We start from the raw sequence: 461,373 nt of genomic DNA on the forward strand, positions 1-461,373 counted from the left end.
GTAATCTGTTTGTTTGCAAAAGATATGTTTATACGTCCATATCCTGTTGAAACAATATATGAGATTTCTTTTTCTGCTATACCCGCACTATCCATAGCTTGCAAAAAGGCTTTATTAGCACTGTTCAGTATCGATGCACCTGTTGGTACAATACTATATGATAGAATTTCAACATTTTCATCAAGTATAACAACATCAGTGGACAATGAACCACTATCAATTCCTGCTGTTATTATTTTATTCATATAGAAAACCCTCCTTTAATAATATTTGTCTGATCTGAATTGAAGGAACTCTTCTTCCTCTTTATAAAAACAAGAGTTTAATTTATATATGCAATACTATAGGACAATGGTCTGAACCATAAACATCTGTAAGTATATCTGCAGACTTTATATCATTTATAAGATTATCAGAAACAAAAATATAATCAACCCTCCATCCGATATTTTTCTCCCTTGCATTAAATCTATAGCTTCACCATGAATACTTAATTTCATTAGGATGAAAATATCGAAATGTATCAATATATCCGTGTGAAATAAACTTATCTATCCATTCCCTTTCTATCGGAAGAAATCCTGAATACCTTTCATTTGACTTTGGATTTTTTAAATCTATTTCCTTGTGGGCGGTATTAAAATCACCACAAATAATTAATTTCTTCCCTGCCGCCTTGAGCCTGTCAGAATAATCAAGTGTTGCATCATAAAAATCCATTTTGTATTTTAATCTCTCATCACTCATTTTTCCATTTGGAAAATATATATTTAAAAGTGTGAAATCCATGTATTCTGCAATAATAATCCTTCCTTCCCTGTCAAAACAGTCAATGCCAAATCCGTATTTTACCGATCTAAGCTTTTCTTTAGAATATAATCCAACACCGCTATATCCCTTTTTAGCGGCATGACTCCAATATGAATGGTATTCATCTATTTTCCTAATAGCGTCATTTAGTTGCGCCTCCTGCAATTTTGTTTCTTGAACACATAAAATATCTGGTTTACACTCCTCCATCCATTCTTTCATTCCTTTTTTTAAAGCAGCCCTTAACCCATTAACATTCCATGAATATATTCTCATTTTTCTCCCCCTTATCAATAATGCTTTCAAATCCATGTTAGTCCCCCTTACTTTAACTGTGAAAACATCTCCCTTGATTCACATAAAATTACTTTACATGATATTATAAATTCTACATAATTTATTGTAAACCTCCTTTGTTGTAAGAATTTTAACAAAAATTTATTGTTCTTTTAAGCTTATTCACCACCCTTGCCTCTATGAAATACATAAACAGCATACAAAAATATCTCTATATTTTTTTGCTGTATAACAGTATAATAATTGTGTAAAGAGGGAGGTATTTGAATTGCAGGATATAAAAGCAGGAAAAAAATACGAGGTATGCATTGATAATATGGCTCACGAAGGACAGGGAGTCGGCAGGATTGAAGGAGTTGCTGTCTTTGTAGAAGGAGCTTTAACAGGTGAAAAAATAATTGCTGAAATAGATAAGGTTTCTAAAAATTACGTAATAGGTCATGTAAATCAAATATTAGATAAATCCCCTGATAGAATACAACCTTTGTGTCCTTATGCAGAAAAATGCGGGGGTTGTTCTTTGCAGCATCTAAGTTATAAAGGGCAGTTAAAATACAAAAAACAAAAGATTAAAGATGATTTGGAAAGGATAGGAAAAATACAGGCTAAAGTCCATGAAACCATAGGAATGGAAAAGCCTCAAAGGTATCGAAATAAGGCGCAGTTTCCGGTTGGAATGGTTGAGGGAAAAACTGTAACCGGTTTTTATACTCCCCGCTCTCATGATATAATTCCTATAGAAAGCTGCATGATACAGCATGAGATTAGCGATAACATTGCAACAATTATAAGAAATTGGATTAAAGAATATGGTATATATGTATATGATGAAAAAACAGGAAAAGGATTGATAAGGCATGTAGTTACAAGAGTTGCATTTAAAACAGGTGAAGTCATGGCTGTTATCGTAATTAACGGAAAAAATATTCCTTGCAAAAAACAATTAATTCATGCTTTAAAGGAAGATATAAAAGGGCTTAAAAGTGTAGTGCTAAATATAAATACCAAAAGAACAAATGTCATTATGGGAGAAAAAAATATAACCATTTACGGAAGCGACAATATCATTGATTATATAAATGATATAAAATTTGAAATATCACCTTTATCTTTTTTTCAAGTAAATCCTGTTCAAACAGAAGTTTTATACGGAAAAGCGCTTGAATATGCCGATTTAAACAGAAATGAAACGGTAATAGATGTTTATTGCGGGATAGGTACCATATCGCTCTTTGCAGCACAAAAGGCATCATTTGTTTACGGCATAGAGGTTATCCAACAAGCAGTAGAAGATGCTAAAAGAAATGCCAGAATAAACGGCATCAAAAATGTAGAATTCATCTCAGGAGAGGCAGAAAAAATAATGCCTGAATTAGCAGGTAAAGGAATCAAAGCAGATGTGATTATAATGGATCCCCCGAGGAAAGGCTGCAACATCTCTGTACTTGAAGCAGTTGTAAAAATGAATCCCGAAAAAATTGTATATGTTTCTTGCAATCCTTCAACACTTGCAAGGGATTTAAAATATCTTGAAGACAATAGCTACAAAACGATAGAAGTACAACCTGTTGACATGTTCCCGTTTACATATCATGTTGAGTGCGTAGTAAATCTACAAAGGAAATAGGACAAGGGGACAGGTTATTTGTCCCAATTAGGACAGGGGGACAGGGACTTGTCCGATAAAAAAACATGGCAAGCGAAATGTCCCCTTGCCACCCTTGCCATTGCCCTATCTCGCTTTTAATGTAAAATAAAATGTTGTGCCAGTACCTTCCTCACTTTCAAATTTAAATTTGCTGCCGTGTAAATTTAATATTTCTTTTACAATTGCAAGTCCTAGCCCTGTACCTGATTTATTACCTTTATAATATCTCTCAAATATATATGGAAGATCTTTTTCAGGTATTCCACATCCTGTATCAGATACTTTTATCAGTACGTATTTATCCTCAATAGAGCTTCCAATGCTGATATTACCGTCTTTGATGATACTGTTAATTGCATTGCTTATAATGTTTATAAACACACGTTTAATCATTTCCCTATCTGCTATAACATTTATTTTAAGGTTATCAAGATTAATATCAATATTTTTTTCAGAAATCTGTATTTCAAAAATATTGAGAATTTCAAAAACCAGATTTTCTAAATTAAATATTTCCTCTTTTATTTTTACCATACCTGATTGTAATTTTGAGAGTTGAAGTACATCGTCAACAAGATTTGACATCCTTTCTGTTTCATTTATCATCGTATTTAAATATTTTTCTCTTTTTTCCTTGTCATCACCATAATAATCAAGGAGCATCTCTGAATATCCTCTTATAAGCCCCAACGGTGTTTTTAAATCATGGGTTATGTTCGCGATTAAATCCTTTCGGAATTTATCAGTTATTGATAATTGTTTTGCCATCGAATTCATTGACTTTGCAAGCTCCCTTAGTTCGTCATCATTATTGTAATCTATTTTAATATCTAAATTACCTGAAGCTATTTCTAAAGCAGCATTTTTTAATATTTCTATCGGCTTTGTAATTTTTTTTGATATAAATACCGACATCAGCAATGTTGCTGTAATAGTAATCAAAGAAATAAACCAAAACTCCTTTTTAAAGATATTGACAGTATCGCTGATTGTTGATATTGGAATGCTCATTATTAATATTGCAGGTTTATCATTGTATGAAAACGACCTTAAAATTGACAAATATTCAATATGTAAACCTGGATGTACATATCTTATTACTTTAACGCCACCATCTGTATTTAAAAGGGTTTCCGGTATTCCAATGCCTTTTCCATTTCCCTTGTTTCCAGAAATTATTATATTATTATCTGATATTGCAACAACACGGGCATTTGATTTGTCTATTAATTCACTTATTAGCCCCTCATCCTTGTTGCCAATAGCATCGACAATTTTTTGGCTGTAATTTTTAAGCTGGTTGATTTTATAATATGAGTAAATGTCGTTTATAAATGCTACTTGTGTCAACCAAAACAAAGTCAATATCATGCCTGTAATCAATATATATGATACAAAAAGTCTTTTACGTATTCCTTTCAATTTATTCACCATCCAGCTTATAACCTATTCCCCACACGGTTTTTATCAGTTTTCTCTTTTCACCAAGTTTTTCTCTCAATTGCTTTATATGGGTATCAACAGTTCTCAAATCACCGTAGAAGTCATATCCCCATATATCATTAAGGCATTTTTCCCGTGATGCCACTTTCCCTTTGTAGTCCATTAATAGTTTTAAAAGGTCAAATTCTTTGGGAGTAAGTTCTATTTTTTTACCGTCTATTGTAACTTCCCTTGAGCTTGAATCTATGATAATTCCCTTGTATTCCATTTTTTCAATATCGCTGCTGCCTTCAAACCTTGTCAGTATTGCTTTTATTCTTGCAATAACTTCTTTGGGACTGAAGGGCTTTACAACATAGTCATCAGCGCCCAGCTCAAATCCCAGAAGTTTATCGTATTCTTCGCTGCGGGCTGTTATCATCATTACAGGCACTTTTGATTTTTCCCTTATAGTTTTTAAAATACTCCAACCGCTTATATCTGGCAGCATTATGTCGAGAAGAACGATACTGATGTTGCTGTTATTATTAAAATATTCAAGACCTGCTGTACCGTTTTCTGCTATTAAAGCTTCATAGCCGTTATTTGTTATATATGTTTTTAAAATATCGCGGAGTCCTTCTTCATCTTCAATGACAAGAACTTTTTGCATAATTACAGCACCTCCTGTATTTAAGTTTAAATATTTTTGATGAGATTTACAATATGTTAAATAAAGTTTCACAAATTCCTCACAATTTCATAAATGTTACGTCAAATTCATTGGTTATTATATAACTGTAACATAAATAAAAAATAAAATTTGAAAGGAGTTGTTCTTTATGAACATCAAAAAAACAATTGCGATAGTGGTAACAGGAGGTGTCCTTCTGTCAGGAGTAGCTGCATATGCAGCAACGACAACTAATGCAGCAAATCCTGCTAATCAGAAACAGATATCTTCAACAGCACCGAGATATGGAAGGATGCAAAACGTAGATTTTCTTGCAAAACTTACAGGAAAGTCGACAGATGAAATATTAAAACTTATGCAGTCAGGTAAGACAATGGCCCAAATAGCTGAGGAAAACGGAGTAACGCTTGACGAATTCAAAAAGGCCATGTTGAACCAGAGAGAGTCATATATAGACCAGATGGTTAAAGATGGTAAGATAACTCAAGAAAATGCTGATTCAATTAAAAAGGCAATTGAGGAAAGAATAAATTCATGTGATGGTATAGGTTACAAAGGTGCAGGAATGGGAATGAGTTTTGGCCGTAATAATGCTGGACACAGAGGTGCAGGTTTCGGCGCAACAGTTCAACAATAAAAATAGACTTAAACGACGGTTCTTTTGTCTAAGACAAAAGAACCGTCCCCTGTGATTTTATTATATATCATCCTTCATCAATTTATTTAGATTATTAACAATCAATTTTGTCATACATTCAACATTATCTTCAGGACTTATAAGATTTCCTATTTTTACGATAATATTACCTCTATGTGGAATTTTCCTGCCAATAGGTAAAATCTGCCCTGTACCGTATATTGCAACAGGTAATACCGGTATTTTGCTTTTAACTGAAAAAAATGATGCTCCTGATTTTATATTTGCTATTTCACTACAACCTTTAATTCCACCTTCAGGAAATATCATAAGAACTCCGTCATTTCTTAATATTTTCAAGGCACATTTAACTGTTTTTGTAGAACTAATTGTTTTTCTTTTTGTACTTGCTGGTATTGCTCTTAGTTTTTTTAAAATAAACCCTGATACCGGCATGTCAAATAAATAAGCCGCAGAAAAAAATGTTAATTTAAATTTAAATGATGCAATCATAACAAAACCGTCTAATAAACTCAAATGATTTGCTACTATTATTAGCGGTCCTTTTTCTGGAATGTTTTCCCTTCCCTCTATTTTAAGTTTCCATATTGTTATTAACACAATTTTTATAAGAACCTTAAATACATTATAAAAATCAATAAACATATTTCACCTATACCCTTCAAAAATTATCTAAACAGCATCTAATGCATCTTATATATCTTTTTGTTCAGGACTTAATATTGCCTGTATAGTTGTATTACATCAAATAACTTTTTTAATAAATTATTAAATGGAGATAACCATATTGATAATAAATATTATAACACTTCTTACATATATTATTTAGTCTTTGTTGAATTTTCTAATTTATTTATTTCTTTTCTAAAATATATATACATCATACAACCTTCAAAAGCCCATTGTATAGCTGTTACAAGCCATACAGCTACAACTCCTAATTTTAAAACATATATAACAAGGTACATTAAAGGAAGCCTTATAAACCAACTGGAAATTGTAGAAATAATAAATGGAGTTATTGTATTACCACTTCCTTTAAGACCTCCTCCATAAACTATTCCTATAGCCATAAAAGGCTGTTCAATAGAGGCTATCATAAGACAGAGGATCCCAACTGCGATAACATCAGCATCCTTTATAAAAGCTCTCATTAACAAGTGAGGTATTGTCAGAAACAATATAGACATTGTACTCATAATAGCTACGGCGAATATTGCAGCGATATTAGTATATCTTTTTGCACTTTTATAGCTTTTAGCCCCTACCATTCGTCCTGCCATTATCGTTGCTGCAATTGCAAAACCCCACCCCGGCATAACAGATGTAGATTCAATGGTAGTTGTAATTTGATTTGCTGCAAAAGAAACTGTTCCAAGACGCATTATCATAAATATCGAAATAAGCCTGCTTATATCAAAGGCAGCCTCTTGAAGAGAAGCCGGTATTGCAAGCTTAATTATATCTGCAATTATTTTCATTTTTATCTTAAAAATATCTGTTATTTTAATAGAAAGCACTTTAAATCTTTTATAGTAAAATAATATGAAGACAAAACCGGTTATTTGAGCTATCATTGTTGCTATTGCAGAACCTTTTACTCCAAGAGGAGGAAAACCTAATTTACCAAATATTAAAATCCAATCCAATAAAATATTAACAAATATAACTATGGCAGCAACTGTCATAGGTGTTTTTGTATTTTCATGGGCTCTTAAAATAGCATTTAAAATATTCATTATAATGCTGAAAACTATACCAATTGATACGATTCTTATAAAAACTGTACCCATTGATAAAACATTGCCTTGTGCTCCGGCAATTAAAAGAAGCCTATGTGGAAAAATAAAAAGCAAAATTGCAACAGGTATTGCAATAAATATACCTATGAAAATACCATTTATGGAATATGCCTTAGCAGCATCGCAATCTTCTGCTCCACGTTTTCGAGCAATAAAGGAAGTTATACTAACAGCAAGCCCCATCGAGATAAAAATATTTGAAAATGTATACACTATTTCTGATGAAAGTCCCACGGCACTAACACAATCTTTCCCGCCATACTGTCCTACCATCATTGTGTCAATAATCCATACAATCATATATAAAAACATTTCTCCAACAGCAGGTAATGCTAATGTTAGTATTTCTTTTATTTCTTTCTTAATAGACATATATTACCTCCAAATAAAAGTAAAAGTAAAATCACTAAAAATTTCCACTATACGCAAAAAACCAAATATCTCATCATTTATATATCTATTTACAAATACCCCAGAAAAACCATCCTTTATTCCTACCTTTTTTGCTAAAATACTTTCTTGTGGTACACTCTTTTTTAAAAGATATTCTTTGCCCGCTAAGGAATAATTTAAAAAGAAATCCCCTTAATGGGGTTTAAATTAAAATTTATTTAAAAAGCTTGGAGATTTTTGATCGAATTTCAGATATCTCTCCATTAAAAGTAAAACTCTTAATATCATAAGGATTTGTAAATACTTGTGTTACAATCGAACCAGGTTCCGGATTTTTATAAATTACATCGACTTCTAATATTGTTTTGCCTCCACTTCTTACTATCTGTACATCTGAAATATTTACCATGTATCCTCCTGTTCGCATAAGACCTCTTGTAGCTATTATATAGTATGTGTTATCATCTTTTATCAGTTCAATCCTTTGAGAGTTTTTTATACTGTTTAAAACTGGGATTATCCTTTCAGGAGGATTTGTAACACTTTTAAGATTTATTTGAATCACTTCCTCCGAACTAAGATTAAATACCTCTATAAATATTATATTATATTTTTTATCTGAAATTAATCTTACGTGAAGCCTCCCCACCTACGACATTTTGTGTTATAGATGGAGCTTCCTACTGCATTAACAGAAGGACTGCCTGTCATAAATACAGTCTATGTCACACAATAACCACATCGTAGTTTAAAAGCTTAACAAGACTAATTAATGAAGACAGGGTCTGCTGGCTTCTCGCTGCAATCTCAGGAACTTTTGCCTGATACTGCAACCTCTCCTTTTCAGAAAGAGGATTTAAGATTTCACGTATATAGTATCTTGCACCTATGTTATAAGATGCATTTAAATCTGAATGATATTTCTTACCTGTGGAAAATTCGCATAAATCCTTCTTGCCGTTTCTTGTTACTTCTCCTGTTCCATCATATGCTAATGCTGATGAGTTCTTGGGATTAACCCATGATAAACGTATTCCATAGCTGTGTGCCATATCAGCGACCTTGTTCTGTATCTTTCTCTTTGCCCAATATTGAAGTTTTATCCTCATTTTTCGTGCATAATTGCCTTTTGATTTTAATTTTCCAAGATACTCAAATACTATAACATCAGCATTATAATCTACAGCAAATTTGATTATTTGATGTACTGTATCATTGATGATTTGTCTGCTTAGATTGTTTATCTTTCTCCACAGGTTAGGTTTTCTTCCAATGCCCGATATTCTTTGTGCTTTTGCTAATTTATTGATTTCATGAAGCAAACGGTCTTTTTCTATAGGCTGGTTTATAAATAATCTTCCTATGACAGTTCCATCATACTTCATTGCACTGCATACAGCAGAATTGGTCAATCCTGAATCTACAGATATTATTGTTCTGTCTTTAAGCGGTGTTTTGTTTAATTTGGCTGTCTTTTTATATGTGAAATGAAGATAATATTTTCTTCCGCTTTTTACTAACATCGGATTCATTTCTTTGAAATTCGTCATATCCCTATGCTCAAGATTTTTTGTCTTAAATTCTATGTCATGCCATACCCAGTCATTGTTTTTATATACCTTGATTTCCGCTGTATTATCTCCTGTACGCTCAAACATATTGTCTTTGTAGAATACAGGATAAGAATGTCTTTCTTCACCTAATACAGGTGGTTTATCTTTTAATGCCTTGCCTTCTGATTCATATTGTGCTTTTTTTGCAAGATAGTTTTCTAAATTAGATCTATAACTTTTTACAGCACCAAGGGCTTCAGCAGTTGCCGCTCTTCTCAGGTATGAGGGGAATTTATAAAATCTATTGTCAAAGTCATATTTTGCCTTGTTTTTCTTTGTACCGTGTATTAATTTTTCTATGAAGTTTAGCTGTTTTTTTACCGTTGACAGTATTGATATGGTATTCCACTCATTGTTAACTGCATTAATTATATATGATAATGCTTTATTGTATATTGTATATTGTATATTGTATATTGATATAGTATTACCGAAAGATTTATCTGCTGTTTTGATTTTAAATTTTACTGTTTTAATGCATTCCATATCAACACCACCTTTACAAATTTTTTCTTTCTTTATCATAATTATATCATAAAAATTTATTGAAAATTACAGCAGCAATGATGCCTTACTCCACCTACGGTTTCCATTATAGGTGGAGACTGCGGCTACTGTCTTTTTATTCAACTCCTGTTTTTAAATACTCTATCCCAACATAATCAGCATGCTTTTGCATCTTCTTCAATATTCAATATTTCTCTCAATTGAGAACCTGATATAGTCTCTTCTTTGACTAATATATCTGATATTTTGTTTAACTCTTGTATCTTGCCTTCTAATATTTTTCTGACCTTTTTTTCCTGTTTTTCAATTATCCTATTGACTTCTTTATTTATCTTTTCTTTTGAAATATCATCTTTACTTATTACCCCAAGGCTTGAAAGTCCTGTAAAAACAATTTTTTTTGCAATATCTACAGCCTGCTCAAAATCATTAGCTGAACCGGTACTTCTGTTATTTAGGATTAAAAGTTCCGCAACAGTACCTCCTAATGCCACCATTATCTCATGTTCTAACTGCTGTTTTGTATAAATAAGCATATCCTCTTTCTCGGTTTGTCTTACAAAACCCAATGCTTTTCCACGAGGTATGATAGTTACCGTTGCAACAGATTTTGGGTTTACTATCTCACCAACTACCGCATGTCCTGCTTCATGTACAGATACCCTATAAATCTCTTCTTCCGAGGGTTTCCTGTCGGTTTTTTCTCCAAGAATTACCTTGTCAACAGCCTCTAATAGGTGCTTTTGCATTATTTTATCATAACCATCTCTCATTGCAAGAATAGCCGCTTCATTGCAAAGGCTCTCAAGATGTGCCCCGGAAAAGCCAAAAGTATCTTCAGCAATAGCTTCAAGATTTGTACCTTCATCAAGAGGTTTATTCTTTGTATGAATCTTTAATATTTGAAGTCTTCCGCTTTTATCCGGAAGGTCTACGCTAACTTGTCTATCAAATCTTCCCGGGCGCAATAGTGCAAAATCCAGCATGTCAGGTCTATTTGTCGCCGCAATAACAAGAATGCTTATATCATTGTTACTTTTAATACCGTCCATTTCGACAAGTAATTGATTCAATGTTTGGTCATACTCATGATGACTATCGTTTGTTCCTCTCTTTGCACCAAGAATATCTATTTCGTCAATAAAAATTATTGCACTTTTTTTATTTTCTTTCTTAGCAAGGTTTTTGGCGGTATCAAAAAGCTTTCTTACCCTTTGTGCTCCAACCCCTGCGTACATCTCAATAAATTCACTTCCGGATGTTGCAATATAACTTGAATCTGTGTATTTTGCCGCCGCTTTTGCCAAGAGTGTTTTCCCTGTTCCGGGAGGTCCACTCAAAAGTATCCCTTTTAATGGTCTTATCCCCATTTTACATATGCTATCTTTATTTATAATAAAATCCAGTGCTTCTTTTAATTCAGAAATAGCCATATTTTGACCGCCTATATCTTCAAAACTGATTTGAAATTCCGGTTTTACAATATTGGAAGACCCGCTGACTAATCCTTTGTTCTCTAAAAGATATCCCAATAGAAAAATCATACCTCCGATAAAGAGTATTGGAGTCATATTAATGCCCAGAAGCGAAACAAATATAATAAGTGCAATGCTTATGCCGATTATAACTTCTTTAACCATTTTGATTATCCCCCTTTGCTATCTCACGTGGAATAATTCTGTATAAATAATTTGAACCATCTCTTAAATCCACATATATATTTTCCCTGTCAATATATATATGTGATAAAGCGCCAACTTTCTCTGCATCATTTTTTATTACCTCGTTCATTTTTATATAGTCACCCTTTTGTAAAGCTTCATAAATTGCAAATTGGCTGTTATAATAAATATTATTCAACTTTCCATCTGTATTGTCAATGATTCGTATATCTATTTTAACAGAATATTTTTCCGTTTTTTTCTCGATTTCCTTGTAAGTTTTCATCAAATCATCTACTCTGTTGAGTTTTATATTTGCGGCATATCCCTGTGCAGCATTTTTAACTATCACTGACTTAACATATTTTACTCCGGAAATATCCTTGGAAATTTTATCCGGAAGCAACTTGCTTTGGTATAACTGAAATGTTCCAAGTAAGATCCCAAATACTATTGCAAATGTTATTAACACAACTTGCCACTTAATTCCCTTAAGCAAAATTCTCCCCTCCAGTAATATGATATACTGAATTATATCATATTATATATATTTTCACAACTTAATTTGATATTGATCCCAACCTATTGATTTCCTTATTTATCTCATCTATTATATCTTTATTATATATCTCTTTCTTTTTGCCATTTTTTATAGAAAATATGATAAATACTCTTCCACCGTATTTCTCTTGAAATTTTTTATGCGTTTTCTCTTGCACATCTTTCCACTTGTAGTCTTCAAATGCATGTTCAAATGATACTGGTTTAATCTGGAGACCTATATGTAAAGAATTATTAATCTTTATGTAAAAATCAACATTGTATAATCTATCCCACTCATCGGGTGCAGGTTCAATAGAACAGCCCAGAATATTTTGGAGTTGTCCGTATATAGTTTGAATTTCAGTCTGATATCCTTCAAACGTCCTTTTTATTACAACGTCTTTAATATATTTTATACAATCATCTTCAGTAACTTCGGTTATTTCAAATTGTATTACTTCCGTTATTTTAGTGTATAATTTTCTGCCAAGGTCCTCTAAATATGATTCTTGATGCACATTATTATAGTAATAATTTTCCCATTCATCTACTGATTTAGGAGAACAATTTCTTATCAATTCGGAAACAGCACCGACAGATTTCTTTTTATTTAGCCCCCACCTGTTCATCGCTTGATTTAATATCCATTCTTTCGCCATTATGAGCCCTCCGATATTTTATAAATTTATCCCTGTATTTGTACTCAAGAGATGTATCTACATCAACTAAATTGCTTTTTATAAGATGCCCATTTATAAAAGTTTTGTCTTTTAAGTATAAATAACATAACAAATTATTATCTTTGTCATATTTTACTGTATCAAATTTTAAAAATACTTTTTTACCCTTTATCATATTTTTTAAAAACTCGATTGCCTCCGGTTTACTTTTAACATTTTCCTTTATGCCCAATAATTTAACTTTTAAATCATTTTCTAATATTAATATTTCGGGACTTGTAATTTTCTTAACAGATAACAGTTTTATATTTTTCCCCGAACTATCATCTATTTTCGAGCCAAAATTTAATTTTTTCGGATCAATTTTTTTATCAAATTTTATAGGATCTTTAAAAATATATGGAAGTTTTTCTATTTCTTCCTTAAAATTCATCCTTAGTTTTTCGTCTTGAATAAATTCAAACTTTGCATCAGAATCAGTATTACAATATTGAATATTTAATTTTTCTTTTATTACAGGCAAAAAATTATGATTAATTTCATATCCAATAGAATTTCTATGTAATAATTTAGCCGCTAAAGATGTCGTTCCGCTGCCAAGAAACGGGTCTAATACCGTATCGCCTACAAAGCTAAACATTTTTATTAATCTGTATGGCAATTCAAGAGGAAACATAGCCAAGTGTTTATCCTGCTTCTCGCCAGGAAAATTCCAATGTCCTGTAAAATATTGGTTCCATTCTTCTTTTGTTAATTTGGATTTTTCTTTTATGTCTTTTGTAACTTTTGGTGCATTCCCATACTTTTTAAAAATTAAAATAAATTCATAATCAAGTTTTAAAATTCCATTTCTCGGATAAGGATACGATCCCATAACAGTGGCACCGCCAGTTGTATTGCATGTAGTAACTTTTTGCCAAATAATTGCCCCCATATAATCAAATCCAATTGTCTCGCAAAATTTTATTATTTCAGTTCTTATCGGAATGATTTTATACCTTCCATAGTAAACGGACCGTGCAAATTGATCTCCAATGTTAATACATAATCTGCAACCATTGTGCAGAACTCTGTAAGTTTCTTTCCAAACTAAATTTAAATTATTTATATATTCCTCATATGTATCATCATAACCTATTTGTCCATTGCTGCCATAATCTTTTAACTGCCAGTATGGCGGCGATGTAATAACTAAATGTACAGATTCATCCGGTATTTTGCTCATTTTACGTGCATCACCAATTATAATCTTATGTAAAGTATTCACAAGTTCTTCCTCCTGATTAAAAATTTACTATGCATGAAAAAGCTTTTATATAAATTAATTATAACATAATATGATAAAAACAAATTCAAAAAACTGATTGTAAATGAAAAGACCTCCATTTTGGAGGCCTCTAATTTATTCCTATTTAATCGGCTTTACCCTTTCAACCACCTTTTTGGCAAGGTCGGTATAATATTTCGACTGTTTGCTGTCTTCAAATGCCACAGGCATTCCTGTATCACTTTTTTCCCTTACCTGTATATCAATCGGAATTTTTACAAGTATATCTGTCGATAATTCCTTTGATAATTTCTCTGTTTCACCTTCACCGAATATATTATATCTTTTATGGCAATCAGGACATTCAAAATATGACATATTCTCAACAATTCCTATTATATCAATATTCACTTTTTTTGCCATGTGTGCAATTCTCCCGGCAACGTGGGAAGCAGAAGATTGCGGTGTTGTTACAAGGAGGAAATTTTGTTCCGGTATCTTTTGCATTATAGTAAGCGGAACATCGCCTGTCCCGGGCGGAAGGTCAAGAACCATATAATCAAGGTCGCCCCAATACACATCATTCATAAACTGTTCTAATACATTGCCAAGCAGTGGTCCTCTCCATATAAGAGGGGTATCTTCATCAGCAAAGTTACCCATTGAAATTACTTTTATTCCATATTTTTCAATTGGAATTATCATATGTTCATTCAATGCATAGGATTTTTGTCCTACAATACCCATTAATCTTGGAATACTAAATCCCAATACATCTGCATCAATAAGACCTACTTTATATCCAAGCTTTCCAAGAGCAACAGCTAAATTCGCTGAAACGGTAGATTTACCAACACCACCTTTGCCGCTTCCAACAACAATTACATGAGTATTTTCAAATAACGGCTTTTTCTCTTTCTCCATATTTTGCGCAAGTCTTTGCCTTTCTTCTTCTGTCATTGCTCCCATATTAACAACTACCTCAGATACACCTTCTAAAGCAGAAAGTTTCTTTGTAACATCTTCTTTTATCTTGCTTTTTAACGGACATCCTTTAATTGTTAGCTTAATATCAACTATAACCTTTTCACCTTGTATGTCAATTTTATCAACCATATTTAAATCGACAATATTTTTCCCAATTTCCGGGTCATTTACTTCTTTTAGTGCATTTAAAACCTGTTCTTTTGTAATCACAATATAAGCCTCCTTATTTTTATCATTTGCTTTTTATTATAATACATTATGATATTAAATAAAAGCCTCTTTAAAGATTAAATTTGTCAAAACTAATCTTTCTTCTTGTTTATTAAAGCCCTATGATATAAAAGCGTGTGCTACTACGCTTTTATATCATAGGTGGGGGTGTAGGTCCATTCGGTACTGCAATTTGCCCCGTTTTAGCATCAATATGCAATAACCAATATCCTTCATCATGGCTGCCTCTCATATTTTCTTTTATAGGTTTCCAGTAGACAAATCCTGTCATGCCGCTGAAAGGTTGATCTGACAGGGTAAAAAAACCAGGCATCCCATATATAATATATTTCAACTTTCCCCTATCGTCATTTGCAAATCCTACAAGATAATGGTCATAATTACCATCTCTGTAACTCGTATTTACTCTCCACCATCTATATCCTTTAAAATCTTTTTCAAATGGATGAACTTCATCAAGATAGTTTATGATATTGTTAACATACTCTCTCAAGTATTTTATATATCCGTTATTACCTCCCTCATCTCCAATTTCAAAACCTTTGCTTTTCTTGACGGTATTTTCAACTTTTGTAGACCCATCTGGAATTTTATCAGTTACAATAAATTGAGTTTCTGTTTCTTCGTTAAAATTATTTTCTTCAACTTCATCTTTCGAATCCTTAACTTCTTCAACCTCTTCAAATGACAACTCCTTTGGTTCATTAATATTATTATCATTTTTTATCTGTAATTTCTTATATAATGTTTTCCAATTAAATCTCCTTTTATCCAATATACTTGAGAGTGGAATTAATTTTTCCCTTCCAATATCAGCTTCAACAAACATCACCGACAACTCCTCTAACTTTGTGCCTGTATTTTGAATATTATCCGCATCAAATGTCCATTCTGCACCTCCCCTTCCTTTACTGTCTATCCTTATCGCCCCAAAATCCACTACTACAGGTATATCATAATCCTTGAAAGCTTTGATATTATACGTAAATTCAGGATTGAGATTTTGAAAAGAAGCCGTTATTCTTCCCTTATTGCCCCTTGTTTCTACTTTAAGATAACCTGATAATTCTTTATCTTCATCAAATGCGCACCCTTTCTCTTCCTCCTGAAACATTACATAGGTTCTTTTGTATATATTCCTTTTTAACGGCATTTTATAATATCCCCCTTATTTCAAATATACTTTTAGCAATATATATTATGAAAATTTGGGGATTAATATTACATATTCATTATATCAAAAATTATATTTGTAAGATCGGCAAATTTCTCTATTGAAACTGTTTCTCCTCTTTGTTTTTCATTAATTCCACATCTTCTAAGAGCTTCTAAAATTATATTTTTCCCAAGTCCAATTGAATTTAAAGAATTGCTTATAATTTTCCTTCTCTGCCCAAATGCTGCTTTTACAATCCTGAAAAATAGTTTCTCATCTTTTACAGAAACAGAAGGGTTTTTAAGCAGGTTAAGCTTTATAAGTGTTGAACTGACTTTAGGTCTTGGAATAAAAACCTCCGGCGGTAAACTAAATAATATTTCAGGCTTTGCATAATACTTAACTGCAATAGTTAATACACCATATTCTTTACTGCCTGGAAGTGCACATATCCTATCAGCCACCTCTTTTTGTATCAGTATTGTTATTTCCTCAATTAATTGAGATTGTAATAAATACATAATTATATAAGAAGTAATATAATAAGGTAAATTCGCTACTACTTTGCATTTATTCCCTTCAAAATATGTATTAATTATATCTTTTAAATTTACTTCTCTTATATCTTTATTAATGATTATTATATTATTAAAGCCTTTTACATTCTCATTTAACTTTAGAACAGCCTCTTTATCAATTTCAAATGTTACAACCTTTTTCACCCTTTTAGCCAATTCAACTGTAAGTGTACCAAGTCCGGCTCCGATTTCTATTACATTATCATCCAAATTTACACCTGAGTAATCAACAATCTTAGCCAATATATTTTTATCCATTATAAAATTTTGCCCCAGACTTTTTTTAGTATCAAATCCTCTTACTCTCACTTTCATCACCTCAAAAAACAAGACAGGCTTTAAACCTGTCTATTTTAATATATATACATTTACAGTACGTCTTCCCCAGTTACATGACTCCTCGCTTGAGGGAAAGAACACATCAATTATATTCCCCTTAATCGCACCTCCTGTATCTGCAGCAACGGCAGGTCCATACCCCTCTATATATAATCTGGTCCCTATGGGTATAACGTTTGGATCTACTGCAACTATCCCTCTACGCACCCATGCTCCTGTAGCTGTGATACTTCCTGTACTATAGTCATAAGCGGTTGCAACCATGGTTTTCATTTCACGATATCTAAAACTTTCTCCCCTTGATGTCGTAATCAAACCAAGTGTACCAACCTGAACTATTTTTGTTACAGGATTTTGTAATATGGTTTCATTTACCACATTTCTGGCAACTTCTTTACCATCTTCATAAATTAATTTTAATGTTATTTGTTTTTTACCTGTCTGTCCCTCCTGAATAACATTTGTTTGTCCTCTTAGCATATCATCATTTGTCTTGGTTTCTGTTGAAAATGGTATATCTTCCTCCTGTGTTAGTAATTTTTCCTTTACCCTCGTTATTACTACATCCATTCCTTTGTATGTGCTACTATCAATAGGCATACTGATTTTATCATATGAACCCAATACAATTTTATTCTCTTTTAAAACGTCTTTAAGTTTTGGTGCAGCTGTATATAATATTCGATTTTTCCCATCCACATGAATTGTAATTGGAAATGCCCTTTTAATGGTAATCTTCATGCCCTGCCTTAATTTAGAATCCAATGAGGGTAATACTAAATCCTCCCTCCTTAGAGCTATATGTTTGTCATTTAACAAGTCTTTTACTGTATTTTGAAATGTTGTAACAACCGTTGATTTGCCATCATCTACTACTGTAACCTGTTTCTTCAAGTTAACGTATACAGCAATACTTATTACTAAAATCACCAATGCAGCCAATGTTAGAACAGCAGCCGGTTTTTTTATTACATTTTTTGATTCGACCAGCCACTTTCTAAGGTTGCCTTTATTCATTGCAAAACCTCCTAATATTTTTATTGGGGAGTCTTTTATAATTTTAAAGTACTTTATTGTATTTGTCAAATATTTTGATAATATTTAACTTTTTTGATATATTATCCTATTTATTTCATTGTTTACTTTATATTTTATTATATGCATTATAAAATATTTTACTCACCATAATATTAGTATATGTTTCACATTGTTTTTTGCTTATATTTTGATAGTGAATAATCTTCGAGCATTTTCTGCGGTTTTTTCAGATATTTCTTCAAAGTTTTTATTTCTGATTTCAGCTATTTTTTTAGCCACATATTTTACATTTGTAGGGTCGTTTCTTTTTCCACGTAAAGGCTCCGATGTAAGGTATGGACTATCTGTTTCTATTAATAATTTATCTATTGGAATTTTTTCAGCAACTTCAACTGTCTTTCTTGCATTTTTAAATGTAACAGGTCCGGCAAGTGAAATGTAAAAATTCATCTCAATACATTGAAAAGCCATTTCAACACTTCCCGAATAGCTGTGAAAAACACCTTTTAGTTCTTTATCCCACTCTTTTTTTATAATCTCCAGTACATCTTTATGTGCTTCCCTATCATGTATAATAACAGGCAGCTTTAATTTCTTAGCAAGCCTTATGTGTTCTGTAAATACCTGTTTTTGAAATTCTTTTGCTGGTTCTTCATAATGATAATCAAGACCTATTTCCCCTATGGCAACAACCTTCTTATTTTTTGCAAATTCTTCTATCATGTTTATTTTGTTTATTTCATGTTGAGAATACTGTGGATGTATACCGACAGATGCATATATGAAATCATATTTTTTTGAAAGTTCAATGGATTTTTTTGATGTATCAATATTAGAACCTACATTTATCAAAAATGTAAGCTCCTTTTGACACCTCTTTATAATTTCTTCCCTGTCATCATTAAATTTTTCATCTTCAAGATGCGCATGTGAATCAACAAGCATTTTATCTTCCTCCTACTTTATTTTTGCACCACTTTCTATATCTTTATCAACTGTTAAAAGTGTAAGCTTGTTTTCATTTGAGGCTGCAAGTATCATCCCATGAGAATCAATTCCTCTTAATTTCTTGGGTTCTAAGTTATACACAAGTACAAGTTTTTTGCCGATAAGCTCCTCTGGTGAATAATAAGAGGCTATACCTGATACAACCTGCCTTGCTTCTTCACCGACTTTTAACTGTATTTTTATGAGCTTATCTGTTCCTTTAACCTTTTCAGCCTTCATAACTTCGGCTACTCTTAATTCTACCTTCGCAAAATCATCTATTTTTATATAATTTTCTTTAATTTCCTTCACTGAAACCTCTTTTTTAACTTCTATTCTTGGAAATATATTTTTACCTCTCTTAACCTTAATGCCCGGTTTTAATAAACCGAATTTCAAGCTCCCCCACGTCTTCATGGTTTCATCAAAGCCCATCTGCTCAAATATTTCATTGGGGGTATTAGGCATAAATGGCATTATCAATATACTTATAAATCTCAGTACCTCTGCTAAATTATAAAGCACTGTCCCAAGCCTGTCCTTCTTATTTTCATCTTTTGCAAGAATCCACGGCATTGTTTCATCAATATACTTATTCGCCCTGTTTACAAGCTTCCATATTTCAATTAAGGCATTTGAAAATTGAAGTTTATCCATATAGATTTCAACATCAGCAGGCAATTGCTGAGCCATTGATTTAAGCTCCTCATCTATTGCATCATAAACTTTATTCTCTGGTATTATCCCGCAATTATATTTTTCAATCATAGTTACCGTTCTGCTTAAAAGATTTCCAAGGTCGTTTGCAAGGTCAGAATTTATCCTGTTTATTAGTGCTTCATTTGAGAAAACCCCGTCTGCTCCAAAGGGAACTTCTCTTAAAAGGAAATATCTGATAGCATCAACACCGTATTTTGTTACAAGTTCTTTGGGGTCTACTACATTCCCTTTTGATTTTGACATCTTGCCGCCTTCAAGTATAAGCCATCCATGTCCGAAAACTTTTTTGGGAAGCGGTAGATCCAATGCCATAAGCATTGCCGGCCATATTATTGTATGAAATCTTACAATTTCTTTTCCAACAAGATGCACATCGGCAGGCCAATATTTTTTAAAATCCTCGTCATGGTCTGTTGAATAACCCAATGCGGTTATATAATTTGATAATGCATCTATCCATACATATATTACATGTTTTTGATCAAAAGGAACCTTTATGCCCCAATCAAAGGAGGTTCTTGTTACACATAAATCCTCAAGACCTGATTTGATAAAGCTTACCATCTCATTAAGCCTTGATTCCGGCTGGATAAAATCCGGATGCTCCTCATAATATTTTAAAAGCCTGTCAGCATAATTTGAAAGCTTGAAGAAGTAGCTTTCTTCCTTCACAAGTTCAACAGGTCTCCCACAATCAGGACAATTGCCATTTACAAGCTGTCTTTCCGTCCAGAACGCTTCGCATGGTGTACAGTACCAGCCTTCATATTCACTTTTATAAATATCACCCTTTTCATATAGCTTAGTAAAGATTTTTTGTACAATCTCCTCATGCTGCTTATCCGTTGTGCGAATAAAAAGGTCATTGCTTATATCCATTGTATTCCACAAATCTTTGATGCCTGCTACGATATCATCTACATACTGCTTTGGTGTCACACCCTTTTCCTTGGCTTTCCTTTGTATCTTTTGACCATGTTCATCGGTGCCTGTTAAAAACTTTACATCATAACCTGTAAGCCTTTTGAAGCGTGCCATCGCATCTGCAGCTACGGTTGTATATGAATGTCCTACATGAAGTTTGTCACTTGGATAATAAATTGGTGTTGTTATATAAAATGTTTTTTCCATAAATATATCCTCCCTTTGTCCTAAAATTAAAAACAAGCTTTTAAGTTTCCTTCTATAAAAAAAACCGCCTCCCATAATAGGGGCGAATCTGACTACCTTACACCGTGAACTACATCTCCAATAAATTGGCGGGCTTCGTACTCCCCATGAAATCTTGATGAAAGTTCCAACGGTACACAAGCGGGGTGTCCAAGCCCACTGCTGCCGTGAAGGGTTTACCCATCCTTTTAAGATGCCTCTTCATACATGAAGTATATATTAATGTATTAATAAAGTCAATAATTAATAGTATTTTTTAATATTATTTGTATTGTTTAATTTAATATACATCAAACTGTATATGTCATTAAGCAACATATCATATTTTCTCTATTTTCATTCTTTCTTCAACAAACCTTATAGCATCATTTTTATCCTCTATTTCACCATAAAACCTATTTTTTCTTATTTCATATAAAATCTGCCCTAATATTTTTTTATTCTTTAAATCAAAATTACCTATAATATCAAGAGCGGAAAGCAAAGGCTCTTCTGTTTCTTTAAAAATCATATATTTTCTAAACATCTGCAATATAAAATTTCTATAACGTTCCGCATCTTTTGTTCTGTTTATTGAGTTCTTGCATGCGGCAATATCTGCCTGTGACAGCAAAAGACATCCAATAGAATTATCCTCAAGGTCTGAAAATAATTTAAAAATTTGCTTATTAGAAAACCCTTTTGTATAGATTATAAATGGCTGTACATGGTATAATACCATCTTCTTTATGAGAAGTGCCTCTTTCTTCCCCATCTTCATCCTTTTTGTTAGACTGGATAAAATTTCTCCGCCTCTTTTATCATGATGATAGAAATGAATACGATTATTGGTATCTATATAAATGGATTTTGTTTTTCCAATCTCATGAAATAAAGCTGCCAGCTTTAAAACATCTTTAATTTTATTCCCTGCTGATAATTCTCTATTTAAATACTCACTTATCATTTCTAAAATCCCCTTAGGGAATTTAAGATATTCTGTAATTATTTCATATTCTTCAACTGTTTTTATTGAATTGTGCCATGCATCAAGAAGATGATAATAACATTTGCCCATCTCTTTCATCTCTTTAACTTCGGGGAAGATATAATCCATAAGAGTTAAATCATCTATCATTCTTAAATATTGATAAGAATTTTTTACCTTTAAGATTGTATATAATTCATACATTATTCTTTCTGAAGATATATCACTTATTAATTTTGCATTTTCTTTAATTCTAAGCTTTGTTTTTTCATCTATATTGAATCTTAAAACAGCTGAAAATCTGATAGCCCTGAGCATTCTTAAAGGATCCTCTGGAAAGGTTCTTATCCCGACACATCTTATTTTTTTATCACATAAATCCCTCATTCCACCAAAGGGGTCTATTATACATTTTACTTCAAAATAATCATTTAATCTCAAAGCCATGGCATTTATCGTAAAATCCCTATGTAAAAGGTCCTCGTAAATGTCATTACCCTTTAAACTGGAAAAATCCATTACAATATCTTTAACAACTACCCTATATGTACCCTTGTCTTGCCCATATGGAACATATGTGCCTCCGAGTTTTTCCGCTGCAATCTTTGCAATCTGAGAAACATCTCCTTCAACAGCAAAATCATAATCATTTATTTCTTTTTTTAATATCTTATCCCTTAATGTACCACCAACGATATATACCTTATTGGTATATATGTCAAGTTTATCAATGAGCTTGCAAATTATTGACATACAAACACCTACTTATTCATTAAAAATCTTTAAAAAATACAAATCAATTTGATTATGATTATATTATAACAAATATTAGTTTAAAAAAATAGTCTACTGTAAAAAACAGATGCAAGTACCGCAACTATATCCGCAAAAATTCCCGCTATAACAGAGTGTCTCATTTTTTTTATCCCGACAGAACTAAAATAAACGGCAAGAACATAAAATGTTGTTTCAGTTGAACCGTACATAACAGATGCAAGCCTTGATATAAAAGAATCTGCTCCATGAGATTTTATTAGTTCTGTTGTAATTCCCAGCGCTCCGCTTCCTGATAATGGACGTATGATTGCTAATGGTAATACTTCTGCAGGTATACCAAGTTTTACGGTTATAGGCATTAAAACCTTTGCAAGTAAATCAAATGCCCCTGATGCTCTTAATACGCCTATTGCCACCAACATAGCAAGAAGGGCAGGAAAAATCTTTATTACTATATTTATACCATCTTTAGCCCCGTCAACAAAAACTTCATATATCTCTACCTTCTTGATGATGCCGAATAAAGGAATTAAAAATATAATCAGAGGTATAAGCCAATCGGATATTATTTTTACCATAACAATAAGCCCTCCATAATCTTAAAGCTACATATTTACTATTGCCTAAAAATATCCTGCTTTTCTAAGAATTTTACTGCTATGATACCACAAATCAAGGTAGTTGTACTAGACAAAAGCACAACAGGTACAAAATCAGCAGGATTTTTTGCTCCCAGTGAAGCGCGTATTCCCACCATCATGGCTGGTATTAATTGTACAGATGCTGTATTTACTACAAGAAAGGTACACATTGAATTAGAAGCACTGTCTTTTTGATTCAACTGTTGTAAATACTCCATTGCTTTTATACCGAAAGGTGTTGCAGCATTGCCAAGTCCCAGCATATTTGCAGAAATATTCATGATTATTGCCCCAATAGCCGGATGGTCTTCAGGAACCTCAGGAAATAATTTTAATATAAAAGGTTTTAAGACGCGAGATAATAATGCCATTAAACCTGCTTTATTTGCAATCTCCATTATACCAAGCCATAATGTCATGATGCCGATAAGCCCTATTGATATTGTCACTGCAGATTGTGCAGAATCAATTATAGCTTTTGAAACCTCTTCCATCCTGCCATTTATTATTGCAATTACAATACCCACGCCTATCATAAAAAACCAAATATAATTTATCAAATTGTATCCCTCCCTATTCTGTAAAACTTTATGTTAAATTTTAAAAAAAATGATAAAAAAGTATTGACTTTTTTTTCAAATGTTGGTATTATATTATATGAAAAAAATTTGTCGGATTTTGTAAAATTTAGGAGGGGAGAAAATGTTAAAATCCACAGGAATTGTACGTAAGGTTGACGAATTGGGAAGAGTTGTCATCCCAATAGAACTGAGAAGGACCTTAGGCATCGCTGAAAGGGATTCTCTTGAAATTTATGTTGACGGCGAGCAAATCGTACTGAAAAAGTATGCGCCGGCATGTATTTTTTGCGGTAATGCAGAAGATGTAGTAAATTATAAGGGAAAAAATATTTGCAAAAAATGCCTTGAAGATTTAAAAAGTGAAAAATAATAGAAGGTATATCCTTCTATTATTTTTATTTGTCCATATGAAACTCATTGTTTTCATATGGTTCTATGTGTATTAAAACCTTTCCGACCCCGGGAATTTCTTTTTTCAGTTTTTTTTCTAATTCACTGGATATATCGTGAGCTGTTTTTATATCATTATCAGGTGCTACCATTATATGAAGGTCAATATTAATGTCATCTTCCCTTCCTCTGCTTCTTATCTGATGACAAGCTAAAACCCCTTTAATGCCTACCGCTATATCATGTATTTTTTTTGAATCAACAACAATCCTGTCACATAAAATATCTGAACTGTGTTTTATTATTTTAATACCCGCTCTTATAATAAAAATCGATATAAAAATTGACATAACCGGATCAATGTATGGTGTAATCCCAAATCTCAAAGCAAGCAATGTTATTAATACAGATACAGAGACAAAAATATCGCTTTTTGTGTGCAATGAATCTGAAATAAGTATATCGCTTTTTAATTTTATCCCTTGCTTGTACTCATATGTAAAGACAAATACATTTATTGTTAGTGTCAAAATCATTATTAGTAGGCTTTCAATCGTAACTCTTGGTTCTATTGGATTTAAAAACCTTGCATAAGCATTTTTAAGTATATCAAAACTTACAACAAATAACATCACAGATATAAAAATAGAAGCAAAGGTTTCAAATTTTTTATGCCCGTATGGATGGTCCTCATCCTCCGGCTTTGATGCAAAACAAATTCCAATAAGCCCAATAACATTCCCAGAACTATCTGAAAATGAATGATAACCATCTGCAATCAAACTTGTGCTATTTATATAAAAACCATAAAACATTTTTAAAAATGCAACAAGCAAATTTAAAAACAAAATCAGAATAAGTACCTGCTTAATTTTTTTAAAAGACTCCATTATAAAACCACCCTGAAACTATATTGATATAATGTTTATTAAACATTATATGCCTTATAAAGTCAATATGCAATTAATTTAAATAGTAAGCTTATAAACTTCCCTCTTTGGAATATTAAGCTTTTGAGCTGTTAATTTTATTGCTGTTTTCTTATCAATTCCCTCTTCTATATATTTACTCAATAATTCTTCCGGACTCATCTTTATAACTTCTTTATATCCTTCTATTAATATTATAATTTCACCTTTTACACCATTTTCCACCTTTTTTATAACATCATCGATATGCCCTCTGATAAATTCTTCATGAATTTTAGTAAGTTCCCTTGCAATAACAATATTTCTATCTTTTACATAATTTTTCAAATCAAACAACGTATCAATTAATCTATGAGGTGCCTCATAAATAATAACGGTTCTTTTTTCCTCCGAAATCCTTCTGAGTTTTTCATATCTATCCTTCTTTTTTAACGGCAAAAATCCCTCAAAAACAAATTCCCGCGTATCAAGCCCTGATGCAATAAGGGCTGTGATTAATGCAGAAGCACCGGGAAGCGGAATAACCTTTATGTCATTTTTTATACACAGTTTTACTATATCTTCACCGGGGTCAGATATACCCGGTGTACCCGCATCAGATACCAAGGCTATATTTTTTCCTGTTTTCAATTCATCAATTAATTTTGCGCCGCATGATGCCTTATTATGCTCATGATAACTTATTAATGGTTTTCTTATATCAAAATGATTCAAAAGTTTAAGGGTCTGCCTCGTATCCTCAGCAGCAATTAAGTCAACCTCTTTCAATATCCTAAGTACTCTTAATGTTATATCTTCAAGATTTCCTATTGGTGTCGGGCACAAATATAAAACACCTGAGCTATACATATGTCAAACCTCCATAATTGTATTCTTTCCGTATATATCTAATAATTCCTGAGTATATTCACCATTTTCCTTGTATACAAATAAAGGCTTCATAATATCCGTCCCCTTTTTCGCACCCTTTTTAGACTCTATTAGGACAATATTAGGTTTATCATTAACATAAGGATGAACAAATCTTATTTTTTTAGGTTCAAGATTATATGTTCTTAAATTGTACATGATATCTGCAATCCTGTCTGCACGATGAACCATAAAAAATTTGCCACCGAATTTCAAAAGCCGAAATGCCGACTTTATAAAGTCTTCAAGATCGCCGTTTATCTCATATCTCGAAATGTTCTCATGCTCATTTTTTTTATCAAATCCTGTTTTAATTGGCAAATATGGAGGATTTGACGTTACAATATCAAATTTTTCATATCCCAAAATCTCCGGTATCTTTCGTATATCTTCATTTATTATCTGTATCCTATCTGAAAATTTGTTTAGTTTTACGCTTCTTGATGCCATATCAGAAATATCCTTCTGTATTTCTACACCATAAATATATGTATCTGAGGTTTTTCCAGCTATCAAAATCGGTATTATTCCTGTTCCACAGCCAAGGTCAATTATTTTATCCCCCTTTTTAGCATGCACAAAGTTAGCTAACAATACAGCATCCATTCCAAATTTGAATTTTGCCTCATGCTGGATAATTAAAAGCCCTTTCAGGTTTAAATCATCAATTCTTTCTCCATTTTCTATCACGATAAACACCTCTTTAATATTTTATCATATAAGCGTTTCTTTATAAATTGTATTGAAAAATAAATTAAAGCAAAGTATACTATATAATAGCTTTATATATACAATAATACTTTATGTTATAATAAAAAGTGTACTTTAGCAAAAGGATGTGTTTAGCTTTGAAAAAATTAATTATTTCATTTTTGATGCTTGTAATATTTTTTTCTCTTTCATCAAATTCAGCATATTCGGCATCAATACCACAAAACAATAAAAAAGCTGTCTTAGTTATAATAGACAGAGTAAATTTAAATGATTATTTAAAAAATAATGCAAAAAATATACAGAAATTAATAAATGAGGGCGCAATCGGACTTATGAATACTCAAACAGCAAACGATTATATTCAGTCTTCAGCATATCTCACCATTGGAACCGGGACAAGGGCTTCAACAGCAGGTGATTTTAGTTCGATATCATTAAATAGTTTTGAAAATTATTTATATGGAAATGCCGAATCCTTATACAGGCTTAATACAGGTTTAACACCTGGAAATAACGATATCTTAAATATAGGAATATCTAAATTAATCGAAGCTTCTAAAAAGGAAAATTATCAAATAACACCCGGACTTTTAGGGCAAATTCTCAAAGAAAATAATATACCTGTATATGTCTTTGGAAATGCCGACTCCAAGGATGAAAATGGTACTATTTACAAAAGATATGCCGCCTTAATTGCCATGGATAAAAACGGTGTTTCTCATGGAGATGTAAGCGGCGATATCTTGAAAAAAGATAATAACAGCCCATTTTTCATTAAAACCGATTATGATAAATTGTATGAAAATTATAAAAAAATTGAAAAATCCGGCGGGCTTTTCATATTTGATACAGGAGATACATCAAGGGTCAATGACTTTTCAAGCTATACATCTTCCGATGTTACATCACGCTTGAAAAAAAATGCCATAATTGATGCAGATAACTTCATCGGAAATATTGTCAAAAGTTTAGACCTATCAAAGGATATCCTTATTATAGCTACACCGTTTCCATCAAGAAATGATATAAAGACAAATAACCTTATTACCCCATTAATTATTGATGGTCCAAATTATCATGGGCTCACGACATCACAAACGACAAAAAGGGGGGGTATAATAGTAAATACAGACATTGCGCCAACAATATTGTCTTATTTCAATTTGAAACTGCCCGTAGAAATGTTAGGTCATCCAATTAGCAGTATAAATTCTGCTAACAAATTGAACTACTTAAATAATTTGGATACTGCGATAGTCTCAACACATAATGCAAGACCTATAGTTTTAAAAAGTTATGTAATCTTTTTAATCATAGTTTTAATACTATACCTTACAATGTTTTTCCTGAAAATAGAGATTTTAAGGTATATTAAACCTATCATCCTCGGAATTATGTCAGTACCACTTATACTGCTTATACTGCCTTTATTTGGGACACAGTCAATATACGTCGATTTTATTTTAATAATTTCAATTACAATTGCCTTTGTATCTCTGCTGAAAATATCCGTTAAAAATGAATTGGACATTTTTATGATAATAAGCTTACTAACTTCTTTTGCTATTGCACTTGATATTTTTACGGGTTCACATTTAATGAAAGACTCTATTTTAGGTTATGATGCAATTGCAGGGGCAAGATTTTATGGAATTGGAAATGAATATATGGGTGTTTTAATCGGCTCAACAATAATGGGTATAATGACATTGATTCAAAAATATGATTCTAAATATGTAAAGCTACTAAGTATTGCCGTATTTATTGCGGTTTTCATGCTAATGATACTGCCGGGATATGGCGCAAAAATTGGCGGTTTTATAACAGGATTTATGGCATTTGGAGTAACGATTCTTATGATGTTAGGTGTCAAGATAAACCATAGAAATTTGACTTTGCTTTTTATTTCAATGACATTCCTCCTATTTTTGATGTTTATTGCCTCTATGTTTATTGGGACAGAAACACATATGGCACAAACAGCAATAATAGTAAAATACGGTGGCATACAATCTTTATTTGATATATTTAATAGAAAATTAAATATGGAACTAACCTTAATTAGATATACCATATGGTCATGGGTACTGATTATTTCAATTATCAGTCTGTTTATATTTTCATATAAACCAACAGGTATATTAAAAAATATATTCAAAAAATATGAATATATTTATTACGGATTTTTTGGAAGTATAATAGGAATGCTTTTTGCATTAGCTTTCAATGACGCAGGTATTGTTGCCGCGGCAACATTAAGCATATATGCTATACCACCGATATTAATACTTTTACAAAATGAAATGCACAAATAAAAATATGTAAAGAATCCGTTTTAAAAAAAACCGAATAAAAAGAAGGAATTACTCTTTGTTATTCGGTTTTTAAATCATTCCCTAATATTTCCTCATATATATTGGCATAGTCATCTTTTTTATCTTCAATAAGAACCACTTCTTCCGGAGAACACTCTTTTAATATTTCTATGCCTTCGGCGTTTTTCATCTTTACCTTAAGTTTTGTTCTTACAACATCGACTTCTGCAACTCTCATTTCCTTATCATTAACTTTTATTATACTGCCTACAGCTGGAAGCTGGGCTCTTATTTCTTCATATACTTCTTGTTCATATTTCAAACAGCACATAAGTCTTCCACAAATACCTGAAATTTTTGTTGGGTTTAAAGACAGGTTCTGGTCCTTTGCCATCTTAATCGAAACAGGCTCAAAATCACCGAGAAACGTTGAACAGCAAAGAGGTCTGCCACATGGTCCAAGCCCTCCAATAATCTTGGCTTCATCACGTACTCCTATTTGTCTTAATTCAATCCTTGTTTTAAATATTGAAGCTAAATCCTTAACAAGGTCTCTAAAATCTATGCGTCCATCTGCTATAAAGTAAAATATAATCTTATTATTATCAAAAGTGTATTCAACATCTATTAATTTCATATTAAGGTCATGCTCATGGATTTTTTTCAAGCATATATTATACGCCTCTATCTCACAAGCCTTATTATTATTATAATGTTCAGTATCCTCATCTGATGCGATTCTCAAAACCTTCTTTAAAGGTAATACAATTTCTTCTTCTTTTACTTCCCTTTCGCCTACTACAACTTCTCCAAATTCAATGCCTCTTGCCGTTTCCACAATAACATTATCGCCAACCTTTATTGAAAGGTCATTTGGCTCAAAATAATAGATTTTACCGGCTTTTTTAAAACGAATACCTACAACAGTATACAAAATAATTCCTCCTAAAGATTTAAAAGAAAATCTTCTATAGTCAGCTGAAAATTAATATTTGATTTTAAATTGTTATTAATATTTTCTATCCCATTAATTATATTATTAAGTCTATATCCCGTCAATTTTTGCGACATAACTTCTATATCACTTATTATATCCTTATTTTTAATTAATTCCTGTTCTTTTGTAAATTTATAAACCATAATATCTCTAAAATACGACATCATTATAGCCAGTATATCATTTATACGGTTTTTATTTTCTTCAAAAAATTGATAACTGTCCAATGCCTCTAATTTGTTTTGTGTTATTATTTGACACAAAAGCTTAAACAAATCTTCCCTCATTTTTATATATTCCAAATCGGAAAATTTATCTGCCATACCAAAATTCCCCTGAATAACCGGTATAAATTCTTTTGCTTTTTCCTTCAAAAATTTCTTTTCTTCCTCAAGATATTTCTTTATTATAACATCATCAACCCTATTAAACCTGATTACCGAACATCTGGAAATAACAGTCGGTAATAATCCTTCCATTTTTGATGCAGTCAATATGAAAAGCCCATATGAAGATGGTTCTTCTAAGGTTTTTAAAATACAATTTTGTGCCTGCTGTGTCATCTTCTCTGCTTCTATAATAATAAAAATCTTTTTATTTGATTCATAAGGTTTTATATAGATTTTATCGATAACTTTACTCCTGATTTCCTCAACTTTTATAGAATTTCCAACAGGATTAATAATAAATATATCAGGCTGATTCCCTGACAGCATCTGAATACAGGAGGAACATTCATAACATGGTTTTTTATTATTCCCACGACAATTTACCATCATAGCAAAATATTTTGCCATGAACTCTTTTCCTAAACCCTCCTCGCCTAAATACAGATATGCATTTGCTATCTTCCCTGCAGCAATAATTTTTTCAAATAAAGAAACCATCTTTTCATGCCCGTATATCCTATACATTATAGCAACACCTTACATCCTTATCTGCTTTATAAATACATATCTATAAGCATACCTCTTATATCATCTATCATTTTTAAAAGGTCAATGCTTTTACTATTATCCTGTATAAATTCCTTTGTCATTTCCTCCAGTCGTGCATTTATCTTTTCTATAAGAGTATATATCCTTTTTCTACCTGTCAAATCCGTATATTCCCTTTTCTCTCGCCTGAACATCCTGCTTGTTGTATCTTGCAGAAATTGTCTTACCTTCTTTTTATATAAAAGCAAATTCTCAAGTGTCAAATTTTGTTTTAATTTTTGAGAAATATTATCCAGATCCAAAAGCATCTCATTTAACCTGTCATCTCGAATCTGTTTAGATTCTTTTTCAACTAACTCATCAAACCTTTGATTCCTAATACTGTATTTATTTTTTTCTTCAATTGAAGTTGTCATCGGCTTTCCTGTATTGACTTCCTGTATTCTCATTGAATTCACCTATACCCTGATAAATTTTTCAACATCAATAACAAATATCGTAGCACCGCCTATCGGCACTTCGACAGGCTGTGGCATAAAAATATCTGCTGTACCTCCCATCAGTGTAGGTGAGGTTATTATTTTATTTCTGGTTTTACATTTTTCATCAATTATTCCTATCACATCGTCAAGTTTTTCATCATTTACACCGATTAACAATGTAGTATTTCCCGCCCTTAAGAAACCTCCTGTTGATGCCACGCGTGTAAAGCTAAAATCTTTCTCAGTAAGTCCATCCATAAGTCTTCTTACGTCTTCGTCCTGAACAATTGCCAGCACCAATTTCATTATCATACCCTCCAACCTTTAAATTATTTTATTTATTATATTTATGATACTTTTTTGTACCGTAGTAATGTCCTCCATTGCGTTAATAACAACAAATCTTTCAGGCTCTAAATTTATTAACTTATGATAACCTTCATAAACCTTTTCATAGAATTCCATATTTTCTTCTTCAAATCTATCGTTTTGTTTTCTTGTTTTCCTTCTTGTTAATGCGTTTTCAGGAGTAATATCAAAAAATATTGTCAAATCAGGTTTAATTCCATATGTAGCAATCCTATTAATTTCCATTATTTTTTTTATACCAAGTCCTCTTGCATAACCCTGATATACTAAAGAACTGTCGACAAATCTATCCATGATAATAATTTTACCTTCATCCAAAGCAGGTATTATTATTTCTGCTAAAAGCTGAGCTCTTGATGCAGCATATAATAATGCTTCAGTAACCGGATAAATATAATTTTTATTGTAAAGCAGTATCTTACGTATTTCTTCCCCAATTGATGTACCACCAGGTTCTCTTAATATCATGGCATTATAACCTTTTATTAAAAGATACTCTTTTAATAAATTTATCTGCGTCGTTTTGCCGCAGCCGTCTATACCTTCAAATGTTATAAGTTTCCCTTTATACATTTTCGCACACCTTAATTTTAAAATCTTTAACACCTATTATTCTTATACCCTTATTATACAGTAAAGATATGTATTTCACCATACCTTTTTTTATTCTTTCGCCGGGACATATTATTGGAATCCCAGGTGGATATGGTATTATAAAATCACCTGAAATTTTACCCTCCGCATTATCCAAAGAAACCATATTTTTCCCAAATTGAAAGACCTCTGCCGGCATAATAACAATTTCAGGGCAATCACAAAAATCATCAATTTTTATTATATCAGTTTCCCCTTTATAATTTTTTAAACTCCTTATTGCTTTCAGTAATATATTTATTTCTTCTTCCCCGTCCGCTACTGTTATTATTGCAAGTATATTATATAAATCAGCCATTTCCATCTGTATTTTAAACTTATCTCTTAAAATTTTTTCTGCTTCCAAGCCGGTAAGCCTTAGACCACTTACATTTATTGCAAGCTTCGTTACATCTAAGTCTTTAATACCATACCTGCCTATTATATCTTTACCATGACATTTGATTCCTTCGATATTATTTATTCCATCTCTTATATAATTGCATAAATCTATAACCGAATCAAGCCTTTTATTACCTTTCTCCTCCATATATGCCCTTGCCATGTCTATTGAGGACATTAGAATATATGAAGGTGATGTTGTCTGAAATAATCTCAATGAAAATTTTAATCTATCAATATCAATCCTATCTGAACCAACATGGAGAATCGAACTTTGAGTAAAAGCAGGTAATGTCTTATGTATACTTTGTACAGCAATATCCGCACCTGCTTCAAGAGATGTTATTGGCAGTTTATCTGAAAAAGCAAAATGTGCCCCATGCGCCTCATCAACCACTAATATCCTATTATATCTATGAACTATTTCTGATATTTTTGATATATCGGGACAAAATCCATAATAATTCGGATATGTAATTATTACCACTTTAATATCTTTATCTTTTTTTAAAGCTTTTTCTACATCCTCAGGTAATACCCCCATAGCAATTTCATAATCAAAATCAATCATAGGGCTTAAATACACGGGATATGCACCTGTTAAGATAAGACCGCTATATACTGATTTATGTGAATTCCTTTGAATTAAAACCTTATCTCCTTTTTTTAATGTTGCAGCCATTGCAGCATATATACCTGATGTTGTTCCATTAACAAGAAAAAATGATTCCTTAGCTCCAAATGCTTTTGCTGCAAGTTTTTCCGCTTCAAGTATTGGTCCTTCCGGATTATGGAGATTATCTGTACCAGGTAATTCCGTAAGGTCTATCATGGCTATATTCTTAAGATATTCCCGGGAAATAATTCTTCCTCCCTTATGTCCAGGCATATGAAATGGTAATATACCATCATCAATATATTTTTTTAAGGCATCGTACAATGGTACAATCATTTTTTCCCTCCACTATTTTCTAAAATAAATGAGAAAAGAAGATTAACCTTTTCTCATTATTTTGCACCTATATTATCACATTTAAGTCTATATATTTTTAATGGTATATTTCTATCCCTATAGACAGCCTCAACAGATTTAATAACATTATCCAGCATATCATTTGAAGAAACAGCCATCATGGTTGGTCCTGCACCACTTAAAAATGCACCGTATGCACCCCCCATAAGTGCAGCTTCAATAACAAAATAAAGCTCTGGTATAAGTTCTTTTCTATATACTTGATGGAGCATGTCTTCTGTCGCATACCTTAATTTAGCATAATCCCCCGTCATAAAAGCCGCAGTCAGCAATGATGCCCTCCCAACATTAAAAACTGCATTTTTATAATCTATTCTTTCAGGCAATACTCCTCTTGCCCTTGTCGTCTTAACTTCCCTGTTTGGATAAAAAGCAATAAAATTTATGTCATCATCTATTCTTTTTTTTATATATAGGGTTTTTACTCCATCGTATGTTGCCACATTAAAACCGCCGTTCAAGGAAGGTCCCACATTATCTGCATGACCTTCCATCTCAGATGCAAGGTCAAGTATATCATCACTGCTTAAGGGATTGCCGCAAATCCTGTTTGCTAAAACCATACCTCCGATTATTGCAGCTGCGCTGCTGCCAAGACCGCTTCCTAAGGGTATCTCATTAACAGTTTTTATTTTTAAACCGCTTAATTTAATATTCAACCTGTCAAATATTTTTTTTGCTGCCTTATAAACTAAATTTTCCTCATTGCGTTCAATAAATAGCTGCCCTTCACCAGCAACTTCTATCGTCAATTCTTTTCCGGATAATTCCATATAAATATCATTATAAAGGTTCAATGCAATTCCAAGGCAGTCAAAACCAGGTCCTAAATTTGCAGTAGATGCCGGTACCCTGACATGCATCATACTTTTATCCATAAATGATTTCCTCCAGTATTTTTAAATCGGCATCAACCATTTTTATATCACTTCCACTCATCTTTATAGCTGTATCCGGGTCTTTAAGCCCATTCCCCGTCAATATGCATACAACGGTATCTCCTTCTTTAAATAAACCTTCGCGATATTTCTTTGTTATACCTGCAATAGATGCGGCAGATGCAGGCTCTGCAAATATTCCTTCCTTTTTTGCAAGTAAAGAATATGCTTCAAGTATCTCTTCATCAGTTACCTTATCTATAAGTCCACCTGATTCATCCCTTGCACGTACAGCCTTCTGCCAGCTGGCAGGATTACCTATTCTTATAGCTGTTGCAATTGTTTCAGGATGTTCAAATATCCTATTCTCAACTATTGGTGCTGCTCCCGCTGCCTGAAATCCTATCATTTTAGGAAGTTTATTGATTTTCCCTTCTTTATGGTATTCTTTAAAGCCCATCCAATATGCAGTAATATTTCCCGCATTACCTACCGGAAGTGCAAGATAATCAGGAGATTCTCCAAGGGTATCACATATCTCAAAAGATGAAGATTTTTGTCCTTCCAATCTATATGGATTTATTGAATTCACAAGTGTTATAGGATGTTTATCAGAAAGTTCCCTTACAAGTTTCAATGCATCATCAAAATTACCATTTATAGAAATCACCTCTGCACCATAGGCAATAGCTTGTGCCAATTTTCCAAGGGCAATTTTACCACCGGGTATAAGAACAACACATTTCAATCCAGCCCTTGCCCCATAAGCAGCAGCAGATGCAGAAGTATTCCCTGTTGATGCACAAACTATTGCCTTCGACCCTTGCTGTTTTGCCATACTAACCGCCATTGTCATACCTCTGTCTTTAAATGAGCCTGTCGGGTTTAATCCCTCATATTTAAGATATATTTTTAGCCCCGGAAATTCCTTTTCAAGATTAATTGCTTCAATTAAAGGTGTATTACCCTCCTTCAATGTTACAATATTTTTATCATCAATTTTTGGCATAAAACCCCTATATGCTTTAATAATACCTTCCCATTCCATCATTAGTCCTCCTCTACCCTAATTATGCTTGCCACTTTGTGTATTTCATGGAGATTATTTATCTCATCAAGTGCCTTAAATATCCTGCCGGTATTTGCATGATGTGTAATAAGGACAATCTCAGCGGCATCTTCATGTACCTCCTTCTGTACAACAGAAACAAGACTTATCCCTTCATTACCCAGTATACCTGTTATCTTACTCATAACACCCGGTTTATCAAGGGCAATAAGCCTTATATAATACTTAGACACCGTATCTTGAATCGGTATTATATCAGCATCTTCATATCCATTTTTCCCCGGAATATGATTAACAACATCAATTATATCAGCAACTACGGCACTGGCGGTAGGCATCATACCAGCACCCTGCCCGTAAAACATTAACCTCCCTACTGCGTTACCCTCAATAAGTATTGCATTATAAACGCCGTTTACACCATTTAAAGGACTCTCTTTTGATATCATGACAGGATGAACCCATGCCTCAAGCTTTTCATTCTCGTATATTTTGCCATATGCAATAAGTTTTATGGTATACCCAAGTTCCTGTGCATATTTTATATCCTCTTTGGATATAGAACTTATACCCTTAGTATATATATCATCTGGAACAACATACTTATTAAAAGAAAGTGTGCATAATATTGCTAATTTCCTTGCTGCATCAAATCCTTCTATATCATCTGTCGGGTCAAGCTCTGCATAACCTTTTTGCTGTGCTTCCTTTAAAACCCCTTCAAAGCTCATTCCCCTGTCTTTCATTTCTGAAAGGATATAATTTGTTGTACCGTTCAAAATCCCCTTTACCTCGTAAATCTTGTTTGCTGCAAGGCACTGCTTTAAAGGTCTGATAATTGGTATGCCTCCACCGACAGATGCCTCATAAAGAAGGCTTACCTTTTTTTCATTTGCAAGCTTTATAAGCTCCTTGCCATGTCTTGCAATAACTTCTTTATTAGCAGTTACAACGCTTTTGCCATTTTCTAAGGCCTTTTTTATATATTCAAGAGCTGGATGCTCTTTCCCCATAACTTCAACAACAACATCTATCTCATCATCATTTAAAATTTCCATGGGATCAAGAACAAGTTTTCCTTCTACTAATGGACTTCTTTTTTTCTCTGCATCTTTAACAAGAATTTTTTTAATCTCTATTTTTTCTCCTATTCTTTTCTCGATGCTGTCTCCGTTTTGGTCTATAACATGAACAACACCTTTTCCAACAGTTCCAAGTCCCATCAATCCTATTTTCATAGTAACCCTCCTTAATTATTCTCCTAAGATTTCGACTTTTCTAACACCTTTTTGGCTTTCAATATTGTTTAATAATGTTTCAATACTTATTTCCATATATTGTGTATCTATTGACAATGATACCCCTGCAATTCCCATTGAAGGCATACTCTGATTAATAGTTATTACATTACCTCTTAGAGCTGCAATAATATCAAGTATTGCCGATAATACTCCCGGGCTATGTTCTAACAGGAGAGAAAGTGTTATTATTTTTCCTTTACTGAATTTTGAAAATGGAAAAACATAATCCCTATATTTATAAAATGCGCTTCGGGACATACCCACTTTCTTAACCGCATCGTTGACGGTTTTGACTTCCCCTGATTCAATAAGTTCCTTTACCTTAAGGGTTTTCTTAAGAACCTCTGACAAAATTTCTTCCCTTATGATATAGAGCTTGCTATCTTCCCCCAAAATAACACCCCCTTACAATTTGTACACGAAAAATATACATTAATCCATGTATTGCGTACATTTTATCATAGCACACGGAAAAAATCAAGTTATGGAAATAAAATTTTCTCATATCTTTATTAATTCGCTTTCAATATTCCTTAAAGCCATATGTATACGACATTTAATGCCGGATTTTTTTATCATATCTGTAACGGTTTTATGTGCAATCTCAGGTTTATTATTTTCCTGACTTAAATGCCCTAAAAATACCATGCCTACCGAATTTAATTCAAATAACTTTTTTAGGGCTTCCCCCGCAGATTCGTTTGAAAGATGTCCATAATCTGAAAGAATCCTCTTTTTTAAAGCCCACGGATATTTGCCTTTTATAAGCATGTCCACATCATGATTTGACTCAAGAAGCACAACATCAGAGCCCATTATATTAGAAGCAACACCTTTACTCATATATCCAAGGTCCGTTGCAATGGTAATCTTTTTACCATTGCAAAAAAAAGAAAAACCCACCGGCTCCGCCGCATCATGAGATTTCTTAAATGATTTTATTTTTATCTCACCTAAACTGAATTCCTCCCCTGTTTTAAAATTACATTTATTTTTCACATCTATATTGCCAAGCAACCTCTCCATTACATTCCATGTGGATTGATTTGCATAGATTGGTATATCATACCTTCTGGAAAGAACACCGGCACCTTTTATGTGGTCATTATGCTCATGTGTAATTAAAATTGCCGAAAGCTTATGTGGATCGACATTAATATTAACAAGGCTTTTTTCGATTATTTTACCAGATAAACCCGCATCAATCAACAGATTTATATCCTTATAACCTATATAAACAGCATTGCCACCGCTGCCAGACCTCAAAGAACAAAATTTCATATGTAAAATACCCACAAATAGGGTATCCCCCTTTCTTAAACCTTAATTTTTATTATACCAGTTTTAAAATAATATCTGACGTACTCCCCGCCACAAGTGGCGAGAGTTCTGTTTACTTAAAGGTTTCTCCTGCACTCTCAAGATACGTTGTACAATTAGACTGCATATTGCACCTTCTACAACATACAAGCACTGACCTTGTTCAACAGACTTTACTGTCTATACACTTGTTTGGTATTAGCGACAGCATAAGGCACGGAGTCTGCGTCCCTTTTATTCTTCTTATATTCCCATACTGCTTATTAATTTTTTGTTTCCTTTTGATTCTTTTAATCTTTCTATTTCTTTATTATGAAGTTTTAAGAAATTGTCGAATTTAAAGATGCATTTATTCTTGTCTATTTTGTTATCTTCTGTGTTTTGTAGAAGAAAAGCCGAATATAAATCACGTTGTACTTTTATTTCTTTGTCATTATATTTAAAGCAATTCCATCTTTCTGAAAGTTCTTTTTTATTATAAGTGTCAGTTATATGATTATACTGGCTTGCTTTAACTTCTGCTTTGTTTACTTTAATCAGTTTTTCACCAAAATAATGAAGTTTCCTGTCTATTATATTAAGATGCAATCCCGGAGATTTCGTTCCAATGGATTTTCCGAACCGTTTTTTCCTTTTAAATCTTTTTGTCTTTTTATTTTTAGTTGTTTCTTTTGCTTTTTGGGAAAGTGCAGCATAGTTCATATCTTCAACTTTGATTTTGTTTCCTAAGGATATAATATAGTTTGCTAATTTTTCAAGGCTTTGTTTTTTTATGGTTGCTCTTTTCCGATATCTTTCCTTGATTTCATTTTGTGTTTTAATGCAGTTCTTGCTTTTCTTCCACTTTCCTTTTGTATTCTTTTTTACTGTACCATTAGAATTATAATTTTCGGGATTATTGGAACGTCTTTGTCTGTCCAATTTTCTTTGCAGACGGATTATTTCTTTATCAACAGAATCTGTTTCAGGCGCTAATTCGACAAGTTTAACCTCATTATCAGATACAACAGCTTCTATCTGTGTTCCTGCATCTAATCCCACATCGCCTTTACCAATCGTCCTTTCCTTCATGGGTGGTATTCCTTCTAATATAAGCTGTACATAATATTTGTATCTATTTTTCACATATTGGCGGAATATCCTGCAATATTTGACTCTGCTTTGAATTGCCGATTGCGCGTACTCATCCTTTGGTTTTGCAATTACAGGTATTTCTAAACCGTTCCACACTATGTATCCGTCTTTATATCTTATTCCAGATGTGTTTGTTTTTCCTTCCAATGATATTTCTTCGCCATATTTTTTAAAATATACTTTTTTTGCTTTTCTACAGATTAATTTGTTAACCGCATCTAACGCTCTTTCAGCTATTTTTTGTGCTGTCAGACTGTCAATATTCTTTTTGAATTTGTTTTGCATTGGTACAACATAGGAATCTATATATGATATTGTCAATTTATATTTTTTTCTTAATGCAGTGAATTTCTCATTTCGTTCTTTGCCTTTTGGCATTTTGCATGTTTTTCTGTATTCTTTGCTTTCTTTCATAAGTTTGTAGTTTTTATATGCTTTAGCTAAACACGCATTATACATCAATCTGCTTAGTTTAAATCTCTTATTAAGAATATCTTCTTGATATTTTTGTGTATCTAATCTTAATGTCAAAATAAATGAGGGTGTGGTTGATTTTGCCATATTATCACCTCTGTATTTTGGTATCTGGATAAGACGATAATCGATTGAAAATTTTGTGTATTTCTGATATTATTATACTATTGCAGCAATAATAATTCAAGTGGCGGAAGATATATTTGATACAAATTTTAATTATTTTTTTGAAATAATAAGCATTCATCCCCGCCACAAGTGACGAGGCTTTCCGCTAAGCTTCAGGTAAATTATGACTCCATTTTATGATTAGCACCAAAAGCATTTTGACACGCTGCAAATTTTTATTCACAATTGTATTGAATTACGACAATTTTATTAAGAAAAGTATGTTGATTTACCTCTTAATTTATCAAAATATTTATCCTTACGCTGATAACAAGTAAGTTATCCACATATACACAATCCCTTGTGGATAACTTTGCCCCATGCCTGGCACACTTAAAAAGGCTACTTAGAATACTCTAAAATAGCCTTTCTTTATAAAATCTTTTATAAAATCGTAGTTATTTTTCTTTTCTTGATTTATATTTAGTGTGTAATAAATGATGTGACTGTTTGCCAAGGGGTTCTCCTAAAAATTCATCATATAATTTTTTTATATCAGGATTTTCATGAGATTTCCTCAGTTTGAGTTCTGAATCATGTTTATATATTGCATCTTTTCTATTCTTATATGCTATTCCTCTATATTCTTCCAAAAGAACCTTTGGTTGACCACCGCCACTTATACATCCCTCAGGGCAAGCCATCACTTCAATAAAATGATAGTCAGATTTGCCCTTCTTCAAATCTTCAAGTATTGGTAATACATTTTTTAACCCTGCAACAACAGCTATTTTTAATTCCAATTCACCAATCTGAACGGTTGCAGTCCTTACACCCTCTCCTCCGCGAACAAATTCTATATCTATTTTAGGTATCGGGTTTTTAGTAATTATTTCATATGCCGTCCTAAGAGCTGCCTCCATTACACCGCCTGTGCTACCAAAAATTGTACCGGCACCTGTATAATCCCCTAATGGCAAATCAAATCCTTCATCAGGCAGATTTGTAAAATCTATTCCCTTGTCTTTTATCAAATAAGCTAATTCCCTTGTAGTTATTACTACATCTACATCCTTGTATCCGCTTGCCATCATTTCCGGTCTATCGCTTTCAAATGGTTTACAAGTACATGGCATAACAGATACACTAAATATCTTTGCAGGGTCCATATTATTTATTTTTGCTCCATAAGTCTTTATTATTGCTCCCTGCATTTGGTGTGGAGATTTACAAGTCGACAAATTTTTTAAAAGTTCCGGATACGCCTGCTCCATAAATTTAACCCAAGCAGGGCAACAGGAAGTAAACAAAGGTAAATCCTTACCTTCTGTTACTCTTTTTATTAATTCATTTCCTTCTTCCATAATAGTTAAATCAGCGCCAAAATTTGTATCATATACTTTGTTAAAACCTAAACGTCTAAGAGCAGCAGCCATTTTGCCTGGTGTTAAAGCTCCTAAATTCAACCCAAATTCTTCAGCGATAGCAACTCTCACAGCCGGAGCACATTGTACAACCTTGAAAAGTTGGGGATTTGCCAGTGCTTCTTTAACCTTTTTTGCCTGACCAATATTATATGCAGCAAATAATGGTTCTTTAACACTTTCCAGCATTCCCCTTTCCTGCAATTTCATATTAATTGGTGTTATACCATCATCAAAATAAGGTGCATAAACGCTGCATTTTTGTACACATTGTCCGCACATTATACAAATTTCTGTGTTTATTTTTTGTGGTTTGCCTTCTTCTCCTTTAATTGCATCAACAGGACAAACCTCTGCACACCGTCTACATCCAGTGCATAATTCTTGATCTATATTAATATAACTCATATTCACCGTCATATTTATGTTCCTTTCTTTTTATTATTTTTACATGTTCTTATTAACCATTAATTGTTTTTATAAGACTTAAGGCAGCTTCTTTATTTCTAGCTTTTCTCTCTTCTATCGGTGTAACTAAAGTCAATGCATTTACCGGACAAGCCTTTATACAAGCCGGTTCTCCTATATCCTCACACAAATCACATTTGTAGGCAATCACCCTTGCCTTTTGTGTTAATCCACCTTCCTCTTCTTCTTTAAGATTTATTTGGAGCACTTCTTTCCCATCGTCATATTGGGGCAATAAGTCTATTGCTCCAAATGGACATGCCAATAAACAAGTCTTACATCCTATACATGTTTTTTCATTTATAATTATAGCATTACCCTCTTGCTTAATTGCTCCTACAGGACATACATTAGCACATGGTGCATCTTCGCAATGCCTGCATTGGATTGGAATTGTTCCATGTTCAGATCTGATTAAATATAATCTCGGTATAATTGGAACTGTTACAGTACCAACTGTAGCTGCTACATGATTATTTCTATTGTGAACTGTAAAACATGCAACTTCACAAGATTTACATCCAATACATTTAGCAGCATTTGCAACAACAAAGGAATTAAGTTTTGTTTTCAAATTTCCCACGCCTTTCTTAATAATATTGATTAGACATTATTTTTACCTATATTTTTAACCTTATAATAAATAATTTTTCTTTTCCTGCATTTTAGTATCACAAATATGTTGAAAAAATCGAGTTTAATATCCTTTATGTGTTTATAATATCTTTCATTATGAATTTTATTATGAGTCAATGATGAATTTAATCCTTTTTATTAATTATATTTAAATACATCACCCTCTTTTTTTAAAAATTATAACAACAGAAACGAATTTAATAATTATTAGTAAAAATTGACAAGAATTTCAGCAGTAATCCTTATTGTATAAAAAATTATACACTTATAAATTGTCAGTGTCAATATTTAAAAATGTGTTTTTATACAAAACCTCCATCCACCGTTAAAACATGACCCGTTATAAATAATGCATTATTAGATAGTAAAAAAGAAACTGCTTTTGCAATATCCTCGGGTTTTCCCAATCTCATTAAAGGTGTATCATTTATAAGCTGTTTCTTATCTTCGTTGTTTAAAAATTTATTCATATTTGTATCAATAATACCAGGAGCAATACAATTAACCCTTATATTTGATGGTCCAAGCTCTTTTGCCAAGGCTTTTGTAAATGCAATAACACCACCTTTTGAAGCTGAATAATGTACTTCACATGATGCTCCCATAATACCCCACATAGATGAAATATTTACAATAGCACCGGATTTTTTTGATAGCATATATTTTAATACGCTCTGCGTAAAATTAAATACACTTTTTAGATTAACATCTATCATATTATCCCATTCACTCTCTGTTATATCCATAAAAGGTTTGATATGTGCAATACCTGCGTTATTTACAAGAAAATCTATACGTCCATATTGTTTATATATTTTTTCAACTATATCATTAACTTCATTTCGTATCTTTACATCGGCTTTAAAAATCTCTGCATATCCAATATCATTTTTTATATAATATTTAAGTCTTGAAGCAGTTTCAACATTTTTATTATAAATTATTGCAACCGCAGCACCCTGTTTTGCAAGTTCTATACATATTGCTTGACCAATTCCTCCTGAGCCACCAGTTACAATAGCAACTTTTCCATTTAACATTTTTATTTCACCTACTATCAAAAAAAGATTCCGCTATAAAACGAAATCCCTAATTTTCTTTGGAGCGGATGACGGGATTCGAACCCGCGATCCTCGGCTTGGGAAGCCGATGCTCTACCACTAAGCCACATCCGCACATTAATTTATATAACAAAATGGCTCCTCAGGTAGGGCTCGAACCTACAACCTACCGGTTAACAGCCGGTTGCTCCACCATTGAGCTACTGAGGATCATTATTTTTTTATTTTTAAATCCGGCAGCGTCCTACTCTCCCGCTTACGCAGTACCATCGGCGCTGGAGGGCTTCACTTCCGTGTTCGGTATGGGAACGGGTTTTTAACCTCCGCTATTGCCACCGGAAATCTTTCGTTCATTCGCTTTGCATATTATTCTGAAAAAATCTTATCAACGCTCACAAATTTCGCTTTCTATATATCATCGTTTCATTCCGCTTGTTTGGCTAACGCCGTCTATGCGCTGTGACGGCTTTCGCTTTCGCTCATACGCCAAACTACGCTACATTCATCGTGATATATCACGAAAGCTTCATTAATCGTTCGCTTTTGATAGATTTTTTCTCCATATATGCTTTCATATATGAACTTTGATAACTGCACAATGCTTTTTGTGGTCAAGTCCTCGACTTATTAGTACCGGTCAGCTGAAAGTATTTCTACTCTTACACCTCCGGCCTATCTACCTCGTCTTCTTCAAGGTGTCTTATCCTTTTCAGGTGGGAAATCTTATCTTGAGGTGGGTTTCACGCTTAGATGCTTTCAGCGTTTATCCCTTCCAAACTTGGCTACCCAGCTGTGCATCTGGCGATGCAACTGGTACACCATCGGTTCGTCAATCCCGGTCCTCTCGTACTAAGGACTGATCCTCTCAAATTTCCTGCGCCCGCGACGGATAGGGACCGAACTGTCTCACGACGTTCTGAACCCAGCTCGCGTACCGCTTTAATGGGCGAACAGCCCAACCCTTGGGACCTACTTCAGCCCCAGGATGCGATGAGCCGACATCGAGGTGCCAAACCTCCCCGTCGATGTGGACTCTTGGGGGAGATCAGCCTGTTATCCCCAGGGTAGCTTTTATCCGTTGAGCGACGGCAATCCCATTCTCTACCGCCGGATCACTAAGCCCGACTTTCGTCCCTGCTCGTCTTGTTGGACTCACAGTTAGGCTACCTTCTGCCTTTGCACTCTCTCGCGCGATTTCCAACCGCGCTGAGGTAACCTTTGGGCGCCTCCGTTACTCTTTTGGAGGCGACCGCCCCAGTCAAACTGCCCGCCTGTCAGTGTCCATATGCCGGCTTACGGCTTATATGTTAGAATTTCGGTAATCTCGGGGTGGTATCCCAACGTCGGCTCCGGTAAGGCTTGCGCCCTACTTTCTCCGCCTCCCACCTATCCTGTACGGAAATTACTAAAATCCAGTGACAAGCTGCAGTAAAGCTCCATGGGGTCTTTCTGTCCTGTCGCGGGTAACTCGCATCTTCACGAGTACTACAATTTCACCGGGTCCCCCATCAAGACAGCGCCCAAGTCGTTACGCCTTTCGTGCGGGTCGGAACTTACCCGACAAGGAATTTCGCTACCTTAGGACCGTTATAGTTACGGCCGCCGTTTACTGGGGCTTAAGTTCTGTGCTTCTCTTCTCAGATAACACTTCCCCTTAACCTTCCAGCACCGGGCAGGCGTCAGCTCCTATACTTCGTCTTTCGACTTAGCAGAAACCTGTGTTTTTGGTAAACAGTCGCTTGGGCCTCTTCTCTGCGGCCTTTCGGCACTCCTTCTCCCTAAGTTACGGAGTCATTTTGCCGAGTTCCTTAATGAGGGTTCTCCCGCTCGTCTTTGGATTCTCTCCTCGCCTACCTGTGTCGGTTTGCGGTACGGGCACCTCTAACCTCGATAGCGGCTTTTCTTGGCAGCCCCTTTGAGTCTTCGCCTTTCGGCTCCCCATCACAGCTCTTATGAGTTTGGGGTCTTCCCTCCATACTCTTTTCGTCGCTGCTTGGACGTGCTCTACCAACCGCACGCTCCTCTTATCTCGCTGCGTCCCCGCTTCTCTTTTACGGTCTTTGGTGGTACCGGATTCATTACCGGTTGTCCATCGCCTACGCTTTCGCCTCGGCTTAGGTCCCGACTTACCCTGGGCGGATTACCCTTCCCCAGGAATCCTTAGGCTTTCGACGGTAAGGTTTCTCTCCTTACTCTCGTTACTTATACCGGCATTCTCTCTACTGTACTGTCCAGCTTCGCTTCCGCTTGGCCTTCTTCCTGTACAGTACGCTCCCCTACCATCTCTTGATCCGAAGCTTCGGTGGCATGTTTTAGCCCCGTTTATTTTCGGCGCAGGACTTCTCGACCAGTGAGCTATTACGCACTCTTTGAATGTATGGCTGCTTCTAAGCCAACATCCTGGTTGTCTTGGATATCCTACTTCCTTTCCCACTTAACTTGCTCTTTGGGACCTTAGCTGTCGGTCTGGGCTGTTTCCCTTTTGACTACGGATCTTATCATTCGCAGTCTGACTCCCAGGTCTTGATATGGCATTCGGAGTTTGATAGGGTTCGGTAGCCTTTCTGGCCCCTTTCCCATTCAGTGCTCTACCTCCATATCTTCTACCCTGAGGCTAGCCCTAAAGCTATTTCGGGGAGAACCAGCTATCTCCGTGCTCGATTGGAATTTCTCCGCTACCCACAATTCATCCCATGACTTTTCAACGTCAACGTGGTTCGGGCCTCCACCAGATCTTACTCCGGCTTCACCCTGATCATGGGTAGGTCGCACGGTTTCGGGTCTATGGCATGCAACTTCCGCCCTCTTTAGACTCGCTTTCGCTTCGGCTCCGCTCTCGCTTAACCTTGCTGCATACCTATAACTCGCCGGTCCGTTCTACAAAAAGTACGCGGTCGTCTGCTTTCGCTTGACTTCCACTGCTTGTGGACATATGGTTTCAGGTTCTGTTTCACTCCCCTCCCGGGGTTCTTTTCACCTTTCCCTCACGGTACTATGCGCTATCGGTCACTTAGTAGTATTTAGCCTTGGGAGATGGTCCTCCCGTCTTCCCACCGGGTTGCCTATCCTGTGGTACTCTGGATCCCACTCGGGTATCTTCCTTTCGCCTACGGGGCTTTCACCTTCTTTGGCAGGCCTTCCCAGGTCCTTTCGGCTTCGTTTGATACTCCTTTTTGTGGTCCTAAACCCCGGTATCTATGATACCGGTTTGGGCTCCTCCCTTTTCGCTCGCCACTACTCAGGGAATCGATTGTTTTCTTTCTTTTCCTCGCGTTACTTAGATGTTTCAGTTCACGCGGTTTCCCTTCTGCTGACTATTTATTCATCGGCAGATGCTTAAGTATTGCCTTAAGCGGGTTTCCCCATTCGGATATCTCCGGATCTCGGTCTGCTTGCGACTCCCCGGAGCGTTTCGCCGCTGGCTGCGTCCTTCTTCGGCTCTAAGTGCCTATGGCATCCTCCATACGCCCTTTGTAACTTGACCTATTCTCCTAACTTGTATTTTTTGCAATGTTTTACGTAAATATTATTATCGCTCACAAATTCCGCTTTCTATATTTCATCGATTCACTTCTCTCGTTTGGCTAAAGACGTCTATGCGTTGTGACGTCTTTTATACGCCAAACTTCGCTTCGTTCATCGTGATATATTACGAAAGCTTCATTAATCGTTCGCTTATAATAATATTTAATAGACAGTGTTTTGTAAATACTGTTAGTTTTTGGTTCTCATTGGCTGGGAACATTCCACGCAGTGGTGTGTCCCCATTCTTCTATACTCGTTTGTTTTGTTGTTACCCATTTTTTTCGCATTGTGCAGTTTTCAAGGTTCACATTTGAGGAATTTTACCCTCAAAATTGAACAGTAAGTTTGCCTTTGTTTTATAGTATTTCTCCTTAGAAAGGAGGTGATCCAGCCGCACCTTCCGATACGGCTACCTTGTTACGACTTCACCCCAATCACTTACCCCACCTTCGGCAGCTGCCTCAGTACAAGTACTGTTAGCTGGCTGACTTCGGGTGTTGTAAACTTTCGTGGTGTGACGGGCGGTGTGTACAAGGCCCGGGAACGTATTCACCGCGGCATGCTGATCCGCGATTACTAGCAACTCCGACTTCATGCAGGCGGGTTGCAGCCTGCAATCTGAACTGGGACCTGTTTTTTGGGATTCGCTCCGGATCGCTCCTTCGCTTCCCTCTGTTCAGGCCATTGTAGCACGTGTGTAGCCCAGGGCATATAGGGCATGATGATTTGACGTCATCCCCACCTTCCTCCGTGTTCTCCACGGCAGTCTCGATAGAGTGCCCGTCTCTACGCTGGCAACTATCAACAAGGGTTGCGCTCGTTGCGGGACTTAACCCAACATCTCACGACACGAGCTGACGACAACCATGCACCACCTGTCTCACAGCTCCCCTAAGGGCACTGAGTTATTTCTATCTCATTCTGTGGATGTCAAGCCCTGGTAAGGTTCTTCGCGTTGCTTCGAATTAAACCACATGCTCCGCTGCTTGTGCGGGCCCCCGTCAATTCCTTTGAGTTTTAACCTTGCGGTCGTACTCCCCAGGCGGGATACTTATTGCGTTAACTCCGGCACGGATGTTGTCACACCCACACCTAGTATCCATCGTTTACGGCGTGGACTACCAGGGTATCTAATCCTGTTTGCTCCCCACGCTTTCGCGCCTCAGCGTCAGTCCAAGTCCAGAGAGCCGCCTTCGCCACTGGTATTCCTCCTGATATCTACGCATTTCACCGCTACACCAGGAATTCCGCTCTCCTCTCCTTGACTCAAGTCTCTTAGTTTCAGATGCACTCCCTCGGTTAAGCCCAGGTTTTTCACATCTGACTTGTTAGACCGCCTACGCGCCCTTTACGCCCAGTAATTCCGGACAACGCTCGCCCCCTACGTATTACCGCGGCTGCTGGCACGTAGTTAGCCGGGGCTTTCGTATGGTACCGTCATTATCTTCCCATACTATTGAGCTTTACAACCCGAAGGCCTTCTTCGCTCACGCGGCGTTGCTGCGTCAGGGTTCCCCCCATTGCGCAATATTCCCCACTGCTGCCTCCCGTAGGAGTCTGGACCGTGTCTCAGTTCCAGTGTGGCCGTTCACCCTCTCAGGCCGGCTACCCATCGTCGCCTTGGTGGGCTTTTACCCCGCCAACTAACTAATGGGACGCGGGCTCCTCCTTTGGCGGATTTCTCCTTTCTTCATCTTATGATGCCATATGATGACTTTATCCGGTATTAGCACCCCTTTCGGTGTGTTATCCCGGTCCGTAGGGCAGATTACCCACGTGTTACTCACCCGTCCGCCGCTGCCTTTTGTTCAATAAATTGAACATCAGACCGCTCGACTTGCATGTGTTAGGCACGCCGCCAGCGTTCGTCCTGAGCCAGGATCAAACTCTCATGTTTAAATCCTTTTTCTCATTCTTTTTCTTTACTGGCTTTCTTACTGTTCAATTTTCAAGGTTCATTCCCTCGCCTCTTTGGCGACATTGTTTATATTATCATATCTTTTCTATCTTGTCAACTCTTTTTCTGTCTTTCTTCTGTTTATCATTATTGCACAGAATTTTATTCCAAAATTTATTGTGATATTTACATTTACTATTTTAGCATATATTTATATCTTTTACAACTATTTTAGCATTAAATAATCTTTAATATTTCCTTCTATGTTGCTTTAGCTTGTTTATGCTCTTTCTTTTTCCTTTTTATATTGATTTATAAATTAAGAGGCATATATATGCCTCTTTTTGACTTATTTTTTATTTGAAAATATATTTTGCTGTACCTGTGCCGCCTGGGATTGCTGATTTAATTTGTTATTTGAATTTACATAATTCAATCTATTGTTAAGCATATTTACATGTCTTTGCATGTCCTGCTGCATTTGCTGAAACATCTGCTTTGCAGAGGGGTCATCAGTGGAACTTGCAAATTGAGCATAAGTTCCCAATGCAGACTGTGCAGCAGCTGCTGCTTTTTCAAGGTCACTTTTTACTGTCATATAATAACCTCCTTATATTTATTTTCATTTCTATTATTTCTAATAATAGAACTTTTTAATCCTGTTGTATTTTTGTATTTATGGTATTTTAGACTATGTATTGAAGTATTATTAAAAGTATAATACCTGGTATTCCTAAAAATCCAGCAATTAAAGCTGTTACCGGGTTTATTCCAACATATAATCCAAAAGATTTTCCGGCAATATCTAAAAAATTTAATATTACGACACCAAAAATTCCATTTAAAATCAAACGCAGTAAAAACTTCCTTGGTACCACAAGAAGCCATCCAAGAATATAAAGCAAAAAAAGTCCAACTACATATGCTATTATGATATTGTATTCAATGCTTAAGTTCATAATAATTCCCCCTCAATACTTCTATAAATATTATATTAAATGGAGGACAAATTATGATATGAGTGAATCAAAATTATTAAAATTTATACCATTTTCTTTAGCCTTTTTTATTAAATATATATATTTTTTCTTTAATGATTCAAGATTATAAATAGCCTGATCTATAAGATCTGGATCAGTAACATTTTGAAAATACATTTCCGCATCTTTAATCTGCCTCATTGTTTGTTTGACTTCATTAACCAATAAATAATTTTCATCTTTTACTTCTTTTGTAAAAGAAAGTTCTTTTAGAGCGTTATATAATAACCCCATAAGTTACCACCTCACCCATATTATTATCAAAAATATGAGTGAATATACATCATAATAAATTTGTGAAGCCTCACTAATTAAATTTAAAAACATGGTTAAAGAGAAAACTTTTTCTACTTTAACCATGTTTTGTAATAATCTTTTATTTATGATATATGTTTTTACATATCCCTTCTGCCTTCTAATGCCCTTGAAAGTGTAACAGCATCAGTATATTCGAGGTCGCCACCTACAGGTACTCCATATGCTATCCTTGTTACCTTTACTCCAAGAGGCTTAATTAATTTTGCAATATACATAGCTGTTGCTTCACCTTCAATATCTAAATTTGTAGCAAGTATAACCTCTTTTATTTCATTTTTCTTAAGCCTTTCAAGGAGTTCTTTTATTTTTATGTCCTCAGGTCCTATCCCATCCATTGGTGATATTACGCCATGCAGTACATGATATAAACCATGATATTCGCGAGTCTTTTCCATGGCAGCAACATCCTTAGGATCTGATACCACACATATTAATGAAGGATCTCTTGTTTTATCCCTGCATATATTGCATATATCACTGTCTGTGAAATTATAACATATCCTGCAGTACTTGAGATTCTCCTTTGCTTCTATAATAGACTTGGCTAAACTTATTACATCACTCTGCGGCATATTAATGATAAAAAAAGCAAGTCTTTGTGCTGTTTTGCTTCCTATGCCAGGAAGCCTTGACAATTCTTCAATGAGTTTAGTAATTGACCTCGAATAATAGTTCATTTATATATCACCTCAAAATAGTCCCGGTAAATTCAAGCCTCCCGTTATTTTACTCATTTCCTGCGCTATCATCTGTTCAGCACTTCTTAATGCTTGATTTACTGCAGCTAAAACAAGGTCCTCAAGCATTTCTACATCATCTTTATCAACAACAGTCGGATCAATCTTTATGCTTATAAGTTCCTTTTTGCCATTTGCAACAACCTTTACAGCACCTCCACCTGCAGTTTCTTCAACAGTCCTGCTTTCTAACTCTTCCTGCGTTTTCTTCATCTGTTCCTGCATCTGTTGGGCCTGTTTAAGCATATTGTTCATGTTAAAACCGCCCGGAAATCCTCCTTTTGCCATTAATAATACCTCCTATGATTTTTTATAACTACTCTTATTTATATGCTTATTCTGGATAAATAGTGAATATTATTATTCTTTAATTTCTATGTCACCAAAATAATTTTTAACCTGTTCTATCAATTCTTCTTCTTCACTTTTTTTCACAGCAAATTTTAATTTTAGTTCCATCCCTGTAATTTTACATAATACATCTTTAATATAATCTTTATTTTCAATTTTACTAAGTTCATCAATATACACCTTATCTTTATGAGAATATTTTACCACAATTTCATCATCTTTTAAATATGGAATTCCATAATTCATAAAAGAAAATAACAGCGGTCTATCTCTCTTTACAATATTTATTGCATCATTCCATATTTTCTTTATGTCTTTTGATACTAAATTATTTTCTGCCACTTTCTCCTTAATATTTTCGGCAGAAATAATTTTTGCTTTTTCCTCCATTTTTTTATTATGCTTAATTAAATCTGTTTCTTTTTTTTCTGATTTTGTACATGACATTTCACTGTAATCATTAATATTTTTAATCTTTTCGATCTCTTTTTCGACATTTTTAAGCCTATTTAAGATACCGGATAAATCAGTCGATATCTCAGGATTAATAAGCTTCAAGATAGTAACTTCAAAAAGAATCCTCGGTGATACGGCATAACGTATTTCTCCCTGAAGAGACATAAATTTATCAAGAACATTTGTGAGATATTCCAATTCAAAAGAAGCCGCTTTCTGTTTGACTCCTTTTAATTCTTCATCAAGGATAGTTTCAGCATTATCACCACAGGTTTTGTAAAGAAGTACATCCCTTAAAAAGCTTGTAATTGATTTTAACATATTACTTATATCTATTCCATAAAGCATTAAATTGTCAATGTATTTCATTGCTTTTGATGCATTTTTTTCATATATACTACTTATAAAGGCGTATATTGTATCATCATTTACTGCTCCAAGAATATCACATACATCTTCATATTTCAAGATATCATCGCTATATGACGCACACTGTTCAAGAATACTTATGGCATCTCTCATGGAACCATTACCGTATTGAGCGATTGCAGTTATAGCCCTATCCTCTATTTTTATATTACTGCTTTCACATATTCTTTTAAGATTTTTAGCTATTATTTTTTCCGGTATCCTCTTGAAGTCAAACCTCTGACACCTTGAAAGTATTGTAACAGGAATCTTATTTGGCTCGGTAGTCGCTAAAATAAATATGGCATGTGACGGCGGTTCCTCCAATGTCTTTAAAAGGGCGTTAAATGCACTTGTTGATAGCATATGTACCTCATCTATGATATATACCTTATATTTAGCAATAGATGGTGCATATATTATCGTATTCCTTAATTCTCTTACATCATCAACACTGTTATTCGATGCTGCATCTATCTCAATAATATCCATTATTCCATTACTATCAATAAGTTTGCATATCTCACAATTATTACAGGGCTCTCCTTTTGTATTATTGGGGCAGTTCACTGCTTTTGCAAAAATTTTGGCAATGCTTGTCTTGCCGGTACCCCTCGTTCCGCAAAAAAGGTATGCATGTCCCACTCTTTCCATTTTAATCTGATTTTTTAAGGTTCTAACAATATGATCCTGTCCCATAACTTCATCAAAACTTTGCGGTCTATATCTTCTATATAATGATTGGTACATAAAAACACCCCATTTATTTTATTCTAACAAAAAAAAGGATGTTTTTCTATATCCTTTTAATTGATTATCAAAAGCTGTTCTCTAATTTTACCTTTTCTATTTCTTCTTTTTTATTCATATATAATGATACAATACTATCAACAACAACCGGATTAAACTGTGTTCCTTTATATTTTAAAAGCTCATTTATTGCATCATCTAAGGAAATTCCCTTCCTGTAAGACCTGTCTGATGTCATTGCATCAAGGGAATCTGCCACACATAAAATTGCTGCTACTAATGGAATATCGCCATCATCAAGACCATATGGATATCCCTTCCCATCAAATCTTTCATGATGTTTTGCTATGCCCTCCATTATTTCTTCAGATAAACCTATAGGTTCCAGTATTTTTCTTGATATCTTCGGATGCACTTTTATTAGATTATATTCTTTATCCGTAAGTTTGCCGGGCTTTGTTAATATACTGTCAGATATTCCTATCTTCCCTATATCATGAAGTATTCCTGCAATACGTATTTTCTCAATTATATCATCTGAAAGTCCCATTTGCTTTCCTATTAATGCGCCATACTTTGATACCCTCAAAGAATGACCTTTTGTGTATTTATCCTTCGCTTCTACAGCATATGCTAATGCCTGAATTGTATTCATATACCAATTTTTTAAATTGTCATATAATCGCGCATTTTCTATAGCTATAGATAAACTGATAGAAAGCGACTTCAATAAATTCATGTTTTTCCCCGTACTTGATGATGTAAGAATATTCATTACACCTATTATATCATTTTTTGATATTAATGGGACAACAATAATTAAATAAGCCTTTCTTTCTATAAGATCCGACTTTATTCTATCATGAAATGGAAAATTATCAATTCCTTTTATTACTATTTCCTTTGATATAAATAATCTCGTATTATCATCCTCTGTTAAACTAATCTCTTTAAGCATAGGTCTGTCCTTTAATTCACCATTTTTTACATATAACTCAAGTTTGCCGCTCTCTTTATTATATGTTCTTATTGTACATAAAGGTGATTTGAACAAACGCACAATTTTTTCTGCAATATTATCAAGTATATCAAATAAACTTAGATTTGTTGATAAAAGTTGTGTTATATCTCCTATTGTAAGAATTTCTCTATTTTGCTCTAATATTTGATTTTTGGCATTATAATAGTCCGTTATATCTCTTGAAATCCCTTGAAGCCCTATGATATAATCTTTTTCATCTCTTATTACCCTTGCTCTTGTTTCCGTTATAATATTTTTTCCTTCTTTGCCTATAAAGTTAATTTCTGCCATATTTATTCTGTCCATCATCATATCCCATAATAAATCAGCATCTTTTTGATCTACAAATTTCAGTAAATTTTCCCCTATCATTTCTTCCGGCAAAAAATTCATGTATTTTAAAACCCTTAAATTAACAAACTCTATATTGAACTCTTTATCAACATACCATAGGATATCTGCCATATTATCCACAAGTGTCCTGTATTTAGCCTCTGATTTTTCAAGTTCCCCTGTTAACGCCTCTAATTGCTCATATGAAGCCTCTAATTCCGAATTGAAATCCTGTAATTCATTATTTTTATCTATTAATTCTTCTGTACGTTTTTTTAAAATATCATGTGCTTTTTTCAATTCTTGGACCATCAAATTGAAATCTTTTGATATTTCAATAAATTCTTCAGAATCATTTATATCAATTTTATAATTATATTCTCCTTCAGCTATCTTATTTGCAATATTATTTAAACCTTCAATAGGCTTAGATAGATTCTTGGACTCTTTAATAGAAATAAATAAAGATATGAGAATAATTAAAAAGGATACCAGTACATTGTTTCCAAATGTCTTAAAATTATGCAAAAATGATAATAAATATACCATAATAGATGTACCAAATATTACTATAAACAATCGTTTTCTATAATTCTTATGCATAATTACCTCCAAAATGATGACATTACAATTATAGTATCGGAAAATATCGATAAAACTTTAGAGGTATAGAGGTCCTAAATTTTTCAATTTTAGGCCTTTGTTTTATAAATAAAATAAAGGCCGTACACCCGACTTCGATATACTACCATAAGCGTTACATAAACAGTTGGCTCAACTTAAGCACCCCTACGGCACACGAAAGTGTTTGCTTACCGTTGCTTCCTTCCAGACCTGGCGGGATTCACAAATTTTCGTTGCGTAGGACTCAAGCATCATAACTACTTATTTATGCCAGCCTTACAATAAACAGACCTCAGCTCGGGACTTCAACCCTGCTATAGCGGATTGCAGGTTACAGGGCACCGCTACCTCCCCGTCTAGTACGGCCGTTTAACTCGATAAAATCTTCCTTATTAATTTGTCCCATTTTACAAGAATTATACATAATCAATTAAAGTAAAAACAAAATCTTTATAAATGGCGGAGAGAGAGGGATTCGAACCCTCGTACGGCTATTAACCGTAACACGATTTCCAGTCGTGCGCCTTAGACCAGCTCAGCCATCTCTCCATATTATTATGTGGCGGAGAGAGTGAGATTCGAACTCACGAGGCAAAAAATTGCCCACTCGCTTTCGAGGCGAGCGCTTTCGACCCCTCAGCCATCTCTCCATTTACCTTAATTTTTCAAAAAAATTTTTTAATAGATTTTTACATTCCTCTTCCATTATACCAAAATAAATATCTGATGTAGAATTTAAACTTCTTTTGCCAAGTATATCATATACAGTACCTGCTGCACCTGAATTTGCATTTTCAGCACCAATATACACCCTTCTTATGCGTGTTTCAATTATTGCACCTGCACACATAGGACATGGCTCAAGTGTTACAAACAAGTCGCAATCACTTAATCGCCAGTTGTTGAGATTTCTGCAGGCATTTTTTATCGCAATAATCTCGGCATGCATTGTACCATCATTTGAGGTTTCTTTAAGATTATGCCCTCTACCTATTATTATTCCATCTTTAACAACGACAGCACCAACAGGTACTTCGCCAAGATGCAAACTTTTTTCAGCTTCATTTAAAGCTTCCTGCATAAATTTATTAAACATAGTTATCACAACATTATCTAAAAAATGGTGCGCCCGAGAGGACTTGAACCTCCGACACACGGTTTAGGAAACCGTTGCTCTATCCTGCTGAGCTACGGGCACATGTAAATCTATAGTATAATATTTTTTATTATTCTTATTACGTCGCGACGAGGAATTCAAACCTCCTCACCCTTTTGATTCGTGATTTCGACAAATGTATTTTATCAGACATTTATTGAAATGTCAAGAGCGCCTTAAAGACATGAAAGACATTCTACTGCTATCTCAAGAACATTATAATAAACATCATAGCTTTATAATTTTTGGAATTACCTATATTTATGATATAATATTATTGTAGTTTAATGATAATATGAAAGGATGGGATTTTATGCCAGAGTTTGGAACCCCTTTTTCAGGACTCACTGAAAAGAAAAAAATAACCCATGAAGAGTTGGTAAGAGCTATACGTTTTATGGTAGCTGCAGAGTATGAAGCAATCCAGCTTTACACACAATTGGCAGAAGCTACTGATAATGAATTAGCAAAGGAAGTTTTAAATGATATAGCGGATGAAGAAAAAGTACATGCAGGAGAGTTTTTAAGGCTTTTAAAAGAATTAGCTCCAGATGAGGAAAAATTTTATGTTGATGGAGCAAAAGAAGTAGAAGAAATGATTGAAAAAATAAAATAAGCCATAAAAATTAAAGGTATCCGCCTTCGTTCAGCATCCGCTTTTGCGTCTGCTTTACTTCGGCGTCTAGGTAATTTTCAGTGTTTTTATAGTATTTTCGGTATAATTTTTTCCAGTTTAAACTGATGTTTATTTTTTGTATTTTTAAGCATGTTCCTTATAAACATGATTTTTTATCATGCTCCAAAGGTAGGCTTGATATTTTTCTATATTTTTTAATCAAGACGATTTGCTTATTTTTCAATACTTTAAAGGCAATTTTTACATTAAGGACTAATAAATTATATGTACAGCAATTGTAGTTTTAAAATATTAAGAAGTAAGGTTTTATTATTTAATTTCAAGTGAACTACATCTGGTGACTTTATCTTTGCATAACTTGCTGCATACCTAATAGCCTGGAAGTGAAGCCTCCCCATCTAAACATTTTGTGTTATAGATGGGGCTTCCTACCGCATTAACAGTAGAACTGCCTGTCATAAATACAGTCTATGTCACGCAATAACCACATCGTAGTTATACAGCTTTAACAAGACTAATTAATGAAGACAGGGTCTGCTGGCTTCTCGCTACAATCTCAGGAACTTTTGCCTGATACTGCAACCTCTTCTTTTCAGAAAGAGGGTTTAGGATTTCACGTATATAGTATCTTGCACCTATGTTATAGGATGCATTTAAATCTGCATGATATTTCTTGCCTGTGGAAAATTCGCATAAATCCTTCTTGCCGTTTCTTATTACCTTTCCTGTTCCATCATATGCTAATGCTGATGAGTTCTTTGGGTTAACCCATGATAAACGTATCCCATAACTGTGTGCCATATCAGCAACCTTGTTCTGTATTTTTTGCTTTGCCCAATATTGAAGCTTTATCCTCATTTTTCGTGCATAATTGCCTTTTGATTTTAATTTTTTAAGGTGCTCAAATACTATAACATCAGCATTATAATCTACAGCAAATTTAATTATTTGATGGACAGTATCATTGATGATTTGTCTGCTTAGATTGTTTATCTTTTTCCACAGATTAGGTTTTCTGCCGATACCTGATATTCTTTGTGCTTTTGCTAATTTGTTGATCTCATGAAGCAAACGGTCTTTTTCTATAGGCTGGTTTATAAATAATCTTCCTATGACAGTTCCATCATGCTTCATTGCACTGCAAACAGCAGATTTGTTTAAACCTAAATCAACAGATATTATTGTTCTGCCTTTAAGCGGTGTCTTGGTGAATTTAGCGGTCTTTTTATACGTGAAATGAAGATAATATTTTCTTCCGCTTTTTACTAACATCGGATTCATTTCTTTGAAATTCGTCATATCCCTATGCTCAAGATTTTTTGTTTTGAATTCTATGTTGTGCCACACCCAGTCATTGTTTTTATACACCTTGATTTTCGCTTTATTATTTCCTGTACGCTCAAACATATTATCTTTATAAAATACCGGATATGAATATCTTTTTGTTCCTAATACAGGTGGTTTATCTTTTAATATCTTGCCTTTTGCTTCATATTCCGCTTTTTTGTTAAGATAAGTTTTTAAATTTGAATGATAGCTTTTTACTGCACCAAGGGCTTCAGCAGTTGCCGCTCTTCTTAAGTATGAAGGGAATTTATAAAATCTATCGTCAAAGTCATATTTTGCTTTATTTTTCTTTGTACCGTGTATTAATTTTTCCATATAGTTTAACTGATCTTCCACAGATGACAGTATTGATATGGTATCCCATTCGGCATTTATTATGATGATTATATATGATAATGCTTTATTGTATATAGATATAGTATCATTGAAAGATTTATCTGCTGTTTTAATTTTAAACTTAACTGTTTTAATGCATTCCATATCAACACCACCTTTACAAATTTTTTCTTCCTTTATTATAATTATATCATAAAAATTTATTAAAAACTACAGCAGTAATGATGCCTTACTCCACCTAAATTTCCATTATAGGTGGAGACTGCGGCTACTGTCTTTTGGTTCAAATCTTTAAAAGTAGAAGTACTAATCTCAGTTTCACTAATAGTCATTTTATTTTCAATGCTTATCGGGATTAACATCCTTTTTCACTCCTTACACAATACAGGCAGATAATTCTTTGTAAACTTTCCATTAATATAACATGGTACAAACTCAAACTACTCTACCCCAAGTGCCTTAAACACTGCATCCTCTGGACTCTGGTAGAATGAAATCTGAAACTTTGCAAACAATTCAGGCGGAACGGTTGGAATATCTACCGCAGATGCCATGGGAAGAAGCACCCTCTTGGCACCCGAATCAAAACATACCTGCAGCACATTTGCCAATTCCTCAACCTTAATAATTGTGCCACCTATGCTGAGTGAACCCAGAACAACCAACTGGCTCTGTGGCGGCTTACCCAATGCCCCTGAACATAGGGCAACAAAGGCTGCCAATGCAAGTTCAGATGTCATTCCCACTCCATGTATATCCTGTACATGCATCAAATAATCCTTTGTGGTAACACTTATACTTCCACTTACATTTTTGCTGTTTGCCCTGAAGTACCTGAAGGCTGTCTCTATACTTTCTTTCGCCTCTCTATCAGAACCAAGGCCTGTCTTTTCAAATTTACCAGTGCCTGATATAACCTGGGTTTCAATCTTATAAGCCCCTATCATACCTGATTTTCCTCTGGCAATGGTATAAAGGTGCCCAGGCTTTCCCATGCCTTCAGGTATTATTTTGCCACCGCCCTGCTCGGAAACTGAAACAAATTCTTCGCTCATTGTTTCATTATCTATGTAGGAGAAATGGACATCATAAAATTCCATACCGCCGATTTTTTTCAACTGCTCTTTAACACGCCTTCTTCCCACCAGTGCATAACGCAGTATTTCTTCGATATCATCCCTTGTAAACTCACCGTTAGGGTATATAAGTTTAACAAGCCCTGAAACTGTTTTTCTTACTGCAATAACATCTCTTTGATTTAAGTTGTTACCCAGTTTAAAGAATTTATCCAATGCATCAGAGTAGGACCATTTTCTCATTTCCCTCATAAACTCTGATACATAATCTGTAATAAAACCATATTCATCTGTAAAAAACTCTGGACGCATTTTAGGTATCTCCCACCCAGGTACGTAATAATGCATCCTGTCAAAAAATGCAGTGTCATTTGCCATTGCCTCAGGGAACGGCTCAAATAGATGGGATGTTTTTAGCAGTACATCCACACTTTGATTGATATTACCCACAAATACCATAGAAGCAGAAGCATTCTTCTCTTCCTTCCCTCTGGCAAAAGAACCCGAAGCCATGTAGTCCTTCATTATCTGAATTCCATCTTTATCTTTAAATGTAATCCCGGCAACCTCGTCGAAGGCCACACAGTCCCAAAGCCCCACAAGGCCTATCTGCCTTGAAGCCATGTTATAAAATAAATTGGCTACCGTTGTCTGCCCGCCTGATACCAGGATGCTGTTTGGAGAAATCTCCTTATATACGTGGGATTTGCCCGTACCCCTTGGCCCCAGTTCGCAGAGATTGTAGTTGTTCTCCACCAGAGGTATCATCCTAGCCAGAAGGTGCCACTTCACATTATTTTCGAATCTTGTAGGCTCCATCCCTATAGACCTTAAAAGAATATCTACCCATTCATCTTTTGTGAAATATTTTCTGCCGTTTATTATCTCTTCCATATCGAGATTAGGCATTTGTATGGGGGTCAAATTGCTTATATTAAAAGGGCTTGTCCCTCTGGCCTCTTCATCATAATAGTAGTCCATCTTTATGATGCACCATATGCCGCCACACAGGAGTTTTTCATATTGTTTTACATAAGTCGGAGATATAGCGACTCCCTTTATGCCCAAATTTGAAAATTCGGCCTCATAGACATCCTTCTTTTCATTAAGTTTTACACTAACCTTATCAATAACGGTGTATTTTCCTATTTCCCTAATCTTGGATTTTACCTTTTCTGCTTCATCAGGACGCACAAAATTTTCAGCCAGAATTCTTTTTACTGTTTCAACTCCTTCGGCTATACCTTCTTCATCATCTGTGGCGCAATACATGCCCAAAAGATATTCAAGAACATATACGAGTACATTTGCTCCTTCTTTTATCTTTTTTGTTAAGTCCTTTCTTACAACTCTGCCAGCAAAATATTGATTTAATTTTTTGCTTAATTCACCCATAGGTATCCCTCACCTTAAAATCCAAAATCATCACTTATGGCTATATCAATAATAAACGGTATCTTCTCATACATCTTTTCTACCGTTTCCTCTTCATCTTCCATAATAAGATAATACTTCTTGGTTTTATCATACTTTCTGTTCTTTAATACAAACTTTTCCCTAAAACTTCTGTCCTCATAAATTTCAGACTTGCTATCGGCAATAATTATATTTTCATTGGATATGCGGCTGCCTTCTTCATCTATAAAATATACTTTGAGCCTCAATGGTACACGCTTATCCTCTATCTTCTCCGTCTGGAAGAATTCCAAATACGATATAGTGTTGGTTATTTTCCGTGTAATGCTTGTGAGTTTTACATCAACTTTCTTCACTTCATTTTTACTGCTCTTGCTTCTGTCATTTTTAAATCTCACTATAGGGACAATAATTTCCTGCAGGGATGTACCGCCATGTACATAGTTGGCTCCAGCGCCTTGCACTTTAAACCTGTTTACCCCCCTCGGAGTTATAAAGTTAAGATTGGTATCAGGCCCAAGTAAGTACTCCATGCTAAACGTTAAGGTCCCTTCCAACTGCTCAGGCTTTGTACTCAATACAAACCTTCTGTTTTCATAAGCATCTTCGATAGAACCTTTTGCCACCTTGTCGCTTTCTATAAGGTTTCCACGTTTATATATAAATCCGTGGTCGGCTGTAATAATGATATTGGTTGCCGTAACATTATTTACAAGATTATTTATCAGCACCTTTAATTCTTCAAAGGCTTCTTCTACCGCATCAAAAACTTCCCTTTCGGTCTGAGCATGGTCTCCTCTGGCATCGATAGTATTGTGGTAAATATAGATTAAATCTTTTCCTCCGAAGGTTTTGCGTAAGTCATCCCGCTTCATCTCAATTACATCCTCAAATTGTATTGCTATGGATTCCTGACTGTAATCCTTTAAAATTTTGTTTCTATTATCCGTTCCCTCTGAAGATATACCGTCCACATATACCTTATAATCCTCATCTATTGTAATGGCCTTATGGGGTAAAAGGGCTGCAAGACATAAGCGTGTGCTGGATGGTATACTGCCTTGCATGAATACAATATCCGTAGACCCTTTCCTTTCTTTGTTGAGGATGTTGCAAAACTCTTTAGCAGCCTCATAACGGAATGCATCTGAAATAATGACAAATACTCTTTCACCACGGTTCCTGAACGGTTTTACATAGGTATTATAAAAATCTTTCTGCATAACCGTACCAGGAATTGTCCACTTTCCATTTAGAGTTTCCAGACTGTCAGACCACTTGATGGAGAGGGTATTGAGATACCCGTTGACATAAATATTTTCAACCTTCTCCTTTAGTTCCATCAGCAGTTCCTTGTTTTGCAGTCTATCGAAAGAAGTATAGAATTTTCTATAGGCAGTATCCAGTTTATAATACTGCTCTGTATATCTTTCAATAAATTCTAAAGGAGTATACTGTCGTATGTTCTGGCTTATATTCTTCCAGCAGTCAAACAATTCGATAGCCCAGTAGATACACTCATATTCAAATTTAAACAAATTGTACCAGTGCTTTGTCCTCCTGGCTTGAATAAAATCCCTGTATTTTTCAAATTCACCAATACTGATAAGCAGTTGTTCTTTGAGTTTCTTTATGATTGCTTCGTCAAAGGCTTTGAAAGTATCACAGTTGATATAGTCCTCCACTTCCCAGTTATCGATATGTTCACGTAACTTCAGTTTCCCCTCCATGCTGTTTGCCAACCTGTCATAAGCAGCAGAGCAGAGAGAGTGATTCATGAAGTTGCTCAAGAATACCACACAGTCAGCCTTTCTTGAAGAAACATATTTTCTCCATGTTTCAGGTATTTCACCATTAAGGGAATATGCTACATTTGTAACCAGCATGAATACAGCCAGTTTTTCGAGGGTTGGTTCCTTATCATTATACCCGTAGTACTTATCAGCAAGTTTCCACAGTACACTGATATCCCCAAACTTCTCGATAGCCTCGAGGTACTTGTTGTTTTTTAAATCTTCTTCCATCAAAAGTACTCTTAAGCATTCATCAAAATCTGGATAAGGCTGTCTGCACAATGCCGACAGAACAGCCATATCCACTGTTTCTTCTGTGTACCTTTCTATTTCATATCCTATAAAAATTTTGTACCTGTCCTTGTTGTTAAAGAATTTTATATACTTCCTAAACACGCTCTTTAAACTGTCATCCGAAATATTCAAGTCTCTCATGATGACAGCAGCCTTGTCAGTAGAGAATTCCATACTATATTTTAATACATCCAATAAGTAATTCTCTTTTGGGGACGGTTTCTCAAAAGGAGCATAGAGAAGATAGTTAGAATCCATATCTACCTTCTCCAATTGATACTTCACGTAAAAATAATTGTTTTTACTTAATTTAATTATCTTTGCATTTTCAAGATTTAGTTCATCTATATCTTCCTTGAATTCCCCATCATCGTCATACCAGAAAACGATATGGCGTTTCTTGCCTTCGCTTAATTCCTTACTAAACGTATCTTCAAGAAGCGTTTTTATCTGAGTTAAATCCATAATATCCCACTCTTTTCTCTATATTTTCGCCAGCAAGTCCGCTTTCAATGGCCTCCTGCCTTCGCCCTGAGGTATCTCAATCCCTTGGAACTTAGCATAGTTTACACTTACCCCGTCATCTAGGAGTCCACTCGAAAATAACTTATCTGCCGGTTAAGAATTTTTATCATCGCATAAATTATCAGAATAATCTCTATTCAAAGAAATATATATGATTTTGTTATTGATTTTAATATGTATATTATGGCTTTATTGACCTGTTATTGCTATTTTTAATATCCTTAACCATTCTTTAAGCCGTTTTTGGGCAGACTTCCCCCTTCTTAATTTGTCTATTACAAATTTTAGAAATATGTTTCGTTATTATTTTGATATTATTGTTTATTGCTACCATTATCATTTGCCATCTTATTTTTAATTTTCCTCTATACCTTCCTTTACGTCCGCCATGCCTGGTAAGTTCTGATATGTTTCTTTCTACATTCGGTCTTTTTGCATAGTCTTCTTTAAATTCATCTGTTTTTTGATATTCCCTTTGTTCTTGTATTTCTTTTTCATACGGATGTATATTTATTGTTCTCCCTTTTTTTGATTTTGTACATTGGTCTTTTAGCGGACAATCATTACACTCTTCTGCTCTAAATTTCACTGTAACTTGCTCATGTTTTTGTGTTTTTTCAGTATCAAATTGTTTTATATGTCCATTGGGACATTCTACTGTTCCTTTTTCTAAATCAATTTTGAATTCTTCTTTTGAAAATCCTCCACTTGGATTTGTTGCTTCCGGCACTCTAATGCAAAAATCTGTTCCTTCTTCTTTCCTTTTTTCTATTTCTTCAAAGTCACTATATGCACAATCTCCATACAGTTTATCTATATCAACGCCGTTTCTTCGGCTTTGTTCTATAAGATCACTCATATGTTCTCCATCTGCTATATTTGCTCCATCAACTTCTATTCCTACTACTACTGAGCCTTTTTCTCCTCCTGTTATAATTTCAGCTTTGTATCCATCTGATAATTTCGATGAGGTCTTTCTTCCATGGCGCATTTCATCATCTACTACTGATATTATTCTGTCTTTTGCTGTTCCTTTTATCATTTTTACATGCCCGTCGTTTGTTATTTCAACATCTTGTAATGCTACTCTTTCTAATAATTCAATTGCTTTTTTTAAATCATCTTTTATATCTTTTTTTGTTTTTATATTTTCTACGAGTGATAGTGCATCTTTAACAAGTTCTTCGAGTAATTTTGCTTTTTCTTTTTCGTTTTCCCATGCTATTTTGGGTTTTTTGATATTTTCTTTATAATCTGTTCTTTTCAGTATTTTTTTCGATTCATCTTCCATTTCGTAAAACTTCATGAAACGGAGAACCATCTTTATCCCTTGGTATATCATAGTGTAAGTATCTTGTCTGGCACAGGAACCCCAAATCATGAATGAATCTATTATGTGTAAGTTGTCTTTATCAAACAGTCCTACTTCTTTTGCCTGACTAATTGTTTTAATGAATATTTCTTTTCCTATTTCGCTGTTAAACAGTCTTTTTCTATGATCACATAATGTTACTGCATCTATTCCATCAAAATCCCGTGGTGCGGTTAATGCATATTTAATTCTGTCATCGAATCGTGATTCTTCTTCCATTTCACGATCAGAATATCCTTTTTCAAATTGTATCAGCATCGCTGTAAATGTATATACCGGAGATATGGATTCTCTGCCATAGTATGAGAAAAGTGGCTGAAACATTTCTTCATTAAGATTATTAAATACCCATGTTCTTAATCTATGATAATAACTATCTTCAGAAATTTTTCCAAGTAACCAATAATCTGAAAATGACATTTGTCTGTCTGCTTTTCCTAACATTTTTATCACCACATTTTTCTTATTATATTATTTATATTATATCATAAAAATAGCTCTTAAGTGCTTATTTCATATGTGTTCAGGAGTATTTTTTATTGTAAATTATATGGTTTTCAATAACATATTTGTTAATTTGTGATTGATGATTTCGAGTGGACTCCTAGTTTCGTATAAATCCCTTCGATAAGCACCTTAAAACCGTCATTTATCCTGTCAACAGGATGCTTTTCCTTAACCTCAAGCCTCTGGGAGTTGGCATACATATCTGCATTCCTGATGGCTTCGGTCAGAAGGAATTTTACCCTCTCCTTGCGTTCTACCAGTTCCCTTCTTTTTCTATCCTTGATTTCTTCAATCTTTTGAGTAAAGGCAGTGCCTCCCTTTCTACGCAGGAAGGTTTCAATTTTCAATACTTCCTCCATTTCGTCGAGAAAAGTAGCATCATTGGGAAGTTTAACAATTAAGTTGTTTTCCCTTGCAGACATAAGTTTAAGTTCATTATCTGTAAGTTCTACTCCTGTGTCATAATAGGGTGTAATAATTTTAAGGCCTATATCATTCCCTTGATTACCCCTGAAGAACCTGTCATCCACAACCTGGTTAAAACTAAAGTTGTATCTTGAGGAGTATTTATATTTTTTATCGATGTAGATTTCTTCAAAGATGATTTCAGAAACTTTCTGGATAACCTCTCCCAAATCTACACTTATATTTTTTATCTCCCTATTGATATCCTGTTCCTCATGGGTAAGAAAGATATATTGGTCCCCGTTTTTTTGAACCAAAGTTTCCTTTATCAGTCTCTTTAAAGAATCCTCTATTTTCTTTTTAAGGTCTATCTTATCCTCGTCAATATGGCTTACCATAAGGGTAGCCAGATTTTCTATATTTGCAGGTATTTCTTTAACATATTTAATCATAAAAAGAATTTTCAAAAGTTCCACATCAAAGTCATTCAGATTTCCGTTCTCCTGAGCATGGATAATAACCGTCCTTATATTAGAATCAAGGAAGGCTTCAATGGTGTCATAAAAGGCTGAAAAGGGTATGAGAGTCCCTTCCTCTCGGTTCATATATTTGATGGCAGATTCCTGGAAAGAACTAATCATGGACCTTTCACCTTCTGCCAGATGCTTGCCTGACGCTCCGTGTATCCTTATAGAAGTCAACACCTGCTGCAATAGATAAAATTGGTATGGGATAAAGGGGTAACTTTCTGCAAAATCCTCACTGTCTTTATATACCTTCTTCTCTGGAGTGTCTGCTGAAAAGGTAATAAGGTTTTTAAGTATAGCATTTTTATTCTCATAAAGGAGTTTTAATGTATCCTTCGCCACATCGTTTTTAAGAAGTATCCTTTTCCTTATTACCTCATCAACATTGGCGCTGGAAAGGCTTAAACGAGTATTGAATCTTCCCTGTATTTTTGAAAAGTCATTGCCTTTTACTTTTGTAACAGAGTCAATATCCTGCTGGCTTGTCACAATGACCCAGGCCTTGCCGCCGCATTCCGTTCCCAGGTCCTCAACAACGGTTTGGAGATTGAGCATCAACTGGGAGTTATCTCCGATATATTGCCCGATTTCGTCTACCAGGAAAATAACATGATGGTTTTTACCTTTCCTTTCAATATATTCCCTTACCCTTCTGGCAAACTTCTCAACGCTTAAAGAATAATTTTCCTCGGCTTTCGCATACCAGTTCCGTGCTGCCTCGATACTCATTTTGGTACTCTTTGAAAGGGCTTCTACAATAGCGTCTTCCTCATAGTAAAAATCTTCCCTTGCATCTTGCCACTCTTTTCCTGACACTTCTTTAAATGTCTTTTTAAAATCCTCATAAACGCCATCCATTACCATTTGTCGCTCTAAGTCTGCTATCCACGGAATGGAACCACAAAAACCCTGTATTTCGTTAAATACCTTATTGAACACTTTGACAATGGCATCCTTGTTGGCTTTAGAGTCAGAATCACTCTTGGAATCAATATTAAAGAGAATAACATCCGCAGAAGTGTCACCTGCAAGTTTCATATCAGCCAGAACCATGCTGTCCTGGATTTTGTCTTTGAAGTATTCAATTGCCTTCTTTCCATTGACTTCTTTGTTTTCAAGGAGATAAGAGAGTATTTTGAGAAAGTGGGATTTACCGCTTCCAAAAAATCCAGAAATCCATACCCCCATTTTGTCGGTAGTACCCACAATACTCTTTTTATATGCTTCAAAAAAATCGTTAAAGTGCTTTGTCAGTTCCCTTGTGACAACATATTCTTCAAGTTCCTGGTATACATTGCTGTCATCGCCCTGGCCAATCTTAATAACTCCCTTGATATCCCTGTCTATGGGTTTATAAAACATTTCTTTTATACGCATATGTACATCCCCCTTAAAAAATCAATATCTTTCTACAAGTTTGAAGGCTCTATAGTAATTGTCGTCTTTTATTTCTTCAAACAGCACCAGTTCAAGTCCGTCGTATACTCCTGGAAAGAACATAACTACTGGAACTTCGTCCAAAACCTGATGAAGATTATTTAGCACCATATGCGAGCGGATAATCGGCCATACCTTTCCTACGCCAGTGATAAATACTACGTCGCCTTTTTTGACCCTATCCTTGATATACTGGATAATAAGGTCGTTCTTCTCTGTAAGCCTTAGTGCCTTTTTCGTAGCGTTAAATACAAACTCGCTTCCCTTATCCTGTTCCATCTTAAAGTTCTTCTCAAGATAACCTTTTGTCTCAAGAAGTTCCAGCATTATCTCATACAGGTCAAATTCCTTTATAGTAAAGCCGTAGTTTCCCTCATTGATTTTTTGTTTGAGAAACTGCACGTAATCTCTAACAAGCATTTCATATTTGGGTTCATAATCGAATATGTAATACCCGACTTCATTTCCGAGACCTGTATTTTCCCTGAAAGACTCTTTCGTTATACACTGCATTATTTCATCTAACCTGTCATAAATGGTTTTCATTTACATCTCCCCTATCAGTGCATTAAGGTATTTTGTATCTCCAATTTCTTTAAAATGATATGCTACATCCTCTTCAATAATTGGCCGAGCAATTTCCCTATCGTTTTTTTGGTTTTTTAGAAAACCAGCCTCAAACAGGATGCGAATATATACCTGCTTTAATTTATAGAAGGTATAGTCATCCCATGAGGCCACCCTTTCACTTTGTTCCTTCTTTCTATCAAAAAAAATATTAAAATCCTTGTCCTGCAAGGTAAAATCCCGAAGCAGTATCTTCTCTCTAAACACCTCATACATGAATTCAAAAAACAATCTATCTGTTTTCATAATGGCATATACAACTATCTGTTTACTGGTATCAACGTTTCCCTTTGCTATTTTTTCAATCAAAAAATCATCGAGGACCTTTAACCTCCGCAGCACGATTGACGCAATTTCACTTCTTCTTGTTTCTGTATTCACCTGAAATATATTATCGTTTTTGGCTTTATTTTTTATCTCAAATTCCTTAAGCCCTTTATTTATAAGTTCCGCGACCTTTTTTGTTTCCTTAAAAAAAAACGGTCTTGATTTAATTGTGGATTTATATTCCAACTCATTAACCATACTTTTCCTTCTTTCTGGTCCACTTTTTTTTACAATCATTATATCATTAAAATAAATTTTGTACAAATTAAATAATAAAATTATAATATGTCTATAACCTGCAAAGTGTACTATAATTATGCTTTACTGTAATATTTTTTTGTAATATTTTTTACTTTGATTCCTGATGTTTTACACACAGGACATGTATTGTCATTTTCTATTTTATATGTTGATTGAGATTTGCTGCCACAGCAGCATTTATTCATTATCCCATTATCCATTTTATTTTTTCTCCCCAAATTAAAATATGGTAATACTTTTCCACATAAAGTTCTATCATTCCTTAATCGTATTCTATTACCATTATACATTAAATTTTATTTTCATAAGTACCTTTTCCATTATAATTGGTTTCATTTACATAAATGTGCTAAGCACAGATATTCTACCTATTTCATTCATTTTCAAGAATTAATGTCTCAATTAAAAAAGGCATTAACAGAAAACCGTTTAGAGATTCGATTAAAATATTTTTCAAAGTATAAAGTGTTAATAATAGACGAAGTAGGATGTTATATCAATAAAAAGACCTTCATATAGATTATCTCCCCCACCAAAAGCAAACCCCGCAGCAAATCAGGTGTTATTCTGCATTTACTACGGGGTTTTGGAATGAACTTTATTATCATAGAGTCAACTTTATTATTGTTGAGCGGAGTTTATTTTCTGTATACAATTATATACAGACACGGGGACGGTTCTCTTGTCTATCTATCAGAATTTGATTTGCTCTATCTTTCTTCAAAATATCATCCCTTCTTTCAACAAATAGTCAATTGCTTTTTGAAGCTCTGCCTGAACCTTTTTATCCCACCACTGTCAAGCTCATATCTTACTCTATGCTTATTCCTTCTCATAATAATACTTCCTTTTATCTTTATTTGTTACGGTCAGAATTGCAATTAACAGCAGTTCTGACACGCTTCTTTAAACCCAGTATTAGTACTGTTTATTAAAAAGCTGTTTTATCACCAATGCAGGTATAAAGGCAAAAACTCCAAACAAGACACCAAGTTTTGTATCCTTTAAAGAATGATTCTTGCTATTTCTTTAATAGCATCGTCTTTATTAAATATGGAAAGCACATCTACTTTCTTGATTATTTTATCTACGAGACCTGACTGTTTATCCCTTTTTAATCCAATCGTTTCTTTTATTTTATTCACTATTTCTTCATAAGAATAGACTCTAAACCTCTCAAGCTGGCAAATTTCGGCTGTTTTATCTATTAAAGCCAAAATTATATCTTCATAATCGGCATCATTACTTAGATCTAAGATGCCTGATAATTTGGGAATAACGAATTCAAACAAAGCCCTCCTGTAAGGAATACTTTTATTTATACCAAAAATCTTATTTATTTTTAATACTTTACGTTCATCCAAATTTATTAAATAATCAAAAAAATACTCTTTATTCTTTTCAACTTCAATATAGTATTTTTTCCCTTTTAAACCTTTAAAAGCTTTTAAACCGTCAAAATATCCCAATTTAAGATTGTATCTTGCAACATCCTTGTCAAAATCTAATATTCCGCTTAACTCTTCTTTTGAGGATATGGTAATAATGTTAAACCCTTTTAAATTCATCTTTCTGACAACACCAAAACCATGTGTTCTTATTAGTATCAAATTTTTATATCCCTTGTTTATTAGCAAATTAGCAGGAAGATTATTATATATTCCTCCATCAACATATCTTTTCCCATCAATTTTTTCCCTCTTGAATATAGGTAAATAAGCACTTGCCATTAAATAATCTACTAATTTTCCCTTGGGAATATTTTCAATATATAATTCCAAAGGTTTTAAATCGGTCAGAGATACCGTAACAATTCCAAAATCTTTTCCTGAATTTCTTATTTTCCCTTCATCAATAATTTCTTTTAATAAATTCTTTAAAGGGGTTATATCTAATCCCTTATCTTCAATAATCCCTTTTAACTTTTCTTTTAATAAAAATATATCCTCCTTATTTAAATTCCCTTTTTTGAATTTTTCTATTTTCTCATCATCGGCATTTATAACCCTTGAATAAGACATATCATACCATAAGTCATAAGCCTTCTCAAAATCCTCCTGTACTATCATGGCACCGTTTAACGCCCCTACAGAAGTACCGGCAACACCCTTGACCTCTATACCCATTTCCACTAAAGCTTTAAAAGCTCCTATCTGATACGCTCCTCTTCCTCCCCCACCTTCCAAAACCAAACCATACATTTTACTTCATCCCACCTCCTTTAGTTTATGATATATGTCAATAATTGTTTTAATTTTATACTTGTGTTCTTTTACAACAAGTACAATAAGATTATGGGCAAGGAAGGCAAGTTATGGCAATCCAGATTTTATGACAAAGATAAGAGATGGTGAGGAATTACAAAATAAAATTGAATATATTCACAATAATCCTGTAAGAGCAGGGATAGTTGAAACACCAGAAGAATACGAATTCTCAAGCTACAATTACTATTACGATAAGGTGAATAATTATTTTATAGGAATGCTTTTTAATAAGCAGCACTAAGGATGGGCTACTCAACTACTATCCTTTTTAAAAAAGATCTTAAAAGATTTTATCTCCATATTTTCTTTTTCTTTTTTCTGTTAATTTATAGCACTGACTTTCACCCCGTTTCGAGATAACAACAATATTCATTATTTGCCTATCCCGGACCAATGTATAAACAACTCTAATTCCTATATTTTTATACTTTATTTTAAAAAAACCTGTTAAATTGTTTCCCCTTTTATTCCCTAATGGTTTTCCGTACCCACCTTCACTTTGTGGCAAAGGATTTAGTCTGACTTTTTCAATACCTGCATACACAATAGTTCTAATGCTTTTATCCAGTATAAATAAATCTTTCTTTGCATCAGGCATAAAAGAAACTTTCCACATCTTTATTCAATCTCCACTGTTTCAACATATTTATTTAATTCTTCTTTCGTTAAGCCTTCTTTTTCAAGAATTTCTTCAAAAGATATCAGATCTTCTTCCTTTAAATCTTTTGTTCTTTCTTGTGCAATTTGTAAAAGTTCAAAATTCTCCTTTGCTTCCATAAGATCAATATATTCATTTATTGACATGATTACTGCTTCAGGTTTATTATTTTTAACAACTATATACTGCTCTTTGTTCTTTCCAATCCGTTGTATAATCTTTGAAGCCATGCCTCTGCTTAAATCAGAAACAGAAATAAGCTTATTAATTATATTTCTCAAATCATGTTTAGAAATTTGTGACACGGTATTTCCCTCCTTACTATTTTGCAATCTATACTTTATATTATATACAAATTCATAATAATTTTCAATATTATATTCATGAAATTTCAACATAAACTTGAAAGAAGTCTCCCATCGCAATCAACTCGCAATCAAAAAGGGTATATGCCTTATCACATATACCCTCAAATATGCTATTTTACTGGTGCGCCCGACAGGATTCGAACCCGTGGCCTTTTGATTCGTAGTCAAACGCTCTATCCAGCTGAGCTACGGGCGCATAATCTTTTTTTATAATAACATATTTCTATACTTTTTGCAAATACTTTGGGGATAATTTTTTCCCTGATTTTTTATAAATAAAGGGTTGTAAGTTTGCCTTACAACCCTTATTTTAGAATTACTATAACCTTTCCTTTTGAGAAATCTGTTGCTAAAAACCTGTTATACCTTGCTGTGCCTGTTGCTGTTGCATACCGGCAGGTTGAGGCTGTTGAGGCTGTTGCATGCCGGCAGGTTGCTGTCCCGGCATTTGAGGAGTCAACTGCTGCAATTGCTGATTTGAGGAATCTAAAATCTTGCTCATTTGAGCAAATACCTGATTTGCCTGTATGCTTTGCTGTGCCTGCTGCAGTGCTGCCATAGCCTGCTGTAACGCCTGCTGTACCTGCATATCTGTTTGATTTTGTTGCTGTTGTGCCTGAGTTTTTACCTGATTTAATAATTGCTGGAACTGCTGTGGAGTAACATTTATACCCATGTTTTGAAGCTGCTGCTGTACCTGCTGTGCCTGTTGCTGTGCTTGTTGTTGGTCTTGTTGATTGGGTTTTCCAAACCTTGAACTCAGCTCTTCTGAAACTTCACTGTTGACCTTCTCACCAAGATAATCCTCAAATTCTTTCCTATTCATGTTAACCCTCCTTTTAATTATTTTCCCCCAAATTAATATTCCCTCATATTTGCATATTAATAAAGAAATTTTTTCTTCTATTGAATTTGTTGGAGATTATTGATTATATCGTCAAATACTTTTATCTTTTCTATACCTTCTTTTGCCATACATACATTCTGAAAAGCAGAATTTAAATTATTAATAAGCTGAGGTGGTATATCATACACATATTTAATTTTTTCAACAGGTGGTTTTTTATTCAACTCAATATTAAGCATTATGTCCTTTTCTATCATAGATTTTAAAGTATTTATATTATTCTTTAAATCCTTTATTTTCTCTATTGAAATTCCATTATTATAGATATCTGCTTTCATATTTTTTATTAACTCTGAAATTTGATTAAGTATTTCTATCTGTCGGTTTTTAAATTCAATTTCTAAATCATTTTTCTCTTTATAATTATTATTTAAATAATTTAACAAACTTCTTTTGTTTTCATTTCCTATGGATTGAATTTTTGTAAAATATTCATTTATAAGTAAATCTAATTTTGATATATGCTCTTCAATCTTTATAATATTTTTTAATAAAATATTATTTGATTTATTAAGTTTTTCAAATATATATTCTGTTTCTTTTATGAGATTTTCTATTTTTAATGCCGATTGAATTATTTCCATCTATATCATCACCACCATTTTTATTATTTCCTTTTTTAGTTTAACTAATATAACAAAATTTTCTATATATATTGCATTTGCTTTATACTTTTCAATAGATTTCCATATTTATTTTATTGCTTAAATCCAATAACTGATGTATATTATTAATAAAATAATAAACATAGGATGAGATATGAGATGAAAAAAACTTTTAAAATTATTATTTTAATTTTTCTATGTATATCAATTGCAATAGCCGCAGGAACCTTTATGTTTTATATAAATTTAAACATTCCTGTAAAAAGTAATGAAATTCAGAGTAATATTTCTGAAAAAAATAAAAATATTCTTTTTGTAGGAGATGCGGATGGCTTATCAGATACAATATTTGTAGCAAGTTATAATATTCAAAAGAAAGAAATCAATTTGTTATCGATTCCAAGAGATGTATACTATCCACGACCCGGTTATTATTCACCTGAAGAAATGAAAATTAATGCGGCATATTCAGAAGGTAAAATCGATACACTTAAAAGTGCTGTTGAGGATATACTTAAAATAAATATTGATAATTATGTTATTTTAAATTATGACGGATTTAAACGTATTGTAGACGCCATCGGCGGCGTTGAAGTCAATGTTCCTTTTGACATGGTATATGATGACGATGTTGCAAAACCTCCACTCCATATAAATCTTAAAAAGGGGCTACAGATTTTAGATGGAGAAAAAGCATTAGAATTTGTAAGGTATCGTCATGGATATCGTAATGGCGATATTGGAAGGATAAATGCACAACATGATTTTTTTAAATCCTTTATAAATAAAGTAACATCACCATCAATACTACCAAAAATACCCTCACTTGCAATTACTTTAAGCAGAAATATAAAAACCGATTTATCAATATCTGATTTGACAGAATATGCCGTAAACTTTGTCAAAAACAAGCCTGATAAAATTAATATGGCAACTATACCTGGTGAAGGACGCTATCAAAATGATGTTAGTTACTATTTTATTGACACAGGTCAAACAATAGACCTTGCGAACCTATTTTTTAATAATAGTGCAGCTAAACCGAGTACGTATAAAAATATTGATAATTTAAATATAAATGTTGAAGTGTTAAATGGGACAGGCATTCCCGGTCTTGCTACAAAATATGCGGATAAACTAAAAAAGCAAGGTTTTACTGTAGTAAAAATAGGGAATGTTGATGGTATAAACTATTCAGCATCTATTGTATATATAATCAGCAGTGAAGAAAAGGCAAAAAAAGTTGCAAAAGCTTTATCTATAAATTTTATTGAAAGAAACGTTAAAAAAAATCCAAATATTGATGCAACTGTCATAATAGGTGAGGATAAAAAATAAAAAGCAACCTTTTAAATGGCGGAGAAGGAGGGACTTGAACCCTCGCGCCGGGTTTCCCCCGACCTACAGTCTTAGCAGGACCGCCCCTTCACCAACTTGGGTACTTCTCCATAGGTTCTTAAGTTGCTTAATTTTGTTATTTAATTGTATGGCGGAGAGGGTGGGATTCGAACCCACGGCTCCGTTAAGAGACACTGGTTTTCAAGACCAGCTCCTTAAACCCCTCGGACACCTCTCCTTGCCGCTATAACGATATAAAGTATATCATATACCGGCATTCTTGTCAATAACCCTGTTTGTGTAATTTATTAATTTTCTTATTTTTTAAGTATTTCTAATTTCATATATGGTTTCAAAGCCTCAGGTATGATTACAGACCCATCCTCCTTCTGATAATTTTCAAGTATTGCGGCAAAAGTCCTTCCAACTGCAATCCCTGAACCATTCAATGTATGGACAAATTGGGCTTTTCCTCCTTCTTTAGGTCTGAATTTTATATTTGCCCTTCGAGCTTGAAAGTCTTCACAGTTGCTACAAGAGGATATTTCAACATATCTTCCGTAACTGGGCATCCAAACTTCAATATCATATTTCTTTGCTGCTGTAAAACCAAGGTCTCCTGTACAAATTGCAACAACTCTATATGGCAGTCCAAGTTCTTTGAGGACATCCTCAGCATCATTTGTCATTTTCTCAAGCTCTTCATAGGATTTATCAGGTTCTGTGAATTTTACAAGTTCAACTTTATTAAATTGATGCTGCCTTATTAGCCCTCTTGTATCTCTTCCGGCAGAACCCGCTTCCTGTCTGAAACATGTACTGAATGCACAGTGATAAATCGGAAGCTTGTCACCATCAATTATCGTATCACGGTACATGTTTGTTACAGGTACTTCCGCTGTTGGTATCAGAAAATAATCTGTCCCCGCCACCTTAAATGCATCTTCCTCAAATTTAGGAAGCTGTCCTGTGCCATACATGCTCCTCCTATGTACCATAAAGGGCGGAAATATTTCTGTATAACCGTGTTTTTCTGTATGAAGATCCAACATAAAATTAATAAGCGACCTTTCAAGCCTTGAACCTAAACCTTTATAAAAAGTAAATCGTGAACCTGTAACTTTTGAAGCAGTTTCAAAATCCAATATATCAAGGTCAACACCTAAATCCCAATGGGGCTTTATCTTAAAATCGAATTTTCGCGGCAAACCCCATTTCCTAATCTCAATATTATCTGCATCACTATCGCCTACAGGAACACTTTTATCAGGTATATTTGGTATTGTCCATATAAGTTCATCTATCTTTTCCTCAACGTCCTTTAATTCTGATTCCATTTCTTTTATTCTTTCAGATATACCTTTCATATCTGAAATTAAGTCGGAAACATCTTTACCTTCACTTTTTAGTTTCGCGATATTTTCTGACTCTATGTTCCTTTTATTTTTTAATGATTCAAGCCCTGAAAGCATCTGTCTTCTTTTCTCGTCAATTTTTAAAAATTCATCGATATTAGTATTTTCTTTTTTTAGTTCAATGGCTCTTTTTACCGCTTCCGGATTATTTCTTATCCTCTTAATATCCAACATAAAAAATACCTCCAAATTCTATCTTAATACTAATTCCCGCCCTTAATACTAAGGACGGGAATTCCCGTAATTCTATCTGTTAATATTATACTACTTATCATTCACAAATTCAATATTTACTTACCTTCTATCGAACCTATGCTATCTAATGGCCATATTCTAAAAACAATTTTACCCAAAATAGCATCTCTTGATACATATTTATGTGTCCAATATCTGCTATCATACGACTGATTCCTGTTGTCCCCCATCATAAAATAATGATTAGGCGGTACCTTATAAGGACCGAATGTCCCTATCATCGGTTCTTTTAAGTATGGTTCTTTCACTTCTTTGCCATTTCTGTATAAAATGCCATTTTTTATTTCAATGATATCTCCACCTATTCCAATAACCCTTTTTACAAAGTTTGTAGAAGGTTTATCCGGAAATTCAAAGACAACAATATCCCCTCTTTTAATTGGTTCAATTCTGTAAATAAATTTATTTTCAATAAATTTATCACCCAACTGAATTGTATTCAACATAGAACCTGTTGGCACATCAACAAGTTCAAACACGTATGTTCTAATAAACATAGCGATTATAAAAGCCAATGCAATTGTTAAAATCCAGCTTATAATTTCTTTTCGCGTATTAGTTTTCATTTTTCAATCTCCTTTTACTAAGTATATTTAGATTATAACACAACATAAAATACATATAGAAATTTTTTTAATAAAAATAACTTTTTATGAATATTTTAATTAATAATGTTAATAATTACTATATAAGATAATAAAAGGGGGTATACAATGGATGAAAGGAATAATATCCCACAGCAAAATTGTAAAAAAATCAAAAAAATAATAAAAACCGCCCAATAAAATCCGTTAAAACCGGATTTTATTCATTTAACCATAGACAAAAATATATAGACCATATTATAATACTAATAAGGGAGGTTTTTTTGTGAAGGAATTTTTTATAATTTATAAGGAAATAATTAAAAAAAGTCTGACAATATTACTTATATTTGTTTTGCTTTACCTCTTGACATTTAAAATAACACCTTTCCTGCTTCCGTTTGCAATCGGCTTATTCTTTGCAATTTTAATTGACCCTGCTGTAGATTTTTTTGAAAAAAAAATTAAAATCCCAAGAGGTATTTCATCATTAATTCTTATTATTCTTTTAATCGCTATAATAGGATTTTTTATAACTTTAATTATTTCACAGCTTATTTATGAGCTAAATACACTTGCTGAATATGTTCCAAAATACACTGAATCAGTTGATATGATAATATCAAATTTAATAGATAGAATAAGAATGTACTACAAAACTCTTCCTCCAAATGTAACAACATTTTTTGAAAATAATCTTCAACTGCTTCTTAATAATATTTCTATATTAGCTAAGAATATTGCAACAGGACTTTTAGGATTTGTCGCATCACTACCTAATTTTTTCTTTATATTCTTATTATCGATTGTGTCAACATTCTTTATGAGTAAAGATAAATGGCTTATACTGAATTTTTTAGAAAAACAATTACCTCCAAATTGGATAAAACATGCCGTAAATATAAAAGGGGACCTTTTCCAAACCCTTATAGGTTTCTTAAGAGCAGAAACCATTATAATGTTTATAACATTTCTTGAGGTTTCTATAGGGCTTACAATCATTGGATTTAATTATGCTTTTTTATTAGGTTTAATTGTAAGCTTTATTGATATTCTTCCTGTATTAGGTTCTGGTTCTGTTCTTGTACCATGGGCAATTTATAACATAGCAGTAAAAAATTATATGGTAGGTGTGTATATTTTAATACTTTACGGTATTGTAACAATTGTAAGACAGCTGATTGAGCCAAAAATAGTAGGACAAAGTATCGGCTTGCACCCACTTGTTACCCTTCTTTCAATGTTTATTGGAGCAAAACTTTTTGGTGGTTTTGGACTTATAATGGGACCTGTCTTTGTTGTTATTTTTAAAGCCTTCCAAAAAGCCGGAATCATTCCGGCTTGGAAGTAAAAAATAAGGGCACGAATAGCCCTTATTTTAGTTCATCTATTAAATTTACCATCTCTATTGCTGTTACTGCCGCATCAAAGCCTTTATTCCCTGCTTTTGTTCCTGCCCTTACAATAGCCTGTTCTATTGTATCTGTTGTCAATACCCCATATATAACAGGCATATTTGTACTGAGTCCTACATTTGCAATACCTTTTGAAACTTCGTTTGCCACATAATCAAAATGAGGCGTTTCTCCCCTTATAACTGCTCCTAATGCAATTACTGCATTGTACTTTTTAGATTCAGCCATCTTTTTTGCTATGAGCGGTATCTCAAATGCACCGGGTGTCCATGCAATTTCAATATCCTCCTCTTTGACACCGTGCCTTTTTAAGGCGTCAAGTGCACCCTCTAAAAGTTTATTTGTAATAAATTCATTAAACCTGCTTACAACTATACCAAATTTTTTCTCTTCCCCTATGAGTTTTCCTTCGTATATTTTCATAACTGCGTTTCCTCCTTTTTATTTGTTAAGACAAAAGAAACGTCCCCTTGTCTTTATTTGTCCGAAAGCATGTGCCCCATCTTTTCTTTTTTTGTTTCAAGGTATCTCCTATTATAGTCATTATAACATATTTCAATAGGTACCCTTTCAACTATTTCAAGCCCATATCCTGAAAGCCCTGCCATCTTTTTAGGGTTATTTGTCATTATCCTTAATTTTTTTAGCCCAAGGTCTTTTAAAATTTGCGCACCTATTCCGTATTCCCTCATATCTGCTGGAAAACCAAGTTTAAGATTTGCCTCAACAGTGTCATATCCTTCATCTTGAAGGTGATATGCCTTAATCTTGTTTAAAAGTCCTATACCTCTTCCTTCCTGACTTAAATAAATAAGCACACCACCTTCACGTCCAATCCTATCCATTGCTGCATGAAGCTGGTCTCCGCAGTCACATCTTAAAGAACCTAGTACATCTCCGGTAAAACATTCGGAGTGTACCCTAACAAGGGTAGGTTCTTCACTTAATACCCCTTTCACCAGTGCAATATGCTGCTTACTTGTCAATATTTCTTCATAACCATAGATATCAAAATCACCAAATTTTGTAGGAAGTTTCGCCTGTGCTACCCTTTTTATAAGGGTTTCATTTTTTCTTCTATATTTTATTAAATCTTCAATAGAGATAATCTTTAAATCAAACTTTTTTGCAAATTCCATAAGTTCCGGAAGCCTTGCCATTGTTCCGTCATCATTAATTATTTCACATATTACAGCAGCCGGCTTTAATCCTGCAAGCCGTGTAATGTCTACAGATGCTTCCGTATGTCCGGCCCTTTGAAGAACACCTCCGTTTTTAGCCATAAGTGGAAATACATGTCCGGGTCTTGTAAAATCCTCTGCTTTCGAATTATCATCTACTAATTTTTTAATTGTCAGTGCCCTTTCAAATGCTGAAATTCCTGTTGTACATTCTTTAAAATCAGTTGAAACCGTAAATGCGGTTTCTTTATGGTCCGTATTATTTTGAACCATAGGATTTAAATTTAAGGTATTTAACTTATCCTCTGTCATTGGTACACAAACTAAACCACGTGCATATTTAATCATGAAATTAATATCTTCACCTTTTACCTTTTCAGCCGCCATAACAAGGTCGCCTTCGTTTTCCCTATCTTCATCATCTACAATAATAATCATTTTGCCGCATCTTATATCCTCTATCGCTTCTTCTATCCTGCTAAGCATTCTTTTACCTCCTTAAATAAGTTTTTAAACAAATCCGTTTTCGCTTAAAAAATCCTTCATGTCTTTTTTATTTATTAATTTCTCCACATACTTAGAAAGTATATCAACTTCAATGTTGACACTATCTCCAACATTCTTATAATTAAAGGTGGTTTCCCCCATTGTATGTGGGATTATTGAAACAGTAAAATAATTTTGCTGTGCATCAACAACTGTTAAACTTATCCCATCAACTGCGATACTGCCTTTTTGTACAATGTATTTTGAATATTTTTCCTTTGTTGATATTTTAAATATATATGCATTTTTCTCCTGTCTTTTACTTAAGATATCTCCTGTAAAATCTATATGTCCTGAAACAATATGACCGCCAAACCTTCCGCCGGCTTGCAATGCTCTTTCAAGATTTACCCTGTTCCCATTTTTTAAGTCCTTTAAATTACTGGCTCTCAACGTCTCCGGCATTACATCAGCGGTAAATGAATCTTTTGAAATATCGTTAACAGTCAAGCATACCCCATTTACCGCAATACTATCCCCAATTTTTGTTCCTTCAAGAACCCTGTTACATTCTACTATAATTTTTGAAAAATTACCATATACAATGTTTTTCACTATACCCATTTCTTCTATTATCCCGGTAAACATCCTGATTCCTCCACTATAATTACTTTATATGCCCTGAAATTAATATATCATCTTCTATCTTTTCTATCTCAATGTCCCTTAAATTTATCGAATCCATCACCTTAGAAAAACCCTTACCCTCTACTGACGTTATAGCATCTTTCCCACCTATAATCTTAGGTGCAATAAAAAACATTATTTTATCTGCTACAGCTTCTTCAAGGACAGACCAATTTAATGTTCCACCTCCTTCAATAAGCACGCTGTCAATACTTAGCTCTCCAAGTTTTACCATTAACTCTTTTAAAGGTACCCTCCCATTACTATTCTTTAATTCAATTATATCTATATCCCTTTCTTTAAGCTTTCTCCTGATGTTATCAGACATAAGCTCTGTTGTTGCAATTATTGTCCTTGCGGATTTATCATTTATAACATTTGAGTCAAGTGGAATCCTTCCTTTGCTGTCAACTACAATTCTTGTAGGACTTTTATAACCTTCTATCCTTGCTGTAAGATGGGGATTGTCTTTTATCACCGTATTTACACCAACCATAATTGCAGAAACCCTGCCTCTTATATTGTGAACATATTTTCTTGATTTTTCACCGGTTATCCATTTTGAATCCCCCGTATAACAGGCAATCTTTCCATCAATACTCATAGCAGATTTTAATATAACAAAAGGAAGTTTTGTTGTAATATATTTTATGAATATTTCATTAAGCTTCTCTGCCTCCTTTTCCATCATACCAAGATATACATTTATTCCGGCTTCTTGCAGCATTTTTATCCCCCTCCCTCTAACCATGGGATTGGGGTCCTCCATTGCTATATATACCTCCTTTATGCCCGATTTGATTATAGCATTACTGCATGGAGGAGTTTTACCAAAATGGCTGCAGGGTTCTAAGGTTACAAACATTGTTGCGCCATCTACATCATCAACCGCACTTTTTAACGCATTTATTTCTGCATGAGGACCTCCAAAATATTCATGATATCCTTCTCCTATTATTTTTCCATTTTTTACAATTACAGCGCCGACCAGAGGGTTTGGATTAGTATGTCCCCACCCTTTTTTTGCAAGCTCCAAAGCCCTTTTCATGTACTTTTCCAATAGAATCACCTCCAATTAATACTTGAAGTTTAAAAACCCCTGAGTTTAAAACTTCAGGGGTTTAATTACATTTTTAAATTATTTAGTTTCACTTTTAAGGTAGGATTTTTAATACCTTTGAATGATACCAATAATTTTTCCTTCTTCCATCCAGACTTTTATACTGTCGGCTCCGGAATTACACCAGATCTGCCATAAGGCTTGCGGGCTTTACCGCCGGTACGGAATTTCACCGATCCCTGAAGGTCTATTATTTTATTTGATTAATATCATTATACAACTATTCTATGGTATTTTCAACTGTTCCGCCTGCTGGAATAAATGGCAGAACCATTTCATCTTTGTCTATCATACACTCTATAACATAAGGCTTATTTAATGATATAGCCTTTTTAAAGGCGTTTTCAAATTGTTCTTTTGTATTAATCCTTTCAGCCTCAACACCGAAGGCTTCAGCAATTTTTGTGAAATTTAAATTTGCATTTAAGTCTGTATGAGAAAATCTTTTATCATATAAAAGATTTTGCCACTGTCTTACCATTCCAAGTGCCTGGTTGTTTAATATTATTGTAATAACAGGAATGTTGTAAATGGCTGCTGTTTCAAATGCATGTATATTCATTCTAATACTTCCATCACCTGCTATATTAATAACCCTTTTATCAGGTCGCCCTACCTGTGCCCCAAGCGCCGCAGGTAATCCAAAACCCATTGTACCAAGACCTCCTGATGTTACAAATGTTCTTGGCTCCTTAAATTTAAAATACTGTGCTGTCCACATTTGATTTTGTCCAACTTCTGTTGTCATAATAAGATTGTCTTTTCCTATTTCTTGTATCTTTTCAACAATCCACTGTGGCCTCAATATATCATCATTCTTATATTTAAATATGTTTGTTTCTTTCATTTCATGAAGTTCATTTATCCATTCTTCATGTCTAATTACAGGAATTTTATCATTAAGAAGTGTCAATATTTCTTTTATATCTCCAACAAGAGGCACATCTATCTTAATATTTTTTCCTATTTCAGCAGGGTCTATGTCCATATGAATGATTTTTGCCATGGGTGCAAATTTTTCGCATTTCCCTACAACACGATCACTAAACCTTGTACCGATTGCTATTAAAAGGTCAGATTTATATACCGCAAGGTTGGCAAATTTACTGCCGTGCATTCCTATAAGTCCTAATGAAAGTTCATAGTCCTCAGGAAAACTTCCAAGCCCCATTAAAGAGGTCGCTACAGGTATTTGCATTTTATTTGCAAAATCTAATAAAATCTTGGAGGCATTTGACAATATGACACCACCACCTGCAAATATAACAGGTCTTTTACTTTTTAATATCAGCTGAATGGCGTTATTCAAATTATCTTCTTCAACCCTTAAATTTTCTTTTTCTACATAATGGTCTTTTCTTTTAACATAATCTATATCGGCTGTTTGAATATCTTTTGGTACATCCACAAGTACCGGACCCGGTCTTCCCCTCTTGGCTATATAAAATGCTTCTCTTAAAATATCCGGCAATTTTTCAGGTGTTTTAACAATAAAATTATGTTTTGTTATTGGCATTGTTATACCTGCAATATCAACCTCCTGAAAAGAATCCTTGCCTATCATATTTGTCGGCACCTGACCCGTTATTGCAACAATAGGTATTGAATCCATATATGCATTTGCAATACCTGTTACAAGATTTGTAGCTCCCGGACCTGATGTTGCTATACATACACCAACTCTTCCTGTTACCCTTGCATATCCATCAGCCATATGTGCTGCCATTTGTTCATGTGTTGCCAATACGTGTTTTATATCGGAATCATACAATGCATCATAAAGCGGAATTACTGAACCCCCCGGTATTCCAAAAATAGTATCAACACCCATTTCTTTCAATACTTCTATAATTACTTGGGCGCCTTTTAATATCATAATACCACCTCCTTTATAACCTTCAAACAAGAATGTAAATATCCTTATTTATTAACTTGAACCTCCCATTACTGAAGTAACAGGATTCCTGATTCATTGACTTCGTAACCTCCATCTCCACAGGCTTAAAATCCGGTAGTCCCTACCGTACTGATTGTAGCCGTTGTCTTACTCATGACTAAAGTCACGAGTGTGCGACAACGAGTTCATCAAGATATCATTTAAAAACTGCCCCTGTACTAGCTGATGTAACCTGATTCGAATACCTTCCCATATATCCTTTTTTAATCTTGGGTTCAGGTTTAATCCAATTCTGAAACCTTGATTTTATCTCATCATCACTTAACTTCACATTGAGTTTCCTTGCAGGAATATCAATTTCTATAATATCTCCATCATTTATTATAGCTATTTCTCCACCTTCCATCGCTTCAGGTGATACATGACCGATACATGCACCCCTTGTAGCCCCGGAAAATCTTCCATCAGTTATTAATGCCACATCTTTATCAAGTCCCATACCTGCAAGTGCCGATGTTGGAGAAAGCATTTCCCTCATCCCGGGACCTCCTTTAGGTCCTTCATACCTTATAACAACAACATCACCTTTTTTTATCTCACCATTGTATATTGCTGATATAGCCTCATCTTCAGAATTAAATACCCTTGCAGGACCTTTATGTTTAAGCATTTCTTCTGATACGGCAGATGCTTTAACAACAGCCCCATCTTTTGCAATGTTACCAAACAATACTGCAAGCCCGCCTGTTTTGCTATAAGGATTTTCAACAGATTTTATTACATCATGATTTTTTATATAAGCATCCTTTATATTCTCACCAACTGTTTTACCTGTTACAGTAATTAATTCCGTATTTATTGCATTTATCTTGGTAAGTTCATTTAATATTGCCGGAATACCACCTGCAAAATGTAAGTCTTCTATGTGGTATTTCCCTGCAGGACTTAGTTTACAGAGATTTGGTACTTTTGCACTTATTTTATTTATTTCATCAAGTGATATTTCAACTCCCGCTTCATGTGCAATTGCTTTTAGATGCAAAAGGGTATTTGTTGAACCCCCAAGTGCCATATCTGCACAAAAAGCATTTATAAATGCATCTTTCGTAAGAATATCACAAGGTTTTATATCTTTTTTAATAAGCTCCATTATCTTCATTCCGGCATGTTTTGCAAGCCTAATCCTGTCTGAATATACAGCTGGAATTGTACCATTACCCGGAAGCCCCATACCAAGAACCTCTGTTAAACAATTCATTGTATTTGCGGTATACATTCCTGAACATGACCCACAAGTGGGACATGCAGATATTTCCATGTCATGTAAATCTTTATCGGAAATTTTCCCGGATTTAAATGAACCAACGGCTTCAAATAATAAACTAAGGTCATTTGGAGCGTCTTTATATCTCCCTGCAAGCATTGGACCACCGCTTACTGCGATTGATGGTATATTAAGTCTTGCAGCAGCCATCAACATTCCCGGAACAATCTTATCGCAATTTGGTATAAGGACAAGACCATCAAAACCATGTGCCATTGCCATTATTTCTACGCTGTCTGCAATAAGTTCCCTGCTGCCAAGTGAATATTTCATTCCCTTATGGTTCATAGCAATACCATCACATACACCTATTGTAGAAAATTCAATAGGTGTACCTCCTGCCATTCTGATACCTGCTTTTACAGCTTCAGCAATTTTATCAAGGTTTATATGCCCCGGAATTATATCGTTTTTTGAATTTGCAACACCTATAATAGGTCGCTCTAACTCCTCATCTGTAAGTCCTAAAGCATATAATAATGACCTATGGGGCGCCTTCTCCGCACCTTTTTTTACCTGATCACTTAACATTTTACCACCCCAATATATTCTGCTACCTTATCTCCCATTTCTTCAGTATTGACCATCTTTCCTTTGCCAAGGTCAGCTGTCCTATATCCGTCTTCCAACACCTTATTAACAGCTTCTTTAATCGCATTTGAAGCATCCTTCATATCAAAGGAATATTCCAGCATCATAGCAACAGATAATATCGTAGCAAGAGGGTTTGCTTTCTTTGTTCCCGCTATATCCGGTGCAGACCCATGTATAGGTTCATATAATCCTACTTTATCACCTCTTAAGCTGGCAGATGGAAGCATTCCAATAGAACCTGTCAGTTGTGATGCCTCATCACTTAAAATATCTCCAAAGATATTTGATGTAAGTATTATATCAAATTGAGAAGGATCTTTTATAAGCTGCATAGCACAATTATCAACATACATGTGGTTTAACTCCACATCAGGATAATCATTGCTTATCTCATTAACAATACTTCTCCAAAGCCTTGAAGTATCAAGTATATTTGCTTTATCAACAGATGTAATCTTCCTGTTTCTTTTTCTTGCCGTTTCAAAGGCAGTTATGGCTATCCTTTTTATTTCTGCTGTTTCGTAAACCTCCGTATCATATGCCTTAAAACCGCCATCTATTTTTTCTGTCCCTCTTGGTCCAAAATACATACCACCTGTTAATTCTCTTACAACAAGAATATCAAGCCCATCCTTTAACAGTTCATCTTTTAAAGGTGATGCACTTTTTAAGGGTTTAAAAAGTGTTGCAGGTCTTAAATTTGCATATACACCAAGACTTTTTCTTAAAGCAAGAAGCCCTGCTTCCGGTCTCTTATCTCCATCAAGTGTATCCCATTTATATCCGCCAACAGCTCCCAATAATACCGCATCACTATTAAGACATGCATTTTCTGTTTCCTTTGGGTATGGACATCCAAATTTATCAATAGCTATACCTCCAAAGGCATATTCTTTTACATTAAATTTTACATTAAATTTTTTTGAAATAACATCTAATACCTTTAATGCTTCATTTATTACTTCCGGTCCTATTCCATCACCAGGAAGCACTGCAATTTTATACATTATTTCACCTTCCCCTTAACATAATTTATCAGTCCGCCATTATTAATAATTTCTTTAATAAAATCTGGAAACGGTTGTGATTTATATATCTCACCTTTTGTGATATTTTTTATGATTCCACTTTCAGTATCAATGGATATTAAATCACCTTCTTCAATGGCATCAACTGCATCACTGCATTCTAAAATTGGAAGACCTATATTAATAGAATTCCTATAAAATATTCTTGCAAAGGATTTTGCTATAACACATGAAATACCGGATTCTTTTATAGCAAGCGGTGCATGCTCCCTGGAGGACCCACATCCAAAATTATAGCCTGCAACCATGATATCTCCCTTATTAACCTTATTCTTGAAATTTTTATCAATATCCTCCATACAATGTAATGCAAGTTCTTTTGGATCTGATGTGTTTAAAAATCTTGCCGGTATAATAACATCTGTATCTACATTGTCTCCATATTTTATTGCTTTACCCTCCATTAAACCACCTCCTCAGGACTTGCTATATATCCCTTTATAGCTGATGCTGCCGCAACTGCCGGGCTTGCAAGGTATACTTCACTTTCTGTATGACCCATTCTTCCTACAAAGTTTCTGTTTGTGGTAGATATTGCTCTTTCACCCTTTGCAAGAATTCCCATATGACCACCAAGACAAGGTCCGCATGTAGGTGTTGATACAGCTGCACCTGCCTTTATAAATTCTTCAATATATCCTTTTTTTATACTTTCAAGATAAATATCCTGTGTTGCCGGGAATATTATAAGCCGGACATCTGGATGTACTTTTTTTCCTTTCAATATCTCGTAAGTTATTTTCATATCTTCCATACGACCGTTTGTACATGAACCTATTACAACCTGATCTATTTTTATATCTTTCACTTCATCTATCGACTTTGTATTTTCAGGAAGATGTGGAAATGCTACTTGAGGTTTTATTTCAGATAAATCTATCTCATAAACTTCACTGTATATAGCATCTTCATCTGCTTTAAATACCTTATATTTCCTATTTGCTCTTTCTTTAATATACTCCTCGGTAATTTCATCAAATTCAAAAATACCGTTTTTAGCCCCTGCTTCTATTGCCATGTTTGCAATTGTAAATCTATCATCAATTGAAAGTGAACTTAAATCACCTGTAAATTCCATTGATTTATAAAGAGCACCATCAACACCGATTTTTCCAATTATATACAAGATAACATCCTTACCACTGACCCATTTTGATAATTTTCCTTTCAGATTAAACTTAATAGCTTCAGGCACTTTAAACCAAGCCTTGCCTGTCGCCATTGCACAAGCCATATCTGTACTGCCTACCCCTGTTGAAAAGCAACTGATTGCACCATAGGTACATGTATGTGAATCTGCACCTATGGCAATCTCTCCAGGCAATACAAGACCTTTTTCAGGCAAAAGGGCATGCTCTATACCCATCTGACCTACTTCAAAAAAATTAACTATTCCATATTCTCTTGCAAATTTTCTTACTATATTTACCTGCTCTGCGGATTTAATATCTTTATTCGGTACAAAATGATCCGGTACAAGGGCAATCTTGTTTTTATCAAATACATCTACACCAATTTTTTTAAATTCTCTTATAGCAACCGGTGCTGTTACGTCATTTCCAAGAACCATATCCACATTAGCTTCAATCAATTCTCCTGCATGTACCGGATGACCTACCTTATGTGAAAGTATTTTTTGCGTCAAAGTTAGACCCAAACTTCTCCCTCCTTTAATTTCTTATCTTTTTCAAGCTGTTCTTTTATGATATTTACTATATCTTCATCTTCTACTATTTTTTTCTCATCTGCAAGCTCTTTAAATTTTTTAAATGCTTTATCAATTTCATCATGTGAAAGTTTATATCCAAGTTTTTCAACCTTTAATTCAAAAGCATTTCTGCCTGATAGCTTACCTAAGACGAAATGTTCTGTTTCAATACCTATATCCTCCGGATTTAAAATCTCATATGTCATCCTGTTTTTCATTACACCATGTTGATGAACACCTGCCTGATGCCTAAAGGCATTTACACCAACAATCGGCTTATTGGGCTGTAATTTTATACCTGCAATTTCACTTACAAGGCTGCATGTTGAATATATTTCTTTTTTATTGATGTTATGGAATACATTAAAATAATCCTTTCTTGTATCAAGTGCCATAACAACCTCTTCAAGTGCTGCATTTCCTGCTCTTTCACCAATACCGCATACTGTAACCTCTATCTGGTCTGCACCATTTTCAATTGCTGAAAGAGAATTGGCTACTGCCATACCAAGGTCATTATGACAATGTGTACTTAAAATAACATTATCAATATTGGGAATGCTTTTTTTCAAATATGCAATCATCTTGCCAAATTCCCCTGGTACAGAATAACCTACAGTATCTGGCACATTAATTATACTTGCACCTGCATCTATGACTTCACTGAAAACTTTCGTCAGAAAATCATAATCGCTTCTCGATGCATCTTCTGCAGAAAATTGTATTTCATCAAATTTACCTTTTGCATATTTTATACTTTCAACAGCTCTTTTAAGTACTTCGTCCTTTGTCATTTTTAATTTGTATTTTATGTGTAAATCTGATGTTGCTATAAATAAATGCATTCTTGATTTTTCAGCATGCTTTAAGGCTTCATAAGCTCTGTCTATATCTTCTTTTACCGATCTTCCCAGAGCAGCTATTGTAATTTCCTTTAAATTTTCTGCAATGTTTTTAACAGCTTCAAAATCTCCGTTAGATGCAGCCGGAAAACCCGCTTCCATAACATCTACACCAAGTTTTTTAAGCTTTTCAGCAATTTTATATTTATCTTCTTTATTAAAACTAACACCGGGTGTTTGTTCACCATCTCTTAAAGTGGTATCAAAAACAATGACTTTTCTATCCCCCATATAATAACCTCCATATCAATCCTTCTTCAACCACGCCATCATACTACGCAAGTGATTTCCTACCTGTTCCACTTTTGAATTTGCTTCCCTTTCTCTTATTGCATTAAATGAAGGTCTTCCAACTTGATTTTCCAAGAGCCATTTCTTTGCAAATTCACCATTCTGTATCTCTGATAAAACATTTTTCATTTCTTTTCTTGTTTCTTCTGTAATTATTCTTTTACCTGTTACATAATCACCAAATTCTGCTGTATCAGATATTGAATATCTCATTTTGCTGAATCCGCCTTCATATATAAGGTCAATAATTAATTTCATTTCATTGATGCATTCAAAATATGCTATTTCTGGTTGATAACCTGCCTCAACAAGTGTTTCAAAGCCTGCTTTCATCAATTCCGTTACACCACCGCAAAGTACCGCTTGCTCACCAAAAAGGTCTGTTTCAGTTTCCTCTTTAAATGTGGTTTCAATAACACCTGCTCTTGTTCCACCAATCCCCTTCGCATATGCTAATGCTGTATCAAATGCTTTACCTGTAAAATTCTGATATACCGCAACAAGGTCGGGTACCCCTTTGCCTTCTTCATATACTCTTCTTACAAGATGACCCGGTCCTTTTGGTGCCACCATAAATACATCAACATATTTTGGCGGAACTATCTGATGAAAATGTATGTTAAATCCATGTGCAAATGCCAGTGCATCCCCTTCTTTTAAATGTTTTTCAATGCTTTCCTTGTATACCTTAGATTGTTTTTCATCAGGAATAAGCATCATTATAACATTAGCAGCTTCCGCAGCATCTTCAACACTCATTACTTTAAGACCTGCAGCTTCAGCTCTTTCTCTCGATTTACTTTTTTCATAAAGCCCTACAACAACATCAAGACCTGAATCCTTGAGATTTAAAGCATGAGCATGACCTTGACTTCCATATCCAATTATCGCTATTTTTTTACCCTTCAAAAGATTTAAATCCGCATCTTCATTATAAAACATTTTAGCCATATTAAATTTCCTCCTTATATTCTTTTAAAGTTCTACTTCCTCTTTCAAGAGAAATTAAACCTGTTCTCACGAGTTCTTTTACCTCAAATTGCTTGATTAGGTTAATAAAAGCATTAATTTTTTCACTATCACCAGTAATTTCAATAATAAGCGAATTAAGTGAGATATCGATTATTTTTCCTCTAAAAGTTTCTGTTATTTGAGTAATATTATCCCGTGTATTTGAATCAATCCCTACTTTTACCATGAGAAGCTCTCTTGATACATTATCATATGCACTTAGGTCCTGTACTTTTATTACTTCATACAATTTTTTAAGCTGTCTCATGATCTGTGTTATAACATAATCATCACCATTGACTGTCAACGTTATTCTGGATATATCTTTTTGTTCGGAGGGACCAACAGCAAGACTTTCAATATTGTAACCTCTCCTGGAAAAAAGACTTACAACCCTTGATAATACTCCAGAATGATTTTCTACCAAAACCGAAATTACATGTAATATATTCACCACCTCCTTAAAAAATAACCTCGCCCTAAAAAAGTCAGGGCGAGGAACTGTCCACGCGATACCACCTGAATTCGCTATTATCTCACGATAATAACCTCAGCAAGTAATTATACTTATCTTTAACGCAGACCTACGGTATAGCCTACTTATGTTTCAACTATACTGCTCCGGAGCGATCAAATATACATGCAAGCACCGATTTGCAGCAAACATCGGCTCTCTTCAGCTTACATAATATACCCCTCTCTTTCATCGCTGAAAATTAAAATATTAAATTAAGTGGATTTACATGCTATTTTATCAGTTTTATATATTTAAGTCAAATTAATTTTTTGTAAATTTTAAATAATCCATCGTTTACATTTATTAAAATTTTTAAATAATTAATCAATAAAAATTCACTTCTTTTTATTATAGCTTATATATTATGAACCATTTTATAGTAAAATGAAGGATAAAACCACAATAAATTGTGGTTTTATCCTTCATTGTTTATAAGTGCGGTTGATACAACTCTATCCCATTTATCAAGTTTCATCAAAGTTACACCTTTAGTTCCCCTGTGCATTTTTGATATATCAGAAACATTTATCCGTATTAAAATTCCATTTGCAGAAATTATCATAATCTCGTCATCTTGGTGCACCGACCTTATAGCAACAAGTTTACCGGTTTTTTTGCTTAATTTGATTGCTATTAATCCCTTTCCCGCCCTTCTCTGAAGGCTATATTCTTTAAGTTCCGTTCGTTTGCCAAATCCGTTTTCTGTAACAATTAAAATATCCTTATCAGGACTTACAAGGTCCATACCTACGACCATATCTCCCTCTCTTAGAGAAATAGCTTTGACTCCTCTTGCCGTCCTTCCCATATGCCTTACATTTTTTTCATTAAATCTGATAGAATATCCATTTGATGTTCCTATTATTATCTCCCTTTTTCCATCAGTAAGTTTTACATTAATAAGCTCATCATTTTCATCAAGATTTATTGCAATAAGACCGTTTTTCTTAATCGATGAAAATTCATCAATAGAGGTCTTTTTTATTATACCTGACTTAGTACACATTAAGACATATTTTACATTTGAAACCTTTTTAACCGGTATTACGGCATTTACCTTCTCTTCTTGTGATATCTGCAGTAAATTTATAATTGCCGTTCCTTTGGCTTGTCTGCCAAATTCAGGTATATCTATCGTTCTTAAACTATAAACCTTGCCTTTGTTTGTAAAAAACAAAAGTTTTTCATGGGTTGTTGTGATAAAAACATCTTCCACAAAATCATTTTCCCTTGTAGATATTCCCGATATACCCTTTCCTCCTCGCTTTTGAGATTTATATACATCAAGAGGCATCCTTTTAACATATCCAAAATGTGTCATTGCTACAACCACATCTTCAAGTTCCACAAGGTCCTCAAGATTAAGTTCATCTTCTTTTGCTACTATATGTGTACGTCTTTCAGTAGCAAATTTATTTTTTATTTCTGTAAGTTCCCTTTTTATAACATCAAGTACCTTCTTTTCATCTGCAAGTATATTTTTTAATTGTTTTATTCTGTCATATAATCCATTCAATTCTTCTTCTATTTTATGCCTTTCAAGACCGGTAAGTCTGCCAAGCCTCATATCAACAATTGCCTGTGCCTGCTTCTCACTTAAAGTGAATCTTTCTATTAAATTTTGTTTAGCAATTGTTTCATTTTTTGAACCTCGAATTATATTTATAACTTCATCAATATAATCAAGAGCAATCTTAAGACCTTCTAAAATATGTGCTCTTTCTTCAGCTTTTCTTAATTCAAATTTAGTTCTTCTTGTAATAACATCCACCTGATGGTCTACATATTTTTCAATTATCTGTTTTAAATTTAATATCTTTGGTTCACCATCAACAAGCGCCAGCATAATTGCACCAAATGTCTGCTGCATCTGTGTATGCATATATAATTTATTTAATACGACTTTCGGGTTTGCATCTCTTTTTAGTTCTATGACAATCTTCATACCGTTTCTATCCGACTCATCCCTTAAATCAAAAATTCCTTCAATATGCTTATCCTTTGCAAGTTCGGCAATTTTTTCCACAAGCCTTGCTTTGATAACCATATATGGAATTTCTGTTACAACAATTCGATTTCTACCATGATATTCTTCAATTTCAGCCTTAGCCCTAACAATAATTTTACCCCTGCCTTTAGTATATGTTTCCCTTATTCCATCTTTACCAATTATTAAGCCTGCTGTCGGAAAATCTGGTCCTTTAATATACTTCATAAGGTCTTCTATTTCTATATACGGGTTATCTATATAACTTATAATACCATCTATTACCTCAGTAAGATTATGTGGCGGTATATTTGTCGCCATGCCAACAGCTATGCCCTGTGAACCATTCACCAGTAGATTTGGAAATCTTGAAGGAAGCACAACAGGCTCTTTTAATGTTTCATCAAAATTTGGGATAAAATCCACTGTTTCTTTATTAATATCTGTAAGCATTTCAAGTGATATCTTAGAAAGCCTTGCTTCAGTGTACCTCATGGCAGCAGCAGGATCCCCGTCTATACTTCCAAAATTTCCATGTCCGTCAATTAATGGTTCTCTCATGGAAAAATCCTGCGCTAATCTTACCATAGTATCATAAACGGCGGCATCACCATGTGGATGATATTTTCCAAGAACTTCACCGACAACAGCAACACTCTTTTTGTATGGCTTATCAGGGGTCAATCCTAATTCATTCATTGCATAGAGAATTCTTCTGTGTACAGGCTTTAACCCATCTCGTATATCAGGCAATGCCCTCCCTACGATTACACTCATTGCATAATCTATATATGATTTTTTCATCTCATCTTCAAGGTCTACCGATAGAACCCTTTCCATCTCATTACTCATTTATCTCACCACCTTATATATCAAGATTTCTAACAGTTTTAGCGTATTTTCCAATGAAATCCCTCCTGGGTTCAACCTTATCACCCATTAAAATTGTAAATATTTCATCAGCTGCCATTACATCCTCAAGGTTTACCCTTAACATCGTTCTCTTTTCAGGGTCCATTGTCGTATCCCACAACTGATCTGCATTCATTTCACCAAGACCTTTATACCTTTGAATATTATAGCTTTCACGTCCAATCTTTTGAAGCAGTAAATCAAGTTCCTTATCAGAATATGAATAATAAACCTTTTTACTTTTTTCAACTTTATATAAAGGCGGCTGTGCAATATAAACATTGCCATTTTCCACTAATGGTCTCATAAATCTATAAAAAAATGTCAAAAGCAGTGTTCTTATATGACTTCCATCAACATCGGCATCTGTCATTATAACTACCTTGTGATATCTTAATTTTGATATGTCAAAATCATCTCCAATACCTGTACCCAGTGCCGTAATCATAGCCCTTATTTCTTCATTTGATAAAATTTTATCAATTCTTGCCTTCTCAACATTTATTATTTTACCTCTTAATGGGAGTATCGCTTGAAACTTACTATTTCTTCCCATTTTTGCAGACCCTCCGGCAGAGTCACCTTCAACTAAAAAAAGTTCGCATTTTGAAGCATCTTTTTCGGAACAATCCGAAAGCTTACCGGGTAATGCTGTTGATTCAAGTGCGGTTTTCCTTCTCGTTAATTCCCTTGCTTTTTTTGCAGCTTCCCTTGCTCTGGCAGCTGATGTTGCTTTTTCAAGTATTATTTTTGCAACTTTTGGATTTTCCTCCATAAATGCTGTTAACTTTTCTGTAACAATTGAATCAACAATTGACCTCATCTCAGTATTGCCGAGCTTTGTCTTTGTCTGTCCTTCAAACTGAGGATTCTTTAATTTTACGCTGACTATTGCTGTAAGTCCTTCTCTTACATCTTCACCCTGTAAATTCTTTTCATTTTCTTTTATTACATTAAACTTTCTTGCATAATCGTTAATAACCTTTGTGAGAGCAGTTTTAAATCCTATTAAATGTGTTCCACCTTCTCTCGTATCTATGTTATTGGCAAAGCTGAATATATTTTCTGTATATGTGTCATTATACTGCATACAAACTTCAACATCATAATCTTCCGACTTTGCCTCCATGTAGATAGGTTCTTCATGAAGAACTTCTTTATTTCTATTTAGATATTTTACAAATGATACTATACCACCTTCATAGTGTAGTATTTCTTCCTTTCCATCCCTTTCATCAATAAGCTCTATTTTTACACCTTTATTAAGAAATGCTAATTCTCTAAGTCTCTGTAGTAAAATATCGTAATTGTATTCTAATTCTTCAAATATTTCCTTATCAGGTTTAAATGTTATTGTTGTACCGGTTTCATTTGTTTCACCTATTATGTTAAGCTCTGTTTTCGGCACACCTCTTTCATATTCTTGCTTAAATATCTTCCCATTCTGCTTTACGATTACTTCTAATTTTTCCGAAAGTGCATTTACAACAGATACACCTACGCCATGAAGACCACCTGACACTTTATATGCATCATTGTTAAATTTTCCTCCTGCATGGAGTATTGTAAGAGAAACTTCCACCGCAGATTTGCCAACTTTAGGATGAATACCCGTTGGAATCCCTCTACCATCATCCTTGACAGTAATTGAATTATCTTTATGAATTATTACAAGTATATTTTTACAAAAACCTGCAAGTGCTTCATCTATGCTGTTATCTACAATCTCATATACAAGATGATGAAGACCTTTTGGACCCGTACTTCCAATATACATTCCCGGACGTTTACGTACAGCTTCTAAGCCCTCAAGTATTTGTATTTGACCTGCATCATAACTATCATCTATTGCCATTAATATACCCCCGTACATTATTTATTATTTTTATTTTATCATATCTTTAAGTTTTTTACAAGAATAGATATTTTAGGATTTTTAAGGAAAACTTCATAATAAACCATATTAAAACAATTGCAAAAAATTTTTCATTTTCATTTTACATTGTAATATAATATACTTAAAATAAAACAATTGCAATACCTGTGGCATTTGTTCTAATTTATTATAAAATTTGATATAATTATTTTTTAATTTTTCTATTTAAGGTGGTGTTTTTTTTGAAATTTTTTAGTACGGAAATAGGAAAGTTTACTGTTTTTGCATGTAAAATAACAGGAAAAGGCGGAACTTCTTTACCTGGAAAACTTGCATTAAAAGTAAACCCTAAAATTATAAATGAATTAATAAAAGGAATAAAAGGTGACAAAATCGTTATCACAGGTACAAATGGTAAAACAACAACATCAGGACTTATTGCAAGTATATTGAAAACCACAGGTAAAAACGTGATTCATAACAGAGAAGGAGCAAATATGTCAAGTGGTATTGCAACCGTTTTGATAAAAAACAGCAATATCTACGGTAAATTGAAGGCGGATATAGGAGTATTTGAAATAGATGAAGCTAATATGCCCCTCCTTCTTGATGATATAAAACCAAATATTGTCGTTATAACAAATTTTTTCAGGGATCAATTGGATAGATACGGAGAACTTGATACAACCATAAAAAAAGTTAAAGAATCTTTAAATAAACTATCAAAAGATTCAATAGTGCTTTTAAATGCAGATGAACCTTTCACAGCCGCAATTGGTAATGATTTAAAATTAAAAGTAATGTATTATGGAATAAATGACCATATTAATAGAGGATATGGATTATCACCTTCTTTTGAACAGAAATACTGTCCTTCGTGTGGAGATAAATATGTTTATAAGGAAGTTTTTTATGGACAACTTGGTGATTATTATTGTCCTTCATGTGGTAAAAAAAGACCAAAGCTTGATTTTAGTGCATTAAATATAGACATAAACGAAGATGGTATCTCTTTCGATTTAAAATATAAAGATAGGCTCTTTAAAATTAAAAGCCATCTTTTTGGCATATATAATATATATAATGTAATGGCTGCTGTTACAGCAAATTTACTTCTTAATACAAATATAAGTGATATCATTAATGGACTGGATAATTATAAACCTATAGCAGGAAGACTTCAAAAAACAACTTTAAATGGAAAAAAAGCAATTATAAATCTTATAAAAAATCCTATTGGGTTTGATAGTACATTAAGCATGCTGAAAGAAATAAAAAGGCCGTTAAATCTTGTCATTGCAATAAATGATAACTATGCCGACGGACGTGATGTTTCATGGTTATGGGATGTGAATATAGAAGATTTTGTTGTAAATTCAAAGATAAATTCTGTCGTAGCGTCAGGTTTAAGAGCAGAAGACATGGCTCTTCGATTAAAATATGCAGGTATTGATACAAAAAAAATAGAAGTAATTAATTCTATTGAGAAAGCTCTTAATTATATATCATCAGTTACTAAAGATGAACTTATAATTGTATTACCAAATTATACTTCTTTACATGAAGTTAATACATTCTTAAAGTTAAGAGGTGATGACAAATGAAATTAACAATAGGACATATGTACCCAGACCTTTTAAATTTGTATGGTGATAGAGGAAATATTCTAACATTAATTAGAAGATGTGAGTGGAGGGGAATTGATGTTGAAGTTAAATCCATTACAATTGACATAAATACAAATTTCACTGATATTAATATACTTTTTTTAGGTGGCGGTTCGGATAGGGAACAAAAAATCGTAAGTGATGACCTTACATTAAAAAGAATGAAAAATTTTAAATCAGCTGTCGAAGATGGCATGACGGTTTTAAGCATATGTGGCGGGTATCAATTGCTGGGTAAATATTATCAAATTGGAACAAATAATAAGCTTCCAGGTATTGGCATATTCGATGCTTGGACAATTGCAGGAAATAAAAGAATGATAACTAATGTAATTATTGAGGCACAAATAAACAATCTAAAATTTAAAATGGTGGGTTTTGAAAACCATTCTGGGAAAACCTATCTAAAAAACACAAAACCTCTGGGGAATATTATAATCGGCAATGGTAATAATGGAGAAGACCATACAGAAGGAGCATATTACAAAAATGCTTTTGGAACATATCTTCATGGTCCTGTACTTCCAAAAAATCCTGAATTTGCTGATTATTTAGTATTAACTGCTCTTAAGAGAAAATATGGCAACGTTGTTTTACAACCACTTGATGACACATTTGAGCATAATACACAAAATGCGATTATAAAAAGATTTTCAAAAATTTAACTTTTTTAAATAGAGGATTATCCTCTATTTAATTAATTTGTTTCCTCATTCTTTTTAAAATTGTTAGTGATGAAACAGGTGATAAATAAATAACACTTTTTTTATTTTTCTCGGTAATAATAAAGGATTTTGGTTTTTCCTCTGATATATTTACTATAAATCCCTCTTCATCTGAAATTTTTAAAAATTGTAAGGTGGCATCAGAAATCTTTTTAACATTTATATCAATAATAGCTATTATATCACTACCCGGTATAACCACATTACCACCTAAGTGTACATACATTATTTTGTCCTCCTACTTTTTGTTAATAAAACCATCTTGAATGTAAAAATATTTATTTTACCATATAACATCTTTCTTAATTTATATGTGTACATACATTATTTCATCCTCCTACTCTTCGTTAATAGAACCATTTTGAATATGAAGGTATTTATTACCATCAATATCTTTTTTATCTACATGTGTAATAATAACCTGTGAACCTTGTATCATATTATAAATATATTTCTGCCTATCCATATCAAGTTCTGACATAACATCATCAAGAAGTAAAATAGGTTTACTTCCAGTTTCTTTCAGTATTATTTCCTGTTCTCCAAGTTTAAGGCATAATACTGCGGTTCTCTGCTGTCCCTGTGACGAATAAATTTTTGAATTATATCCATTAATATTAAATTTAAAATCGTCCCTATGTGGACCAAATTGTGTTTGGCAGTATTTTATATCATTTTTTTGACTATTCTTTAAGTTATCAAGATACTTTGATTTTATGTCAATTATATTTTCTGTGTCAATATTTATATTGTTTTCATACTTTAAATTAGCATTTTCACCAGATATATCATGTAAAAGTTTTTTAATTACTATATCAAGATTTTTTATGTATTGCTGCCTATATAAAATAATCTTTGAACCATAATTTACAATTTGTTCATCTAAAATATTTAGTAATTCTTTATTAGAAGAATTAAATCTTAGCTCCTTTAATAACTTATTTCTATTATACAAAATTTTGTTATATTGTAATAAATTGTATAAATAATTTCTTCTTATCATTGAAATCGTTGTATCAATATACCTTCTTCTTATAGATGGGCTGCCTTTAATAATATTTAAGTCTTCCGGTGAAAAAATTGTTGTTAATATATTTCCCACCAGCTGTATTGTATATTTTATTTTATTATTGTTTATTCTTATTACTCTATTCTGGTCTTTTTTATAGCTGATTTCTATTATTTTTTTATCTATGTCGTCATCGAATACTCCTTTTATATAAAAATAACTGCTATTGTAATTAACCATTTCATTGTTTTTACTATTTCTGAATGATTTTCCAATACTTAAAAGCCTGATAATCTCTAATATATTGCTTTTACCCTGTGCATTTTTTCCATACAATATATTGATTTTATTTGAAAATTCGATTTTTTGTTTTTTTAAATTTCTAAAATTATCAATAAATAGCTCTTTTAAATACAAAGCAATTCCTCACTTTATGATATAACTTTGGTTATTAACTTCTACTATATCATTTTTATATAGCTTTTTTTTCCTTTTGTTCTCGATTACCTTATTTACCTTTACATTGCCTTTAAGGATGATTTCTTTTGCCTTTCCTCCAGTTTCAGAAATACCTGCAAATTTTAAAAACTGGTCCAAAGCAATATAATCTGTACTTATTGCTATTTCTTTCATTTAAAGTTACATTCCTTTCTACTCATGTTTAATATTAATTATTTAACTTCACTGGCAATATCATATATAAATAGTTGTCATTTCCAACTGGTGTAATAATCATTGGATTTATGTTATTTATAAAACACAAATTTATCTCTTCCTCATCTATTACCTTTAAAGCCTCTAATAAATATCTTGAGTTGAAAGCTATCTCTAATAACATTCCTTCTAACTCAATTTGTAGTTTTTCAAACATTTTACCTATATCGGAATTTGATGATATTATTAATTCGTTATCATTTATTGTAAACTTTATTAAATTATTTTTACCCGATGCCAATAATGATGCTCTTTCAATACCTCCTATTAACATTTGTTTATTTACTTTTACTATCGTTTTAAAATCTTTTGGAAGTACCGCATTATAATTCATATAATTTCCTTCTAAAAGTCTTGATATAAGTTTTGTATTATCCATTTCAAATAATACTTGATTATTTGTGAAAAAAATATTTATGTATTCTTCATCATCATCGATAATTTTAGTAAGTTCATCTACTGTTGTACCTGGTATTACTATATTAAAATCATTTTTTTCTGTGTTATTTAATACAATATCCTCTGAAAAATATTTTGTCAGAGCCATACGATATCCATCAAGTGCTACCATATTTATTTGATTTTTATTTATTTCAAAAAGTATACCTGTAAGAATAGGTCTTGTCTGTTCCTGTGCGGTGCAAAAGGAAGTTTCCCTTAGCATATCTTTTAATATATTTGCCTTGATGACAAGACTCTTTTCTTTAATTATTTCTGTTATTTCAGGGAACTCTTCTGAATTGCTACCTGAAATAGTAAAATTTGATGCTCCGCATTTTATATTTATTATATTGTTATCATCACTTTCAAAATAAACTATATCTTCAGGAAACTTTCTTATAAGTTCTGAAAAAACTTTTGCTGAAACTACAATATTTCCCCATGATTCTATATTCGCCTCTAAGGTACATTCAATTCCTATTTCTAAATCTGTTGAATACATTTTTATGTTATTTTCATAAGCCTTAATAAGTATACCTTGTAGTATAGGAAGGGTGGTTCGGGGGGTTACCCCCTTTATAACTTTATTTACAGCAGTTAATAATGAATTTTTGTCACATGAAAATTTCATTTTAATTTCCTCCTGTTTTATGCATAAATTTAATATATAAAAAATATAATAATAAAATAGTAGTAGTAATAGTAATACCTGTTAATTTGTTAATAATGGTGTTAATGGTATGAATTATGTCGATTTATGTATGTTAGTAATATGTTGATGGAGATGGATAATTATCAACAATATCAACAGGTACATATTTTATTTACTTATTAACAACTTATAGATGTTTATATGTTAACAACCTTTTATACGCTTTTTAAGTTCATCTATTTGTTTTTTTAAGGTATCGTCATTTTTAATATCATTTGATATTTTTTCATATGCATGTATTACCGTAGTATGATCTTTATTAAATTCTTCACCTATTTTAGGAAGCGACAAGTCAGTCATTTCCCTTGATAAATACATAGCCATTTGTCTTGGATATGCAATAGTCTTTGTACGTTTCTTTGATTTAAAATCTTCATATCTTATATTGAAGAATTTACATACTTCCTCTTGAATAAGTTTTATTGTTATCTGTCTTGTCTTATTTGATATTAAATCTTTTAATGCATCCTTAGCCAGCTCAGTATCAATATTTGCTTTTGTAAGGGAAGAGAATGCAACTATTCTTATTAATGCACCTTCTAATTCCCTTATATTTGAAGGAATTTTTTCAGCTATATATGCTAATACATCATCAGGTATTTCCAAATTATCGTTTTGGGCTTTTTTCTTAAGTATAGCAATTCTTGTTTCATAATCCGGTGGTTGTATATCTGCTATTAAACCCCATTCAAATCTTGACCTTAGTCTATCCTCAAGTGTCGGTATTTCCTTAGGCGGTCTGTCACTTGATACTATAATCTGTTTATTGGCTTCATGTAATGTATTAAATGTATGGAAGAACTCTTCTTGTGTTCGTTCTTTTTTTGCAATAAATTGTATATCATCTATCAGAAGTATATCCATATTTCTATATTTATTTCTAAATTCTTCATTTTTGTCGTCTTTTATAGAATTAACCAGTTCATTTGTAAAGGTTTCTGATGTAACATACATTATCTTCATATTACTTTTATGACCTATTGCAAAATGTCCAATTGCATGCATGAGGTGTGTTTTACCAAGACCTACACCACCGTATATAAATAAAGGATTATAGGCTTTTGCTGGGGATTGTGCAACTGCAAGGCAGGCAGCGTGTGCTAACTTGTTACTATTACCGACAACAAATGTATCAAAGGTATATTTTGGATTTAAGGTTGTCGATGTTAAGGATGTATCGTTAGATTTCTCTTGTATTGATTTTTTTATTTGATTGTATTCTTCTTCATCTTCTGAAATAATTTTTATTTCTATATTTGTATTTATGGCTCTTCTTGCAGCATTATATATTACTTCAATATATCTGCCATTTATTATATTTTTAGTAAAAATATTTGGTGTACTTAATATTAATGTATTATCAATAAAAATTATTGGTTTAAGATGTACGAGCCAAGTATTATAACTTGTTAAAGTTAACTCATTTTTAAGTATGTCGAAAATTTTATTCCAGAGTTGGAAACAATCATCATACATTTTTTGACCTCCTAACCCTTAAAAAACAAACTGTTTATAATTTTACAGTTAAATTTGTTAATAAGAATTTTATGTTGACATTTAATTGTTGATTTTGTTTATTAAACTAATACATGCATTGTATTTTTATAATTATTTAAAATAATGTGTATAAATAATTATGCATAAAATTATATTTTAAAAGGCTTTATTTGCCTTGTATATAAATAAAATTTATTTTTATATGGTTAAATAATAACAACTTATTCACAGGTTTATGCACAACCTGTGAATAAGTCTATATTTTTAGTTTATAAAATAATAAAGTTATTCACAGTTCGATTAATATAATATCAGATTATTAACATCTTATCAATATAAAATTATTATATTATGAATAAAAGTTTTTGTATTGTTAATAACTTTATTAAAGGAATAATTTATTGACATAATTTTAAATAAACGATATAATCTTTATAGCATTTTTAGGTTTTATAGGAGGTGTTGTAATGCTACGTACTTATCAACCAAAAAAAAGACATAGAAAAAAAGAGCATGGTTTTAGAAAAAGAATGTCTACTAAAAATGGTCGAAATGTTCTTAAAAGAAGAAGGAAAAAAGGTAGACATGAATTGACAGCATAAGGCCTTTTTGGCCTTTTTTGCAATTGGGGGTTTCATGTGATTAAATTAAAAAAAACATATGAATTTAAAAATGTATATAATAACGGATGTTCTTTAGCAAATAAATATTTAATATTATATTACTATAAAAATAATTTAAACTACAATAGAGTTGGTTATTCTATAAGCAAGAAAATTGGGAAAAGCGTTATAAGAAATCATGTACGCAGATTAATGAATGAAAGTCTAAGGTTAATGGATTCAAAATTAAACACAGGATATGATATGGTATTCATTGCAAGAACAAAGATAATAGAAGCGGATTTTCATATGATTAATAATGCAATAAAAATGTTGTTAAAAAGAACTCCTATTATGCCGGTGAAAAAAAGATGAAAATAATTATAATATATTTAATAAAATTTTATCAAAAAGTTTTATCACCTTTAAAACCAAGGTGTTGCAGATTTTATCCCACGTGTTCACAGTATGCAATTGATGCAATTACAAAATATGGTATTTTTAAGGGTGGTTTAATGGCTATTTGGAGGATATTAAGGTGTAATCCTTTTAATCCAGGAGGATATGATCCAGTAAAATAATTTTGGAGGTTTATTATGGCATCAATTGGAATGTATTTAGGTCAAATATTAGAGTTTATAAATAAATATGTAGGTAATTACGGTGTTTCTATAATTATTTTTACAATTTTAATTAAAATTATTTTAGTCCCTTTTTATATACAGCAGATGGCTACAATGAAAAAAATGAAGGAGATTACTCCACATGTAGAAAATTTAAAGAAAAAACATGCAAATGACCCGCAAAAAATGAATGCGGAATTAATGAAATTATATAAAGAAAAAAATGTAAATCCTTTTGGCGGATGTTTGCCTATGTTGTTGCCTTTGATTATATTATGGCCGTTATTTGCTATGTTGAGGACTTATCATCCGTTTGCAACAGCATCGTTTTTATGGTTAAATAACCTCTCAGCAAGAGATCCATATTTTATTTTACCTATTCTATCTGGTATAACAACATATATTTCATCATCAATGATTGCAACTGATAAGAGTCAAAAAACCATGAATACTATTATGTCGGCTGTTATGGTTTATATGACAGCATCTTTGCCATCAGGAGTTGGTATTTATTGGGTAACAAGTAATATCTTTCAGATTATCCAGCAGTATTTCTTTTTAAGACCTACCACTGAAAGGGAGGGGGAGTCTTTAAATGAGAGAAATAATAAAAATGGGAAAGACGGTAAATGAAGCTGTTGAAGCTGTTTTAAATGAATTAAATGTTTCAAGGGATATGATTGATATTGAGGTGCTTGAAAAGGGCAGCGCGGGTTTTTTTGGATTACTTGGAAAGAATGCAATTGTAAAAGTTATAGTAAGAGATGCAGCAAAAGAAAATGCCTCAAAATTTTTAAAAGGTATCATTAATTTAATAGGGATAGATGTAAAATTTGAAATAACTGAAAATGATAACAATATTCTAATAAATTTATCTGGGAAAGATGTTGGTATTTTAATTGGTTATAGAGGTGAAACCTTAGATTCATTGCAATATCTTATTGGTCTTGTAGTTAACAGGTCAAATCCTGACGAGATTCATAAAAGAGTTTTTGTTGATGCTGAAAATTACAGAAAGAAAAGGGAAGAAATTTTAATTAAGTTAGCAAGAAGGCTTGCAAAAAAAGTTAAGGAACAAAAAAAGAGTATTACACTTGAACCTATGAATCCAAATGAGCGAAGAATAATACATCTTGCATTACAAGATGATATTGAAATTGAAACATATAGCGATGGTGAAGAACCGAATAGAAGGGTTATAATAGCATTAAAATAATACCTGCCTTAAACAGGTATTTTAATTTTTTGATTGAAAATAAGTTTTTCTTGATATATTATCATATATAGATTAATTATGAGTTGGTGATTTTTTATGTTTTTTGATACGATAGCTGCTATATCTACTGCTCCCGGAGAAGCAGGAATAGGTATAATACGTATAAGCGGAAATGACGCAATTAAAGTTGTTTCACATATATTTAAGTCAAAAAAGAATGTTGATTTTAAAAATTATAAATCACATACAATACATTATGGAAATATAATTGATCCTGAAAATGGAGAAATTTATGATGAAGTTTTAGTTAGTGTTATGAAAAAACCAAATACTTATACAAAAGAAGATATTGTTGAAATAAATTGCCATGGTGGTTTTATAACTACTTCTAAAATACTCGAGCTTACAATAAAATATGGTGCAAGACTGGCAGAACCAGGTGAATTTACAAAAAGAGCTTTTATGAATGGGCGTATAGATTTATCACAAGCAGAAGCTGTTATAGATATAATAAAATCAAAAACGGTTCTTTCAAATAAGTATGCACAAAAACAACTTGAAGGTGATTTGAAAAATAAAATTTATTTAATAAAAGAAAAACTTGTTGGACTTATTGCACATATTTATGCTTTAATGGATTTTTCTGAAGAAGATATTGACTTATTTAATGATAATGAATTATTAAATGGAATTAAAGATGCTATAGATAATATTGATATATTGTTAAGTACATCTGATTCAGGTAGAATTTTAAGGGAGGGATTAAAAACTGCAATAATTGGAAAACCTAATGTTGGAAAATCTTCTTTATTAAATGCACTTTTAAAAGAAAATAGGGCAATTGTTACTGAGATTCCTGGAACAACAAGAGATATCATTATTGAATATCTTAATATAAAGGGAATACCTGTAAAATTAATTGATACTGCAGGTATAAGAAAAACTGAGGAAATAATAGAAGGAATCGGTGTTGAGAGAAGTAAAGAGGTTATAAAAGATGCAGACCTTATAATTCTTATATTCGACTCCTCACGTCCGTTAAATAGTGAGGATTATGAGATTTTAAATTTAATAAATAATGAAAATGTAATATATGTACTTAATAAAATTGACTTGCCTATGAAAATTGATATTAATACAATTAAAAAAATTTCTTCGGGTAATTTTATGCAAATATCAACAAAGGAAAATATAGGATTAGAAGAATTAGAAGATGCTGTTTATAATAAAGTATTTAAGATTAAGAAATATGAAGGTAATGATGTTGTAATAACAAATATGAGACATAAAGATGCTTTATATAAGGCAAAGGATCATCTTTTGGCATGTTTAAAAACAATTGAAGATGGTTTGACTGAGGATTTTGTTTCTATTGATTTAAATTTAGCTATAGAGTGTCTTGGACTTGTTACTGGTGAAACTGCAAGTGAAGATTTGATTAATGAAATTTTTAAACGATATTGTGTTGGAAAGTAGGTAAAAGGATGGGTTTTTATGTTGGAGATTATGATGTTGCTGTAATAGGTTTAGGTCATGCTGGTTGTGAGGCAGCTCTTGCTTGCAGCAGGCTTGGTTTTAAAACTGTAGCATTTACTATAAATCTTGATGCTATTGCAATGATGCCTTGTAATCCATCAATAGGTGGTCCGGCAAAAGCAACCCTTGTAAGAGAAGTAGATGCTCTTGGCGGTCAAATTGCAATTAACACAGATGAAACATTAATACAGGTGAGAACGTTAAATACAAGTAAAGGTCCTGCAGTAAGGGGTTTAAGAGCACAATCAGATAAAAAAAGATATCAATCAAATATGAAATACACATTGGAAAAACAAGAAAACCTTGATATAAAACAAGCGGAAATTGTTGATATAATTGTAGATGAAAATTCTGTTAAGGGTGTAATAACAAAAACTGGTGCTATATATAATTGTAAAATTTGTATTGTTACAACAGGTACTTATCTAAGAGGTAAAATCATAATTGGTGATGTAAGTTACAGTGGCGGACCTAATGGACTTTTTCCTGCAAATGAGTTATCAAAATGTTTTGAAAGATTAGGTATAAAATTGATGAGGTTAAAGACCGGAACACCTTCTAGGGTTGATATGAAATCCTTGGATTTTTCAAAAATGATTATACAACCTGGTGATAGTATAATAACACCCTTTTCTTTTATGACAGATAAAATCGAAATAGAACAGGTACCTTGCTGGCTTACATATACAAACAAGAATACACATGAAATTATACTTAAAAATATTGATCGTTCTCCCTTATACAGTGGTAAGATAGAGGGAATTGGTCCTAGGTATTGTCCTTCCATCGAAGATAAGGTTGTTAAATTTCCGGATAAAGAAAGGCATCAAATTTTTATTGAACCTGAGGGATTAAATACAAACGAGATGTATGTTCAGGGGATGTCTTCTAGTATGCCGGAGGATGTGCAGATTGCGTTTTTGAAAACAATTGAAGGATTAGAAAATGTTAAAATTATGCGAAATGCATATGCCATTGAATATGATTCAATTGATCCTACACAATTAAAATTAAATTTGGAATTAAAAAATATTTCAGGTTTATTTTTTGCCGGTCAGGTGAATGGAACTTCAGGTTATGAAGAAGCAGCTGCACAGGGAATAATTGCTGGAATAAATGCAGCTATGAAACTAATGAAAAGAGAACCTCTAATCCTTTTAAGGTCACAGGCTTATATTGGACTTTTAATAGATGACCTTATAACAAAAGGGGTTGATGAACCATACAGAATGTTAACCTCCCGTGCTGAATACAGGCTTATTTTGCGTCAGGATAATGCTGATCTTAGGTTAACTGAAATTGGTAGAAGGATTGGTCTTGTTGACGATAAAAGATATAATAGATTTTTAAAACGCAAGCAACAGCTAAATGATGAACTAAAAAGACTAAAAAGTGTTATGATTACGCCAACTGACGAGGTTAATAATTTTTTATTAGCACGAAACAGCAATCCAATAGTTACAGGAGTTTTATTATATGATTTATTAAAAAGACCTGAGATTGATTATAAATCCTCGTTTTTAATTGATAAAGATAGACCTGAAGTAATGGATTCTGTTGCAGAGGAGATTGATATTAATATTAAGTATGAAGGATATATTTCAAAACAAATGCAGCGGGTAGAACATTTTAAAACTTTAGAAAATAAAAAAATACCAGAGTGGATTGATTATGAGAATATTAACGGAATAAGTACTGAAGCAAAACAGAAATTAAAAAAAATCAAGCCTATTTCAGTTGGACAGGCATCAAGAATTTCTGGTGTTTCTCCTGCAGATATTTCTGTTTTATTAATTTATATACAGCAAGGGAAGCGTATAAGAAATGGATAGAAAAAATATAGATAAATTAATTAATGGTGCGGCTAATTTTAATATAAATTTAAGCATGTTCCATGTGGAACAATTTGAAAAATATTCTAAACTTCTTATTGAATGGAATGAAAAAATAAATTTAACCTCAATTACTGATGAAGGAGATGTGATAACAAAACATTTTTTAGATAGTTTATCTGTATTTAAATCGGGTAAAATTACTGGAAATGAAAATATAATTGATATAGGTACAGGAGCAGGCTTTCCTTCTATACCTTTAAAGATTGTTTTTCCTAATATTAAATTAACCTTATTAGATTCAATAAATAAAAGGATAGTATTCTTAGAAGAAGTTATTGATAAGTTAACTTTAGAAAATGTATATACTGTGCATGGACGTGCCGAGGATTACGGTAACAAGGTGAATTTTAGAGAAAAATATGACTTATCGGTTTCAAGGGCGGTTGCGTCTTTAAATATTCTTGCTGAGTATTGTATACCTTTTGTAGCAGTAAATGGTTATTTTATTGCTATGAAAGGTCCATCTATTGATGAAGAATTGAAATTATCAAAAAATGCTATTAAAACCTTAGGTGGAGTTGTAGAAAATGTTGTTGATGTTGTAATTCCTTATACTGAAATTATGCATAAACTTGTTATAATAAAAAAGGAAATAAAAACGCTAAGTATTTATCCGAGAAAACCGAAACTTATTAATAAAAAGCCACTATAGGAAAATATTTTATTTCATATTATTAATTTCTTGTTTTTTTTGCCCTGCAATAAGAGTATTTTTATTCTGATTGTAGGGCTCTTATTTAAAAAGATATTGTATTAGTTATATAATTTGAAAAATTTCACTTTTTATTGAAAATTAAAAAGGATATTAATAATATTCGTCGAATATAATAGTAAGATATTTTATTTTGTGAGGTGTCGTTAATGGTTTCAATTAAATCAAAAGAAATTCGATATTTACCTATAGACGATATTAAGCCAAATCCTTATCAACCTCGTAAAATATTTAATTCGGCAAATTTACAGGAATTATGTGAATCAATTAAAGTATATGGGGTTATTCAACCAATAAGCGTTAGGATTGTAAATGGCAGTTCATATGAATTGGTTGCCGGTGAAAGACGATTACGTGCTTCAAAGTTGGCTGGATTAAAAACCATACCTGCAATTATAATTGATGCATATGATGAGGATTCCGCAGTTATTTCCCTTATTGAAAATCTCCAGAGAAAAGACCTCAATTTTATTGAAGAGGCAGAAGCTTATCATAATCTTATTACTGACCATAATTTAACACAAGAAAAGCTTGCTAATATGATTGGAAAAAGTCAGTCTACTATTGCTAATAAAATGCGGATATTAAAACTTAGTGATAATATAAAAAATAGACTTATTGAAAATAATCTTACAGAGAGACATGCAAGGGCGTTATTAAAACTGCCGGATAGTGAATTACAGGAAATTGCTATTGAAAATATTATAAACAAAAAATATAATGTTAAGGAAACTGAAAAATTTGTTAAAAGTTTAATTAATAAAATAACAACAGATAAAGATAAAAAAGAAGAAAAAAAGAGAATTATGAGGTTTTATAAAGACATAAGGATATATATAAATACCATAAAACAGGCAATTGAACTGATGAATAAGGCAGGTGTTAATGCCGAGTATACAGAGAATAATTTTGACGATTATATTGAGTTTAATATTAAAATACAAAAAAAATAGTGCTTATATAAAATATAACTTTTGTTCCATGTGGAACAATGATATAATTACACTTAAAGAGTTCAAAATAAATATATATTTATGTAATTTAACTATATAACCCATAAATAAGGAGTGGTAAGGTGGAAAAAATTATTGCGATAGCCAATCAAAAAGGCGGTGTAGGTAAAACAACTACTACAATTAATTTAGGATATTCATTATCATTAAACGGGAAAAAAATCCTATGTATAGATATAGATCCACAAAGTAATATGACCAGCGGATTTGGAATAAATAATGAAACGCTTAAATATACAATTTATAATGTACTAATTGAAGGTGTTGAAATGGAAAAGGCGATAAAAAAGCCAAAGGATATGGAAAATATTTATATAGTTCCATCAAGTATTCAATTAGCAGGTGCAGAAATCGAATTAGTTCCGATGCTTTCAAGGGAATTCAGATTAAAAAAAGCACTGGATAAAATCAAAGGGGATTATGATTATATTTTAATTGATTGTCCGCCTTCACTTGGGCTTTTAACATTGAATGCCTTAACTGCATCGAATTCAGTGCTTGTACCTATTCAATGTGAATATTATGCTTTGGAAGGTCTTACACAACTGGTGAATACAATAAATCTTGTAAAGAAAAATATAAATCATAATCTTGATTTAGAAGGGGTTGTACTTACCATGTTTAATGCAAGAACAAATCTATCTATACAGGTAGTTGATGAAGTTAAGAAATATTTTAAAGGCAAGGTATATAGGACTATTATTCCAAGAAATATAAGACTTGGAGAGGCGCCAAGTTTTGGCAAACCAATAACTATTTATGATCCACGCTCAAAAGGTGCTGAAGCATATGATGATTTAGCAAAAGAAGTAATAGAAAAAGGCGGTGAAATAATTGAGTAATAAAAGAGGACTTGGAAGAGGTTTACAGGCTCTTATACCGGAATATGAAGAGAGTAATAGTCAGGGAGTAGAAAAAATAAAGATAACTGATATTAAACCAAATCAATATCAGCCAAGGAGACATTTTAATGATGACTCCTTAGAAGAATTGTCAGAATCCATTAAAGAACATGGGGTGATTCAACCTATTATAGTTAGGAAAATTGACAATTATTATCAAATAGTTGCAGGTGAAAGGAGATGGAGGGCTGCAAAATTAGCAAAACTTTCTGAGGTTCCTGTCATTGTTAAAGATTTCAATGAAATGGAAGTCATGGAAATTGCCTTAATAGAAAATCTTCAAAGGGAGGATTTGAATCCAATTGATGAGGCAAAGGCATATAAATCTCTTATAGAGCGATTCAATTTAACACAAGAAGATATTTCTAAAAAAGTCGGAAAAAGCAGATCATCAATAGCAAACAGCATACGACTATTAAATCTTGATGATAAGGTACAGGGTATGGTTATGGAAGGGAAATTGACTATAGGGCACGCAAAAGTCATATTATCATTACAAGACATGGAAAATCAACGATATATTGCTGAAAAAGTCATTGAAAAAAATCTTAATGTTAGAGAAACAGAAAATTTGATAAAACAAATTTCAAGTAATAAGAGACAGAAAAAGAAGAAAGAAAATAGTTTGTATATTAAAGAAATGGAAGAAAATCTCTGTAATTTTTTTGGAACAAAAGTAAAAATAATATCAAATAAGAACAAAGGTAAAATTTTAATTGAATATTATGGGGAAGAAGATTTAGCAAGACTTGCTGAGATTATATTTGATAAAGAAGATTAGCAATAAAAAAATGTATTTGATTTAATCAAATACATTTTTTTATTGCTAATAAGCTGAAATAAATATAAAATATAAATATACGAAAACACGCCAGATATAGCATTTAAAAATACCCTGCATATAATATTGATAAACAAATATATAAAGAAAGCAGTAATAAAATTGAGCAAGAATAGGGGGTTATAAATTGATTTATTTTGATAATGCTGCAACTTCATGGCCTAAACCAGATGAAGTGTACAATGAAGTTAATAGGGTTATGAGAATTTGCGGTAATCCCGGCAGAGGAAGCCATAGAATGGCTATTGAATCAGGAAGATTTATTTTAGATGCGAGAGGGGAATTGTGTAGTCTTTTTAATATAAAAAATCCAATGAGATTAATTTTTACATTGAATACCACCGATTCATTGAATATTGCTTTAAAGGGGTTATTAAAGACAGGTGACCATGTGATAACATCAGGTATGGAGCATAATTCCATGATCAGACCATTAATGGCGTTAAAAAATAAAGGAATAGAATTAACAATTGTGAAATGTAATGAGAAGGGTAATATTGATATTGATGATATTAAAAAAGCTGTTAAATCAAATACAAAGCTTATTGCATTACTCCATGCTTCAAATGTTATCGGTACAATAATGCCAATAAGGGAAATAGGAAGTATTGCCCGGGAAATGGAAATAACATTTTTAGTTGATGCAGCCCAGACAGCAGGAAATTATCCTATTGATGTTGAAGAGGACAATATTGATATTTTAGCATTTCCCGGGCATAAATCCTTATTTGGTCCGCAGGGGACAGGTGGTTTATATGTAAGGGATAAAATAAACTTACATACAATTAAAGAAGGAGGAACGGGCAGTATATCAGAATCCATATTTCAGCCTGATATTATGCCGGACAAATTAGAAAGTGGAACACCAAATACGCCGGGTATAGCAGGACTAAAAGAAGGTGTAAAATTTATTAGGAAAATAGGGATAAAAAATATAAGAAATCATGAAAAAAAATTAGTTAAAAGGTTTTTAGAGGGTGTCAAAGATATTCCCAATGTGATATTGTACGGTGAGGATAATGCAGAAAAAAGGGTAGGTATTGTATCCCTTAATATTAAAGATATAGATGCTGGGGAGGTTAGCTATATACTTGATAAAGCTTTTGACATTGCAACAAGGGCAGGATTGCATTGTTCTTCATTGGCGCATCAGACAATAGGAACTTTAAGAAGTGGAACTGTAAGGTTTGGTTTTGGCTATTTTAACACAGAAAATGAAATTGATAAAGCTATAACCGCATTATGGAAAATAGCTAAAGAAACAGTATAATATTTTAAATTAAACAACTAAAAATTAATTTTAATAAACGGAGGTAAACATTATGCAGCAATTATTGACATTGATTAATAAATATATCGTATTAATTGTATTGTTTATATTTTTATTAAATATATTTGAACTTTTAATTATTTTGGCTATTAATTCAAAATACTCAAAATTAAAAAGGCAGTATAAAAATGTTATGAGGGAAATTGGAACAAACGATATAATTGAGATTTTATCAGAAAATATCAAAAAAACCGAGGAGTTTAATTCGAAACTTGATAAATTTCGCATGGAACTAAGCATGATAAATAATGAGATGAAGGCAGCAATAAAAAAAGTAGGTATTATTAGATACAATGCATTCAATGATGTTGGTTCAGACCTCAGTTTTTCTATAGCATTACTTGATAGTGAAGATAATGGCATAGTGCTTTCTGGAATATATGGGAGAAATGAAACCGCAACATTTGCAAAGCCGGTAGAAAAAGGACAATCAAAATATCCTCTTTCAGCAGAGGAGATTCAGGCAATTGATAAAGCAAGAAAAGCCATAATTTAATAATAAATTGTATATTGTAATATACCTTCAGGCATAATAAATATGTATACCTGAAGGTATATTTATTTTCAGAATTGGAGGAAATAAAATGGAGAATATTGCAGGAGGTAATCTTGTAATAATAGGTGGTGCTGAAGATAAGAAAGGAAAATGTGAAATATTAAAAGAAGTAGTTAAACTTTCAGGGGGAAGGGATGGCAGAATAATTATTATGACAACTGCAACTGAGCATTCTGAAGAAGTAGGAAAATTGTATATAGATATTTTTAAAGAAATAGGAGCGGCAGAGGTTGAATCGGTTAACATAAATTCTCGTGAAGATGCCAATGAAAAAAAAACAGCAGAAAGAATAAGGGATTGTACTTGTGTGTTTTTTACAGGAGGCGATCAATTAAGGATAACGAGTATACTTGGAGGCAGCGGAATTGATAAATTATTAAAAGAAATTAATAGAAACGGTGTATTAATAGTTGGTACAAGTGCCGGTGCTTCCGTTATGTCAAGGACGATGATAATAGGTGGAGACGATGAAGAAGCTCCGAGAAAATGCACGATAAATATGGCTCCGGGATTAGGGCTTTTGAATGATGTGGTTATAGATCAGCATTTTGCACAAAGAGGTAGGATAGGCAGGTTATTAACAGCAATAGCAGAAAATCCTAATAATCTTGGGGTTGGAATAGATGAAGATACAGCAATTATAGTTGAAGGAAACAGTTTCAGGGTAATTGGTTCGAATGCTGTTACTATTGTAGATGGCAGGACATTAAAAAATACAAATGTGTCTGAATCAAGTCCTAATGAAATACTTGCATTGACAAATGTAAAACTCCACATACTTCCTTCGGGATTCGGATTTGATATGAAAATGAGGGAACCTTTAAAGAAAATCAAGGAGGAAAAATAATGATTATAAAAGACATAAGGGTATACCGCGGCAGAAATATATATTGCCATAGACCTGTAATAAAGTTAACTGTTGATATACAGGGGGAAAATTTACCTACGAAAGATATACCGGGATTTAATGATAGGCTAATAGAGCTTTTGCCTGGCTTAACAAAGCATAATTGTTCTTATGGATATGAAGGAGGATTTTTAAAAAGGCTTAAAGAGGGTACTTACATTCCACATGTAACTGAACATATAATACTTGAGTTGGAATATTTGCTTGGATATAATTCAAAGTTCGGCAAAGCCAGGATGGTAGAAGGTGATATCTATAATATAATATTTGAGTATGGTCTTGAAGAATGTGCTTTAAGACTTTCTAAGCTGGCGGTTGAAATTGTAAATAAATTAATAAATAAGGAGAATATTAATTTAGAAAAAAAATTAGAAGAGATTAGAAAAGTAGTTGTTGAAATAGAGCTTGGACCTAGCACAATGGCAATAAAAAAAGCAGCTGAATATGCAGGAATACCTGTAAACAGAGTAGGAAATGGAAGTATCTTAAGACTTGGATATGGAAGATATCAAAAAATGGTAGAAGGAACTATATCTCAGAATACAAACTGTATCGCAGTTGATATTGCCTGCGATAAATTACTGACAAAACAAATATTAAAAGAATATGGTTTTGCTGTTCCCGAAGGCAGTATTGCCTATAATGAAGATGATGCTATTTCAATTGCAGAAGAGATAGGATATCCTGTAGCTATAAAACCGTATAATGGTAATCAAGGCAGGGGCGTATTTTTAAATTTAACAAATAAAGAAAATGTTCTTGTTGCATACAGAAATGCAAAAAATATTAGTGACCTCGTAATTGTAGAAAAATATATAAAAGGCAGGAATTACAGGGTATTAGTAGTTGGTGATAGGGTTGTTGCTGCTGCTGAAAGGATTCCTGCAAGAATTATATCAGATGGAATACACACTGTTAAAGAATTAATAGAAATTGAAAATAGAAATCCTTTAAGGGGTTTAGGACATGAAAAACCTTTGACAGAAATAAAAATTGATACAATATCTAAACTGCTTTTAAAGAAACAAGGATTTGAACTTTATGATATACCTCCAAAAAATTCTTATATCTATCTTAAAGAAAGTGCGAATTTGAGTACCGGTGGTACTGCTATAGATAAAACAGAAGAAATTCATCCTGAAAATATAAAATTAGCTGTAAGGGCTGCAAAGGTTATAGGACTTGATATAGCAGGAATTGATATAACAATGGATAATATATCAAAACCCTTGACAGATAAAAATGGAGCTATTATTGAAATAAACGCTGCTCCAGGTATAAGGATGCATCATTATCCAACAAAAGGGAAATCAAGAAATGTAGCAGCAGCGGTTATTGATATGCTTTTTCCTAAGGGAAGTAAATCGACTATTCCTATAGTTTCAGTTACAGGAACAAATGGTAAGACAACCACGGTAAGGATGATAGCACAAATTTTAAAAACTTTTGGATATACAGTTGGAATAACATGTACAGATGGAATTTATGTAGATGATGTTTGTATTTATAAAGGCGATAGTTCGGGACCTAAAAGTGCTAAAACATGTCTTTCAGATAAAAATATTGATGCAGCAGTGTTAGAAACTGCCAGAGGAGGAATTATAAGAGAAGGACTTGGCTATGACCTTGCAGATGTAGGTGTTATTACAAATATATCTGAAGATCATATGGGTATTGATGGTATAGAAACTGTAGAAGACTTAGCCTTTGTAAAAGCACTTGTCATTGAAGCGGTAAAAAAAGATGGTTATTGCGTATTAAACGCAGATGACCCTATGACATCGTATTTTAATGAAAGGGCAAGGGGAAGGATAATATATTTTTCAAGACATGAAAACAATCTTACAATAAAAAAACATGTAGAAAATGGAGGTATATCTGTATATGTTAAAAATGATACGATAGTAATAGCAAATGGTCAGATAATACCAGTTGTTAAAATAGATGAAATACCTGCAACATTAAATGGAAAGGTCGAATATAATATTGAAAACGCTCTTGCAGCTATTGCATCATCTTTTGGTATAAATGTACCAGTAAACATTATTTCTAAGGGTATAAAAATATTTTATTGTGATGAGAACTATAACCCTGGAAGATTTAACATATTTAATGTTGGAAATTTTAGAGTGCTTGTGGATTATGGGCATAACATAGCTGGAATAAAGAAGGTAATAGAATCAGCACAAAAGCTTAATCCAAATAGATTAATTGGTGTTATTGGAGTGCCGGGAGACAGAAGTGATTCAAGTATACTAAAAATCGGTGAAATTTGTGGAAATGGTTTTGACAAAGTATTTATAAAAGAGGATATTAATTTAAGAGGTAGAAAATCAGGTGAAATAGCTAAACTTCTTGAAATCGGGGTGTTAAAAAGTGGCTTATTAAAAGAGGATATAAAGATTATTTTAAAGGAAACAGAGGCATTTAAGACAGCAATGTATAAAGCACAGCCCGGTGATTTAATAATAGTATTTTACGAGAAATATAAACCGATTATTGATACAATAAATGATTTTGTAAGAAATAAAGTTTTTCCAAACAAAGTACAGGAAATAAAGTTAGAAAGAGCTTAATCAAAAGCTCTTTCTTTAAAACTGAATTTTATATTATCCAAGGTTTTATACATACCATTTGTAATAATATCTGCCATTTTCATTACAGTATTAAGTCTTGTATTTTGAAGAAGCATGAATTCCATAAAGCCAGATATATTAACTATGCCTGTCACAAACATATTTCCAACAACCGGAAGGTCCTTTGATACGCCGGCACCGGGTTTTATTCCTCCCTTGCCAATAGATATATGACCGACATGTTTAAGTGAGCCAAGGCATGCATCAATTGCTATTATAAAAGGATGTTTATATTCTTTATAAATTATATTTAAAATTTTATTTATGTTTTTTGCATGTACAGGTTCACTTAGTGTCCCATATAAATTAATTTTACATGATAAAAGTGGTTTTAATTTATAGCCGATTATGGGTCCTAAACTGTCGCCGGTTGACCTATCTGTACCTATACAAATGATTATGACATCAGAAGAATAATCATATAATTCATTAAAATGTTTTGAAAAAGATTTATAAAAATTATAGTAGCATGTTTTATCTTCAATATTTATAAAATCCATAAATTTTGCTCCTTTTTATTTATGTGGCATTTTAATAATATATATTTTTAACAATTATTATTATTTTAATACATAAAATAAATTTATAAGATTTTCACTATAACATATCATTAAGAACGGTTGAAAAAAAATTTATTAATGTGTATTATAATAATAAAAAGAATTATTGGTGATATAATGAATATTGTTGATTATATAATTATCGGTATAATTATATATTTTGTGTTTATGGGATATTCCAAAGGGTTTATCCTTACATTGTATGGAATGGTAAGCATCCTTTTGTCATGGTATATAACGGTAAACTATTACCCTTATGTATCAAACTATATAATGGGGAATAAAATATTTTTAAATATGATAACCAAGATATCAGGGTCATTTAGTTTGATGCTTTTTAAAGTATCAACAATTGCACCATTAATAAACCTGATAAGTATAGTTTTTACTTTTATATTTTCATTGATTTTATTAAGAAGTTTTGCAATTTTAATAAATCATTCCCTGAGTTATCCATTAATTAAAACAGTTAATAAAATCAGTGGAGGAATTTTAGGATTTGTTGAAGGTTTTGTACTACTTTTTATGGCTTTTAGCCTTTTTAAATTTTTTAATGGAATTTTGCCAACAGATTACTGGGTATATATTAATAATTCACAATTTGCAAAAATTTTTCTTGATAGCGGGAATATAATAAAATTTATTATATGAGGAGGAAATAAAATGAAAAATACAGTTGATGCAAGAGGAAAAACCTGTCCAATACCTGTTATAATGACAAAAAAGGCACTTGAACAAATATTAGAAGGTACATTAAATGTTATAGTTGATAATGAAGTTTCAAAAGAGAATGTGGTAAAATTTGCAAAAAGTTCAGGTTGTGATGTTTCAGTCAAAGAAGAAGGAAAGGAATATCATATAAATATTTATAAAAATAAGCAAAATCTTCAGCAAAAGAAAGACAGTTATAATATTGCCATAATGTCAGATAGATTTGGAGAAGGGGATGAAAAACTGGGTAAACTCTTAATGAAAAGTTTTATAATATCATTGAAGGAACAATCAAGCCTTCCTGAGTCAATAATTTTCGTAAACAGCGGAATATTCCTTACAACATGCGGCTCGGAAGTGATTGATGACCTTAAGGAGCTTAATCATATGGGAGTAGAAATAATATCCTGTGGAACATGCCTTGATTACTACGGATTAAAGGAGAAACTTGAAATAGGATCCATATCAAATATGTATACAATAGCTGAAAAGATAACACAGATAAGAACGATAAAAATTTAAGGAGCATATAAACTATATGAATCAGATTTTAGATTTTTACGGCAAAATAATAAGCCTATATGATATTAAGATATTTAAGGTCTGCTTTGATATTTTAAAGATAATTATTATTGCTTTTATTTCAAAAAAAATAGGATATTTTTTAATTGATAGATTTTATATTATGCAGGAGAGGTCAAAGATACAATTTCCAGAAAAAAAAATGAAGACCCTTTCATCACTAACAAAAAATGTTTTAAGATATGTTATATATTTTATTGCAGGTGCTTCCATATTGAAAATTTTTGGTACCGATATGAGTTCGATAATTGCTGTTGCAGGTATTGGAAGTCTTGCTATCGGATTTGGAGCACAAAGTCTTGTCAGAGATATTTTAACAGGATTTTTTATAATATTTGAGGACCAGTTTAGTGTTGGTGATTATATAACAATAAACAATTTTTCAGGTACAGTAGAGGAAATAGGGCTTCGTATAACTAAAACAAGGGATTTTTCTGGCGAGCTTCATATTATACCTAACGGAGAGATTAAAATTGTTACAAATCATACAAGAGGGGGAATGAGAGCACTTGTAAATATAGGTATTTCCTATGAAGCAGATGTTGATAGTGTAATAAAAATATTAAATGAGATATGTGATGATGTTAAAAAATCAAGAGACGATATATTAGAAGGACCTACTGTGCTGGGTATCACAGATTTTAAAGATTCTTCAATAGGAGTAACTATTGTTGCAAATACAAAGCCTATGCAACAATGGGCAGTAGAAAGGGAATTAAGATACAGGATAAAGCAGGTATTTGATGAAAAAAATGTAGAATTTCCGTATCCACATCTGGATGTAACGATAAAAGATGGTATTAAATGAGGTGGTAGCAGTGCATAAAGAGTTTAATGTAGGTGATATAGTAAAAATGAAAAAGATTCATCCTTGTGGCGGTGATGAATGGGAAATATTAAGAGTAGGAATGGATATAAGGATAAAATGCTTAAAATGCGGCAGGATGGTGTTAATATCCCGTCAGCGATTTGAAAAAGGAATTAAAAAAATAATAAAAAGTATTGAAAAATAGTATAAACAATGATAAAATACGTTTATGGATTGCCGCCTTGCCCATGATGGGCCGTAAGTCCAGAAGGAGGTGAAAAGATGAGATCGTATGAAACCATATTTATTCTCTCACCAGAAATAAATGATGAATTAAAACAATCATTAATTCAAAAATTTAAAGGTATAATTACTGAAAATGGTGGAGAAGTAACAAATGTTGACGAATGGGGCAAAAGAAAGCTTGCATATGAAATAAAGAAAAAAAACGAAGGATATTACGTTTTAATGAATTTTAATGCAGATATAAATGTTCCACATGAGTTAGAAAGAAATTATAAGATTACAGACGGTATTTTAAGATACCTGATAGTTAATCTTGATAAATAAACAAAGATAGGTGGGTTAATATGTTAAATAAAGTTATTTTAATAGGCCGTTTAACAAAGGATCCTGTCCTTAAATACAGTTCAAACAACATGATTCCTGTTTCAACATTTACAATTGCAGTTAACAGGAATTATACCACACAAAGTGGTGAAAGACCGGCTGATTTTATACCCATCGTTACATGGAGAAAACTTGCGGAAGTTTGTGCAAATAATTTAAAAAAAGGGAGATTAGTAGCTGTTGTAGGGAGTATACAGACTCGTACATGGGATGATACAAACGGTACTCGTCACTGGGTAACAGAAGTGGTGGCAGATGAAGTTAAATTTCTTGATTCAAATCGAAATGGCGGTGTAGTGTCACCGAATATAGAGACTCAAAAGGCGAGTCATGATATAAATGAAGATATAGTAAATGATGATTTTGAAGGATTTACTCCCGTAGGCTCAGAGGATGATCTTCCATTTTAAGGAGGGTAGAAAATGTCTAATAATGGTAAAGAAAGAGATAATTCAGCTGCAAGAAGAAAAAACAGAAAAGCAAAAAAACGTGTTTGCAGTTTTTGCGTTGACAAAGTAAAGCATATAGATTATAAAGATATAGGGAAACTTCGCAAATATATAACAGAGAGAGGTAAAATTCTTCCAAGAAGGATTACCGGTAATTGTGCAGTACACCAAAGGCAGCTTACAATTGCGATAAAAAGAGCAAGACAGATTGCACTACTACCATATACAGCAGAATAATGATATAATATAGAGGGCAATGCCCTCTTTTGTTTTTGTTATGATAAGAGCTGCTTGTATTTATTTAAATAGTAATATATCATTAAATCAGGACAAGTTTAATTTCTTAGACCAAGTGGGGGGATTAAATTGGAGAGTAATTTTGATATAGCAAAAAATATTAAAAATATCGAAAATTTAAAGATTCAGCTTCTTAATTATACAGCTTCTCTTTTCAAAGCTTTTAATGATGATGATAAATCATTGGAATTAATTGATGATATTTGCAATATTTTAATAACGGCATACCTCTTAGGAAATAAATTGGGATATGATTTTACTGAAATTGATGAGGAAATAAGGAAAAAAATTAAATTAATACCTTCTGATATAAAACAGAATGATGAATATAATTATAAAGAATTTGCTGTATATTTGCAGAACAAACAAAGGTGATATTTATGAATACTAAAAATTTAGTTTTTGCTTCCATGATGACAGCATTAGCAGTTATATTATCTGTAATAGGATTATTTGCGCCGGTATTATTTTTCACCGCATTTTTGATACCTGTGCCAATAATAATTGCAACAGTGAAGAGCGGTAGAATGTATGGATTTCTTTCTACAATTGTGATTTTTTTAATTAATCTTATTATTAGCGATATTATTACTGCTTTGATTTTAGCCGGATTTTGTTTAATTGGTTTGATTGTTGGATATTTTATAAATAAAAATCACTGTGGGGAGGATACAGTAAAGGAAACAAGTATAATTTCTTTGTTTATATTGATATTTGCTCTATATGTGTTAAAAGCTTTTAAAATAAATGTCATAGAAAATATACTTAATTTATTTTCAAAAACTAATAGCGAAGTTATATCTTTTTACAGTAAAACGGCAAATTTAGCTTCAGTAAAGGATTTACTTTCTACGATCGAAGAAATGGTGAGAATAAGTATTCCATCAGCAATAATAATTTTTATTGCAATATTAGTTCTTGTTAATTATATTTTTGCTTCAAAAATATTGAAAATGCAAGGGATTAACGTATCAGAACTTCCACATTTCCAGGAATGGAGAATGCCCTATATAACTGGCTGGGTTTTTATTGGTGCACTACTTTATAATTATATTTGGACTTATGATATAATATCATCAAATATAATTATACTTTTAGCTACAGGATTTACTATAAGCGGTCTTGCATTTGTTAAATATTATTTAACAAACAAGCTCAATATTAAATCTGCTGTAAGTACTGTAATATTAATTTTGCTGTTATTAATACCGATAGGCTCATATTTATTAATACTTATAGGAATTGTTGATACAGGAATGAATTTAAGGAGATTCTCTTGAGAGGATGTGTAAATCTATGAATAAAAAAAATTTTAAATTAATATCCTCTGCCAATATAATAAATTTAATATTATCGTTTATATTAACTGTGTTGATGTTTCATTACAATATATATATAGCCTTTATATCTTTAATTTTATTTATATATGTTCTTATGAATGAATATTTTGGATGGAGAAAAAAACGTTCAGAATTAGATAGATATATTGAAAGACTTTTTTTCAATGTTGACAGGGTATCGAAAAATGCCATAGCATTTATGCCTATTGCTGCGGCTGTAATAAATAAAGAAAGTAAAATTATTTGGTATAATAACAAATTTAATGAAACATTTAAAGATAAAAAGGAAATAAATGATGCAATTGAAAAATATGTAAAAAATTACAAATTTGAGGGAAAATTGCACATTAAAATTGCTGATAGATATTATTATATAATTGGAACAGAGGCACAAAAAAAGCATAAATCAAGAGAAAATGATAAATTCTATAATATTTTTTTAATCGATGAAACTGATTATGTTGAAATTTCCAGCAAATTAAATGAAAGCAGACCTGTTCTTGCATATATACTTGTCGATAATTATGAAGAGGCACTTCAAGCAACAGAGGACTTAAAGAGACCGGTAGTTGCTGCTGAAATTGAGAGAAGACTTTCAATATGGGCATCTTCCATGAATGCATTTATTAAGAAATATGCGGCAGATAGATATGTGATGTTTATGAAAAACAGAGAACTCCTTAACCTTGAAGAAAACAGGTTTGAAATACTCGATTTTATAAGGGATATAAATGCAGGAAATAAAATTCCCGTGACATTAAGCATAGGGGTTGGTGCTGATGCTGATGAATATATATTGCTGCATGACTATGCATCATCAGCAATAGATTTGTCTCTTGGCAGAGGAGGGGATCAGGCGGTTGTAAAGAGAGGCGAAAAAATTTCAATATATGGAGGTAAGACACAGGCTGTTGAAAAAAGAACAAGGGTTAAAGCGAGGGTTGTTTCACATGCCATAAGGAAACTTATTGAAGAATCATCAAATGTATTTATTATGGGACATAATTTCATGGATTTTGATTCCTTAGGAGCAGCGATAGGTATGTATAGGGGAGCTGTTGCACTTGATAAGAGTGCCAAAATAATCCTTGACAAATCAAATCCTGCAGTAGAATCAATGCTACAAAAAATAGAAAATGAAGAAGATTATGATAATCCATTTATAAACATAAGCGATGCAAAAAACAGTATAGATAAAAATTCACTTCTTATAGTGGTAGATACTCATAGACCAGAGTATTTAACAAATCCTGAGATATTAGATTTAATTGAAAGGATAATTGTCATAGACCACCATAGAAGGGGAAGAGAATTTATTGATAAGGCTTTGCTTGTATATCTTGAGCCATATGCTTCATCAGCCAGTGAGCTTGTAACAGAGATTTTGCAATATATAAAAGATAGAATAGATATAAAACCAATTGAAGCGGAAGCGCTTCTTGCAGGTATTGCGGTTGATACAAAAAATTTTACATTTAGGACTGGTGTCAGGACATTTGAAGCTGCCTCATATTTAAGAAGAAAAGGTGCAGATACGACATCTATAAAGATACTGTTTCAAGATGATTTTAAATCATATATAATGAAATCGACAATAGTTAAAAATGCAGAGATTACCAATGATGGAATTGCGATAGCGATAAGTCCGGAGGATGCTAACAACGTAGTAATTTCACAAGCTGCGGACGAACTTTTGAATATAAAAGGTGTCCAGGCATCTTTTGTATTGTTAAAGCGAGAAAATGATGTGATAATAAGTGGGCGTTCACTTGGTGATATAAATGTTCAGGTTATTCTTGAAAAACTTGATGGTGGTGGACATCTTACAGTTGCAGGCGCACAGGTAAAAAAACCTCTTGATGAAGTTTTAATGGATTTAAAGAAAGCGATTAATGAATATTTAAAGGAAGGTGAAGAATAATGAAGGTAATATTAAATAAAGATGTTAAAGGTATTGGAAAGGCTGGAGAAATTGTTAATGTAAGCGATGGTTACGGGAGAAATTATCTTTTGCCAAAGGGGCTTGCAGCAGATGCAACAAAAGCAAATCTTCATGCATTAAATGAAAAGAAAAAAGCTGAAGAGAAAAAAAGACAGCAGGAAATAGAAAAAGCACAGGAAATGGCGAAAAAAATCGCCTTGGAGACCATCGTTTTAAAAGTGAAAGCCGGTGAGAATGGAAAACTATTTGGTTCTATTACATCAAAGGATATACAGGATGTATTAAATAGAAAGGGATTTGATATTGATAAAAAGAAAATAAATCTTCCAGAAGCTATAAGGTCAACGGGAAGCTTCAATGTGGATATAAAATTATATCCGGGTGTTTCAGCTAAGGTAAAAATTCAAATAGAAGCAGAATAGCAATATTTTAAGGGGGTTGTGAAATGAAGTGGAATAAAATTCCTCCTCAAAATATTGAAGCCGAACAGTCTATATTGGGTTCTATGCTTTTATCCAGAGATGCAATTATTGATGCATCGGAGGTATTAAAGGGAGAAGATTTTTATAAAGAATCGAATAAAAAACTTTTTGAGATAATAATGGATATGTTTGAAAAAAACATACCCGTTGACCTTATTACGATTGTTGATGAACTTAGAAGGCAGAACTTATTAGAAGCTGTTGGCGGTATCGAATATATAACCAATTTATCCTCCAGTGTAATATCAACAGCAAATGTTTCCCATTATGCTTCTCTTGTGCGGGAAAAGGCTATATTAAGAAGGCTTATCAAGGCATCATCAGAAATAATGGAAATGGGATATCAAGAGGATGATGTTCGCAATGTTCTTGATATAGCAGAACAGAAGATATTTGATATTGCACAGGGTAGGAATACAAGCAATTTTGTGCCGATTAAAGATGTCTTAATGAATACATTTTACAATATAGAGAAGTTATATAAAAACAAAGGGCATTTAACGGGTATCCCATCGGGTTTTCCAGACCTGGACTTAAAAACATCAGGTTTTCAGCCTTCTGATTTTATTTTAGTTGCTGCAAGACCTTCCATGGGGAAAACATCTTTTGCTTTAAATATAGCACAGAATGCCGCATTATTTACGAATTTGCCTGTTGCCATATTTAGTCTTGAGATGTCAAAGGAGCAGCTTGTTAACAGGATGATATGCTCAACAGCAAACATCGACAGTCAGAAACTTCGTACAGGAAACCTTGATGATGATGACTGGCCTAAATTGGCGGCGGCAATGGCTCCCCTTTCAACCGCACCTATTTACATAGATGATACCCCGGGTATCTCCGTAATGGATATTAGAGCAAAATGTAGACGGCTGAAACTTGAAAAGAATCTTGGAATGGTGCTTATTGATTATCTACAACTAATGCAGGGCAAAGGAAATCCGGAAAGCCGACAGCAAGAGGTATCGGAGATTTCAAGGTCCCTTAAAGGACTTGCAAGGGAACTTCAGGTACCCATAGTTACCTTATCACAGCTTTCACGAGCACCAGAGGCAAGGTCGGATCACAGACCGGTTTTAAGTGATATAAGAGAATCTGGAGCAATAGAACAGGATGCAGATATTGTTATGTTTTTATATAGAGATGATTATTATAATAAAGATTCAGAAAAGAAAAATATTGCAGAATTAATCATAGCAAAACATAGGAATGGACCTACAGGTACAGTAGAACTCTTATGGATGGGGCAGTTTACTAAATTTGTCAGTATTGATAAATTCAGAGATGAATAGAAAGTAAGAACTATGAGATATAACGGTCATAAAACAATATTAATAAAATAGATTTATTATATGAAAAATTGTGAAATTTTATTGTAAAAGGAAAAAAGCTATGTTATAATTTTAATGCAAAAAAGAATATAAAATCGTTAAGTGAGGCTCCTATACGGATATATGCTGATGCCCGGAAACATCGAGAGATGCCAATGGGTTAACAGATTTTGCCGTTCTAAGGTTTAATCTAATGCAGCTGGTATGTCCTATGCCGTATAGTGCTAAATCCCAACGAAAGTGTTGAGTTTTGAGCCTTTTACTTTATGTAGAAGGCTTAAAAATTTAAATAAAGGCAGGTGGTAATGATGGATTCTGGTCCTTATTATGAGCGAATAAATTCTCATTTAAAACAAAAAAATATGGGGGAGGAGTCTGTCATTTTACCGGTCTCTCCCTTAAAAGGAGGAAAAATTAATGAGTATTAAAGTTAGAACAAATTTTTATTTAAGCAGAATACTAAATAACAAGGTATTTTGTGATAACAAATCAATTGGTAGATTGCTGGATGTAGGAATAGATATCAACTCTAATATACCAAATATTGTTATCGCAAAAATAAAAACGAACAAAGGAATCAAATATCTTAGCTGGAAGAGTTTTAATGTTAGAAAGATAAGTGGTCAATATCAGTTAAATGTTAAAAAAATAGAATATGTTGAACCAGATAAAAACATATATTTTCTTGTTAAAAATATACTTGATAAGCAAATAATTGATATAAATGGCAGAAAGGTAGTTAGGGTTAATGACATAAGGCTTACACAAACTGATAATGAGTTGCTTGTAATAGCTGTTGATATCGGAATTGAAGGTATATTAAGAAGGCTTGCTATTGCGAAACCGCTAAAAAAATTCCTTAAAATATTTAATATAAATATAAGCAGCAAACTAATATTGTGGAGAGATATCGCCGCATTAATACAGTCTAATGAGAATATTATGCTTTCTACAACATATGAAAAATTATCTACCCTTCGACCCTCAGACCTTGCCGATATAATTGAAAATATTGATTCAAAGACTGGAATAGCAATCTTCTCCAGCCTCGATGATGCAAGAGCCGCAGATGTCCTTGAAGAACTTGAAAAAGAATCTCAAATTAATATATTGAAGACACTTTCGAAACAAAAAGTAGCTGACATATTAGAGGAAATGCCGGCTGATGAAGTGGCAGATGTTCTTGATGACCTTAATAAAGACATGGTAGAAGAATTGCTTAATAAAATGGAAAGAAATGTATCATCAGAGGTCAGGGAGCTTATGGAATATCCGGATAATACGGTTGGTAGTCTTATGACGACAGACTTTATTGACTTTAAAGAAAGTGATACAGTTGAACAGACTATTAATAGACTTAGGGAGTTAAAGCCCGAATCTGATGTAATATATTATTTGTATGTTGTTGATTCAAAAGATAAACTTACAGGTGTGGTTTCTCTTAGAGACCTTGTTATTTCCGAGCCTGACACAAAACTATCAGAAATAATGGATAATAAACCCATATATGTAAAAGACATGGATTCAATTGAATCCCTAATTAAAATTGAAACAAAATATAATTTAATGGCAGTTCCGGTAGTGGATAATAATATGGTTTTAAGAGGGACAGTAATAATCACTGATATTATATACGAGCTTTTGAAAAACAGAAGATTAAAAGCTTAACTGGGAGGTGTAATTTAATGAGTGGAAATAAAAAAACATTTTTTAAAAATATGCTATTATTTTTAGCATTAATGGGACCCGGTATAATTACAGGAAGTGTTGATAATGATGCCGGAGGTATAACGACATATTCAGTTGCAGGAGCAACCTATGGATATAAAATTTTGTGGACATTAATACCATCTTTCATAGTTCTTCTTGTTATTCAGGAGATGAACGCCAGAATGGGTATTGTTACAGGTAAAGGTCTTGCTGACCTTATTAGAAAAAATTTTGGTGTGAAAATAACATTTTTTATTTTCTTAGGACTCTTTACTGCCGATATCGGAAATACAGCGACAGAATTTGCCGGTGTTGCAGGGAGTATGCAGGTTTTTGGTATAAGTAAGTATTTGGCTGTTCCACTTGTTGCTATTGCAGTATGGCTTCTTATTGTTAAAGGGACATATAAGTTTGCAGAAAAAGTATTTTTGATATTTAGTTTGTTCCTTCTATCATATGTAGTATCTGCAATTCTTTCAAAACCTGATTGGTCTCAGGTTGGAACGGCGATAATAAAACCGACGCTTGAATTTAATACGGATTATTTAAGTGTGACAATAGGTATAATAGGTACCACCATAGCACCATGGATGCAGTTTTATATGCAATCCTCAGTTATAGAAAAGGGAATAAAATTAGAAGATTATAAATATACAATATGGGATGTTATCATAGGATGTATTGCAACAATTGTGGTTGCGTTTTTTATAATAGTTGCAAGTGCTGCAACTCTTCATGTAAATCATATTAAAATTAATGATGCAAAAGATGCTGCAATGGCATTGAAGCCATTGGCTGGCGCTCTTGCTTCAAAGGTTTTTGCATTTGGACTTTTTATAGCTTCTGTTTTTTCGGCTGCAATTTTACCTATAGCTACTGCATTTTATATTTGTGAAGCCTTTGGATTTGAAGCAGGGGTTGATAAAAAATTGGAAGAAGCTCCACAATTTTATTTCCTTTTTACTACAATAATGGCTATAGCCGTTGCTATTATTTTGATACCAAATGCGCCACTTATTGCTATAACCATATGGACACAGGTGATAAATGGAATATTGCTGCCGGTGGTGCTTATATCAATGATAATGCTTGTAAACAATAAAGATATAATGGGGGATTATATAAATAAACCTGTTAATAATGGAATTGCATGGAGTACAATAGTTATCTTGATCGTACTTACGGTAGTATTAGTTCTTTCATCTATTATTCCTAATATCTTATAAAAGGGGCATAATATCAATGATTAAATTAAAGCGATTAATAAATAAACCTGTTTTGACACCATTGAAAGAAATTAATTGGCAAAGTGCGGCTGTATTTAACTGTGCAGCCATATATGACAATAATTTATTTCATTTAATTTATAGAGCAACAGACATAGGACCCAATAAAAGATATGGAAATTACATTTCAAGGCTTGGATATGCGGTATCTAAGGATGGGATAAATTTTACAAGGCGTTTACAACCTATATTAAGCAATGATGTAGAACAAGAGTTAAGAGGATGTGAAGACCCGAGAATTGTTAAAATTGATGATATTTATTATATGATGTATGTAGGCTTTGGCGGTAGATATGATGAGGATTACAGAATATGTTTAGCCACATCAAAAAATCTGATTGATTGGAAAAGACATGGCATTGTACTAAATGAACCTAATAAGGATGCAGCATTATTCCCGCAGAAAATAAATGGGAAATATGTTATGTTTCACAGGAGGCATCCGGATATATGGATTGCTTTTTCTGATGATTTGAAGAACTGGTATGGGCATAAAAGAATTATTAAACCAATTGAAGGGTCATGGGAAAGTATAAGAGTAGGTATTGCAGGTCCTCCAATTGCAACAAAAGAAGGATGGTTTTTGATATATCATGGTGCAGACGATAATCATGTATATAGGTTAGGAGCTGCTTTATTAGATTTTAATGACCCAAGCAAGGTAATTGCGAGGCAGAAAGAACCTATTTTGGAACCGGAACTGGAGTGGGAAATCAATGGATATACTCCAAATGTAGTATTTAGCTGTGGTAATGCGATTAAAGACGGGATAATATACGTTTATTATGGGGGTGCTGATACGGTAATCGGTGTTGCTGCACTTGATATGAAGGATATTAAATTTGAGTAAAAAGACCTTTAAGTAAAGGTCTTTTTACTTATTAAGATAAATTTTGGTAATATTATACTTGACATAAGTAATATTATTAAGTATAATGAAAATAATAGCAGCCAAACATTTAAAGTGCTAATCATATAATAACATTTTAAATCACATATAAACATACAAAATAAAAATTTATAATTACATTTTTAAATTCATTTTACATTAAAATTAAGTTATTTAACAAAACAATAAAACTTAATATATTTTTTATAAAAAACAATTGTAGAGGAGGAATGCTTATGAAAGCCTTATTATTAGCTGGAGGCAAAGGCACAAGATTAAGACCTATTACAAATAATTTACCTAAACCAATGGTTCTTATTATGGGGAAACCCCTTTTGGAAAGAACCATATTAAATCTTAAAAATTGTGGGGTTGATGAGGTTGTTTTAAGTACCTGCTATAAATCAAAGCATATAAAAGATTTTTTAAAAGATGGAGCAGAACTTGGTGTAAAAATAAATTATATCACAGAGGATATTCCTCTTGGTACAGGTGGAGCAATTAAAAATGCTGAAGAATTTTTTGATGATACGTTTATTATTTTAAATTCCGATATTGTCAGTGACATAGATTATGCCGAACTTATAAGATACCACAAAGAAAAGAAAGCTCATGTTACTATTGCAATGACCGAAGTTCAAGACCCTTCCCAATATGGAGTTATTGAATTTAATGACAGTGGATTTGTAACAGCCTTTAAGGAAAAACCAAAAATCGGTGAAACTTCTTCTAAGTTTATCAATGCGGGTGTATATATATTTGAACCTGAGGTATTGAAGGAAATACCGGCAAATAGTGTAGTATCAATAGAAAAAGAAACATATCCGTCCTTACTTAAAAAAGGATATAATTTGGCGGCATATAAATTTCATGGATATTGGATAGATATAGGCACGCTAAATAAATATAAGAAGGTTCATGAAGATATACTGACGGGAAAGTGCAGAATCTTATGTAAAAACAAAGGGGAAATTTTATTAGATAAAAAAGGCATTATTATTGAAAAGGGCGTAAAAATACATCCAACCGCAAGAATTTTTGAACCTGCATACATAGGCAATAATGTTTTTATAGATGCTTATGCAAAAATTGGACCATATGCAGTAATAGGTAATGAATCATATATTGGTTACAAAAGTATGATTAAGTCCAGTGTAATATGGGATAATGTTAGAATAAATGAATCTGTTAAACTTTGCAATGCCGTTATTACATCAAAATGTATTGTAAAAAGGGATACCGAAGTTCTTGATACCGTTTTAATTAGTTAGATAAAGGGGGTTTTAATAGTGGGCGAGAAATCAATAGGTAAAAAAATAGCATTTTTAAGCACATATCCGCCGAGAGAATGCGGAATTGCTACATTTACACAAGACCTTGTAAATGAGATTAAAAAGATTAAGCTTATTAATCCTCCTATAATAATTGCAATAGACAATGGTGATTATGAATATGATGAGGATGTTAAATATGGATTAAAGCAATATAATAGAGATTGTTATATTAAACTTGCAGAAAAATTAAATAAATCAGATATTGACCTCTTGGTAATAGAGCATGAATATGGAATATATGGCGGGGAGGATGGAGAATATATCATAGACCTTATAGATAAGCTGAATATTCCATTCATAACGGTATTTCATACCGTTCTTTCAAATCCCAGTGAAAAGCAGCTTTTTATTTTAAAAGAACTCGGTAAGAAAAGTGATAAAATCGTGGTAATGGCTAAAAATGTTATACCATTGCTTAAAAATGTGTATGAAATAAACAAGGATAAAATTGAAGTTATTCCACATGGGGTACCAAGTATACCTGTATTGCCTAAGGAAATTCTTAAAGAGAAATATGGACTTAAAGGAAGAACAATTATAAGCACATTTGGACTGATTAATCCGGGTAAGGGCATAGAATACGGCATTGAAGCTGTTTCAAAGGTCGCAAGGAAGTATAACAATATATTGTATCTTATTTTAGGTGAAACACATCCTAATTTAAAGAAAAAATTCGGTGAAGAATACAGGGATAAACTTAAAAAACTTGTTAAAAATTTGGGTATAGATGATAATGTAAAATTTATTAACAAATTTCTTACTAAGAAGGAAGTAATAGAGTATCTTAACATATCAGAAATATATATGACACCATATCCTGGGAAGGAACAGGCAGTTAGCGGTACAATGGCATATGCTGCCGGTTTAGGAAAACTTATTATATCAACCCCGTATAAATATGCTGAAGAAATTTTAAGTGAAGGCAGAGGATTATTTGCAGATTTTAAAGATTCTGATTCCTTAGCCAAATGTATTGAATATGTACTTGAAAATCCAGAGAAAAAAAGACTTATGGAATTAGAAATAAAAAAATTCGGCAAGTCTATGATGTGGGATAATGTTGCACATATGTATGTAAAGCTATTTTTGGCGGTATTGGATTCTTGCGAAACAAAGGGTAAAGCTGTATGAGGAAGAAGGATTTATCTGTTGACCATATCTTAAGACTTACCGATGATACAGGTATTTTTCAGCATTCACTGTACGCCACACCTGACCTTAGCAAAGGATATACGACAGATGACAATTCAAGAGCACTTATTGCCATATCAATGCTATATGAAACATATAAAGATAATAGACTTTTGGGGCTTTTATATAAATACATGTCTTTCCTGCTTTATGCTCAAAATGATAAAGGCATGTTTAAAAATTTCATGGATTACAACAGAAAATTTATAGAGGAAACCGGTTCAGAGGATTGCTTTGGCAGGTGTTTATGGTCTTTGGGATATATTCTGAATATCTCGTTACCAAAAGGGCTTAAAAATTCCGCTATTCATTTATTAAAAAAAGCGCTGCCCAATGTTTATAAGTTGAGTTACGTTAGAAGTAAAGCATATACACTTATAGGTTTATGCTATTTGTATAATTCTAAAATTAGCAGTTTTAATGTAAATGATATAAAGGATATGATTAATTTACTTTCAAATGACCTATTGGAGCAATATAATAAAAATGCAGATGAAAAATGGAAATGGTTTGAAGATACGATAACATACAGCAATGCGTTAATTCCATGGGCATTAATAAAGTCATATAGTGTAATAAAGAGAAAAGAGATTTTGGATGCAGCAGTTGAAAGTATGAATTTTTTGGAAAGGATATACTTTAAGAATGATTATTTTAAACCAGTGGGTTGCAAAGGCTGGTTTAAGAAGAATAAAGAACCGGCTGAATTTGATGAACAGCCTATAGAGGCATGTGAAACAGCATTAATGTATGTTGAAGCATATCATGTTTTAAAAGAGAGAAAATACATGGAAAAAGCTATAAAATGTGATAAATGGTATTTAGGAGAAAATTCAAAAAAGATAAGTCTTATTGATAGTGAAACAGGTGGATGTTATGACGGTATAACAAATGAAGGTGTTAATCTAAATGAGGGTTCAGAAAGTATTATCTCGAGGATAATTGCAAATATGGCGGTTAATAATGATTATTTGATATTTTAAAAAGTATTAGATAAAAATAGAGGGTAAAGCCCTCTATTTTTTGTAAAAAGAAAAATATAATAATATATATAAAAACATTATAATTTTTGTGATACAATTATCTCAAAGTATAATAGAGGGAGGGGAAACCATGGCTAAAATTGAAGCATTTGAAAATTATTTTATGGAATATGAAGAATGGTTTGAGAAAAACGGCTTTGCATATGAATCTGAATTAGATGCAATAAGACTTCTTATGCCGGAATTTAAAAAGGGGCTTGAAGTAGGGATTGGAACAGGGAGGTTTGCGGTACCCTTAAATATTAAAAATGGCATTGAACCATCTTCCAAAATGAGAGAAATAGCCTTAAAACTCGGATTAAATGTTATTGACGGCATTGCTGAAAAGCTCCCATATAAGGATAGTTCCTTTGATATGATATTGATGGTAACAACCATATGTTTTGTCGATGATATAAACAAGGTTTTTAAAGAGTGCTATAGAGTATTGCAGGACAATGGAACTTTACTTTTAGGATTTGTTGACAGAGAAAGCTTTCTTGGTAAAATTTATGAAGCCCATAAAGATAAAAGCTTGTTTTATAAAAATGCGACATTTTATTCCACGGGACAGGTTGTAGAATTGCTTGCTGACTCAGGTTTTAAAAATTTTAATTTTTCTCAGACAATTTTTAAAGGACTCAAGGATATAACAGAAAAAGAACCAGTAAGATATGGATTTGGCGAAGGGTCATTTATAGTTATAAAAGCTGAAAAGGAATAAATTAATAAATTTGGAGTGTGGTTGTATGGCAGAATTAATCTATTTTTTAATTCGTGCAAAGGATAGTACAAAAATTAATCCTGCTGCAATGGCAAGAGCTATACCGATGGTCTGTAAGCATAATTCAAAGGCTTGTGTATAGTTCCCTTGAATTATTGCAAGGATTGTTTTATAAGAATACACACCTGGGACTAAAGGTATTATTCCGGGTATTATAAAGATTGTCGAAGGATTTTTCTTTTTACGTGCAAATATCTCGCCGGTTATCCCGATAAAAACTGCAGCTATGAATGTTGCAGCAATTGAAGATGGGTATATATACATCATTATTATATATCCTGCCCAGCATATTGCGCCGGATAAACCTGATATAATTATTGAGTCTTTCGGTAAATTGAATAAAATAGCAAATCCAACCGTTGATAAAAAACCAAAAATCAACTGATATATCATAATATACCTCCAAGAATAAACCATATTTTAAGCAGTGCACCAACACCTACGGCTATACTTATGGCAGCGACAACAGCTTCAATACCTCTGGAAACACCTGATAAAAAGTCACCTGAAATAGCATCTCTTACAGCATTTGTTAAAGTAACACCAGGCACAAGTGTCATAATAGAACCGATTATAATACCATCAAGAGAACCTATTCCCATCTGAGAAAATAAAATGGCAAATACAGAAACGAAAGAACCGCCAAGAATATTTATAATAAAGGTTGAAAATTTAAGTTTTTCAAAATATGCTACAAGAGCCTGCAAAAGTATTGCCGTAATAAATGTTGGGATAAAATCATGTAATTTGTTTCCTATCATCATGCCGGATGCAGCTGCAGCAATACCTGCTGATGTTATCCTGAAATAATAATTATATTTTTTCTTTTTGTCAATATCATTTAGTTCCTTCATGTATTTATTACAATCGATATTATTGCCTTTTTCCTTGGCAAATCTTCGAGAAAAGTCATTAACAAGCGCTACTTTATTTAAATCTATTATCCTTTTTTTAACCCTGCGAACAATTGTTAATATTTTACCATCTACTTCTACTGATGCAAAGATACCTGTTGGAGTTACGAAGGTTTCGACAATATCCACTTTATTTTCTAACATTCTTGTTATCGTATCTTCGGTTCGGTACGTTTCCCCACCATTTTCAAGTATTATTTTTCCTGCAAAAACAGCTAATTTTAAGATATTATCTGTATACATAAAACCATCACCAAAATATATTATAACATTTATTTTGATTTTAAATAATCAGTGAAATAAAATAATATTGACATATTGTTTTAGTAATATGTTCAAATAGCATCTTCGCAAAAATCTCCTTAAATAAATTAAGATAAATAAAGATATTTTTTTGTTATTACTTGCTTTTTTCCAAAAGTAATGTTATTATTTTAATATAAGTAACACAATATTTTGTTTTAAAGGGAGGAGAAAGGATGATAATAATACGCAAAGGTTTTATAGAGAAAACCATTGAAAATATTGATACTGCATTTAAACAGATGTTTTTTTCATCTGCTACCGCAGATAAAAATGGATTATTACAAAAGATTTCTCCCAAGTATAAGGTTTTATCAGCAATAATTTTCGTAGTAATATCTCAGCTAATAAGGAATGTTCATATTCTTCTTTTTATATATCTTTATTTGCTTTTACTTGCGTATTTATCCAAACTATCGCCATTTTCTTTAATTAAAAGAGTCCTTATGATTGCAGGGTTTATTTCTGGGATTGTTTTAATTCCCTGCATATTTAATATTGTTGTTCCAGGCACTCCAATATTTTTTATAACAAAGAATTTTTATATTACTTCTGAAGGAGTTACAGATGCCTTCAGGATTCTAATGCATACCATTTTATCTATAACAATTATTTTTCTTTTTACGTCAACAAGCAGGTGGAATGAGCTTTTAAGCTCATTAAAATCTTTGTATGTCCCAAAGATTTTTGTCATGGTAATTGAAATGGCTTATCGGTATGTATACCTTCTTTTAAAGATAACTTTGGACATGTTTTTATCCAGAAAGTCAAGGACCATAGGAAAATTGGATTTAGAAACTAAAAAAAAGGTTCTTAATAATACGTTAAGCAATATGCTTTTAAAAACCCTTTATATAACTGATGAAGCATATAAGGCGATGCTTTCCAGAGGTTATATCGGTAAACCAAAATTTTTAAACAGATATAAAAAGGTAGAAAAAATGGATATTATATGGGGGATTATAAATTCTGTATTTATAATAATAATATTTTGGGGGGATAAATTCTTTGGAAAATGATTATATTTTTCGTTTAGAAGATGTATATTATTCCTTTAATAAGGGAAATCCTATTCTCAAAGGCATAAATCTAACAGTAAGAAAGGGTGACAAGATAGCCTTATTAGGTTCTAACGGAACAGGCAAATCTACACTTTTGAAGATTCTTGACGGTTTAATTTTCCCGGAGCAGGGTAATTTTATAGCATTTGGAGAACATATAACAGAAAAAAAGATGATGGATGAAAAATTTGCTTGTTTCTTTAGACAAAAAGTAGGATTTGTATTTCAAGATTCGGATATTCAGCTTTTTTGTTCAACCGTATGGGAAGAAGTAGCATTTGGACCTGTACAGTTACACAGCGATGAGGAGTGGATAAAGAGGCGAGTTGATAATACATTAAAGGTTCTTGGACTATATGACCTAAGGGACAGACCCCCATATACATTAAGCGGAGGCGAGAAAAAGAAGGTTGCCATTGCATCTGTTTTAGTTATGGATCCTGATGTTTTACTTTTTGATGAACCCACCAATGAGTTGGACCCCAAAACCAAATATTGGTTTATAGATGTAATAAATAAGTTAAATAAAGAGGGAAAAACCATCATTATATCGACACATCATCTTGAAATGGTTCCGCTTATAGCTGAAAGTATTGTTATTCTTACAGAGGACCACGAACTTATTACTGTTGGAGATTTACATAAAATGATAGGCAATATGGATACACTTTTAGAAGAGAGGTCAATGGCGGATCCGTTAACAGGGGTGTACAATAGGAGATATTTAGAAATCTGCATTGATTTTATAAAGGGATATTTTAAATATGTCTTTATGGTAGATATAGATCACTTTAAAAATATCAATGATACTTATGGTCATGATATTGGAGACTTGGTTTTGAAGGAAACGGCGAAGATTTGTGCAAAAACCATCAGGTCTTCTGATAGAATTATAAGATTTGGGGGAGAGGAGTTTTTAATTTTTTTAGCGACCGAGGATGATGATGTAGCTTATACAGTTGCCGAGAGGATAAGGAAAAACATTGAAGAGATGGAGATAAGGCTTTCTGATGACAAAACAATAAAACTTACCATTTCAGTTGGTTGCACAAAAATTTTACCCAATGAAAAAAATCTTGATTTTGCAATTAAAAGAGCTGATGAAAAACTTTACAAAGCAAAAAATACAGGAAGAAACAAGGTTATTTTTGAATATGTCAATTAAAAATTGCATTAAAAACCCGGGAAAAATTCCCGGGTTTTTATCTTAATATTCAATTCTTCTTGATGCATAATGTGTATGAAGTTCATGATGAGCTTTTTCACTATAAGGTTTTTCATAGTATTCTTCATACATCTTTTTGATTTCTTCATTTTCATGGGATTTTCTCTTAAGGGAATTCCTATCATTTTTGTATATCCCTTCAATCCTCTTTTGTCTGAATTCAGGGTCATCGGTGTATGGTTGACCGCCACCACATGTACAACCGCCGGGGCATGCCATAACTTCTACAAATTCATATTTTGCTTCACCACTTTTAATCTTCTCTATAAGTTTCTTAGCATTGCCAATACCGTTTGCAACAGCTATTTTTACAGTTTTTCCGTTGATTTCAATTGCTGATTCTTTTATTCCCTCAAGACCTCTAACAGCAGTGAATTCTACTGCATCACCCTTTAATTCTTCACCTGTAAGAAGAGAATATGCCGTTCTAAGTGCTGCTTCCATAACACCACCTGTTGCTGCAAATATTGTAGCAGCACCTGTAGATTCTCCAAGAGGTGAATCATATTTTTCTTCTTCAAGTTTAGTAAAATCTATGCCTGCTTCTTTTATCATTCTTGAAAGCTCTCTTGTTGTTAAAACTGCATCTACATCGTCGTCAAACTCGGGTCTTGTTCTTTCGAATTTTTTCGAGATGCAGGGCATTATTGATACTACAAATAAATCTTCAGGCGCAATGCCGGCTTTTTTTGTATAATAATGTTTTGCTACAGAGCCAAACATCTGCTGTGGGGACCTTGCTGTAGATATATTTGGAATAAGCTCCGGATAAAATTTTTCTACGGCAAGTATCCATGATGGGCAGCAAGAAGTAAATAGTGGAAGGTTTTCACCTTTTTCAAGCCTTTTTACTAATTCTGTACCCTCTTCCATTATAGTAAGGTCTGCACTAAACTGTGTATCAAAAACTTTTTCAAAACCAAGCTGTTTTAAAGCTGCAACCATTTTTCCTGTTACAATCTCGCCGGGTTCCAAGCCGAATTCTTCTCCGAGGGCAACACGGGTAGCAGGAGCTGTCTGTACTACCACATGTTTTTTTGGATTATTAAGGGCTTCATAAACCTTATCAATTTCTGAGTTTTCTACAAGAGCACCGGTTGGGCAAACCCTTACGCATTGACCGCAGAATATACAATCCGAATCAAGGAGGGATTTTTCATAAGGTGCACTTATATAGGCACCAAAGCCTCTATCTGCAAAATCAATTGCGCCGATTGTTTGTACTTCATGGCACATACGAACGCATTTTCCGCAGAGTATGCATTTGTTTGGATCTTGAATAATCGGACCAACAGCATTTACATGAAAATCTCTTTTTTCTCCATCAAAACGTATATTATTGATATTTAATTCATAAGCATATTTTTGAAGCTTGCAGTGTAAGCTTTTATCGCATTCAAAGCAGTCAGCATTGTGACTTGATAAGAGAAGCTCTAATATAAGCCTCCTTGCATTTATAACCTTTCGGCTATGGGTTTTTATATTCATGCCTTCCTTTACTGGTGTATGACATGATGCTACAAGATTACCCCTGTTATCTTCAACAACACATAAGCGGCAAGCTCCAAAGGGTTTTAAATCATTGTCATCGCAAAGTCCCGGTATTTCAATTCCTATACTTTCTGCTGCCTTTTTTATAGTGGTTCCCTTTTCAACCTGAACCTGCTTACCATTTATTGTTAATGTTACCATATCCATCTATCATCGTACTCCTTTCTTTCTTAGATTATTAACCTCTATATATTGCATCTTTTGGACAAACTTCCATACATGTGCCGCATCTTATGCATTTTTCCTGGTCAATAACGTGCGGTTTCTTTTTCTCCCCTGAGATTGCTCCAACTGGACAATTCTTTGCGCACTTGCCGCAACCAATGCATTTTTCAGGGTCGATTTTGTATGAAGCGAGGGCTGTACAAGCATTAGCAGGACATTTCTTGTCAAGAATATGTGCTTCATATTCATTTCTAAAATGTTTTATCGTGCTTAATACTGGATTCGGAGCTGTTTTTCCAAGACCGCAAAGGGAACAATCTATGATCATTTTCCCTAAGTTTTCAAGAAGTTCAATATCTTTTTCTTCTCCCTTGCCTTCTGTAATTCTCTGGAGGATTTCCAGCATTCTCTTGTTACCCTCACGGCAGGGTATGCATTTTCCGCAGGATTCTTCAACAATAAAATTCAAAAAGAACTTTGCGAAGTCAACCATGCAGGTATCTTCATCAACTACAACTGCACCACCAGAACCCATTATTGCTCCGGCTTTTTTAAGGGAGTCGAAATCAATAGCCAAGTCTAACTGGCTTTCAGGTATGCAACCGCCAGAAGGACCTCCCATCTGTACAGCTTTAAATTTTTTATTGTTAAGGATACCGCCGCCTATATCAAATATTAACTCACGCAATGTCAAACCCATTGGTACTTCAACGAGTCCTGTTCTGTTTACCTTACCTGTAAGAGCAAAGGTTTTTGTTCCTGTGCTGTTTGCTGTACCAATAGAAGCGAACCAATCGCCGCCTTTTAAAAGTATTGCTGGTATAGATGCAAAGGTTTCAACATTGTTTAAAACAGTTGGCATATCCCAAAGACCTTTTTCATTTGTTCTTGGCGGACGTACCCTTGGCATACCGCGTTTTCCTTCTATGGAATAAGTAAGAGCTGTGGATTCACCGCAAACAAAAGCACCTGCGCCTTCTCTTACATGAAGCTTAAAGGAGAAATTTGTTCCAAGGATATTATCACCAAGCAAGCCAAGTTCTTCGCAGTCTTTAATTGCCTTTTTTAACATTTGAACAGCCAGAGGATATTCTGCACGGACGTAAATATATCCTTCATCACATCCGATGGCATATGCACCTATCATCATGCCTTCGATTACTTTGTGCGGATCTCCTTCCATGACACTTCTGTCCATGAAAGCACCAGGATCGCCTTCATCACCGTTACATATAATGTATTTTTTAGGACTCGGGTTTTTATAACCACCCAGCCATTTTTCTCCTGTTGGGAAACCGGCGCCACCGCGACCTCTAAGCCCGGATTTTATAACTTCATCTATTACCTCTTTACGATCCAAAGATGTTAAAACCTTAACAAGAGCAGAATAACCATCTTCAGCGAGATAATCATATATTGATGCCGGATCAACAGTACCGCAATCTTTTAAAACAACACGGGTTTGTTTTGCATAGAAAGGATTTTCATCCCTCTTAACATAAGTTTTGCCTGAAGCTGGGTCATGATATAAAAGTCTTTCAATTATTTCGCCTTTTTTAATGGTTTTTTCAACAACTTCTTCCATGTCTTCAGGTTTTACTCCAACATAGAATATATCCATAGGAGCAATTGACATAAGCGGACCTTGTGCGCAGAATCCTTGACATCCAGTCATTTTAATATCTACTTTGTTTGTACTTTCAAGGCATTCATGGGAAAGGCTTACATCAACATCCATAAGACCTTCTCTTTTTAGTATCTTTACAAGTTCATCATGGACATCTGGAGAGCCTGATGCCCTACAACCTGTTCCACCACATAAACGAACTGTTATTTTTTCTTTGCTTGATACTAAAGCATCTTTTAATTTTTTTCTCAGGTTTTCCAGATCCTGTACAGATTTGAACTTTTCCATAAACTACACCTCCAATAATTATTTAATTTTTTACTGTGCAGCAGCAACTGTTTCCATTTCGTTATATTTTTGTAATACTTCATTTACTTTTTCAGGGGTCATTTTACCATAGGTTTTTTCATTTACCATTATAGTTGGTGCTAAACCGCATGCACCGAGGCATCCAACGGTTTCTAAGGTGAATTTCAAATCCTCTGTTGTTTCACCAGGTTTTATTCCAAGTTGTTTTTCAAACTCGGCTAAAATCTTATTTGCTCCACTAACATGGCAGGCAGTTCCAAGACAAACCCTGATAACATATTTTCCTCTCGGTTTTAAATGGAACTGTGCATAAAAAGTTGCAACACCATAAATGGTACTAGCTGGAATTTGTATTTTTCTTGCAATGTAATAGATTACGTCTTCTGGTAGATAACCAAATTCTTTTTGAGTTTGCTGAAGAATCGAAATGAGGGAACCTTTTTCTCCTTCAAACTGCGATAAAAATTTGTCAACCTTTACAAACTTGGGGTCTTTACTTCCTTTGCAGCATTCACACATGAATTTTAAACCTCCTTCAAAGATTTTTTAAATTTTATAATTTGATGATGAAAATAAAGTAAATTAAAAAGTATAAAGAAACTATCGCTTTCCTGTATTTTAGTATGTTTTTTAAGTAATAAAAGGGATAAAAATTTTCTCCTTTTTATTAAGCCTGAAATTATATTTTTCTAATACAGATAAAAGCGAAATTCTTGTATATTTAAATTATACACAAATTAAAATTATAATGTCAAGCTATTACAAGGAAGAGATTAAAAGAAATATTACAAAAAATTTTTTAAATATTTTTGTTGACATAAAGAAAAAATGTGATAAAATAAAATCAAGAAATTAAATATGGAATTTAAATAAACTTAGGTAACAGGTGTTTAATTCATCAATTAAACTTAATAGAGAAGTCGGGTGAGATTCCCGCGCGGTCCCGCCGTTGTAATGAGGAGCTGCCTTATATTATGTCACTGGCGAAAGCTGGGAAGGCGTAAGGTGGCGATGAGTCTAAGCCAAAAGAACTGCCTGTTATTTATGTCTACAGTTGCTCTACGATGGATAGAGGCTGTTGCAGTTTCAAGCATATATTTATGTTAAATTATCATATTTTCACATAATATATACATAACTTGTCCCTGTAAAGCCTCTTAACAAAAGTTAAGGGGCTTTAAATATTATAAAAAAGGAGTGTTTAGCTTTGTTTAAAAAACAAAAAGTAGTATCAATTTTACCATTTTTATTAATACTTACACCATCAGTGGTTTATGCCATGCATATTATGGAAGGGTTTTTGCCGCTTAAATGGTGCATATTTTGGGATGTTTTGTCACTGCCTTTTGTCTTGTATGGATTGTTTTCTATTAATAAGCTTGTTAAGGCAAATCCAAAGATGAAGATGCTTTTAGCTTTTGCCGGTGCTTTTATCTTCGTTGTATCCGCACTAAAGATTCCTTCTGTAACAGGCAGCTGTTCTCATCCAACAGGGTGTGGTCTTGGAGCAATTTTATTCGGACCTACGGCTGTTGCTGTATTAGGATTGATTTGCCTTATTTTTCAGGCGCTTTTGCTTGCGCACGGGGGAATAACAACACTTGGTGCAAATACGTTTTCGATGGCAATTGTAGGACCATTCGTTTCATATTTAATATACAAGGGAACAAGAAAGGCAGGAGGGCCTCAGTGGTTGGCAGTTTTTTTGGCAGCTACCTTAGGAGATTTGATGACATATGTTACAACAGCTTTTCAGTTATCTTTTGCTTTCCCATCGCCAACAGGAGGATTTATGGCATCCTGGGCTAAATTCATGAGTATATATGCAGTTACACAGATACCTTTAGCTATAAGTGAAGGTATATTAACCGTCATAATTATAAATATGCTGACAGCTTACAACAGAGATGAACTTAAAGAACTATCCGTCATTTCAAAGGAGGATTAACATGGAAAACAAAAAGAAATTTTTCACAACAAATATTGCACTTGTTTTATTGGTGATATTTATTGCCGCTGTTCCTCTTTTTTTAGTTCAAAAGGGTGAATTTGCAGGTTCAGATGATAAAGGTACAGAGGAAATCCAAAAGATTGATAAAAATTATAAGCCTTGGTTTAAGCCTATATGGGAACCGCCGAGCGGAGAAGTTGAAAGTCTTCTTTTTGCAGTACAAGCGGGGATGGGAGCTGGATTTTTAGGGTATTTTCTTGGTCTTGCAAAAGGCAAGAAAAGTGTGAATGAAAAGGAAAAAGGGAAATGTTAATTGATAGTTTCGCTTATAAGAATAACTTAATAAATGTTCATCCAGGTGAAAAAATGGCTTTTGCCATTGCAACAATGATTTTGTGTTTCAAAGCCAATATTTATATAGATTTATTAATTATATTTTTAATGGCTTTTTTGGTAATAGCAGTAGCGGGGATACCAGCTAAGGTTTATCTAAAATTAATGTCTATCCCCCTTTCTTTTCTTTTTATAGCAATATTTACTATAATTATTAATATTGTTCAAAAAGGGACTCCTTGTGTAATGTGTATTAATATTTTTAATGTAAATCTTGGGATAACAGTGGAGGGCATAAAACTTGCATCAGTCCTGTTTTTCAGGTCTCTTTCAATAGTTTCCTGCCTTTATTTTATGTCATTAACGACTCCGATGATTGAAGTTATCTCAGTCTTAAAGAAGATAAAGGTACCAGCTCTTTTTATAGAGTTTATGTATCTTATTTATAGAATAATTTTTATTCTCATGGAAACAGCTGATGAAATATATACTTCACAAAATTCCAGAATGGGTTATTCTTCAGTTAAGACAGGCTATAAATCACTTGGAGCATTAATTACCTCCCTGTTTATAAAGTCTTTGAGAGATTCAGAGGATATGTTTGTAGCACTTGAAGCCCGCGGCTATGATGGAGATTTGAATATAATAGAAAAAGATTATATGATTTCAAAGAAAAATTTAGCTTTGATTATTTTTGAAATATGTTTAATACTTTTTATTACTATAACAGGGATAGGGAGAGTATAATAATGGATAATATTCTTGAAATGAGAAACATAGATTTTAGCTATTCTGATGGAACCCATGCATTAAAGGGTGTCTCGATTGGTATTGAAAGAGGAAAAAGAACAGTTGTTGTTGGAGCTAACGGTGCAGGAAAGTCAACCATGTTTTTACATTTGAATGGTATATTAAGACCTAAAAAAGGCAAGATTTTGTTTAATGGTGAAGAACTTATTTACAAGCATGCTTTTTTATTAAAATTACGAAAAAGTGTTGGTATTGTTTTTCAAAATCCAGATGTTCAGCTTTTTTCTGCAAGCGTATATCAAGAGATTTCCTTTGGACCAATGAATCTTAATTTACCCAGACAAGTTGTAATAGACAGGGTAGAAAGTGCTATGGAAGCTACCGGAACATCGGATTTAAAAGATAAGCCCACACATTTTTTAAGTTACGGTCAAAAAAAGCGGGTATCAATTGCTGACATTCTTGCAATGGAATCTGAGGTTATTATTTTTGATGAGCCAACAGCATATCTTGACCCTAAACATATTGACCATGTTATTAATATTATGGAAGAATTAAATAAAAAAGGAAAGACTATTCTTTTATCTACTCACGATGTGGACCTTGCATATTCAATTGCTGATTATGTTTATGTTATGAAGAAAGGAACGGTCTTAGCTGATGGTTTACCGAATGAAATTTTTAGCAATGAGGACTTGTTAAAAGAAGCAGACCTAAAAAAACCATTATTACTTAAAGTTTATGATATATTGAAAGAAAAGGGGATAATAAAAGGGGATAAATTGCCAAAAGATTTAAATGATTTGAGTCAGTGTTTGAATGTCATTAACAATGAAAATGTCAAAGATATACCGGTTAGTTGCAATTCATAACGAGTTGATTCTACAAGTATAAAGACCGTCGAATTATCATTAACGGTCTTTATAAAAATATATTTTTCCATTTTCTATAAAGTAATTAATAAGGTTTTTGTCTCTCATATATGTTAGAAATGCGGAAACTGATGATAAATAAAAATAATATTGGGGGAAGTTTATAGGAAGATTATTTAACAATATCATATTTTGCAATAGGTCTTCTCTTGTTTGAGGCTGTTCTAAAATTTCAAGCAGGGTTTCTATATTGTTATTGATATTCGCAATATTTTTATCTGTAAGGTCATCAATTTCTTTTTTATTAAGTATTTTTTTTATATGGCTTATTAGGAAATAGTCTGCATCGATTTCTTTTAAGTTTTTTAGTGTTGCAATACTTTTTTCTATGTCAAATAAAAATGGCAGCGAATATTTCTTAAGGATATTTTCGCTAAATATGCTGTCGCTTAGAAAGCAAACCCTATCAGGTGTGATTACACCTATTTGTTCAATGGTATGCCCCGGCAAAGGAATTATTTGGAATTTTATATCACCAATTTTGTTCATGTTGTAATCAAGAACATGATTTACAATAGATGCCTTGTTTACATTACAGAAATCCTTTATTGGATTTGCAGAAAAGAAAATTATATTTCTAAGTTCAGGATTTTCCATGAAAACACCTTCTTTCTCAGAAGTATATACTTCGCATCCTTTATAATTATTTTGAAAATATATATTTCCCCCACAGTGGTCAAGGTGATTATGAGTATTGATAATATATTTAGGATGTAAATTATTTTCGATTAAAATATTATCAGCTTTTCTTGCCTGTCCGTTATTTATCCCTGTATCAATCAACAGGCAATTTTTATTTTTAAATATATATACTCCGATATTAGTAGAATTATCAATGTAACAAGTATTTCTATTTATTTTATTTAGTTTCATTGTTTTGCCCCCTAAAACTAAGATATGTTTATTTTTATTTTATAACAAATCGACAGGAATTTAAAATTAGATTTAATTGATGGCTAAAATAACAACAATTATATTGTTTTTATATCTTATATGTGACATAATATAACAGGAGGATTAAAATAAAAAAGAAAGGATGTGTACATAATGACACCAACATTCAGTTATTATTTTATGACCTTTTTGAATTTTTTTGCAGCCCTTGCTACGCCTATAGCAGCAATAGTATTTGTTACTTATTATATAATAATAAATAACAAAAAAATGAAAATGCTTGCTTCAATCGAAAAAAGCATTTATAAGATATCAGGCATATCACCAGTAAAAGATGAAACAGCACAAACTGATTTTGGAAAAGACTTAAATAAAGACGAAGAAGATAAATAATAATGAAACCAAATAGCAATATTTATCAGGATGTGGATTAAATATGATTTGTGATTATCTTGAAACACCTATAGGTATATTGAAAATATACTTATCAAGTAAGGGGATATGTCATATAGATATTGCGAAAGTAAATAATGACCATATATTTAATAAAAAGGGTGAAAATAGTCGGATTGATGAATGTAAAAGCCAATTATTACAGTATTTTGATGGACAACTTAAGGAGTTTGATTTAAAACTTGATATACAAGCCGCTGAGTTTCAGATGATGATATGGAATGAAGTAAAAAAAATACCTTATGGTGAGATTGCAACATATAGTGATATCGCAAAAAATATAGGTAAGCCGGGTGCTTCAAGAGCAGTCGGCGGTGTATTGAATAAAAATCCGATCCCGATTATAATCCCTTGTCATAGGGTAATAGCAAAAAATGGCAGCCTTACAGGCTTTAAATGGGGATTGAAGCTTAAAGAATATTTACTAAGGCATGAAGGTTGAAACAGTCAGTTTGATAAAAAGGTAGACTTGCTAAAAGAAGTCTTCTTTGTTTGTACAAGGGAGATTTCTTATTTTTTCATTGTTATTTTGTAAAATTTATTGGTTACAAAAAATCTTGTTAATGGTATAATATTAATTGAATAATTATTAATCAAATTAAATTTAACACAATTATAATATAATTTTAATTAAATTTTAATAATTCAATGAGATAATTTATATAGTGAGAATGAGAGGGACTGGAAATGAATAAAAAAAAGATACTGATTTTATATGAGGATATAGGGACTGGTCATAAAAGGACAGCACTTGCTTTGAAAAAGGCATTTGAGAAATATGACAATATTGAGGCTCTTGTGGCGAATCCATTTGGTGAAAAATTTCCTGGTCTTTCGAATTTAACAGCACAGATATATTTAAAAACAATTAAGCTGACACCTGATTTATATGGTTATTTGTATGAGATGGAAAGGGATAAGATTGAAAGGAAAATAAATAAATTAGTTGGAATTTCAGTATATAAATTTATAAAAGATTATGTACTGGATTATGCACCAGATGCTATAATATGTACACATCCCTTTTCTTGTTCAATATTGTCACATATGAAAAAAAATCTTGATATACCAGTATATGCAATATTAACAGATTATGATGTTCATGCATACTGGATACATTGGTATATAGATGGCTATTTTGTAGGCAGTGAAGAAATGAAAAATCAAATGATGGAAATGGGTATTAAAGAGGATAAAATTTATGTAACAGGAATTCCAATTGATGAGGCTTTTTATAAAAAAAATGACAAAACAGAAATGAAAAAAAAGCTGAACTTTGATTTGAATAAAACCCTTATACTTATAATGGGAGGGGGATTAGGACTTGGAAATATAAAAAAAGCAGTTAAGGTGTTGCAGAAGAATGAAGATTTACAATTAGCGGTTATTTGCGGATATAATAATAATCTTAAAAATACGCTATTAGAAAATACAGGAAAAAATGTATCAGTATATGGTCATGTAGATAATGTACATGAATTTATGGATGCATCGGATATTTTGATAACTAAAAGCGGTGGGTTAACAATAACCGAAGCAATAACAAAAAGGCTTCCCATAGTTGTGTTTGATCCAATTCCCGGTCAGGAGGAAAGAAATCTTAAATTCCTTCTCAAAAAAAGAATAGCATTAAGGATTAAAGATATAGATACATTGGACAAGAAAATATTTACTCTTATTAATGATAAAACTAAACTTGAGAAAATAAGTGAACGTATGGCAGAATTGACGATTATGTATTCAGCTGATAAGGTATGTGAAATTATCATAAAAAAAAGTCAAAAAAATATAATTAATGTTTAAGGAGGTATCCCCCGTGACAGCAGTTAAAAGATTGTTAATAACGGAGGACAGGAATATTTTCTATATATTAAATAAAAAAATTAAATGTAATACCTTAGATAAGATTATGCCTAAAATAACTCATATAGGAGGTCCTTACTTTTCTGTTCTTTCATGTTTATTATTTATTTTGTTAGGTAAGGACAGCTTAAAGATATCGGCTATTGAAGCACTAACAACCTTAACCAGCAGTCATTTATTTGTACAGATATTAAAAAGACTCTGTACAAGACCGCGGCCATATATGATTTTACCAGAGGCAAATACATTTAAATATTTATTAAGGGATTATTCTTTTCCATCGGGTCATGCAACGGCAAGTTTTTCATTAGCTGTATCATTTTCATTTTTCTTCCCATGGTTTGCCGCTCTATTTATTATTTTAGCAGTTGTTATAAGCATATCAAGGATTTATATGGGTTTACACTATCCCTCAGATGTTTTAATAGGTTCAAGTATAGGGATTATATTTTCATATATAACACATATTTATGTTGCAACCATCCTCTTTTGATACATTTAGACAGGGGATGGTTTTTTGCATTTATTTTGCAAAAGTTATATTGACTATAATATAATTTGGGTTTATAATAAAATAAACAAATCAAAAAAATTTGATTGAAGAGATAAGAGGGCAAAGGGACGTTTTGTTTGCCACATACTTAACTTAGAAATGGAGGATAAAAATGGAAGAATTATCGATAATTAAGGATTATAAGATGAAACTTGATTATACAGCTTGTCATGCCGGAAGCGAGAATCTTGTTGCAACATTAACTGTAGACCGCGACCTTACAGACTTACTTCCGTATATCAATGCTACAGCCGAGAAAGCAAAATATATTTCTAAGCTGAATTGGATAAAATTTAACTTTAGAGGATTCCCAGAAAAATATAAAGGCAAACCATGGACTGTTGCAATTCAAGGGGAAACAGTGTCTATAAGGTCTTTTGTAGAGAAAGATACGGCTAATAAGATTAGCGAGGAGTGTATTAAATACATCAATGATATCATTCTCCAGAGAGAACAAATTGAACCGAGTTACAAGGAATGGAAACAGCCAAAGGCAATTGATATCTTTAAATATTTGCCTAAGAGTAATTGTAAAAAATGTGGTTTTTCGACCTGTATGGCTTTTGCTGCTAAACTGGCATTAGATGAGGTATCGCTTGCGGATTGTCCGGAACTGGTGCCGGACTCGGAAAATTATATAAAGATATCAGAGATGCTCTGAGAATTTATTCATAAGCATATAAGGAGGCTTTTATTATGAAGTATGGATATACCGTTTGTATATGCTGGTGGGATGGTTATTAATTTTCCTTTTTTAATTCGCTCTACTTAAATATTAAATAAGGAGGAGATTTAACATGAGTTTAACGACAGAGATTATAATTTTACTCATAACCGGTGCGGCGGTAGGCTTTGCTTCAGGTATGCTTGGCGTGGGCGGATGCTTTATTATGGTTCCGGTTCAGTTCTGGCTTTTAAAAAGCTTAGGTGTGGATCCTACTATTGCTATAAGAGTGGCTTTTGGTACTAACTTGATGGTTGTGCTTCCTACATCCATCAGCGGTGCGATTACACATCATTATAAGGGAGCCGTCAGATGGAAACAGGGAATGCTTCTTGGAATATCAGCTTTTGCAGGTTCTTTTTTAGGTGCGTATATTGCTTCTAAGACACCAGGTGCAGTTCTTACAGAGGCATTTGGTATTGCTGTAGTTTTAGGTGCTATAAGGATGGCAACTGCAAAACCTATAAAACAAGATGAAGAGCCTGTAGATAGTGTATGGATATATGTAATATGCGGTATATTATTGGGTATTGTATCGGGAATTATTGGAATCGGTGGTGGAGTATTGATGGTACCTGTTATGGTTCTTGCTTTAAGATTTAAAATGCATGAAGCCATTGGGACATCTATGCTTATGATGGCATTTTCTGCTTTAGGTGGTGCAATATCCTACTTGATAAATGGCTTAGGAGTTGCTGGATTGCCTTCATATTCCACAGGTTATGTCAATTGGGTACAGTTCTTGGCTTTAGCAGGTACAAGTATTCCATTGGCAGTGGTTGGGTCACTAATTGCCCACAAAGTTCCTGCAAAGCAGCTAAAAACCATTTTCGTTATTGTATTCTTGTATATGGGATTAAAAATGATGGGTGTATTTGCATGGCTGCATTTGCCTATATAAATAAAAAGACACTGGGACGATTCTGTTGTCTAAAAATTGCCCTGAACATTATATAATGTTTAGGGCAATTTTTTTTGTACTTTACACTAAAGTGATGATAATTTTAAGCAAGTGGCGTAAATTTGAGATATTGGGATATATCAATAATAAAATGAAGATAATAACCTTATAACAGCATATATTAATAAAGATTTCAATATTGACTATTAATATTTTAGTAGTATAATATTAATACAATAATATAATTATTTAATTAAATATTATATATTTTTTGAGATAGGAGTTGATATTGATGTATTTATGTTAATAAACTAAAAATATTGTTTAGAAATGTGATACAATGTAAAATGAAGGAGATGTACCGTAGATTAAATTCAATAAAATGGCTGATAGGAGGAATAAATTATGGGGCATCACCATGACCATGAGGAAATAAGTGGTAAGAATCTGATTATAACAGTGTTTTTAAATTTTGCAATAACAATTGCGGAAATTGTAGGAGGTATCTTGGCTGGAAGTCTTTCGCTTATATCTGATGCTCTCCATAATTTCAGTGATGGCATATCAGTCATAATAAGCTATTTTGCTTTTAAGATATCAAAAAAGAAAAACAATGAAAGAATGACCTTTGGATATAAAAGAGCAGAAATTCTGGCAGCTTTGTTTAATGCTTTAGTGCTTGTAATTGTTTCAATTTATCTTTTTAAAGAAGCATATTTTAAATTTTTAAGACTGGAACCGGTAAAGGGTGTATTAATGATTACAACTGCAGTTATATGTCTTGCAGCCAATATATTTTCGGCTCTTATTTTAAGAAAAAATGCAGTAGATAATTTAAATGTAAAATCTGCATATATTCATATGTTGGCAGATGCTATGTCCTCATTTGGAGTTATTGTTGCAGGAATATTGATATATGAATATAAAATTTATTGGATTGATCCATTATTAACAATATTGATAGGTATCTATATTATTAAAGAAAGCTTTGAAATTATAAATGAAACATTAAAAATACTGATGCAAGGGGTACCGGATTGTATAAATCTTGATAAAATAAAGACAGAAATTGAGGAACTTCCGGAAATTAAGGATATACATCATGTACATGTATGGCAGACTAATGATAAAGATGTATATTTTGAATGTCATATTAATGTAAAAGAAGATATTAAATTGAGTCAGGTAAGAGAGATAATAAAACAGGTTGAAAGTATTCTCAAAGAAGCTTTTAATATACATCATGTTACGCTGCAAATTGAGTATGAATGTTGTACTGGTGTAGGTCTCATAAAGCAATAAAGATATGGGGACGGTTCTCTTGTCTATCTCTTTTAGGACAGGGATTAAGCATGGCAGTAGGAGGAACAATAGCATACTTTTTAAATTGGAGGTGTGTATTTGCAGCATATTCGCTTCTTTCTTTAATACCTACTATATTCTTGTTAATAAATTATAAAAAACTGCCTTCTGAAAAGAATCCTAATAGTGAAATATTAAAATCTTATTTCAGACTTATATCTGATTCAAAAAGTTTATTTACTTATTTAATAGTTTTGCTTGAAGGAATGTTTATAGTTGGGAGCTTTTCATATACAGGTTCCTATATTGAAAAAACGTACCATTATAATTACTTGAGTATAGGTTTGATACTAACTGCTTTTGGTATAATGTCCGTTATCGGAGGAAGATTAAGCGGAAAACTTGCTAATAAAATAGGGCAGAGAAAAGTTTTAAGCACAGGATTAGTATCTGCTGCCATTGCAGATTTAATCATATTTTATTTTGGTAGCAATATATATTCATTAATTATAGGAGTAGGATTTATGGGATTAGGATTTATCTTAGCTCACTCAACCTTGCTTACAAGAGCAACAGAATTTGCAGAAAAAGCGAGAGGGGCTGCAATGTCATTGGTTGCATTTTGCTTTATGGGGGGCGGCGGAGTTGGAACTGCCATTGGTGGAAAAATTATAGAAGTCTATAACTTAAATAGTTTATTTATGATATATGGGTTTGCATTATTTATAACACTTATATTAAGTTTTGTATTAATAAAGGATATATATGTTGATGATTGCTATATGCTGAAATGGAAAAGGTTGCCCATTAAAAGGCAACCTTTTTTAACTGCAAGATCCAGTCTTTTTTACTGTAAATTCATTTCCGTTTTTTATTACTTCAGGATTTTTAATTAAAAATGCAATTTTATTATCAGCTACAAATTTTACTCCTTCAATTTCTGCAACAACATCATTTTCTTTTTGTTCATCCAGAACAATATCAAGAATTGGGCCGCTTCAGCCAAAACTAACAAGAACAAACCGTGCGGCAGTTTTTTCTTCTTTAGCTAATCTTTCCTTTAAATCTTTTAAAATATCAGATTTGATTTTAATATCCATAATTCTTCCTCCCAAATTAAATCATTTTAATAATTACAATAGTTCTTTTGGTATACTAAAAAACATTGTTTGTAAAAGATGATGGCAAGCGAAACGTCCCCTTGCCACCTTGCTGCCTCTTTATATTTTATCAAATTTTTTGCATATTTCTTCTGCAACTTTATCTACCATTTTGTAGTGTTCTTCTGTTAAATCTTTTATAGAAACAGTTTTATTTAAAGCAACATCTTCTCCTAATATATCTGATACAACCACAGTATCACTTACTTTTCCGCTGTATTTTTCTGTTGCTCTTTTAGCACAGCATTTACTGCATCCATCTACTGTAATAACAGGATAGGCCTTTGCAAAAAATCTTTCTTCTTCTCCGCCTGCAAGATACAATGGAAGGCAGAGAGTAACGGTTTTACCCGGACGGAGTTCTTCAAGCATTTTTCTTGTAGCCAGTCTTGAAATAGTACCACCAAGACATTCTTCACCACTACAGGATAACACTCCAATTTTTGAATTAGTCATACTATTCAGCCTCCTTTAATATCTCATCAACTTTTGCACAAACTTTTTCTGCGAGTTCATTTACTATTTTCCACCCATCCTCTGTAAGCATTGTTGCAGTACCAGCATCTACGCCTTTATGGGTTTTCATTTCATCGACTGTTCTTAATTCTTGTTTTACTATTCCACCAGCAAGAGAAACATTTTTGGAAGCACATAATTTAGGACAGCCATCTAAGGTTATACAGGAATATCCCTTGATTTTTTCTGTAGCATCTGCATCTCCTGTTACTATATGGCCAAGGCAAACAGTTTCAGTATCATTAGGTCTCAAGTCATTTACAACCTTAAAAACTGTTTCCCTTGCCATAAGACCAAATACTTTACCAATACCACTACATGGTATAACTTTTACTTTAGACATGAAATTCATCCGCCTTTCTTTTTATTATTTCAAAGTATTTATCAAAGTCATAAAGAAACTCTTTATCACTTTCAAAGTCAGATAACTCTATTTCTGCAATCCAGCCTTTTTCATATGGATTTTCATTTATAAGTTCAGGTGATTCTACCAGTTTTTCATTTACTGCGGTAATTGTACCACTTACAGGACATACTATTTCAAAAACAGCTTTACCTGATTCTATAGAACCTGCTTCTCCAAACTGTTCTATGTTGCTTCCTACCACTGGCGGCTCAAAGAATATTATATCTGATAAACTCTGTTGAACGTAATCTGTCACACCTATTCTTGCTTTATTACCTAAAACATAAACCCAGCAGTCATTTTCATTAAAGTAAAAGCCTTTCTTTGGTATCCTGAATATAAACTTGTCTTTTGCATAAATCTCATATTCAAAACTTTCAGGAAATACACAAGAGTTGACGGTTTCTGATTTTTCCTCTTTTTTAGTAAGTTTATCAGTTATAATATCAGCAAGTTTTAATTCATTGGCTCCAATCCTTAAACTGCTTCCTATAGTTAAGTTATTTGCTTTTGCTTCATCACTTATGTTAATTTTTTGAGTAATTTTGAGCCCTTTTTCAGAGGCAAGTTTGCTGGCACATCTTGTGGCACAGCCATCAATTACAAGAAGAGGTTTTTCGGAAACTACTTTATTGTATCTTGCATCAGCTATCCTATATAAAACCGGACAAACAATTTCACTATCTGTAATTTCGGTGAGTTTTATAGCAACTTCTCTTGTAATACAACCGGCACATTTATCAAGTCCATTGCATGGAAGGATAGCATAAGATTTACTCATTACCTTCCATCTCCTTCCTTATTTCTTTAATCATTTTTGTTGTTTCGTTTTTATTTGGGAAGGATATTGCATCAACGCCACAGGTTTTACCACAGGCACGGCAGAACACAACGCAGTTGTTAGGATTCTTTACAATAAGTTTCTTTTCTTCATTTTCTCTGACTTCATAAACATCATGAGGACAGAATTTTACGCATTCCATGCAGTAGTTGCATTTATCGTAATCTATTCTTGGACTCCAATCTATTTTTTCCCTTGGAACGCCCATAAAAGTTGATTCACTCATATCTACTCCTCCTCAAGTCCTAAATCTTTTAAAGCATTTTTAACTACTTCAATGGCTTTTTCATTAGTCATATCTCTTATGTCCAGCATAACAGTGTCCTTTTCTATATCAAGACCCGCATCTTTAAAAGCCTGTTTAAACATTTTTCTTTGCATATTTGGAGCACAGGCACCAATTATCACTTTTCTACGAGCCTTTAAGAAATCAGCAAGGAATCTGTCACCATCTTCTTCACATAGTTGTGGGTGAATAAAAGCATATTCTACAGGTAGTTCTACTCTAACCTGATTGATAAAATCCCAGATATCCATTGCCTGAAATCCTGGACACTTTCCTGTACATACACACATAATAAAACCGGGTAATTGTTTTTCTTCCATAATGAAACCCTCCTAAGTTATTATTTAATAGATTTGTGCTTTATACTTTAGTATGTTCATAAGCATCTTCATAAATACATAATTAAATGCTTATATATAATTATACACGTTTATTTTTTAAAGTCAATCTTAATTTTTATAAACAAGATATGTAGTATAAAATATAAGTATTTAATTAAAAAAACATTTTTTGTAGTATAATATATAATATAGATGAAAAACCTCGGGAGGGATAAAATTGAATCAAGATGATTTAATAGTAAAAATATTTAAAGCACTTGGGCATCCGGTGAGATTTAAAATAATGAAATTTTTATGTGATGGACCTAAATGTGTATGCAAGTTAAATGAAAGGTTTGAATACAGTCAAGCAAATTTATCACAGCATTTGAGAATTTTAAAAGATGCAGGATTAGTTAAAAGTGAAAAGGTAGGTCTTGAAATGCACTACAGGCTGTATAATGACAATGTTAAAAATATTATAAAATGTGTTAGAGGATATGTGCTGGATTATGTAAATAGTTTAAAAGATAATCCACCGGATTAAAAATTGAAGAAAACATAGATATAAATTTCACTAATCGGTATTCCTTTACATTTGATGTATATGCTGATAAAATCAAATTATAAATTTACCAAGAAACAAGAAAGAAAGGTGTGGATAATAAATGAAAATTGATGCACATGTACATATTCTGTCTCCTGATTTTATAAAGGATATCAAAAAGAATATAGAAAGGGATCAACATTTTAAACTGCTTCATTCAAATCCAAAAGCCAAATTTGCTGTTGCAGAAGATGTTCTTAAAGATATGGACAAAACAGGTATAGATAAGTCCGTAGTTTTTGGTTTCTCCGCTTTAGAAATGGGAATGTGCAGAGAAGCAAATGATTATATCATTGATGTTGTAAAACGTTATCCTGACAGATTTATTGGCTTTGCTATTGTTCCTCCAAAGGATCCTGGGATGGAGAAAGAGCTTGTTCGCTGTTATGAGGCTGGGTTAAAAGGTGTAGGTGAGATAATACCAGATGCTGTTCATGTTGATATAAGTAAACAAGAGGAGATTGGAAAATTTGCCGCTTTATGCCGAGAACTTAAATTTCCGATTCTTATGCATAGCAATGAAACCGTTGGACATTATTATCCGGGGAAAGGTAAGACAGGTCCTGATGAGGCATATCTTTTCGCCATAAATAATCCTGATAATATAATTATATATGCTCATTGGGGCGGAGGGCTTTTCTTTTATGAATTAATGCCTGAATTACAAAAGGATTTAAAAAATGTATATTATGATACTGCGGCATCTCCATATTTATATAAGCCACAGGTATATGAAGCAGCAAGAACTGCAGGAGTATTAAATAAGGTTTTACTCGGGAGCGATTTCCCTTTGCTGTCCCCCTCCAGATATTACAAGGAATGGAGTCAAACAAATCTTACAGAGGAAGAAAAGTTAAAAATCAATGGGTTAAATGCATCAAGTATACTTTTATCAGAATAAAAAGAAAAATTTTATTATAAGATATATTAAAAGAAATATTTTTTTCTTTAAGAATCTTAATTTAAGAAGGATATATATTATTTTTGTCGAATAATAATATACGGCTATATGTATTCTTATTAAAATCAAAAAGCAGTAGAATATAGAAATGCAGGACGTACAGATTATATTTATAAAGAATCCTTGATATAGAAGCTTCAAGGACTTTTAAAGGTCATGAAGAAAATAATGAAAGGGTGATGAGAAGATGAAGTTTGAAGAAATTTTAAAAGGTAAAACAGCAGAAGGGAAAGAAAAACATGTTCCAATCATTGAAATAGGTAAAGGACATGGGAAAGAAGATGTGGATATTGTAAGGGTTATAGTTGGAAAAGAAGTTCCACATCCAAACACGGCAGAGCATCATATATCATGGATAGAACTTTTTGGTGTAAAAAAAGACGGTCAAGTAATTCAACTTGGAAGAGCGGCTTTTGCTCCTGTTTATACAAATCCTAATATTAGATTTCAAGTTAATGTAAAAGAATTTAAAGCATTTTGTGCTTTAGCATATTGTAATATACATGGAATATGGGAAAATTGTATTGAAGTTGAATGAACTATATAAAATGATAATGTAAATGGGGATACATATAGCCTTTGTATTCTTTTTTTGTTGTTAAGGCTTATTTAATTTTTTAATGCTACAATGTATAATTTCGTTATTTTTTTATTATACCTATTGACAACTTTACAATATAATGTTATCATAATACTGCAAGTAGCACTGCAAAATAATCGCTGAGGGGGTATGCCTTAGGGTAAAGTTAAACGATAAGCATACAGATATCTGGCAGGATTAGCAAATGTATTATTTGCAACAATGATGTATACTCTGATGGGCATAACTATTCTGTAGTAATTATTATAAAAAATTAAAAGATATATCCTGTGATGGAGGTAAAATTATAAAAATAAAAGTGGTAATAGATGTAATGCTTATAATGACTACAACAGAATAGAATCCAAAAAATTAAAGGAGGAATATTAATGCACATTCCAGACGGTTATTTAAGTCCCCAAACTTGTGCAGTTATGGGAGCTGTTATGGTTCCTGTACTGGCGGTTGCTACAAAAAAAGTGAATGAAACATTTGAGAAGAAAGATATACCGGCTATGGCAATAGGTTCTGCATTTGCATTTACTGTAATGATGTTTAATATCCCAATACCGGGAGGCACTACAGCTCATGCGGTAGGAGCAACACTTCTTGCAATAGCATTAGGCCCGTGGGCTGCAACTATTTCGGTTACAATAGCTTTATTGATACAGGCATTATTTTTTGGTGATGGAGGAATTTTAGCATTAGGAGCAAATACCTTTAATATGGCTTTTGCTGCGCCATTTATCGGATATGGGATATACAAGCTCTTGCTTTCATTAAAAACAAACAAGGTTATTTCATCAGCCGTTGGAGCTTATGTTGGTATAAATGCTGCGGCTTTTTGTACAGCGATTGAACTGGGTATTCAGCCTATTTTCTTCCATACAGCAAATGGCAGAGCTCTTTATTTCCCATATGGTTTAAAGGAATCAATACCGGCAATGATGCTTGCACACATTACAGTGGCAGGTCTTGTAGAGGCGCTTATCACAGGACTTGTTGTATATTACCTTCAAAAGACAGGTGAAGATAACATATTGTATCAATTTTCGCACAAGTTAAGGGGTGAAGCAAAATGAAAAGCAAAATGAAAAATTTATACATTATATTTGCTATTATTATACTGCTGACACCATTAGGTCTTTTAGCCCCTGGTGGAGCTTGGGCTGAATGGGGAACTGATGAAGTACAAAAGATGGTAGGTTATGTTCCTGCAGGTATGAACCGCTTTTCAGAAGTCATGAAGGCAGTACTGCCTGATTACAGCATACCAGGTTTTGATCAAAGCTTTTTGCAGCAGGCACTGGGTTATATATTTTCAGCAGTTGTGGGTATTGCAGTCATCCTGATTGTATTTGCTATTTTGAAGATGGTTATGGGTAAACCCTCTGAGAAAAATGAATAATTTTATTGAAAAAACAATTAACGGAATACAAAAAATTTTTGAGGATATGTTTTACTCTGATGAGATTGCAGATAAAAAGGGTATAATGCAGATGATTGACCCAAGGGTAAAACTAATATCAACTTTGATATTTATTATTTTAGCTAATAGCGGAAGGACTATACAATTTATGGTGGTGCTGCTTGTATATGTACTTTTCTTAGCTATATTTTCGAGAATACCAATGAAAGAATATTTTTTGAGGGTATCAGTTATTTCAATAGTGTTTACGGGTATTATTTTGATACCCTCTCTGTTTAATATAATAAGACAGGGGGAACCTCTTTTCTATATTACTAAAAGTATATATATAACAAAGCAAGGGCTTTACAGTGCTGTTATGATGATGATGAGGTCTTTTATGTCTATATCATTAGTATATATTCTGGGTTTGTCAACGAAATGGGCGAATGTAATGAGGTCCCTTAGAATATTTAGATTACCTCAGATTTTTACGGCAACCCTTGAGATGGCACAAAGGTATATATTCCTACTTTTGGAGGCAGCCACAGATATGTTTCTTGCCCGTAAAAGCAGGAATGTTGGAAAGATCACCAGTAGTGAAGGAAGAAAATTTGTAGCAGGAACCATAGGACATCTTATGATAAAGTCAAACACCCTTGGTGATGAGGTATACAGTGCAATGGTATCTCGGGGTTACACCGGCAATTTTATAACAATAGATACATTTAAAATTAGGTTATATGACTGGATATGGATAATATTTAACATTGCTTTTATCTTATTTTTAACTGTATTTATAGGGGGCTTATTTTGAATACAATACTTGAATTAAAAAATATATTTTATTCTTATACGAAGTACAGTCATGCATTGAAAGATATCAGCTTAACAATAGAAAATGGTGAAAGATTGGTCATGCTGGGATCAAATGGGTGCGGTAAGTCAACACTGCTTAAGATAATGGATAATTTACTTATACCTGATAGTGGTGAAGTAAGAGTATTTGGTAAAATTTTAAAGAATTTAAAGCCTTCTGAAGAATATGAATTCAGGAAAAAAGTAGGATTTGTGTTTCAGGACTCTGATGTTCAGCTTTTTAATACAAATGTTTTTAATGAAGTAGCATTTGCACCTCTTCAGATGGGGATGAAAAGCAATGATGTAATAAAATTAGTTGAAGAGACCTTAAAATCTTTTGGGTTATGGGAATTAAAACATAGGTCTCCGCACAGGTTAAGCGGTGGTGAAAAAAAGAAGGTTGCCCTTGCATCTGTCATGGTGATAAATCCTGAAATTTTGCTTTTAGATGAACCTACAAATGGGCTTGATCCGCGATCAAGAAAATGGCTTGTAAAGAAATTGATAGAATTAAATGCTAATGGCACAACAATAGTCGCCGCGACACATGACCTTGAAGCTGCAAGAATTCTTTCAAATAAAATTATAGTTATGAATGAGGACCATCAGATTGAGGCTGAAGGTGAGACAGAAGAGATTCTCAATAATGAAGAACTTTTATTGAGGGTCAATCTTATATAGGGTATAAAAGCTTATTATTATTTTTTTGTTTTTATATATTTATACAATCTTGAAACATATAAAAATCCCCTTAATTTTTGCAAGGGGATTTTCAGGTTTATGACCTTTGGTATATTATTTTTTTTCATCTTCTTTTTTATTTTCAGGTTTATTAATTTTATTGATATTAAAAAGCTTATCTGTCCATTTAACAAAAAGTACCTGAATCAAAAGTAAGATTGTAGTTGTTGCAATTGCAAAAAGAGAAATAATTAAAAAATATTTTTCCATTAAAATTCTTCTCCTAAAAATTATAATTTAATAAAAAATTTATATTACAATATTAGCATATTTAAGATTAAATATCAAGCGTATTAATTTACCCTTAAAAAATGGATGAATATTGAGGCTTTAATTTTATCAGTAAAATACTGCTTTCTGAGTTTTTATCCGTCCCTTTTCTTCCTGCTATGACATAACCGCCATCATTAGCTTGGAAAATCCCATAACCGCAGTTAAAGCCTCTGCCCTCTATTGCCTTTTCCCAAATCCGGTTGCCATTTTTATCTGTTTTAACAATATTAATGTCATAACCGTTTTTATTTGTTTCTTTCTTTCCAGTAAAGATATAGCCACCGTTTTTTGCACGGCATACGGCATATGCCGAATTTGATGTACTATCGCCGTAAGTCTTTTCCCAAAGCTTATTTCCGTTGTGATCGGTTTTTATTAAGTATGAGGCAAAACCTCCTCCTTGATTTGTAGTTATTTCTTTCTCTCCTGCGATTAAATATCCATTGTCATAGTTTTTTATCAAAGACCAACCATAATCACAACCTTTTCCCCCATAGGTTTTTTGCCAGATTAATTTTCCATTGGAGTCAGTTTTTATAAGATATACCTTGGGATTTTTTGTTCCTGTTCCAAAAGAGGCTGAATTTCCAACAATGATAAATCCACCATCATTGTCCTGCTGTAAAGCGTATCCGCAGTCGGATTCTTTACCGCCGTAGGTTTTTTGCCAAATCTCTTTTCCTGAGGAATCAATTTTGATCAGGTAGACATCATATATTCCGGCACCGAATGATTCCGTACCACCGGCAACGGCGAAACCGTCTTTAGTTTGTATTACGGACCAGCCATAGTCACAGTGGCTTCCTCCGTAAGTCTTTTCCCATATCCTATTTCCGTTTTTATCTGTCTTTACCACATATACATCATGGTCATAACCGTATTTTGATTTTGTTTCACCTACAATAAGGAAGTTGCCATTATTTACTTCTATTACACAGTGTCCACTACTGTATCCATTGCCGGTATATGTTTTAAACCATAGTTGATTTCCATATTTATCAAATTTTGATAGAAAAACATCAGAGCCGTCTTTATATGATGCACTCCAGCCGGTTAATACATATCCTCCGTCTTTTGTCTGTATTACAGAATTGCCTTCACCTTTTCCGAAGGCTTTTTCCCATTCTATTGTCGGAGCCTCAGTAGAAGCAGTATTTTGATTTTTAATAAAAATTATGCCTGTTATTGTTATAATTAGAATAAGCGTCAACAATAAGAAAATCAATGATTTTTTCATTGAGTTGTTGCCTCCTTATAAAGATTTTAAATACTGTATATTCATTTTTTTATGAAAATAACTTAGAATTTTTACGGTTTGTGAACCTAAGGCTAAACAAAATAGAAGATTTCCAATTGCCCTCATTGAATCAAAGCTGAATCCTGCAGCCCATGTTAGGATATAGGTTTTTAATGTCAATGGGTTCATAAAGACACTCCACTGCCATAAATCCATGATAGCGCCATAAAGATATCCCCATATAAAACAAAGTACTGTTAAGGTTTTATTGCCGGCGTGTGGGAAAATAACCTTAATCACTGCTCCGGAAATTCCAACCATTCCCCAGCAAATCATCTGCCATGGGGTCCAGGAACCTTGCCCCATAAAAAAGTTTGAAATTAATGGTGTCATAGCACCTACAAAGAAGCCAACCCTTGCCCCATATACAAAGCCTGAAATTTCAACTAAAAACATTGTGGGTTGCAAGAAAAGCAAGCCAACACCTGTTACTGCTCTGCCGGCTGCACAAATAGCAGCCAGTACTGAAATAATAGATACCTGACGTGCATTTAATTCGCCTTTTTTCTCCATACCGTACATGAGTATAGCAACAGATAAAATACCAATTAAGGTTGTATATAGACCCCAGTTTATTTTCATCGTATGTTTACCTCCATTTTTTGTTCTGCTGACGAAAGTCTCTGTTCTAAGAGGGGAAAGATTTTATCCTTTGCTTCCTTAAAAGAAAGCACACCATCATATATACCGCGGCATATTTTTCCTATTTGTGAAGAATAGAATATAGAGGTATCCATAACCTCATGCTTTTTTCCATGGCTTACAATCCTTCCGGCAAACATCATTACGATACTTTCGGCAAATTCAGCGGCAAATTCTACATCATGTGTTACTACTATAACTGTGGTGCCCTTATTTGTTTCATTATGCAAAAAGTTGCCAAGTTCTTTTTTTAGGCTTAAATCAATGCCCCTCGTTGGCTCATCAAGAATGATAAGCCTTGGCTTTGTAACCAAAACTGATGCTAAAGCGACCCTTTGTCGTTCACCACTGCTTAAGTCCCATGGATTTTTACTTCGGTATTTTACCAAATGAAAGGTTTCTAATATTTCCTCAATGATAGATAAATCCTTCAAGTCAAAATTTTTCATTGTAAAAAGAAGTTCTTCTTCTATTGTGTCATGAAAAAGATAATCATTAGGATTTTGAGACAAATATGCTGTAAATTTCCGAATTTCTTTAAAGCTATTTTTGTCAATGTTCTTTCCAAACATCTGTACAGATCCGCGATCAGGTTTTAAGAGTCCTGTTAAGACTTTCAGCAAAGTTGATTTACCAGCACCATTTTCACCCATGATGGCTAAAAATTCGCCCTCTTTTATATTCAGGCTTACGTTTTTTAATACCTCCTGTCCATCTGGATAGGTAAACCATAGATTTTTTAAAGAAACTATGCTTTCCCGTTCTTTTAAGTTTTCTGAACAAGTTTTTTTACAGGTTAAAATTTCTTGCTTAATATCAGGAGAGGTATCTTTATTAAAAAATGAATGTAAAAGCTTTCTTCCTTCTTTTACTGTTATAGGGACAGAAGGGAAATCTAAGCTTGCAAAAAATCTTGCCACAGGAGGTATAAAAGGCAGGTTCTTTTTTATAATTTTATGAGATACTTCCTGAGGTTTTCCATCGCAAGCAATTTTTCCATTTTCCAGCAGAATAACCCGATCTGCCAAATGGAAACAACGCTCCAACCGTTGCTCAATCATAATTATAGTAAAACCCATTTCTTCATTGAGCCGTTTTACCAGATTCAAAATTTCCTCAGCTGAAACCGGATCCAGTTGCGATGTAGGTTCGTCAAGCATAAGAACATGTGGCTGCATTGCCAAGACAGAAGCCACTGCCAGTTTTTGCTTTTGACCGCCTGAAAGATTCGCTGTAAAAGAGTCCATAATTGGAGATAGATTCATAAAACTGACGACTTCGGCAATCCGCCGAAGCATTTCTTCAGGACATAGCCCAAGATTTTCAAGACCAAAGGCGATTTCTGCCTCTGCATATGTCTGTACAATCTGTTTTTCCGGGTCTTGGAAAACCATTCCAATTTCTCTGCATAATTTTCTCCGATCCATTTTTCCGATGTCATTACCTTTAAAAAAGACTTTGCCACCGATTCTGCCTCCATAAAAATCAGGAATCAGCCCATTTAATACCCTGACAAGAGAAGATTTTCCTGAACCCGACCCGCCTATAACAAGGATAAAATCCCCTTCTTCAATTTCAAGATTAATATTATCAAGTGCAGGTGTATTTGATTCAGGATAAAAATATGTTAAATTTTCGACTTTAAAAAGCGACAATTTTTCCACCCCTCTTTTAAAATAAGCGGTATAGACAGATAAAAGATTACTATTAATAAAACAATCAGTGTTGTGCTGTTTTTAATAAGGTAATCTGCTTCAGGATAAAAGGTATACTGTCCATACCCATATTGAAATCCCCAAAGTGCAAAAAATAACCCCAAGAAACTGCCGATAATAATTATAATATCCCGGGGTCTTATTATGCTTCGTTTGTATACGGAACGTTTACCACTTCCATAAGCCCTTGCTTGCATAGATTCAGCAATCTCCATAGCACCATGCAGGGAGGATAAAAGCATAATATTATAGAGATAAGAATATTTTTTAGTTCTATTCCATAAACTTCCTTCATCAAAATCAACCCCACGTAATTCCTGTACCTCTTTAATTCTTTTCAAATCCCTGACCATCGTAGGAAACATTCTTGTTGATAGAGAAATCATTAAAATAGATTTTGCTGCAACGAAGGAAAAAAGATTTAAAACCTTGTCCGGATTTATCATCAGGTTATACAGACAAAATATGCTTATTACAACCAAAAGCCTTATGCTTGAAGCAACTCCAAAATACAAAGCCTCCATCGATATATCGAGTTTGCCAAGAAAGGGAAGGTTGGGACCATGCCAAATGATTGTATTGCCTGCTTTTATTACAATGGGGTTAATAATCATGATAATAAGCATTAAAAAAACACCGGCTTTTAAAAATCCCTTCCATGCCTCAAATCCATCCACATTGATAATTAATATGGCAAGTAAAATCAGCATTGATAACAGATAAAGGGGATTTTCATATATAAGGCTTAATATAAGAAGTACCGAAAGATATATTAAAACAGCAGCAGGATGAAAAGTTTGCAAAAAAAGTCCTTTTTCCTGATAAAATAACTTCTCAAACATTTTTGTATCCCCTTTACTATTTATGAAGCAGACTATCCCAGGAAGGAGGCGGCTGGTCCATACTTTTGCTGTACCACCATATAATTTTATCACCTGTTTTCACCGGATGTTTATCAGCCATATGATTTGGAACCTCACCATTTACTGAGTACATCCATCCACTCATACCGCTGTTGGCTTGACCTGCAATGGAATCAATGAAATCAGGCCATGTTGGCTTTCCGACATAAGGAAGACCTGTGGCATCAAGTGCACCAAGGGCAGTTGTACCCCATTTATTATTATCTTTTACAATAACCTGCTGTGGTTTAAAGAGAAACTCGCCATTTTTTCCGACAACAGCAATCCATACCCTGCAGCCATTTTCAGGGGTTACAGATGTTGCATTATTGCTGGAATTTGTACCATTGGTTGATGCATCAGCCTGTTGATTTGTGGTTGTGCCAGATTGATTTGCATTTGCAGCAGTCTGTGTTTTGTTATCGGCATTTGTTTCTGAAGGACTGGATGCAGGCTGAGAATTATTTTCTGAAGAAGACGCTTTCTGGTTATCATTCGTTTGATTTGCATTTGCTGAAGACTGACCCTGATTATTTTTAAGATTGTTATTTGTCTTGCTTTCTTCTGATTGCTTATATTGCTGTTGAGGATGAAAAACCTTGTTCATATAAAGTGCAGGTACAGCAACCGTTGCAATGATAATCAAAAATATTGCAAGATAAGTAAGTTTTTGTTTCATCAAATCACCCCAAGTTAAAATATTAATAAAGGCTTTATTCAAGCTCCTTCCCATGTTATTTTACAGGATGGATTTGAATAAAGCCGGCTATTGGTGGTAGTTAAAAACTTCCATACCACAAACAAAGACAATTTCCCCATCCTGCGTAAGGAACATTGTGATATCACAGGTTTCAGGTTTCCTGACTAAGGTTCATTGTTTCTCCACGCCTTCCCGGGTTTTACCAGTGGCATTATGTGGAGTCACTCCCCTTCACAGTGGCGCGACCGTGCCGGATTTACACCGGCTTCCCTTTTGCCTGCTGTAGTATTTACTTTAGTGATATATAAACATGTGCTTTGAATAGATTATATATAAAATTTCAGGGCATGTCAAGAATCTGTCACAGGAAAGATATTATCTTTAAATATACTAATGTTTTTCATGATTTCATTGACATAACATAATCATATATTATATAATAATAAAAATAGATAAAAGCAGCACAGTTCTTAGTTATCGAATATACAAAGTAAAGTTCACTAAATTACGTTATAAAAAATAAAGTATAAGCTATAACAAATATGCAAAAAATGTATGTAAAATTTAAGTAAACCTTTAATTAATTAAAAATTCCTTTATATCAAGAAAAGAAATGGCAGTTTTGTTTCTGTTGTAAACAGTCAAATTTAAAGAAGGAGGGTTTATTATGCAGCAGAAGGAAACAAATAAAGTGCTTACTGTATGTCCTTATTGTGGTTGTAGGTTTTATATTTTAACATTAATGTAAAAAGTTGAAATAGAAGAATTATATATACATTGTAAATAAAGAAGGGAAGATGATAAAATGGCTAACCGTTTTGTAATTGCTAATCCAAACTATTGTCTGGGTTGTTATACATGTATGGTTGCATGTGCTTTTGTGCATAAAGAAAATGGGTTGCAACCTTACCCGCGTCTTTACATTACGTATACGAGTGAAGGTACAATGCCTATACAGTGCCGTCACTGTGAAGATGCTCCATGTGCCAATGTATGTCCTGTAGGAGCGATTAAAAAGGAGGGGGATGCTATAATAATAGATGAGAAAGCCTGTATAGGATGTAAGACTTGCTTATTAGCCTGTCCATTTGGAGCTATTGACTTTTTACCTCAATATGACTCTGAACAGGAAACATTTCAGTGTGTAAAAGAAGGGAATAATAAAGAGGTAGAAACTATGGAACAGAAAATTGTTGCTGTAAAATGTGACCTGTGTTATTTCAGGGAAGAAGGTCCGGCTTGCGTACAGTTTTGTCCGACTAAGGCTTTGAAATTAGTTAAAGAAGAAGAAACAAGGAATGTAATTAAAAATAAAAGGGTTACTAATGTTGAAAGATTAGTTTCTGTTTATGAAGGAAAAGAATAGAAGCCTTTTTTCCATAGTAAGTATAATTTAAAGAAGGAGGGTTTATTATGCAGCAGAAGGAAACAAATAAAGTGCTTACTGTATGTCCTTATTGTGGCACCGGCTGTGGACTTTATATTAATGTAGAAAATGGAAGGATAGCAGGTATTGAAGGAGACGAACTTCATCCTATAAATAAAGGGGAATTGTGCATAAAGGGATATTATGGATACAAGTATGTCAATGATGCACGCCGTTTAACATCTCCTTTGATTAAAAAAGATGGCACCCTTGTCCCGGTTTCATGGGATGAGGCACTGGATTATGTTGCCGGTCGTCTTAAACAAATCAAACAGGAATCCGGACCTGATGCCTTTGCACTTTTTTCTTCAGCAAGGTCCATCAATGAGGACAATTATATGGCTCAAAAGTTTACAAGGGCGGTGATGGGTACCAATAATGTAGACCATTGTGCCCGCTTGTGACACTCTGCTACAGTCGCCGGGCTGGCGATGACACTGGGCAGCGGGGCAATGACGAATTCAATTCCTGAAATAAGTGCTTATTCAGATGTTATCTTTATAATCGGTTCAAACACGGCTGAATGCCATCCAATGATAGCCAGTCATGTATTAAAGGCTAAGGAACGGGGCGCTAAGCTTATTGTGGCAGACCCCCGTATGACGGAGATGGCTAACAAAGCAGATATTTGGTTAAGGGTACCCAGTGGGTATAATATACCCCTTATAAATGGAATGATTAATGTAATCATCAAGGAAGGTCTTGTTAAGACAGATTTTATAAAGGAGCATACCGTAGGTTTTGAAGAACTGGTTAAAGCGGTGGAGGGATACACGCCGGAGTATGTTGAAAAGCTTACAGAGATTCCTCAGAAAGATTTGGTAAAGGCAGCACGTATATATGGAAAGGCAGGAGCTGCGGTTATCCTGTATACAATGGGTATCACACAGTTCAGCCATGGAACAGGGAATGTAGTTGATTGTGCAAACTTAGCGTTAATCACCGGTAATATAGGTCGTCCCGGAACCGGTGTAGACCCTTTAAGAGGTCAGAACAATGTTCAAGGAGCTTGTGACATGGGTGCGTTACCTACTGACTTGCCGGGGTATTTAAAGGTCAACGTAGAGGAGAACCGTGCACGTTTTGAGAAGATATGGGGTGTCAAGTTACCGTCGGCTCCCGGGCTTAAAGTGACAGAGGTTCCATATGGGATATTTGAAAATCGTGTCCGTGCGCTATATGTCTTTGGAGAAAATCCTGTTATGAGCGACCCGGATTCAGACCATCTGCGCCATGCTTTTGAACATCTTGACCTCTTGGTAGTACAGGATATCTTTCTGACGGAAACCGCCCGATTGGCAGATGTGGTACTTCCTGCCGCCTGCTGGGGAGAAAAAGATGGTACCTTTGCCAATACCGAGCGTCGTGTACAGCGTGTCAGAAAAGCTGTTGATCCGCCTGGTAATGCAAAGCTTGACTGGTGGATATTCAGTAAATTAGCTGAAAAAATGGGTTATACAGGGATGAGTTATAATAATGTTGAAGAGATATGGGATGAAATACGCAGATTGGTTCCGGAAAAATTCGGAGGCATGAGTTATGAGCGGTTGGATAATAATAGAGGGCTTCAATGGCCTTGTCCGACAGAGGATCATCCGGGTACACCTTTCCTTTATAAAGGAGGAAAATTTTCAACCCCTTCAGGCAAGGCACAGATATACTCAATATTGTTTAATACGGGGAATCCTGATACAAGACTGGATTTTGAAGTTAAAGAGAATGGGAAGGTTATTATAGGAAGTATAGCTGAATTGCCTGATGAGGAATATCCGCTTGTTTTAACTACCGGAAGGAGGGTATACCATTATCATACAGGTACTATGACACGCAAATCTCCGATTTTGAATCAAATGGGTCCTCAGGAACAGGTGGAGGTTAATCCTCAAGATGCTGCAAGACTTGGAATTAATGATGGAGATTTTATAAAGATATCCACAAGGCGTGGTTATGTAGCGTCACGTGCTTGGAAAACAGAAAGGGTACCAAAAGGTACAATCTTTATGACCTTCCATTACTGGGAGGCTTGCAGTAATGAGCTTACAAATACGGTTTGTGATCCTATTTGTGGCATACCTGAATACAAGGTAGGAGCTGCAAAAATTGAAAAAATAACTCCGTCTGAGGCACAAGCTATTTTGGAAGAGAAAAAAGAAAAATATCAGGTTGAAAAAGAAAAATTATATATTCATTGCAGATAAATAAAGATTATCCTGCCTTAAAGGCAGGATAATCTTTATAAAAGCTCAATTTCTACTTCTTCTCCGCTTAACAGTCCTTCTTTGTTTGCAGGGATTTTTACAAATCCATCAGCCTTAGACATTAAAGATATAAGTCCGGATTTTCCGAGCAATGGATTGGCTATAAGGATTTCTTTAGAAGGAGTCAGACTGACCATAACATATTCTTCTTTTCCATGATTTGACGGATAATTTTGTCCCCATACAGCCTTTATCTTATAAACCATCTGTTTTTCTTTTTTTAAGATTATATCTAAGAAAGGCAATACAAGGCGTTTTAATATAACAAGGGCTGAAACAGGATGACCCGGCATACCCCAAATAGCCTTATCTCCAACCTTTGCAATAATTGTTGGCTTGCCGGGTTTAACAGATAGACCATGCGTTATGATTCCGGGTTTACCGAGAGAATTGATGACATCGACGGTTACATCCTTTGTGCCTACAGAACTGCCGCCGGATATAATTACAAAATCAACATCCGGCAAAATTTTTGTTATTTTATGTTTTAAATCTTCAAACCTATCTTTTGCATAGCTATGCCCTATAATATTTGCACCTGCTTTTTTTAGTTCCGACAACATTGTATATGTATTTATATCATTGACCTGTCCTATACGGAGGTTTTCTGTAGGAGATACTATTTCATCGCCTGTTGATATTATGTAACCCCTTGGTTTTCTGAAAACTTCAACTGAACTTTTCCCGATAGCTGCTAAAGCGCCAATATCCTGAGGCTTCAAAAGATGACCTATTTTAAAAAGGATATCATTCTTTTTTATATCATCACCCTTTAAAATAACGTTTTGATTTGGTGAAACGGGTTTTAATACATTAAGTGTTATGTCATCTAATTTTTCTGTGTATTCCAACATAACAACGGCATCAGAACCTGAAGGCAACATTCCGCCTGTAGGGACATATGCACATTGCCCGTTTTCAATAAAAAGTTTTGTTTCTTCCCCCATATTTACTTCACCGATTATTTCAAGAAAAGCAGGAAGAGATTCGGAACAGCCGAAGGTATCAATTGCTTTTAAGGCATATCCGTCAACCGTTGAGCGATTGAATTGGGGGACATCGATTTTTGATATTATATCAGAAGCCAAAATCCTTCCTTCTGCTGTATCAAGAAGAAGGTTTTCTGTGCTTAGTTTAAATCCATCAAAATGTTCTTTTAAAAGTTCTAAAACCTTATCAACCGGTTTAACCTTAAACATTTCCATTTAACCACATCCTTTAACTGTAATAGACGTTTTTTCAAATTAACTATTGTATTTAATTATAACATATTTTTTTTGCCTGTTAAACGCTAACGGATATTTTACAGCAATTGTCATGACAAACAAAAAACTCTACATAAAAAATTATTGAGTTTTCTTCTTTCTATATATATAATATAAATAAAGTAAAAAAATATGAAAAAAATCGAAGAAATGGGTGATGAACTTGAAAGCGTTTGCGGTATCAGGCAAAAAGAATTCAGGGAAGACGACAACGGTTGAGAACATAATTAAAGAACTTAGGAATCAAAATTATACAGTAGGCTCTGTAAAAGATATTCATGATAACGTGGATTTTGATAAAGAAGGGAGCGATACAGATCGACATAAAAAAGCCGGAGCCCAGTTGGTAACTGCCAGAGGTGTTGTGGAAACAGACGTAATGTTTCAAAGAAGGCTTGAACTCGATGAAATTTTGAATTTTTACAGTTATGATTATGTGGTTCTTGAAGGTTTTAAAAGTTTTTCACTGCCAAAAATATTATGTGCGAAAAGCCTTGAAGAGATTGATGAATTGATGGATGAAGACGTTTTTGCTGTTTCCGGGCGTATTGCAGAAAAGATAGAAGAATATAAGGGTTGTCCTGTAATAAATTCTATAGATGATGTTGAAAAACTTGTACAACTGATTAAAGATAAGGTTGGAGATTGGAGCAAAGATATGTCGGATTATCAATTAACCTTATCTATTGGAGGAAAGGATATAGCTATGCTTCCATTTGTACAAAATATTTTGCTTCACGGCATAACAGGTATGTTATCTCAGCTAAAAGGATATACACAAAAGGGGGATATTGTGATAAAAATAAGGCGATAAAAAGGGGGATGTTTAACGAAAATTGTTATATTATTAGCAAAATTAAAAATAAAAAAATCATTTGCATTTTGCATTTTTCAATGTTATAATATATACTGCCGGACTAATAGAGAAAGGGGTGATATATGTGGAAATGAGCCAGCCGGTATTGTTTACGATACCATTGTTTTCTGGTATACCTGTATCAAGGACGGTTGTTGTGACATGGATTATCATGGCTGTAATCATACTGTTTTCCTTGATTTCAACGAGGAATTGGAAAACAGTACCAACAGGCATACAGAATTTTATGGAAATGGTTATTGACGGGATTAATTCTTTTGCGAAGGGATTGTTAGGAAGTCATTGGAAAACATTTACCCCATATCTTGGTACAATAGCACTTTATCTTTTTGTGGCTAATACCATCGGTATTTTTGGGATTACGCCGCCGACAAGCGATTTGAGTACGACAGCAGCAATGGCGGTTATGTCTGTAGCAATTGTTATTTTTGCATCAATAAAAGCAAAAGGCATCATTGGTTATACTAAGTCCTTCTTTGAACCATTGCCTATTATATTTCCCATGAAAATAATTGAAGTATTTGCAAGAGTCCTGTCACTGGCAGCTCGGTTATTCGGTAATATATTTGCGGCATTCATAATAATGGAGATTGTTAAACAAATTGTTTGTATCATATTACCGGCGGTATGTAGCTTGTATTTTGATTTATTTGACGGTATCTTGCAAATGGTGGTATTTGTATTTTTAACCACCCTGTATTTACATGAAGCAGTAGAATGAAATTTAAAATATCATAAATGTAGAAAAGGAGAGGTATACTTATGAATTTATTAGCTATAGGAATTGGAATGGCAACAATGGCATGTTTAGGTGCAGGTCTTGGATTAGGATTTGCAACAGGAAAGGCAGTTGAAGCTGTATCAAGACAGCCGGAGGCGCATGGAAGCATTATGCAGTTATTGTTATTAGGTGGTGCATTATGTGAGGCAACTGCAATTTATGGTTTACTTGCAGCATTAATGATGATCTTTAAAATTAAGTAATAAATTAAGAAAGAAGGGTAAGGTTTGGGCATAATAGACGGTAGTACCTTTATATGGACAATTGTAAACCTGGTAGTACTGTACCTGATATTAAGACTAATTTTATTTAAGCCTGCGACAAATTTCTTGGAGGCAAGGTCAGAAAAGATAAAAAATTCTCTTGAAGAAGCAGATATGAAATTACATGAAGCATATGATTTAAAATCAAAATATGAAAACATTTTGAAAAATGCTGATATGGAAGGCAAGGAGATAATAGCAAAATTAGAAAAGTATGCAAATGAAAAAGCAGATAAAATCATTGAAAATGCAAATATTGAAGCAAACACAATAATTGAAAAGGCAAAAGAAGAAGCAGAGCTTGAGAAGATTAAGGCAATGCATGACCTAAGAGTAGAATTGTCTCACCTTATCGTGGCAGCTGCATCACGTGCACTTGAAAGCAATGTAAATATAGATGATGATAAGATAATAAATGAAGTTATTAAGGAGGCAGGTGCATCATGGCACAGGTAGTTGCAAAAAGGTATGCACGAGCTCTTTTTAATATCGCAAAAGAAAATGATGCTTTTGAAAAATATGTCGAAGAATTGAAAAATCTTGATAAGATACTTCATTGCAAGGAAGTGTACAGGATAGTAGCGAATAGAAGCATTCCAATCAAAGATAAAATAGATTTAATAGATGCATTAATAGGTAACAAGTTTGACGTCAATGTTGTAAATTTTATTAAATTAGTAATTTCAAAACACAGGGAGTCTATTTTAGACGAAATAATTTATGAATTTATAGCCATGTGTAAGGAATACTATGGAATAGTAGATGTGGAACTGGTATCGGTACATGAACTAAATGATGCTGTAATTGAAAAAATTAAAAATAATCTTGAATTAAATCTTGGCAAAAAAGTAAATATATATTGTAAATTAGATCCTTCCATAATCGGGGGCTTAAAAATTATTATCGGCAACAGGGTTATTGACGGTTCAGTTAAAGGAAGGTTAAATAATCTTATGAAGTATTTAGAAGAAGCAATGTAATTTTGATTCATAGAGGGTGAATATATGATATTAAAACCGGAAGAAATAAGTTCTGTATTAGAAAAAAAGATAAAAAACTTCGAGTATAAGCTTGAGACTCAAGACATTGGGCATGTAATAATATCCGGTGACGGTATTGCAAAGGTATATGGACTTGATAGTGCTATATACGGAGAAATGGTAGAATTTGAAAATGGGGTTTACGGAATGGTGTTGAACCTTGAGGAAGATAGTGTTGGTGTTGTTATACTTGGTGACCCCTCAGATGTTAAAGAAGGAAGTACAGTAAAAAGGACTGGAAGAGTTGTTGAAGTACCTGTTGGTGATGGCATGCTTGGGAGGGTTGTAAATTCCTTAGGTCAACCAATAGATGGCAAAGGACCAATAAACGGTGAAGTTACAAGACCTATAGAATATCCTGCTCCACCAATTATAAAGAGGCAGCCTGTTGATACGCCTTTACAGACTGGAATACTTGCAATTGATGCAATGATTCCGATAGGCAGGGGGCAGAGGGAACTTATAATTGGTGACAGGCAGACAGGTAAAACAGCTATAGCAATTGATACAATACTCAATCAAAAGAAAGAAAATGTATATTGTATATATGTTGCAATTGGACAGAAGGCATCAACAATTGCAGGTATTGTAAATATACTTGAGAAACATGGGGCTATGGAATATACGACTGTTGTTGCATCAACTGCAAGTGATTCTGCTGCATTGCAATATATTGCACCATATGCGGGATGCGCTATGGCAGAGCATTTTATGTATGACCATAAAGATGTGCTTATTGTTTATGATGACCTTTCAAAACACGCTATAGCATACAGAACTCTTTCGCTCTTGTTGAGAAGACCGCCGGGCAGGGAAGCATTTCCGGGTGATGTTTTTTACCTTCATTCAAGGCTTCTTGAGCGTGCTGCAAGGTTATCAGATGATTTTGGCGGAGGCTCTATAACTGCGCTTCCCATAATAGAAACCCTTGCTGGAGATATTTCGGCATATATACCAACAAATGTAATATCAATAACAGATGGACAGATATACTTAGAATCTGAGTTATTCTATTCGGGTATTAGGCCGGCTATTAATGTTGGGTTATCGGTATCTCGTGTTGGTGGTGCTGCACAAAGGAAAGTGATGAAAAAAGTATCAGGGAAATTAAGGCTGGAACTTTCCCAGTACAGAGAACTTGAGGTATTTGCACAGTTTGGTTCAGACCTTGACAAGGCAACACTGGATTTATTGGAGCAAGGCAAGAGAATAATTGAGATGACAAAACAGGCGCAATATATGCCTATGACTGTTGAAGATCAAATAATAACGATTTTTACTGTCATGAATAAATATATGACAGATGTGCCTGTTGAAAAAATAAAAGGATATTTAAAGGAGCTTTTAGAATTTATCGATTTAAATCATCCAGAAATAAAGAAAATGATAAGAGAAAATGATAAAATGGATGATGAATTGACCGGCAAATTAAAGGCTGCTATTGAAGAATATTTCCAAAAATTCGCATCAAAGGGTGTTGAATAATGGGTAAAAGAGATATACAGCTTAGGATAAAAAGCGTTAAAGAAACAAGAAAAATAACAAGGGCAATGAAACTTATTTCTGCAGCAAAATTTAGAAAAGCCAAAGTTATGCTGGACAATGTAAGGCCATTTTATGAAAGAATACAGTTAACAATGAAGGATATTTTAAAGCATAGCGGCGAGGTATCATCACATTATTTTAAAAATCAACATGAAACAAAAGAAGAAAGAAAAAAAACATTGATTTTAATAACGGGTGATAAGGAGTTATGCGGTAGTTATAATCACAATGTCATAAAAACGGCTGAAGGCTTTATTGATAATAATACCGGCAAACTTATGGTAATAGGTGAAGTTGGAAGAAGTTATTTCAAATCCAAAAAATATGATGTTGATTTGGATTTTAACTATAATGTACAAGACCCGACAACGGAAGATGCAGAAGAAATTTCTAATTTGCTTATTAATATGTACAATAAGGGCTTAACAGATGATATATTTGTTATTTTCACAGAAATGAAGGGACTAAGCCAAGTTGTACGAACGGTTAAGATACTTCCTTTGGAGCAAAAAAATTTTGGTGATGCTGCCAAAGAAGATAATAAGGTATTAAGTGATATGATATATGAACCGTCACCTATAGAAGTTTTTGATTTGCTTGTACCACAATATATAAAAGGGTTGATTTTTAGTATGATGATTGAATCTTTTGCATCAGAGCAATTTTCAAGGATGGTTGCTATGGATGGTGCGACATCAAATGCAGATAAAATGATTGGAAAATTAGTACTGAAATATAACCGTATTAGACAGGCATCAATTACACAGGAGATTTCTGAAATTATTGCAGGTTCGTCTGTTTAAAGGAGATGTTAAATTGAACAAGGGATATATTACACAAATAATCGGACCGGTAGTTGATATAAGGTTTGAAAAAAATCTTCCTCCGGTCAATAATGCAATAAAAATACCATTTGAAAATAAAGAAGTCATTGTGGAGGTTGCTCAACACGCAGGAGATAATACAGTAAGATGTGTTGCAATGTCATCAACTGATGGATTGAAACGAGGGATGGAGTGCATTGATACAGAAGGACCAATAACAGTTCCAGTTGGCAGAGCTACCCTCGGAAGGATGTTTAATGTGCTTGGACAGACAATGGATGAGCTGGGGGATGTAAAAGCCGAAAAATACATGTCTATTCACAGAAATGCACCAAGCTTTGAAGAGCAAAGCCCTGTTACGGGAATACTTGAAACAGGTATAAAGGTTATAGACTTGCTCACACCCTATGCAAAAGGTGGAAAAATAGGGCTGTTTGGCGGTGCAGGTGTTGGAAAAACAGTTCTTATCATGGAATTAATCCGTAATGTTGCGACTGAGCATGGTGGTTATTCAATTTTTACAGGTGTTGGTGAAAGAAGCCGTGAAGGTAATGATTTATGGCGTGAGATGCACGAATCAGGGGTTATAGATAAAACCGCATTTGTTTTTGGACAGATGAATGAACCGCCAGGTGCAAGGATGAGAGTAGGACTTGCAGGGTTGACTATGGCTGAGCATTTTAGGGATGAAGAGCATCAGGATGTGTTGCTATTTATAGATAACATATTCAGATTTATTCAGGCGGGCTCAGAAGTATCTGCACTTCTCGGCAGGATGCCATCTGCCGTTGGTTACCAGCCTACGCTTGCAACTGAATTGGGGGCACTGCAAGAGAGGATAACCTCTACGAAAAGTGGATCAATAACATCAGTACAGGCTGTTTATGTTCCGGCTGATGACCTTACAGACCCGGCTCCTGCAACAACATTTACCCATCTCGATGCTACAACAGTACTTTCAAGAAGTATTGCAGAAATGGGTATTTATCCGGCTGTTGACCCTCTTGATTCTACATCAAGGATATTGCAACCCGGTATAATAGGTGAAGATCATTACAAAACAGCCAGAAAAGTACAGGAAGTGCTGCAAAAATACAAAGAATTGCAGGATATTATTGCAATACTTGGTATGGATGAATTATCAGAGGAAGATAAGCTGATAGTATACAGAGCAAGAAAAATACAGAGATTCTTATCGCAGCCTTTCTTTGTAGCTGAAACATTTACAGGTACGCCTGGTAAGTATGTTCCTTTGAAAGAAACAATAGAAGGTTTTAAAAAGATTGTAAATGGTGAAATGGATGAAATACCTGAATCGGCATTCTTTATGGTAGGGAATATTGACGAAGTTTATAAAAAAGCTGAACAGATGAAATGAGGTGGCAGTTATGAAGAAATTTCACCTCGAAGTATTAACATTGTATAGGAAGTTCTATGACGGGGAAGTTGATGAAATAGTTATATCAACAAGTGTCGGTAAAATCGGTATTCTTGCGGGTCATGTACCAATGGTAGCGGATGTTGCCATCGGTACAATAAAGATAAAAGTAGATGACAAATGGAAAGAAGCGTTTGTTTCAAGCGGATTTATGGAAGTACAGCGTGATAAGGTTACAGTGTTTGTAGAATCAGCCGAATGGCCAGAAGAGATAGACATATTACGTGCTAAAAGAGCAAAGGAAAGGGCACAGAAAAAAATAAAAGAGAAACTGAGCCGTCGTGAATATATATTAGCAAGAGCAGCATTACGGCGTGCCCTTGTAAGGATGAATATAGCAGAGAAAAATAAAGATATTTAAAAAAAGTACGCAATAAATTGAGTACTTTTTTTATAAAATTTAATATTATGTTTAATAATTACTTTCTTAATGATATAATTAAAATATGAAAAAATATGGTTTCATATTCTTTATTAGTATAAATAAATTTAAAAAGGAGATGGTATAAATGGATAATAAGCATGCAAATCATGAATCCGAGGTTCATCATCATAATAATGGTCACAGTCATACACACGGGGTTGTTGATCCTTGGGTTTTTACATCCCAAAGGGGTATATGGGCTGTAAAATGGGCTTTTGTGATATTGATTATCACAGCTTTATTTCAGATTGTTGTTGCTTACATATCGGGCAGTGTTGCATTGCTGGCAGATACAGTTCATAATATAGGTGATGCGGCAACAGCTCTTCCATTATGGATAGCTTTTACGGTTGCCCAATGGAAACCTAACAGAAGGTTTACCTATGGTTATGGGAAGGTTGAAGATTTGGCTGGAGTTGCTGTAGTGCTGATGATTTTAGCCAGTGCTGTTGTAGCAATTTATGAATCTGTTGACAGTTTTTTTCATCCTCGTCCTATAGAACATCTTTGGGCTGTTATAGCGGCGGCACTTATAGGTTTTCTTGGCAATGAGATAGTAGCAATATTTCGTATGAAGGTTGGCAGAGAGATTGGAAGCGCTGCTCTTATTGCAGACGGTTACCATGCTCGTATAGATGGACTTACAAGTTTGTCAGTGCTTCTGGGTGTAGTAGGTGTATGGATGGGTTATCCTATATTGGATTCCTTAGTTGGTTTTATTATTTCTCTTGTTATTTTAAGGATTGTATGGGAATCAGGCAAATCCGTCTTTGTTCGCATGATAGATGGAGTGGATGTAAAAATAACTGATGAGATTCTTCATGGGGTTAAGCATGTTGAAGGGGTTAAAGATGTTACTGAGGTACGTGTCCGCTGGCTTGGTCATAGGCTCCATGCTGAGGTAAACATAACAGTCGAGCCTGATATTTCTGTAAAAGAAGGTCATGAGATTGCGAAAGAAGTTAGACACCAACTTTTACATCACCTGAAATATCTTTCAAATGCGATGATACACATTGATCCTGTAGGTGAATCAGGGGAGGAAAGCCATGCTTTTATTAATCATACCCATGATGGGTTGTCAGAACATTCACATTTTTGATAGAATTTAAAGGGTGATAAAATTGGAAGAAACGATGAGGGATGATATAAAAAGAGTAGCAATAAAGGTGAAGGGTATAGTTCAAGGGGTGGGTTTTCGCCCTTTTGTTTTTAGCCAAGCCGTTAAATACAATTTAAATGGTCTTGTGTTAAATAGTTCATCTGGTGTCTATATTGAACTGGAGGGTAAGGAAAAGGATATTGCAGCTTTTATTAAGGTTTTAAAGAATGAACCTCCTATTCTTGCAAAGATTGATAAAATAGAAATTCAGAAATTGGATTATAAAGGCTATGATAAATTCAGCATAGTAATGAGCAAAGAAGATGATGGAGTTATCTCGGTATCGCCTGATATGGGTACCTGTGAGGACTGCTTGAGGGAAATGAGGGATAAAAAGGATAGAAGATACGGTTATCCCTTTATTAATTGCACCAATTGTGGTCCAAGATTTACTATCATTAAGGATATTCCTTACGACAGGGATAAGACCTCTATGTCGATTTTCCCTATGTGCAGTGAATGTAAAAAAGAGTATGAAGATCCCCTAAATAGGAGATTTCATGCTCAGCCTGTAGCATGTTTTCAATGTGGTCCATCCCTTGCTTTTATTGGGGAGGAGATGGGAAAGGATGAGATAGAAAAGGCTGCCAAACTCTTGAAAAAGGGAAAAATCCTTGCAATAAAAGGATTGGGAGGCTTTCATTTATCAGTTAATGCCTTAAATGAGGAAGCTGTAAGGCTTTTAAGAAAACGAAAGAATAGATATGGTAAACCTCTTGCTGTTATGATGAAAGATATAGAACAGATAAATGAATATTGCTTTATAATGGAAGAAGAAAAAAAACTTCTTGAGAGCCCTAAGAAGCCTATTCTGCTTTTGAGGAAAAAAAACCTCAATCTTGCAAAGAGCATATCCGATAATTTGAATCGGGTAGGTGTTCTGCTTCCTTATACTCCACTGCATTATCTTCTTATGGATATGATTGATTTTCCTGTTGTGATGACAAGCGGTAATTTTAGTGAAGAGCCTTTGTGCAAGGACAATGAGGATGCGTTGAATAAGCTTTCTTCAATTGCAGATGGGTTTTTGCTGCATGATAGAGATATTATGAACAGAATTGATGATACTGTTACATCCTTTGTTGGAGGAAGAGAAAGAATAATTAGAAGAGCAAGGGGGTATGCACCACAGCCTTTGATTTGCCATAAAACTATGGAAAGTATTTTGGCTTGCGGTTCTTTTTATAAAAATACATTTTGCTTAACAAGAGATAATTACGCTTTTTTAAGTCATCATATTGGAGACCTTGATAATGATAAAACTTACAATTATTACAAAGAGGAGATAGAGAAGTATAAAAAACTTTTTAAAATTGAACCTAAGATTGTTGCATATGACATGCATCCCGGGTATGTTTCAACCTTGTATGGGAAAAATCTTAATCTTCCCCATATAGCTGTTCAGCACCATCATGCACATATTGCAAGTTGTATGGCAGAGTATGGTATAGATGAAAAAGTTATAGGTGTGGCTTATGATGGAACAGGTTATGGAGAAGATGGCAAACTTTGGGGAGCAGAGTTTATGATTGCAGATTTTAAAAGGTATAAACGAGTCGGTCATTTGAATTATGTATCTTTGCCCGGTGGTGAATTGGCGATTAAAAAGATTTACAGGGTTGCTCTTGGATATATATATAAGGATATCAAGAATTATAAGGAGTTTTTAAGTAGATTTGACAAATATGAAATTGATTTGATTTTAAAACAGATTGAAAGGGGTATAAATACTCCAAAAGCTTCAAGTATGGGAAGGCTTTTTGATGCTGCAGCATCTCTAATAGATATAGAAGATGAAGTGCTTTATGAAGGACAGGCAGCTATGGAGATGGAAAGCATAATAGAAGAAGATAAGAGTTATTATGATTTTGAAATTATTTCTGAAGAGGGCAGTTATATAATTAATACAGAGGGTATTTTTCATGGGCTTTTTGAAGATTATAGAAGGAAGGTAAGGAAAGGGATTATTGCTGCGAGATTTCATAATTCTGTAATAAAGTTTACAATCGAAATGGTAAAAAAGCTGCATTATAAATATAAGATAAACAAGGTCGTATTAAGCGGTGGAAGTTTTCAAAATGTTTATTTATTAGAGAACATTATAAATATACTGTCAGGTTTAGGCTTTGAAGTATTTTCAAATAGTTTAGTTCCTTGCAATGATGGAGGAATTTCCTTAGGACAGGCTTTTATTGCAAATGAAATAAGGCAGATTAAGAAATGATTTTGAAAAATACTCCTTGTGAAAAAATAATCTTTCATTGACATTGATATATAAAAATACTATAATACGAATGTACTTAATATTGAAAAAAATGATGAATACTAACTGGAAGGAGGTATTTATGGGCGGTAATATTTTTTTAAATTTTAAAGTAAAGGATTGCAAGTCTTTCTAAAATTTAAATCGTAAGGGGGTAATTAGATGGCAACATTCTCTCCGGCAATATTGATATTGTGTATGCTATGGGCTTTTTTATTCGACTTAGTAGCATTATTCCAAAAAAACATAAGGAAAATGCTGGTTTTTTCAGCTATTGCGGGTTTTGGCTTTATTGCAGCAGGTTATTTTCTTAAAGATGCCGGTAGATTTCTGGGAACACAGGAATTGGTCAATTATATTATTATGCGTAGCTTGATGTTTTTGACAATTGGAAGTATGGCAGGCTCATCAAAGTATATTGATGATTTAAAGGGGAGAGGTACGGTATTAAAAGGTCAGGGAATTTTATATACCCTTGCTGTTTTAGCTGTACTTGGAGTTTCACCTATTAAAAGTTTGACAGTAAGACCTGACATATTTTACAGCATGATAAAAGATGGTGGTTTGGTAGCGGCAGTAATAGGATTTTTAGCGGTGATTATGGAGTTCTGTTATTTATTAAGAAGTGTGCAAAAAATCATGTTTGCTCCATATGAAGATAAAAATATTAAGCTTAAAAATAATTTTTTAAGCTATTTGGTGGGACTTATGGCTGTGGCTGCCTGCGTTTTTAATGCAGATGTGCAAAGCTATATTGCAAATATTATTGGGACAAAGGCAGAATCCATATCAGGTACATGGCCTATGGTTATTGTTATCTTGGCAGTTTCTGCTTTTGTAGTATATGCAGCGACGAAACTCAATAAGATATTTGGCGGAATTTTAGCTGTTGCAGCAACAGCATATGCTGCATTTTATGCCACAACGGCGTATCTATCGAATACTTCCTCAATAATACATCTTATAGGAACTTTAATGCTTTGGCTAATAGTTCTTGTTGTTGTTTACATGATTGATTCAATAGAAAAAGATAAGATTGCAGGGTTGTTCTTTTTTACTATTTATTTAAGTGCATCAATAGTTGGGCTTATTACTGCGGCAAGTTCAATGGAATTTTACGAATTCTGGGAATTGCTGACAATATCATCATATTTTATGGCGGTGATAGTTTCAACAAAAGAGGCAAGGAAAGCGGCATTAACATATTTGTTAGCGGCGGTTTCTGCCGGTTATGCAATGTTTATTGGGTTTGCAATTTTAAGCAGTAACGCAGGAAGTTTTGAATTCGATAAAATAAGGGAATTTACAGGAACAATCCCCATTTCTATAGGAATAGCTGCGGTTCTTGCTATAATTGTGGGACTTGGCTTAAAAGCAGAACTTTTTCCACTTTATGGATGGGTTCCGGGATTGTATAAAAGTGCTGATTCTTCAGTCTCTGCACTTTTTGCAGGTGTAATGAGTAAAGCCGGCGTTATAGGCTTAATAATAGTCCTGTATGTTCTTTTAAAAGGCTTTGCAGGAGCTAATGATATTTACATGATTGTAGCTTGGCTTGGTGCTCTAACGATGCTTTTTGGAACAATGAGAGCCTTGATGGAGGATGATGCAAAAAGACTTCTGGCATACTGTTCGATCAGTCAGATGGGATATGTGATTACAGGCTTGGCTATCGGAAGCTCACTTGGATTTGCAGCCGGGATGTACCATGCAGTAAACCATATGATGTTTAAAACATTGTTATTCCTTTGTATTGGGGCTGTAGTTATAAGAACAGGAACATCTGACATGAATAAACTTGGAGGTTTAGCGAAAAAAATGCCTGTAACGACAGGAGCTGTAGTGATAGGTGCTTTTTCAGCAGCAGGTATACCTCTTTTCTCTGGTTTTGCCTCTAAGTGGATGATTTACCAAGCACTTATTTCAGAGCATAATATCAACTATGTGGTTATAGGTGTAATATCAATGATTGCCAGTACAGGTACAATACTTTATATGTTAAAATTTATTCATTCAATATTCTTTGGAAGATTACCTGAAAATTTGCAGGATGTAAAAGAAATTGGATGGTTGATGCAGTGTACAATGCTTATATTATCACTTGTTAATATTGTACTTGGCGTGGTACCCGGGGTTATTTTAAAACCAATATCTGACGGAATGGCTGAGGTTGGTCTAAAGGGTATTTCTGAAAGCATATTCAGTATAACAGGGGTACTTGAAACCTATAAAACAAACTGGCTTATCTTTGTACTTGTGGTGTTGGGGGCAGTTGCGCTTTTCTTTATCGCTATAACACCCAAAAGAGGTATTCCAAGAAAAACTGTTCCGGTTTTTGCTGGGGGAGATGAAGCAAAATACAATAATATAACAAATAGTGAAATGCAGATTTCAGGTGTGAATATATTTGACAGTATAGTTTATATAATGAAAGAATTCTTTAATGCATGGTCATTTATTAAAAGGATTTTTTCACCTATAGGCAAATTATTAAATAGTGGTGAAAATTGAAGGAGGGATTCGGATGTTAATGGAAATCTTAACTAAATTATTAAATGTGCTGATTTTTCCCGGATTCCTGTATACAGCATTGGTTGGTTTATTGTTTTACGGGATTCATATGAAAATTATGGCAAAAATACAAAGAAGGATAGGTCCTCCGGTATCGCAGCCGTATAAAGATTTTGCCAAATTAATGCTAAAGAATACCTTGGAAATAGAGGGAGCAACAAACTGGCTTTTCAAGTTAGCACCTTTTATTATGATTGCTGCAATTGTTGCATCAATGATGTTCATTCCTGTCGGTATGCCTGCGGCTTTAGCAGGAGCCGGTGGAATTATTGTACTGCTCTATTTAATTGCTGCATCAGCGATAGGAGTTATACTTGGGGGTTCTGCTTCATCGTCACCTTATTCAGTTGTTGGGGCTTCCAGAGAGCTTGCTTTGATGCTTTCTTATGATATATCTCTGATTATTGTTTTTATTACGGTTGCTCTAAAAACAGGAATAGGTTTAAATACAACCGTTGCATTTTCCTTTGATGATATAGTTAAATATCAATTGGCACATGGTGCTTTTATTACCAATTGGGTTATGATACCTGCTTTTCTTGCAATAATGATGATAATACCTGCGAATCTTGGATTGCCGCCGTTTGATGTGGTAGAGGCTGAAACGGAGATTGCAGGGGGACCAATGGTTGAATATTCAGGGAAAAATCTTGGATATTTTTATCTGGCAAATACAATGAAAATAGTGGTATTAACATCAGTAATTGTTGCATTGTTTATACCTTCACCAATTACTGGAAATGTTTATTTAAATGTAATTTGTTTTACAATTAAAGCATGGCTTGTGTATTTCATCGGTGGGACACTCGTTGCTGCTGTAACGGGAAGAAGAAGGATTGATCAAGCTGTAAGATTTTATTTGACAGTTCCTCTTAGTCTTTCTCTTTTAAGCTTTATACTTGTTTTAGCAGGTTTTTAAAGGAGGTGTGTATATTGAGTATTATTAAGGAGAAGTTAGCAAATCTTGCAGCAGGTTCTCCCTGGGTTTATCGAATAAACACAGGCTCATGTAATGCTTGCGATGTTGAAGTGGCTACGACGGTTTTGTGTCCTAGATATGACCTGTCAAGGTTTGGAGTAAGAATAGCCGGAAGCCCCAAACATGCTGATATCGTCGTAATCACAGGACCTGTTACTGAAAGATGCAAAGGAGCCGTTTTAAGAATACTTGAGCAGGTTCCTGAACCAAGGGTTATCTTAACGATAGGAAACTGTCCTGCCTCAGGCAATGTTTATCAAGGCAGTTATTCCTTAGCAGGACCGGTTAGTGAGATAATTCCTGTTGATGTAAGTGTTCTTGGCTGTCCGCCAAGTCCTTGGGCTATAATAGACGGTGTGGTTAAGGCAAAAGAAATATGGAAGAAAAAGCTTGGGGAGATTGTAAACAAATAAGTTATAGAAAAGAGGGGTGAAAATGTTAAAGACACTTGGAGCAGTTTTGGCAGCTTTAAAAAAAGGAAGAGCCACGGTAAATTATCCCTTTGAATCTGTTGAGGCACCGAAAGATTACAGGGGTAGAGTGGAATATGATTTTACAAAGTGTATTGGATGTGGCACCTGTAAATTTGTCTGCGGAGGTAAAGCTATAAAGATAGATGAATACAAAGACCATTTTGACTATATATTATGGGATGCAGCTTGTACCAGATGCGGAATGTGTGTAGAGTTTTGCCCGACAGGGGCTTTAACTATGACAGAAAATCTTCATAATGCTATTTCAGGTGAAGATATTATAAAAAGAATTTTTTACAGTAATATACCTTATGAACGCTGCGAAATATGTAAGAAATACATTAAACCTCTTCCTGGAGTTGTATATCAGGAGATATTAAAAGGTAATAATGATGCCTTTAAAGAAAATTCTCATATCTGCCCTGACTGCAGGAGAAAACTTCAGGCAGGAAAATTATTTAAAGATATGAACAATTTAGCGTATAAATAATCAAAGGGGGTAAATTAAATGTCAAAAAAAGTATTATTTGAACCTAATATTTGTGTAGGCTGTGAAGAATGTGTAAGGGCATGTGCAAGATGGCATGAAGGAGAAACAAATGCTTATGTTGAGCAGATGGGAATCTACAATATTCCTATGAGGTGTATGCACTGCGCTGATGCGCCGTGTGTAGCGATTTGCCCGGTCAAAGCAATTTCAATCAATAAAGATGGTGTTGTACTTGTTGATAAGAGTAAATGTATTGGCTGCGGAAGCTGTTTGCTGGTTTGTCCTTTTGGTATACCTAGGATTGACACTTCTGCAAAGATAATGAGAAAATGCGACCTATGTATCGACAGGGTAAAAGATGGTATGGAACCAGCCTGTGTGCAGTTTTGTAGCGTAGGTGCATTAAAATTTGTTGACCCAGAAGAAGTTGAAAAGAAAAGAAGAGAAAGAGCTGCTCTAAAGCTTAACGACCTTCAAAATCAAGCTAACATTGTTAGGGAGGTGAAATAACAATGATAAAATCAAGACTTTTACCTATGGATAAAATACTTTCTCAGCTGGATAAAAGTGACAGGATAGCAATTATTGCCTGTAACGATTGTGCCAGAGTCAGCGGCGTTGGAGGAAGAGAAAAAGCTGAGGAGATGGAAGAAAAATTAAGAAGTGAAGGGTACAATGTTGTAAGTATATGCGACTTAGTAGTTGCCTGCAATGATGCGTATTATGCAGATGCAAATATTAATCCTGCCGCAAATACCATTATCATGTTAAGTTGTGCTTCCGGTGAAAGACTTGCAAGGAGATTGTTTAAGGATAAAAAAGTTGTAACAGCAACAGAATTAATAAGCGGCATAATTGTATCACCGTCAACGGGAAGATATAAATTAGTAGGTGCTTTTACTGGAAAAGAAGATTTTGAGGGTAAAGAATATAAATATTATACAGATACTGCATTTAAAGATACAAAGTTATAAAGGAGGAAGAGATATGGAGATTGTTGTTAGAACGAAAACCTATGAAGAGCTAAAGGAATGGTTAAAACCCGATGACAAAATAGTTCTTATGAGCTGTAATGTATGTGTTAAAGGCTGTGGACTCGGTGGTAAAAGAATACTTGAAAGGCTGCAGAAAAAATTAGAGAAAGACGGCTATAAGGTAATTTTCAGTGAATTAGCAGGATTTACATGCAACAGAGATATTCTGGAAGACATGAAAACGAGTCCTGTTACGAAAAAATATTTTGATGAAGCAACAGCAATAATTCCTATAGCGTGTCACGATGGAATCGAAAATGTTGAACATGTTTTTAATGATAAAAGAATATTCCATGGATTCAAGTCTTTGGGTGTTGGATCTATTTCTCTAAAAGAAGGAGTAAAATTAGAGGTGCCCTTTGATGCAAGTCTTATAGAAAAGCTTGGCATCGGTGATGATGGGATACTAATAAAGGATGCAGCTCAAAAGCTTGGCTATTATACAGGAGGGTTTTAAAGGAAGATAAAAAAAGTCTTCAATAAAAGAGGTGATTAAATGTATCCGAATATTAAAGAAGGACTATCAAGGATTCTGGGAAAAGAAGTCGATGTAATTGAAAATAAAGGCAGCAATTGGGCGATTTTAGAAGATGTTTCAAAAATACGTGATGTTGCAAAATGGATTAAATCGGTACCGGGTCGGTGTATGACTATTGCTCCTTTGATGAGGGGCGAAGAAAAAGAACTTGTATACAGTTTTGATTTTTATGAAGGACCGATATTTAATCTGAAGGTAAAATTAAAAGAAGATGGAATCGATTCGATTAATGACATATTAAAAAGTGCATTTTTTACAGAAATGGAATTATCAGAAACATGGGAGGTTCCTTTTAAGAACCTGCCTGAGATGCGCTGGGGAAGATGGATTGTTGACGACGGCATTGAGAAGGGTATATTATATGCCGGATTATCCGAGACTATGAGTCCAGAAACTGAAACAAAAATGTGGGAAAAAATAAGAAAGAATATTAAAGAAAGTTGAAAAAGATAAAGAAAGAAGGTGAAATTAATGGCAAGATATGCATTACCTATAGGACCGATTCACCCAGCCTTAGATGAGCCCCTGTATTTTCGATTTGAGATGGAAGGGGAGACGGTCAAAAATACTGAACTTATGTTTGGACATGTTCATAGAGGTATGGAGAAAATCGCCTTAACAAATACACTTTCACAGAATGTTATACTCTGTGAAAGAACCTGTGGTCTCTGTTCAAGCAATCATGCTTTATCATATTGCAGAGTTATGGAAGCCATAGGAAATATAAAGGTGCCGGAAAGGGCACAATATTTGAGGGTTATAAATGATGAATTAAAAAGAATAACTTCCCATGCATTTGCTGTTGCCCTTATTGCACATGTAATAGGATTTGATACGGTATTTTTATATGCCTTCCAAGAAAGAGAGAAAATGATGGATTTACTTGAAGCCTTTGTTGGCAACCGCTTTCACACAAGTATAAATCTCATTGGTGGTGTAAAAAGAGATTTATCAGATGACCTTGCTAAAAAAATGTACGATGAGTTGGAAGCCTTTAAACCGGTTTGGGAAAAAATAGGTGAAATATATGCGACAGATCAAAGTATTTTAGAAAGAACAAAAGGTGTTGGCATACTCACAAAAGAAAAGGCTATTGAATACGGTGTAGCCGGACCTGTAGTAAGGGGTTCGGGTGTGGCTGTTGATATAAGGAAACAGGAGCCATATGCAGCCTATGGAGAATTGGATTTTAATTTGATAACAGAAACCGGCGGAGATGTTTATTCAAGGGTATTTGTTAGAATTAGGGAACTTATGGAAAGTATCAAAATAATTCAGCAGTGTATTAAAAAAATGCCGCCAGGGGATATTAATTCTGGATTTTATTCCAGGATACCGGCGGGAGAAGCCATTGTAAGGTCTGAAGCCCCAAGGGGTGAAATAGTATATTATGGGAGGACAAATGGTACTGAAAAACCGGTACTTGTAAAATGGAGGACACCTTCCCTTGTAAACTTACCTTCGCTGGTAGAAATGTTTAAAGGAGCAAAGGTGGCAGATATACCTGTTATAGTTGCAGGAATTGACCCGTGTCTTTCATGTACTGAACGATAGAAGGTGAAGAAAATGTGTCTTGCTGTTCCAATGAAGGTTTTAAAGATAGAAAATAACAAGGCTGTTGTAGAATTAGAAGGTATAACAAGAAAAGCAAGGGTTGATTTAATACCTGACCTGAAGGTAGGAGATTATGTAATTGTTCATGCAGGTTTTGCAATTGAAAAGATTGATGAAAAGATGGCAAAAGAGGTACAGGAAGTTTTTAGGGAGATAGAGGAATATGAATAATGCTATTGATAATCAAGAACTTTCAGAGAGGTTAATAAAGAACATTAAAAATATGAAATTTGATAGAAAGATCAATATAATGGAAGTCTGTGGAAGTCATACAATGGCTATCGCAAAGTATGGATTAAAGGGAATACTTCCGGAAGAAATAAAACTGCTGTCAGGACCGGGCTGCCCAGTTTGTGTGACTGCTTCAAGCAGGATAGATGCTATATATCGTCTTGCGATGGGGAAAAAAGTTGTTATTGCTACCTATGGAGATATGATAAGGGTTCCCGGCAGCAGTCCGGATATTTCTTTAAGAAATGCAAAAAGTTTCGGAGCAAGGATTAAAATCGTATATTCTGCTGAAGATGCTTTGGATTACGCCAAGAAATATCCTGATGAAGAAGTAGTCTTTATTGGAATAGGTTTTGAGACAACATCACCTACTGCAGCATTGATAATCAAGGATGCAAAGAGAGAAAATATAAAAAATATTTCCATTCTTTCTCTCCATAAGGTTGTGGAACCGGTAATGCGTTTTCTTCTTGAACAGCCAGATATAAAGCTTGACGGCTTTTTATGTCCCGGTCATGTAGCAACAATAATCGGGGCTAAGGGCTTTGGCTTTATATCAAGGGATTATGGTAAAGTTGGAATTATAACAGGCTTTGAACCTCTTGACATAATTGAAGCACTGTATATGATATTGACAAAATTGAAAAAAGGTGAAAGCAGTATAGAAAATCAGTATGCAAGATGTGTGAATTATTCAGGCAATAAGGCTGCTGTTAATGTAATAAAAGAAGTCTTCGAACCCTGTGATGATGTATGGCGTGGAATAGGCAACATAACAAATAGCGGACTTAAAATAAGAGAAGAATATAGAAATTGGGATGCGGAAGCTAAGTTTGATTTAACTTATGAAAAGGAAAAACCGACAGCATGTAAGTGTGGAGAGGTGTTAAAGGGTAAGATATCTCCATATCAGTGTCCATTGTTTAAAAAGATTTGCAATCCTGATAATCCGGTTGGACCCTGTATGGTTTCATCAGAAGGCAGTTGTGCAGCAGCATACAAATATAACTGAAGATAATTTTGGATATATGGTATAAAATTTATTTTAAGGAAGAAAATACTTAGGGGATAATTTTAATGCATGAATTAAGTATAAGTGAAAATATATTATATATTGTTGAAAATGAAGCACATAAGCATAATTTAAAAAGAATAAAAGAAATCAAAATAAAAACGGGGGAAATTTCTGATATAATACCGGAAAATCTTGAATACTGTTTTGAGATAATTAGCAAAGGTACTGTTGCAGAAGGGGCTAAAATTATTGTGGAAAAACTACCTATAAAAATTTTGTGCCTTGATTGTGGGAAGGAATTTACAATTAAGAAAAATAACTTACAATGTCCTGAATGCAACAGTAAAAACCTTAAAATTATCGGGGGAAACGAATTTTTTATTGAAAGTATGGAGGCGGAATAGGATGGAAATCAAAGTACTTAGAAATATTTTTGAAAGCAATATCAAACAAAGTGATGAATTGAAGAAGATTTTTAAAAATAAAGGAACATATGTTGTAAATATAATGGGTTCGCCGGGTGCAGGGAAAACCAGCGTAATAGTAGAACTCATAAAAAAGCTGAAAGACGAATTAAAAATAGGAGTTATAGAGGCAGATTGTGAGGGGAAAATAGATGCTGAAAAAATAAATAGCCTCGGTATACCTGTTGTTCAACTTAATTCAGGTGGTGCATGTCATATAGAAGCTGCTTCTGTTGATAAAGCAATGAATAATTTTGAAAACTGGGCATTTGATTTAATCTTAATAGAAAACATTGGCAATCTTGTCTGCCCTTCCGATTTTGAAATTGGTGAAGACCTTCGCATGGTGGTTTTAAGTATACCTGAGGGGGACGATAAGGTTGCAAAATATCCCAAAATGTTTTACACATGTGATGTTATGGTTATTAGCAAGTTTGATGTTAAAGACTATTTTAATTATAACATGCAAAGGGTTTTAACAGATGTCCAGCGGGTCAATCCCAAAATGGAGGTTTTTCCGGTATCGTGTACGACAGGTTACGGTATTGATAAGCTTTCAAAATTGATAAAAGATAAGGTATTTGAAAAAAAATTAAGTTGAATTTTTTTAAAACATATGTTAAAATAAGTATAAGGTTAAGTGACTACATGTTTTAAGCATTAAAAACATTTTCAATAATATGATAAGCATAAGTGTGTATGAAGAATCATTTTAAAGGAGGGATATGCAGTGAAAAAGATTAACTTTAAAAAAGAGCTTTGTATGGCATGCCACAACTGTGAGCTGGGATGTGCTACTGTACACTCAAAAGGCAAATCATTGATTTCAGTCATGGAAGAAAATGTTATGCCAAGGATCCATATTATTTACAATGAAAAAAAGAGTTCTATTGTAGCTGAACAGTGCAAGCAGTGTAAAAAGCCCAAGTGTGTTGAAGCGTGCCCTGTTGGAGCCCTTTCACAAAATGAAGAAGGAATGATAGTAGTTGATTTTGAAAAATGTACTGGGTGTGGAGAGTGTGAGAAGGCTTGTCCCTTTAATGCAATCAGAATTAGGGAGAAGTGTATAAAATGTGACCTTTGTGAAGGTGTTTCTGACATACCTGCATGTGTTATGTATTGTCCTGCTGGTGCTTTGACATATAAAGAATCTTGAAAATTATTAAAAGGAGGAGTCAATTATGGAAGATAGCAGAACTATGGAAACTGCAACAATGAAAATGATTGAAAAAGCCAAGAAAGATAATGTAGAAACTGCATGGGACAGGGCAGAGAAAATGAAACCCCAGTGTGGATTCGGGGAAACAGGTGTATGCTGCCGTATTTGTACAATGGGACCCTGCAGGATTGACCTTGTAGGAGATGGACCGAAAAGGGGTGTATGCGGTGCTGATGCTGATACTATAGTCGCAAGGAATCTCATAAGAATGATTGCTGCAGGAGCTGCTACGCACTCAGACCATGGAAGGGATATTGCCCATACACTTTTAATGGCTGCAGAAGGTTCAGACTATGAGGTTAAGGAACCTGAAAAGTTGATTGCTGTGGCAAAGGTTTTTGGTATTGAAACAGAGGGTAAGGACATTAAAGAGATTGCAAAAGAAACAGCCATAAAGGCATTAGAAGATTTTGGAAGATATGAGGGATTGACAGTATATCCTTGTACAGCGAATGAAAAAAGAAAAAAGATCTGGGAGAAAAACGATGTATGGCCACGTTCAATTGATAGAGAGATTGTACAGATAATGCACCAGACACATATGGGTGTTGATGCAGATTATGTAAACCTTATACAGCAAGGTGTAAGAGCCTCCCTTGGTGATGGCTGGGGCGGTTCAATGATAGCAACTGAAATAAGCGATGTGCTTTTTGGTCTGCCTAAACCGATTGAAACAGAGGCTAACCTTGGTGTTCTTGAAAAAAATATGGTAAATATTGTTGCACATGGACATGAGCCGACACTTTCAGATATGATTGTACAGGCTTCTCAGGACAATGAGCTTTTGGAAAGAGCAAAAGCGGTTGGAGCAGAAGGCATTAATGTAGTTGGAATGTGCTGCACAGGTAATGAGATTGTCATGAGGCATGGCACAAGAATGGCAGGAAATTTCCTACAGCAGGAAGCTGCTATTGTAACGGGAGCAGTTGATGCTATGATTGTTGATGTACAGTGTATAATGCCCTCAGTTACACAGGTTGCATCATGCTATCATACAAAGGTTATTACTACATCACCGAAGGCAAAGATACCTGGGGCAATTCATATTCAGTTTGATGAAAAGCATGCATATGAGATTGCAAAAAAGATAATCCTTGAAGGTGTTGAAAACTTTAAGAATAGAATACCTGAAAAGGTGCATATTCCTGAAGAAAAAAGCCAAGCAATTGTAGGTTTCAGTGTAGAGAGCATAGTAAAGGGACTTGACAAGGTTGTTATTGCATCGGCACAGCCTACAGGAACAGTAAAGCCTCTTGTAGATTGTATTGTTTCAGGTGTTTTAAGAGGAGCAGCCGGTGTTGTTGGTTGCAATAACCATAAAGTGAAGCATAATTATGGACACGTTGAACTGATAAAAGACCTTATAAAGCATGATGTAATAGTTGTTGTAACAGGTTGTACAGCTTATGCCTGTGCTGAAGCAGGTCTTATGAAACCTGAGGCAAAGGAATTATGCGGACCTGGACTCAAGACAGTTTGTGAACTTGTAGGTATTCCTCCGGTACTTCATATGGGTTCATGTGTTGATTGCAGCAGAATATTGATTTTATTGAATGAAGTTGCTAAGTATCTCAATCTTGATATAAGCGATCTTCCTGCTGCAGGTGCTGCGCCGGAATGGATGTCAGAAAAAGCGGTTTCAATAGGAACCTACTTTGTAACATCAGGGGTTTATACGGTTCTTGGTGTATGCCCACCTGTACTTGGTTCTAAGAATGTAACAAAACTGCTTACAGAAGATGTTGAAGGTATTTATGGAGGTAAGTTTGCTGTTGAACCTGATCCTCATAAAGCTGCACAGCTTATGATAGATCATATCGAGGCTAAGAGGAAGGCTCTGGGGATCTAATGAATGTTAAAAAGGGCACTATGTGCCCTTTTTAAACATTATATAGCAAAGAATACGGGTATTCATCGAAAATAGATAAACAAAAGGAAGTGAAAGGTATGAAAATAGCTATAACTGGAAAAGGCGGTGTTGGTAAAACTACTCTTGCCGGTGTTCTTGCAAGGCTTTATGCATCAGAGGGAAAAAAGGTTTTAGCTGTTGATGCTGATCCTGACGCAAATTTGGCATTGTCTGTAGGTTTTTCATCGGAAGAGGCTGCAAAGATTACTCCTATATCTGAGTTAAAAAAGTTAGTAGCTGAAAGGACCAGCGCAAAACCCGGTGTTTTTGGTCAGATGTTTAAATTAAATCCAAGGGTTGATGATATTCCTGATAAGTATTCGAGAGAACATAAAGGTGTAAAACTTCTTATAATGGGGACAGTAGAAAAAGGAGGCAATGGGTGTGTTTGCCCTGAGAGTGCATTAATTAGAAGCCTTATGAAACACCTTATTATATTTAGGGATGAAGTAGTTATTATGGATATGGAAGCAGGCATAGAACATCTGGGTAGGGGAACTGCTGATGCAATGGATGCTCTTATAGTAGTTGTTGAACCGGGTGCAAGAAGTCTTCAAACCTATCATAAAATAAAACAGCTTGCGTCAGATATTAAGATTAAAAATATATTTGTTGTTTTTAATAAGGTAAGGAATAAAGAAGATATTGAATTTCTTAAATCCAATATAAAAGATGAATTTCTTGGCTTTATTTCTTATGACCAAAATATAATAAAAGCAGATTTAGAAGGCGTTTCTCCTTTTGATACAAGTCCTAAAACCGTTGAAGAAATCAAAGAAATAAGAGATTCTCTAGAAAAGAAACTGTTATCTAAAATAAATTAAATATATAAGTTGTTGTAAATAAGATAAAACTGGATTAGAATATTAATTGATAAAAGTATAAAAGGAGAAGGGAAGATATGAAAAGACTGCCTGAATGGTTAACGAAAAGGCCCCCCAAAGCCATTTTGTTAAAAGAACTAAAGGAATTCTCAAAGGAGCATAAATTGCATACTGTTTGTGAAAGTGCACGATGCCCTAATATTGGTGAATGTTTTGCAAAAAGAACGGCTACCTTCATGATTTTAGGGGATACATGTACAAGAAATTGCCGGTTTTGTTCAGTAATGAATGGAAAACCTTTGCCTGTAGACCCAGATGAACCTGAAAGGGTTGCTGAGGCAGTTAAGGAGCTGAGGATTAAGCATGCGGTAATAACGTCTGTTACAAGAGATGACTTGAAGGATGGAGGAGCATTAATTTTTGCAGAAACAGTAAAAGCCATACGAAAAGAGTGCCCTAATTCTACTATTGAATTACTTATACCGGATTTTAAGGCTTCATATGAAGCAATAGAGATGGTTGTAAAAACACATCCGGAAGTAATTGGGCATAATGTTGAAACCGTACCGCGGCTTTACTCTATTGCAAGACCGCAGGCGGTTTATAGGCGTTCACTTGAAGTATTAAAAACTGTTAAAGAGATGGAACCCTCTATATATACAAAATCTGGCATGATGCTGGGATTAGGAGAAACGAAAGATGAAGTACTGCAGGTTATGGAGGATCTTCTTGAAAATAATTGTGATATGATTACATTAGGGCAATATCTTAAACCCTCTAAGGAACAATTGGAAGTAAAAGAATTTGTTACTCCTGAAATGTTTGAGGAATATAAAGATGAAGCACTGAAAATGGGATTTAAATATGTATCATCATCTCCTTTTGTAAGAAGTTCCTATAATGCAGAAGAATTTTTTAAAGAAATAGAAAAACGATAGCAATCCTTTCTTAATTATAGGACAAAAATAAAAACTTAAACTCCGGAAGGCTTGCTATTGTATGGGATAGATAGTATAATATAATCATCAGGTTAAATATCCTATATAAAGATTAAGCTATGTATATACATAAATGGTATAAGTTTTATAGAATCGAAAAATAATAAATACAATTTTGTAATAAACATGAACAGGTATTATTAAAAAACATGTTCATGTTTATAAATAAAATATTTAAGGAGGAATATAAAATGAATTTTCCGTCAGATATCAAGTATCACAAAGAACACACCTGGGCTAAAGCTGAAGGTGACACTGCAGTTATAGGGATTACAGACCATGCACAGGATCAGCTTGGGGATATATTATATGTCGAACTTCCAGGTGTTGGAGATGAAATCAAACAGGATGAAACCTTTGGAACAGTTGAATCAGCTAAAGTTGCTTCAGACCTTTATGCACCAGTAAGTGGTAAAGTTATAGAGGTTAATCCAGAATTGGAGGATTCTCCCGAAAAGGTTAATGAGTCCCCATATGGTGATGGGTGGATGATTAAAGTAAAGATGACTGATTCTTCCGAATTAGATAATCTTATGTCAAATACAGAATATGAAAACAGTATAAAATAAGGAATCTAAAAACAAGCCACTTTTTAAAGTGGCTTGTTTAAAATATTTTTATAAAAAGTATGAGGGTGAAATAATGAAAGAATGGCGTCTTATTCATATAGAAAAACATAATGCCTTTCAAAATATGGCAATAGACGAAGCTATTATGACTGCGTGTAGAGAAGGAAAAGTTCCTCCGACTCTTAGATTTTACACATGGGATCCTCCCGGTTTGAGCTTAGGATATTTTCAAAAATATGACAAAGAAGTAAATGAAGATATGTGTAAAAAATTCGGCATAGATATTGTCAGAAGACCAACCGGTGGAAGAGCGGTTCTTCATGATGCAGAGCTGACATACAGTTTTGTAATTCCAGAAGTGAATGATTATTTGGACAAAACCATAATGGGTTCATATAAAAAGATTAGTGAAGCCTTAATAAGAGGATTGAAGCATACAGGAATTGATGCAAACAATGTCCATAAGGCAGAGCAAAGCAAGTCTTTGTCAGCAGCTTGTTTTGATGCCCCTTCATGGTACGAGATAGTAGTAGAGGGGAAAAAGCTTGTAGGAAGTGCTCAAACACGGAATGAGGGGATGTTGCTTCAACATGGTTCTATAGTTATTGATTGGAATCTCGATATGTTTATTGAATTGTTAAGATTAAAATCTGAAAAGACAAAAAACTTTTTAAAAGAAAATCTTATGAAAAAATCCACAACAATCAAAAATATCTTAAATAAAGATATAGATATAAATTTATTAGCAGATAATATAAAAAGAGGCTTTGAAGAAGAATTTGAAATATCTTTGAAAGTTGAAAATATTACTGATTATGAACGTAAGATTGCTGAGCAGCTTACAGAAAAATATGAATCTGATACATGGAATAAAAAAAGATAAAAAAACTATATGGAAGGGATACAAATGAATTTATTTAAAAATATTGATATTGAAAAATATAAAAATGGGTTTACTGATAAGGTGTCTGATAATATCATTATAGAATACATATTAAAACTTTTTATAAACAATGTCGAAACAACATCTTTTTTCTGTACTCCGTCAGCTTTAAAGTATTTAGTGGCAGGATACCTTCAATCTCAATCTATTATTGAAAGAAAAGAAGATATAAAAAAAATTTCCATTAATGAAAACGAGGGAAAAGCGGAGGCAGAAATTTCAAAAAAATTAAATATTTCTGCTTTTCAAAATATAGCTATAATGAGTAGTGGTGAAAAAAACATTTGTATGCATGAGCCCTTTAAAATAAGACAATTAAAAAATGATATTAAGTACAACTTAAAAGATGTAATTAAATTGGTAGAAAAATTCAATAATGGGTCGAATTTATTTAACATAACAGGTGGAGTACATAGTTGTGCTGCTGCTGATGGCAAGAATTTTATAATCTTTCAAGAAGATATCGGCAGGCACAATGCTGTTGATAAGGTTTTAGGACAGGCTCTTTTGGAAGGTATAGACCTTAAGGATAAAATTATTTTTACAAGCGGAAGGATATCCTCTGAGATGTTGTTAAAAGCCGCTAAAAGAGAAGTGCCTATGGTTGTATCAGTTTCAGCCCCAACAGCCTTATCTGTTGAGCTTGCAAGAAAATTAAATATAACCCTTGCAGGTTTTGCAAGAGGTGATAGAATGAATTTATATTCCTGTTCTGAAAGATTAATATGGTAAATAAGAATTTATAAGATATTGGAGGAATAAAATTGGACTGTATCAAATTAGCCCATGGCGGCGGTGGAAGCAAGATGCAAAATTTAATAAATGATATTTTTGTACGAAATTTTGGAAATGAAATTTTAAATGCCATGGAGGATGCGGCAAAGCTTTCTGGTAATCTTGCATTTACAACAGATAGTTTTACTGTAAAGCCTATATTTTTTCCGGGGGGAGATATAGGCAGATTAGCTGTCTGCGGTACAGTGAATGACCTTTCTATGAGAGGGGCGAAGCCTTTATATATGAGTTCTGCCTTTATCATCGAGGAAGGATTTCCCATGGAGGAACTTGACAGGATTGCAGCCTCGATGGCTGAAGCATTAAAAGAAACCAATATTATAATTGTAACAGGTGACACAAAAGTTGTGGAAAAAGGAAGCGTCGATAAAATATTCATAAATACAGCAGGAATCGGTGTTATTGCTGACGGAATAGATATTTCAATAAAGAATGCAAAGCCGGGAGATGTGGTAATAGTTTCAGGAAATATTGGCGATCATGGTATGGCTGTAATGATGGCAAGGGAAGAATTTGATTTTAAAGGGAAGATTTTGTCGGATATAGCTCCATTAAATAATCTTGTAAAAGATATTTTAGCACTGGGGGGAGATATAAGAGTTTTGCGAGACCCCACAAGAGGAGGAGTTTCGGAAACCCTCTATGAGATTGCAAATATGAGTGGTGTGGGAGTGGAGATTTATGAAGAGAAGCTACCTGTAGCTTCAGGCGTGAAAGGTATGTGCGATATACTCGGGCTTGATTATCTCCATTTAGCTAACGAAGGGAAGTTGATTGCTGTGGTAAAGAGGGAATCGGCAGATAAAGCCGTTGAATTGATGAAAAAAAATAAATATGGGGAAAACGCAGCGGTTATTGGGGAAATCAATGATTCAGGGCTAGTTACTATAAAGACAGCATATGGAACATCAAGAATCCTTGATAGACCATCAGGGGAACTTTTGCCGCGTATATGCTAAAGAGGTGAAATAAATGGAAAGAAAAATATATCTTGAAAATACTCCTTTGGAAAAAGCCATAAACATGTTTTTCGAAAAAGCTGAAGGGTATATAAAATATAGAAAAACGGAAAAAATAAATTCACAAGATTCGTTGGGAAGGATGACAGCTTCTCCGGTTTTTGCGCATCTATCTTCACCACATTTTCATGCTGCTGCTATGGATGGAATAGCTGTAAAAGCCGAAAGAACCTTTAAAGCAACGGAATTAAATCCAGTAAGGCTTAAAAAATGTGTAGACTATGTGGAGGTAGACACAGGCAATCCGCTTCCGGAAGGATTTAATGCAGTTATTATGATAGAAGATGTGGTTAGTGTGGATAATGAGACTGTGGAGATTATACAGCCAGCTGTTCCCTATCAGCATGTGAGACCTATAGGGGAAGATATCGTTGCTACGGAACTTATACTTCCTACAAATCATAAAATAAGACCATGGGATTTGGCGGCTCTTTTGGCAGCCGGTATAGATTTTTTGGAGGTCTATAAAAAGGTTGAAGTTGGCATTATACCTACAGGGGTTGAATTGGTGCCTGCCGGTACCGTACCGGAGATAGGACAGATAATCGAGTTTAATTCTCATTTTTTTGCAGCACTGGTAAAAGAATGGGGTGGTATACCACATTCTTATGATATTGTTCCAGATGAATATGAAGTTTTGAAGAAAACAGTAGAAAAGGCTCTTTCGGAAAATGATTTTGTAATTATAAATGCAGGTTCTTCAGCAGGTAGAAAGGATTATACCTCAAAACTTATTTCCGAAATGGGAGAGCTTTTAATACATGGTATTGCCACCAAACCGGGAAAACCTGCAATACTTGGATTTATACAAAATAAGCCTGTGATTGGGGTGCCGGGTTATCCGGTTTCTGCATATTTTGTCATGGATTTTTTTGTAAAGCCCCTTATTGCAAAATTAAACTTTCAACAATTAGCTTATGCAAAGAAAATAGAAGCTGTTATATCCAGAAGGGTGGTTTCTTCACTGAAAAGCGAAGATTTTATACCTGTTAAATTGGGTAAAGTGAAGGAAAAGATTGTTGCAACACCTATAAATAAAGGTGCCGGCGTTATTATGTCATTAGTTCAGGCTGACGGGGTTATGTGTATTCCACAGCATATTGAAGGGATAGAGGCAGGAGAAAAGATAAAAGTAGAATTGTGGAAGTCCCTTGAGTCTATTGAAAATACGGTTGTGTGCATAGGAAGCCATGATCCACTTATTGATATAATTGGGGATTTGCTTTCTTCTCATTATTCCTTGTTTAGTCTTTCCTCTGCACATGTAGGAAGTATGGGTGGAATTATGGCATTGAAAAGAGGCGAATGTCATGCGGCAGGTATTCATCTTCTTGATGCAGAAACAGGTCAATATAATATACCATATATTAAACGTTATTTGAAAGATAATGAGGTTCTTTTGTTTCATCTTGTAGAGAGGATACAGGGATTTTTGGTGCAAAAAGGGAATCCCCTGAATATAAAAAATTTTTCTGACCTTATACGTCCGGAAGTTACCTTTATTAATAGACAAAAAGGTTCAGGCACAAGATTGCTTTTAGATTATAAGCTTAAAGAGTCAGGCATAGATTCTCAAAAGATTATTGGGTATAATAGGGAAGAATTTACACATTTGGCGGTGGCAGCAGAGGTTAAAGCAGGTTCTGCTGCAACCGGACTGGGTATTATGTCGGCGGCAAAAGCTATGGGACTTGATTTTGTTCCGGTATGCAGTGAGCATTATGATATTGCTATATTGAAGGAATATATGAATTTAGAATCTGTTAAAGCTTTTATTGAGATTATTAGGAGCAGGGAATTTAAAGAAAAGGCTGAAGGACTTGGAGGATACAATACTGAGAAAGCAGGTATATTATATTATGAAGGATAAAATTGGAAGGGAAATTGATTATATAAGGATTTCTGTTACAGATTTTTGTAATCTTCGCTGTATATATTGCATGCCCAAAGAAGGTATTGCAAAAAGAGAACATAAAGATATTTTGAGATATGAAGAAATAATTACCATTCTAAAAGAATGTGTTAAACTTGGTATAAATAAGGTAAGGATAACAGGCGGTGAGCCTCTGGTAAGAAAAGGGATAGTTGATTTTATAAGCATGGTTAAAGAAATTAAAGGGATAGAAGATATAAGTATTACAACAAATGGGATTTTACTTGCGGATATGGCTTTGGCTTTAAAAGCAGCGGGTTTGAATAGGGTTAACATAAGTTTGGATACATTGAATCCTAAAAGATACAAAATGATAACAAGGGGCGGTGATGTAGATAAGGTTTTTGCAGCTTTGGATGCATCTCTAATGGCAGGATTGAACCCTGTCAAGATAAATATGGTTGTCATAAGGGGAATAAATGATGATGAAATTGAAGAATTTGCAAAACTTACTATAGAAAGACCTTTTCATGTAAGATTCATTGAGCTTATGCCTATAGGTGAAGGAGCAAAACTTGGCAGTGAATCTGTGGTGGAAAGTGATGAGATAAGAGCAAAGGTTGAAAGAATAGGAGAGTTATATCCTGCAAAAGATGTCAAAAATAATGGACCTGCTGTAACCTATAGATTTAAAAATGCAAAGGGAACAATCGGTTTTATTAATCCTATAAGCCATGCATTCTGTTCTCAATGTAATCGTATCAGACTAACTGCTGATGGCAAATTAAAACCATGTCTTTATTCTCAAAAAGAATTTGATATAAAAATTGTTGTAAAAAACCATCCTGAGCTTTTGGGGAAGATAATAGAAGAAGCCATATTATCTAAACCTGAAAGACATGGATTTTACAGCAAAGACATGAATAAAAGCCAGAGGAATATGTATCAGATAGGAGGATAGAAAATGGAATTGACCCATTTCGATGATGAAGGAAGAGCCAAGATGGTAAACGTGGGAGACAAGGGGATTACAGAAAGAGTGGCGGTTGCACGTGGGAGTATTTCGATGAAGCCGGAAACACTGGAATTTATTTTAACAAACAGAATAAAAAAAGGTGATGTATTGGCTGTTGCGCAGATTGGCGGAATTATGGGCGTTAAAAAGACAGGTGACTTGATACCAATGTGCCACAACATTATAATAGAAGGAGCAGATATTAGATTCAGTATTGATAAAAATAATTCCAGAATAGATATAGAGGCAGAAGTACATACAACAGGAAAGACTGGGGTTGAGATGGAGGCATTGACGGCTGTCAGTGTAGCTGCCCTAACAATATATGACATGTGTAAAGCCGTTGATAAAACCATGACAATTGATAATATCCGTCTTATAAAGAAATCAGGCGGCAGATCCGGAACTTTTATTAGAGAGGTGCTATAAAATGAATGGAGTAGTTTTATCAGTAAACATAAGTGAAAAAAAGGGTGTACCTAAGACACCTATATCAGAAGGTTTTTTCAAAAAAGACTTTGGGCTTGAAGGTGATGGTCATGCAGGAGGGAATCCTGTCCGTCAGGTAACATTGCTAAGTGTAGAAACCATTGAGGAGATGTCAGCTTTAGGAATTCAAGGGTTAAAACCCGGTATGATTGCCGAAAATATTACGACTAAGGGGATAGAGATTTATAAGTTGCCCATAGGTACAAGACTTAAAATTGGTGAAACAATAATGGAGATTTCAATGATAGGAAAAGAGTGTGAAAAGCCCGAAAACTGTTCTTTGCATATAGATGTAGAAAAGTGTATAGCAAAGGAACGGATAGTTTTTGTAAAGGTTATTGAAAGTGGTAATATCAAGCCGGGAGATAAAATTAAAGTAATTGAGGAGGAATAATATGATAAAGGTTGGAATATTAACCGTTAGTGATAAGGGCTTCAGAGGTGAAAGAAAAGATACATCCGGGGCATTGATAGAAGAAATGGTTGAAGGAATAGACGGAAAGGTTGAAAGATATACTATTGTGCCTGATGAAGAGGACATGATTTCAAAGGAACTTATAGAAATGAGTGATGTATATCAGCTTGACCTTATTTTTACAACAGGTGGGACAGGTTTTTCTGTTAGAGATGTAACACCGGAGGCGACCTTGAAGGTGATTGAAAAGGAGGCTTTAGGTATAGCTGAAGCGATGCGGTTTAAATCACTCCAGATAACCCCGAAAGCCATGCTGTCAAGAGCTGTGGCTGGAATAAGAAAAAAATCCCTTATAATAAATCTTCCCGGAAGTGAAAAAGCTGTTAAAGAATGTTTAGAATTTATTTTACCTGCACTTCCTCATGGCATAGGTATTTTAAAGGGAGAAATAAGGGAGTGCGGGAAAAACTAAAGCAAAATCTTTTCGCTGTTGGGGGTTAACCAATTGGAATGGTTTAAAACTGCTGCAATACTGGCTGGGGGGAAAAGCACAAGAATGGGTTTTGACAAATCCATGCTGAAGATTGAAGGGATTTTTTTAAGTGAGGTACTGATTTGTAATCTTAAGAAGATTTTTGATGATATATTGGTTGTTACTAACAACAAAAAATTTTATCAAAAATTTGATGTTAGAATTGTAAGTGACCAACTTACAGGAGGAGGACCTTTAAATGGCTTTCATGCAGGATTAAAGGCTTCCTTAAGCTATTATACTTTTTTTATTGCCTGTGATATGCCTTTTCTATCAATACCATACATAAAGTATATGATGAAGCTTTTAAGCTATTTCAAAGCAGATGCGGCGGTGTCAGAAAAAGAAGGTTATATTGAGCCTTTTCAAGCGTTTTATTCTAAAGATATTATTGAAAATATTGAGGAATCTTATAAAAAAGGGAATTTAATGATTAAAGAGGTATTGAAGGATTTAAAGGTAATAAAAATAGGAGAAGAAAAATTAAAGGAATTTTCCCCCAAATTTGAAATATTCACAAATTTAAACAGACCGGAAGATATTATGAAATTAAATTCAATAGCAAAAGATGAAGGGGAGTATAATGGCTTGATATTGCCATATGACAGTCGGTTAAATTTGAGAAAAAATTAATAAAGAGTATTGACTATTTTAAAATAAGTTTATATAATATAGACATAGAGAATTATTTTTTAAGATTACCTTCCTTGAAAAAGATATCAAAAGAAATATTGAAAGAGAAGGATATGTTTTTTAATGAAAGATTTTTTTATGCTACATAAGGTAAACGATATTTTTATTTGTAATACCATCAAACCAAATGCAGGATTATGTTATGCTTACCCATCTCCTTATAAATTATTAAGGGGATAAAAATAAAAAACAATTATTAGAAAGGGGTCAATAAAATGGGTTTCAAAAGTGACATTGAAATTGCTCAAGAAGCTAAAGTTGCAGACATAAGGGAGATTGCCCAAAAAATCGGTCTTACAGAGGATGAGATTGAATTATATGGTAAGTACAAAGCAAAGGTTGATTACAACCTGTTAAAGGAATCAGCAGACAAACCCAATGGCAAGCTCATACTTACCACAGCCATATCACCTACACCTGCCGGTGAAGGTAAAACAACAACGACTGTAGGACTGGGTGATGCACTATCAAAGATTGGCAAAAAAACAATGATAGCATTAAGAGAACCATCATTAGGACCTGTTTTTGGAGTAAAAGGAGGTGCTGCAGGAGGCGGATATGCACAGGTAGTTCCCATGGAGGATATAAACCTGCATTTTACCGGAGATTTTCATGCAATTGGAGCAGCAAACAATCTTTTGGCAGCAATGCTTGACAACCATATATATCAGGGAAACAAACTGTGTATTGACCCAAGGAAAATAACATGGAGAAGATGTGTTGACATGAATGACAGACAGCTCAGGTTTATAGTAGACGGACTTGGAGGCAAAGCCAACGGCACACCAAGGGAAGACGGCTATGATATAACCGTTGCATCAGAAGTTATGGCTGCTTTCTGCCTTGCAAACGACCTAAAAGATTTAAAAGAAAGACTTTCCAGAATAATAGTAGGATATACCTATGACGATAAACCAGTAACAGCAGGAGATTTAAATGCACAAGGAGCCATGACGGCACTTTTGAAAGATGCATTAAAGCCGAATCTTGTACAGACACTTGAACATACACCGGCATTTGTACATGGAGGACCATTTGCCAATATAGCACATGGATGCAACAGCGTACTTGCAACGAAGATGGCATTAAAACTTGCCGATTATGTAGTTACAGAGGCAGGATTTGGAGCAGACCTTGGAGCAGAAAAATTCATAGACATAAAGTGCAGGATGGCTGGATTGAAACCGGATGCGGTAGTTATAGTAGCAACCGTAAGAGCTCTCAAATATCATGGAGGAGTACCGAAAGACAAGACAGGAGAAGAGAATTTAGAAGCCCTGAAGAAAGGCTTGCCAAACCTGTTAAAACATATCGAAAACATAACAAAGGTATTTGGAATACCTGCGGTAGTAGCAATAAACAGATTCCCGCTGGATACAGAAGCAGAGCTTAAGCTTGTAGAAGATGAATGCAAGAAACTGGGAGCAAATGTAGCACTTTCAGAGGTTTGGGCAAAAGGCGGAGAAGGCGGTATAGAGCTGGCGAAAGAAGTATTGAGATTAATCGATGAAGGCAAAAATGATTTCAAATTCTCCTATGATGTTGAGATGTCCATAAAAGACAAGATAAATGCAATAGCAACAAAGGTATACGGAGCAGATGGAGTATTATACACAGCAGTAGCAGACAAACAGGTTAAGCAGCTGGAAGACCTTGGATTTGGGAAATTACCTATATGCATGGCAAAGACACAGTATTCGTTTAGCGATGATCCAAAGCTGTTAGGTCGTCCGGAAGGATTCAAGATTACAATAAGAAATATCAAGGTATCAGCAGGTGCAGGATTCTTGGTAGCGTTGACAGGAGAAATAATGACAATGCCGGGCTTACCGAAGGTACCTGCCGCTGAGAAGATAGATGTTGATGAAACAGGCAGAATCAGCGGGTTGTTCTAAGAACGATATGAAAAAAATGTATCTGGCTGGAGATTGATAATTTCCAGCCAGAATACAAATTTTCAATATTTAATAAGGAGGGGCTGCTATGTCGTTAGCAGAAAAAACATGCACAGGATTTGTTGAGGTATTGGCATCAAAGGCAGCGGTTCCCGGTGGAGGAGGAGCGGCGGCATTAGTAGGAGCAATTGGGACAGCACTTGGCAGTATGGTATGCAATCTTACGATAGGCAAAAAAAAATATGCTGAGTATGAACCTCACGTAAAAGATATACTTAAGAAAGCCGGGGTTCTTGAAAAAGAACTTCTAAAAATGATTGATGATGATGCAGAGAATTTCTTACCGCTTTCAAAGGCATATGGTATGAGCACAGCTACTGAGGAAGACAAAAAGATTAAAGAAGAAACCCTCGAAAAAGCCCTTAAACAGGCATGTTCAGTACCTGTTGCCATTGTAAAGTCATGTTATGAAGCAATTAAACTACATGAGGATTTGGTGGACAAATGTTCCAAACTTGCAATTAGTGATGTAGGTGTTGGCGTTCAGTGCCTCAGAGCTGCAATAATAGGAGCACATCTAAATGTTATTATCAATATTAATTCTATAAAAGATACAGCTTATATTGAAAAGGTTAAATCGGAAGTCGAACCTCTAGTGGAGAATGGAACAAAAATTGCAGATGAAGTATATGATAAAGTTGTAAAAATATTGACAAAATGATGACAAATATGTAAAATGAATTGGATACACAGTCCATTTCAAAAACTTAAATTTATTTTTTCCATATAATAATTATATAAAGGGGATATTGTTATGGGTGAGATTATAAAAGGTAAGCCAGTTGCAGATGCAATTTCCGAAGTTTTGACAGCAGAAGTTAATGACCTTAAAGGCAAGGGCATAACCCCGAAGCTTGCAATAGTCAGAGTAGGGGCAAAAGGAAGCGATATTGCTTATGAAAAAGGTGCACTTAAAAGATGTTCTTCTATCGGAATAGAAACAGAAGTAAAAGAATATCCTGAGGATATTACTCAAGATGCTTTTATCGAAGAGCTTAAAAAAATCAATCAGGACAAAACGGTAAATGGTATTTTGATATTCAGACCATTTCCAAAACAATTAGATGAAGAAGTAATAAAATATGTTATTGCTGCAGAAAAGGATGTAGATTGTTTTAGTCCTATAAATGTTGCCAAGCTCATGGAAGGAGATAAAACAGGTTTTGCTCCATGTACACCAACAGCTGTAATTGAAATATTAAAACACTACAATGTGAACATGAAAGGCGCTAATGCAGCAGTAATTGGAAGGTCAATGGTTGTTGGCAAGCCGGTATCAATGTTATTGTTAAATGAAAATGCCACAGTAACAATTTGTCATTCAAGGACTAAGAATATGCCTGAAGTTACATCAAAGGCTGATATATTAGTTGTTGGCGTTGGTAAAGCTAAAATGGTAACAGCCGATTATGTAAAAGAAGGAGCGGTTGTTATCGATGTTGGAATTAATGTTGATGAACAGGGCAATTTATGTGGCGATGTAGATACAGAAGCATGTGTCGGCAAAGCTTCAATGATAACGCCGGTCCCGGGAGGAGTCGGGTCTGTCACAACTTCGATTTTAGCTAAACATGTTGTTGCAGCATGCAAGATGCAAAACAATTTATGATTTTAATTTAATTATGGAGGTGGAATGAGTTATGGTTATTTCAGAGAAAAAGCCTTTTGAAGAAATACTTGAATATCTTAAAGATGCTAAAAAAGTGGTTATTTTAGGATGCTCACTTTGCGCTACTGTATGTAGGGTTGGTGGGGAAATAGAAGTCCTTGAGATGAAAAAGAAACTTGAAGAAAATGGAAAACAGGTTCTAAGTTATAAAATACTTGATCCCGCTTGCAACTATATGCAGGTTAGAAAAGATTTAAAGGGTTTAAAGCAAGAGTTGTCAGAAGCAGATGCAGTAATTTCCCTTGCATGTGGCGATGGCACACAGACAATAGCAAAGCTCACTGATATACCTGCATATCCCGGTAATAACACCATGTTTATCGGCGAGGTTGAAAGGGTAGGACAGTATGAGGAAGTTTGTTTAGCATGTGGTAATTGTCAGCTTGGATGGACCGGTGGTATATGCCCTGTTACAAAATGCTCCAAGGGATTGTTAAATGGACCATGCGGCGGTGCTACAAAGGATGGTAAATGTGAGGTTAAACCAGAGCATGATTGTGCATGGATACAAATTTATGAAAAATTAAAGAAGCTAAATAAGCTTGATAATTTTGATGTTATTAGAGAGCCAAGAAATTACGCAATAAATGCACACCCAAATAGAATAGATTTAAAAGAAGTATGCAATAAATGCACACTCTAAATAAGCAATAAGACAAAGGGGGATAATAATAATGAGCCTTTTAAAAGAAGCTTTTGAAAAAGGAGAATTTGCAGTTACTGCAGAAATGGCGCCGCCAAAAGGTATTGATTTTACACATCTTATTGAATGTGCAAAAGCCATAAAAGGTAGGGTTCATGGTGTAAATGTAACTGATTTTCAATCAGCAACCCTTAAGGCAACATCTCTTGCTACATGTAGGATTCTTCAGGAGCAGGGATTAGAGCCTGTACTTCAAATTACCGGCAGGGATAGAAACAGGATTGCAATTCAAGGTGAGCTGCTATCTGCCGGAGTATTTGGAATTGAAAATGTGTTGGCATTAACAGGTGACCATACAACAGTAGGAGACCATCCGGGTGCAATGCCTGTTTATGACCTTGATAGTGTCGGAATACTACAGGCAGCATCTACATTAATGGAAGGTAAAGACATGTCAGGCAATGAACTGGCAGGAACACCAAAATATTTTTTAGGAGCTTGTGTTACACCAAGATATAACCCTGTTGAGCTTCAGGTATTAAAAATGAAGAAAAAGATAAAGGCTGGAGCAAGATTTTTCCAGACACAGGCGGTATATGATATGGAAACTTTAAGGAATTTCAGGGAATTGACAAAGAACCTTGATGCAAAACTTATGGTGGGAATAGTACCGTTAAAATCAGCAGGTATGGCAAAATATATGAATAATAATGTACCCGGGATATTTGTTCCCGATGAATTGATTGAAAGATTAAAAGCAGCAGAGGATAAGGTTAAGGAAGGAATAAAGATAGCCGGAGAATTTATAAAAGCTGTAAGGAAAGAGGGGCTATGTGATGGAGCCCACATTATGGCAATTGGTGCGGAAGAAAATGTGCCTGCTATTTTAGATGAAGCCGGCTTATAAATGATTAAGGAGGGCTTTATGAAATTAATTGTAATTGGCGGGGGCTATGCTGGTTATGTAGCTGCAATAAAAGCAGCGATGCTGGGTGCCGAGGTTACTTTAATTGAAAAAGGGAATATTGGGGGGAATTGTATTAATGTAGGCAGTATATCCTCAAAAGCCTTGCTTGCACCATTAGAAATAATGGAAAATGTATTTACAGCTGATAAATTTGGTGTTAAAATTGAAGGAGAAATAAAGCTTGATTTCAACTACATGGTTAGTAGAAAAGATAGTATATTAAAACAATTGGTTAGTAGAATTGAATACATTTTAAAAATAAGAGGGGTTAAAATAATAAGAGGCACTGCTAAGCTTTTAAGCAATAAGACAGTAGAAGTAATAATGAAGGATGGAAGCAAAAAAATATTAGAAGCCGACAAAATAATAATTGCAACAGGTTCAGTTCCTGTTGTACCCCCAATGTTTCCATATGACGGCAAACATGTTATAACAAGTGATGAAGTGCTCAGTCTGAAGAAGGTGCCAGAATCCTTGGTTATTGTCGGAGGCGGACCAATAGGTTGTGAAATAGGGCAGTTTTTTAGCAAACTTGGAACAGATGTAAAAATCATAGAAAAGCATGATTGTCTTATTTCTTCATTTGAGGATGAGGAACTGGCTAATGAGCTTCAATCTGTTTTAAAAAGGGATAAGGTTCAGCTTATTTTGGGAGATTCAATAAAATCAGTTGAAGTTAAAGATGGTAAGGTATATACAAATCTTGAAAGCGGCAAAAAGCTGGAGTCAGAATTAATGCTGCTTTCAGTTGGCAGGAAAGTCTATATAGATGGTCTAAGGCTTGAAGAACTGGGAGTTGCAATTGAAAGAGGAAAAATAGTTGTCAATGACAAGTTAGAAACAAACATTGAAGGGATATTAGCCGTTGGAGATGTTATAAATACCCTTGCCCTTGCCAATGTAGCATTAATGGAAGGTATAGTTGCAGCAGAAAATGCGTTCAATAAAGACAAGAGAATGAATTATAAAGCAGTTCCAAGGTGCATCTTTACTTCACCTGAGATTGCAGCAGTTGGCGTTACAGAAAAGCAGCTAAAAGAGAAAAATATAAAATATAAAGTTGGCAGATTTAATTTTGCAGAACAAGCGAAGGCAGAAATACAAGGTAAGACTCAAGGTTTTGTAAAAGTAATTGCTGATATGGATGATAAGATTATTGGTGCTTCGATATTTGGAGCACATGCCACAGATTTGCTGGCAGAACTGACCCTTGCAGTACATCTATGCTTGACATGTCAGGAGCTTGGGAATGTGATTTATTCCCATCCGACACTTTCAGAGGCAATAATGGAAGCACTGCATGATGTAAACAACGAATCTGTTCATTCTATAAAATAATATATTATTAATGTTGAGTTTTATGAATATAAGGAGAAGATACTATGGGATATAAAATCGCTGTTGCAGGAAAAGGCGGCACCGGCAAAACAACCTTTACTGGATTATTAGTTGACTATTTAGTTAAAAAGGGAGAAGGCCCGATCCTTGCAGTTGATGCAGATGCAAACGCCAATTTAAATGAAGTATTAGGAATAGAAGTTGAAGGGACAATAGGTGAAATCAGAGAAGATGTGCTTCATAAAGCGCTTAAAGGTAATGAATATCCGGGTGGAATGAGCAAAGCAGATTATTTTAAATATAGGCTTAATTCTGCAGTTTCTGAGGGTGATAATTATGACCTATTAGTTATGGGTCGTTCTCAAGGACCTGGTTGTTACTGTTATGTAAATGACATTTTAAAAGCATTAATAGATTCTCTTTCTGCCAACTATAAATACCTTGTGATTGATAATGAGGCAGGTATGGAGCATTTAAGCAGAAAGGTAGTTGATAATATTGATGTATTATTTCTGATAAGTGATTGCTCCAGAAGGGGAATTCAAACGGTAGGTCGCATAAGAGATTTAGTAGATGAGCTGAAGATCAGGGTTAATAAAATATATTTGATAGTGAACAAAGCACCAGAAGGGAAAATCAATGAGGGTATAAAAGGAGAAATAGAAAAGCAAAACCTGAATTTATTAGGGGTATTACCGATGGATCCGATGATATATGATTACGATTCAAATGCGATACCATTGGTTAAATTACCGGAGGATAGTATATATAAAAAAGCATTTAAAGATATACTGTCAAAAATAGAATTTAAAAAGTAATTGAGGAGGTATTAAGACATGTTTAAAAAATCAGTACAAAAATTTCCAGGAAAGATTTGCGAAGTAGAATTAGGAACAGGTGAAAAGGCGATAAAATTAGGTGGGGCGCAGGTATTACCATTTTGTAGTTTTGACGGTGATACAGGTAACACACCAAAGGTAGGTATGGAGATACAGGATATTTATCCTGAAGATTGGATTGACACCTTAAAAGAATTATATAAAGATGTGGCATCTGACCCTGCGGCATGGGCAAAATTTGTTGAGGATAAATATGCACCTGATTTTATTTGTTTAAGGCTTGTAGGAGCAGACCCAAACGGCTTAGATAAACCTGTTGATGAATGTGCAAAGATTACAAAGGCGGTTGCAGATGCAATAACATTACCGCTTGTTGTAGCAGGAACAGGCAACCACGAAAAGGATGGGAAATTATTTGAGGCGGTTGCAAAGGAATTGGAAGGGAAGAATGTTCTGTTAATGTCAGCTGTTGAGGACAATTATAAAGCGGTTGCAGCAGCAGGTGTATTGGCATATAAGCATAAGATTGGAGCTGAATCCTCAGTTGATATTAACCTTGCAAAACAGCTTAATATTTTGCTATCACAATTGGGCATTCAGAACGAAAGCATTGTTATGAATGTAGGCTGCGCGGCGGCTGGATACGGATATGAGTATGTAATATCAACAATGGATAGAATCAGGCTTGCAGCCCTCGGACAAAATGATAAAACACTTCAAATGCCGATTATTACACCGGTTTCATTTGAAACATATAAGATAAAGGAAACAGTATCAACAGAAAGTGATGTGCCTGAATGGGGCAATCAAGAAGACAGGGCGATTTCAATGGAGGTATCGACAGCATCTGGTGTTCTTGTTGCAGGTTCTGATGCGGTCGTACTGCGTCATCCGACATCAGTAAAAATTATAAAAAATCTTATAAATGAGTTAACTGCTTAAACCAAAAAAGATATATAAAATAGATAAAGATAGATAAAAATCTACTGCTTAAACCAAAAAAGATATTAAAAATGTAATTAAATAAGGAGGATTTAAAATGGCTTTATCAGGATTAGAGATATTTAAGCTATTACCGAAAAAAAATTGTAAGGAGTGCGGGTTTCCAACCTGTTTAGCATTTGCTATGAAGGTAGCGGCAGGTGGTGCTGAAATAGGCAAATGTCCGTATATTTCTCAGGAGGCATTAGATAAGCTTGCTGAAGCAACAGCTCCGATAATGAAGACAATAACAATAGGCAAGGGTGATGCTGAGTACAAGCTTGGAGGAGAAACGGTTTTATTCAGGCACGAAAAAACATTTGTAAATAGGAATAGATTTGCTCTCCTGCTTTCAGATTCTATGACAGATGCAGAAATTGATGAAAAAATCGCTCATATAAAGAATGTTAATTATGTAAGAATAGGCGAAGAAATGAAAATAGAGATTGTTGCAATAAAATTTGATAGCGACAAGGATAAATTCATCTCTATTATTAATAAAGTTAAAGACAGTGATTTAAAAAATGCTTACATGCTTATATGTGAAAAACCGGATGTAATGAAAGAGGCATTGGAACTGGTTAAAGACGAGGTTCCTGTTGTATATGGAGTAAACAAGGACAACTTTAAAGAGATGGTGGAACTTGTTAAAGGAACAAAGATTCCTTTAGGGCTTAAAGCAGCAAATCTAGAAGAATTATATACTTTAATTGAAGAAGTGCAAAAGCTTGGTCATAAGGATTTAATTTTAGATCCTGGTGCCACATCAATAAAAGAGGTATTTGAAAATGCTATTCAAATAAGAAGGATTAATATTACTGGGAATGACAGAACATTTGGCTATCCTTCGGTAATCTTTGCAAATGAACTTGCAAAAGGCGAAAAATATATGGAAGTTGCACTAGGCACAATATTTACAATGAAATATGGTTCAATCATAGTCTTAAATGATATAGACTATGCAAGAGCATTGGCGCTTTATCCTTTAAGACAGAATATATTCACAGATCCTCAAAAACCAATGAGGGTTGAACCAAATATATATCCAATAAATAATGCAGATGAAAATTCACCAGTACTTTGTACAGTTGATTTTGCTTTAACATACTTTATCGTTTCCGGTGAAGTTGAAAGGTCAAGAGTTCCGGTTTGGATGGCAATACCTGATGCAGGTGGATATTCCGTTCTGACTGCATGGGCTGCTGGTAAATTTACCGCATCCAGTATAGCTAAATTCATAAAGGAAAGCGGAATCGAAAATAAGACAAAATCAAGAAAGCTGATAATACCTGGAAAGGTTGCTGTTTTAAAAGGAGACTTGCAGGAGAACCTTCCGGATTGGGAGATAATCGTTGGAACATTAGAAGCAATGGAAATTCCAAAATTCCTGAGGGAATTAGCAGGTTAATCATATAATTATTATTTGATGTGTTATTTATCATTCTGCAGGTGGCGAAGAAGCTCAAAATGAGCTCCTTCCAATATACCTCAGAATGCAAAATAAAAAAAATTAAACTAAATTTTATAAGGAGGTAATATAATGGAAAAATTCTTAATAATAGGTGAAAGAATACACTGTATATCACCGGCAATAAGAAAGGCATTTGAAGAAAGAAACCCTGAGCAAATTTTAAAGAGGGCAAAAGAACAGTTGGATGCAGGTGCACATTATCTTGATTTAAATATCGGACCAGCGGAAAAAAATGGTGTTGAGCTTATGACATGGGGAGTTCAGCTATTACAGAGCGAATTTGATAATGTTCCATTAGCTCTTGATACAACAAATAGAAAGGCTATAGAAGCTGGAATCAAGGTTTATAACAGGTCAAAAGGTAAACCGATTGTAAACTCTGCAGATGCCGGTGAAAGAATTGAAAACATAGACCTTGCGGCTGCAAATGATGCTATGGTTATTGCATTATGTGCAAAAGAAGGAATACCTAAGGATACCGATGAGAGTATGGCATACTGCACTGAAATGCTTGAAAGAGGCTTGTCATTAGGATTGGAACCAACAGATATGTTATTTGACCCATTATTTCTTGTAATAAAGGGAATGCAGGACAAACAAAAAGGTGTTTTAAAAACCGTCAGGATGATAAGTGAGATGGGATTAAAAACCACATGTGGATTAAGCAACGTATCAAATGGTGCTCCAAAAGAAATAAGACCTATTATGGATTCAGTATTTGCAGCAATGGCAATAGAAGAAGGTTTGACTTCGGCAATTATGAACCCATGCGATTTAAGGCTTATGCAGACAATTAAGACATGTGACGTTATAAATGGAGCTGTATTATATGCAGATTCATATTTAGATTTATAATAAAAAGGAGGATTTAAAATGAGTTTATTTCAAATAATATTTACAGGTTCAAAACAAGCCCTTTCTGCAGCAGAAGGGCTTGTCAAAAAGGCTGTAGAGGAAAAGGGCAGAGACCATAAGGTTGCATTTCCGGATACAGCTTATTCCCTTCCTGTTATTTATGCTGCGACAGGAAAAAAGATAACAAACCTTGGAGAATTAGAAGAAGTTTTACCTATTGTAAAAAGTTTGATTGTAGAAGAGGAAATACTTGACAAGGCATTAAATGCAGGACTTGCAACAGCTATTTCTGCTGAAATAATTGAGGCGGTTAAATATGCTACTATGGAAACACCGTACAGCGCTCCATGTGCAGGCTTTGTATCTGATGCGATAATTCGTTCACTTGGTGTACCACTTGTAACAGGTGATATACCCGGTGTAGCTGTTGTATTGGGGGAGTGTCCTGATGCCGAAACGGCAACTAAGGTAATAAAGGATTATCAGTCAAAGGGTTTGATGACCTTTTTGGTAGGGAAGGTTATAGACCAAGCGATTGAAGGAAAGATTAAAATGGGGGTTGAGCTTAGGGTTGTTCCACTTGGATATGATGTTACATCTGTTATCCATGCAGTAACAGTTGCTATAAGAACAGCTTTAATATTTGGAGCTATTAAACCGGGGGCTCTTGGTGACCTTCTGAAGTACACAAAGGAAAGGGTGCCGGCATTTGTAAATGCCTTCGGACCTCTCAGCGAATTGGTAGTATCTACTGGAGCCGGAGCAATTGCACTTGGATTCCCAGTAATAACAGATCAAACGGTACCGGAAGTTCCTACACTATTAATAACTCAAAAAGATTATGATAAGTTTGTAAGAACCTCTTTAGAAGCAAGAAATATAAAGATAAAGATTACAGAAATTCCTATACCTGTTGCATTTGCACCTGCCTTTGAAGGTGAAAGAATAAGAAAAGGTGATATGTTTGCTGAATTTGGCGGCGGCAAAACGAATGCATGGGAATTGGTTATGGCAACAGACCTTGCTAATGTAGAGGACCACAAAATTACGGTAGTAGGTCCTGATATTGATACAATTACTGAAGTGCCGGGAAGATTACCTCTTGGACTTTTAATTGAAGTTGCAGGAAAGAATATGCATGCGGATTTCGAACCTGTACTTGAAAGAAGGCTTCACTACTTCTTGAATTATATAGAAGGTGTAATGCATGTTGGACAGAGGAATCTCGCATGGGTCAGAATAAGTAAGGATGCATATGAAAAAGGCTTTAGATTGAACCATATAGGTGAAGCAGTATATGCAAAAATGATGGATGAGTTCTCAAAGGTTGTTGACAGATGTCAGGTTACAATCTTTACAGATGAGGAAAAGTGTAAGGAATATATGGAAAAATATGCATTGCCAAGATATCAAGAGAGGGATGACAGAATAAGCTCAATGACCGATGAAAGTGTTGATACCTTCTATTCTTGTATTCTTTGCCAGTCCTTTGCACCTGCCCATGTTTGCGTTGTTACACCTGAAAGACTTGGGCTTTGCGGAGCAGTAAGCTGGTTAGATGCTAAGGCAACATATGAGTTGGATCCTACGGGACCTTGTCAGCCGGTGCCTAAGGAAGGGTTAATCGATGAAAATCTTGGTATCTATGAGAAGGTTAATGAAACAGTAAGTAAACTTTCACAGGGAGCACTTCAGAGTGTTACATTATACAGTATGCTTCAAGACCCAATGACATCCTGCGGCTGTTTCGAGTGTATCTGCGGCATTATGCCTGAAGCAAACGGTGTTGTCATTGTTAACAGGGAATACAGCGGCGTCTGCCCACTTGGTATGACATTTGGAGACCTTGCATCGATGACCGGTGGTGGTGTACAGACACCAGGCTTTATGGGACACGGACGTCTTTTCATATCTTCAAAGAAATTCATGAGAGCTGAAGGTGGTGCTGTACGTATAGTATGGATGCCTAAGGATTTAAAAGACTTCGTAGCTGAAAGGCTAAATGCAACCATTAAAGAAGTAAATGGTATAGATAATTTCACAGACATGATTTGCGATGAAACAATAGCTACAGATTCAGAAGGAGTTCTTGCATTCTTGGAAGAAAAGGGACATCCTGCACTTACAATGGATCCGTTAATGTAAAGTTATTAATATAAAGGCTTTCTGATTACAATATGCCAGTGAAGCACTTACTTTGATCGACAGTGTTTCACTGGCATAAAAAAAATAAGGACAAATAATAAATCTAATAAAAGGTTAAAATAATATCAGCTTAAAAGGTGCTTTTAAGGAGGTAAGTAACAGCTACCTTATTTTCGACAAACCTTGATAAAATATAATAAATATAATACAATAAATATATGGAATTATTAACTATAAGCAAAGCAGCAAAGAAACTAAGCGTCCATCCTAACAGCTTGCGCAACTGGGAAAAGCAGGGTTTAATCAAGCCCATCCGTTTGCCTAGTGGTCAGCGCCGGTACTCCATAGACGAACTCAACAGGCTCTTGCAGTCCGGACAGCTAAACACCGGGCAGGAAGACGTCGTTCTATATGCTCGGGTGTCCACTAAAAAGCAGGCGGATGCCGGCAATTTAAACAGGCAGCTGGAAAGGCTGAGGCAATATGCGATGGAATTAAATTACCGTGTCGTTGCCGAGTTCACCGACGCAGCCAGCGGCTTAAATCAGAAGCGCCGCGGATTGACGAACGTGCTCAAACTGGCTGAGCGTGGTGAATACAAGAAGCTTATCATCGAATATCCCGACCGTCTGGCCAGATTTGGGTATTCGTACATTGAACGGCACTTACACTGCTGTGGTGTGGAGGTAATCGCCACGGCCGAGAAAGAGCCGGAAGACGCACAATCCGAGTTGGTCAGGGACTTATTGGCGATAGTTACTTCTTTTTCAGCTAAGCTGTATGGTGCCAGAGGCGGTAAGAAGATAAGGCAGGGTTTCCGGGAACTGATAATGGAGGTGAAGTCAGATGAAGAAAAGGAAAAAGAACAAAAATAAATCGTACAGCCCTGACGGTGAAATAAGCTGCACCGTCTGCGGCGAATTTTTCCCGGAGGTCTACCCTGTCTTCCGCTTAAAAAAGTGGAGCCGTGGGATGGAAGACCCGCTGAACACCGAGATGAGATTGTTCTGCTCCTGCATGCGCTGGGCATTCAACCGGCTGCAGGAAGATAAATCACGTGAAGAACTAAAAAAAGAAGGTCAGCAGGTATTTGGTTTAAATTCACGATGCTGTGATGACGCCATAATGAAAGCTAAAGCCATAATCGAATCACAAAAAGAACTTTTAAAGCTGGAAATAGAAGAAACAAAAACAAAATTAGCCCGTGCAAAGAAAAAACTCAGACAGGCAGAAAAAACCTTAGACGAAGCCATTAAGAAAAACGATCCGGTAAAAATCGGGAAATTCAAGCATACCGTACACGGTCGCAAAGCCAGAGTGAAAAAATTATCTGACAAGCTGGATGAGCTAAAGGTTCATCAGGACAACAGCACCATACCGGCAGTAGTCTTTGGCGGTCGTTCCTTGTGGAAGAAAGTTTGCAAAGGCAGCGTTTCGATAGAAGAATGGAGGCAAGCACGTCAAGATAGGTTATATGCCCGTGGTGATAAGACTAAAGGCGGTAACCCGAACATCAAGATAAGCGAGCATGATGGAGAATTCTTTTTATCAGTAACCATTTCTCACCTGTCCGAGCAAAAAGGTACAGACATCAAAGGCAGACCAATAATGACCAGGGCACCCCGTGTAGAAGGCAGGCTCTGGCTGCCGGATAAATACCGTTCAAAGGTGTATGAACTGCTTTTATCCGGCACACCTTATACAGTGGAACTGATCAAAGGCAAGGATGATAGGTACAGGGTACATATCAGTTTCGTCTTAACACCACCCAATTTGCTAACTAATCCCGACTATGGTTATTTAGGTATGGACACCAACCCTGACGGAATAGCACTTGCTAATGTCGGTTACACCGGTCAACCAGAATCATGGACAGAGAATTTTAACGTACCATACCCAAAAGCCTTACACAAATTTGACGGAGAATTTCTCTTAACGGTACATCCAAACGGTTTTCTTTACATCAAGATACCCGAACTGGCAGAAAGCCGTGGTTTCCGGCGTACTTACTTAGTCGGTGTACTGGCTAAAGTAATAGTAGACATCGCTAAAGCCTTGGGAAAACCCATAGCCTTAGAAAATCTGGAATTCGGGAAAGACCATCTGGATACCAACAAAAAATTCAACCGCATGGCAGCCAATTTCCCTTTTAGAAAGATGGTTGAAGCTGTCATACGCAGGGCTTTCAAGGAAGGCGTAGGTGTAAAGCAGGTCTGGTCAGCACACACGTCAACCATAGGTTACTGGAAGTACATGCAGAAGTATGGCATAATAATACACCATGCCGCAGCATTGGTCATAGCCCGTCGTGCACTAGGTTTCAAAGAGCGTATTACCAATGAATTAAAACAGAAAGTCCAAGTCCTTAAAGAGAAGCTGAATCAAAAGGCAAATTCCTTGCCTGGGGAAGGAAGAGGGATGACCCGAAAGGTGAAACAGCTCTTCAAGAAACTGGACGGAAAGATTCTTACTTACAACGGTCTGACTCGTTTTAAACAGGAATCATTCTATTCCGTCTGGCGTGACTTGAAGCATCTTGCTTTATCAAGTAGGTGACCCCGTTTAGCCGGAGTCCGGAAACAACCGGCAGGTCGCATTTAGCAGATCGCGGGAGGCAGAGCAGTAGACTTTCGCTTAACGGTCAACGCAAGTTGCGCCCGTAAAGCGCCGTTCTCCCGTCCGGGTGGGACGCCCGGGACTAAGGTCTCCCTGTCGCCCCAGGAAAAATATTTCAAGGAGGTGTAAAGCCTGGTCATGGGGAGGTCGGGTTTACAAAAATTAATTATTGTTATGTATTGTAAACTTTTTTGAACCAGGTAGGAAAGTGTATAAAGTAAGATTTCTGCCAATGGAAAAAGAAATAGATGTATTAGAAGGTGAAACCCTACTGGAAGTAATAAGAAAAGCGGGAATTTTTATTGATAGTCCATGCAACGGAAACGGCACTTGCGGCAAGTGTAAAGTAAAGGTATTAGAAGGTAAGGTATATAATTCAAAAGCAAGCAAGGCTATTACAGATGAGGAAATAGAGGAGGGTTACGTTTTAGCATGCTGCTCAAAGGTGATTCAGGATATAACCATAAGAATCCCTCAAGAATCTTCTTCTGCAATGTACGGTATGAAAATTGAAAGTCTTGTTGGTTCTAAAAAAAGAGAGATACTTAAAAGAGCAAAGGATCAGGTACTGAATTACGGAATGGAATTTGTGACATATGTCAGGAAAGATTATATAGAATTAAGTATACCTGATAAACATGATAACATATCTGATGTTGAGAGGTTAAAAAGACATGTAAGGAAAATACTTGGATATACACAAATATATTTCAGACTACCTTTATTAAGAAGGATTCCTCAATTAATAAGAGAAGCAGATTATAAAGTTACAATAACACATATACCTCGCGGAAAGGGTAAAACTACTATTATTAATATGGAAATTGGGGATAAAACCAGCAGGCTCTATGGAGTTGCAATAGATATTGGAACGACATCGGTTTCTACTTGCCTTGTTGATTTATACAGCGGGGAACTGATTGCAGAAGCTTCATCAGGTAATGCACAGATGAAATATGGGGCAGATGTAATTAACAGGATTATTTATTCAACTAAGATAAATGGTATGGAAAAATTAAATCATGCCATTATTAATGAAACAATAAACCCGCTTTTATATAAAATGTATCAAGATGCAAAAGTAAGCAGGGACGAGGTTGTATCACTTGTTGCAGCAGGAAATACGACAATGTCTCATCTTTTTCTGGGTGTTTACGCTAACTTTTTAAGGATGGAGCCATTTATACCTGCCTTTGTAAAAGCACCTTTTATTAAAGCTTCTGAACTAGGAATTGAAGTAAATCCTGAAACCTTTATATATCTTGCACCATCGGTTGCCAGCTATGTTGGAGGTGATATTACAGCCGGTGTATTGGCATCGGGGCTGTGGACATCAGATGAAAATGTGCTGTTTATTGATCTGGGAACAAACGGAGAGATTGTATTTGGAAACAAGGATTATATGATGTCCTGTGCCTGTTCGGCAGGACCGGCTTTTGAAGGCGGAGAGATTAGCTGTGGTATGAGAGCAACAAATGGTGCAATAGAAAAGGTAACAATAGATAAAACGACATACAAGCCCACATTAAAGATTATAGGTGAAGGAAACCCTATCGGAATCTGTGGGTCGGGTATTATTGATTTGATATGTGAGATGATGCTGACAGGTGTAATTAATAGAAAAGGCAGACTCAACAAAGATTTAAATACTGACAGGGTTCGTTTTGATGAAAATGGGATTGGGGAATATGTATTGGCATTTAAAGAAGAATATAATTTAGAAAAGGATATTTACATTACAGAAGTAGATATAGATAATTTTATTAGAGCAAAAGCAGCTATATATTCTGGTGTAACAACATTGCTTACCAGTTTAGGAATGGATTTTACTAATATAGATAAACTCTTGATTGCCGGAGGTATTGGCAACAGCTTAAATATAGAAAATTCAATTATGATAGGTATGCTTCCGGATATTGATAGAAGCAAGATTGCCTATATAGGAAACAGTTCATTGATGGGATGTTATCTGACTATGATGAGTGAAGATGCAAGACGTAAACTGGAGGAAATCGCAAATCAAATGACATATGTAGAACTTAGTTTAGAGCCCGGTTATATGGATGAGTTTGTATCATCTTGTTTTTTACCTCATACTGATATCAATAAGTTTCCCAGTGTTAGGGAACGGTTTGAAAAGTTGTAAAAGAAAGGAGGCAAGGTATCATGTGTGAAGCAAATGCTTATTTAATTACACCGGATGGTGAAGAAAAAATAATGGATTATGTTATTGAGGTAAAACCAAAAGGAGATGAAGAAATACTTTTGACTGATTTATTCGGAGAAGAAAAGCTTATAAAAGGAACGATCAAAGAGATAAAATTACTTGATAATAAAATATTAATAAACAGGAGTGAAAATAAATGAATAATGATTTTAATCATGACCACGACCACGGACATACCCATGACCATGAATGCGGGCATACTCATAATCATACTCATGAACACACACACGAACATACACATGGAGTACCTTTAGAAGAAATTGCTTGCAGTAAAGACGAAAAAACGCTGGATATTCTCTTGGCACATTGGGTGGACCATAATAAGTCTCATGAAGAAAGCTTTATAGAATGGGTTGAAAAATCAAAAGCCATGAATAAAATGGAAACTTCTAAATATATAGAAAAAGCAGTTGAATACATGAAAAAAGCTGATGAGATGTTAATTGAAGCTAAGAAGCATATGTAATATATAGAAACTCTGAAAGGATTGGGAATATGGACAGAGCAGCAATTGATGAGAAAAGAAAAGATAAAATACCATATGAGTATAACAGAGAATTGTTTAAAAAGTGTAATCCAGAAGAGATATATAAAAGAACAGGATGTAAATATAATAGCGATAATAATGAATTTATTGTTAAACTTATGGGAACTAAATACATTGTTAAATTTCCATCCGGGGAAATTCTCAATCAGGATTATAGTGAAGTAAATAATTATCCTTTAAAGACACTTATTTTGAGATATTTAATAAATAGCAAAAAAGTTCCTCCAACAAATAAATATATAACATATAGGGATGTCTCCGGTGGTAATGTTTATTACAATAATTTTTATGGCAGGTGCATTTTTAGGCTTTCAAGGACATTTGGCAATAAGTTGGATAAGTTTAATGAAGCTTTAGAAAGTCTTGGAGCAGAAAAAATTGAGATGGGGGATGCTGCTTATAAATTTGAATTTATAGATAATGTATATTTAGTCTTTGCAATATGGAGTGGTGATGAAGAATTTTCCCCATCTGCACAAATTCTTTTTGATGGCAATATTTCATTTTACTTTACCGCAGAGGATTTGGCATTTGTTGGAGAAATAGCCATTGCAAAATTAAAAGAACTTTCCAATAAATAAGGTAAAAGATTAAATATCCATAGTAGTCTTGTGGTATTCTTAGAAGAATACTTTTTTCTTTTTTAAAATTTATTTAAAACACGAACATTAAATTAATTTTACAGAATATAATTCGAATTTTTCTTGAAAATATGTTAGTTTTTTGTTATCATACAATAGGGGTATTTGCTTTTATTAAAACAAAGGAGTGTTATTAATGAAATTATATGATGTAATAATAATCGGGGGAGGTCCTGCAGGATTATTTACATCTCTTGAGCTTGTTAAAGAAATTGACGGTTTAAAGATATTGCTTCTTGAAAAAGGGAAAAATATACGTGAAAGGCTATGCCCCATAGGCAAATACGGTTCCAAATGTTTAAATTGCAAACCCTGTTCTATTACATGCGGTATTGGAGGAGCAGGTGCTTTCAGTGACGGAAAACTAACATTGACATCTGATTTTGGAGGTGTCCTCGATGAATACCTTGAAAAGTCAGAATTAAATGAGTTTGTAGGGTATGTAGATGATATATATGTTAAATTTGGAGCTACAACAGAGGTTCATGGAACAGATAAAGAGAAGATTAGAGAAATAGAAAGAAGAGCTGCAGCCGCAGACCTTAAATTGATTCCTGCGGTAATCAAGCATCTTGGTACAGAGAAGTGTTATGATATTATTAAAAATATAGAGGATTATTTAAAGGATAAGATTGAAATAAAGACAAAAACGACTGTTTCTAAAATACTTGTTAAGGATAAAAAGGCATATGGTGTTGAAACAGAAGATGGTAAAATCTATACAGGAAAATATATAGTTGTTGTACCGGGCAGGGAAGGTGCTGAATGGTTTAAAGAGGAAGCTAATAGAATAGGACTTGAAACTAAAAACAATGCAGTAGACATAGGCGTAAGGGTTGAGATACCGGCTGTTGTAATGGAAGATATTACAAAGGAGATATATGAATCAAAATTTATTTATCATTCCAAATTATTTGACGACAGGGTGAGGACTTTTTGTATGAATCCATATGGCAAGGTTGTTGTTGAAAACAATAATGGCTTAAAAATAGTTAATGGACATAGTTATAAAGATATTAAAACAGATAATACAAATTTTGCGCTACTTGTAAGTAAGGAATTTACAGAGCCATTTAACCAACCGATTGCATATGGAAGATATATTGCTGCCCTTGCAAATATGCTGGGGGATGGAGTATTAGTGCAAAGGCTTGGGGACTTTTTATCAGGCAGGAGGTCGACACCTGAAAGGTTAAAAAGAGGTCTTGTAGAACCCACTTTAAAAGATGCGACACCGGGGGATTTAAGTCTTGTACTGCCATATAGATTTTTGCAGTCAATAATTGAAATGTTGCAGGCGCTTGATAAAGTATCACCGGGCGTTTTTTCAAAACATACACTTTTATATGGAGTAGAGGTTAAGTTTTATTCATCAAGGGTTAAACTTACAAATAATTTTGAAACACAGGTAAAAAATCTTTTTGCAGCAGGGGATGGTGCTGGAATAACGAGAGGGCTTGTTCAGGCATCAATTTCCGGTGTTGTTGTTGCAAGAGAAATTTTAAACAGGATAAAATAAGAAAGGGGCATAATAATGTCAACATTGGTAATTGTAGGTTCACAGTGGGGTGATGAAGGTAAAGGAAAGGTTACGGATTATTTAGCTGAAAAGGCTGAAGTAGTCGTAAGATATCAGGGAGGGAATAATGCCGGTCATACGGTTAAGCAGGGAGGTATACAGTATAAGCTCCACTTAGTTCCATCTGGAATATTATACCCTGAAAAAATATGCATAATAGGCAACGGGGTTGTTATAGACCCTGCTTCACTCATAGAAGAATTAAACACTTTGAAATCACAGGGAATATGTACAGATAATTTAAAGATAAGTGATAGGGCACATGTAGTTTTTCCTTATCATATAAGGCTTGATGAACTTGAAGAAACAGCAAAAGGGAAAAATGATATTGGTACTACCAAAAGGGGTATAGGTCCCTGCTATATGGATAAATCAGAAAGAATAGGCATAAGAATATGTGACTTACTAAAAAAAGATGTATTGAAAGAAAAATTGAAATTGAATATTGAAAAGAAAAATAAAATATTTAAAGAGGTTTATGGCACTGATGCAATGGATTTCAATGAAATATATGAACGCTACAGAAGATATGCTGATATCTTGAGACCATATGTTACAGATACAACATTACTTTTATATAATTTGATAAAAAGCGGCAGAAAAATTTTATTTGAAGGGGCACAAGGTACTTTGTTGGATATTGACCTTGGCACATATCCATTTGTTACGGCATCACATCCAATAGCAGGTGGGGTTACAGTAGGTGCAGGTGTTGGACCAACAATGATTAATGATGTTATTGGGGTTATAAAGGCATATACAACAAGGGTTGGCAAAGGACCATTTCCAACCGAATTACATGATGAAAATGGAGATTTCTTAAGAGAGCGTGGTAATGAATATGGTACTACCACAGGCAGACCTAGAAGATGTGGCTGGCTTGATACGGTAATACTGAATTTTTCAGTCAGGGTTTCAGGTATGAAGGGATTTGTATTGACAAAACTTGATACACTGACAGGGTTAAAAAAGATTAAGATATGTAAAGGATACAAATATGAAGGGAAAGTCATTGAAAACTTTCCTGCAAGTCTGGAAGACCTTGCATTATGTGAGCCTGTATATGAAGAGATGGATGGCTGGGATGAAGAAATAAGTACCGCAAGAAGTTTCGATGAATTGCCTAATAATGCTAAGAAATATATTAAAAGGATTGAAGAATTAATAGGGATAAATGCATCAATAATATCGGTAGGACCTGACAGGGAGCAAACAATAGTATTGAAGGAATCCTAAAAAATCTTTTTGATATAATTTTTTAATATAAAATGACCTTTAAAGCTTGACATGATAGTTATAATATAATATAATATAAAAGTCGTTCATAAGTGTGAGGGGAGGGATACCCAAGGGGCTAAAGGGGGCAGACTGTAAATCTGTTGGCACAGCCTTCGATGGTTCGAATCCATCTCCCTCCACCATATTACGACCCATTAGCTCAGCCGGCAGAGCACCTGCCTTTTAAGCAGGGTGTCCCGCGTTCGAATCGCGGATGGGTCACCATTTTGATGAATCAGAATAGTTATCTCATATATGGGATAACTATTTTTTTATTCTTATTTATAAACTTTATTTTTATTATGTTATAATATATTGTAAATAAGGATAAAGTATTAGAAAGGGGTTATTAAATATGCTGATGACAAAGCTTACAAAAGAGCAGGAAAACTTGTTAAAACGATTTGTTACTAACATATATGGACCGGTTTATTTCATACATTCATTGCCGGAATTTATAATTCCGCCAATAAATTCCAAGGTCAGCAGAAAAGATACCAGTTGGAGACTTAATATAATAGAATCATTAACAGACGGTGACCTTGATATAAATGAATTTATTTCATCTGGTGAACCTTCTATGGAAGCTGCTATAGATAAAGCAAAATTATTTCATGAAAAATGGGTAGAAAAATTTGGGCATTCCTCAATAGCAGAACAGCATCTTATGCACCTTTGTGTTGAAGATATTTCGAGATATTTGTCTGCATATATAGAATTAATCAATAAAAGACCTTCCTTTATTGAATGGAGTCAAAGATATCAGAAGCCCACAAGAGATAAAGTTATTATTCCTAATGAACTGAAAAACTATTCGGATTTAAAAGATAAATATTTAAAAACATGGAACATATCTTATGACATGTACGAACAATTAGTAGAAAAACTTGTTACATATTTATCAAATACAGTAGAAAAAGAAAAGAATGAAAGTGAAAGAAAATATCAGGACAGAATAAGCAAAATAGCTTTTGAGGATGCCAGATATGCTCTACTATTATCAACCCGTACGAGTTTTGCAGTAGCACTTAATGCACTTGATTTGCTGGATATTTTAAGGAAATTATTGGCACATAAGACGGAGGAGGCAAACACTATAGCACAAAAAATTATTGAAGAGGCAGAGAAAATATCTCCAAGTATGATGAGGCATGTAAGACCTTCAGAGTATCAAAAAAAGGTTGAAAGCAGGCTTGTGGAAATTGCAGGTAGATTAATTACGGAGACGGATAATGTAAAAGATGATGTTGTACTGGTTGATTATACAGGAAGAGATAACGGCATTAAAATGGAAGATGTTTTGATTATGCACATATTATTTTCATATTCCGGCAAATCAATTGAAGCGATAAAAAAAACAGTAAGCAGGTTAACAATTGAAGAAAAATCCAACATAATCAATAAGGCATTTGAAGATATAAATCAATTTGACCATTTGATTGAACCCTTCAGGTCAATAAGATTCAAATTCCAGCTATGTATAAGTGAGGCAAATTGGCACCAGCTTTTAAGGCATAGAACGATAAACTTTAATGTTTATGAACCGACAATTAAAAATGGATATACAGTACCGCCTAGCATAGAAAAGGCAGGGTGCGTTGATTTACTTGAAAATGCAATAAGAGCGTCAGAATTACTCTATGAAGAGTTAAATGAGAAAATTCCTGAAGCAGCTCCATATGCAGTGACAAATGCACATAAAAGGCTTGTGCTTATGGATACAGATTTATGGGCATTTGACCACTTTGCCAATTTACGCTGTACACCTGAAGCACAATGGGATATAAGAAATACAGCATATAAAATGCTTGATTTAATAAAAGAAATTTGTCCTGAATTTTCAAGATTTTTAGCAAGAAGAAAACAGGCTTAGGGGGATAAAAATGGATATGAAATATAAAGAAATAAGTCTTCCCCGCCTTAACAATCTTACACCTTCACTTGAATCCACTACGCTGAAATTGATGGAAGAAGCCGGTGAACTGGCACAGGTCATAGGAAAATTCAGGGGATTAAATGGTGAAAATGTAAATATGAGTGATAAAGAAATTACGGAGAAAATTGCCGAAGAGCTCTTGGATGTTGCTCAGGTGGCGGTATCAATGATGTTTGTACTTGAAGAATCCTATGATATAGATATTAAAGAACAGTTAGAACAGCATATAAATAAATTAAGAAATAAAGGGTATATTAAATAAATTTTACATTAAATATATGGTTAATTGCCGTATATTTTTTTTATGTATGTAAATACTAACAATGAAGTTAATGAAAGGAGGAATTAAAATGCCGCAAATAACAGGTAAAGAATTGTTATATACCGATGATGCTCTTTCCTTAGAAGACCACATGTGCAAATGCCTGAAGGATTGCGCTACAAGGTTACAGGATCAGCAATTAAAGGTGCTTTGTCAAAATCTTTCTGAGAGATGCTGCAACAATTTTAATTCATTATTAAAAAATATAGAATAAGGAGGCATATATATGCAGCGTAATGCAGGTGTAACCGATAAAGATTTAATAATGGGTGTTCTTGGAAATTACAAGCTTGCTATAGAAGTATTATCACATGCAGCAGTTGAATCTGCTAATGACAGGATAAAAGGTAATTTTGTGAATGTACTGAATCAGACTTTTGATGACCAAAAAGCAGTTTGGAATGCAATAAATCAAAGGGGATGGTATCCAGCAAAGCCGGCAATGCCACAGGATATACAAGAAACCAAAAATAAATTTATTCAACCTGTAGGCATAATGTAAACAAATAAAAAATTGTGATATAATAATGGAAGTAGTGTTCACTACTTCCATTATTATATAAGGAGTTGGTTTAAATGTATGACTTGATAATATTAGGCGGAGGACCAGCAGGGCTCACAGCTGGACTTTATGCATGCCGTTCGAAACTTAATACCTTGATGATAGAGAAAATGTATCTTGGTGGGAGGATAATTAATGCACATAAGATTGAGAATTATCCGGGTTATGATAATATAAGCGGTCCTGAGCTTATATCAAAAATGGAGGCACAGACTAAAAAATACGGGCTTCAAATTGTTAATAAAGATGTTGTTGGGCTTGATATAACAGGGGATGTCAAAAAAGTTCAGACAGAGGATGATATATATGAAGCTAAGGCAATTATACTTGCGATGGGGACAACAAATAAAAAATTAGGTCTTGAAAAAGAAAAAAAATTTATTGGTTCAGGTGTATCATTTTGTGCAACTTGCGATGCTGCCTTTTACAAAGAAGCAGATGTTGCTGTAATAGGTGGTGATAATACTGCTGTAATAGAAGCGCAGTATCTTACTAAATTTGCTAAAAAGGTATATATAATTTATAAAGGGAATAGTCTCACTGCTGCAAAAGCTGAACAAGACAAGGCTTTTTCCAATGAAAAAATTGAAATTATTCTTGATAGCGTTGTTAAAGATATTGAAGGCGACAATCAGGTTGAAGGCTTGAAACTTAAAAATCTTAAAACAGGTGAAGAAACTACTATTAAAATTGACGGTATGTTTATATCAATAGGAACGGCTCCTAATATTGAAATTTTAAATGGCGTAATTGATATGGATGAACATAGTTACATTATTACAGACGATGATATGCGGACAAACATACCGGGAGTTTTTGCAGCAGGTGATATAAGACATAAATCCTTAAGGCAGCTTGTGACGGCAATGAGTGATGGTGCAATAGCGGCTTATATTGCTGGAAAATATATAGAAGCGTTAAAAAAATAATCAGGGATTTAACCCTGATTATTTTTTTCCTCATTATTATCTTCTATTGAAATATCATCTTTTTTATCAGTTATATCAATAGTTTCATTGCATTTTGTGTCATCAGTATTTATATCTATAGTGATGGGTGGAGTATTAAACAATAATGCATTCCATGTATTACTATCAACGATACCGGTTGCTGTTAAGCCTCTGCTTTTTTGATACTCTTTAACTGCTTCTTCTGTCTTTGTTCCAAAAATACCGTCAACCGTCCCTTTATAAAATCCCAAGGATTTAAGTCTTGACTGTAGGTTTACTACAAAGGGTCCTGTGTCACCCAACTTAAGCGTGGGATATTCTACTGGTGGTGCTGAGGGACATGGGATAATAATTGTCTGTCCCGGATAAATCAAATTTGGATTAACGATGTAATTTGCCTTTATCAAAGCGTCTAAGGATACTCCATATCTGTTTGCTATGTCCCATAGAGTATCACCAGGTCTGACAACATAGTAAAAAGGACAGGTTGTTGACGGTGGAACCGGCGGAATTGGCGGTACAGGTGGAGCCGGAGGCACAGGGCAAATCGGCGGTACAGGTGGAGCTACTTCTACCGCACCTGGAATAAACAGCATTTGACCTGGATATATTGTGTAAGGAAATACAAGGTTATTAACATATATGATTGATTCATATGGGACACCGAATTTTTCTGCTATTAAATATATGGTATCACTATGTTTTACTGTATAGTATATTCCCTTAACAGGTATTATTAACGTTTGTTCAGGGTGTATTAGGGATGGATTTATGATATTGTTTCTTGTCATTATAATTTCTACAGAGGTATTGAACTTTTTAGCAATTAAGAATAATGTATCACATGATTGTACAACATATGTGAATTCAAATGTAAGCATATTTTTTCCTCCTTTCTTTATTCATAATATGATTTAAACAAAGGAAAGTGACATAGTTATTTTTAATTTGAATAAATTTTATATTAAGAGTGAAAAAGGAAGGGATTCTATATTATGAAGGTCAATAAGTATATATTGATTGCATTTTTATTGTTTTGTATATCGCTGGTTTATAGCTGCCTTAATAAATCAATTGAAATCTTTAATAAGATTCCTGTTTCTAATAAAATAATAATAATTGATGCCGGACATGGCGGCGGTGATCCGGGTAAACCCGGTAAATATGGTAAAAATGAAGATGAATTAAATCTTGAAATAGCAACAAAGTTAAAGGAACTTATTGAGGAAAGCGGTGGTGTAGCTGTAATGACGCGGCAAGGAGATCCATTATCTGATAATTTAATGCAAGACCTTAAAAACAGGGTAAAGAAGGGTAATAATGCCAATGGGGAAGTTTTTATAAGTATACATCAGAATAGTTTCCCGCAGCAGCAGTATAAGGGAGCACAGGTGTTTTATCATAAAAATTCTGAAAAAGGAAAATTCCTTGCAGAAATTCTGCAAAAAGAATTAAAAAATACACTTGATGAAAGTAATGATAGAATGCCTAAGGAAACAAGCACATTTTACATATTAAGAAATGCTAAAATGCCGGCAGTAATAGTTGAATGTGGTTTTATGTCAAATCCTGAAGAGGAAAAATTATTAAATGATAAAAAATATCAGTACAAGATAGCATGGGCAATATATAAGGGACTTATGAGATATTTTAATGAAATTTCATAATTTGTATTTCTGATTATTTATTAAATACAGTAAGACAAATTGACATATATAAGAAAAAATATATAATTAAGATATACAGGGAAGAAATTTTTCCTGAGAGGGGATTTGATATGGTTTTAAGTTACGAGCCCGGAGCAAAAAGCAGAATTATGGTTTGCATAACTCCGCAGATAAGTTGCCGTAGGCTTGTTGAAAGAGGCGCCGAAAGGGCAAAAGAGACAAATGGTGAATTTTGTGTTGTATATGTGAATAAAAATAACGATATTTATAATGATTTGAAAGAACATAAGATTTTAATTGAGCTGTTTGATATGGCACAGAAGATGGGAGGAAGGGTATCGATTTTGGTAGGCAAAAAAATTTCAGACACCCTCGCTGAATTTGCAAGAGATAACGATATCACTGAAATTATAGTTGGCAAATCGTTAAAATCGGCTTTTGAAGTTTTCGTGTATAGTGATGTCATAAATCCACTTATTAAACAGGTAGAAGAGAGCAATATAATGGTAGAGGTCATAGAATAGTTTTTCTATGACTTTTTATTTATATAAATATTTCAAACATAAGATTTAGCAAAATATTTTTTGTTATAGTAATTATATTGTTGTATAATTACTATAAATAAACATTAATTTATTTAAAAATTATTATGCCTCAGGGAGTGAATATTATTGTTTAATGACCTTATTGATATTATAAAAACCATAAGAATCAATGATATTGTAGATATTGCAATTATAGCATATGTTATGTACAAATTTATTATAGTAATAAGAAAAACAAGAGCAGAGCAGCTTCTTAAGGGACTTGTGGTGCTTATCGTTGTAACAAAACTTAGTGAATGGCTTCAATTAAGAACTGTTAATTACTTACTAAAGAATGCTATGACCGTTGGAGTAATCGCACTTTTAATTGTTTTTCAACCGGAATTAAGGCGAGCCCTTGAATCTTTAGGAAGGAGTGAGTTTTTTAGAAAAAATTTTTTTATTATCAATGATGATATGAAGGATATAAAAGAGGTACTGGGGGAAATATGTGATGCTGTTCAATTTCTTTCAAGGTCGAAAATTGGAGCGCTTGTTGTAATTGAAAGGAAAACCGGTCTTAATGAATTTATTGAAACAGGAATATTTATGGATTCAAAGATATCAAGTGAACTTTTGATAAACACATTTATACCTAATACTCCACTGCATGATGGTGCAGTTATTATAAGAGACGATAGAATAATGGCGGCAGGATGTTTTTTACCTTTAACCGACAGCCAGAACTTAAGTACCGAACTTGGAACAAGGCATAGAGCTGCTATTGGTGTTACTGAGGTATCTGACGCCTTAGCAATAATAGTATCAGAAGAAACCGGTACTATATCACTTGCACAGAATGGCAGAATATCAAGACATCTTGATATAAAAACTCTTAGAGAGGTACTTATTAGTATGTTTAAAGCAAAAGAAAACAAAGCGGCGAGTTGGTTGAAATGGGGGAATAAACATGCTGACTAAGGATATAACTATTAAAATCTTCTCGGTTATTCTTGCCTTTCTATTATGGTTATATGTAATGGGGGATGAGAATCCCGAAATTCCATATGAAATGGCAAATATTCCTGTAAAAATTGTAAATATAAATACACTGGAGAAAAAAGGTCTTACAATTGTTGATGAAAAAAATTATTATGTAACATTAAGACTTAGAGGAAGACGTAATGACATATTAAAGTTGAAATCGACTGATATTACAGCACAGGCAGATTTAAGCAGGATTACCTCTAAGGGCATAAATGTTATACCAATAGATATTAATGGGCTTCCGAATAATATAGCACTTGTTTCTATAAGTCCGTCTGAAATCAAAGTTAATGTGGACTATATTGCACAAATAGAAATGCCTGTAAATATTGAAATAAGCGGAAATATTGCCGAAGGATATGCAATGATGCCGGCGGTATCAAAACCTGAAAAAGTATTGATAAGTGGACCAAAAAGTAAAATCAATTTGGTAAAAAATATTGTTGCACAGGTAAATGTATCTAATAAAAATAAAGATATGAATATATCAGTTCCTGTAATTGCACTTGATAAGGATAATAAAGAAGTAAAAGGAATTAATATAGACCCCAAGTTTGTGAATATAAATATTGAAGTTAATAAAACAGTAAAAGTACCGGTTAATGCTAAAATTATTGGTAAAGTACAGGATGGATATGACATAGCTTCAGTAAATGTGATGCCGGAGTATGTATATATTACTGGTTCTGATAGTATTTTAGATAAGATTAAGAGTATTAATACAAAACAAATTGATATAACAGGTTTAAATCATAAGATAACCCAAGATATACCGTATGACCTTCCTGAGGGAGCAAAACTAGTAAAAAATGATTCAACGGCTAAAGTTTTTATTGATATACAAAAAGTTATTACTAAGGATATCGTAATAAATAATATACAGGTTAAGGATAGTCAAAATAGAAATCCTCAGCTTAGCAATCAAACTGTGACTGTTACAGTGTCTGGTGTTGAAAGTGTTGTTAATTCGGCAGTACCGGATAATTTTAATGCATACGTAGATGTTTCTAATTTTGGTTCAGGCAAACAAAATGTAAATATTAATGTTACCACAAATTTAAATCTTAAAATAATAAAAATAAATCCTGATACAGCAAATGTAACTATACCTTAATTAATAAGGTGAGGGGAAGATCATAGGAGGCAAATAATGGATTTTAATAGGCTTACTGTTATACTTGGGCATTATGGCACAGGTAAAACTGAAATTGCAATAAATTATGCTAAATATATCAAGAAATGCGGCAAAAATGTGGAGATTGTTGACCTTGACATAGTAAATCCGTATTTTCGTTCAAGGGAAGTCAGAAAAGAGCTTATGGAAACATGGGGGATAAAGGTAACTGGGACAGAGGAGAAATATATGAATGCGGATGTACCAGCTCTTTCAAGGAATATTTATGGAGCACTGCAGAATAAAGAAAAATATGCGGTAATTGATGTAGGAGGTGATGATGCGGGTGCTGTGGCATTTGGACAGTACCATAATATAGTAAAAGATCAGAATGCAGATATATTATTTGTTGTAAATGTAAATAGACCTTTTACAAAGGACGCAGATTCTGTTATAGAATATATAAATCTTGTTGAGACAGCGGCAAGGGTGAAGATAACGCACCTTGTCAATAATACACATCTTTTAAATGAAACTACAGTTCAGGATGTGTTAAAAGGGCATAAAGTTGTCAAAGAAGTAAGCCAAAGAACTGGTATAGCTATAAAGATGGCTGCAGTAAAAAAGGAATTAGCATCAGAGGTTCCTGATCTAAGTTATTTGGTATTACCTATAGAATTGCATATGAAAACACCATGGAATATCTGAAAGGAGGGTTTTTTGTGAAAGAGGTAATTTTCAATGAAGATTTGTGCAAAGGATGTGAGCTATGCAGGGCAGCATGTCCAGTACATATAATTGAAATGGATTTGAATAAGCTAAATTCAAAAGGATACCATCCTGCTACAATAAGACCTGAAAACATGGTTTTATGTATCAGCTGTGGATCTTGTGCAATGATGTGTCCGGATATTGTGATAACAGTCAAAAAGTGAGGAGGGATTGAAGATGGCAAAGGTATTAATGAAAGGCAATGAAGCATTGGCAGAAGCTGCTATACAAGCGGGATGCAGGTATTATTTCGGATATCCTATTACACCCCAAAATGAAATAACAGCATATATGGCAAAAAGAATGCCACAGGTTGGCGGGGTATTCTTGCAAGCTGAGAGCGAAGTATCTGCAATAAATATGGTATATGGTGCTGGGGGAGCAGGTGGGAGAGTCCTTATAACTTCCAGCAGTCCCGGAATAAGCCTTATGCAGGAAGGCATTTCATATATAGCAGGTGCAGAACTTCCCTGTGTAATAGCAAACATTATGAGAGGAGGTCCCGGCTTAGGAGGTATACAGCCATCACAGTCGGATTATTTTCAAGCTACAAAGGGGGGCGGGCATGGCGATTATAAATTGATTGTCTTGGCACCGTCAACAATACAGGAGATGGCAGAACTTACGATGGAGGCTTTTAATATAGCTGATAAGTATAGGAATCCTGTTATGATCCTTGGAGATGGAATGATAGGTCAAATGATGGAACCTGTTGATTTTGAAAGTATTAAAAAAACAGATGAGGTTTTACCTGAGAAAACATGGGCAACAACAGGAAAAGGCAAAAGAGGCAAAAAGAATATTATTACTTCATTGGAACTTGACCCGCAGTTACTTGAAAAGCATAATTTTGATATATTCAAAAAATATAAAGAAGCACAGGAAAATGAGATAAGATATGAAATGAAAGATTGTGAAAATGCAGATGTAATACTTGTAGCATATGGTACAATAGCACGTATTGCAAAAGATGTTATTGAAAAAGCTAAAAAACATAAAATGAAGATAGGGCTTATAAGACCAATTTCATTGTGGCCTTTTCCGCAGGAGCCATTTAAAAAAACAGCAAATAAAACATCGGCATATTTAGCCCTTGAGATGAGTATGGGACAAATGGTAGAGGATGTGAGACTGTCGGTTAATGGCAGGAAACCGGTGTATTTTTATGGGAGGACAGGCGGAATGGTGCCTGAAGTAGAAGCCATATTAAATGAGATTAAAAAGATTTTAGGGGGTGTACTTTAATGACAATTGTATTTAAGAGAACAAAGGGGCTGACAGATATACCTTTTCACTATTGCCCCGGCTGTACACATGGTATTATTCACCGGCTTGTGGCAGAAGCTATGGAAGAACTAAACGTGCTTGATATGGCAATAGGTGTTGCACCTGTTGGCTGTGGAGTATTTGCATATGAATATTTCAACTGTGATATGCAGGAGGCATCGCACGGAAGGGCACCGGCAGTTGCAACAGGTATAAAAAGGGTACATCCTGAGAGTATTGTTTTTACATATCAAGGGGATGGAGACCTTGCGGCAATAGGTACGACTGAAATAGTTCATGCCGCGGTAAGGGGTGAAAATATTACGGTGATATTTGTAAATAATGCAATATATGGAATGACAGGTGGGCAGATGGCTCCAACCTCATTAATAGGTCAAGAGACATTGACAACACCCTATGGTAGAACACCGGATAAAAACGGCTATCCAATAAGGATATGCGAGATGCTTTCCACATTGGATGGAGGCGCATATATTGAAAGGGTTGCTGTATATGATGTAATGCATGTGAAAAAGGCTAAAGAAGCTATAAAAAATGCTTTTACAGCACAGATAAAGAAAAAAGGCTTTTCACTTATCGAGGTACTTTCAAGCTGTCCGACAAACTGGGGGTTGTCTCCCATTGAGGCTTTAAAATGGGTAAAAGAGCATATGGAGCCTTTCTATCCTCTTGGAATATATAAAAATACCCTTGAGGATGTAAAATGCACTGTGCCTGCTTTTTCCTATCCTCCTATAACTTATATATAAAAATATTTTTGAGGGAGTAAAATAGATTTATGTGGATAATTATGGAGATGATAAAATGGAAGAAAAGATGATATTTGCGGGATTTGGAGGACAGGGTGTTATGTCAATGGGGCAGCTTTTGGCATATGCCGGTATGATGGAGGGCAAGAATGTATTATGGCTTCCTTCTTATGGTCCTGAAATGCGTGGAGGAACAGCCAACTGCCATATTACAATTTCTGATGAACCTATCAGTTCACCAATCATAACAGAAGCAACAATTGTTGTTGCTATGAATAGGCCTTCTTTAGAAAAGTTTGAAAATAATTTAATACCGGGAGGCAAATTATTCATAAATAGTTCAATAGCCGGTGAAAAACCTCAGAGAACAGACATTGAAGTATATGAGATACCGGCAAATGACATAGCAAATGAACTGGGAAATTTAAAAGTAGCAAACATGGTAATACTTGGTGCACTCATTGATAGAACGAATCTTATTAAAAGAGAATCCCTGCTTGAAGCATTAAAGAAGGTTTTAGGGTCTACTAAGGAACACCTTATTTCAATAAATGAACAGGCACTTACAAGAGGTGCTGATATTGTAAAGAAACAGCCTTTATAATGACATATTATGTATATTTGTAGTTTTATAGTGCAAAATATCAAATAAATAAATCATGTGAAGACAAGGAATGGTTTTATACCCTTGAAAAAGTTGATGAAATGAAGAATATAGTTATGGATAGAGTAAAAACAATGGAGGGATAAAAAATATGAAGAAAGTTGGGCTTGTTCTTGGCGGCGGAGGTGCGAGAGGATATGCACATATAGGGGTATTGAAGGTAATCGAAAAATATAATATACCGGTGGATTTTATTGTAGGCTCCAGTATGGGAAGTATCATCGGTGCATGCTATGCGGCAGGAATGCCCATTGAAGAGATAGAAAAGACAGCTTCGAACATGAGTCATTTGAAATTTTTACAGCTACTTGATTTCAATTTTCCGAGAAAGGGGCTTATATCAGGAAAAATACTTGAAAGATATTTCGATGAATTGATAGATGGAAAAACTTTTAAAGACCTTAAAATTCCCTTTGTTGTTACTGCAACAGATATCATCACAGGACGGGAGATAGTAATTAAAGAAGGCTCTGTTGCAAAGGCTGTTAGGGCAAGTATATCTATACCGGGTATTTTTGTACCTGTAAAACATGATAAATACATCCTTGCAGATGGTTCTATAATTAATTTTTTGCCTGTAAATGTAGCAAAGGCAATAGGGTCAGATATAGTGATAGCGGTTGATGTAAGTTCAGAAATTGATAGTACAAATTCATTTATAAATATGAAAAAATCCGTTGATGGCATGAAAAATTTCTTTGAAAAAAATAGGTATATTGGAAAAGAAAGGCATGGCAATATCTACAGAAAAATAAGAAATACTATTCCTGATGTTTTTAAATACACTTACAGGTCGCTGCAACTTGTTGAATCAGATACTACCGAAGAATATTTTTACAGCAATTGCGATAACAATGATATAATAATTATTAAACCTGATGTCAAAGATATAAAGTGGTATAAATTTGACCTTGCTGGTGAGTGTATTAAAAGAGGTTTTGTATCAGCGGTTGATAAAGCAGAAGTGATAGTAGAGAGAATATCTTCTTAAATATTCTCTCTACGGGGGGTGTTAAATCTTAAAGTAGCTGTGTACTCTTGGGTCAAAATTTTTCATACTTGAAAGGGGTGAAGTTTCTTTTATAATTTCACCGGTCAAGGTCAAACCGCGGGATATAATATCAAAACCGTATTTCTCCCGGATTTTATCAACAACGGTGTTTAATTTTTTAAGTTTTTCATATCTTAAGTTTTGGGAAAAACAGATTTGGACTTCTTTATCTATTTTAACAAGATTTGATATACTGACACCCAGCATACGAATTTTAAAACCAGAAGGATAATTTTCCATAAAAAGTCTTAGAGAGGTTTCAAATATATCTTCTGTAAGGACAGTATAATTGATTGAACATGAGCGTGTTATGGTTTTAAAATTTGAATCTTTAACTATGAGGTTTATTGTTTTACCCATAAAATTATGTTTTCTCATTCGATTGCCTATCATTTCTGAAAGGCAAAGAAGAGCCCGTTTTATATCTTCAATATCCGTATAATCCTTAGGAAGGGTGATTGTATTGCCAAAGGATTTTGCATCTGTTGCATATGGTCTGACAGGGCTTAAATCAATTCCATTGGCAAAATAATATATATCTCTTCCACATTTTCCAAAAAGCTCTATAAGAAAACTCAAAGGAGTATTGGCAAGATTTCCGATTGTATATATACCAAGGCTTTTTAATTTTCTTTCCCTTGCGCTGCCTATCCATATAAGTTCATGTACATCAAGAGGCCATAGGACATCCTTTATATCTGACAGAGGGAGATATGTGATGCCCATAGGCTTCTTCAATTCAGATGCCATCTTTGCTACAAGCTTATTTTCAGATATACCTATAGAACATGGCAAATCAAGATTATTCTTTATTTTTTTCTGTATTTTATCAGCAATTTCCAGAGGATTTCCAAAAAGCTTTTCACATCCTGTGATATCTACCCATGCTTCATCAATAGAGAATTGTTCAACTAAGGGAGAAAACCCCTTTAAAATATTTATCATATTTATGGAAAATTGAGTATAGCAGTCAAAATCAGGTTTTAGAAAAACGGCATCTGGGCATAAAGCCTTAGCCTGCCAATTTGGCATTCCTGTTTTTATGCCAAATTTCCTTGCTTCATATGAAGCAGTAAGGACGATGCCATGGCGTTTACAGGGGTCACCTGCTACAAGTACAGGCTTCCCTTTTAAATTCTTATTTTTTGCCTGTTCACAAGAGGCGTAAAAAGCATTCATATCGACATGCAGTATATTTCGCATATTTTCACCCCATAGAAACATGTATTCTTAAAACTTATGTTCGTATAATAGTATATATTATTTTTTATAAAAAGAAAAGAGGTTTTTTTATACAGCTTAAAATTTATCGTAAATTGCATAATTTTTGTTGATGTGATATTATAATATCGAATGTTTTACGAGAGGAGTTAGAGAATGGCAAGATTATTTGGTACTGATGGTGTCAGAGGAATCGCAAACAGTGAGCTTACACCTCAATTGGCATTTGAACTTGGCAGAGCTGGTGCATTTGTATTGACAGAAGGAACACACAGACCTAAGATTATAATCGGGAGAGATAGCCGTATATCTGGTGATATGCTTGAATGTGCATTAACAGCAGGACTTACATCAGTGGGGGCGGAAGTCATAAGTGTTGGTATTATCCCAACACCTGCTGTTGCGTATCTTACGAGGCTGTATAGCGCAAATGCGGGGGTTGTTATATCAGCATCTCACAATCCTGTTGAATATAATGGAATTAAGTTTTTTGATAAAAATGGATATAAACTTCCTGATGAAGTTGAGAATAAAATAGAAAAGATAATGAAAGAAAAAATAGAGCTGCCGGTACCAACAGGTACAGGTATAGGAGTACGCAGAGAATGTGCAGAAGCTCAAAGGGACTATATTGAATTTTTGAAGTCTACAATTGAGGGTGATTTAAAGGGATTAAAAATAGTCCTTGATTGTGCATATGGTGCCAGCAGTACAACAGCTCCTATCCTCTTTAAGGAGCTTGGAGCGAATGTTATACTATATGCAGCAGAACCCCTTGGAGAGAAAATCAATGTAGATTGTGGTTCTACACATCCTGAAAAATTACAAGAACTGGTTTTGAAAAATGGTGCTGATTTAGGTCTTGCATTTGACGGAGATGCAGACAGGCTGATTGCAGTTGATGAGAAAGGAAATATCGTAGATGGGGACCACATCATGGTGATATGTGGAATATATCTTAAAACCCATGGAAAGTTGAAAAATAATACTGTTGTTGTAACGGTTATGAGCAATATAGGACTTGATATAGCACTTAAGCAACATGAAATAAATATTGTTAAAACAAAGGTTGGCGACAGGTATGTGATAGAAGAAATGATTAAAGGTGATTATTCTATTGGTGGAGAACAATCAGGGCATATAATATTTTCTGAACATAATACAACAGGAGATGGAGAAATAACAGCGCTTAAAGTAGCAAAACTTTTAAAAGAAAGCGGAAAGCCTCTTTCTGAGATATCCTCCTGTATGGTTTCATATCCACAGGTTTTAGTAAATGCTAAGGTTAAAAATGAATTAAAATATGAATATATGAGAGACGAAGATATAAACAGGGAAATAGAAAAACTAAAAAACTGCATGAAGGGAGAAGGACGTGTTTTAATAAGACCTTCCGGTACGGAACCACTCGTTCGGGTTATGGTAGAAGGCAAAGACCATAGTAAAATAGAAGCAATGGCAAAAGAACTTGCTACTCTTATTGAAAAGAAGCTAAATTAGTATGTAATAAAGAAAGGAGATATGTTTCTATCGAAAGGGGGAATGTGTAATGACAATGACAAATGAATAAAAGCGCCTGGACTTAAGGTGTTCCTTAAGTTGACGAGGACAGGGTTTATCGAGATTTCGGCGGATACCCTGCGGTTTGCTGCGACCGAAAAGAACCGGTAAAACCATGGGCGACCATGACATAGAGCGGTTCGGGCAGAAAAACACTAATTTCGAGAGGAGACTTAATATGTGCGGAATTGTTGGATATATTGGCGATGAACAGGCGACGCCAATATTGTTGGAAGGTTTAAAAAAACTTGAGTACAGGGGCTATGATTCAGCAGGTATAGCAGTTCTGAGGGACGGTAATATAGAAATAAAGAAATCTAAAGGAAGAATAAGTGTATTAGAGGAAGCAATAAAAAAAGATGACCTTATTGGTTCGGTAGGTATTGGTCATACAAGGTGGGCAACACATGGGGAGCCATCAGATAACAATTCGCATCCTCATTTATCACAGTCCGGTATTATAGCTGTTGTCCATAACGGTATAATAGAAAACTATCAGCCATTAAAAAAATTGCTTGTCCAGGAAGGTTATAAATTCAAATCAGAAACGGATACTGAGGTTATTGCGAATTTGATGGAATATTATTACAAAGGGGATATAGTAGAAACGGTAAAAAAGGTATTAGATAGGATAGAAGGCTCATATGCACTGGGTGTTCTTTCAAAAGATTGTCCTGATATGATTATCGCAGCAAAAAAAGACGCACCTCTTATAGTGGGACTTGGTAAAGGCGAAAATTTTATAGCTTCCGATGTCCCGGCAATATTGAAGCATACAAGAGATGTTTATTTTCTTGATGATAAGGAAATAGCCATAATTAAAAAAGATAGCGTTAAGATTATTGATATATTTGGGAGAGAAATAAAAAAATCAGTGTATAAAGTAAAATGGGATGTTGAAGCTGCTGAAAAAGGTGGATATGAGCATTTCATGCTAAAGGAAATACATGAACAGCCAAAGGCTATAAAAGATACCTTAAGAGGTAGGATTGTCGATGGATGTGATATAGTCTTAGACGATTTAAAAATAACAAAAGAACAGCTTGCAAATATTGATAAAATATTTATAGTAGCATGTGGTACAGCATATCACGCAGGTATTGTCGGCAAATATACTATAGAGAAATTTGCAAGAATACCGGTTGAGGTTGATATTGCATCAGAATTCAGGTATAGAAATCCTATAATAAATGAAAGGACACTAACTATTGTTATCAGCCAGTCAGGAGAAACGGCAGATACAATTGCAGCGCTAAAAGAAGCGAAAAGCCATGCCTCAAGGGTTATTGCTATAACAAATGTAGTTGGGAGCACTGTTTCAAGGGAGGCAGATGATGTTATATATACATGGGCTGGTCCCGAGATAGCTGTTGCATCAACAAAAGCATATACAACACAGCTTGTTGCCATATATCTCATAGCACTGGATCTTGCATTAAAGAAGGGTACTATTACAAGAGAATATGCAGCTGAAATCTGTGAAGGATTAAAAGCCCTGCCTGAGAAAATACAGAATTTCCTTGATAATAAAGATGAAATACAAAAATTTGCATCAGAACATTATAATACAAGGGATGTTTTTTATCTCGGCAGGGGGCTTGATTATGCTGTTGCAATGGAAGGTTCTCTTAAGCTGAAGGAGATTTCATATATACATTCAGAGGCATATGCGGCAGGAGAATTAAAACATGGCACCTTAGCATTGATAGAAGATGGAACACTGACAATAGCAATAGCTACACAGGAGAACCTGTTTGAAAAAATGCTCAGCAATATAAGAGAAGTAACGACAAGAGGTGGTTATGTATTGGCATTTGTAATGGAGGGTAATACACAGCTTGAAGGTGTTGTTGGAAAAGTAATCTATTTACCGGAAACATTAGAAGAAATAGCGCCTATTATGGCAGTAGTGCCGCTTCAGCTTCTTGCATATTATATGGCAGTCGATAAGGGCTGTGATGTAGATAAACCACGTAATCTTGCTAAAAGCGTTACTGTAGAATAAAGAACGAGATATATATGTTGTATTTGTTTCCCCCTAATATATTCACTCCAAACAGGAGGCAATAGAAATAAAAAAGTCGGGGGAAAAGGAGATAAGAGTAAAGGGATAAGGTTTAAGTCTGGAATGACTTTATTATGCCAAATATAAAAAAGTCATTCCAAAATAGATATAGAAAATAGAGAGACTTAATTAGATGTGGAAAATTACAAAGGCAGTAGTGTCAAGGGTTTTGAGGAAGGGGAGTGGAGAGAGTTTATTAATTTTTTAAAAAATAACGCCAACATTCCATGTTTGATTTAACAAAAGCCTTTTTACAAATTTTACTTTAAGCATCTTTCATCACCTTTTTCCCTGCATATTAAGAAATCTATATCAATAAGAACAAGGGCAAAATCTTTCCCATCCCATTAACTTAGCAGTCCCGGCAGCCGTTGTCCCAAAAAAGATCAAGGGTTTTCGGACCTTTAAAATATTCTCAATCGTTCCATTAACAACAATACTCCCTGTTACCAATGCAGGTATGTCAAACTTGCTCTTTAAATACTCTGCTCCGCTTCCTCTGAATCTCTGCACAGTGCAAAGGTAGCCAATGAGTTAGACATATCTTCGATTTCCTCTAATTTTGTACCTCCTTTAGGATAATAAGGAATTGATTGAGGCGGACGCAAAGGTGCATCAAGAGTATCTGAAATATCAAACAGTATTATGCCTTCTATACCCATTTCTTTAAGAAGATGCTTGATTTCCCGTATATCACCCGGTGTTATTATCCCTGGGATTATATTTACTTTAGACCTTAACCCTTAATCCACCGAACAACTTTATTCCATTTCATTTGAAATTCTTAAACCTAATCCACAGTAAGACTTTATTCCATGGAAAAAGATGGGCACTACGGAAATCAAGGATTGAGAGAGGGGGGAGGGAAAGGGTTTATTTCAAATATACAAGAGGAATTTTAAGGTTCTTTCCATAGTTAGTTGATTTTGCGCATATGTTCAGACAAAAGCACTTTAGCTTTTAGCATATCAAAGCTACACCTTCCATACATAATTCTTTTAATTACTTTAAACTTATTGACACTGCCTTCTGCAAGACACCATTATTAAAATCATAATTATTGCATTTAAAACAGCATCTATATCGTGACTAATAGGTAAGGCTTTGATGTTATCTCCGCCTTTCCCCCCACTCTAATCTGTACGTGAAACTTTCGCTTCATACGGCTTTCCAACGATTAGTCGCCATTATAGAGACAAGCTTTAGTGTCGCCACTATCGCCTGCTTGTAACAATTCTCTAAACTTATTCGCTTGCAATCTTATTGTTTATATACATGAAAGGCCACTTCTTTTCATGGTTCATTACCTATATTTCAAGGACTTTCAAGATTGCGTTGAGAATTAATCGTAGATTTTTCGAAGTATGTTAATGATTGTATATAACGTAGGCAACTAAAAACAGCTCTCAATAAAAATAACTAAATCACTCACAGGTTTAAATTATTCCACCTTTTATATAAAATTGCCTTAGAAAATTTATCCTATAACAATATTGAAAATTCTAATAATTATGAACTATCTAAATACAACTCGTTAGGAATATTTTACATCAGCGTGATACCCAATGTAGATAAATTACATATATACCTAACAATTTTGTGTATCTTTTAAAACACATCTATTTTATTCACAAATATTCTATTATTACCAAATAAAAGCTGATAAAGCGTATTGCCACTTAGTATTTTCAGCTGCATATAATAAAACCATATCCCCAGATTTAAAAGAATTTTTACTAATCGCATTGGATAATGCAATTGGAATTGCGGCATTTAATAACGCTCCACCTTTGGCACTAATACTGACTATTTTATTTAAATCCATATCAGGAAAGACAGTTAGAATTTCTTGTTGCATTTTTTCCGATACAACAGGCATCAAGTAATAATCAAAATCACTTATACCAATACTTGTCTTATCTTTGAATTTCTGTAATGCATAAATTAAAACTTTGGGTAAGTATTCATCACTTAATCCATTAGCCTGAAATATTGGCCAACGTTCACGAGGAATTTCGTTTATAGGATAAGGATATCTTGACCCTCCTATCTCAATTATAGACCCATAAGGAACATTCGCCATGTTAGATTCCATATCATAATAGAAAAATCCTGATGAATTAGACTCATCAGTATTTTCCAAAACAACGGCTCCAGCACCATCTCCAAAGAACATAAGATTAAATAATGTCTTTAACGTAATAGAAGACTTGTCTTTTAAAAATTCAGAAAATCTACTGGATAACAGATCTGAGCCTACAACCAATACCCTTTGTACCATTAAACTTTTAATAAGATTTAATGCAAGATTTACTGCAGTACCAAAGCCTGCGCATCCGGAGCGAATATCAAATCCCATACATTTAGATATTCCCAATTTTTCCTGTAACAAGGCAAAGCATGGTGGCACAACATAATCAGGAGTAGCTGTTGAGTAAATAATCATATCAATATCTTTGGGAGAAAGATTAGCATTTTTTATGGCCATTAAAGAAGCTTCATATGCCATTTCAATATTAGTAGTATAAATATCTCCTGTATTCAGATCTATAGCGCAATATCGATTATGATGGGGTAATATTTTGGAAATAGCTCTTGCTTTTTTTCCAAACAATTCGATATAAAAATCATCAGAAATCGACTGAGGATTAAACGCACCGGTACCTGCAATTCTTCCTTTCATGATTCATATCCTCCTCTGCAGTCAAAGCATTTAAAAAAGGCTGGTCTGTCTCGCAATACATTACACTGTTTTGCTATGTCTAAAGAAAAATCGGTAGGAATGGGAGTTATAGTTGTGTCTACTTTTTCGCGGGATAAAACTCTCCCTAAAATTTTTCCATAACAGATCCTTCCAGGTATAGGAAAGAATTCTCCCATACGTTCAAATATATCTTTAAGATTATCTTTATAAATATTCCCAAATGATAAAGGAACTGCAACGCAAGGAGTAACACAACCATTGTTGTTAATTGCCATATAATTGACTCCTGCTTCACACCCTAAATAACTAGAACTTTCAATTTCACAAAAATTTACTATAATGGGCATGACTGCCGATGAAGAATGCTCTTTTTTGAATTGTTTAACAAATTTGATGGTATCAGAGTATAAATGACTGAAATTTTGTCCCTTCAAATTTCCTTGTGGAATAGGCATGATAATCCTTAATTCATTTATATTTAAAAATTGAATAAATTCAAAATATTTTTGTAAGGCACCTGGTTTTAAAAGTTCATTAGTTATACATACTGTAACCGCTGTATAAATATTCTGCTCAGTTAACACTCTGATTGCTTTTAGAGCTTCTTTATATGCGTTTGGATTATGACGAAGCCCACATACAATTTCTTCATCATAGTGATCCAAACTTACAATGCATCTAGTTAAATTAGAGTCTTTGATTTTTGAAGCAAATTGCACATCAATATTATGACCAGTAGTAAAGAGCTGAGCTTCAATACCATCTGGAATAGAGTAAATGATATCTAAAATATCTTTATGTAACATGGGTTCTCCACCTGTAATTCCAATAGTGGTTGTACCCATGTCGTATAATGAGCTAAAACATTGGCGAATGGTTTCTATGCATAGATCTTCATTATTATCTTTCGATCTAAAACAGTGTCAGCAATTACAATGACACTTTCCTGTTATAACAATGTCAGTCTGAATCGGGATTCGCTCATTATGTACAGCAATGTCGTAAAAGTCTTGAACTGTTCTGCTCCATGCAAAACTTGGAAAAGAGGGAAAGAAACTATTGATGAAGTAACGCCCACTTTCGCAATTATAGTTGTATTTCTCATTCTGCTTCTTGAAAAACTCTATGATATGAGAACAAGATTCTTGCATAACATTGTTTAACATAGCCTCAGAAATTTCTTCCGTCAATTCAGTAAATCTTTTGAACTCTTCCATAAAATATTACCCCCCTAAAATTTTAATTCCTATTCCACTGATTTTAGCGATTCAATCATATCTAATTTTTTTACTTTTCGGCTTATTAACATACACACAAACATAGATGTTCCTATAGTAATACAACTTGCAACGATAAAACTAAGCAGAGTGATCATAGGTTTATATTCAAAATTATCCGTTGTAACAGAACCTACGTAAATCTTTAAAAATTGAATACCAATTGGCACACCTAATAACCAACCAATAACCGTGTTAAAAACACTATCTCTAAAAATTATTGTGCGAATCTCCTTTTGATGAAATCCCATAACTTTCATTGTTGCGTACTCTCGTTTTCGCTCTGTGAAATTTAAGGCTCCCAAATCATATAAAACAATTACATTTAATAAAACAGCCACAGCAAGTAAAAGGAAAACAACCATTTGTACGCTATCTAAAACATTGTTAACATCATCAAGTTGTTTCTGAAGTGTTGTTGTTTCTTTGACATAAGGCAAATTAGAAATATCATCAATTTTCATATTAGTGCCTGATAGAAGTGCAGTGGGTTTAAATGAATTACCATACTTTTCCCAACAGTCTTTTGATAAATAAACACCTTGTGGATATGGAATAGTTGTAATATCTGAGACATCAGCAGTTATATAATCAGTATTTCCTACAATGTGAAATTGAATGGTTGATCCCTTCTGAATGCCCATTTCTTCGGCAAGTTTATGAGTTATTAACACACCAGAAGTTGGAAGTGGAATAACAGCACCACTTTCATCCTTCAGGTGTATAAAACAACCCCTTTCAAGAATTTCTACTGCGATATTTTTTTGATTTTTAGCTGTACGTATTTCTCCATTTTTTTCTTCTAACCATTGACCATTTTTATTTACCAAATTAAACAAACTCATACAATTATCTTCTGTTGCACCTGGCTGTAAAATAATTTTAACAGAATAGTCATATTGTTTACCATATAAAAATTGATTAGTTCCTACAAGAGAATCCCGTAAACCAAAACTTGCGATAAGTAGCATCATGCAACCAATAACGCTGATTATCCCCATAAAGGTACGTCCTTTATTTCTGGAAATATCACGTAGCGACCATTTCCACTCAAAGGAAAGTGTACTCCAAAAGCCTGAAAAATGTTCCAATAATATTTGTTTTCCACCTCTGGGAGCTTCATTACGAAGTGCTTCGGCTGGCATTCCGATAACACCTTTTTTACTAGCTAAAATTGATGCTATAGTACAGCAAAGTATAACAAGTCCTGCTACTCCATATGCTACAAATGAATTTTGCCCTTTCCAGACTGGCATGGAGTAGAACTTTTTCTGTAAATTTAATAAGATCGGAGTAATGGTGTGTGGTGCTGTAATTAATCCTACAGTTACTCCAAGTAGACTTATTATAAAACCGTAGAGACCAAAATGTAACAGGAGTTGTTTATTATGATAACCCAAAGCTCTTAATGTACCAATTTGCGTCCGCTCTGTTTCAATTAATCTTTTCATTGTTGTTTGCATCGTTAAAAGAGCAAGAAGAAAAAATACAAGTGAAAATAATATTGAAAGTTTCCTTATTTGAGCAATCTTATCGATATAATTTGAAATACCTCTAAAATTGGTGCGGTCTGAAATATTGTAATATTTTGCACCTAGTATATTTTCTATTTTTTGCTCCAAATCACTGAAGTTAGTATCAGATGAATAAATAAGCTTCAGCTGATTATATCCAGAAACTTTTAATATTTGTTTCATAGTTTGTTCTGAAACATAACCGTATCCATATTGTTTATAATCAGGCTGAAGCGCTGTTGTTGAACCAGTATAGCTAATGTATTCTGGACTTAGAATTAATCCCCTAACAATAAGTGTTATCTGCTTTTTATTAACTGAGACTTTAATATTGTCATTAATATTAATATGATTTTCTTTGGCGAAATCTTCATTTATCCATACTGCATTTTGTGATTCAGAAAAACTGTCACCTGCTATTATATAAGGTTTAGATATACTATTTCTGTTTGGATTTATGCTCATCAATTGTAAATCATGAGTATTATTTAAAATATCTGCTTTTGTATTAATTACCATAGTAGGCTGCACTTCTTTTATCCCATTTAAATTCTTTATTTTTGAAATATCATCACCAGAAATCATATTTCCGCTCACCCATGCATCAGCCAGATTACTGGTTTTTATCCATGCATTGACTTGTTTATCCATACCAAGCCAAACACCTTCTATTCCTGTATAAATTAACACTCCAAGAAAAGACATTAAAAATACAGAAAAAAATTGTATCCTCATATCCCACAAATCGCGAAGAAGTTTACGCAGCAAATATTTCAATTTACCACACCACCTTTTCCATAGGTACAGGCTGTTCATGATCTTCTATTTGAACTACACGCCCGTCCTTTAGATGAATTACTCTGTCGGCAGCAGGAACAATAGCAGCATTATGTGTTACTACAATAACGGTTTTCCCTTTCTTATGAGCCATATCCTGCAAAAGTTGCAAAATATTTTTCCCAGTTTCACTGTCCAGTGCTCCCGTAGGTTCGTCGCACAATAGTATTTTAGGATTTTTGCATAAAGCACGTGCAATAGCGGTTCTTTGTAACTCACCACCAGACATTTCGGCAGGAAAATTTTTTGCTCTATTACTTAAACCAACGGCTTCTAGCATTTCCTTTGGATCAAGAGGGTTGTCGCTCAAATCGGCAGAAATAGCTACATTTTCATAGGCATTCAAGTTAGGAATTAAATTATAGAATTGAAATACGAATCCCACATCGGTGCGGCGATAATTTGTTAACTGTTCATCTGAAAGATTAGTAATTTCTTTTCCATCCACAAAGATATTACCTGACGTAGCCCGATCCATTCCTCCCAATAAATTTAGTATTGTAGTTTTGCCAGACCCACTTGGACCTAAAATACAAGTAAATGTTCCTTGTTCAATAAAAAAATCTATATTTGATAATGAGTTAGTTGATTGTTTATGTTACATTAAAAATTAAATTAACAAATACATTACAAATATTTGTTAGACAATTAAAAATGACTGTAGTATAATGAAATAAATTGAATGTTTTTTAATAAGGTGGTGCAATGCACATGGCGATTGAAACAGTAGGCATACATCTTGATTTGCCTAAAGATACTGTCAAACTTATAGAAAGCCTTGGAATATCCAAATCAGTAGATAAAAACATAAAACAGTCTATTGCAATAGCTCTTTTCATAAGCAGGAGTGTTTCATTGGCAAGAGCTGCTGAAATCGCAGAATTACCGCTGGGTGATTTTGCCTTTTTCTTGAAGAGCAAGAAAATACCTTGGGGTGAGTACACAGAGGATGAAATGTTACTTGACGAACTGGCAATCAATGATATAAAGAAGGAATTAGGTAAAAATATAAATGAAAATAGTATGTAATTCAAGTCCCATTATTGGTTTATCTCTAATAGGAAGGCTTGATTTGCTGTGGGAAATATTTGAAGAAGTTATCATTCCCAACGAGGTGTTCAATGAGATAACCAACGAAAAAGCAGTAAACAAAGTAGGGGCTGAAGAACTAAAGGCTGCTGTGAAAAAGCAAAAAATAAAAGTGTACATTGTTAAGAATACACAAATGATTGAGCAGCTAATTGGCAGGTTGCACAAAGGAGAGTTGGAAGTAATATTTGCAGCGAAGGAACTGGGTATAAATCGAGTTATCATTGATGACAAGCCAGCAAGGTATTTTGCAGAAACAATGCTATTGAAAACTATTGGATTGATAGGTATTTTAGTGCTTGCAAAGGACTTGGGTAAAATTGAAAATATTAGGTCATATATGGATGTTCTGCTACAGAATGAATATAGAATTTCGTTAAGGCTTTATAATGAAATTCTAACAAAGGAAAATGAGCTATAATATTACTAAACTTTTGCATTTATAATTTGAGATGTATACAATAACCGACACGGACAGTAAATCATGATTCTTGATTTCATATGCTTGATCCTTTATCCTTTTTTTCAAAGACCAAGGGGATATTTTCTTTAAAATCCCTTTGGTCTTTTTGTTATGTTTAGAAATGTATGATGACAGCAAAATCATTCTTAACGTTTTTAGCTTTATGCTTTCAGTTTCCATTTTCAGGAATTTCACAGCCTCTTTCGCAAATTTTACATTTCACTGTTATTACCTCCTTTCATAATCAACCATAATCCTGATTCATCCATAATAACCTTATAATTCTTAATTCCTGCAAGACTTAATTGATTATCGAGCATTTCTACCGGGTTATTGCCAAAAGTCTGAATCATGCCTCCATTCCACTCTTTATTCCTTCTTTTCATATTTATTGCTACCTGTTCTTTTAATTTTGCCGTGCCGAATCCACCGCCGATATATGCCATTCCATCTGGTGTAAGTATCCTGTAAATTTCTTTAAAGGCTTTTGGAAGGTCATGCCAAAAAAATATTGACCCTCTGCTTATTACAAGATTAATAGTCCGGTCTTCAAAAGGTATACTTCGATGCCTACTTAAAGTTGAATAATTAACTTTTGTTTTCTGAATTATATTGTTGAATATATTATTATAAATTTAACATGTCAATACCTTTTTAAATAATTTTTCTATCTTTTTTCTATGTCGCAGGTTCAATTCCTGTCAGGCGCACCAATATTTACGCAGATTAAAGAGTATGGAATATTTCTTCCATACCCTTTTTGTGCAAATTGTTTGCTTTTTCTTTACAGAAAATAACGCCAACATTCCATGTTTGATTTAACAAAACCTTGACAACTGTAAAACTTGAGAGCTTTTACATTGTCTTTATCAACCAGAAGAGTAATTCTTGAATATCCTTTCTCTCTTACAAAATCTAAAATGGTATTCATGAAAAATTTACCTCTTCCCTTTCCTCTTTCTTCTCTTTTTATAATAAAATCTTCCAGTATAATAACCTTTGTCCCCATAGCAGTACTGACAGTAATCAATAAATTAGCTATTCCAAGAATCTTATTTTTTTCTTTCAAAAGTAATATATACCCGTATTGTGGATTATCAAGGATTATTTCCAGTCCCTTCCTTTGCTTATCATAATCTGGTGAAAAATCTTTTTCAAGTTCAAAAAGCTCTTGTAATAAAAGGCATATTTCATTTATATCTTCTTTCCCTGCTTCTTTTACTTCCATTCTTGAACCTCCTCAATATAAACAAAAAGGATATATTTCAACCGCATTGCCCATCAAGCACTTTGATTGAACTTCATTATTATTTCTCCTTTGTCTTCACCTTTTTCAGCCTTAAAAACCTTATCGCCAAGCTCTGCTTCACATCGGCAGTGTGTAACCAAAACAAAGGGTATATTCCACTGTCCATGAAGTTCTTTTATTTCCTTGCGCAGCCTTTCCCTTAGCTTCCTGTCCATAGCTGAAAGGGGTTCATCCAGCAATAACAAATGAGGCTTTGTTATAAGGGTTCTTGCCATAGCTACCCGCTGTCTTTCTCCGCCTGAAAGCTGAACTGGATATCTTTCAGCCAGATGAGGTATATCAAATTGTTTAAGTATTTCATTAAGTTGTTTTTCTTTTTCCTCCTTTGGCAAATTCTTTACTCCGTAAGAAATATTATCTTTTACTGTTAGATGATCAAAAAGGGCATATTCCTGAAATATATATCCGATACCTCGTTTGTTTGGAGAAAGATTGATTCGTTTTGATGAAGAAAAAAGGATTTTCTCCCCTAATATTATCTCTCCGCAATCTGGCTTTTGAAAACCTGCAATACATTCTAAAACAGTTGTTTTGCCAGATCCTGAAGGTCCAACAAGAACCAAAATTTCTTTATCAAGCAATAAGTCAACTTTAAGAACAAAATCAGGAAGCCTTTTTACAAATTTTACTTTAAGCATCTTTCATCACCTTTTTCCCTGCATATTAAGCAATCTATATCAATAAGAACAAGGGCAAAATCTTTCCCATCCCATTAACTTAGCAGCCCCGGCAGCCGTTGTCCCAAAAAAGATCAAAGGTTTTCGGACCTTTAAAATATTCTCAATCGTTCCATTAACAACAACACTCCCTGTTACCAATGCTATATCGCACCATTCTATTGCATCCTTATAATCTTTCTCTCCATCCAGTATCAAAACACCCCTTTTTTCTTTACCTATGTTATCTTTATCCAGGTCGAGCACTTTAACAGGAAATTTGGAGGCACAGGCTTCTACTAACGCAGGTTGCAGCCCCACAAAGCATATACGCGGTTGTCCGTATTTTTCAATAATGAAAGGAACTATTTTCTGAGCACAGTTTTCTAAATCGTTGTTTTTACAGTGTACTGTGTGATCAGATAAACCCAGATACCGCATAATTGCATTTAAGGATGAAATAAAAATAGCTCTTTCAAAGTTGTTTTTAAGTGGAAGTTCCAGTATCTTTTCAATAGAACCATGAAAATCATTTAATGAATCAGTAAATGCCTGTCCATAAGAACCTTTAAATTCTGCCTGCATAAGTTTTTCTTTACCCTTTAAAATAACATAATCCTTACGTTTTGTAATGCCAATAGCATCTTTCGGAGAAAGCAGGCAGGCTTTAATCTCAACATTTTCGTTCAATAACCTATTTTCATCAACAATTTCCCTTAACTTGGACTTTAAGTTATTGTAAAAATCCATAAATCTATCTCCTCACATAATTAATTTCAGATTATTTTCTTCCTTTTTCTGTATAATGCAAAATTTTCTTTTTTGAGAGCCAGTTTATGTAATATATTAAACCAAAAGATAATAAAAGAATTACAATGACAAAATATCCGGCGGTTTTGTAATCTCCCCCCTCTGCTGCAAAATAAATTGCTATTGGCATTGTCTGAGTCTTGCCTGGGATATTACCTGCAATCATCAATGTTGCTCCAAACTCACCAATAGCTCTCGCAAATGAAAGAACTATACCCGATAGAATACCAGGCCAGGCAAGAGGCATGGTAACAGTACAAAGAACCCTAAACTCATTTGCACCTAAAATACGAGCAGCCCGCTCCTGTTTTATATCTACGCTTTCAAAAGCTGCTTTAGCACTTTGATACATCAATGGAAAGGCGACTATAGAGGATGCAATTACAGCAGCCCACCATGTAAACAGCAATTGACCGTTAAATATTTTCTTAATGAGAAAACCTACAGGTCCATATTTGCCAAAAAGAATCAGGAGAATAAAACCCGTAACCGTCGGGGGTAAAACCATTGGGAGGAAAAAGAAGGCTTCGATGATTCCTTTTCCGGGAAAGCTTTTTATTAAAAACAGGCGGGCAAAAAAGATACCCGCTATAAAGGATATAAGAGTAGCTATGATGGCTACTTTTATTGACAGAAATATAGGATATATCATTTTCCCCACCCCTTTTTCCACTTTGGATTTATTGTTTTTGTTCTAAAGGTACAAATCCATATTTTTTGAAAATTTCTGATGCTTCTTGACCTTTGAGATAGTTTAGAAAATCAAGAGCTGTTTCTTTTTCCTTACTGTTATTTATAACTGCTCCTCTGAAGAAAACAGGAGGACAGGAATTTTCAGGTGCTTCTGCAGCAATCCTAATCTTATTATCATTTGTAGTATTTGATTTCCATATGAATCCGGCATCCACATTTCCTGTTTCTACATAAGCTCTGACTTGCTGTACATCCTTTGCAAGAATAAGTTTAGAATTTACTTTCTCTAAAAGCCCTAAGCTTGTCAAAGCTTTTTTAGCCCATTCACCACCAGGTACAACAGCAGGATCTCCAATGGCAATTTTATTAACTTCAGGTGAAGTAAGGTCTTCAAAGCTTTTTACTTTCTGGCTGTCTTTTGGCGTAATAAGAACCAGTTTATCAGATAAAATCTTTTTTTCTGTTGTTTTATCAATCAAATTTTCACTTTGTAATGTATTCCATTGTTTTTCTCCGGGACCTATAAGTATATCACAATATGCTCCCTGTTCAATTTGCTGTTGTAAGGTGCCAAGACCAGCGAAATTGAAGGAAAATTTTACATCAGGATGAATTTGGCTGTATTTTTTTGACACCTCCGGCAGGGCATCTTTAAGTCCAGCTCCTGCAAATATCATGATGCTTTTTGTATTTGCATTTTTCGTTTTATCGGCAGGTGTATTTGTCTTTTCCTGTCCACACCCTCCAAAAAGCAATAAAGTCAATAATCCGCATGCCAATAAAAATATCCATTTAATTTTAATTTTTCTCATCTTATTTCTCCTCCTTTAATGAAATTTGAGATTTTTTATCTTCATAAATATTCAAAAGCTCTTCCTCAGTAAGACTGCGTTTGTTTTTTACAACCCATGTGTGTATATATTTTAAAAGAAAGGCGGCATCTCTTTCTGTTAATTTTATTCCTAAACTTTGATATTTACCGACAATTGCATGTATGTCAGAATGTTTACCGATGACCAATTTTGCCGATAAACCAATCTCTTCAGGTACAAAAATTTCATCATAAACAGGATTATTCTCTAACCCTTTTTCGTAATTAAAAATTTCTCCTCCTACAATTGCTTTGTTGGAGGGAATTTCTCTTTTTGATGCTAAAGCGACATAACGGGAAAGTTTATATAATAAATCTGTTTTGATTTTTAAATCATATCCGTATAAATATTTCATTGCCATAATAACCTCTTCAAAAGCAACATTACCTGCCCGCTCTCCAAGACCATTTATAGTTGTACTAACAAATTTTGCTCCAGCTTTAAAAGCAGCAAGAGCATTGGCAGTAGCCATACCAAGATCGTTATGAACATGTATTTCAATATCTATATCAACAGCTTCTCTAAGTCTTTTAACCTCTTCATAAGTTCTAAAAGGGTCTAATATTCCAACTGTGTCAGCATAACGAAATCGTGATGCCCCTTCCTCTTTTGCAATTTTGGCAAAAGTATACAAAAAATCCCTATCGGCTCGTGAAGCATCTTCGGCACCAACAGAAATTTCACAATCAAATTTTTGTGCATATTGAAGAACCCTTTTTAAATTGTCCATAACCCATCTTCTGTCTTTTTTTAGTTTTGAATTTATGTGAATGTCAGAGACAGGAGAGGAAATATGCAAACATTTTACACCACAATCAATAGATGCTTTTACATCACTTATTACGGCTCTATTCCAGGTAAGAATTTTTGCCTTCAATCCGAGATTTAATATCTCACAAATAGATTCTTTTTCTTCTCCTCCCATTGCAGGAATGCCGGCTTCAATATATCGAACTCCAATTCTATCAAGCATTTTAGCAATACAAACTTTTTCTGGCATCGAAAAAACAACTCCAGCGGTTTGTTCTCCATCTCTTAAAGTAGTATCAATTATAAAGACATTATTCATATGGCATTCCCCTCATTGATGTTATCATTTCACTTTTTTTGCCAAATCATGCAACACCCTTTCAACGGAATCCTGCGATTCAACAATCTTAATTCCTCTTTCTTTTAATTTTTCTTGTGCACAATGACCTGCCTTACCACAGTAAACTATAGAACAGTCAGATAAAAGATCTGCTATTAGATCTAAATGCTCCTTAGCACTTCCATCACAACATTCCCCGGAAATACCGCTGTTAGTTTTTCTCAGTTCCATTAAACTTATTTTATCGCGTAGAAGCTTATAAATTAAAAACTGATTTGCTTTTCCAAAATGTTCATTTACCATAATTCCATCCTTTGAAGCAACAGCAATTTTCATAATCTTATTTTCCCTCCTTTTCTCGGAAACAAATTTCCAAACAGGAGCATAAATTGCTTGATAAACATCCTCAGCAAAATTGCAAAACCCTTCAAATCCGGCATAAGGACTTGTATTTTGCGGAAACAGCAAAAAGGGGACTCCCAGTTTATGTGATAGGTATTTTTCCTTTGTACCACCAACAAATAAATCTGGTTTATAAATTGTCAGCATCTCTTCGATTTCCATATCATTTGCATCATCAATAATCAAAGTACCATCGCTGACATTCTTAGCAGCTTCTTCATAATCCTCCTGCCTTCCAAATTGGGAACCTGTAACAATTACTTCCATACCTAAATCTTCAAAGGCTTTTACCATGGTACCCATTCTAGAACCGCCAAAATACATGGCGACTGATTTTCCTTCTATTTTTTTACGAAATTTCTCTGTTTTTTTCCAAGTCATTTCAATTTCTTTTTTAATTATGTTTTCTGCTTTTTCACCTATATCAAAGAAGTATGCAATCTTGCGCAGAGCCTCTGAAGTCTGTTTCACTCCAAAGAAAGAAACCTTCATTGATGGTATTCCATATTTTTTTTCCATTTTATCTGCAAAGTAAGCCCCGGTTTTGCGGCAATGAAGAACATTTAATTTCGCATAATGGGAATAGGAAATTTTATCAATTGAGGCATCACCTGTAAAAGTACATAAAACTCTTACTCCAATTTTTTCAAGTAAGGATTTGATTTTTTGCAAATCCCCTTTTACATCGTACTCTCCGATAATATTAATATCATAAAGGGTAGGGCTTTCCAGTACCTTCGTCCCTACAAAACGTTCCATTAATATGTCATAGGCAATTCTGTGCCCTTCCGATTGGCTAACACCGCAAAAACCGGGACAGTTAATCCAGATTACAGGGCGTTTAACAACTAACTCAGCAATTTTACAAGTATAACCGATATCATCGCCAATCAGGCTCACAGAGCAGGTTGTATATACAAATACAGCCTTTGCTTCAGGGAAAAGTTTCACTGCATTTAAGATAGCCTCTGAAAGCTTTTTTTCTCCTCCAAAGATAATATCTTTTTCCTGAAGGTCAGAAGAAAAAATACGATAGCTTTTTCCTCTTATCACTTGCCCATAATAGGCACAGCCCACAGGACCGTGGACAAGATGAATTGCATCCTTGATTTGCCCAAGCACCCACCGAGCTCCATAATAAGCACAGCTTCTCTGACTCATTATACCCGGAATTGTCTGCTTTTCACATTCCGGCAAGGATTCAGGGGACCATCCCTTTATACAGACATGCTTTTTTCTTTCATCAACAACATAATCTGACATACTCAATTTCACCTCCAATCAATTAATAAGACATAATAGAAAGGATTGTGGAACTAAATTCATTCCACAACCACCCTTCTGCTAAATTTTACTATAGTTGATGTGTTCTATCATCAGGATATTCATAATCGAGAATAGAATTAACGATATTTTCCAACAAAAGTTCTCCTCCTCTGTAGCCGACAATAGGCCTCTTTTGAAAACCAAACCTATCATATACGGGAAAACCAAAACGAACCAAAGGAACCTGCATCTCTTTTGATACATCCACTCCTCTTGAATTTCCAAGGATAATATCAATATTCTTTGTTCGTATATATTCCTCAAACTCAAAAAGGTCGCTTCCGTTCATTATCTTAGGGGAACATTCATATTCTTTTGCAATTTCCTCAATTTCCTGCGTAAAAGTCGGACTCTTGGTACCACTCAACACAGCAATCGGTTCCATACCTAATTCGCATACGAACCTCGTAACACCAACAGTTACATCGGGATCGCCAAAGATTGCAACTTTTTTCATCATTGTATGATGTAAGGTATCTGCCATCGAATCTAACAGCCATCCCCTTTCATCAAGAATACTTTCAGGTATGGTTTTTCCCGTAAGTTCACTTAACCTGTTCAGAAAGATATCCGTATTGTGAACACCAATCGGTATGGGCCCTAAAAATGATGTTATGTCAAACTTGCTCTTTAAATACTCTGCTCCGCTTCCTCCTGAATCTCTGCACAGTGCAAAGGTAGCCAAGGAGTTGGGCATATCTTCGATTTCCTCTAATTTTGTACCTCCTTTAGGATAATAAGGAATCGACTGAGGTGGGCGCAAAGGTAGATCAAGGGTATCCGAAATATCAAACAGTATTATGCCTTCTATACCCATTTCTTTGAGAAGATGCTTGATTTCCCTTATATCACCCGGTGTTATTATACCTGGGATTATATTCACCTTATTATTGGGATTAGTTTTCTTAGTTGCTAAATACTGCAAATATGCCTTGGAAGCATTGTCATATCCTTTAACATGGGAACCTGCGAAACTGGGGGTATGAATCGGTACAATCTTTACACCGTACGCCTTTTCTTCTCCAAGTTCTTCAACCATCATTTTTTGTGCAGCCTTAATAAAACTTTCAATATCATCTCCCATTATCTCACTGGAACACGTAGTTACAACACCGATTATTTCAGGTTTGTACCTGATAACAAGATTTCTTATAGCTGTAGTAAGATTTTTTCTTCCACCAAAAACCGCTGCATCTTCATGGAAAGAAGATGTTGCGATAACCGCCGGTTCCTTGTATACCCTTGAAAATGTGTAACGTACGTAAGTCGTACAACCCTGTGCACCCTGTACTAAGGGAATTGTTTTGTGAATCCCCAGGGTTGCTAACATAGCGCCCAGAGGCATGCAGGTTCTGTTTGGGTTTATAACAACCGTCCTGTTCTCTGATGCTACCAGCTCGGGGTCCCTTTCCTTATATGCGCAAGTTGCAGGTGTTTTTTCTATTTTTATCTGGTCATAGGTTATACCTTCAATTGGAATTTTCTTAATCTCCATAACTTCACTCTCCTTTTGATTTATCTTTCAATAAACTTCCATACAGGGGCATAAATTCCCTCGTATATATCTCTTGCGAAATTCACCATTCCGGCGAAGCCTGCGTAAGGTCCCTTCTCATAGGAGTGGGAATTGACTGTAGGTATGCCCATTTTCCTTGCAATATACTTTTCTTTAAGACCTGTCAGGAAGAGGTCTGGTTTATACTCTTCTAACATTTCTTCAATCTCATATTCATTAGGTGCATCTATAACCAACATTCCTCCCGGATGCCTTGCATTGATCTTTTCATAGTCATCCTCATGTGCAAAGGTACAGGCACCTGCCACGACATCCATCCCCAGTTCCTCCATCAGTTTTATCCAATGCCATACCCTCGGACCTCCTACATATACAGCCACCCTCTTGCCTGTAAGCTTTGAACGGTAAAAATCGATAGCATCCTTTATTTTTTCCATTTCTTCCGAAATAATCTTTTCTGCCTTATCTTCAAGCCCGAAAAATGCTGCCGTATCTCTTAACGCCTGAGATGTCTGCTCAATTCCAAAAAGGGAACATCTTATGAAAGGAGTATTAAAACCGTCTTTTATCATTTGAGCTATATACTCCGCAGAACGCTGACAGTGTACTACATTTAATTTTACATCCATCATTTTAATGAGATTTTCTATGCGCTCATTCCCTGTAAAAGTCGCCACAATTCGAACGCCCATCTTTTCAAACAGGGGTTTTATTGTTTTAAGGTCCCAATCCATGTTATATTCCCCGATTAAGCAGATATCATAAGGTGTTTTTTCCTCTTCCTTCATCTTAAGTTCAGGGCGGCGTTCTCTCAAAGCTTTAACCTGTCGGTAAAACTGCGTGTTAAAATCATGATGCCCCTTGGACTGGCTTACACCAGAGCAACCGGGTGATTCAGCAGCAAAAACGGGTAATCCTGTTTCGCTTTCTAATTCACGTGCTACAGCCTTTACGTCATCTCCTATTAGCCCTGTAGTACATGTTGTAAATATTATTATCCCTTTGGCTTCCGGAAAAAGTTTAACAGATTCCAAGCAAGCCTTTTTGAGCTTTTTAACCCCGCCAAAAACAACATCCTTTTCTTCCATATTGGTACATACGCAATACCTTCTATTTAATGCGGTATTGCTCAGCTTGTTAGGAGCAACCCATGCATACAAATCCGAAAGATTACGCCTTGAACCCCATGTATAATAACAACAGCCTATTGGTGCATGAACCATTTGAATTATATCTGCCATAGGTCCTCCTATAACCCCTTTGGCACCGGCAAAGGCACATCCTCTTTCTGTCATATCACCGGGTATTGTATTTATATTACATGCCGGAATAACAGGATTTTCCGGGTCATGTATATAAGTGTGTTTTTCCCTTTCAGGTATACATTCATCACATTTCAGTCTTACAAACGGCATAATATATCTCCTCCTTTAAATTTATAATAAACATACTCTTTTTTGTTCTTCCCCTGGTACACCTACGGCATCAGCACGGCACTGCCGGCAATTGTGAAACTGCTGTACAAATTTTTCACAGTTTTTTTGAGCTTCTTTCAGTTCTTCTGCTGTAGGTGCTGATAGGTCAGAAAATTTCCCCATAGGTATCAAAGGCATGATATTCATAATATATGCTCCAAGCTTTTGAACTTCTTTGGCTATCTCAATCACATGATTCTTGTTTATAGAAGGTATCAAAACAGTATTGACTTTCACAGTGATTCCAGCCTCTGAAGCCTTTTTAAGCCCCAGCAATTGATTATTTATTAATATTTCTGCTGCTTCTTTACCTTTATATAACTTACCTTTATAAACAACGTATGAATAAATTTCTTTTCCTATAGAAGGATCAACAGCATTAATGGTAATTGTTAAAGTAGAAACACCGCAGGATATTATATCTTCCAATCTATCTGTTAAAACCAAACCATTTGTTGATAAGCATTTTCTAAGATTTGGAAACTCTTTATGAACAAGCCTTAAGGTTACAAAAGTAGCTTCATTTGCTAATGGATCTCCTGGTCCAGCAACTGCTGCAACCCTTATGCGGGGTTCTTGTTCAATAGCTTCTTTAACCTTGACTAAAGCCTCCATAGGAGATATAATCTTAGTGGTAACACCCGGGCGGTTTTCATTGGCGCAGTCATGGCGTCTAACACAATAATTGCACTTTATATTGCAGCGAGGTGCAACAGGAAGGTGTATCCTGCCATATTTAAAATGCGCTTCATCATCAAAGCATGGGTGTCCATATACCTTGTTTTTACAGCTAACTCTTTCCATCTTTTTCACTCCTTCCTGTTAAGGTCTGGTGTGTAGGCAGCTTATGATTCATAAGCTGCTTACTATTTATTTACATGATAGCCTTCTTGCCATTTTCTCCTGTTCTTACCCTTACAGCATTATCTATAGGGCATACAAAAATTCTTCCATCACCTATATGTTCGGTTTTATTGACTCTTATTATAGTATCTACAACCTTATCCACATCCTCGCAATTTACGATTAAGGATATCATTCTTTTGGGTACATATTTCATACTGGTATTATTTGATTTTTCCACAATTTCCGGATTTATACTAAAGCTAACCTCTCCAGCTATACCTTTTTGTTTTCCTCTTCCAAGCACAGCGGTTGCCGTCATTCCGGGGAAGCCTATACTATCTAAAGCTTCTTTAGTTGCCGAGATTTTATTGGGTCTTATGATTGCAATTATCTCTTTCATTGAAACACCTCCTAAGTTTAAGGAAAAGTTAAAGACCTTTTGCAGCTGTTCTTATTGTATAGGCTTCTTCTACCGGGCTAACAAAAATTTTTCCATCACCATAATTACCTGTATAGGCTTTATAGTTTATAATCTTTATAGCTTCATCAACGCTTTCATCATCGACAACCATCATAATCATTGTCTTGGGAAGTTCATCATAATGAATTGTACCTATATCAATACCCTTTTGTTTTCCTCTTCCGAAAACATTTATCTTTGTCAGGGAAAAGTATCCTGCTTCTGCCAGTCCGTCTATGACGTCTTCTACCTTTTCAGGTCTTATTATTGCACGGATCATCTTCATGATTATCTCTCCTTTTCTTTAATCTAATAAGCCGTATTTGAGAACCATTTTTTCCAAATCATCCATAGGTAAAGGCTTAGGTATTACAAACATGTCGTTTTCGATGATTTTTCGTGCAAGTTCTCCATATTCCTTTGCCTGATTACATTCAGGGTCATATTCTATTACTGTTTTTTTGTTAAACTCTGCCTTTTGAACTATGTTATCTCTCGGAACAAAATGAATCATCTGGGTTCCTATGGCTGAACAAAATTCTTCCATAAGTTCCTTTTCACCATCAACTCTGCGGCTATTGCATATGATACCTCCCAGTCTAACCCCGCTTTGTTCAGCATATTTGATTAAACCACGGCATATGTTGTTTGCCGCATATATTGCCATCATCTCACCCGATGCAACAATATAAACTTCCTGAGCTTTTCCTTCACGTATGGGCATCGCAAATCCTCCGCAGACAACGTCACCTAAAACATCAAAATGTATAAAGTCAAGTTCCTCTGTATAAGCTCCCCGTTCTTCCATCATACCAATAGCAGTTATAACCCCTCGACCCGCACAACCTACACCAGGTTCAGGTCCGCCGGATTCAACACATTTAATGTCTTTAAAACCTTTTTTAACAACCTTATCTATTGTTACAGCATTTTCACCCTCTTCTCTTAGTGTATCCATTATTGTCTCTTGAGGTTTACCGCCAAGAATTAAGCGGGTACAATCTGCTTTTGGATCACATCCATGAATAAAAACCTTTTTTCCGTAAAAATAGGCCAATGCTGCTGCGGTGTTCTGCTGTGTGGTGGATTTACCAATCCCACCTTTTCCATAAAATGCTACTTTTCTTGTCATCTTTAAAAACCCCTTTCATATTTGTTATAATTTGTTATTTATCAATTTTTTGGATAAATCTTTATATCTCCTTCCTTATCACCTCCTTATAAATAAGCAAAGGCGCTTATCTGGACATTAGATAAGCGCCTTTGCTTATTTATAAAAAAAGATGCTTTCCGAAACGAAAAGCACCTTTGCTATCTTAATTAAATTACTTACTATTTTATTGTTAAAATAAACTGTGAGAAAAGTATACTATATATTTTCATAAAAGTCAACAAAAAAATTTAAAAAATTTTATTTTTTATTATTGTTTTTGTTTATGTCATATATTATAATATTTAAAGAGATAACACAAAAAGAATAAATGTTATCTAAAAACATATTTTAGGAGGGATTATATGAAAAACATATCATTAAAATTAAGAGCCTTCTTTGCTGCACTGCTCACAATCGTTATCATTACCACGGCATGCAGTTCTAAGGCACCTGTTCAACAAAAACAGGAAACAAAGGCACAAAAGATTACGGTTACAGACCTTGCGGGGAGGCAGGTTGAAGTCACTGTTCCTGCTAACAAGGTTGTAGGGATATGGCCTGGTGCTTTAAGGCTTATTACTTATGTTGATGGCGTTAAAAAATTAGCAGGTGTTGAAAATATTGACATAAAACCTGCGGACGGAAGGACATACAATATGGCGTATAGAGATGAATTATCGAAGCTGCCGGTAATCGGACAAGGCGGTCCTGATTCCGCACCTGACCCGGAAAAACTTGTAGAGGTAAAACCGGATGTTATTTTTGCAGCGTATGTAGACAAAGCAAAAGCAGATGACCTTCAGACAAAGACAGGTATTCCTGTTGTTGTTATAAGTTATGGCAAACTTGCAACATTTGATGAGGATGTATATAAATCAATTAATCTTATTGGAAAGATAACAGGAGAAGAAACAAGAGCACATGAGGTAGTGGATTATATAAAAAACTGCCAGAAGGATTTAAATGATAGGACAAAGGGAATCCCTAACGACAAAAAACAGACGGTTTATGTAGGAGCACTTGGCATGAAAGGAGTGCATGGGATAGAAAGTACACAGGGAGATTATCCTCCATTTAAAAATATAAACGCTAAAAACGTGGTGGACGAAACCGGACAAAAGGGAAGTGTCATGATTGACAAGGAAAAATTGCTGGCATGGGATCCTGATGTTATTTTCATTGATGAAGGCGGCTACAGCTTAGTTAAGCAGGATTATCAAAAAGAACCAAAGTTTTATCAATCCTTAAAGGCGGTAAAAGCCGGACATGTTTACGGATTGCTTCCATATAATAATTATACAACAAATATAGATACGGCAATCGCTGATTCATATTACGCAGGTAAGGTTTTATATCCGGAGCAGTTTAAGGATATTGACCCTGCTAAAAAGGCGGATGAAATATACAAATTTTTCTATGGGAAACCTTTATATGACAAGATGGTTGAATTATACGGCGGGTTTAAACAGATAACCTTAGGTCAATAAAATATCTAATATAAATTCAGGTAAGGGGATAAAAAGGTGAAACAGCAAGCGATGGAAAACATTCCAAGCAGTTATCAGAAATATACCGGAAGAAAGATTTTTATAATTTTATTGTGTGCATTTTTTGTTTTAGTTTTGTCAGTATATGCAATAAATGCCGGTTCTGCCGGTACCACCTTAAAGGAGGTATTGACGACCTTATTAAATAGAAGTGATAACAGGCTGAGTATTATTGTATGGAATATAAGATTGCCGAGGATTTTATCTGCGATTGTAGCGGGAGCTGGTCTTTCAATAGCCGGCTGTGTAATGCAGAGTATTCTTAGAAATCCTCTTGCCTCCCCTTTTACAATAGGTATTTCACAAGGTGCGGCATTTGGAGCGGCGCTGGCTATCATTGCATTTGGAGCAGGTAGCACACAAAACAGTGCATCTGAGTCAATAATCATCAATAATCCGTATATGGTTGTTATATTTGCATTTTTAGGAGCCATGTCATCAACGATAGTTATCCTTATGCTATCTTCAATTTTCAGGGTAACTCCTGAAGCCATGATACTGACAGGTGTCGCTCTAAGCTCCTTGTTTTCGGCTGCTACTATGCTGCTGCAGTATTTTGCAGATGATGTGAAGGTTGCTTCTGTGGTATTCTGGACATTTGGGGATATCGGAAGGGCATCCTGGCGGGACTTACTTATCATGACTATAATCATTTTAGCCGGATTTGTTTATTTCATGTTTAACAGATGGAATTATAATGCCTTAAACAGCGGCGAAGAAACCGCAAAAGGACTTGGCGTAGATGTAGAAAGAATAAGATTAATAGGTATGTTTATAGCATCCTTAATAAGTGCGGTAACCGTTTCTTTCTTAGGCATAATTGGTTTTATCGGATTAGCAGGTCCTCATATAATGAGAAGGCTGATTGGAGGAGACCATCGCTTTTTAATCCCGGCTTCAGGGGTTATTGGAGGACTGCTGCTTTTAGGTTCTGACACCTTAGGAAGAACGGTTATTGCTCCGATAGTGCTTCCGGTAGGAGCCATTACTTCCCTTTTGGGAGCGCCGCTCTTTTTATACCTGATTTCAAGGAGGCTTAACAGATGATATTAGAAGTAGATGGAATAGAATTCAGATACATAAGTCTACCCACATTAAAAGATGTAAGTTTCAGTCTCAAAAGGGGAGAACTGCTGTCTGTTTTAGGGAATAATGGTGCGGGAAAGTCTACACTTTTAAAATGCATTAACAGGATTTTAAAGCCGCAAAAAGGCACAGCATACATTGAAAAAAGGGATATTGCAAAATTAAGCCGCAGGGAAGTAGCACAAAAGATGGGGTATGTTGCACAAAGATATGAAAATGCCCGTTTTACGGTATTTGATGCCGTTCTTCTTGGAAGGAAACCCCATATCAAATGGGATGTTACAAAGAAGGATATGGATATAGTAAACAGGGTTTTAGAAAAATTAAACCTGCAGCAATTTGCACTGCGATATTTAGACGAATTAAGTGGTGGGGAGTTGCAAAAGGTTGTTATAGCAAGAGCATTGGCGCAGGAACCGCAGGTACTTTTGTTGGACGAACCGACAAGCAATCTGGATTTAAAAAATCAAATGGAGGTGCTGAGGATACTGAAACAGACAGTAGAAGAGGAAGATATTGCTGCAATTGTTATAATGCATGACCTTAATCTGTCATTAAGGTTTTCTAACAAATTTATGCTTTTAAAAGATAAGACAATTTTTGCCTGTGGAGGGATGGAAATCATGACATCAAAAAATATAGCATCTGTTTATGGGATTCCCATTGTTGTAGAAAAATTTCATGATATACCCGTGGTTGTTCCGTTATAAGCGAATGAAAAACAGTAGATAATAACGAGATGTACTGTATAATCGGTATTAAATAAATAGAAAAATTTTTATTGACATTTCTACAAAATATGATAAAATATGATTGTCAACTGGCCCCGTGGTCAAGTGGTTAAGACATCGCCCTTTCACGGCGGTAACATGGGTTCGAATCCCGTCGGGGTCACCATTTAATATATTGAATTTGCAAAAAAGCTGCAGTGGATTGTAGCTTTTTTTTATATTTAAGAAAAATGTGTCATAAAAAATTTTTTGCTATCACCAATTTTTAACAAATAATACTAAATTTGCATGGTACAATAAAATAAAAAACGGTGGTGGAAATAAATGTATAATTCAGATGTTCTTCCATATAAGAGGATTGCAAAGAAGGAAGAAAATATTAATACACAGAAAGATAATCTAAGGTTTATTCTAAACGTATTTGTTTTTACCATACTTGGTTTTATAATCGGCAGAGCGGAGATATTTGAAAATCTTCTGCCATTTGGTGTTGCATATTTTGCTGTGCTTATCATGTTTAGAAGGAGGTATTTTATAGCAGGACTTGGTATATATTTGGGTATTTTATCTTTAAACAATGTAAACAGCTTTAAATATTTGGGAGTATTTATATTGATACTCTTTCTTGAAGCAATTTTTAAAGTAAAACAAAAGGATGTATTTAAAGTTGCTTTAATAACATTTGCTGCATTATTTTTAGCAGGGCTTTTATACAGCAGTATATATGGCTTTTTATTTTTTGATATAATGATGACCTTTTATGAATCCATAACTGCAATGTTGCTGGTGTTTATATTTAACCAAGCTATATCGCTTTTAAACAGTACAAACAGAAAGGTAATTTCAAACGAAGAATTGATATCCCTGTGCATTATGATTGGGATTACAATATTGGGATTAAACAATATAAAAATATGGAAATTCACTTTAAACAGTACAATGGGTATTTTTGTAATTCTTTTAAGTTCGTACCTTGGGGGTATTGGTGTAGGTACAAGTGTTGGTACCACGATAGGTTTGATTGGAAGTTTGTCACTTTTTCAAGCTCCATCGGCTGTAGGACTTTATGGATTTGCAGGTTTATTGTCTGGAAGTATGAAAAAGCTTAATAGGCTGGGAATTACAATAGGGTTTATAATAGCTTTTGTGATAATGACATTTTATGTAAATGCTTCAACACAAATGCTTATAAATCCATATGACATCATATTTGCATCAGCTGTATTTCTTGTTGTACCGGCAGATTACATGAATAAATTGTCATATCTCATAAAAGGCAATAAAAATTTAAGTGAAAGAAATTATAATGAAAAGCTGAAGGAAGTTGTTACAGATAAATTAATAGAGTACTCACAGGTTTTTGATGAATTGGGTAAAAGTTTTAAAAAGTCAAATGAGAAGATAATTGCACATAAAGATATATCTTATTTATTTGAGGAAATTGCCAATAAAATATGTACAAATTGTGAAAGGTATAGAATATGTTGGGACAAGGAATTTTATTTTACATATAAAAGCATGTTTGAAATGGTAGAATGTCTTGAAGGTTCTGGGAATATTGAAAATAATAAGCTGTATAAAAGATGTGTTAGATTCCCGGAATTATTAAATTGTACCAAACATAATCTTCAGATATATAAAATTGATATGCAGTGGAGGGAAAGATTAAAAGATGCAAGGGGTATAGTATCAAACCAGCTAAAGGGCATATCCGAAGCCATATCGAATATGGCTGAAGACATAAGCATGAATATTACATTTAAAGATGACCTCGAACAGCATATAATGGTGGAGCTCGACAAATTGAATATAGCTGTTGAAGATGTAATAGTATATGACATTGGTGATGGAAATATAAATATAAAAATATATAAAAAAGCCTGCTATGCTGCTAAGGAATGTGAAAGGAAGATAATACCGGCGATATCCGAAATAATGGGGGAAAGATATGAAAGGAAGGATGCCATTTGTTCTATAGATTCAAAAGGAAGATGCACATTAAATCTTACAAAAGCGGAATCTTATCAGGTATCAACAGGAATAAGCAAGGTCAATAAGGATGCAAATAAGGTATCAGGTGATGCGTATTCGTTTATTGAGCTTGAGGGTGGAAAATACATGGCTGCGTTAAGTGATGGAATGGGATTCGGCTACAGGGCTGCCTCTGAAAGTGGTACGACAATATCTTTATTAGAACGGTTTATAGAGGCGGGATTTAACAAGAATCTTATAATTCAGACATTAAATTCAATACTTGCCTTAAGGTCTGCCGAAGAGATGTTTTCAACGGTTGATATAACATTTATTGATTTGTTTACGGGAAATGCAGAATTTATTAAGATAGGGGCTTCTGCAACATTTATAAAGAGTAGCGATAATGTAGATATCATAGAATCAAGTTCGCTTCCAATAGGTATACTTGAAGATGTAGAGGCGGATATACATGAAAGAAAATTAAAAGAGGGTGATTTTGTAATACTTGCGACAGATGGTGTACTTGATTGTTTTGAAGGCGATAAGGAAACTGCCATCTCAAAATTTATAAAAGGGATAGAATCAAGAAATCCACAGGATATTGCTGAGATTATCATAAAAAAATGCTTAGAGTTATGTAATAATACACCAAAAGATGATATGACGGTACTGGCTATAAAAGTATGGAAAAAACTTAAATAATATGTATAATCCTTCCACAAGTATGTAAAATAATAAAGCTGTGGAGGGATTTTTATAATTCAAAAAAATAGATTATTATAAATTTGTAGTGAAAATATTTGATTTGGAAGATGCTATAATGTATAATAATTTATAATATAGCACGGGGAAACAAAGAAAGATAGCATCAAAAACAACATTGTTTTAGGAGATTGAAATGGTTAAAAAGGTTTTAAACACGATAAAAAAATATGATATGATTCAAAAAAATGATACCATTGTTGTAGGGGTATCTGGAGGACCTGATTCAATTTGTCTTTTAAATATTTTATACGAATTAAAAGATATATACAAAATAAAACTTTATGTTGTTCATATAAACCATATGTTAAGAGGAAAAGAAGCGGAAAAGGATGCTGAGTTTGTAGAAGATATATGCCGCGGGATGGATATCCCATTTTTTTTGTTTAAAATAGATATTAAAAAATACGCCGTTGAAATGAGATATTCTGAAGAACAGGCGGGACGTGAAAAAAGATATAATGCATTTAATGAGATATTGAAAAAGGTTAATGCAGATAAAATAGCGGTAGCCCATAACAAAAATGATGCCGCTGAAACCGTGTTATTAAATATCCTTCGGGGTACAGGGACAACAGGGCTTGCCGGCATAAAACCTGTAAATGGAAATATAATAAGACCGTTAATTGAAATAAGCAGGAAACAAATTGAAGATTATTTGCAGGAAAAAGGGTTAAAATTTGTTGTTGACAGAACAAACTATGAAGATAAATATAATAGAAATAAAGTCAGACTAAGATTGATACCCTTTATCGAAGATACTTTCGGTGTTGATATTGTTGAAAATTTATATAGGACATCAAGAATAATCATGGAGGATAATGAATATTTAAACCTTCAGTCTGAAAAAGTATTTAATGAAATAGCAATACATTGCGATGGGGAAATAAGGCTGAAGATTGACGGCTTAATTAAACAGCATGATGCTGTAAAGAAAAGACTCCTTAGAATAGCTTATAAAAAATTAAAGGGAGATTTTGATGGACTTGAATATATCCATATAGAGGATATAATATTACTTCTAAGGAAACAAACATCCGCAAGAATTGATTTGCCTTTTGAAATTGAAGTAATAAAAAGCTATAATAACCTTATATTTAGAAAACATAAAGAAGATAAAAAGAATGAATACTGTGTTAAGCTGAAAATACCCGGTAATACAGAGGTTTCAAATATTGGGGTCTTTAAAACATATATAATTGATACAAAAGATATAAAAAAGATTGATATGGGCAAGTTTTGCAAGATGTTTGATTTTGATAAAATCAATGGCAGCATAAATATAAGGCAGAGGAAGACAGGTGATATAATACACCCTCTAAATATGAAAGGTACAAAAAAATTAAAGGAATTTTTTATTGATGAAAAAGTGCCGAAAGAAATGAGGGACAATGTACCCATACTTGCTATTGGTAATGTGGTTTTATGGGTTGTAGGCTATAGGATGAGTGATACTTACAAAATAGATGACGATACAAAAAAAATTTTGGTTATAAAGTACATCAAAAAGGAACCGAACTTAGGGAGGTAAAAGTGTTATGTCGAATCTTTCAAAAGATATTGAAGAAATTTTAATTACAGAGGAACAGCTAAAAGAAAAGGTAGCTGAAATGGGTAGAATTATAACAAAAGATTATGAAGGTAAAAATTTGATGCTTATATGCATATTAAAAGGTGCGGCAACCTTTATGTCGGACCTCTCACGAGCCATTGACCTTCCTTTGTCAATTGATTTTATGGCGGTATCAAGTTATGGATGTTCTACATGTTCTTCCGGCATTGTAAAAATCATAAAGGACCTTGATATGAGTATTGAGAAAAAGGATGTACTTATTGTTGAAGACATAATAGACAGTGGTTTAACATTATCATATCTTAGAAGGACCCTTTTAGGGAGGAAACCTAACAGCCTCAAGATATGTACAATACTGGACAAACCGGAAAGGAGGGAGACTCACGTCAAAGTGGACTACAGCGGTTTTAAAATACCTGACAGATTTGTTGTAGGTTATGGTCTTGATTTTGATGAGAAATACAGGAATTTACCTTATATAGGAGTATTAAAACCGGAATTATATAATTAAAATTTGGTTTTTTATAATTCATATGATATTATTAATTTATGAAAAAAGACCTTTGAAGGGAGGACCATACTTGAATAAAACGATACGCAGCATAGTAATTTTGATGCTGATATTTGTTGCAATATATGCAACAGTGAAACTTTATAATAATGATATAAAACAACCCAAAGTACTTACAGTTACTGAATTGTATAAAGAGGTAAACAATGGAAATATTTCTCGGATAACCCTTGCAGGGAATGACTATACAGGTGCTTTTAAGGATGGAACCGAGTTTAGCGGCAGGATTCCTGATGTTTCAGCATTTATGCAGTATATTCAGCCATATGTTGTTTCGGGAAAGGTTGACTTAAAAAGTGACCCTCCGGCTACACCGCCGTGGTGGCTGCAGATACTTCCAACTTTAATTATGATAGGTTTCTTTGTAATTTTATGGTATGTATTTATGCAGCAGGCGCAGGGCGGAGGTGGAAACAGGGTTATGTCCTTTGGCAAAAGCAGAGCTAAATTGGTAACAGATGAAAAAAGAAAAGTCACTTTTAATGATGTGGCAGGTGCTGATGAGGAAAAAGAAGAATTACAGGAAATTGTTGAATTTTTGAAGTATCCTAAGAAATTTTTAGATTTGGGTGCTCGAATTCCCAAGGGGGTATTGCTTATCGGACCACCCGGTACAGGTAAGACTCTATTAGCAAAGGCGGTAGCTGGTGAAGCGGGTGTTCCCTTCTTTAGCATAAGCGGTTCAGATTTTGTTGAAATGTTTGTTGGTGTGGGTGCTTCAAGAGTGAGAGATTTATTTGAGCAGGCGAAGAAAAATGCACCATCCATCATATTTATTGATGAAATTGATGCTGTCGGTCGCCATAGAGGTGCAGGTTTAGGCGGAGGACATGATGAAAGAGAACAGACCCTAAATCAGCTTCTTGTTGAGATGGATGGTTTTGGTGCCAATGAAGGTATAATTGTAATTGCAGCAACAAACAGACCTGATATTCTTGACCCAGCCCTTCTAAGACCGGGAAGGTTTGACAGGCATGTTACTGTTGGAGTTCCTGATATAAAAGGAAGAGAGGAAATATTGAAGGTTCATTCAAAGAATAAACCCCTTGCAAAAGAGGTTTCACTGAAGGTTCTGGCAAGGCGAACACCTGGATTTACAGGTGCTGATATAGAAAATCTTATGAATGAGGCTGCCCTCCTCTCCGCAAGAAAAGGATTGAGGCAGATTACAATGATTGAACTGGAAGAAGCAATTACAAGGGTAATTGCAGGACCTGAAAAAAGAAGCAGGGTAATGTCTGAAAGAGATAAGAAACTTGTGGCATATCATGAAGCAGGTCATGCAGTTGTTGCAAAACTTCTTCCAAATACTCCCCCTGTTCATGAAGTAACAATCATTCCAAGGGGAAGAGCCGGTGGATATACTATGCTTCTGCCCGAAGAGGATAAATACTATATGTCTAAATCAGAAATGATGGATGAAATAGTTCATCTTCTGGGGGGGCGTGTAGCGGAAAGCCTCGTATTAAACGATATAAGCACAGGGGCACAAAATGATATTGAAAGAGCAACAAGTATAGCGAGAAAGATGGTTACTGAATATGGTATGAGTGAGAAACTTGGACCAATGACATTTGGCACTGATAATGATGAGATTTTTATAGGACGTGACTTAGGGAGGACAAGAAATTACAGTGAGGAAGTTGCATATGATATTGACAAAGAGATGAAAAATATTATAGAAGAATGTTATAAAAAAGCAGAAACACTTCTTAAGGAAAATATGGAGAATCTTCACAGGGTTGCACAGGCATTAATGGAAAAAGAAAAGCTTAATGCAGAAGAATTTGAAAAATATTTTTCCGGTGAAAATTTAGAAGGTGGAGAACTATCTTAGTAATAAATAGTGTATAAAATGGTTTAAGATTTTATACACTATTTTTTTAAAAAATTTCCATGTAAAAAGAAGGATATTAAAGAAATATGTCTAAGTTATATTAATATTGATATAATTTTTTATTTAGAAAGGGAAAGGGGAATTTTCATGTGTGATATAAAATTCGAAACAGACGGAGACCAGAAGTTAAATTGGTTATATGAAATACTGGATTCCCTACATGAATTTTTTATACTTAAAAATCCTAATGGAGTAACTATATTTCTTAATAAAAAGCTAATAAATTTTTTAGGGTATGCAGAAAGCGATACAAATGGAAATTTCAACAAGTTTTTAAGAGATGTACTACATTATAGTGAGATTAAAGAAGGTGGTAATTTATATAAAATCGGATTAAAATCAAAATATGGTATAAAGTTTTACTTTAATATGACATGTAATTATATAAATAATAGTCAGAATGAGAAGATAGGCATGATTGGCTTTTTAAAATTAACAGAAGATTATAGTAAATCCTGCTTTAATTTTTTTAAAAACCGCTTTCAGATGATAGAACTGCTGGATATTGGGATAGTAATTATAGACCGGGATTTTAATATAGAATATTTAAATGAGTCGGCTTGTAGCTTGTTGAAAGTAAATTACATTGAAGCTGTTGGCAAAAAAATAAATGATATATTAAAGAGGCTGAATCATGATATTTCTGTTGAAGACATAATGATTAAAGATAGAAAGGTATTTTATGCAATAAATAGTAATGATGAGAAATTTTTATCCATTGAAAAAGGCAATATGTTTGACGGTTCTTCTTGTAGTATTATAATAAAGGATGTGACTCAGAATGTTAAGATGGACAGGATAATGGAACAGACGGAAAAATATAATATCATGGGTGAGTTAACAGCATCCATGATACATGAGATAAAAAATTCCCTTACACCTATAAAAGGTTTTATTAAAATATTGCAGACGAAATATAAGGATGATCAGATTTATTTTGAATCAATAAATTCTGAGGTTGACAGGATAATCGAATTGACAAAAGAATATCTAAGCATAGCAAAGAAAGAGGATAGCAGCAATAAAATAATTTTAAAAGATGTAATAGAAGAATACATGACAGTAATAGAGGCTGAGGCGGCACATAGGAATATAGAAATAATAAAAAGATACAATGCCACACCGGCTGTTAATATTGACCCAAATCACATTAAGCAATTGCTTTTAAATATTTTTCAAAATGCCTTTCAGGCAATCAATAAAAATGGTACAATTATATTAGTAACAAAATTCAATCCGGTTACCAATAAGGTAATTATAAAGATAGCAGATGATGGTTACGGTATAGAAAGAGAAAATTTAAAAAGAATAATGATGCCTTTTTATACAACAAAAAAGGAAGGTACTGGTCTTGGACTACCTATTTGCAAACGTATATTAGAAACCTATAATGGAAGTTTAAAGATATTAAGCAAAAAAGGAAAAGGTACGATTATAAATATTTATCTTAATGTTGCAATACCAAATAATTAAATGTGAAATTGCATAATGACACCGTGAATATAGACAAAGGAGAGATAGGAAATATGAGTATAAAGGAAAAGATAGAAGAACTTCAAAATAAAAGAAATATGATATTAACAGGCGGTGGAGAAAAAAGAATTGCAGTACAGCATGAAAAAGGCAAGTTGACAGCAAGGGAAAGGATAGATCGGCTTTTAGACCAAGATAGTTTTGTAGAAATTGATACATATGTCGAACACAGGTGTTTTGATTTTGGTATGGAAAATCAGAAAACCCCCGGTGAAGGTGTTGTTACGGGATATGGTACGATTGAAGGAAGACCTGTCTGTGTATACTCACAAGATTTTACAGTACTTGGGGGCTCACTTGGGGAGTATCATGCTAAAAAAATAACAAACATAATGGATATGGCATTAAAAATGGGTGTGCCGATTATAGGGATTAATGACTCCGGTGGAGCTAGAATACAGGAGGGTGTTGATTCCCTGTCAGGTTACGGAAATATATTTTACAGGAATACATTGGCATCTGGAGTAATACCGCAGATATCAGTTATAATGGGTCCATGTGCAGGTGGCGCGGTATACTCACCTGCCCTTACAGATTTTATCTTTATTGTTGACAAAACTGGACAGATGTTTATAACGGGTCCGCAAGTTATAAAAACAGTAACAGGTGAGGATGTATCAATAGAACAACTTGGTGGTTCAATGACGCACAATCAGATAAGCGGTGTTGCCCATTTCAGGGCGGCAGATGACGAAGAATGTCTTAATATGGTAAAAATTTTATTAAGCTATCTGCCTTCAAATAATCTTGAAGACATACCCCAATATGAAACAGGGGATGCTGTAAATAGATTGTCACAAAAGCTTATTGATGTAATACCGGATAATCCCAATAAGCCTTATGATATGAAAGAAATAATTGCGGAGATAGTGGATAAAGGCGAATTTTTTGAATCACAGTCCTTATATGCTCAAAACATTATAACGGCTTTTGCAAGGCTCAATGGCAAGACCATTGGAATTATTGCAAATCAGCCTAAGGTCTTAGCAGGCTGTCTTGACATAAATGCATCGGATAAAGCGGCAAGATTTATAAGGTTTTGTGATGCTTTCAATATACCGTTATTAAACATAGTTGATGTACCGGGATTTTTGCCGGGGACAAATCAGGAATATGGCGGAATAATAAGACATGGCGCAAAAATGCTCTATTCATATTCAGAAGCTACTGTTCCTAAAGTAACACTGATAGTAAGAAAGGCATATGGAGGTGCGTATCTTGCAATGTGCAGCAAAGACCTTGGGGCTGATATAGTATTTGCTTGGCCTACTGCTGAGATTGCTGTCATGGGTCCGGAAGGTGCTGCAAACATTGTATTTAAGAATGAGATAAAAGCATCGGAGAATCCGGCTGAAACAAGACAAAAGAAAATCCAAGAGTATAGAGACAGTTTTGCAAATCCTTACAGAGCAGCAGCAAGAGGTTATGTAGACGATGTAATAATACCATCTGAAACACGCCCAAGGCTTGTATCAGTATTTGATATGTTAGAAGGCAAACGTGAGACGAGGCCTTCAAAAAAACATGGAAATATTCCGGTATAAGGGGTGTAAATTATGAAAGATTTAACAAATATAACGGAAGGTTATGATGAAGAATTAATTGCTGTTATATCGGCGGCGGTTGCGGCAACAATTGGCGGCGATATAGGGAAATTCAAGGTAAAATCAATTGTCAGGATACCTCAAACATCGCCTGTCTGGCGAAGGATAGGTATTCAAGAACAGATGAATTCAAGATTATAGGGGGTAAGTTATAATTTATGAAGAAGTTTAATATAACTGTTAATGGTAAATTATACAAAGTTGAGGTTGAGGAAATAAGAGAAAATGTAACATATGATGTACCGGAACCTAAAAGTAAACCTTCATCATCATCAAAACCGGTGGATCTTCCGATAGGTATGAAGGCAGTACCTGCTCCAATGCCGGGTACAATTCTTGATATAAAAGTCAAGGAGGGGCAATCTGTTAAAAAAGGGGATGTATTATTAATACTTGAAGCGATGAAAATGGAAAATGAAATAGCAGCATCCTTTGATGGAATAATTGCTTCAATCAATGTATCAAAAGGCACATCTGTAAATACAGGGGATGCCTTAGTCACAATAAAATAAAAACAATAATCGTAAGTAAATGTAATATAAAATATTGAAACCATTAATTAAATCTGCTAAAATTATTGTGCCAGTATCTATTGAACTGGACTAAAATTAATGGCATGGATTCGACTGGTATCCTTATTATGGAACTAGATTGGAGGTGAAGAAATTGCCAGCTAAATTATCAGTAAGGCAGATGACAGTAGCAGGTATGCTTTCTGCAATATCTATTGTGCTTTCAGCGACACCACTTGGTTATATACCACTTGGCATTGCAAACGCAACAACAATGCATATACCTACAATAATTGGAGCAATCCTTGAAGGTCCATATGTGGGTGTATTTATTGGTCTGATTTTCGGTATATCAAGTTTTATAAGGCAAAATACACCGCTTTTTGCCGATCCAGTGATTGCGATTATTCCAAGGGTAATGATTGGTATAGTATCCTATTATGCATATAAATACACCAAAAATAGCGGTATTGCGGCAGCAGCAGGTACTCTTACAAATACAATAGGGGTTTTAGGGCTTGCAGTATTACATGGATATTTATCCTTGCCTGTAGCAATAGGGGTGGCAGTTAAAAATGGTATTTTCGAAATAATAGTGGCAGTAATCCTTACAACTATTGTTGTAAGATCCGTAAAAAAGATGAACATATTATAAATAAGCAGGCTTTTTGCCTGCTTATTTAGCAGTGTAGTATTGACCAGAAAGGGATGGAAGTAGGTATGTTACTTGTTTATGATGTTGGAAATACAAATATAGTTCTTGGGATATATGATGGTAAGAGGCTTCTGAATTCATTTAGAATAGCAACAGATAAAACAAAGACCTCTGATGAATATGGCATCCTTATAAATCAGCTCTTTGAGTATAATCATATAAATTTAAAGGATATAGATGCTGCGATTATATCCTCTGTTGTTCCGCCAATAATGCATACACTAGAATCAATGATGATAAAATACTGCAATGTAAATCCGTTGATAGTAGGACCAGGAGTAAAGACAGGTATAAATATAAAATATGATAATCCGAAAGAGGTAGGAGCAGACAGGATAGTAAATGCGGTTGCTGCATATGAATTATACGGTGGTCCTGTTATAATAATCGATTTTGGAACAGCTACAACCTTTTGCATGGTGTCAAAAAATTGTGAATACCTTGGAGGTGCTATTGCACCGGGTTTTATCATTTCAGCAGATGCTTTGTTTCAAAGAACTGCAAAACTTCCAAAGATAGAATTAATCAAGCCTAAGAATGTAATCTGCAAAAATACGGTATCAAGTATGCAGGCAGGTATAATTTATGGACATGTAGGTATGGTAGATTATATTGTTACGAAAATGAAAGAAGAATATTCAAAAAAAGCCTTTGTTGTTGCAACAGGGGGGCTGGCAGGATTGATATCTCAGGAATCCAAGGAAATAAATGTGGTAAATGATATGCTTACATTGGAAGGGCTTAGAATCATATATGAAAGAAATATAGAAAAGGATTAATATGCTGAAAGAATTTAAAAACTTGTTTTTGTTGTTGGATATTCTGATTATGTCCAGCTTTTTTTTATTTTTAAAAAACCTTATAATATTTTTGCAATATAATAGAAATAATAAATGCAGGAGGTTTTGTAAGATGGAGGTAATAGCATGGCAGAACCGAAGGATTTGCAGGAACATTATAAAGAAATGTCTTTGTACGATGAAATCGATAAAAATATTAATATATTAAAGATGCTGCTAAAAGAAAACAGCGATATAAATTTCAGGGAATTAACCATAGGAAGTAAAAAAACAAGAGGGTTTTTACTAAATATAGATGGGATGGTAGATAAAGAGGTCGTAAATAAAGATATCTTAGAGCCGATTATGGCAGAGACAAGAAAAATTGAGGGAAAGATTTTCACTAAAAAGCAGGTATATGAGACAATAAGGGACCACTTTATTATGGCAGCTGATGTAAAGGAGAAAAGCAAAATAGGAGAAATTGTCGATGGCATCTTAGAGGGTAATACCGCACTTATTATCGACGGGGTGGATAAGGGGATAATTATAAGCACAAAAGGTTGGCCCGAAAGAAGCATAAGCGAGCCGACATCAGAATCTACGATAAGAGGTCCGAAGGAGGGTTTTGTTGAAACCCTCCGGGTAAATACCTCTATGCTAAGAAGAAGGATTAAAAATCCTAATTTTATAATTGAAAGCATGAAAATTGGCAAGTATACGAAAACGGATGTAGTGATTTCATACATAAAGGATGTCGCTGAAGATAAGGTTATTAAAGAGGTCAGAAAGAGGCTGAATAAAATCGATATTGATGCTGTAATGGACAGCGGATATCTTGAGGAATTTATTGAAGACAATCCTTTTTCCCCATTTCCACAGATTGAACATACATTAAGACCGGATAAGGTTGCGGCAGAAATACTGGAAGGAAGAGTTGCTGTAATGTCAGATGGCTCACCATATGCATTGCTGGTACCGACAGTTTTCATTCAATTTTTACAGGCATCTGAAGATTATTACGAAAGATATCCGATATCCTCTTTTTTAAGGGTTTTAAGGATGATATCCATGTTTATCGCACTGCTCTTGCCGTCAATTTATATTGCTGTTACAACATATCATCAGGAAATGTTGCCAGCTCCCCTTATAATCTCCTGTGCTTCACAAAGGGAGAATGTACCGTTTCCTGGGCTTTTAGAGGTAATGTTTCTGGAATTTTTCTTTGAAATGCTTAGGGAAGCAAGTGTAAGACTTCCAATGCAGATGGGTCAGGCTGTAAGCATAGTTGGTGCACTTGTTATTGGGCAGGCAGCTGTGCAGGCAGGGCTTGTTTCTGCTTCTATGGTTATTGTCGTTGCAATGGCAGGTATTGCCTCTTTTTCCATACCTGCATTTAATTTAGCAATTACCTTCAGGATATTAAGATTTATAATGCTTTTTGCTGCAGGTACCCTTGGCTTTTTTGGAATTATTATGGTACTTATGGTTATACTTGTGCACATGGTATCCCTTGAATCCTTTGGAGTACCGTATATGTCACCGATAGCGCCAGGCAGGTCAGAGGAATTAAAGGACGTATTTGTAAGGGCACCATGGTGGTGGAAGGCGTTACGCCCATTTTCCATTGCAGATAAGAATGTAGTGAAACAGAGAAGGAAAAGATGATAATCCATCGTTTTAATAAGGAGGAATTCTTATGAAAAGGTTATTAATATTATTAATAATAATATTAATGTTAGTAACCGGATGTTGGGATAAAAGAGAGATAAATGAACTGGGATTTGTTCAGGGGATTGGTATAGATAAGACAAAAAATGGGATGGTGAACCTTACGATACAGGTTGTAAAGCCCAGCGTCCTTGCAGGAGCAGGAGGAATCGGAGGAGGTGGTGGAGGTGCTGCCGGTAAGCCATATGAGGTTTATGATTCTAAAGGTGTTGATTTTGCAAATGCATATGCAAATTTCAATACCGAACTGTCGAGAAAATTATTTTTACAGCAGAATGAGATTATTTTTTTAAGCGAAAAATATGCAAAGAGCGGCATATATGGTGCGCTGGATTTTATTACAAGAAATCCTGAGCTTAGAAGGACATCATATTTAGTTGTTGTTTCCGGTGGCAGCCTTGATGACCTTATGAAGATATCAAAGGGGATTGAGAGATATCCATATAAGGAAGTTCTTGGTATGATACAAAACCAGATAAACACCTCATGTACGTATGTATCTGACATAAATGATTTTATTGAAACCCTTGAAGCAGAAAAAAAGCAGCCTATGGTTTGCAGACTTGAAATAATTAAAGAGAATGGGAAACCCAGTCGGATGAGATGTGTAGGTGCTGCGGTATTTAAAAAGGATAAAATGATAGGAATCCTCAATGAAGATGAAATAAAAGGTATTATGCTGGTGTTAAATAAGATAAAGCGTTCAACCTTCGTTCTTGATAAAGGACCTGAAGAAGAAAAAACCCATATATCATTTTTGGTTACAAAGACTGATGCAAAAATTACTCCAATTATAAATGGAGAAAATGTGTCATTTAATGTAGAGATATATGTTGAATCAAATTTAGAAGAGCAGGAGGTAAAATACAATCTCTCAGATCCTAAAATGATTCTTAAACTTCAGAAGCTTCAAGAGGAAAAGCTTAAAGAAAAAGTTCAAAGAGGGCTTAATACAGTTCAGAAGAAATATAAGGTTGATGTTGTAGGATTTGGTGATAGGATACACAAAAAGGATCCCGCAGATTGGGAAAAATTAAAGGATAGATGGGAGGATATTTATCCTGAGGTTAAGATAAATATCAGCGTAAAGGCAAAAATTAAGCGGGTTGGATTAACATCAGAACCAATAAAAATGAAGTAATGTAAAATAGGGTTTCTTTTGATAATGAAGATATTATCATATATGAAAATTTTACTAAATGATGTAATTGCTATTGAAATATACTGTAGATGGTAGTAAAATTATATATGTCATGAACACATTTTGTGCACAATGGGGGAGCAAGATGAAATTCGTAAAAATTGGTGATAAAACTATTAATATGGAGAAATTGCATAATACGATAGATAAAATGATAGAAATGAGAAAAAACGGCTTTTCCCAGCAAAATACCGCAGAAAAGTTTAAAGTTGACAGAAGTTTTATATCAAGGCTTGAAAATATAGGCGAGGTAAGAAAAGGAGGGAATATAGCTGTTGTTGGTTTTCCGATAAAAAACAAGGATGAAATCGAAAAATCAATAAAAGAATGGGGGGTTGATTTTATTCTTTTGCTGTCTCAAAAAGAGAGGCTGGGTATTGCGGAAAAAATGTCCGGTGTAGAATTATTCAATACGGTTGTGGACCTTATAGCAAAAATACAGTCATATGATACTGTGATATTTATTGGTTCTGACAAGAGGACACAGTTGATTGAAGCTATATTCGACAGGGATATTATTTGCATAAATATAGGTCATTCACCCCTAACAGAAGATGTCTATGTAAAGCCGGAGATAATAACAGAGGTTCTAAATAAATTAAGGAGGTAAAATCGTTGAAAAGGATTGTTAGTGTTAGTATCGGTTCATCTACCAGAAATAATAAAGTTGAGGTTGAGATACTTGGAGAAAAATTTACTATAGAACGTATTGGGACAGATGGAGATGTAAATGCGGCAAAAAAGCTTATAAAAGAATTAGACGGAAAAGTTGATGCATTTGGCATGGGCGGCATAGACCTTTATTTATATGCAGGTAATAAGAGGTATGTCATAAAAGATGCTATTCCCCTTAAAAATGCTGCAAAAGTAACACCTATTGTTGACGGCTCGGGGCTTAAAAATACCCTTGAGAGAAGGGTTGTAAAATACATACAGGACAAAGGAATTATAGATTTGAGAAATAAAAAAGTTTTAATAGTTAGTGCGATGGACAGATTTGGGATGACGCAGGCATTTAATGAATATGGTGCGGACCTTACGATGGGGGATTTGATATTTGCACTGGGTATACCATTTCCAATCCATTCCCTTAAATTTTTATATGGTCTTGCAGCCATTGCGGCGCCAATTATAGTTAGATTACCTTTTAAGATGCTTTATCCAACGGGTGATAAACAATTGACAATAAACAGCAGCAAGTATGCAAAATATTATAATAATGCAGATATAATTGCAGGTGATTATCTTTTTATAAAAAAATACATGCCTGAAAACATGAAAGGCAAGATAATTCTGACAAATACCATAACAAAAGAAGATGTTAAAATGATGAAGGAACGGGGTGTTAAACTTTTAATCACTACGACTCCTAATTTAAATGGCAGGTCTTTTGGAACAAATGTTATGGAGGCTGTTCTTATTTCACTTGCAGGGAAAAAGCAAGATGAGATGAAACCAGAGGATTATAATTTACTTCTTGATAAAATTGGTTTTGAGCCGAGGGTTGAATACTTAAATGAAGTTACAATATCTTAAGGCGGGAGGTTTTAATGTGCATAAATTTGCTTTTATCATACATCCGATAGAGTATGAAGATGTTAGTCGTAAATATAAAATAATGAACAAATTGCCCAGAAAATTTGTTGAAGGATTTGTGAAAATGCTTCCGCCTCAAAAGGTGTCTGAAATAACCGGTGTTAAAAGCAGGTATTCAGAGACAAAGGGGTGGTTTGTGGCAGTACCTTTAATATCGAGTCAGATGATGAGTTTGCCGGAAGATTACGTCATAAAGAAAATTATAAAAGCAGGTAAAATGGCAGAAAAGCTTGGGGCGGATATAGTGGGGCTTGGCGCCTTAACATCCGTTGTGGGGGATGCCGGAATAACCATTGCCAAAAACTTAAATATAGCGGTAACATCAGGAAATAGCTATACAATTGCTACTGCTATTGAAGGTACTAAGAAAGCAGCCGAATTAATGGGTAAGGATATCAGGGACTCAGAAATTGTTGTAATTGGTGCGACAGGTTCCATAGGTAAGGTATGTGCCGAGATACTTTCGAGGGAAGCAAAATATATAACCCTTGTTGCACGAAATAAAGAAAGACTTGATGAGTTCAGGGAATATCTTTTATTAAAAACCGGTATTGCTGTACATACAACTTCAAATGTTGCTGATGCTTTAAAAAATGCTGATATTGTAGTTACTGTAACAAGTGCGGTTGATACTGTAATAAAACCGGAATATCTAAAACCCGGCGCTGTTGTATGTGATGTTGCAAGACCAAGGGACATATCAAAAGAAATCGTAAATTTAAGGGATGATGTATTCGTAATCGAAGGCGGAGTTGTTGAAGTGCCCGGTGATGTAGATTTTCATTTTAATTTTGGTTTCCCGCCAAAAACCAGCTATGCATGTATGGCAGAAACAATGATACTTGCTATGGAAGGAAGAATTGAAAATTATTCACTTGGAAGAGATTTGACTGTTGAACAAGTTGATGAAATATCAAAGCTTGCAAAAAAACATGGTTTTAAGCTTGGAGGTTTTAGAAGTTTTGAAAGAGCGGTTACGATGGAACAGATAAACAGCATCAAAAAAAATGCAGAAAAAAGATTGAAACAACATAAAAACAGCACAATTTAATCTTGACTTTATTTGTAAACTGTTTTATAATATCTTTCATAAAATATAATACACAAGCACTGCTACTGCAGTGCTTGTGTATTATATTAGCATATAAGCGCTTAAAACGACATAGAAAAAATAATAAATTTATTAATAAAGGAGATTGTACTATGGTTAAACCTGTAATATTAACATATGAGGGATTGAAAAAATTAGAGGAAGAACTGGAGTATTTAAAAGTTGTAAAAAGACCGGAAATTACAGAAAAAATAAAACAGGCCCGCGCCTTTGGAGATTTAAGTGAAAACTCAGAATATGATGAAGCAAAAAATGAGCAGGCATTTGTAGAAGGAAGAATAGCAACAATTGAAGCAATGCTTAGAAATGCGAAAGTTATTGATGAAGAAGATATTATGATTGATGCTGTTAATATTGGATGTAGGGTGAAGGTTTATGATGAGGATTCAAAAGAAGAGGTTGAATATGCAATAGTAGGATCAACTGAAGCAGACCCTATGAACTACAAGATATCTGATGAATCTCCAATAGGGAAAGCACTGTTGGGTAAAAAAGTTGGTGATGTTGTGACAGTTGAAGTACCTGCCGGTATTATTAAGTTAAAGATACTTGAAATACGAAAATAAAATTTGGAGGAATAATATGTCAAATACGAAGGACACAGAAAACATTAATGAACTTTTGCAGATTAGAAGAAATAAACTAAATGAGTTGAGAGAGCTCGGGGTAGAACCATATGGAATAGATAGATTTGAGAGAACAAATAATACATTTGATATTAAAAAAATGTATGAACAATTTGAAGGAAAGGTTGTTACGGTAGCAGGGCGGGTTATGTCTAAAAGAGGGCATGGCAAAGCCTCGTTTGCAGATTTGCAGGATAGGGAGGGCAGGATTCAGCTTTATTTTAAACTTGATATTGTAGGGAATAAAAATTATGAAATATTTAAGCTGCTTGATATAGGTGATATTATAGGGGTTACCGGTGAGGTATTCAAGTCCAAGACAGGTGAAATAACGTTAAGGGTGCAGGATTTCAAGCTTTTATCGAAATCCCTTCAGATACTCCCAGAGAAGTGGCATGGTCTTAAAGACCCTGATTTAAGATATAGGCAGAGATATACAGATTTAATAATTAATCCTGATGTTAAAGAAATCTTTTTAAAGAGAACTGCAATAATAAAAGTTATTAGAGAATTTCTTGACAATAAAGGGTTTATAGAGGTTGAAACACCAATGCTTCATACGGTGGCAGGAGGTGCTGCTGCAAGACCTTTCATTACACATCATAATGCACTTGATATAGATATGTATTTAAGGATAGCGCTTGAATTGCACTTGAAAAGGCTTATAGTTGGCGGATTAGAGAAAGTGTATGAGATGGGAAGGGTATTTAGAAATGAAGGGATGGATATAAGGCATAATCCTGAATTTACCCTTTTGGAAGTATACGAGGCATATACTGATTATTATGGTATGATGGAATTAACGGAAAATTTATTCGCATATGTGGTGGAGAAGGTCAACGGCAATACAAAAATAATCTATCAGGGAACGGAAATAGACCTTACACCACCATGGAGAAGGCTTTCAATGATTGATGCCATAAAAGAATATCTTAATATTGATTTTGATAAAGTCAATACAGATGAAGAAGCTATAGAAATAGCTAAAAAGCAGCACCTTGAGGTAAGGGAAGGGATGAAAAAAGGTGATATCATTGCACTGGTATTTGATGAGCTTGTTGAAAGCCATCTCCTTCAGCCGACATTTGTAATAGACTATCCTGTTGAAATATCGCCCCTTGCTAAGAGAAAGCATGATAATCCTGCACTGACATCAAGATTTGAAGCATTTATTTACGGCAGGGAAGTAGCCAATGCCTTTTCAGAGCTTAATGACCCTATAGACCAGAAAGAAAGGTTTATAGAACAGCTTAAGCAGAGAGAAGCCGGAGATGAAGAGGCGCATATGATGGATGAAGATTTTATAAATGCGTTAGAAGTAGGGTTACCGCCGACAGGAGGGCTTGGCATAGGAATAGATAGATTAATAATGTTTATGACAGATGCCTATTCCATAAGGGATGTCATACTTTTCCCGACTATGAAACCGAGGATTGAACAAAGTGAAGCCGAGGATTAATGATAAAGCTGTTGTCAATACAGTGGGAAGCCCCGCATATAATCTTAAAATTTGTGCAAGAGACTTCACATAATGTAATTGGTGTAATATAATTAGTTTATTAAAATTTTTAGGAGGTACAGCTATGATTGATAAAGAAAAAATAAGAAAAGCTGTTAGAGAGATACTTGAAGCCATTGGAGAAAATCCTGACAGGGAGGGGCTTTTGGAGACACCTGATAGAGTTGCCAGGATGTATGAAGAAATTTTTGCAGGGCTTCACTGTGATATTAGTAAAAGCATAAAAATATTTAAAGAAAATGAACACCAAGAGATGGTTCTTGTAAAGAATATACCCATGTACTCAATGTGTGAACATCACCTTCTTCCTTTTATAGGGGTTGTACATGTCGCATACCTTCCAAGGAAAGGCAGCATTTTAGGTATTTCAAAATTTGCCAGGATAGTGGATATGCTTGCTAAAAAACCGCAACTGCAAGAGAGGCTTACAAGTGAAATAGCGGATACAATTGTTGAAGCAGTAAATCCTCTTGGCGCAGCGGTTGTTATTGAAGCAGAACATTTATGTATGACGATGAGAGGCATTAAAAAGCCCGGTGCGAAAACTGTTACATCTGCATTAAGAGGCGTTTTTAAGGTTGACGAAAGAACGAGAGCAGAAGTTATGATGCTTATAAATACGAGATAATTTGAGGTGGTTTTTTTATGGATTCTGAGGTTTTAGAATTAAGGGGCAAAAGATTATTAATCGGCAAAAAAACATATATAATGGGGATATTAAACATGACTCCTGATTCTTTTTCAGATGGAGGGCAGCATAATACCTATGAAAAAGGAATTGAAGAGGCATTTAAAATGATAAAGGAAGGCGCAGATATTATTGATGTAGGCGGTGAATCATCAAGACCTGGTTATATACCTGTGGATAAGGAAGAAGAACTTAAAAGGATACTGCCGTCAGTAAAGGACCTCTGTAGTAATACAGAAACAATTGTTTCTGTTGATACCATGAAAGCTTATGTTGCTCAAAAAGCATTAGAAGCAGGCGCGCATATAATAAATGATATATGGGGGCTTCAGAGAGAGCCTGATATGGCAAGAATTATAGCAGATTATGATGCCGGCGTCGTTATAATGCATAATAAAGATATTGCAGAATACAAAGATGTTGTCAAAGAGGTAATAGAATTTCTGAAAAAGAGCATAGAAATCGGTGAAAAGGCAGGTATAAAAAGAAACAGCATGATAATAGATCCGGGAATTGGTTTCGGGAAAACACTTGACCACAATCTTGAGGTTATGAACAGGCTTAATGAACTAAAATGTCTGGGGCTGCCTATACTTATTGGTACATCCAGAAAATCCATGATTGGTAAGGTATTAAATCTTGATGTAAATGAAAGAATCGAAGGGACTGCGGCAACCGTTGCGGTAGGCATAGCCAAAGGTGCAGACATTGTAAGGGTACACGATGTAAAAGAAATGGTACGTGTAGCAAAAATGACGGATGCCATGGTAAGAAGATGAGTAGGGTTTATTTATCACTTGGTTCTAATCTTGGGGATAGGGAGGATTATCTATTTAAAGCAGTTGATATGATTTATAGAACACCGGGCATTCTTATAAATAAAGTATCTCCGATATATGAAACAGATCCAGTAGGTTATACCGAGCAGGATAAATTTTTAAATATAGTTGTTGAAATTGATACGGATATTCTTCCACATAAATTATTGAAAATATTAAATGATATAGAGGATAAATGTAATAGAAAGAGAATAATAAAATGGGGTCCAAGGACAATAGATATTGATATATTGTTATATGATAATATTGAAGTAAACGATAAAAATCTCCAGATTCCTCATCAAAGGATGTGGGAAAGGGCTTTTGTATTGATACCATTATGTGATGTAAATTCCCATATAAAGAAGGGGAATTTATTGATTTCGGATATAATAAAGGGTTTAGCTGATAAAGATGGTGTCAAGCTGTATAAAAAGGATTGGTATAAGGAGGTGACAATAATGAAGGTAACAAAAGTATTTACATTTGACAGTGCGCATAATCTTATTAATTACAATGGTAAATGTGAGAATCTTCATGGACATACGTATAAATTAGAAATTACTGTTGAAGGGAAACCTGACAAAGATGGTATTGTTATTGATTTTGTTAAGCTTAAGGAAATAGTCGATAAATTGATAATTCAAAAACTTGACCATCAATATCTTAATGATGTTCTTAAATTCAATACAACAAGTGAAAATATAGTTGTATGGATATGGAATATACTTGAAAATCCGCTGCATACGGAGTCTTATCAACTGAGCATGATAAGGCTCTGGGAGACAGCTACAAGTTATGTTGAATACACAGGTACCAAATAAGGTTTCTTGGTCAGGTGTTATGTCTATGCTTATAACTGTGATGTTGGGGATAATTATATAATACTTAAAGATGAAGTTAAAATCATATTATAGCCAGGAAAATTATATTCGATTATCCTGGCTATAATATTTTAAAATGCCGTTAAATATAGCTTGTGCAACTTTATTTCTATAATCAACATCCCTTAAATGTGCATCATCAAGCCTGTTATTCTCTATTCCCGGTATCACTGTTACAGGTATTATATTGTTGTTTTGTGAGGGCATCTCCTTTGGATACATACCAAGATTATCCAAAGGAGATTTTATTTCAAGGTCTTTTAAAATTATTTCACCAAGTCTTTTTGATTCCAAGTTTTTATTTGAATAATATATTTTAAATCCGCTTTCATTTTTTTCGGAAACATCTGTAGATATATTTATTAATATGTTACTATTAAGGTCGCTATTGATTTTATTTATATCATCAATATTTTCCCATGTAAGAACAGCTTCTGCTTTTGATAAATTTAATAAAAATTTCAATTTATTTGCTATGGCTTTCATAGGAATATGAGGCATAAGCGATGTAGGACTTTTTGTGATGCTTTTATAAATAGGATTTAAAATTATAGTTTTTCCTTTTAGTATATTAGATAAAGGAGACCTATCTATAATTACGTTTAATTTTGAAGGGATACCTTTTATGTACTCAATTTTATATATTGAGTTGTAATTTAATTTTATTGAAAATATTATTTCAGAACCCTCCTGCTTTAATTCAACATTTGAAATCAAGCCGTCTTCATCTTTGTATACACCCTCAGGCATGTTTAAAAATACATCTTTGAATATAATTTTAATAGTTTTCTCGATGCAATATGTTTCAAATATTGGAATATCCATAGTAAAATCGATACTGATATTGCTTTTTCCTTCTTTTATAAGAGGATTTTCACAATTTGAATCAAGCCTTACATTTGTTAGTGTATTTAACACTTTGAATCACTCCTATTTAAAAATTTAATATATTATTGGCAAAATTGTGATATAATTATAATGAATATACATATAATAACATATACAAGAATAAAAAAAAATATACTTATAAAAACGGGGTATGTGAATATGAGATCTGGGGAAATACCTATTAGAACACATATTATTACGGACAAGGATGATATATGCGATGTTGTGATAAAATATACAAAGGATATTGCCGAACCAGGGGATTTAATAGCAATAGCCGAAAGTGTTGTTGCAATTACGCAGGGAAGGGCTTATTTGCCGGAGGATATAAAAGTCGGTTTGCTTGCGAGAATTTTATGTAAATATACCGCAAGAAACGGAAGTCTTACATCGCCGCAGGCTATGCAGTGTGCTATAAATGAAGTCGGATGGTTTAGGATATTAATTGCCTCTATTGCAAGTGCTTTTGGCAAATTGATACATAAAAGCGGATTCTTTTTTAAAATTGCTGGAAGGAAAGTTGCTTTGATAGATGATGTTGCAGGTACGATGCCGCCGTACCACAAATATATTGTATTAGGACCTGCTAATCCGGATAAGGTATGTCAGACGATAAAAGAAGCTACCGGTATAGATACGGTTATTATGGATGCAAATGACCTCAATTGTGCTGATTGCATAGGTGCATCAGAGAGTGTTTCAAAATCATATGTTGAAAAATTGTTTTTAGATAATCCCTCAGGGAATTCTGAACAGCAGACACCTATAGTAGTAATTAAGGATTATCTTTCACAGAATGAAATAACCGAGGTATCAAGTGTTGAATGCAATATGCAGGAATGTAAAGAAAATACAAGTAAATGTCATAAAGATATTGTTTCCAGCAGTGAATAAAATATGAGGAACATATTAAATTTATGAAATAATGAGCATAAATGAGCATATGCAATTATTAAGTGTATTATTGGCGATTTTTAAGTAATATTGGCTAAAATAAGGTGTTGAAATAAATGTGGCGGCATGGTATATTAATACCTGTCGCCGAAAGCGGCAGAAAAATGACAGAAAAAAAGAGTTGACAAGAAGGAAGAGATATGATAATATAAACAATGTCGCCAAAGAGGCGAGGGAATGAACCTTGAAAATTGAACAGTAAGAAAGCCAGTAAAGAAAAAGAATGAGAAAAAGGATTTAAACATGAGAGTTTGATCCTGGCTCAGGACGAACGCTGGCGGCGTGCCTAACACATGCAAGTCGAGCGATTCAGAAGTCGGATATCAATCCGACCTCTGGATAGCGGCGGACGGGTGAGTAACACGTGGGTAATCTGCCCTACGGACCGGGATAACACACCGAAAGGGGTGCTAATACCGGATAAAGTCATCATATGGCATCATAAGATGAAGAAAGGAGAAATCCGCCAAAGGAGGAGCCCGCGTCCCATTAGTTAGTTGGCGGGGTAAAAGCCCACCAAGGCGACGATGGGTAGCCGGCCTGAGAGGGTGAACGGCCACACTGGAACTGAGACACGGTCCAGACTCCTACGGGAGGCAGCAGTGGGGAATATTGCGCAATGGGGGGAACCCTGACGCAGCAACGCCGCGTGAGCGAAGAAGGCCTTCGGGTTGTAAAGCTCAATAGTATGGGAAGATAATGACGGTACCATACGAAAGCCCCGGCTAACTACGTGCCAGCAGCCGCGGTAATACGTAGGGGGCGAGCGTTGTCCGGAATTACTGGGCGTAAAGGGCGCGTAGGCGGTCTAACAAGTCAGATGTGAAAAACCTGGGCTTAACCGAGGGAGTGCATCTGAAACTAAGAGACTTGAGTCAAGGAGAGGAGAGCGGAATTCCTGGTGTAGCGGTGAAATGCGTAGATATCAGGAGGAATACCAGTGGCGAAGGCGGCTCTCTGGACTTGGACTGACGCTGAGGCGCGAAAGCGTGGGGAGCAAACAGGATTAGATACCCTGGTAGTCCACGCCGTAAACGATGGATACTAGGTGTGGGTGTGACAACATCCGTGCCGGAGTTAACGCAATAAGTATCCCGCCTGGGGAGTACGACCGCAAGGTTAAAACTCAAAGGAATTGACGGGGGCCCGCACAAGCAGCGGAGCATGTGGTTTAATTCGAAGCAACGCGAAGAACCTTACCAGGGCTTGACATCCACAGAATGAGATAGAAATAACTCAGTGCCCTTAGGGGAGCTGTGAGACAGGTGGTGCATGGTTGTCGTCAGCTCGTGTCGTGAGATGTTGGGTTAAGTCCCGCAACGAGCGCAACCCTTGTTGATAGTTGCCAGCGTAGAGACGGGCACTCTATCGAGACTGCCGTGGAGAACACGGAGGAAGGTGGGGATGACGTCAAATCATCATGCCCTATATGCCCTGGGCTACACACGTGCTACAATGGCCTGAACAGAGGGAAGCGAAGGAGCGATCCGGAGCGAATCCCAAAAAACAGGTCCCAGTTCAGATTGCAGGCTGCAACCCGCCTGCATGAAGTCGGAGTTGCTAGTAATCGCGGATCAGCATGCCGCGGTGAATACGTTCCCGGGCCTTGTACACACCGCCCGTCACACCACGAAAGTTTACAACACCCGAAGTCAGCCAGCTAACAGTACTTGTACTGAGGCAGCTGCCGAAGGTGGGGTAAGTGATTGGGGTGAAGTCGTAACAAGGTAGCCGTATCGGAAGGTGCGGCTGGATCACCTCCTTTCTAAGGAGAAATACTATAAAACAAAGGCAAACTTACTGTTCAATTTTGAGGGTAAAATTCCTCAAATGTGAACCTTGAAAACTGCACAATGCGAAAAAAATGGGTAACAACAAAACAAACGAGTATAGAAGAATGGGGACACACCACTGCGTGGAATGTTCCCAGCCAATGAGAACCAAAAACTAACAGTATTTACAAAACACTGTCTATTAAATATTATTATAAGCGAACGATTAATGAAGCTTTCGTAATATATCACGATGAACGAAGCGAAGTTTGGCGTATAAAAGACGTCACAACGCATAGACGTCTTTAGCCAAACGAGAGAAGTGAATCGATGAAATATAGAAAGCGGAATTTGTGAGCGATAATAATATTTACGTAAAACATTGCAAAAAATACAAGTTAGGAGAATAGGTCAAGTTACAAAGGGCGTATGGAGGATGCCATAGGCACTTAGAGCCGAAGAAGGACGCAGCCAGCGGCGAAACGCTCCGGGGAGTCGCAAGCAGACCGAGATCCGGAGATATCCGAATGGGGAAACCCGCTTAAGGCAATACTTAAGCATCTGCCGATGAATAAATAGTCAGCAGAAGGGAAACCGCGTGAACTGAAACATCTAAGTAACGCGAGGAAAAGAAAGAAAACAATCGATTCCCTGAGTAGTGGCGAGCGAAAAGGGAGGAGCCCAAACCGGTATCATAGATACCGGGGTTTAGGACCACAAAAAGGAGTATCAAACGAAGCCGAAAGGACCTGGGAAGGCCTGCCAAAGAAGGTGAAAGCCCCGTAGGCGAAAGGAAGATACCCGAGTGGGATCCAGAGTACCACAGGATAGGCAACCCGGTGGGAAGACGGGAGGACCATCTCCCAAGGCTAAATACTACTAAGTGACCGATAGCGCATAGTACCGTGAGGGAAAGGTGAAAAGAACCCCGGGAGGGGAGTGAAACAGAACCTGAAACCATATGTCCACAAGCAGTGGAAGTCAAGCGAAAGCAGACGACCGCGTACTTTTTGTAGAACGGACCGGCGAGTTATAGGTATGCAGCAAGGTTAAGCGAGAGCGGAGCCGAAGCGAAAGCGAGTCTAAAGAGGGCGGAAGTTGCATGCCATAGACCCGAAACCGTGCGACCTACCCATGATCAGGGTGAAGCCGGAGTAAGATCTGGTGGAGGCCCGAACCACGTTGACGTTGAAAAGTCATGGGATGAATTGTGGGTAGCGGAGAAATTCCAATCGAGCACGGAGATAGCTGGTTCTCCCCGAAATAGCTTTAGGGCTAGCCTCAGGGTAGAAGATATGGAGGTAGAGCACTGAATGGGAAAGGGGCCAGAAAGGCTACCGAACCCTATCAAACTCCGAATGCCATATCAAGACCTGGGAGTCAGACTGCGAATGATAAGATCCGTAGTCAAAAGGGAAACAGCCCAGACCGACAGCTAAGGTCCCAAAGAGCAAGTTAAGTGGGAAAGGAAGTAGGATATCCAAGACAACCAGGATGTTGGCTTAGAAGCAGCCATACATTCAAAGAGTGCGTAATAGCTCACTGGTCGAGAAGTCCTGCGCCGAAAATAAACGGGGCTAAAACATGCCACCGAAGCTTCGGATCAAGAGATGGTAGGGGAGCGTACTGTACAGGAAGAAGGCCAAGCGGAAGCGAAGCTGGACAGTACAGTAGAGAGAATGCCGGTATAAGTAACGAGAGTAAGGAGAGAAACCTTACCGTCGAAAGCCTAAGGATTCCTGGGGAAGGGTAATCCGCCCAGGGTAAGTCGGGACCTAAGCCGAGGCGAAAGCGTAGGCGATGGACAACCGGTAATGAATCCGGTACCACCAAAGACCGTAAAAGAGAAGCGGGGACGCAGCGAGATAAGAGGAGCGTGCGGTTGGTAGAGCACGTCCAAGCAGCGACGAAAAGAGTATGGAGGGAAGACCCCAAACTCATAAGAGCTGTGATGGGGAGCCGAAAGGCGAAGACTCAAAGGGGCTGCCAAGAAAAGCCGCTATCGAGGTTAGAGGTGCCCGTACCGCAAACCGACACAGGTAGGCGAGGAGAGAATCCAAAGACGAGCGGGAGAACCCTCATTAAGGAACTCGGCAAAATGACTCCGTAACTTAGGGAGAAGGAGTGCCGAAAGGCCGCAGAGAAGAGGCCCAAGCGACTGTTTACCAAAAACACAGGTTTCTGCTAAGTCGAAAGACGAAGTATAGGAGCTGACGCCTGCCCGGTGCTGGAAGGTTAAGGGGAAGTGTTATCTGAGAAGAGAAGCACAGAACTTAAGCCCCAGTAAACGGCGGCCGTAACTATAACGGTCCTAAGGTAGCGAAATTCCTTGTCGGGTAAGTTCCGACCCGCACGAAAGGCGTAACGACTTGGGCGCTGTCTTGATGGGGGACCCGGTGAAATTGTAGTACTCGTGAAGATGCGAGTTACCCGCGACAGGACAGAAAGACCCCATGGAGCTTTACTGCAGCTTGTCACTGGATTTTAGTAATTTCCGTACAGGATAGGTGGGAGGCGGAGAAAGTAGGGCGCAAGCCTTACCGGAGCCGACGTTGGGATACCACCCCGAGATTACCGAAATTCTAACATATAAGCCGTAAGCCGGCATATGGACACTGACAGGCGGGCAGTTTGACTGGGGCGGTCGCCTCCAAAAGAGTAACGGAGGCGCCCAAAGGTTACCTCAGCGCGGTTGGAAATCGCGCGAGAGAGTGCAAAGGCAGAAGGTAGCCTAACTGTGAGTCCAACAAGACGAGCAGGGACGAAAGTCGGGCTTAGTGATCCGGCGGTAGAGAATGGGATTGCCGTCGCTCAACGGATAAAAGCTACCCTGGGGATAACAGGCTGATCTCCCCCAAGAGTCCACATCGACGGGGAGGTTTGGCACCTCGATGTCGGCTCATCGCATCCTGGGGCTGAAGTAGGTCCCAAGGGTTGGGCTGTTCGCCCATTAAAGCGGTACGCGAGCTGGGTTCAGAACGTCGTGAGACAGTTCGGTCCCTATCCGTCGCGGGCGCAGGAAATTTGAGAGGATCAGTCCTTAGTACGAGAGGACCGGGATTGACGAACCGATGGTGTACCAGTTGCATCGCCAGATGCACAGCTGGGTAGCCAAGTTTGGAAGGGATAAACGCTGAAAGCATCTAAGCGTGAAACCCACCTCAAGATAAGATTTCCCACCTGAAAAGGATAAGACACCTTGAAGAAGACGAGGTAGATAGGCCGGAGGTGTAAGAGTAGAAATACTTTCAGCTGACCGGTACTAATAAGTCGAGGACTTGACCACAAAAAGCATTGTGCAGTTATCAAAGTTCATATATGAAAGCATATATGGAGAAAAAATCTATCAAAAGCGAACGATTAATGAAGCTTTCGTGATATATCACGATGAATGTAGCGTAGTTTGGCGTATGAGCGAAAGCGAAAGCCGTCACAGCGCATAGACGGCGTTAGCCAAACAAGCGGAATGAAACGATGATATATAGAAAGCGAAATTTGTGAGCGTTGATAAGATTTTTTCAGAATAATATGCAAAGCGAATGAACGAAAGATTTCCGGTGGCAATAGCGGAGGTTAAAAACCCGTTCCCATACCGAACACGGAAGTGAAGCCCTCCAGCGCCGATGGTACTGCGTAAGCGGGAGAGTAGGACGCTGCCGGATAAAATTTACATAAAGAGGTAGTCTGTTTTAAATGGACTATCTCTTTTATTTTTTTAAAAAAAGTCTTATAATAGAATTATTAAACAAACCATGGGGTGAAGATATGATAACAAAGGAAATGATAATCAGGATCAATGAGCTATACCATAAATCGAAAAAAGAAGGTCTAACTGAGGAAGAAATACATGAGCAGCTGGTATTAAGAAAAGAGTATGTAAAAGAAATACGTTCAAGGGTCAAACAAAAACTTGATAGTATAGAATTTATTGATGAATAAATAAATGGATGTTATCGGTTCACAAGAAAAATAATACTAAAAATAAAAGAGGGGTTAGAAAAATGGATAAAAGCATGAAGTATATGACAGTGGATGATGCCTTAAAATTAAATAGAGACCAGGTTAGGGATAATTATAAAAATTTTATAAATGCCAATTTTGTATCAATGCTTTCAATGCTGCAATTTGATAAGCTTTTTGTGAGGGCAAAAGGGGTATCTGTTTGGGATAGTGACGGTAATGAATACTATGATTTCTTAGGGGGATATGGTGCATTAAACCTTGGGCATAATCCAGATGAAATCTTTGAAGCTATAGAAAAGGTAAGGGATATGCCGAGTATTTTACAGGCAGCAGTTGGTAATTTGACGGGGGTTCTGGCACGGAATTTATCGATGATAACACCAGGTAATTTACAGAGGAGTTTTTTTTGCAATAGTGGAGCGGAAGCTGTTGAAGGTGCTTTAAAACTTGCAAAAATTGCTTCCGGAAAACATAAAATAGTTTATTGCAAAAATTCATTTCATGGTAAATCAGCAGGAGCTCTTTCTGTAACAGGAAGAGAAAAATATCAAAAATATTTTAAACCCCTTATACCGGATGCTATATCTGTTCCATTTGGTGATGAAGGAAAACTTGAGGAAATTTTAAAAAACAAAGATGTTGCAGCATTTATTGTGGAACCGATACAGGGTGAAGGTGGAATAAATCTACCTCCTGAAGGTTATCTTAAAAAGGTAAGAGAGCTTTGTACAAAATATGATGCATTCCTTATATTTGATGAGGTTCAAACAGGACTTGGCAGGACAGGAAAAATGTTTGCATGTGAGCATGATGATGTTGTACCGGATATAATGTGCCTTGCTAAATCCTTAGGTGGAGGAGTAATGCCGATAGGTGCATATATAACGACTGATGAGATATGGAAGCGTGGTTATGGTACTATGGACAGGTGCCTTTTACATACATCTACATTTGGAGGGAATGCTTTTGCCTGTGCAGCAGGAATTACAGCAATACAGTCTATAATAGAAAAAAAGCTTGCAGAAGAGGCAGCTGAAAAGGGTGAATACTTTTTAAATCATTTATATAGATTAAAAGAAAAACATAAGCTAATAAAAGATATCAGAGGAAGAGGATTGATGATTGGGGTTGAATTTAATCAACCTGAAGGAGGATTTTTAAATAAAATATCAGGTGGTGCTGTTTCAAAACTTTCAAATGAATATCTCGGTTCATTAGTTGCCGGCGAGCTTTCTAATAAACATCATATAATTACCGCATATACATTAAATAATCCAAATGTTATTAGATTAGAACCGCCTTTAATTGTTACAAAGGAACAGATAGACAAAGTAGTAGCTGCACTTGACGAAATATTGACAAAAAGCGGAAGTCTTCTTGGAATCACATTATCCAGTGCAAAAACAGTCCTTGGTTCACTATTTAAAAGATGACGGTAAATTTAGGTATGGAGGTATTTATATGAGAATTACGGATAATGCAAGGGAGGTTCTTGAAAGGAGATACCTTGCCAAAGATGAAAATGGTAATCCTGTAGAAACAGTTGAAGAATTGTTTGAAAGGGTATCAAAAACCATTGCTGAAATAGATCGTATATACGATAAAGATGCGGATATAGACTCACTTAAACAAAAATTCTATGATATGATGATAAACCTTGAATTTTTGCCGAATTCTCCTACTTTGATGAATGCAGGAAGACCCCTTGGACAATTATCAGCTTGTTTTGTTCTTCCTGTAGGAGATTCAATGGAAGAGATATTTGACGCAGTTAAATTTGCGGCTATTATACATAAATCAGGAGGCGGAACAGGTTTCAGTTTTTCAAGATTAAGACGTAAAGGAGCAACAGTTAGGTCAACGGGAGGGGTTGCATCAGGTCCCGTAAGTTTTATGAAGGTGTTTAATTCTGCGACTGAAGCAGTTAAACAAGGCGGCAGGCGTCGGGGCGCAAATATGGGAATACTCAGAATTGACCATCCTGATATAATCGAGTTCATACAATGTAAGAAAAATATTCAGGAGTTGACTAATTTTAATATTAGTGTTGGTTTGACGGAAGATTTTATGAGGGCTGTTAGAGAGGACAAGGAATACAATCTCGTAGATCCACATACAAAAAGTGTTGTAAATAAGCTTAATGCAAGAGAAGTTTTCGATCTTATTGTTGAGATGGCATGGAGAAACGGTGAACCCGGTATTATTTTTCTTGATAGGATAAATGAAAAAAATCCGACACCTGATGTTGGAGAGATTGAAGCAACTAACCCATGTGTCACAGGGGATACCTGGATAACTACTTCCAAAGGACCGCATCAGGTAAAAGAGTTAGTAGATAAGCCCTTTGCCGCAGTGGTTAATGGGAAATTTTACAATACGACTGAAGAAGGATTTTTTAAAACAGGTAAAAAGCCTGTAGTGAGATTACAAACACGTGAAGGCTTTAATCTACGTCTTACTCCAGATCATAAAATTTTGAGGGTTATTGACAGTAGTAACTCCAGTATTTTACATGAGTGGATCCCAGCGAAAGAACTAAAGCCAGGCGATAAAATAGCTTTACACAACCATCGGTCTTTATATAATTGGCCTGGCGAATTAACAGAAGGTGAAGGTTATCTTTTAGGCCTACTTGTTGGAGATGGCGTGTTGAAGAGGGATAATGCTGTTCTTTCTGTCTGGATAAAAGATAAGGCAGTCGGAAGTTTGAATGAAGTTAATGGTATGAGCTCTGTCATGGAGTTGGCTCTAAGTTATGCAAAAGCATTACCGCACCGTGTTGACTTTTCGGGTTGGTCAGAAGTTAAAGGACGTAATGAATTTCGCCTTAAGCTATCCAGCTTAAGAGATTTAGCGGAAAGAATGGGAATGCGTCCTGGTTATAAGACAGTAACACCTGCAATTGAAAAAGCTTCTTCAGAAGGTTACAAGGGTTTTTTAAGGGGACTATTTGATTGCGATGCATCAGTACAGGGCAATCCGCAAAAAGGTGCAAGCATTCGTTTGGCTCAAAGTAATCTTGAACTTTTACAGTCGGTACAGCGAATGCTGCTTCGGCTTGGTATTGTAAGTAGGATTTATACTGAAAGGCGCAGTGCACATATTAAGCTTATGCCTGACGGGAGAGGAGGCAAAAAGGAATATAGGATTAAACCACAGCATGAGCTTGTTATTAGTGAAGATAATATGGCGCTTTTTGCTGAAAGGATTGGCTTTGGTGATTCCAGCAAGATGGAAAAATTAAATATACTACTATCATCATATAAAAAGGGAGCGAGGAATGAAAGATTTATTGCAAATGTATCAGCCATAGAAGATGATGGCATTGAAGATGTATATGATGTACAGGTACCTGGTATAAATGCATTTGATGCAAATGGAATTTATACACATAATTGTGGCGAACAACCACTTTTACCGTATGAATCCTGCAATCTCGGTTCGATAAATCTTGTCAATATGCTTAAAGAAGAAAATGGCGAATATATTGTTGATTATGACAAATTGCATGAAACAGTATGTTATGCTGTACATTTTCTTGACAATGTCATAGATGCAAATAAATATCCTCTGCCTCAGATAGAAGAAATGACAAAAGGGACGAGAAAAATTGGACTTGGAGTAATGGGATTTGCAGATATGCTCTTTAAAATGGGTATACCATATAATTCAGCAGAAGCCGCTGAATTTGCGGACAATCTAATGGAATTTATCGACAATACATCAAAGAAAGCTTCAAAAGAAATTGCAGAGAAAAGGGGGGTATTTAAATATTATGATAAAAGTATTTACAAAGAGAAGGGATTAAAACTTAGAAATGCCACAACAACTACGATAGCACCAACAGGCACTATATCTATTATTGCGGGTACTACAAGCGGTATAGAACCTTTATTTGCTCTTTGTATCACAAGAAATGTACTTGATAATACTAAGCTTATTGAGATAAATCCGGTATTTAAAGAAGTTGCTTTAAAAAGAGGTTTTTACTCCGAGGCTTTAATGAAAGAAATAGCTGAGAAAGGGACACTAAAAGGTATAGATGGGATACCGGAAGATATAAAGAGGGTTTTTGTCACCGCCTTTGACATAGCTCCTCTATGGCATATAAAAATGCAATCAGTATTTCAAAAACATGTGGATAATGCTGTATCAAAAACGGTTAATTTCAGACATGATGCAACGGTTGATGAGGTAAAAGAGGTCTATGAGCTTGCATATAAGCTTGGATGCAAGGGTGTAACAATATATAGGGATAAAAGCCGTGATTCTCAAGTCCTCAATGTAGGTATTAAGAAAAAAGAAGAGGGAAGTGAAGAATTGAGGAAAAATATAGTGCCAAGGCAACGACCTTCGGTTACTAAGGGTATTACTGAAAAGGTAAAGATTGGCTGTGGGAACCTATATATAACAGTAAACTATGATGATGAAGGCATATGCGAGGTATTCACAAATCTTGGAAGAGCTGGAGGGTGCCCATCTCAGTCTGAAGCAACAAGCAGGCTTATATCAATAGCTTTACGGGCTGGAATGGATCCAAAAATTATCGTTGAACAATTAAAAGGTATAAGGTGTCATTCCACCTTAAGGCAAATGGCAAATAATAAAGATATAAAGGTCTTATCATGTCCTGATGCGATAGCAAAGGTCATTGAGAAGGTAATAAAGTTAAGAATTGCAGAACCTGCCCTGACAGATCAAGACAGGTCAAAAATGAAGCTAAATATAAATGAGGATGAAGAAGCAACAATTGACGAAGGTATATTCTTATGTCCTGAATGTGGCAGTAAAATTCAACACGAAGAAGGATGTATCGTATGCAAAAATTGTGGGTATTCAAAATGCCTTTAACCGTTAAAACCTGGAATATCAAATTTTTTCAAGAAGAAGCACACATGCCAGATTTCGCAAATATTCGATCTGTTCATTTGTCATATATTTTTCATATCGACGCCATTTGGCGGCACCAGGCATATCACGGTTAAGTTTTTTTGCTTCGTCTAATATTGAGTAGAATTTTATATTTTTCCAGCAATACCTATTAAAAAAGTCCTTTGGATTTTTAGGAGCGAATTTCATTGTCGCATCTATTAAGGATAATTTATCATTCCAAAGGTTTTGAAGCTTTTTAAGAATATCTTTTGATAAGATATCCAATACCCAATATTTTACAGATGGACAATTATAAAGGATTTTTGTTAATGAGATTACTTCATTTTCTGTTAAATAAACTAGTAGACCTTCTGTTAATATAATGGCACATTCGAAATTATTGCCTATTTTTTCAATGAAGGTTTTAAGCTTTGCTCCATCTGATATATCCATACTTATATAGTCTAAGTGACAAGATGGTTTATATTTTTTTAATTTTTCTTTTTTGTAAGATATAATATCAGGCAGGTCTATTTCAATCCAGCAGATATTTTTAGGTATTTCAAGGCGAAAAGGACGTGTATCAAGTCCTGAACCAATATTTATTACAACATCAATACTATATTCTTTAATAGAAGCAGAGATGATATTATCAATTATATATGTTCTTACAATCATAGACCAACCTGAAGATAGGGCATGGGGCATTTTTTGAAGCATTTTTTTGCCCCTATTCCCTGCTAATAATGATGCAAAAGGGTCATGAAATATTGCGTCAGGTTTTATGTTTTCAATAGCACGATAAATTGCTACCCAATAAGCGGTTTCGGATATGTTTTTTTTCACATTGCTTTGCCTCCTTATTCCCATCTAAATGTAAATATTGATATAAGCAAGGATATTGTCATTATTATAAGAAGAATCAATATATCATTTGTATAATCTGATAATTTTCCCCCGAGCCAAACCCCTTTCAGCAAATCTACTGAATATGTAAGGGGTATAAATTTTGATATTTTAATCATAATCTTAGGAAAAATTTCAAGCGGTATCGTAGCACCTGTTAAAAATATCATTGGGAAATATATGATATTTGCAATTATTTGCGCCGTTTTTATATTTGGAGACAGGCTTGCTATTAAAATACCAATAGAAAATATACTGAATATTGATAATAATAGTGCGATTATTGTAGGGAATAAAGCGCCTAAAAAGTGCAGGTTAAAAACGATTTTTCCTACCAGAAATAATAAAATCATACCGCAAATTGTCATTATAATATTTATTATAATCTGTGATGCAAGTACATGCCATGGGCTGATAGGTGTAGCTTCATACCGCTTTAAAATCTTTTGTTCCCTATAGCCGCAAACAGAAAGGGGAAGCGTCATAATTCCTGTTACGGCAATGATCATTGCGGTATAAGCGGGAAATGATACATCAACAACACCATGTCCTCCAAACATATTGCTAGGAGTATTTCCATATATGCCTCCAAACATCAGAAGCATTAAAGAAGGAAAAAAGAATGAGAAGAATACGGCAGGAAACAATCTTAAAAATAATTTAAATTCAATCTTTGTTATCTCATACATTGCTTTCATAATATGTCTGATTTCAATTTTGAAATCAGGGTTCATCTCCTTTCTTTTTGTATTATTTTTCAATTTTATAACCTGTTATTTTAAGAAAAACATCTTCAAGACCAGGATTGATTGTCTTAAGGTTTGAAAATTTAATTCCTTCATTTTGAAGAAAATTTATTAAATCTGTCAAATTATCTTTATTTTCACAATATACGTGAATTTCATTATTGTATTTTTCTACCTTCTTAATGAAGATAAGATTTTCAAGTTTGTTTATATCTATTTCTTCACATGTAAAAATTATTTTTACGCCTGAATCTATTAAATTTATCAGTTTATCAACTGTATCAATTGCAGCAATTTTTCCTTCATTGATAATTGCTACTCTATCACATAGGTATTCGGCTTCTTCCATGTAATGGGTTGTTAAGCATATTGTTAGTCCTTTTTCTTTTAATTCTTTTATATAGCCCCACATGGAACGCCTTGCCTGTGGGTCAAGTCCTGTTGTTAATTCATCAAGGAAAACAATCTTTGGATTTGGTATTAAAGCCAAGATAATAGAAAGCTTTTGCTTTTGCCCCCCTGATAGCTTTGAAATGTAACTGTTTTTCTTTTCCTCCAAATCAAATTGACGCAGCAAGTCATTATAAGAAACAGGGTTTTTATAAAATGAAGAGAATAATCTGCATATTTCCCATACCTTTAATCTATCAGGATAGGTTGTTTCTTGTAATTGTACACCTATATATTCGTACATTTTTTTTCTATCTTTGAGAGGATTAAAATTAAGAACCCTTATACTACCTGAATCGGGGATTCTTAAACCCTCTATGCACTCTAAAATGGTTGTCTTTCCTGCACCGTTCGGTCCTATAATGCCAAAAATTTCGCCTTCTTCAATATTAAATGACACATCATCAACAGCTTTTTTTCCTTCATAACTTTTTGTTAGGTTTTTTACTTCGATAATCATTAAATCATCACCTTACCTTCTTTTTTATTATTTGATTGTGTATAAAAACCGGCAAAAGAAGCATGAACAATCATTGATGAAATTATGCTTCCTGTTGTAATAAAAAGTAGTCCTCCAATTATAGATATTACAAAAGATGATATAGATATTACAAGAGCCTGTATTTTTGTATCTGTAAGAATTACCTGACCATACACAAAAAGTATTGTAACAATTGTTAAAGATAACCAAAAACTGAAACCATTTTTTATCAAAGCATTAAGAAGTACACCCCTGAAAAAAAGTTCTTCTGCACATGCGCTTAATGCAGGTACAATGACGGCAATATTTTTAGGTAATCTTTTTATACCGGAAATCCAACGTATTTTATTTATTTCTTCCACAATATCGATATGTGGGAAGATTATATAAAGCATAGAAAATCCCAAAGATGTAAGAGAAAAAGAAGCAAAAGCTCCTAAAAGAGTTATAGGTATAACTTTATAATTTCCATTTATTAAAAAAAGGGAAATTACATTACACCCTGAGTAAAGGCTTATAAGAATGCTTCCTGTAAGGGCTGCTGTAAGATAATAAAATGTTAAAAGCGACGATGAGACAACAGCCGGATTTATGTTTAATAATGAAGATACATACAAAGTAAATTTGTTTGTGAATCTTGGATTTGTATACAAAAATTTAAAACCTCCACTCCACACAATTTCTAATAAAAATGCTATTATAATTAAGATATAAGTTTGAATAGAAAGAGTAAAAATCATTGTTCACCTCCTATTACAGATATTAGTAAATTTTCAAGTCCATGTGCAATAAAACTTATAGCAACAGAACCGCCGCTGAGGCAAAATAAAGTTCCCAATAAGGCACCAGATATAATTTTTTGTAATACTGTATATATGCCAAAATACAAATGATTTAAGCCGTAAATCAAACTAGTCAAAAGGATTGTTGCTAATATAGAGAATCTAAAGGAGCTGCTGAGAATGTCAAACCAAATTTTTCGAAAAATTAATTCCTCGAATAAGGCAATTAAAATTGTAAAAACTGTTATTATGATGTTCTGCCTTTGCCAATATTTGTTTACAGAGATTCCTCTTGGGGTATTCCCAGAAAGTATGATACATATATAGCCGGTCATATATTCTAAAAAAATAAGCATTGGAGCAACTATTATTGCTATTATATACCAATAATAAGATTTTGGAAGGGTTATCTTTATCATACCCCGGGCAACAAGCCAAACCATACATATTAAAAAGGCATATGTTATTAAAAGTAAAAAAAGTATTTTTATCCGGTTATTTTTAGCGGAGTTTCGACTATTTTTTGTTATTATCCCTATAATCTGTGGTATATTGACGGGATATAATGTTGCGAGTAAAATTATAAGACTAAGGTAAGGGGTGGGGAAACTCATTTTTTATTCCTCCAAGTTTTTTTATGCGGGGATGATTACCAAAGGGGAAACCAGGAAGGCACATCCCACAGATTTCTGGTATGAATACCCTTATTACATGCCAACCCATTTCAGAAACTTCCGGGGGTGTCATATCAAGATAAACTGCATATTTACTAACCTTTGACAGTTCTTTTATTATATATTCAATCTGTGTATTGATGTCACTTGTTTTTCCCTGTGTTTTTAATGATGATAAGTTAATTTCATCTTTAATTAATTCATTTATTATATTATCTTTTTTTTCGTAGTTTTTTGGGCTTGCATAAAACAAGACGTTTGTATCAAGGTCCGTATATGCAGAATTATAGTCAGCCATATTGTACATTTGTGGGTCATATAAAGCATGATAATACCCGAGGGACAAGATTGCTGCAGACTCCATTGTTCCCCTTAACAAAGCATTATAAGCATCAAGGTCTCCTTGAACACCAAATAATATATAAGGTATTTTTTTATCTTTTCTTTTTAAAAACACACCAAATATAGGGATTTCAATATCATGAGTCAAATAAAGAGGGATAACCTCATATGATGAATCATCACCAAGTTTAATTTTTTTTAAGATATGTAATATTGTACTGTCATCAATTATTACTTTTTTAGAAGGCATCTTTGTATACCATTTTATAATAAATGCATCTATCTGTATATATTCTAACAAAGCATTGAATAGTGCTTCTTTAATTGTTCTGTGGGAGGCGGTGCCTGTAGAGAAGGAAGGTACAAACATTTTTTCGCCTTTTTCTGCATTTTTTTTGAAACCTACAAATATCATTTGTGATGGTACCCATATTTCTTCTCCGGGATTCATAAGAGAATAACATTTAACCCACCCTATAATATCTTTGTTTGTAGCATGTCTTGGTTCAATTGCTGGCAAAAGGTTTGACAGTTGTATCTGTTGTTCCGCTGTATAAATGTTTAAATATTCCAAAGGCATAGCGTTATTTTTTTTTGAAATATCTTCATAACTGGCGTATATAATTCTATCCTTTGCGAGATGTGTAGATACAACCGTTGAATACCTTTCAATGCTTTCTCCCATATATTTAACCATAGCTTCTTCGTAATACATTCCATAACCGCTTAAATGGTATTGCATTTCAGCAGTTGGGTTTTTAAGAATAAGTTTATGATAATTTGGCATTCTACCAGTTATTGATTTAAGGTAAGGATCTGGCGGTGAAGATACTACCGGGACGGTGAAACCCTGCATAATGCCACATTGATTTCCACCAAGAATGGTAAATTCTCTTAGCAAATGATTAAAAGAAGGATAATAATTAATCATTCATTTTTTACCTCCCCAAAGCCTTTGATATAATATCATCGATTATGACCCTTGTAGAGATATTAGTTTCTTCAAAAACAGATTTTGCTATTGCTCCGCAGGCAGGGCAGAAGGGTACACGCAAGATATCCTGTACTTGTATTTCTAATGTGGGTACATGAATATTTAAAGCTCTTCCCATAAATTTAGATGTTCCAATGGTACTTAATAAAAAACCTTCTGACAAAACAAGATTTGTTAAAATATTCAATAATGGTATAATCCCCTTTGTTTCATTACAATGATTAAAGGTACTTAAATTTAAAAAATTATTATATCCTATATGGTCCTCCATTCTTGCTAAGGACCTTTGTTCAAAGCATTCAAAGCAACCGGTATTTGGGGGATTTACACCAATCATAGAAATAAATGGTCCATCGATAAAAGATAATATCATAGGCATTTCAATTTCTACAATTATCCTGTTGATATTTCTTAAAAAATTTATTGAGGGTTGTCTTAAACAGCCTATAATGCCGGTATAATTTTTAAATATAGCAGCATATCTTTCAAGATTTTTTTCTGTTTCTAACCCATTTATTTTTTTGGTTAGATTAGAATTTGATATATCATCTTTTAAATCTTCGCTCATAAAATTTAGTTTTAAATCCATTTTTTCAACGAGTTCTTTTGCATTTTCGGTTGCATAAGGACTGTCTGTAAAAAATAAAAGAGGTTTAGATTCATTATTGCTATTATTTCTTGTGTAAAGGTCAAGATTACCTAAAAGTGCATAGCATATTTGCTCTTTGGACAATTTGTCATTTTCAAGGCAAACCATACCTGCTGCTCTTAAATTATTTAAGATTTGAAGGATATCTTCAGCGGATTCATTTGATATATTCATAGACTGAATATCATTAAACGTTACGGCTTCGCCTTTTATCATTCTTGCAAATATTTCTCTTATACCATTTGATAGGTCTTCTTTTAATCCATAAAGATTTAAAACAGCTTCATCGTAATTCCATATCCCTATTCTAAGTCTTATTTCATTTTTTGTATCAACAAACATACGAACATTTTCATTAAAGCAGTAAGCATCTTCTCTTTTCATATGATATTCACTCCTTCACCAACGATTGTAAAAAGTATTGCGTGTCTTAAAAATCCGTCAATTTCTATAAGCTTTTCTATTTTCTGTTTTTCTGTTCCGCCAATATCAGTTGCTCCATAGCCCATTGCAGTTGATGTCAATTGAATATTTTCAGAAATTTCTCCTGCCTCGATAAATGCGTATGCCATAGCTGAATTCCCATATTTTCTTGAGTTAACAATAAAGTCATATACATAAATAATTGAAAAATTTGACCGTTCAACCTGTATGTCGCCAAATCCTGCTAATTTACTGTATTCATCGATTGTTATCGATTTTTTCATAGGTTTTAATGAATGAGAATATGGATAATAAATGTATATTCCCTTATCAATATTTTTAATATTCCAAGCAATTACATAAAGGTTAATCGGATAAAGACCACCTCCAGAAGGAGCATTTCTAAGTTTAATGCAATCTGTATCATACGTTTCACCTTCCAAGTAGAGCTTCCCTGATATACCTTGAGCATAGTAAAGGATTGTTGATAAATCTTCAAGGGGCATTGTTCTTCCCGAGTATTCTCTCACACTTCTTCTTGAAGAGATAACCGAACCTAAAGGGGCCCTTATGTTTTTATGCTTTGGCAATTTTATTATTTCTTCTTTATCTTCTTTTAAGTTTCTGTGAGCGGCTGTTTGAACAGCGTCTGATGCCTGAAAACGTCCGATTCCCATTTCAAAACCTATAGAACGATTATCTGTTCGATAGTTTAAAAGATATTCTTCGCTCAAAAATCTGTTATACTTAGAAAACAGATACCCTCTAAGCATAAGCTCAGGAGATGCTATTACAGTGGTATCTGCGTATGGCGACATCATGGAATATTGGGTGTTGAAGGCGATAATTTCCTTTAAATATGGATGTTTTTTCATTTTTTCATCTAATTTTTTGTTTAACAAATTCTTTTCCATACTATTTTCCTTTCAAAAAAATTTTGTTAGGTACAAGGTTCATTTGAATCTTGTACCTAATATGGGGATTAGCTGCAGCAGCAGCTGGAGCAGCAGCAACAATTACCGCCGCCGCATGTTGTGCATGCTCCCGGGGAAATTTGTACATGCATATTTCCATAGCATGTAGAGCCGATGTGGGAGTTAAATTTAAGCATATTTTCACCACCTTTTAAATTAATGAATTAATGTATGTCAAATATTTAATAATGCTATTTATGTATTCGACATAATTTTCATTTTTCCTTTCAGAATCTAAAAAAATTTTTTTAAATTTTAAAAGGAAAATAAAAAAATATATAGAATATTATAAAGATAATAATAAAATAAGGGGGTTTGTATATGAAGGATTATAAAACAAATGACATAAGAAATGTGTGTTTTGTTTCACATGGGGGGGCAGGTAAGACTACACTGTCAGAGGCGTTATTATTTAATACAAAAACCATAGATAGAATGGGACGTATAGAAGAAGGAACGACTGTTTCAGATTATGACCCGGAAGAAATTGAAAGACAGTTTTCGGTTTCTACTTCGTTAATTCCTATTGAGTGGAAGAATTGCAAGATTAATGTGTTAGATACGCCGGGATATTTTGATTTTTTAGGGGAGGTTTTAAGCGGGCTTAGAGCAGCAGACAGTGCTGTTCTAATGGTATGTGGGACATCTGGTGTAGAAGTTGGAACAGAAAAAGCCTTTAGTTTAATAAGTAAAGACAGGATACCATCGTTGATTTATATAAATAAAATGGATAGGGAAAATGCAGATTTTTATAAGGTAATGGAGGAGTTACGGGATAAGTTCGGGAAAAAAATTGTCCCATTGACCTTGCCAATAGGAAGCGAAGTTAGTTTTAAAGGTTTTATAGACCTTCTCACAAAAAGGGCACAGGTTTATACAAATAATAAGATGGAAACGGTTGATATTCCAGAAGATATGCAGGATAAGATGTTAACTTTTAGAGATGAGTTAATTGAAAGTATTGTTGAAAATGATGAAATATTAATGGAAAAATTTTTAGCTGGTGAAGAATTAATGACAGGTGACTTGATAAATGTTTTAAAAGCAGCTGTAAAATCTTTTGATTTAATCCCTGTATTATGCGGATCCAGTTTGAAAAATATTGCTGTAGACAAATTGATGGATACAATAGTTGATATATTGCCATCTCCTTTAGAATTAACAGTTTCAGATAATAATAAATCTTTTTCAGCATTTGTATTTAAAACGATTACCGATCCATTTGTAGGTAAGCTATCAATTTTCAAAGTTATGTCAGGAAGTATATCGTCAGATTCAACTGTATATAATGCGACAAAAAAGATGAACGAAAAAATTGGGCAGTTGTATATACTAAGAGGAAAAAAACAGATAGCGGTTCAACAGCTTGGTGCAGGTGATATAGGCGCTGTTGCAAAACTTCAAGCAACAATGACTGGAGATACGCTTACAGATGGTATTAATAAAAAAATATTTGAATCAATTCATTTTCCAGCTCCTTTGCTTGCACTTGCAATTGAGCCAAAAGCAAAGGGGGATGAGGATAAAATAAGCAGCGGGCTTTCAAGGCTTATGGAAGAAGATCGTACATTTAAAGTAGAAAAAAATCTTGAAACAGGTCAGATGATTATTTATGGGATGGGAGAACAGCATATAGAAGTACTATGTAAAAAATTAATGAGCAAATTTGGCGTTGAATGTGAATTAAAGGATCCTATTATACCATACAGGGAAACGATTAAAAGAAAAGCAAAGGTTGAAGGTAAACATAAAAAGCAGACAGGAGGGCATGGACAATATGGGCATGTTTGGATAGAATTTGAACCAAATCAAAATGAGGATTTTAAATTTGAAGACAAGATATTTGGAGGTGCTGTGCCAAAACAATATATACCAGCTGTTGAAAAAGGTTTAAGGGAATGCCTTAAAGAAGGTGTACTTGCAAAATATCCGGTTGTTAATATTAAAGCAACATTGCTTGATGGTTCATATCATCCGGTAGATTCTTCTGAAATGGCATTTAAAATGGCGGCAGCAATTGCATTTAAAAAAGGCATGGAACAGGCAAATCCTGTTTTGCTTGAACCTATAATGCATGTTGAGGTAATAATTCCTGAGGAATATATGGGTGATATTATTGGGGACTTAAATAAAAGAAGAGGGCATATTTTGGGGATGGAGGCAAAAGATGAGTTTGAGGTTGTAACGGCAGAAGTACCTCAGGCTGAGATGATGAGATATGCAACGGACTTAAGGTCTATGACACAGGCAAGAGGAGATTTTGCAATGTCTTTTGCAAGATATGAAGAAGTGCCGCCTCCTATTGCGGCAAAGATTATTGAGGCAAGAAAAAAAATGAATAATCTTGCTTGATTTTATAAAAGCTTTACGATATGCTATATCTTTCTTATAAGAAAATGATATAGCATATATTTATATATGTGCTATAATAATTACTGTAAGGAGGGTTTTGATGGATATCAAAAAAGAAGCATTAAAATTACATAAAGATAAGCAAGGTAAAATCAGTATTGCAAGCAAGGTTCAGGTAAAAAATTCCAAAGACCTTTCATTGGTTTATACGCCGGGTGTTGCAGAGCCTTGTGAAGAGATATACAGGGATAATGAGCTTGTATATCAATATACAAGCAAAGGCAATCTTGTTGCGGTTGTTACAGACGGTTCTGCAGTGTTGGGTCTTGGAGATATTGGAGCATTGGCATCTATGCCTGTAATGGAAGGGAAAGCGGTATTGTTTAAAGAATTCGGAGGTATTGATGCATTCCCTATTTGCCTGAATACGAAAGATGTTGATGAGATTGTAAAAACAGTTATAAACATATCACCAACATTTGGAGGAATAAATCTTGAGGATATATCTGCACCAAGGTGTTTTGAAATCGAGGAAAAATTAAAAAATGTGCTTGATATTCCGGTTTTTCATGATGACCAGCATGGGACGGCAGTAGTTGTTTTTGCAGCTTTGATAAATGCACTTAAAATAGTAAATAAAAAATTAAAAGATGTAAAAGCTGTTATAAACGGTGCAGGAGCAGCAGGAATTGCAATAGCTAAATTGCTTATTAAAGCAGGTATAAATGATGTTATAATGTGCGATAGAAAGGGTATTATATATGTAGGAAGACAAGATGCAGATACTTCCAAGATTGCTATTGCAAAAATAACCAATAAAAATAAACTTACGGGAGCATTAAAAGACGCCCTTATCGGGGCAGATATATTTATTGGTGTATCTGCTCCTGGAATTATAAATAGTGAAATGGTAAAAACAATGGCAAAGGATGCTATAGTTTTTGCAATGGCAAATCCTGTGCCGGAGATTTATCCGGATGAGGCAAGAGAAGGTGGCGCAAAGATTATTGGTACAGGCAGGTCTGATTTTCCAAACCAAATCAATAATGTACTTGCATTTCCGGGGATATTTAGAGGTGCATTGGAAGTACGGGCAAAGGAGATAAACGAGGAAATGAAAATTATGGCATCATATGCAATAGCTGGATTAGTTTCTGATAATGAACTATCAGAAGAATATATTATTCCAAAAGCCTTTGATAGAAGGGTTGCCGTAAATGTAGCCTGCAGCACTGCAAAAGCAGCAATGGAAAGCGGTGTTGCTAAAATCAAAATAGATATTAATAAACTTAAGGAAAAAATGGAATCGAATTAAGGAATTAAAATACCTTCTTTACAAAAAATATAGGGTAAAGGAGGTATTTTTATGTTTTTGAACCGATTATATAAATTTAACCATTATGAAAGTGATGATGAATATAATATTTTTGAGGAAGAGATAAAAAACATATTACCATCTTTGAGGAAATGGGATATGTTTGAAAAACAAAAGGAAAGTGTTGAATATATTAAAGATACAATTGATAATGTATTAGAAAATTAAATAGAAAAACAAGGATATTTAAGTAATATTAACGTAATATAAGATATTTTAATATATTTTCTAATAATCATTAAAAAACGATATATTTGCTTAATAATAAAAATTGACTTAATTTTATTAACATCTAAAATAATAAGTAAGGTCAAATAAAGTCAAAGTTGAAAAGCGGTGGTGGGATGGCAAAGCTGAGTGATTTGATAGAAGATTTTCTCAAAAAATTGATTAATGAGGCGGATGAGGAATATATAGAGATACAAAGGAATGCACTTGCTAATATTTTTAAATGTGCCCCTTCACAGATCAATTATGTGCTTGAAACACGTTTTGATATTGATAATGGATATGTGATTGAAAGCCGGAGAGGAAGCGGCGGTTATATTAAAATTATCAAGAAACCAATCTCAAAAGAGTGGGTATCTGATATAATTGAATCAATAGGCGATAGTATTACTGAAAGCAAAAGCAGGATGTATATTGATACTTTATATAATCGCAATCTCATTACTGACAGAGAAGCAAAATTGATGAAGGTTGTATTAAATGACAAAATTTTGTCTGTTCCACAATATAAAAAACCGATTTTAAGAGCAATGCTGTTTAAAGTAATGCTGACGGAACTTGCAAATTATTAGCATGTAAGTCTTATAAATAGGGAGGAATAAATAAATGTTATGTGATAAATGCAAAGAAAGACCGGCAACAGTCCATTACACGCAAATAATAAATGGTGTTAAAACCGAGATGAATCTTTGTGAACAATGTGCGGCAGAGGAGGGTCTGTTGAACAACGAAACATTTGCTTCAGTTGCCAATTTCACTCCCTTTTCAGTACAAAATTTATTAGCTGGTCTTATGAATTTTCTGCCGGAGGTAGGAAATGCGTTTGTCGGGCAGCAGTTAAAATGTGATAATTGCGGCTTGACATATGATATGTTTAAACAGACGGGAAGATTAGGATGCAGTCATTGTTATGATGCATTGCAAGATGAACTTAATCCTCTGATGAGGAGGATACATGGCAGTATAGAGCACAGAGGAAAGATACCGAGAAAAACAGGCGGTATAATAAGGGCAAGGAGGGAAATAGACGAGCTTAAGGAGAAACTTGAGAAGGCAGTTAAGGAAGAAGCCTATGAGGAAGCAGCAGTATTAAGGGATAAGATAAGGGAGCTTGAGAAGGAATTCGGAAAGTAGGTGAAAAATTTGTTTGAACATGACAATGATGTTGTACTGTCAAGTAGAGTAAGGCTCGCAAGGAATATAAAGGATATTCCTTTTCCATCAATCATGAAAGACAGTGATGCAGAAAATGTCATAGATATTGTAAAAAAGGCTGTATATAGCAATGAAATCTTATCTGCACAATTTATTGAATATGACATGAAAAATATTAATCCAATTGAAAGACAGTCATTGGTAGAGAGACATTTAATAAGTCCTGACCTTGCTCAAAATACGAAAAACGGATATGCCCTTATTAAAAAAGATAATACGGTAAGCATCTTAATCAATGAAGAGGATCACTTAAGGATACAGACAATAATGAAGGGGTTAAATCTTAAAGAGGCTTGGAATGTAGCTGATAAGATAGATGACCTTTTAGAAGAAAATATTAATTATGCATATAATGAAAAAATAGGATATCTAACATCATGCCCTACGAATGTAGGAACGGGCATTAGAGCATCTGTTATGGTACATCTTCCTGCATTATCAATAACAGGACAGATTGGGAATATATTAAATTCAGTTGTGAAGATTGGGATAGCAGTAAGGGGTATGTATGGAGAAGGGACTCAATCACTTGGAGATATATACCAGCTATCAAATCAAGTTACACTTGGGCAAAGAGAGATAGAAATCATTGAAAATCTCGAAGGTGTTGTTAAGCAAATAATAAATAATGAAAGAAAAGCAAGAAATGATTTGTTTACTATTAGGCGGGTTCAAATGGAAGATAGAGTCGGAAGAGCATATGGGCTTATTTCAAATGCAAGAGTCCTTTCAACACAGGAATATATGAAACTTATGTCAGATGTTAGGTTGGGAGCCGTTTTGAAAATAATTGATATAGATATAAAAGAAATAGACGAACTAACTACTAATATTCAACCGGGAAATCTACAAAAGATATTAGGAAAACAGATTGATCCCTATGAGAGGGATATAAAAAGAGCTGAGTATGTAGTACAAAAAATAAAGAGATAAAAACAGGAGGTGTATTTTAATGGCTATGTTTGGAAGATTTACAGAAAAAGCACAGAAGGTTCTTTATCAGGCGCAGGAAGAAGCAAGGGTATTTTACCATAATTATGTAGGAACAGAGCATATACTGTTGGGTCTGATAAAGGAAGACGACGGAATCGCAGCAAGGGTTTTGAAAAATCTTGGTGTGACATATGAAGATACTAGGTCGAGGGTTGAATCCTTAATAGGTATGGGTAATATCCCCGGTGATGTTGTTGGTTATACACCGAGGGCAAAAAGAGTACTTGAATTAAGCTTTGCTGAAGCAAGGCGACTTAATACAAATTATATAGGGACAGAGCATATTCTGTTAGGTCTTATAAGAGAGGGAGAAGGTGTTGCCGTTAGAATTTTGATGGAAGCTGGTGTTGATTTTAACAGGGCAAAAGAAGAGATAATAAAAATGGTTTCGGAGGAGCCGTCTGGAGGTCAAAACAAAGGTCAAAAGTCAAAATCCACCAATACTCCTAATCTTAATCAGTTTGGACGTGATTTAACCGAACTTGCAAGAGAGGGAAAACTTGATCCTGTAATAGGACGTGAAAAAGAAATCGAGAGGGTAATACAGATTTTAAGCAGAAGGACAAAAAATAATCCATGTTTAATTGGTGAGCCGGGTGTCGGCAAAACAGCTGTTGCCGAGGGACTTGCAGAGGCGATAGTAGAAGGCAGGATACCGGAAATACTGAAGGATAAAAGGGTCGTAACTTTGGATATGGCATCAATGGTTGCCGGTACAAAGTATAGGGGTGAATTTGAAGATAGGCTTAAAAATATATTGAATGAAGTTATAAAAGCAGGTAATGTAATACTTTTTATTGATGAAATGCATACAATAATTGGTGCAGGTGCTGCAGAGGGTGCAATAGATGCATCTAATATTTTAAAGCCTGCTTTAGCAAGAGGAGAAATTCAAGTTATCGGTGCAACTACAATAGACGAATACAGAAAGCATGTAGAAAAAGATCCTGCTCTTGAAAGAAGATTTCAGCCGATAAATGTTGAAGAACCCACTGTTGAAGAAACTATCCTGATATTAAAGGGTTTAAGAGATAGATATGAAGCACATCACAGGGTTACAATAACAGATGAAGCAATAGAGGCAGCTGCAAAACTCTCTCATAGGTATATTACAGATAGGTTTTTGCCTGACAAGGCAATTGACCTTATTGATGAAGCAGCATCAAGGGTAAGGCTTAAGACTGTGACAGCACCTCCGGAAATAAAAGAACTTGAAGACAAGATTAATATGTTAAATAAAGAGAAGGAAGAAGCAATAAGGACGCAGGAATATGAAAAAGCTGCCAAGATAAGAGATGAAGAACAGAAAATTAAAGAACAATTAAATAATATGAAATCAAAATGGGAACAAAATTCCTTTGTTAAAGAAAAAAGCGTAGGACCTGAAGAGATTTCTCAGATTGTATCATTATGGACAGGAATACCTGTAAAGAAACTGGAGGAGGAAGAATCAGAAAGGCTTTTGCATTTAGAAGAAGTACTTCATCAAAGGGTTATAGGTCAGGATGAAGCTGTTGAAGCGGTGGCACGTGCAATAAGAAGAGCAAGGGTAGGGTTAAAGGACCCTAAAAGACCAATTGGATCATTTATATTCTTAGGTCCGACCGGTGTTGGAAAAACCGAACTTACAAGGGCTTTAGCAGAAGCCATGTTTGGTGACGAGTCTGCAATGATAAGATTTGACATGTCAGAATATATGGAAAAACACACAGTTTCAAGGCTTGTTGGTTCGCCTCCGGGTTATGTAGGCTATGAAGAAGGAGGTCAATTAACTGAAAAAGTCAGGAGAAAGCCATATTCTGTTGTATTATTTGATGAAATAGAAAAAGCGCATCCGGATGTATTTAATATACTGCTTCAGATACTTGAAGACGGCAGGCTTACAGATTCTAAGGGCAGAACAGTTGATTTTAAAAATACCGTAATTATAATGACATCAAATGTTGGAGCAAAGTTTATTATGAAACAGTCAACACTTGGTTTTATGCCGGCAAAGAATGCTGATACAACTTCATATGAAAAAATGAAGGAGAATGTCCTTGAAGAGCTTAAAAAGGTCTTTAGACCGGAATTTCTTAATAGGGTTGATGATATAATAGTATTCCATCAGTTAACGAAGGATGATATAAGGAAGATAATTGATATTATGATAGATGAATTAAACAAGAGGTTAAAAGAAAATAACATCATGCTTGAATTTACTGATGATGCTAAGGAAGAACTTTTGAAAGAAGGTTTTGACGTCACATATGGTGCGAGACCTTTAAGGCGTGCAATACAAAAAGTAGTAGAAAATGAACTTTCAGAATTGATGCTAAAAGGCGAGGTTAAATCAGGTGATAAATTACTTGTAACAGTAAAAGATGGGAAATTTGATTATGTAAAAAAATAAAGAAGATTAATACGGTAGCATGGGGAATAGTATAAAAAGCCCCATGCTTTTATATCTTTATATGGTATAATAATTGCAAGATATTATGAAAGCTGGTGATTCTATGTCGAAACCAAAGACAAAATTTATCTGTCAGCAGTGTGGATTTGAAAGTATTAAATGGATGGGTAAATGCCCAAATTGTGATGAATGGAATACTTTTGTAGAAGAAACCATAGCTTCAAATTTTAAAACAGGTTGTAATGATACAGAGCTTAATAAGGTTGAACTTTTAAGGGATATTCAGTCAAAAGATGAGGATAGAGTAAAAACAGGAATTGGTGAATTTGACAGGGTACTTGGCGGTGGTATAGTACAGGGTTCATTGGTACTTGTTGGAGGGGATCCGGGTATAGGGAAGTCAACACTGCTTTTACAGATTTCTGATTTAATGTCGCGGTATATGAAGGTTCTTTACGTATCTGGTGAAGAATCTCTAAGGCAAATAAAATTAAGGGCTGATAGAATTATAAAAAATATACAGGAAATTTATTTAGTATCTGAAACCTCAATACATAAAATAGAAAAGCACGTTGAAAGGATAATCCCGGGATTTATTATAATAGATTCTATACAGACGATGTTTACAGATGAAAGCAGCACGATACCAGGCAGTGTTTCACAGGTTAGGCAGGTAACACAGCATCTTTTGAGATTAGCAAAACAAAATGGGATAACTATTTTTATCATAGGTCATGTTACAAAAGAAGGAGCTATTGCAGGACCGAGGGTTCTTGAACACATGGTGGATACTGTCTTATATTTTGAAGGTGACAGAAGTCAGACATTTAGGATATTAAGGGCTGTAAAAAATAGGTTTGGTTCTACAAATGAAATAGGTGTATTTGAAATGATGACAGATGGCTTAAAGGAAGTAAAAAACCCATCGGAGCTTCTATTATCAGACAGACAGTTTAATGCTGCAGGTACAGCTGTTGTCAACTGCATGGAAGGGACAAGACCCATTATGATGGAGGTGCAGTCCTTGATATGTCACACTAATTTTGGTATACCAAGAAGGATGTCAACAGGTATTGAATATAACAAGTTTGTATTGCTGTTGGCAGTTATAGAAAAGAAACTGAGGCTTAATCTTTCGCAATCAGATGTTTATATAAATATAGCCGGAGGGATGAAGGTGCAGGAACCTGCGGTAGACCTTGGAGTTGTTGCAGCTATTATTTCAGGTTATTTAAATGTGCCTGTGCCTTATGATTGCTGTTTTACAGGTGAAGTAGGACTGACAGGTGAAGTAAGGGCTGTCGGTAGTATTGAACGCAGGATAATTGAAGCAAAAAAATTAGGTTTTACAAGAATTTTTACTCCGGAAATGAGAGTAAATAACATAGAAGGAATAGAAATTAGAAGGATAAGAGAAATTAAAGCATTATATGATTTTCTAAAAAAGTTATAAACATTAAAGTGGGTAATCCCACTTTAATTAAAACATATTAAAAACTCCCAATGTATGCAATTCCTTATTTTTTTGAAGAAGAATATCATAAAAATTTAGGTCAAGTTCATTGCATAATGCAATTAAATAAAACATATTGTTTGCGAGCTCAGCTTCAATTACTTCTTTACAGTTTTCACATAATTTTCCTTCTACATGTGATTTGATAAATTTATGCGCTTCTTTGAGGCTTGTCTCAGGGGGTATCTGCTGTTTTGATGCATTAATTTTGATACAACCGCATTCTGTAACAGATTTTGCAACAGCCCTATTTAAACGTGCACTGCTTTCCTGTATCTTTGTCATTATATCTAAAATGCTTTTGTGACGAATTAAAAATTCCTCAACGGTATTTTGAAGATCATCAACTATTATATCCTTCATAATATGCCCACTCCCGTATCATATTTTAAATTATAGTATTATTATAAACACTGTTTTTGCTAATGTCAATATTTACACGAAATAACAAATTTAATAAGAGAAATTTTATGTAAATTGACAATCTTTATATATAAGTAGTATACTTTTATTGTAAATGTACTATACATGTAAAATTTGTATTTAAATTTCAATTATTTTTTTGCATACTTATAATTTAGAGTTTTTTTGATAATAATAGAAATGGAGGTGAATATATGTTAGAAAAAATCATCAGAGTAGTTATTACAATCATTGGTCTGGGACTTGGGTTTGAGGTATCGTATTTATCTTTCAACGTTTATAAGCTTCAAGATATGGTAAATTTACAATTTAATAGTATTACTGTTATGATAATTTGTATATTAAGTTCAATTATAGGCGGTGTTATATTTTTTATTCTTTTTCCTAATTTTGTAAAACTGGCTAAAGACTTTGAAAAATGGATTGAGACAGCTCTTCAAAAGGTATCTATTTATGAAATCTTGATTGGGGGATTTGGACTTATCGTTGGTTTAATTCTTGCAAATCTTATAAGCATACCTATATACCAAATTTATATTTTAGGTAAAATTATACCTATAATTTTAAATATTTTTTTGGGATATCTTGGTATAAACGTTTTTTTAAAGAAAAAAGAAGAAATATCAAATTTATTTACCATGTTTAAAAAAATAGGACCTGCAAAGGTTCCGAAAATACAGACAATAGAAATACCTAAAATACTTGATACAAGTGTCATAATTGATGGAAGGATTTTTGATATTTGCAAGACCGGTTTTGTTGAAGGACCTCTGATAATACCGAATTTTGTGCTGGAGGAGTTAAGGCATATAGCTGATTCCTCAGATTCCCTTAAAAGAAACAGAGGCAGGCGGGGACTTGATATTTTAAATAAGATACAAAAAGAATTGGATATAAAAGTTCAGATAATTGAGAGGGAAACTGATGCAGCCGAGGTTGATACAAAACTTTTAAGGCTTGCAAAATTGATGAATGGCAAGGTTATTACAAATGATTATAATTTGAATAAAGTAGCCGAGTTTCAAGGGGTTCCTGTTCTTAACATAAACGAATTGTCTAATGCCGTAAAACCTGTTGTACTTCCAGGTGAAGAGATGATGGTACAGATAATCAAAGATGGAAAAGAATCAGGGCAGGGTATAGCATATCTTGATGATGGAACAATGATAGTGGTAGATAGCGGCAGAAAGCATATCGGTGATACATTAGAGGTAATTGTTACAAGTGTTTTGCAAACGGCAGCAGGCAGAATGATATTTGCAAAACCAAAGAATGCTGAACAGGAAAAAGCAATGTGAAAATATTTATAAAACATGGAGGGAACTAAGATGCGGTTTTACCATGTTTTATTTTTTGCTATGTGATATAATCAATAATAAAAATTATGCAATGGAAGGTGTATTAATGTATATAAGTGCTATAATTGTTGCCGGAGGTAAAGGCAGGCGTATGGGTAGTTCCATTAATAAGATTTTTTTAGATTTAAACGGAAAGCCCTTATTATATTATTCAATAAAGGCATTTGAAGGTATTCCGGAAATTGATGAAATTATAGTAGTATCTTCAAAGGAGGAAATGAAGCATTGTCAGATTGAAGTTATAAAAAAATTCAGATTAAATAAAGTAAAAAGGATTGTTGAAGGTGGGAAAGAAAGGCAGGCTTCGGTTTATAATGGACTGATGGCTGTTGATAAGAGATGTGAAATTGTATTGATTCATGATGGAGCGAGGCCTTTTATCAGCAGGTCAATAATTACTAAAGGTATTAAAGAAGCTAAGATTCATAAGGCAGTGGGAATTGCAGTTCCTGTGAAAGATACGATAAAGGTTGCTGATGAGGACAATTTTATCATAAACACACCTGAGAGAAAGACATTATGGGGGATACAGACACCTCAAATATTCGACTATGATTTAATTACAATGGCACATAAAAAAGCTATCGAAGATGATTTTATTGGGACAGATGATTGTGTCCTTGTAGAAAGATGCGGGAGTAGGGTAAAATTGGTTGAAGGAAGCTATAAAAACATAAAAATAACAACACCGGAAGATTTGATTATAGCTGAGGCACTATTAAACAACTTAGATATGGATAATTATAGTTAAGGGAAAAAATACTTTAATAACCTTTTTACTATGTACCTCATATAATTTATTACAAGGACCGATTATATGAGGGTGATATTTATGAAACTGCCATTGATTTTTATTCATGGTATTTTTGGTTCAATTTTTGTTCCTACACCTCTTGGGAAAATATGGACATTTGGACCTGCCGGTTATATTTATGAGCCATTTGTGGAGAATCTTAAAACCCTTGGATATACAGAGGACAAGAATCTTTTTATATGCTATTATGAATGGTGGAAGAAGGTGCCTGATTGCATAAATACACTCATATCAAAAATAGATCAAGCTAAGATAAAAAATGCTTCAGATAAAGTAGATGTGATTTGTCACAGTATGGGGGGCTTGCTTGCCAGAAGTTATGTACAAAGCTGTTATTATAGAAATGATATTGATAAACTTATATTTTTGTCGACTCCTCATTATGGAGCAGCGAATGCTTATTATGCATGGGAGGGCGGTGCTGTGCCACCTGGTGATGATGATGACTTTACAAATATACTTTTGAGAGGTTTCTTATGGACGATTGGTAAAATTAAAGGTGAAAAAGATGAACTTATGATAATAAGGAATTTTATTCAATCAATAAATAATTTGATGCCGACATTTGATTATGGTAACTATATATTCAAGTATCCAATCGTAAATAATAAAGTTATATTTAAAAATATACTTTATATGAAGGAAAAAAATCAATTCTTAAATCAATTAAATAATAATATTGATCTTTTATATGAAAGAGTAAAAAAAATATACGTATTTTCTGGGAATAATATATATACAAATAAATTTATACAGGTAAAGGAGCCTGTTGATGATATACTATGGCCAGATGGAGAGGCTATTGGAGTTGTAAGAGATAATAAGGGCGATGGTACGGTACTAAATAAAAGTGCTTTAGGTATCAAAGGAGAGCAATATACGCTTGATGTCGGACATGGTGGGATATTAAATGCCTCAATACCTATTTTGAAAGATATCTTGGGGGTTGAAAAAAGTCCTAAGATGAATATTTTAGAGAAGATAGCATCATTTATTAATATACTAACAGATAAGAAAATTGTTGTACTGGATAGGGAAAAACGATTAAAACGATTTAATGTTTTTGGCAAGATAAATTGGTATATGGATACAAATAATAAGGGTGAATATTATATTTCAGCAAAAGAACCCATAAAAAATGAAATTTTAATTGCAACAAATAAAGGACATATCCATAAAAAACTGAGAAGGTTGTCAAGATTAAGGTCTCATAAACTTACTGTTTCAGTGGATGAAAAAGGTAATTTTGAGATAAAAGATGTTTAACATTATAAGATAATGGGGGGTGTAAGTGTGAGAATAGGACTTGGATATGATGTGCATAAACTTGTAGAAGGAAAAAAATTAATCTTAGGAGGTATAAAGATACCATATGAGAAGGGATTATTAGGGCACTCAGATGCAGATGTGCTTACACATGCTATAATAGATGGTATATTGGGAGCGGCTGGACTTGGTGATATAGGTACGCATTTTCCTGACTCTGAGTGGGCTTATAAGGATATAGACAGCATGATTTTACTTAAAAAAACCTTGGGGATGATAAAAGAAAGGTATAAAATTAACAATATAGACTGTATTATTGTTGCACAGGAGCCAAAATTATTGCCATACAAAGAAGCCATAGAAAAAAATTTGTCTACAGCGTTGAATATAGGCATAGATAGAATCAATATAAAGGCGAAGACAGAGGAAGGACTTGGATTCACCGGCAGAAAAAAGGGCATTTGCGCATATGCTGTTGTAAGTCTTTTGGAAGATGATATTGACATATGTAAATAAATTAAATAGAATTTAAAGCATGAATAACGGTTAAGGAGGAAATGAATTGAGATTATCTAAACAACTTATACCAACATTACGGGAAATACCTGCGGAGGCAGAGATTTCAAGCCATCTTTTTATGCTGAAGGCAGCAATGATAAGAAAACTTGCATCAGGAATATATATATATTTGCCCATAGGGCAAAGGGTTTTAAGAAAAGTAGAACAGATTATAAGGGAAGAAATGGATAGAGCAGGAGCACAGGAAGTCCTTATGTCTTCACTTATACCATCTGAATTATGGAGAGAATCGGGAAGATGGGATGTATTTGGACCAGAGATGTTTAAGCTGAAAGATAGAAATGACAGGGAATTTTGCCTTGGTCCTACCCATGAAGAGGTATTTACAGACCTTATAAGAAATGAAATCAAGTCATACAGGCAGCTTCCGATAATCTTATATCAAATACAGACAAAATTCAGGGATGAAAGAAGACCCAGATTTGGTGTTATGAGAAGCCGTGAATTTATAATGAAGGATGCATACAGCTTTGATACAGACTGGGATAAACTTGATATATCATTTGCTCAAATGTATGAAGCATATTGCCGTATATTTGACAGATGTGGTCTTGAGTATACGGTTGTTGAGGCAGATTCAGGTGCAATGGGCGGCAAAGATTCTAAGGAATTTATGGTTACGTCAAATGTAGGTGAAGCTTCAATAGTATATTGCGAAAATTGCGGATATGCGGCAAATGAAGAAAAAGCAGAATGCCTTCCAGATACGGTAAGCAATGAAAAAATGTTTCCACCCGAAAAAATTAAAACTCCCGATGCAAGAACCATTGAAGAACTTGTTACATTTTTAAAAACAGTGCCGGATAGATTTGTTAAAACTTTGATTTATAAATTCAATGATAAGATTATTGCAGCACTTGTAAGGGGCGACAGGGAGCTGAACGAAGTCAAGCTGCTTAATGTGTTAAAAGCAGTAGAACAGGACCTTGAAATGGCTGATAGCAAGACTGTGGAAGAAGCAACGGGCGCAAAAGTAGGATTTGCAGGACCAATAGGCTTAAAGGGAGATGTTTTAGTTATTGTTGATAGAGAAATACCTGAAATGAAAAATTTCATAATAGGTGCAAATGAAACAGGTTATCATATTAAAAATATCAACTATGGAAGAGACTTCAAAGCAGATATTGTTGCAGATATAAGAAATGCGGTTGAAGGTGATAAATGTCCGAAATGCGGAAAACCGATAAAGATTAAAAGAGGCATAGAAGTAGGGCATATATTCAAACTTGGCACAAAATACTCCGATGCCCTCGGAGCAAATTTTATAGATGAAGACGGGAATGAAAGACCTATTATAATGGGTTGTTATGGCATAGGCGTTAATAGAACGATTGCTGCGGTTATTGAGCAGAATCATGATGAAAAAGGAATCATATGGCCCATGTCAATCGCACCCTATCATGTAGAAATAGTACCTGTTAATGTTTCAGACCATATCCAGAAAAATCTTTCCGAAAGATTATATAAGGAACTTCAGGATGCTGATATAGAGGTATTGATAGATGACAGAGATTTAAGGGCTGGGGTTAAATTTAACGATGCTGATTTGTTGGGAATACCAATCAGAATAACTGTGGGGAAAAAAGCAGGTGAAAATATAGTAGAACTGAAGCTGCGTTCATCTGATAAAGTTGAAGAAATTGCAGTATCAGAAGTTGTCGAAAAAGTAAAAAATCTAATAATAAAAAAATGATGTAAATATAGGTTTCACAATATGCGAAACCTATATTTGACAGTAAAGTTAATATTTTTCCATGTATAAAAAAGACGACAAATTAGAAGAATAAGAATAGTATTTATGAAAGGAGTGGGGTTGTGGCAATACATATTATGGGTGTATCAATTGATAAAAGGTCGGATTTTGTACCAAAGGTACAGGAGGTTTTGACAAAGCATGGCAGTAATATTCTTGCAAGGTTTGGCATACATGATGAAAGCGATGATAATGGTCTTATTACATTAAATGTAAGAGGTGATGAGAATTATATAAATCAATTTTCAAAAGAACTAAGCAGTATACCGACAGTAAAAGTCAATCATATGACTATAAAATAAGGTGCCGAAAACCCGGCACCTTATTTTTTTATTTATATCCTGTAATAAAAATATAAAATCTGGTATAATGTATTTGAAATAAACTTATGATGGAGATGACTTTATGATAGAAAAGAGAGTAAGATTTGCTCCAAGTCCAACTGGTGCAATACATATAGGTAATATACGTACAGCATTGTTTAACTATCTTTTTTCAAGAAGTGAGGGGGCAAAGCTTGTACTTAGGATAGAAGATACTGACCTTGGGAGGTCTTCAAAAGATTTTGAAGAACTTATTTTTAAAGAGCTTAAATGGCTTGGAATAGAATGGGATGAAGGACCTGATAAGCCGGGAGATTATGGTCCATATAGGCAGAGTGAAAGGCTTTCAATTTACCATAAATATGCTCAAAAACTTTTGAAAGAGGGTAAGGCATACAGATGTTACTGTACACCTGAAGAACTGGATGAGGATAGAAAAATCTCCGTGGCAAACGGTGATATTCCCAGATATTCGGGAAGATGCAGGAATTTGACCAAGGAACAGGAAGAAGAATATATAAAAGAAGGAAGAAAACCTGCTATAAGATTTATAATTCCAAATGATGTGACAATAGCATTTAATGATATGATAAAAGGCATGATAGAAATAAAATCAGATACCCTTGGGGGAGATATGATAATTGTTAAATCTGATGGTATGCCCACATATAATTTTGCTGTTGTAATAGATGATACCCTTATGAAAATTTCACATGTTATAAGAGGTGAGGACCATATATATAATACACCAAAGCAGATTTTAATATATAAGGCATTGGGGTTTGACATACCGCAATTTGCCCATGCTCCTCTAATACTTGGACAAGACAGGACAAAACTTTCCAAAAGGCATGGGAATACTTATATAGGACAGTACAGAGAAATGGGATATTTGCCTGAAGCAATGTTTAATTTTTTGGCTCTTTTAAGCTGGTCCCCTGGAGATAATGAGGAACTTATGACAAAAGATGAGATAATAGCAAAATTTAATTCTAAGAATATTCACAAAGCAAATCCGGTTTTTGATATTGATAAATTAAACTGGATAAACCAGCAGTATATTCAGAAAAGTTCGATTGAGCGCATAGTGGACTTATCGATTCCATATTTAAAAAAAGCAGGGTATATTGACGAAGTTGATGATATATTATATAATTGGTTAAAAGAATTAATAATGCTATATAAAGAGGGTCTGCATTATATAGCAGAGATTCCGGAAAAGACAAAGATGTTTTTTACAAATGAACTACATTATGATAATATTTTAAAAGAGAATATTTTAAGTTTACCGGCATGTAAAAAAGTATTGAAGGAATTTAAGATTGAAATGGAAGCATTAAATGAAGTTTCTCAAGAGACGGCAAAAACCATGATGAAAACCCTCCAAAAAAAGACCGGTGTGAAGGGTAAAGAATTTTTTATGCCTGTAAGATTTGCCCTGACAGGGGAAGAGCATGGTCCTGAATTGGTTAAGATAATACCTCTTTTAGGAAAAGAAAAAATAATAAATAGATTGGAAAAAGCATTAAATTTAATAGATTAAAGGCGATGAGCAGAAGAGTACCATAATATAAACCTTAAGAGAGAAGCCATCAAAGGCTGCAAGTGGCTTTAGGATATTATATTACGGGAAGTGCATCTGTAAGCTGTACTGCCGAAAAGTAGGCGGTTACCGGTAATCCGTTATAGATATAAGTGGAGTGCTCCTCAATCAGAGTGGAACCACGGGTAATTCCTCGTCTCTGCACATGATGGGGAATTTTTTATTTTTCTGATAAAAGTTAAATCAAAAGGGGTGAATTAATATGTTCAAGAATATAAAAGAAGATATAAAGGTTGTATTTGAAAGAGACCCTGCGGCAAACAGTGTACTTGAAGTCATATTATGTTATCCGGGACTTCATGCTATAATTATGCATAGAATTGCACATTATTTATATATGAAAAAATTAATTTTGTTATCGAGGCTTATTTCTCAGATCAACAGATTTTTTACAGGGATTGAGATACATCCCGGAGCAAAGATTGGAAAGGGATTTTTTATAGACCACGGCATGGGGGTAGTAATTGGTGAAACAACAGAAATAGGCGATAATGTTACCTTATATCAGGGTGTGACATTAGGCGGTACGGGAAAGGATAAGGGTAAAAGGCATCCTACCATTAAAAATAATGTTGTTATAGGAAGTGGGGCAAAGGTATTAGGACCTATTATAATAGGAGAGAATTCCAAAATAGGAGCAGGTGCTGTTGTACTTCATAATGTTCCGCCAAATTGTACGGTTGTAGGTGTACCGGGACATTGCGTAAAAAGGGAAAATATTAAAATCAAGAAGATAAGACCATATGTTGACCTTGAACATGGAAAATTGCCTGACCCAATTGAAGATGAACTGGACGGAATAAGAGAAAGGCTGAAAAAGTTAGAAATATTAATGAACGATATGGAGGGGAATGACGGTGAAATTATATAATACAATGACAGGAAAGAAAGAGGACTTTATACCATTACATGATAAAGAAGTAAATATGTATGTATGTGGACCAACAGTGTATAATTACATTCATATCGGCAATGCCAGGGTATTTATTGTATTTGATACCATTAGGAGATATTTGGAATATAAAGGATATAAAGTTAATTATGTTCAAAATTTCACTGATATTGATGATAAACTTATAAAAAGAGCATATGAAGAAAATACTACGGTAAAAATTCTGGCAGAAAAATATATAGAAGAATATTTCAAAGATGCCGACAGCCTTGGGATAAGGAGGGCAACAGTACATCCGCGTGCGACAGAAAACATTAATGAAATAATAAATTTTATAAAAAGCCTTATTGAAAAAGGATATGCATATGTGGTGAATGGAGATGTGTATTATAATACGATAAAGTTTAAGGATTATGGGAAGTTGTCCCATAAAAATATTGAGGAGCTTCTTTCGGGTGCCCGTATAGAAATTAATGAGGAAAAGAAAAATCCAATGGATTTTGCTCTGTGGAAAGCTGAAAAACCAGGTGAGCCTTCATGGGAAAGTCCTTGGGGAAAAGGAAGACCCGGATGGCATATTGAATGTTCTGCAATGGCTATGAAATATCTTGGCAAAACCATTGATATTCATGCAGGCGGACCTGACCTTATTTTCCCGCATCATGAAAACGAAATAGCCCAGAGTGAAGCTGTAAACAATGTTCCTTTTGCTAAATACTGGATGCATATAGGATATCTTAATATAAACAATGAAAAGATGTCCAAGTCTAAAGGCAATTTTTTCACTGTAAGAGATATATTAAATCATTATGAACCTGAGGTATTGAGATTTTTTATGCTGACGGCTCATTACAGGAATCCCATAAATTTTAGTCCGGAGCTTTTAGAGCAGGCAAAAAGCGGATTTATGCGTTTGTTAAATGCTGTGGACAACTTAAAATACCTTTTTGAGGTTTCCAAAGATAGAGAACCAGTAGAGGATGAAAGGTCTTTTATGGATAAGCTTAAAGAATATGAAAAAAGATTTGAGCTTTCTATGGACGATGATTTCAATACCGCTGATGCTATTGCTGTTTTGTTTGAAATGGTCAAAGATATAAACACAAACATTGATGGAAATTCATCCAAGGAATTGATAAGATATACACTGGATATATTTCTAAAATTATCGTCAATTTTAGGTTTTTTCTATAAAAAACCTGATTTAATAGAAGATGAAATAAAAGCATTAATAGACGAAAGAGAGAATGCCAGAAAAAATAAAAATTGGGCGCTTGCCGATAAAATAAGGGATGAACTTAAAAAGCAGGGTATTATACTTGAAGATACGCCAAATGGAGTAAGGTGGAGAAAAATTTGATGTTTTTTAATGAAGATGATTATACTTTTAATAAAGAGGAGGTAATGAGATTATCTCCGCTTATTTTAGCCTTTATTGGTGATAGCATTTATGATTTATTTATAAGAAGAAATATTGCGGTAAAGGGAAATAGACCTTTATATAAAATACATAAAGAATGTGTAAAATATGTAAAAGCTGAGGCACAGGCAGAAAGTCTGAAAAGAATTTCAAAGTATTTAACTGATGATGAGAAGGATATAGTAAGAAGAGGAAGAAATGTTAAAAGTGCAACAATTCCAAAACATGCAGATATAGAGGATTATCATCTTGCAACTGCATTTGAAGCATTATTGGGATATCTTTACCTATTGGGGAAAATAGACAGACTAAAGGAAATATTAGAATTAACCATTGAATCTAATAATGAAAAAGGAGAATAAAAATGGAAGACAGTAAAAACGTAATATTTGGCCGCAATCCTGTTGTTGAAGCTATAAAAGGCAATCGTGAAATAGAGAAGCTTTATGTATCAAAAACTGCAGGCGGCAATATAGCCAAAATAATTAAAATGGCAAGAGATAAGAATATAATAGTATCAACGGCAGATTCAAATACCCTTGATAAATTATCTGACGGAAAAAGCCATCAAGGTGTTGTTGCAGTTTGTTCTGTATATAAATATTGTGAAATTGATGATATATTGAGTTTTGCAAAAGCAAAAAATGAAAAGCCTTTTTTACTTTTATTGGATGGAATTACAGATACACATAATCTTGGAGCAATTATTAGGACGGCAGAAGCATTTGGCGTACATGGAATTATAATTCCAAGAAGGAGGGCGGCAGGTGTTAACAGTACTGTTGTTAAAACATCTGCAGGTGCTACAGAATATGTAAAGATAGCAAAGGTTTCAAATATAAACATCGCTATAAAGAAATTGAAAGAAGAGGGGATATGGATAGTCGGCAGCAGCATTGATTCAAAGACAGATTTTGATAAGGCAGATTATACACTTCCTATTGCCATAGTTATAGGAAGTGAAGGTGAAGGAATGGCTGAGCTTACCCAAAAGAATTGCGATTTTATTGTAAAGATTCCTATGACAGGTCACATAAATTCTCTGAATGCTTCCGTTGCAGCCTCTTTAATTATGTTTGAGGTCGTAAGGCAAAGGAATAAGTAAGGCGTGATTTAATGTACATGATATTAGATGGATATAATATTATAAATAATTGGTCGGAGCTTAAAAAAGTGGCAGAAGAAAATCTTGAAGACGCAAGGCTTAAACTTATTGAAATGCTGATAAATTTTCAGGGGTATTCAGGAATAAAGATAATACTGGTGTATGATGCATTGTATGTTAAAGGGAGCGTTGAAAAACATGAATATTATAACAATGTTGAGGTTGTTTACACAAAAGAAGGGGAGTCGGCAGACCATTATATAGAAGGAATAATTAAAACTTTGGCAGAAAAAGAACAGGTAGTAGTTGTTACCTCTGATTGGGCTTTGCAGCAGGTTGTGCTTGGAGAAGGGGCGACAAGAATGTCATCTCGGGAATTACATGATGACTTAATTAAATATTTTAATGAGAAAAAGAAATATTTTGTTGTTAATAATCTAAAAAACAATATTGAATCTATGTTAGATGAAGATGTCTTAAAAAAATTACGTAAAATGTCGGAATAATAATAAAACGGCTTGACTATCACATGTATTATAATGTATAATTATTTCGTAAACTTGCCTAATAATGGAGGCGATATTTGTGGAATCGGTAGCACGGTGCAATCATTATAATACATATGAGGTTATGGATGAAGGTGATGTTGTAACTGAAGCACAAAGTGGTAACGAAGAAGCTTTGGAATACATCATCGAAAAATATTGCAGTTTTGTAAAAGCAAAAGCACGTTCCTATTTTTTGGTAGGTGCTGACAAAGAAGATATAGTGCAGGAAGGGATGATTGGTTTATTTAAAGCCATACGTGATTTTAGAAGTGATAAGCTTTCTTCTTTTAAAGCATTTGCTGAATTATGTATTACACGTCAGATTATAACAGCAATAAAAACTGCCACAAGGCAAAAACACATCCCGCTTAATTCTTATATTTCTCTTAATAAGTCGATTTTTGATGATGAGTCTGATAGAACGTTAATGGATATAGTTTCAAATGAATGTATTTCTGACCCAGAAGAATTAATAATTAATCGTGAAGAATGCACTGATATCGGGAACAAGATCAGTGAAAAATTAAGTGTACTTGAAGCAGAAGTTCTTATTTCTTTTCTTGATGGAAAATCATATCAGGAAATAGCTGTTGAGCTTAATAGACATGTGAAATCAATTGATAATGCTTTGCAGAGAGTAAAAAGGAAACTCGAAAAATGTCTTGATGAGAAATAGTTGAGTGTTGACAATTTCGATTTTTTATAGTAAAATTTAAAATCGATGCTGTGGATACAAATAAGCTGTTGCCCATGTAGCTCAGTCGGCAGAGCGTCGCCTTGGTAAGGCGGAGGTCACCGGTTCAATCCCGGTCATGGGCTCCAAATTTGTAATTTTTATTTATATATTTAAATATGAAACACCAGGGTGTGTTTATTAGAGTGGGAGGATAAAAAATGGCAAAACAGAAATTTGAAAGAAAGAAACCCCATGCAAACATAGGGACAATAGGACATGTAGACCATGGAAAGACGACATTAACAGCAGCAATAACAGCAGTATTGGCGACGCAAGGTATGGCACAGGCGACAGCATATGACGAAATAGACAAAGCACCTGAAGAAAAAGCAAGAGGTATAACCATAAACACGATGCATGTTGAATATGAGACAGAGAAGAGGCACTATGCACATGTTGACTGCCCGGGACATGCAGACTATGTAAAGAACATGATAACAGGTGCAGCCCAGATGGACGGTGCGATATTAGTTGTATCAGCAGCAGACGGTCCAATGCCGCAGACAAGAGAGCACATATTATTGGCAAGACAGGTTGGAGTACCGTATATAGTAGTATTTTTAAACAAAGCAGATATGGTAGATGACGAAGAACTAATCGAATTAGTAGAGATGGAAGTAAGAGAGTTGTTAAACGAATATGAATTTCCTGGAGATGACACACCGATAATAGTAGGATCAGCATTAAAAGCACTGGAATGTGGATGTGGGAAAAGAGATTGCAAATGGTGCGGCAAGATATGGGAATTAATGGATGCAGTAGATGAATATATACCGACACCAGAGAGAGATATAGACAAACCGTTCCTAATGCCGGTAGAGGACGTATTTACGATAACAGGAAGAGGAACAGTGGCAACAGGGAGAGTAGAGAGAGGCAAGATAAAAGTAGGGGACGAAGTAGAGATAATAGGGCTTGCAGCAGAGTCAAAGAAGACAGTAGTGACAGGATTAGAGATGTTCAGGAAGGTTCTTGATGAAGCACAGGCAGGAGACAACATAGGAGTACTATTAAGAGGTATAACAAGAGAAGAAGTAGAAAGAGGTCAGGTATTGGCGAAGCCGGGTTCAGTAAAGCCACATACGAAATTTGAGGCACAGGTATATATACTGACGAAAGAAGAAGGCGGAAGGCATACACCATTCTTCAATGGATATAGACCGCAGTTTTACTTCAGGACAACAGACGTAACAGGGATAATAGACCTGCCGGAGGGTGTAGAGATGGTAATGCCAGGTGACCATATAACAATGACAATAGAGCTGATAACGCCGATAGCAATGGAAGAAGGCTTGAAATTTGCTATAAGGGAAGGCGGACACACAGTAGGCGCTGGTGTTGTTTCATCAATTATTGCATAAATGAGGGCCGGGTTGTTACCTGGCTTTTTTTAAGCATGTTATGTCTAATTAATTATTGACAGAAAATAATATTTGTGTTAAAGTTGAGAAAGTAGTTCAAAGATTCCGGGAGGTGGAATTGTTGCGGGTTAAAATTACATTAGCTTGCACTGAATGTAAGCAAAGAAATTATAATACGATGAAAAATAAAAAAAATGATCCGGATAGAATAGAACTTATGAAATATTGTAGGTTCTGTAAAAAACATACATTGCATAAAGAAACAAGGTAAAAAACTGGATATTTATAAGAGGATGTGATGTAATGGCCGATGAAACAAAAAAAATTGGAAAGTTTTTCAGAGAAGTAAAAGCTGAGATGAAAAAGGTAATCTGGCCTACAAAAAAAGACGTTTTAGTATATACAGAAGCTGTGCTGGTTGTAATGATTCTATTTACCATGCTTATTTTCGTAGCTGATACGCTATTTACTTATCTGTTAAAACTAATTATTAAAGGTTAAAGGAGGATAGGGATTTATCCCTATGTCGGAGATGGCGGAAAATAATATGACTAAATGGTATGTTGTTCATACCTATTCTGGATATGAAAATAAAGTAAAGGCTAATTTGGAAAAAGCTGTTGAAAACAGAGGTCTTCAAGATTTAATACAGCAGATTGTAGTACCGACTGATAAGATTGTTGAGATAAAGGACGGGAAAAAGAAGACTGTAGATAAAAAAGTCTTTCCTGGATATGTACTTGTGAAAATGGTTATGACTAATGACTCTTGGTATATTGTAAGGAACACAAGGGGTGTAACCGGGTTTGTCGGACCTGAGTCTAAAGAACCTGTGCCATTAACTGAGACAGAAGTTAAAGCACTTGGAATCAGGGAGGAACTTCCATCTGTTGATATTTCACCTGGTGACAGTGTCAGAATAGTAACGGGACCTCTTGAAAATTTCATCGGTGTTGTCCAGGAAATTTACCTTGAGAGGCAAAAGGTCAAAGTTCTTATTTCGATGTTTGGAAGAGAAACTCCGGTTGAATTTGACCTTGTCCAAATTCAAAAGATTCAATAATAATTATAATATTGACAGGAGGTGTTAATATGGCAAAAAAGGTAGCGGCGGTTGTCAAAATACAATTGCCTGCAGGCAAAGCTACACCGGCTCCACCAGTTGGTACAGCCCTTGGACCCCACGGGGTTAATATAATGGGTTTTTGCAAAGAATTCAATGAGAGAACTGCAAAACAGGCGGGTTTAATTATCCCTGTGGTTATAACTATATTTGCAGATAGGTCTTTTTCATTTATTACAAAAACTCCACCTGCAGCGGTACTTTTGAAGAAAGCAGCCGGAATTGAAAGCGGTTCAGGACAGCCAAACAAGCAAAAGGTTGCAAGTGTAAGCAAAGACAAAATAAGAGAGATAGCTGAGATTAAGATGAAAGACCTGAATACTTCAGATATAGAAGCAGCCATGAGAATGATTGCAGGTACAGCAAGAAGTATGGGCATAGAAGTTGTTTAAGAAATTAATAGATTTAGGAAACTCCATCCTTAAAAGGGGTGGTATTTATGAGTAGTGGGAGGATAAATCCGATATTACCACAAGGAGGTTTTAGATATGAAACATGGTAAAAAATATATTGAAAGTGAAAAATTAATTGATAGGTCTGTGTTATATGAACCACAGGATGCGGTAGAACTTGTTCTTAAGACGGCAAAGGCAAAATTTGATGAAACAGTTGAGCTTTCTGTAAGGCTTGGGGTAGACCCAAGACATGCGGACCAACAGGTAAGAGGTACTGTGGTACTACCTCATGGGACTGGTAAAACAACAAGGGTTTTAGTTTTTGCAAAAGGAGATAAGGCGGAAGAAGCGAAAGCAGCAGGCGCTGATTTCGTAGGAGCCGAAGATCTTATTACAAAAATACAGAATGAAAATTGGTTTGATTACGATGTGATTGTTGCGACTCCGGATATGATGGGAGTTGTAGGACGTCTTGGTAAGATTTTAGGTCCAAAAGGGCTTATGCCTAATCCTAAAGCAGGTACTGTGACTTTTGATGTGGGAAAAGCAATAAAAGATATTAAAGCAGGTAAAATAGAATACAGGGTTGATAAAAATTCTATCATACATGTCCCCATAGGGAAAGTATCCTTTGGGAAAGAAAAATTAACAGAGAATTTTAAGACTATAATGGATGCCATTATCAGGTCAAAACCTGCTGCAGCTAAAGGTCAGTATTTAAAAAGTGTAGTAATTTCTTCAACGATGGGACCAGGAGTAAAAATCAATCCATTAAAAGTTGTATAATCGGTTGACAGGATAAAAAAATAATTATATACTGTTTATGATAAAATTGAAAATGCACCGTAGACAGCAGGTGTGAGTTCCACATAAATCCTGCCGAGGTTTCTCATAATAAAGAAAAAATTTGTTTATAAGAGATCTCTATGTCTACGGGGATCTCTTATATTTTTCTAATAGGAGGTGAAATGATGGGTGCAGCAAAAGAAGCAAAAGAAAAAGTTGTAAAAGAGTTTAAAGAAAAATTATCAAAATCACAATCGGTTATTTTTACAAATTATAGTGGTTTGACGGTTGAGAATGATATGAATTTAAGAAGGAAATTCAAGGAGTCAAATGCTGAATATAAAGTATACAAAAATACTTTAATGGCATTGGCAGTAAAAGAGCTTGGATATGATGAAGCAATTAAATATCTTGAAGGACCTACCTCGGTAGCATTTGGATATGGTGACCCTGTAACACCGGCTAAAATAATTGTTGAGTTTAGTAAAGATAGTAAAGGTATCGAGTTTAAAGCAGGTATTGTAGATGGTAAGGTTATAGGTCCTGAAGAAGTAAAGAAACTTTCTGAGTTGCCGTCAAGAGAAGAACTTGTTGCGAAAGCACTTGGCAGCATGAAGGCGCCTATAAATAATTTTGTTTTTGTGTTATCAGGTATGTTAAGAGGACTTGTAGTTGCATTAAATGCAGTGAAAGAGAAAAAGGAAAATGAAGCATAATAAAAAATTAATGGAGGTAATGTGTGATGAATAAACAAGAATTATTAGATGCAATAAAAGGGATGACGGTATTGGAATTGGCAGAATTGGTAAAAGCTTTAGAAGAGGAGTTTGGTGTATCAGCAGCAGCACCTGTTGCAGTTCAAGCAGCACCTGCAGCTCAAGCTGCGCCTGCAGAAGAAAAGACAGAATTTGATGTAATATTAACAGAAATAGGTTCAGAAAAAATTAAGGTTATTAAAGTAGCAAGAGAAATAACAGGTCTTGGATTGAAAGAAGCAAAAGACCTTGTAGAGGGTGCTCCAAAACCTGTTAAAGAAGGCGTAAGCAAGGATGAAGCTAACCAGATTAAGGCTAAATTTGAAGAGGTTGGAGCAAAAGTAGAAATAAAATAAAAAAATAAACATAGCAATAAAAATAAAAGTATTCTAAAACTAAGGATACTTTTATTTTTATATTCGTGAGGTTTATTATACATAATTTTTAGATTTGGGACATAATCAAAAGTGGTATATCAAGACAATATCACAGAATAATAACACCGAAAAAATTTTCTGTTGACATTATTAACCCGTTGTGGTAGTATTATATATTGCATTAACAATGTCAAATTAATATTATATAATGACTACATTTATTAACATGTTAATAATTGAATAAATGTATACAATCTGGTAAATAATAATTATATCTTTTTATAATTATCCAAAGGTACTATTTTAGGGGTATCTTCTATGTACCCCATCTTGGTTATTTTAAATTTATAAGGGGTGAAGTGGATGTTACATCCAGTTGATGCCGGCAAAAAAAAGAGAATGAGCTTTGCCAAAATTGAGGAAGTCCTTGATATGCCAAATCTAATTGAGGTTCAGAAGAATTCATACAAATGGTTTTTGGATGAAGGTTTGAAAGAAGTATTCAGGGATATTTCTCCTATTGAAAGTTTTACAGGTAATTTATCTTTAGAATTTCTTGATTATAAACTTGACAATAATCCTAAATATTCGGTGGAGGAAAGCAAGGATAGAGATACTACATATGCAGTGCCGATGAGAATTAAAGTCAGGCTGACAAACAGGGAAACAGGGGAGATAAAGGAATCCGAAGTATTCATGGGTGATTTTCCGTTAATGACAGATAAAGGTACTTTTATTATTAACGGTGCGGAACGTGTAATTGTAAGCCAGCTTGTCCGTTCGCCGGGGGTTTATTATCAACAGCAGTTTGATAAGGTTGGAAAGAAATTATTTTTTGCAACCATTATTCCTAATAGAGGTGCATGGCTTGAATACGAAGAAGATTCCAATGACATTTTTTCGGTTAGAATCGACAGAACAAGAAAAGTTCCTATTACTGTTTTTTTAAGAGCACTGGGCTATGGAACGGATGCGCAGATAATCGATTTATTTGGGGAAGATGAAAGAATAAAGACTACTCTTGATAAAGATACGACAAAATCTGAGGAAGAAGGACTTGTTGAAGTATATAAGAGGCTAAGACCAGGTGAGCCTATAACGGTTGAAAGCGCAAGAAGTTTACTTTATTCATTGTTTTTTGATCCAAAAAGATATGACTTAGCAAAAGTAGGACGTTATAAATTTAATAAAAAATTATCTTTAAGCACACGTATAACAAATCAAAAAGCGGCTAAAAAAATTGTAAATCCTGTTACAGGTGAAATAATTGTAGAAGAAGGACAAAAAATATCGCGGGATATTGCAAAGAAAATACAAAACAGCGGAATAAATATGGTTGAAGTAATGGTTGAAGGCAAAGCTGTAAAAGTAATTGGTAATAATACTGTTGATATAAATGAATATCCTCTTAGTGTTGATGTTTCAAGTCTTAATATAAAGGAGAAGGTTCAACTTGATGTTTTAGAGGATATACTTAAAAACTTTTCCGAAGAAGAGGATATTCTAAATGAAATCAAACGAAGGATAGATGAGCTGATACCGAAACATATAACAAAATCGGATATTATAGCTTCTATAAATTATAACCTTAATCTTTCGGATGGTATAGGTTCTGTGGATGATATTGATCACCTTGGCAATAGAAGATTGAAATGTGTTGGAGAACTTTTGCAGAATCAGTTTAGAATAGGCTTGTCAAGGATGGAAAGAGTTGTAAGAGAGAGAATGACAATTCAGGACATAAGTGAGATAACTGCACAAAATTTAATAAATATAAGACCTGTAGTTGCGGCGATAAAAGAATTTTTTGGAAGTTCTCAACTTTCACAATTTATGGACCAAACAAATCCTCTTGCAGAGCTAACACATAAGAGAAGGTTAAGTGCATTAGGACCGGGTGGTTTAAGTCGTGAAAGGGCGGGCTTTGAGGTTAGAGATGTTCACCATTCACATTATAGCAGGATGTGTCCTATAGAAACACCTGAGGGACCTAACATAGGGCTTATTGGTTCTCTTTCAACATATGCAAGAATCAATGAATATGGTTTTATTGAGGCACCATATCGAAAGGTGGATAAAAAAACCGGAAAAGTGCTTGATGCGGTGGAATATATGACAGCAGATGTGGAAGATGAATATATAATTGCACAGGCTAATGAACCTCTTGATGAGGAAAGCAGGTTCATTCATGAAAAAGTTACTTGCCGTTATATGGATGAAATATTAGTTGTATCCAGTAGCGAAGTTGATTTCATGGATGTTTCTCCAAAGCAGGTTGTTTCTGTTGCAACAGCTATGATACCGTTTCTTGAGAATGATGATGCCAATAGGGCTTTAATGGGGTCTAATATGCAGAGACAGGCAGTTCCACTCATTAAGCCACAAGCACCGATTGTTGGTACTGGTATTGAATATAAGGCTGCAAGAGATTCAGGTGTTGTTGTTATTGCAAAAAATGCAGGAATTGTTGAAAAAGTGACTGCGAATAAGATTGTGATAAGAACAGATGATGGAAGACGAGATGAATATAATCTATTAAAATTTAAAAGGTCAAACCAAGGTACATGTATTAATCAAAGACCAATAGTTGTTGAAGGTGAAAGAGTAGAAAAGGGACAGATTATAAGTGACGGACCTTCTACAGAAGATGGTGAAATAGCCCTTGGGAGAAACATATTAGTAGGATTTATGCCATGGGAAGGGTACAATTACGAAGATGCTATATTAATAAGTGAAGAACTTGTAAAGGAAGATGCACTAACATCTATCCATATAGAAGAATATGAATCTGAAGCAAGAGATACCAAACTTGGTCCTGAAGAGATAACAAGAGATATTCCTAATGTAGGGGAGGATGCATTAAAGGACCTTGATGAAAGAGGAATAATTCGTATTGGAGCAGAGGTAACCGCAGGCGATATCTTAGTTGGTAAGGTTACCCCCAAAGGTGAAACTGAATTAACGGCTGAAGAAAGGTTGCTAAGGGCAATATTTGGTGAAAAAGCCAGAGAAGTTAGGGATACATCCTTAAGAGTGCCTCATGGTGAAGTAGGAATAATTGTTGATGTTAAAGTTTATACAAGAGAAAATGGTGATGAACTTCCACCGGGTGTTAATGAAATGGTGCGTGTATTTATAGCACAAAAGAGGAAAATTTCCGTAGGGGATAAAATGGCAGGAAGACATGGAAACAAAGGTGTTGTATCAAGGATTCTGCCGGTTGAAGATATGCCTTTTATGCCAGATGGTACACCACTTCAAATATGCTTGAATCCTCTGGGGGTGCCTTCTCGTATGAATATAGGTCAGGTGCTTGAAGTACATTTAGGTCTTGCCGCAAAAGCACTGGGCTGGTATGTAGCTACACCGGTATTTGATGGTGCTAATGAAGAGGATATTCAGGAGCTATTGGAAAAATCCGGATTTTCCAAGGATGGTAAGGTACAGCTTTATGATGGAAGGACAGGTGAACCTTTTGACCATAAGGTTACAGTAGGATATATGTATATGCTTAAACTCCATCATCTTGTTGATGATAAAATGCATGCAAGGTCGACTGGTCCATATTCTTTAGTTACACAACAGCCTCTTGGGGGTAAAGCACAGTTTGGAGGACAAAGATTTGGAGAAATGGAAGTTTGGGCATTGGAAGCATATGGCGCATCTCATATATTGCAGGAAATACTTACGGTTAAATCTGATGATGTAACAGGACGTGTTAAGACTTATGAAGCCATTGTAAAAGGAGAAAACATCCCTGAGCCTGGTGTTCCCGAATCCTTTAAAGTTCTTGTAAAAGAACTTCAAAGTTTATGCCTTGATGTCAAGGTATTAACAGAAGATAAACAGGAAGTGGAATTGAAGGAATTTGAAGATGATGATGATATCACTGATGACGAATCAGTAAATATCAACATAGAAGGTAGAGAAGATACACCTGAGATTAAATACGGCGAAGAATTCATTGAGGGATATGATGAAGATACAGAAAAGGAAAATTTTGACGATATCAATTTTGAGGTAGATGACCCTGATATAAATGAAGATTTAGATTTAAACGATGAAATATAATGATAATATAATAATGAAAGGAGCGAAACTCCTTGTTTGAGTTAAAAAACTTTGATTCTATTAAAATAGGATTGGCTTCCCCTGAAAAAATCAGGGAGTGGTCAAGAGGTGAAGTAAAAAAACCGGAAACAATAAATTACAGGACATTAAAGCCGGAACGCGAGGGCTTGTTTTGTGAAAAAATATTTGGACCTCAAAAAGATTGGGAGTGCCACTGCGGTAAATATAAAAGAATCAGATATAAAGGAGTAATATGCGATAGATGTGGTGTTGAGGTTACACGTGCTAAGGTAAGGCGTGAAAGAATGGGGCATATTGAGCTTGCTGCCCCTGTTTCGCATATTTGGTATTTTAAAGGGATACCGAGCCGTATGGGTTTAATTCTTGATATGTCTCCGAGGGCACTGGAGAAAATTTTATATTTTGCATCATATGTAGTAATTGAACCGGGTGAAACACCCCTTACCAAGAAACAGCTTCTTAATGAAAAGGAATATAGAGAAAACCAAAGCAAATATGGAAATGTATTTAAAGTAGGTATGGGAGCTGAAGCAATAAAGGAATTATTGAAGGAGATTGACCTTGAAAAACTGACCAAAGAGCTTAAAGCTGAAATAAAAAATTCTACAGGACAAAAACGAGTAAGGTCAATTAGAAGGCTTGAAGTAGCACAGGCATTTTTGGATTCAGGTAATAAGCCTGAATGGATGATACTTGATGTGATACCTGTAATTCCGCCAGATTTACGGCCAATGGTACAGCTTGACGGAGGTAGGTTTGCAACATCAGATTTAAATGATTTATACAGAAGGGTAATAAACAGAAATAATAGGTTGAAAAGGCTTTTAGACCTTGGAGCACCTGATATTATAGTAAGAAATGAAAAAAGGATGCTGCAGGAAGCTGTTGACGCATTAATAGATAACGGTAGAAGGGGCAGACCTGTTACAGGTCCGGGTAATCGTCCATTAAAATCTCTTTCAGACATGTTGAAGGGAAAACAAGGGAGATTTAGACAAAATCTTCTTGGAAAGAGAGTTGATTATTCCGGTCGTTCAGTTATAGTTGTTGGACCAGAGCTAAAGCTTTATCAATGTGGTTTGCCAAAGGAAATGGCATTGGAGCTTTTCAAGCCTTTTGTAATGAAGAGCCTTGTTGACAAAGGAATTGCACAACATATTAAAAGTGCTAAAAGAATGGTGGAAAAGGTTCGCCCTGAAGTTTGGGATGTACTGGAAGAAGTAATAAAAGAGCATCCTGTTCTATTAAATAGGGCTCCTACCCTTCATAGACTCGGAATACAAGCATTTGAACCAATACTTGTTGAGGGAAGGGCAATCAAGCTTCATCCTCTTGTATGTACAGCATATAATGCTGATTTTGATGGTGATCAGATGGCGGTGCATGTGCCATTAACCGTAGAAGCACAAGCAGAAGCAAGATTTTTAATGCTGGCAGCAAATAATATTTTAAAACCACAGGATGGGAAACCCGTTATGACACCTACTCAGGATATGGTACTTGGCTGTTATTATTTAACTGATGATGAGGATGGAGTAAAAGGTGAAGGAAGGGTATTTGCAAATTATGAAGAAGCCCTGATGGCATATCAGCTTAATCAGATTAATATACATGCAAAGATAAAAGTTAGGGTTGAAAAGGAAATCGATGGAGAAAAAAAATCAAAGATAATTGAAACAACCATTGGAAAAATGATTTTCAATAAGGCAATACCACAGGATTTAGGTTATGTTGACAGGACTGATCCTGAAAAAATGTTTGACCTTGAGGTAACTACTCTTGTTGACAAATCAAAATTGGGTAAAATACTTGATAGGGTATACAGGGTACATGGACCTACCAAAACAGCAGAAACCCTTGATAAAATCAAAGCTCTTGGCTATAAATATTCAACAAAAGCTGCACTTACAGTAAGTGTATCTGATATGAAAATACCAGCAGAGAAGGATTCCTTACTAAAGCAGGCAGATGAAGCAGTTGCTAAAATTGATAACCAGTTTAGACGCGGGCTTATATCTGATGAAGAAAGATATGAGAATGTAATAAAGATATGGAATGAAATAACTGAAAAGGTAACTGATTCTTTAATGACGAGTCTTGATAAGTTTAATCCTATTTTTATGATGGCACATTCAGGCGCAAGAGGTAGTAAAAATCAGATAAGGCAGCTCGCAGGCATGAGAGGACTTATGGTAAATCCCTCAGGAAGAATTATTGAACTTCCTATAAAATCCAATTTCAGAGAAGGACTTAATGTTCTTGAATATTTTATATCAACGCATGGCGCCAGAAAAGGTCTTGCAGATACTGCATTAAGGACAGCAGATTCGGGTTATCTAACAAGAAGGCTTGTTGATGTTAGTCAGGATGTAATAATAAGGGAAGATGATTGTGGTACAGATGATGGTATTTTTGTTAACGAGATAAGAGAAGGAAATGAAATAATAGAAAGGCTTTTTGATAGGGTAAATGGAAGGGTTGCAGCAGAAGACGTAATAGACCCGGATACAGGTGAAGTATTTGTTAAGAAAAATGAAATGATTACGGAGAGTGTCGCAGACAAAATAGAAAAATCTAATATTAAAAAGGTAAAGATAAGGTCATTGCTAACATGTAAATCAAGACATGGGGTTTGTAAAAAATGCTATGGCAGGAATCTTGCAACAGGAGAAGAGGTAGAAATAGGTGAAGCAGTAGGTATAATTGCAGCACAGGCTATTGGAGAACCTGGTACACAGTTAACCATGAGAACATTCCATACCGGAGGGGTCGCAGGCTCAGATATAATACAGGGACTCCCAAGGGTAGAGGAACTTTTTGAGGCAAGAAAGCCAAAAGGACTTGCAGTTGTATCTGAAATAGGCGGCATTATCAAAATAAATGAGACAAAGAAAAAGAGAGAGGTAGTTGTAACAGATAATGAAAACAACATATCAAAAACATATTTAATACCATATGGTTCGAGATTAAAAGTACAGGATGGACAGATTATTGAAGCAGGCGATGAACTGACCGAAGGTTCAGTAAATCCGCATGACATACTTAAAATAAAAGGATTATTTGCAGTCCAGACATATCTGCTTCAAGAAGTACAGAAGGTTTATAGGCTACAAGGTGTTGAAATAAATGACAAACATATAGAGGTTGTAATAAGGCAAATGATGAGAAAAGTAAAAATAGAGGATTCAGGTGATACTTCTATGCTGCCCGGAGAACTTGTTGATATGTTTATGTTCGACGAAGAAAACAAAAGAATAATTGATAAGGGACTTACGCCGGCTACGGGGATTAGAACCTTACTTGGCATAACAAAAGCTTCACTTGCAACGGATTCCTTCCTTTCAGCGGCATCATTTCAGGAAACGACAAGGGTTCTCACAGATGCGGCAATTAAAGGAAAAGTTGACCCGCTTTTAGGTCTTAAAGAGAATGTAATTATAGGGAAACTAATTCCGGCTGGGACAGGTCTGTCAAGATATAAAAACATAACAGTAAAAATAATTGATGAGGATATTGAAGATTCTTAAATAAGATTAAAAGAATGGTATAAATGGTTGACAGTCTATGTGTATAATGATAAAATTATTAGGCATGTTAAAAACAACTTCCTGCAGGGAGGAGAAGTAAATGGGTTTTGAACAAAAAAGCTCTTCTAAAAAGGTTATAGGAGCAAAACAAACCTTAAAAGCAATAACTAATGACAAGGTATCAAAGGTTTTTATTGCAAAAGATGCAGAAGAACATGTAACACAAAAAATAAGAGAAATTTGTAATATAAAATCAATTGATATAGTATTTATAGATACTATGGAAGAACTTGGTACAATGTGCGGTATTGATGTTGGAGCTGCTACGGCAGCAGAATTAAAAGAATAAAGATTTATCCCTTCTTTTGAAGGGATAAATCTGTGTAAAACTTGGAAGGAGGTGGAAGGATGCCGACAATAAATCAGTTGATTAAACAAGGCAGGCAAGTAGTAAAATACAAATCTACATCCCCAGCGTTAAAAGGTAATCCTCAGAAAAGAGGGGTATGTACTGTTGTAAAAACAACTACACCAAAAAAACCTAACTCAGCTTTAAGAAAGATTGCCAGGGTTAGATTAACAAACGGCTCAGAAGTAACTGCATATATTCCTGGAATAGGTCATAATCTTCAGGAGCATTCTGTTGTACTTGTTAGAGGCGGTAGGGTTAAAGACTTGCCTGGTGTTAGATATAAGATAATAAGAGGTTCCTTAGATGCAGCAGGTGTTGCCAACAGGAAACAGGCTCGTTCACAGTATGGAGCAAAAAAACCGAAAAAGTAAGGAGGGATGACAAATGCCGCGAAAAGGTTACGTAGAAAGACGTGATGTACTTCCGGATCCAATTTATAAGGACAAGAGGGTAACAAAACTTATAAATAAATTGATGTTAGATGGTAAAAGGGGAGTTGCTCAGAGGATATGTTACAGTGCTTTTGACATAATAAAAGAGAAAACAGGTAGAGATCCGCTGGAAGTATTTGAAGATGCCATGAATAATGTGATGCCTGTACTTGAGGTAAAGGCAAGGCGTGTTGGGGGTGCCACATATCAGGTGCCTATTGAGGTAAGACCAGAAAGAAGGCAGACCCTTGGCATAAGATGGATTACTAATTTTGCAAGAAAGAGAAATGGCAGAAGGATGGATGAAAAATTAGCTGCAGAAATAATGGATGCTGCCAATAATACAGGTGCAAGTGTGAAGAAAAGAGAAGACACCCATAAGATGGCAGAAGCTAATAAGGCTTTCGCACATTATAGATGGTAATTTATAAAAATAGATATAGTGTTAGCATAGGGGCAGGAAAGGAGGATAAAAATGCCAAGAGATTTTAGCTTAGATAAAGTTAGGAATATAGGTATTATGGCACATATAGATGCTGGTAAAACAACTACTACTGAAAGAATCCTATTCTATACCGGTAAAGTTCATAAAATAGGGGAAGTGCATGAAGGGAATGCAACTATGGACTGGATGGAGCAGGAACAGGAAAGGGGTATTACCATTACATCTGCTGCCACAACATGCTATTGGAAAGACCATAAAATCAATATTATTGATACGCCGGGGCACGTTGACTTTACAGTTGAGGTGGAACGGTCTTTAAGGGTACTTGATGGAGCTGTTGCCGTTTTCTGTGCTAAAGGCGGTGTTGAACCACAGTCAGAAACTGTTTGGAGACAGGCAGACAAATACCATGTTCCGAGAATAGCATATGTAAACAAAATGGATATAATGGGTGCGGACTTTTTTAATGTCTTAAATATGATAAAAGAAAGATTAAACGCAAATCCGGTTGCAATACAATTACCCGTTGGGAAAGAAGATACATTTCAAGGGGTTATAGATTTAATAAATATGGATGCAATTATTTACGAAGACGACCTTGGTACGCTATCAGAAGAATTTGAAATACCTGACAATTTAAAAGACGTTGCACAGGAGTACAGAGAAAAACTTCTTGAGGCAGTTTCAGAGGTTGATGAAAATATAATGGAAAAATATTTAGAAGGCGGAGATATAACACCAGATGAAATAAATGTGGCATTGAGAAAGGGAACAATAAACGGTGAAATAGTACCTGTACTATGTGGATCTTCGTATAAGAATAAAGGTGTTCAGCCAATGTTGGATGCAATTGTGAAATATTTGCCTTCGCCCTTGGATGTTCCTCCTGTCAAAGGAATGCAGTTGGATGGCAATGAAGAGATGGAAAGGAAGGCTGATGATAATGAACCATTCTCAGCTCTTGCTTTTAAAATAATGGCTGATCCATATGTTGGCAAGCTGGCATTTTTTAGAGTATATTCAGGTGTATTAGATTCAGGGTCATATGTTTTAAATTCCACTAAAAGGAAGAAGGAAAGAATAGGAAGAATACTTCAGATGCATGCAAATCATAGAAAAGAAATTGAGAGGGTATTTACGGGAGATATTGCTGCTGCTGTTGGACTGAAAGACACTACAACTGGTGACACTCTCTGTGATGAAGCAAAGCCGATTCTTCTTGAGTCTATGGAATTTCCCGAACCTGTTATTTCAGTTGCGATTGAGCCAAAGACAAAAGCAGCACAGGAAAAAATGTCAATTGCATTGCTAAAACTTGCTGAAGAAGACCCGACATTTAAGACATATACTGATCAAGAAACAGGTCAGACGATTATTGCTGGTATGGGAGAATTGCATCTTGAAATAATTGTTGACAGAATGAGAAGAGAATTTAATGTGGAATGCAATGTAGGCAAACCACAGGTTGCATACAAGGAAACAATAAAGAAGCCGGTAAAGGTTGAAGGCAAATTTATAAGACAGTCAGGCGGACGTGGACAGTATGGTCATGTATGGCTTGAAATGGAACCGACGGAAAGAGGTCATGGCTATGAATTTGTTAACAAGATTGTTGGCGGTGTTATACCTAAAGAATATATATCCTCTGTTGACGCAGGCGTGCAAGAAGCAATGGAGAATGGCATACTTGGAGGATATCAGGTTGTTGATATAAAAGTATCTCTTGTAGATGGTTCATACCATGAGGTCGACTCATCAGATATGGCATTTAAAATAGCCGGTTCTATGGCATTCAAGGAAGGCATGAGAAAAGGCGGCGCTGTATTGTTAGAACCATATATGAGCGTTGAAATAGTTGTACCTGAAGAATATATGGGTGATATTATGGGTGATGTCAATTCAAGGAGAGGCAGAATTGAAGGTATGGAAGACAGAGCCGGTGCAAAAGTTATAAGAGCAATGGTACCGCTTTCCGAGATGTTTGGATATGCTACAGACCTCCGCTCAAAAACACAGGGCAGAGGAACATATACAATGCAGTTCCACCATTATGAAGAAGTACCAAAAAGTATTTTAGAACAGATCTTAGAAAAGAAGTAAGGAGGATAAAAAAATGGCAAAACAGAAATTTGAAAGAAAGAAACCCCATGCAAACATAGGGACAATAGGACATGTAGACCATGGAAAGACGACATTAACAGCAGCAATAACAGCAGTATTGGCGACGCAAGGTATGGCACAGGCGACAGCATATGACGAAATAGACAAAGCACCTGAAGAAAAAGCAAGAGGTATAACCATAAACACGATGCATGTTGAATATGAGACAGAGAAGAGGCATTATGCACATGTTGACTGCCCGGGACATGCAGACTATGTAAAGAACATGATAACAGGTGCAGCCCAGATGGACGGTGCGATATTAGTTGTATCAGCAGCAGACGGTCCAATGCCGCAGACAAGAGAGCACATATTATTGGCAAGACAGGTTGGAGTACCGTATATAGTAGTATTTTTAAACAAAGCAGATATGGTAGATGACGAAGAACTAATCGAATTAGTAGAGATGGAAGTAAGAGAGTTGTTAAACGAATATGAATTTCCTGGAGATGACACACCGATAATAGTAGGATCAGCATTAAAAGCACTGGAATGTGGATGTGGGAAAAGAGATTGCAAATGGTGCGGCAAGATATGGGAATTAATGGATGCAGTAGATGAATATATACCGACACCAGAGAGAGATATAGACAAACCGTTCCTAATGCCGGTAGAGGACGTATTTACGATAACAGGAAGAGGAACAGTGGCAACAGGGAGAGTAGAGAGAGGCAAGATAAAAGTAGGGGACGAAGTAGAGATAATAGGGCTTGCAGCAGAGTCAAAGAAGACAGTAGTGACAGGATTAGAGATGTTCAGGAAGGTTCTTGATGAAGCACAGGCAGGAGACAACATAGGAGTACTATTAAGAGGTATAACAAGAGAAGAAGTAGAAAGAGGTCAGGTATTGGCGAAGCCGGGTTCAGTAAAGCCACATACGAAATTTGAGGCACAGGTATATATACTGACGAAAGAAGAAGGCGGAAGGCATACACCATTCTTCAATGGATATAGACCGCAGTTTTACTTCAGGACAACAGACGTAACAGGGATAATAGACCTGCCGGAGGGTGTAGAGATGGTAATGCCAGGTGACCATATAACAATGACAATAGAGCTGATAACGCCGATAGCAATGGAAGAAGGCTTGAAATTTGCTATAAGGGAAGGCGGACACACAGTAGGCGCTGGTGTTGTTTCATCAATTATTGCATAAATGAAGCGTAATATACAATGAAAGCGTAATATGCGATAAGCATCACGCTTTCATATTTATGCTCTTAGCATAAAAATTATTAAAAGTCAAGTCTTGAAATAATATGAAAAATAGCTTAAACTAATAAAGTTGGTTTAAAGTTCAATTTTATGTAACAAGGGAAAACACACGGATAAGTGTATATGAAATTTATAGTTATTGCAGGTAAAAGGAGGGGAAGTTAATGACAAAGCAAAAAATTCGTATAAGATTAAAGGCATTTGATCATGTAGTTCTCGATCAGTCTGCTGAAAAAATAGTCGAAACTGCAAAGAGAACCGGTGCTGAAGTTTCAGGACCTATTCCATTACCGACAGAAAAAGATGTTATTACAATTTTAAGAGCACCACATAAATATAAAGATTCACGTGAACAATTTGAAACAAGGACACATAAGAGATTAATTGATATATTAAGTCCGACGCAAAAAACGGTAGATGCATTAATGAGATTAGATTTGCCGGCAGGCGTAGATATTGAGATAAAATTATAAGAAGGGAATTATGACGCATGTGCGTTCGATGATTTCAGGAGGTAAAGAAGATGAAAAAAGCGATATTAGGTAAAAAGCAGGGCATGACCCAGATATTTACGGAAAAAGGTCATTTTATACCTGTAACAGTTGTTGAAGCAGGTCCTTGTGTTGTTGTACAGAAAAAAACTGTAGAAAATGATGGATATAATGCAATACAGGTTGGCTTTGGCGAAGTAAAAGAAAGAAGAGTTATAAAGCCTCTAAAAGGGCACTTTTTAAAAGCAAATGCTCCATTCAAAAAATATTTGAGAGAGTTTAGGCTTGAAGATATAACACCATATGAATCAGGAGCGGTAATCAAGGCGGATATTTTTAAACAAGGAGAAAAAGTTGATGTAATTGGAACATCAAAGGGGAAAGGATTTGCCGGGGTTGTTAAAAGATATAATGCAAATAGGGGTCCTATGTCACATGGCTCAAAATATCATAGAAGACCAGGTTCCATGGGAGCAAGTTCAGATCCTTCAAGGACATTTAAAGGAAAGAAATTACCCGGACGTATGGGCAATAAAAGAGTAACAGTTCAGAATTTAGAAGTGATTAAAGCAGACCCGGAGAAGAATATATTGTTGATAAAAGGTTCTGTACCGGGACCAAAGGGAAGTCTTCTTATAATAAAGGACTCTGTAAAAAAATAAGTAATGGAAGGAGGAAAATCGATGCCAAAGGTAGCGGTTTTTAATATAAATGGTGAGCAAACCGGTGAGATTGAATTAAATGATGCTGTATTCGGTGTTAATGTGAATGTTCCTGTTATGCATGATGCGGTTTTAAGTTATTTAGCAAGTCAAAGACAGGGCACACATTCAACCAAAAAACGTGGTGAAGTTAGAGGCGGAGGTAGAAAACCTTGGAGACAAAAAGGTACAGGAAGAGCTCGTCAAGGGAGTATCAGAGCACCGCAATGGATAAAGGGTGGTGTAGTCTTTGGACCAAAACCAAGGGATTATAGTTATGACATACCTAAAAAAGTCAAAAGATTAGCTTTGAAATCCGCACTATCTTCGAAAGTAAAAGACAGTGAAATAATAGTTCTTGAAGAATTAAAAATGGATGAACCAAAGACAAAGAAGATTGCAGAAATTCTCAATAATTTTAATGTTAAAAATGCATTGATTGTTGTACCTGAGGATGAAAATAACATCATATTATCATCAAGAAATATACCTAATGTAAAAACAGTTTATGCAAATACATTAAATGTTTATGATGTATTGAAATATGACAAATTTATCATTACAAAAGATGCAGTTAACAAGGTAGAGGAGGTGTATGCTTGATGGAGGCACGAGATATTATATTAAAGCCGGTTGTTACAGAAAAAAGTATGAATGAAATGTCCAACAAAAAATACACTTTTATAGTAAATAAAAATGCAAATAAAATCCAAATCAAAAAAGCAGTTGAGGAAATATTTGGTGTTGATGTTGAAAAAGTATTTACAATGAATTATATGGGTAAAATGAAGCGTATGGGCAAATATGAAGGCAGAACAAGCAGCTATAAGAAAGCAATCGTCAAATTGAAACCAAATAGCAAAGGGATTGAATTCTTTGAAGGTATGCAGGCTTAGTTTTTAAATAAGGAGGGAAAAAAATGGGTATAAAAAAATACAATCCTACTTCACCTGGAAGAAGAGAAATGACAGTATCTACCTTTGAAGAGGTTACAAAGGATAAACCAGAGAAATCACTTGTGAGAAGTTTAAATAAAACAGGTGGACGCAATGTTTATGGAAGAATAACAGTACGTCATCATGGCGGAGGACATAAAAGAAAATATAGAATAATTGATTTTAAAAGAGATAAAGATGGAGTACCGGGAAAAGTTGCTGCAATAGAATATGATCCAAATAGGTCAGCATATATAGCACTGATACATTATCTTGATGGTGAAAAAAGATATATAATTGCACCATATGGTTTGAAAGTCGGAGATTTAATACAATCTGGCGAAGATGCTGATATTAAAATAGGTAATGCACTGCCTCTTTATAGCATTCCTGTAGGAACAATAATACACAATATAGAATTAACAGCAGGCAAAGGCGGACAAATGGTAAGGTCAGCCGGTGCCCAGGCACAGTTAATGGCTAAAGAAGGGGATTATGTTCAGATAAGAATGCCTTCATCAGAGGTAAGAAAGGTTAGATCGAACTGCAGAGCTACAATAGGGCAGGTGTCAAATCTTGACCATGAAAATATTTCGATAGGTAAAGCAGGCAGATCGAGGTGGCTTGGAATAAGACCAACGGTAAGAGGTTCAGTTATGAATCCTGTAGACCATCCACATGGTGGTGGAGAAGGCAAAGCACCTATAGGTCATCCAGGTCCAATGACGCCATGGGGTAAACCTGCATTGGGATACAAGACACGTAAAAAGAAAAAGGTATCAGATAAGATGATACTAAAAAGACGTAAAGCTTGATATGAAAGGAGGCTGTAATTTTGAGTAGATCCTTAAAAAAAGGTCCTTATGTAAATGAGAGGCTTCTCAATAAAATAGAAGAGATGAATAAGAAAAATGAAAAAAAAGTTATAAAGACATGGTCAAGGAGTTCTACTATATTTCCTCAAATGGTAGGTCATACAATAGCAGTACATGATGGAAGAAAACATGTGCCTGTCTATATTACTGAAGACATGGTAGGACATAAATTGGGGGAATTTGCTCCAACACGAACATTCCATGGTCATGCAAATACGGAAAAAACTTCAAAGGTAAAGTAGGCAAAGGAGGTTATAGTGTGGAAGCAAAAGCTGTTGCTAAATATATCAGAATTTCTCCGAGGAAAGTTGGCTTAGTTTTAAACATGATTCGCGGTAAAGATATAGATGAAGCATTTGCAATTTTAAAATTTACGCCGAATAAAGCTGCTGGTATAGTTGAAAAAGTCTTAAAATCAGCAGTTGCAAATGCAGAAAATAATAATGGTTTAGATAAAGAAAACCTATATATATCAAAAGCTGTAGCGGATCAAGGGCCGATATTAAAAAGGAACATGCCCAGAGCAATGGGAAGGTCAAACCTTATGAGAAGAAGAACCAGTCATATAACAGTTATTGTTAATGAAAAAGAATAAAAAGGAGGGATATAATGGGTCAAAAAGTAAATCCTCATGGTTTAAGAGTTGGAGTAACGATAGATTGGGATGCAAAATGGTTTGCTAAGGATAAGGACTTTGGTGATACACTTGTTGAAGATATAAAAATAAGAGAATATATAAAGAAAAAGCTTTATACAGCCGGAGTACCGAAGGTCGAAATAGAAAGAGCTGCAAATAGAATCAAGATTAATATTCATACAGCAAAACCCGGTATGGTTATAGGAAAAGGCGGCTCTGGAATAGATGAACTGAGAAAAGAACTTGAAAACATGACAAAAAAGACAGTAATTATAAATATAGTTGAAGTTAAGAATCCTGAAATTGACGCACAGCTTGTTGCTGAAAATATCGCATCACAGTTGGAAAGAAGAATATCTTTCAGAAGAGCAATGAAACAGTCAATTTCAAGAGCTATAAAATTTGGAGCAAAGGGAATAAAAATCGCCTGTGCAGGAAGACTTGCAGGTGCAGAAATTGCTCGTACGGAAAGATATCATGAAGGAGTTGTACCGCTTCAAACATTAAGAGCCAATATTGATTATGGCTTTGCAGAAGCAAACACAACATATGGGAAAATTGGCATTAAGGTATGGATTAATAAAGGAGAGATATTACCACAGCCAAAGAAACGGGTAACTGCGGAAGGAGGCAAATAAGAGATGTTGATGCCTAAAAGGGTTAAATACAGGAAACAGCAAAGAGGTAGAATGAAAGGTAATGCAACAAGAGGTAATACAATTACTTATGGCGAATATGGCATACAAGCATTAGAGCATGGTTGGATTACTGCCAATCAGATTGAGGCAGCCAGGATTGCTATGACAAGGTATATTAAGAGGGGAGGAAAAGTATGGATAAAGATATTCCCCGATAAACCTGTTACAGAAAAACCTGCTGAAACTCGTATGGGCTCCGGCAAAGGTTCGCCAGAATACTGGGTAGCTGTTGTTAAACCTGGAAGGGTTTTATTTGAAATAGCCGGTGTGGCAGAAGATGTAGCAAGAGAAGCTTTAAGATTAGCAAAACACAAACTGCCTATAAAAACAAAATTCATAAAACGTGAAGAATTGGGTGGTGAAGAGAATGAAAGCTAAAGAGATCAGGGATTTAACAGATGAGGAATTAAATCAGAAACTTTCCGATTTAAAAGGAGAACTTTTTAATCTTAGATTTCAACTTGCTACCGGACAGCTTAATAACCCAATGAGAGTTAGAGATGTGCGAAAATCTATTGCACGAATAAAAACGATAATGAGAGAAAGAGAACTTGGCAAGTTGAATGCTTAATGAAAGGAGGATTTTTAGATTGGAAAGGTCATTGAGAAAAACAAGAATTGGAACAGTTGTAAGCAATAAAATGGATAAAACCATAGTTGTTGCCGTAGAAGATAGAATCAAGCATCCATTGTATGGAAAAATAATTAGAAGGACAAAAAAATTCAAGGCACATGATGAAAATAATCAGTGCAATATTGGTGATGTTGTAAAGATAATGGAAACAAGACCTTTAAGTAAAGAAAAAAGATGGAGACTTGTTGAAGTGGTTAAAAAAGCAGAATGACTGAAAGGAGGTAAACAAGATGATACAACCTCAAACAAGGTTAAAAGTTGCAGATAATACAGGTGCTAAAGAGATATTGTGTATTCATTTAATGGGTGGCTCTAAAAGGAGATTTTCCAATATTGGAGATGTTATAGTTGCTGCGGTTAAAAGTGCTACACCCGGGGGTGTTGTAAAAAAAGGTGAAGTTGTAAAAGCTGTTATAGTTAGAACGAAAAAGGGAATAGCAAGAAAAGACGGCACATATATCAGGTTTGATGATAATGCAGCTGTTATTATAAAAGACGATTTACAGCCAAAAGGAACTCGTATATTTGGACCAGTAGCAAGAGAATTAAGAGAAAAAGATTTTATGAAAATAATATCACTTGCACCGGAAGTACTTTAAGGAGGTGTAATAATTGAAGAAAAATAAACTGCATGTAAAAAAGGGAGATATAGTAACAGTAATCTCCGGTAAAGATAAAGGGAAACGCGGCAAGGTGTTAGCTGCATTGCCAAAAGAAGGTAAGGTTATTATTGAAGGTGTAAATGTAGTAACAAAGCATAAAAAAGCAGGTGGACCACAGCAGCAGGGAGGAATAATACATCAGGAAGCGCCGATATACAGTTCGAAAGTTATGCTGTTTTGCAATAAATGCGGTACAGGTGTAAGATATGGCATAAAAATACTTGACAATGGTGAAAAAATCAGATATTGCAAAAGATGCCAAGAGACGATATAGAGAGGAAAGGAGGTTTATCATGGCAAGACTTAGGGAAAAATATGAAAAAGAGGTTGTACCAGCTCTTTCAGCCAAATTTTCTTATAAAAATATAATGCAGGTACCGAAACTGGAAAAAGTCATAATTAACATGGGCATAGGAGAAGCAAAAGAAAATCCAAAGGCAATTGAATCAGCGGCTAATGACCTTATAAGTATAACAGGTCAAAAACCACTTGTAACGAAAGCAAAAAAGTCAATTGCAAATTTTAAAATCCGTGCTGGAATGCCCATAGGTTTAAAAGTAACCCTTCGCGGCGAAAGAATGTATGAATTTGTTGATAAACTTTTCAATGTAGCATTGCCAAGGGTTAGAGATTTTAGAGGTGTTCCTACAAAGTCCTTTGATGGAAAAGGCAACTATTCTTTTGGCATTAGAGAACAACTGATATTCCCTGAAATAGAATATGATAAAGTTGATAAGGTAAGGGGAATGGATATAATATTTGTTACAACAGCTAAAACTGATGAGGAAGCAAAAATATTCTTGGAGCTTATGGGAATGCCATTTGCAAAATAAAGGAGGTAAGAATAAATGGCTAGAAAGGCTTTAATTTTAAAGCAGAAAAAAACCCCCAAGTTTAGTACAAGAGCCTACAATAGATGTAAAATATGCGGAAGACCGCATGGATATATCAGAAAATATGGAATGTGCCGAATATGCTTCAGAGAATATGCACATAAAGGCATAATACCTGGCGTAAAAAAGGCAAGCTGGTAAAGAGGGGAGGTATAATAATGACAGATCCAATCGCGGATATGCTTACACGTATAAGAAATGCAAATGTTGTAAAACACGAAACAGTTGAAATACCTGCATCGAATATTAAAAAAGCTATAGCAATGCTTATGTTGCAGGAGGGTTTTATTAAAGCTGTTGAAGAAATAGATGATGGGAAACAAGGGATACTTAAATTAACAATGAAATATGGACCAAATAAAGAGAGGATTATATCCGGTCTTAAAAGAATTAGTAAACCAGGACTAAGGGTTTATGCAAAACATTATGAATTGCCAAGAGTTTTGGGAGGATTAGGTATAGCAATAATCTCCACTCCAAAAGGGATATTAACTGATAAAGACGCAAGGAAACAAGGAGTAGGTGGAGAGGTCCTCTGCTATATCTGGTAATTTTAAATAGGAGGTGTAGCGAATGTCAAGGATAGGAAGGTTGCCGATTGAAATTCCAAAGGGTGTAACAGTAACAGTAAATGATGATAATCTTGTTATTGTAAAAGGACCAAAAGGTACCTTGGAAAAGAAATTTTCAAAATTAATTGATATAATAGTTGAAGATAACAATGTAATGATTAAAAGGAAAAGCGATAGCAAGCAGGAGAGGGCATTACATGGAACAACGAGGGCATTAATTGACAATATGATAACAGGAGTAAGTTCAGGATACGAAAAGATATTGGAGATTGTCGGAGTTGGTTACCGTGTTGCAAAACAGGGCAAAAAAATAGTATTAACCGTAGGCTATTCACATCCTGTTGAAGTAGAAGAAGAAAATGGAATAGAGTTTGCTGTTGATGGAACAAATAAAATTATTGTTAAAGGTGCTGACAAGCAACAGGTTGGGCAGATAGCTGCAAAAATAAGAAGTATAAGAGAACCAGATGCATATAAAGGTAAAGGCATAAGGTATGCCGGCGAGTATGTGAGACTTAAAGAAGGTAAAACTGGTAAGAAGTAAGGGGTGAAAATATGATAACAAAACCGAACAGACAATTATCACGTCAAAGACGGCATTTAAGGGTTAGGAAACATGTATCAGGGACACCGGAAAGGCCAAGACTAAATGTTTATAAAAGTCTCAGCCATATTTACGCTCAGATAATAGATGATGTAGCAGGAAAGACATTACTATATGCATCAACAATGGACCCTGAACTAAAAGGCATTGTTAAAGGTGCTAATAAAGAATCCGCAAGGATGGTTGGCAAGCTTATTGCTAATAAAGCACTTGAAAAGGGAATAAAAAATGTTGTTTTTGACCGTGGAGGGTATATATACCATGGTACAATTAAAGAATTAGCAGATGCAGCCAGAGAAGCTGGATTAGAATTCTAAAAAAGGAGGGAAATGAATGGCACGTATTGATATATCTAATCTTGATTTAAAAGAGAAGGTTGTGAGTTTGAACCGTGTTGCAAAAGTTGTTAAGGGCGGTAGAAATTTCAGATTTAGCGCAACAGTTGTTATCGGAGATGCTGAAAAAGGTTATGTAGGCGTTGGAACTGGAAAATCAACAGAAATACCGGAAGCAATAAGAAAAGGTATTGAAGATGCTAAAAAGCATTTAATAAAAGTGCCTGTTGTTGGTACAACAATACCACATGATATTATCGGAATATTTGGTGCCGGAAAAGTATTGCTAAAACCTGCAAAAGAAGGTACTGGAGTTATTGCAGGGGGACCTGTTCGTGCAGTACTTGAATCAGCTGGTATAAAAGATGTTTTAACAAAATCTTTGGGCTCTGCAAATTCCACCAATATGGTTTATGCTACAATAGAAGGATTAAAATCCTTAAAGAGGGTAGAAGAAGTTGCAAAATTGCGGGGTATTCCTGTTGAACAGTTGCTTGGATAGGAGGATTAAAATGTCGAGATTGAAAATCACATTGGTTAGAAGTACAATAGGACGTGTAAATGCACAAAGGAATACAGTAAAAGCATTGAAGCTAAATAAGATAGGCAGCAGTGCTATATTGGAAGACACTCCACAAGTAAGAGGAATGATTAATAAAATAAAGCACTTAATAAAAGTTGAAGCAGTAAATGAATAAGGAGGTGTAAGCATTGAGACTTCATGATTTAAAACCTGCTGAAGGCGCAAGACGCGGAATAAAGAGGGTAGGAAGAGGTATAGGTTCAGGTACAGGTAAGACATCAGGACGCGGTCATAAAGGTCAAAAAGCTAGGAGCGGCGGTGGTGTAAGACCTGGTTTTGAAGGCGGTCAGATGCCTCTCGCAAGGCGTTTACCCAAGAGAGGATTTACAAACATATTCAAGAAAGATTATGCAATAGTAAATATAAGTTCTCTTGATAAATTATTTGAAGATGGAACAACTGTTACACCTGAGCTTCTTATTGAAAAAGGTTTGATTAAAAAAACCAAAGATGGAGTAAAAATACTGGGAACAGGCGAGATCAATAAAAAATTGATAGTAAAAGCAAATAAATTCAGTCAGACCGCAGTAGAAAAAATAGAAGCAGTTGGTGGAAAGGCAGAGGTGATATAAATGCTTAACACCCTTGTCAATGCTTGGAAGGTTCCAGACATAAGAAAAAAGATATTATTTACTTTAGCGATGTTAATTATATTTAGACTTGGTTCACATATTCCGGTGCCTGGAGTGAATCCTGCACAAATACAAAAGGCACTTGGAAGTGGAGCACTTTTTGGTTTTTTTGATATAATATCAGGAGGTTCCTTCAGTAATTTTACAATTTTTGCAATGAGTATTATTCCATATATTAATGCATCAATTATTATGCAGCTTTTAACCATAGCCATTCCTTCTCTTGAACAAATGGCAAAAGAAGGCGAAGAAGGCAGGAAAAAGATTGCACAATATACACGTTATTTAACAGTTGTTCTTGCATTGATACAGTCCATAGGCATGACTGTAGGATTAAGAAATGCATTAATAAGCAGGGGATTTTTTGATATGGCTATTGTAGTAATTACATTGACAGCGGGTACATCATTTTTAATGTGGCTTGGTGAAAGAATAACAGAAAATGGAATTGGAAATGGGAGTTCATTGATTATATTTGCAGGTATTATTTCAAGGATACCAAATATGATTTCTACTACGGTACAGTATGTTCAAGCAGGTACTTCAAATATATTTGGTGCTTTAGCTTTTGTAGTTGCAATACTTGTAATGGTAGTATCAATCATATTAATGTCAGAAGGGCAAAGAAGAATATCTGTACAATATGCCAAAAGAGTTGTAGGTAGAAAAGTATACGGCGCTAAAAGTACCCATATACCAATTAAAATAAACATGGCGGGAGTTATTCCGTTAATATTTTCTCTTTCACTATTGCAATTTCCACAGCAGATTGCAACATTTTTTCCTAAGACTGCTTTTTATGATTTTGTAACAAGATGGCTTGGAACGAACGGATGGATATATAATGTACTGAATGCATTGCTTATTCTGTTTTTTACTTATTTCTATACGGCGATAATCTTTAATCCGATAGAAATATCAGATAATATGAAAAAATATGGCGGTTTTATACCAGGGATAAGACCTGGCAAGCCAACAACTGATTATATAACAAGAGTTATGAACAGAATAACTTTTGTCGGTGGAATTTTTTTAGCAGCAGTTGCGATATTACCTGTAATATTAATGAATATAACTGGTCTGCAGTTATATTTTGGGGGTACCGCCTTATTGATTGCTGTTGGTGTTGCACTCGATACAATGAAACAGATAGAAGGTCAATTGGTTATGAGAAATTATCAAGGATTTTTAAAGTAAAAGAAGGGGGGACAAAACATGAGAATAGTTTTACTTGGTTCCCCGGGTGCAGGGAAAGGCACTCAGGCTTCAATGATTGCAGCGGCTAATCACATACCGCATATTTCAACAGGTGATATATTCAGGTACAATATAAAAAATGAAACGGAGCTTGGTAAACTGGCTAAACAATATCTTGATAAAGGTTTGTTGGTACCAGATGATGTTACGAACAAAATAGTTCAAGATAGACTTCAAAAAGAAGATTGTAAAAATGGATTTTTACTTGATGGATATCCAAGGAATGTTTATCAGGCCGAGTTTTTTGATAATCTTTTAGAAGAGAAAAATCTAAAACTTGATTTTGTTTTAAACATTAATGTGGATAAAGATATACTTATTAATAGGTTGGGTGGAAGAAGGATATGCCCTAATTGTGGAGCAACATATCATATTGTAACAGATCCACCAAAAATTGAAGGAATTTGTGATAAGTGTGGTGCTAAATTAATAATAAGATCTGACGATAACATCGACTCTGTATTAAAGCGGTTAAAAGTTTATGAAGATGAAACAAAACCATTGATAGAATATTATTCAAAGAAAAATATTCTAATAGATATAGACGGCAATAAACCTGTTAATGAGGTTTTTGAAAGTATACAGGCATTAATGGGAGATAATAAATAATGATATATATTAAATCTAAAAATGAAATTGAGCTTATGAGAGTAGCTGGTAGGGTAACTGCAGGAGTTTTGAACGAAGTAGAAAAATGTATAAAGCCAGGAATCACAACAAAAGAATTAGACGAAATAGCAGAAGATTATATCAGAAGAAATGATTGTATCCCGGCTTTTAAAGGCTTATATGGATTTCCAGCATCTATATGTGCATCAGTAAATTGTGAAGTTGTACATGGAATACCTAATTCAAGAAAATTGCAGGAAGGCGATATTGTAGGTATAGATACGGGTGCAATTTATCATGGATTCAATGGTGATGCGGCAAGAACATTCCCGGTGGGCAAAATCAGCGAAGAAGCTCAAAGATTGATTGATGTAACAAAGCAAAGCTTTTTTGAAGGTATAAAAAAGGCTAAAGCAGGTTATCGATTAAGTGATATATCTAATGCGATACAAACATATGTAGAAAACAACGGGTTTTCTGTTGTAAGGGAATATGTTGGTCATGGTATAGGAAGAAAAATGCATGAAGACCCCCAAATTCCTAATTTTGGACCTCCTGGGAGAGGACCCAAATTAAAAGATGGAATGACGCTTGCAATTGAACCAATGATTAATGCTGGAGATTATCATGTAAAGGTAATGGATAATGAATGGACTGTAGTAACATTGGATGGCAGTTTGTCAGCACACTATGAAAATACAATATTAATTACAGATAATGAACCGGAAATTCTTACAGTGATTTAAGAGGTGAATTTAATGGTGGGTATGCCAATTGGTCGAATAGTTCGATCAAAGGCTGGAAGAGATAAAGATAGGGTCTTTGTCGTTATTGCTGAAGTTGATGATAAGCATGTATTGATTGCCGATGGAGATTTAAGGAAAATTGAAAAACCAAAGAAGAAAAAAATAATTCATCTTCAAAAATATAATGCAGTTGCTGAAAATGTAAGAGAAAAGCTATTAAATAAAAAAACCGTGACAAATTCAGATTTAATCGAGGCATTAAAACAATATAAAGAAAGTAATTAAGGAGGGTTTGATATCCTTGGCAAAGGAAGATGTTATCGAAGTAGAAGGTAAAGTAATAGAAGCTTTACCAAATGCAATGTTTCAAGTAGAGCTTGACAATGGTTATAAAGTACTTGCACATATATCAGGAAAACTAAGAATGAATTTTATCAGGATACTTCCTGGAGATAGGGTTACTTTAGAATTATCCCCATATGATTTAACGCGAGGAAGGATTGTATGGCGTGGAAAGTGATAAGGAGGTAATATTATGAAGGTTAGACCATCGGTCAAAAAGATTTGTGAGAAATGTAAAATTATAAAAAGAAAAGGTAGAGTTATGGTAATCTGTGAAAACCCGAAGCATAAACAGAAACAAGGTTAGGAGGTGTAATAATGGCGAGAATAGCTGGTATAGATCTGCCGAAAGAAAAAAGAATTGAGATAGGACTGACTTATATATATGGTATTGGTCGTTCACACTCAAATGAAATACTGTCAAAAACAGGTATTAATCCCGATACAAGGGTTAAAGACCTTACAGAAGACGAGGTTGCCAGACTGAGGGAAGTAATTGACAAAGAATATAAAGTAGAAGGCGATTTAAGAAGAGAAGTTTCGCTCAATATAAAAAGGTTAATGGATATTGGCTGCTACAGAGGTTTAAGACACAGAAGAGGGCTGCCGGTACGAGGACAGAGAACAAGGACAAATGCAAGAACAAGAAAAGGACCAAAGAAAACTGTTGCTAAGAAGAAGAAATAATAAGGAGGGAAATTAATGGCAAAAAAAGTCAAAAGAACGACAAAACGTCGTGAACGTAAAAATGTAGAACGCGGTACAGCACATATACATTCTACCTTCAATAATACAATAGTTACATTGACAGATGAAGGAGGAAATGCACTTTCATGGTCAAGTGCAGGAACACTTGGATTTAAAGGTTCAAGAAAATCAACTCCGTTTGCGGCACAGATGGCTGCAGAAGCAGCAGCAAAGGTTGCAATGGATCATGGGCTTAAAACGATAGATGTTTATGTAAAGGGGCCTGGTGCTGGCAGAGAAGCAGCAATCAGAGCATTACAAGCAGCGGGATTGGAAGTAAGTCTTATAAAAGATGTTACACCTATTCCACATAATGGATGCAGGCCACCTAAGAGAAGAAGGGTCTAAGGAGGTGCAAAAAAATGGCAAGATACACTAAATCAACATGCAAGTTATGCCGCAGAGAGGGCGTAAAATTGTTTTTAAAAGGTGACAAATGTTACAGCGATAAATGTGCTATGTCAAGAAGGGCATATGCACCGGGACAACACGGACAAAGCAGGAAAAAGATAACAAACTATGGTACACAGTTAAGAGAAAAGCAGAAGTTGAGAAGATATTATGGGGTATTAGAAAGACAATTTGAAAGATATTTTGAAGAAGCAGAGAGAATGAGGGGAATAACAGGTGATAACCTTTTGCAGCTTTTAGAGAGAAGACTTGATAATGTAGTATATAGATTATCAATAGCTGCTTCTCGTCCACAAGCAAGACAGTTGGTAAGACATGGACATATTTTAGTCAATGGTAAAAAGGTTGACATACCATCTTTTCTTGTTAAAGTTGGTGATGTAATTACTGTTAAGGATGAAAGCAAGTCATTGGAAGTCATAAAAAACAATATTGAAACTGCAACGAATATACCTGATTGGTTAGATTTTAATAGAGATACAATCGAGGGTAAAATTTTATCTCTGCCAGCAAGAGAGCATATAGACCTGCCTGTAGAAGAGCATTTAATTGTTGAATTGTATTCCAGGTAATAATCGGTTACCCTCATAAACATAATAAAGGAGGGTTTAAACAATGATAGAAATTGTTGAAAAATCTGAAGATAACACATATGCTAAATTTGTTATAGAACCATTAGAAAGGGGATATGGCATAACACTTGGAAATTCTCTGAGGCGAGTTCTTTTATCTTCATTGACCGGGGCGGCAGCTAAAACAATAAAGATAGAAGGGATATTGCATGAATTTACAACAGTACCCGGTGTTAAAGAAGATGTCATGGAGATTATATTAAATATAAAGGAGATTGCCGTAAAGCTATATACAGATGAGCCTAAGACAGGAAGAATTGAGGCAAAGGGGAAATGTGAAGTTACTGCTGGTGATATCATTACAGATGGTGATGTTGAAATAATGAATCCAGGTCATCATATAGCCACATTAAGTGATGGGGCTAAGTTAAATATGGAAATAGAATTTGTTAAAGGTAAAGGATACGTGCCATCTGATAAAAATAAAGATCCAAATCAGGCTATTGGCACCATCCCAGTTGACTCGATATTCACTCCTGTAAAAAAAGTTAACTATAATGTGGAAAATACCCGTGTTGGACAAATAACAGACTATGATAAACTTACAATGGAAGTATGGACAAATGGAACTATAAGTCCTAAAGAGGCTATAAGTTCAGCAGCAAATATACTTATAGAACATTTTAATTTATTTACCACATTTGTTGACAGCCATAATGAAATGGAAGCACTTGTTGAAAAACCGGAGTTAAAAACTGACAAACTGTGTAATGTTACAATAGAAGAATTAGATTTATCCGTTAGGTCATATAATTGCTTAAAAAGGGCAGGAATAAATACAGTACAGGATTTAGTGCAAAAAACTCAAGAGGAAATGATGAAGGTCAGGAATCTTGGCAAGAAATCCTTTGAAGAAGTAAAACAAAAATTGGAAGAATTAGGGTTATCCTTGCAAAAGAACGAATAGTAAGGAGGGTTGCAAATGGGATACAGAAAATTAGGACGTACCTCGGATCAACGTAAGGCGATGCTAAAAAGTCTTACAACGAGTTTTCTTAATTATGGCAGGATAGAAACAACGGAAACAAGAGCAAAGGAAGTAAAAAGCATTGCGGAAAAAATGATTACCCTTGGGAAAAAAGGCGATTTACATTCAAAAAGACAGGCTATATCTTATATAGTAGACGAAACAGTGGTAAAAAAATTATTTGATGAAATAGCACCGAAATATGCTGATAGAAATGGTGGCTATACCCGAATATTGAAACTGGGGCCCCGCAGAGGAGACGCGGCACCAATGGTTATTTTAGAACTTGTATAAACAATATAAGGGGTTAAGTTTGAAACTTAGACTTAATCCCTATTTTATTAAAAACAATACTTTTGAAGGATTAAAGCACAGGATGTTTTATTATGATAAGGATAATAAATCTTTAAAAGAAGGTATGTAGATGGATAAGATAATTAAGGTATCACATCTATCATTTAATTATGAAACTGATAAAAATAAAGTGCTGGATTCTATAGATGTTGAAATAAATAAGGGGCAATTTATAGCAATAATAGGTCATAATGGTTCGGGTAAATCTACCCTTGCAAAACATTTTAATGCATTATTGATTCCATCAGAAGGTAATGTATATGTTAATAATATGGATACAAAAGATATAACACATATATGGGATATAAGGCAGACAGCGGGAATGGTTTTTCAAAATCCGGATAATCAGATTGTAGCTACTATTGTAGAAGAAGATGTTGCATTTGGACCTGAGAATCTTGGAATAGAACCTGAAGAAATATGTAAAAGAGTTGATTATGCTTTAAAATCTGTAGGAATGATAAAATTCAAAGATTTTGCACCACACATGTTGTCAGGGGGGCAAAAACAAAGAGTTGCAATAGCAGGCATAATTGCAATGAAACCTGAATGTATAATATTAGATGAGCCTACTGCAATGCTTGATCCAATGGGCAGAAAAGAAGTGATTGATACCATTACAAAGTTAAATAAAGAAAATGGTATAACAATAATTTTAATAACTCATTTTATGGAAGAAGCAGTATTAGCAGATAGAATAATTGTTATGGATGAAGGAACAATTGCACTTGATGGGACTCCAAAAGAAGTGTTTAGAGAAGTAAAAAAATTAAAAGAATTGGGGCTTGATGTACCCCAGGTAACCGAACTTGCTTTTAAGTTAAAACAAGAGGGCATAGAAATTCCCAGTGATATTTTAACTGTTGATGAGATGGTGAGGTTTATATGTCAATACAGGTAAAGAATATTTCATTCATATACAACAAGGGTACACCTTTTGAGTCAAAGGCATTGAACAATGTAAGTTTTGAAATAGCAGACAACGAATTTGCAGGTATTATAGGGCATACAGGTTCGGGTAAGTCAACTCTTATACAGCACTTAAATGCTTTGTTAAAACCTACATCAGGGGAAATTTTCATAAACAATATTGATATTACAGAAAAAGTTAATTTCAAGGAAATCAGAAAAGAGGTTGGCTTAGTTTTTCAGTATCCAGAGCATCAATTATTTGAAGAAACGATTTATAGAGATATTGCATTTGGACCTTTTAATTTGGGACTTAGTGAAGATGAAGTAGAAAAAAGGGTATTTGAGGCAATGGAAATAGTAGGGCTTGATGTTTCATTAAAAGATAAATCACCGTTTGAAGTTTCCGGCGGTCAGAGAAGGCGTATAGCAATAGCAGGAGTTTTATCTATGAAACCGAAGATTCTAATCCTTGATGAACCTACAGCAGGTCTTGATCCACGTGGGCGTGATGAAATACTGAGTAATATTAAAAACATACATGAAAAATATAATATGACAACAATACTTGTCTCTCATAGTATGGAGGATATAGCAAAGCTTGTTGATAAAATAATTGTAATGCATGAGGGCAATATAGAATTGATAGGTACACCTAAAGAAGTATTTAAGGAAGTTGGAAAACTTGAAAGAATAGGGCTTGGCATACCTCAGATAACATATTTAATGAGGGATTTAAGACGTAAGGGAATAGAAGTTCCGGAGGATTTATTAACTGTTGATGAAGCAAAAGAGCATATATTAAAATATCTCAGGGGGTTAAGAAGAGATGCTTAAAAATATTACAATCGGACAATACATTCCGGGTAATACCTTTATTCATAGATTAGACCCTCGTACAAAAATTATATTATCAATAATTTTTATTATATCGTTATTTATTATAACAAATTTTTCCGGGTATATATTTATATTTGCTTTTATTCTTATCAGTATTTTAATCTCAAAGATTCCTATAAGCTATATTTTAAAAGGCTTAAAGCCCATCATTATTATTTTATTGCTAACAGTTACTTTAAATATATTCTTTACACCTGGTGGTACAATTTTGTTTTCAATTGGAGCTTTAAAAATCACCACAAACGGATTGAAACTTGCTGTATTTATGGGATTAAGGCTTATATTTCTTATTATAGGGACATCACTTTTAACCCTTACAACATCCCCTATTGCATTGACAGATGGTATTGAGAGTTTACTGAATCCTTTTAAAAAAATCGGGGTACCGGCACACGAACTTGCAATGATGATGACAATAGCCTTAAGATTTATACCAACCTTATTAGAAGAAACGGATAAAATAATGAAGGCACAAATTGCCAGAGGTGCAGATTTTGAAAGTGGGAATTTGATTAAAAGAGCTAAAAATCTTGTGCCTTTATTAGTACCGTTATTTATAAGCGCATTTAGAAGAGCTGATGAACTTGCAATTGCAATGGAAGCAAGGTGTTATAGAGGCGGTGTCAATAGAACAAAAATGAAGCAGTTGAAAATGCAAACTATTGACTTTACAGCAATTATAATAACCATTTTTTTTGTAATAATATTAATTTGGAATAGATTTTGGATTTGGTAATTCTGACGCTTTTGCATTTTTAAAAGTCATGGAGGCGTGAAAGTGCGAAATATAAGAATAATTCTTGAATATGATGGAACAAATTATCATGGATGGCAGTACCAAAAAAATGCATTGACAATACAGGAAGTTGTTAAAAAAGCAATTGAAAAAATAACTGCCGAAAAAATTAATTTAATTGGTGCTAGCAGAACAGATACAGGGGTTCATGCATATTATCAAGTAGCAAATTTTAAATCAAAGACAAAAATACCGGCAGAAAAAATACCCTATGCTATAAATAGTCTACTTCCTCGTGATATAACAGTGGTCGAAGCAAAAGATGTAGAGCAAGATTTTCATTCGAGATATTCTTCAAAAGGAAAAAGATACAGATATGTGATATTAAACAGGAAATTTTCATCACCAATTATGAGGAATTATTGTTGGCATATAAACTATAAATTAGATATAGAGAAAATGAAAGAAGCTGCTGACTTTCTTATTGGAACACACGATTTTTCAGCTTTTAAAGCATCAGGAAGCAATGTAAAGAATCCTATACGTACAGTAAAAGAAACTACCCTTAATAAAAATAAGGATATCATTACCTTTGAAATAGAAGCAGACGGTTTTTTGTATAATATGGTTAGAATAATAGTTGGAACATTAGTTGATATTGGATGTCAAAAAATAGAACCATACATGATAAAAAATATACTTGAATCAAAAAATCGTAACCTTGCAGGTAAAACATCGCCACCACAGGGTTTATATTTATTGAAAATATTCTATTGACATGCAGAACCATGTAGATTAAAATAATACTATGCATGATTATGCCCCGTTTATTGTAATTTTTATATATAAGGAGGTTTTACGAAGTGAAATCATACATGCCGAAAAAAAATGAAATAGAAAAAAAGTGGTATGTTATTGACGCTGAAGGCAAAGTTCTTGGAAGACTTGCAAGCCAAATAGCAAAAATACTTACAGGCAAAAATAAACCTGTATATTCACCAAGTGTTGATACTGGAGATTATGTGATAGTAACAAATGCAGACAAAGTAGTATTAACAGGAAAAAAATTAGAACAAAAATATTATAGGTATCATACAGGATATCCAGGAGGATTAAAAGAGATTCAGTATAAAACCCTTATGAGAACAAAACCGGAAAAGGCTATTTTTAAGGCTGTTAGTGGCATGATGCCAAAGAATAAACTTGGAAGGCATATGATTAAAAAATTAAAAGTTTATACTGGAACTGAACACAATCATGAGGCTCAAAAGCCTGAGAAATTGGAGATATAAGAAAGGAGGATATTATGATGCAAGGATTGCAGTTTTTTGGAACAGGTAGAAGAAAAACATCTGTTGCGAGAGTAAGATTGTTACCCGGAAAAGGTAATATAATGATAAATGGGAAAAGCTTAGATGAATATTTTGGTCTTGACACATTAAAGTACACAGTAAAGCAGCCTTTGATTCTAACAGAAAATATTGATAAATTTGATATATATGTAAAGGTAGAAGGCGGCGGATTAACAGGTCAAGCTGGTGCTATTAGACATGGAATTACAAGGGCACTCATGAAAGCAGATGCCGAATTAAGACCTGTACTTAAAAAAGCCGGATTTATTACAAGGGATCCAAGGATGAAAGAAAGGAAAAAATACGGTCTTAAAAAAGCAAGAAAAGCACCACAATTCTCAAAGAGATAAAAGAGCATATATGCTCTTTTATCTCTATATTATGCGATTTCAAGAGAAATTAAGCAAAAAGAAGAAAAAATGCGTATATTTAAAATAAACCATTTAAAAAGCGTAATATAAGTAAATTTTCGGGTTGAAGATCAATATAAAACATGGTATATTAATACCTGTCGCCGAAAGCGGCAGAAGAAAGACAGAAAAAGAGTTGACAAGATAGAAAAGATATGATAATATAAACAATGTCGCCAAAGAGGCGGGGGAATGAACCTTGAAAATTGAACAGTAAGAAAGCCAGTAAGAAAAAGAATGAGAAAAAGGATTTAAACATGAGAGTTTGATCCTGGCTCAGGACGAACGCTGGCGGCGTGCCTAACACATGCAAGTCGAGCGGTCTGATGTTCAATTTATTGAACAAAAGGCAGCGGCGGACGGGTGAGTAACACGTGGGTAATCTGCCCTACGGACCGGGATAACACACCGAAAGGGGTGCTAATACCGGATAAAGTCATCATATGGCATCATAAGATGAAGAAAGGAGAAATCCGCCAAAGGAGGAGCCCGCGTCCCATTAGTTAGTTGGCGGGGTAAAAGCCCACCAAGGCGACGATGGGTAGCCGGCCTGAGAGGGTGAACGGCCACACTGGAACTGAGACACGGTCCAGACTCCTACGGGAGGCAGCAGTGGGGAATATTGCGCAATGGGGGGAACCCTGACGCAGCAACGCCGCGTGAGCGAAGAAGGCCTTCGGGTTGTAAAGCTCAATAGTATGGGAAGATAATGACGGTACCATACGAAAGCCCCGGCTAACTACGTGCCAGCAGCCGCGGTAATACGTAGGGGGCGAGCGTTGTCCGGAATTACTGGGCGTAAAGGGCGCGTAGGCGGTCTAACAAGTCAGATGTGAAAAACCTGGGCTTAACCGAGGGAGTGCATCTGAAACTAAGAGACTTGAGTCAAGGAGAGGAGAGCGGAATTCCTGGTGTAGCGGTGAAATGCGTAGATATCAGGAGGAATACCAGTGGCGAAGGCGGCTCTCTGGACTTGGACTGACGCTGAGGCGCGAAAGCGTGGGGAGCAAACAGGATTAGATACCCTGGTAGTCCACGCCGTAAACGATGGATACTAGGTGTGGGTGTGACAACATCCGTGCCGGAGTTAACGCAATAAGTATCCCGCCTGGGGAGTACGACCGCAAGGTTAAAACTCAAAGGAATTGACGGGGGCCCGCACAAGCAGCGGAGCATGTGGTTTAATTCGAAGCAACGCGAAGAACCTTACCAGGGCTTGACATCCACAGAATGAGATAGAAATAACTCAGTGCCCTTAGGGGAGCTGTGAGACAGGTGGTGCATGGTTGTCGTCAGCTCGTGTCGTGAGATGTTGGGTTAAGTCCCGCAACGAGCGCAACCCTTGTTGATAGTTGCCAGCGTAGAGACGGGCACTCTATCGAGACTGCCGTGGAGAACACGGAGGAAGGTGGGGATGACGTCAAATCATCATGCCCTATATGCCCTGGGCTACACACGTGCTACAATGGCCTGAACAGAGGGAAGCGAAGGAGCGATCCGGAGCGAATCCCAAAAAACAGGTCCCAGTTCAGATTGCAGGCTGCAACCCGCCTGCATGAAGTCGGAGTTGCTAGTAATCGCGGATCAGCATGCCGCGGTGAATACGTTCCCGGGCCTTGTACACACCGCCCGTCACACCACGAAAGTTTACAACACCCGAAGTCAGCCAGCTAACAGTACTTGTACTGAGGCAGCTGCCGAAGGTGGGGTAAGTGATTGGGGTGAAGTCGTAACAAGGTAGCCGTATCGGAAGGTGCGGCTGGATCACCTCCTTTCTAAGGAGAAATACTATAAAACAAAGGCAAACTTACTGTTCAATTTTGAGGGTAAAATTCCTCAAATGTGAACCTTGAAAACTGCACAATGCGAAAAAAATGGGTAACAACAAAACAAACGAGTATAGAAGAATGGGGACACACCACTGCGTGGAATGTTCCCAGCCAATGAGAACCAAAAACTAACAGTATTTACAAAACACTGTCTATTAAATATTATTATAAGCGAACGATTAATGAAGCTTTCGTAATATATCACGATGAACGAAGCGAAGTTTGGCGTATAAAAGACGTCACAACGCATAGACGTCTTTAGCCAAACGAGAGAAGTGAATCGATGAAATATAGAAAGCGGAATTTGTGAGCGATAATAATATTTACGTAAAACATTGCAAAAAATACAAGTTAGGAGAATAGGTCAAGTTACAAAGGGCGTATGGAGGATGCCATAGGCACTTAGAGCCGAAGAAGGACGCAGCCAGCGGCGAAACGCTCCGGGGAGTCGCAAGCAGACCGAGATCCGGAGATATCCGAATGGGGAAACCCGCTTAAGGCAATACTTAAGCATCTGCCGATGAATAAATAGTCAGCAGAAGGGAAACCGCGTGAACTGAAACATCTAAGTAACGCGAGGAAAAGAAAGAAAACAATCGATTCCCTGAGTAGTGGCGAGCGAAAAGGGAGGAGCCCAAACCGGTATCATAGATACCGGGGTTTAGGACCACAAAAAGGAGTATCAAACGAAGCCGAAAGGACCTGGGAAGGCCTGCCAAAGAAGGTGAAAGCCCCGTAGGCGAAAGGAAGATACCCGAGTGGGATCCAGAGTACCACAGGATAGGCAACCCGGTGGGAAGACGGGAGGACCATCTCCCAAGGCTAAATACTACTAAGTGACCGATAGCGCATAGTACCGTGAGGGAAAGGTGAAAAGAACCCCGGGAGGGGAGTGAAACAGAACCTGAAACCATATGTCCACAAGCAGTGGAAGTCAAGCGAAAGCAGACGACCGCGTACTTTTTGTAGAACGGACCGGCGAGTTATAGGTATGCAGCAAGGTTAAGCGAGAGCGGAGCCGAAGCGAAAGCGAGTCTAAAGAGGGCGGAAGTTGCATGCCATAGACCCGAAACCGTGCGACCTACCCATGATCAGGGTGAAGCCGGAGTAAGATCTGGTGGAGGCCCGAACCACGTTGACGTTGAAAAGTCATGGGATGAATTGTGGGTAGCGGAGAAATTCCAATCGAGCACGGAGATAGCTGGTTCTCCCCGAAATAGCTTTAGGGCTAGCCTCAGGGTAGAAGATATGGAGGTAGAGCACTGAATGGGAAAGGGGCCAGAAAGGCTACCGAACCCTATCAAACTCCGAATGCCATATCAAGACCTGGGAGTCAGACTGCGAATGATAAGATCCGTAGTCAAAAGGGAAACAGCCCAGACCGACAGCTAAGGTCCCAAAGAGCAAGTTAAGTGGGAAAGGAAGTAGGATATCCAAGACAACCAGGATGTTGGCTTAGAAGCAGCCATACATTCAAAGAGTGCGTAATAGCTCACTGGTCGAGAAGTCCTGCGCCGAAAATAAACGGGGCTAAAACATGCCACCGAAGCTTCGGATCAAGAGATGGTAGGGGAGCGTACTGTACAGGAAGAAGGCCAAGCGGAAGCGAAGCTGGACAGTACAGTAGAGAGAATGCCGGTATAAGTAACGAGAGTAAGGAGAGAAACCTTACCGTCGAAAGCCTAAGGATTCCTGGGGAAGGGTAATCCGCCCAGGGTAAGTCGGGACCTAAGCCGAGGCGAAAGCGTAGGCGATGGACAACCGGTAATGAATCCGGTACCACCAAAGACCGTAAAAGAGAAGCGGGGACGCAGCGAGATAAGAGGAGCGTGCGGTTGGTAGAGCACGTCCAAGCAGCGACGAAAAGAGTATGGAGGGAAGACCCCAAACTCATAAGAGCTGTGATGGGGAGCCGAAAGGCGAAGACTCAAAGGGGCTGCCAAGAAAAGCCGCTATCGAGGTTAGAGGTGCCCGTACCGCAAACCGACACAGGTAGGCGAGGAGAGAATCCAAAGACGAGCGGGAGAACCCTCATTAAGGAACTCGGCAAAATGACTCCGTAACTTAGGGAGAAGGAGTGCCGAAAGGCCGCAGAGAAGAGGCCCAAGCGACTGTTTACCAAAAACACAGGTTTCTGCTAAGTCGAAAGACGAAGTATAGGAGCTGACGCCTGCCCGGTGCTGGAAGGTTAAGGGGAAGTGTTATCTGAGAAGAGAAGCACAGAACTTAAGCCCCAGTAAACGGCGGCCGTAACTATAACGGTCCTAAGGTAGCGAAATTCCTTGTCGGGTAAGTTCCGACCCGCACGAAAGGCGTAACGACTTGGGCGCTGTCTTGATGGGGGACCCGGTGAAATTGTAGTACTCGTGAAGATGCGAGTTACCCGCGACAGGACAGAAAGACCCCATGGAGCTTTACTGCAGCTTGTCACTGGATTTTAGTAATTTCCGTACAGGATAGGTGGGAGGCGGAGAAAGTAGGGCGCAAGCCTTACCGGAGCCGACGTTGGGATACCACCCCGAGATTACCGAAATTCTAACATATAAGCCGTAAGCCGGCATATGGACACTGACAGGCGGGCAGTTTGACTGGGGCGGTCGCCTCCAAAAGAGTAACGGAGGCGCCCAAAGGTTACCTCAGCGCGGTTGGAAATCGCGCGAGAGAGTGCAAAGGCAGAAGGTAGCCTAACTGTGAGTCCAACAAGACGAGCAGGGACGAAAGTCGGGCTTAGTGATCCGGCGGTAGAGAATGGGATTGCCGTCGCTCAACGGATAAAAGCTACCCTGGGGATAACAGGCTGATCTCCCCCAAGAGTCCACATCGACGGGGAGGTTTGGCACCTCGATGTCGGCTCATCGCATCCTGGGGCTGAAGTAGGTCCCAAGGGTTGGGCTGTTCGCCCATTAAAGCGGTACGCGAGCTGGGTTCAGAACGTCGTGAGACAGTTCGGTCCCTATCCGTCGCGGGCGCAGGAAATTTGAGAGGATCAGTCCTTAGTACGAGAGGACCGGGATTGACGAACCGATGGTGTACCAGTTGCATCGCCAGATGCACAGCTGGGTAGCCAAGTTTGGAAGGGATAAACGCTGAAAGCATCTAAGCGTGAAACCCACCTCAAGATAAGATTTCCCACCTGAAAAGGATAAGACACCTTGAAGAAGACGAGGTAGATAGGCCGGAGGTGTAAGAGTAGAAATACTTTCAGCTGACCGGTACTAATAAGTCGAGGACTTGACCACAAAAAGCATTGTGCAGTTATCAAAGTTCATATATGAAAGCATATATGGAGAAAAAATCTATCAAAAGCGAACGATTAATGAAGCTTTCGTGATATATCACGATGAATGTAGCGTAGTTTGGCGTATGAGCGAAAGCGAAAGCCGTCACAGCGCATAGACGGCGTTAGCCAAACAAGCGGAATGAAACGATGATATATAGAAAGCGAAATTTGTGAGCGTTGATAAGATTTTTTCAGAATAATATGCAAAGCGAATGAACGAAAGATTTCCGGTGGCAATAGCGGAGGTTAAAAACCCGTTCCCATACCGAACACGGAAGTGAAGCCCTCCAGCGCCGATGGTACTGCGTAAGCGGGAGAGTAGGACGCTGCCGGATTTAAAAATAAAAAAATAATGATCCTCAGTAGCTCAATGGTGGAGCAACCGGCTGTTAACCGGTAGGTTGTAGGTTCGAGCCCTACCTGAGGAGCCAAAACGTGGCCCCGTGGTCAAGTGGTTAAGACATCGCCCTTTCACGGCGGTAACATGGGTTCGAATCCCGTCGGGGTCACCAAAAACAAGGGCCTTTAGCTCAGCTGGAAGAGCGGTCGGCTCATAACCGATTGGTCCGGGGTTCGAGTCCCTGAAGGCCCACCATTATACATAGAATAAAGGGAAATTAGGCTCAATAGCTCAGTTGGTTAGAGCGCCAGCCTGTCACGCTGGAGGTCGAGGGTTCGAGCCCCTTTTGAGTCGCCATAATGATATATTAAAAGAGTTAATAATTAAGGATTTATAATTAGTATTAAAAATGCTTTCAACTTAAGAAGTTGAAGTTTTTTTATGTATAGATATATTGAAAATAATTTAATTACATGTTATATTAATATTGATATAAGATTCGTTATGTGCTGACATGGCTCAGTTGGTAGAGCAGTTGATTCGTAATCAACAGGTCGTGGGTTCAAGTCCCACTGTCAGCTCCATTATTTATGCATATTTTCAGGGTATCGACATTATGTCGATACCCTTTTTGTGTGCAAATTGTGTGCGAAATCGAAATTAAAAGGCTCTTTGTCAATAGTTGGGGTCGAAGCTCTATAATATCCTTAAATATTCTTGTTGCGAAAAACACTCTTATATCAAGCATTGCAATATAATATCCTTTTCCTGAATCGGTAAAAATTTTCATAGCCGTATAACAAGTTAGGTAGTGCTGGACTTTGTTTTATTATACAAATTCATCCATCCTAATTCAGCCTCTTATCTGGTTTTTGTTCTTCAGACCGATATTTTGCCTTGACCTTCCTTAAGATTCTATCTCACGATGTACACCCTTACTTTTGGATAGTGGTTTCCACGACCAAGCCCACAGCAGACTTTCACAGCTAAGCTATCGCTCATGCTATGTGCACAAAAATTATGCTCTGTATAGAGCAATTGCTCTATACAGAGCTTTTACATAAAAATTTAGGACCACTAATTTGTGATTTTGAGTTGTCGTATATTGTGCCTTTCACTCTGACGGTAATAGCGTCCGTCGCTGTTTTAACTCCTCCGCCTGCCAGTTGCTTATAAGCCGTAAACACTATCTTGTAAGTACCATCAGGCATATTTTTTTAGGGATAATTACCACCACATTTCTTCCTTCTTCCTTGGTGTGTTTAGTATGCCATGTCATTACATCCTTCGGTGTAGTAGTTAAAGGTATATTAGATACTAAAGTGGTCACACTGGAAGAAGTAAATTCATTCTTAGGATACCAAATCTTTGCTTCTACTCTGTAAGCTTTCCCTTCTGTACGTGTATATATAATCCAATGTTTTTACTGTTTTGTATTAGACTTATCGTTTCAGTGATTATATCACTGCTTTTTGTATATAAATATCTGACTAAAATAATAAATTGGTATTTTAAGATACAAAATCAAATATTAAACAGCTACGGTCTATAGATAAAAAACAAATATTAACGCGAATTTAACAATTATTTAATACTTACTTAACAGTAAGATGCTATATTTAAGATGTCAGACAGCTATAAAAGAGGGGAACGAAAATGCAAAGACTTTTATATGTAAATATTGCAGAAGACATAAAGAAAAAAATAAAAGATGGATATTTAAATCCGGCGGATAAGCTTCCTTCCGAAATAGAACTCGCAAAAGAATACAGGGTAAGCCGCTCCACATTAAGGGAAGCTATAAAAATGCTTCAAAGAGAAGGCATACTAATATCTAAAAATGGTGTTGGCACATATGTGTCAGAAAACGCCTCATTTATAATGGAAAATTTTTTAAATAACCTCATAAGCATAGGAGACCTTATCAAAAGCTTTGGGTTTGAGGATACCCAATCTCATATGAAGGTATACAAGGCTTCTCCTCAAATTGAGTGGAAAGAAAAATTAAACCTAAGAGAAAAAGAAGGAGTTACTATTATTGAGAGGCTAAGAGAAGCAAATGGAATAGGGATATCATATAGTTATCATATTTTCCCTGAGAGCATTGCAAAAGATTATTTTGATGAAAATTTCAAGGGTTCATTGATAAGGTATTTAAAAGAGGTTATGAATATAGAAATAGCATATTCGCTGACAGAGATTTGCGCGGTAGAAGAGGCTGAAAATGATAAAGTGATACATTATATTGGCAGAAAAATTGTTCTTTTCAAACAGCTTCACTTTGATAAAAAAGATACTCCTATATTTTACTCTCTTGATTACATGAACAACAATGTACTCAAATTCTTCATAAGAAGAGAAAATAATTTTTCATCATAAAAAGGAGGGCAAAGTTTGAGAATACCTTTTGTTACAGCTCATTCAGGCTGCATGGGTACAAAGATGAATTCTATAGAATATCTTGTAAAGGCTATAAAATTAGGAGTAGACATAATAGAGGTTGATGTAAGTATTACTAAGGACAAAATACCTGTACTTTACCATGATGAATATGTAGATATAAAAGGGGAAAAGAAGAGGGTAAAAGACTTAACATACGAAGAATTAAAGCAAAATTTAATTAATTTACTATTGTTAGAAGAAGCCTTTGATTATATTTCATCTGAAGAAGTTTTACTAAACATAGACATCAAAGACTGCCTCGAATATGAGGTTATAATAGATACAATAGCCAAAAAAGATATGTTAGAAAAGGTGTTTATAACTGGTTGTGGAAGCAAGATAGCTCAAAAAATAAAAAAATTAAATCCTTTGATTCAAGTTCTTTTGAATATTGAAAAAGAAAATACAAAAGATTTCCAAAAAATATGTAACATAGCTGTTGAAAGCTTGTGCTGTGGAGTAAATCTGGACTATAGAATGTGTAGTAAAGAATTTGTGGATTTTGCATATAAAAGAGGTTTGATGGTATTTGTGTGGACTGTTGATGATATAAAAGCAATGCGTGAAATGATAAAAATGGGTGTGGAATCAATTACCACTAACAGAGTAAAAGAGTTAAAAGAAATATTAATAAGGGTGTGGAAAGAATGAAAAAAGCTTTATCTATAATTAAATACATCTTTCTTGTCCTGATACTTGTATGGACACTTTTTCCCGTGTACTGGATGCTGGTGAATTCTTTTAAAGACAGGGTTGAGATTTTTTCGCAGATTCCTACTTTTATTCCTAAAAATTTAACATTGGAGAACTATAAAAAACTATTTATAGACTTAAAATTCGGCACTACAATTTTAAACAGCCTTAAAATAGCAGTATTTTCTACTACTGTAGTCATTATTTTGGCTGCTTTGTCTGCTTATGCGATATCGAGGTTTAACTTCAAAGGGAAAAAAGCTTTAAACCTTTGGATCATACTCGTTAGAATATTTCCGCCTGTGGCCTTCGTAATCCCCCTTTATTTAATCTTAAGAAATTTAAATCTTTTAAATACCCACCCTGGTCTGATACTTTTATATATCACTTTCAATCTCGCTTTTGCAGTATGGATGCTTATAAATTTTATAAACGAAATACCAGTAGAAATTGAAGAAAGTGGAATGATTGACGGAGCAAGCCCTTTGCAGATATTTTTAAGGCTCATACTGCCTCTTCTCCTGCCGGGTTTGGGAGCAACAGCAATCTTCACTTTTATCACTTCGTGGAATGAATTTATGTTCGCATTGATTTTCCTGCAGTCTCCAAAGCTTGTAACAGTTCCTGTTGCTCTTTCAAGTCTTATAACTGAATACCTTGTACTATGGGGACCTATGAGTGCCGGAGGGATAATCTCTTTAATTCCCATACTTTTACTCGCTATTTTGATGCAAGATTACATCGTAAAGGGTCTAACCCTTGGTTCTATAAAGGGTTGACATAAAATCTTTCAAATTTTAAAGGAGGCATAAAAATGTTTAAGAAAAAATCAAGTTTAACCTTTCTTTTAGCCAGTTTGCTGATATTTTCAATTTTATTCTCTGGCTGTAAGAGTCCTACACAGTCATCCTCACAAACCAAAGCTCAGAATGCACCCTCAACAAGCGCGGCTAAAGGAAAAACTCCACCACAGATAACACTTCACGTAGCAGCAAGGGCAGGTAACATCTCAGATGCTTTATCAGAAATGGGCAAAAAGTATAAAGAAAAGACAGGTATCGACGTTCAAGTAGTTGGAATGCCTTATGATGAGCTAAAAGAAGCAATTGTTTTGGACATCAAAAACAAAGGTGGAGCCTATGACCTTGTAACTCTTGATGACCCATGGATGCCAGAATTTGGAGGAGGAAAAATCCTGACAAATCTTGATAGTTTCTTTCCCAACGGACTTGACAGCGATTTTGTAGAAAAGAGTGTGGCATTGGGGAAACACCCTTATAAAACAGGCTCTTTATATGCGGTTCCAATGGTAGGTAATGTAGAACTTTTTTATTACAGGCAAGACCTCTTAGATAAATACAACCTTACCCACCCAAAGACCTGGGATGATGTTTTAAAAATAGCTAAAACCATTACTGAAAAAGAAGCTCCGAATGTATATGGATATGTCATAAGAGGACAAAGAGGTAACCCTATAGTTTCAGATTTTCTACCAGTCTTCTGGGCGTATGGTGGAGAAGTCCTTGATACAAACAATGTTCCCCATGTAAACAGTGAAGCCGGCATAAAAGCCATGGAAACATATCTTAAACTAAAAAAATACAGTCCTAAAGGGGTAGAGACATTTGATACTGACCAAATCGCCAATGCGCTCACTCAGGGTCAGGTAGCAATGACAATTGCATGGCCTGCTTGGGTATCAAAGGTGGACAATCCTCAAAGCTCAAAGGTTGTAGGGAAAATCAACTTTTCTGTTGTTCCCGGTCAGGTTAAAGACTCTGCTGCCATGATTGGAAATTGGCTTTTAGGCTTACCCTCCACTTCTAACAATAAAGAGGAAGCAGTGAAATTTTTACAGTGGGTAACAAGTAAAGAGGTACAAAAAGAAATGGCGCTTAAATTTGGAGTACCTCCCACAAGAAAGAGTTTATACAGTGATAAAGAATTGGTAGATAAGTATAGATATTATCCTACTCAGCTTGATGCTCTTGAACATTCTGTTGCTAGACCAAGAAGTCCATATTGGAGCCAGATAGAGGATGTGTGGGGACTTTACCTTTCACAGATTGTAAGTGGACAAATAGGTATAAAAGAAGGCCTTGATAAGGCCAATAGTGAAATAGAAAAGATATTAAAATAACTGAGGAAGAGGTTCCCCATGAGCCGGGGAGCCTCTGTAAAAATTACTAAATGAGGTGATAACGTGAGAAAAGCTGAAAAGTCAATATATTGGTTTTTATTCCCGTCCATCTTTTTACTCCTTATATTTACATTCTATCCCACAATTTATGAAATTGCAACAAGCTTCTTTAAAATTGATTATATAAAAAACATAACAAAATTTGTCGGACTAAATAATTACTTGCAGGGAATTTCAGATCCATTGTTTATTATAGCGGTAAAAAACACCTTTTACTTTGTCATATTGGCTGTATTTTTTGAAACATTATTGGGTTTAATCTTGGCTCTGTTCTTTAGTTCATTAAAATCAAGATATGAGAAATTACTAAGGAGCATAATACTTATACCTATGCTACTTCCACCTATCACTGTAGCACTGACCTGGAAAATGATGTATGATTATAATTATGGAGTCATAAATTTTATCGTAGAAGTATTTGGTGGAAAAGCAATAGAATGGCTTAATTCACCTAAAATCGCCTTGTTTTCGATAATCTTGACAGACATTTGGCAGTGGTCTCCTTTTGCTTTTTTAGTAATATTTGCTTATTTACAATCTTTACCACAAGATATATATGAAAGTGCAGATGTAGATGGTGCTAATTATCTTCAGAAATTAAGGTATATTACTTTACCGCTGATAAAACCCGCAATATTTTTAACAGCTCTTTTAAGAACAATAGATACTTTTAGGGTGTTTGACAAGGTTTATGTGATGACGGGAGGCGGACCCGGCAATTCTACAGAGACCATAAGCTTTTATATATACAGAAATGCTTTTAGATATTTTCAAATAGGTTATTCCTCTTCCATAGCCATAATAATGGTTGCAATTGTGTTATTATTTTCCATGCCATATATAAGAAATCTCATGAAGTCTATCTCACAACAAACATAGAGTTAATTACACAATTAAGGATTTTAGCAAGTATATTATAAAATATCAATTATTAAGTAATTTAAGGAGGAATTTTTATGAAAAAATTGATAATTTCTTTAATGTTAATAGCGTTATTTCTTTTGTCTTTAGTCCTTACACACACGAACGCATATGCTATTGATGCGAATTTTTACAAACCTGCTGTATACTATCCCTACTTATGGAAGCTTGGAGGACCTAATCTACATGATAATCCAAATAGCATTCAACTCCCAAGTCTCTGCTTGCATTTTTTAAGCAGAGGCATTCTTTATAACCTATTTTCTGAACTAGAATTTAATATATATTCAGGAAATCCCATATTTTTACGTTACAATAGAAAACAGTTTTGTATGAATATATAGATTATACCAAAACATTACATTAATATCATCTTTTTAAATTATCATGAAATTCAGCAAAAATTCGCAAATTATTTTAATATAAAGTGAAAAATTACGTTGTAGACTAAGGGACCTTATCAATTTATTGAGGGTTTTATCCAAATGGTTAAACCACTGGAAGGATGCATTGGATATTATCAAATCATACATATCCTTTAAAGGCATCTCTTCGATATCCCAGCATACAAATTCCACATTGCTGTATTGTAGGATAGACTTTGCATGTTCAATCATCCCCGGTGCAATATCAACCGCAGTAACATAGCCTCAGGGAAATGCTTTGCTACCGCCCGGGTTACATATCCCGTACCGCAGCCGATTTTTAAGATATTTTTGAAGCGCATATTCTCATTTATAATATTTTTAACAAGAATATCACCCATCTTATTTTGGACCTGGCATATTTATCATAATGCTTTGCATTCAAGGTATGTACACAGTGTTTCAGAAATAGTAGATAAAAATGATGTAGGAGCATGTATAAAGCTTTTAGAAAAACTTCTTGAAAAATATAAATAAAAAATATCCGCATATTTTTGCGGAGATTTTATTTATAACGAAATGACGGATGAATCATTTTTGTTAGTATTTGTTATCCAGTTTATTATAAAAAATACTATTGTAAGTAGGAAAACAGTAGCTAAAACTATTGTCCAAAGAGAACCGAACCTAAATCTAAACATTATATCCCTCCTTAAAAGAGGATTTTAAATATAAGTCTGTCTTATTTTGTCTAACTTTATTGTATATTATTAAATAAAAATTATCAACATTTATTTTCAAAAGGCTGTTGTTATTTTGTGATAACAGACAAAAGGAACCGTCCCCTTTGTCCCTTTGTCCGCTCTTTGTCCGCTTAGTCCGTCCCTTTTGTATGATGATTTTTAACATAGATTTAACCTTAACTTAATAATTATATAACATTGTATGTGTATAATAATAATCGACAAGTAGATAAAAAACTTTGGTTAGATAAAAAGAGAAACCTTTAATTGGATTAATATATCAAAATAAAAGATTATTATTCTTATTAAAGGTTTCTTTATTTTAGTTAACTGGAGGTAAGATAATGAATATACTGCCTTTTTTTAAAATGCTTGAGAAATTTAAGCTCGTAGCAGCAGTTAAAGATGAAAAACATATAGAAAAAGCTTTAAATAAAAATTTAAGCGGTATTTTTCTTTTAACAGGTAATATTGGTGTAATTAAAAGATATGTTGATTTATACAAGGCACATGATATTCCAGTATTTGTACACATTGAAAGAATAGGCGGTATAAGTTATGATCAGGAAGGTTTAAATTTTGTTTCACATTATGTAAAACCGGATGGGATTATAACAACCAAAACAAATCTTATAAAAATAGCTAAAAAATTAGACTTAATAACAATTCAAAGATGTTTTTTGATAGATTCTGATGCATTTAAAAAGACTATTGAATTAACTAAGGAAGTAAAACCTGATTTTGTTGAACTTATGCCTGCATTAATTCCTGAAATGATAGAAAGACTTAAAAAGGAAATAAATTTACCTATTATTACAGGTGGGCTTGTTCAAAATAAAGAACAAATGACAAAAGCAATTAAAAGTGGTGCAATTGCTGTATCAACTGGAAATCCAAACTTATGGGATATAAGTTTTAAAGATTTGGAGGCGATTTGATGTATCAAATTGGGACAACTGTTGCAAAAAAGAAGAAAGAATATATAAAAAGTCATAAAAATGCAAAAACATTTATAAAAAATTTTAAAAATGGTATTGAACCATTTTTATATATTCTTCCGGCTGCTGTTATTTTTATTGCTTTTACATTTTATCCCTTTATAAAAACCATATATATTAGTTTATTTATAACAAATCCGCAAGGCGCTTTAAATAAATTTATAGGCCTGAAAAATTATTTAGATTTATTTACCTCTCCTGATTTTATAAATAGTCTTTATGTTACATTAAAATTTGTTATTTTAACAGTCCCTTTATCTATAGTGTTTGCTTTTATATTATCTGTATTTGGAAATATGAAAATAAAAGGAAGCGGTATTTTTAGAACTATATATGCAATGCCTATTTCTATAGCTTCGGCTTCAGCAGCAGTAATATGGACTATATTGTTTAACCATTCAATAGGTTTTATAAACTATTTTTTAAGCTTTTTTAAAATATCACCTATTGGATGGCTTAGTGACACACAGTGGGGAATAGTTGCTGTTTCTATTGTAACAATTTGGCTTAATATAGGTATGAATTTTATATTTTTGCTTGGTGGACTTCAGAGCATACCGAAAGAGTTATATGAAAGTGCACAAATCGATGGAGCAAATATATTAATAAAGCATCTGAAAATAACAATTCCGATGCTTTCTCCGACATTATTTTTTGTTATGGTTATAGATGTTATAAATGCATTTCAGCAGTTTGGAGTAATAAATATTATGACACAGGGAGGACCTGTAGACTCAACAAATGTAGTTGTTTATTCAATATACAGGGATGCATTTTTTAATTTTAGATTTGGTGTTGCAAGTGCAGAATCAATAATTTTATTTATTATAATGCTAATATTTACCCTTGTGCAGTTTAAAACAAGTGAGAAGAAGGTGTTTTACAGATGAGCATATTTAAATATGGCGAAACAATAAAAAAAACAAGTATATATTTTATAAATGTTTTGATAGGATTTATAGTAATTTTCCCTATTTTATATGCTATAATGATTAGCTTAATGCCTGCAAGTGATATTTTTCAATATCCTCCGCGCATAATACCTAAAGGACTTTATTTTGGAAATTATATTGATGCATTAAGGTCAGTACCCATACTCAGATTTATATTAAACAGCTTTTTTGTTTCAACAATTGTTACTATAGGACAGGTAATAACAGCAAGCCTTGCTGCATATGCATTTACGTATTTTGAATTTAAAGGCAGAAATCTAATATTTATTTTATTCCTTTCAACAATGATGATACCTGGTGAAGCTACTATTATTGCAAATTACCTGACGATTAGGTCTCTTAACTGGCTTGATACATATCAAGCACTTATAATTCCTAATTTAAGTTCTGCTTTAGGGATATTTTTAATGAGGCAATTTTTTTTGACAATACCTAAAGACTATTATGAAGCTGCACAATTAGATGGTTGTGGGAAATTTGAGTTTTTGATAAAAGTGTTATTACCCCTTTCAAGACCAGCAATAGGTTCTTTAGCAATTTATAGTTTTTTGATGACATGGAACCAATACTTGTGGCCTCTTTTGATAACTAATAGTGATAGTATGAGAACAGTGCAAATAGGTATTAGTATGCTTCAAATGTCCGAATCACAGTCTTTTGGTCTTATAATGGCAGGTGTTGTAATGATTATTGTTCCAACCTTATTAGCTTTTATAATTGGGCAAAAGCAGTTGATTGAAGGTCTTAGCGCTGGTTCTTTAAAGGGTTAATATAAAAAAATTAAGGAGGAAATAATTATATGATAAGTTTAAAAAGATTAATCTCAGGGTTTATTGTTTTTACACTTTTGATTTCTGTGACAGCTTGCTCTAACAGTCAAAATACAGCTTCAAATACTAAAAATGATACTACACAAAATAAAGTAATAGAAATCACATACTGGCATGCAATGGGTGGATCCTTAGGTGAAGCAGTTAATAAAATGGTTGATAACTTTAATAAAACACATCCAAACATTAAAGTAACTGCACAGTTTCAGGGTAATTATGATGAAGAACTTAATAAATTAAGAACTGCAGAACAGTCAAAATCAGGTCCTGATATTGTTCAAGTATATGATATTGGAACAAGATTTATGGTAGACAGTGGATGGGCAGTACCAATGCAAAAGTTTATTAATGCTGAAAAATATGATATATCAAAATTGGAGCCGAATCTTTTAGCTTACTATACAGTTGATAAAGAACTTTATTCAATGCCCTTTAATTCATCTACACCTATACTTTACTATAATAAGAAAGCATTTAAAGATGCAGGACTAGATCCTAATACCCCCCCTAAAAATTTTGATGAAATAGAACAGTTTAGCAAAAAACTCACGAAAAAAGATTCATCTGGAAAAGTAACGCAATACGGATATTCAATGGCCATATATGGATGGTTTTTTGAACAGTTTATGGCTAAGCAAGGGGCACTTTATGCGAACAATGGAAATGGGAGAGATAAAAGAGCTACAGCCGTAGTATTTAATGATCAGGCTGGTCAAAACATTATAAATTGGTGGAAAAAGTTAGTTGATGAAGGTATAGCGGGGAATTTTGGTAGAAATTATGACGACACAGTAAATGCATTTACTGCTGGGCGTACTGCAATGTTTATAGCTTCAACTGCAAGCTTAAAGCAAGTTTTAGATGGTGTAAGCAATAAATTTGAGGTAGGCACTGGATTTTTACCTGCATTAAATAATAGCAAAGACGGTGGAGTTATTATTGGAGGAGCATCATTGTGGATACTTAATACAAGGTCAGAAGAATATCAAAAAGCAGCGTGGGAATTTGTAAAATATATGGTTGCTCCAGAACAGCAGCTTTTCTGGCATCAGAACACAGGATATTTTCCTGTAACAAAAGCTGTATATGATATGCCAGAAATGAAAACACACCTTGAAAAATATCCTCAATTTAATACAGCAATTAAACAGCTTCATTCAACACCTATAAATAGAGCTACAGAGGGTGCATTAATTGGAGTATTTCCAGAGGCTAGACAAACCGTAGAAAAGGCGATAGAAAAAGTCCTACAAAAACAGGTAGAACCAAAACAGGCTCTTGATGAAGCTGTGAAAAGCATAAATAGTGCGTTAGAAAAATATAACCAAACAATAGGAAAATAAAAAACTTTGAAGTGTCATTTTTATCAATTTTTACTAAATCTTGATATTTAGAGTTGTTTTTATTTTTCTTAATAGTCAAATTACTGCTTTTATGTCTAATATTTATTTTATATGTAGATAAATTGAAATCAAAAACAACTACAGAATAAGATTTCAGGGGATAAATATAAAATATTTCCCCTGAAATTTAAACATATTAGCCATAGAAGTTGTCAAAAATATTTTAAATAATATTAAGGAGATTAAAAGATGGCAGATGTTATTTTTAAAAATGTTTATAAGAGATATGACTGTGGGGTTACAGCTGTTAAAGATTTCAATCTTGACATAAAAGATAAAGAATTTATTGTGTTAGTAGGTCCATCAGGCTGTGGTAAATCAACAATTTTAAGAATGATAGCTGGACTTGAGGAAATAACAAGTGGAGAATTATATATTGACGGAAGGCTTGTTAATAATATTCTACCAAAAGACAGGGATATTGCTATGGTATTCCAAAATTATGCTCTTTATCCACATATGACAGTTTATGATAATTTGGCTTTTAGTTTAAAGCTAAGGAGAATACCAAAAGCAGAGATTGACATAAAGGTTAGAGAAGCTGCTAAAATTTTAGGTATTGAGGAATATTTAAATAAAAAGCCAAAAGTTTTATCAGGCGGACAGCAACAGAGGGTTGCTTTAGGACGTGCGATAGTGCGTAATCCAAAGGTATTTTTAATGGATGAACCTCTTTCTAATCTTGATGCTAAATTAAGGGTGCAAATGAGAACAGAAATATCTAAAATTTATGACAGACTTAAAACGACTTTTATATATGTTACGCATGACCAGACAGAAGCTATGACAATGGGTTCAAGAATAGTTGTCATGAATGAAGGAGTTATCCAGCAAGTAGATAAACCACAATTTATATACGAGAATCCTGCAAATTTATTTGTAGCAGGCTTTATTGGAAGTCCTAAGATGAATTTTGTTGATGCAAAGCTTGAAAAGAAAAATGGTAAAGTATGTGCAAATTTTAAGGATTTTAGTATTGTGCTTCCAGAGTTTATTTTAAAGAAACTTAAAGACGAAAGATATATTGGAAAAGATGTGGTGCTTGGTATAAGACCTGAAGATTTATATGTAGATAAATATTCTGAAAGTGTTGTTGAAGCAAAAGTAGAAATAATAGAATTTATGGGTGCTCTAACATATTTATATCTTAACCTTAAAGGAGATGTGCTGACAGCAAAAATTGATTCAATGTCTACAATAAAAACTGGAGATGTTATAAAAATTGCTTTTAATCCAAACAAATTAAACTTTTTTGATAAACAAACAGAAATATCAATTTTAAATAGCTAAAGGGGTTATATTGTTTTAACTTTTGAATATTAGCATAAAATTTTAGGAGGCGTGGTTATGAAACCATTAGTAATTGCTCACAGAGGAGATTCTAAAAATGCGCCGGAAAACACACTTTCATCTTTTAAAAATGCTTTAGAAATGGAAGCTGATGGTATTGAGATGGATGTTCAATTGACAAAAGATGCACAACTTGTAGTTATACATGATGAAAGGGTTGACAGGACTACAGATGGAATTGGCTTTGTAAAAGATTTTACTTTAAAGGAGCTTAAAAGATTGGATGCTGGTATAAAATTTGACAAAAAGTTTTCAGGGGAGAGAGTACCTACTTTATATGAAGTTTTTGAGCTTATTGGAAATAAAAATTTTCTGTTAAATATTGAAATTAAGAGCGGAATTATGCTTTATTCAGGGATCGAAGAAAAACTTGTAAAAGCAATAAAGGCTAATAAGTTTGAAGATAGGGTAATTATATCTTCTTTTAATTATAATAGCTTAAGAGATATTAAAATAATTGCACCAGAATTAAAAACTGGGCTTATTTGTCAATGTGGTATTGTAGAGGCATGGCATATGGCAATTAATATGCAAGCTTTTTCACTTCACCCTTTTTATTTAAATATAAGACCTAATATAGTTGAAGCCTGTAGGAGAAATAATATAAAATTGTTTCCTTGGACTGTAGATAGAAAAGAAGACATGGAAATAATGATAAATGATGGAGTAGATGGAATTATCTCGAATAACCCTGGGGCTTTAATAAATCTTTTAAAGAAGAAAACTAACATGTCTTAATATTGCATTCCTTATTTTTGTATACGTAGAAAAACACTCTCCGAATCTCTATATATTAACTTATATTAGTTAACTTTTCACCTTCCGATATTGTTAATCTTTAAAAAATTAAGCTTGCTAAATTATTATATATTTCATATTCACATAAAAAACTGCATTTCATTGCAGTTTTTTATGTGAAACTTATTATTATAATTTTATTATTTTAATCTATGCTATATTTTTGTTCTTTTTAAATGATGTAGTATTATAACTTAATAATTGCGAGATTAGCTCGGAACTAAATCCCATGCTTTTTAATTGGTATTTAGCCCATATTTGATTCCCAGTATCTCCGTTCTTTAAAAGCATTAATAGATACTCAGCTTCATTAGCCCATATTTTTGTGCCATTGCTGATATTTGGAGATTTTCTTAAATATTCTAAATAATTTATTTCTTTTGCAAATAAATCACTTGTTGGTTCTATTATTACGTTCGTTCCAGTCATGGAAGCTGGCGAAATTCTTCCATCCGTACTTACCATTATGTTTTTTTGTGCTTTAATTGCATCTATAAATGCATCCCTTACTAATTTCTGTGTGTCAATATAGCTTTTTGCAACATCCGGATCTGTAAATCCTTTAAAGCCATCTCCTCCTGTACCCATGAAGTTATTTGTTGCAACAATATATTTTTTATTCATATCAATAGGAGTACCATCAGATTGTCTCATATCAAATACTCTTTGCATTGATGGTTTAGATGGGTCATATTTAAATGTAAGTCCTGAAACTTGTATGCCTTTGCCATTATCTTGGACAGCCTGTTCGAGTACCTTTTTAACTTGAGAGCCTGTCATACTCATTGTGACAATTGTGTTATCAAATGGCATGAGTGTGTATATTGTCCCTAATGTAATATTGCCTTTGGGAATATCTATCCTCAGTCCTCCATTGTTTCCAAATCCAAAGTCTGCTTTAACAGCATTTTTTATAACCTCTGATGTCCAATTGCCAAGGTTAGAATCGCCATACGGTTTGGCAGATTGTGTTCTTGTCAAGTTAACATCTGCTGTGCCTATGACCTGGTCAAATATAGGTGATATTTCTTTATTTGCTTCGTCAACAATTTTTTGGACATCAGGATATACTATAGGCGTTTTTGTATTATATAGATTGTAATCATTAAAATATTTCATATCACCTGTCGAAATTGTTCCGTCAGGATTCAAAGTAATTTTTAAATCTATATAACCATATCCGGCATTATTTGCTACACCGATAGGGATTCCATTTACTTTTGTTGTAACTATTGTATGTGTATGTCCGCCAAATATTGCATCTACACCTTTTACTTGATTTGCAAAGTCTATTAAATTTCCGCTTGTGGCGCCGGATTTGTCAGTATATGCACCCATATGTGCTAATACGATAATTATTTTTACACCCTCGTTTCTTAACTTTTGAGCCAAATCATTTACTATAGGTGCCGGATCTTTGAAATCTATATCTTTGATGTATGCGGGTAATATTATGTTCGGGAATTCCTTGTTATCCACAATGCCAATTATGCCAATTTTTACTCCATCTTTTTGAAGTATTACATATGGTTTTGCGTATGTTACAGGTTTACGCGTTGCTTTGTCATATACATTAGCTGCTAAAACAGGTATTTGTGAATCCTTTAATGTCGCGTTCTGTATATTTATTATTTTATCTAATCCCCAGTCATATTCGTGATTTCCAAGTGCCATTGCATCAAAGCCTATACTATTCATCATTTGTATTATGGGTTTGCCATATAAAACATTTGAAATCGGTGTGCCTTGGAACATATCACCGCCTGATAGGATAATTGTATTAGGATTTGATGCTTTTATATCTTTTATTTGTTTTGCAAGGACTGCACCTCTTTGTTGTTTTATCGGAGTTCCATCATTTAGTTTACCGTCATCAATAAGATGTCCATGGAAATCAGTTACTTCGATAAAGTCAAATGTCTTTGATGCTGCTGCAAAAGTGGTCTGTGGTATACTTGAGACAAGCATGCTGACAACCATGATAAAAGCAAGGAATAAACTTAAGATTTTTCCCTTATTATTGGACATTTAAAATCCTCCTCTTTTTATATTTTATTAATTAAGAAATAAAAAAAGATGTTAGAAATGAAATTTCTATCAAATAAATTATAAGATATGTTATTTAGAGTAATGTTAAGCCTATGTTAAGCCTGAGTAAATTATATGTAAATTTCCTCTTGAACTTATATTGATAAGCATGTCAGTAATCCTTATTTTTTGTTCTAAAAAATAACAAATAGAATAAATTTATATATGAAAAGGCATATTAGAGCTTGCCTTGAAAATCAAAAATACATTAAGAAGAATATAAAAAAGGATGGATAGAATTGTTTAAAATAGTAAGAAATTTTATAAATCTAATTATGACTGCAATATTTTATTTGATAATAGTAACAACCATTTTGTTTATTATATTTACAGTAGTTAAGGTTTATTCAAATAATAAATCAAGCAATGAAATTGTTACAAGTAAAAATACAGATGAAGTTTATGGGAAAATTATAAACATAGAATCTAACAGCAAAAAAACCAATAAAGATTCTCATTCCTTTAATGTGGATATAAAAATTTTATCTGGAAAATTTAAGGGGAAAATAATCACGATTCCTAATCTTGTTGTAGGATTTATTAGCAATTCCCAAAGCAACAATCAGGAGTATGCGAAACTTGGAGATGAAGTACTCGTAAATCTAAATCAAGATGCTGATGGGAATATAAAGGATGCCTATATATATGAAATTGTAAGATATAAATATTTATATAAATTGAGTTTATTTTTTTTAATTTTATTAATATTATTTGGAGGTATAAAAGGTTTTAAATCAATTATTGCATTACTTATAACCGGATTTGCTGTAATAAAAATTCTTATACCATTAATACTCAATGGTTATAATGCAATATTAACAACTGCTATAATTTGTATTTTGCTGGTCATAATAAATCTAATTATTATAAATGGTTGTAATAAAAAAACATTATCAGCTATTATTGGTACTTCTGGTGGAGTACTTATAGCTGGTGCAATAGCATTTTTTTTAAATTCAGTAATTAGGGTGAACGGTTTTACAGATGAAGAGATACAATCAATGATTAATATAACACAAAATCAAAATATTAATTTAACAGGAATTTATTTTGCGGGTCTTATTATGGGTGCTTTAGGTGCGGTGATGGATGTAAGTATGTCAATAGCATCTGCTGTATATGAAATAAAAGCAATAAGACCTAAGATATCCGTAATAGAACTAATTAAATCCGGTATGAATGTCGGTAAAGACATTATGGGAACCATGACCAACACATTAATTCTTGCTTATGTTGGAGGGTCCATGTATATAATAATTATGGTTTTACCATATATAAACACGCTTTCTACTGTTATTAATCAGGATATTATTGCAGCAGAGATATTGAAAACATTAGCCGGAAGTATCGGCTTAATTATTGCTATTCCTCTTACAGTGATTGTATCAACATTTTTAAGCTTAGATTGAGGTACTAAGGAGACGTTTTGTTTGTCATAAGTATTTTGGTTGCTGTATACAAACTGCTTTTGATATTTATCTCGAAAAACAAGATGGAAAAAATAGATGGTGAATGTTATAATTATGAATATAAAAAAGAAAAAATCTTTAAGAAAATGGATGGGAAGATACATAAAATTAAAAATGATTTAATTTTTGGGAGGTTTTACAATGGAAGAAAACAATCAAAAATTATGCATTATAGACAGATTTGAAGGTGACTTGGTAGTAGTTGAATACGGAAATAAAACGTTCAATTTTCCAAAAGAACTTTTGCCTGAAAATGCAAAAGAAGGTGATGTAATTTCATTTAAGGTTCAAATAAACGAAAAAGAAACAGGAAATCGCAAGAAAATTATAGAAAATCTTGCAAAAGATTTATTTGTAGATGAATAGGAGGTATGTAACAGCTACCTTATTTCCGACAAACCTTGACAAAAAATAATAAATATAATATAATGAATATATGGAATTATTAACTATAAGCAAAGCAGCAAAGAAATTAGGCGTCCATCCCAACAGCCTGCGCAACTGGGAGAAGCAGGGTTTAATCAAGCCCATCCGTTTACCTAGTGGTCAGCGCCGGTACTCCATAGACGAACTCAACAGGCTTTTGCAGTCTGGACAGCTAAACACCGGGCAGGAAGACGTCGTTCTGTATGCTCGGGTGTCCACCAAAAAGCAGGCGGATGCCGGCAATTTAAACAGGCAACTGGAAAGGCTGAGGCAATATGCGATCGAGTCAAATTACCGTGTCGTTGCCGAGTTCACCGACGTAGCCAGTGGCTTAAATCAGAAGCGCCGCGGATTGACGAATGTACTTAAGCTGGCTGAGCGTGGTGAGTATAAGAAGCTCATTATCGAATATCCCGACCGGCTTGCCAGATTTGGGTATTTGTACATTGAACGGCACTTGCACTACTGCGGGGTAGAGATAATTGCCACAGCTGAGAAAGATTCGGAAGACACACAATCCGAGTTGGTCAGGGACTTATTGGCGATAATCACGTCTTTTTCAGCCAGGCTGTACGGCGCCAGGGGTGGTAAGAAGATAAGGCAGGGTTTCCGGGAACTGATAACGGGGGTGAAGTCAGATGAAGAAAGGGAAAAAGAACAAAAATAAATCGTACAGCCCTGACGATGGTAAAAATACCGTCTGCGGCGAATTTTTCCCGGAGGTCTATCCTGCTTTCCGTTCTCAAAAGTGGAGCCGTGGGATGGAGGACCCACTAAACACCGAGATGCGGTTGTTCTGCTCCTGCACGCGCTGGGCGTTCAACCGGCTGCAAGAAGATAAATCACGGGAAGAACTAAAAAAAGAAGGTCAGCAGGTATTTGGCTTAAATTCACGATGCTGTGATGACGCCATACTGAAGGCTAAAGCTATAACCGAATCCCAAAAAGAGCTTTTAAAGCTGGAAATAGAAGAAACAAAAACAAAATTAGCCCGTGCAAAGAAAAAACTCAGACAGGCAGAAAAAACCTTAGACGAAGCCATTAAGAAAAATGATCCGGCAAAAATCGGGAACCACAAGCACACCGTACATGGTCGCAAAGCCAGAGTAAAAAAACTATCTGACAAACTATCCGAACTGCTCTCTCACCAGGACAACAGCACCATACCAACAGTAGTCTTTGGCGGTCGTTCTTTGTGGAAGAAAGTTTGCAAAGGCAAGGTTTCGGCAGAAGAATGGCGTAAGGCACGTCAAGATAGGTTATATTCCCGTGGTGACAAGACCAAAGGCGGCAACCCGAACATCAAGATAAACTTATCCCACAGAGAATTCTTCTTATCAGTGACCATTTCTCATCTGTCTAAGCAAAAAGGTACGGATATTAAAGGCAGACCCATAATGACCAGAGCGCCCCGTGTAGAAGGAAGGCTCTGGTTGCCGGATAAATACCGTTCAAAGGTGTATGAGTTACTTTTATCCGGCGCACCCTATACTGTGGAACTTATCAAAGGCAAGGATGCTAAGTACAGGGTACATATCAGTTTCGTCTTAACACCACCTGATTTAGCAACCAATCCCGACTATGGATATTTAGGTATGGATACCAATCCTGACGGTATAGCACTTGCCAATGTCGGTTATACCGGTCAACCAGAACCATGGACAAAGAATTTTAACGTACCATACCCAAAAGCACTGCACAAGTTTGCTGGAGAGTTTCAGGTAACAGTGCATCCAAATGGTTTTCTTTATATCAAGATACCTGAACTGGCAGAAAGCCGTGGTTTCCGACGTACGTACTTAGTCGGTGTGTTAGCCAAGGTAGTAGTAGACATCGCCAAAGCTTTACGTAAACCCATAGCCCAAGAAAAGCTGGAGTTCGGGAAAGACCGCCTGGATACCAACAAAAAATTCAACCGCATGGCAGCCAATTTCCCTTTTAAGAAGATGGTCGAAGCTGTCATACGCAGGGCTTTCAAGGAAGGAGTAGGTATAAAGCAGGTTTGGCCGGCACACACGTCAACCATAGGTTACTGGAAGTACATGCAGAAGTATGGCATAATAATACACCATGCCGCAGCATTGGTAATAGCCCGTCGCGCAATAGGTTTCAAAGAGCGTATTACCAATGAATTAAAGCAGAAAATTCAAGTTTTTAAAGAGAAGCTGAATCAAAAGGCAAATTCCTTGCCTGGGGAAGGAAGAGGGATGACCCGAAAGGTGAAGCAGCTCTTCAAGAAACTGGACGGAAAGATTCTTACTTACAACGGTCTGACCCGTTTTAAACAGGAATCATTCTATTCCGTCTGGCGTGACTTGAAGCAGCTTGCTTTATCAAGTAGGTGACCCCGTTTAGCCGGAGTCCGGAAACAACCGGCAGGTCGCATTTAGCAGATCGCGGGAGGCAGAGCAGTAGACTTTCGCTTAACGGTTAACGCAAGTTGCGCCCGTAAAGCACCGTTCTCCCGTCCGGGTGGGACTCCCGGGACTAAGGTCTCCCTGTCACCCCAGGAAAAAATTTTCATGGAGGTGTAAAGCCTGGTCATGGGGAGGCCGGGTTTACAAAAATTAATTATTGTGAACTTTGTGAACTTTTTTGAACCAGGAAATATAAAATGCTGAAAAAGAAATTATCTTTATTGCTTTTTGTCTTTGTTTTAATATTTACTTTTACCGGTTGTTCAAACACAGCAAATATTCAAGAATCGTCCAAAACAGCACAGACACATAAAGCAAATGATAGCGTGAGGCAACAAGCAAATACACAGGGAAATAATCAAACGTCTATATCTGGTAAACTTACCGTAAGCTTTATAGACGTAGGACAAGGCGACAGCGAACTTATACAAACACCTTCAGGTAAAACAATGTTAATAGATGCCGGAATACCGGAAATGGGAAGCAAAGTCGCAGACTACATAAGGAACCGTGGTGTAAGTAGAATAGACGTACTTGTCGCTACACACCCCCATAACGACCATATAGGAGGCATACCTGCTGTAATAAGTAATTTTGATATAGGCAAATTTTATATGCCGAAAGTCACAACAAATACAAAGGCATTTGAGAATGTTCTAACAGCAGCAAAAAATAAGGGGCTTTCAATAAACGTTGCAAAAGGAGGGGTAACTCTTGATCTCGGTTCAGATATAAAAGCAGAAATGATTGCACCTAATAGTCTACATTATGATAAGTTAAATAACTACAGTGCGGTAATTAAAATAACATACAAAAACATGTCATTCCTGTTTACAGGTGATGCAGAGGGAGAATCAGAACAGGAAATGCTTAATAAAAATTATAACTTAAAAGCGGACGTGCTTAAAGTAGGACATCATGGAAGTTCAACAGCAAGTACATTACCATTTTTAAAAGCAGTAAGTCCTAAGTATGCAGTTATATCATGCGGTAAAAACAATGACTACGGACATCCGCATAAAGTAACAATGGAAAAGCTTAAAAATGCAGGCATTACTGTATACAGGACAGATGAATGCGGTACTATTGTTGCAGTAAGTGACGGAAATAACATAAGTTTTAATGTTAATCCGGGAGATTATAAGTATGGCAGTCAATTTTAAGAATAGAAAAACAGAAGTGAATTTAACATATATTTAACTTTTAAAAATCTAATCTTCATTGTATAGTAATCTATTTTTTGATAAAATTTATATAGTAATTGAAGACAGAGAAGGGGAAACTAAATGAGACGAATAGGTATAATTGATATTGGTTCAAATACCATTAGGCTTATAATTGTTGATTTACATGATGATGGGTCATTTAAATTAGCCAATGAATTAAAGGAAAGTGTCAGGCTTGGAAGGGGACTGAACAAAACAAATAGATTAAAACCTGAAACCATGAAGAAAGCTTTACAAACAATTGGAGTTTTTAATGATTTTTGCTCAATTTATAAGGTGGATAAAATAATAGCGGTTGCTACTGCTGCAGTAAGAAATTCGGAAAATGGAAGGGAATTTATAAATACATTAAAGCTAAAGACTGGAATTGAAATCAGTATTATATCAGGTAAAAAAGAAGCATGGCTTGATTATTATAGCGTTATAAATACAATGGATATAAAAAATGCCTTGCTTATTGATATAGGCGGAGGCAGCATAGAAATTTTAAAGGTAAAGAACAGGCAAATAAAAAATTATATAAGTTTACCACATGGCGTTGTTACTTTAACAGAAACTTTTTTATTAGATGACCCTCCTAAAATTGAGGGTATAAAAAAATTAGAAGAATTTTTAGGAAAACAAATCAATAAATTGGATTGGATTAAAGATAAAGATATCAATACATTAGTCGGTATTGGAGGTACAGTAAGGACTATTGCTAAGATTGACAGAAGGAAAAAGTTGTATCCAATAAATTTAATACATAATTATGAAATGTATTCCGCTGATATTGATAATATTTTAGGATTAGTAATAAATAAAACGGTTAAAGAGCTAAAAAAGATACCTGGTCTATCAAGTGAACGTTCGGATATAATTTTGGCAGGTTTAATAACAGTAAAAGAAATTTTAAAACATACCGGAATAAGAAAGATAAAAATCAGTGGAAACGGTATAAGGGAAGGTATACTATATAAGAATATTTTAAATGACGATAAAATACTTGTTGATGTTTGTACATACAGTGTTTACAATATGATGAAGTATTATAATGTAAATGAGTATCATGCCCAAAATGTAAAACAACTTGCGATATGTCTTTATGATAATCTAATAAATCTCCATAGATGTGAAAATGAATACCGTGAACTTTTGGCTATTGCATCCCTTCTCCATGATGTAGGTCTAATCGTGAATTTTTATCATCATAATATTCATAGTGGATATATTATATTAAATAATGGTATAAATGGGCTTTCACATAAAAAAATATTAAAATGTGCTCTAATGACGATAATGCATGAAGGTAATGGATATGAAAAAATTATAAATGAGTATAAAAGCATGTTAACAATAGACGAGCTTGAAAAAATCCGCAAGATGGGATCGATTTTAAGAATCGCTGAGGGACTTGACATAAGTGAACTAGGGAGGGTAAATATAATTTCATGTGAAGTTGGGAAAACAGATGTTTTAATAGACCTGAAATCAAATGATGGGATTATAGAGTTAGAAAAATTCAGCGTAGATAAAAATAATGACATATTTCATAAAGTATTTAAAAGGAATATAAAAGTAATAGGGAGAGATTAGTGTGTTAAGAAATTTAATAAAAGAAATGCTCAGCAAATTCCATAAGAATGATTTAGGGGTGGTAGGTATGAATAATGTGTTTAATGATTGTAAGAAATATAAAGGGAAACTTTTTATTGTTGAGGGATGCGATGGTTCCGGTAAAAGCACTCAGCTTTATTTATTGAAGAGATATCTTGAAGATAAAGGTTATCCGGTATATTATACTGAGTGGAATTCATCAGAAGTTGTTAAAAAAGCTACTAAAACAGCTAAAAAGAAAAATCTTTTGACACCGACGACTTTTTGCCTTATACATGCTTCAGATTTTGCAGACAGATATGAAAAGCAGATATTACCGCATTTAAGGGCTGGCTATATAGTTTTAGCTGACAGATATATATATACGGCATGGGCAAGAGATGTAGCGAGAGGTGTGGATTTGGAGTGGGTAAAAACAATATATAATTTTGCAATAAAGCCAACAGCTGCTTTTTATTTTAAGGCTCCATTAGAAATATCTATAAGCAGAATATTAAATGGAAGGGCTCAGTTAAAATTTTATGAAGCAGGTATGGATTTAAAGTTAAGTAATGATATTGAAGAAAGTTTTAAAATTTTCCAAGGTTTAGTAAAAAAACAATATGATTTGATGTCGGGAAGAGAAGAATTAATTGTAATAGATGCAACGTTAAAGATAGAATCTCAGCAAAAAATTATGAGGAAATATGTTGATGAATTTTTAAAAGATTATAAAATTCCTGATTATTTACGAATAATAAACGAAGATAATGTTATCTAAAGGGGGATTTACAGTGAATGAAACAAAAAAGTTTTATGGTAAAGGACTTGCTAATATAAATGCTGATGAATTGATAGGTAAACTAATTGTGATAGAAGGTGCCGACGGTTCAGGAAGGTCAACACAGGTTGAATATTTAAAGTTATGGCTTGAAAGGGAAGGTTACGCTGTCCTGAATACAGGTTTAAAAAGGTCATCAATACTTGGAGATACTATTGATAAAGCAAAGAAAGGAAATGTGCTTGGAAAAACAACATTAGGTCTTTTATATGCAACAGATTTTGCTGATCAATTTGAAAATATAATCATTCCCGCACTAAAAGCCGGAATAATTGTATTAGTAGATAGATATATATTTACTTTAATGGCAAGAGATATTGTAAGGGGTGCAAAGAGAGAATGGGTCAAGGAAGTCTTTAGCTTTGCATTAGTTCCGGACCTTATTTTTTATTTACAGTTAGAGCCGGAATATTTACTTGGAAGAGTCTTTAAAAAACGTGGGCAACTTGATTATTGGGAATCCGGAATGGATTTAGACATATCAAGAGATATGTTTGAAAGCTTTCATAAATATCAAGGATTATTAAAAAAGGAATTTGATACAATGGCACAGGAATACAATTTCAAAATAATTGATGCCAAACAAGATATTATGTCAATTCAAGAAACATTAAGAAAGGATATAATAGAATTTTTAAATAATGATAAAAACTAACAAATATAAATTTGGATAAAGACATTATGGAAAATATGACCAATACCTTAATTCTTGGTTATGTTGGAGAGTAAATATTTTTAAGTTCAGGTTAGGCAAAAAGTATTAAAGCATTGATAAAAATTATAAAAGTATTGATAACATAGTGTAAAATTATCGTAGGATTTTTAGATGATAAAAGACAAGAGACAACCCCTGTGATAAAATAGAATTTTGGAAAAACAAAAAACATGAAAGGGGTGTCTCTTGTGAAAAAAATTAAGTTTGAAGATATTATACTACAAAATGCAACTAATTACATCAATAATGTAAGGGAAATTTTTAAAAAATTATTAGAAGAAGGGATGGATATAACAGAACTTTCATTAAAAGTTAGAGAAATGGTAGACAAATTAGGTATAGAAACAATAGTAGCAATTATAGAAGAATTAGATAAGATAATAAAAGAAGACAAGAGAAGGAAAGAGAAATGGGTAGTAGAAAGAGAAGATGAAAAGACTTTAATAACAACAGTAGGAGAAATAAAATATAAAAGGACATATTACAAATCAAAAGAAGATGGTAGATATACATACTTGACAGATGACGCATTAGGGATAGAGAGACATGAGAGAGTAGAAGAAGGAGTAAAAGTAAAGATAGTAGAAAAGGCGACAGAAGAATCCTATGAAAAAAGCAGTAAAGAAGCAAGTCCAGTAGAATTAAGCAGGCAGACAGTATTAAATACAATAAGAGAGATAGGAGAAGTAGAAGTAAAAAAAGAAATAGAAGAAAAGAAAGAAGTAAAAGTATTATACATAGAAGCAGATGAAGACCACGTATCCTTACAAGACGGGAGAAAAGAAATGCCACGACTTGTATACATACATGAAGGCAAAGAAAAAAAGAACGGTAGGTCTGAACTAAAGAATATCTATTACAAAGCATATGTAGATCAAAAGCCAGAAGACATATGGATAGATGTAGCAAATTACATAAATGACAATTACAAAGAAGAGAAAATAGAGAAGATATACATAGCAGGAGACGGAGCAAGATGGATAAAAGAAGGGATAGAATGGATACCAAAATCAAGATTTGTACTAGACAGGTATCATTTAAACAAATACATACTCACAGCAACATCAAGAGAAGCAAGATATAGAGATAGGATATGGAGAGCAATAAATGAAGGGAATGAAAAAGAATTAAAAGAGGCATTTAATGAACTATCAAAAATAGCACAAACAGAGCAAGAGAAGAAGAAAATAAGAGAAGTAAAGAAGTACATATTAAACAACTGGGAAGGGATAAAAATATACAAAGAAGATGAGGATGTAATAGGGTGCAGTGCAGAAGGGCATATAAGTCATGTATTTTCAGACAGGTTAAGCAGGAATCCATTAGGATGGAGTAGAGAAGGATTAAAGCTAATGGCAAAATTAAGAGTATTTAAGAAAAATGGAGGCAATTTAAGAGAAGTAGAATGGCGTAAAAAGCGCAAAAACAACAATGAAGGTTATAAATTAACAAAGAAGCAAATAAAAGAGGCAGTAAAGAGAGCTAAAACGTATACAAAAGAACAAATAAACAATATTACAGTGTTGGATATGGGCAAAGTAACACCAATATATAGAATTTTAAAAGCAATAAAATATGAAAAAGTGATATAAAAAACACATAATGCATGGAAACCTTGATTTAAGCAATTTCAGGGGTTGTCTTTAAAAAAAATATCCTACAGTATCTTGACACTATCGGCGAAAAAAAAGGTGTTGACATTTGAAAAAATATCGTGTATAATTTTTGCGTGTGAGGTTGTTAAAGATTAAGAATTTGATGTAAAAGAATATGCTGGCGTGGCTCAATCGGCAGAGCAGCTGATTTGTAATCAGCGGGTTGTAGGTTCAAGTCCTATCGCCAGCTCCATTATTTAAGCAGGTTTAAGGGTATCGATAAAAAGTCGATACCCTTTTTGTATGCGAATGAAAGTAAAAAACATCTTTAATTCTTTTTCAAAGTTTAACATAATCTTAACAATTAATTAATGTTAGTAATATATAATTAAACTAAGGAAGTAGAAGTTTTCAGATTTTTTATCGGGAGGAGAGGAAATGTATAACATATTAAAGGCTGACCTTCATCTTCATACGTTATATTCAGATAATATTGATAAACTTGATGTAGAAGATTATGAAAAACTTATAGACAAATATGATTATGATTTGCTTGCACTTACAGATCATCATTATTGTTTAAAAAACGGAAGATGGGATAAATTGTTTGACAAAATAAAAGATAACAAAAAATTTTTAAAAGGTTACGAACTTACTTTTTTAAATGGTCACATGCTTATTATAGGAAAGGACAGATATGATGTATCAAGCAAAGAGGATGCAGTAAAGGAGATGTACAACAGCAGCAACATCCGTATAATAGCACATCCTGATTATAACATATGGTCATGGAAAAAAAATATGCTTCCAAAGATTAATGGTATCGAAGTAATAAATGGTATAGTATATTGGAAACAGCCTGGTAAGTATACTGGTATAAAAACGTACAAAAAATACCTACTGATGAAACAGAAGGTATCTCCTTTTGCAAATACAGATTGTCATAGAAAAGCGGATTTTGGGCGTGTTTGTACAGGTATTATTGTTAACGAAGAAATGAATCCTTTGGATGCTATAAAGAAAAATCATGTATTTGCCACTACCGGAGGAATTAATATTGAATTTCAAAGTGATGATGGAAGCATAATGGGAGACATTGTGAATAAAAATATCAATCGAATCAATTGGTTCATAGATGGAGCAGCTGAAACAGCAGTTTATAATGGTGATATTTTGATAGAAAGGAATTTTAGCAATAAAGGCAAAATAAAACCATTGATGAATGGACCTTATTGGATTATAGGTAAAAATGGTTCTGAAATGGTCGTTACTTCACCTATTTGGGTTAAAGGGCTAAAATCTAAAACGTATTTTAAACAGATAATAAGTGACATATATTTAAATAAATTAAATAGAAGACTAAATATAATGCTTGAATTATTGTTTGATTTTCAAATACATGATACTCTTTGGAGTGATTATTATAATTGGTTAAAATTATTTACCTTAGAAAACTTAGAAGAGGAAGATTTGGTGGAAAAATCTTATGAGATTGCATATGAGCAAACTAAAAAGCGTCTTACAAATGCAATAGGAATAGCGAAAGGATTTATGATATATTTAATAAATTATTACATTGAGAGTAAAAAAAACAGATCGGCATTTACTAAATTATTATCTTATATCGTACCACAGCATATTTTTCACAATATAATATTAAATTAACAAAAATTTTTTAAATCATTTGAGTTAAAAAATATATGATTAAATAAATCCCCATACCAAATAGAATTACACGCTTTGTATCTAATTTAGCAAATTGCAAAGCGATAAAAGATATAATAAATAGTATTACAGTAATAATATCAACAAGAACATGTCTTCCCATATTTATTGCAAATATTGACATGAGTCCAACAAATGATGCAATCAATCCATTTAATCCGGCTATAACCCATGTTAAATGTTTAATTTTCCTATAAAGACCAAAGATTGTTACTACCAACAAGAAAGATGGTAAAAAGATTGACAGTGTTGCTACTAATGCTCCTATAAAACCCATAATTTTATATCCGATAAAGGTTGATGTGATTACAATCGGACCAGGTGTAATTTGCCCTAATGCTACTCCAGCCATAAATTGATTAAGAGTTAACCAATGATGTATATTTACTACATCATGCTGTATCAATGGAATCATTGTAAAACCATTGCCAAAAACCAATGCTCCAATCTTAAAAAATACAACGGACATTATTAGTAATTCATGGTTAAAAGAAATTGATAAAAAGAATAATATAAGTATAATACAAATAATAAGAGGGTCTTTCCATTGTATTTTGTTTTTTTCTGACAAAGCAGCTTCTTTTACTTCAGATGCTTTTGGATGAATTAATATAATCCCCATAATAGTTGATATAAATAAAATAAGAAAAATATTGTTATAGTATATCGAGATTAAAAAGGCTGTAACAGCAATAAGTATTGTAGGAATGTTCGTTACTGTTGTTTTTGCCAAATCAAATACAGCATTTAATATTATTGCAAGGACTATAGCTCAAAAACCTTTAAATAAAATAGTTACTATTGTAATATTCTGATATTTAAAATATAGCCATGATAATAATAGCATCATAAGAAATGAGGGCAGTATAAAACCTATAAAGCTTGCTATTGCACCTAATAACCCTTTTAGTTTATAACCAATGTAAATAGTAAGGGATGCAAAGGTTGCTCCAGGTATCAATTGTGCAAGAGCAAGACCTTCAAAAAATTCTTTTTCATTTATCCATTTTAATTTTTTAATTATGTTTTTTTTAGTTTCTATCATCATGGCAGGTCCAAAAGCTGTAAATCCTATTTTGAGGAATGTTAAAAATATTTTCCATATGCTGATATCATCTGCTACTTGTCTGGTGTTTTCATTATCCATATTTTCACCTTCCATATCATATTTATAGTCATATAATAAAATAATTATATACTAGGAGTCCACTCGAAATCATCAATCACAAATTAACAAATATGTTATTGAAAACCATATAATTTACAATAAAAAATACTCCTGAACACATATGAAATAAGCACTTAAGAGCTATTTTTATGATATAATATAAATAATATAATAAGAAAAATGTGGTGATAAAAATGTTAGGAAAAGCAGACAGACAAATGTCATTTTCAGATTATTGGTTACTTGGAAAAATTTCTGAAGATAGTTATTATCATAGATTAAGAACATGGGTATTTAATAATCTTAATGAAGAAATGTTTCAGCCACTTTTCTCATACTATGGCAGAGAATCCATATCTCCGGTATATACATTTACAGCGATGCTGATACAATTTGAAAAAGGATATTCTGATCGTGAAATGGAAGAAGAATCACGATTCGATGACAGAATTAAATATGCATTAACCGCACCACGGGATTTTGATGGAATAGATGCAGTAACATTATGTGATCATAGAAAAAGACTGTTTAACAGCGAAATAGGAAAAGAAATATTCATTAAAACAATTAGTCAGGCAAAAGAAGTAGGACTGTTTGATAAAGACAACTTACACATAATAGATTCATTCATGATTTGGGGTTCCTGTGCCAGACAAGATACTTACACTATGATATACCAAGGGATAAAGATGGTTCTCCGTTTCATGAAGTTTTACGAAATGGAAGATGAATCGAAAAAAATACTGAAAAGAACAGATTATAAAGAAAATATCAAAAAACCCAAAATAGCATGGGAAAACGAAAAAGAAAAAGCAAAATTACTCGAAGAACTTGTTAAAGATGCACTATCACTCGTAGAAAATATAAAAACAAAAAAAGATATAAAAGATGATTTAAAAAAAGCAATTGAATTATTAGAAAGAGTAGCATTACAAGATGTTGAAATAACAAACGACGGGCATGTAAAAATGATAAAAGGAACAGCAAAAGACAGAATAATATCAGTAGTAGATGATGAAATGCGCCATGGAAGAAAGACCTCATCGAAATTATCAGATGGATACAAAGCTGAAATTATAACAGGAGGAGAAAAAGGCTCAGTAGTAGTAGGAATAGAAGTTGATGGAGCAAATATAGCAGATGGAGAACATATGAGTGATCTTATAGAACAAAGCCGAAGAAACGGCGTTGATATAGATAAACTGTATGGAGATTGTGCATATAGTGACTTTGAAGAAATAGAAAAAAGGAAAGAAGAAGGAACAGATTTTTGCATTAGAGTGCCGGAAGCAACAAATCCAAGTGGAGGATTTTCAAAAGAAGAATTCAAAATTGATTTAGAAAAAGGAACAGTAGAATGTCCCAATGGACATATAAAACAATTTGATACTGAAAAAACACAAAAACATGAGCAAGTTACAGTGAAATTTAGAGCAGAAGAGTGTAATGATTGTCCGCTAAAAGACCAATGTACAAAATCAAAAAAAGGGAGAACAATAAATATACATCCGTATGAAAAAGAAATACAAGAACAAAGGGAATATCAAAAAACAGATGAATTTAAAGAAGACTATGCAAAAAGACCGAATGTAGAAAGAAACATATCAGAACTTACCAGGCATGGCGGACGTAAAGGAAGGTATAGAGGAAAATTAAAAATAAGATGGCAAATGATAATGGTAGCAATAAACAATAATATCAAAATAATAACGAAACATATTTCTAAAATTTGTAATAGACAAATTAAGAAGGGGGAAGTCTGCCCAAAAACGGCTTAAAGAATGGTTAAGGATATTAAAAATAGCAATAACAGGTCAATAAAGCCATAATATACATATTAAAATCAATAACAAAATCATATATATTTCTTTGAATAGAGATTATTCTGATAATTTATGCGATGATAAAAATTCTTAACCGGCAGATAAGTTATTTTCGAGTGGACTCCTAGGTTTATCTATATGTCAATTACAATTATATGATATTGACATATAGATGGTTTTATGGCATATTAAAAAAGGTGATAGAAAATGTGTGGGAAACATGAAAATTGTCATAATAACAATAATGACATGTGCAGTTGTACAGGAAGGCTAAATAGATTTGTACAGCCTAATTTATTGTTAGCCTTATATTCAAAGCCGTCCTATGGCTATGAACTTATCGAAAGAATTAGTAATTTCTATGATATAACACCGGATACCGCTGTAGTTTATCGGCAACTTCGGAAGTTAGAAGAAGAAGGATATGTAAAATCAGAATGGCAGGTTGGTGATATTGGTCCGGCAAAAAAGTATTATGAACTTACCCCTTCAGGTGTTAAACTTCTTCACAACTGGGTTATAGACCTTGAGAAGCAAAAAAAATTCTTAGAAAATTTTTTAAATGCTTATAGAAATTACTTTCCTGACAAATCAAATTAAAAATCTTTAAAGAACAAAGCGAAAGTAAAATTCAAGGGATTATAAATTTTTCACTCTCATGTTCTAATATCAATACATCTGTACTAAATATATAATGAAAAGTAAAGTATAGGAGCTGATAGAAGGATGAGAGGGAAAAAATTTATATTGATAGCAACTGTGGTTATTATAACGGCACTTGCTGTTTATTTTGCCCCATTTGGCAAAACAAATCTTACAACATATATAATGGATGTAAAATATGATGATACAAATAAGGTAATATCAGGATTAGAAACAGTGGATTTTATAAATACAGATGATACAGTATTAAATCAATTATATCTTCATCTTTATCCAAATGCATTTAAAGAAAAGGATAAGATTCCATTTACAAAGGAGGAGGTTGAACTGGCATATCCTGATGGATTTAAACCCGGATATATAGATATAAAAAATATAACTTTTGAAGGTAAAAAAATGGCTTCATATAAAATTGAAGGGGAGAGTCAGCAAATTTTAAGGATACAATTGCCGGAAAAATTATCAAAAGGCAATAGGATAAAATTTACAATAGATTTTAAAGTACAGCTTCCTCCTGCAACAGGAAGATTTGGATATGGGAAAAAAACGGTGCAGGTTGCTAATTGGTACCCCATATTATCTGTTTATGATAAGAAAGGATGGAATAATGACCCGTATTATGCACTGGGAGATCCGTTTTACAGTGATGTTTCAAATTATAATGTTAAGCTTACTGTACCCAGAAATATGGTGGTTGCATCAACGGGTACTATAAAAAATGAGAAAATATGTAGTAACCAAAAGACAATAATGATTAGTGCAGAAAATGTAAGAGATTTTGCTATGGTTATATCTCCAGATTTTAAAGTTGCCGAAACAGATATTGATGGAATCAAGGTGAAATCCTACTATTTCAGTGATGAATATGGGACAAAGGCATTAAAGTTTGCTAAAGATGCAGTTAAATTTTACAATGAATTTATCGGCAAATATCCATATAAACAGTATTCAGTAGTTCAAAGTGATTTTTACTTAGGAGGGATGGAATATCCCAATCTTGTAATGATTTCTAAGAGTCTTTATACAAAAGACAACATCTTCAATCTTGAATATGTTATTGCACATGAAACGGCACATCAATGGTGGTATGGGGTTGTTGGCAATGATGAAGTAAAAGAGGCTTGGCTTGACGAAGGTCTTACAGAGTATACCACAATCATGTATATAGAAAGGTATTATGGTAAAGCTGCTGCCGAGAGCCTTTATAATTATATAATTTCAGGCGAATTTAATAAATATATTAAAGTAAATAAAGATGAGTCTATGATAAAGACCTTAGGACAATTTAAAGGATGGAATGAATATACCAATATAGTATATAACAAGGGAGCTATGGTATTTCACCAATTAAGAGGGCTTATAGGCGAAAAAAAATTTAAGGAAGTTATGAATAAATACTATGATAAATATAAATATAAAAACGCCACTACGGAAGATTTCATCGACGTAGTGGACAGTGTTACTGGTAAAGATACAGGAGGGTTTTTTCAGGAATGGCTGAATTAAATTATTATTTTACTTTTAAGCCTTATATCTTCACCATAAAAGTTAAGCATCTTAAAGTTGCCAAATATCCGGGAATATATCCTTTCCGGGTATATTACCATTATTTCAGATATTGATAAATTTGTTGATATAATAAATTTCTTGCACATTAGCATGCGAGTATTGATTATATTAAAAATTTCCTGCAGACTAAAAGCAGTTATGGATTCGGTGCCAAGGTCGTCTATAATAAGGAGGTCGCATTGCTTCAGGAGCTCAAAATAACTGCTGTAGGAATTGCTATCGCTATTTAATTTATTTGCTCTTAAGTCCTCAATTAAATCAGAAGATGTTCTGTATAATACAACCTTACCCTTGTCTAAGAGTTCTTTTGCAATGCAATTGCATAAAAAAGTCTTTCCAAGTCCTGAATTTCCATAGAAGAATAAGCTCTCTCTTTCATTATTGAAATTTCTTATAAAGGTTAATGAAGTTTCAAGGATTTTTTTTATATTGCTTCGTGGGGAAGGTTTATCGCCAAGTGCTTTATCAGAATAAAAGTTCATATCAAAAGTGGCGAAATTTTCCCTTTTCACTATATTTTCAATACTTGACTGCTTATAATAAATATTTATTAATTTCTGTTCAAAGCAGTTACATCTTCTGCCATTTATATAACCTGTGTCTTTACATAATTTGCATTCATATTTTGGCTCCATGTAATCTTCAGGATATCCATTTAACTTAAGTAAATATGCTTTACGTTCTTTCAAATCAAATAATTTTTCTTTAAGTTTTAATAGCAGCTTTTTTGATTGCTGAGGCTCATTAAAAATTGATCGGGAAATTTCAAATCCTATATTCTTTATATCATCATCAATTTTTAATATTTCAGGTATTTTATTATAAATTTCTTCTCGTTTTTTGAGGTTTTCTCTTAAAGAATTATCCCGTTTGATTTCATACTGTCTTAATACTTCTTGAACTGCATTATTCACCGGATTCACCTCTTGAATGTGCTAAAAGTTTTTTTTCAAGTTCATCAACGTCATATGTTCTCTGATTATAAGCGTTGAAATAATTTTTTGGTGCCTTAAAGACAGTAGAAGTCTTCTTATGTTTTGGCACTTTTTTTATTTTATCCAGATCGTTTATCGTTTTTATACCTTCATTGAACCAGTTTATAAGTATTTGATTTATATAAGGAAAACTGGGTTCATTTATCTTTAAAGTACATTCATTGCAGGCTTTTATAATTACATCCACGTCAAAACCGAGGTCATTCATCCACCTGTCCATCATCTGCTTGTGGGCTTCCATGACTTCGTCAGTATTTAAACCAAGTGTATGTAAAATCTTTTTGTATTTTATCCATTTTTTGCTTTCGGTTTTAAGATATTCTTCAAGGTCGAGAGCATTTTTAATACCGGCATCATGCCATGCAATTGCTATTTTCTCCATATATCTCAAAGATGTTTTATTTTTTGTGACACAATAGCTTACGAGCATGGCAATAATTTCAAGCGAGAAATCATATTCGTCAATCCAGCTAAGATATGTATCCATTTCACTTGAAGATAAAGGTCTTCCCAACATTTGCTCTATAGTTTCAAACATCTGCCTGACTTCTGTATCATTAATAGACATGGTATGTTTTTTATCACCTGTATTGGCAAGTGGCAAATATTTTACTGTATACTCTCCATCAGTATAGCAAAGTTTAATTAATCCAGATTTTTCCCAAAATTTCAGTGCCTTTTCGATTTCAATTTCAGACATAAAAAGTTTATCTGCTAAAGAGTGTATAGAAAATTCCTGCCCATAATAACAGCATTTCAAGCCCAATAGGTAGACTTTAACGTATTCTCCAGGGGCTTCAAGCATAAAATGATTTATGAAAATATTGCTAACAGGGGTGCTTCCCACATCATCAAAATCAGATGAAAATTTACAAATGCTCATATACCCCACCTCTTGTTTTATTATAACATAGTATGTCATATCCTTCAATTAAAAAGAATATAATATATATTACGACAAATTTTAAAATTTCTTTAATAATAACAATTAAAATATATCATACTTCAGTTCTGTTGATTTAAAAAATATTTTGCAATAAAATTTAAAATAAGTTATAATACAACTGTATTACCTCATATTAATTAATATTTGTACATAGAGGATTTTGTTTGTGAGGTGATATTCCATGAAAAAGAAAAATATAACCATAATAATACTATTAATATTTTTATTAGGGCTTATATTTAATAATAAGCTTATGTCTTTTGCATATCCGGTTTATAAAAATATTGCAAAAACCAAAATAGAAAATAATGTAAAAAATTACAAAACAGCTTATAGCAAACATTTTATAATAAAATATACCGATAATGACAGCAAATATATAGATTTAATTATCGAAACCGCTGAAAAACATTATTATGATGTGGTTAATGATTTGGGATATATGCCAACAGATAAAACAATAATAATCGTATACCCAACCCCTTATAAAATGAGCAGGGATTTTTCCCTTGTTAAAGGGGATGATGCTATGGGGATTTATCTCGTTGGTATTATAAGTATACAATCACCGGCATTATGGATAAAGCCTGGACAAAATCTGAAAGAAGTTTTTGAAAAAGAGGGACCTGTTGTTCATGAGTTTACACATTTAATAGTAGATGATATAGCAAAGGGTAATTATCCTGTATGGTTTACAGAAGGATTAGCCCTTTTGGAAGAATACAGGCAGAACAAATATGAATGGGGAAAAGGATATAATTATTATGACAAGCCATATACTTTAAAGCAGTTAACTGATGATTTCGATACGTTAGATGAAATGCTTGCATATAAAAGGGCATTCCAGGTTACAAAAGCTATAAGTGATAAATATGGTATGAGTACAATCAGGAGCATATTAAAAGACCTTGGTAATGGCATGAACCTTAAAGAAAGCTTTTATAAAGAAACAGGAGAAGAACTGAATAGCTTTGTATTAAGCGTTAAGGGGTGAATGATTTGAAAAGCAAAATATTAATCGTTGATGATGAAAAACCAATTGTTGAAATATTAAAATTCAATCTTGAAAAAAACGGCTACAGTGTCTGCGAGGCATATGATGGCGAGGATGGTTTAAATACTGCTCAGAGTAAAAAACCTGATTTAATACTGCTTGATGTTATGTTGCCTAAGATGGATGGTTTTACGGTGCTTAAGCATTTAAGGCAGACAATGACGATGCCTGTTTTAATGCTTACGGCACGGGAAGAAGAAGTTGATAAGGTTTTAGGTTTGGAGCTTGGAGCAGATGATTATATTACAAAACCATTTTCTATGAGAGAACTTATTGCACGGATAAAAGCAAATTTAAGAAGGAGCAATGAAAACGGCGAAATAGAATCAAAGCTAATACATATAAAAGATTTAACTATTGACCTTTCTAAATATAAAGTAAGTAAATATGGAGAACCGATAGAACTTACTTTGAGGGAATTTGATTTACTTAAGTTTCTTGTAACAAATAAAGGTCTCATTTTTTCACGGGAAATGCTTCTTGAAAAGGTATGGGGGTATGAATATTTCGGTGATGTCAGAACAGTAGATGTAACAATAAGACGGTTAAGGGAAAAAGTAGAAGATGACCCTTCAAATCCTAAATATATCCATACAAAAAGAGGGGTTGGTTATTATTTCAGTGAAGAAGGACAAGTTTAAAAGCATAAAGTGGTTTCAAACTTTACAGTGGAAGATTATTTTAATATATGGTCTTTTAGTTCTTGTAGCAATGGGAATCATATGGGTATATCTTTATAATTCCCTTAAAAGTTATCACATGAAAAATTTTGACAGTTATATTCAGGCACAGGTTAAGGGAATGTCATGTACATTAAAAGACAATCTTGAATCTAATAAAAACCTTAACAATATTATAAGTATGTACTTAGGACCGAATTCAAATATAAAATATGTGTATATACTGGACAAGAATGGTAACATACTTGCAAGTTCAACAGGTGAGAGAGGTAAATTTTTGACAACCGCAGTTGTTAAAGCATTACATGGCAATAAAAGCAGTGAAACAACAAAAGACTATAATTCTAATGATGAACTCAAAAGTTTTGCAGTACCGGTTGTTAACAGCGATGGAAGCATTTCTGGCGTTGTATATATGAGTGGTTCATTAAATAGCGTGTATGATGTACTTTCAGATATAAATATGATTCTATTGAGTGCTACGCTTTTTGCAGTTTTTGTAACCGTAATACTCGGTTATTTTCTTTCATGTGCTATAACAAATCCAATTAAGGAAGTAACAAAATACGCACATGAGATGGCACTTGGTAATTTTGATGTAAAGATTAATATTAAATCAAGGGATGAAATCGGCAACTTGGGTTCTATGTTTAATTTTATGTCACAAAGATTAAAACATACCTTAGATGAGATGAGAAACGAAAAAAGCAGGGTTGAGGCAATCATCAGCTTTATGACAGATGGAGTTATTGCTGTTGACGGTAAAAAAGATATAATCCTCTATAATGATGCCGCGGAAAAGATGATTGGAGAAAAAATAAGTATCGGGCAGTCGGTGGAGAATTTGGCAAATGGGAAAATTAGCATTAATGGAGGTATATTTTTATGCAATGAGAAAATATTAACATCCTTTGTGACACCAATTAATGCAGATGAAAATATAGAAGGTTATGTATTTGTACTTCATGATATAACAGAGCAGCAGGAGCTTGAAAATATGAGGAAGGAATTTGTTGCAAATGTGTCACATGAATTAAGGACACCCCTTACAACAATAAAAAGCTATACTGAAACACTCTTAAATGCAGATGTTGACAAAGCATTTATTGATAAATTTCTCGGTATAATAGATAAAGAAGTAGATAGGATGGTGAGGTTGGTAAAAGACCTTTTATTATTATCAAAGATGGATTCAAATGGCAAATTGAAGCTGGAAAGTGTAAATTTAAATGAATTTGTTGAAGATATTATTCAGAATTTAAAAATAGAAATGGAAAAGAAAAATCAAATACTGTCATTATCTCTTAAAGATGCTAAAAAAAATGTTAATATAGATAAGGATAAAATGGAGCAGGTAATTATTAATATTGTAGCAAATGCCATAAAATATACACCTGAAGGTGGCTGTATAAGGGTTTATACAGACTATGATGAGGAGGCTGCGTATATTATTGTTCAAGATAATGGAATAGGGATACCAGAAAAAGACCTTCCGAGGATATTTGAAAGATTTTACCGTGTTGATAAAGGAAGGTCACGAGAGCTTGGAGGGACAGGCTTAGGTCTTTCAATTGCAAAAGAAATCGTAGAAGCACATAAAGGAGAAATAAATATAGAAAGCGAAATTGATAAAGGTACTGTTGTTAAGATAATATTAAAATATAATTAATTTCGTAATTATATTTTAATATTATTGTAATACTGCTGTAATATTAATACTTTATAATAAATATGTTATAAAAAAGAGTATTATATAAGGAGGTTATGCATGTGAAAAAAGTCATGGTCATGTTTATGACTGTTATTATGATAATGTCTTTTATGACATGTGGTTTTGCAGCAACTGATCTTATAACAGTAAAATCCAATATAGATAATGTTACAACAGAGAACAAGTATTTTGTTATTTCTGGAGAAGGTCAGCCGAATACGTATGTAAAGCTGATTTTAAATGACCAATTAAATGATAAATGGGTTATTGGAGATACAGGTTTGTTTGCAAGACTTATAAGATTGGTATTGGGCGATAACTATATTACACTAAAAGCAAGTAAAGATGGAGAAGAACAGATTGTAAAAGGACATATTAAATTAGAATATAAAGATGGAGTCCTTCAGATAACTGTGAATACACTTAAAGATTTACTTGATATACTTTTTAAGTAATATAAAGATTTATAATAAAGTCCACACATAAAAAGGTGGATTTTTTTATTGGTCTTAAAGCAGGTTATATAATATGCCTTTGAGGGAATTTTAAAAAGGTAAATATTGTTGTATAAAATAGTATGTTTTTGACAAAAAAAGCTTGTAAATTTATTAAAATTGTATTAAAGTATATAGTGTTATAAGAGATTTTATTATTGTTATTCTTGAAGGGAAGGTTAGACTGTGGATAAGTTTATTATTACTGGTGGAAATCCATTAAAAGGTACTGTACCTATAAGTGGGGCTAAAAATTCGGCTGTTGCAATACTTCCCGCTGCACTTTTGGCAGATTCTCCAAGCATAATTGATAATCTGCCTGATATTAGTGATATAAAATTGCTGTCAGAGATGATAGAATACCTTGGTGGAAAAGTAAATAGAAAAGGGCATGAGATATGTATAGAAGCGAATGGGATTAATTCATTTTATCCACCGCCTGAATGTGCTTCACAGATGAGAGCGTCTTATTACTTAATTGGTGCATTGCTTAGCAGATTTAAAGAGGCTGCAATAGCGATGCCTGGAGGCTGCAATATTGGAGTAAGACCTATTGACCAGCATATAAAAGGTTTTGAAGCATTAGGCGCAAAAACTTTAATAGAACATGGAATTATAAAAATAAAAGCAGATAAACTTATTGGTAATCATATATATTTTGATGTTGTAAGCGTAGGCGCAACAATTAATTTGATGCTTGCAGCATGTAAAGCGGAAGGTACCACTATTCTTGAAAATTGTGCAAAGGAGCCTCATGTAGTAGATGTAGCAACTTTTCTTAATGGAATGGGCGCTAATATTAAAGGTGCCGGCACTGACACCATAAAAATCATAGGAGTTCAAGATTTACATGGTTGCAGGCATTCGGTGATTCCTGATCAGATTGAAGCCGGTACTTACATGGTTGCAGCAGCAGCTACCGGTGGTGATGTTGTTGTAAGAGGTATAATACCAAAGCATTTAGAAGCTGTTATGGCAAAGCTGATAGAAATGGGAGTTGTACTTGAGGAAGGTGAAGACGAGATTAGGGTTAGAACAAAAGGAAGGCTAAAAGCTGTTGATGTAAAGACACTGCCATATCCGGGATTTCCTACAGATATGCAGCAGCTTATTGCTGTGCTTCTTGCTCTATCTGAAGGTGTTAGTATAATAACAGAAAATGTATATGAAGGAAGATTTAAATATCTTGATGAGCTCAAAAAAATGGGAGTCAAAGCAAAGGTTGAAGGAAGAACTGCAGTAATTGAAGGTGTTGAAAGGATTACAGGTGCACATCTTGTAGCTACGGATTTAAGGGCAGGTGCTGCAATGATTATAGCAGGTCTTGCTGCACAGGGTGTTACAGAAATATCACATATCGAGTATATTGAAAGAGGATATGAATCTATCGAAAAAAAGCTAAGAGCTCTTGGAGCAGACATAAAGAAAATTAAATAAGTCCATAAAATGGGCTTATTTTTACATATGATAAAGAATATTTTTTCTGCATGTATCACATGATAATCTTGAGGTGATATTATGCATGAGCAAAACGGTAACAATTTAAAAAAGCCATCATATATAGTAATTGTCATAATAACAGCGGTTATTACGTCACTAATATTTACATATATTGCTCCAAAATTTTTATGGGGCAAAATAATACCATTTCCATATATTGCTCCGGAAGCTGCTAAGAAAGAAGTAATTATTCCAAGGGCGGAACCCCCAACTGTTGCAGAGGCGGTTGCAAAAAAAGATACATCTGCGGTTGTAGGGATTTCTACAATAGAATTTGAGCGGAAGTATTATGTTCTTGAGAAAAAAGTAGAAGGGGTTGGGTCAGGATTTATAATTGATGAAAACGGATATATATTGACAAATAATCATGTTGCAAATCCAAATTCAAAAAAAATCACCGTATATTTAAGCAATGGAAGCACATTGCCGGGGAAGGTGCTATGGTCTGATTCAACATTGGATTTATCTGTTGTCAAAATTGATGCAAAAAATCTGCCGACAATAACCCTGGGCAATTCAGATAACAATGTTGTAGGACAGACAGCAATAGCTATTGGAAATCCATTAGGATTGAGGTTTGAAAGAACCGTTACAAATGGTATAATAAGTGCATTGAATAGAAGCCTTCCTATTGAAGAAGGCGGCAAACAAAAGATAATGGAGGACCTTATTCAGACTGATGCATCTATAAATCCGGGTAATAGCGGAGGACCGCTTGTTGATTCAAAAGGTGATGCTATAGGAATAAATACGGCAAAGGTGACAACGGCTGAAGGGCTTGGATTTGCAATACCTATAAATATAGCAAAACCTATAGTTAAAAAGGTTATAAAGACAGGTACATTTAAAGCTCCTTATATTGGTATTGTAGGGTATGACAGAGAAATTGCCAGTTATATAAATGCTGATATAGTTATTGCAGAGGGAATTTATATAGCAGATATTGACCCGGCAGGACCTGCTGCAATGGCTGGAATTAAGAAAGGTTATATAATATTAGAGGTAGATGGAAAACCTGTTAACACAATGACAGCTCTTAAAACGGTGATATACAGTAAAAATATGGGTGATAAAGTAATTTTGAAATACAGGACATTAACCGTAAATACAGGGTATAAAACAGTAACTCTTGGGAAATAGGTGAGGATATGTATGTTGTTTGTGAAAAACACCTTGAAGATGCGATAGAGGAATTTGTGGATGTATATGAACAGCCGCCGGATATATATAAACTTGATGAAGTAACATTTACTGATTGGCTGGTTCCACACAAATGTGATTTCTGTGATGAAGTGCCAAAATATCTTGTTGTCTGACAAACCATTAAAAGAGTGGGTAAAACCTGCTCTTTTAAAATTTATAGTTACGGAGAGGATTTACAATGAACATAGATATAATTGCTGTCGGGAAAATAAAAGAAAGATTTTTTGATGAAGGTATTAAGGAGTATTTAAAGAGGCTTAAAGTCTATTGCAATATAAGGATAATAGAGGTCTCCGATGAAAAGGCACCTGAAAAATTAAGTGAAAAAGAAAAGCTTGAAGTTATGCACAGTGAAGGCATTAAAATTATGAATAAAATCAGAAAGGGAAGTTTTATAATCACACTGTGTATAGAAGGTAAGCAATTTGACTCATTAGAATTTGCTCATTATTTAGAAAATCTATCCATATCAGGGAATTCAAGTATAACTTTTATTATCGGAGGTTCTCTTGGTATATCTGAGGATATAAAAAATTTATCAAATTTAAAACTCTCCTTTTCAAAGATGACATTTCCACACCAGCTTATGAGACTTGTCCTTGTTGAACAAATATATCGTGTATTTAAGATAATGAAGGGTGAACCGTATCATAAGTAGTCGCAAACTTTTTATTTGAATCAAGAGCCTGAATTTCTTTAGACTCAAAATATAATTTTATTTTAGATAAAAAATACTTAAATAATAAATAAAAAATATTTAAATAATAGGATAAATTTATCCTAAATATGATATAATAAATATATAAAATATTTAAATAATAGGAGGGATAAATATGTTGATTAACATTCAAAAGATAGTGTCTATTTCGGAAGCTAATCAGAATTTTTCTAAAATAGCAAAATTAGTTGATGAGGATAAATCTGTAGTTATAATGAAAAACAATAAACCTAAATATATACTTTTAGATTTTGATGAATTTAGTAAAGAAGCAATATCAGAGGAAGAAAAGTTAGATGTAATTGCAGACAGAATATTGTATGAAAATGTGGAAGCATTTAAGGAATTAGCTAAATGAAATATATATCAATAGATTATATTTTGAAATTGCATGAAAAATTGATATTAGCTACTGGTGGTTTAACAGGGATAAGAGATATGGAACTTTTGAAGTCAGCAATTGAAACTCAAAAGCAACATTTGCAGGAGAGGATTTATATAAAAGTATTGAAGCAAAATGCTCTAATATTTGTTACAGTATCATAAATAATCATGCGTTTATAGACGGTAATAAAAGGATAGGCTTATATGTTATGCTAGGAGTCCACTCGAAATCATCAATCACAAATTAACAAATATGTTATTGAAAACCATATAATTTACAATAAAAAATACTCCTGAACACATATGAAATAAGCACTTAAGAGCTATTTTTATGATATAATATAAATAATATAATAAGAAAAATGTGGTGATAAAAATGTTAGGAAAAGCAGACAGACAAATGTCATTTTCAGATTATTGGTTACTTGGAAAAATTTCTGAAGATAGTTATTATCATAGATTAAGAACATGGGTATTTAATAATCTTAATGAAGAAATGTTTCAGCCACTTTTCTCATACTATGGCAGAGAATCCATATCTCCGGTATATACATTTACAGCGATGCTGATACAATTTGAAAAAGGATATTCTGATCGTGAAATGGAAGAAGAATCACGATTCGATGACAGAATTAAATATGCATTAACCGCACCACGGGATTTTGATGGAATAGATGCAGTAACATTATGTGATCATAGAAAAAGACTGTTTAACAGCGAAATAGGAAAAGAAATATTCATTAAAACAATTAGTCAGGCAAAAGAAGTAGGACTGTTTGATAAAGACAACTTACACATAATAGATTCATTCATGATTTGGGGTTCCTGTGCCAGACAAGATACTTACACTATGATATACCAAGGGATAAAGATGGTTCTCCGTTTCATGAAGTTTTACGAAATGGAAGATGAATCGAAAAAAATACTGAAAAGAACAGATTATAAAGAAAATATCAAAAAACCCAAAATAGCATGGGAAAACGAAAAAGAAAAAGCAAAATTACTCGAAGAACTTGTTAAAGATGCACTATCACTCGTAGAAAATATAAAAACAAAAAAAGATATAAAAGATGATTTAAAAAAAGCAATTGAATTATTAGAAAGAGTAGCATTACAAGATGTTGAAATAACAAACGACGGGCATGTAAAAATGATAAAAGGAACAGCAAAAGACAGAATAATATCAGTAGTAGATGATGAAATGCGCCATGGAAGAAAGACCTCATCGAAATTATCAGATGGATACAAAGCTGAAATTATAACAGGAGGAGAAAAAGGCTCAGTAGTAGTAGGAATAGAAGTTGATGGAGCAAATATAGCAGATGGAGAACATATGAGTGATCTTATAGAACAAAGCCGAAGAAACGGCGTTGATATAGATAAACTGTATGGAGATTGTGCATATAGTGACTTTGAAGAAATAGAAAAAAGGAAAGAAGAAGGAACAGATTTTTGCATTAGAGTGCCGGAAGCAACAAATCCAAGTGGAGGATTTTCAAAAGAAGAATTCAAAATTGATTTAGAAAAAGGAACAGTAGAATGTCCCAATGGACATATAAAACAATTTGATACTGAAAAAACACAAAAACATGAGCAAGTTACAGTGAAATTTAGAGCAGAAGAGTGTAATGATTGTCCGCTAAAAGACCAATGTACAAAATCAAAAAAAGGGAGAACAATAAATATACATCCGTATGAAAAAGAAATACAAGAACAAAGGGAATATCAAAAAACAGATGAATTTAAAGAAGACTATGCAAAAAGACCGAATGTAGAAAGAAACATATCAGAACTTACCAGGCATGGCGGACGTAAAGGAAGGTATAGAGGAAAATTAAAAATAAGATGGCAAATGATAATGGTAGCAATAAACAATAATATCAAAATAATAACGAAACATATTTCTAAAATTTGTAATAGACAAATTAAGAAGGGGGAAGTCTGCCCAAAAACGGCTTAAAGAATGGTTAAGGATATTAAAAATAGCAATAACAGGTCAATAAAGCCATAATATACATATTAAAATCAATAACAAAATCATATATATTTCTTTGAATAGAGATTATTCTGATAATTTATGCGATGATAAAAATTCTTAACCGGCAGATAAGTTATTTTCGAGTGGACTCCTAGTATTACTTGAGTATAATGGCATAAAATTATCTTTTACACAAAAAGAATTAATTGATTTAGGATTAGCAGTTGCAAAAGGAGAATTAAAGCAAAAAGATATATCAGAATGGATAAATAATCATAAAAGTTTTTTATAATAAAATCTTTATAGGTATAGTATGTTATAAACAAATTCCTTATTAAACATAAAAGCATTTAAGAATAGGGAATTTGTTTAATTTTAAATATAATGTGCAAAAAAGTGGTTATTTCAGATTAGACAGCATGGGGAAAAGAGATTGAAGTAAGAAGCTCTCTCCTTTCGTCGGAAGTAGAGGGTTCACTTTTGTTGATAGAATGTTGATGTGGAACCGTACCATAAATGAAAAATCTTGAGTCAGTATAACAAGCTTACAATTAAAATAGTTTCTTCAGTTTTTGTTCATATAAGGAAGGATAGTTTTTATAAGTTTTTTGATTAGCTCTAATTCTTTTGGTGAGCATTTATTTAGTAAATTGTCTATTTCGGTATTTTTGTTTCTATCAAAAGTATTATAAGAATCATGGGAATCATGTATATAATAAGCATTATAAGGGTTTTTCCCGAAAATCAGGTAATCTAAAGATATATGCAAACAATTAGAGACTTTAACTAAAACAGGCAGGCTCATTTGCCTTTCTCCACGTTCCAGCTGCCCTACATAGTAGTCTGAAAGTTCTATGATTTCCGCAAATTCTTCCCGCGAAAGACCAAGTTTTTTTCTTTCTTCTCTTATTCTCTGACCAATTGCTGCATTATTTATCTCTGTATTTTTCTCCACATTTAATCACTCCCTGCATAGGAATACTTTATATGACTTTTAACACTATAGGAATATGCAATTTGCATATATTTTATATTTGCAAATTGCTAATATTTAATATAAAATTATGTTTGTGGTGTTTTTTTAAGGAGTGAATAATAATGAAAGAAAAATATGGAATAGAAATAGCCAGAAAGATTCTTAATAATGCGACAAATATGTATATGAAAAAAGAAATCATCCTGAAAATAAGCCAAAAAGTAGACAAATATATTGTTGAATATTATCAAAAAGGCGAAGACCAAAAGGACAGTGGACTTAAATGAAAGAGAAAATGTATAAATATGCTCCTGCTATTTTATTGTTAACTGAGCTAATCTTATGTATTATCACATTTTTAATAGACAAATGTCAAAACTATAATCATGGTCTGGTATATATAATATTTGAATCAATTCAGGTGGTTATTTGCATAGTCTGCGGTATCTTGATTAAAAGATTATACCAACAGGGTCAAACCGATGTACTGACTGGTCTGCACAACAGGAAATATTTTAATGCAAAATTTTCTGAAGTAGATACAAAAAGACCGATTTCACTATTTTTAATAGATATTGACAATTTTAAAAGTATAAATGATACATATGGTCACATTGCAGGTGATCAGGTATTAAAACAATTTGCTGAAATTTTACAAAATTATACAAGAAAAAATGACATAATTGCCCGTTGGGGTGGTGAAGAATTTGCTGTAATTCTTCACCAAACTGATGTAAAAGAAGCTTTTAAGATTGCGGAGAGGATAAGAGCTGCAGTAGAAAACAACCTTTTTTCTTATAAAAATATTACTTGCAGAATTACTATCAGCATCGGTATAGCTTCAAAAAAAGAAGAAATGGATATTGATATAGAGCAATTCATTAAAATTGCTGATGCAGCACTATATAAAGCAAAAGAAAAAAAGAATTTTATTGTCACAGTTGGGGAGGACTAAAGTCAAAAGAAAATATTTGTTTTGGGTCAAAGATATTCTGCGATGACATAGACAAATGGGTTTCAAAATCATTATGTCAGGGAGCGTCTCCAAGGGTCAGAAGGAATTGAACAATGTAGCGAAACTGGTCATCGAGCAGGCTGTATGCTTGTTTGAGAGTAATCGGAATTGCCATTAAAAAAGCCTTTTATTTAAATGCTTTTTTGGAGTTGATATATTCGCAAAAATTGCTTACAATTTTATTATCAAATTGTGTTCCTGCATTTGTCTTTAATTCATCTATTGCTTCTTTATAGCTTAACTTTTTTCTGTAAACACGATTGCTTGTCATTGCATCAAAAGCATCGCATACAGCAAGTATTTTGCTCAAATCATTAATTTTGCTTCCATTTAATCCGTCAGGATATCCCTTGCCATCTATTCTTTCGTGGTGGCTTCGAATAATATTTGCTTCATTTTTTAAGTTTAACATATATTTTACTATTAGGTAGCTGATGTATGGATGGCACTTTATTTTTTTATATTCTTTATCATCTAGCTTTGTAGTTTTTGACAATATTTTTTTAGATATGGCAAGTTTTCCAACATCATGTAGTATTGCACTATATTTCAATGTATTTGTCGTATAATCTGATAAGCTGTAATATCGTGCATAGCCGACTGCAAGTTTCATAACCCTTATGCAGTGTTTGGCAGTGTATTGGTCTTTTAATTCCATTAATAAAATAAGTGTTTTAAAGAGCCATAATCGTAAAGAGGGAATAAATTTACATAGAGTTTTTGGTTTTTGCGATCTTATCAAACAAAAGCGCCTGTTTTTTGTATTATAGATTTTATACATAATTTTCATACCTTTAGTATACACCCCTTCACCGTATACATGTAACAATATTTATATATTGTTACATTATGATTTATTTTAAAAAAAGGAAAACACTAATGTTTTCAAGATGTTGCTTATGGAATGTATTTAAAGTATAATTTAAAATAATATATCATTTTTATAATAAATCATACACAAGTTACATAAAGGAGTGGCATTATGACTGTTGAACCAATCAAAAATAAAACAAAAACAATGCAGATGTATCAATATTTAAATAAAAAGGATCCAAAGTATGCTTTAATTTTTAAATTCGGACTGAATACTGGTTTAAGAATTAGTGATATTATCCCATTGAAGGTGAAAGATATTTTGAATAGCAATGGGCAATTTCGTGAATATTTAGTGCTAAAGGAAAAGAAGACAGGAAAGGAGAAGAAGATAAAATTAAACAATGCTTTAAGAGAAGCTTTATCGATATATATTAATAAGAATAATTTTACTGAAGAAAGCTATATATTTCCAAGCCAGAAAGGTGGTCATCTTGGGAGAATTCAGGTGTACCGTGTTCTTAAAGAAGCAGCAGGTGTTATTGGTATAGAGAATTTTGGAACCCATAGTTTGAGAAAAACTTGGGGGTATTGGACTTACAAAGCATCCCATTACAATATTGGTCTAATAATGGATACTTTTAACCATAGTTCGCAGAGTATTACACTACGTTATATAGGCATGAATCAAGAACAAAAAGATGAACTATACTCAATCGTCCAGTTTTAAGAGCAAGTAAATGGGTAAAAGAGGCAAATTACATATTGGTGTATAGTCGAAAAAACAAATAATTTTAGTAAATATTAAAATTTATGCAGGAAAAAATATATTAATGTCGAATATAATATATTAATATTGAATATTCCGTATACATGTAACAATATATAAATATTGTTACATGTATACGGAATATAAACATTATTTTTCATAATCTTTCATATAAGTTGAATTTTTCAACTTTATCTTTTCTTCTGATGATGGAGAAACCATTTCAATTATTAATTCTGAAATACCATAGTGTTTAGTATTTATTAATCTTATCTATCACATACAATAACTATATCTGGTTGAATAATATTAGTAGTGTTTTGATAAATGTCAACTTAATTATAAAATTAAGTTGACATTTATGATTTGTTGATATATTTTATATATGATATGAGTTATTTATAAAAATAGACAAGATAATTTTGGAGGAATTACTATGAAGTATATTTTGAAAAAGCTGACAGAGACAAAAGAAAAAGGGTTGTACCGCGGAGATTTTAAATATTTGGATTCTTGTCAGGCTCCCAGAGTTGAAATTGATGGAAGAGAAATAATTTTACTGGGCTCCAATAATTATTTGGGACTTTGTAATGATGCACGCTTAAAAGAAGCGGCGATTCAAGCTGTGAACCAATATGGCGTAGGGGCGGGAGGGTCAAGGCTTACTACCGGTTCATATGTGTTGCACAGAAAACTCGAAGAAAAGATTGCTGAGTTTAAAGGTACAGAGTCAAGTATAGTTTTCAATACAGGCTATATGGCTAATGTTGGAGTTATTTCAGCCCTATGCGACAGAAAATGGGTTATTTTTTGCGATAAATACAATCATGCCAGCATTATTGACGGCTGTCTGCTAAGCAGGGCAAGGCTTATTAGGTACAAGCACTGTGATATGAAGGATTTAGAGAGGAGAATCCGTGAATATAAAGGCGAAAACAATTTGATAGTGACTGACGGCGTATTCAGTATGGAGGGTGACTTAGCGCCGCTGCCTGACATTATAAAATTAGCCAAAGAACATGAAATGCTTATTATGGTTGATGATGCCCATGGGATGGGGGTATTGGGGGAAAATGGTTCTGGTACCGTATCATATTTTAATGCCAATGAGGATGTAGACATACAGATGGGAACATTAAGCAAGGCTGCGGCTTCAGTAGGGGGATATGTAGCAGGAAAGAAATACTTGATTGATTATTTAAGGAACTTTTCCAGGAGTTTTATTTTTTCAACCGCACTGCCTCCAGCATCTATTGCTGTTTCCTTAGAATCCATCGAGATTATTAGAAATGACGTAAACAGGAGGAATTATCTTAAGGAATTGACCCAATGGTTTAAAGAAGAGCTTGAATTTGCAGGTTTTCACGTCACAGATACAATTACACCGATTATACCAGTTATTGTGGGGGATGCCGGAAAAACTGTCGAATTCTCTAAAAACCTGCTTGAAGATGGAATCTATGTCCCGGCCATAAGACCTCCTGCAGTACCGAAGGGGAGCAGCCGGCTAAGGATTTCCTTGATGGCAACACATACCTATAATGATTTGCAGTATGTACTTGATAAAGTAAAATTACACGGAAAAAGACTAGGTGTTATAGAAGGATGATATGATGAAAAATTGTTTAATAATATTGACAGGTTGGGCAGTCGGCAAATTTGTCTGGAAGCCTTTGTGCGAGATGCTGAAACAAGATTATAACATAACTTTCATTGATTGGGAGGATGTGACTTCAGCAGATGGGTTTGAAGATAAGGTAAAGGCTTTAATAAGAGAAAAAGGAATTGAAAGATTTTCAATAATCGGATGGTCCCTGGGTTCTTTAGTTGCCATAGACATAGCGGCAAATTTTTTGTCACAAATTGACCGAATGATTCTTTTTAGTGCAACAAGCAGGTTTATACAGGATGAAACGGGATATTATAAAATTGGATGGAACAGAAAAATCATTGACAGGATGATTTTCAGTTTAAAGGAGCGTCCTGTAGAAATTTTAGATAGCTTTTATAAAAACCTTTTTACGAGTTCGGAAGTCAGCGGCGGCTATTATGAGTATTTTCTCAAAGAAATGCAGCATGTAAATAAAAATTATCCTGTACAATACCTATCCGCTGGTTTGGAATACTTGATTATGAAGGATTTAAGGGAAAATCTCGGCAGTATAGATATTCCCACATTATTGATACATGGCGGCGATGACAGGATTTGTCCCGTTGAAGCAGGGGCATACGTGAATAACTGTTTGAAAACGTCCGAAATGGTAGTACTTGCCGAAACAGGACATGCTCCGTTTTTTACAAAAACAAATCAGTGCTGGGAAGTAATAAAAAACCATACGGCGCATAGAGGGGGAAAGTATGATTGACAAGGAGAAATTAAAGAGAAGGTTTAGCAGGAATGCAAAGCATTATGATAAATATGCCGGAGTCCAAAAAAAGATGGGTGATATTCTTGTTAAAAATATTATAAATGAGAATATGCGCTTCAAAAATATCTTAGAAATCGGCTGCGGTACGGGATATGTAACCCGGGCGGTAGCAAAGCATTTCCCGGAGGCTATGATTACTGCGGTTGATATTGCACCTGGGATGATTGAACATGCAAAGTCTACCCTACAATACAGCAATGTGGAATTTGTATGCGGGGACATTGAAGAGATGCCTTTAAAGGATACATATGATTTGATAATATCCAATGCATCCTTCCAGTGGTTTAACCATTTGGATAAAACCCTCGATAAATTGATAAGGTCCCTTAGTCTACATGGAGTCTTATGCTTTTCAACCTTTGGGAAAAACACATTTAGAGAACTGCATGAAGCTTTTGCTAAAGCAAGGGAGGTACTCAAAATCAGCAAACCTGTTTACCCGGGGCAGCTTTTTTGTACCTTAAACGAATTGCGTGGAATGTGTCAGGATATTGCCGTTGAAAATAATCTAAACAATATGAAAATATCAGCGGAAGAATTTTATGATTATGAATATTTTGATTGCTGTAAAGATTTTTTGCATTCGGTCAAAAAAATCGGTGCAAATAATTGCCAAATTAACGGGAATAACATAATTCCAAAGTTTATAGAAAAAGTTATTGAAATTTATGACAAAGATTATATTGAAAATGGAATGGTAAAAGCAACCTATCATAATCTTTTCTTTTATTTGAAACTTTGATATATATAGAATAAACAGGAAGACAGGGAAGCATATGTCGAACTTCTTACGGGCTTGAGGGAAAATTTAAAGGAAGCTGAAAATCATAAAAAAGAAGATGTATAAAAATATGATAATTGTAGAAAAATAAATTATGTAAAAAACTAAAAATGGTGTTGCATTTTATTTATTGAAGTGTTATACTAATTAAGCGGTGGTATTTTTGATAATCGCTGAAACAGATTTAAATGATTATCACATTCCTCTTTTTAGGAACATGTGGATCAGTTTTAAATCTTATTATTCGAAAAAGGAGGAATGTTGAGATGGCAGATAAAACAATAGTTTGCAAAGATTGCGGAAAAGAATTCGTATTTACTGAAGGTGAACAGGCTTTTTATAAAGAAAAAGGTTTTGAAAATGAACCACAAAGATGTCCTGATTGCAGAAGAGCAAAAAAACAGCAACACAACAACAATAGAGGATTTAGAAGATAATTTTATTGCACCGGCCCTATAAGATTAATTCTTATGGGGTTTTTGTGTGTTTTAAATTATAAATAGGAAAAATATATATTGCATGCTAATATATATTAGAAAGAAGGTTAAAAATTGGAAGAAAGAAAATTTAATGAATTGGGGCTTAATGAAGATATCCTAAAGGCAATTGATGACATGGGATTTGAAGAGCCATCAAAAATTCAGGTTGAAGTAGTGCCGGTTTTATTAGAGGGATATGATGTTATTGGGCAGGCACAGACAGGTACAGGAAAAACACTTGCATATGGGGCTCCTATTTTAAATAATATGGACAAAACAGGGGGCAAGATAAAAGGTATAATAGTAGCACCTACCAGGGAGTTGGCGATACAGGTAAATGATGAATTGAATCGTATTGCAAAATATACTAAAGTCAAATTGCTTCCTGTTTATGGTGGACAGCCAATCGAAAGACAGATTAAAGCCTTGAAAAGAGGAGTTGATATTGTCGTAGGGACTCCCGGCAGGATTTTAGACCTGTGCAGAAGGAAGATATTAGATTTAAGCGGTATAAAATATTTTGTACTTGATGAAGCAGATGAAATGCTTAATATGGGTTTCATTGAAGATATAGAGGAGATAATCAAGCTTTTAAGTGATGAAAGACAAACAATGTTGTTTTCGGCTACAATGCCTGAAAAAGTACAAAGGCTTGCAAAGAAATATATGAAACCGGACCTTAAACATATATTAATTGCAAAAAACACCATGACAGTTTCTACCGTTCATCAATATTATTATGAAATCAAGCAAAAAGATAGATTCGAATCATTATGCAGGATATTAGATGTTGATGAACCGTCAACAGCAATAATTTTTTGCAAAACAAAAAAAGGTGTTGATGAACTTGTGAATTCAATGCAGGCAAGGGGATATAATGTTGAAGGAATGCATGGCGATATGAGTCAGAACCAAAGATTAAACACCTTGAAAAAATTCAGGGAAGGAAATCTTGACTTCCTTGTCGCTACAGATGTCGCAGCAAGAGGACTTGATGTAGAAAATGTATCACATGTAATAAATTACGACCTTCCACAGGATGTTGAATCCTATGTTCACAGAATTGGAAGAACAGGAAGGGCTAATAAAGAAGGCAAAGCATACACCCTCGTTACCTCAAGGGAATATGTAACACTAAAACAGATAGAAAAAATTACTAAAAGCAAAATAAAAAGAAGAGAAGTTCCCTCTATTGATGAGGTATTTATGTCAAAATATCAGAATATGGTTTCAAGGGTAAAGGAGATATTAGAGGGTGAAGAGTTTAAAAAATTTATTCCTTTCGTAGAAGAACTTGATGAAGATTACAGCTTAGTGGATGTTGCGGCAGCATTGATGAATATGGTTTATAGTAAGGAAATATGCCGAGACTATATAGATGATGGAGAAGAGCCCAAAGTAGTAAGACTTTTTTTGAATGTCGGTCGTAAGGATAAACTTAATCCAAAAGAGCTTATTGAATTCTTTAATAATACAGCAGAAACAAGCAAAGAGGATATCGGTGATATAGATATACTTGACAAATTTTCCTTTGCAGATGTCAGCGGTGATGCAGCAAAACAAATATTGAAATACTGCCCGGGGAAGAGGCTTTGCGGTAGAAAAGTAAATGTCGAGATGTCAAATAGAAGATAAAGCTATTCATATATGGAATAGCTTTTTTATTTATGCTATCATTATATTTAAGGAAGTAAATGTTTAATTTATGAAGAGGTGGTAATCTTGAAAGAAATAAATGCGAAGAAAATTTCCGATGTTGTTGAGCTTTTGTCCATTGAAGCTAACTACAACCTCCCGGAGGATATTCTAAAAAAAATAAAAAGCAGCCTGAAAACCGAAGAAAGTCCGATAGGAAAAGAAATACTTGAGAACATTATTAAAAATGCGGAAATGGCTAAAGACCAAGGAGTTCCCATATGTCAGGATACAGGTTTGGCAGTTGTTTTTGTGGAAATCGGTCAGGATGTACATATTGTAAATGGGAGCATAGAAGATGCTATAAATGAAGGCGTTAGAAGGGGGTATTACAGAGGATTTCTGAGAAAATCCGTTGTAGGAGATCCTATTATGAGGAAAAATACCGGTGATAACACACCTGCAATCATACATTACTCAATAGCAGAAGGAGATAAGCTTTCGATAACTATTGCACCTAAAGGCGCCGGCAGTGAGAATATGAGTACGTTAAAGATGCTGAAGCCTTCTGATGGCATAGAAGGCATAAAGAGATTTGTGATTGAATCAGTAGAAGCGGCAGGACCTAATGCATGTCCTCCACTTATTGTAGGTGTTGGTATAGGAGGAAATTTTGAATATGCACCATTGCTTGCCAAAAAAGCCCTTTTAAGACCAGTGGGGCGGAAAAACGGTGATGAAGAAACATCAAAGCTTGAAGAAGAATTGCTTGATAAAATAAACAACCTTGGAATTGGACCGCAGGGGCTTGGCGGTACAACAACAGCCCTTTCGGTAAATATTGAGAAATACCCTACACATATTGCATGTCTTCCTGTTGCTGTAAATATAGGATGCCATGTTACACGGCACGCCAATGCCATATTATAAAAGGTCCCGAGAAGATAAAAAAATTTATGGAGATGATTTAATGGGTAAAATTATAAAAACACCTTTAACGGAGGATACCGTTAAAGATTTAAAAGCCGGTGAATCCCTCTATATAACAGGGAAAATATATACCGCAAGAGATGCCGCACACAAAAGAATGATAGATACGTTAAATAATGGAGGAAATTTGCCGATAGATATAAAAAACCAAATTATATATTACGTAGGTCCATGCCCTGCAAAACCCGGACATGTTGTGGGAAGCTGTGGTCCAACAACAAGCGGAAGAATGGATTTATATGCTCCTAAGCTTTTGGAACTGGGGCTGAAGGGCATGATAGGCAAGGGATATAGGAATAAAGATGTTATTGATGCAATTATTAAATATCATGGTGTATATTTTACAACAATAGGTGGAGTAGGCGCCCTTCTTGCAGGCAAGGTAAAAAAAGCAAGAATTATCGCATATGATGACCTTGGACCGGAAGCCATACATGAATTTGTAGTTGAAGATTTTCCGGTTATTGTTACAATAGATATGTATGGAAATAATCTTTATGAAAGCGAAAGGGAAAAGTATAGAAGAAATTTATAAATATAAAGTTAAGGTGATTATAGTGTTGTGTCTAAAGGAACTATGGCTTGAATGCCAGAACTGCAATAAATGTCCATTAAGCAAAACAAGAAAAAATGTTGTATTTGGAGGAGGCAATTTAAGGTCAAAAATAATGTTCATAGGAGAAGGACCCGGGAAAGAAGAGGATATTCAGGGACGCCCTTTCGTTGGCAAGGCGGGGCAGCTTTTAAATAAGATGCTTGAGGCAATCGGACTTAATAGAGAGGATGTATACATAGCCAATATAGTAAAATGCCGTCCTCCAAACAATAGACCTCCGCTTCAAAATGAGATTGAGGCGTGTATACCTTATCTGAGAAATCAGGTTGCAATTATACGACCGAAAATTATTGTCTGCCTTGGTGCAACAGCAGCAAAAGCTATAATTGACAAAGATTTTAAAATTACTGCTATGCGGGGGCAGTGGACAGAGAGAAAAGGCGTAAAAATTATTGCAACATACCATCCGGCAGCACTTCTCCGGGACCCTGAGAAGAAAAAACCTGCATGGGAGGATTTTAAAGAAATAAAAGCACAACTTGAAAAACTGGAAGATAAAAACGAGGGATGAAAATGATTGACATTGCTTGTGGAGTTGACCTTGGAGGTACAAAAATCAATACAGGAATTGTCAACAGCAAGGGTGAAATATTGTATAATATCAAAATCCCGACAGAAGCTCAAAAAGGACCTTATGAGGTTATAGAAAGAATAATAAAGAGCATCTATGAGGTTGTAGACAAGACCGGCGTAAAATTAAAGGATTTATCGGGAATAGGTGTTGGTTCACCGGGACCTCTTGATGCTGAAGCAGGCATTGTTTTATGCCCCCCAAATCTTACTGGCTGGGTTAATATACCGCTGACAGAAATACTTAAAAAAGAATTTGGCATAAAGATTAGAATAAATAATGATGCAAATGCGGCGGCACTTGCTGAACATTTATTTGGGAAAGGCAGAGGAATAAATAATTTTGTATATATTACGGTAAGTACAGGTATTGGCGGTGGCGTTATTATAAATGGGAAGCTTTATAACGGGGCTAATTCAAATGCGGCTGAAATTGGGCATCATACAATAAATTTTGACGGTCCCAGATGCGGATGCGGAAATTACGGCTGTTTTGAAGCATTTGCATCAGGAACAGCCCTTGCAGGATTTGCAAAAGATATGGTTGACTCTGGGAAAGATACAATTATAAAGGATATAGCAGGAAATAGAGCTATTAAAGCTGAATATGTCTTTGAAGCTGCGGAAAAGGGCGATAAGATAGCAATAGAACTTATAGAGAAAGAGGCATTTTATCTTGGGATAGGTATCGCAAATATAATGTCCTTCTATAATCCTGAGAGAATAGCAGTAGGCGGCGGGATATCATGCCATTGGAAGGTGCTATATGATAAAATAATGGCAACAGTAAATAAAAGAGCCCTCAAACCGAACAAAGAAATATGTGATGTTGTAAAGGCACAGCTTGGCGAAAATGTTGGATTACTGGGCGCTGCATTACTTGTGTTAAGAGAATCAAAAGGAATTTTATGATTTTTTATCTTGAGATTATCATATAAGGCAAATGTATGTATATTATGCAAAAATTATGGCAATAATTATATATAAAAATATATAATAGAAAGATGGTGCATAATATGGAAATTATACTTAAGAGAAAATGCTTTATATGCGATCAGGAATCGGATGAAGGAATAGAAGTGCTTGGAAAGTTTTTGTGTACTGATTGCCAGAGAACAATAGTCAATCTAACACCGGATAATGATGCATATGGCTTTTACAAGAAAAAAATGGCGGAAATATGGGAGGATTATAAAAAGAGCTTGAATATAAAGAAAAAATATAGATTTTTTAAAATTATTTTATACATGATATAATTAAATCAGCTTGCATTTTAAAAATAAAAAAAGGAGGAAACAAATTGAAAAAATTTCTATCTTTTTTGCTTGCAGTTATAATTTCCATCAGCTTAACAATTTACATACCGGTTAATGCATATGCAGATACAAACCAAACACAGCAGTCAGATGAAGAACTTTATAAGAACTTATCAGAAATTGGAGAGGTAATGCAGTATATTAAAGAAAATTACCCCGGGAATATTACCTATGACCAGATGAAGGATGCGGCATTAAAAGGCATATTATCATCCCTTGATAAATACAGTGAATATTTTAGCAGTTCTGATTTAAATGCGTTTCAACAGTCTGTATCAGGAGTTTTCAGCGGGGTTGGCATGGTTATGCAACAAAATCCTGATGGAAAATTTGTCGTAATATCAACGATAGAAGGGTCTCCTGCAGATAAAGCTGGCATAAAAAGCGGCTATATCATAAAGGCAGTAGACGGAAAAGATGTAAAAGGCATGGATATTAACGATGTTGTTGACCTTATTAAAGGCAAAACAGGCACAAAAGTAAAGATAGTTTTTGAGGTAGATGGCATTGATAAAGAATATGAATTTACAAGGGAAGTAATAAAGATAAATCCTGTATCCTATAAAATAATCAATGGAATCGGGTATATCAGGATAAACGAATTTAATAAAAACACCACGGAAAATGTTAAAAAGGCACTTAATTATATGGATTCCAATAATGTAAAGAAAATTGTTCTTGACCTAAGGAATAATCCCGGAGGAATGTTGGAGGAAGCGGTTAATGTTGCAAATTTTTTCGTTCCTGAAGGTGTAGTTGTTTCAGTTGCCACAAAAAACGGGGAAGATGAAAAATATTATTCAAATCTTAAAAAGACGAAATACAAATTAGCTGTTCTGATAAATGGAGGTACGGCATCTGCCGCAGAAATACTTGCCGGTGCAATCCAAGATACTAAAACAGGTATATTAATAGGTGAGAAATCCTATGGGAAAGGTACCGTTCAGGTAATAGTGCCGCTTTCTGACGGAGGCGGACTTAAGCTTACAGTAGCCAAATATAAACTTCCCTCCGGAAGGTATATAGATGGAGTGGGATTGATGCCTGATATAAAAGTAGTAAATCAGTCTGGCGATGACCAGCTTAATAAAGCACTTGAAATTCTAAAATAATGTAAAACAGGAGGTTCTCTTTTGAGGATTCTCTTTTTTATTGCATCTTTATATTGCATTTTATCCTTTTATAGTTTATCATATAAAATAAATATTTATCGTGAGGTGAGTTAATGAATAAGAAAATTCTAATGACACCGGGACCAACGATGGTGCCAGAAGAGGTTCTTGAGATAAATGGTCGTCAGCCGATGCATCACAGGACACAGGAGTTTTATGAATTGTTTTCCGGTCTTAATTTGAATCTTAAAAAAATATTCAAAACAAAGATGGAAGTAATGACATTGACAGCATCAGGTACCGGAGCTATGGAGGCATCTGTATCAAATCTTTTTTCTAAAGGAGATAAGGTGCTTTTTGCAACTATAGGGCATTTTGGAGAACGATTCTATGATATTGCAAAGATATACGGTCTTGATGCAGAATTATTGGATTTCGGCTGGGGAAATGCAGTAGACCTTAATGTACTTGAGGATAAACTAAAAGATGGAGATTATAAAGCGCTTTTTATCACACAGAATGAAACATCAACAGGCGTTACGAACGATATAAAGGCGGCTGCGGAAACCGCAGGCAAATATTCAATACCTGTTATTGTAGATGCGGTAAGTTCTCTTGGGGGAATACCCCTTGAAATGGACAAATGGGGAGTTGATGTTGTAATAACATGTTCCCAGAAGTGTTTTATGTCTCCGCCGGGTTTAAGTTTTATATCTTTAAGCGAAAGAGCATGGGGTATGGCAGAAAAATCAACCCTTCCCAAATACTATTTTGACCTTAAAAAAGCGAGAAAAGGTGTCATGAAAGAAAAACCCGATACACCCTATACGCCGGCAGTATCAACCATTATGGCTGCCAAACGTGCTACAGACCTGCTTTTAAGCCTCGGACTTGACAATGTATATAAAAGGCAGGAGGACTTCGGGAAGAAGGTAAGGGATTATATAAAAGATATAGGGCTTCAACTGCTTCCAGAGGAATGTATAGCATCAAATCTGATTAGCGCGATAAAGGTTCCTGAGGATATAAGCGCATCTGATATAATAAACCATATTTTAGAAAAACACAATATTCTCATAACAGGGGGGCAAGGGAAGCTTAAAGGGAAGATAATCAGAATAGGTCATATGGGTTATGTTACGGAAGAAATGCTTGAAAAGACCTTAAATGCATTAAAAGAGGCTGTTTCAGAACTAAAAAAATAGATTCAAAGGAGGTTAGCAATTTGAAGGTAATTGTAACAGAAAGAATATCAGAAAATGGTATAGAATATCTTAAAAAATATGTTGATGTAGATGTCAAGCTTGGTTTAGAAAGAAAAGAACTTCTTGATATTATCGATAATTATGATGCGATTATAGTAAGAAGTGTTACAAAGGTTGACAAGGAACTTATTGAAAAAGGTAAAAATTTAAAAGTAATCGGACGAGCAGGCAACGGTGTTGATAATATAGACCTTAATACCGCCACAAAAAAAGGCATAATTGTTGTAAATACCCCGGAAGGAAATATCATTGCTGCGGCAGAACACACAATAGGACTCATGCTGTCAATTGCAAGAAATATTCCACAGGCATATAATGGATGTAAAAACGGTGATTTTAAAAGAAATAGGTATAAAGGAGTAGAGTTAAACGGCAAAACCCTTGGAATAATTGGGCTTGGCAGGATTGGCTCACTTGTGGCAACAAGGCTTTCTTCTTTCAATATGAATGTAATAGCATATGACCCTTATATACCTGACAGCCGCTTTGAAAAATTCGGCGTACAAAAAGTAACCCTTGATGAGTTATTAGAGCAGTCTGACTTTATAACGATACACACACCAAAAACGGAAGAAACACTGGGCATGATTGGTGAAAAAGAATTAAAAAAAGTAAAAAAGGGCGTAAGGATTGTCAACTGTGCAAGGGGTGGCCTTATAAATGAAGAAGCATTATACAATGCTGTAAAAGAAGGCACTGTTGCAGCGGCCGCCCTTGATGTACTCTTAATAGAACCGGTTTATGATAAGGAAAACAAAGACTTCCATAATCCCCTTTTAGAACTTCCTAATGTAGTTGTTACGCCGCATCTTGGCGCATCCACCGTAGAAGCCCAGAACAATGTGGGCATTGAGGTTGCAAGGGAAGTTGTAACAGCATTAAGCGGTAAACTCTATGGCAATATAGTTAACCTTCCGGATGTTAAGGCAGACGAATTTAATATGCTTAAACCCTATATGAGGCTTTGCGAGGCGATGGGAACCCTTTATTATCAGGTAAATGAAACACCTATAAGTACCGTTGAGATAATATACAGAGGCAAAATTTCAAAACACAATACAGATATCGTATCATTATATGCACTTAAAGGGATACTTAAACCTGCTTTAAAAGAAGGTGTCAGCATAATAAACGCAAGGATTAGAGCCAAAGAAATGGGCATTGAGGTTATTGAAGGAAAGGTTGAAGAAATAAACCATTATTCAAGCCTTGTGATTATTAAGATAACCGATACAAAAGGCAGCATGTCGCAATTTGCAGGTACAACCTACGGAGATGAAATAAGGATTGTAGAATGCTTAGGTCATAAGGTTAACTTTGAGCCCACCGATTATATGTTATTTGTAAGGAATAAGGATGTTCCCGGTGTAATTGGGCATATAGGGAATGTTCTTTCGGAATTTGGGATAAATATTTCATCAATGCATGTAAGCCCAAATAAAAGTGACGGAACTGCACTTATGATTGTAAATACAGACAAGGAAATACCCCATAAGGCGGTAGACGCCCTCAACAATCTTAACAGCATACTAAGGGCGAGAGCAGTAAAAGCATCCTAAACGGATGCTTTTACTCTATTCCTAAATCTTATACGGGGTTTTGTTTTTCTTGTCGAAATAATAAAGTGTATCTATTCCATATGATTTGACATATTCATATGCCCTGTCAAAATCCTTTCCAACATCCTCAGGCGTATGTGCATCGGAATTTACAACAAGGGGGATATTGTATCTGCTTATCATCGCCATAATTTCTTTTGAAGGGTATATTTCGCCAACAGGTTTTCTCCATCCTGCTGTTGAAACCTCGAGGCAAATACCTGTTTTAGCGATTTCTTCAAGATTTTTCTCAATCTTTTCAAAAACAATCGGGCTTGGTCTATATCCGAATATCTTAACAAGGTCGATATGTCCGATAATATCAAAAAGCCCTGTTCTTGCCATTACCTCAATCATATTGAAGTATTCCAAGTAAACAGAGTCAACATCGCAGGATTCCCATACATCAAGATGATCGTCAAGGTCAATTCCCCAATCACCGATCCAGTGTATAGAACCTATGACATAATCCCAAGGATAAGGCTTTAAAAATTCCTCAAGCTCTTTTTCCCTTCCGGGTATATAGTCTGCTTCAATACCAAGTTTGACAGGTAGTCCTATTGACTTCGCTTCACATATCAGTGAGACATATTCATCAATTTTCTGTCCGCTGTACTCTTTGACCCATTTACCTCTGAAGCCCTTACTTCCAAATGCGGCATATCCTTCATTAAATCTGTATCCGTGTTCGGATATGCCTATTTCAGTCAAGCCTTTATTTAATGCTGTATCTATAAAATTTTTCAACCAATCTATCGTATATGGACCTCTTTCGATGTGAACATGATAATCTGCTGCCATCTATTCTCCTCCTTAAAAGTATGTAAGCGATATTTTGCTTTATGTTTTTTAATCTAAGACTTATAAAATGATTATAATATTTTAAGCGAAGTATTGCAACTTATGTTATAATCATTTTGCCTCTTTACAACCTTAAGCAAATGCTATATAATAAATCAGTATTTATTTTCATGGGGTGTTTTTATGTATCAATATTATGCAGAAAAATTAAAAAAAACGGCAAAAAATTAAAGGGATAGAAGTCTCTATTTTTAACAAATAGGGATTTTTTTATTAAGAAAAAAAATTGAGAGGTGAGAAGATGGCAAAATATATATTTGTAACAGGCGGTGTTGTATCATCACTGGGGAAGGGCATAACAGCAGCATCACTGGGGAGACTTTTAAAAAGCCGCGGAGTAAACTTAACCGTTTTAAAATGCGACCCATATATAAACATAGACCCTGGCACAATGAGTCCATACCAACATGGAGAGGTATTTGTTACGGAAGATGGTGCGGAAACCGATTTAGACCTTGGTCATTATGAAAGGTTTATAGATATAAATCTTTCAAAAAACAGCAATATAACAACAGGTAAGGTATACTGGTCAGTAATATCAAAAGAAAGAAAAGGAGATTATCTGGGTGCGACGGTTCAGGTAATACCCCACATTACAAATGAAATAAAGATAAGGATACGCAGGGCTGGAAAAGAAAAAAACATTGATGTCGTCATTGTAGAGATAGGAGGTACGGTTGGCGATATAGAGAGTCTTCCTTTTCTTGAAGCGATAAGACAGATAGGGATTGAAGAGGGAGATAAAAATGTTTTCTTTATACATGTTACACTTGTGCCACATCTTGGCAAAACAGGTGAACTTAAGACAAAGCCCACACAGCACAGTGTAAAAGAATTAAGGTCAATAGGTATTCAACCGGATATGATTGTATGCAGGGCAGAACTTCCTGTTTCGCAGGAATTAAGAGATAAGATAGGCATGTTCTGCAATGTAAATCCGGAAGCGGTTATAGAAAACCGCGATGTTGATTCGATATATGAAGTACCGCTTGAACTTGACAGGCAAAAAGTTGACGAATATGTACTTAATAAACTTGATTTACCGATAGGACAACCGGATTTAAAGGAATGGAAAGCATTTGTAGAAAAAGAAAAAAACCTTAAAAAGGAGGTGGAAATAGCCCTTGTTGGAAAATACGTAGACCTTCACGATGCATATATTAGCGTTGTTGAGTCCTTAAGACATGCAGGCATATTCCATGATGCCTTAGTCAAGATAAGGTGGGTAAACGCAGAGAATGTCAATGATGAAACAGTCAATGTTCTTTTAAAAGATGTAAAAGGAATATTGGTACCGGGCGGTTTTGGTGACAGAGGCATTGAAGGCAAAATAAGAGCAATTCAATATGCAAGAGAAAATAAAATCCCATATTTAGGATTATGCCTTGGTATGCAGTGCGCCGTGATAGAATTCGCAAGAAACGTAGCAGGATTAAAAGATGCCCATTCCATCGAATTTAACAGTGGAACAATGTACCCTGTTATTGACCTTATGCCTGAGCAAAAAGACATAGATGAAATGGGTGGAACAATGAGGCTGGGGGTATATCCCTGCAAGGTTAAAAAAGGTACAAAGGCATATGAGGCATATAAGGATGAACTGGTATACGAACGCCACAGGCATAGATATGAATTTAATAATGAATACAGAGAGCTGCTTACATCAAAGGGGTTGGCATTATCGGGTCTTTCACCTGATGAAAGATTAGTTGAAATAATAGAGATAAAAGACCACCCATTTTTTGTAGCGTCACAGTTTCATCCTGAATTCAAGTCAAGACCATTAAGACCACATCCGTTATTCAGGGATTTCATAGGCGCAGCATTAAAATAATGTTATCTTGGGACGGATTGTTGCATATTTTTACGATTAAACAGCAAGGGGTTCGATATTCGAACCTTTTTTTATTAATTGTACATAAACCTGCCCTATGGTATAATAAATATTTAGAAAATGTATTAAAAAGGTGAGGCTGTCATGCGGAATCTGCCAGTCAACACCTAACTATATTAGAAGGCGCTATAAAATGGAAACTATAAAAATCGAATCAAGTATATCGAAGGATGTTTTGGTTGCCGCAGGTATATCAGAGAAATCTGCTCTTGATGAAATAAGAAGATTGCTTTCATTATTTTTATTTAAAAATAAAATCTTGTCATTTGGAAAGGCATGTGAATTAAGCGGATTAAATAAAATTGAGTTTCTCGAGTTAATCGACAAAGCGAAAATTTCCTTAAACTATGATATTGAAGATTATGAAGAAGATCTTATAACTGTTAGAGGAATAGTAAAATGATTATAGTTTCTAAATAAATACAGAGAAGCTTTAATTCGGTATATACTTTTAAAATTGTAAAAGTGGGGAAAGTATTTGATGTTTACAATTATAAGTTGTAAAATATAATTGATCTAAGAGAAACAGTTATAATAGTATTAATGCCAATGTTATTTCAATTATTACTTACTTGTGCCGAAAGAACAAGAAGCAAAAAAACAAAAGGAGAATATTCCTCTTGTCATAGAAAAGGTCAACTTATACATATGCACAAGTTCCAATATTATCTTAAGGAGGTATTAGTATTGGCAAAAGCGAAAAAAAACTTAGAGTTAGGCATTGAAGGATTTGAGCAAGAAAGGGCAAAAAATTTCCATAAAAAATGGATCGGAATTATATTAGCCATTATTTTTCTGATGATGTTGAGTATTGTAATAGTATATTGGGTTGAACAGCAGGATATCAAAAACTGGAAAAAATACCAGAATAATTATGACGGTTTTAGTCTTTCCTACCCGAATGACTGGCAACAGCAGGTTATACCTGGGGTAGCCACCATTCTATCAAAAGACGGAAACATTAAACTGACTATTCTTGCTCAACCGTTGGGTAAGATTAGTGCGGAAGAATATATTCTCTATAGCAATCGTAGTCTCCAGAAGGGGTGGGGCGGAATCAAGCTGCAAACTCAAAAAAAGACCAACTTACATGGTTATGAAGTCTGGCAGTTCGATTGGACCCGACCATTGCTGGTTTCCAACGACTTAAATTATTACCGTGAATATGACTTGGTAGTCGGACAAAGAGTTTATACCTTTATGTTAAAGACTAACCAGATCCATTTTTTTGCTGCAACAAAAGATTTGAGTCGCATTATCTCAACCTTTAAACCTATGCTTGCTCAAGCTGCTCCCACCCTTCCGCCGGCACTGCCGGTCCAACGAGAGGTTAACATTGTCGGTCAGTACCATCGCCTGTATATCCCAGCGGACAAAACCTTGTGGGGGATTCTTAACCCTCACAAGTTTGGTCGGGTCTCGTATTTTGATAAGTTGTTGCCTCTTGAGAAACAGCTGAATTTTAAATTCCAGTTTTTGATTACCTATGTTGCCTTTGATACAAAATTTGATCAAGCGGAATTACAGAAAATATATCAGGACAACCGTATCTTAATGGTGGCTCTACAGCCTTGGCTGTCTGATAAAAGAAACGATACTTCTCTAATTGGTCTAATCCAGGGTAAATATGATACCTTTCTGCGAGAATGGGCACACCAGTTTAAAAGCTTAGGGGATCCGGTCTTTGTTCGTTTCGGCAATGAGATGAACGGTGACTGGTCGACATGGTCGGCGTGGTATACTGGTAAAGATACCGATATTTATAAAATGGCTTGGGAGCATGTTTATAATCTTTTTAAAACTGAAGGCGCAAATAATGTAATCTTTGTCTTTAATCCTTATGATCGTTCTTATCCTAATTTTAAGTGGAATAATTATCTCTTGTACTATCCTGGCGATAAGACCGTTGATTGGATTGGATTGACGGGTTATAATATTGGTACTACTGATATCGGCAACGACTGGCGGGATTTTGACACCATCTATGGTCCCCTATATCAGGAATATATGCATTATTTTCCGGACAAGCCCTTTATGATCACAGAGTTCGCCTGCAATGAGAAAGGTGGCGATAAGGCGGCATGGATTCGCCAATGTTTCCGGCATATGGCAACTCGTTATCCTAATATTAAAATTGCAGTATGGTTTAACAAGGTAGATGGCAAGTGGACATTGGATTCTTCACCTTTGAGCTTAGAAGCCTTTAAAGAAGGTCTGCAGGATCCTCACTACTATTTCCAGAGCATTTACCCTAAATAAGGGAAGGAGAGTACCTGTTACCCGGCAAAAAGCGATGGATTAGTGCCGCTGGTTTTCTCTTTTTTTACAAATTACGCCATTAAATAAAGCTTGAAATTATCCTATGATATAATTTTATTATCGGGTCTTTCACCTGATGAAAGATTAGTTGAAATAATAGAGATAAAAGACCACCCATTTTTTGTAGCGTCACAGTTTCATCTTTTTACGATTAAACAGCAAGGGGTTCGATATTCGAACCTTTTTTATTAATTGTACATAAACCTGCCCTATGGTATAATAATTAAAAAATGTATTAAAAAATAGATATCTTAAAAGGAATTGCCATAATTGCTGTTTTGTTGATACACACAACAAGCAATGCAGTTGTGACATTAAACAAAACATCAATTTCTTATTTAGTGTTGGTATCAATAAATAGGCTTACACAGTTCGCTGTACCTGCATTTATATTCGCATCTGCTATGCTTCTTATGTACAACTATGGCGATAGTCACGATTGGGGAATATTCTATAAAAACGTTTTAAAAATGTTTTATTCCCATACATATTGTGGACTTTTATTTATGGCGCATATTCAATTGTACGTTATCATATGCCGCTTAAATCAATATTAACGGTGAAAAATTTCTTGCTTGGCGGTATGTTTTACCATATGTATTTCATAATAATAATAGTCCAGTTATATCTTTTATTCCCTATAATACTTTATATTTATAGGCTGATAAATAAGAATTTTTATACGGTAGCGGTATCAATAGTACTTTTTCAGATTACAGACATACTTATATTTAAGCATTTTATATTCAAGCATTTCACTGATTCATCAGTGTTTTTTATAACATATGTTTCGTACATTATAGCCGGTATGTATATAGGTGAAAACATAAAGTCATGGATTAAAAAATATAAGCCTACAGCTATTATAGCATTAGTAATATCAATAATATTTGGTTATTTCTTTACAGAAATATCATTTAGCGCATTTGCAGGTAAAATTATCAATGGGAATTTATATAACCTGTATTGGTATACATATACATTAATGGCATCAATATTTTTAATGGCATTATCAACGCAAATATCCGGATATCATAGATTAAGCAAATTTATGATAAATACAGGTAAGCTGTCATTCGGCATATATTTAATACATCCATTGGTACTTGACATAGCTGTACATTTTTTAAAAACAGGCAGACCATTTCTGTTTGATATCTATACGGTGGGGACATTTATAACGGTTTTTATTCTTTCCTATTATACTACAAGTCTTATTAAAAAGATGCCTTTGGGCTCATATCTTGTAGGAAAATAAAACAAGTCTTATGATATAATGCTATTAAAAGGAATTTAACATTCTAAAAATAAAAAGGGGAGAAGGTGTATTCTTACCCGTTTTAGGAGTACTGGGAAGAATGCCACGAAATGGAATGAAAAGATTTATATCGATTATTGTATTAACTATGATGATTATAAGTTTGCAATCCTTAAAAACCTCATACAAGGATAATACAAAATATATTCATAAAGACAAAATCGTATTTGTGCCGCTTGATACAAGACCCGTATCCCTACAAAATGTTGAAATAATATCGAAAGCAGGAGGATATGAGCTTCTTGTGCCGCCTTTTGATTCACTTGACAATTATATAAAACCGGGTAATCAGGATAAGCTGTATGATTGGCTTCAAGGTGCGGTTGTGAGACCTGATGTATATGCTGTTGTCATATCTACAAATCAATTTATTTCTGGAGGGCTTATCGCATCTCGAAACTATAAAAATGTTACAGGATATAAAAAAGCTATAAATAAATTAAAAAATATAATAAATCTTTCAAAGGATAAAAAATGTATTCTTATATCAATCATGCCCCGCGTTTCAAATACCTTAGAGGAACAGGACACTGTATATGCTGCGAATTCGTTAAATATAGGGTATTTTAATGCGATAAAAACCGATATATTGTCAAATAACATGTCGGATATAGAAGGATTAAAATCACGTATGCCATCAAACCTATTTAATTATATGTATGTCATTGCGCAAGAAGCGGTTATAAATAATGAAATAGCATCAAGCTTAAAATCGAATGTAATCCTGACAATCGGCATTGATGATACAACAATGAAAAGCATGCTTAATTATGCATACGATGACCTTAAAAATGGCATAAAAAAATATAAAAATATCTATATGCTTCATGGTGCAGATGAAATCAGCATGATGACGATTGCCAAACTTGCAAACGAAAATCAACAGGCAAAGCCTTCCTTTGAAATAGCATACGAAAAGCAATGGGATGACAAGATGAATCTTCCATATGAAGGAGGAACATTGAAAGAAATAACAGAGGGAAAGATACATTATATAGGCGGAGATATAGAGAAAGATGCAAAAAATATAATTTATATCCATTCAAATAAAGACAGCGGTATCACTATTAACAGTATAATAAATACACGCAAAAAAAAGAATCAAAATCTTGGCATTGCCGATGTTGCTATAACTAACGGTGGGGACCCTCATCTTGTGGAAGAAATTTTAACAAATGACAATTTCAAAAAAATAGATGCATATTCGGGCTGGAATACCCCAAGCAATACGATTGGCACTGTCATATCGGAGCTTAGTATAAACTCAAATCTTGATACGTTAAAAGATAAAAAGATATATAATGAAAGAGATAAGGCATATCTTACATTTCTATTCATAAGATATTCCGACGACTACATATATCAAAGCATTGTAAGGAATGAAATGTACAAATGGGCTCAATCACAAGGGGAGGATAAGTATAATCTAAAAAATTCCAATGAAGCCGATAGTGTACTGCAGCAAAAAATGAATCCGTATTTTGACAGATTAATAGATATATTTAATAGAAATACCATATTAAGAATAAAAAAGGCAAAGGCTGTTTTTCCATGGAAGAGGATGTTTGAGATAAAGGTTGAGGCAGAATAACATTATCTGCCGTATTTATTTATTTGATTTATAATATCCCTGCCTGTAAAAGAATTATTTATTATAATCCTTTTAAGACTCATGACATCATCACCGCAGCGAACCACACCCTCCCTTTCCTGTGCAAAAGCCATCTCAAAGCCGGCTTTTCGAGCTATTTCGTTGGATATATGATTTCCCGCTCCAAAAGGATATGCAATGGCAATGGGGGCTTTACCTACATGCTTTTTAATAAGGGTTGATGACAATATGAAATCTCTTTTTAGTCTTTCCTTATATTGAGATTCTGTTTCAAGCCTGCCGTTTACAAGTATGGGACCGGAAACCATAGGTATCATGGTTTTGCCGTTTGACGCAAGGTTGTGGAGGTTATATGTATGACTGTGAAGCCTCCCCATCTAAACATTTTGTGTTATAGATGGGGCTTCCTACTGCATTAACAGTAGAACTGCCTGTCATAAATACAGTCTATGTCACGCAATAACCACATCGTAGTTATACAGCTTTAACAAGACTAATTAATGAAGACAGGGTCTGCTGGCTTCTCGCTACAATCTCAGGAACTTTTGCCTGATACTGCAACCTCTTCTTTTCAGAAAGAGGGTTTAGGATTTCACGTATATAGTATCTTGCACCTATGTTATAGGATGCATTTAAATCTGCATGATATTTCTTGCCTGTGGAAAATTCGCATAAATCCTTCTTGCCGTTTCTTATTACCTTTCCTGTTCCATCATATGCTAATGCTGATGAGTTCTTTGGGTTAACCCATGATAAACGTATCCCATAACTGTGTGCCATATCAGCAACCTTGTTCTGTATTTTTTGCTTTGCCCAATATTGAAGCTTTATCCTCATTTTTCGTGCATAATTGCCTTTTGATTTTAATTTTTTAAGGTGCTCAAATACTATAACATCAGCATTATAATCTACAGCAAATTTAATTATTTGATGGACAGTATCATTGATGATTTGTCTGCTTAGATTGTTTATCTTTTTCCACAGATTAGGTTTTCTGCCGATACCTGATATTCTTTGTGCTTTTGCTAATTTGTTGATCTCATGAAGCAAACGGTCTTTTTCTATAGGCTGGTTTATAAATAATCTTCCTATGACAGTTCCATCATGCTTCATTGCACTGCAAACAGCAGATTTGTTTAAACCTAAATCAACAGATATTATTGTTCTGCCTTTAAGCGGTGTCTTGGTGAATTTAGCGGTCTTTTTATACGTGAAATGAAGATAATATTTTCTTCCGCTTTTTACTAACATCGGATTCATTTCTTTGAAATTCGTCATATCCCTATGCTCAAGATTTTTTGTTTTGAATTCTATGTTGTGCCACACCCAGTCATTGTTTTTATACACCTTGATTTTCGCTTTATTATTTCCTGTACGCTCAAACATATTATCTTTATAAAATACCGGATATGAATATCTTTTTGTTCCTAATACAGGTGGTTTATCTTTTAATATCTTGCCTTTTGCTTCATATTCCGCTTTTTTGTTAAGATAAGTTTTTAAATTTGAATGATAGCTTTTTACTGCACCAAGGGCTTCAGCAGTTGCCGCTCTTCTTAAGTATGAAGGGAATTTATAAAATCTATCGTCAAAGTCATATTTTGCTTTATTTTTCTTTGTACCGTGTATTAATTTTTCCATATAGTTTAACTGATCTTCCACAGATGACAGTATTGATATGGTATCCCATTCGGCATTTATTATGATGATTATATATGATAATGCTTTATTGTATATAGATATAGTATCATTGAAAGATTTATCTGCTGTTTTAATTTTAAACTTAACTGTTTTAATGCATTCCATATCAACACCACCTTTACAAATTTTTTCTTCCTTTATTATAATTATATCATAAAAATTTATTAAAAACTACAGCAGTAATGATGCCTTACTCCACCTAAATTTCCATTATAGGTGGAGACTGCGGCTACTGTCTTTTAGTTCAATTTCTATTACTCCGCTGTCTGACATCTCCTTTGCCTGTTTCCAGTCAAAATGCGGCACATGCACACAGGCTGGCTGTTTCTTGTAATCATTCGGAACATAGCTTACAATGATATTGATTACGGCATTCATGTGGAGCTTTTTCAATATTGGATACGCATATACATAATTACTGAGGTAACCGTCATCAAAAGTTAGAAGCATAGGCTTTGGAGGAAGGCTTTTATTGTACAGCACAAAATTTTTCAGCTCCTACAATGTTATAGTATGATAACCCTTGGATTTAAGGTATTTCATCTGCATTTCAAATCTGCCGGGGTCAATGATCAGACCGCCAAGTTTTTTATCAAAGGCGCCTTCTTTTTGAAGATGGTGATATTCAAGAACAGGCACATAGGAGGGACTTTTGATATTGCTTTTGGTTTGAGGCACAGAAAAATTTCTATCAATATTATTGGTTTTATGGAAATAGAAACCGGCGGTAAATATAAGAACTATTATAATGAATACAAAAAATTTATTTTTCATGTTTTACACCCTTAATCATTTATTGATTCCAAATATGATTTTAACATATTTTATAAAAAATTCACAAGGCCATTAAATAAAGCTTGAAATTATCCGATATATAATTTATAATGAAAAATAGATAAATAAGGGAAATTGTCCAAAAAATTATGAATAACATAATTTTATCGGAATATAAATTTCATAGGACAAATAAATATATCAATGAATGTTAATATAGTGTTACAGTTTTATTACAAATTGGTAACATTTATTGACCTTGGTAAAAATACCTGCTATAATAGAAGAAAAGTTGATGTTAAAATAACCCTTTGCAAAAAGTGGGTAGGCTTTTTGTGGATGGTAATAACAGAATGAATTTTTGGGAGGCATTTAACTCCTGAAATTCAGATAGATCAGCAATGAGAATTGCTGGAAATACTCCGATATTTAAAGGAGGAATAGAGATATTCACAACCTTAGATTTGTAAGAGGGGGGATGTAAGCCCGGTTTCCAGAGAAAAACATATGCGTAAGCAATTAAATCAATACTGTAAAGTAAGTATGCATATGTTAAAGCATGTTGAAAGGAAAACGGGAACATAAAAAGCATAATCCGGCATGAACATAGGGCGAAAGCCCCGAATGCGATATTTGCATTCAATCTTACTTAAGGTTAAGAATTACCTTCAAGCAAAATAAATTTTCTTTATGAAAGGAGAAATTTGAATGAAATCAAGTAAAAAATGGCTTTCTATGCTTATGGTATTAGCTATGATGTTGGGTATGATAGGTGCTATGCCATCTGCAGCAATGGCAGCTACTACCTATTCGGCGATTACTGCAATACCAACATTTAATGCAAATAGCAGTGCAGCTCAAAATCAACAGCTTGCGACAATAAATGCACAGATTAGTCCTGTATTAAGTGGATCGTCTTCGGCTCTTGTTCAGGTTGTGGATTCGCAAGGATCGCTCCTTGACATCAATTCTTTAAGTGTGTCTGGAGATGTATATTCACAACAAGTAACACAAGTTGCTTTAAATGTATATAAAGTAAGTTTAACTTTAAATTTAACTTTAAATAATGGCGATAAAGCAAATGTTAATTTTGATGTAAAAGTAAATGCGCAAAATTGCGCAGCTGGAAATATAAAAGTGCAATTCTTCAATGCTTCTGGTCAGTTGATGAACGGTGATGTTGTTGCGGGTGTTGCAAATACTGCATCACAGGTTAATTTAACGGCTGTTGATCAACCGGCATTCGGTGATTCAGGTGCAAAAGCACATATTCGTATTAACGAAGCATTGCCTGGCAGTCTTAAAGTGGGTGATGACAGTGTAAAATTGACACTGCCCGTAGGTTTTACATGGGATGTTAGCAATTCATCTATTGCAAATTTAACTGGAGATGCAGTTCTTTCAGTAAATCCAATTACATTGGATTCAGGGCGTACTTTGCAAATAAAATGCAGTCAAGCTTCTTCTATTAGTACTTTAGCTGATTTATACGCGCCTATTAAAGTTGATATCTCCATGGCTAAAAAAGGTGATGTAGTTGCTGTACTTAGCGGTAAGAGCACAGTTTCGCCAGGCACTTTAAAAGTTGGTACGTATGGTGATTATACGGTTACTGTAAACAGCGTAGAATCTAAGACCATCGATGCAGGAAAAGTAGACCAAGGGATAGGGAAATTTGCGATTAACGAGGCATTGCCTGGGACATTAGTAAAAGATCGTACAATTGTTTTGACATTACCTGACGATGCAAGGTGGATAAAAGGTAATTATCCGCAGTTTGACAACAATCTTTCAAAAGATTTCGGCGGTTTTGCTATCGATAGTTTTACACCGGTAGAAAGTGATGTATACGGCATTAAGACGCTTATGGCAAAAGTTACTGTCCCTTCAAGCGGGAATAACGCGCCTCATTTGGTATTTAGCGGTGGTAAAATAACGGTTAAAGCCGGTTATACTGGAGATATTGCTTTAACCGTAAGCGGTTCGGCAGGCGCAAACGGTACAGCTACGGTTGCGACAGTAAAGTCAGTAACAGCAACTGCTTCTAGTAAACCAGCGGTAATTATAGGACTTAAGAGCCAGCCAGCCGGTTATGTAACACTCACAGAAGCAATGGCAGGACAGATTAAATCAACGGATAACAATAATCAAACAGGGTATATAAAACTTACATTGCCATCAGGTGTAAGTTTCGCTGACACTCCAAAATTTGAGGTTACAAACGGAGACCTTGTGCTTGATTCTATAGTAACTTATGATATTTCGGGTAATCCACAAATTAAAGTTAAAGGTTCAAGCACAGTAGCAAGTACGATAAAGATTTCAAATATTAAACTTACTGTAGATCGTACAGTACCTGAAGGTAATGTTTCTGTAGGAATTAAAGGAAACGCTTTAGTAGAAAATGGCGGTACAGGCAATTATTTCCCGAATAATACTACAGCTGCCAGAGCAACAATAGCTACAGTTGTAACACCTGCTCCTTCAGAGGAAAAAACAAATGTAGTATTTACAATCGGTTCTACAACTTATACATTAAATGGAACAACTCAGACAATGGACGTAGTACCGTATGTAGAAAATGACAGAACATACTTGCCAGTTAGGTATGTTGCTAAGGCTCTTGGTGTATCAGATGATAATATTCTCTATGATGATGCAACAGGAACAGTTACACTTATTAAAGGGGATAAGATAGTAAAAATGACTATAGGCAGCAATGACATGGTAATTAACGGTACACATGTACCAATGGATGTACCTGCAACATTAAAAAATGGCCGTACAATGTTGCCATTTAGGTGGATAGCACAAGTAGCATTCGGTGCCAAAGTCGATTATGATGCAAATGCTAACACAGTTACTATGAATTTGTATCCGCCAGTTGTCCAGACACAATAAAGCTTGATAATGAAAAATAATGAAAAAAAGAATCCGGTGTTTATGACCGGGTTCTTTTTTTGAATCCACTTTAAAAAAAGGGTTTTGGGATTCTGATTTTGTCATAAAGATGTAGTGTAAATTAACTTTTTTTCGTCTGTGTCCATAAATAATCCCATCTGTACAATCGGATCAGGACGATGTTCTTTAGAAACTCCTTTTTTACGCAAGTCATCCTGTTCATCTATTTCAAAATAATAATTTGTGACATCATAGTAAACAAGATCTGTGTTGCGATTATACTGAGATTTAATGTGTTCATGCAGCCAAAGCTGAAGAGCATCACTGTGTTTGTTAAACAGAGTAAGGCATCTGTATATATCATCCAAAGAAAAATTAAATTTTCCAAAGAATATATTCTTGTTTTCATAACTTTTTTTCTTAGAAGCAGGATAAAGCAGGCATGAAAATACAAGCAGTTTTATGATGGCATTTGCATCATATTTTTCTTTTGAATAACGTTGTCTGTTTCTTAAGAATGTATCTATATCAAGTTTATGCAACTTTAAAATTTGCTGCAAAAGTGGGGGAGGACTCTTTTATTTATTCTTTTTTTATGTTAGAATGTTTTTGGTATATTTTTCAGAATAGGAGAGAATTGTTTGTATAGGAAGGTTATTATTTATCTAATTGTTATGTTAATAGTTTTTAGTTTGATTGTATGTAGTTATATTGGAAAAAGAGATATTCTTTCAGGGAATAGGTATGACATCATTGTAGTAGGTGGAGAACCTGAGGGCATTGCTTCTTCTATATCTGCGGCAAAAAATGGCGCTAAAGTGCTCTTAATTGAAAAAAGAGATGGTTTAGGCGGACTTTTTACTTACGGAATGCTGAACTCTCTTGATATGAGTTATAGGCCTGATGGAACTTTGCTTACTCAGGGAACTTTTAAGGAGTTTTTTGAGGGAATAGGGTCCAAGTATTCTTTTGATGTAGAAAAGGCAAAAAAATTGTTTATGGAGATGATTAAAAAATATCCAAATATAAAACTTTCTTTAAAGGCAGACTTTGCAAAGCCTATTATGAAAGGCAATAAGATAATTGGAATTGTCGCAGTTAAAAATGGTAAAGAGGTAAAATATTACGGTAAAAGAATAATTGATGCTACACAGAATGCTGATGTTGCTGCATCTTCAGGTGTACCTTATACGGTTGGCGCGGAGGATATAGGTTTAAAGAATGAATGTCAGGCCGCTACATTAATTTTTAACTTAAAGGATCTTAACTGGTATAATCTTAAAAATATAATATGTGAAGAGAAAAAAATACAGGATACATATATAAATGACACTTCTGCATGGGGCTTTTTGAGTATAGCAAAACTTACAAGCCACATGATTCTATATTGAGATTAAGAGGATTAAATCTGGGAAGGCAGGAAGATGAAACAGTTCTTGTAAATGGACTTATAATCTTTGGAATAAATGGTCTTGATAAAGAATCTGTTGAAAAAGGAAAGCGAAGGGCAGAAAAGGAACTTCCATTTATAATAGATTTTTTCAGGAAAAACATTCCCGGTTTTGAAAAAGTGGAGTTGGCAGGAGTTGCTCCAGAGCTTTATATAAGAGAGACAAGACATATTAAGGGACTTTATACTCTTGACATAAACGATGTGGCTTTTAATAGGGATTTTGAAGATAGAATTGCTATAGGTTCCTATCCTGTAGATATTCAACCTACTTCTCCTGATAATTATGGATATGTTTATGGCGCTCCTATTGAATATTCTATACCTTTTAGGTGCATTGTACCACAGGAAGTTAGAAATCTCTTGGTTGTAGGTAGGTCTGCTTCATACAGCCATCTTGCGGCAGGTTCTGCAAGGACAATTCCGATAGGAATCGCAGAAGGTGATGCGGCAGGCGTTGCGGCAGCATATTCTATAAAACACAATATGTCTTTTGAAGAAATTGCAAGGAGTATAAAGGATATAAAGAAGATACAGGAAATATTAGTAAAACAAGGAGCATATTTAAGACCATTTAAAATACATAACAAATTAGAAGAAAATTGGTCAATAGAAGGTCTTAAATTTGTGCTAAAGTGGGGTCTTTTTCCCTCAGATTTTGATCCTGGATATGACAATAATTACAGGTTTAAAGAGCCTATAAATTGCTACGTCTATAATTACATGTTATACAATATGATTTTAAGAGTAATTCCTTCAAAAAAAGAAAATATATTAAGAGTAAAGGAGCTTTATGAAGAAAAATTATTGGATAAAAAGACTCCAATAAATAACTTAGATGCTATAAGGATGCTTTTATCCTATGCAGGAGAGAATGTAGACACAGAGAAAAAAGCACAAGACCTTTTAAATATTGCTTTTAAAAAAGGCATTATCTCGGAAAAAATTTATAATCGGCTTAAAAATACTGATATAATTACATGGGCAGATGCATATGATATTGTATACTCGTTATTTTTATATTTAAGCAGTCATTAGATTTTTAAATAAATTGATTTGGGAGATGAAGAAATGAGGGATAAAATTTTACTTATTATTCCAGCTTTAAATGAAGAAAAGACGATATATAATCTAATAAATGTGATAAAGCGTTCGGTAGATGCTGATATCTTGGTTATTAATGACGGATCAAACGATAATACAGAAATCGAGGCTAAAAAGGGAGGCGCGGTCGTTATAAATCTTCCTTTTAATGTTGGTATAGGCGGTGCCATGCAAACGGGGTATAAATATGCTTATATAAATGATTATGATATAGCTATACAGATTGATGGGGACGGTCAGCATGATCCTTCGTATATATACAGCCTAAGAGTCCACTCGAAAATAACTTATCTGCCGGTTAAGAATTTTTATCATCGCATAAATTATCAGAATAATCTCTATTCAAAGAAATATATATGATTTTGTTATTGATTTTAATATGTATATTATGGCTTTATTGACCTGTTATTGCTATTTTTAATATCCTTAACCATTCTTTAAGCCGTTTTTGGGCAGACTTCCCCCTTCTTAATTTGTCTATTACAAATTTTAGAAATATGTTTCGTTATTATTTTGATATTATTGTTTATTGCTACCATTATCATTTGCCATCTTATTTTTAATTTTCCTCTATACCTTCCTTTACGTCCGCCATCCTGGTAAGTTCTGATATGTTTCTTTCTACATTCGGTCTTTTTGCATAGTCTTCTTTAAATTCATCTGTTTTTTGATATTCCCTTTGTTCTTGTATTTCTTTTTCATACGGATGTATATTTATTGTTCTCCCTTTTTTTGATTTTGTACATTGGTCTTTTAGCGGACAATCATTACACTCTTCTGCTCTAAATTTCACTGTAACTTGCTCATGTTTTTGTGTTTTTTCAGTATCAAATTGTTTTATATGTCCATTGGGACATTCTACTGTTCCTTTTTCTAAATCAATTTTGAATTCTTCTTTTGAAAATCCTCCACTTGGATTTGTTGCTTCCGGCACTCTAATGCAAAAATCTGTTCCTTCTTCTTTCCTTTTTTCTATTTCTTCAAAGTCACTATATGCACAATCTCCATACAGTTTATCTATATCAACGCCGTTTCTTCGGCTTTGTTCTATAAGATCACTCATATGTTCTCCATCTGCTATATTTGCTCCATCAACTTCTATTCCTACTACTACTGAGCCTTTTTCTCCTCCTGTTATAATTTCAGCTTTGTATCCATCTGATAATTTCGATGAGGTCTTTCTTCCATGGCGCATTTCATCATCTACTACTGATATTATTCTGTCTTTTGCTGTTCCTTTTATCATTTTTACATGCCCGTCGTTTGTTATTTCAACATCTTGTAATGCTACTCTTTCTAATAATTCAATTGCTTTTTTTAAATCATCTTTTATATCTTTTTTTGTTTTTATATTTTCTACGAGTGATAGTGCATCTTTAACAAGTTCTTCGAGTAATTTTGCTTTTTCTTTTTCGTTTTCCCATGCTATTTTGGGTTTTTTGATATTTTCTTTATAATCTGTTCTTTTCAGTATTTTTTTCGATTCATCTTCCATTTCGTAAAACTTCATGAAACGGAGAACCATCTTTATCCCTTGGTATATCATAGTGTAAGTATCTTGTCTGGCACAGGAACCCCAAATCATGAATGAATCTATTATGTGTAAGTTGTCTTTATCAAACAGTCCTACTTCTTTTGCCTGACTAATTGTTTTAATGAATATTTCTTTTCCTATTTCGCTGTTAAACAGTCTTTTTCTATGATCACATAATGTTACTGCATCTATTCCATCAAAATCCCGTGGTGCGGTTAATGCATATTTAATTCTGTCATCGAATCGTGATTCTTCTTCCATTTCACGATCAGAATATCCTTTTTCAAATTGTATCAGCATCGCTGTAAATGTATATACCGGAGATATGGATTCTCTGCCATAGTATGAGAAAAGTGGCTGAAACATTTCTTCATTAAGATTATTAAATACCCATGTTCTTAATCTATGATAATAACTATCTTCAGAAATTTTTCCAAGTAACCAATAATCTGAAAATGACATTTGTCTGTCTGCTTTTCCTAACATTTTTATCACCACATTTTTCTTATTATATTATTTATATTATATCATAAAAATAGCTCTTAAGTGCTTATTTCATATGTGTTCAGGAGTATTTTTTATTGTAAATTATATGGTTTTCAATAACATATTTGTTAATTTGTGATTGATGATTTCGAGTGGACTCCTAATTAAACCTATTCAAGAAGGGAAAGCTGACATGGTGATAGGCTCAAGATACAAAGCTAAGACAAATTAGAAAGGGCCATTTATGAGAAGAATTGGTTCATGGTTTTTTACCTATCTTTTAATGCTTGTAACGGGACAAATTGTATATGACAGTACCTCAGGCTTTAGGGCGGTTGATAGGAATCTAATAAGATATTTTGCAGAGAACTATCCTCAAGATTATCCAGAGGTGGAGGTTATAGCAGCTCTAAGCAAAAGAGGCATTAAATTTATTGAAATACCTGTTGAAATGTATCAGAGAAAAAATGGTAAATCATCAATAAATTTTCATAAGTCAATATATTATATGATTAAAGTCAGTCTTGCTGTTATTTTAACTCCTTTAAAGAGTAAAAAGAATATGGGAATATAGGGGTGGTATATATGGGGTTTAATATTTATTTTTTTTCTTTGTTCGCCAGTATTATCTTTTTTATAATAGTAATTTCCCGGATTAGAAAAGGCATTCTTTCTGAAAGATATAGTCTTTTCTGGCTTTTGTTTGCCGTTGTTATGATAGCAATATCACTAAATGTAAATTTGCTGAAGAAATTAAGTGAAATTTTAAAGGTTTACTATGCACCTTCGGTATTATTTTTTTTAGGATTGCTTTTTATAGTGGGATACAGCTTTCATTTAACCATTATTTTATCAAAGCAATCTGAAGATATACTTAAATTAGCTCAAGAGATTGCGATATTTAAGAATAGATTGGAAAAGATTGAAAAAAGTAAAGAAGGAAGGAAGCCTGAATGATTTATTTTCTTGTTGCTGTAAATGTTGTTCTATTAGTATCTGGTCAGATTTTATGGAAAATAGGCATTGAAAATGCAGATGGTTTAAAAGAAGTAATCATGTCGTTATTTTCGCCGTATGTGATTTTGGGGATTATACTTTACGGCATAGCAACAGTCATATGGTTATATGTGCTTTCAAAAGGTAAATTCAGTATTGTATATCCTTTGCAAAGTACTGCATATATATTAGGCGTTTTTGCTGCATGGTTAATATTTAAAGAATACATACCTTTTACAAGATGGATAGGGATTGCTTTTATTTTTATAGGTATCTTTTTTATAACAATGGATTAAAAAGGGGGTAATATGGGAATGGAAATAAAAAAATTAGAAATTAAAAAAATAATGACGGTTTTTATATTAGTTACCATAATAGCTGCTGCTTTTTATCTGAGAATGGAATTTGTTTTTAAAATTGCACATCCGAGACTTATAGATTATTCAGCAGATGAATATAATTACGACCTTACGGCAAAGCAATTTTTAAATAAAGGTTATCTTGGGTATATGTCGCATAAACCTAATGCTTATGTAACACCAGGTTATCCTTTATTTCTTGCTTTGATTTATAAAATATTCGGTTATACTAATGGAAGCCCGCTGCAAGCTGTAAGGGTTATACAAGGCATATTAGGTGTGATGACTGTATTTGTTATATATTTAATAGGAAAGAAAGTAAAAAACAGTAAAGTTGGGCTTATAGCGGCATTTTTTGCAGCAATTTACCCTACATTTGTATGGGCACCGACCCTTATACTTACTGAGGTTTTATATTCCTTCTTCTTTCTTCTATACATATATTTGCAGTTAATTATATATGAACAACCTATGGTTTGGCTGAACATATTAACAGGTGTAATTTTTGGGGTATCTGTACTTATCAGACCAGCAGCTGTACCGTTGATTATTATTCCATATTTTTTGTACTATATAAAGACTAAGAATTTAAAAGATACAATTATAAATTTTTCTTATGTCTTAGCAGGTTTTGTTGTGATTATGCTTCCGTGGTGGATTAGGAATATCATAGTACTTCACCAGTTGATTTTGCTCGCCACACAGACTTGGAATCCTATGCTGGGAGGGGTATTTCCATATTTTCAAGGTGTGGAAAAAGCACCGCATAATATACATTCAACGATGGATGTTGTTAAATTTATCATTAAGAGTTTTGAAGTAAAACCCCTACTTTATTTTAAATGGTTTACCATTGGTAAATTCAGTATAATATTTGGGAAAATATGGTATGATCTTGACTCTAAATATGCATATTTAAGAAATTTATATTTTCTCCATGGTTTTATTATTAATGTTGGATGGCTTGGTGCACTTTATTCATTCAAGAAAGGAAAAATCCGCATTATTGGAATATTTTCATTTATTTTGACAGGTATTCAGCTTATGTTTATACCGGTAAACAGATATGCATTTACTATTATGCCTTTACTGATGATTCTTTCGGCATATATAATTGACACGCTTTTGTGTGAGAAGGAAACAATAAACAAATATTAAATCAAATGAATTTATTGATGGGATATTAGGATTTATGTTATTATATCAATATAGAATATTTCAAAAAGGAGAAAGATATGTACGAACGAAAGACAGGGAAAAATATTATTATATTCATTATATCACTTTTCATAATAAGCAGAGGAATTATGCTTTTTGAAGCTTACCTCGGGAAGAATCTTTTTAGTAATTATGTCGTACCAACTGAATATGTTGTTATTGATTATGGAACATGGCAGAGCAAGACGATGAAACTGCCGGATATGATAAAAGATATGAAACCACTCAATCTTAATGATTTTAATAAATTTGATGCCGGCTGTTATTTGCAAATCGTTGAAAAGGGCTATGATAAGTATAAAATGAACGAAAAGCATCCTGCCGCCAATTGGGTGTTTTTCCCGTTGTACCCTTTAACGGTAAAAGCTGTTCATGAGGTATTACCGTTTATGGATTACCGCTTAATAGGAATAATACTATCAAATATATGTTTTTTAATTGCACTTATATATTTGTATAAATTTTGTTTTGAAATAAGGGGTTTTCCAAAGGATACGGCTCTTAAGGTATTGTTCTTCCTGCTTATATATCCTGCATCACTATATTTTTCTATTATGTACACAGAAGGTTTGTTTTTGCTTCTATCTGTATTGACGATATACTATACATATAAGGGAAAATATTTTGTTGCACTTGTTGCCGCAGCCTTATCTGCCGGAACAAGGATTCCGGGATTTATAAATGTTTTTCTTCTTCTATCAACAATGCTTTATCAGGAACGAAAGAGATTTAATATGAGGTTATTAATTAAAGCAGCCTTATATGGTTTAATTGCAGGGATACCTTTGTTTATTTATTTTTGGTATTTAAAAGGGCTTACAGGGGATTTTCTTGCTGCAATTCATGAAGAATTCAATTGGGGCAGAAGCACTACATTTCCGCTTGCAGCGTATTTTAACTACTTTAGATATCCTTATTTTAATGCACCCGGCGGATGGGATAACGGTCTTATATCGTTTGTGATGTCAACGGTTTTGTTTTTAATCTACATAGGGACATTTGTTTACAGGTATTTTGAGGGAAGAATTGGTTTTCAGGAGATAATCTTCTTTATATATGGACTCTTGCTTCTTGTTATACCATATTCAACAGCAGACTATATGACAAGCATTGTAAGGTATATGATGGTTTCTGTACCGGTCTTTGTTTATATTGCTGAAGCGGCGTCAGAAAACAAACTGATTAATATTTTTTATACATGGTTATTTTTAGGATTAAATACCATATACGTTATCGCATTTATTAATAGTTATTTTTTTGTTGTGTAAGACAAGGGAAGACAAGGGGACAGGGACTTTGCCTGATGAAATTTATAAAAGGCACAAGGTTGGTAAATTGTACTATATCATACAAATGATATAATAAAGAAAGGAGATAATACACCATGTCAGAAGGTATTAAATATTCCATTGTAATACCTGCATTTAATGAGGAATCATTGATAGAGGAATCATATAAGAGGCTTAAGAATGTTATGGATACTACAAACGAGCCATATGAGCTTATATTTGTCAATGATGGGAGCCGTGACGGGACAGAGAAAATATTAACAGGGATATGTGATAATGATTCACATGTCAAGCTTATTAATTTTTCAAGGAATTTTGGTCATCAGATAGCTATAACCGCCGGTATGGATAATGCAAAAGGCAATGCTGTTGTTGTTATCGATGCTGATTTGCAGGACCCTCCGGAGGTTATTCTAAAGATGATAGAGAAGTGGAAGGAAGGCTATGATGTTGTATACGGCAAAAGGCTTGAAAGAAAGGGAGAGTCTTTCTTTAAGCTATTTACCGCAAGGCTTTTTTATAGATTATTAAAAAGCATGACAAATATTGACATACCGGTTGATACAGGAGATTTCCGTTTAATAGACCGCAAAGTCTGCGATGTGATGAATTCCTTCAATTCTGTCAGGGAAAAAAATCGTTATGTAAGAGGTCTTATAAGCTGGGCAGGCTTTAAGCAGACTGCTGTTCCGTATGTGAGGGACCCAAGGCTTGCCGGTGAGACGAAATATACCTTTAAGAAGATGTTGAAGCTTGCAATGGACGGTATAACGTCTTTTTCCTATGTACCTTTAAAGATTCCTTTAAGGCTTGGAGGTTTTTTATCGGCAATAAGCGCAATTTATCTTTTGGCTGTACTTATTCTAAGAATTTTTGGTATATCGCATATTTCGATGTGGGGAATAATGATTGCAGTAAACGGCTTTTTTGCCGGAATTAATTTTATGATTTTGGGGGTATTTGGCGAATATATCGGCAGAATCTATGATGAAACAAGGAACAGACCTCTATACATTATTTCAAAGAAAGTGGGTTTTGATAAAAATAATGAAGATAATAAAAGAGTATAAGGATGAAATAATCCAGTTTATAAAGTTTAATATCGTCGGTGTTGTTAATACATTAGTGGATTTTTCCGTTTTTACCCTTTTAAACTTTCTTGGAGTTTACTGTATGATTGCACAGGTGATATCATATAGCTGCGGTGTCATAAACAGCTTTATTATGAATAAAAACTGGACATTTGAGGCAAAAGGCAGATTGAAGGGTTCCGAGGTAATAAAGTTCGTCTTGACGAATATAGTATCACTCGCTGTATCTCTTTTTGTCTTGTATGTTTTGAAAGATTATTTTGGTGTGATGTACGGGAAAATTATTGCGACAGTTGTTTCCATGATAGTTAATTTTATGGGAAATAAATTTTGGGTATTTCGTTATGTTCACAAGGAAGATTCTTAAAGTTTTTTAAATTATTTATATTATGATGCAAAATTTTAACGGGGTGATATAATTGCAAAAAAAATATGTTAAAATATTACTTTCGATCGTTATTTTAGCAATTGTTGTTCTTAGCGGGTATTTTTATATAAACAGGGGCAGAGGCGGGCAAAATTTTGCCATAAAAAATGAGAAGCTGCCTTCACCGGAAAAAATGAATCTACCAGAGGATAAGTCAGGTCAATATGATGTGATTGTTGTTGGCGCTGAACCTGAAGGTATTGCGGCATCGGTTTCGGCTGCTAAGAATAATGCGAAGGTTATCTTGATAGATAAGCGTGACGGATTGGGAGGTCTAATGACATATGGAATGCTTAATACAATTGATATGAGCAGGGGACCTGACGGTACACTGCTGACACAGGGTACATTCAAGGAATTTTATAAAGGAATAGGTTCAGTTACATCCTTTGATGTGAACCGTGCAAAAGATGTTTTTATGAACCTTGTAAAGGATGAGAAGAATATTACACTCTCCTTGAATACGGTTTTTGAAAAGCCTATACTGAATGGAAATAAAATCATCGGTGTTGTGGTTAAAAAAGACGGGAAAGATATCAGCTACTACGGTAAAAGAATAATTGATGCCACACAGAATGCAGATGTTGCTGCATCAGCAGGTGTACCTTATACGGTTGGCGCAGAGGATATAGGCATAAAAGGCAGGGTACAGGCATCGACGCTCATCTTTAAATTAAAAGGGATAAATTGG

Annotated in this window: 462 protein-coding genes, 18 tRNA genes, 9 rRNA genes, 1 other RNA gene, 6 pseudogenes, 4 riboswitches and 3 other annotated features (2 of these 503 cut by a window edge); of the genes and pseudogenes, 333 read left to right on the forward strand and 163 right to left on the reverse strand. The window is 34.5% G+C overall.

Features of this window, described 5'->3' with window-relative positions; genetic code table 11:
- Both AC0LWJ_RS08285 and AC0LWJ_RS08290 read right to left on the reverse strand, forming a co-directional pair.
- Window positions 1-245, reverse strand: the beginning of a protein-coding gene (locus AC0LWJ_RS08285) for an acyl-CoA dehydratase activase (RefSeq protein ID WP_474239271.1). The gene continues 574 nt to the left of window position 1, outside the view; 245 of the gene's 819 nt are visible here — the first part of the coding sequence; the start codon lies at window positions 243-245; its stop codon lies beyond the left edge, outside the window.
- 232 nt (window positions 246-477) lie between these two features.
- On the reverse strand, window positions 478-1,122 hold the full coding sequence (locus tag AC0LWJ_RS08290) for an exodeoxyribonuclease III (protein WP_474239273.1): 645 nt from the start codon (window positions 1,120-1,122) through the stop codon (window positions 478-480).
- Between the two features lie 253 nt (window positions 1,123-1,375).
- On the opposite strand from AC0LWJ_RS08290, the gene rlmD reads away from it, so the two are divergent.
- The gene (rlmD, locus tag AC0LWJ_RS08295) at window positions 1,376-2,734 is read left to right on the forward strand and encodes a 23S rRNA (uracil(1939)-C(5))-methyltransferase RlmD (protein WP_474239275.1); all 1,359 of its coding nucleotides are present in this window, start codon (window positions 1,376-1,378) and stop codon (window positions 2,732-2,734) included.
- A 105-nt stretch (window positions 2,735-2,839) separates the two neighbouring features.
- Here the strand turns inward: rlmD and AC0LWJ_RS08300 are convergent, their stop codons facing one another.
- Complete coding sequence (locus AC0LWJ_RS08300) at window positions 2,840-4,177, reverse strand: sensor histidine kinase (protein WP_474239277.1); 1,338 nt, start codon at window positions 4,175-4,177, stop codon at window positions 2,840-2,842.
- A 1-nt stretch (window position 4,178) separates the two neighbouring features.
- Window positions 4,179-4,850, reverse strand: coding sequence for a response regulator transcription factor (locus AC0LWJ_RS08305; protein ID WP_474239279.1), 672 nt, complete (start codon window positions 4,848-4,850; stop codon window positions 4,179-4,181).
- 169 nt (window positions 4,851-5,019) lie between these two features.
- Between AC0LWJ_RS08305 and AC0LWJ_RS08310 the strand changes: the two genes are divergently transcribed.
- A complete protein-coding gene (locus tag AC0LWJ_RS08310) occupies window positions 5,020-5,508 on the forward strand; it encodes a DUF2680 domain-containing protein (RefSeq protein ID WP_474239281.1) in 489 nt (162 codons plus the stop codon).
- A gap of 60 nt (window positions 5,509-5,568) precedes the next feature.
- On the opposite strand, the gene AC0LWJ_RS08315 is transcribed toward AC0LWJ_RS08310, so the two are convergent.
- From AC0LWJ_RS08315 to AC0LWJ_RS08395, 17 genes are all read right to left on the reverse strand, one after another.
- Window positions 5,569-6,174: a lysophospholipid acyltransferase family protein gene (locus tag AC0LWJ_RS08315; protein ID WP_474239283.1), complete on the reverse strand. Its 606-nt coding sequence runs from the start codon at window positions 6,172-6,174 to the stop codon at window positions 5,569-5,571.
- A gap of 176 nt (window positions 6,175-6,350) precedes the next feature.
- A complete protein-coding gene (locus AC0LWJ_RS08320) occupies window positions 6,351-7,703 on the reverse strand; it encodes an MATE family efflux transporter (RefSeq protein WP_474239285.1) in 1,353 nt (450 codons plus the stop codon).
- A gap of 235 nt (window positions 7,704-7,938) precedes the next feature.
- Window positions 7,939-8,373, reverse strand: a complete 435-nt coding sequence (locus tag AC0LWJ_RS08325; protein ID WP_503031426.1) for a protease complex subunit PrcB family protein — start codon at window positions 8,371-8,373, stop codon at window positions 7,939-7,941.
- Window positions 8,374-8,449: 76 nt separating this feature from the next.
- On the reverse strand, window positions 8,450-9,862 hold the full coding sequence (locus tag AC0LWJ_RS08330) for an RNA-guided endonuclease TnpB family protein (RefSeq protein WP_474239289.1): 1,413 nt from the start codon (window positions 9,860-9,862) through the stop codon (window positions 8,450-8,452).
- A 137-nt stretch (window positions 9,863-9,999) separates the two neighbouring features.
- A complete protein-coding gene (locus AC0LWJ_RS08335) occupies window positions 10,000-11,484 on the reverse strand; it encodes an AAA family ATPase (RefSeq protein ID WP_474239292.1) in 1,485 nt (494 codons plus the stop codon).
- A complete protein-coding gene (locus AC0LWJ_RS08340) occupies window positions 11,477-12,004 on the reverse strand; it encodes a hypothetical protein (protein ID WP_474239294.1) in 528 nt (175 codons plus the stop codon). Before AC0LWJ_RS08340 ends, AC0LWJ_RS08335 begins: the two co-directional genes overlap by 8 nt.
- A gap of 61 nt (window positions 12,005-12,065) precedes the next feature.
- Window positions 12,066-12,707 (reverse strand): MjaI family restriction endonuclease, encoded by a 642-nt coding sequence (locus AC0LWJ_RS08345; RefSeq protein WP_474239297.1) that lies wholly within the window; start codon window positions 12,705-12,707, stop codon window positions 12,066-12,068.
- Complete coding sequence (locus tag AC0LWJ_RS08350; protein WP_474239299.1) at window positions 12,655-13,995, reverse strand: DNA methyltransferase; 1,341 nt, start codon at window positions 13,993-13,995, stop codon at window positions 12,655-12,657. The genes AC0LWJ_RS08345 and AC0LWJ_RS08350 overlap by 53 nt, the downstream gene beginning before the upstream one ends.
- 141 nt (window positions 13,996-14,136) lie before the next feature.
- Entirely contained in the window at window positions 14,137-15,192 is a 1,056-nt protein-coding gene (locus tag AC0LWJ_RS08355; RefSeq protein WP_474239302.1) for an Mrp/NBP35 family ATP-binding protein, read from the reverse strand.
- A gap of 151 nt (window positions 15,193-15,343) precedes the next feature.
- On the reverse strand, window positions 15,344-16,366 hold the full coding sequence (locus AC0LWJ_RS08360) for a hypothetical protein (RefSeq protein ID WP_474239304.1): 1,023 nt from the start codon (window positions 16,364-16,366) through the stop codon (window positions 15,344-15,346).
- A 68-nt stretch (window positions 16,367-16,434) separates the two neighbouring features.
- Complete coding sequence (gene rsmA, locus AC0LWJ_RS08365; protein ID WP_474239351.1) at window positions 16,435-17,256, reverse strand: 16S rRNA (adenine(1518)-N(6)/adenine(1519)-N(6))-dimethyltransferase RsmA; 822 nt, start codon at window positions 17,254-17,256, stop codon at window positions 16,435-16,437.
- Between the two features lie 39 nt (window positions 17,257-17,295).
- A complete protein-coding gene (locus AC0LWJ_RS08370; RefSeq protein WP_474239306.1) occupies window positions 17,296-18,303 on the reverse strand; it encodes a resuscitation-promoting factor in 1,008 nt (335 codons plus the stop codon).
- Between the two features lie 201 nt (window positions 18,304-18,504).
- Window positions 18,505-19,269, reverse strand: coding sequence for a TatD family hydrolase (locus AC0LWJ_RS08375; RefSeq protein WP_474239308.1), 765 nt, complete (start codon window positions 19,267-19,269; stop codon window positions 18,505-18,507).
- Between the two features lie 12 nt (window positions 19,270-19,281).
- Window positions 19,282-21,162: a methionine--tRNA ligase gene (gene metG / locus AC0LWJ_RS08380; protein ID WP_474239310.1), complete on the reverse strand. Its 1,881-nt coding sequence runs from the start codon at window positions 21,160-21,162 to the stop codon at window positions 19,282-19,284.
- A 358-nt stretch (window positions 21,163-21,520) separates the two neighbouring features.
- Window positions 21,521-22,921: a CCA tRNA nucleotidyltransferase gene (locus AC0LWJ_RS08385; protein WP_474239312.1), complete on the reverse strand. Its 1,401-nt coding sequence runs from the start codon at window positions 22,919-22,921 to the stop codon at window positions 21,521-21,523.
- An 80-nt stretch (window positions 22,922-23,001) separates the two neighbouring features.
- The gene (locus AC0LWJ_RS08390; RefSeq protein ID WP_474239314.1) at window positions 23,002-23,523 is read right to left on the reverse strand and encodes a spore maturation protein; all 522 of its coding nucleotides are present in this window, start codon (window positions 23,521-23,523) and stop codon (window positions 23,002-23,004) included.
- A gap of 38 nt (window positions 23,524-23,561) precedes the next feature.
- Window positions 23,562-24,146 (reverse strand): nucleoside recognition domain-containing protein, encoded by a 585-nt coding sequence (locus tag AC0LWJ_RS08395; protein ID WP_474239316.1) that lies wholly within the window; start codon window positions 24,144-24,146, stop codon window positions 23,562-23,564.
- A 142-nt stretch (window positions 24,147-24,288) separates the two neighbouring features.
- On the opposite strand from AC0LWJ_RS08395, the gene AC0LWJ_RS08400 reads away from it, so the two are divergent.
- On the forward strand, window positions 24,289-24,537 hold the full coding sequence (locus tag AC0LWJ_RS08400) for an AbrB/MazE/SpoVT family DNA-binding domain-containing protein (protein ID WP_474239318.1): 249 nt from the start codon (window positions 24,289-24,291) through the stop codon (window positions 24,535-24,537).
- A gap of 25 nt (window positions 24,538-24,562) precedes the next feature.
- On the opposite strand, the gene AC0LWJ_RS08405 is transcribed toward AC0LWJ_RS08400, so the two are convergent.
- The 3 genes from AC0LWJ_RS08405 to AC0LWJ_RS08415 form a co-directional block, all read right to left on the reverse strand.
- Complete coding sequence (locus AC0LWJ_RS08405; protein ID WP_474239320.1) at window positions 24,563-25,447, reverse strand: cation diffusion facilitator family transporter; 885 nt, start codon at window positions 25,445-25,447, stop codon at window positions 24,563-24,565.
- A 78-nt stretch (window positions 25,448-25,525) separates the two neighbouring features.
- Window positions 25,526-26,335 (reverse strand): 16S rRNA (cytidine(1402)-2'-O)-methyltransferase, encoded by an 810-nt coding sequence (gene rsmI, locus AC0LWJ_RS08410; RefSeq protein ID WP_474239322.1) that lies wholly within the window; start codon window positions 26,333-26,335, stop codon window positions 25,526-25,528.
- A 3-nt stretch (window positions 26,336-26,338) separates the two neighbouring features.
- On the reverse strand, window positions 26,339-27,085 hold the full coding sequence (locus AC0LWJ_RS08415) for a tRNA1(Val) (adenine(37)-N6)-methyltransferase (RefSeq protein ID WP_474239324.1): 747 nt from the start codon (window positions 27,083-27,085) through the stop codon (window positions 26,339-26,341).
- Window positions 27,086-27,243: 158 nt separating this feature from the next.
- Between AC0LWJ_RS08415 and AC0LWJ_RS08420 the strand changes: the two genes are divergently transcribed.
- Window positions 27,244-29,424 carry an alkaline phosphatase family protein gene (locus AC0LWJ_RS08420; RefSeq protein ID WP_474239325.1) on the forward strand — a complete coding sequence of 727 codons (2,181 nt, stop codon included), beginning with the start codon at window positions 27,244-27,246 and terminating at the stop codon, window positions 29,422-29,424.
- A gap of 58 nt (window positions 29,425-29,482) precedes the next feature.
- Here AC0LWJ_RS08420 and AC0LWJ_RS08425 read toward each other — a convergent pair whose 3' ends face one another.
- The 32 genes from AC0LWJ_RS08425 to AC0LWJ_RS08580 form a co-directional block, all read right to left on the reverse strand.
- A complete protein-coding gene (locus AC0LWJ_RS08425; RefSeq protein WP_474239327.1) occupies window positions 29,483-30,358 on the reverse strand; it encodes a PSP1 domain-containing protein in 876 nt (291 codons plus the stop codon).
- An 11-nt stretch (window positions 30,359-30,369) separates the two neighbouring features.
- Window positions 30,370-31,335 carry a DNA polymerase III subunit gene (locus tag AC0LWJ_RS08430; RefSeq protein WP_474239329.1) on the reverse strand — a complete coding sequence of 322 codons (966 nt, stop codon included), beginning with the start codon at window positions 31,333-31,335 and terminating at the stop codon, window positions 30,370-30,372.
- A gap of 29 nt (window positions 31,336-31,364) precedes the next feature.
- Window positions 31,365-31,808, reverse strand: coding sequence for a YaaR family protein (locus tag AC0LWJ_RS08435; RefSeq protein ID WP_474239330.1), 444 nt, complete (start codon window positions 31,806-31,808; stop codon window positions 31,365-31,367).
- Window positions 31,809-31,817: 9 nt separating this feature from the next.
- Window positions 31,818-32,147 (reverse strand): cyclic di-AMP receptor DarA, encoded by a 330-nt coding sequence (gene darA / locus AC0LWJ_RS08440; RefSeq protein ID WP_474239331.1) that lies wholly within the window; start codon window positions 32,145-32,147, stop codon window positions 31,818-31,820.
- 18 nt (window positions 32,148-32,165) lie between these two features.
- On the reverse strand, window positions 32,166-32,783 hold the full coding sequence (tmk, locus tag AC0LWJ_RS08445; protein WP_474239333.1) for a dTMP kinase: 618 nt from the start codon (window positions 32,781-32,783) through the stop codon (window positions 32,166-32,168).
- Window positions 32,776-34,197, reverse strand: coding sequence for an aminotransferase class I/II-fold pyridoxal phosphate-dependent enzyme (locus AC0LWJ_RS08450; RefSeq protein ID WP_474239335.1), 1,422 nt, complete (start codon window positions 34,195-34,197; stop codon window positions 32,776-32,778). Before AC0LWJ_RS08450 ends, tmk (AC0LWJ_RS08445) begins: the two co-directional genes overlap by 8 nt.
- Window positions 34,198-34,253: 56 nt before the next feature.
- Entirely contained in the window at window positions 34,254-35,156 is a 903-nt protein-coding gene (gene thrB, locus AC0LWJ_RS08455) for a homoserine kinase (RefSeq protein ID WP_474239337.1), read from the reverse strand.
- Window positions 35,149-36,204 carry a threonine synthase gene (thrC, locus tag AC0LWJ_RS08460; RefSeq protein WP_474239339.1) on the reverse strand — a complete coding sequence of 352 codons (1,056 nt, stop codon included), beginning with the start codon at window positions 36,202-36,204 and terminating at the stop codon, window positions 35,149-35,151. Before thrC ends, thrB begins: the two co-directional genes overlap by 8 nt.
- Before the next feature lie 2 nt (window positions 36,205-36,206).
- Complete coding sequence (locus AC0LWJ_RS08465; protein ID WP_474239340.1) at window positions 36,207-37,463, reverse strand: homoserine dehydrogenase; 1,257 nt, start codon at window positions 37,461-37,463, stop codon at window positions 36,207-36,209.
- 15 nt (window positions 37,464-37,478) lie between these two features.
- On the reverse strand, window positions 37,479-37,919 hold the full coding sequence (locus tag AC0LWJ_RS08470; RefSeq protein ID WP_474239342.1) for an ACT domain-containing protein: 441 nt from the start codon (window positions 37,917-37,919) through the stop codon (window positions 37,479-37,481).
- A 108-nt stretch (window positions 37,920-38,027) separates the two neighbouring features.
- Entirely contained in the window at window positions 38,028-38,807 is a 780-nt protein-coding gene (locus tag AC0LWJ_RS08475; RefSeq protein WP_474239353.1) for an MBL fold metallo-hydrolase, read from the reverse strand.
- Window positions 38,808-39,089: 282 nt separating this feature from the next.
- Window positions 39,090-40,541 (reverse strand): nuclease/transposase family protein, encoded by a 1,452-nt coding sequence (locus AC0LWJ_RS08480; protein ID WP_474239344.1) that lies wholly within the window; start codon window positions 40,539-40,541, stop codon window positions 39,090-39,092.
- A 479-nt stretch (window positions 40,542-41,020) separates the two neighbouring features.
- Window positions 41,021-42,394 carry a [FeFe] hydrogenase, group A gene (locus AC0LWJ_RS08485; protein ID WP_474239346.1) on the reverse strand — a complete coding sequence of 458 codons (1,374 nt, stop codon included), beginning with the start codon at window positions 42,392-42,394 and terminating at the stop codon, window positions 41,021-41,023.
- A gap of 52 nt (window positions 42,395-42,446) precedes the next feature.
- Window positions 42,447-43,028, reverse strand: a complete 582-nt coding sequence (locus tag AC0LWJ_RS08490; RefSeq protein ID WP_474239348.1) for a 4Fe-4S dicluster domain-containing protein — start codon at window positions 43,026-43,028, stop codon at window positions 42,447-42,449.
- 364 nt (window positions 43,029-43,392) lie between these two features.
- Window positions 43,393-44,130: an elongation factor P 5-aminopentanone reductase gene (ymfI, locus tag AC0LWJ_RS08495; protein WP_474239349.1), complete on the reverse strand. Its 738-nt coding sequence runs from the start codon at window positions 44,128-44,130 to the stop codon at window positions 43,393-43,395.
- A gap of 60 nt (window positions 44,131-44,190) precedes the next feature.
- Window positions 44,191-44,265, reverse strand: a tRNA-Gly gene (locus AC0LWJ_RS08500).
- Window positions 44,266-44,286: 21 nt separating this feature from the next.
- Window positions 44,287-44,361: transfer RNA gene (locus AC0LWJ_RS08505), tRNA-Asn, on the reverse strand.
- 21 nt (window positions 44,362-44,382) lie between these two features.
- Window positions 44,383-44,491, reverse strand: a 5S ribosomal RNA gene (rrf, locus tag AC0LWJ_RS08510).
- A 267-nt stretch (window positions 44,492-44,758) separates the two neighbouring features.
- Window positions 44,759-47,635, reverse strand: a 23S ribosomal RNA gene (locus AC0LWJ_RS08515).
- A 416-nt stretch (window positions 47,636-48,051) separates the two neighbouring features.
- A 16S ribosomal RNA gene (locus AC0LWJ_RS08520) occupies window positions 48,052-49,573 on the reverse strand.
- Between the two features lie 349 nt (window positions 49,574-49,922).
- Window positions 49,923-50,171 carry a DUF1657 domain-containing protein gene (locus tag AC0LWJ_RS08525; RefSeq protein WP_284680103.1) on the reverse strand — a complete coding sequence of 83 codons (249 nt, stop codon included), beginning with the start codon at window positions 50,169-50,171 and terminating at the stop codon, window positions 49,923-49,925.
- Window positions 50,172-50,259: 88 nt separating this feature from the next.
- On the reverse strand, window positions 50,260-50,532 hold the full coding sequence (locus AC0LWJ_RS08530) for a pro-sigmaK processing inhibitor BofA family protein (RefSeq protein ID WP_474240087.1): 273 nt from the start codon (window positions 50,530-50,532) through the stop codon (window positions 50,260-50,262).
- 51 nt (window positions 50,533-50,583) lie between these two features.
- The gene (locus tag AC0LWJ_RS08535) at window positions 50,584-50,847 is read right to left on the reverse strand and encodes a DUF2508 family protein (RefSeq protein ID WP_474240089.1); all 264 of its coding nucleotides are present in this window, start codon (window positions 50,845-50,847) and stop codon (window positions 50,584-50,586) included.
- A gap of 161 nt (window positions 50,848-51,008) precedes the next feature.
- Window positions 51,009-51,608, reverse strand: a complete 600-nt coding sequence (gene recR / locus AC0LWJ_RS08540) for a recombination mediator RecR (RefSeq protein ID WP_284680100.1) — start codon at window positions 51,606-51,608, stop codon at window positions 51,009-51,011.
- A gap of 12 nt (window positions 51,609-51,620) precedes the next feature.
- A complete protein-coding gene (locus tag AC0LWJ_RS08545) occupies window positions 51,621-51,956 on the reverse strand; it encodes a YbaB/EbfC family nucleoid-associated protein (RefSeq protein WP_474240091.1) in 336 nt (111 codons plus the stop codon).
- 72 nt (window positions 51,957-52,028) lie between these two features.
- A complete protein-coding gene (gene dnaX / locus AC0LWJ_RS08550; RefSeq protein ID WP_474240093.1) occupies window positions 52,029-53,633 on the reverse strand; it encodes a DNA polymerase III subunit gamma/tau in 1,605 nt (534 codons plus the stop codon).
- Between the two features lie 67 nt (window positions 53,634-53,700).
- Window positions 53,701-55,590 (reverse strand): HD domain-containing phosphohydrolase, encoded by a 1,890-nt coding sequence (locus AC0LWJ_RS08555; RefSeq protein WP_474240095.1) that lies wholly within the window; start codon window positions 55,588-55,590, stop codon window positions 53,701-53,703.
- Window positions 55,591-55,710: 120 nt separating this feature from the next.
- An RNA gene (gene ffs / locus AC0LWJ_RS08560) (signal recognition particle sRNA large type) lies at window positions 55,711-55,976 on the reverse strand.
- 92 nt (window positions 55,977-56,068) lie between these two features.
- Window positions 56,069-56,160, reverse strand: a tRNA-Ser gene (locus AC0LWJ_RS08565).
- Window positions 56,161-56,171: 11 nt separating this feature from the next.
- Window positions 56,172-56,261: transfer RNA gene (locus AC0LWJ_RS08570), tRNA-Ser, on the reverse strand.
- Window positions 56,262-56,263: 2 nt separating this feature from the next.
- Window positions 56,264-56,707: a nucleoside deaminase gene (locus AC0LWJ_RS08575; RefSeq protein WP_474240097.1), complete on the reverse strand. Its 444-nt coding sequence runs from the start codon at window positions 56,705-56,707 to the stop codon at window positions 56,264-56,266.
- A 25-nt stretch (window positions 56,708-56,732) separates the two neighbouring features.
- Window positions 56,733-56,809, reverse strand: a tRNA-Arg gene (locus tag AC0LWJ_RS08580).
- A 271-nt stretch (window positions 56,810-57,080) separates the two neighbouring features.
- On the opposite strand from AC0LWJ_RS08580, the gene encB reads away from it, so the two are divergent.
- A complete protein-coding gene (gene encB, locus AC0LWJ_RS08585) occupies window positions 57,081-57,383 on the forward strand; it encodes an encapsulin nanocompartment ferritin-likeEncB family encapsulin nanocompartment ferritin-like cargo protein cargo protein (RefSeq protein ID WP_474240099.1) in 303 nt (100 codons plus the stop codon).
- A gap of 516 nt (window positions 57,384-57,899) precedes the next feature.
- On the opposite strand, the gene AC0LWJ_RS08590 is transcribed toward encB, so the two are convergent.
- From AC0LWJ_RS08590 to AC0LWJ_RS08630, 9 genes are all read right to left on the reverse strand, one after another.
- Window positions 57,900-59,231, reverse strand: coding sequence for an RNA-guided endonuclease TnpB family protein (locus tag AC0LWJ_RS08590; protein ID WP_503031427.1), 1,332 nt, complete (start codon window positions 59,229-59,231; stop codon window positions 57,900-57,902).
- Window positions 59,232-59,527: 296 nt separating this feature from the next.
- Complete coding sequence (brxL, locus tag AC0LWJ_RS08595; RefSeq protein ID WP_474240130.1) at window positions 59,528-61,558, reverse strand: protease Lon-related BREX system protein BrxL; 2,031 nt, start codon at window positions 61,556-61,558, stop codon at window positions 59,528-59,530.
- A 14-nt stretch (window positions 61,559-61,572) separates the two neighbouring features.
- Window positions 61,573-64,131, reverse strand: coding sequence for a BREX-1 system phosphatase PglZ type A (pglZ, locus tag AC0LWJ_RS08600; RefSeq protein ID WP_474240132.1), 2,559 nt, complete (start codon window positions 64,129-64,131; stop codon window positions 61,573-61,575).
- 292 nt (window positions 64,132-64,423) lie between these two features.
- On the reverse strand, window positions 64,424-66,007 hold the full coding sequence (locus AC0LWJ_RS08605; RefSeq protein WP_503031405.1) for an IS1182 family transposase: 1,584 nt from the start codon (window positions 66,005-66,007) through the stop codon (window positions 64,424-64,426).
- A gap of 128 nt (window positions 66,008-66,135) precedes the next feature.
- Complete coding sequence (gene brxC, locus AC0LWJ_RS08610) at window positions 66,136-68,379, reverse strand: BREX system P-loop protein BrxC (protein ID WP_474237659.1); 2,244 nt, start codon at window positions 68,377-68,379, stop codon at window positions 66,136-66,138.
- A 21-nt stretch (window positions 68,380-68,400) separates the two neighbouring features.
- Window positions 68,401-68,985 carry a DUF1788 domain-containing protein gene (locus AC0LWJ_RS08615; protein WP_474237660.1) on the reverse strand — a complete coding sequence of 195 codons (585 nt, stop codon included), beginning with the start codon at window positions 68,983-68,985 and terminating at the stop codon, window positions 68,401-68,403.
- Window positions 68,986-69,591: a DUF1819 family protein gene (locus tag AC0LWJ_RS08620; protein WP_503031428.1), complete on the reverse strand. Its 606-nt coding sequence runs from the start codon at window positions 69,589-69,591 to the stop codon at window positions 68,986-68,988. It lies immediately after the preceding gene.
- Between the two features lie 116 nt (window positions 69,592-69,707).
- Window positions 69,708-69,854 (reverse strand): hypothetical protein, encoded by a 147-nt coding sequence (locus AC0LWJ_RS08625; protein ID WP_474237662.1) that lies wholly within the window; start codon window positions 69,852-69,854, stop codon window positions 69,708-69,710.
- Window positions 69,855-70,658: 804 nt separating this feature from the next.
- Window positions 70,659-71,855, reverse strand: coding sequence for a patatin-like phospholipase family protein (locus AC0LWJ_RS08630; RefSeq protein ID WP_474237663.1), 1,197 nt, complete (start codon window positions 71,853-71,855; stop codon window positions 70,659-70,661).
- Between the two features lie 34 nt (window positions 71,856-71,889).
- On the opposite strand from AC0LWJ_RS08630, the gene AC0LWJ_RS08635 reads away from it, so the two are divergent.
- On the forward strand, window positions 71,890-72,162 hold the full coding sequence (locus AC0LWJ_RS08635; RefSeq protein ID WP_474237664.1) for a hypothetical protein: 273 nt from the start codon (window positions 71,890-71,892) through the stop codon (window positions 72,160-72,162).
- Window positions 72,163-72,201: 39 nt separating this feature from the next.
- Here the strand turns inward: AC0LWJ_RS08635 and AC0LWJ_RS08640 are convergent, their stop codons facing one another.
- The 5 genes from AC0LWJ_RS08640 to AC0LWJ_RS08660 all read right to left on the reverse strand — a co-directional run bounded on the left by AC0LWJ_RS08640 (window position 72,202) and on the right by AC0LWJ_RS08660 (window position 74,438).
- Window positions 72,202-72,537: a type II toxin-antitoxin system RelE family toxin gene (locus AC0LWJ_RS08640; protein ID WP_474237665.1), complete on the reverse strand. Its 336-nt coding sequence runs from the start codon at window positions 72,535-72,537 to the stop codon at window positions 72,202-72,204.
- A 2-nt stretch (window positions 72,538-72,539) separates the two neighbouring features.
- Entirely contained in the window at window positions 72,540-72,884 is a 345-nt protein-coding gene (locus AC0LWJ_RS08645) for a type II toxin-antitoxin system prevent-host-death family antitoxin (protein WP_474237666.1), read from the reverse strand.
- A 182-nt stretch (window positions 72,885-73,066) separates the two neighbouring features.
- Window positions 73,067-73,143, reverse strand: a tRNA-Arg gene (locus AC0LWJ_RS08650).
- 153 nt (window positions 73,144-73,296) lie between these two features.
- A complete protein-coding gene (locus tag AC0LWJ_RS08655; protein ID WP_474237667.1) occupies window positions 73,297-73,773 on the reverse strand; it encodes a hypothetical protein in 477 nt (158 codons plus the stop codon).
- 77 nt (window positions 73,774-73,850) lie between these two features.
- Window positions 73,851-74,438 (reverse strand): hypothetical protein, encoded by a 588-nt coding sequence (locus tag AC0LWJ_RS08660; protein WP_474237668.1) that lies wholly within the window; start codon window positions 74,436-74,438, stop codon window positions 73,851-73,853.
- A 180-nt stretch (window positions 74,439-74,618) separates the two neighbouring features.
- Here AC0LWJ_RS08660 and AC0LWJ_RS08665 point away from each other — a divergent pair, with 180 nt between their 5' ends.
- Window positions 74,619-75,797, forward strand: a complete 1,179-nt coding sequence (locus tag AC0LWJ_RS08665; protein WP_474237669.1) for an LCP family protein — start codon at window positions 74,619-74,621, stop codon at window positions 75,795-75,797.
- A 16-nt stretch (window positions 75,798-75,813) separates the two neighbouring features.
- Here the strand turns inward: AC0LWJ_RS08665 and AC0LWJ_RS08670 are convergent.
- The 4 genes from AC0LWJ_RS08670 to lepB form a co-directional block, all read right to left on the reverse strand.
- A tRNA-Ser gene (locus AC0LWJ_RS08670) sits at window positions 75,814-75,907 on the reverse strand.
- A gap of 39 nt (window positions 75,908-75,946) precedes the next feature.
- Window positions 75,947-76,035, reverse strand: a tRNA-Ser gene (locus tag AC0LWJ_RS08675).
- A 79-nt stretch (window positions 76,036-76,114) separates the two neighbouring features.
- A complete protein-coding gene (gene serS, locus AC0LWJ_RS08680; RefSeq protein WP_474237670.1) occupies window positions 76,115-77,386 on the reverse strand; it encodes a serine--tRNA ligase in 1,272 nt (423 codons plus the stop codon).
- Between the two features lie 116 nt (window positions 77,387-77,502).
- Complete coding sequence (lepB, locus tag AC0LWJ_RS08685) at window positions 77,503-78,033, reverse strand: signal peptidase I (RefSeq protein ID WP_474237671.1); 531 nt, start codon at window positions 78,031-78,033, stop codon at window positions 77,503-77,505.
- Window positions 78,034-78,337: 304 nt separating this feature from the next.
- Here lepB and ytvI point away from each other — a divergent pair, with 304 nt between their 5' ends.
- Window positions 78,338-79,402 carry a sporulation integral membrane protein YtvI gene (ytvI, locus tag AC0LWJ_RS08690; protein WP_474237672.1) on the forward strand — a complete coding sequence of 355 codons (1,065 nt, stop codon included), beginning with the start codon at window positions 78,338-78,340 and terminating at the stop codon, window positions 79,400-79,402.
- Between the two features lie 22 nt (window positions 79,403-79,424).
- Here ytvI and ribH read toward each other — a convergent pair whose 3' ends face one another.
- The 14 genes from ribH to gyrB all read right to left on the reverse strand — a co-directional run bounded on the left by ribH (window position 79,425) and on the right by gyrB (window position 97,026).
- Window positions 79,425-79,889, reverse strand: coding sequence for a 6,7-dimethyl-8-ribityllumazine synthase (gene ribH / locus AC0LWJ_RS08695; protein WP_284680082.1), 465 nt, complete (start codon window positions 79,887-79,889; stop codon window positions 79,425-79,427).
- Between the two features lie 53 nt (window positions 79,890-79,942).
- The gene (locus AC0LWJ_RS08700) at window positions 79,943-81,133 is read right to left on the reverse strand and encodes a bifunctional 3,4-dihydroxy-2-butanone-4-phosphate synthase/GTP cyclohydrolase II (protein WP_474237673.1); all 1,191 of its coding nucleotides are present in this window, start codon (window positions 81,131-81,133) and stop codon (window positions 79,943-79,945) included.
- Window positions 81,134-81,157: 24 nt separating this feature from the next.
- On the reverse strand, window positions 81,158-81,781 hold the full coding sequence (gene ribE / locus AC0LWJ_RS08705) for a riboflavin synthase (protein ID WP_474237674.1): 624 nt from the start codon (window positions 81,779-81,781) through the stop codon (window positions 81,158-81,160).
- A 19-nt stretch (window positions 81,782-81,800) separates the two neighbouring features.
- Window positions 81,801-82,880, reverse strand: coding sequence for a bifunctional diaminohydroxyphosphoribosylaminopyrimidine deaminase/5-amino-6-(5-phosphoribosylamino)uracil reductase RibD (gene ribD, locus AC0LWJ_RS08710; RefSeq protein WP_474237675.1), 1,080 nt, complete (start codon window positions 82,878-82,880; stop codon window positions 81,801-81,803).
- Window positions 82,881-83,014: 134 nt separating this feature from the next.
- Window positions 83,015-83,131, reverse strand: a riboswitch (FMN riboswitch).
- 29 nt (window positions 83,132-83,160) lie between these two features.
- The gene (gene ilvB, locus AC0LWJ_RS08715) at window positions 83,161-84,816 is read right to left on the reverse strand and encodes a biosynthetic-type acetolactate synthase large subunit (protein ID WP_474237676.1); all 1,656 of its coding nucleotides are present in this window, start codon (window positions 84,814-84,816) and stop codon (window positions 83,161-83,163) included.
- A gap of 217 nt (window positions 84,817-85,033) precedes the next feature.
- Complete coding sequence (ilvD, locus tag AC0LWJ_RS08720; RefSeq protein WP_474237677.1) at window positions 85,034-86,692, reverse strand: dihydroxy-acid dehydratase; 1,659 nt, start codon at window positions 86,690-86,692, stop codon at window positions 85,034-85,036.
- Window positions 86,686-87,762 carry a 3-isopropylmalate dehydrogenase gene (gene leuB, locus AC0LWJ_RS08725; protein ID WP_474237678.1) on the reverse strand — a complete coding sequence of 359 codons (1,077 nt, stop codon included), beginning with the start codon at window positions 87,760-87,762 and terminating at the stop codon, window positions 86,686-86,688. Before leuB ends, ilvD begins: the two co-directional genes overlap by 7 nt.
- Complete coding sequence (leuD, locus tag AC0LWJ_RS08730) at window positions 87,762-88,247, reverse strand: 3-isopropylmalate dehydratase small subunit (RefSeq protein WP_474237679.1); 486 nt, start codon at window positions 88,245-88,247, stop codon at window positions 87,762-87,764. The genes leuB and leuD overlap by 1 nt, the downstream gene beginning before the upstream one ends.
- On the reverse strand, window positions 88,247-89,500 hold the full coding sequence (leuC, locus tag AC0LWJ_RS08735; protein ID WP_474237680.1) for a 3-isopropylmalate dehydratase large subunit: 1,254 nt from the start codon (window positions 89,498-89,500) through the stop codon (window positions 88,247-88,249). The genes leuD and leuC overlap by 1 nt, the downstream gene beginning before the upstream one ends.
- On the reverse strand, window positions 89,491-90,684 hold the full coding sequence (locus AC0LWJ_RS08740; protein ID WP_474237682.1) for a 2-isopropylmalate synthase: 1,194 nt from the start codon (window positions 90,682-90,684) through the stop codon (window positions 89,491-89,493). Before AC0LWJ_RS08740 ends, leuC begins: the two co-directional genes overlap by 10 nt.
- Before the next feature lie 15 nt (window positions 90,685-90,699).
- Window positions 90,700-91,695: a ketol-acid reductoisomerase gene (gene ilvC, locus AC0LWJ_RS08745; RefSeq protein ID WP_474237684.1), complete on the reverse strand. Its 996-nt coding sequence runs from the start codon at window positions 91,693-91,695 to the stop codon at window positions 90,700-90,702.
- 1 nt (window position 91,696) lies between these two features.
- Complete coding sequence (gene ilvN / locus AC0LWJ_RS08750; protein ID WP_474237822.1) at window positions 91,697-92,203, reverse strand: acetolactate synthase small subunit; 507 nt, start codon at window positions 92,201-92,203, stop codon at window positions 91,697-91,699.
- 38 nt (window positions 92,204-92,241) lie between these two features.
- Window positions 92,242-92,471, reverse strand: a binding site (T-box leader).
- Between the two features lie 216 nt (window positions 92,472-92,687).
- On the reverse strand, window positions 92,688-95,111 hold the full coding sequence (gyrA, locus tag AC0LWJ_RS08755; protein WP_474237686.1) for a DNA gyrase subunit A: 2,424 nt from the start codon (window positions 95,109-95,111) through the stop codon (window positions 92,688-92,690).
- Window positions 95,112-95,124: 13 nt separating this feature from the next.
- A complete protein-coding gene (gene gyrB, locus AC0LWJ_RS08760; RefSeq protein ID WP_474237689.1) occupies window positions 95,125-97,026 on the reverse strand; it encodes a DNA topoisomerase (ATP-hydrolyzing) subunit B in 1,902 nt (633 codons plus the stop codon).
- Window positions 97,027-97,289: 263 nt separating this feature from the next.
- On the opposite strand from gyrB, the gene AC0LWJ_RS08765 reads away from it, so the two are divergent.
- Both AC0LWJ_RS08765 and AC0LWJ_RS08770 read left to right on the forward strand, forming a co-directional pair.
- On the forward strand, window positions 97,290-98,651 hold the full coding sequence (locus AC0LWJ_RS08765) for a MurT ligase domain-containing protein (protein WP_474237691.1): 1,362 nt from the start codon (window positions 97,290-97,292) through the stop codon (window positions 98,649-98,651).
- Window positions 98,648-99,379: a type 1 glutamine amidotransferase gene (locus AC0LWJ_RS08770; protein ID WP_474237694.1), complete on the forward strand. Its 732-nt coding sequence runs from the start codon at window positions 98,648-98,650 to the stop codon at window positions 99,377-99,379. The genes AC0LWJ_RS08765 and AC0LWJ_RS08770 overlap by 4 nt, the downstream gene beginning before the upstream one ends.
- Before the next feature lie 28 nt (window positions 99,380-99,407).
- On the opposite strand, the gene remB is transcribed toward AC0LWJ_RS08770, so the two are convergent.
- The 5 genes from remB to dnaA form a co-directional block, all read right to left on the reverse strand.
- Window positions 99,408-99,665: an extracellular matrix regulator RemB gene (gene remB / locus AC0LWJ_RS08775; protein WP_474237697.1), complete on the reverse strand. Its 258-nt coding sequence runs from the start codon at window positions 99,663-99,665 to the stop codon at window positions 99,408-99,410.
- Window positions 99,666-99,776: 111 nt separating this feature from the next.
- A complete protein-coding gene (recF, locus tag AC0LWJ_RS08780) occupies window positions 99,777-100,865 on the reverse strand; it encodes a DNA replication/repair protein RecF (protein WP_474237699.1) in 1,089 nt (362 codons plus the stop codon).
- 9 nt (window positions 100,866-100,874) lie between these two features.
- Window positions 100,875-101,081, reverse strand: a complete 207-nt coding sequence (locus AC0LWJ_RS08785; protein ID WP_284680066.1) for an RNA-binding S4 domain-containing protein — start codon at window positions 101,079-101,081, stop codon at window positions 100,875-100,877.
- A gap of 34 nt (window positions 101,082-101,115) precedes the next feature.
- Complete coding sequence (gene dnaN / locus AC0LWJ_RS08790) at window positions 101,116-102,234, reverse strand: DNA polymerase III subunit beta (RefSeq protein WP_474237702.1); 1,119 nt, start codon at window positions 102,232-102,234, stop codon at window positions 101,116-101,118.
- Window positions 102,235-102,459: 225 nt separating this feature from the next.
- Window positions 102,460-103,791, reverse strand: a complete 1,332-nt coding sequence (gene dnaA / locus AC0LWJ_RS08795) for a chromosomal replication initiator protein DnaA (protein ID WP_474237704.1) — start codon at window positions 103,789-103,791, stop codon at window positions 102,460-102,462.
- 488 nt (window positions 103,792-104,279) lie between these two features.
- Between dnaA and rpmH the strand changes: the two genes are divergently transcribed.
- The 15 genes from rpmH (at window position 104,280) to cphA (ending at window position 118,521) form a co-directional block, all read left to right on the forward strand.
- Entirely contained in the window at window positions 104,280-104,414 is a 135-nt protein-coding gene (gene rpmH, locus AC0LWJ_RS08800; protein WP_474237707.1) for a 50S ribosomal protein L34, read from the forward strand.
- 36 nt (window positions 104,415-104,450) lie between these two features.
- Window positions 104,451-104,789 carry a ribonuclease P protein component gene (gene rnpA, locus AC0LWJ_RS08805; protein WP_474237709.1) on the forward strand — a complete coding sequence of 113 codons (339 nt, stop codon included), beginning with the start codon at window positions 104,451-104,453 and terminating at the stop codon, window positions 104,787-104,789.
- Entirely contained in the window at window positions 104,786-104,995 is a 210-nt protein-coding gene (gene yidD / locus AC0LWJ_RS08810; protein ID WP_474237712.1) for a membrane protein insertion efficiency factor YidD, read from the forward strand. Before rnpA ends, yidD begins: the two co-directional genes overlap by 4 nt.
- 15 nt (window positions 104,996-105,010) lie before the next feature.
- On the forward strand, window positions 105,011-105,670 hold the full coding sequence (locus AC0LWJ_RS08815) for a YidC/Oxa1 family membrane protein insertase (RefSeq protein ID WP_474237714.1): 660 nt from the start codon (window positions 105,011-105,013) through the stop codon (window positions 105,668-105,670).
- Window positions 105,633-106,253 carry an RNA-binding cell elongation regulator Jag/EloR gene (gene jag / locus AC0LWJ_RS08820; protein WP_474237717.1) on the forward strand — a complete coding sequence of 207 codons (621 nt, stop codon included), beginning with the start codon at window positions 105,633-105,635 and terminating at the stop codon, window positions 106,251-106,253. Before AC0LWJ_RS08815 ends, jag begins: the two co-directional genes overlap by 38 nt.
- A 96-nt stretch (window positions 106,254-106,349) precedes the next feature.
- The gene (mnmE, locus tag AC0LWJ_RS08825; RefSeq protein WP_474237720.1) at window positions 106,350-107,729 is read left to right on the forward strand and encodes a tRNA uridine-5-carboxymethylaminomethyl(34) synthesis GTPase MnmE; all 1,380 of its coding nucleotides are present in this window, start codon (window positions 106,350-106,352) and stop codon (window positions 107,727-107,729) included.
- Window positions 107,730-107,737: 8 nt separating this feature from the next.
- Window positions 107,738-109,621 carry a tRNA uridine-5-carboxymethylaminomethyl(34) synthesis enzyme MnmG gene (mnmG, locus tag AC0LWJ_RS08830; protein ID WP_474237722.1) on the forward strand — a complete coding sequence of 628 codons (1,884 nt, stop codon included), beginning with the start codon at window positions 107,738-107,740 and terminating at the stop codon, window positions 109,619-109,621.
- Window positions 109,614-110,336 carry a 16S rRNA (guanine(527)-N(7))-methyltransferase RsmG gene (gene rsmG, locus AC0LWJ_RS08835; protein ID WP_474237724.1) on the forward strand — a complete coding sequence of 241 codons (723 nt, stop codon included), beginning with the start codon at window positions 109,614-109,616 and terminating at the stop codon, window positions 110,334-110,336. Before mnmG ends, rsmG begins: the two co-directional genes overlap by 8 nt.
- 209 nt (window positions 110,337-110,545) lie before the next feature.
- The gene (gene noc / locus AC0LWJ_RS08840; protein ID WP_474237726.1) at window positions 110,546-111,349 is read left to right on the forward strand and encodes a nucleoid occlusion protein; all 804 of its coding nucleotides are present in this window, start codon (window positions 110,546-110,548) and stop codon (window positions 111,347-111,349) included.
- Between the two features lie 122 nt (window positions 111,350-111,471).
- Window positions 111,472-112,251 (forward strand): ParA family protein, encoded by a 780-nt coding sequence (locus AC0LWJ_RS08845; protein ID WP_474237728.1) that lies wholly within the window; start codon window positions 111,472-111,474, stop codon window positions 112,249-112,251.
- A complete protein-coding gene (locus tag AC0LWJ_RS08850; protein ID WP_284680054.1) occupies window positions 112,244-113,092 on the forward strand; it encodes a ParB/RepB/Spo0J family partition protein in 849 nt (282 codons plus the stop codon). The genes AC0LWJ_RS08845 and AC0LWJ_RS08850 overlap by 8 nt, the downstream gene beginning before the upstream one ends.
- 187 nt (window positions 113,093-113,279) lie before the next feature.
- Complete coding sequence (locus tag AC0LWJ_RS08855) at window positions 113,280-114,422, forward strand: aminotransferase class V-fold PLP-dependent enzyme (protein ID WP_474237730.1); 1,143 nt, start codon at window positions 113,280-113,282, stop codon at window positions 114,420-114,422.
- Between the two features lie 52 nt (window positions 114,423-114,474).
- Window positions 114,475-114,978: a DUF4446 family protein gene (locus AC0LWJ_RS08860; RefSeq protein ID WP_474237732.1), complete on the forward strand. Its 504-nt coding sequence runs from the start codon at window positions 114,475-114,477 to the stop codon at window positions 114,976-114,978.
- Between the two features lie 88 nt (window positions 114,979-115,066).
- Window positions 115,067-115,885, forward strand: a complete 819-nt coding sequence (locus AC0LWJ_RS08865; protein WP_474237734.1) for a cyanophycinase — start codon at window positions 115,067-115,069, stop codon at window positions 115,883-115,885.
- Window positions 115,885-118,521: a cyanophycin synthetase gene (gene cphA / locus AC0LWJ_RS08870; protein ID WP_474237736.1), complete on the forward strand. Its 2,637-nt coding sequence runs from the start codon at window positions 115,885-115,887 to the stop codon at window positions 118,519-118,521. Before AC0LWJ_RS08865 ends, cphA begins: the two co-directional genes overlap by 1 nt.
- On the opposite strand, the gene yyaC is transcribed toward cphA, so the two are convergent.
- Complete coding sequence (yyaC, locus tag AC0LWJ_RS08875; RefSeq protein ID WP_474237738.1) at window positions 118,518-119,081, reverse strand: spore protease YyaC; 564 nt, start codon at window positions 119,079-119,081, stop codon at window positions 118,518-118,520. The genes cphA and yyaC overlap by 4 nt on opposite strands.
- A gap of 138 nt (window positions 119,082-119,219) precedes the next feature.
- Between yyaC and AC0LWJ_RS08880 the strand changes: the two genes are divergently transcribed.
- The 19 genes from AC0LWJ_RS08880 (at window position 119,220) to AC0LWJ_RS08970 (ending at window position 135,869) form a co-directional block, all read left to right on the forward strand.
- Entirely contained in the window at window positions 119,220-119,792 is a 573-nt protein-coding gene (locus AC0LWJ_RS08880) for a CvpA family protein (RefSeq protein ID WP_503031429.1), read from the forward strand.
- A 12-nt stretch (window positions 119,793-119,804) separates the two neighbouring features.
- Complete coding sequence (gene yedF / locus AC0LWJ_RS08885; protein ID WP_474237742.1) at window positions 119,805-120,374, forward strand: sulfurtransferase-like selenium metabolism protein YedF; 570 nt, start codon at window positions 119,805-119,807, stop codon at window positions 120,372-120,374.
- Between the two features lie 16 nt (window positions 120,375-120,390).
- A complete protein-coding gene (gene mscS, locus AC0LWJ_RS08890) occupies window positions 120,391-121,242 on the forward strand; it encodes a small-conductance mechanosensitive channel MscS (protein WP_474237744.1) in 852 nt (283 codons plus the stop codon).
- A 10-nt stretch (window positions 121,243-121,252) separates the two neighbouring features.
- Window positions 121,253-121,447, forward strand: coding sequence for a DUF951 domain-containing protein (locus AC0LWJ_RS08895; protein WP_474237824.1), 195 nt, complete (start codon window positions 121,253-121,255; stop codon window positions 121,445-121,447).
- Window positions 121,448-121,524: 77 nt separating this feature from the next.
- Window positions 121,525-121,812, forward strand: coding sequence for a 30S ribosomal protein S6 (rpsF, locus tag AC0LWJ_RS08900; protein WP_284680045.1), 288 nt, complete (start codon window positions 121,525-121,527; stop codon window positions 121,810-121,812).
- A gap of 20 nt (window positions 121,813-121,832) precedes the next feature.
- Window positions 121,833-122,282 (forward strand): single-stranded DNA-binding protein, encoded by a 450-nt coding sequence (locus AC0LWJ_RS08905; RefSeq protein WP_284680044.1) that lies wholly within the window; start codon window positions 121,833-121,835, stop codon window positions 122,280-122,282.
- 12 nt (window positions 122,283-122,294) lie between these two features.
- Entirely contained in the window at window positions 122,295-122,558 is a 264-nt protein-coding gene (gene rpsR / locus AC0LWJ_RS08910) for a 30S ribosomal protein S18 (RefSeq protein WP_474237746.1), read from the forward strand.
- A gap of 129 nt (window positions 122,559-122,687) precedes the next feature.
- Entirely contained in the window at window positions 122,688-122,993 is a 306-nt protein-coding gene (locus AC0LWJ_RS08915) for a MazG-like family protein (RefSeq protein ID WP_474237748.1), read from the forward strand.
- Between the two features lie 5 nt (window positions 122,994-122,998).
- Complete coding sequence (locus AC0LWJ_RS08920; protein WP_474237750.1) at window positions 122,999-123,898, forward strand: DUF2232 domain-containing protein; 900 nt, start codon at window positions 122,999-123,001, stop codon at window positions 123,896-123,898.
- A 16-nt stretch (window positions 123,899-123,914) separates the two neighbouring features.
- On the forward strand, window positions 123,915-125,879 hold the full coding sequence (locus AC0LWJ_RS08925) for a DHH family phosphoesterase (RefSeq protein WP_474237752.1): 1,965 nt from the start codon (window positions 123,915-123,917) through the stop codon (window positions 125,877-125,879).
- Entirely contained in the window at window positions 125,879-126,322 is a 444-nt protein-coding gene (gene rplI, locus AC0LWJ_RS08930) for a 50S ribosomal protein L9 (protein WP_474237754.1), read from the forward strand. Before AC0LWJ_RS08925 ends, rplI begins: the two co-directional genes overlap by 1 nt.
- A 23-nt stretch (window positions 126,323-126,345) precedes the next feature.
- Window positions 126,346-127,674 carry a replicative DNA helicase gene (gene dnaB / locus AC0LWJ_RS08935; protein WP_474237756.1) on the forward strand — a complete coding sequence of 443 codons (1,329 nt, stop codon included), beginning with the start codon at window positions 126,346-126,348 and terminating at the stop codon, window positions 127,672-127,674.
- 126 nt (window positions 127,675-127,800) lie between these two features.
- A riboswitch (M-box (ykoK) riboswitch) is annotated at window positions 127,801-127,963 on the forward strand.
- Window positions 127,964-128,130: 167 nt separating this feature from the next.
- Complete coding sequence (locus AC0LWJ_RS08940) at window positions 128,131-129,381, forward strand: magnesium transporter (RefSeq protein ID WP_474237758.1); 1,251 nt, start codon at window positions 128,131-128,133, stop codon at window positions 129,379-129,381.
- A 17-nt stretch (window positions 129,382-129,398) separates the two neighbouring features.
- Window positions 129,399-130,649 (forward strand): Nramp family divalent metal transporter, encoded by a 1,251-nt coding sequence (locus tag AC0LWJ_RS08945; RefSeq protein WP_474237760.1) that lies wholly within the window; start codon window positions 129,399-129,401, stop codon window positions 130,647-130,649.
- A 16-nt stretch (window positions 130,650-130,665) separates the two neighbouring features.
- Complete coding sequence (locus AC0LWJ_RS08950) at window positions 130,666-131,559, forward strand: 1,2-beta-oligomannan phosphorylase (protein ID WP_474237762.1); 894 nt, start codon at window positions 130,666-130,668, stop codon at window positions 131,557-131,559.
- Window positions 131,560-131,834: 275 nt separating this feature from the next.
- Window positions 131,835-132,869, forward strand: a complete 1,035-nt coding sequence (locus AC0LWJ_RS08955; RefSeq protein ID WP_474237764.1) for a nucleotidyltransferase family protein — start codon at window positions 131,835-131,837, stop codon at window positions 132,867-132,869.
- Window positions 132,870-132,887: 18 nt separating this feature from the next.
- Window positions 132,888-134,063, forward strand: coding sequence for a glycosyltransferase family 4 protein (locus AC0LWJ_RS08960; RefSeq protein ID WP_474237766.1), 1,176 nt, complete (start codon window positions 132,888-132,890; stop codon window positions 134,061-134,063).
- Window positions 134,060-135,106 carry a glycoside hydrolase family protein gene (locus AC0LWJ_RS08965; RefSeq protein WP_474237768.1) on the forward strand — a complete coding sequence of 349 codons (1,047 nt, stop codon included), beginning with the start codon at window positions 134,060-134,062 and terminating at the stop codon, window positions 135,104-135,106. Before AC0LWJ_RS08960 ends, AC0LWJ_RS08965 begins: the two co-directional genes overlap by 4 nt.
- Window positions 135,107-135,236: 130 nt before the next feature.
- Entirely contained in the window at window positions 135,237-135,869 is a 633-nt protein-coding gene (locus AC0LWJ_RS08970) for a class I SAM-dependent methyltransferase (protein ID WP_474237770.1), read from the forward strand.
- A gap of 39 nt (window positions 135,870-135,908) precedes the next feature.
- On the opposite strand, the gene AC0LWJ_RS08975 is transcribed toward AC0LWJ_RS08970, so the two are convergent.
- Together AC0LWJ_RS08975 and AC0LWJ_RS08980 are read right to left on the reverse strand one after the other, a co-directional pair.
- Window positions 135,909-136,322, reverse strand: coding sequence for a threonine/serine exporter family protein (locus tag AC0LWJ_RS08975; protein WP_474237772.1), 414 nt, complete (start codon window positions 136,320-136,322; stop codon window positions 135,909-135,911).
- Complete coding sequence (locus tag AC0LWJ_RS08980) at window positions 136,319-137,086, reverse strand: threonine/serine exporter family protein (RefSeq protein WP_284680029.1); 768 nt, start codon at window positions 137,084-137,086, stop codon at window positions 136,319-136,321. Before AC0LWJ_RS08980 ends, AC0LWJ_RS08975 begins: the two co-directional genes overlap by 4 nt.
- Window positions 137,087-137,322: 236 nt before the next feature.
- Between AC0LWJ_RS08980 and cbiQ (AC0LWJ_RS08985) the strand changes: the two genes are divergently transcribed.
- Both cbiQ (AC0LWJ_RS08985) and AC0LWJ_RS08990 read left to right on the forward strand, forming a co-directional pair.
- The gene (gene cbiQ / locus AC0LWJ_RS08985; protein WP_474237774.1) at window positions 137,323-138,165 is read left to right on the forward strand and encodes a cobalt ECF transporter T component CbiQ; all 843 of its coding nucleotides are present in this window, start codon (window positions 137,323-137,325) and stop codon (window positions 138,163-138,165) included.
- Window positions 138,155-139,372, forward strand: coding sequence for a diguanylate cyclase (locus tag AC0LWJ_RS08990; protein ID WP_474237776.1), 1,218 nt, complete (start codon window positions 138,155-138,157; stop codon window positions 139,370-139,372). The genes cbiQ (AC0LWJ_RS08985) and AC0LWJ_RS08990 overlap by 11 nt, the downstream gene beginning before the upstream one ends.
- 42 nt (window positions 139,373-139,414) lie before the next feature.
- On the opposite strand, the gene AC0LWJ_RS08995 is transcribed toward AC0LWJ_RS08990, so the two are convergent.
- The 3 genes from AC0LWJ_RS08995 to nuoE are packed head-to-tail and all read right to left on the reverse strand — an operon-like array spanning window position 139,415 to window position 143,603.
- Window positions 139,415-141,130, reverse strand: coding sequence for an NADH-dependent [FeFe] hydrogenase, group A6 (locus AC0LWJ_RS08995; RefSeq protein WP_474237778.1), 1,716 nt, complete (start codon window positions 141,128-141,130; stop codon window positions 139,415-139,417).
- A 31-nt stretch (window positions 141,131-141,161) separates the two neighbouring features.
- Window positions 141,162-143,063, reverse strand: coding sequence for an NADH-ubiquinone oxidoreductase-F iron-sulfur binding region domain-containing protein (locus AC0LWJ_RS09000; RefSeq protein ID WP_474237780.1), 1,902 nt, complete (start codon window positions 143,061-143,063; stop codon window positions 141,162-141,164).
- Window positions 143,064-143,093: 30 nt separating this feature from the next.
- Complete coding sequence (gene nuoE, locus AC0LWJ_RS09005; RefSeq protein ID WP_474237782.1) at window positions 143,094-143,603, reverse strand: NADH-quinone oxidoreductase subunit NuoE; 510 nt, start codon at window positions 143,601-143,603, stop codon at window positions 143,094-143,096.
- A 348-nt stretch (window positions 143,604-143,951) separates the two neighbouring features.
- Window positions 143,952-144,137, forward strand: a riboswitch (cobalamin riboswitch).
- A 226-nt stretch (window positions 144,138-144,363) separates the two neighbouring features.
- Here nuoE and AC0LWJ_RS09010 point away from each other — a divergent pair.
- From AC0LWJ_RS09010 to AC0LWJ_RS09025, 4 genes are read left to right on the forward strand one after another with little or no spacing between them, the layout of a single operon-like run.
- On the forward strand, window positions 144,364-145,032 hold the full coding sequence (locus AC0LWJ_RS09010) for an energy-coupling factor ABC transporter permease (protein ID WP_474237826.1): 669 nt from the start codon (window positions 144,364-144,366) through the stop codon (window positions 145,030-145,032).
- Window position 145,033: 1 nt separating this feature from the next.
- Window positions 145,034-145,348: an energy-coupling factor ABC transporter substrate-binding protein gene (locus tag AC0LWJ_RS09015; RefSeq protein ID WP_474237784.1), complete on the forward strand. Its 315-nt coding sequence runs from the start codon at window positions 145,034-145,036 to the stop codon at window positions 145,346-145,348.
- Window positions 145,342-146,115, forward strand: coding sequence for a cobalt ECF transporter T component CbiQ (gene cbiQ / locus AC0LWJ_RS09020; RefSeq protein WP_474237786.1), 774 nt, complete (start codon window positions 145,342-145,344; stop codon window positions 146,113-146,115). The genes AC0LWJ_RS09015 and cbiQ (AC0LWJ_RS09020) overlap by 7 nt, the downstream gene beginning before the upstream one ends.
- Before the next feature lie 2 nt (window positions 146,116-146,117).
- Entirely contained in the window at window positions 146,118-146,990 is an 873-nt protein-coding gene (locus AC0LWJ_RS09025) for an energy-coupling factor ABC transporter ATP-binding protein (RefSeq protein ID WP_474237788.1), read from the forward strand.
- Window positions 146,991-147,029: 39 nt separating this feature from the next.
- On the opposite strand, the gene AC0LWJ_RS09030 is transcribed toward AC0LWJ_RS09025, so the two are convergent.
- Window positions 147,030-147,923 carry an MBL fold metallo-hydrolase gene (locus AC0LWJ_RS09030; RefSeq protein WP_474237789.1) on the reverse strand — a complete coding sequence of 298 codons (894 nt, stop codon included), beginning with the start codon at window positions 147,921-147,923 and terminating at the stop codon, window positions 147,030-147,032.
- A gap of 174 nt (window positions 147,924-148,097) precedes the next feature.
- Between AC0LWJ_RS09030 and AC0LWJ_RS09035 the strand changes: the two genes are divergently transcribed.
- The 8 genes from AC0LWJ_RS09035 (at window position 148,098) to AC0LWJ_RS09070 (ending at window position 154,636) form a co-directional block, all read left to right on the forward strand.
- Entirely contained in the window at window positions 148,098-148,337 is a 240-nt protein-coding gene (locus tag AC0LWJ_RS09035) for a hypothetical protein (protein WP_474237791.1), read from the forward strand.
- A 43-nt stretch (window positions 148,338-148,380) separates the two neighbouring features.
- Window positions 148,381-148,839: a methylated-DNA--[protein]-cysteine S-methyltransferase gene (locus AC0LWJ_RS09040; RefSeq protein WP_474237793.1), complete on the forward strand. Its 459-nt coding sequence runs from the start codon at window positions 148,381-148,383 to the stop codon at window positions 148,837-148,839.
- A gap of 245 nt (window positions 148,840-149,084) precedes the next feature.
- Entirely contained in the window at window positions 149,085-150,200 is a 1,116-nt protein-coding gene (locus tag AC0LWJ_RS09045) for an MGDG synthase family glycosyltransferase (protein WP_474237795.1), read from the forward strand.
- A 13-nt stretch (window positions 150,201-150,213) separates the two neighbouring features.
- Complete coding sequence (locus AC0LWJ_RS09050; RefSeq protein WP_284680013.1) at window positions 150,214-150,753, forward strand: phosphatase PAP2 family protein; 540 nt, start codon at window positions 150,214-150,216, stop codon at window positions 150,751-150,753.
- A 172-nt stretch (window positions 150,754-150,925) separates the two neighbouring features.
- Window positions 150,926-151,474: a (Fe-S)-binding protein gene (locus tag AC0LWJ_RS09055; protein ID WP_474237797.1), complete on the forward strand. Its 549-nt coding sequence runs from the start codon at window positions 150,926-150,928 to the stop codon at window positions 151,472-151,474.
- A 136-nt stretch (window positions 151,475-151,610) separates the two neighbouring features.
- A complete protein-coding gene (locus AC0LWJ_RS09060; RefSeq protein WP_474237798.1) occupies window positions 151,611-152,438 on the forward strand; it encodes a sulfite exporter TauE/SafE family protein in 828 nt (275 codons plus the stop codon).
- A gap of 405 nt (window positions 152,439-152,843) precedes the next feature.
- On the forward strand, window positions 152,844-153,740 hold the full coding sequence (locus AC0LWJ_RS09065; RefSeq protein WP_474237800.1) for a cation diffusion facilitator family transporter: 897 nt from the start codon (window positions 152,844-152,846) through the stop codon (window positions 153,738-153,740).
- On the forward strand, window positions 153,707-154,636 hold the full coding sequence (locus AC0LWJ_RS09070; RefSeq protein WP_474237801.1) for an MFS transporter: 930 nt from the start codon (window positions 153,707-153,709) through the stop codon (window positions 154,634-154,636). Before AC0LWJ_RS09065 ends, AC0LWJ_RS09070 begins: the two co-directional genes overlap by 34 nt.
- A 324-nt stretch (window positions 154,637-154,960) precedes the next feature.
- Here AC0LWJ_RS09070 and AC0LWJ_RS09075 read toward each other — a convergent pair whose 3' ends face one another.
- The 5 genes from AC0LWJ_RS09075 to AC0LWJ_RS09095 are packed head-to-tail and all read right to left on the reverse strand — an operon-like array spanning window position 154,961 to window position 157,269.
- The gene (locus tag AC0LWJ_RS09075) at window positions 154,961-155,356 is read right to left on the reverse strand and encodes a putative zinc-binding protein (RefSeq protein ID WP_474237802.1); all 396 of its coding nucleotides are present in this window, start codon (window positions 155,354-155,356) and stop codon (window positions 154,961-154,963) included.
- A gap of 1 nt (window position 155,357) precedes the next feature.
- Window positions 155,358-155,759, reverse strand: coding sequence for a putative zinc-binding protein (locus AC0LWJ_RS09080; RefSeq protein WP_284680007.1), 402 nt, complete (start codon window positions 155,757-155,759; stop codon window positions 155,358-155,360).
- The gene (gcvH, locus tag AC0LWJ_RS09085; protein WP_474237803.1) at window positions 155,752-156,603 is read right to left on the reverse strand and encodes a glycine cleavage system protein GcvH; all 852 of its coding nucleotides are present in this window, start codon (window positions 156,601-156,603) and stop codon (window positions 155,752-155,754) included. The genes AC0LWJ_RS09080 and gcvH (AC0LWJ_RS09085) overlap by 8 nt, the downstream gene beginning before the upstream one ends.
- Complete coding sequence (locus AC0LWJ_RS09090) at window positions 156,596-156,889, reverse strand: 4Fe-4S dicluster domain-containing protein (RefSeq protein WP_284680005.1); 294 nt, start codon at window positions 156,887-156,889, stop codon at window positions 156,596-156,598. Before AC0LWJ_RS09090 ends, gcvH (AC0LWJ_RS09085) begins: the two co-directional genes overlap by 8 nt.
- Window positions 156,890-156,891: 2 nt before the next feature.
- Window positions 156,892-157,269 carry a heterodisulfide reductase subunit A-like protein gene (locus AC0LWJ_RS09095; RefSeq protein ID WP_474237804.1) on the reverse strand — a complete coding sequence of 126 codons (378 nt, stop codon included), beginning with the start codon at window positions 157,267-157,269 and terminating at the stop codon, window positions 156,892-156,894.
- 238 nt (window positions 157,270-157,507) lie between these two features.
- Here AC0LWJ_RS09095 and AC0LWJ_RS09100 point away from each other — a divergent pair, with 238 nt between their 5' ends.
- From AC0LWJ_RS09100 to AC0LWJ_RS09135, 8 genes and pseudogenes are all read left to right on the forward strand, one after another.
- Window positions 157,508-157,816, forward strand: a complete 309-nt coding sequence (locus tag AC0LWJ_RS09100) for an ArsR/SmtB family transcription factor (protein ID WP_474237805.1) — start codon at window positions 157,508-157,510, stop codon at window positions 157,814-157,816.
- A 121-nt stretch (window positions 157,817-157,937) separates the two neighbouring features.
- Entirely contained in the window at window positions 157,938-158,777 is an 840-nt protein-coding gene (locus tag AC0LWJ_RS09105; protein WP_474237807.1) for an amidohydrolase family protein, read from the forward strand.
- A 247-nt stretch (window positions 158,778-159,024) separates the two neighbouring features.
- A complete protein-coding gene (locus AC0LWJ_RS09110) occupies window positions 159,025-159,375 on the forward strand; it encodes a class II SORL domain-containing protein (protein WP_284680001.1) in 351 nt (116 codons plus the stop codon).
- 431 nt (window positions 159,376-159,806) lie between these two features.
- The gene (cbiM, locus tag AC0LWJ_RS09115) at window positions 159,807-160,499 is read left to right on the forward strand and encodes a cobalt transporter CbiM (protein ID WP_474237808.1); all 693 of its coding nucleotides are present in this window, start codon (window positions 159,807-159,809) and stop codon (window positions 160,497-160,499) included.
- An 8-nt stretch (window positions 160,500-160,507) separates the two neighbouring features.
- Entirely contained in the window at window positions 160,508-160,825 is a 318-nt protein-coding gene (locus AC0LWJ_RS09120; protein WP_474237828.1) for a PDGLE domain-containing protein, read from the forward strand.
- A complete protein-coding gene (gene cbiQ / locus AC0LWJ_RS09125; RefSeq protein ID WP_474237809.1) occupies window positions 160,818-161,642 on the forward strand; it encodes a cobalt ECF transporter T component CbiQ in 825 nt (274 codons plus the stop codon). The genes AC0LWJ_RS09120 and cbiQ (AC0LWJ_RS09125) overlap by 8 nt, the downstream gene beginning before the upstream one ends.
- A 68-nt stretch (window positions 161,643-161,710) precedes the next feature.
- Window positions 161,711-162,088, forward strand: a pseudogene (locus AC0LWJ_RS09130) (energy-coupling factor ABC transporter ATP-binding protein); the annotation flags it as partial.
- A 15-nt stretch (window positions 162,089-162,103) separates the two neighbouring features.
- Window positions 162,104-162,367 (forward strand): AAA family ATPase, encoded by a 264-nt coding sequence (locus tag AC0LWJ_RS09135; RefSeq protein ID WP_503031495.1) that lies wholly within the window; start codon window positions 162,104-162,106, stop codon window positions 162,365-162,367.
- 114 nt (window positions 162,368-162,481) lie between these two features.
- Here the strand turns inward: AC0LWJ_RS09135 and AC0LWJ_RS09140 are convergent, their stop codons facing one another.
- The 6 genes from AC0LWJ_RS09140 to AC0LWJ_RS09165 form a co-directional block, all read right to left on the reverse strand.
- Window positions 162,482-162,637 (reverse strand): hypothetical protein, encoded by a 156-nt coding sequence (locus AC0LWJ_RS09140; protein ID WP_474237811.1) that lies wholly within the window; start codon window positions 162,635-162,637, stop codon window positions 162,482-162,484.
- Window positions 162,638-162,731: 94 nt separating this feature from the next.
- Window positions 162,732-163,937 (reverse strand): outer membrane protein assembly factor BamB family protein, encoded by a 1,206-nt coding sequence (locus tag AC0LWJ_RS09145; protein WP_474237813.1) that lies wholly within the window; start codon window positions 163,935-163,937, stop codon window positions 162,732-162,734.
- Between the two features lie 15 nt (window positions 163,938-163,952).
- Window positions 163,953-164,579, reverse strand: coding sequence for an ECF transporter S component family protein (locus AC0LWJ_RS09150; RefSeq protein ID WP_284679995.1), 627 nt, complete (start codon window positions 164,577-164,579; stop codon window positions 163,953-163,955).
- Window positions 164,576-166,294, reverse strand: a complete 1,719-nt coding sequence (locus AC0LWJ_RS09155; RefSeq protein ID WP_474237814.1) for an ABC transporter ATP-binding protein — start codon at window positions 166,292-166,294, stop codon at window positions 164,576-164,578. The genes AC0LWJ_RS09150 and AC0LWJ_RS09155 overlap by 4 nt, the downstream gene beginning before the upstream one ends.
- A complete protein-coding gene (locus tag AC0LWJ_RS09160; RefSeq protein ID WP_474237816.1) occupies window positions 166,267-167,196 on the reverse strand; it encodes an energy-coupling factor transporter transmembrane component T in 930 nt (309 codons plus the stop codon). The genes AC0LWJ_RS09155 and AC0LWJ_RS09160 overlap by 28 nt, the downstream gene beginning before the upstream one ends.
- Window positions 167,197-167,212: 16 nt before the next feature.
- On the reverse strand, window positions 167,213-167,989 hold the full coding sequence (locus AC0LWJ_RS09165; RefSeq protein WP_474237818.1) for a DUF4430 domain-containing protein: 777 nt from the start codon (window positions 167,987-167,989) through the stop codon (window positions 167,213-167,215).
- Window positions 167,990-168,092: 103 nt separating this feature from the next.
- A riboswitch (cobalamin riboswitch) is annotated at window positions 168,093-168,279 on the reverse strand.
- A gap of 482 nt (window positions 168,280-168,761) precedes the next feature.
- Between AC0LWJ_RS09165 and AC0LWJ_RS09170 the strand changes: the two genes are divergently transcribed.
- The 3 genes and pseudogenes from AC0LWJ_RS09170 to fdhF all read left to right on the forward strand — a co-directional run bounded on the left by AC0LWJ_RS09170 (window position 168,762) and on the right by fdhF (window position 171,580).
- Entirely contained in the window at window positions 168,762-169,322 is a 561-nt protein-coding gene (locus AC0LWJ_RS09170) for a 4Fe-4S dicluster domain-containing protein (RefSeq protein ID WP_474237819.1), read from the forward strand.
- 47 nt (window positions 169,323-169,369) lie between these two features.
- A pseudogene (locus AC0LWJ_RS09175) lies at window positions 169,370-169,489 on the forward strand (hypothetical protein); the annotation flags it as partial.
- Window positions 169,490-169,570: 81 nt separating this feature from the next.
- Window positions 169,571-171,580, forward strand: a complete 2,010-nt coding sequence (gene fdhF, locus AC0LWJ_RS09180; protein ID WP_503031496.1) for a formate dehydrogenase subunit alpha — start codon at window positions 169,571-169,573, stop codon at window positions 171,578-171,580.
- A gap of 35 nt (window positions 171,581-171,615) precedes the next feature.
- On the opposite strand, the gene AC0LWJ_RS09185 is transcribed toward fdhF, so the two are convergent.
- Window positions 171,616-172,845: a molybdopterin molybdotransferase MoeA gene (locus tag AC0LWJ_RS09185; RefSeq protein WP_474239185.1), complete on the reverse strand. Its 1,230-nt coding sequence runs from the start codon at window positions 172,843-172,845 to the stop codon at window positions 171,616-171,618.
- A 217-nt stretch (window positions 172,846-173,062) separates the two neighbouring features.
- Here AC0LWJ_RS09185 and mobB point away from each other — a divergent pair, with 217 nt between their 5' ends.
- The 64 genes from mobB (at window position 173,063) to trxB (ending at window position 231,724) form a co-directional block, all read left to right on the forward strand.
- Window positions 173,063-173,719: a molybdopterin-guanine dinucleotide biosynthesis protein B gene (gene mobB, locus AC0LWJ_RS09190; RefSeq protein ID WP_474239183.1), complete on the forward strand. Its 657-nt coding sequence runs from the start codon at window positions 173,063-173,065 to the stop codon at window positions 173,717-173,719.
- A 133-nt stretch (window positions 173,720-173,852) separates the two neighbouring features.
- Window positions 173,853-174,503, forward strand: a complete 651-nt coding sequence (locus tag AC0LWJ_RS09195; protein WP_474239187.1) for a F0F1 ATP synthase subunit A — start codon at window positions 173,853-173,855, stop codon at window positions 174,501-174,503.
- A gap of 41 nt (window positions 174,504-174,544) precedes the next feature.
- The gene (gene atpE, locus AC0LWJ_RS09200) at window positions 174,545-174,766 is read left to right on the forward strand and encodes an ATP synthase F0 subunit C (protein WP_474239181.1); all 222 of its coding nucleotides are present in this window, start codon (window positions 174,545-174,547) and stop codon (window positions 174,764-174,766) included.
- 24 nt (window positions 174,767-174,790) lie between these two features.
- A complete protein-coding gene (gene atpF / locus AC0LWJ_RS09205; RefSeq protein ID WP_474239180.1) occupies window positions 174,791-175,282 on the forward strand; it encodes a F0F1 ATP synthase subunit B in 492 nt (163 codons plus the stop codon).
- A complete protein-coding gene (gene atpH / locus AC0LWJ_RS09210; RefSeq protein ID WP_474239177.1) occupies window positions 175,270-175,806 on the forward strand; it encodes an ATP synthase F1 subunit delta in 537 nt (178 codons plus the stop codon). Before atpF ends, atpH begins: the two co-directional genes overlap by 13 nt.
- Window positions 175,807-175,830: 24 nt before the next feature.
- A complete protein-coding gene (gene atpA / locus AC0LWJ_RS09215; protein WP_474239175.1) occupies window positions 175,831-177,351 on the forward strand; it encodes a F0F1 ATP synthase subunit alpha in 1,521 nt (506 codons plus the stop codon).
- Window positions 177,351-178,214 carry an ATP synthase F1 subunit gamma gene (gene atpG, locus AC0LWJ_RS09220; protein ID WP_474239173.1) on the forward strand — a complete coding sequence of 288 codons (864 nt, stop codon included), beginning with the start codon at window positions 177,351-177,353 and terminating at the stop codon, window positions 178,212-178,214. Before atpA ends, atpG begins: the two co-directional genes overlap by 1 nt.
- Window positions 178,215-178,227: 13 nt before the next feature.
- Window positions 178,228-179,613 (forward strand): F0F1 ATP synthase subunit beta, encoded by a 1,386-nt coding sequence (gene atpD, locus AC0LWJ_RS09225; protein ID WP_474239171.1) that lies wholly within the window; start codon window positions 178,228-178,230, stop codon window positions 179,611-179,613.
- A 10-nt stretch (window positions 179,614-179,623) separates the two neighbouring features.
- The gene (gene atpC / locus AC0LWJ_RS09230; RefSeq protein WP_474239170.1) at window positions 179,624-180,034 is read left to right on the forward strand and encodes an ATP synthase F1 subunit epsilon; all 411 of its coding nucleotides are present in this window, start codon (window positions 179,624-179,626) and stop codon (window positions 180,032-180,034) included.
- Between the two features lie 148 nt (window positions 180,035-180,182).
- Window positions 180,183-181,199: a cation diffusion facilitator family transporter gene (locus AC0LWJ_RS09235; RefSeq protein WP_474239168.1), complete on the forward strand. Its 1,017-nt coding sequence runs from the start codon at window positions 180,183-180,185 to the stop codon at window positions 181,197-181,199.
- Between the two features lie 22 nt (window positions 181,200-181,221).
- Window positions 181,222-183,483: a carbamoyltransferase HypF gene (hypF, locus tag AC0LWJ_RS09240; RefSeq protein ID WP_474239166.1), complete on the forward strand. Its 2,262-nt coding sequence runs from the start codon at window positions 181,222-181,224 to the stop codon at window positions 183,481-183,483.
- A 201-nt stretch (window positions 183,484-183,684) separates the two neighbouring features.
- Entirely contained in the window at window positions 183,685-186,033 is a 2,349-nt protein-coding gene (locus tag AC0LWJ_RS09245; protein ID WP_474239164.1) for a proton-conducting transporter transmembrane domain-containing protein, read from the forward strand.
- Window positions 186,034-186,046: 13 nt separating this feature from the next.
- Window positions 186,047-187,012, forward strand: a complete 966-nt coding sequence (locus tag AC0LWJ_RS09250) for a respiratory chain complex I subunit 1 family protein (RefSeq protein WP_474239162.1) — start codon at window positions 186,047-186,049, stop codon at window positions 187,010-187,012.
- 14 nt (window positions 187,013-187,026) lie between these two features.
- A complete protein-coding gene (locus tag AC0LWJ_RS09255; RefSeq protein ID WP_284679975.1) occupies window positions 187,027-187,485 on the forward strand; it encodes an NADH-quinone oxidoreductase subunit B family protein in 459 nt (152 codons plus the stop codon).
- A 22-nt stretch (window positions 187,486-187,507) separates the two neighbouring features.
- Complete coding sequence (locus tag AC0LWJ_RS09260; RefSeq protein ID WP_474239160.1) at window positions 187,508-188,035, forward strand: 4Fe-4S binding protein; 528 nt, start codon at window positions 187,508-187,510, stop codon at window positions 188,033-188,035.
- A gap of 18 nt (window positions 188,036-188,053) precedes the next feature.
- The gene (locus AC0LWJ_RS09265) at window positions 188,054-188,545 is read left to right on the forward strand and encodes a 4Fe-4S dicluster domain-containing protein (protein ID WP_474239158.1); all 492 of its coding nucleotides are present in this window, start codon (window positions 188,054-188,056) and stop codon (window positions 188,543-188,545) included.
- A gap of 2 nt (window positions 188,546-188,547) precedes the next feature.
- On the forward strand, window positions 188,548-189,009 hold the full coding sequence (locus AC0LWJ_RS09270; protein WP_474239156.1) for a hypothetical protein: 462 nt from the start codon (window positions 188,548-188,550) through the stop codon (window positions 189,007-189,009).
- A 13-nt stretch (window positions 189,010-189,022) separates the two neighbouring features.
- Window positions 189,023-189,526: a hypothetical protein gene (locus AC0LWJ_RS09275; protein ID WP_474239154.1), complete on the forward strand. Its 504-nt coding sequence runs from the start codon at window positions 189,023-189,025 to the stop codon at window positions 189,524-189,526.
- A gap of 39 nt (window positions 189,527-189,565) precedes the next feature.
- Complete coding sequence (locus AC0LWJ_RS09280) at window positions 189,566-190,051, forward strand: NADH-quinone oxidoreductase subunit C (protein ID WP_474239152.1); 486 nt, start codon at window positions 189,566-189,568, stop codon at window positions 190,049-190,051.
- 27 nt (window positions 190,052-190,078) lie between these two features.
- The gene (locus tag AC0LWJ_RS09285; protein WP_474239151.1) at window positions 190,079-191,161 is read left to right on the forward strand and encodes a hydrogenase large subunit; all 1,083 of its coding nucleotides are present in this window, start codon (window positions 190,079-190,081) and stop codon (window positions 191,159-191,161) included.
- 12 nt (window positions 191,162-191,173) lie between these two features.
- Window positions 191,174-191,392 (forward strand): HypC/HybG/HupF family hydrogenase formation chaperone, encoded by a 219-nt coding sequence (locus AC0LWJ_RS09290; RefSeq protein ID WP_284679968.1) that lies wholly within the window; start codon window positions 191,174-191,176, stop codon window positions 191,390-191,392.
- Window positions 191,385-192,464: a hydrogenase formation protein HypD gene (hypD, locus tag AC0LWJ_RS09295; RefSeq protein WP_474239149.1), complete on the forward strand. Its 1,080-nt coding sequence runs from the start codon at window positions 191,385-191,387 to the stop codon at window positions 192,462-192,464. The genes AC0LWJ_RS09290 and hypD overlap by 8 nt, the downstream gene beginning before the upstream one ends.
- Before the next feature lie 65 nt (window positions 192,465-192,529).
- The gene (gene hypA, locus AC0LWJ_RS09300; protein ID WP_474239147.1) at window positions 192,530-192,871 is read left to right on the forward strand and encodes a hydrogenase maturation nickel metallochaperone HypA; all 342 of its coding nucleotides are present in this window, start codon (window positions 192,530-192,532) and stop codon (window positions 192,869-192,871) included.
- A gap of 1 nt (window position 192,872) precedes the next feature.
- Complete coding sequence (gene hypB, locus AC0LWJ_RS09305; protein WP_474239145.1) at window positions 192,873-193,532, forward strand: hydrogenase nickel incorporation protein HypB; 660 nt, start codon at window positions 192,873-192,875, stop codon at window positions 193,530-193,532.
- A gap of 129 nt (window positions 193,533-193,661) precedes the next feature.
- Window positions 193,662-194,087 carry a 4Fe-4S binding protein gene (locus AC0LWJ_RS09310; RefSeq protein WP_474239143.1) on the forward strand — a complete coding sequence of 142 codons (426 nt, stop codon included), beginning with the start codon at window positions 193,662-193,664 and terminating at the stop codon, window positions 194,085-194,087.
- A gap of 25 nt (window positions 194,088-194,112) precedes the next feature.
- Window positions 194,113-195,999, forward strand: a complete 1,887-nt coding sequence (gene cooS, locus AC0LWJ_RS09315; RefSeq protein ID WP_474239142.1) for an anaerobic carbon-monoxide dehydrogenase catalytic subunit — start codon at window positions 194,113-194,115, stop codon at window positions 195,997-195,999.
- A gap of 98 nt (window positions 196,000-196,097) precedes the next feature.
- Window positions 196,098-196,883 (forward strand): ATP-binding protein, encoded by a 786-nt coding sequence (locus AC0LWJ_RS09320; protein WP_474239140.1) that lies wholly within the window; start codon window positions 196,098-196,100, stop codon window positions 196,881-196,883.
- A gap of 77 nt (window positions 196,884-196,960) precedes the next feature.
- Entirely contained in the window at window positions 196,961-197,821 is an 861-nt protein-coding gene (gene lipA, locus AC0LWJ_RS09325) for a lipoyl synthase (RefSeq protein ID WP_503031430.1), read from the forward strand.
- A 251-nt stretch (window positions 197,822-198,072) separates the two neighbouring features.
- Window positions 198,073-198,450 carry a glycine cleavage system protein GcvH gene (gene gcvH, locus AC0LWJ_RS09330; RefSeq protein ID WP_284679961.1) on the forward strand — a complete coding sequence of 126 codons (378 nt, stop codon included), beginning with the start codon at window positions 198,073-198,075 and terminating at the stop codon, window positions 198,448-198,450.
- 73 nt (window positions 198,451-198,523) lie between these two features.
- Entirely contained in the window at window positions 198,524-199,333 is an 810-nt protein-coding gene (gene lipM / locus AC0LWJ_RS09335) for an octanoyltransferase LipM (RefSeq protein ID WP_474239136.1), read from the forward strand.
- 24 nt (window positions 199,334-199,357) lie between these two features.
- Window positions 199,358-200,125 (forward strand): formate dehydrogenase accessory sulfurtransferase FdhD, encoded by a 768-nt coding sequence (gene fdhD / locus AC0LWJ_RS09340; RefSeq protein ID WP_474239134.1) that lies wholly within the window; start codon window positions 199,358-199,360, stop codon window positions 200,123-200,125.
- A gap of 32 nt (window positions 200,126-200,157) precedes the next feature.
- Complete coding sequence (gene hypE, locus AC0LWJ_RS09345) at window positions 200,158-201,147, forward strand: hydrogenase expression/formation protein HypE (RefSeq protein WP_474239132.1); 990 nt, start codon at window positions 200,158-200,160, stop codon at window positions 201,145-201,147.
- A 13-nt stretch (window positions 201,148-201,160) separates the two neighbouring features.
- On the forward strand, window positions 201,161-203,077 hold the full coding sequence (locus AC0LWJ_RS09350; RefSeq protein WP_474239130.1) for a molybdopterin biosynthesis protein: 1,917 nt from the start codon (window positions 201,161-201,163) through the stop codon (window positions 203,075-203,077).
- Window positions 203,067-204,041, forward strand: coding sequence for a GTP 3',8-cyclase MoaA (gene moaA, locus AC0LWJ_RS09355; protein ID WP_474239128.1), 975 nt, complete (start codon window positions 203,067-203,069; stop codon window positions 204,039-204,041). The genes AC0LWJ_RS09350 and moaA overlap by 11 nt, the downstream gene beginning before the upstream one ends.
- A 3-nt stretch (window positions 204,042-204,044) precedes the next feature.
- Window positions 204,045-204,524, forward strand: a complete 480-nt coding sequence (gene moaC / locus AC0LWJ_RS09360) for a cyclic pyranopterin monophosphate synthase MoaC (protein ID WP_474239126.1) — start codon at window positions 204,045-204,047, stop codon at window positions 204,522-204,524.
- A gap of 1 nt (window position 204,525) precedes the next feature.
- Window positions 204,526-204,978 (forward strand): MOSC domain-containing protein, encoded by a 453-nt coding sequence (locus tag AC0LWJ_RS09365; RefSeq protein ID WP_474239125.1) that lies wholly within the window; start codon window positions 204,526-204,528, stop codon window positions 204,976-204,978.
- Between the two features lies 1 nt (window position 204,979).
- Complete coding sequence (locus AC0LWJ_RS09370; RefSeq protein ID WP_284679953.1) at window positions 204,980-205,471, forward strand: MogA/MoaB family molybdenum cofactor biosynthesis protein; 492 nt, start codon at window positions 204,980-204,982, stop codon at window positions 205,469-205,471.
- A 33-nt stretch (window positions 205,472-205,504) separates the two neighbouring features.
- Window positions 205,505-206,164: a molybdenum cofactor guanylyltransferase gene (gene mobA, locus AC0LWJ_RS09375; protein ID WP_474239122.1), complete on the forward strand. Its 660-nt coding sequence runs from the start codon at window positions 205,505-205,507 to the stop codon at window positions 206,162-206,164.
- Window positions 206,165-206,439: 275 nt separating this feature from the next.
- Window positions 206,440-208,119: a formate--tetrahydrofolate ligase gene (locus AC0LWJ_RS09380; protein ID WP_474239120.1), complete on the forward strand. Its 1,680-nt coding sequence runs from the start codon at window positions 206,440-206,442 to the stop codon at window positions 208,117-208,119.
- Window positions 208,120-208,207: 88 nt separating this feature from the next.
- Window positions 208,208-208,840: a cyclodeaminase/cyclohydrolase family protein gene (locus AC0LWJ_RS09385; RefSeq protein ID WP_474239118.1), complete on the forward strand. Its 633-nt coding sequence runs from the start codon at window positions 208,208-208,210 to the stop codon at window positions 208,838-208,840.
- Between the two features lie 93 nt (window positions 208,841-208,933).
- A complete protein-coding gene (locus tag AC0LWJ_RS09390; protein ID WP_474239116.1) occupies window positions 208,934-209,788 on the forward strand; it encodes a bifunctional 5,10-methylenetetrahydrofolate dehydrogenase/5,10-methenyltetrahydrofolate cyclohydrolase in 855 nt (284 codons plus the stop codon).
- A 31-nt stretch (window positions 209,789-209,819) separates the two neighbouring features.
- A complete protein-coding gene (locus AC0LWJ_RS09395; RefSeq protein ID WP_474239115.1) occupies window positions 209,820-210,491 on the forward strand; it encodes a methylenetetrahydrofolate reductase C-terminal domain-containing protein in 672 nt (223 codons plus the stop codon).
- Window positions 210,492-210,522: 31 nt separating this feature from the next.
- Entirely contained in the window at window positions 210,523-211,398 is an 876-nt protein-coding gene (locus AC0LWJ_RS09400) for a methylenetetrahydrofolate reductase (RefSeq protein WP_474239113.1), read from the forward strand.
- Window positions 211,399-211,416: 18 nt separating this feature from the next.
- Window positions 211,417-212,796, forward strand: coding sequence for a dihydrolipoyl dehydrogenase (gene lpdA / locus AC0LWJ_RS09405; protein WP_474239111.1), 1,380 nt, complete (start codon window positions 211,417-211,419; stop codon window positions 212,794-212,796).
- 44 nt (window positions 212,797-212,840) lie between these two features.
- On the forward strand, window positions 212,841-213,614 hold the full coding sequence (locus AC0LWJ_RS09410; protein WP_474239110.1) for an ATP-binding protein: 774 nt from the start codon (window positions 212,841-212,843) through the stop codon (window positions 213,612-213,614).
- A gap of 18 nt (window positions 213,615-213,632) precedes the next feature.
- Window positions 213,633-214,577, forward strand: a complete 945-nt coding sequence (gene acsD / locus AC0LWJ_RS09415) for an acetyl-CoA decarbonylase/synthase complex subunit delta (protein ID WP_474239107.1) — start codon at window positions 213,633-213,635, stop codon at window positions 214,575-214,577.
- Between the two features lie 97 nt (window positions 214,578-214,674).
- On the forward strand, window positions 214,675-216,024 hold the full coding sequence (gene acsC, locus AC0LWJ_RS09420; RefSeq protein ID WP_474239104.1) for an acetyl-CoA decarbonylase/synthase complex subunit gamma: 1,350 nt from the start codon (window positions 214,675-214,677) through the stop codon (window positions 216,022-216,024).
- Window positions 216,025-216,156: 132 nt separating this feature from the next.
- A complete protein-coding gene (gene acsE, locus AC0LWJ_RS09425; protein WP_474239102.1) occupies window positions 216,157-216,942 on the forward strand; it encodes a carbon monoxide dehydrogenase/acetyl-CoA synthase methytransferase subunit in 786 nt (261 codons plus the stop codon).
- 18 nt (window positions 216,943-216,960) lie between these two features.
- Window positions 216,961-219,087, forward strand: a complete 2,127-nt coding sequence (gene acsB, locus AC0LWJ_RS09430; RefSeq protein ID WP_474239101.1) for an acetyl-CoA decarbonylase/synthase complex subunit alpha/beta — start codon at window positions 216,961-216,963, stop codon at window positions 219,085-219,087.
- Between the two features lie 218 nt (window positions 219,088-219,305).
- On the forward strand, window positions 219,306-219,962 hold the full coding sequence (locus AC0LWJ_RS09435) for an IS607 family transposase (RefSeq protein ID WP_503031424.1): 657 nt from the start codon (window positions 219,306-219,308) through the stop codon (window positions 219,960-219,962).
- Complete coding sequence (locus tag AC0LWJ_RS09440) at window positions 219,934-221,643, forward strand: SSO2105 N-terminal domain-containing protein (protein WP_503031423.1); 1,710 nt, start codon at window positions 219,934-219,936, stop codon at window positions 221,641-221,643. Before AC0LWJ_RS09435 ends, AC0LWJ_RS09440 begins: the two co-directional genes overlap by 29 nt.
- A 268-nt stretch (window positions 221,644-221,911) precedes the next feature.
- Entirely contained in the window at window positions 221,912-223,849 is a 1,938-nt protein-coding gene (acsV, locus tag AC0LWJ_RS09445; RefSeq protein WP_474239726.1) for a corrinoid activation/regeneration protein AcsV, read from the forward strand.
- A 20-nt stretch (window positions 223,850-223,869) separates the two neighbouring features.
- Window positions 223,870-224,070, forward strand: a complete 201-nt coding sequence (locus AC0LWJ_RS09450; RefSeq protein ID WP_474239728.1) for a CooT family nickel-binding protein — start codon at window positions 223,870-223,872, stop codon at window positions 224,068-224,070.
- Window positions 224,067-224,396: a DUF8180 domain-containing protein gene (locus tag AC0LWJ_RS09455; protein WP_474239730.1), complete on the forward strand. Its 330-nt coding sequence runs from the start codon at window positions 224,067-224,069 to the stop codon at window positions 224,394-224,396. Before AC0LWJ_RS09450 ends, AC0LWJ_RS09455 begins: the two co-directional genes overlap by 4 nt.
- Window positions 224,397-224,425: 29 nt before the next feature.
- Window positions 224,426-225,058 (forward strand): DUF3786 domain-containing protein, encoded by a 633-nt coding sequence (locus tag AC0LWJ_RS09460; RefSeq protein ID WP_474239732.1) that lies wholly within the window; start codon window positions 224,426-224,428, stop codon window positions 225,056-225,058.
- A 196-nt stretch (window positions 225,059-225,254) separates the two neighbouring features.
- A complete protein-coding gene (locus AC0LWJ_RS09465) occupies window positions 225,255-226,637 on the forward strand; it encodes an NAD(P)/FAD-dependent oxidoreductase (protein WP_474239734.1) in 1,383 nt (460 codons plus the stop codon).
- A 15-nt stretch (window positions 226,638-226,652) separates the two neighbouring features.
- Window positions 226,653-227,933, forward strand: a complete 1,281-nt coding sequence (locus AC0LWJ_RS09470) for an adenylosuccinate synthase (RefSeq protein ID WP_474239736.1) — start codon at window positions 226,653-226,655, stop codon at window positions 227,931-227,933.
- Window positions 227,934-228,033: 100 nt separating this feature from the next.
- Window positions 228,034-228,118: transfer RNA gene (locus AC0LWJ_RS09475), tRNA-Tyr, on the forward strand.
- Between the two features lie 6 nt (window positions 228,119-228,124).
- Window positions 228,125-228,200, forward strand: a tRNA-Lys gene (locus tag AC0LWJ_RS09480).
- A 130-nt stretch (window positions 228,201-228,330) separates the two neighbouring features.
- Window positions 228,331-229,848, forward strand: a complete 1,518-nt coding sequence (locus AC0LWJ_RS09485) for an FAD-dependent thymidylate synthase (protein ID WP_474239738.1) — start codon at window positions 228,331-228,333, stop codon at window positions 229,846-229,848.
- Window positions 229,849-229,858: 10 nt separating this feature from the next.
- Complete coding sequence (locus AC0LWJ_RS09490) at window positions 229,859-230,173, forward strand: MazG-like family protein (RefSeq protein WP_284679933.1); 315 nt, start codon at window positions 229,859-229,861, stop codon at window positions 230,171-230,173.
- Between the two features lie 88 nt (window positions 230,174-230,261).
- Window positions 230,262-230,447: a spore coat protein gene (locus AC0LWJ_RS09495; RefSeq protein WP_474239740.1), complete on the forward strand. Its 186-nt coding sequence runs from the start codon at window positions 230,262-230,264 to the stop codon at window positions 230,445-230,447.
- Between the two features lie 12 nt (window positions 230,448-230,459).
- Complete coding sequence (locus tag AC0LWJ_RS09500; protein WP_474239741.1) at window positions 230,460-230,735, forward strand: spore coat protein; 276 nt, start codon at window positions 230,460-230,462, stop codon at window positions 230,733-230,735.
- Window positions 230,736-230,809: 74 nt separating this feature from the next.
- Window positions 230,810-231,724 (forward strand): thioredoxin-disulfide reductase, encoded by a 915-nt coding sequence (trxB, locus tag AC0LWJ_RS09505; RefSeq protein WP_474239743.1) that lies wholly within the window; start codon window positions 230,810-230,812, stop codon window positions 231,722-231,724.
- 8 nt (window positions 231,725-231,732) lie between these two features.
- Here trxB and AC0LWJ_RS09510 read toward each other — a convergent pair whose 3' ends face one another.
- Window positions 231,733-232,626, reverse strand: coding sequence for a LysM peptidoglycan-binding domain-containing protein (locus AC0LWJ_RS09510; RefSeq protein WP_474239745.1), 894 nt, complete (start codon window positions 232,624-232,626; stop codon window positions 231,733-231,735).
- Between the two features lie 114 nt (window positions 232,627-232,740).
- Between AC0LWJ_RS09510 and cwlD the strand changes: the two genes are divergently transcribed.
- The 10 genes from cwlD (at window position 232,741) to AC0LWJ_RS09560 (ending at window position 240,559) form a co-directional block, all read left to right on the forward strand.
- On the forward strand, window positions 232,741-233,412 hold the full coding sequence (gene cwlD, locus AC0LWJ_RS09515; RefSeq protein ID WP_474239747.1) for an N-acetylmuramoyl-L-alanine amidase CwlD: 672 nt from the start codon (window positions 232,741-232,743) through the stop codon (window positions 233,410-233,412).
- Between the two features lie 110 nt (window positions 233,413-233,522).
- A complete protein-coding gene (locus tag AC0LWJ_RS09520) occupies window positions 233,523-233,936 on the forward strand; it encodes a universal stress protein (protein ID WP_474239748.1) in 414 nt (137 codons plus the stop codon).
- Window positions 233,937-234,083: 147 nt separating this feature from the next.
- On the forward strand, window positions 234,084-234,917 hold the full coding sequence (gene cdaA / locus AC0LWJ_RS09525; RefSeq protein ID WP_474239750.1) for a diadenylate cyclase CdaA: 834 nt from the start codon (window positions 234,084-234,086) through the stop codon (window positions 234,915-234,917).
- Window positions 234,907-236,097: a CdaR family protein gene (locus tag AC0LWJ_RS09530; protein ID WP_474239752.1), complete on the forward strand. Its 1,191-nt coding sequence runs from the start codon at window positions 234,907-234,909 to the stop codon at window positions 236,095-236,097. The genes cdaA and AC0LWJ_RS09530 overlap by 11 nt, the downstream gene beginning before the upstream one ends.
- Window positions 236,098-236,133: 36 nt before the next feature.
- The gene (locus tag AC0LWJ_RS09535) at window positions 236,134-236,805 is read left to right on the forward strand and encodes a nucleotide-binding protein (protein ID WP_474239754.1); all 672 of its coding nucleotides are present in this window, start codon (window positions 236,134-236,136) and stop codon (window positions 236,803-236,805) included.
- Window positions 236,806-236,819: 14 nt separating this feature from the next.
- A complete protein-coding gene (locus AC0LWJ_RS09540) occupies window positions 236,820-237,032 on the forward strand; it encodes a 4Fe-4S dicluster domain-containing protein (protein WP_474239756.1) in 213 nt (70 codons plus the stop codon).
- A gap of 13 nt (window positions 237,033-237,045) precedes the next feature.
- A complete protein-coding gene (locus AC0LWJ_RS09545; RefSeq protein ID WP_474239758.1) occupies window positions 237,046-238,113 on the forward strand; it encodes a 3-methyl-2-oxobutanoate dehydrogenase subunit VorB in 1,068 nt (355 codons plus the stop codon).
- Complete coding sequence (locus AC0LWJ_RS09550; protein ID WP_474239760.1) at window positions 238,113-238,904, forward strand: thiamine pyrophosphate-dependent enzyme; 792 nt, start codon at window positions 238,113-238,115, stop codon at window positions 238,902-238,904. Before AC0LWJ_RS09545 ends, AC0LWJ_RS09550 begins: the two co-directional genes overlap by 1 nt.
- 55 nt (window positions 238,905-238,959) lie before the next feature.
- On the forward strand, window positions 238,960-239,508 hold the full coding sequence (locus AC0LWJ_RS09555) for a 2-oxoacid:ferredoxin oxidoreductase subunit gamma family protein (RefSeq protein WP_474239762.1): 549 nt from the start codon (window positions 238,960-238,962) through the stop codon (window positions 239,506-239,508).
- Window positions 239,509-239,659: 151 nt separating this feature from the next.
- Window positions 239,660-240,559 (forward strand): patatin-like phospholipase family protein, encoded by a 900-nt coding sequence (locus AC0LWJ_RS09560; RefSeq protein WP_474239764.1) that lies wholly within the window; start codon window positions 239,660-239,662, stop codon window positions 240,557-240,559.
- A 21-nt stretch (window positions 240,560-240,580) separates the two neighbouring features.
- Here the strand turns inward: AC0LWJ_RS09560 and dinB are convergent, their stop codons facing one another.
- Window positions 240,581-241,822 carry a DNA polymerase IV gene (gene dinB, locus AC0LWJ_RS09565; protein WP_474239765.1) on the reverse strand — a complete coding sequence of 414 codons (1,242 nt, stop codon included), beginning with the start codon at window positions 241,820-241,822 and terminating at the stop codon, window positions 240,581-240,583.
- Window positions 241,823-241,996: 174 nt separating this feature from the next.
- Between dinB and glmM the strand changes: the two genes are divergently transcribed.
- The gene (gene glmM, locus AC0LWJ_RS09570; RefSeq protein ID WP_474239767.1) at window positions 241,997-243,340 is read left to right on the forward strand and encodes a phosphoglucosamine mutase; all 1,344 of its coding nucleotides are present in this window, start codon (window positions 241,997-241,999) and stop codon (window positions 243,338-243,340) included.
- A gap of 238 nt (window positions 243,341-243,578) precedes the next feature.
- The gene (gene glmS, locus AC0LWJ_RS09575) at window positions 243,579-245,405 is read left to right on the forward strand and encodes a glutamine--fructose-6-phosphate transaminase (isomerizing) (protein ID WP_474239785.1); all 1,827 of its coding nucleotides are present in this window, start codon (window positions 243,579-243,581) and stop codon (window positions 245,403-245,405) included.
- 372 nt (window positions 245,406-245,777) lie between these two features.
- Here glmS and AC0LWJ_RS09580 read toward each other — a convergent pair whose 3' ends face one another.
- From AC0LWJ_RS09580 to AC0LWJ_RS09610, 7 genes are all read right to left on the reverse strand, one after another.
- Complete coding sequence (locus AC0LWJ_RS09580; protein WP_474239769.1) at window positions 245,778-245,978, reverse strand: hypothetical protein; 201 nt, start codon at window positions 245,976-245,978, stop codon at window positions 245,778-245,780.
- Window positions 245,942-246,187: a nitrogenase component 1 gene (locus AC0LWJ_RS09585; protein WP_474239787.1), complete on the reverse strand. Its 246-nt coding sequence runs from the start codon at window positions 246,185-246,187 to the stop codon at window positions 245,942-245,944. Before AC0LWJ_RS09585 ends, AC0LWJ_RS09580 begins: the two co-directional genes overlap by 37 nt.
- Window positions 246,188-247,110: 923 nt before the next feature.
- Complete coding sequence (locus AC0LWJ_RS09590; protein WP_474239770.1) at window positions 247,111-248,148, reverse strand: 3-oxoacyl-ACP synthase III family protein; 1,038 nt, start codon at window positions 248,146-248,148, stop codon at window positions 247,111-247,113.
- Window positions 248,145-249,014, reverse strand: a complete 870-nt coding sequence (locus tag AC0LWJ_RS09595; RefSeq protein WP_503031431.1) for a radical SAM/SPASM domain-containing protein — start codon at window positions 249,012-249,014, stop codon at window positions 248,145-248,147. Before AC0LWJ_RS09595 ends, AC0LWJ_RS09590 begins: the two co-directional genes overlap by 4 nt.
- Window positions 249,015-249,092: 78 nt before the next feature.
- Window positions 249,093-249,386, reverse strand: coding sequence for a hypothetical protein (locus AC0LWJ_RS09600; RefSeq protein WP_474239772.1), 294 nt, complete (start codon window positions 249,384-249,386; stop codon window positions 249,093-249,095).
- Window positions 249,387-249,415: 29 nt separating this feature from the next.
- Window positions 249,416-251,737 (reverse strand): ABC transporter permease, encoded by a 2,322-nt coding sequence (locus tag AC0LWJ_RS09605; protein ID WP_474239774.1) that lies wholly within the window; start codon window positions 251,735-251,737, stop codon window positions 249,416-249,418.
- Window position 251,738: 1 nt separating this feature from the next.
- Entirely contained in the window at window positions 251,739-252,365 is a 627-nt protein-coding gene (locus AC0LWJ_RS09610; RefSeq protein WP_474239791.1) for an ABC transporter ATP-binding protein, read from the reverse strand.
- A 143-nt stretch (window positions 252,366-252,508) separates the two neighbouring features.
- On the opposite strand from AC0LWJ_RS09610, the gene AC0LWJ_RS09615 reads away from it, so the two are divergent.
- Window positions 252,509-252,826 (forward strand): UPF0175 family protein, encoded by a 318-nt coding sequence (locus AC0LWJ_RS09615; RefSeq protein WP_474239775.1) that lies wholly within the window; start codon window positions 252,509-252,511, stop codon window positions 252,824-252,826.
- Entirely contained in the window at window positions 252,810-253,307 is a 498-nt protein-coding gene (locus AC0LWJ_RS09620; protein WP_474239777.1) for a PIN domain-containing protein, read from the forward strand. Before AC0LWJ_RS09615 ends, AC0LWJ_RS09620 begins: the two co-directional genes overlap by 17 nt.
- Window positions 253,308-253,561: 254 nt before the next feature.
- Here AC0LWJ_RS09620 and AC0LWJ_RS09625 read toward each other — a convergent pair whose 3' ends face one another.
- The 15 genes and pseudogenes from AC0LWJ_RS09625 to nifH all read right to left on the reverse strand — a co-directional run bounded on the left by AC0LWJ_RS09625 (window position 253,562) and on the right by nifH (window position 265,936).
- A complete protein-coding gene (locus AC0LWJ_RS09625; protein WP_474239779.1) occupies window positions 253,562-253,795 on the reverse strand; it encodes a hypothetical protein in 234 nt (77 codons plus the stop codon).
- Window positions 253,796-253,843: 48 nt separating this feature from the next.
- A pseudogene (locus tag AC0LWJ_RS09630) lies at window positions 253,844-253,984 on the reverse strand (hypothetical protein); the annotation flags it as partial.
- A 149-nt stretch (window positions 253,985-254,133) separates the two neighbouring features.
- Window positions 254,134-254,577, reverse strand: a complete 444-nt coding sequence (locus AC0LWJ_RS09635) for a GNAT family N-acetyltransferase (protein ID WP_474239781.1) — start codon at window positions 254,575-254,577, stop codon at window positions 254,134-254,136.
- A 53-nt stretch (window positions 254,578-254,630) separates the two neighbouring features.
- On the reverse strand, window positions 254,631-255,296 hold the full coding sequence (locus AC0LWJ_RS09640; RefSeq protein WP_503031432.1) for an ABC transporter ATP-binding protein: 666 nt from the start codon (window positions 255,294-255,296) through the stop codon (window positions 254,631-254,633).
- A gap of 39 nt (window positions 255,297-255,335) precedes the next feature.
- Window positions 255,336-256,064, reverse strand: a complete 729-nt coding sequence (locus AC0LWJ_RS09645) for a Rossmann-like domain-containing protein (RefSeq protein ID WP_503031433.1) — start codon at window positions 256,062-256,064, stop codon at window positions 255,336-255,338.
- 31 nt (window positions 256,065-256,095) lie between these two features.
- Entirely contained in the window at window positions 256,096-256,776 is a 681-nt protein-coding gene (gene modB, locus AC0LWJ_RS09650; protein ID WP_503031434.1) for a molybdate ABC transporter permease subunit, read from the reverse strand.
- Window positions 256,777-256,804: 28 nt separating this feature from the next.
- The gene (modA, locus tag AC0LWJ_RS09655; protein WP_474239523.1) at window positions 256,805-257,629 is read right to left on the reverse strand and encodes a molybdate ABC transporter substrate-binding protein; all 825 of its coding nucleotides are present in this window, start codon (window positions 257,627-257,629) and stop codon (window positions 256,805-256,807) included.
- Between the two features lies 1 nt (window position 257,630).
- A complete protein-coding gene (locus AC0LWJ_RS09660; RefSeq protein WP_474239525.1) occupies window positions 257,631-258,758 on the reverse strand; it encodes a homocitrate synthase family protein in 1,128 nt (375 codons plus the stop codon).
- 24 nt (window positions 258,759-258,782) lie between these two features.
- On the reverse strand, window positions 258,783-260,444 hold the full coding sequence (locus AC0LWJ_RS09665; RefSeq protein WP_474239526.1) for a nitrogenase component 1: 1,662 nt from the start codon (window positions 260,442-260,444) through the stop codon (window positions 258,783-258,785).
- A 91-nt stretch (window positions 260,445-260,535) separates the two neighbouring features.
- Window positions 260,536-262,002, reverse strand: a complete 1,467-nt coding sequence (locus tag AC0LWJ_RS09670) for a nitrogenase component 1 (protein ID WP_474239528.1) — start codon at window positions 262,000-262,002, stop codon at window positions 260,536-260,538.
- A gap of 20 nt (window positions 262,003-262,022) precedes the next feature.
- Window positions 262,023-263,438: a nitrogenase component I subunit alpha gene (locus tag AC0LWJ_RS09675; protein ID WP_474239530.1), complete on the reverse strand. Its 1,416-nt coding sequence runs from the start codon at window positions 263,436-263,438 to the stop codon at window positions 262,023-262,025.
- Window positions 263,439-263,459: 21 nt separating this feature from the next.
- Window positions 263,460-264,302 carry a radical SAM protein gene (locus AC0LWJ_RS09680; RefSeq protein WP_474239532.1) on the reverse strand — a complete coding sequence of 281 codons (843 nt, stop codon included), beginning with the start codon at window positions 264,300-264,302 and terminating at the stop codon, window positions 263,460-263,462.
- Between the two features lie 70 nt (window positions 264,303-264,372).
- A complete protein-coding gene (locus tag AC0LWJ_RS09685; RefSeq protein WP_474239534.1) occupies window positions 264,373-264,744 on the reverse strand; it encodes a P-II family nitrogen regulator in 372 nt (123 codons plus the stop codon).
- 28 nt (window positions 264,745-264,772) lie between these two features.
- Complete coding sequence (locus AC0LWJ_RS09690; protein ID WP_474239536.1) at window positions 264,773-265,090, reverse strand: P-II family nitrogen regulator; 318 nt, start codon at window positions 265,088-265,090, stop codon at window positions 264,773-264,775.
- A gap of 18 nt (window positions 265,091-265,108) precedes the next feature.
- Complete coding sequence (gene nifH, locus AC0LWJ_RS09695) at window positions 265,109-265,936, reverse strand: nitrogenase iron protein (RefSeq protein ID WP_474239537.1); 828 nt, start codon at window positions 265,934-265,936, stop codon at window positions 265,109-265,111.
- A 383-nt stretch (window positions 265,937-266,319) separates the two neighbouring features.
- Here nifH and AC0LWJ_RS09700 point away from each other — a divergent pair, with 383 nt between their 5' ends.
- From AC0LWJ_RS09700 to queD, 25 genes and pseudogenes are all read left to right on the forward strand, one after another.
- A complete protein-coding gene (locus AC0LWJ_RS09700) occupies window positions 266,320-267,444 on the forward strand; it encodes an iron ABC transporter substrate-binding protein (RefSeq protein WP_474239539.1) in 1,125 nt (374 codons plus the stop codon).
- A gap of 36 nt (window positions 267,445-267,480) precedes the next feature.
- On the forward strand, window positions 267,481-268,551 hold the full coding sequence (locus AC0LWJ_RS09705; protein WP_474239540.1) for a FecCD family ABC transporter permease: 1,071 nt from the start codon (window positions 267,481-267,483) through the stop codon (window positions 268,549-268,551).
- A complete protein-coding gene (locus AC0LWJ_RS09710; protein ID WP_474239542.1) occupies window positions 268,548-269,300 on the forward strand; it encodes an ABC transporter ATP-binding protein in 753 nt (250 codons plus the stop codon). Before AC0LWJ_RS09705 ends, AC0LWJ_RS09710 begins: the two co-directional genes overlap by 4 nt.
- A 112-nt stretch (window positions 269,301-269,412) precedes the next feature.
- Window positions 269,413-269,487, forward strand: a tRNA-Glu gene (locus AC0LWJ_RS09715).
- A gap of 158 nt (window positions 269,488-269,645) precedes the next feature.
- The gene (gene spoIIE, locus AC0LWJ_RS09720; protein WP_474239544.1) at window positions 269,646-271,997 is read left to right on the forward strand and encodes a stage II sporulation protein E; all 2,352 of its coding nucleotides are present in this window, start codon (window positions 269,646-269,648) and stop codon (window positions 271,995-271,997) included.
- Between the two features lie 196 nt (window positions 271,998-272,193).
- Window positions 272,194-273,588 carry a tRNA lysidine(34) synthetase TilS gene (tilS, locus tag AC0LWJ_RS09725; protein WP_474239546.1) on the forward strand — a complete coding sequence of 465 codons (1,395 nt, stop codon included), beginning with the start codon at window positions 272,194-272,196 and terminating at the stop codon, window positions 273,586-273,588.
- A gap of 7 nt (window positions 273,589-273,595) precedes the next feature.
- The gene (gene hpt, locus AC0LWJ_RS09730; protein ID WP_284679910.1) at window positions 273,596-274,141 is read left to right on the forward strand and encodes a hypoxanthine phosphoribosyltransferase; all 546 of its coding nucleotides are present in this window, start codon (window positions 273,596-273,598) and stop codon (window positions 274,139-274,141) included.
- A 70-nt stretch (window positions 274,142-274,211) separates the two neighbouring features.
- Window positions 274,212-276,038, forward strand: a complete 1,827-nt coding sequence (gene ftsH, locus AC0LWJ_RS09735) for an ATP-dependent zinc metalloprotease FtsH (protein ID WP_474239548.1) — start codon at window positions 274,212-274,214, stop codon at window positions 276,036-276,038.
- 147 nt (window positions 276,039-276,185) lie between these two features.
- Window positions 276,186-277,571 carry an ATP-binding protein gene (locus AC0LWJ_RS09740; protein WP_474239550.1) on the forward strand — a complete coding sequence of 462 codons (1,386 nt, stop codon included), beginning with the start codon at window positions 276,186-276,188 and terminating at the stop codon, window positions 277,569-277,571.
- Window positions 277,572-277,624: 53 nt separating this feature from the next.
- Window positions 277,625-279,175, forward strand: a complete 1,551-nt coding sequence (locus AC0LWJ_RS09745) for an acyl-CoA carboxylase subunit beta (RefSeq protein WP_474239552.1) — start codon at window positions 277,625-277,627, stop codon at window positions 279,173-279,175.
- Window positions 279,176-279,187: 12 nt separating this feature from the next.
- A complete protein-coding gene (locus AC0LWJ_RS09750; RefSeq protein ID WP_474239554.1) occupies window positions 279,188-279,376 on the forward strand; it encodes a hypothetical protein in 189 nt (62 codons plus the stop codon).
- A 17-nt stretch (window positions 279,377-279,393) separates the two neighbouring features.
- On the forward strand, window positions 279,394-279,747 hold the full coding sequence (locus tag AC0LWJ_RS09755; protein ID WP_474239556.1) for a biotin/lipoyl-containing protein: 354 nt from the start codon (window positions 279,394-279,396) through the stop codon (window positions 279,745-279,747).
- Window positions 279,748-279,928: 181 nt separating this feature from the next.
- Complete coding sequence (locus AC0LWJ_RS09760) at window positions 279,929-280,402, forward strand: ECF transporter S component (protein WP_474239578.1); 474 nt, start codon at window positions 279,929-279,931, stop codon at window positions 280,400-280,402.
- Between the two features lie 65 nt (window positions 280,403-280,467).
- Window positions 280,468-281,241 carry a type III pantothenate kinase gene (locus AC0LWJ_RS09765; protein WP_474239558.1) on the forward strand — a complete coding sequence of 258 codons (774 nt, stop codon included), beginning with the start codon at window positions 280,468-280,470 and terminating at the stop codon, window positions 281,239-281,241.
- Between the two features lie 147 nt (window positions 281,242-281,388).
- Window positions 281,389-282,909, forward strand: coding sequence for a spore germination protein (locus AC0LWJ_RS09770; protein WP_474239560.1), 1,521 nt, complete (start codon window positions 281,389-281,391; stop codon window positions 282,907-282,909).
- 31 nt (window positions 282,910-282,940) lie between these two features.
- Window positions 282,941-284,113, forward strand: a complete 1,173-nt coding sequence (locus AC0LWJ_RS09775) for a Ger(x)C family spore germination protein (protein ID WP_474239562.1) — start codon at window positions 282,941-282,943, stop codon at window positions 284,111-284,113.
- A 145-nt stretch (window positions 284,114-284,258) separates the two neighbouring features.
- A complete protein-coding gene (locus tag AC0LWJ_RS09780; protein ID WP_284679903.1) occupies window positions 284,259-284,783 on the forward strand; it encodes a transcriptional regulator in 525 nt (174 codons plus the stop codon).
- Window positions 284,784-284,788: 5 nt separating this feature from the next.
- Complete coding sequence (locus AC0LWJ_RS09785) at window positions 284,789-285,709, forward strand: DUF8754 domain-containing protein (RefSeq protein WP_474239564.1); 921 nt, start codon at window positions 284,789-284,791, stop codon at window positions 285,707-285,709.
- Window positions 285,710-285,725: 16 nt separating this feature from the next.
- A complete protein-coding gene (locus AC0LWJ_RS09790) occupies window positions 285,726-286,820 on the forward strand; it encodes an NAD(P)H-binding protein (protein WP_474239565.1) in 1,095 nt (364 codons plus the stop codon).
- Window positions 286,821-286,972: 152 nt separating this feature from the next.
- Window positions 286,973-287,446: a transcription elongation factor GreA gene (gene greA, locus AC0LWJ_RS09795; protein ID WP_474239567.1), complete on the forward strand. Its 474-nt coding sequence runs from the start codon at window positions 286,973-286,975 to the stop codon at window positions 287,444-287,446.
- 16 nt (window positions 287,447-287,462) lie between these two features.
- On the forward strand, window positions 287,463-288,965 hold the full coding sequence (lysS, locus tag AC0LWJ_RS09800; protein ID WP_474239569.1) for a lysine--tRNA ligase: 1,503 nt from the start codon (window positions 287,463-287,465) through the stop codon (window positions 288,963-288,965).
- 124 nt (window positions 288,966-289,089) lie between these two features.
- Window positions 289,090-289,653 (forward strand): GTP cyclohydrolase I FolE, encoded by a 564-nt coding sequence (gene folE / locus AC0LWJ_RS09805; RefSeq protein WP_474239571.1) that lies wholly within the window; start codon window positions 289,090-289,092, stop codon window positions 289,651-289,653.
- 17 nt (window positions 289,654-289,670) lie between these two features.
- Window positions 289,671-290,492, forward strand: a complete 822-nt coding sequence (folP, locus tag AC0LWJ_RS09810) for a dihydropteroate synthase (RefSeq protein ID WP_474239572.1) — start codon at window positions 289,671-289,673, stop codon at window positions 290,490-290,492.
- Window positions 290,489-290,824: pseudogene (gene folK / locus AC0LWJ_RS09815) on the forward strand (2-amino-4-hydroxy-6-hydroxymethyldihydropteridine diphosphokinase); the annotation flags it as partial. The gene folP and the pseudogene folK, both read left to right, overlap by 4 nt.
- A 168-nt stretch (window positions 290,825-290,992) precedes the next feature.
- On the forward strand, window positions 290,993-291,355 hold the full coding sequence (queD, locus tag AC0LWJ_RS09820) for a 6-carboxytetrahydropterin synthase QueD (protein ID WP_474239580.1): 363 nt from the start codon (window positions 290,993-290,995) through the stop codon (window positions 291,353-291,355).
- A 102-nt stretch (window positions 291,356-291,457) separates the two neighbouring features.
- Here queD and AC0LWJ_RS09825 read toward each other — a convergent pair whose 3' ends face one another.
- Window positions 291,458-292,333 carry an N-acetylmuramoyl-L-alanine amidase family protein gene (locus AC0LWJ_RS09825; RefSeq protein ID WP_474239574.1) on the reverse strand — a complete coding sequence of 292 codons (876 nt, stop codon included), beginning with the start codon at window positions 292,331-292,333 and terminating at the stop codon, window positions 291,458-291,460.
- A gap of 129 nt (window positions 292,334-292,462) precedes the next feature.
- On the opposite strand from AC0LWJ_RS09825, the gene AC0LWJ_RS09830 reads away from it, so the two are divergent.
- The 7 genes from AC0LWJ_RS09830 (at window position 292,463) to AC0LWJ_RS09860 (ending at window position 303,843) form a co-directional block, all read left to right on the forward strand.
- Complete coding sequence (locus tag AC0LWJ_RS09830) at window positions 292,463-293,197, forward strand: coenzyme F420-0:L-glutamate ligase (protein WP_474239576.1); 735 nt, start codon at window positions 292,463-292,465, stop codon at window positions 293,195-293,197.
- Window positions 293,198-293,496: 299 nt separating this feature from the next.
- Window positions 293,497-295,022: ribosomal RNA gene (locus AC0LWJ_RS09835) — 16S ribosomal RNA — on the forward strand.
- A 416-nt stretch (window positions 295,023-295,438) separates the two neighbouring features.
- Window positions 295,439-298,315 (forward strand): 23S ribosomal RNA (locus AC0LWJ_RS09840).
- A 267-nt stretch (window positions 298,316-298,582) separates the two neighbouring features.
- Window positions 298,583-298,691 (forward strand): 5S ribosomal RNA (gene rrf / locus AC0LWJ_RS09845).
- 103 nt (window positions 298,692-298,794) lie between these two features.
- Window positions 298,795-298,968, forward strand: a complete 174-nt coding sequence (locus tag AC0LWJ_RS09850; protein WP_474239719.1) for a DUF896 domain-containing protein — start codon at window positions 298,795-298,797, stop codon at window positions 298,966-298,968.
- 62 nt (window positions 298,969-299,030) lie between these two features.
- Entirely contained in the window at window positions 299,031-300,425 is a 1,395-nt protein-coding gene (locus AC0LWJ_RS09855) for an aspartate aminotransferase family protein (protein WP_474239660.1), read from the forward strand.
- 28 nt (window positions 300,426-300,453) lie between these two features.
- Window positions 300,454-303,843 (forward strand): ribonucleotide reductase barrel domain-containing protein, encoded by a 3,390-nt coding sequence (locus AC0LWJ_RS09860; RefSeq protein WP_474239662.1) that lies wholly within the window; start codon window positions 300,454-300,456, stop codon window positions 303,841-303,843.
- 18 nt (window positions 303,844-303,861) lie between these two features.
- On the opposite strand, the gene AC0LWJ_RS09865 is transcribed toward AC0LWJ_RS09860, so the two are convergent.
- The 9 genes from AC0LWJ_RS09865 to AC0LWJ_RS09905 all read right to left on the reverse strand — a co-directional run bounded on the left by AC0LWJ_RS09865 (window position 303,862) and on the right by AC0LWJ_RS09905 (window position 311,422).
- Window positions 303,862-304,710: a class I SAM-dependent methyltransferase gene (locus AC0LWJ_RS09865; protein ID WP_284679889.1), complete on the reverse strand. Its 849-nt coding sequence runs from the start codon at window positions 304,708-304,710 to the stop codon at window positions 303,862-303,864.
- A gap of 14 nt (window positions 304,711-304,724) precedes the next feature.
- A complete protein-coding gene (locus AC0LWJ_RS09870) occupies window positions 304,725-305,531 on the reverse strand; it encodes an ABC transporter permease (RefSeq protein ID WP_474239664.1) in 807 nt (268 codons plus the stop codon).
- A complete protein-coding gene (locus tag AC0LWJ_RS09875; protein WP_474239666.1) occupies window positions 305,521-306,426 on the reverse strand; it encodes an ABC transporter ATP-binding protein in 906 nt (301 codons plus the stop codon). Before AC0LWJ_RS09875 ends, AC0LWJ_RS09870 begins: the two co-directional genes overlap by 11 nt.
- Window positions 306,426-307,187 carry a CPBP family glutamic-type intramembrane protease gene (locus AC0LWJ_RS09880; RefSeq protein WP_474239668.1) on the reverse strand — a complete coding sequence of 254 codons (762 nt, stop codon included), beginning with the start codon at window positions 307,185-307,187 and terminating at the stop codon, window positions 306,426-306,428. Before AC0LWJ_RS09880 ends, AC0LWJ_RS09875 begins: the two co-directional genes overlap by 1 nt.
- A complete protein-coding gene (locus tag AC0LWJ_RS09885) occupies window positions 307,184-307,648 on the reverse strand; it encodes a CPBP family intramembrane glutamic endopeptidase (RefSeq protein ID WP_503031435.1) in 465 nt (154 codons plus the stop codon). Before AC0LWJ_RS09885 ends, AC0LWJ_RS09880 begins: the two co-directional genes overlap by 4 nt.
- A gap of 169 nt (window positions 307,649-307,817) precedes the next feature.
- Complete coding sequence (locus AC0LWJ_RS09890; protein WP_474239672.1) at window positions 307,818-309,176, reverse strand: YcaO-like family protein; 1,359 nt, start codon at window positions 309,174-309,176, stop codon at window positions 307,818-307,820.
- Between the two features lie 7 nt (window positions 309,177-309,183).
- Window positions 309,184-310,272, reverse strand: a complete 1,089-nt coding sequence (locus tag AC0LWJ_RS09895; RefSeq protein WP_474239674.1) for a SagC family TOMM-type RiPP scaffolding protein — start codon at window positions 310,270-310,272, stop codon at window positions 309,184-309,186.
- Window positions 310,269-311,225: a SagB family peptide dehydrogenase gene (locus AC0LWJ_RS09900; protein WP_474239676.1), complete on the reverse strand. Its 957-nt coding sequence runs from the start codon at window positions 311,223-311,225 to the stop codon at window positions 310,269-310,271. Before AC0LWJ_RS09900 ends, AC0LWJ_RS09895 begins: the two co-directional genes overlap by 4 nt.
- 68 nt (window positions 311,226-311,293) lie before the next feature.
- The gene (locus AC0LWJ_RS09905; protein ID WP_489666437.1) at window positions 311,294-311,422 is read right to left on the reverse strand and encodes a hypothetical protein; all 129 of its coding nucleotides are present in this window, start codon (window positions 311,420-311,422) and stop codon (window positions 311,294-311,296) included.
- A gap of 184 nt (window positions 311,423-311,606) precedes the next feature.
- On the opposite strand from AC0LWJ_RS09905, the gene fusA (AC0LWJ_RS09910) reads away from it, so the two are divergent.
- From fusA (AC0LWJ_RS09910) to radA, 8 genes are all read left to right on the forward strand, one after another.
- The gene (fusA, locus tag AC0LWJ_RS09910; RefSeq protein ID WP_474239680.1) at window positions 311,607-313,637 is read left to right on the forward strand and encodes an elongation factor G; all 2,031 of its coding nucleotides are present in this window, start codon (window positions 311,607-311,609) and stop codon (window positions 313,635-313,637) included.
- Between the two features lie 100 nt (window positions 313,638-313,737).
- Complete coding sequence (locus AC0LWJ_RS09915; protein WP_474239682.1) at window positions 313,738-314,952, forward strand: NAD(P)-dependent malic enzyme; 1,215 nt, start codon at window positions 313,738-313,740, stop codon at window positions 314,950-314,952.
- 51 nt (window positions 314,953-315,003) lie between these two features.
- Window positions 315,004-315,180: a hypothetical protein gene (locus AC0LWJ_RS09920; RefSeq protein ID WP_474239684.1), complete on the forward strand. Its 177-nt coding sequence runs from the start codon at window positions 315,004-315,006 to the stop codon at window positions 315,178-315,180.
- A 176-nt stretch (window positions 315,181-315,356) separates the two neighbouring features.
- Window positions 315,357-315,812: a CtsR family transcriptional regulator gene (locus AC0LWJ_RS09925; protein ID WP_474239686.1), complete on the forward strand. Its 456-nt coding sequence runs from the start codon at window positions 315,357-315,359 to the stop codon at window positions 315,810-315,812.
- Between the two features lie 34 nt (window positions 315,813-315,846).
- Window positions 315,847-316,374, forward strand: coding sequence for a UvrB/UvrC motif-containing protein (locus tag AC0LWJ_RS09930; protein WP_474239688.1), 528 nt, complete (start codon window positions 315,847-315,849; stop codon window positions 316,372-316,374).
- A gap of 9 nt (window positions 316,375-316,383) precedes the next feature.
- Entirely contained in the window at window positions 316,384-317,388 is a 1,005-nt protein-coding gene (locus AC0LWJ_RS09935) for a protein arginine kinase (protein WP_474239690.1), read from the forward strand.
- A gap of 19 nt (window positions 317,389-317,407) precedes the next feature.
- Window positions 317,408-319,840: an ATP-dependent Clp protease ATP-binding subunit gene (locus AC0LWJ_RS09940; protein ID WP_474239692.1), complete on the forward strand. Its 2,433-nt coding sequence runs from the start codon at window positions 317,408-317,410 to the stop codon at window positions 319,838-319,840.
- Between the two features lie 103 nt (window positions 319,841-319,943).
- The gene (radA, locus tag AC0LWJ_RS09945; RefSeq protein ID WP_474239721.1) at window positions 319,944-321,293 is read left to right on the forward strand and encodes a DNA repair protein RadA; all 1,350 of its coding nucleotides are present in this window, start codon (window positions 319,944-319,946) and stop codon (window positions 321,291-321,293) included.
- 27 nt (window positions 321,294-321,320) lie between these two features.
- Here the strand turns inward: radA and AC0LWJ_RS09950 are convergent, their stop codons facing one another.
- A complete protein-coding gene (locus AC0LWJ_RS09950; protein WP_474239694.1) occupies window positions 321,321-321,716 on the reverse strand; it encodes a nucleoside triphosphate pyrophosphohydrolase family protein in 396 nt (131 codons plus the stop codon).
- A gap of 254 nt (window positions 321,717-321,970) precedes the next feature.
- Between AC0LWJ_RS09950 and AC0LWJ_RS09955 the strand changes: the two genes are divergently transcribed.
- The 75 genes from AC0LWJ_RS09955 (at window position 321,971) to AC0LWJ_RS10325 (ending at window position 376,909) form a co-directional block, all read left to right on the forward strand.
- Window positions 321,971-323,074: a PIN/TRAM domain-containing protein gene (locus tag AC0LWJ_RS09955; RefSeq protein WP_474239695.1), complete on the forward strand. Its 1,104-nt coding sequence runs from the start codon at window positions 321,971-321,973 to the stop codon at window positions 323,072-323,074.
- Window positions 323,075-323,180: 106 nt separating this feature from the next.
- Window positions 323,181-323,885 (forward strand): 2-C-methyl-D-erythritol 4-phosphate cytidylyltransferase, encoded by a 705-nt coding sequence (gene ispD / locus AC0LWJ_RS09960; protein WP_474239723.1) that lies wholly within the window; start codon window positions 323,181-323,183, stop codon window positions 323,883-323,885.
- A gap of 81 nt (window positions 323,886-323,966) precedes the next feature.
- Window positions 323,967-325,214, forward strand: coding sequence for an esterase/lipase family protein (locus AC0LWJ_RS09965; protein ID WP_474239697.1), 1,248 nt, complete (start codon window positions 323,967-323,969; stop codon window positions 325,212-325,214).
- A gap of 27 nt (window positions 325,215-325,241) precedes the next feature.
- Window positions 325,242-325,730 (forward strand): 2-C-methyl-D-erythritol 2,4-cyclodiphosphate synthase, encoded by a 489-nt coding sequence (gene ispF / locus AC0LWJ_RS09970; RefSeq protein ID WP_474239699.1) that lies wholly within the window; start codon window positions 325,242-325,244, stop codon window positions 325,728-325,730.
- A gap of 46 nt (window positions 325,731-325,776) precedes the next feature.
- Complete coding sequence (locus AC0LWJ_RS09975) at window positions 325,777-327,486, forward strand: proline--tRNA ligase (RefSeq protein ID WP_474239701.1); 1,710 nt, start codon at window positions 325,777-325,779, stop codon at window positions 327,484-327,486.
- 122 nt (window positions 327,487-327,608) lie between these two features.
- Window positions 327,609-327,848, forward strand: coding sequence for a hypothetical protein (locus tag AC0LWJ_RS09980; protein WP_284679870.1), 240 nt, complete (start codon window positions 327,609-327,611; stop codon window positions 327,846-327,848).
- Between the two features lie 103 nt (window positions 327,849-327,951).
- Entirely contained in the window at window positions 327,952-329,412 is a 1,461-nt protein-coding gene (gltX, locus tag AC0LWJ_RS09985) for a glutamate--tRNA ligase (protein WP_474239703.1), read from the forward strand.
- Window positions 329,409-329,616, forward strand: a binding site (T-box leader). Its footprint overlaps the gene before it by 4 nt.
- A 58-nt stretch (window positions 329,617-329,674) precedes the next feature.
- Window positions 329,675-330,343 carry a serine O-acetyltransferase EpsC gene (gene epsC, locus AC0LWJ_RS09990; protein WP_474239705.1) on the forward strand — a complete coding sequence of 223 codons (669 nt, stop codon included), beginning with the start codon at window positions 329,675-329,677 and terminating at the stop codon, window positions 330,341-330,343.
- Window positions 330,330-331,724 (forward strand): cysteine--tRNA ligase, encoded by a 1,395-nt coding sequence (gene cysS, locus AC0LWJ_RS09995; RefSeq protein ID WP_474239707.1) that lies wholly within the window; start codon window positions 330,330-330,332, stop codon window positions 331,722-331,724. Before epsC ends, cysS begins: the two co-directional genes overlap by 14 nt.
- The gene (locus AC0LWJ_RS10000; RefSeq protein WP_474239709.1) at window positions 331,724-332,146 is read left to right on the forward strand and encodes a Mini-ribonuclease 3; all 423 of its coding nucleotides are present in this window, start codon (window positions 331,724-331,726) and stop codon (window positions 332,144-332,146) included. Before cysS ends, AC0LWJ_RS10000 begins: the two co-directional genes overlap by 1 nt.
- Before the next feature lie 2 nt (window positions 332,147-332,148).
- Window positions 332,149-332,889 (forward strand): 23S rRNA (guanosine(2251)-2'-O)-methyltransferase RlmB, encoded by a 741-nt coding sequence (gene rlmB, locus AC0LWJ_RS10005; RefSeq protein WP_474239711.1) that lies wholly within the window; start codon window positions 332,149-332,151, stop codon window positions 332,887-332,889.
- Between the two features lie 11 nt (window positions 332,890-332,900).
- A complete protein-coding gene (locus tag AC0LWJ_RS10010; protein WP_474239713.1) occupies window positions 332,901-333,395 on the forward strand; it encodes an NYN domain-containing protein in 495 nt (164 codons plus the stop codon).
- Window positions 333,396-333,459: 64 nt separating this feature from the next.
- A complete protein-coding gene (sigH, locus tag AC0LWJ_RS10015) occupies window positions 333,460-334,113 on the forward strand; it encodes an RNA polymerase sporulation sigma factor SigH (RefSeq protein ID WP_474239715.1) in 654 nt (217 codons plus the stop codon).
- A gap of 70 nt (window positions 334,114-334,183) precedes the next feature.
- Window positions 334,184-334,259: transfer RNA gene (locus AC0LWJ_RS10020), tRNA-Thr, on the forward strand.
- Between the two features lie 72 nt (window positions 334,260-334,331).
- Window positions 334,332-335,534, forward strand: coding sequence for an elongation factor Tu (gene tuf, locus AC0LWJ_RS10025; RefSeq protein ID WP_503031436.1), 1,203 nt, complete (start codon window positions 334,332-334,334; stop codon window positions 335,532-335,534).
- 121 nt (window positions 335,535-335,655) lie between these two features.
- The gene (rpmG, locus tag AC0LWJ_RS10030) at window positions 335,656-335,805 is read left to right on the forward strand and encodes a 50S ribosomal protein L33 (RefSeq protein WP_284679862.1); all 150 of its coding nucleotides are present in this window, start codon (window positions 335,656-335,658) and stop codon (window positions 335,803-335,805) included.
- 32 nt (window positions 335,806-335,837) lie between these two features.
- Window positions 335,838-336,035, forward strand: a complete 198-nt coding sequence (secE, locus tag AC0LWJ_RS10035) for a preprotein translocase subunit SecE (RefSeq protein ID WP_474240024.1) — start codon at window positions 335,838-335,840, stop codon at window positions 336,033-336,035.
- Window positions 336,036-336,081: 46 nt separating this feature from the next.
- Complete coding sequence (gene nusG, locus AC0LWJ_RS10040) at window positions 336,082-336,597, forward strand: transcription termination/antitermination protein NusG (RefSeq protein ID WP_474240022.1); 516 nt, start codon at window positions 336,082-336,084, stop codon at window positions 336,595-336,597.
- A 29-nt stretch (window positions 336,598-336,626) separates the two neighbouring features.
- Entirely contained in the window at window positions 336,627-337,049 is a 423-nt protein-coding gene (gene rplK, locus AC0LWJ_RS10045) for a 50S ribosomal protein L11 (RefSeq protein ID WP_474240020.1), read from the forward strand.
- Between the two features lie 96 nt (window positions 337,050-337,145).
- The gene (rplA, locus tag AC0LWJ_RS10050; RefSeq protein WP_474240018.1) at window positions 337,146-337,838 is read left to right on the forward strand and encodes a 50S ribosomal protein L1; all 693 of its coding nucleotides are present in this window, start codon (window positions 337,146-337,148) and stop codon (window positions 337,836-337,838) included.
- A gap of 39 nt (window positions 337,839-337,877) precedes the next feature.
- Window positions 337,878-338,009 (forward strand) — a sequence feature (ribosomal protein L10 leader region).
- 14 nt (window positions 338,010-338,023) lie between these two features.
- Window positions 338,024-338,554 carry a 50S ribosomal protein L10 gene (rplJ, locus tag AC0LWJ_RS10055; protein WP_474240016.1) on the forward strand — a complete coding sequence of 177 codons (531 nt, stop codon included), beginning with the start codon at window positions 338,024-338,026 and terminating at the stop codon, window positions 338,552-338,554.
- Window positions 338,555-338,580: 26 nt separating this feature from the next.
- Entirely contained in the window at window positions 338,581-338,949 is a 369-nt protein-coding gene (gene rplL, locus AC0LWJ_RS10060) for a 50S ribosomal protein L7/L12 (protein ID WP_284679857.1), read from the forward strand.
- Between the two features lie 384 nt (window positions 338,950-339,333).
- The gene (gene rpoB, locus AC0LWJ_RS10065) at window positions 339,334-343,041 is read left to right on the forward strand and encodes a DNA-directed RNA polymerase subunit beta (RefSeq protein WP_474240014.1); all 3,708 of its coding nucleotides are present in this window, start codon (window positions 339,334-339,336) and stop codon (window positions 343,039-343,041) included.
- Between the two features lie 32 nt (window positions 343,042-343,073).
- Entirely contained in the window at window positions 343,074-346,589 is a 3,516-nt protein-coding gene (rpoC, locus tag AC0LWJ_RS10070) for a DNA-directed RNA polymerase subunit beta' (RefSeq protein WP_474240012.1), read from the forward strand.
- 100 nt (window positions 346,590-346,689) lie between these two features.
- Window positions 346,690-346,938: a ribosomal L7Ae/L30e/S12e/Gadd45 family protein gene (locus AC0LWJ_RS10075; protein WP_474240010.1), complete on the forward strand. Its 249-nt coding sequence runs from the start codon at window positions 346,690-346,692 to the stop codon at window positions 346,936-346,938.
- 59 nt (window positions 346,939-346,997) lie between these two features.
- The gene (gene rpsL / locus AC0LWJ_RS10080) at window positions 346,998-347,372 is read left to right on the forward strand and encodes a 30S ribosomal protein S12 (protein WP_284679853.1); all 375 of its coding nucleotides are present in this window, start codon (window positions 346,998-347,000) and stop codon (window positions 347,370-347,372) included.
- 13 nt (window positions 347,373-347,385) lie between these two features.
- A complete protein-coding gene (rpsG, locus tag AC0LWJ_RS10085; protein WP_474240008.1) occupies window positions 347,386-347,856 on the forward strand; it encodes a 30S ribosomal protein S7 in 471 nt (156 codons plus the stop codon).
- Window positions 347,857-347,907: 51 nt separating this feature from the next.
- On the forward strand, window positions 347,908-349,977 hold the full coding sequence (gene fusA, locus AC0LWJ_RS10090; protein WP_474240006.1) for an elongation factor G: 2,070 nt from the start codon (window positions 347,908-347,910) through the stop codon (window positions 349,975-349,977).
- Between the two features lie 13 nt (window positions 349,978-349,990).
- Window positions 349,991-351,193 carry an elongation factor Tu gene (tuf, locus tag AC0LWJ_RS10095; protein ID WP_503031436.1) on the forward strand — a complete coding sequence of 401 codons (1,203 nt, stop codon included), beginning with the start codon at window positions 349,991-349,993 and terminating at the stop codon, window positions 351,191-351,193.
- A gap of 223 nt (window positions 351,194-351,416) precedes the next feature.
- Window positions 351,417-351,725 carry a 30S ribosomal protein S10 gene (rpsJ, locus tag AC0LWJ_RS10100; RefSeq protein ID WP_284679849.1) on the forward strand — a complete coding sequence of 103 codons (309 nt, stop codon included), beginning with the start codon at window positions 351,417-351,419 and terminating at the stop codon, window positions 351,723-351,725.
- Window positions 351,726-351,775: 50 nt separating this feature from the next.
- Entirely contained in the window at window positions 351,776-352,405 is a 630-nt protein-coding gene (gene rplC / locus AC0LWJ_RS10105) for a 50S ribosomal protein L3 (protein ID WP_474239930.1), read from the forward strand.
- A 21-nt stretch (window positions 352,406-352,426) separates the two neighbouring features.
- On the forward strand, window positions 352,427-353,047 hold the full coding sequence (gene rplD, locus AC0LWJ_RS10110) for a 50S ribosomal protein L4 (protein ID WP_474239933.1): 621 nt from the start codon (window positions 352,427-352,429) through the stop codon (window positions 353,045-353,047).
- Window positions 353,047-353,340 (forward strand): 50S ribosomal protein L23, encoded by a 294-nt coding sequence (rplW, locus tag AC0LWJ_RS10115; protein WP_474239974.1) that lies wholly within the window; start codon window positions 353,047-353,049, stop codon window positions 353,338-353,340. The genes rplD and rplW overlap by 1 nt, the downstream gene beginning before the upstream one ends.
- A gap of 23 nt (window positions 353,341-353,363) precedes the next feature.
- Entirely contained in the window at window positions 353,364-354,194 is an 831-nt protein-coding gene (rplB, locus tag AC0LWJ_RS10120) for a 50S ribosomal protein L2 (protein ID WP_474239935.1), read from the forward strand.
- Window positions 354,195-354,214: 20 nt separating this feature from the next.
- Window positions 354,215-354,496, forward strand: a complete 282-nt coding sequence (gene rpsS, locus AC0LWJ_RS10125) for a 30S ribosomal protein S19 (RefSeq protein ID WP_284679844.1) — start codon at window positions 354,215-354,217, stop codon at window positions 354,494-354,496.
- 17 nt (window positions 354,497-354,513) lie between these two features.
- Window positions 354,514-354,849 carry a 50S ribosomal protein L22 gene (rplV, locus tag AC0LWJ_RS10130; RefSeq protein ID WP_284679843.1) on the forward strand — a complete coding sequence of 112 codons (336 nt, stop codon included), beginning with the start codon at window positions 354,514-354,516 and terminating at the stop codon, window positions 354,847-354,849.
- Window positions 354,850-354,863: 14 nt separating this feature from the next.
- Entirely contained in the window at window positions 354,864-355,529 is a 666-nt protein-coding gene (rpsC, locus tag AC0LWJ_RS10135) for a 30S ribosomal protein S3 (protein WP_284679842.1), read from the forward strand.
- 3 nt (window positions 355,530-355,532) lie between these two features.
- A complete protein-coding gene (gene rplP, locus AC0LWJ_RS10140) occupies window positions 355,533-355,967 on the forward strand; it encodes a 50S ribosomal protein L16 (protein ID WP_284679841.1) in 435 nt (144 codons plus the stop codon).
- Window positions 355,957-356,160, forward strand: coding sequence for a 50S ribosomal protein L29 (gene rpmC / locus AC0LWJ_RS10145; protein ID WP_284679840.1), 204 nt, complete (start codon window positions 355,957-355,959; stop codon window positions 356,158-356,160). Before rplP ends, rpmC begins: the two co-directional genes overlap by 11 nt.
- A gap of 19 nt (window positions 356,161-356,179) precedes the next feature.
- Window positions 356,180-356,434: a 30S ribosomal protein S17 gene (rpsQ, locus tag AC0LWJ_RS10150; protein ID WP_284679839.1), complete on the forward strand. Its 255-nt coding sequence runs from the start codon at window positions 356,180-356,182 to the stop codon at window positions 356,432-356,434.
- Between the two features lie 19 nt (window positions 356,435-356,453).
- Complete coding sequence (rplN, locus tag AC0LWJ_RS10155) at window positions 356,454-356,822, forward strand: 50S ribosomal protein L14 (protein WP_474239940.1); 369 nt, start codon at window positions 356,454-356,456, stop codon at window positions 356,820-356,822.
- A gap of 13 nt (window positions 356,823-356,835) precedes the next feature.
- Entirely contained in the window at window positions 356,836-357,159 is a 324-nt protein-coding gene (gene rplX, locus AC0LWJ_RS10160; protein ID WP_284679837.1) for a 50S ribosomal protein L24, read from the forward strand.
- Window positions 357,160-357,178: 19 nt separating this feature from the next.
- The gene (rplE, locus tag AC0LWJ_RS10165; RefSeq protein ID WP_284679836.1) at window positions 357,179-357,718 is read left to right on the forward strand and encodes a 50S ribosomal protein L5; all 540 of its coding nucleotides are present in this window, start codon (window positions 357,179-357,181) and stop codon (window positions 357,716-357,718) included.
- Between the two features lie 15 nt (window positions 357,719-357,733).
- Complete coding sequence (locus AC0LWJ_RS10170) at window positions 357,734-357,919, forward strand: type Z 30S ribosomal protein S14 (protein ID WP_284679835.1); 186 nt, start codon at window positions 357,734-357,736, stop codon at window positions 357,917-357,919.
- 11 nt (window positions 357,920-357,930) lie between these two features.
- Window positions 357,931-358,329: a 30S ribosomal protein S8 gene (gene rpsH, locus AC0LWJ_RS10175; protein ID WP_474239976.1), complete on the forward strand. Its 399-nt coding sequence runs from the start codon at window positions 357,931-357,933 to the stop codon at window positions 358,327-358,329.
- 22 nt (window positions 358,330-358,351) lie between these two features.
- Entirely contained in the window at window positions 358,352-358,894 is a 543-nt protein-coding gene (gene rplF / locus AC0LWJ_RS10180; protein WP_474239942.1) for a 50S ribosomal protein L6, read from the forward strand.
- Between the two features lie 11 nt (window positions 358,895-358,905).
- Complete coding sequence (rplR, locus tag AC0LWJ_RS10185; RefSeq protein ID WP_474239943.1) at window positions 358,906-359,271, forward strand: 50S ribosomal protein L18; 366 nt, start codon at window positions 358,906-358,908, stop codon at window positions 359,269-359,271.
- Window positions 359,272-359,287: 16 nt separating this feature from the next.
- Window positions 359,288-359,791 carry a 30S ribosomal protein S5 gene (gene rpsE / locus AC0LWJ_RS10190; RefSeq protein ID WP_474239945.1) on the forward strand — a complete coding sequence of 168 codons (504 nt, stop codon included), beginning with the start codon at window positions 359,288-359,290 and terminating at the stop codon, window positions 359,789-359,791.
- A gap of 10 nt (window positions 359,792-359,801) precedes the next feature.
- Window positions 359,802-359,987, forward strand: coding sequence for a 50S ribosomal protein L30 (gene rpmD / locus AC0LWJ_RS10195; protein WP_474239947.1), 186 nt, complete (start codon window positions 359,802-359,804; stop codon window positions 359,985-359,987).
- Between the two features lie 13 nt (window positions 359,988-360,000).
- A complete protein-coding gene (gene rplO / locus AC0LWJ_RS10200; RefSeq protein WP_284679830.1) occupies window positions 360,001-360,444 on the forward strand; it encodes a 50S ribosomal protein L15 in 444 nt (147 codons plus the stop codon).
- Window positions 360,445-361,701 carry a preprotein translocase subunit SecY gene (gene secY, locus AC0LWJ_RS10205; RefSeq protein ID WP_474239948.1) on the forward strand — a complete coding sequence of 419 codons (1,257 nt, stop codon included), beginning with the start codon at window positions 360,445-360,447 and terminating at the stop codon, window positions 361,699-361,701. It abuts the gene before it with no gap.
- A gap of 18 nt (window positions 361,702-361,719) precedes the next feature.
- Window positions 361,720-362,370: an adenylate kinase gene (locus AC0LWJ_RS10210; RefSeq protein ID WP_474239950.1), complete on the forward strand. Its 651-nt coding sequence runs from the start codon at window positions 361,720-361,722 to the stop codon at window positions 362,368-362,370.
- The gene (gene map, locus AC0LWJ_RS10215; RefSeq protein WP_474239952.1) at window positions 362,370-363,116 is read left to right on the forward strand and encodes a type I methionyl aminopeptidase; all 747 of its coding nucleotides are present in this window, start codon (window positions 362,370-362,372) and stop codon (window positions 363,114-363,116) included. Before AC0LWJ_RS10210 ends, map begins: the two co-directional genes overlap by 1 nt.
- Before the next feature lie 12 nt (window positions 363,117-363,128).
- On the forward strand, window positions 363,129-363,401 hold the full coding sequence (locus AC0LWJ_RS10220) for an RNA-binding protein (RefSeq protein ID WP_474239954.1): 273 nt from the start codon (window positions 363,129-363,131) through the stop codon (window positions 363,399-363,401).
- A 16-nt stretch (window positions 363,402-363,417) separates the two neighbouring features.
- Window positions 363,418-363,636: a translation initiation factor IF-1 gene (gene infA, locus AC0LWJ_RS10225; RefSeq protein ID WP_284681116.1), complete on the forward strand. Its 219-nt coding sequence runs from the start codon at window positions 363,418-363,420 to the stop codon at window positions 363,634-363,636.
- Window positions 363,637-363,651: 15 nt separating this feature from the next.
- Entirely contained in the window at window positions 363,652-363,765 is a 114-nt protein-coding gene (gene rpmJ, locus AC0LWJ_RS10230; RefSeq protein WP_006555676.1) for a 50S ribosomal protein L36, read from the forward strand.
- 11 nt (window positions 363,766-363,776) lie between these two features.
- The gene (gene rpsM, locus AC0LWJ_RS10235; RefSeq protein ID WP_284679825.1) at window positions 363,777-364,145 is read left to right on the forward strand and encodes a 30S ribosomal protein S13; all 369 of its coding nucleotides are present in this window, start codon (window positions 363,777-363,779) and stop codon (window positions 364,143-364,145) included.
- A gap of 15 nt (window positions 364,146-364,160) precedes the next feature.
- Window positions 364,161-364,553, forward strand: coding sequence for a 30S ribosomal protein S11 (gene rpsK / locus AC0LWJ_RS10240; protein ID WP_284679824.1), 393 nt, complete (start codon window positions 364,161-364,163; stop codon window positions 364,551-364,553).
- Between the two features lie 14 nt (window positions 364,554-364,567).
- Complete coding sequence (gene rpsD, locus AC0LWJ_RS10245) at window positions 364,568-365,188, forward strand: 30S ribosomal protein S4 (protein ID WP_474239958.1); 621 nt, start codon at window positions 364,568-364,570, stop codon at window positions 365,186-365,188.
- Between the two features lie 43 nt (window positions 365,189-365,231).
- Window positions 365,232-366,155, forward strand: a complete 924-nt coding sequence (locus AC0LWJ_RS10250; RefSeq protein WP_474239960.1) for a DNA-directed RNA polymerase subunit alpha — start codon at window positions 365,232-365,234, stop codon at window positions 366,153-366,155.
- A gap of 15 nt (window positions 366,156-366,170) precedes the next feature.
- A complete protein-coding gene (gene rplQ, locus AC0LWJ_RS10255; RefSeq protein ID WP_474239962.1) occupies window positions 366,171-366,509 on the forward strand; it encodes a 50S ribosomal protein L17 in 339 nt (112 codons plus the stop codon).
- Between the two features lie 130 nt (window positions 366,510-366,639).
- Entirely contained in the window at window positions 366,640-367,470 is an 831-nt protein-coding gene (locus tag AC0LWJ_RS10260; protein ID WP_474239964.1) for an energy-coupling factor transporter ATPase, read from the forward strand.
- Window positions 367,455-368,315 (forward strand): energy-coupling factor transporter ATPase, encoded by an 861-nt coding sequence (locus tag AC0LWJ_RS10265; protein WP_474239966.1) that lies wholly within the window; start codon window positions 367,455-367,457, stop codon window positions 368,313-368,315. Before AC0LWJ_RS10260 ends, AC0LWJ_RS10265 begins: the two co-directional genes overlap by 16 nt.
- Window positions 368,308-369,114 (forward strand): energy-coupling factor transporter transmembrane component T family protein, encoded by an 807-nt coding sequence (locus AC0LWJ_RS10270; protein WP_474239968.1) that lies wholly within the window; start codon window positions 368,308-368,310, stop codon window positions 369,112-369,114. The genes AC0LWJ_RS10265 and AC0LWJ_RS10270 overlap by 8 nt, the downstream gene beginning before the upstream one ends.
- A 42-nt stretch (window positions 369,115-369,156) precedes the next feature.
- Window positions 369,157-369,891 (forward strand): tRNA pseudouridine(38-40) synthase TruA, encoded by a 735-nt coding sequence (truA, locus tag AC0LWJ_RS10275; RefSeq protein ID WP_474239970.1) that lies wholly within the window; start codon window positions 369,157-369,159, stop codon window positions 369,889-369,891.
- Between the two features lie 86 nt (window positions 369,892-369,977).
- Window positions 369,978-370,406, forward strand: a complete 429-nt coding sequence (gene rplM, locus AC0LWJ_RS10280; RefSeq protein ID WP_474239972.1) for a 50S ribosomal protein L13 — start codon at window positions 369,978-369,980, stop codon at window positions 370,404-370,406.
- Window positions 370,407-370,423: 17 nt separating this feature from the next.
- Entirely contained in the window at window positions 370,424-370,816 is a 393-nt protein-coding gene (rpsI, locus tag AC0LWJ_RS10285; protein WP_474239978.1) for a 30S ribosomal protein S9, read from the forward strand.
- 313 nt (window positions 370,817-371,129) lie between these two features.
- Window positions 371,130-372,651, forward strand: a 16S ribosomal RNA gene (locus AC0LWJ_RS10290).
- A gap of 416 nt (window positions 372,652-373,067) precedes the next feature.
- Window positions 373,068-375,944 (forward strand): 23S ribosomal RNA (locus tag AC0LWJ_RS10295).
- A gap of 267 nt (window positions 375,945-376,211) precedes the next feature.
- Window positions 376,212-376,320: ribosomal RNA gene (gene rrf, locus AC0LWJ_RS10300) — 5S ribosomal RNA — on the forward strand.
- A gap of 21 nt (window positions 376,321-376,341) precedes the next feature.
- Window positions 376,342-376,416, forward strand: a tRNA-Asn gene (locus tag AC0LWJ_RS10305).
- Window positions 376,417-376,422: 6 nt separating this feature from the next.
- Window positions 376,423-376,497: transfer RNA gene (locus AC0LWJ_RS10310), tRNA-Glu, on the forward strand.
- A gap of 7 nt (window positions 376,498-376,504) precedes the next feature.
- Window positions 376,505-376,580 (forward strand) — tRNA-Ile (locus tag AC0LWJ_RS10315).
- A 25-nt stretch (window positions 376,581-376,605) separates the two neighbouring features.
- A tRNA-Asp gene (locus AC0LWJ_RS10320) sits at window positions 376,606-376,682 on the forward strand.
- A gap of 151 nt (window positions 376,683-376,833) precedes the next feature.
- Window positions 376,834-376,909: transfer RNA gene (locus AC0LWJ_RS10325), tRNA-Thr, on the forward strand.
- Window positions 376,910-377,511: 602 nt separating this feature from the next.
- On the opposite strand, the gene AC0LWJ_RS10330 is transcribed toward AC0LWJ_RS10325, so the two are convergent.
- Window positions 377,512-377,655, reverse strand: coding sequence for a hypothetical protein (locus AC0LWJ_RS10330; RefSeq protein WP_503031437.1), 144 nt, complete (start codon window positions 377,653-377,655; stop codon window positions 377,512-377,514).
- 326 nt (window positions 377,656-377,981) lie between these two features.
- Between AC0LWJ_RS10330 and AC0LWJ_RS10335 the strand changes: the two genes are divergently transcribed.
- From AC0LWJ_RS10335 to AC0LWJ_RS10355, 5 genes are all read left to right on the forward strand, one after another.
- A complete protein-coding gene (locus AC0LWJ_RS10335; protein WP_474239980.1) occupies window positions 377,982-378,704 on the forward strand; it encodes a GntR family transcriptional regulator in 723 nt (240 codons plus the stop codon).
- A gap of 15 nt (window positions 378,705-378,719) precedes the next feature.
- Window positions 378,720-379,418 (forward strand): glycerophosphodiester phosphodiesterase, encoded by a 699-nt coding sequence (locus AC0LWJ_RS10340; protein ID WP_474239982.1) that lies wholly within the window; start codon window positions 378,720-378,722, stop codon window positions 379,416-379,418.
- Window positions 379,415-380,239, forward strand: a complete 825-nt coding sequence (locus AC0LWJ_RS10345; RefSeq protein WP_474239984.1) for a carbohydrate ABC transporter permease — start codon at window positions 379,415-379,417, stop codon at window positions 380,237-380,239. The genes AC0LWJ_RS10340 and AC0LWJ_RS10345 overlap by 4 nt, the downstream gene beginning before the upstream one ends.
- 35 nt (window positions 380,240-380,274) lie before the next feature.
- Window positions 380,275-381,600: an ABC transporter substrate-binding protein gene (locus AC0LWJ_RS10350; protein WP_474239986.1), complete on the forward strand. Its 1,326-nt coding sequence runs from the start codon at window positions 380,275-380,277 to the stop codon at window positions 381,598-381,600.
- 63 nt (window positions 381,601-381,663) lie between these two features.
- Window positions 381,664-382,539 (forward strand): carbohydrate ABC transporter permease, encoded by an 876-nt coding sequence (locus AC0LWJ_RS10355; protein WP_474239988.1) that lies wholly within the window; start codon window positions 381,664-381,666, stop codon window positions 382,537-382,539.
- A gap of 419 nt (window positions 382,540-382,958) precedes the next feature.
- Here the strand turns inward: AC0LWJ_RS10355 and AC0LWJ_RS10360 are convergent, their stop codons facing one another.
- Window positions 382,959-383,198 (reverse strand): class I SAM-dependent methyltransferase, encoded by a 240-nt coding sequence (locus AC0LWJ_RS10360; RefSeq protein WP_503031438.1) that lies wholly within the window; start codon window positions 383,196-383,198, stop codon window positions 382,959-382,961.
- An 835-nt stretch (window positions 383,199-384,033) separates the two neighbouring features.
- Between AC0LWJ_RS10360 and AC0LWJ_RS10365 the strand changes: the two genes are divergently transcribed.
- From AC0LWJ_RS10365 to AC0LWJ_RS10390, 6 genes are all read left to right on the forward strand, one after another.
- Window positions 384,034-384,627 carry a glycerol-3-phosphate responsive antiterminator gene (locus AC0LWJ_RS10365; protein WP_474239990.1) on the forward strand — a complete coding sequence of 198 codons (594 nt, stop codon included), beginning with the start codon at window positions 384,034-384,036 and terminating at the stop codon, window positions 384,625-384,627.
- Complete coding sequence (locus AC0LWJ_RS10370; protein WP_474239992.1) at window positions 384,627-385,577, forward strand: carbohydrate ABC transporter permease; 951 nt, start codon at window positions 384,627-384,629, stop codon at window positions 385,575-385,577. Before AC0LWJ_RS10365 ends, AC0LWJ_RS10370 begins: the two co-directional genes overlap by 1 nt.
- On the forward strand, window positions 385,574-386,410 hold the full coding sequence (locus AC0LWJ_RS10375; protein WP_474239994.1) for a carbohydrate ABC transporter permease: 837 nt from the start codon (window positions 385,574-385,576) through the stop codon (window positions 386,408-386,410). Before AC0LWJ_RS10370 ends, AC0LWJ_RS10375 begins: the two co-directional genes overlap by 4 nt.
- A 29-nt stretch (window positions 386,411-386,439) precedes the next feature.
- On the forward strand, window positions 386,440-387,813 hold the full coding sequence (locus tag AC0LWJ_RS10380; protein ID WP_474239996.1) for an ABC transporter substrate-binding protein: 1,374 nt from the start codon (window positions 386,440-386,442) through the stop codon (window positions 387,811-387,813).
- 249 nt (window positions 387,814-388,062) lie between these two features.
- Window positions 388,063-389,163, forward strand: coding sequence for an ABC transporter ATP-binding protein (locus tag AC0LWJ_RS10385; protein ID WP_474239998.1), 1,101 nt, complete (start codon window positions 388,063-388,065; stop codon window positions 389,161-389,163).
- A gap of 57 nt (window positions 389,164-389,220) precedes the next feature.
- Window positions 389,221-389,961 carry a glycerophosphodiester phosphodiesterase gene (locus AC0LWJ_RS10390; protein WP_474240000.1) on the forward strand — a complete coding sequence of 247 codons (741 nt, stop codon included), beginning with the start codon at window positions 389,221-389,223 and terminating at the stop codon, window positions 389,959-389,961.
- Window positions 389,962-390,171: 210 nt separating this feature from the next.
- On the opposite strand, the gene AC0LWJ_RS10395 is transcribed toward AC0LWJ_RS10390, so the two are convergent.
- Window positions 390,172-392,049, reverse strand: coding sequence for a bifunctional metallophosphatase/5'-nucleotidase (locus AC0LWJ_RS10395; RefSeq protein WP_500861905.1), 1,878 nt, complete (start codon window positions 392,047-392,049; stop codon window positions 390,172-390,174).
- Window positions 392,050-392,348: 299 nt separating this feature from the next.
- Between AC0LWJ_RS10395 and AC0LWJ_RS10400 the strand changes: the two genes are divergently transcribed.
- The 11 genes from AC0LWJ_RS10400 to AC0LWJ_RS10450 all read left to right on the forward strand — a co-directional run bounded on the left by AC0LWJ_RS10400 (window position 392,349) and on the right by AC0LWJ_RS10450 (window position 404,038).
- Window positions 392,349-393,518 carry a YibE/F family protein gene (locus AC0LWJ_RS10400; protein ID WP_474240002.1) on the forward strand — a complete coding sequence of 390 codons (1,170 nt, stop codon included), beginning with the start codon at window positions 392,349-392,351 and terminating at the stop codon, window positions 393,516-393,518.
- A 201-nt stretch (window positions 393,519-393,719) separates the two neighbouring features.
- Window positions 393,720-393,944, forward strand: a complete 225-nt coding sequence (locus AC0LWJ_RS10405) for a DUF3006 domain-containing protein (protein ID WP_474240004.1) — start codon at window positions 393,720-393,722, stop codon at window positions 393,942-393,944.
- Window positions 393,945-394,014: 70 nt separating this feature from the next.
- Complete coding sequence (locus AC0LWJ_RS10410) at window positions 394,015-394,671, forward strand: IS607 family transposase (protein WP_503031439.1); 657 nt, start codon at window positions 394,015-394,017, stop codon at window positions 394,669-394,671.
- On the forward strand, window positions 394,643-396,349 hold the full coding sequence (locus AC0LWJ_RS10415) for an SSO2105 N-terminal domain-containing protein (protein ID WP_503031440.1): 1,707 nt from the start codon (window positions 394,643-394,645) through the stop codon (window positions 396,347-396,349). Before AC0LWJ_RS10410 ends, AC0LWJ_RS10415 begins: the two co-directional genes overlap by 29 nt.
- A 269-nt stretch (window positions 396,350-396,618) precedes the next feature.
- Window positions 396,619-397,584 (forward strand): ComEC/Rec2 family competence protein, encoded by a 966-nt coding sequence (locus AC0LWJ_RS10420; RefSeq protein WP_474240133.1) that lies wholly within the window; start codon window positions 396,619-396,621, stop codon window positions 397,582-397,584.
- A gap of 123 nt (window positions 397,585-397,707) precedes the next feature.
- Window positions 397,708-399,222, forward strand: coding sequence for an exopolyphosphatase (gene ppx, locus AC0LWJ_RS10425; RefSeq protein WP_474240135.1), 1,515 nt, complete (start codon window positions 397,708-397,710; stop codon window positions 399,220-399,222).
- Window position 399,223: 1 nt separating this feature from the next.
- The gene (locus tag AC0LWJ_RS10430) at window positions 399,224-400,003 is read left to right on the forward strand and encodes a dTMP kinase (protein ID WP_474240137.1); all 780 of its coding nucleotides are present in this window, start codon (window positions 399,224-399,226) and stop codon (window positions 400,001-400,003) included.
- Between the two features lie 13 nt (window positions 400,004-400,016).
- Window positions 400,017-400,718, forward strand: coding sequence for a dTMP kinase (gene tmk / locus AC0LWJ_RS10435; RefSeq protein WP_474240139.1), 702 nt, complete (start codon window positions 400,017-400,019; stop codon window positions 400,716-400,718).
- Window positions 400,719-400,948: 230 nt separating this feature from the next.
- On the forward strand, window positions 400,949-402,370 hold the full coding sequence (locus AC0LWJ_RS10440) for an ISLre2 family transposase (protein ID WP_503031441.1): 1,422 nt from the start codon (window positions 400,949-400,951) through the stop codon (window positions 402,368-402,370).
- Window positions 402,371-402,550: 180 nt separating this feature from the next.
- Window positions 402,551-402,626: transfer RNA gene (locus AC0LWJ_RS10445), tRNA-Thr, on the forward strand.
- Between the two features lie 185 nt (window positions 402,627-402,811).
- Entirely contained in the window at window positions 402,812-404,038 is a 1,227-nt protein-coding gene (locus AC0LWJ_RS10450; protein WP_474240144.1) for a CehA/McbA family metallohydrolase domain-containing protein, read from the forward strand.
- A 10-nt stretch (window positions 404,039-404,048) separates the two neighbouring features.
- On the opposite strand, the gene AC0LWJ_RS10455 is transcribed toward AC0LWJ_RS10450, so the two are convergent.
- Window positions 404,049-404,831 carry a chromate transporter gene (locus AC0LWJ_RS10455; protein ID WP_474240142.1) on the reverse strand — a complete coding sequence of 261 codons (783 nt, stop codon included), beginning with the start codon at window positions 404,829-404,831 and terminating at the stop codon, window positions 404,049-404,051.
- A 39-nt stretch (window positions 404,832-404,870) separates the two neighbouring features.
- A complete protein-coding gene (locus tag AC0LWJ_RS10460) occupies window positions 404,871-405,245 on the reverse strand; it encodes a chromate transporter (RefSeq protein WP_474240140.1) in 375 nt (124 codons plus the stop codon).
- Between the two features lie 215 nt (window positions 405,246-405,460).
- Between AC0LWJ_RS10460 and AC0LWJ_RS10465 the strand changes: the two genes are divergently transcribed.
- From AC0LWJ_RS10465 to AC0LWJ_RS10475, 3 genes are all read left to right on the forward strand, one after another.
- A complete protein-coding gene (locus AC0LWJ_RS10465; protein WP_503031405.1) occupies window positions 405,461-407,044 on the forward strand; it encodes an IS1182 family transposase in 1,584 nt (527 codons plus the stop codon).
- Window positions 407,045-407,296: 252 nt separating this feature from the next.
- A complete protein-coding gene (locus AC0LWJ_RS10470) occupies window positions 407,297-407,689 on the forward strand; it encodes a PadR family transcriptional regulator (RefSeq protein WP_474240026.1) in 393 nt (130 codons plus the stop codon).
- Window positions 407,690-407,815: 126 nt separating this feature from the next.
- The gene (locus tag AC0LWJ_RS10475; protein ID WP_474240028.1) at window positions 407,816-409,258 is read left to right on the forward strand and encodes a M1 family metallopeptidase; all 1,443 of its coding nucleotides are present in this window, start codon (window positions 407,816-407,818) and stop codon (window positions 409,256-409,258) included.
- Here AC0LWJ_RS10475 and AC0LWJ_RS10480 read toward each other — a convergent pair.
- Together AC0LWJ_RS10480 and AC0LWJ_RS10485 are read right to left on the reverse strand one after the other, a co-directional pair.
- Window positions 409,255-410,235 carry an ATP-binding protein gene (locus tag AC0LWJ_RS10480; protein WP_474240030.1) on the reverse strand — a complete coding sequence of 327 codons (981 nt, stop codon included), beginning with the start codon at window positions 410,233-410,235 and terminating at the stop codon, window positions 409,255-409,257. The two genes, AC0LWJ_RS10475 and AC0LWJ_RS10480, sit on opposite strands and share 4 nt — an antisense overlap.
- A complete protein-coding gene (locus AC0LWJ_RS10485) occupies window positions 410,228-411,199 on the reverse strand; it encodes a DnaD domain protein (RefSeq protein ID WP_474240031.1) in 972 nt (323 codons plus the stop codon). Before AC0LWJ_RS10485 ends, AC0LWJ_RS10480 begins: the two co-directional genes overlap by 8 nt.
- Before the next feature lie 244 nt (window positions 411,200-411,443).
- Here AC0LWJ_RS10485 and AC0LWJ_RS10490 point away from each other — a divergent pair, with 244 nt between their 5' ends.
- The 12 genes from AC0LWJ_RS10490 (at window position 411,444) to AC0LWJ_RS10545 (ending at window position 420,966) form a co-directional block, all read left to right on the forward strand.
- Entirely contained in the window at window positions 411,444-412,256 is an 813-nt protein-coding gene (locus AC0LWJ_RS10490) for a gluzincin family metallopeptidase (protein ID WP_474240033.1), read from the forward strand.
- 5 nt (window positions 412,257-412,261) lie between these two features.
- On the forward strand, window positions 412,262-412,957 hold the full coding sequence (locus AC0LWJ_RS10495; protein WP_474240035.1) for a response regulator: 696 nt from the start codon (window positions 412,262-412,264) through the stop codon (window positions 412,955-412,957).
- Window positions 412,881-414,665, forward strand: a complete 1,785-nt coding sequence (locus tag AC0LWJ_RS10500; RefSeq protein ID WP_474240037.1) for an ATP-binding protein — start codon at window positions 412,881-412,883, stop codon at window positions 414,663-414,665. The genes AC0LWJ_RS10495 and AC0LWJ_RS10500 overlap by 77 nt, the downstream gene beginning before the upstream one ends.
- A 95-nt stretch (window positions 414,666-414,760) precedes the next feature.
- Complete coding sequence (locus AC0LWJ_RS10505) at window positions 414,761-415,162, forward strand: hypothetical protein (RefSeq protein ID WP_474240039.1); 402 nt, start codon at window positions 414,761-414,763, stop codon at window positions 415,160-415,162.
- A gap of 225 nt (window positions 415,163-415,387) precedes the next feature.
- A complete protein-coding gene (murA, locus tag AC0LWJ_RS10510; RefSeq protein ID WP_474240041.1) occupies window positions 415,388-416,638 on the forward strand; it encodes a UDP-N-acetylglucosamine 1-carboxyvinyltransferase in 1,251 nt (416 codons plus the stop codon).
- Window positions 416,639-416,719: 81 nt separating this feature from the next.
- Window positions 416,720-417,841 carry a S1C family serine protease gene (locus AC0LWJ_RS10515; protein ID WP_474240043.1) on the forward strand — a complete coding sequence of 374 codons (1,122 nt, stop codon included), beginning with the start codon at window positions 416,720-416,722 and terminating at the stop codon, window positions 417,839-417,841.
- 8 nt (window positions 417,842-417,849) lie between these two features.
- Window positions 417,850-418,017 carry a CxxH/CxxC protein gene (locus tag AC0LWJ_RS10520; protein ID WP_474240045.1) on the forward strand — a complete coding sequence of 56 codons (168 nt, stop codon included), beginning with the start codon at window positions 417,850-417,852 and terminating at the stop codon, window positions 418,015-418,017.
- A 65-nt stretch (window positions 418,018-418,082) separates the two neighbouring features.
- Window positions 418,083-418,562, forward strand: coding sequence for a 23S rRNA (pseudouridine(1915)-N(3))-methyltransferase RlmH (rlmH, locus tag AC0LWJ_RS10525; protein WP_474240047.1), 480 nt, complete (start codon window positions 418,083-418,085; stop codon window positions 418,560-418,562).
- 175 nt (window positions 418,563-418,737) lie between these two features.
- Window positions 418,738-418,980: a type II toxin-antitoxin system prevent-host-death family antitoxin gene (locus tag AC0LWJ_RS10530; RefSeq protein ID WP_503031442.1), complete on the forward strand. Its 243-nt coding sequence runs from the start codon at window positions 418,738-418,740 to the stop codon at window positions 418,978-418,980.
- Complete coding sequence (locus AC0LWJ_RS10535) at window positions 418,977-419,168, forward strand: hypothetical protein (protein ID WP_474240051.1); 192 nt, start codon at window positions 418,977-418,979, stop codon at window positions 419,166-419,168. The genes AC0LWJ_RS10530 and AC0LWJ_RS10535 overlap by 4 nt, the downstream gene beginning before the upstream one ends.
- Window positions 419,162-419,254, forward strand: a complete 93-nt coding sequence (locus AC0LWJ_RS10540; RefSeq protein ID WP_474240053.1) for a hypothetical protein — start codon at window positions 419,162-419,164, stop codon at window positions 419,252-419,254. Before AC0LWJ_RS10535 ends, AC0LWJ_RS10540 begins: the two co-directional genes overlap by 7 nt.
- A 128-nt stretch (window positions 419,255-419,382) precedes the next feature.
- On the forward strand, window positions 419,383-420,966 hold the full coding sequence (locus AC0LWJ_RS10545; RefSeq protein WP_503031405.1) for an IS1182 family transposase: 1,584 nt from the start codon (window positions 419,383-419,385) through the stop codon (window positions 420,964-420,966).
- 583 nt (window positions 420,967-421,549) lie between these two features.
- Here AC0LWJ_RS10545 and AC0LWJ_RS10550 read toward each other — a convergent pair.
- Window positions 421,550-421,939: a helix-turn-helix domain-containing protein gene (locus AC0LWJ_RS10550; protein WP_474239833.1), complete on the reverse strand. Its 390-nt coding sequence runs from the start codon at window positions 421,937-421,939 to the stop codon at window positions 421,550-421,552.
- Window positions 421,940-422,082: 143 nt separating this feature from the next.
- On the opposite strand from AC0LWJ_RS10550, the gene AC0LWJ_RS10555 reads away from it, so the two are divergent.
- A complete protein-coding gene (locus AC0LWJ_RS10555) occupies window positions 422,083-422,247 on the forward strand; it encodes an aspartyl-phosphate phosphatase Spo0E family protein (RefSeq protein WP_474239835.1) in 165 nt (54 codons plus the stop codon).
- Complete coding sequence (locus AC0LWJ_RS10560; RefSeq protein ID WP_474239837.1) at window positions 422,244-422,915, forward strand: GGDEF domain-containing protein; 672 nt, start codon at window positions 422,244-422,246, stop codon at window positions 422,913-422,915. Before AC0LWJ_RS10555 ends, AC0LWJ_RS10560 begins: the two co-directional genes overlap by 4 nt.
- A 187-nt stretch (window positions 422,916-423,102) precedes the next feature.
- Here the strand turns inward: AC0LWJ_RS10560 and AC0LWJ_RS10565 are convergent, their stop codons facing one another.
- Window positions 423,103-423,633, reverse strand: coding sequence for an HD-GYP domain-containing protein (locus tag AC0LWJ_RS10565; protein WP_474239839.1), 531 nt, complete (start codon window positions 423,631-423,633; stop codon window positions 423,103-423,105).
- A gap of 324 nt (window positions 423,634-423,957) precedes the next feature.
- Between AC0LWJ_RS10565 and AC0LWJ_RS10570 the strand changes: the two genes are divergently transcribed.
- From AC0LWJ_RS10570 to serA, 14 genes are all read left to right on the forward strand, one after another.
- Window positions 423,958-424,518, forward strand: a complete 561-nt coding sequence (locus AC0LWJ_RS10570) for a tyrosine-type recombinase/integrase (protein WP_474239840.1) — start codon at window positions 423,958-423,960, stop codon at window positions 424,516-424,518.
- A 475-nt stretch (window positions 424,519-424,993) separates the two neighbouring features.
- On the forward strand, window positions 424,994-426,166 hold the full coding sequence (gene bioF, locus AC0LWJ_RS10575) for an 8-amino-7-oxononanoate synthase (protein WP_474239842.1): 1,173 nt from the start codon (window positions 424,994-424,996) through the stop codon (window positions 426,164-426,166).
- Window positions 426,167-426,170: 4 nt separating this feature from the next.
- On the forward strand, window positions 426,171-426,923 hold the full coding sequence (locus AC0LWJ_RS10580; RefSeq protein WP_474239844.1) for an alpha/beta fold hydrolase: 753 nt from the start codon (window positions 426,171-426,173) through the stop codon (window positions 426,921-426,923).
- Entirely contained in the window at window positions 426,916-427,728 is an 813-nt protein-coding gene (gene bioC, locus AC0LWJ_RS10585) for a malonyl-ACP O-methyltransferase BioC (protein WP_474239845.1), read from the forward strand. The genes AC0LWJ_RS10580 and bioC overlap by 8 nt, the downstream gene beginning before the upstream one ends.
- A gap of 305 nt (window positions 427,729-428,033) precedes the next feature.
- Window positions 428,034-428,204: a zinc-ribbon domain-containing protein gene (locus tag AC0LWJ_RS10590; RefSeq protein WP_284679761.1), complete on the forward strand. Its 171-nt coding sequence runs from the start codon at window positions 428,034-428,036 to the stop codon at window positions 428,202-428,204.
- Between the two features lie 114 nt (window positions 428,205-428,318).
- Window positions 428,319-429,881 carry a DEAD/DEAH box helicase gene (locus AC0LWJ_RS10595; protein WP_474239847.1) on the forward strand — a complete coding sequence of 521 codons (1,563 nt, stop codon included), beginning with the start codon at window positions 428,319-428,321 and terminating at the stop codon, window positions 429,879-429,881.
- Between the two features lie 87 nt (window positions 429,882-429,968).
- A complete protein-coding gene (locus tag AC0LWJ_RS10600) occupies window positions 429,969-430,811 on the forward strand; it encodes a fumarate hydratase (protein ID WP_474239849.1) in 843 nt (280 codons plus the stop codon).
- Window positions 430,812-430,851: 40 nt separating this feature from the next.
- On the forward strand, window positions 430,852-431,406 hold the full coding sequence (locus AC0LWJ_RS10605) for a Fe-S-containing hydro-lyase (RefSeq protein WP_474239851.1): 555 nt from the start codon (window positions 430,852-430,854) through the stop codon (window positions 431,404-431,406).
- A gap of 16 nt (window positions 431,407-431,422) precedes the next feature.
- Window positions 431,423-431,998: a uracil-DNA glycosylase gene (locus AC0LWJ_RS10610; RefSeq protein ID WP_474239872.1), complete on the forward strand. Its 576-nt coding sequence runs from the start codon at window positions 431,423-431,425 to the stop codon at window positions 431,996-431,998.
- Between the two features lie 2 nt (window positions 431,999-432,000).
- The gene (locus AC0LWJ_RS10615; protein WP_474239853.1) at window positions 432,001-432,969 is read left to right on the forward strand and encodes an ROK family protein; all 969 of its coding nucleotides are present in this window, start codon (window positions 432,001-432,003) and stop codon (window positions 432,967-432,969) included.
- A gap of 104 nt (window positions 432,970-433,073) precedes the next feature.
- Window positions 433,074-433,313 carry a sigma factor G inhibitor Gin gene (locus AC0LWJ_RS10620; protein ID WP_474239854.1) on the forward strand — a complete coding sequence of 80 codons (240 nt, stop codon included), beginning with the start codon at window positions 433,074-433,076 and terminating at the stop codon, window positions 433,311-433,313.
- Window positions 433,314-433,357: 44 nt separating this feature from the next.
- Window positions 433,358-434,485 (forward strand): S41 family peptidase, encoded by a 1,128-nt coding sequence (locus AC0LWJ_RS10625; RefSeq protein ID WP_474239856.1) that lies wholly within the window; start codon window positions 433,358-433,360, stop codon window positions 434,483-434,485.
- 113 nt (window positions 434,486-434,598) lie between these two features.
- A complete protein-coding gene (locus AC0LWJ_RS10630; RefSeq protein ID WP_474239858.1) occupies window positions 434,599-435,690 on the forward strand; it encodes a pyridoxal-phosphate-dependent aminotransferase family protein in 1,092 nt (363 codons plus the stop codon).
- Between the two features lie 20 nt (window positions 435,691-435,710).
- A complete protein-coding gene (gene serA / locus AC0LWJ_RS10635; protein WP_474239860.1) occupies window positions 435,711-437,309 on the forward strand; it encodes a phosphoglycerate dehydrogenase in 1,599 nt (532 codons plus the stop codon).
- 21 nt (window positions 437,310-437,330) lie between these two features.
- On the opposite strand, the gene AC0LWJ_RS10640 is transcribed toward serA, so the two are convergent.
- Window positions 437,331-438,149 (reverse strand): histidinol-phosphatase, encoded by an 819-nt coding sequence (locus tag AC0LWJ_RS10640; RefSeq protein ID WP_474239862.1) that lies wholly within the window; start codon window positions 438,147-438,149, stop codon window positions 437,331-437,333.
- A gap of 301 nt (window positions 438,150-438,450) precedes the next feature.
- On the opposite strand from AC0LWJ_RS10640, the gene pyrG reads away from it, so the two are divergent.
- The 5 genes and pseudogenes from pyrG to AC0LWJ_RS10665 all read left to right on the forward strand — a co-directional run bounded on the left by pyrG (window position 438,451) and on the right by AC0LWJ_RS10665 (window position 445,331).
- A complete protein-coding gene (pyrG, locus tag AC0LWJ_RS10645; RefSeq protein WP_474239863.1) occupies window positions 438,451-440,043 on the forward strand; it encodes a CTP synthase in 1,593 nt (530 codons plus the stop codon).
- A 193-nt stretch (window positions 440,044-440,236) separates the two neighbouring features.
- A complete protein-coding gene (locus tag AC0LWJ_RS10650; RefSeq protein ID WP_474239865.1) occupies window positions 440,237-440,506 on the forward strand; it encodes a UPF0175 family protein in 270 nt (89 codons plus the stop codon).
- Between the two features lie 284 nt (window positions 440,507-440,790).
- The gene (locus AC0LWJ_RS10655; protein WP_474239867.1) at window positions 440,791-442,362 is read left to right on the forward strand and encodes a glycosyl hydrolase; all 1,572 of its coding nucleotides are present in this window, start codon (window positions 440,791-440,793) and stop codon (window positions 442,360-442,362) included.
- A 341-nt stretch (window positions 442,363-442,703) separates the two neighbouring features.
- A pseudogene (locus AC0LWJ_RS10660) lies at window positions 442,704-443,680 on the forward strand (acyltransferase).
- A 100-nt stretch (window positions 443,681-443,780) separates the two neighbouring features.
- Window positions 443,781-445,331, forward strand: a complete 1,551-nt coding sequence (locus tag AC0LWJ_RS10665; protein WP_474239869.1) for a DUF4127 family protein — start codon at window positions 443,781-443,783, stop codon at window positions 445,329-445,331.
- Window positions 445,332-445,333: 2 nt separating this feature from the next.
- Here the strand turns inward: AC0LWJ_RS10665 and AC0LWJ_RS10670 are convergent, their stop codons facing one another.
- From AC0LWJ_RS10670 to AC0LWJ_RS10685, 4 genes are all read right to left on the reverse strand, one after another.
- Window positions 445,334-445,729 carry a polysaccharide deacetylase family protein gene (locus AC0LWJ_RS10670; protein ID WP_474239870.1) on the reverse strand — a complete coding sequence of 132 codons (396 nt, stop codon included), beginning with the start codon at window positions 445,727-445,729 and terminating at the stop codon, window positions 445,334-445,336.
- A 97-nt stretch (window positions 445,730-445,826) separates the two neighbouring features.
- Entirely contained in the window at window positions 445,827-447,158 is a 1,332-nt protein-coding gene (locus AC0LWJ_RS10675; RefSeq protein ID WP_503031427.1) for an RNA-guided endonuclease TnpB family protein, read from the reverse strand.
- A gap of 105 nt (window positions 447,159-447,263) precedes the next feature.
- Window positions 447,264-447,503, reverse strand: coding sequence for a polysaccharide deacetylase family protein (locus AC0LWJ_RS10680; protein ID WP_503031497.1), 240 nt, complete (start codon window positions 447,501-447,503; stop codon window positions 447,264-447,266).
- Window positions 447,504-447,551: 48 nt separating this feature from the next.
- Entirely contained in the window at window positions 447,552-447,827 is a 276-nt protein-coding gene (locus AC0LWJ_RS10685) for a hypothetical protein (RefSeq protein ID WP_474240127.1), read from the reverse strand.
- 204 nt (window positions 447,828-448,031) lie between these two features.
- Here AC0LWJ_RS10685 and AC0LWJ_RS10690 point away from each other — a divergent pair, with 204 nt between their 5' ends.
- Window positions 448,032-448,184, forward strand: coding sequence for a hypothetical protein (locus AC0LWJ_RS10690; protein WP_474240125.1), 153 nt, complete (start codon window positions 448,032-448,034; stop codon window positions 448,182-448,184).
- 351 nt (window positions 448,185-448,535) lie between these two features.
- Entirely contained in the window at window positions 448,536-450,728 is a 2,193-nt protein-coding gene (locus tag AC0LWJ_RS10695) for a copper amine oxidase N-terminal domain-containing protein (protein WP_474240123.1), read from the forward strand.
- Between the two features lie 116 nt (window positions 450,729-450,844).
- On the opposite strand, the pseudogene AC0LWJ_RS10700 reads toward AC0LWJ_RS10695, so the two are convergent.
- Window positions 450,845-451,267: pseudogene (locus AC0LWJ_RS10700) on the reverse strand (IS1634 family transposase); the annotation flags it as partial.
- 102 nt (window positions 451,268-451,369) lie between these two features.
- Between AC0LWJ_RS10700 and AC0LWJ_RS10705 the strand changes: the two are divergent.
- Genes AC0LWJ_RS10705 through AC0LWJ_RS10715 form a run of 3 tightly spaced genes read left to right on the forward strand, consistent with a single transcriptional unit; the run spans window position 451,370 to window position 453,642 of the window.
- Window positions 451,370-452,119 carry an FAD-dependent oxidoreductase gene (locus tag AC0LWJ_RS10705; RefSeq protein ID WP_474240121.1) on the forward strand — a complete coding sequence of 250 codons (750 nt, stop codon included), beginning with the start codon at window positions 451,370-451,372 and terminating at the stop codon, window positions 452,117-452,119.
- Window positions 452,068-453,216: an FAD-dependent oxidoreductase gene (locus AC0LWJ_RS10710; RefSeq protein ID WP_474240120.1), complete on the forward strand. Its 1,149-nt coding sequence runs from the start codon at window positions 452,068-452,070 to the stop codon at window positions 453,214-453,216. Before AC0LWJ_RS10705 ends, AC0LWJ_RS10710 begins: the two co-directional genes overlap by 52 nt.
- 33 nt (window positions 453,217-453,249) lie before the next feature.
- Window positions 453,250-453,642, forward strand: a complete 393-nt coding sequence (locus tag AC0LWJ_RS10715) for a glycosyltransferase family 2 protein (protein ID WP_503031443.1) — start codon at window positions 453,250-453,252, stop codon at window positions 453,640-453,642.
- A 199-nt stretch (window positions 453,643-453,841) separates the two neighbouring features.
- Here the strand turns inward: AC0LWJ_RS10715 and AC0LWJ_RS10720 are convergent, their stop codons facing one another.
- Window positions 453,842-455,302 carry a transposase gene (locus AC0LWJ_RS10720; RefSeq protein WP_503031444.1) on the reverse strand — a complete coding sequence of 487 codons (1,461 nt, stop codon included), beginning with the start codon at window positions 455,300-455,302 and terminating at the stop codon, window positions 453,842-453,844.
- A 244-nt stretch (window positions 455,303-455,546) separates the two neighbouring features.
- Here AC0LWJ_RS10720 and AC0LWJ_RS10725 point away from each other — a divergent pair, with 244 nt between their 5' ends.
- The 8 genes from AC0LWJ_RS10725 to AC0LWJ_RS10760 all read left to right on the forward strand — a co-directional run.
- Entirely contained in the window at window positions 455,547-455,876 is a 330-nt protein-coding gene (locus AC0LWJ_RS10725; protein ID WP_474237320.1) for a glycosyltransferase family protein, read from the forward strand.
- Between the two features lie 11 nt (window positions 455,877-455,887).
- Complete coding sequence (locus AC0LWJ_RS10730; protein WP_474237319.1) at window positions 455,888-456,259, forward strand: DUF2304 domain-containing protein; 372 nt, start codon at window positions 455,888-455,890, stop codon at window positions 456,257-456,259.
- Complete coding sequence (locus AC0LWJ_RS10735) at window positions 456,256-456,594, forward strand: EamA family transporter (RefSeq protein WP_474237318.1); 339 nt, start codon at window positions 456,256-456,258, stop codon at window positions 456,592-456,594. The genes AC0LWJ_RS10730 and AC0LWJ_RS10735 overlap by 4 nt, the downstream gene beginning before the upstream one ends.
- 18 nt (window positions 456,595-456,612) lie before the next feature.
- Window positions 456,613-457,815 (forward strand): ArnT family glycosyltransferase, encoded by a 1,203-nt coding sequence (locus AC0LWJ_RS10740; RefSeq protein WP_474237317.1) that lies wholly within the window; start codon window positions 456,613-456,615, stop codon window positions 457,813-457,815.
- Window positions 457,816-457,892: 77 nt separating this feature from the next.
- Window positions 457,893-459,143 carry a mannosyltransferase family protein gene (locus tag AC0LWJ_RS10745; protein ID WP_474237316.1) on the forward strand — a complete coding sequence of 417 codons (1,251 nt, stop codon included), beginning with the start codon at window positions 457,893-457,895 and terminating at the stop codon, window positions 459,141-459,143.
- Window positions 459,144-459,259: 116 nt separating this feature from the next.
- A complete protein-coding gene (locus tag AC0LWJ_RS10750) occupies window positions 459,260-460,234 on the forward strand; it encodes a glycosyltransferase family 2 protein (protein ID WP_474237315.1) in 975 nt (324 codons plus the stop codon).
- Window positions 460,212-460,622 (forward strand): GtrA family protein, encoded by a 411-nt coding sequence (locus AC0LWJ_RS10755; protein ID WP_474237314.1) that lies wholly within the window; start codon window positions 460,212-460,214, stop codon window positions 460,620-460,622. Before AC0LWJ_RS10750 ends, AC0LWJ_RS10755 begins: the two co-directional genes overlap by 23 nt.
- 52 nt (window positions 460,623-460,674) lie before the next feature.
- Window positions 460,675-461,373: the beginning of an FAD-dependent oxidoreductase gene (locus AC0LWJ_RS10760; protein ID WP_474237313.1), read on the forward strand. 1,194 nt of this gene lie beyond the right edge of the window; 699 of the gene's 1,893 nt are visible here — the first part of the coding sequence; its start codon is at window positions 460,675-460,677; its stop codon lies off the right edge, out of view.

It is taken from the genome of Aceticella sp. 75b-Ac (assembly GCF_056032965.2).

What these genes read in the sequence shown, in the direction of transcription:
- hypB (WP_474239145.1), top strand. Translation starts at nt 192,873, where the DNA reads ATGGAAATCAAAGTACTTAGAAATATTTTTGAAAGCAATATCAAACAA.
- ispD (WP_474239723.1), top strand. Translation starts at nt 323,181, where the DNA reads ATGTATATAAGTGCTATAATTGTTGCCGGAGGTAAAGGCAGGCGTATG.
- AC0LWJ_RS10650 (WP_474239865.1), top strand. Translation starts at nt 440,237, where the DNA reads ATGGAAACTATAAAAATCGAATCAAGTATATCGAAGGATGTTTTGGTT.
- AC0LWJ_RS08465 (WP_474239340.1), bottom strand. Translation starts at nt 37,463, where the DNA reads ATGAAAATAGGATTGATGGGACTTGGAACTGTTGGAAAAGGTGTTGTT.
- AC0LWJ_RS08660 (WP_474237668.1), bottom strand. Translation starts at nt 74,438, where the DNA reads ATGGAAATAATTCAATCGGCATTAAAAATAGAAAATCTCATAAAAGAA.
- remB (WP_474237697.1), bottom strand. Translation starts at nt 99,665, where the DNA reads ATGTATGTACACTTAGGTGGTAATGTGGTTATACCGGGTAGTGATATA.
- tuf (WP_503031436.1), top strand. Translation starts at nt 349,991, where the DNA reads ATGGCAAAACAGAAATTTGAAAGAAAGAAACCCCATGCAAACATAGGG.
- rplR (WP_474239943.1), top strand. Translation starts at nt 358,906, where the DNA reads ATGATAACAAAACCGAACAGACAATTATCACGTCAAAGACGGCATTTA.
- AC0LWJ_RS10680 (WP_503031497.1), bottom strand. Translation starts at nt 447,503, where the DNA reads ATGCTTCTAACTTTTGATGACGGTTACCTCAGTAATTATGTATATGCG.
- AC0LWJ_RS09015 (WP_474237784.1), top strand. Translation starts at nt 145,034, where the DNA reads ATGGAAAACAAAAAGAAATTTTTCACAACAAATATTGCACTTGTTTTA.
- AC0LWJ_RS09560 (WP_474239764.1), top strand. Translation starts at nt 239,660, where the DNA reads ATGAAGAAAGTTGGGCTTGTTCTTGGCGGCGGAGGTGCGAGAGGATAT.
- rpsD (WP_474239958.1), top strand. Translation starts at nt 364,568, where the DNA reads ATGGCAAGATACACTAAATCAACATGCAAGTTATGCCGCAGAGAGGGC.
- queD (WP_474239580.1), top strand. Translation starts at nt 290,993, where the DNA reads ATGAAGGTAACAAAAGTATTTACATTTGACAGTGCGCATAATCTTATT.
- AC0LWJ_RS09905 (WP_489666437.1), bottom strand. Translation starts at nt 311,422, where the DNA reads ATGCTTAAATTTAACTCCCACATCGGCTCTACATGCTATGGAAATATG.
- ribH (WP_284680082.1), bottom strand. Translation starts at nt 79,889, where the DNA reads ATGAAAATATACGAAGGAAAACTCATAGGGGAAGAGAAAAAATTTGGT.
- AC0LWJ_RS08330 (WP_474239289.1), bottom strand. Translation starts at nt 9,862, where the DNA reads ATGATAAAGAAAGAAAAAATTTGTAAAGGTGGTGTTGATATGGAATGC.
- radA (WP_474239721.1), top strand. Translation starts at nt 319,944, where the DNA reads ATGTCGAAACCAAAGACAAAATTTATCTGTCAGCAGTGTGGATTTGAA.
- AC0LWJ_RS08950 (WP_474237762.1), top strand. Translation starts at nt 130,666, where the DNA reads ATGATTAAATTAAAGCGATTAATAAATAAACCTGTTTTGACACCATTG.
- rplW (WP_474239974.1), top strand. Translation starts at nt 353,047, where the DNA reads ATGGAGGCACGAGATATTATATTAAAGCCGGTTGTTACAGAAAAAAGT.
- AC0LWJ_RS08555 (WP_474240095.1), bottom strand. Translation starts at nt 55,590, where the DNA reads ATGCATAAGAATTATAGAAAACGATTGTTTATAGTAATATTTGGTACA.
- AC0LWJ_RS09745 (WP_474239552.1), top strand. Translation starts at nt 277,625, where the DNA reads ATGAGTATAAAGGAAAAGATAGAAGAACTTCAAAATAAAAGAAATATG.
- dnaN (WP_474237702.1), bottom strand. Translation starts at nt 102,234, where the DNA reads ATGAAATTTTCATGTGACAAAAATTCATTATTAACTGCTGTAAATAAA.
- tilS (WP_474239546.1), top strand. Translation starts at nt 272,194, where the DNA reads ATGGTTAAAAAGGTTTTAAACACGATAAAAAAATATGATATGATTCAA.
- AC0LWJ_RS10410 (WP_503031439.1), top strand. Translation starts at nt 394,015, where the DNA reads ATGGAATTATTAACTATAAGCAAAGCAGCAAAGAAATTAGGCGTCCAT.
- AC0LWJ_RS09465 (WP_474239734.1), top strand. Translation starts at nt 225,255, where the DNA reads ATGAAATTATATGATGTAATAATAATCGGGGGAGGTCCTGCAGGATTA.
- acsE (WP_474239102.1), top strand. Translation starts at nt 216,157, where the DNA reads ATGGAAAAATTCTTAATAATAGGTGAAAGAATACACTGTATATCACCG.
- cooS (WP_474239142.1), top strand. Translation starts at nt 194,113, where the DNA reads ATGGAAGATAGCAGAACTATGGAAACTGCAACAATGAAAATGATTGAA.
- AC0LWJ_RS08920 (WP_474237750.1), top strand. Translation starts at nt 122,999, where the DNA reads ATGAATACTAAAAATTTAGTTTTTGCTTCCATGATGACAGCATTAGCA.
- AC0LWJ_RS08785 (WP_284680066.1), bottom strand. Translation starts at nt 101,081, where the DNA reads ATGAAAGAAATAGCAATAAGTACAGATTATATTGCTTTGGACCAGTTT.
- AC0LWJ_RS09900 (WP_474239676.1), bottom strand. Translation starts at nt 311,225, where the DNA reads ATGGAAAAGAATTTGTTAAACAAAAAATTAGATGAAAAAATGAAAAAA.
- hpt (WP_284679910.1), top strand. Translation starts at nt 273,596, where the DNA reads ATGTCGAATCTTTCAAAAGATATTGAAGAAATTTTAATTACAGAGGAA.
- AC0LWJ_RS10560 (WP_474239837.1), top strand. Translation starts at nt 422,244, where the DNA reads ATGAAAGAGAAAATGTATAAATATGCTCCTGCTATTTTATTGTTAACT.
- AC0LWJ_RS10420 (WP_474240133.1), top strand. Translation starts at nt 396,619, where the DNA reads ATGCTGAAAAAGAAATTATCTTTATTGCTTTTTGTCTTTGTTTTAATA.
- modB (WP_503031434.1), bottom strand. Translation starts at nt 256,776, where the DNA reads ATGATATATCCTATATTTCTGTCAATAAAAGTAGCCATCATAGCTACT.
- AC0LWJ_RS09185 (WP_474239185.1), bottom strand. Translation starts at nt 172,845, where the DNA reads ATGGAAATGTTTAAGGTTAAACCGGTTGATAAGGTTTTAGAACTTTTA.
- rplQ (WP_474239962.1), top strand. Translation starts at nt 366,171, where the DNA reads ATGGGATACAGAAAATTAGGACGTACCTCGGATCAACGTAAGGCGATG.
- AC0LWJ_RS10605 (WP_474239851.1), top strand. Translation starts at nt 430,852, where the DNA reads ATGGGTAAAATTATAAAAACACCTTTAACGGAGGATACCGTTAAAGAT.
- AC0LWJ_RS10405 (WP_474240004.1), top strand. Translation starts at nt 393,720, where the DNA reads ATGGAAGAAAACAATCAAAAATTATGCATTATAGACAGATTTGAAGGT.
- rlmH (WP_474240047.1), top strand. Translation starts at nt 418,083, where the DNA reads ATGAACATAGATATAATTGCTGTCGGGAAAATAAAAGAAAGATTTTTT.
- encB (WP_474240099.1), top strand. Translation starts at nt 57,081, where the DNA reads ATGCCAGAGTTTGGAACCCCTTTTTCAGGACTCACTGAAAAGAAAAAA.
- AC0LWJ_RS09440 (WP_503031423.1), top strand. Translation starts at nt 219,934, where the DNA reads ATGAAGAAAAGGAAAAAGAACAAAAATAAATCGTACAGCCCTGACGGT.
- AC0LWJ_RS08940 (WP_474237758.1), top strand. Translation starts at nt 128,131, where the DNA reads ATGAGTATTAAAGTTAGAACAAATTTTTATTTAAGCAGAATACTAAAT.
- rplI (WP_474237754.1), top strand. Translation starts at nt 125,879, where the DNA reads ATGAAGGTAATATTAAATAAAGATGTTAAAGGTATTGGAAAGGCTGGA.
- AC0LWJ_RS09700 (WP_474239539.1), top strand. Translation starts at nt 266,320, where the DNA reads ATGAAAAACATATCATTAAAATTAAGAGCCTTCTTTGCTGCACTGCTC.
- AC0LWJ_RS10380 (WP_474239996.1), top strand. Translation starts at nt 386,440, where the DNA reads ATGATAAGTTTAAAAAGATTAATCTCAGGGTTTATTGTTTTTACACTT.
- AC0LWJ_RS08360 (WP_474239304.1), bottom strand. Translation starts at nt 16,366, where the DNA reads ATGCCGTTAAAAAGGAATATATACAAAAGAACCTATGTAATGTTTCAG.
- hypD (WP_474239149.1), top strand. Translation starts at nt 191,385, where the DNA reads ATGAATAATGCTATTGATAATCAAGAACTTTCAGAGAGGTTAATAAAG.
- AC0LWJ_RS09290 (WP_284679968.1), top strand. Translation starts at nt 191,174, where the DNA reads ATGTGTCTTGCTGTTCCAATGAAGGTTTTAAAGATAGAAAATAACAAG.
- AC0LWJ_RS08905 (WP_284680044.1), top strand. Translation starts at nt 121,833, where the DNA reads ATGTTAAATAAAGTTATTTTAATAGGCCGTTTAACAAAGGATCCTGTC.
- nifH (WP_474239537.1), bottom strand. Translation starts at nt 265,936, where the DNA reads ATGACAAGAAAAGTAGCATTTTATGGAAAAGGTGGGATTGGTAAATCC.
- AC0LWJ_RS10390 (WP_474240000.1), top strand. Translation starts at nt 389,221, where the DNA reads ATGAAACCATTAGTAATTGCTCACAGAGGAGATTCTAAAAATGCGCCG.
- AC0LWJ_RS08525 (WP_284680103.1), bottom strand. Translation starts at nt 50,171, where the DNA reads ATGACAGTAAAAAGTGACCTTGAAAAAGCAGCAGCTGCTGCACAGTCT.
- tmk (WP_474239333.1), bottom strand. Translation starts at nt 32,783, where the DNA reads ATGTATAAAGGGAAACTTATAACATTTGAAGGTATAGACGGCTGCGGC.
- rpsM (WP_284679825.1), top strand. Translation starts at nt 363,777, where the DNA reads ATGGCGAGAATAGCTGGTATAGATCTGCCGAAAGAAAAAAGAATTGAG.
- glmM (WP_474239767.1), top strand. Translation starts at nt 241,997, where the DNA reads ATGGCAAGATTATTTGGTACTGATGGTGTCAGAGGAATCGCAAACAGT.
- AC0LWJ_RS10730 (WP_474237319.1), top strand. Translation starts at nt 455,888, where the DNA reads ATGGGGTTTAATATTTATTTTTTTTCTTTGTTCGCCAGTATTATCTTT.
- AC0LWJ_RS09950 (WP_474239694.1), bottom strand. Translation starts at nt 321,716, where the DNA reads ATGAAGGATATAATAGTTGATGATCTTCAAAATACCGTTGAGGAATTT.
- AC0LWJ_RS10370 (WP_474239992.1), top strand. Translation starts at nt 384,627, where the DNA reads ATGTATCAAATTGGGACAACTGTTGCAAAAAAGAAGAAAGAATATATA.
- AC0LWJ_RS08370 (WP_474239306.1), bottom strand. Translation starts at nt 18,303, where the DNA reads ATGAATAAAGGCAACCTTAGAAAGTGGCTGGTCGAATCAAAAAATGTA.
- AC0LWJ_RS08335 (WP_474239292.1), bottom strand. Translation starts at nt 11,484, where the DNA reads ATGGTTAAAGAAGTTATAATCGGCATAAGCATTGCACTTATTATATTT.
- AC0LWJ_RS08405 (WP_474239320.1), bottom strand. Translation starts at nt 25,447, where the DNA reads ATGGAGTCTTTTAAAAAAATTAAGCAGGTACTTATTCTGATTTTGTTT.
- AC0LWJ_RS08590 (WP_503031427.1), bottom strand. Translation starts at nt 59,231, where the DNA reads ATGGAATGCATTAAAACAGTTAAGTTTAAAATTAAAACAGCAGATAAA.
- folE (WP_474239571.1), top strand. Translation starts at nt 289,090, where the DNA reads ATGATTGATAAAGAAAAAATAAGAAAAGCTGTTAGAGAGATACTTGAA.
- yedF (WP_474237742.1), top strand. Translation starts at nt 119,805, where the DNA reads ATGAAAAATACAGTTGATGCAAGAGGAAAAACCTGTCCAATACCTGTT.
- AC0LWJ_RS10490 (WP_474240033.1), top strand. Translation starts at nt 411,444, where the DNA reads ATGAAAAAGAAAAATATAACCATAATAATACTATTAATATTTTTATTA.
- AC0LWJ_RS10220 (WP_474239954.1), top strand. Translation starts at nt 363,129, where the DNA reads ATGGTGGGTATGCCAATTGGTCGAATAGTTCGATCAAAGGCTGGAAGA.
- rplC (WP_474239930.1), top strand. Translation starts at nt 351,776, where the DNA reads ATGAAAAAAGCGATATTAGGTAAAAAGCAGGGCATGACCCAGATATTT.
- recR (WP_284680100.1), bottom strand. Translation starts at nt 51,608, where the DNA reads ATGAACTATTATTCGAGGTCAATTACTAAACTCATTGAAGAATTGTCA.
- AC0LWJ_RS10750 (WP_474237315.1), top strand. Translation starts at nt 459,260, where the DNA reads ATGTCAGAAGGTATTAAATATTCCATTGTAATACCTGCATTTAATGAG.
- AC0LWJ_RS09245 (WP_474239164.1), top strand. Translation starts at nt 183,685, where the DNA reads ATGGCAACATTCTCTCCGGCAATATTGATATTGTGTATGCTATGGGCT.
- AC0LWJ_RS08625 (WP_474237662.1), bottom strand. Translation starts at nt 69,854, where the DNA reads ATGGATAATGGGATAATGAATAAATGCTGCTGTGGCAGCAAATCTCAA.
- AC0LWJ_RS08945 (WP_474237760.1), top strand. Translation starts at nt 129,399, where the DNA reads ATGAGTGGAAATAAAAAAACATTTTTTAAAAATATGCTATTATTTTTA.
- AC0LWJ_RS10250 (WP_474239960.1), top strand. Translation starts at nt 365,232, where the DNA reads ATGATAGAAATTGTTGAAAAATCTGAAGATAACACATATGCTAAATTT.
- AC0LWJ_RS09685 (WP_474239534.1), bottom strand. Translation starts at nt 264,744, where the DNA reads ATGAAAGAGATAATTGCAATCATAAGACCCAATAAAATCTCGGCAACT.
- AC0LWJ_RS09850 (WP_474239719.1), top strand. Translation starts at nt 298,795, where the DNA reads ATGATAACAAAGGAAATGATAATCAGGATCAATGAGCTATACCATAAA.
- AC0LWJ_RS09000 (WP_474237780.1), bottom strand. Translation starts at nt 143,063, where the DNA reads ATGGAAAAGTTCAAATCTGTACAGGATCTGGAAAACCTGAGAAAAAAA.
- AC0LWJ_RS10710 (WP_474240120.1), top strand. Translation starts at nt 452,068, where the DNA reads ATGGGGCTTTTTGAGTATAGCAAAACTTACAAGCCACATGATTCTATA.
- rplA (WP_474240018.1), top strand. Translation starts at nt 337,146, where the DNA reads ATGAAACATGGTAAAAAATATATTGAAAGTGAAAAATTAATTGATAGG.
- AC0LWJ_RS08320 (WP_474239285.1), bottom strand. Translation starts at nt 7,703, where the DNA reads ATGTCTATTAAGAAAGAAATAAAAGAAATACTAACATTAGCATTACCT.
- rpsG (WP_474240008.1), top strand. Translation starts at nt 347,386, where the DNA reads ATGCCGCGAAAAGGTTACGTAGAAAGACGTGATGTACTTCCGGATCCA.
- AC0LWJ_RS10010 (WP_474239713.1), top strand. Translation starts at nt 332,901, where the DNA reads ATGTACATGATATTAGATGGATATAATATTATAAATAATTGGTCGGAG.
- AC0LWJ_RS09160 (WP_474237816.1), bottom strand. Translation starts at nt 167,196, where the DNA reads ATGTTTGAGAAGTTATTTTATCAGGAAAAAGGACTTTTTTTGCAAACT.
- AC0LWJ_RS08815 (WP_474237714.1), top strand. Translation starts at nt 105,011, where the DNA reads ATGGCATCAATTGGAATGTATTTAGGTCAAATATTAGAGTTTATAAAT.
- rpmD (WP_474239947.1), top strand. Translation starts at nt 359,802, where the DNA reads ATGTCGAGATTGAAAATCACATTGGTTAGAAGTACAATAGGACGTGTA.
- acsC (WP_474239104.1), top strand. Translation starts at nt 214,675, where the DNA reads ATGGCTTTATCAGGATTAGAGATATTTAAGCTATTACCGAAAAAAAAT.
- AC0LWJ_RS09280 (WP_474239152.1), top strand. Translation starts at nt 189,566, where the DNA reads ATGTATCCGAATATTAAAGAAGGACTATCAAGGATTCTGGGAAAAGAA.
- AC0LWJ_RS10515 (WP_474240043.1), top strand. Translation starts at nt 416,720, where the DNA reads ATGCATGAGCAAAACGGTAACAATTTAAAAAAGCCATCATATATAGTA.
- AC0LWJ_RS08880 (WP_503031429.1), top strand. Translation starts at nt 119,220, where the DNA reads ATGTGTATTATAATAATAAAAAGAATTATTGGTGATATAATGAATATT.
- cwlD (WP_474239747.1), top strand. Translation starts at nt 232,741, where the DNA reads ATGAAGGTCAATAAGTATATATTGATTGCATTTTTATTGTTTTGTATA.
- atpA (WP_474239175.1), top strand. Translation starts at nt 175,831, where the DNA reads ATGATATTAAAACCGGAAGAAATAAGTTCTGTATTAGAAAAAAAGATA.
- AC0LWJ_RS09105 (WP_474237807.1), top strand. Translation starts at nt 157,938, where the DNA reads ATGAAAATTGATGCACATGTACATATTCTGTCTCCTGATTTTATAAAG.
- AC0LWJ_RS10745 (WP_474237316.1), top strand. Translation starts at nt 457,893, where the DNA reads ATGTACGAACGAAAGACAGGGAAAAATATTATTATATTCATTATATCA.
- AC0LWJ_RS10440 (WP_503031441.1), top strand. Translation starts at nt 400,949, where the DNA reads ATGAAAGGGGTGTCTCTTGTGAAAAAAATTAAGTTTGAAGATATTATA.
- AC0LWJ_RS10580 (WP_474239844.1), top strand. Translation starts at nt 426,171, where the DNA reads ATGAAAAATTGTTTAATAATATTGACAGGTTGGGCAGTCGGCAAATTT.
- AC0LWJ_RS10450 (WP_474240144.1), top strand. Translation starts at nt 402,812, where the DNA reads ATGTATAACATATTAAAGGCTGACCTTCATCTTCATACGTTATATTCA.
- AC0LWJ_RS09690 (WP_474239536.1), bottom strand. Translation starts at nt 265,090, where the DNA reads ATGAAGATGATCCGTGCAATAATAAGACCTGAAAAGGTAGAAGACGTC.
- mnmE (WP_474237720.1), top strand. Translation starts at nt 106,350, where the DNA reads ATGTTTTTTGATACGATAGCTGCTATATCTACTGCTCCCGGAGAAGCA.
- AC0LWJ_RS10740 (WP_474237317.1), top strand. Translation starts at nt 456,613, where the DNA reads ATGGAAATAAAAAAATTAGAAATTAAAAAAATAATGACGGTTTTTATA.
- rpsL (WP_284679853.1), top strand. Translation starts at nt 346,998, where the DNA reads ATGCCGACAATAAATCAGTTGATTAAACAAGGCAGGCAAGTAGTAAAA.
- mscS (WP_474237744.1), top strand. Translation starts at nt 120,391, where the DNA reads ATGAATCAGATTTTAGATTTTTACGGCAAAATAATAAGCCTATATGAT.
- AC0LWJ_RS09235 (WP_474239168.1), top strand. Translation starts at nt 180,183, where the DNA reads ATGGATAATAAGCATGCAAATCATGAATCCGAGGTTCATCATCATAAT.
- rplD (WP_474239933.1), top strand. Translation starts at nt 352,427, where the DNA reads ATGCCAAAGGTAGCGGTTTTTAATATAAATGGTGAGCAAACCGGTGAG.
- acsD (WP_474239107.1), top strand. Translation starts at nt 213,633, where the DNA reads ATGTTTAAAAAATCAGTACAAAAATTTCCAGGAAAGATTTGCGAAGTA.
- AC0LWJ_RS09385 (WP_474239118.1), top strand. Translation starts at nt 208,208, where the DNA reads ATGTCGTTAGCAGAAAAAACATGCACAGGATTTGTTGAGGTATTGGCA.
- AC0LWJ_RS08770 (WP_474237694.1), top strand. Translation starts at nt 98,648, where the DNA reads ATGAAATTAACAATAGGACATATGTACCCAGACCTTTTAAATTTGTAT.
- AC0LWJ_RS10735 (WP_474237318.1), top strand. Translation starts at nt 456,256, where the DNA reads ATGATTTATTTTCTTGTTGCTGTAAATGTTGTTCTATTAGTATCTGGT.
- jag (WP_474237717.1), top strand. Translation starts at nt 105,633, where the DNA reads ATGAGAGAAATAATAAAAATGGGAAAGACGGTAAATGAAGCTGTTGAA.
- brxC (WP_474237659.1), bottom strand. Translation starts at nt 68,379, where the DNA reads ATGCGTATAAAAGAAATGTTTTATAAACCCATAGACAGGGATATCAAG.
- AC0LWJ_RS08480 (WP_474239344.1), bottom strand. Translation starts at nt 40,541, where the DNA reads ATGGCAAAATCAACCACACCCTCATTTATTTTGACATTAAGATTAGAT.
- ribE (WP_474237674.1), bottom strand. Translation starts at nt 81,781, where the DNA reads ATGTTTACCGGGATAATAGAAGAAATGGGTATAGTGAAAAACATTGTA.
- AC0LWJ_RS09955 (WP_474239695.1), top strand. Translation starts at nt 321,971, where the DNA reads ATGTTAGAAAAAATCATCAGAGTAGTTATTACAATCATTGGTCTGGGA.
- acsB (WP_474239101.1), top strand. Translation starts at nt 216,961, where the DNA reads ATGAGTTTATTTCAAATAATATTTACAGGTTCAAAACAAGCCCTTTCT.
- AC0LWJ_RS09065 (WP_474237800.1), top strand. Translation starts at nt 152,844, where the DNA reads ATGGGGCATCACCATGACCATGAGGAAATAAGTGGTAAGAATCTGATT.
- AC0LWJ_RS08925 (WP_474237752.1), top strand. Translation starts at nt 123,915, where the DNA reads ATGAATAAAAAAAATTTTAAATTAATATCCTCTGCCAATATAATAAAT.
- AC0LWJ_RS08630 (WP_474237663.1), bottom strand. Translation starts at nt 71,855, where the DNA reads ATGTATGGTTTGGTTTTGGAAGGTGGGGGAGGAAGAGGAGCGTATCAG.
- AC0LWJ_RS08970 (WP_474237770.1), top strand. Translation starts at nt 135,237, where the DNA reads ATGGCTAAAATTGAAGCATTTGAAAATTATTTTATGGAATATGAAGAA.
- AC0LWJ_RS09665 (WP_474239526.1), bottom strand. Translation starts at nt 260,444, where the DNA reads ATGTCAGATTATGTTGTTGATGAAAGAAAAAAGCATGTCTGTATAAAG.
- map (WP_474239952.1), top strand. Translation starts at nt 362,370, where the DNA reads ATGATATATATTAAATCTAAAAATGAAATTGAGCTTATGAGAGTAGCT.
- AC0LWJ_RS10485 (WP_474240031.1), bottom strand. Translation starts at nt 411,199, where the DNA reads ATGAGCATTTGTAAATTTTCATCTGATTTTGATGATGTGGGAAGCACC.
- AC0LWJ_RS08575 (WP_474240097.1), bottom strand. Translation starts at nt 56,707, where the DNA reads ATGTTTAATAAATTTATGCAGGAAGCTTTAAATGAAGCTGAAAAAAGT.
- AC0LWJ_RS09595 (WP_503031431.1), bottom strand. Translation starts at nt 249,014, where the DNA reads ATGGGTACAACCACTATTGGAATTACAGGTGGAGAACCCATGTTACAT.
- AC0LWJ_RS08450 (WP_474239335.1), bottom strand. Translation starts at nt 34,197, where the DNA reads ATGATTGTACCATTGTACGATGCCTTAAAAAAATATATTGATGATGGT.
- AC0LWJ_RS08430 (WP_474239329.1), bottom strand. Translation starts at nt 31,335, where the DNA reads ATGTATAGGATATACGGGCATGAAAAGATGGTTTCTTTATTTGAAAAA.
- AC0LWJ_RS08865 (WP_474237734.1), top strand. Translation starts at nt 115,067, where the DNA reads ATGGAGAATATTGCAGGAGGTAATCTTGTAATAATAGGTGGTGCTGAA.
- lipA (WP_503031430.1), top strand. Translation starts at nt 196,961, where the DNA reads ATGAAAAGACTGCCTGAATGGTTAACGAAAAGGCCCCCCAAAGCCATT.
- AC0LWJ_RS09675 (WP_474239530.1), bottom strand. Translation starts at nt 263,438, where the DNA reads ATGCCGTTTGTAAGACTGAAATGTGATGAATGTATACCTGAAAGGGAA.
- AC0LWJ_RS09040 (WP_474237793.1), top strand. Translation starts at nt 148,381, where the DNA reads ATGATTTGTGATTATCTTGAAACACCTATAGGTATATTGAAAATATAC.
- AC0LWJ_RS09195 (WP_474239187.1), top strand. Translation starts at nt 173,853, where the DNA reads ATGAGCCAGCCGGTATTGTTTACGATACCATTGTTTTCTGGTATACCT.
- AC0LWJ_RS09530 (WP_474239752.1), top strand. Translation starts at nt 234,907, where the DNA reads ATGCTGACTAAGGATATAACTATTAAAATCTTCTCGGTTATTCTTGCC.
- AC0LWJ_RS09135 (WP_503031495.1), top strand. Translation starts at nt 162,104, where the DNA reads ATGGTGATAAATCCTGAAATTTTGCTTTTAGATGAACCTACAAATGGG.
- AC0LWJ_RS09470 (WP_474239736.1), top strand. Translation starts at nt 226,653, where the DNA reads ATGTCAACATTGGTAATTGTAGGTTCACAGTGGGGTGATGAAGGTAAA.
- AC0LWJ_RS10685 (WP_474240127.1), bottom strand. Translation starts at nt 447,827, where the DNA reads ATGAAAAATAAATTTTTTGTATTCATTATAATAGTTCTTATATTTACC.
- glmS (WP_474239785.1), top strand. Translation starts at nt 243,579, where the DNA reads ATGTGCGGAATTGTTGGATATATTGGCGATGAACAGGCGACGCCAATA.
- AC0LWJ_RS09270 (WP_474239156.1), top strand. Translation starts at nt 188,548, where the DNA reads ATGATAAAATCAAGACTTTTACCTATGGATAAAATACTTTCTCAGCTG.
- AC0LWJ_RS10630 (WP_474239858.1), top strand. Translation starts at nt 434,599, where the DNA reads ATGAATAAGAAAATTCTAATGACACCGGGACCAACGATGGTGCCAGAA.
- AC0LWJ_RS09755 (WP_474239556.1), top strand. Translation starts at nt 279,394, where the DNA reads ATGAAGAAGTTTAATATAACTGTTAATGGTAAATTATACAAAGTTGAG.
- rpmH (WP_474237707.1), top strand. Translation starts at nt 104,280, where the DNA reads ATGCTACGTACTTATCAACCAAAAAAAAGACATAGAAAAAAAGAGCAT.
- gyrA (WP_474237686.1), bottom strand. Translation starts at nt 95,111, where the DNA reads ATGAGTAATGAGATGGAAAGGGTTCTATCGGTAGACCTTGAAGATGAG.
- rplN (WP_474239940.1), top strand. Translation starts at nt 356,454, where the DNA reads ATGATACAACCTCAAACAAGGTTAAAAGTTGCAGATAATACAGGTGCT.
- lpdA (WP_474239111.1), top strand. Translation starts at nt 211,417, where the DNA reads ATGAAATTAATTGTAATTGGCGGGGGCTATGCTGGTTATGTAGCTGCA.
- cphA (WP_474237736.1), top strand. Translation starts at nt 115,885, where the DNA reads ATGATTATAAAAGACATAAGGGTATACCGCGGCAGAAATATATATTGC.
- AC0LWJ_RS09885 (WP_503031435.1), bottom strand. Translation starts at nt 307,648, where the DNA reads ATGATAAAGATAACCCTTCCAAAATCTTATTATTGGTATATAATAGCA.
- thrB (WP_474239337.1), bottom strand. Translation starts at nt 35,156, where the DNA reads ATGGATAAAAGTATGATGCATGTCAGGGTACCGGCATCTACTGCAAAT.
- AC0LWJ_RS09600 (WP_474239772.1), bottom strand. Translation starts at nt 249,386, where the DNA reads ATGGAAGAGTTCAAAAGATTTACTGAATTGACGGAAGAAATTTCTGAG.
- AC0LWJ_RS10000 (WP_474239709.1), top strand. Translation starts at nt 331,724, where the DNA reads ATGTTTTTTAATGAAGATGATTATACTTTTAATAAAGAGGAGGTAATG.
- cbiQ (WP_474237809.1), top strand. Translation starts at nt 160,818, where the DNA reads ATGAATAATTTTATTGAAAAAACAATTAACGGAATACAAAAAATTTTT.
- rpmC (WP_284679840.1), top strand. Translation starts at nt 355,957, where the DNA reads ATGAAAGCTAAAGAGATCAGGGATTTAACAGATGAGGAATTAAATCAG.
- AC0LWJ_RS09770 (WP_474239560.1), top strand. Translation starts at nt 281,389, where the DNA reads ATGGCAGAACCGAAGGATTTGCAGGAACATTATAAAGAAATGTCTTTG.
- rsmG (WP_474237724.1), top strand. Translation starts at nt 109,614, where the DNA reads ATGGATAGAAAAAATATAGATAAATTAATTAATGGTGCGGCTAATTTT.
- AC0LWJ_RS09670 (WP_474239528.1), bottom strand. Translation starts at nt 262,002, where the DNA reads ATGGAGATTAAGAAAATTCCAATTGAAGGTATAACCTATGACCAGATA.
- AC0LWJ_RS09095 (WP_474237804.1), bottom strand. Translation starts at nt 157,269, where the DNA reads ATGGAAGAAAAACAATTACCCGGTTTTATTATGTGTGTATGTACAGGA.
- cbiQ (WP_474237774.1), top strand. Translation starts at nt 137,323, where the DNA reads ATGATAATAATACGCAAAGGTTTTATAGAGAAAACCATTGAAAATATT.
- AC0LWJ_RS09895 (WP_474239674.1), bottom strand. Translation starts at nt 310,272, where the DNA reads ATGAAAAGAGAAGATGCTTACTGCTTTAATGAAAATGTTCGTATGTTT.
- darA (WP_474239331.1), bottom strand. Translation starts at nt 32,147, where the DNA reads ATGAAATTGGTGCTGGCAATTGTTCAGGACGAAGACGTAAGAAGACTT.
- AC0LWJ_RS09920 (WP_474239684.1), top strand. Translation starts at nt 315,004, where the DNA reads ATGTTTTTGAACCGATTATATAAATTTAACCATTATGAAAGTGATGAT.
- AC0LWJ_RS09170 (WP_474237819.1), top strand. Translation starts at nt 168,762, where the DNA reads ATGGCTAACCGTTTTGTAATTGCTAATCCAAACTATTGTCTGGGTTGT.
- AC0LWJ_RS09645 (WP_503031433.1), bottom strand. Translation starts at nt 256,064, where the DNA reads ATGGATTTTTACAATAACTTAAAGTCCAAGTTAAGGGAAATTGTTGAT.
- AC0LWJ_RS09260 (WP_474239160.1), top strand. Translation starts at nt 187,508, where the DNA reads ATGTTAAAGACACTTGGAGCAGTTTTGGCAGCTTTAAAAAAAGGAAGA.
- AC0LWJ_RS09275 (WP_474239154.1), top strand. Translation starts at nt 189,023, where the DNA reads ATGGAGATTGTTGTTAGAACGAAAACCTATGAAGAGCTAAAGGAATGG.
- cbiM (WP_474237808.1), top strand. Translation starts at nt 159,807, where the DNA reads ATGCACATTCCAGACGGTTATTTAAGTCCCCAAACTTGTGCAGTTATG.
- AC0LWJ_RS10075 (WP_474240010.1), top strand. Translation starts at nt 346,690, where the DNA reads ATGGGTTTTGAACAAAAAAGCTCTTCTAAAAAGGTTATAGGAGCAAAA.
- AC0LWJ_RS09500 (WP_474239741.1), top strand. Translation starts at nt 230,460, where the DNA reads ATGCAGCGTAATGCAGGTGTAACCGATAAAGATTTAATAATGGGTGTT.
- modA (WP_474239523.1), bottom strand. Translation starts at nt 257,629, where the DNA reads ATGAGAAAAATTAAAATTAAATGGATATTTTTATTGGCATGCGGATTA.
- AC0LWJ_RS08315 (WP_474239283.1), bottom strand. Translation starts at nt 6,174, where the DNA reads ATGTTTATTGATTTTTATAATGTATTTAAGGTTCTTATAAAAATTGTG.
- AC0LWJ_RS09010 (WP_474237826.1), top strand. Translation starts at nt 144,364, where the DNA reads ATGCATATTATGGAAGGGTTTTTGCCGCTTAAATGGTGCATATTTTGG.
- ilvD (WP_474237677.1), bottom strand. Translation starts at nt 86,692, where the DNA reads ATGTTAAGTGATCAGGTAAAAAAAGGTGCGGAGAAGGCGCCCCATAGG.
- yyaC (WP_474237738.1), bottom strand. Translation starts at nt 119,081, where the DNA reads ATGGATTTTATAAATATTGAAGATAAAACATGCTACTATAATTTTTAT.
- AC0LWJ_RS09520 (WP_474239748.1), top strand. Translation starts at nt 233,523, where the DNA reads ATGGTTTTAAGTTACGAGCCCGGAGCAAAAAGCAGAATTATGGTTTGC.
- AC0LWJ_RS09860 (WP_474239662.1), top strand. Translation starts at nt 300,454, where the DNA reads ATGAGAATTACGGATAATGCAAGGGAGGTTCTTGAAAGGAGATACCTT.
- AC0LWJ_RS08620 (WP_503031428.1), bottom strand. Translation starts at nt 69,591, where the DNA reads ATGGTTAATGAGTTGGAATATAAATCCACAATTAAATCAAGACCGTTT.
- nusG (WP_474240022.1), top strand. Translation starts at nt 336,082, where the DNA reads ATGACTAAATGGTATGTTGTTCATACCTATTCTGGATATGAAAATAAA.
- moaA (WP_474239128.1), top strand. Translation starts at nt 203,067, where the DNA reads ATGAAGGATAAAATTGGAAGGGAAATTGATTATATAAGGATTTCTGTT.
- rplK (WP_474240020.1), top strand. Translation starts at nt 336,627, where the DNA reads ATGGCAAAAAAGGTAGCGGCGGTTGTCAAAATACAATTGCCTGCAGGC.
- gcvH (WP_284679961.1), top strand. Translation starts at nt 198,073, where the DNA reads ATGAATTTTCCGTCAGATATCAAGTATCACAAAGAACACACCTGGGCT.
- ilvB (WP_474237676.1), bottom strand. Translation starts at nt 84,816, where the DNA reads ATGATATTAAAAGGCGCCCAAGTAATTATAGAAGTATTGAAAGAAATG.
- AC0LWJ_RS09965 (WP_474239697.1), top strand. Translation starts at nt 323,967, where the DNA reads ATGAAACTGCCATTGATTTTTATTCATGGTATTTTTGGTTCAATTTTT.
- AC0LWJ_RS10530 (WP_503031442.1), top strand. Translation starts at nt 418,738, where the DNA reads ATGTTGATTAACATTCAAAAGATAGTGTCTATTTCGGAAGCTAATCAG.
- AC0LWJ_RS09940 (WP_474239692.1), top strand. Translation starts at nt 317,408, where the DNA reads ATGGCTATGTTTGGAAGATTTACAGAAAAAGCACAGAAGGTTCTTTAT.
- AC0LWJ_RS09740 (WP_474239550.1), top strand. Translation starts at nt 276,186, where the DNA reads ATGTGTGATATAAAATTCGAAACAGACGGAGACCAGAAGTTAAATTGG.
- AC0LWJ_RS08290 (WP_474239273.1), bottom strand. Translation starts at nt 1,122, where the DNA reads ATGGATTTGAAAGCATTATTGATAAGGGGGAGAAAAATGAGAATATAT.
- AC0LWJ_RS09370 (WP_284679953.1), top strand. Translation starts at nt 204,980, where the DNA reads ATGATAAAGGTTGGAATATTAACCGTTAGTGATAAGGGCTTCAGAGGT.
- fdhD (WP_474239134.1), top strand. Translation starts at nt 199,358, where the DNA reads ATGAATTTATTTAAAAATATTGATATTGAAAAATATAAAAATGGGTTT.
- AC0LWJ_RS10395 (WP_500861905.1), bottom strand. Translation starts at nt 392,049, where the DNA reads ATGTCCAATAATAAGGGAAAAATCTTAAGTTTATTCCTTGCTTTTATC.
- AC0LWJ_RS09760 (WP_474239578.1), top strand. Translation starts at nt 279,929, where the DNA reads ATGACAGTAGCAGGTATGCTTTCTGCAATATCTATTGTGCTTTCAGCG.
- AC0LWJ_RS09680 (WP_474239532.1), bottom strand. Translation starts at nt 264,302, where the DNA reads ATGGAAAGAGTTAGCTGTAAAAACAAGGTATATGGACACCCATGCTTT.
- bioF (WP_474239842.1), top strand. Translation starts at nt 424,994, where the DNA reads ATGAAGTATATTTTGAAAAAGCTGACAGAGACAAAAGAAAAAGGGTTG.
- AC0LWJ_RS08605 (WP_503031405.1), bottom strand. Translation starts at nt 66,007, where the DNA reads ATGTTAGGAAAAGCAGACAGACAAATGTCATTTTCAGATTATTGGTTA.
- mnmG (WP_474237722.1), top strand. Translation starts at nt 107,738, where the DNA reads ATGGGTTTTTATGTTGGAGATTATGATGTTGCTGTAATAGGTTTAGGT.
- AC0LWJ_RS09165 (WP_474237818.1), bottom strand. Translation starts at nt 167,989, where the DNA reads ATGGGAAGGAGCTTGAATAAAGCCTTTATTAATATTTTAACTTGGGGT.
- AC0LWJ_RS09660 (WP_474239525.1), bottom strand. Translation starts at nt 258,758, where the DNA reads ATGAATAATGTCTTTATAATTGATACTACTTTAAGAGATGGAGAACAA.
- rpsI (WP_474239978.1), top strand. Translation starts at nt 370,424, where the DNA reads ATGCAAGGATTGCAGTTTTTTGGAACAGGTAGAAGAAAAACATCTGTT.
- thrC (WP_474239339.1), bottom strand. Translation starts at nt 36,204, where the DNA reads ATGGAATGGGAAGGTATTATTAAAGCATATAGGGGTTTTATGCCAAAA.
- AC0LWJ_RS08740 (WP_474237682.1), bottom strand. Translation starts at nt 90,684, where the DNA reads ATGGGGGATAGAAAAGTCATTGTTTTTGATACCACTTTAAGAGATGGT.
- rplB (WP_474239935.1), top strand. Translation starts at nt 353,364, where the DNA reads ATGGGTATAAAAAAATACAATCCTACTTCACCTGGAAGAAGAGAAATG.
- AC0LWJ_RS10470 (WP_474240026.1), top strand. Translation starts at nt 407,297, where the DNA reads ATGTGTGGGAAACATGAAAATTGTCATAATAACAATAATGACATGTGC.
- lipM (WP_474239136.1), top strand. Translation starts at nt 198,524, where the DNA reads ATGAAAGAATGGCGTCTTATTCATATAGAAAAACATAATGCCTTTCAA.
- AC0LWJ_RS10590 (WP_284679761.1), top strand. Translation starts at nt 428,034, where the DNA reads ATGGCAGATAAAACAATAGTTTGCAAAGATTGCGGAAAAGAATTCGTA.
- AC0LWJ_RS08545 (WP_474240091.1), bottom strand. Translation starts at nt 51,956, where the DNA reads ATGGCAAAAGGAGGATTTCCGGGCGGTTTTAACATGAACAATATGCTT.
- AC0LWJ_RS09490 (WP_284679933.1), top strand. Translation starts at nt 229,859, where the DNA reads ATGGATATGAAATATAAAGAAATAAGTCTTCCCCGCCTTAACAATCTT.
- AC0LWJ_RS09830 (WP_474239576.1), top strand. Translation starts at nt 292,463, where the DNA reads ATGAGATCTGGGGAAATACCTATTAGAACACATATTATTACGGACAAG.
- pyrG (WP_474239863.1), top strand. Translation starts at nt 438,451, where the DNA reads ATGGCAAAATATATATTTGTAACAGGCGGTGTTGTATCATCACTGGGG.
- AC0LWJ_RS09285 (WP_474239151.1), top strand. Translation starts at nt 190,079, where the DNA reads ATGGCAAGATATGCATTACCTATAGGACCGATTCACCCAGCCTTAGAT.
- AC0LWJ_RS10715 (WP_503031443.1), top strand. Translation starts at nt 453,250, where the DNA reads ATGAGGGATAAAATTTTACTTATTATTCCAGCTTTAAATGAAGAAAAG.
- rpsC (WP_284679842.1), top strand. Translation starts at nt 354,864, where the DNA reads ATGGGTCAAAAAGTAAATCCTCATGGTTTAAGAGTTGGAGTAACGATA.
- dnaX (WP_474240093.1), bottom strand. Translation starts at nt 53,633, where the DNA reads ATGTACCAATCATTATATAGAAGATATAGACCGCAAAGTTTTGATGAA.
- AC0LWJ_RS09780 (WP_284679903.1), top strand. Translation starts at nt 284,259, where the DNA reads ATGAAATTCGTAAAAATTGGTGATAAAACTATTAATATGGAGAAATTG.
- AC0LWJ_RS09510 (WP_474239745.1), bottom strand. Translation starts at nt 232,626, where the DNA reads ATGCTTACATTTGAATTCACATATGTTGTACAATCATGTGATACATTA.
- AC0LWJ_RS10665 (WP_474239869.1), top strand. Translation starts at nt 443,781, where the DNA reads ATGCCACGAAATGGAATGAAAAGATTTATATCGATTATTGTATTAACT.
- AC0LWJ_RS10545 (WP_503031405.1), top strand. Translation starts at nt 419,383, where the DNA reads ATGTTAGGAAAAGCAGACAGACAAATGTCATTTTCAGATTATTGGTTA.
- AC0LWJ_RS09120 (WP_474237828.1), top strand. Translation starts at nt 160,508, where the DNA reads ATGAAAAATTTATACATTATATTTGCTATTATTATACTGCTGACACCA.
- atpG (WP_474239173.1), top strand. Translation starts at nt 177,351, where the DNA reads ATGGGTAAAAGAGATATACAGCTTAGGATAAAAAGCGTTAAAGAAACA.
- AC0LWJ_RS09110 (WP_284680001.1), top strand. Translation starts at nt 159,025, where the DNA reads ATGAAGTTTGAAGAAATTTTAAAAGGTAAAACAGCAGAAGGGAAAGAA.
- metG (WP_474239310.1), bottom strand. Translation starts at nt 21,162, where the DNA reads ATGGAAAAAACATTTTATATAACAACACCAATTTATTATCCAAGTGAC.
- AC0LWJ_RS08975 (WP_474237772.1), bottom strand. Translation starts at nt 136,322, where the DNA reads ATGATATATCAGTTGATTTTTGGTTTTTTATCAACGGTTGGATTTGCT.
- AC0LWJ_RS09750 (WP_474239554.1), top strand. Translation starts at nt 279,188, where the DNA reads ATGAAAGATTTAACAAATATAACGGAAGGTTATGATGAAGAATTAATT.
- AC0LWJ_RS09365 (WP_474239125.1), top strand. Translation starts at nt 204,526, where the DNA reads ATGAATGGAGTAGTTTTATCAGTAAACATAAGTGAAAAAAAGGGTGTA.
- lysS (WP_474239569.1), top strand. Translation starts at nt 287,463, where the DNA reads ATGTCAAATACGAAGGACACAGAAAACATTAATGAACTTTTGCAGATT.
- trxB (WP_474239743.1), top strand. Translation starts at nt 230,810, where the DNA reads ATGTATGACTTGATAATATTAGGCGGAGGACCAGCAGGGCTCACAGCT.
- dnaB (WP_474237756.1), top strand. Translation starts at nt 126,346, where the DNA reads ATGAAGTGGAATAAAATTCCTCCTCAAAATATTGAAGCCGAACAGTCT.
- AC0LWJ_RS08390 (WP_474239314.1), bottom strand. Translation starts at nt 23,523, where the DNA reads ATGGTAAAAATAATATCCGATTGGCTTATACCTCTGATTATATTTTTA.
- AC0LWJ_RS09775 (WP_474239562.1), top strand. Translation starts at nt 282,941, where the DNA reads ATGAAAAGGTTATTAATATTATTAATAATAATATTAATGTTAGTAACC.
- folP (WP_474239572.1), top strand. Translation starts at nt 289,671, where the DNA reads ATGGATTCTGAGGTTTTAGAATTAAGGGGCAAAAGATTATTAATCGGC.
- AC0LWJ_RS09140 (WP_474237811.1), bottom strand. Translation starts at nt 162,637, where the DNA reads ATGGAAAAATATTTTTTAATTATTTCTCTTTTTGCAATTGCAACAACT.
- leuD (WP_474237679.1), bottom strand. Translation starts at nt 88,247, where the DNA reads ATGGAGGGTAAAGCAATAAAATATGGAGACAATGTAGATACAGATGTT.
- AC0LWJ_RS08965 (WP_474237768.1), top strand. Translation starts at nt 134,060, where the DNA reads ATGAGGAAGAAGGATTTATCTGTTGACCATATCTTAAGACTTACCGAT.
- rpoB (WP_474240014.1), top strand. Translation starts at nt 339,334, where the DNA reads ATGTTACATCCAGTTGATGCCGGCAAAAAAAAGAGAATGAGCTTTGCC.
- AC0LWJ_RS10475 (WP_474240028.1), top strand. Translation starts at nt 407,816, where the DNA reads ATGAGAGGGAAAAAATTTATATTGATAGCAACTGTGGTTATTATAACG.
- fusA (WP_474240006.1), top strand. Translation starts at nt 347,908, where the DNA reads ATGCCAAGAGATTTTAGCTTAGATAAAGTTAGGAATATAGGTATTATG.
- AC0LWJ_RS10725 (WP_474237320.1), top strand. Translation starts at nt 455,547, where the DNA reads ATGAGAAGAATTGGTTCATGGTTTTTTACCTATCTTTTAATGCTTGTA.
- AC0LWJ_RS09250 (WP_474239162.1), top strand. Translation starts at nt 186,047, where the DNA reads ATGTTAATGGAAATCTTAACTAAATTATTAAATGTGCTGATTTTTCCC.
- AC0LWJ_RS10460 (WP_474240140.1), bottom strand. Translation starts at nt 405,245, where the DNA reads ATGGATAATGAAAACACCAGACAAGTAGCAGATGATATCAGCATATGG.
- AC0LWJ_RS09555 (WP_474239762.1), top strand. Translation starts at nt 238,960, where the DNA reads ATGGAAGAAAAGATGATATTTGCGGGATTTGGAGGACAGGGTGTTATG.
- AC0LWJ_RS10720 (WP_503031444.1), bottom strand. Translation starts at nt 455,302, where the DNA reads ATGTTAGGAAAAGCAGACAGACAAATGTCATTTTCAGATTATTGGTTA.
- AC0LWJ_RS10505 (WP_474240039.1), top strand. Translation starts at nt 414,761, where the DNA reads ATGCATGTGAAAAAAGTCATGGTCATGTTTATGACTGTTATTATGATA.
- AC0LWJ_RS09550 (WP_474239760.1), top strand. Translation starts at nt 238,113, where the DNA reads ATGACAATTGTATTTAAGAGAACAAAGGGGCTGACAGATATACCTTTT.
- AC0LWJ_RS09045 (WP_474237795.1), top strand. Translation starts at nt 149,085, where the DNA reads ATGAATAAAAAAAAGATACTGATTTTATATGAGGATATAGGGACTGGT.
- AC0LWJ_RS10675 (WP_503031427.1), bottom strand. Translation starts at nt 447,158, where the DNA reads ATGGAATGCATTAAAACAGTTAAGTTTAAAATTAAAACAGCAGATAAA.
- AC0LWJ_RS09090 (WP_284680005.1), bottom strand. Translation starts at nt 156,889, where the DNA reads ATGAGTGAATCAACTTTTATGGGCGTTCCAAGGGAAAAAATAGATTGG.
- AC0LWJ_RS09060 (WP_474237798.1), top strand. Translation starts at nt 151,611, where the DNA reads ATGAGTTTAACGACAGAGATTATAATTTTACTCATAACCGGTGCGGCG.
- ppx (WP_474240135.1), top strand. Translation starts at nt 397,708, where the DNA reads ATGAGACGAATAGGTATAATTGATATTGGTTCAAATACCATTAGGCTT.
- moaC (WP_474239126.1), top strand. Translation starts at nt 204,045, where the DNA reads ATGGAATTGACCCATTTCGATGATGAAGGAAGAGCCAAGATGGTAAAC.
- secE (WP_474240024.1), top strand. Translation starts at nt 335,838, where the DNA reads ATGGCCGATGAAACAAAAAAAATTGGAAAGTTTTTCAGAGAAGTAAAA.
- AC0LWJ_RS09590 (WP_474239770.1), bottom strand. Translation starts at nt 248,148, where the DNA reads ATGAAAGGAAGAATTGCAGGTACCGGTGCGTTTAATCCTCAGTCGATT.
- AC0LWJ_RS10555 (WP_474239835.1), top strand. Translation starts at nt 422,083, where the DNA reads ATGAAAGAAAAATATGGAATAGAAATAGCCAGAAAGATTCTTAATAAT.
- AC0LWJ_RS09030 (WP_474237789.1), bottom strand. Translation starts at nt 147,923, where the DNA reads ATGAAACTAAATAAAATAAATAGAAATACTTGTTACATTGATAATTCT.
- AC0LWJ_RS09930 (WP_474239688.1), top strand. Translation starts at nt 315,847, where the DNA reads ATGTTATGTGATAAATGCAAAGAAAGACCGGCAACAGTCCATTACACG.
- AC0LWJ_RS10500 (WP_474240037.1), top strand. Translation starts at nt 412,881, where the DNA reads ATGACCCTTCAAATCCTAAATATATCCATACAAAAAGAGGGGTTGGTT.
- AC0LWJ_RS09485 (WP_474239738.1), top strand. Translation starts at nt 228,331, where the DNA reads ATGCTGATGACAAAGCTTACAAAAGAGCAGGAAAACTTGTTAAAACGA.
- AC0LWJ_RS09535 (WP_474239754.1), top strand. Translation starts at nt 236,134, where the DNA reads ATGGATTTTAATAGGCTTACTGTTATACTTGGGCATTATGGCACAGGT.
- dinB (WP_474239765.1), bottom strand. Translation starts at nt 241,822, where the DNA reads ATGCGAAATATACTGCATGTCGATATGAATGCTTTTTACGCCTCTTGT.
- AC0LWJ_RS10415 (WP_503031440.1), top strand. Translation starts at nt 394,643, where the DNA reads ATGAAGAAAGGGAAAAAGAACAAAAATAAATCGTACAGCCCTGACGAT.
- AC0LWJ_RS09925 (WP_474239686.1), top strand. Translation starts at nt 315,357, where the DNA reads ATGGCAAAGCTGAGTGATTTGATAGAAGATTTTCTCAAAAAATTGATT.
- AC0LWJ_RS08615 (WP_474237660.1), bottom strand. Translation starts at nt 68,985, where the DNA reads ATGAAAACCATTTATGACAGGTTAGATGAAATAATGCAGTGTATAACG.
- greA (WP_474239567.1), top strand. Translation starts at nt 286,973, where the DNA reads ATGGTTAAACCTGTAATATTAACATATGAGGGATTGAAAAAATTAGAG.
- AC0LWJ_RS09070 (WP_474237801.1), top strand. Translation starts at nt 153,707, where the DNA reads ATGTTGTACTGGTGTAGGTCTCATAAAGCAATAAAGATATGGGGACGG.
- ilvC (WP_474237684.1), bottom strand. Translation starts at nt 91,695, where the DNA reads ATGGCTAAAATGTTTTATAATGAAGATGCGGATTTAAATCTTTTGAAG.
- AC0LWJ_RS08655 (WP_474237667.1), bottom strand. Translation starts at nt 73,773, where the DNA reads ATGAATAGGAAAGAATTTGAGGATTATCTTGGTGAGAAGGTCAACAGT.
- AC0LWJ_RS09145 (WP_474237813.1), bottom strand. Translation starts at nt 163,937, where the DNA reads ATGAAAAAATCATTGATTTTCTTATTGTTGACGCTTATTCTAATTATA.
- AC0LWJ_RS10350 (WP_474239986.1), top strand. Translation starts at nt 380,275, where the DNA reads ATGTTTAAGAAAAAATCAAGTTTAACCTTTCTTTTAGCCAGTTTGCTG.
- secY (WP_474239948.1), top strand. Translation starts at nt 360,445, where the DNA reads ATGCTTAACACCCTTGTCAATGCTTGGAAGGTTCCAGACATAAGAAAA.
- AC0LWJ_RS09410 (WP_474239110.1), top strand. Translation starts at nt 212,841, where the DNA reads ATGGGATATAAAATCGCTGTTGCAGGAAAAGGCGGCACCGGCAAAACA.
- AC0LWJ_RS09395 (WP_474239115.1), top strand. Translation starts at nt 209,820, where the DNA reads ATGGTTATTTCAGAGAAAAAGCCTTTTGAAGAAATACTTGAATATCTT.
- atpE (WP_474239181.1), top strand. Translation starts at nt 174,545, where the DNA reads ATGAATTTATTAGCTATAGGAATTGGAATGGCAACAATGGCATGTTTA.
- AC0LWJ_RS10375 (WP_474239994.1), top strand. Translation starts at nt 385,574, where the DNA reads ATGAGCATATTTAAATATGGCGAAACAATAAAAAAAACAAGTATATAT.
- dnaA (WP_474237704.1), bottom strand. Translation starts at nt 103,791, where the DNA reads ATGTATGATGATTGTTTCCAACTCTGGAATAAAATTTTCGACATACTT.
- AC0LWJ_RS08475 (WP_474239353.1), bottom strand. Translation starts at nt 38,807, where the DNA reads ATGAAATTTTGTTCTTTGAGGTCTGGCAGCGGTGGCAATGCTGTTTAT.
- mobB (WP_474239183.1), top strand. Translation starts at nt 173,063, where the DNA reads ATGAACTTGAAAGCGTTTGCGGTATCAGGCAAAAAGAATTCAGGGAAG.
- AC0LWJ_RS08345 (WP_474239297.1), bottom strand. Translation starts at nt 12,707, where the DNA reads ATGGCGAAAGAATGGATATTAAATCAAGCGATGAACAGGTGGGGGCTA.
- AC0LWJ_RS09460 (WP_474239732.1), top strand. Translation starts at nt 224,426, where the DNA reads ATGGACAGAGCAGCAATTGATGAGAAAAGAAAAGATAAAATACCATAT.
- AC0LWJ_RS09915 (WP_474239682.1), top strand. Translation starts at nt 313,738, where the DNA reads ATGGATATCAAAAAAGAAGCATTAAAATTACATAAAGATAAGCAAGGT.
- AC0LWJ_RS10465 (WP_503031405.1), top strand. Translation starts at nt 405,461, where the DNA reads ATGTTAGGAAAAGCAGACAGACAAATGTCATTTTCAGATTATTGGTTA.
- AC0LWJ_RS10210 (WP_474239950.1), top strand. Translation starts at nt 361,720, where the DNA reads ATGAGAATAGTTTTACTTGGTTCCCCGGGTGCAGGGAAAGGCACTCAG.
- AC0LWJ_RS09025 (WP_474237788.1), top strand. Translation starts at nt 146,118, where the DNA reads ATGGATAATATTCTTGAAATGAGAAACATAGATTTTAGCTATTCTGAT.
- bioC (WP_474239845.1), top strand. Translation starts at nt 426,916, where the DNA reads ATGATTGACAAGGAGAAATTAAAGAGAAGGTTTAGCAGGAATGCAAAG.
- AC0LWJ_RS09875 (WP_474239666.1), bottom strand. Translation starts at nt 306,426, where the DNA reads ATGATTATCGAAGTAAAAAACCTAACAAAAAGTTATGAAGGAAAAAAA.
- lepB (WP_474237671.1), bottom strand. Translation starts at nt 78,033, where the DNA reads ATGAAAACTAATACGCGAAAAGAAATTATAAGCTGGATTTTAACAATT.
- AC0LWJ_RS09080 (WP_284680007.1), bottom strand. Translation starts at nt 155,759, where the DNA reads ATGTCTAAAGTAAAAGTTATACCATGTAGTGGTATTGGTAAAGTATTT.
- rsmI (WP_474239322.1), bottom strand. Translation starts at nt 26,335, where the DNA reads ATGTATAGCTCAGGTGTTTTATATTTGTGCCCGACACCAATAGGAAAT.
- AC0LWJ_RS10345 (WP_474239984.1), top strand. Translation starts at nt 379,415, where the DNA reads ATGAAAAAAGCTTTATCTATAATTAAATACATCTTTCTTGTCCTGATA.
- rplP (WP_284679841.1), top strand. Translation starts at nt 355,533, where the DNA reads ATGTTGATGCCTAAAAGGGTTAAATACAGGAAACAGCAAAGAGGTAGA.
- rlmB (WP_474239711.1), top strand. Translation starts at nt 332,149, where the DNA reads ATGGAAGACAGTAAAAACGTAATATTTGGCCGCAATCCTGTTGTTGAA.
- AC0LWJ_RS09055 (WP_474237797.1), top strand. Translation starts at nt 150,926, where the DNA reads ATGGAAGAATTATCGATAATTAAGGATTATAAGATGAAACTTGATTAT.
- AC0LWJ_RS10570 (WP_474239840.1), top strand. Translation starts at nt 423,958, where the DNA reads ATGACTGTTGAACCAATCAAAAATAAAACAAAAACAATGCAGATGTAT.
- gcvH (WP_474237803.1), bottom strand. Translation starts at nt 156,603, where the DNA reads ATGAGTAAATCTTATGCTATCCTTCCATGCAATGGACTTGATAAATGT.
- yidD (WP_474237712.1), top strand. Translation starts at nt 104,786, where the DNA reads ATGAAAATAATTATAATATATTTAATAAAATTTTATCAAAAAGTTTTA.
- AC0LWJ_RS09765 (WP_474239558.1), top strand. Translation starts at nt 280,468, where the DNA reads ATGTTACTTGTTTATGATGTTGGAAATACAAATATAGTTCTTGGGATA.
- epsC (WP_474239705.1), top strand. Translation starts at nt 329,675, where the DNA reads ATGTTCAAGAATATAAAAGAAGATATAAAGGTTGTATTTGAAAGAGAC.
- AC0LWJ_RS09880 (WP_474239668.1), bottom strand. Translation starts at nt 307,187, where the DNA reads ATGATTTTTACTCTTTCTATTCAAACTTATATCTTAATTATAATAGCA.
- rplE (WP_284679836.1), top strand. Translation starts at nt 357,179, where the DNA reads ATGGCAAGACTTAGGGAAAAATATGAAAAAGAGGTTGTACCAGCTCTT.
- rpsK (WP_284679824.1), top strand. Translation starts at nt 364,161, where the DNA reads ATGGCAAAAAAAGTCAAAAGAACGACAAAACGTCGTGAACGTAAAAAT.
- AC0LWJ_RS08860 (WP_474237732.1), top strand. Translation starts at nt 114,475, where the DNA reads ATGCAGCAATTATTGACATTGATTAATAAATATATCGTATTAATTGTA.
- AC0LWJ_RS10365 (WP_474239990.1), top strand. Translation starts at nt 384,034, where the DNA reads ATGAATATACTGCCTTTTTTTAAAATGCTTGAGAAATTTAAGCTCGTA.
- serS (WP_474237670.1), bottom strand. Translation starts at nt 77,386, where the DNA reads ATGTTGGATATTAAGAGGATAAGAAATAATCCGGAAGCGGTAAAAAGA.
- leuB (WP_474237678.1), bottom strand. Translation starts at nt 87,762, where the DNA reads ATGTATAAAATTGCAGTGCTTCCTGGTGATGGAATAGGACCGGAAGTA.
- AC0LWJ_RS08310 (WP_474239281.1), top strand. Translation starts at nt 5,020, where the DNA reads ATGAACATCAAAAAAACAATTGCGATAGTGGTAACAGGAGGTGTCCTT.
- AC0LWJ_RS09625 (WP_474239779.1), bottom strand. Translation starts at nt 253,795, where the DNA reads ATGGCATATATCGGCGGTGGATTCGGCACGGCAAAATTAAAAGAACAG.
- AC0LWJ_RS10690 (WP_474240125.1), top strand. Translation starts at nt 448,032, where the DNA reads ATGAATGTTAATATAGTGTTACAGTTTTATTACAAATTGGTAACATTT.
- AC0LWJ_RS10695 (WP_474240123.1), top strand. Translation starts at nt 448,536, where the DNA reads ATGAAATCAAGTAAAAAATGGCTTTCTATGCTTATGGTATTAGCTATG.
- AC0LWJ_RS08700 (WP_474237673.1), bottom strand. Translation starts at nt 81,133, where the DNA reads ATGCTTAGCAGGATAGAAGAAGCGATAGAGGATATAAGATGCGGCAAA.
- AC0LWJ_RS08635 (WP_474237664.1), top strand. Translation starts at nt 71,890, where the DNA reads ATGTCAATAATTGTTTTAATTTTATACTTGTGTTCTTTTACAACAAGT.
- AC0LWJ_RS09455 (WP_474239730.1), top strand. Translation starts at nt 224,067, where the DNA reads ATGAATAATGATTTTAATCATGACCACGACCACGGACATACCCATGAC.
- AC0LWJ_RS08375 (WP_474239308.1), bottom strand. Translation starts at nt 19,269, where the DNA reads ATGCTTGTTGATTCACATGCGCATCTTGAAGATGAAAAATTTAATGAT.
- noc (WP_474237726.1), top strand. Translation starts at nt 110,546, where the DNA reads ATGGTTTCAATTAAATCAAAAGAAATTCGATATTTACCTATAGACGAT.
- AC0LWJ_RS10385 (WP_474239998.1), top strand. Translation starts at nt 388,063, where the DNA reads ATGGCAGATGTTATTTTTAAAAATGTTTATAAGAGATATGACTGTGGG.
- AC0LWJ_RS10360 (WP_503031438.1), bottom strand. Translation starts at nt 383,198, where the DNA reads ATGATTGAACATGCAAAGTCTATCCTACAATACAGCAATGTGGAATTT.
- AC0LWJ_RS10270 (WP_474239968.1), top strand. Translation starts at nt 368,308, where the DNA reads ATGCTTAAAAATATTACAATCGGACAATACATTCCGGGTAATACCTTT.
- fusA (WP_474239680.1), top strand. Translation starts at nt 311,607, where the DNA reads ATGAAGGATTATAAAACAAATGACATAAGAAATGTGTGTTTTGTTTCA.
- atpH (WP_474239177.1), top strand. Translation starts at nt 175,270, where the DNA reads ATGGCACAGGTAGTTGCAAAAAGGTATGCACGAGCTCTTTTTAATATC.
- AC0LWJ_RS09615 (WP_474239775.1), top strand. Translation starts at nt 252,509, where the DNA reads ATGGCGATTGAAACAGTAGGCATACATCTTGATTTGCCTAAAGATACT.
- AC0LWJ_RS10615 (WP_474239853.1), top strand. Translation starts at nt 432,001, where the DNA reads ATGATTGACATTGCTTGTGGAGTTGACCTTGGAGGTACAAAAATCAAT.
- tuf (WP_503031436.1), top strand. Translation starts at nt 334,332, where the DNA reads ATGGCAAAACAGAAATTTGAAAGAAAGAAACCCCATGCAAACATAGGG.
- AC0LWJ_RS09380 (WP_474239120.1), top strand. Translation starts at nt 206,440, where the DNA reads ATGGGTTTCAAAAGTGACATTGAAATTGCTCAAGAAGCTAAAGTTGCA.
- pglZ (WP_474240132.1), bottom strand. Translation starts at nt 64,131, where the DNA reads ATGGATTTAACTCAGATAAAAACGCTTCTTGAAGATACGTTTAGTAAG.
- ymfI (WP_474239349.1), bottom strand. Translation starts at nt 44,130, where the DNA reads ATGTTAAATGGAAAAGTTGCTATTGTAACTGGTGGCTCAGGAGGAATT.
- AC0LWJ_RS10265 (WP_474239966.1), top strand. Translation starts at nt 367,455, where the DNA reads ATGTCAATACAGGTAAAGAATATTTCATTCATATACAACAAGGGTACA.
- AC0LWJ_RS10640 (WP_474239862.1), bottom strand. Translation starts at nt 438,149, where the DNA reads ATGGCAGCAGATTATCATGTTCACATCGAAAGAGGTCCATATACGATA.
- AC0LWJ_RS09545 (WP_474239758.1), top strand. Translation starts at nt 237,046, where the DNA reads ATGGCAAAGGTATTAATGAAAGGCAATGAAGCATTGGCAGAAGCTGCT.
- AC0LWJ_RS10565 (WP_474239839.1), bottom strand. Translation starts at nt 423,633, where the DNA reads ATGGAATTAAAAGACCAATACACTGCCAAACACTGCATAAGGGTTATG.
- AC0LWJ_RS09320 (WP_474239140.1), top strand. Translation starts at nt 196,098, where the DNA reads ATGAAAATAGCTATAACTGGAAAAGGCGGTGTTGGTAAAACTACTCTT.
- AC0LWJ_RS10520 (WP_474240045.1), top strand. Translation starts at nt 417,850, where the DNA reads ATGTATGTTGTTTGTGAAAAACACCTTGAAGATGCGATAGAGGAATTT.
- AC0LWJ_RS08995 (WP_474237778.1), bottom strand. Translation starts at nt 141,130, where the DNA reads ATGGATATGGTAACATTAACAATAAATGGTAAGCAGGTTCAGGTTGAA.
- AC0LWJ_RS09450 (WP_474239728.1), top strand. Translation starts at nt 223,870, where the DNA reads ATGTGTGAAGCAAATGCTTATTTAATTACACCGGATGGTGAAGAAAAA.
- brxL (WP_474240130.1), bottom strand. Translation starts at nt 61,558, where the DNA reads ATGGGTGAATTAAGCAAAAAATTAAATCAATATTTTGCTGGCAGAGTT.
- AC0LWJ_RS08980 (WP_284680029.1), bottom strand. Translation starts at nt 137,086, where the DNA reads ATGTATACAGATAATATCTTAAAATTAGCTGTTTTTGCAGGAAAAATA.
- rpmJ (WP_006555676.1), top strand. Translation starts at nt 363,652, where the DNA reads ATGAAGGTTAGACCATCGGTCAAAAAGATTTGTGAGAAATGTAAAATT.
- AC0LWJ_RS08530 (WP_474240087.1), bottom strand. Translation starts at nt 50,532, where the DNA reads ATGAACTTAAGCATTGAATACAATATCATAATAGCATATGTAGTTGGA.
- AC0LWJ_RS09035 (WP_474237791.1), top strand. Translation starts at nt 148,098, where the DNA reads ATGACACCAACATTCAGTTATTATTTTATGACCTTTTTGAATTTTTTT.
- AC0LWJ_RS10670 (WP_474239870.1), bottom strand. Translation starts at nt 445,729, where the DNA reads ATGGGGAGGCTTCACAGTCATACATATAACCTCCACAACCTTGCGTCA.
- AC0LWJ_RS08435 (WP_474239330.1), bottom strand. Translation starts at nt 31,808, where the DNA reads ATGAGAATACAGGAAGTCAATACAGGAAAGCCGATGACAACTTCAATT.
- gltX (WP_474239703.1), top strand. Translation starts at nt 327,952, where the DNA reads ATGATAGAAAAGAGAGTAAGATTTGCTCCAAGTCCAACTGGTGCAATA.
- rplF (WP_474239942.1), top strand. Translation starts at nt 358,352, where the DNA reads ATGTCAAGGATAGGAAGGTTGCCGATTGAAATTCCAAAGGGTGTAACA.
- rpsE (WP_474239945.1), top strand. Translation starts at nt 359,288, where the DNA reads ATGGCACGTATTGATATATCTAATCTTGATTTAAAAGAGAAGGTTGTG.
- AC0LWJ_RS08955 (WP_474237764.1), top strand. Translation starts at nt 131,835, where the DNA reads ATGAAAGCCTTATTATTAGCTGGAGGCAAAGGCACAAGATTAAGACCT.
- AC0LWJ_RS09075 (WP_474237802.1), bottom strand. Translation starts at nt 155,356, where the DNA reads ATGACTAATTCAAAAATTGGAGTGTTATCCTGTAGTGGTGAAGAATGT.
- AC0LWJ_RS08535 (WP_474240089.1), bottom strand. Translation starts at nt 50,847, where the DNA reads ATGGGGTTATTATATAACGCTCTAAAAGAACTTTCTTTTACAAAAGAA.
- atpC (WP_474239170.1), top strand. Translation starts at nt 179,624, where the DNA reads ATGAAGAAATTTCACCTCGAAGTATTAACATTGTATAGGAAGTTCTAT.
- AC0LWJ_RS09150 (WP_284679995.1), bottom strand. Translation starts at nt 164,579, where the DNA reads ATGAAAATAAACTGGGGTCTATATACAACCTTAATTGGTATTTTATCT.
- nuoE (WP_474237782.1), bottom strand. Translation starts at nt 143,603, where the DNA reads ATGTGTGAATGCTGCAAAGGAAGTAAAGACCCCAAGTTTGTAAAGGTT.
- AC0LWJ_RS10535 (WP_474240051.1), top strand. Translation starts at nt 418,977, where the DNA reads ATGAAATATATATCAATAGATTATATTTTGAAATTGCATGAAAAATTG.
- AC0LWJ_RS09390 (WP_474239116.1), top strand. Translation starts at nt 208,934, where the DNA reads ATGGGTGAGATTATAAAAGGTAAGCCAGTTGCAGATGCAATTTCCGAA.
- AC0LWJ_RS08640 (WP_474237665.1), bottom strand. Translation starts at nt 72,537, where the DNA reads ATGTGGAAAGTTTCTTTTATGCCTGATGCAAAGAAAGATTTATTTATA.
- AC0LWJ_RS08485 (WP_474239346.1), bottom strand. Translation starts at nt 42,394, where the DNA reads ATGAGTTATATTAATATAGATCAAGAATTATGCACTGGATGTAGACGG.
- rpsF (WP_284680045.1), top strand. Translation starts at nt 121,525, where the DNA reads ATGAGATCGTATGAAACCATATTTATTCTCTCACCAGAAATAAATGAT.
- sigH (WP_474239715.1), top strand. Translation starts at nt 333,460, where the DNA reads ATGGAGGCGATATTTGTGGAATCGGTAGCACGGTGCAATCATTATAAT.
- AC0LWJ_RS09890 (WP_474239672.1), bottom strand. Translation starts at nt 309,176, where the DNA reads ATGATTAATTATTATCCTTCTTTTAATCATTTGCTAAGAGAATTTACC.
- AC0LWJ_RS08400 (WP_474239318.1), top strand. Translation starts at nt 24,289, where the DNA reads ATGTTAAAATCCACAGGAATTGTACGTAAGGTTGACGAATTGGGAAGA.
- AC0LWJ_RS09265 (WP_474239158.1), top strand. Translation starts at nt 188,054, where the DNA reads ATGTCAAAAAAAGTATTATTTGAACCTAATATTTGTGTAGGCTGTGAA.
- AC0LWJ_RS09435 (WP_503031424.1), top strand. Translation starts at nt 219,306, where the DNA reads ATGGAATTATTAACTATAAGCAAAGCAGCAAAGAAACTAAGCGTCCAT.
- AC0LWJ_RS10755 (WP_474237314.1), top strand. Translation starts at nt 460,212, where the DNA reads ATGAAGATAATAAAAGAGTATAAGGATGAAATAATCCAGTTTATAAAG.
- AC0LWJ_RS10335 (WP_474239980.1), top strand. Translation starts at nt 377,982, where the DNA reads ATGCAAAGACTTTTATATGTAAATATTGCAGAAGACATAAAGAAAAAA.
- rplJ (WP_474240016.1), top strand. Translation starts at nt 338,024, where the DNA reads ATGGGTGCAGCAAAAGAAGCAAAAGAAAAAGTTGTAAAAGAGTTTAAA.
- hypA (WP_474239147.1), top strand. Translation starts at nt 192,530, where the DNA reads ATGCATGAATTAAGTATAAGTGAAAATATATTATATATTGTTGAAAAT.
- AC0LWJ_RS09350 (WP_474239130.1), top strand. Translation starts at nt 201,161, where the DNA reads ATGGAAAGAAAAATATATCTTGAAAATACTCCTTTGGAAAAAGCCATA.
- cbiQ (WP_474237786.1), top strand. Translation starts at nt 145,342, where the DNA reads ATGTTAATTGATAGTTTCGCTTATAAGAATAACTTAATAAATGTTCAT.
- AC0LWJ_RS09855 (WP_474239660.1), top strand. Translation starts at nt 299,031, where the DNA reads ATGGATAAAAGCATGAAGTATATGACAGTGGATGATGCCTTAAAATTA.
- AC0LWJ_RS08305 (WP_474239279.1), bottom strand. Translation starts at nt 4,850, where the DNA reads ATGCAAAAAGTTCTTGTCATTGAAGATGAAGAAGGACTCCGCGATATT.
- AC0LWJ_RS10620 (WP_474239854.1), top strand. Translation starts at nt 433,074, where the DNA reads ATGGAAATTATACTTAAGAGAAAATGCTTTATATGCGATCAGGAATCG.
- AC0LWJ_RS08665 (WP_474237669.1), top strand. Translation starts at nt 74,619, where the DNA reads ATGAAAAAAACTTTTAAAATTATTATTTTAATTTTTCTATGTATATCA.
- AC0LWJ_RS09620 (WP_474239777.1), top strand. Translation starts at nt 252,810, where the DNA reads ATGAAAATAGTATGTAATTCAAGTCCCATTATTGGTTTATCTCTAATA.
- AC0LWJ_RS08385 (WP_474239312.1), bottom strand. Translation starts at nt 22,921, where the DNA reads ATGTCAATAATTTGCAAGCTCATTGATAAACTTGACATATATACCAAT.
- AC0LWJ_RS09495 (WP_474239740.1), top strand. Translation starts at nt 230,262, where the DNA reads ATGCCGCAAATAACAGGTAAAGAATTGTTATATACCGATGATGCTCTT.
- AC0LWJ_RS09640 (WP_503031432.1), bottom strand. Translation starts at nt 255,296, where the DNA reads ATGCTTAAAGTAAAATTTGTAAAAAGGCTTCCTGATTTTGTTCTTAAA.
- rpsJ (WP_284679849.1), top strand. Translation starts at nt 351,417, where the DNA reads ATGACAAAGCAAAAAATTCGTATAAGATTAAAGGCATTTGATCATGTA.
- AC0LWJ_RS10260 (WP_474239964.1), top strand. Translation starts at nt 366,640, where the DNA reads ATGGATAAGATAATTAAGGTATCACATCTATCATTTAATTATGAAACT.
- rpsR (WP_474237746.1), top strand. Translation starts at nt 122,295, where the DNA reads ATGTCTAATAATGGTAAAGAAAGAGATAATTCAGCTGCAAGAAGAAAA.
- rplL (WP_284679857.1), top strand. Translation starts at nt 338,581, where the DNA reads ATGAATAAACAAGAATTATTAGATGCAATAAAAGGGATGACGGTATTG.
- spoIIE (WP_474239544.1), top strand. Translation starts at nt 269,646, where the DNA reads ATGTATAATTCAGATGTTCTTCCATATAAGAGGATTGCAAAGAAGGAA.
- gyrB (WP_474237689.1), bottom strand. Translation starts at nt 97,026, where the DNA reads ATGGCAATAGATGATAGTTATGATGCAGGTCAAATACAAATACTTGAG.
- AC0LWJ_RS09400 (WP_474239113.1), top strand. Translation starts at nt 210,523, where the DNA reads ATGAGCCTTTTAAAAGAAGCTTTTGAAAAAGGAGAATTTGCAGTTACT.
- AC0LWJ_RS09710 (WP_474239542.1), top strand. Translation starts at nt 268,548, where the DNA reads ATGATATTAGAAGTAGATGGAATAGAATTCAGATACATAAGTCTACCC.
- AC0LWJ_RS09635 (WP_474239781.1), bottom strand. Translation starts at nt 254,577, where the DNA reads ATGGAAGTAAAAGAAGCAGGGAAAGAAGATATAAATGAAATATGCCTT.
- AC0LWJ_RS10170 (WP_284679835.1), top strand. Translation starts at nt 357,734, where the DNA reads ATGGCTAGAAAGGCTTTAATTTTAAAGCAGAAAAAAACCCCCAAGTTT.